General features: G+C 72.3%; 379 protein-coding genes, 2 rRNA genes, 3 pseudogenes and 1 riboswitch. Of the genes and pseudogenes, 219 read left to right on the top strand and 165 right to left on the bottom strand.

Annotation, left to right across the window (positions count from 1 at the left end):
- From DP939_RS18055 to DP939_RS18045, 3 genes are all read left to right on the top strand, one after another.
- A 23S ribosomal RNA gene (locus tag DP939_RS18055) occupies positions 1–241 on the top strand; the annotation flags it as partial.
- Between the two features lie 135 nt (positions 242–376).
- Positions 377–493 (top strand): 5S ribosomal RNA (gene rrf, locus DP939_RS18050).
- A 107-nt stretch (positions 494–600) separates the two neighbouring features.
- Positions 601–1,062: a PH domain-containing protein gene (locus tag DP939_RS18045; RefSeq protein WP_158578603.1), complete on the top strand. Its 462-nt coding sequence runs from the start codon at positions 601–603 to the stop codon at positions 1,060–1,062.
- A 383-nt stretch (positions 1,063–1,445) separates the two neighbouring features.
- Here DP939_RS18045 and DP939_RS47005 read toward each other — a convergent pair whose 3' ends face one another.
- Positions 1,446–2,672: a hypothetical protein gene (locus tag DP939_RS47005; protein ID WP_199565228.1), complete on the bottom strand. Its 1,227-nt coding sequence runs from the start codon at positions 2,670–2,672 to the stop codon at positions 1,446–1,448.
- Here DP939_RS47005 and DP939_RS18040 point away from each other — a divergent pair.
- Positions 2,577–3,701, top strand: a complete 1,125-nt coding sequence (locus DP939_RS18040) for a hypothetical protein (RefSeq protein ID WP_199565227.1) — start codon at positions 2,577–2,579, stop codon at positions 3,699–3,701. The two genes, DP939_RS47005 and DP939_RS18040, sit on opposite strands and share 96 nt — an antisense overlap.
- Positions 3,702–3,767: 66 nt before the next feature.
- Here DP939_RS18040 and DP939_RS18035 read toward each other — a convergent pair whose 3' ends face one another.
- Positions 3,768–4,694 (bottom strand): MBL fold metallo-hydrolase, encoded by a 927-nt coding sequence (locus tag DP939_RS18035; RefSeq protein ID WP_225878320.1) that lies wholly within the window; start codon positions 4,692–4,694, stop codon positions 3,768–3,770.
- 113 nt (positions 4,695–4,807) lie between these two features.
- Here DP939_RS18035 and DP939_RS18030 point away from each other — a divergent pair, with 113 nt between their 5' ends.
- Positions 4,808–5,362, top strand: coding sequence for a single-stranded DNA-binding protein (locus tag DP939_RS18030; protein WP_113981846.1), 555 nt, complete (start codon positions 4,808–4,810; stop codon positions 5,360–5,362).
- A gap of 251 nt (positions 5,363–5,613) precedes the next feature.
- On the opposite strand, the gene DP939_RS18025 is transcribed toward DP939_RS18030, so the two are convergent.
- The 4 genes from DP939_RS18025 to DP939_RS18010 form a co-directional block, all read right to left on the bottom strand.
- Positions 5,614–7,071, bottom strand: a complete 1,458-nt coding sequence (locus tag DP939_RS18025; RefSeq protein WP_318656290.1) for a UDP-N-acetylmuramoyl-tripeptide--D-alanyl-D-alanine ligase — start codon at positions 7,069–7,071, stop codon at positions 5,614–5,616.
- Between the two features lie 481 nt (positions 7,072–7,552).
- On the bottom strand, positions 7,553–8,398 hold the full coding sequence (locus tag DP939_RS18020; RefSeq protein ID WP_113981844.1) for an alpha/beta fold hydrolase: 846 nt from the start codon (positions 8,396–8,398) through the stop codon (positions 7,553–7,555).
- Positions 8,395–9,330, bottom strand: coding sequence for a VOC family protein (locus tag DP939_RS18015; protein WP_113981843.1), 936 nt, complete (start codon positions 9,328–9,330; stop codon positions 8,395–8,397). The genes DP939_RS18020 and DP939_RS18015 overlap by 4 nt, the downstream gene beginning before the upstream one ends.
- Positions 9,331–9,389: 59 nt before the next feature.
- Positions 9,390–10,934 (bottom strand): bifunctional 3-(3-hydroxy-phenyl)propionate/3-hydroxycinnamic acid hydroxylase, encoded by a 1,545-nt coding sequence (locus DP939_RS18010; protein WP_113981842.1) that lies wholly within the window; start codon positions 10,932–10,934, stop codon positions 9,390–9,392.
- A 164-nt stretch (positions 10,935–11,098) separates the two neighbouring features.
- On the opposite strand from DP939_RS18010, the gene DP939_RS18005 reads away from it, so the two are divergent.
- Positions 11,099–11,743 carry a TetR/AcrR family transcriptional regulator gene (locus DP939_RS18005; protein WP_113981841.1) on the top strand — a complete coding sequence of 215 codons (645 nt, stop codon included), beginning with the start codon at positions 11,099–11,101 and terminating at the stop codon, positions 11,741–11,743.
- Positions 11,744–11,772: 29 nt separating this feature from the next.
- On the opposite strand, the gene DP939_RS18000 is transcribed toward DP939_RS18005, so the two are convergent.
- Positions 11,773–12,552, bottom strand: coding sequence for an IclR family transcriptional regulator (locus DP939_RS18000; RefSeq protein WP_113981840.1), 780 nt, complete (start codon positions 12,550–12,552; stop codon positions 11,773–11,775).
- Between the two features lie 65 nt (positions 12,553–12,617).
- Between DP939_RS18000 and DP939_RS17995 the strand changes: the two genes are divergently transcribed.
- Genes DP939_RS17995 through DP939_RS17975 form a run of 5 tightly spaced genes read left to right on the top strand, consistent with a single transcriptional unit; the run spans position 12,618 to position 16,768 of the window.
- A complete protein-coding gene (locus tag DP939_RS17995; RefSeq protein WP_113981839.1) occupies positions 12,618–13,775 on the top strand; it encodes a cupin domain-containing protein in 1,158 nt (385 codons plus the stop codon).
- The gene (locus DP939_RS17990; RefSeq protein ID WP_113981838.1) at positions 13,772–14,614 is read left to right on the top strand and encodes a fumarylacetoacetate hydrolase family protein; all 843 of its coding nucleotides are present in this window, start codon (positions 13,772–13,774) and stop codon (positions 14,612–14,614) included. The genes DP939_RS17995 and DP939_RS17990 overlap by 4 nt, the downstream gene beginning before the upstream one ends.
- A complete protein-coding gene (locus DP939_RS17985; RefSeq protein WP_113981837.1) occupies positions 14,614–15,309 on the top strand; it encodes a maleylpyruvate isomerase family mycothiol-dependent enzyme in 696 nt (231 codons plus the stop codon). The genes DP939_RS17990 and DP939_RS17985 overlap by 1 nt, the downstream gene beginning before the upstream one ends.
- On the top strand, positions 15,300–16,565 hold the full coding sequence (locus DP939_RS17980; RefSeq protein WP_225878319.1) for an FAD-dependent oxidoreductase: 1,266 nt from the start codon (positions 15,300–15,302) through the stop codon (positions 16,563–16,565). The genes DP939_RS17985 and DP939_RS17980 overlap by 10 nt, the downstream gene beginning before the upstream one ends.
- Positions 16,562–16,768, top strand: a complete 207-nt coding sequence (locus DP939_RS17975) for a hypothetical protein (RefSeq protein ID WP_113981836.1) — start codon at positions 16,562–16,564, stop codon at positions 16,766–16,768. The genes DP939_RS17980 and DP939_RS17975 overlap by 4 nt, the downstream gene beginning before the upstream one ends.
- A 9-nt stretch (positions 16,769–16,777) precedes the next feature.
- Here DP939_RS17975 and DP939_RS17970 read toward each other — a convergent pair whose 3' ends face one another.
- Entirely contained in the window at positions 16,778–17,584 is an 807-nt protein-coding gene (locus tag DP939_RS17970) for an SDR family NAD(P)-dependent oxidoreductase (protein ID WP_113981835.1), read from the bottom strand.
- A gap of 158 nt (positions 17,585–17,742) precedes the next feature.
- Positions 17,743–19,050: a DUF1015 family protein gene (locus DP939_RS17965; protein WP_225878318.1), complete on the bottom strand. Its 1,308-nt coding sequence runs from the start codon at positions 19,048–19,050 to the stop codon at positions 17,743–17,745.
- A gap of 124 nt (positions 19,051–19,174) precedes the next feature.
- Here DP939_RS17965 and DP939_RS17960 point away from each other — a divergent pair, with 124 nt between their 5' ends.
- Both DP939_RS17960 and DP939_RS17955 read left to right on the top strand, forming a co-directional pair.
- A complete protein-coding gene (locus DP939_RS17960; RefSeq protein ID WP_113981833.1) occupies positions 19,175–19,609 on the top strand; it encodes a tetratricopeptide repeat protein in 435 nt (144 codons plus the stop codon).
- Between the two features lie 53 nt (positions 19,610–19,662).
- Entirely contained in the window at positions 19,663–20,667 is a 1,005-nt protein-coding gene (locus DP939_RS17955) for an HAD-IIA family hydrolase (RefSeq protein WP_199565226.1), read from the top strand.
- Between the two features lie 29 nt (positions 20,668–20,696).
- Here the strand turns inward: DP939_RS17955 and DP939_RS17950 are convergent, their stop codons facing one another.
- The gene (locus tag DP939_RS17950) at positions 20,697–21,053 is read right to left on the bottom strand and encodes an SCP2 sterol-binding domain-containing protein (protein ID WP_113981832.1); all 357 of its coding nucleotides are present in this window, start codon (positions 21,051–21,053) and stop codon (positions 20,697–20,699) included.
- A 199-nt stretch (positions 21,054–21,252) separates the two neighbouring features.
- On the opposite strand from DP939_RS17950, the gene DP939_RS17945 reads away from it, so the two are divergent.
- The 12 genes from DP939_RS17945 (at position 21,253) to pssA (ending at position 33,773) form a co-directional block, all read left to right on the top strand.
- Positions 21,253–21,447: a hypothetical protein gene (locus DP939_RS17945; RefSeq protein WP_113981831.1), complete on the top strand. Its 195-nt coding sequence runs from the start codon at positions 21,253–21,255 to the stop codon at positions 21,445–21,447.
- Positions 21,444–22,265, top strand: a complete 822-nt coding sequence (locus DP939_RS17940) for a TlyA family RNA methyltransferase (RefSeq protein ID WP_113981830.1) — start codon at positions 21,444–21,446, stop codon at positions 22,263–22,265. Before DP939_RS17945 ends, DP939_RS17940 begins: the two co-directional genes overlap by 4 nt.
- On the top strand, positions 22,265–23,173 hold the full coding sequence (locus tag DP939_RS17935) for an NAD kinase (protein WP_113981829.1): 909 nt from the start codon (positions 22,265–22,267) through the stop codon (positions 23,171–23,173). The genes DP939_RS17940 and DP939_RS17935 overlap by 1 nt, the downstream gene beginning before the upstream one ends.
- 129 nt (positions 23,174–23,302) lie before the next feature.
- A complete protein-coding gene (gene recN, locus DP939_RS17930) occupies positions 23,303–25,015 on the top strand; it encodes a DNA repair protein RecN (protein WP_113981828.1) in 1,713 nt (570 codons plus the stop codon).
- Between the two features lie 130 nt (positions 25,016–25,145).
- Positions 25,146–26,342 (top strand): putative cytokinetic ring protein SteA, encoded by a 1,197-nt coding sequence (gene steA, locus DP939_RS17925; protein ID WP_113981899.1) that lies wholly within the window; start codon positions 25,146–25,148, stop codon positions 26,340–26,342.
- Positions 26,339–27,310: a copper transporter gene (locus tag DP939_RS17920; protein ID WP_113981827.1), complete on the top strand. Its 972-nt coding sequence runs from the start codon at positions 26,339–26,341 to the stop codon at positions 27,308–27,310. Before steA ends, DP939_RS17920 begins: the two co-directional genes overlap by 4 nt.
- A gap of 2 nt (positions 27,311–27,312) precedes the next feature.
- Entirely contained in the window at positions 27,313–28,224 is a 912-nt protein-coding gene (locus DP939_RS17915; protein WP_113981826.1) for a hypothetical protein, read from the top strand.
- A 7-nt stretch (positions 28,225–28,231) separates the two neighbouring features.
- Complete coding sequence (murJ, locus tag DP939_RS17910) at positions 28,232–29,881, top strand: murein biosynthesis integral membrane protein MurJ (protein ID WP_113981825.1); 1,650 nt, start codon at positions 28,232–28,234, stop codon at positions 29,879–29,881.
- Positions 29,874–30,968, top strand: a complete 1,095-nt coding sequence (locus DP939_RS17905; RefSeq protein WP_113981824.1) for a glycosyltransferase family 4 protein — start codon at positions 29,874–29,876, stop codon at positions 30,966–30,968. Before murJ ends, DP939_RS17905 begins: the two co-directional genes overlap by 8 nt.
- Before the next feature lie 198 nt (positions 30,969–31,166).
- Positions 31,167–32,165, top strand: coding sequence for a TerC family protein (locus tag DP939_RS17900; RefSeq protein ID WP_113981823.1), 999 nt, complete (start codon positions 31,167–31,169; stop codon positions 32,163–32,165).
- A gap of 119 nt (positions 32,166–32,284) precedes the next feature.
- Positions 32,285–32,935 carry a phosphatidylserine decarboxylase gene (locus tag DP939_RS17895; protein WP_113981822.1) on the top strand — a complete coding sequence of 217 codons (651 nt, stop codon included), beginning with the start codon at positions 32,285–32,287 and terminating at the stop codon, positions 32,933–32,935.
- Positions 32,928–33,773, top strand: a complete 846-nt coding sequence (pssA, locus tag DP939_RS17890) for a CDP-diacylglycerol--serine O-phosphatidyltransferase (protein ID WP_113981821.1) — start codon at positions 32,928–32,930, stop codon at positions 33,771–33,773. The genes DP939_RS17895 and pssA overlap by 8 nt, the downstream gene beginning before the upstream one ends.
- Before the next feature lie 35 nt (positions 33,774–33,808).
- Here the strand turns inward: pssA and DP939_RS17885 are convergent, their stop codons facing one another.
- Positions 33,809–34,453, bottom strand: a complete 645-nt coding sequence (locus DP939_RS17885) for an MBL fold metallo-hydrolase (protein ID WP_113981820.1) — start codon at positions 34,451–34,453, stop codon at positions 33,809–33,811.
- A 246-nt stretch (positions 34,454–34,699) separates the two neighbouring features.
- Here DP939_RS17885 and uvrA point away from each other — a divergent pair, with 246 nt between their 5' ends.
- The gene (uvrA, locus tag DP939_RS17880; RefSeq protein ID WP_113981819.1) at positions 34,700–37,540 is read left to right on the top strand and encodes an excinuclease ABC subunit UvrA; all 2,841 of its coding nucleotides are present in this window, start codon (positions 34,700–34,702) and stop codon (positions 37,538–37,540) included.
- 59 nt (positions 37,541–37,599) lie between these two features.
- Here the strand turns inward: uvrA and DP939_RS17875 are convergent, their stop codons facing one another.
- Positions 37,600–38,073 (bottom strand): GNAT family N-acetyltransferase, encoded by a 474-nt coding sequence (locus DP939_RS17875; protein ID WP_113981818.1) that lies wholly within the window; start codon positions 38,071–38,073, stop codon positions 37,600–37,602.
- Between the two features lie 164 nt (positions 38,074–38,237).
- Between DP939_RS17875 and DP939_RS17870 the strand changes: the two genes are divergently transcribed.
- The 6 genes from DP939_RS17870 (at position 38,238) to whiA (ending at position 44,350) form a co-directional block, all read left to right on the top strand.
- A complete protein-coding gene (locus DP939_RS17870; protein ID WP_113981817.1) occupies positions 38,238–38,651 on the top strand; it encodes a Rieske (2Fe-2S) protein in 414 nt (137 codons plus the stop codon).
- Positions 38,652–38,824: 173 nt separating this feature from the next.
- Positions 38,825–39,343, top strand: coding sequence for a Rieske (2Fe-2S) protein (locus DP939_RS17865; protein WP_113981816.1), 519 nt, complete (start codon positions 38,825–38,827; stop codon positions 39,341–39,343).
- 174 nt (positions 39,344–39,517) lie between these two features.
- On the top strand, positions 39,518–41,416 hold the full coding sequence (gene uvrC, locus DP939_RS17860; protein ID WP_225878326.1) for an excinuclease ABC subunit UvrC: 1,899 nt from the start codon (positions 39,518–39,520) through the stop codon (positions 41,414–41,416).
- A 13-nt stretch (positions 41,417–41,429) separates the two neighbouring features.
- Positions 41,430–42,311: an RNase adapter RapZ gene (gene rapZ / locus DP939_RS17855; RefSeq protein ID WP_113981814.1), complete on the top strand. Its 882-nt coding sequence runs from the start codon at positions 41,430–41,432 to the stop codon at positions 42,309–42,311.
- 68 nt (positions 42,312–42,379) lie between these two features.
- Positions 42,380–43,297 (top strand): gluconeogenesis factor YvcK family protein, encoded by a 918-nt coding sequence (locus DP939_RS17850; protein WP_225878325.1) that lies wholly within the window; start codon positions 42,380–42,382, stop codon positions 43,295–43,297.
- A 72-nt stretch (positions 43,298–43,369) separates the two neighbouring features.
- A complete protein-coding gene (gene whiA / locus DP939_RS17845) occupies positions 43,370–44,350 on the top strand; it encodes a DNA-binding protein WhiA (protein ID WP_113981812.1) in 981 nt (326 codons plus the stop codon).
- Between the two features lie 73 nt (positions 44,351–44,423).
- Here the strand turns inward: whiA and DP939_RS17840 are convergent, their stop codons facing one another.
- Positions 44,424–44,996: a hypothetical protein gene (locus DP939_RS17840; RefSeq protein ID WP_113981811.1), complete on the bottom strand. Its 573-nt coding sequence runs from the start codon at positions 44,994–44,996 to the stop codon at positions 44,424–44,426.
- Positions 44,997–45,210: 214 nt separating this feature from the next.
- On the opposite strand from DP939_RS17840, the gene gap reads away from it, so the two are divergent.
- The 6 genes from gap (at position 45,211) to DP939_RS17810 (ending at position 50,467) form a co-directional block, all read left to right on the top strand.
- The gene (gene gap, locus DP939_RS17835; protein WP_113981898.1) at positions 45,211–46,215 is read left to right on the top strand and encodes a type I glyceraldehyde-3-phosphate dehydrogenase; all 1,005 of its coding nucleotides are present in this window, start codon (positions 45,211–45,213) and stop codon (positions 46,213–46,215) included.
- Positions 46,215–47,417, top strand: a complete 1,203-nt coding sequence (locus DP939_RS17830; protein ID WP_113981810.1) for a phosphoglycerate kinase — start codon at positions 46,215–46,217, stop codon at positions 47,415–47,417. The genes gap and DP939_RS17830 overlap by 1 nt, the downstream gene beginning before the upstream one ends.
- A gap of 5 nt (positions 47,418–47,422) precedes the next feature.
- A complete protein-coding gene (gene tpiA / locus DP939_RS17825) occupies positions 47,423–48,202 on the top strand; it encodes a triose-phosphate isomerase (protein ID WP_404828593.1) in 780 nt (259 codons plus the stop codon).
- 133 nt (positions 48,203–48,335) lie between these two features.
- Entirely contained in the window at positions 48,336–48,566 is a 231-nt protein-coding gene (secG, locus tag DP939_RS17820) for a preprotein translocase subunit SecG (protein WP_113981808.1), read from the top strand.
- Between the two features lie 139 nt (positions 48,567–48,705).
- The gene (locus DP939_RS17815) at positions 48,706–49,053 is read left to right on the top strand and encodes an RNA polymerase-binding protein RbpA (protein ID WP_111171012.1); all 348 of its coding nucleotides are present in this window, start codon (positions 48,706–48,708) and stop codon (positions 49,051–49,053) included.
- Positions 49,054–49,678: 625 nt separating this feature from the next.
- Entirely contained in the window at positions 49,679–50,467 is a 789-nt protein-coding gene (locus DP939_RS17810; protein WP_225878315.1) for a GNAT family N-acetyltransferase, read from the top strand.
- Positions 50,468–50,657: 190 nt separating this feature from the next.
- On the opposite strand, the pseudogene DP939_RS49300 reads toward DP939_RS17810, so the two are convergent.
- Positions 50,658–51,083, bottom strand: a pseudogene (locus tag DP939_RS49300) (Clp protease N-terminal domain-containing protein); the annotation flags it as partial.
- Between the two features lie 111 nt (positions 51,084–51,194).
- Between DP939_RS49300 and DP939_RS46210 the strand changes: the two are divergent.
- The 3 genes from DP939_RS46210 to DP939_RS17790 all read left to right on the top strand — a co-directional run bounded on the left by DP939_RS46210 (position 51,195) and on the right by DP939_RS17790 (position 53,311).
- Entirely contained in the window at positions 51,195–52,034 is an 840-nt protein-coding gene (locus tag DP939_RS46210; protein ID WP_158578602.1) for a hypothetical protein, read from the top strand.
- A 473-nt stretch (positions 52,035–52,507) separates the two neighbouring features.
- Positions 52,508–52,846 (top strand): hypothetical protein, encoded by a 339-nt coding sequence (locus DP939_RS47000; protein WP_199565225.1) that lies wholly within the window; start codon positions 52,508–52,510, stop codon positions 52,844–52,846.
- A 48-nt stretch (positions 52,847–52,894) separates the two neighbouring features.
- Positions 52,895–53,311 (top strand): hypothetical protein, encoded by a 417-nt coding sequence (locus DP939_RS17790; RefSeq protein ID WP_199565224.1) that lies wholly within the window; start codon positions 52,895–52,897, stop codon positions 53,309–53,311.
- 50 nt (positions 53,312–53,361) lie between these two features.
- On the opposite strand, the gene tnpA is transcribed toward DP939_RS17790, so the two are convergent.
- Positions 53,362–53,778, bottom strand: coding sequence for an IS200/IS605 family transposase (gene tnpA / locus DP939_RS17785; RefSeq protein WP_113981804.1), 417 nt, complete (start codon positions 53,776–53,778; stop codon positions 53,362–53,364).
- A gap of 22 nt (positions 53,779–53,800) precedes the next feature.
- On the opposite strand from tnpA, the gene DP939_RS17780 reads away from it, so the two are divergent.
- Genes DP939_RS17780 through DP939_RS46990 form a run of 3 tightly spaced genes read left to right on the top strand, consistent with a single transcriptional unit; the run spans position 53,801 to position 55,763 of the window.
- Complete coding sequence (locus DP939_RS17780; RefSeq protein ID WP_113981803.1) at positions 53,801–54,997, top strand: RNA-guided endonuclease InsQ/TnpB family protein; 1,197 nt, start codon at positions 53,801–53,803, stop codon at positions 54,995–54,997.
- A 53-nt stretch (positions 54,998–55,050) separates the two neighbouring features.
- Positions 55,051–55,353 (top strand): beta/alpha barrel domain-containing protein, encoded by a 303-nt coding sequence (locus DP939_RS46995; protein ID WP_199565223.1) that lies wholly within the window; start codon positions 55,051–55,053, stop codon positions 55,351–55,353.
- Between the two features lie 20 nt (positions 55,354–55,373).
- On the top strand, positions 55,374–55,763 hold the full coding sequence (locus tag DP939_RS46990; protein ID WP_199565222.1) for a hypothetical protein: 390 nt from the start codon (positions 55,374–55,376) through the stop codon (positions 55,761–55,763).
- Here DP939_RS46990 and DP939_RS17770 read toward each other — a convergent pair.
- A complete protein-coding gene (locus DP939_RS17770; protein WP_225878314.1) occupies positions 55,760–56,965 on the bottom strand; it encodes a response regulator in 1,206 nt (401 codons plus the stop codon). The genes DP939_RS46990 and DP939_RS17770 overlap by 4 nt on opposite strands.
- A gap of 82 nt (positions 56,966–57,047) precedes the next feature.
- On the opposite strand from DP939_RS17770, the gene DP939_RS17765 reads away from it, so the two are divergent.
- Positions 57,048–58,178: a DegT/DnrJ/EryC1/StrS family aminotransferase gene (locus tag DP939_RS17765; RefSeq protein WP_199565221.1), complete on the top strand. Its 1,131-nt coding sequence runs from the start codon at positions 57,048–57,050 to the stop codon at positions 58,176–58,178.
- Between the two features lie 76 nt (positions 58,179–58,254).
- Positions 58,255–58,821: pseudogene (locus DP939_RS47855) on the top strand (extracellular solute-binding protein); the annotation flags it as partial.
- Positions 58,822–58,973: 152 nt separating this feature from the next.
- Here DP939_RS47855 and DP939_RS17750 read toward each other — a convergent pair.
- Positions 58,974–59,594, bottom strand: a complete 621-nt coding sequence (locus tag DP939_RS17750) for a TetR/AcrR family transcriptional regulator (protein ID WP_199565220.1) — start codon at positions 59,592–59,594, stop codon at positions 58,974–58,976.
- A 105-nt stretch (positions 59,595–59,699) separates the two neighbouring features.
- Here DP939_RS17750 and DP939_RS47850 point away from each other — a divergent pair, with 105 nt between their 5' ends.
- Positions 59,700–59,894, top strand: a complete 195-nt coding sequence (locus DP939_RS47850; RefSeq protein WP_113981802.1) for a hypothetical protein — start codon at positions 59,700–59,702, stop codon at positions 59,892–59,894.
- Positions 59,891–61,468, top strand: a complete 1,578-nt coding sequence (locus tag DP939_RS17740; protein ID WP_225878313.1) for a carboxylesterase/lipase family protein — start codon at positions 59,891–59,893, stop codon at positions 61,466–61,468. Before DP939_RS47850 ends, DP939_RS17740 begins: the two co-directional genes overlap by 4 nt.
- A gap of 12 nt (positions 61,469–61,480) precedes the next feature.
- Here the strand turns inward: DP939_RS17740 and DP939_RS17735 are convergent, their stop codons facing one another.
- Positions 61,481–62,167: an NAD-dependent epimerase/dehydratase family protein gene (locus DP939_RS17735; protein WP_113981801.1), complete on the bottom strand. Its 687-nt coding sequence runs from the start codon at positions 62,165–62,167 to the stop codon at positions 61,481–61,483.
- Between DP939_RS17735 and DP939_RS17730 the strand changes: the two genes are divergently transcribed.
- Both DP939_RS17730 and add read left to right on the top strand, forming a co-directional pair.
- Positions 62,166–62,600 (top strand): hypothetical protein, encoded by a 435-nt coding sequence (locus tag DP939_RS17730; RefSeq protein ID WP_113981800.1) that lies wholly within the window; start codon positions 62,166–62,168, stop codon positions 62,598–62,600. The two genes, DP939_RS17735 and DP939_RS17730, sit on opposite strands and share 2 nt — an antisense overlap.
- A 67-nt stretch (positions 62,601–62,667) precedes the next feature.
- Positions 62,668–63,699, top strand: coding sequence for an adenosine deaminase (add, locus tag DP939_RS17725; protein WP_113981799.1), 1,032 nt, complete (start codon positions 62,668–62,670; stop codon positions 63,697–63,699).
- An 18-nt stretch (positions 63,700–63,717) separates the two neighbouring features.
- Here add and pgl read toward each other — a convergent pair whose 3' ends face one another.
- The 6 genes from pgl to tkt all read right to left on the bottom strand — a co-directional run bounded on the left by pgl (position 63,718) and on the right by tkt (position 71,927).
- Positions 63,718–64,491 (bottom strand): 6-phosphogluconolactonase, encoded by a 774-nt coding sequence (gene pgl / locus DP939_RS17720; RefSeq protein WP_113981894.1) that lies wholly within the window; start codon positions 64,489–64,491, stop codon positions 63,718–63,720.
- A gap of 34 nt (positions 64,492–64,525) precedes the next feature.
- Complete coding sequence (locus tag DP939_RS17715; protein ID WP_113981798.1) at positions 64,526–65,425, bottom strand: glucose-6-phosphate dehydrogenase assembly protein OpcA; 900 nt, start codon at positions 65,423–65,425, stop codon at positions 64,526–64,528.
- 1 nt (position 65,426) lies between these two features.
- Positions 65,427–66,950, bottom strand: a complete 1,524-nt coding sequence (gene zwf, locus DP939_RS17710; RefSeq protein WP_404828596.1) for a glucose-6-phosphate dehydrogenase — start codon at positions 66,948–66,950, stop codon at positions 65,427–65,429.
- Positions 66,951–67,167: 217 nt separating this feature from the next.
- Positions 67,168–68,781, bottom strand: coding sequence for a glucose-6-phosphate isomerase (locus DP939_RS17705; protein ID WP_113981796.1), 1,614 nt, complete (start codon positions 68,779–68,781; stop codon positions 67,168–67,170).
- Between the two features lie 6 nt (positions 68,782–68,787).
- Entirely contained in the window at positions 68,788–69,891 is a 1,104-nt protein-coding gene (gene tal, locus DP939_RS17700; protein ID WP_113981795.1) for a transaldolase, read from the bottom strand.
- 2 nt (positions 69,892–69,893) lie between these two features.
- Positions 69,894–71,927, bottom strand: coding sequence for a transketolase (tkt, locus tag DP939_RS17695; RefSeq protein WP_404828595.1), 2,034 nt, complete (start codon positions 71,925–71,927; stop codon positions 69,894–69,896).
- A gap of 390 nt (positions 71,928–72,317) precedes the next feature.
- Here tkt and DP939_RS17690 point away from each other — a divergent pair, with 390 nt between their 5' ends.
- Positions 72,318–73,280, top strand: coding sequence for a heme o synthase (locus tag DP939_RS17690; protein WP_113981793.1), 963 nt, complete (start codon positions 72,318–72,320; stop codon positions 73,278–73,280).
- A gap of 37 nt (positions 73,281–73,317) precedes the next feature.
- On the top strand, positions 73,318–74,457 hold the full coding sequence (locus DP939_RS17685; RefSeq protein ID WP_113981792.1) for a PrsW family intramembrane metalloprotease: 1,140 nt from the start codon (positions 73,318–73,320) through the stop codon (positions 74,455–74,457).
- Between the two features lies 1 nt (position 74,458).
- On the opposite strand, the gene DP939_RS17680 is transcribed toward DP939_RS17685, so the two are convergent.
- Together DP939_RS17680 and DP939_RS17675 are read right to left on the bottom strand one after the other, a co-directional pair.
- Complete coding sequence (locus DP939_RS17680) at positions 74,459–75,151, bottom strand: SanA/YdcF family protein (protein ID WP_113981791.1); 693 nt, start codon at positions 75,149–75,151, stop codon at positions 74,459–74,461.
- A gap of 12 nt (positions 75,152–75,163) precedes the next feature.
- Positions 75,164–76,156: a COX15/CtaA family protein gene (locus DP939_RS17675; RefSeq protein ID WP_113981790.1), complete on the bottom strand. Its 993-nt coding sequence runs from the start codon at positions 76,154–76,156 to the stop codon at positions 75,164–75,166.
- A gap of 140 nt (positions 76,157–76,296) precedes the next feature.
- On the opposite strand from DP939_RS17675, the gene DP939_RS17670 reads away from it, so the two are divergent.
- Together DP939_RS17670 and DP939_RS17665 are read left to right on the top strand one after the other, a co-directional pair.
- Positions 76,297–77,244 carry an ornithine cyclodeaminase family protein gene (locus tag DP939_RS17670; RefSeq protein WP_113981789.1) on the top strand — a complete coding sequence of 316 codons (948 nt, stop codon included), beginning with the start codon at positions 76,297–76,299 and terminating at the stop codon, positions 77,242–77,244.
- A 79-nt stretch (positions 77,245–77,323) separates the two neighbouring features.
- The gene (locus DP939_RS17665; RefSeq protein ID WP_113981788.1) at positions 77,324–78,007 is read left to right on the top strand and encodes a GntR family transcriptional regulator; all 684 of its coding nucleotides are present in this window, start codon (positions 77,324–77,326) and stop codon (positions 78,005–78,007) included.
- Positions 78,008–78,044: 37 nt separating this feature from the next.
- Here the strand turns inward: DP939_RS17665 and DP939_RS17660 are convergent, their stop codons facing one another.
- The 5 genes from DP939_RS17660 to DP939_RS17640 form a co-directional block, all read right to left on the bottom strand.
- On the bottom strand, positions 78,045–78,365 hold the full coding sequence (locus DP939_RS17660) for a hypothetical protein (RefSeq protein WP_113981787.1): 321 nt from the start codon (positions 78,363–78,365) through the stop codon (positions 78,045–78,047).
- A 4-nt stretch (positions 78,366–78,369) separates the two neighbouring features.
- Complete coding sequence (locus DP939_RS17655; protein ID WP_199565218.1) at positions 78,370–79,338, bottom strand: zinc metalloprotease; 969 nt, start codon at positions 79,336–79,338, stop codon at positions 78,370–78,372.
- A 130-nt stretch (positions 79,339–79,468) separates the two neighbouring features.
- The gene (locus DP939_RS17650) at positions 79,469–80,368 is read right to left on the bottom strand and encodes an EamA family transporter (protein ID WP_113981892.1); all 900 of its coding nucleotides are present in this window, start codon (positions 80,366–80,368) and stop codon (positions 79,469–79,471) included.
- 16 nt (positions 80,369–80,384) lie between these two features.
- Positions 80,385–81,101, bottom strand: a complete 717-nt coding sequence (locus DP939_RS17645; protein ID WP_113981891.1) for an ABC transporter permease — start codon at positions 81,099–81,101, stop codon at positions 80,385–80,387.
- Between the two features lie 59 nt (positions 81,102–81,160).
- Positions 81,161–82,069 (bottom strand): ABC transporter ATP-binding protein, encoded by a 909-nt coding sequence (locus DP939_RS17640; RefSeq protein WP_113981786.1) that lies wholly within the window; start codon positions 82,067–82,069, stop codon positions 81,161–81,163.
- Between the two features lie 210 nt (positions 82,070–82,279).
- Between DP939_RS17640 and DP939_RS17635 the strand changes: the two genes are divergently transcribed.
- The 12 genes from DP939_RS17635 (at position 82,280) to DP939_RS17580 (ending at position 92,652) form a co-directional block, all read left to right on the top strand.
- The gene (locus tag DP939_RS17635; RefSeq protein WP_225878311.1) at positions 82,280–82,996 is read left to right on the top strand and encodes a helix-turn-helix transcriptional regulator; all 717 of its coding nucleotides are present in this window, start codon (positions 82,280–82,282) and stop codon (positions 82,994–82,996) included.
- Entirely contained in the window at positions 82,921–84,405 is a 1,485-nt protein-coding gene (gene sufB, locus DP939_RS17630; RefSeq protein ID WP_450097540.1) for a Fe-S cluster assembly protein SufB, read from the top strand. Before DP939_RS17635 ends, sufB begins: the two co-directional genes overlap by 76 nt.
- A 2-nt stretch (positions 84,406–84,407) precedes the next feature.
- A complete protein-coding gene (gene sufD, locus DP939_RS17625; RefSeq protein ID WP_113981783.1) occupies positions 84,408–85,529 on the top strand; it encodes a Fe-S cluster assembly protein SufD in 1,122 nt (373 codons plus the stop codon).
- Positions 85,526–85,843 carry a non-heme iron oxygenase ferredoxin subunit gene (locus DP939_RS17620; protein ID WP_113981782.1) on the top strand — a complete coding sequence of 106 codons (318 nt, stop codon included), beginning with the start codon at positions 85,526–85,528 and terminating at the stop codon, positions 85,841–85,843. The genes sufD and DP939_RS17620 overlap by 4 nt, the downstream gene beginning before the upstream one ends.
- A 2-nt stretch (positions 85,844–85,845) precedes the next feature.
- Positions 85,846–86,592 (top strand): Fe-S cluster assembly ATPase SufC, encoded by a 747-nt coding sequence (gene sufC, locus DP939_RS17615; protein ID WP_113981781.1) that lies wholly within the window; start codon positions 85,846–85,848, stop codon positions 86,590–86,592.
- Positions 86,589–87,860, top strand: a complete 1,272-nt coding sequence (locus DP939_RS17610; RefSeq protein ID WP_199565217.1) for a cysteine desulfurase — start codon at positions 86,589–86,591, stop codon at positions 87,858–87,860. Before sufC ends, DP939_RS17610 begins: the two co-directional genes overlap by 4 nt.
- 42 nt (positions 87,861–87,902) lie before the next feature.
- The gene (sufU, locus tag DP939_RS17605; RefSeq protein ID WP_113981779.1) at positions 87,903–88,340 is read left to right on the top strand and encodes a Fe-S cluster assembly sulfur transfer protein SufU; all 438 of its coding nucleotides are present in this window, start codon (positions 87,903–87,905) and stop codon (positions 88,338–88,340) included.
- Positions 88,337–88,702: a metal-sulfur cluster assembly factor gene (locus tag DP939_RS17600; RefSeq protein ID WP_113981778.1), complete on the top strand. Its 366-nt coding sequence runs from the start codon at positions 88,337–88,339 to the stop codon at positions 88,700–88,702. The genes sufU and DP939_RS17600 overlap by 4 nt, the downstream gene beginning before the upstream one ends.
- Before the next feature lie 371 nt (positions 88,703–89,073).
- Positions 89,074–90,684, top strand: a complete 1,611-nt coding sequence (locus DP939_RS17595) for a DEAD/DEAH box helicase (RefSeq protein WP_113981890.1) — start codon at positions 89,074–89,076, stop codon at positions 90,682–90,684.
- A 124-nt stretch (positions 90,685–90,808) separates the two neighbouring features.
- Positions 90,809–91,072, top strand: a complete 264-nt coding sequence (locus DP939_RS17590; protein WP_111167392.1) for a phosphoribosyl-ATP diphosphatase — start codon at positions 90,809–90,811, stop codon at positions 91,070–91,072.
- Between the two features lie 60 nt (positions 91,073–91,132).
- Complete coding sequence (gene hisG / locus DP939_RS17585) at positions 91,133–91,993, top strand: ATP phosphoribosyltransferase (RefSeq protein ID WP_404828592.1); 861 nt, start codon at positions 91,133–91,135, stop codon at positions 91,991–91,993.
- A 95-nt stretch (positions 91,994–92,088) separates the two neighbouring features.
- Positions 92,089–92,652 carry a nuclear transport factor 2 family protein gene (locus tag DP939_RS17580; protein ID WP_113981776.1) on the top strand — a complete coding sequence of 188 codons (564 nt, stop codon included), beginning with the start codon at positions 92,089–92,091 and terminating at the stop codon, positions 92,650–92,652.
- Between the two features lie 22 nt (positions 92,653–92,674).
- Here DP939_RS17580 and DP939_RS17575 read toward each other — a convergent pair whose 3' ends face one another.
- Entirely contained in the window at positions 92,675–93,832 is a 1,158-nt protein-coding gene (locus tag DP939_RS17575; RefSeq protein ID WP_225878310.1) for an EAL domain-containing protein, read from the bottom strand.
- Positions 93,833–94,030: 198 nt separating this feature from the next.
- Between DP939_RS17575 and DP939_RS17570 the strand changes: the two genes are divergently transcribed.
- The 5 genes from DP939_RS17570 to DP939_RS17550 all read left to right on the top strand — a co-directional run bounded on the left by DP939_RS17570 (position 94,031) and on the right by DP939_RS17550 (position 99,645).
- The gene (locus tag DP939_RS17570; protein WP_225878309.1) at positions 94,031–94,789 is read left to right on the top strand and encodes an acVLRF1 family peptidyl-tRNA hydrolase; all 759 of its coding nucleotides are present in this window, start codon (positions 94,031–94,033) and stop codon (positions 94,787–94,789) included.
- 95 nt (positions 94,790–94,884) lie between these two features.
- A complete protein-coding gene (locus DP939_RS17565; protein WP_113981775.1) occupies positions 94,885–96,483 on the top strand; it encodes an ABC-F family ATP-binding cassette domain-containing protein in 1,599 nt (532 codons plus the stop codon).
- 114 nt (positions 96,484–96,597) lie between these two features.
- Positions 96,598–96,813: a helix-turn-helix domain-containing protein gene (locus DP939_RS17560; RefSeq protein WP_093173121.1), complete on the top strand. Its 216-nt coding sequence runs from the start codon at positions 96,598–96,600 to the stop codon at positions 96,811–96,813.
- Positions 96,814–97,011: 198 nt separating this feature from the next.
- Positions 97,012–97,212 carry a hypothetical protein gene (locus DP939_RS17555; protein WP_113981774.1) on the top strand — a complete coding sequence of 67 codons (201 nt, stop codon included), beginning with the start codon at positions 97,012–97,014 and terminating at the stop codon, positions 97,210–97,212.
- 537 nt (positions 97,213–97,749) lie between these two features.
- A complete protein-coding gene (locus DP939_RS17550) occupies positions 97,750–99,645 on the top strand; it encodes an ABC transporter ATP-binding protein (protein WP_113981773.1) in 1,896 nt (631 codons plus the stop codon).
- On the opposite strand, the gene DP939_RS17545 is transcribed toward DP939_RS17550, so the two are convergent.
- A complete protein-coding gene (locus DP939_RS17545) occupies positions 99,642–100,526 on the bottom strand; it encodes a sulfotransferase family protein (protein ID WP_113981772.1) in 885 nt (294 codons plus the stop codon). The two genes, DP939_RS17550 and DP939_RS17545, sit on opposite strands and share 4 nt — an antisense overlap.
- A gap of 183 nt (positions 100,527–100,709) precedes the next feature.
- On the opposite strand from DP939_RS17545, the gene DP939_RS17540 reads away from it, so the two are divergent.
- Both DP939_RS17540 and DP939_RS17535 read left to right on the top strand, forming a co-directional pair.
- Positions 100,710–101,675, top strand: a complete 966-nt coding sequence (locus tag DP939_RS17540; protein WP_113981771.1) for a S66 peptidase family protein — start codon at positions 100,710–100,712, stop codon at positions 101,673–101,675.
- A gap of 34 nt (positions 101,676–101,709) precedes the next feature.
- On the top strand, positions 101,710–102,621 hold the full coding sequence (locus DP939_RS17535; protein WP_113981887.1) for a hypothetical protein: 912 nt from the start codon (positions 101,710–101,712) through the stop codon (positions 102,619–102,621).
- Here DP939_RS17535 and DP939_RS17530 read toward each other — a convergent pair.
- Together DP939_RS17530 and yczE are read right to left on the bottom strand one after the other, a co-directional pair.
- Complete coding sequence (locus tag DP939_RS17530) at positions 102,618–104,384, bottom strand: glycoside hydrolase family 15 protein (RefSeq protein WP_113981770.1); 1,767 nt, start codon at positions 104,382–104,384, stop codon at positions 102,618–102,620. The two genes, DP939_RS17535 and DP939_RS17530, sit on opposite strands and share 4 nt — an antisense overlap.
- A complete protein-coding gene (yczE, locus tag DP939_RS17525) occupies positions 104,360–105,040 on the bottom strand; it encodes a membrane protein YczE (protein WP_225878308.1) in 681 nt (226 codons plus the stop codon). The genes DP939_RS17530 and yczE overlap by 25 nt, the downstream gene beginning before the upstream one ends.
- A gap of 85 nt (positions 105,041–105,125) precedes the next feature.
- Between yczE and yczR the strand changes: the two genes are divergently transcribed.
- Complete coding sequence (gene yczR / locus DP939_RS17520) at positions 105,126–106,565, top strand: MocR-like transcription factor YczR (protein ID WP_113981769.1); 1,440 nt, start codon at positions 105,126–105,128, stop codon at positions 106,563–106,565.
- Here the strand turns inward: yczR and DP939_RS17515 are convergent.
- A complete protein-coding gene (locus tag DP939_RS17515; RefSeq protein WP_113981768.1) occupies positions 106,549–108,057 on the bottom strand; it encodes a peptide MFS transporter in 1,509 nt (502 codons plus the stop codon). The genes yczR and DP939_RS17515 overlap by 17 nt on opposite strands.
- Before the next feature lie 170 nt (positions 108,058–108,227).
- Here DP939_RS17515 and DP939_RS17510 point away from each other — a divergent pair, with 170 nt between their 5' ends.
- The 5 genes from DP939_RS17510 to DP939_RS17490 all read left to right on the top strand — a co-directional run bounded on the left by DP939_RS17510 (position 108,228) and on the right by DP939_RS17490 (position 117,037).
- Positions 108,228–110,072 (top strand): AMP-dependent synthetase/ligase, encoded by a 1,845-nt coding sequence (locus DP939_RS17510; protein WP_113981767.1) that lies wholly within the window; start codon positions 108,228–108,230, stop codon positions 110,070–110,072.
- A 112-nt stretch (positions 110,073–110,184) separates the two neighbouring features.
- Positions 110,185–112,074 carry a hypothetical protein gene (locus DP939_RS17505; RefSeq protein WP_147268032.1) on the top strand — a complete coding sequence of 630 codons (1,890 nt, stop codon included), beginning with the start codon at positions 110,185–110,187 and terminating at the stop codon, positions 112,072–112,074.
- Positions 112,075–112,203: 129 nt separating this feature from the next.
- A complete protein-coding gene (locus DP939_RS17500; protein WP_113981765.1) occupies positions 112,204–112,722 on the top strand; it encodes a hypothetical protein in 519 nt (172 codons plus the stop codon).
- Between the two features lie 123 nt (positions 112,723–112,845).
- Positions 112,846–113,244 carry a DUF3224 domain-containing protein gene (locus tag DP939_RS17495; protein ID WP_113981764.1) on the top strand — a complete coding sequence of 133 codons (399 nt, stop codon included), beginning with the start codon at positions 112,846–112,848 and terminating at the stop codon, positions 113,242–113,244.
- 412 nt (positions 113,245–113,656) lie between these two features.
- On the top strand, positions 113,657–117,037 hold the full coding sequence (locus DP939_RS17490) for a SpoIIE family protein phosphatase (protein WP_113981763.1): 3,381 nt from the start codon (positions 113,657–113,659) through the stop codon (positions 117,035–117,037).
- 142 nt (positions 117,038–117,179) lie between these two features.
- Here DP939_RS17490 and DP939_RS17485 read toward each other — a convergent pair whose 3' ends face one another.
- From DP939_RS17485 to DP939_RS17475, 3 genes are read right to left on the bottom strand one after another with little or no spacing between them, the layout of a single operon-like run.
- Positions 117,180–118,193, bottom strand: a complete 1,014-nt coding sequence (locus tag DP939_RS17485) for an NAD(P)/FAD-dependent oxidoreductase (protein WP_113981762.1) — start codon at positions 118,191–118,193, stop codon at positions 117,180–117,182.
- Complete coding sequence (locus tag DP939_RS17480) at positions 118,190–118,720, bottom strand: isoprenylcysteine carboxyl methyltransferase family protein (RefSeq protein WP_113981761.1); 531 nt, start codon at positions 118,718–118,720, stop codon at positions 118,190–118,192. Before DP939_RS17480 ends, DP939_RS17485 begins: the two co-directional genes overlap by 4 nt.
- Positions 118,721–118,741: 21 nt before the next feature.
- The gene (locus DP939_RS17475; protein WP_113981760.1) at positions 118,742–119,806 is read right to left on the bottom strand and encodes a type III polyketide synthase; all 1,065 of its coding nucleotides are present in this window, start codon (positions 119,804–119,806) and stop codon (positions 118,742–118,744) included.
- A gap of 141 nt (positions 119,807–119,947) precedes the next feature.
- Between DP939_RS17475 and DP939_RS17470 the strand changes: the two genes are divergently transcribed.
- A complete protein-coding gene (locus DP939_RS17470; RefSeq protein ID WP_113981759.1) occupies positions 119,948–120,787 on the top strand; it encodes a UbiA family prenyltransferase in 840 nt (279 codons plus the stop codon).
- Positions 120,788–120,868: 81 nt separating this feature from the next.
- Here DP939_RS17470 and DP939_RS17465 read toward each other — a convergent pair whose 3' ends face one another.
- The 5 genes from DP939_RS17465 to DP939_RS17445 are packed head-to-tail and all read right to left on the bottom strand — an operon-like array spanning position 120,869 to position 128,585.
- Positions 120,869–123,496 carry a glycoside hydrolase family 38 N-terminal domain-containing protein gene (locus tag DP939_RS17465; protein ID WP_158578601.1) on the bottom strand — a complete coding sequence of 876 codons (2,628 nt, stop codon included), beginning with the start codon at positions 123,494–123,496 and terminating at the stop codon, positions 120,869–120,871.
- Between the two features lie 17 nt (positions 123,497–123,513).
- Positions 123,514–124,872, bottom strand: a complete 1,359-nt coding sequence (locus tag DP939_RS17460; protein WP_113981757.1) for a sugar porter family MFS transporter — start codon at positions 124,870–124,872, stop codon at positions 123,514–123,516.
- A gap of 15 nt (positions 124,873–124,887) precedes the next feature.
- Positions 124,888–125,769 (bottom strand): ROK family protein, encoded by an 882-nt coding sequence (locus tag DP939_RS17455; RefSeq protein WP_199565216.1) that lies wholly within the window; start codon positions 125,767–125,769, stop codon positions 124,888–124,890.
- Positions 125,766–127,499 carry a class I mannose-6-phosphate isomerase gene (locus tag DP939_RS17450; RefSeq protein ID WP_113981756.1) on the bottom strand — a complete coding sequence of 578 codons (1,734 nt, stop codon included), beginning with the start codon at positions 127,497–127,499 and terminating at the stop codon, positions 125,766–125,768. Before DP939_RS17450 ends, DP939_RS17455 begins: the two co-directional genes overlap by 4 nt.
- A 45-nt stretch (positions 127,500–127,544) precedes the next feature.
- Positions 127,545–128,585 carry a LacI family DNA-binding transcriptional regulator gene (locus DP939_RS17445; protein ID WP_113981755.1) on the bottom strand — a complete coding sequence of 347 codons (1,041 nt, stop codon included), beginning with the start codon at positions 128,583–128,585 and terminating at the stop codon, positions 127,545–127,547.
- 138 nt (positions 128,586–128,723) lie between these two features.
- Between DP939_RS17445 and DP939_RS17440 the strand changes: the two genes are divergently transcribed.
- Positions 128,724–129,233: a GNAT family N-acetyltransferase gene (locus DP939_RS17440; RefSeq protein ID WP_225878307.1), complete on the top strand. Its 510-nt coding sequence runs from the start codon at positions 128,724–128,726 to the stop codon at positions 129,231–129,233.
- Here DP939_RS17440 and DP939_RS17435 read toward each other — a convergent pair.
- Positions 129,203–129,805 (bottom strand): TetR/AcrR family transcriptional regulator, encoded by a 603-nt coding sequence (locus DP939_RS17435; RefSeq protein WP_113981753.1) that lies wholly within the window; start codon positions 129,803–129,805, stop codon positions 129,203–129,205. The genes DP939_RS17440 and DP939_RS17435 overlap by 31 nt on opposite strands.
- 78 nt (positions 129,806–129,883) lie before the next feature.
- Between DP939_RS17435 and DP939_RS17430 the strand changes: the two genes are divergently transcribed.
- Positions 129,884–131,659, top strand: coding sequence for an ABC transporter ATP-binding protein (locus DP939_RS17430; protein ID WP_113981752.1), 1,776 nt, complete (start codon positions 129,884–129,886; stop codon positions 131,657–131,659).
- Here DP939_RS17430 and DP939_RS17425 read toward each other — a convergent pair.
- Entirely contained in the window at positions 131,647–132,801 is a 1,155-nt protein-coding gene (locus DP939_RS17425) for an RtcB family protein (RefSeq protein WP_113981751.1), read from the bottom strand. The genes DP939_RS17430 and DP939_RS17425 overlap by 13 nt on opposite strands.
- A 201-nt stretch (positions 132,802–133,002) precedes the next feature.
- Here DP939_RS17425 and moaA point away from each other — a divergent pair, with 201 nt between their 5' ends.
- Positions 133,003–133,992: a GTP 3',8-cyclase MoaA gene (moaA, locus tag DP939_RS17420; protein ID WP_113981885.1), complete on the top strand. Its 990-nt coding sequence runs from the start codon at positions 133,003–133,005 to the stop codon at positions 133,990–133,992.
- Positions 133,993–134,108: 116 nt separating this feature from the next.
- Complete coding sequence (locus DP939_RS49115) at positions 134,109–135,266, top strand: NTP transferase domain-containing protein (RefSeq protein ID WP_199565215.1); 1,158 nt, start codon at positions 134,109–134,111, stop codon at positions 135,264–135,266.
- 230 nt (positions 135,267–135,496) lie between these two features.
- Here the strand turns inward: DP939_RS49115 and DP939_RS17410 are convergent, their stop codons facing one another.
- Positions 135,497–135,808, bottom strand: coding sequence for a DUF3099 domain-containing protein (locus DP939_RS17410; protein WP_113981749.1), 312 nt, complete (start codon positions 135,806–135,808; stop codon positions 135,497–135,499).
- A gap of 54 nt (positions 135,809–135,862) precedes the next feature.
- On the opposite strand from DP939_RS17410, the gene DP939_RS17405 reads away from it, so the two are divergent.
- Positions 135,863–136,075: a dodecin gene (locus DP939_RS17405; RefSeq protein WP_111169827.1), complete on the top strand. Its 213-nt coding sequence runs from the start codon at positions 135,863–135,865 to the stop codon at positions 136,073–136,075.
- Between the two features lie 91 nt (positions 136,076–136,166).
- Here the strand turns inward: DP939_RS17405 and DP939_RS17400 are convergent, their stop codons facing one another.
- Complete coding sequence (locus DP939_RS17400; RefSeq protein WP_113981748.1) at positions 136,167–137,537, bottom strand: metallopeptidase TldD-related protein; 1,371 nt, start codon at positions 137,535–137,537, stop codon at positions 136,167–136,169.
- The gene (locus DP939_RS17395) at positions 137,537–139,030 is read right to left on the bottom strand and encodes a TldD/PmbA family protein (RefSeq protein WP_113981747.1); all 1,494 of its coding nucleotides are present in this window, start codon (positions 139,028–139,030) and stop codon (positions 137,537–137,539) included. The genes DP939_RS17400 and DP939_RS17395 overlap by 1 nt, the downstream gene beginning before the upstream one ends.
- Before the next feature lie 77 nt (positions 139,031–139,107).
- Here DP939_RS17395 and fabG point away from each other — a divergent pair, with 77 nt between their 5' ends.
- On the top strand, positions 139,108–139,812 hold the full coding sequence (fabG, locus tag DP939_RS17390) for a 3-oxoacyl-ACP reductase FabG (protein ID WP_113981746.1): 705 nt from the start codon (positions 139,108–139,110) through the stop codon (positions 139,810–139,812).
- A 1-nt stretch (position 139,813) separates the two neighbouring features.
- Positions 139,814–140,578, top strand: a complete 765-nt coding sequence (gene fabI / locus DP939_RS17385; RefSeq protein ID WP_113981745.1) for an enoyl-ACP reductase FabI — start codon at positions 139,814–139,816, stop codon at positions 140,576–140,578.
- 786 nt (positions 140,579–141,364) lie between these two features.
- On the opposite strand, the gene DP939_RS17380 is transcribed toward fabI, so the two are convergent.
- Together DP939_RS17380 and DP939_RS17375 are read right to left on the bottom strand one after the other, a co-directional pair.
- Entirely contained in the window at positions 141,365–142,285 is a 921-nt protein-coding gene (locus DP939_RS17380; protein ID WP_147268031.1) for a hypothetical protein, read from the bottom strand.
- Between the two features lie 276 nt (positions 142,286–142,561).
- Positions 142,562–143,506 (bottom strand): aldo/keto reductase, encoded by a 945-nt coding sequence (locus DP939_RS17375; RefSeq protein ID WP_113981743.1) that lies wholly within the window; start codon positions 143,504–143,506, stop codon positions 142,562–142,564.
- A 193-nt stretch (positions 143,507–143,699) separates the two neighbouring features.
- Between DP939_RS17375 and DP939_RS17370 the strand changes: the two genes are divergently transcribed.
- The 5 genes from DP939_RS17370 (at position 143,700) to mshC (ending at position 147,928) form a co-directional block, all read left to right on the top strand.
- Positions 143,700–144,401 (top strand): histidine phosphatase family protein, encoded by a 702-nt coding sequence (locus tag DP939_RS17370; protein ID WP_113981742.1) that lies wholly within the window; start codon positions 143,700–143,702, stop codon positions 144,399–144,401.
- A 9-nt stretch (positions 144,402–144,410) separates the two neighbouring features.
- Positions 144,411–144,962, top strand: a complete 552-nt coding sequence (locus tag DP939_RS17365) for a DUF3090 domain-containing protein (protein WP_113981741.1) — start codon at positions 144,411–144,413, stop codon at positions 144,960–144,962.
- 106 nt (positions 144,963–145,068) lie between these two features.
- Positions 145,069–145,824 (top strand): SCO1664 family protein, encoded by a 756-nt coding sequence (locus DP939_RS17360; protein WP_113981740.1) that lies wholly within the window; start codon positions 145,069–145,071, stop codon positions 145,822–145,824.
- A gap of 72 nt (positions 145,825–145,896) precedes the next feature.
- Positions 145,897–146,640, top strand: a complete 744-nt coding sequence (locus DP939_RS17355) for an NRDE family protein (protein WP_113981739.1) — start codon at positions 145,897–145,899, stop codon at positions 146,638–146,640.
- A gap of 64 nt (positions 146,641–146,704) precedes the next feature.
- The gene (gene mshC, locus DP939_RS17350; RefSeq protein WP_113981738.1) at positions 146,705–147,928 is read left to right on the top strand and encodes a cysteine--1-D-myo-inosityl 2-amino-2-deoxy-alpha-D-glucopyranoside ligase; all 1,224 of its coding nucleotides are present in this window, start codon (positions 146,705–146,707) and stop codon (positions 147,926–147,928) included.
- On the opposite strand, the gene def is transcribed toward mshC, so the two are convergent.
- Both def and DP939_RS17340 read right to left on the bottom strand, forming a co-directional pair.
- Positions 147,929–148,405, bottom strand: coding sequence for a peptide deformylase (def, locus tag DP939_RS17345; protein WP_113981737.1), 477 nt, complete (start codon positions 148,403–148,405; stop codon positions 147,929–147,931). It lies immediately after the preceding gene.
- 95 nt (positions 148,406–148,500) lie between these two features.
- Entirely contained in the window at positions 148,501–149,355 is an 855-nt protein-coding gene (locus DP939_RS17340; RefSeq protein WP_113981736.1) for a PAC2 family protein, read from the bottom strand.
- Positions 149,356–149,528: 173 nt separating this feature from the next.
- On the opposite strand from DP939_RS17340, the gene metH reads away from it, so the two are divergent.
- From metH to DP939_RS17300, 8 genes are all read left to right on the top strand, one after another.
- A complete protein-coding gene (gene metH, locus DP939_RS17335) occupies positions 149,529–152,993 on the top strand; it encodes a methionine synthase (protein WP_113981735.1) in 3,465 nt (1,154 codons plus the stop codon).
- A complete protein-coding gene (locus DP939_RS17330; protein ID WP_113981734.1) occupies positions 152,986–153,654 on the top strand; it encodes an HAD family hydrolase in 669 nt (222 codons plus the stop codon). The genes metH and DP939_RS17330 overlap by 8 nt, the downstream gene beginning before the upstream one ends.
- Before the next feature lie 111 nt (positions 153,655–153,765).
- On the top strand, positions 153,766–154,272 hold the full coding sequence (locus DP939_RS17325; protein WP_113981733.1) for a cellulose synthase: 507 nt from the start codon (positions 153,766–153,768) through the stop codon (positions 154,270–154,272).
- A 386-nt stretch (positions 154,273–154,658) separates the two neighbouring features.
- The gene (locus tag DP939_RS17320) at positions 154,659–155,648 is read left to right on the top strand and encodes an ABC transporter permease (RefSeq protein WP_113981732.1); all 990 of its coding nucleotides are present in this window, start codon (positions 154,659–154,661) and stop codon (positions 155,646–155,648) included.
- 56 nt (positions 155,649–155,704) lie between these two features.
- Positions 155,705–157,474 (top strand): ABC transporter substrate-binding protein, encoded by a 1,770-nt coding sequence (locus tag DP939_RS17315; RefSeq protein WP_113981731.1) that lies wholly within the window; start codon positions 155,705–155,707, stop codon positions 157,472–157,474.
- A gap of 93 nt (positions 157,475–157,567) precedes the next feature.
- Positions 157,568–158,581 carry an ABC transporter permease gene (locus tag DP939_RS17310; protein WP_113981730.1) on the top strand — a complete coding sequence of 338 codons (1,014 nt, stop codon included), beginning with the start codon at positions 157,568–157,570 and terminating at the stop codon, positions 158,579–158,581.
- Positions 158,578–159,624, top strand: coding sequence for an ABC transporter ATP-binding protein (locus DP939_RS17305; protein WP_404828591.1), 1,047 nt, complete (start codon positions 158,578–158,580; stop codon positions 159,622–159,624). Before DP939_RS17310 ends, DP939_RS17305 begins: the two co-directional genes overlap by 4 nt.
- On the top strand, positions 159,621–160,697 hold the full coding sequence (locus DP939_RS17300) for an ABC transporter ATP-binding protein (protein ID WP_225878306.1): 1,077 nt from the start codon (positions 159,621–159,623) through the stop codon (positions 160,695–160,697). Before DP939_RS17305 ends, DP939_RS17300 begins: the two co-directional genes overlap by 4 nt.
- Here the strand turns inward: DP939_RS17300 and DP939_RS17295 are convergent.
- From DP939_RS17295 to DP939_RS17285, 3 genes are all read right to left on the bottom strand, one after another.
- The gene (locus tag DP939_RS17295) at positions 160,694–161,377 is read right to left on the bottom strand and encodes a response regulator (protein ID WP_113981729.1); all 684 of its coding nucleotides are present in this window, start codon (positions 161,375–161,377) and stop codon (positions 160,694–160,696) included. The two genes, DP939_RS17300 and DP939_RS17295, sit on opposite strands and share 4 nt — an antisense overlap.
- On the bottom strand, positions 161,374–162,573 hold the full coding sequence (locus tag DP939_RS17290) for a sensor histidine kinase (RefSeq protein WP_113981882.1): 1,200 nt from the start codon (positions 162,571–162,573) through the stop codon (positions 161,374–161,376). The genes DP939_RS17295 and DP939_RS17290 overlap by 4 nt, the downstream gene beginning before the upstream one ends.
- A gap of 289 nt (positions 162,574–162,862) precedes the next feature.
- On the bottom strand, positions 162,863–163,720 hold the full coding sequence (locus DP939_RS17285) for a RecB family exonuclease (RefSeq protein ID WP_113981728.1): 858 nt from the start codon (positions 163,718–163,720) through the stop codon (positions 162,863–162,865).
- A gap of 306 nt (positions 163,721–164,026) precedes the next feature.
- Between DP939_RS17285 and DP939_RS17280 the strand changes: the two genes are divergently transcribed.
- The 3 genes from DP939_RS17280 to DP939_RS17270 all read left to right on the top strand — a co-directional run bounded on the left by DP939_RS17280 (position 164,027) and on the right by DP939_RS17270 (position 168,494).
- On the top strand, positions 164,027–165,121 hold the full coding sequence (locus DP939_RS17280; protein ID WP_113981727.1) for a site-2 protease family protein: 1,095 nt from the start codon (positions 164,027–164,029) through the stop codon (positions 165,119–165,121).
- Positions 165,122–165,407: 286 nt separating this feature from the next.
- Entirely contained in the window at positions 165,408–166,862 is a 1,455-nt protein-coding gene (locus DP939_RS48705; RefSeq protein WP_113981726.1) for an FHA domain-containing protein, read from the top strand.
- Between the two features lie 105 nt (positions 166,863–166,967).
- A complete protein-coding gene (locus DP939_RS17270) occupies positions 166,968–168,494 on the top strand; it encodes a hypothetical protein (RefSeq protein ID WP_113981725.1) in 1,527 nt (508 codons plus the stop codon).
- A 5-nt stretch (positions 168,495–168,499) separates the two neighbouring features.
- On the opposite strand, the gene DP939_RS17265 is transcribed toward DP939_RS17270, so the two are convergent.
- The 3 genes from DP939_RS17265 to DP939_RS17255 all read right to left on the bottom strand — a co-directional run bounded on the left by DP939_RS17265 (position 168,500) and on the right by DP939_RS17255 (position 171,314).
- Complete coding sequence (locus DP939_RS17265) at positions 168,500–169,834, bottom strand: S8/S53 family peptidase (protein WP_158578600.1); 1,335 nt, start codon at positions 169,832–169,834, stop codon at positions 168,500–168,502.
- A 90-nt stretch (positions 169,835–169,924) separates the two neighbouring features.
- On the bottom strand, positions 169,925–170,116 hold the full coding sequence (locus tag DP939_RS17260; RefSeq protein WP_147268030.1) for a hypothetical protein: 192 nt from the start codon (positions 170,114–170,116) through the stop codon (positions 169,925–169,927).
- A gap of 100 nt (positions 170,117–170,216) precedes the next feature.
- Positions 170,217–171,314, bottom strand: a complete 1,098-nt coding sequence (locus DP939_RS17255; RefSeq protein ID WP_113981722.1) for a GNAT family N-acetyltransferase — start codon at positions 171,312–171,314, stop codon at positions 170,217–170,219.
- Between the two features lie 72 nt (positions 171,315–171,386).
- Between DP939_RS17255 and DP939_RS17250 the strand changes: the two genes are divergently transcribed.
- The 5 genes from DP939_RS17250 to DP939_RS17230 all read left to right on the top strand — a co-directional run bounded on the left by DP939_RS17250 (position 171,387) and on the right by DP939_RS17230 (position 177,740).
- Positions 171,387–172,250 carry a tRNA (adenine-N1)-methyltransferase gene (locus DP939_RS17250; protein WP_113981721.1) on the top strand — a complete coding sequence of 288 codons (864 nt, stop codon included), beginning with the start codon at positions 171,387–171,389 and terminating at the stop codon, positions 172,248–172,250.
- A gap of 200 nt (positions 172,251–172,450) precedes the next feature.
- Positions 172,451–174,223: a proteasome ATPase gene (gene arc / locus DP939_RS17245; RefSeq protein ID WP_199565213.1), complete on the top strand. Its 1,773-nt coding sequence runs from the start codon at positions 172,451–172,453 to the stop codon at positions 174,221–174,223.
- Between the two features lie 166 nt (positions 174,224–174,389).
- Positions 174,390–175,577 carry an acyltransferase family protein gene (locus DP939_RS17240; protein ID WP_225878305.1) on the top strand — a complete coding sequence of 396 codons (1,188 nt, stop codon included), beginning with the start codon at positions 174,390–174,392 and terminating at the stop codon, positions 175,575–175,577.
- 123 nt (positions 175,578–175,700) lie between these two features.
- A complete protein-coding gene (dop, locus tag DP939_RS17235; RefSeq protein ID WP_113981879.1) occupies positions 175,701–177,218 on the top strand; it encodes a depupylase/deamidase Dop in 1,518 nt (505 codons plus the stop codon).
- Positions 177,219–177,530: 312 nt separating this feature from the next.
- Positions 177,531–177,740 (top strand): ubiquitin-like protein Pup, encoded by a 210-nt coding sequence (locus DP939_RS17230; protein WP_111165808.1) that lies wholly within the window; start codon positions 177,531–177,533, stop codon positions 177,738–177,740.
- Positions 177,741–177,867: 127 nt separating this feature from the next.
- Here the strand turns inward: DP939_RS17230 and DP939_RS17225 are convergent, their stop codons facing one another.
- From DP939_RS17225 to DP939_RS17205, 5 genes are read right to left on the bottom strand one after another with little or no spacing between them, the layout of a single operon-like run.
- On the bottom strand, positions 177,868–179,088 hold the full coding sequence (locus DP939_RS17225; RefSeq protein ID WP_113981878.1) for a CehA/McbA family metallohydrolase: 1,221 nt from the start codon (positions 179,086–179,088) through the stop codon (positions 177,868–177,870).
- 12 nt (positions 179,089–179,100) lie between these two features.
- On the bottom strand, positions 179,101–180,216 hold the full coding sequence (locus tag DP939_RS17220; RefSeq protein ID WP_113981720.1) for an ABC transporter ATP-binding protein: 1,116 nt from the start codon (positions 180,214–180,216) through the stop codon (positions 179,101–179,103).
- Positions 180,213–181,082, bottom strand: coding sequence for a carbohydrate ABC transporter permease (locus DP939_RS17215; protein WP_225878304.1), 870 nt, complete (start codon positions 181,080–181,082; stop codon positions 180,213–180,215). The genes DP939_RS17220 and DP939_RS17215 overlap by 4 nt, the downstream gene beginning before the upstream one ends.
- Entirely contained in the window at positions 181,079–181,975 is an 897-nt protein-coding gene (locus DP939_RS17210; RefSeq protein WP_113981719.1) for a carbohydrate ABC transporter permease, read from the bottom strand. Before DP939_RS17210 ends, DP939_RS17215 begins: the two co-directional genes overlap by 4 nt.
- Before the next feature lie 3 nt (positions 181,976–181,978).
- Positions 181,979–183,370, bottom strand: coding sequence for an extracellular solute-binding protein (locus tag DP939_RS17205; protein WP_199565212.1), 1,392 nt, complete (start codon positions 183,368–183,370; stop codon positions 181,979–181,981).
- A gap of 210 nt (positions 183,371–183,580) precedes the next feature.
- Here DP939_RS17205 and DP939_RS45455 point away from each other — a divergent pair, with 210 nt between their 5' ends.
- The 6 genes from DP939_RS45455 to DP939_RS17180 all read left to right on the top strand — a co-directional run bounded on the left by DP939_RS45455 (position 183,581) and on the right by DP939_RS17180 (position 188,427).
- Positions 183,581–183,781 (top strand): hypothetical protein, encoded by a 201-nt coding sequence (locus DP939_RS45455; RefSeq protein ID WP_147268029.1) that lies wholly within the window; start codon positions 183,581–183,583, stop codon positions 183,779–183,781.
- 70 nt (positions 183,782–183,851) lie between these two features.
- Positions 183,852–184,673: a proteasome subunit alpha gene (gene prcA, locus DP939_RS17200; RefSeq protein WP_199565235.1), complete on the top strand. Its 822-nt coding sequence runs from the start codon at positions 183,852–183,854 to the stop codon at positions 184,671–184,673.
- A 127-nt stretch (positions 184,674–184,800) separates the two neighbouring features.
- Entirely contained in the window at positions 184,801–186,159 is a 1,359-nt protein-coding gene (gene pafA / locus DP939_RS17195) for a Pup--protein ligase (protein WP_113981876.1), read from the top strand.
- Between the two features lie 98 nt (positions 186,160–186,257).
- Entirely contained in the window at positions 186,258–187,220 is a 963-nt protein-coding gene (locus DP939_RS17190; RefSeq protein WP_113981716.1) for an FKBP-type peptidyl-prolyl cis-trans isomerase, read from the top strand.
- A 56-nt stretch (positions 187,221–187,276) separates the two neighbouring features.
- The gene (locus tag DP939_RS17185) at positions 187,277–187,912 is read left to right on the top strand and encodes a helix-turn-helix transcriptional regulator (RefSeq protein ID WP_113981715.1); all 636 of its coding nucleotides are present in this window, start codon (positions 187,277–187,279) and stop codon (positions 187,910–187,912) included.
- 32 nt (positions 187,913–187,944) lie between these two features.
- Positions 187,945–188,427: a DUF3291 domain-containing protein gene (locus DP939_RS17180; protein WP_113981714.1), complete on the top strand. Its 483-nt coding sequence runs from the start codon at positions 187,945–187,947 to the stop codon at positions 188,425–188,427.
- On the opposite strand, the gene DP939_RS17175 is transcribed toward DP939_RS17180, so the two are convergent.
- Positions 188,361–189,449, bottom strand: a complete 1,089-nt coding sequence (locus DP939_RS17175; protein WP_113981713.1) for a DUF3866 family protein — start codon at positions 189,447–189,449, stop codon at positions 188,361–188,363. The two genes, DP939_RS17180 and DP939_RS17175, sit on opposite strands and share 67 nt — an antisense overlap.
- A gap of 91 nt (positions 189,450–189,540) precedes the next feature.
- On the opposite strand from DP939_RS17175, the gene DP939_RS46985 reads away from it, so the two are divergent.
- The 6 genes from DP939_RS46985 to DP939_RS17150 all read left to right on the top strand — a co-directional run bounded on the left by DP939_RS46985 (position 189,541) and on the right by DP939_RS17150 (position 195,829).
- Positions 189,541–190,491, top strand: a complete 951-nt coding sequence (locus DP939_RS46985) for a helix-turn-helix transcriptional regulator (RefSeq protein WP_199565211.1) — start codon at positions 189,541–189,543, stop codon at positions 190,489–190,491.
- Complete coding sequence (locus tag DP939_RS46980) at positions 190,488–191,468, top strand: helix-turn-helix transcriptional regulator (protein WP_225878303.1); 981 nt, start codon at positions 190,488–190,490, stop codon at positions 191,466–191,468. Before DP939_RS46985 ends, DP939_RS46980 begins: the two co-directional genes overlap by 4 nt.
- Positions 191,465–191,650, top strand: a complete 186-nt coding sequence (locus DP939_RS17165) for a hypothetical protein (protein WP_113981712.1) — start codon at positions 191,465–191,467, stop codon at positions 191,648–191,650. The genes DP939_RS46980 and DP939_RS17165 overlap by 4 nt, the downstream gene beginning before the upstream one ends.
- A gap of 70 nt (positions 191,651–191,720) precedes the next feature.
- Positions 191,721–192,029 (top strand): Sec-independent protein translocase subunit TatA, encoded by a 309-nt coding sequence (gene tatA / locus DP939_RS17160; protein WP_113981711.1) that lies wholly within the window; start codon positions 191,721–191,723, stop codon positions 192,027–192,029.
- 67 nt (positions 192,030–192,096) lie between these two features.
- A complete protein-coding gene (tatC, locus tag DP939_RS17155) occupies positions 192,097–192,963 on the top strand; it encodes a twin-arginine translocase subunit TatC (RefSeq protein WP_113981710.1) in 867 nt (288 codons plus the stop codon).
- Positions 192,964–193,078: 115 nt separating this feature from the next.
- Positions 193,079–195,829, top strand: a complete 2,751-nt coding sequence (locus DP939_RS17150; RefSeq protein ID WP_113981709.1) for a DEAD/DEAH box helicase — start codon at positions 193,079–193,081, stop codon at positions 195,827–195,829.
- Between the two features lie 148 nt (positions 195,830–195,977).
- Here DP939_RS17150 and DP939_RS17145 read toward each other — a convergent pair whose 3' ends face one another.
- On the bottom strand, positions 195,978–196,892 hold the full coding sequence (locus DP939_RS17145) for a 5'-3' exonuclease (protein WP_113981708.1): 915 nt from the start codon (positions 196,890–196,892) through the stop codon (positions 195,978–195,980).
- A gap of 33 nt (positions 196,893–196,925) precedes the next feature.
- On the opposite strand from DP939_RS17145, the gene DP939_RS17140 reads away from it, so the two are divergent.
- Entirely contained in the window at positions 196,926–198,035 is a 1,110-nt protein-coding gene (locus DP939_RS17140) for a M24 family metallopeptidase (RefSeq protein ID WP_113981707.1), read from the top strand.
- Between the two features lies 1 nt (position 198,036).
- A complete protein-coding gene (locus DP939_RS17135; protein ID WP_113981706.1) occupies positions 198,037–199,182 on the top strand; it encodes an acyl-CoA dehydrogenase family protein in 1,146 nt (381 codons plus the stop codon).
- A gap of 13 nt (positions 199,183–199,195) precedes the next feature.
- Here the strand turns inward: DP939_RS17135 and DP939_RS17130 are convergent, their stop codons facing one another.
- Positions 199,196–199,726 carry an NUDIX hydrolase gene (locus DP939_RS17130; RefSeq protein ID WP_113981705.1) on the bottom strand — a complete coding sequence of 177 codons (531 nt, stop codon included), beginning with the start codon at positions 199,724–199,726 and terminating at the stop codon, positions 199,196–199,198.
- Between the two features lie 37 nt (positions 199,727–199,763).
- On the bottom strand, positions 199,764–200,522 hold the full coding sequence (locus tag DP939_RS17125; RefSeq protein WP_113981704.1) for a tRNA(His) guanylyltransferase Thg1 family protein: 759 nt from the start codon (positions 200,520–200,522) through the stop codon (positions 199,764–199,766).
- A gap of 94 nt (positions 200,523–200,616) precedes the next feature.
- Here DP939_RS17125 and DP939_RS17120 point away from each other — a divergent pair, with 94 nt between their 5' ends.
- Positions 200,617–201,087, top strand: a complete 471-nt coding sequence (locus DP939_RS17120) for an Lrp/AsnC family transcriptional regulator (protein ID WP_199565210.1) — start codon at positions 200,617–200,619, stop codon at positions 201,085–201,087.
- Between the two features lie 31 nt (positions 201,088–201,118).
- On the opposite strand, the gene DP939_RS17115 is transcribed toward DP939_RS17120, so the two are convergent.
- The 7 genes from DP939_RS17115 to DP939_RS17085 all read right to left on the bottom strand — a co-directional run bounded on the left by DP939_RS17115 (position 201,119) and on the right by DP939_RS17085 (position 209,123).
- Positions 201,119–202,588 carry a PucR family transcriptional regulator gene (locus DP939_RS17115; protein ID WP_113981703.1) on the bottom strand — a complete coding sequence of 490 codons (1,470 nt, stop codon included), beginning with the start codon at positions 202,586–202,588 and terminating at the stop codon, positions 201,119–201,121.
- A 121-nt stretch (positions 202,589–202,709) separates the two neighbouring features.
- Positions 202,710–204,044 (bottom strand): M14 family zinc carboxypeptidase, encoded by a 1,335-nt coding sequence (locus DP939_RS17110; protein ID WP_113981702.1) that lies wholly within the window; start codon positions 204,042–204,044, stop codon positions 202,710–202,712.
- Between the two features lie 115 nt (positions 204,045–204,159).
- Complete coding sequence (locus DP939_RS17105) at positions 204,160–204,840, bottom strand: permease prefix domain 1-containing protein (RefSeq protein WP_113981701.1); 681 nt, start codon at positions 204,838–204,840, stop codon at positions 204,160–204,162.
- Positions 204,841–204,963: 123 nt separating this feature from the next.
- Positions 204,964–205,995, bottom strand: coding sequence for a carbohydrate ABC transporter permease (locus DP939_RS17100; RefSeq protein WP_113981700.1), 1,032 nt, complete (start codon positions 205,993–205,995; stop codon positions 204,964–204,966).
- Between the two features lie 6 nt (positions 205,996–206,001).
- Positions 206,002–206,922, bottom strand: coding sequence for a carbohydrate ABC transporter permease (locus tag DP939_RS17095; protein WP_147268028.1), 921 nt, complete (start codon positions 206,920–206,922; stop codon positions 206,002–206,004).
- A gap of 35 nt (positions 206,923–206,957) precedes the next feature.
- The gene (locus DP939_RS17090; RefSeq protein WP_113981698.1) at positions 206,958–208,325 is read right to left on the bottom strand and encodes an ABC transporter substrate-binding protein; all 1,368 of its coding nucleotides are present in this window, start codon (positions 208,323–208,325) and stop codon (positions 206,958–206,960) included.
- 9 nt (positions 208,326–208,334) lie between these two features.
- Positions 208,335–209,123 (bottom strand): GntR family transcriptional regulator, encoded by a 789-nt coding sequence (locus DP939_RS17085; RefSeq protein WP_113981697.1) that lies wholly within the window; start codon positions 209,121–209,123, stop codon positions 208,335–208,337.
- A 143-nt stretch (positions 209,124–209,266) separates the two neighbouring features.
- On the opposite strand from DP939_RS17085, the gene DP939_RS17080 reads away from it, so the two are divergent.
- From DP939_RS17080 to DP939_RS17055, 6 genes are all read left to right on the top strand, one after another.
- Positions 209,267–209,887 carry a polysaccharide deacetylase family protein gene (locus DP939_RS17080; protein ID WP_158578599.1) on the top strand — a complete coding sequence of 207 codons (621 nt, stop codon included), beginning with the start codon at positions 209,267–209,269 and terminating at the stop codon, positions 209,885–209,887.
- Entirely contained in the window at positions 209,884–210,882 is a 999-nt protein-coding gene (locus tag DP939_RS17075; RefSeq protein WP_113981695.1) for a Gfo/Idh/MocA family protein, read from the top strand. Before DP939_RS17080 ends, DP939_RS17075 begins: the two co-directional genes overlap by 4 nt.
- Complete coding sequence (locus DP939_RS17070; protein WP_113981694.1) at positions 210,879–211,895, top strand: zinc-dependent alcohol dehydrogenase; 1,017 nt, start codon at positions 210,879–210,881, stop codon at positions 211,893–211,895. The genes DP939_RS17075 and DP939_RS17070 overlap by 4 nt, the downstream gene beginning before the upstream one ends.
- 33 nt (positions 211,896–211,928) lie before the next feature.
- A complete protein-coding gene (locus tag DP939_RS17065; RefSeq protein WP_113981693.1) occupies positions 211,929–212,792 on the top strand; it encodes a hypothetical protein in 864 nt (287 codons plus the stop codon).
- A 59-nt stretch (positions 212,793–212,851) separates the two neighbouring features.
- The gene (locus DP939_RS17060; RefSeq protein WP_147268027.1) at positions 212,852–213,373 is read left to right on the top strand and encodes a hypothetical protein; all 522 of its coding nucleotides are present in this window, start codon (positions 212,852–212,854) and stop codon (positions 213,371–213,373) included.
- A 225-nt stretch (positions 213,374–213,598) separates the two neighbouring features.
- Positions 213,599–215,950 carry an ExeM/NucH family extracellular endonuclease gene (locus DP939_RS17055; protein WP_113981691.1) on the top strand — a complete coding sequence of 784 codons (2,352 nt, stop codon included), beginning with the start codon at positions 213,599–213,601 and terminating at the stop codon, positions 215,948–215,950.
- Here the strand turns inward: DP939_RS17055 and DP939_RS17050 are convergent.
- A complete protein-coding gene (locus tag DP939_RS17050; RefSeq protein ID WP_113981690.1) occupies positions 215,928–217,169 on the bottom strand; it encodes an MFS transporter in 1,242 nt (413 codons plus the stop codon). The two genes, DP939_RS17055 and DP939_RS17050, sit on opposite strands and share 23 nt — an antisense overlap.
- Positions 217,166–218,137 (bottom strand): NAD(P)/FAD-dependent oxidoreductase, encoded by a 972-nt coding sequence (locus DP939_RS17045; protein WP_113981689.1) that lies wholly within the window; start codon positions 218,135–218,137, stop codon positions 217,166–217,168. Before DP939_RS17045 ends, DP939_RS17050 begins: the two co-directional genes overlap by 4 nt.
- A 92-nt stretch (positions 218,138–218,229) precedes the next feature.
- On the opposite strand from DP939_RS17045, the gene DP939_RS17040 reads away from it, so the two are divergent.
- From DP939_RS17040 to DP939_RS17015, 5 genes are all read left to right on the top strand, one after another.
- Positions 218,230–218,826, top strand: coding sequence for a helix-turn-helix domain-containing protein (locus DP939_RS17040; RefSeq protein ID WP_113981688.1), 597 nt, complete (start codon positions 218,230–218,232; stop codon positions 218,824–218,826).
- A 66-nt stretch (positions 218,827–218,892) separates the two neighbouring features.
- On the top strand, positions 218,893–219,384 hold the full coding sequence (locus DP939_RS17035) for a methylated-DNA--[protein]-cysteine S-methyltransferase (RefSeq protein WP_113981687.1): 492 nt from the start codon (positions 218,893–218,895) through the stop codon (positions 219,382–219,384).
- 36 nt (positions 219,385–219,420) lie between these two features.
- Complete coding sequence (locus tag DP939_RS17030; RefSeq protein ID WP_113981686.1) at positions 219,421–220,143, top strand: 2OG-Fe(II) oxygenase; 723 nt, start codon at positions 219,421–219,423, stop codon at positions 220,141–220,143.
- Between the two features lie 456 nt (positions 220,144–220,599).
- Positions 220,600–221,109 (top strand): hypothetical protein, encoded by a 510-nt coding sequence (locus DP939_RS17020; protein ID WP_113981685.1) that lies wholly within the window; start codon positions 220,600–220,602, stop codon positions 221,107–221,109.
- Positions 221,109–221,798 carry an alpha-ketoglutarate-dependent dioxygenase AlkB family protein gene (locus DP939_RS17015; protein ID WP_113981684.1) on the top strand — a complete coding sequence of 230 codons (690 nt, stop codon included), beginning with the start codon at positions 221,109–221,111 and terminating at the stop codon, positions 221,796–221,798. The genes DP939_RS17020 and DP939_RS17015 overlap by 1 nt, the downstream gene beginning before the upstream one ends.
- On the opposite strand, the gene DP939_RS17010 is transcribed toward DP939_RS17015, so the two are convergent.
- The 4 genes from DP939_RS17010 to DP939_RS16995 form a co-directional block, all read right to left on the bottom strand.
- On the bottom strand, positions 221,745–224,750 hold the full coding sequence (locus DP939_RS17010; RefSeq protein WP_113981683.1) for a S8 family serine peptidase: 3,006 nt from the start codon (positions 224,748–224,750) through the stop codon (positions 221,745–221,747). The genes DP939_RS17015 and DP939_RS17010 overlap by 54 nt on opposite strands.
- A 28-nt stretch (positions 224,751–224,778) precedes the next feature.
- Positions 224,779–227,772, bottom strand: coding sequence for a S8 family serine peptidase (locus DP939_RS17005; RefSeq protein ID WP_225878302.1), 2,994 nt, complete (start codon positions 227,770–227,772; stop codon positions 224,779–224,781).
- A 183-nt stretch (positions 227,773–227,955) separates the two neighbouring features.
- Positions 227,956–230,463 (bottom strand): S8 family serine peptidase, encoded by a 2,508-nt coding sequence (locus tag DP939_RS17000; RefSeq protein ID WP_113981681.1) that lies wholly within the window; start codon positions 230,461–230,463, stop codon positions 227,956–227,958.
- Positions 230,464–230,600: 137 nt separating this feature from the next.
- Positions 230,601–231,266: a TenA family protein gene (locus DP939_RS16995; protein ID WP_113981680.1), complete on the bottom strand. Its 666-nt coding sequence runs from the start codon at positions 231,264–231,266 to the stop codon at positions 230,601–230,603.
- A 96-nt stretch (positions 231,267–231,362) separates the two neighbouring features.
- Between DP939_RS16995 and trxA the strand changes: the two genes are divergently transcribed.
- The gene (gene trxA / locus DP939_RS16990) at positions 231,363–231,743 is read left to right on the top strand and encodes a thioredoxin (RefSeq protein WP_113981874.1); all 381 of its coding nucleotides are present in this window, start codon (positions 231,363–231,365) and stop codon (positions 231,741–231,743) included.
- 73 nt (positions 231,744–231,816) lie between these two features.
- Here the strand turns inward: trxA and DP939_RS16985 are convergent, their stop codons facing one another.
- The 3 genes from DP939_RS16985 to DP939_RS16975 all read right to left on the bottom strand — a co-directional run bounded on the left by DP939_RS16985 (position 231,817) and on the right by DP939_RS16975 (position 234,521).
- On the bottom strand, positions 231,817–233,157 hold the full coding sequence (locus DP939_RS16985) for a class II 3-deoxy-7-phosphoheptulonate synthase (RefSeq protein ID WP_199565209.1): 1,341 nt from the start codon (positions 233,155–233,157) through the stop codon (positions 231,817–231,819).
- 113 nt (positions 233,158–233,270) lie between these two features.
- Positions 233,271–233,687 (bottom strand): SSI family serine proteinase inhibitor, encoded by a 417-nt coding sequence (locus DP939_RS16980; protein WP_147268026.1) that lies wholly within the window; start codon positions 233,685–233,687, stop codon positions 233,271–233,273.
- Positions 233,688–233,873: 186 nt separating this feature from the next.
- Complete coding sequence (locus DP939_RS16975) at positions 233,874–234,521, bottom strand: CHAP domain-containing protein (RefSeq protein WP_225878301.1); 648 nt, start codon at positions 234,519–234,521, stop codon at positions 233,874–233,876.
- 8 nt (positions 234,522–234,529) lie between these two features.
- Positions 234,530–234,683, bottom strand: a riboswitch (cyclic di-AMP (ydaO/yuaA leader).
- Between the two features lie 226 nt (positions 234,684–234,909).
- Here DP939_RS16975 and DP939_RS16970 point away from each other — a divergent pair.
- Both DP939_RS16970 and DP939_RS16965 read left to right on the top strand, forming a co-directional pair.
- On the top strand, positions 234,910–235,980 hold the full coding sequence (locus DP939_RS16970) for a hypothetical protein (protein ID WP_113981677.1): 1,071 nt from the start codon (positions 234,910–234,912) through the stop codon (positions 235,978–235,980).
- Positions 235,977–237,194, top strand: coding sequence for a DUF6716 putative glycosyltransferase (locus DP939_RS16965; protein WP_113981676.1), 1,218 nt, complete (start codon positions 235,977–235,979; stop codon positions 237,192–237,194). The genes DP939_RS16970 and DP939_RS16965 overlap by 4 nt, the downstream gene beginning before the upstream one ends.
- Positions 237,195–237,228: 34 nt before the next feature.
- Here DP939_RS16965 and DP939_RS16960 read toward each other — a convergent pair whose 3' ends face one another.
- From DP939_RS16960 to DP939_RS16935, 6 genes are all read right to left on the bottom strand, one after another.
- Complete coding sequence (locus DP939_RS16960; RefSeq protein WP_113981675.1) at positions 237,229–238,518, bottom strand: alpha-2,8-polysialyltransferase family protein; 1,290 nt, start codon at positions 238,516–238,518, stop codon at positions 237,229–237,231.
- Positions 238,515–239,501, bottom strand: coding sequence for a glycosyltransferase family 2 protein (locus DP939_RS16955; RefSeq protein WP_113981674.1), 987 nt, complete (start codon positions 239,499–239,501; stop codon positions 238,515–238,517). Before DP939_RS16955 ends, DP939_RS16960 begins: the two co-directional genes overlap by 4 nt.
- Positions 239,502–239,532: 31 nt before the next feature.
- A complete protein-coding gene (locus tag DP939_RS16950; protein WP_113981673.1) occupies positions 239,533–241,632 on the bottom strand; it encodes an N-acetylneuraminate synthase family protein in 2,100 nt (699 codons plus the stop codon).
- Positions 241,633–241,854: 222 nt separating this feature from the next.
- Positions 241,855–245,046, bottom strand: a complete 3,192-nt coding sequence (locus DP939_RS16945; RefSeq protein ID WP_225878300.1) for a M28 family peptidase — start codon at positions 245,044–245,046, stop codon at positions 241,855–241,857.
- A 194-nt stretch (positions 245,047–245,240) separates the two neighbouring features.
- Positions 245,241–246,215, bottom strand: coding sequence for a LysR family transcriptional regulator (locus DP939_RS16940; protein WP_113981671.1), 975 nt, complete (start codon positions 246,213–246,215; stop codon positions 245,241–245,243).
- An 83-nt stretch (positions 246,216–246,298) separates the two neighbouring features.
- On the bottom strand, positions 246,299–247,276 hold the full coding sequence (locus DP939_RS16935) for an alpha/beta hydrolase (RefSeq protein WP_113981670.1): 978 nt from the start codon (positions 247,274–247,276) through the stop codon (positions 246,299–246,301).
- 214 nt (positions 247,277–247,490) lie between these two features.
- Between DP939_RS16935 and DP939_RS16930 the strand changes: the two genes are divergently transcribed.
- Positions 247,491–248,171 carry an ACT domain-containing protein gene (locus DP939_RS16930; RefSeq protein ID WP_113981669.1) on the top strand — a complete coding sequence of 227 codons (681 nt, stop codon included), beginning with the start codon at positions 247,491–247,493 and terminating at the stop codon, positions 248,169–248,171.
- A gap of 19 nt (positions 248,172–248,190) precedes the next feature.
- Here DP939_RS16930 and DP939_RS16925 read toward each other — a convergent pair whose 3' ends face one another.
- On the bottom strand, positions 248,191–249,483 hold the full coding sequence (locus DP939_RS16925; protein ID WP_113981668.1) for an ABC transporter ATP-binding protein: 1,293 nt from the start codon (positions 249,481–249,483) through the stop codon (positions 248,191–248,193).
- 526 nt (positions 249,484–250,009) lie between these two features.
- On the opposite strand from DP939_RS16925, the gene DP939_RS16920 reads away from it, so the two are divergent.
- Entirely contained in the window at positions 250,010–251,032 is a 1,023-nt protein-coding gene (locus DP939_RS16920) for a LacI family DNA-binding transcriptional regulator (protein WP_225878299.1), read from the top strand.
- Here DP939_RS16920 and DP939_RS16915 read toward each other — a convergent pair.
- On the bottom strand, positions 251,022–252,092 hold the full coding sequence (locus DP939_RS16915) for a hypothetical protein (RefSeq protein WP_147268025.1): 1,071 nt from the start codon (positions 252,090–252,092) through the stop codon (positions 251,022–251,024). The two genes, DP939_RS16920 and DP939_RS16915, sit on opposite strands and share 11 nt — an antisense overlap.
- A 131-nt stretch (positions 252,093–252,223) precedes the next feature.
- On the opposite strand from DP939_RS16915, the gene DP939_RS16910 reads away from it, so the two are divergent.
- Positions 252,224–253,261, top strand: a complete 1,038-nt coding sequence (locus DP939_RS16910) for a sensor histidine kinase (protein WP_113981666.1) — start codon at positions 252,224–252,226, stop codon at positions 253,259–253,261.
- Positions 253,258–253,899, top strand: coding sequence for a response regulator (locus DP939_RS16905; protein WP_113981665.1), 642 nt, complete (start codon positions 253,258–253,260; stop codon positions 253,897–253,899). Before DP939_RS16910 ends, DP939_RS16905 begins: the two co-directional genes overlap by 4 nt.
- A gap of 129 nt (positions 253,900–254,028) precedes the next feature.
- Here DP939_RS16905 and eda read toward each other — a convergent pair whose 3' ends face one another.
- Genes eda through zwf (DP939_RS16885) form a run of 4 tightly spaced genes read right to left on the bottom strand, consistent with a single transcriptional unit; the run spans position 254,029 to position 258,906 of the window.
- A complete protein-coding gene (gene eda / locus DP939_RS16900; RefSeq protein WP_113981664.1) occupies positions 254,029–254,640 on the bottom strand; it encodes a bifunctional 4-hydroxy-2-oxoglutarate aldolase/2-dehydro-3-deoxy-phosphogluconate aldolase in 612 nt (203 codons plus the stop codon).
- 20 nt (positions 254,641–254,660) lie between these two features.
- A complete protein-coding gene (glk, locus tag DP939_RS16895) occupies positions 254,661–255,638 on the bottom strand; it encodes a glucokinase (RefSeq protein ID WP_113981663.1) in 978 nt (325 codons plus the stop codon).
- Complete coding sequence (gene edd / locus DP939_RS16890) at positions 255,635–257,497, bottom strand: phosphogluconate dehydratase (RefSeq protein WP_113981662.1); 1,863 nt, start codon at positions 257,495–257,497, stop codon at positions 255,635–255,637. Before edd ends, glk begins: the two co-directional genes overlap by 4 nt.
- Complete coding sequence (zwf, locus tag DP939_RS16885; protein ID WP_404828594.1) at positions 257,494–258,906, bottom strand: glucose-6-phosphate dehydrogenase; 1,413 nt, start codon at positions 258,904–258,906, stop codon at positions 257,494–257,496. The genes edd and zwf (DP939_RS16885) overlap by 4 nt, the downstream gene beginning before the upstream one ends.
- Before the next feature lie 229 nt (positions 258,907–259,135).
- Here zwf (DP939_RS16885) and DP939_RS16880 point away from each other — a divergent pair, with 229 nt between their 5' ends.
- The gene (locus DP939_RS16880; RefSeq protein WP_113981660.1) at positions 259,136–260,332 is read left to right on the top strand and encodes an ROK family transcriptional regulator; all 1,197 of its coding nucleotides are present in this window, start codon (positions 259,136–259,138) and stop codon (positions 260,330–260,332) included.
- Between the two features lie 12 nt (positions 260,333–260,344).
- On the opposite strand, the gene DP939_RS16875 is transcribed toward DP939_RS16880, so the two are convergent.
- On the bottom strand, positions 260,345–261,085 hold the full coding sequence (locus DP939_RS16875) for a DUF2470 domain-containing protein (protein WP_113981659.1): 741 nt from the start codon (positions 261,083–261,085) through the stop codon (positions 260,345–260,347).
- Positions 261,086–261,171: 86 nt separating this feature from the next.
- Between DP939_RS16875 and rpsD the strand changes: the two genes are divergently transcribed.
- Entirely contained in the window at positions 261,172–261,786 is a 615-nt protein-coding gene (gene rpsD, locus DP939_RS16870; protein WP_113981871.1) for a 30S ribosomal protein S4, read from the top strand.
- On the opposite strand, the gene DP939_RS16865 is transcribed toward rpsD, so the two are convergent.
- Positions 261,774–262,565: an ion transporter gene (locus DP939_RS16865; protein WP_113981658.1), complete on the bottom strand. Its 792-nt coding sequence runs from the start codon at positions 262,563–262,565 to the stop codon at positions 261,774–261,776. The two genes, rpsD and DP939_RS16865, sit on opposite strands and share 13 nt — an antisense overlap.
- Before the next feature lie 197 nt (positions 262,566–262,762).
- Between DP939_RS16865 and DP939_RS16860 the strand changes: the two genes are divergently transcribed.
- The 3 genes from DP939_RS16860 (at position 262,763) to DP939_RS16850 (ending at position 267,167) form a co-directional block, all read left to right on the top strand.
- Entirely contained in the window at positions 262,763–263,509 is a 747-nt protein-coding gene (locus DP939_RS16860) for a response regulator transcription factor (RefSeq protein WP_199565208.1), read from the top strand.
- A gap of 12 nt (positions 263,510–263,521) precedes the next feature.
- Positions 263,522–265,018 (top strand): sensor histidine kinase, encoded by a 1,497-nt coding sequence (locus DP939_RS16855; protein WP_113981656.1) that lies wholly within the window; start codon positions 263,522–263,524, stop codon positions 265,016–265,018.
- A gap of 190 nt (positions 265,019–265,208) precedes the next feature.
- The gene (locus tag DP939_RS16850; protein WP_225878298.1) at positions 265,209–267,167 is read left to right on the top strand and encodes a spermine/spermidine synthase domain-containing protein; all 1,959 of its coding nucleotides are present in this window, start codon (positions 265,209–265,211) and stop codon (positions 267,165–267,167) included.
- 69 nt (positions 267,168–267,236) lie between these two features.
- On the opposite strand, the gene DP939_RS16845 is transcribed toward DP939_RS16850, so the two are convergent.
- From DP939_RS16845 to DP939_RS16820, 6 genes are all read right to left on the bottom strand, one after another.
- Positions 267,237–268,139, bottom strand: coding sequence for a hypothetical protein (locus DP939_RS16845; protein ID WP_113981655.1), 903 nt, complete (start codon positions 268,137–268,139; stop codon positions 267,237–267,239).
- Positions 268,136–268,648, bottom strand: a complete 513-nt coding sequence (locus DP939_RS16840; protein WP_113981654.1) for an RNA polymerase sigma factor — start codon at positions 268,646–268,648, stop codon at positions 268,136–268,138. The genes DP939_RS16845 and DP939_RS16840 overlap by 4 nt, the downstream gene beginning before the upstream one ends.
- Before the next feature lie 95 nt (positions 268,649–268,743).
- Positions 268,744–269,910, bottom strand: coding sequence for a CU044_5270 family protein (locus DP939_RS16835; RefSeq protein ID WP_113981653.1), 1,167 nt, complete (start codon positions 269,908–269,910; stop codon positions 268,744–268,746).
- Positions 269,907–270,458 (bottom strand): RNA polymerase sigma factor, encoded by a 552-nt coding sequence (locus DP939_RS16830; RefSeq protein WP_113981652.1) that lies wholly within the window; start codon positions 270,456–270,458, stop codon positions 269,907–269,909. The genes DP939_RS16835 and DP939_RS16830 overlap by 4 nt, the downstream gene beginning before the upstream one ends.
- Positions 270,459–270,838: 380 nt before the next feature.
- A complete protein-coding gene (locus DP939_RS16825; RefSeq protein ID WP_113981651.1) occupies positions 270,839–272,290 on the bottom strand; it encodes an LCP family protein in 1,452 nt (483 codons plus the stop codon).
- Positions 272,287–272,664, bottom strand: coding sequence for a hypothetical protein (locus tag DP939_RS16820; protein WP_113981650.1), 378 nt, complete (start codon positions 272,662–272,664; stop codon positions 272,287–272,289). The genes DP939_RS16825 and DP939_RS16820 overlap by 4 nt, the downstream gene beginning before the upstream one ends.
- A 160-nt stretch (positions 272,665–272,824) precedes the next feature.
- Between DP939_RS16820 and DP939_RS46205 the strand changes: the two genes are divergently transcribed.
- Positions 272,825–272,998 carry a hypothetical protein gene (locus DP939_RS46205; RefSeq protein WP_158578598.1) on the top strand — a complete coding sequence of 58 codons (174 nt, stop codon included), beginning with the start codon at positions 272,825–272,827 and terminating at the stop codon, positions 272,996–272,998.
- 217 nt (positions 272,999–273,215) lie between these two features.
- Here DP939_RS46205 and DP939_RS16815 read toward each other — a convergent pair whose 3' ends face one another.
- Entirely contained in the window at positions 273,216–274,391 is a 1,176-nt protein-coding gene (locus DP939_RS16815) for a neutral zinc metallopeptidase (RefSeq protein ID WP_113981649.1), read from the bottom strand.
- 562 nt (positions 274,392–274,953) lie between these two features.
- On the opposite strand from DP939_RS16815, the gene DP939_RS16810 reads away from it, so the two are divergent.
- Positions 274,954–275,823, top strand: coding sequence for a LysR family transcriptional regulator (locus DP939_RS16810; protein ID WP_113981648.1), 870 nt, complete (start codon positions 274,954–274,956; stop codon positions 275,821–275,823).
- Between the two features lie 181 nt (positions 275,824–276,004).
- Here DP939_RS16810 and DP939_RS16805 read toward each other — a convergent pair whose 3' ends face one another.
- Together DP939_RS16805 and DP939_RS16800 are read right to left on the bottom strand one after the other, a co-directional pair.
- Positions 276,005–277,531 carry a sensor histidine kinase gene (locus DP939_RS16805; protein ID WP_113981647.1) on the bottom strand — a complete coding sequence of 509 codons (1,527 nt, stop codon included), beginning with the start codon at positions 277,529–277,531 and terminating at the stop codon, positions 276,005–276,007.
- Entirely contained in the window at positions 277,521–278,195 is a 675-nt protein-coding gene (locus DP939_RS16800) for a response regulator transcription factor (protein ID WP_113981646.1), read from the bottom strand. The genes DP939_RS16805 and DP939_RS16800 overlap by 11 nt, the downstream gene beginning before the upstream one ends.
- A gap of 268 nt (positions 278,196–278,463) precedes the next feature.
- Between DP939_RS16800 and DP939_RS16795 the strand changes: the two genes are divergently transcribed.
- The 3 genes from DP939_RS16795 to DP939_RS16785 are packed head-to-tail and all read left to right on the top strand — an operon-like array spanning position 278,464 to position 281,634.
- Positions 278,464–279,663, top strand: coding sequence for a LolA family protein (locus DP939_RS16795; protein ID WP_225878297.1), 1,200 nt, complete (start codon positions 278,464–278,466; stop codon positions 279,661–279,663).
- Between the two features lie 5 nt (positions 279,664–279,668).
- On the top strand, positions 279,669–280,739 hold the full coding sequence (locus DP939_RS16790; protein WP_113981869.1) for an ABC transporter ATP-binding protein: 1,071 nt from the start codon (positions 279,669–279,671) through the stop codon (positions 280,737–280,739).
- Positions 280,726–281,634, top strand: coding sequence for an ABC transporter permease (locus tag DP939_RS16785; protein WP_113981644.1), 909 nt, complete (start codon positions 280,726–280,728; stop codon positions 281,632–281,634). The genes DP939_RS16790 and DP939_RS16785 overlap by 14 nt, the downstream gene beginning before the upstream one ends.
- A gap of 57 nt (positions 281,635–281,691) precedes the next feature.
- Here the strand turns inward: DP939_RS16785 and DP939_RS16780 are convergent, their stop codons facing one another.
- Both DP939_RS16780 and DP939_RS45450 read right to left on the bottom strand, forming a co-directional pair.
- Positions 281,692–282,432 (bottom strand): YcnI family copper-binding membrane protein, encoded by a 741-nt coding sequence (locus tag DP939_RS16780; RefSeq protein ID WP_113981643.1) that lies wholly within the window; start codon positions 282,430–282,432, stop codon positions 281,692–281,694.
- An 81-nt stretch (positions 282,433–282,513) separates the two neighbouring features.
- Positions 282,514–283,137 (bottom strand): MFS transporter, encoded by a 624-nt coding sequence (locus DP939_RS45450; protein WP_147268024.1) that lies wholly within the window; start codon positions 283,135–283,137, stop codon positions 282,514–282,516.
- A gap of 212 nt (positions 283,138–283,349) precedes the next feature.
- Here DP939_RS45450 and DP939_RS16765 point away from each other — a divergent pair, with 212 nt between their 5' ends.
- Positions 283,350–283,832, top strand: a complete 483-nt coding sequence (locus DP939_RS16765; protein ID WP_113981640.1) for a hypothetical protein — start codon at positions 283,350–283,352, stop codon at positions 283,830–283,832.
- 35 nt (positions 283,833–283,867) lie between these two features.
- Here DP939_RS16765 and DP939_RS16760 read toward each other — a convergent pair whose 3' ends face one another.
- From DP939_RS16760 to DP939_RS16750, 3 genes are read right to left on the bottom strand one after another with little or no spacing between them, the layout of a single operon-like run.
- Positions 283,868–284,653, bottom strand: a complete 786-nt coding sequence (locus tag DP939_RS16760) for an ABC transporter ATP-binding protein (protein ID WP_113981868.1) — start codon at positions 284,651–284,653, stop codon at positions 283,868–283,870.
- A 40-nt stretch (positions 284,654–284,693) separates the two neighbouring features.
- Positions 284,694–285,482, bottom strand: coding sequence for an ABC transporter permease (locus DP939_RS16755; protein WP_113981639.1), 789 nt, complete (start codon positions 285,480–285,482; stop codon positions 284,694–284,696).
- Positions 285,475–286,413 (bottom strand): ABC transporter permease, encoded by a 939-nt coding sequence (locus tag DP939_RS16750; RefSeq protein ID WP_113981638.1) that lies wholly within the window; start codon positions 286,411–286,413, stop codon positions 285,475–285,477. The genes DP939_RS16755 and DP939_RS16750 overlap by 8 nt, the downstream gene beginning before the upstream one ends.
- Positions 286,414–286,512: 99 nt before the next feature.
- Between DP939_RS16750 and DP939_RS16745 the strand changes: the two genes are divergently transcribed.
- The 4 genes from DP939_RS16745 to DP939_RS16730 all read left to right on the top strand — a co-directional run bounded on the left by DP939_RS16745 (position 286,513) and on the right by DP939_RS16730 (position 290,295).
- The gene (locus DP939_RS16745) at positions 286,513–287,502 is read left to right on the top strand and encodes an alpha/beta hydrolase (RefSeq protein ID WP_113981637.1); all 990 of its coding nucleotides are present in this window, start codon (positions 286,513–286,515) and stop codon (positions 287,500–287,502) included.
- Between the two features lie 56 nt (positions 287,503–287,558).
- Complete coding sequence (locus DP939_RS16740; RefSeq protein WP_225878296.1) at positions 287,559–288,725, top strand: sensor histidine kinase; 1,167 nt, start codon at positions 287,559–287,561, stop codon at positions 288,723–288,725.
- Positions 288,722–289,387, top strand: coding sequence for a response regulator (locus DP939_RS16735; RefSeq protein WP_113981636.1), 666 nt, complete (start codon positions 288,722–288,724; stop codon positions 289,385–289,387). The genes DP939_RS16740 and DP939_RS16735 overlap by 4 nt, the downstream gene beginning before the upstream one ends.
- Positions 289,388–289,464: 77 nt before the next feature.
- On the top strand, positions 289,465–290,295 hold the full coding sequence (locus DP939_RS16730; RefSeq protein WP_113981635.1) for an ABC transporter ATP-binding protein: 831 nt from the start codon (positions 289,465–289,467) through the stop codon (positions 290,293–290,295).
- 189 nt (positions 290,296–290,484) lie between these two features.
- Here DP939_RS16730 and aceA read toward each other — a convergent pair whose 3' ends face one another.
- Positions 290,485–291,777: an isocitrate lyase gene (aceA, locus tag DP939_RS16725; protein ID WP_404828590.1), complete on the bottom strand. Its 1,293-nt coding sequence runs from the start codon at positions 291,775–291,777 to the stop codon at positions 290,485–290,487.
- A 237-nt stretch (positions 291,778–292,014) separates the two neighbouring features.
- On the opposite strand from aceA, the gene DP939_RS16720 reads away from it, so the two are divergent.
- The gene (locus DP939_RS16720) at positions 292,015–293,484 is read left to right on the top strand and encodes a helix-turn-helix transcriptional regulator (protein ID WP_225878295.1); all 1,470 of its coding nucleotides are present in this window, start codon (positions 292,015–292,017) and stop codon (positions 293,482–293,484) included.
- 24 nt (positions 293,485–293,508) lie between these two features.
- Here the strand turns inward: DP939_RS16720 and DP939_RS45445 are convergent, their stop codons facing one another.
- The gene (locus DP939_RS45445; RefSeq protein ID WP_147268023.1) at positions 293,509–294,474 is read right to left on the bottom strand and encodes a bacteriocin fulvocin C-related protein; all 966 of its coding nucleotides are present in this window, start codon (positions 294,472–294,474) and stop codon (positions 293,509–293,511) included.
- 455 nt (positions 294,475–294,929) lie between these two features.
- Here DP939_RS45445 and DP939_RS16710 point away from each other — a divergent pair, with 455 nt between their 5' ends.
- The 6 genes from DP939_RS16710 (at position 294,930) to DP939_RS16685 (ending at position 300,041) form a co-directional block, all read left to right on the top strand.
- The gene (locus tag DP939_RS16710; protein ID WP_225878294.1) at positions 294,930–295,574 is read left to right on the top strand and encodes an RNA polymerase sigma factor; all 645 of its coding nucleotides are present in this window, start codon (positions 294,930–294,932) and stop codon (positions 295,572–295,574) included.
- The gene (locus DP939_RS16705; protein ID WP_113981633.1) at positions 295,571–296,443 is read left to right on the top strand and encodes a hypothetical protein; all 873 of its coding nucleotides are present in this window, start codon (positions 295,571–295,573) and stop codon (positions 296,441–296,443) included. The genes DP939_RS16710 and DP939_RS16705 overlap by 4 nt, the downstream gene beginning before the upstream one ends.
- Positions 296,440–297,129: a hypothetical protein gene (locus tag DP939_RS16700; RefSeq protein ID WP_113981632.1), complete on the top strand. Its 690-nt coding sequence runs from the start codon at positions 296,440–296,442 to the stop codon at positions 297,127–297,129. The genes DP939_RS16705 and DP939_RS16700 overlap by 4 nt, the downstream gene beginning before the upstream one ends.
- Positions 297,126–297,902: a hypothetical protein gene (locus DP939_RS16695; protein WP_147268022.1), complete on the top strand. Its 777-nt coding sequence runs from the start codon at positions 297,126–297,128 to the stop codon at positions 297,900–297,902. The genes DP939_RS16700 and DP939_RS16695 overlap by 4 nt, the downstream gene beginning before the upstream one ends.
- A 1-nt stretch (position 297,903) precedes the next feature.
- On the top strand, positions 297,904–298,773 hold the full coding sequence (locus tag DP939_RS16690) for an ABC transporter ATP-binding protein (protein ID WP_113981630.1): 870 nt from the start codon (positions 297,904–297,906) through the stop codon (positions 298,771–298,773).
- An 83-nt stretch (positions 298,774–298,856) separates the two neighbouring features.
- Positions 298,857–300,041, top strand: coding sequence for a cytochrome P450 (locus tag DP939_RS16685; protein ID WP_113981629.1), 1,185 nt, complete (start codon positions 298,857–298,859; stop codon positions 300,039–300,041).
- 19 nt (positions 300,042–300,060) lie between these two features.
- Here the strand turns inward: DP939_RS16685 and DP939_RS16680 are convergent, their stop codons facing one another.
- The 10 genes from DP939_RS16680 to DP939_RS16635 form a co-directional block, all read right to left on the bottom strand.
- Complete coding sequence (locus DP939_RS16680; RefSeq protein ID WP_199565207.1) at positions 300,061–301,005, bottom strand: HPP family protein; 945 nt, start codon at positions 301,003–301,005, stop codon at positions 300,061–300,063.
- A 4-nt stretch (positions 301,006–301,009) separates the two neighbouring features.
- Complete coding sequence (gene narI / locus DP939_RS16675) at positions 301,010–301,723, bottom strand: respiratory nitrate reductase subunit gamma (RefSeq protein ID WP_113981628.1); 714 nt, start codon at positions 301,721–301,723, stop codon at positions 301,010–301,012.
- Positions 301,720–302,340 (bottom strand): nitrate reductase molybdenum cofactor assembly chaperone, encoded by a 621-nt coding sequence (narJ, locus tag DP939_RS16670; RefSeq protein WP_113981627.1) that lies wholly within the window; start codon positions 302,338–302,340, stop codon positions 301,720–301,722. Before narJ ends, narI begins: the two co-directional genes overlap by 4 nt.
- Positions 302,337–303,938: a nitrate reductase subunit beta gene (gene narH, locus DP939_RS16665; RefSeq protein WP_225878293.1), complete on the bottom strand. Its 1,602-nt coding sequence runs from the start codon at positions 303,936–303,938 to the stop codon at positions 302,337–302,339. Before narH ends, narJ begins: the two co-directional genes overlap by 4 nt.
- Positions 303,938–307,642, bottom strand: coding sequence for a nitrate reductase subunit alpha (locus tag DP939_RS16660; protein WP_113981626.1), 3,705 nt, complete (start codon positions 307,640–307,642; stop codon positions 303,938–303,940). The genes narH and DP939_RS16660 overlap by 1 nt, the downstream gene beginning before the upstream one ends.
- 369 nt (positions 307,643–308,011) lie before the next feature.
- Positions 308,012–308,515 (bottom strand): MarR family winged helix-turn-helix transcriptional regulator, encoded by a 504-nt coding sequence (locus DP939_RS16655; protein ID WP_147268021.1) that lies wholly within the window; start codon positions 308,513–308,515, stop codon positions 308,012–308,014.
- 714 nt (positions 308,516–309,229) lie between these two features.
- Complete coding sequence (locus tag DP939_RS16650) at positions 309,230–309,604, bottom strand: YciI family protein (RefSeq protein WP_113981624.1); 375 nt, start codon at positions 309,602–309,604, stop codon at positions 309,230–309,232.
- Between the two features lie 42 nt (positions 309,605–309,646).
- Positions 309,647–310,606, bottom strand: coding sequence for an N-acetylglucosamine kinase (locus DP939_RS16645; protein WP_113981623.1), 960 nt, complete (start codon positions 310,604–310,606; stop codon positions 309,647–309,649).
- Positions 310,603–311,913 carry a 6-phospho-beta-glucosidase gene (locus DP939_RS16640; protein ID WP_113981622.1) on the bottom strand — a complete coding sequence of 437 codons (1,311 nt, stop codon included), beginning with the start codon at positions 311,911–311,913 and terminating at the stop codon, positions 310,603–310,605. The genes DP939_RS16645 and DP939_RS16640 overlap by 4 nt, the downstream gene beginning before the upstream one ends.
- A gap of 158 nt (positions 311,914–312,071) precedes the next feature.
- Positions 312,072–313,271 carry an ROK family transcriptional regulator gene (locus DP939_RS16635; RefSeq protein WP_113981621.1) on the bottom strand — a complete coding sequence of 400 codons (1,200 nt, stop codon included), beginning with the start codon at positions 313,269–313,271 and terminating at the stop codon, positions 312,072–312,074.
- 58 nt (positions 313,272–313,329) lie between these two features.
- Between DP939_RS16635 and DP939_RS16630 the strand changes: the two genes are divergently transcribed.
- The 9 genes from DP939_RS16630 to DP939_RS16590 all read left to right on the top strand — a co-directional run bounded on the left by DP939_RS16630 (position 313,330) and on the right by DP939_RS16590 (position 323,974).
- Positions 313,330–315,696 carry a HelD family protein gene (locus DP939_RS16630; RefSeq protein ID WP_113981620.1) on the top strand — a complete coding sequence of 789 codons (2,367 nt, stop codon included), beginning with the start codon at positions 313,330–313,332 and terminating at the stop codon, positions 315,694–315,696.
- A 557-nt stretch (positions 315,697–316,253) separates the two neighbouring features.
- Positions 316,254–318,104, top strand: a complete 1,851-nt coding sequence (lnt, locus tag DP939_RS16625) for an apolipoprotein N-acyltransferase (protein WP_225878292.1) — start codon at positions 316,254–316,256, stop codon at positions 318,102–318,104.
- Positions 318,104–318,847, top strand: a complete 744-nt coding sequence (locus tag DP939_RS16620; RefSeq protein ID WP_113981619.1) for a polyprenol monophosphomannose synthase — start codon at positions 318,104–318,106, stop codon at positions 318,845–318,847. Before lnt ends, DP939_RS16620 begins: the two co-directional genes overlap by 1 nt.
- Positions 318,848–318,915: 68 nt before the next feature.
- The gene (locus DP939_RS16615; protein ID WP_113981618.1) at positions 318,916–319,581 is read left to right on the top strand and encodes a HEAT repeat domain-containing protein; all 666 of its coding nucleotides are present in this window, start codon (positions 318,916–318,918) and stop codon (positions 319,579–319,581) included.
- Positions 319,582–319,587: 6 nt separating this feature from the next.
- Positions 319,588–320,619 (top strand): MerR family transcriptional regulator, encoded by a 1,032-nt coding sequence (locus tag DP939_RS16610; protein ID WP_113981617.1) that lies wholly within the window; start codon positions 319,588–319,590, stop codon positions 320,617–320,619.
- A gap of 219 nt (positions 320,620–320,838) precedes the next feature.
- Entirely contained in the window at positions 320,839–321,423 is a 585-nt protein-coding gene (locus DP939_RS16605) for an FxsA family protein (protein WP_113981616.1), read from the top strand.
- A gap of 97 nt (positions 321,424–321,520) precedes the next feature.
- Complete coding sequence (locus DP939_RS16600; RefSeq protein ID WP_113981861.1) at positions 321,521–321,967, top strand: nitroreductase family deazaflavin-dependent oxidoreductase; 447 nt, start codon at positions 321,521–321,523, stop codon at positions 321,965–321,967.
- Positions 321,968–322,408: 441 nt separating this feature from the next.
- Positions 322,409–323,110 carry a TetR/AcrR family transcriptional regulator gene (locus DP939_RS16595; RefSeq protein WP_113981615.1) on the top strand — a complete coding sequence of 234 codons (702 nt, stop codon included), beginning with the start codon at positions 322,409–322,411 and terminating at the stop codon, positions 323,108–323,110.
- A 36-nt stretch (positions 323,111–323,146) separates the two neighbouring features.
- Positions 323,147–323,974: a MerR family transcriptional regulator gene (locus tag DP939_RS16590; protein ID WP_113981614.1), complete on the top strand. Its 828-nt coding sequence runs from the start codon at positions 323,147–323,149 to the stop codon at positions 323,972–323,974.
- Positions 323,975–324,077: 103 nt separating this feature from the next.
- Here DP939_RS16590 and DP939_RS16585 read toward each other — a convergent pair whose 3' ends face one another.
- From DP939_RS16585 to DP939_RS16550, 8 genes are all read right to left on the bottom strand, one after another.
- On the bottom strand, positions 324,078–324,422 hold the full coding sequence (locus tag DP939_RS16585; RefSeq protein ID WP_113981613.1) for an RNA polymerase-binding protein RbpA: 345 nt from the start codon (positions 324,420–324,422) through the stop codon (positions 324,078–324,080).
- Between the two features lie 163 nt (positions 324,423–324,585).
- Complete coding sequence (locus DP939_RS16580; protein ID WP_113981612.1) at positions 324,586–325,941, bottom strand: MFS transporter; 1,356 nt, start codon at positions 325,939–325,941, stop codon at positions 324,586–324,588.
- A gap of 66 nt (positions 325,942–326,007) precedes the next feature.
- On the bottom strand, positions 326,008–326,808 hold the full coding sequence (locus tag DP939_RS16575) for a glycerophosphodiester phosphodiesterase (RefSeq protein WP_113981611.1): 801 nt from the start codon (positions 326,806–326,808) through the stop codon (positions 326,008–326,010).
- A gap of 109 nt (positions 326,809–326,917) precedes the next feature.
- Positions 326,918–327,490: a TrmH family RNA methyltransferase gene (locus DP939_RS16570; protein ID WP_225878291.1), complete on the bottom strand. Its 573-nt coding sequence runs from the start codon at positions 327,488–327,490 to the stop codon at positions 326,918–326,920.
- Positions 327,487–328,101: a class I SAM-dependent methyltransferase gene (locus DP939_RS16565; RefSeq protein WP_113981609.1), complete on the bottom strand. Its 615-nt coding sequence runs from the start codon at positions 328,099–328,101 to the stop codon at positions 327,487–327,489. The genes DP939_RS16570 and DP939_RS16565 overlap by 4 nt, the downstream gene beginning before the upstream one ends.
- 46 nt (positions 328,102–328,147) lie before the next feature.
- Positions 328,148–329,095: a VWA domain-containing protein gene (locus DP939_RS16560; RefSeq protein ID WP_113981608.1), complete on the bottom strand. Its 948-nt coding sequence runs from the start codon at positions 329,093–329,095 to the stop codon at positions 328,148–328,150.
- A complete protein-coding gene (locus tag DP939_RS16555; protein WP_113981607.1) occupies positions 329,092–330,063 on the bottom strand; it encodes a DUF58 domain-containing protein in 972 nt (323 codons plus the stop codon). Before DP939_RS16555 ends, DP939_RS16560 begins: the two co-directional genes overlap by 4 nt.
- The gene (locus DP939_RS16550) at positions 330,060–331,064 is read right to left on the bottom strand and encodes an AAA family ATPase (RefSeq protein ID WP_113981606.1); all 1,005 of its coding nucleotides are present in this window, start codon (positions 331,062–331,064) and stop codon (positions 330,060–330,062) included. Before DP939_RS16550 ends, DP939_RS16555 begins: the two co-directional genes overlap by 4 nt.
- 140 nt (positions 331,065–331,204) lie before the next feature.
- Between DP939_RS16550 and DP939_RS16545 the strand changes: the two genes are divergently transcribed.
- Entirely contained in the window at positions 331,205–331,969 is a 765-nt protein-coding gene (locus DP939_RS16545; protein WP_113981605.1) for a hypothetical protein, read from the top strand.
- 18 nt (positions 331,970–331,987) lie between these two features.
- Here the strand turns inward: DP939_RS16545 and DP939_RS16540 are convergent, their stop codons facing one another.
- Positions 331,988–332,728 carry a DeoR/GlpR family DNA-binding transcription regulator gene (locus DP939_RS16540; RefSeq protein WP_318656289.1) on the bottom strand — a complete coding sequence of 247 codons (741 nt, stop codon included), beginning with the start codon at positions 332,726–332,728 and terminating at the stop codon, positions 331,988–331,990.
- A gap of 104 nt (positions 332,729–332,832) precedes the next feature.
- Here DP939_RS16540 and DP939_RS16535 point away from each other — a divergent pair, with 104 nt between their 5' ends.
- Both DP939_RS16535 and DP939_RS16530 read left to right on the top strand, forming a co-directional pair.
- Entirely contained in the window at positions 332,833–333,813 is a 981-nt protein-coding gene (locus tag DP939_RS16535; RefSeq protein WP_113981603.1) for a helix-turn-helix transcriptional regulator, read from the top strand.
- A gap of 237 nt (positions 333,814–334,050) precedes the next feature.
- Positions 334,051–334,818 (top strand): alpha/beta fold hydrolase, encoded by a 768-nt coding sequence (locus DP939_RS16530; protein ID WP_113981602.1) that lies wholly within the window; start codon positions 334,051–334,053, stop codon positions 334,816–334,818.
- A gap of 78 nt (positions 334,819–334,896) precedes the next feature.
- Here the strand turns inward: DP939_RS16530 and DP939_RS16525 are convergent, their stop codons facing one another.
- Positions 334,897–335,253, bottom strand: a complete 357-nt coding sequence (locus tag DP939_RS16525; RefSeq protein WP_113981860.1) for a MarR family transcriptional regulator — start codon at positions 335,251–335,253, stop codon at positions 334,897–334,899.
- A gap of 267 nt (positions 335,254–335,520) precedes the next feature.
- Between DP939_RS16525 and DP939_RS16520 the strand changes: the two genes are divergently transcribed.
- From DP939_RS16520 to DP939_RS16510, 3 genes are all read left to right on the top strand, one after another.
- Entirely contained in the window at positions 335,521–338,790 is a 3,270-nt protein-coding gene (locus tag DP939_RS16520) for an efflux RND transporter permease subunit (protein WP_263972327.1), read from the top strand.
- A gap of 78 nt (positions 338,791–338,868) precedes the next feature.
- A complete protein-coding gene (gene purB, locus DP939_RS16515) occupies positions 338,869–340,299 on the top strand; it encodes an adenylosuccinate lyase (protein WP_113981600.1) in 1,431 nt (476 codons plus the stop codon).
- Positions 340,300–340,307: 8 nt separating this feature from the next.
- Positions 340,308–341,072, top strand: coding sequence for a GNAT family N-acetyltransferase (locus DP939_RS16510; protein WP_199565206.1), 765 nt, complete (start codon positions 340,308–340,310; stop codon positions 341,070–341,072).
- On the opposite strand, the gene DP939_RS16505 is transcribed toward DP939_RS16510, so the two are convergent.
- Together DP939_RS16505 and DP939_RS16500 are read right to left on the bottom strand one after the other, a co-directional pair.
- A complete protein-coding gene (locus tag DP939_RS16505) occupies positions 341,069–341,830 on the bottom strand; it encodes a MerR family transcriptional regulator (protein ID WP_113981599.1) in 762 nt (253 codons plus the stop codon). The two genes, DP939_RS16510 and DP939_RS16505, sit on opposite strands and share 4 nt — an antisense overlap.
- A gap of 120 nt (positions 341,831–341,950) precedes the next feature.
- On the bottom strand, positions 341,951–343,336 hold the full coding sequence (locus tag DP939_RS16500) for an MFS transporter (RefSeq protein WP_113981858.1): 1,386 nt from the start codon (positions 343,334–343,336) through the stop codon (positions 341,951–341,953).
- Positions 343,337–343,439: 103 nt separating this feature from the next.
- Here DP939_RS16500 and DP939_RS16495 point away from each other — a divergent pair, with 103 nt between their 5' ends.
- The gene (locus tag DP939_RS16495) at positions 343,440–344,387 is read left to right on the top strand and encodes a helix-turn-helix transcriptional regulator (protein WP_225878290.1); all 948 of its coding nucleotides are present in this window, start codon (positions 343,440–343,442) and stop codon (positions 344,385–344,387) included.
- A 3-nt stretch (positions 344,388–344,390) separates the two neighbouring features.
- Positions 344,391–344,966: a hypothetical protein gene (locus tag DP939_RS16490; RefSeq protein ID WP_147268020.1), complete on the top strand. Its 576-nt coding sequence runs from the start codon at positions 344,391–344,393 to the stop codon at positions 344,964–344,966.
- Between the two features lie 247 nt (positions 344,967–345,213).
- Here DP939_RS16490 and DP939_RS16485 read toward each other — a convergent pair whose 3' ends face one another.
- The gene (locus DP939_RS16485) at positions 345,214–347,928 is read right to left on the bottom strand and encodes an AAA family ATPase (RefSeq protein ID WP_113981596.1); all 2,715 of its coding nucleotides are present in this window, start codon (positions 347,926–347,928) and stop codon (positions 345,214–345,216) included.
- A 290-nt stretch (positions 347,929–348,218) separates the two neighbouring features.
- On the opposite strand from DP939_RS16485, the gene DP939_RS16480 reads away from it, so the two are divergent.
- The 7 genes from DP939_RS16480 to DP939_RS16455 all read left to right on the top strand — a co-directional run bounded on the left by DP939_RS16480 (position 348,219) and on the right by DP939_RS16455 (position 354,025).
- Entirely contained in the window at positions 348,219–348,539 is a 321-nt protein-coding gene (locus DP939_RS16480; RefSeq protein WP_113981595.1) for a hypothetical protein, read from the top strand.
- A gap of 141 nt (positions 348,540–348,680) precedes the next feature.
- Positions 348,681–349,106 (top strand): hypothetical protein, encoded by a 426-nt coding sequence (locus tag DP939_RS16475; RefSeq protein WP_147268019.1) that lies wholly within the window; start codon positions 348,681–348,683, stop codon positions 349,104–349,106.
- Between the two features lie 104 nt (positions 349,107–349,210).
- Positions 349,211–349,435: an FUSC family protein gene (locus tag DP939_RS16470; RefSeq protein ID WP_147268018.1), complete on the top strand. Its 225-nt coding sequence runs from the start codon at positions 349,211–349,213 to the stop codon at positions 349,433–349,435.
- 319 nt (positions 349,436–349,754) lie between these two features.
- Entirely contained in the window at positions 349,755–350,135 is a 381-nt protein-coding gene (locus DP939_RS45440) for a hypothetical protein (RefSeq protein WP_147268017.1), read from the top strand.
- A 10-nt stretch (positions 350,136–350,145) separates the two neighbouring features.
- The gene (locus tag DP939_RS16465) at positions 350,146–351,087 is read left to right on the top strand and encodes an MBL fold metallo-hydrolase (RefSeq protein WP_404828589.1); all 942 of its coding nucleotides are present in this window, start codon (positions 350,146–350,148) and stop codon (positions 351,085–351,087) included.
- Positions 351,088–351,114: 27 nt separating this feature from the next.
- Positions 351,115–352,605: a carboxylesterase/lipase family protein gene (locus tag DP939_RS16460; protein WP_113981592.1), complete on the top strand. Its 1,491-nt coding sequence runs from the start codon at positions 351,115–351,117 to the stop codon at positions 352,603–352,605.
- A gap of 304 nt (positions 352,606–352,909) precedes the next feature.
- On the top strand, positions 352,910–354,025 hold the full coding sequence (locus tag DP939_RS16455) for a tyrosine-type recombinase/integrase (protein ID WP_225878289.1): 1,116 nt from the start codon (positions 352,910–352,912) through the stop codon (positions 354,023–354,025).
- Between the two features lie 22 nt (positions 354,026–354,047).
- Here the strand turns inward: DP939_RS16455 and DP939_RS16450 are convergent, their stop codons facing one another.
- A complete protein-coding gene (locus tag DP939_RS16450; RefSeq protein WP_113981591.1) occupies positions 354,048–354,398 on the bottom strand; it encodes an ArsR/SmtB family transcription factor in 351 nt (116 codons plus the stop codon).
- Positions 354,399–354,441: 43 nt separating this feature from the next.
- Positions 354,442–355,491 (bottom strand): aminotransferase class V-fold PLP-dependent enzyme, encoded by a 1,050-nt coding sequence (locus DP939_RS16445; protein ID WP_225878288.1) that lies wholly within the window; start codon positions 355,489–355,491, stop codon positions 354,442–354,444.
- 166 nt (positions 355,492–355,657) lie between these two features.
- On the opposite strand from DP939_RS16445, the gene DP939_RS16440 reads away from it, so the two are divergent.
- Together DP939_RS16440 and DP939_RS16435 are read left to right on the top strand one after the other, a co-directional pair.
- Positions 355,658–356,650, top strand: coding sequence for a radical SAM protein (locus DP939_RS16440; RefSeq protein ID WP_113981590.1), 993 nt, complete (start codon positions 355,658–355,660; stop codon positions 356,648–356,650).
- A 49-nt stretch (positions 356,651–356,699) separates the two neighbouring features.
- Positions 356,700–357,209 (top strand): GNAT family N-acetyltransferase, encoded by a 510-nt coding sequence (locus tag DP939_RS16435; protein WP_113981589.1) that lies wholly within the window; start codon positions 356,700–356,702, stop codon positions 357,207–357,209.
- Between the two features lie 21 nt (positions 357,210–357,230).
- Here DP939_RS16435 and DP939_RS16430 read toward each other — a convergent pair whose 3' ends face one another.
- From DP939_RS16430 to DP939_RS16420, 3 genes are all read right to left on the bottom strand, one after another.
- Positions 357,231–358,436: a L,D-transpeptidase gene (locus DP939_RS16430; RefSeq protein ID WP_113981588.1), complete on the bottom strand. Its 1,206-nt coding sequence runs from the start codon at positions 358,434–358,436 to the stop codon at positions 357,231–357,233.
- Positions 358,437–358,778: 342 nt separating this feature from the next.
- On the bottom strand, positions 358,779–360,995 hold the full coding sequence (gene recD2, locus DP939_RS16425) for an SF1B family DNA helicase RecD2 (RefSeq protein ID WP_113981587.1): 2,217 nt from the start codon (positions 360,993–360,995) through the stop codon (positions 358,779–358,781).
- A 56-nt stretch (positions 360,996–361,051) separates the two neighbouring features.
- Positions 361,052–362,242, bottom strand: coding sequence for an aminotransferase class V-fold PLP-dependent enzyme (locus DP939_RS16420; protein WP_113981586.1), 1,191 nt, complete (start codon positions 362,240–362,242; stop codon positions 361,052–361,054).
- A gap of 91 nt (positions 362,243–362,333) precedes the next feature.
- Between DP939_RS16420 and DP939_RS16415 the strand changes: the two genes are divergently transcribed.
- Genes DP939_RS16415 through DP939_RS16405 form a run of 3 tightly spaced genes read left to right on the top strand, consistent with a single transcriptional unit; the run spans position 362,334 to position 364,384 of the window.
- Complete coding sequence (locus DP939_RS16415; protein ID WP_113981585.1) at positions 362,334–362,717, top strand: ArsR/SmtB family transcription factor; 384 nt, start codon at positions 362,334–362,336, stop codon at positions 362,715–362,717.
- A complete protein-coding gene (locus tag DP939_RS16410) occupies positions 362,714–363,607 on the top strand; it encodes an SRPBCC family protein (protein ID WP_199565205.1) in 894 nt (297 codons plus the stop codon). Before DP939_RS16415 ends, DP939_RS16410 begins: the two co-directional genes overlap by 4 nt.
- Before the next feature lie 36 nt (positions 363,608–363,643).
- The gene (locus DP939_RS16405; protein ID WP_113981584.1) at positions 363,644–364,384 is read left to right on the top strand and encodes a PIG-L deacetylase family protein; all 741 of its coding nucleotides are present in this window, start codon (positions 363,644–363,646) and stop codon (positions 364,382–364,384) included.
- A gap of 22 nt (positions 364,385–364,406) precedes the next feature.
- Here the strand turns inward: DP939_RS16405 and DP939_RS16400 are convergent, their stop codons facing one another.
- The 3 genes from DP939_RS16400 to DP939_RS16390 form a co-directional block, all read right to left on the bottom strand.
- The gene (locus tag DP939_RS16400) at positions 364,407–364,772 is read right to left on the bottom strand and encodes a winged helix-turn-helix transcriptional regulator (RefSeq protein WP_113981583.1); all 366 of its coding nucleotides are present in this window, start codon (positions 364,770–364,772) and stop codon (positions 364,407–364,409) included.
- Positions 364,773–364,932: 160 nt separating this feature from the next.
- The gene (locus tag DP939_RS16395; protein WP_113981582.1) at positions 364,933–366,138 is read right to left on the bottom strand and encodes a cytochrome P450 family protein; all 1,206 of its coding nucleotides are present in this window, start codon (positions 366,136–366,138) and stop codon (positions 364,933–364,935) included.
- 96 nt (positions 366,139–366,234) lie between these two features.
- The gene (locus DP939_RS16390) at positions 366,235–366,816 is read right to left on the bottom strand and encodes a TetR/AcrR family transcriptional regulator (protein ID WP_113981581.1); all 582 of its coding nucleotides are present in this window, start codon (positions 366,814–366,816) and stop codon (positions 366,235–366,237) included.
- Between the two features lie 172 nt (positions 366,817–366,988).
- Between DP939_RS16390 and DP939_RS16385 the strand changes: the two genes are divergently transcribed.
- The 3 genes from DP939_RS16385 to DP939_RS16375 all read left to right on the top strand — a co-directional run bounded on the left by DP939_RS16385 (position 366,989) and on the right by DP939_RS16375 (position 369,814).
- Positions 366,989–367,600, top strand: a complete 612-nt coding sequence (locus DP939_RS16385; RefSeq protein ID WP_113981580.1) for a flavodoxin family protein — start codon at positions 366,989–366,991, stop codon at positions 367,598–367,600.
- Between the two features lie 71 nt (positions 367,601–367,671).
- Positions 367,672–369,198, top strand: a complete 1,527-nt coding sequence (locus DP939_RS16380; RefSeq protein ID WP_113981579.1) for an MFS transporter — start codon at positions 367,672–367,674, stop codon at positions 369,196–369,198.
- Between the two features lie 28 nt (positions 369,199–369,226).
- Positions 369,227–369,814, top strand: coding sequence for a TetR/AcrR family transcriptional regulator (locus tag DP939_RS16375; protein WP_113981578.1), 588 nt, complete (start codon positions 369,227–369,229; stop codon positions 369,812–369,814).
- Positions 369,815–369,823: 9 nt separating this feature from the next.
- On the opposite strand, the gene DP939_RS16370 is transcribed toward DP939_RS16375, so the two are convergent.
- Together DP939_RS16370 and DP939_RS16365 are read right to left on the bottom strand one after the other, a co-directional pair.
- Complete coding sequence (locus tag DP939_RS16370; protein ID WP_113981853.1) at positions 369,824–370,288, bottom strand: tetratricopeptide repeat protein; 465 nt, start codon at positions 370,286–370,288, stop codon at positions 369,824–369,826.
- A gap of 177 nt (positions 370,289–370,465) precedes the next feature.
- On the bottom strand, positions 370,466–370,804 hold the full coding sequence (locus DP939_RS16365; protein ID WP_113981577.1) for a VOC family protein: 339 nt from the start codon (positions 370,802–370,804) through the stop codon (positions 370,466–370,468).
- A 59-nt stretch (positions 370,805–370,863) separates the two neighbouring features.
- Here DP939_RS16365 and DP939_RS16360 point away from each other — a divergent pair, with 59 nt between their 5' ends.
- Entirely contained in the window at positions 370,864–371,436 is a 573-nt protein-coding gene (locus DP939_RS16360; RefSeq protein WP_113981576.1) for a TetR/AcrR family transcriptional regulator, read from the top strand.
- Here the strand turns inward: DP939_RS16360 and DP939_RS16355 are convergent.
- The 6 genes and pseudogenes from DP939_RS16355 to DP939_RS16330 form a co-directional block, all read right to left on the bottom strand.
- Positions 371,417–372,152 (bottom strand): annotated as a pseudogene (locus DP939_RS16355) (NAD(P)-dependent oxidoreductase). The gene DP939_RS16360 and the pseudogene DP939_RS16355 sit on opposite strands and share 20 nt — an antisense overlap.
- Positions 372,153–372,328: 176 nt before the next feature.
- Complete coding sequence (locus tag DP939_RS16350) at positions 372,329–372,742, bottom strand: VOC family protein (RefSeq protein ID WP_113981575.1); 414 nt, start codon at positions 372,740–372,742, stop codon at positions 372,329–372,331.
- Between the two features lie 99 nt (positions 372,743–372,841).
- Positions 372,842–374,017: an ABC transporter permease gene (locus tag DP939_RS16345; protein WP_113981852.1), complete on the bottom strand. Its 1,176-nt coding sequence runs from the start codon at positions 374,015–374,017 to the stop codon at positions 372,842–372,844.
- 26 nt (positions 374,018–374,043) lie between these two features.
- Complete coding sequence (locus DP939_RS16340) at positions 374,044–374,760, bottom strand: ABC transporter ATP-binding protein (RefSeq protein ID WP_113981574.1); 717 nt, start codon at positions 374,758–374,760, stop codon at positions 374,044–374,046.
- Entirely contained in the window at positions 374,757–375,893 is a 1,137-nt protein-coding gene (locus DP939_RS16335; protein ID WP_113981573.1) for an efflux RND transporter periplasmic adaptor subunit, read from the bottom strand. The genes DP939_RS16340 and DP939_RS16335 overlap by 4 nt, the downstream gene beginning before the upstream one ends.
- The gene (locus DP939_RS16330) at positions 375,893–376,435 is read right to left on the bottom strand and encodes a hypothetical protein (protein WP_113981572.1); all 543 of its coding nucleotides are present in this window, start codon (positions 376,433–376,435) and stop codon (positions 375,893–375,895) included. The genes DP939_RS16335 and DP939_RS16330 overlap by 1 nt, the downstream gene beginning before the upstream one ends.
- Positions 376,436–376,619: 184 nt before the next feature.
- Here DP939_RS16330 and DP939_RS16325 point away from each other — a divergent pair, with 184 nt between their 5' ends.
- Both DP939_RS16325 and DP939_RS16320 read left to right on the top strand, forming a co-directional pair.
- Positions 376,620–377,276 carry a response regulator transcription factor gene (locus tag DP939_RS16325; RefSeq protein ID WP_113981851.1) on the top strand — a complete coding sequence of 219 codons (657 nt, stop codon included), beginning with the start codon at positions 376,620–376,622 and terminating at the stop codon, positions 377,274–377,276.
- Positions 377,277–377,302: 26 nt separating this feature from the next.
- Positions 377,303–378,583, top strand: a complete 1,281-nt coding sequence (locus tag DP939_RS16320) for a sensor histidine kinase (protein ID WP_225878286.1) — start codon at positions 377,303–377,305, stop codon at positions 378,581–378,583.
- Between the two features lie 6 nt (positions 378,584–378,589).
- On the opposite strand, the gene DP939_RS16315 is transcribed toward DP939_RS16320, so the two are convergent.
- Positions 378,590–379,084 carry a DinB family protein gene (locus DP939_RS16315; protein WP_113981570.1) on the bottom strand — a complete coding sequence of 165 codons (495 nt, stop codon included), beginning with the start codon at positions 379,082–379,084 and terminating at the stop codon, positions 378,590–378,592.
- Positions 379,085–379,185: 101 nt separating this feature from the next.
- Between DP939_RS16315 and DP939_RS16310 the strand changes: the two genes are divergently transcribed.
- Positions 379,186–379,992 (top strand): SAM-dependent methyltransferase, encoded by an 807-nt coding sequence (locus DP939_RS16310; RefSeq protein ID WP_113981569.1) that lies wholly within the window; start codon positions 379,186–379,188, stop codon positions 379,990–379,992.
- 18 nt (positions 379,993–380,010) lie between these two features.
- On the opposite strand, the gene DP939_RS16305 is transcribed toward DP939_RS16310, so the two are convergent.
- Positions 380,011–380,571, bottom strand: coding sequence for a LuxR family transcriptional regulator (locus DP939_RS16305; RefSeq protein WP_147268016.1), 561 nt, complete (start codon positions 380,569–380,571; stop codon positions 380,011–380,013).
- A gap of 334 nt (positions 380,572–380,905) precedes the next feature.
- On the opposite strand from DP939_RS16305, the gene DP939_RS16300 reads away from it, so the two are divergent.
- The 3 genes from DP939_RS16300 to DP939_RS16290 all read left to right on the top strand — a co-directional run bounded on the left by DP939_RS16300 (position 380,906) and on the right by DP939_RS16290 (position 385,428).
- The gene (locus tag DP939_RS16300; protein WP_113981567.1) at positions 380,906–381,847 is read left to right on the top strand and encodes a Ppx/GppA phosphatase family protein; all 942 of its coding nucleotides are present in this window, start codon (positions 380,906–380,908) and stop codon (positions 381,845–381,847) included.
- Between the two features lie 334 nt (positions 381,848–382,181).
- Positions 382,182–383,579 (top strand): hypothetical protein, encoded by a 1,398-nt coding sequence (locus DP939_RS16295; protein ID WP_113981566.1) that lies wholly within the window; start codon positions 382,182–382,184, stop codon positions 383,577–383,579.
- Positions 383,580–383,628: 49 nt separating this feature from the next.
- The gene (locus DP939_RS16290) at positions 383,629–385,428 is read left to right on the top strand and encodes an ATP-binding cassette domain-containing protein (protein WP_113981565.1); all 1,800 of its coding nucleotides are present in this window, start codon (positions 383,629–383,631) and stop codon (positions 385,426–385,428) included.
- Here the strand turns inward: DP939_RS16290 and DP939_RS16285 are convergent.
- Positions 385,425–385,781 (bottom strand): response regulator transcription factor, encoded by a 357-nt coding sequence (locus DP939_RS16285; RefSeq protein ID WP_318656288.1) that lies wholly within the window; start codon positions 385,779–385,781, stop codon positions 385,425–385,427. The two genes, DP939_RS16290 and DP939_RS16285, sit on opposite strands and share 4 nt — an antisense overlap.
- 158 nt (positions 385,782–385,939) lie before the next feature.
- Between DP939_RS16285 and DP939_RS16280 the strand changes: the two genes are divergently transcribed.
- Both DP939_RS16280 and DP939_RS16275 read left to right on the top strand, forming a co-directional pair.
- Entirely contained in the window at positions 385,940–387,511 is a 1,572-nt protein-coding gene (locus DP939_RS16280; protein ID WP_113981564.1) for an ABC transporter permease, read from the top strand.
- Positions 387,484–387,864 carry an ABC transporter permease gene (locus DP939_RS16275; protein ID WP_199565204.1) on the top strand — a complete coding sequence of 127 codons (381 nt, stop codon included), beginning with the start codon at positions 387,484–387,486 and terminating at the stop codon, positions 387,862–387,864. Before DP939_RS16280 ends, DP939_RS16275 begins: the two co-directional genes overlap by 28 nt.
- Positions 387,865–387,916: 52 nt before the next feature.
- Here DP939_RS16275 and DP939_RS16270 read toward each other — a convergent pair whose 3' ends face one another.
- Entirely contained in the window at positions 387,917–389,290 is a 1,374-nt protein-coding gene (locus tag DP939_RS16270; RefSeq protein WP_225878285.1) for a carotenoid oxygenase family protein, read from the bottom strand.
- 234 nt (positions 389,291–389,524) lie between these two features.
- On the opposite strand from DP939_RS16270, the gene DP939_RS16265 reads away from it, so the two are divergent.
- The 3 genes from DP939_RS16265 to DP939_RS16255 all read left to right on the top strand — a co-directional run bounded on the left by DP939_RS16265 (position 389,525) and on the right by DP939_RS16255 (position 392,466).
- Entirely contained in the window at positions 389,525–390,475 is a 951-nt protein-coding gene (locus tag DP939_RS16265) for a TetR/AcrR family transcriptional regulator C-terminal domain-containing protein (protein WP_113981563.1), read from the top strand.
- Positions 390,476–390,578: 103 nt separating this feature from the next.
- Entirely contained in the window at positions 390,579–391,769 is a 1,191-nt protein-coding gene (locus DP939_RS16260; RefSeq protein WP_113981562.1) for a 4-hydroxybenzoate 3-monooxygenase, read from the top strand.
- A gap of 133 nt (positions 391,770–391,902) precedes the next feature.
- Positions 391,903–392,466, top strand: coding sequence for a dihydrofolate reductase family protein (locus tag DP939_RS16255; protein ID WP_113981561.1), 564 nt, complete (start codon positions 391,903–391,905; stop codon positions 392,464–392,466).
- 16 nt (positions 392,467–392,482) lie between these two features.
- Here the strand turns inward: DP939_RS16255 and DP939_RS16250 are convergent, their stop codons facing one another.
- Positions 392,483–392,920: a hypothetical protein gene (locus tag DP939_RS16250; protein ID WP_113981560.1), complete on the bottom strand. Its 438-nt coding sequence runs from the start codon at positions 392,918–392,920 to the stop codon at positions 392,483–392,485.
- A 256-nt stretch (positions 392,921–393,176) separates the two neighbouring features.
- Here DP939_RS16250 and DP939_RS16245 point away from each other — a divergent pair, with 256 nt between their 5' ends.
- Positions 393,177–394,724, top strand: a complete 1,548-nt coding sequence (locus DP939_RS16245; protein ID WP_113981559.1) for a ricin-type beta-trefoil lectin domain protein — start codon at positions 393,177–393,179, stop codon at positions 394,722–394,724.
- A 110-nt stretch (positions 394,725–394,834) separates the two neighbouring features.
- Here the strand turns inward: DP939_RS16245 and DP939_RS16240 are convergent, their stop codons facing one another.
- Positions 394,835–395,434 (bottom strand): TetR/AcrR family transcriptional regulator, encoded by a 600-nt coding sequence (locus DP939_RS16240; protein ID WP_113981558.1) that lies wholly within the window; start codon positions 395,432–395,434, stop codon positions 394,835–394,837.
- A gap of 134 nt (positions 395,435–395,568) precedes the next feature.
- On the opposite strand from DP939_RS16240, the gene DP939_RS16235 reads away from it, so the two are divergent.
- Positions 395,569–396,345 (top strand): class I SAM-dependent methyltransferase, encoded by a 777-nt coding sequence (locus DP939_RS16235; RefSeq protein WP_199565203.1) that lies wholly within the window; start codon positions 395,569–395,571, stop codon positions 396,343–396,345.
- 10 nt (positions 396,346–396,355) lie between these two features.
- On the opposite strand, the gene DP939_RS16230 is transcribed toward DP939_RS16235, so the two are convergent.
- Positions 396,356–396,793, bottom strand: coding sequence for a nuclear transport factor 2 family protein (locus DP939_RS16230; protein WP_113981556.1), 438 nt, complete (start codon positions 396,791–396,793; stop codon positions 396,356–396,358).
- A 262-nt stretch (positions 396,794–397,055) separates the two neighbouring features.
- Here DP939_RS16230 and DP939_RS16225 point away from each other — a divergent pair, with 262 nt between their 5' ends.
- A complete protein-coding gene (locus DP939_RS16225) occupies positions 397,056–397,787 on the top strand; it encodes a DUF2306 domain-containing protein (RefSeq protein WP_113981555.1) in 732 nt (243 codons plus the stop codon).
- A gap of 60 nt (positions 397,788–397,847) precedes the next feature.
- Here the strand turns inward: DP939_RS16225 and DP939_RS16220 are convergent, their stop codons facing one another.
- The gene (locus DP939_RS16220) at positions 397,848–398,771 is read right to left on the bottom strand and encodes an RNA polymerase sigma-70 factor (RefSeq protein ID WP_113981554.1); all 924 of its coding nucleotides are present in this window, start codon (positions 398,769–398,771) and stop codon (positions 397,848–397,850) included.
- A 195-nt stretch (positions 398,772–398,966) separates the two neighbouring features.
- Between DP939_RS16220 and DP939_RS16215 the strand changes: the two genes are divergently transcribed.
- The 4 genes from DP939_RS16215 (at position 398,967) to DP939_RS16200 (ending at position 402,008) form a co-directional block, all read left to right on the top strand.
- Positions 398,967–399,719, top strand: coding sequence for an SDR family oxidoreductase (locus tag DP939_RS16215; RefSeq protein ID WP_113981553.1), 753 nt, complete (start codon positions 398,967–398,969; stop codon positions 399,717–399,719).
- Positions 399,720–399,754: 35 nt separating this feature from the next.
- Positions 399,755–400,948: a cytochrome P450 gene (locus DP939_RS16210; RefSeq protein WP_113981552.1), complete on the top strand. Its 1,194-nt coding sequence runs from the start codon at positions 399,755–399,757 to the stop codon at positions 400,946–400,948.
- Positions 400,945–401,340, top strand: a complete 396-nt coding sequence (locus tag DP939_RS16205) for a hypothetical protein (protein ID WP_113981551.1) — start codon at positions 400,945–400,947, stop codon at positions 401,338–401,340. The genes DP939_RS16210 and DP939_RS16205 overlap by 4 nt, the downstream gene beginning before the upstream one ends.
- 167 nt (positions 401,341–401,507) lie before the next feature.
- Positions 401,508–402,008: a universal stress protein gene (locus DP939_RS16200; RefSeq protein ID WP_158578597.1), complete on the top strand. Its 501-nt coding sequence runs from the start codon at positions 401,508–401,510 to the stop codon at positions 402,006–402,008.
- Here the strand turns inward: DP939_RS16200 and DP939_RS16195 are convergent.
- Entirely contained in the window at positions 401,981–403,819 is a 1,839-nt protein-coding gene (locus DP939_RS16195) for a S1 family peptidase (RefSeq protein ID WP_199565202.1), read from the bottom strand. The two genes, DP939_RS16200 and DP939_RS16195, sit on opposite strands and share 28 nt — an antisense overlap.
- Positions 403,820–404,093: 274 nt before the next feature.
- Entirely contained in the window at positions 404,094–404,669 is a 576-nt protein-coding gene (locus DP939_RS16190; RefSeq protein WP_113981549.1) for a TetR/AcrR family transcriptional regulator, read from the bottom strand.
- A 70-nt stretch (positions 404,670–404,739) separates the two neighbouring features.
- Here DP939_RS16190 and DP939_RS16185 point away from each other — a divergent pair, with 70 nt between their 5' ends.
- The 5 genes from DP939_RS16185 (at position 404,740) to DP939_RS16165 (ending at position 408,330) form a co-directional block, all read left to right on the top strand.
- A complete protein-coding gene (locus DP939_RS16185) occupies positions 404,740–405,240 on the top strand; it encodes an FBP domain-containing protein (RefSeq protein ID WP_113981548.1) in 501 nt (166 codons plus the stop codon).
- 105 nt (positions 405,241–405,345) lie between these two features.
- Entirely contained in the window at positions 405,346–406,524 is a 1,179-nt protein-coding gene (locus tag DP939_RS16180) for a S1 family peptidase (protein WP_113981547.1), read from the top strand.
- 72 nt (positions 406,525–406,596) lie between these two features.
- The gene (locus DP939_RS16175) at positions 406,597–406,857 is read left to right on the top strand and encodes an AbrB/MazE/SpoVT family DNA-binding domain-containing protein (RefSeq protein WP_225878284.1); all 261 of its coding nucleotides are present in this window, start codon (positions 406,597–406,599) and stop codon (positions 406,855–406,857) included.
- Positions 406,854–407,897 carry an alpha/beta fold hydrolase gene (locus DP939_RS16170; protein ID WP_113981546.1) on the top strand — a complete coding sequence of 348 codons (1,044 nt, stop codon included), beginning with the start codon at positions 406,854–406,856 and terminating at the stop codon, positions 407,895–407,897. The genes DP939_RS16175 and DP939_RS16170 overlap by 4 nt, the downstream gene beginning before the upstream one ends.
- A gap of 130 nt (positions 407,898–408,027) precedes the next feature.
- Complete coding sequence (locus DP939_RS16165) at positions 408,028–408,330, top strand: hypothetical protein (protein WP_113981545.1); 303 nt, start codon at positions 408,028–408,030, stop codon at positions 408,328–408,330.
- Positions 408,331–408,355: 25 nt separating this feature from the next.
- Here the strand turns inward: DP939_RS16165 and DP939_RS16160 are convergent, their stop codons facing one another.
- Positions 408,356–408,766, bottom strand: a complete 411-nt coding sequence (locus DP939_RS16160) for a hypothetical protein (RefSeq protein ID WP_199565201.1) — start codon at positions 408,764–408,766, stop codon at positions 408,356–408,358.
- Positions 408,763–409,143, bottom strand: a complete 381-nt coding sequence (locus DP939_RS16155) for an SgcJ/EcaC family oxidoreductase (RefSeq protein WP_113981544.1) — start codon at positions 409,141–409,143, stop codon at positions 408,763–408,765. Before DP939_RS16155 ends, DP939_RS16160 begins: the two co-directional genes overlap by 4 nt.
- Positions 409,144–410,148 lie beyond the last annotated feature (1,005 nt).

The raw sequence follows: 410,148 nt of genomic DNA, 5'->3' as shown, positions 1-410,148 counted from the left end.
GAGGACCGGGACGGACGAACCTCTGGTGTGCCAGTTGTATCGCCAGGTGCATGGCTGGTTGGCTACGTTCGGGAAGGATAACCGCTGAAGGCATCTAAGCGGGAAGCTTGCCTTGAGATGAGGTCTCCCTCCCATTTTGGTGGGGTAAGGCTCCCGGTGGATGACCGGGTTGATAGGCTGGTGGTGGAAGCGTTGTGAGGCGTGGAGCTGACTGGTACTAATAGGCCGAGGACTTGACCACAACAAACACGTTTGTGTGTTTAATGCTGTTGCGTGTGTGGTGCTCGCGTTCACTGTGTGATTCTGAGACTGCAACCAGGCTGCGGTCTGCCTCTTTTGGGGGGTGGGTCTGCGCCGGTTGGTGGTTTCATGGTGTTGCGGTGGTTATGGCGGTGGGGAGACACCCGGTTACATTCCGAACCCGGAAGTTAAGCCTGCCTGCGCTGATGGTACTGCACTGGGGACGGTGTGGGAGAGTAGGTCGCTGCCGCACAAATATTGAATATGAGGGCCTTGCTGTAGGGGTACGGGTTTTTATCACCCGTTCTTCTACAGCAAGGCCCTCTTCGTTTTGCCCTGCGGCGAGGTAACGTACGAGACGTGAGCGAACCCCTGGGAACATCGCTGGAGTGGCGGGTCAGGCGAGATTTCGTCGTGCTCAAGGCGTTGGGACTCTTGCCGGCCATCGCTCTCATCGTGCTGAATCTCGACGACCGGCGAGCCATTATCCTCTGCGGTATCACCGCACTCGTGCTCGCCGTGCTCGTCGCACGCGACCTCCTCGTCCCCGTACGGCTTTCGGCCGATCCCGAGGGGGTCGTGGTGGCGCGCTGGTTCGCCGGTCGGCAGCGGGTGCCGTGGGAAGCCGTGGAGCGGATCGCCGTGGACGTTCGGCACAGGTACGGCAGGCGCTGGGAGCACTTGGAGATCGACACCGGAGAGACCCTTTTCGTTCTCACCTCCGCCCAGCTCGGTGTCTCCTGCACCACTGTCGCCGCAGACCTTCGTTCACTGAAATCCGCCGCCCGGGACAGTGCTCAGCCAGACCGTGCCGAGAGCTGAAAGCTCGCGGAGGTATGTGAGGTTGTCGAGGATGGCCGGGAGGGTTCCCCGGCTTGCTAGGCTGGAAGTGCCGGGCCACCCCACCGCGGGTGGCCCTTGTCGCGTCGGACCATTAGGCGGGCGACCAATTGCGGAAGAGCGGTACGCGCCCGCGGCCGGCTCGCTGATCGAGCCAATGAAATGGACATACAGAAGTGAACAGAGACCAAGGACGTGATGACGCGGGCCGGCGCGGAGAAGGCGGGCAGCGCGGTCCGGATGCCGGCGACGAGAGGCCGGTGCGCGGTGGTGGTTACCGCGGAGACCGAGGCATGCCGGGGGACGGGCCCCGATACGGCGAACGCCGCGAAAGGCATGACCGGCGCGAAGGCGGCGAAGGACGCTCATATGCGCCGCGTGACCGGGACCGTGACCGAGGTTGGGGCCGGGAAGGCGACCGGGACCGTGGCCGCGGCGGTGACCGATCGCAGGATCGCGACTCGCGCCCTGGTGAGCGGCGCGGAGGATACGGCGGGGGGCGCTTCGAGAGGCGTCCCGATGACCGCGGCGGGCGTCCGTTCGAGCGCGGCCGTGGCGAAGGGGGTTATGGCGAGCGCCGTGGCCCCGGCGGACGAGGCGACCGGGACGACCGCAGGGGCGGTGGAGGCTTCCGCGACGGCGGCGACCGCCCCTACCGTCGCGATGACCGTGGTGAGCGCCGCGGCGGGGATCGCCCGTTCCAGCGCGACGATCGTGGTGGGCGGACTGGTGGCCGCGACCGGCCCTTCCGGCGTGACGACCGTGGTGAAGGGCGTGGCGGGGATCGCCCGTTCCGCCGCGATGACCGTGGTGAGCGGCGTGGCGGGGATCGCCCGTTCCAGCGGGATGATCGTGGCGGGCGGAGTGGTGGCGACCGTCCGTTCCGTCGCGATGACCGGGCTCCGGGCCGCGAGGGCCGGCCGTACCGGGATGACCGCGGCGACCGTGGCAGCCGCGAAGGGCGTCCGTACCGGGCGGGCGAGCGCGACGGCCGGAGCTGGAACCGTGACGATCGGGGCGATCGGCCCTATCGTGACCGTCCCGAGCGGAGCGGAGGCTCCTCCTACGGCGACCGTGAGCGCAGGCCGTACGAACGTCGTGACGACCGCACGCCCCGCCCCTACGGTGGCGGTGGCAGGGACGACGACCGCCGCGACCGGTACCGCGACCGGGACGAGGCCCGGCGCGGGTTCGGTGGACGCCGCGATGACCGTGGCGGCGACCGTGGTGACCGCGCCCCCCGGCGCGACTGGAACGACCGGGGCTCCGACCGCCCGCCGTTCCGCCGGGAGGGCCGTCCGGGAGGCGGTGGCTACGGCGATCGGGAACGCCGCCCCTACCAGCGCGATGACCGCCCTTCCTACCAGCGCGACGACCGTCGCCCGTACGAGCGTGATGACCGCGGGCCGGGCCAGGACGCATCCGACCGGCCGACCCGCGCCAGGTACGGCGGGCGCGAGGACGACGCCCCTCGCGAGCGCGAGGAACTGCCCGAGGTGGCGCCCGACATCACGGCCGACGAGCTCGACAGCGAGCTCCGTGAGGAACTCGGCTCGCTGCCCGGTGACCTCGCCGACCTGATCGCTCGCCACCTGGTCGCCGCCGAGCGTGCGCTGGGTGACGACGATCCGGAGCGGGCGTACGAGCACGCCAAGGTCGCGCGGCGGTTCGCGGCCAGGATCGGCGTGGTACGCGAGGCGGCGGGAGTGACGGCGTACCGTGCCGGGCAGTTCTCGGAGGCGCTGGGCGATCTGCGTGCGGCGCGCAGGATGACCGGATCGGATGAGTATCTTCCGATCATGGCTGACTGCGAGCGCGGCCTCGGCCGTCCGGAACGCGCGCTGGACCTGGTGCGTTCACGTGAGGCCGAACGTCTGGACCGGGCCGGGCGCATCGAGCTGACCATCGTGGAGTCGGGCGCGCGCCGCGATCTCGGCCAGCACGACGCCGCCCTGGTGACCCTCCAGCGCCTGCCCGAGCTTCGCGACCCCCGGCCGCACCCGTGGTCGGCCCGGCTGGCCTTCGCGTACGCGGACGCCCTGGCCGAGGCCGGGCACGAGGCCGCGGCGGCCGACTGGTTCGGGCGCGCGATGGGCTTCGACGACGCCGGGGAGACCGACGCGGCGGCCCGCTACTCCGAACTCACCGGCGAGAGCATCGCGGACATCGAGGACATCGAAGAGGGCGTCGATGCGGACGCGCTGGAGGCCGAGTCCGCCGAAGGCGTCGAGCAGGCCGAGGACGAAGAGATCGACGACCTGGCGACCCTCGACCGGCAGATCGAGGACGAAGACGATCTGGACGAGCTCGACTTCGAGGAGCAGGCGCCACCGGCCGAGTCGGCCCCCTTCCCGGCCGAGCCCCCGGGCGGCTTCGAGGACGTGCCCGGGCACGCGACGGACACGGAGAAGAGCGACGTCGCGGCCGAGCGGAAGGTCGAGGTGGAGGCTCCGGCGGTGCCCGCCTTCATCGCGCCGGACTTCGGCGACCTGGCCGATGAAGACGCCGATGACGACGCTGATGATGACGAGTCCGACGTCGACGAGTCGGATGAGGAAGCGCGTGGCGAGGGCGGGCCTGACCGCGGCCCCGGCGACGAGCAGGGCAAGCGGGACGCCTGACGCTCTACCTGGCTGTTCGCGCGCGCCGCGTACCACCCCTGCCGATGGTGGTACGCGGCGGTGCGCTCAGAGGTTCTCCTTGCCCAGCCAGTGCAGGATTCCGGCGACGTTCGAGGGAGCGCCACTGAGCAGTTCGAACTGCTCGGCGATCTCGGGATCGGCGCGCAGCGCGGCATAGCGCTCGCGCGTCCGGTCCCTGACCATGGCGACCGCGTGGTCCAGGTCCATTCCGGCGGTGTGCGCCTGCTTGGTCAGATCAACCCATACCCGTAGTTCTTCGGCCGATCGTTCCAGCGTCGTGGCGACATCGTCCACGGGGCCGTAGTGGCTGAACAGCAGCCGCTGCGGCTGGAGATCGCTGAAGAGCGCGATGGAGTCGAGCGCCGTGCGCAGGTCGAAGTCGGGTGGCGGCGTGGCGGGCCGCAGGTCGCCGGTCTCGGGCAGATAGACCCCGGCGGCATCGCCGACGTACAGGTCACCGGTCGCCGAGTCGATCAGGCCCACGTGGTGCTTGGCGTGGCCGGGGGAGTAGTGGCTGCTCAAGGTACGCCCGGCGCCGAGGTCGATGGCGCCGGTGTCGCCAAGGGCCCTGATCCTCGACGCCTCGGTCGGCGCGAGCTCGCCGAACAGCGTGTCGAGCCGGTCGCCCCACACCATCTTGGCGCTGGCCATCAGCCGGGTGGGGTCGGCCAGGTGCCGCGCGCCCTTCTCATGGACGACGACTTCGGCGGAGGGGAAGAACCGGGCGATATCGCCGACCCCGCCCGCGTGGTCGAGGTGGATGTGCGTGACGACCACGGTGGCCAGGTCGTCGGGGCCGACGCCGAGCGCGGCCAGCGCGTCGCGCACGATGGGCGCGGAGGTCGATGTCCCGGTCTCCACGAGACAGGGTTTGTCTCCGAGGATGAGGTAGCCGGCGGTGATTCCCGAGTAGCCGGCCATCCGTGTGTCGATCTCGTACACGTCTCCGCCGAGCGCGGTGATGTTGTCCACAGGCCCCCCTCGTCGCAGGAGCGGCGTTATCCCCAGAACGGCGTTCGGGCGAATGCGTCGCACCTCACATCGTAGAGAGTGGTCTCGGCTCACAAACTGCGAGGAGGCCCATCATGGAAGACACCACGGACCGCGACCACGGCAACGACCGCAAGATCGATCGCAACGAGGTCGTCCTGTCCGGCCGACTTTCCGGAGTGCCGGGCGTGAAACCGCTGCCCAGCGGCGACACGCTCACCACCTGGAAGCTGACCGTGCGGCGGCCGGGCCGTACACGCGAGTTCGTCACCGAGACCTTCGAGTGCATGACCTTCGACGGCCCGCTCGGCAGGTCGGTGGCCGACCTCCGGCCACGAGACGTCATCGAGGTCCGAGGCACCTTGCGTCGTCGTTTCTTCACGACGGCGTACGGCAGGGCGAGCGTCCACTCGATCCTCGCCGAGTCCGTCCGCGTCCTCGAACGCACGGTCACCGTCACCTTCGAGGGCTCACCCCCCACAGCCACGCCCACCGACCCCCAACCAGCCCCACGACCAAGCTCGGCCCGCCCCACCATCCCCAAACCACGACCGCCCAGCGCTCCACAAGGCGGGCCTACCCGCCGAAGCGGGACCAAAGGGGCGCGAGAAAAGGAGGCGGATCGCCGTGAGCGACCATCGTTATCCTGACCACCCTCTTATGAAGACGGGGTGCGGGCGGAGTGCCAAGTCCCCGCCCTCAAGAGGCACTGATGGGCTCTAGCGGTGTGTCCGCCTGGACGACGCCTGATCCGCCCTTTATGGGAGCGATCTGGGTAGATCGCCTTGGTCACAATGGATTCGGGCGCAGGCGCTTGGCCTTCCCCGGCGCCTGCGGCGATGGTGGCGGTGCGATCATCGGCAACCTCCGGGAGCTGTGGTCGGTCGTGGTCGCGTGATGATTACTGATTGACCGCTCCGTCCGTGGGCGGTATCGCTGTCAGGTCCCGGGCGAGGGCGTCCAGCGCGGCTCCGTGAGAGGCTTTCACCAGCACCACGTCGCCCTCTTGTACGAACTGGGACAACAGCCCGAGTGCGGCCCGTTGTCCATCGACCAGGTGGGCCGTCGTGCCTGCGTCGGCGGCACCGGCGACGATCGCGGCGGCCTCCCAGGCTCCGACGCCCACCACGATGTCCACCCCAAGCCGGGCGGCCAGTTCGCCCATGGCTCGGTGCTGTCCGGCCGACTCGGCACCGAGTTCCCGCATGTCGCCGAGCACCGCGACGGTACGGCGGCCTGCGGCCATGGACACAAGAGCCTGGAGCGCCGCGGCCATGGAGTCGGGGTTGGCGTTGTAGGCGTCATCGACGATGGTCACCCCATCGGGGCGTTCATGCACCTGCATCCGGCTTCCGCTGGTGGCTACCGCGGTGCTCAACGCTTCGGCGATCTGCCGGGTGGGCATGCCCAGCCGGAATGCGGCCGCGGCGGCGGCCAGCGCATTGGAGACGTGATGCTCGCCCACCAGCGGAAGTTCCACCGTCGCTCTGCCTTCAGGGGTGTGCAGCTCGAACCGCGGCCGACCACCCATCAGGCGGACATCGGTCGCGCGGACCTGCGCGGACGAGCCGCGGCCGTACCACACCACTGGAGCGGCGCTCCGCGATTCCATCGCCGCGACCAGCGGATCATCAGCATTGAGTACGGCTGCGCCGTCAGCGTGCAGGGCCTCGACGAGTTCGCCTTTGGCCTGGGCGGTGGCCTGCCGGCTGCCGAACTCCCCGGCGTGTGCGGTGCCGACGTTCAATACGACGGCGACGTCCAAGGGCACCATCCGGGTCAGGTGCGTCAGATGTCCGATGCCGCGGGCGCCCATCTCCAGCACCAGGTAGCGGGTGGCCGGTGTCGCGCTCAACACCGTCAGCGGTACGCCGATCTCGTTGTTCTGCGAGCCCTGCGTGGCCACGGTGGGTCCCAGGCGGTCCAGGATCTGCCCGAGAAGGTCCTTGGTGGAGGTCTTGCCGCAGGAGCCGGTGATCCCGATCCGGGTGACCCCCGGTATGGCACGCGCCGTCCAGCAGGTCAGCGCGTCCAAAGCCGCCTGCACGTCGTCGACGACGATCGCGGGAGCAGGCACGGGCCGAGAGACGAGTACCGCCGCCGCACCCGATTCCACGGCCGCCACGGCATAGTCGTGGCCATCGGCACGCTCTCCACGGAAGGCGGCGAACAAGCTGCCGGGAACCGCACAACGGGAATCCACGATCATGGGCCCGGCCACCATCACGGCAGGGTCAGGGATCTCATGGAGCTTCCCCGCGACGATCTCCGCGACCCTGGCCAGACTCATCGGCAGCATGACCCTGTCCCCCCTCAGTGGTCCATGGCCGAATCTAGCCCGCAGGATCGGTTCGTTCACGGTTTTCGCTGTTCAGAGCCCTGTGGGCGCGTCGCGCCCAGACGCCGTTGGCAGGCGGACCAACGGAGCCGGTGGGCTGCATCGTGAGCACGCGGGGCGAGATGGCGGGCGTGTCCATCGGCGCGGGCACGGCGACGAAGGCGCGCGCGAGCATGGCCGGCGGGGCCATCAGGTGAGGCGGCGGACCTGGTGCTCGTCCAGTCCGGCCAGGCCCTTCCAGGCTGGGAAGGTCTCCTTCACCAGCCTGGATCAGCGCCTGTGGCCGCCTTACGGCGTCCAGCAGTACAGGCGACGGTCCCGCTCGCGATTGGGCCGCAGCCGGCCGGCTTTGACAGGCCGGGACCGGCGGGCAGCGGCAAGTGCGTCCTTGAGGGCTTTGGAGGCGACGAGGAATCGGCGGCGATGAGCCCGTCAGAGTTCCGGCCCGTGAAGATGCTCTCTCACTCACTCCAAAGCCCCGTCGGGGCCGCAGCCGCATGGGTCAGTTGTTCGCGACGAAGTCGGTGACCAGGCGGTTGAACTCGTCGGCATGTTCGATCATCGCCCAGTGGCCGCAGCGGTTGAGCAGGACCAGGCGGCTGTCCGGGATGTTCGCCAGCAGGTACAGCGAGGTCTCGTACGAGACGACGCGGTCGTCACGGCCGTGGATGAGGAGGGTCGGCACCTGGATGGACGGCAGCAGGTCTGTTCTGACCCACTTCGGGAGCGGTGCGCCCTTGGGCAGTCCCTCCACGTAGTTGCGCAGATGCTCAGGACGGGCCAGGGCCGCGTCGGAGCGGGCCTGGCACAGCTCCGGGGTGGCGAAGCGGGCCTTGTCGTAGACCATGATCTCGACGAGCCTGCGCATGTTCGCGGGGCTCGGGTCGCGGTACGCCTGCACGAGCACCTTCAGGCCCTCCGACGGGCCGTCGCCTGGGCCGAAGAGCGTCGGCGTCCGGCCGACCGGCGGGCCCATGGTGACCAGGTGCGAGATGCGGCCGGGGTGCTCGGTGGCCAGCCGCAGGGAGGTCTGGCCGCCCATCGAGTTGCCGACGAACGCGGCCCGCTCGATGCCGACGGCGTCCAGGAACTCGATCGCCGCCGCCACGTGGTCGAGGCGATCGACGGTCGCGGGGTCCGAGTCGCCCCACCCGGGCATGTCCACGGCGTACACGTGGAAGCGCGCGGCCAGCGCCTCGATGTTGCCGGCGAAGTTGCTCCACCCGGTGGCGCCCGGCCCGCTGCCGTGCAGCAGGACGAGCGGATGGCCGGCGCCCGCCTCGTAGTAGCGCAGTTTCCAGTTCGCGGTCTGTACGGTGCGCGCGATGTCGGTGGCGTCGAAGGTCATCGGGCGGCCTCCTCGTGGGGCGTGAGCGCGGCGGCGTACAGTCCGGCGACGACCTCCGGGGGGCGGTGGCCCCAGCTGTTCAGCTTGTCCAGCGTCTTCACCTCCCATGTCTCATCGTCGATGATCAGCCCGCCCCAGCCGTACTCGACGCTGAAGCCGGAGGGCGTGCGGACGTAGAAGCTGAACATGTGGTCGTTCGGGTGCATGCCGAGCGTCATCTCGAACGGCTGCTTGGCGTCCAGGCACCGGTCGTAGGCCATGCCGACGTCGCGGATGTCGGTGACCTCCACCATGAAGTGGTGGGAGCTCTTCGGCGAGGGCAGGTCGCCGAAGGCCACGGTGTGATGGCGGCCGTTGCAGTGCAGGAAGATCAGGTCGGCGACCACGCCCGGGGACAGCTCCTCGATGATGATGTCGCTGACCTTGAAGCCGAGCAGGTCGATGTAGAAGCCCAGGTAGGTCTCCCGGGAGACGCCGTGCGCCAGGAGGACCTGGTGGCCCGCGCCGCCCGCGCCGGTCACGAACCCGCCGAGCAGCTTCGCCGACCGGAACGGCGTGGCGGCGTCGGCCAGGCCGGTGACCAGTTCGACCCGGTTGCCCATCGGGTCCGCGGTGGTGAATATCCGCTCCACCTTGCGGGCGGCGGCGAGGGCGTCGCCGCCCTCGGTGACCTCGATCCCGGCATCCCGCAGCCTGCCGACCAGTTCGTCGAGCGCGGCGTCGTCCGCCACCTCGTAACCGGTGGCCACGAGGTCGTCGGCGGGGCCCCCGGTGATGATCCAGCGGTGCGCCTTCTCGTCGGTGCGCAGGGTGAACCCGTCGCCGGTCCGCTCGCCGATCTGCATGCCCAGCAGCTCGACGCCGAAGTGCTCCCAGTCGGGCAGGTCGCCGACCTCGTAGACGACGTAACCCAGTTCCTTGACTTTCGACATGCTTTCCCTCCTTGCTTTCAGGCGCGTGCGTGGCTTTCCGGCGCGTGCGGCCGGGGCTTTCAGGCGGGTACGGCCAGGCCGCCGACATCGGACGCGGCCACGAACTTGTCGGGACGGAGCGCCACGGCACGCACCCCGTACCTGGCCAGCCACGGCAGGATCACGTCATCGAGATCGACGAGGTCGTCCGGCCCCTGCGTGTACGCGGTCTTCGGCCGCACCGCGACGTACCGGGCGCCGAGCGCGTCCCAGGCCCGCTTCTCGCCCGCGGTCAGCAGCGTCGCCGGATCGACATCCGCGCCGAGCAGCACGAAGCCGTTGCCGAGCAGGTCGTCCAGGCGTGCCATCCGGCCGACGGTGTCGCCCGCGATCGGCTGCGGGATCATGCGGCCGACTATGCTGGCGTCGCCCAGCGGGCCTCTGATCCATCCGCCTTCGAGCACCGGCGGGGCGATGAGCGGCGGCTCGAACGGGGTGACCGTGCCCTGCGGCACCGCGTTCATCGCGGCCCGCTCCTCCTCGGACAGCTCCTGCTGGATGACCCGGCCGAGCTGTACCGCGAGGTTCGTGTAGAAGGCGGCGCTGGGCCGACGCTCGGCCTCGTAGGTGTCCAGCCAGCTTTCCGGGAGTTCGCCGGTGATCACGCGGGCGAGCTTCCAGCCCAGGTTGTGGGCGTCGCGCATGCCGGTCTGCATCCCGGCCCCCGCCCACGGCGGCATCAGGTGGGCCGCGTCGCCGGCCAGGAACACCCGTCCCCTGCGCCAGGTGTCGGCCATCCGGGTGTGGTGCCGGTAGAAGGCGTACTGGTGGATCTCGACGTCCCGCTCGGTGACGCCGAGCGCCCTGAGCAGCGGCCACACCTCGGCGCTCGTCGGGTAGTCGGCGGGGGACTCGTCCGGCTTGAGCGGGATCTCCCACCTGTGGTTGCCCGCGGACAGCGCGATGTCCACGACCGGGCGCTGCTTGTCCGACCAGAAGGTGAGGAGATCGCGGTCGGGCCACCAGCGCTTGACCTTGCAGTCGATGACCACCCAGGTCACGTCGTTGGTGTCGCCCAGCAGGCGGCAGCCCACCACGGGCCGGGTGGTGCTGCTGCCCCCGTCCGCGCCGATCGCGTAGCGGGCGCGGACGGTGCGGGTCTCGCCGGTCGGGGTGTGCGTCGCGGTGACGGTGACGCCGTCGGCGTCCTGCTCGATCCCGGTGACCTCGACGCCGTAGCGGACGGTGACGCGGTCGCCGTACTCCCGCGCGGCCTCGCGCAGTTCGGCCTCCATCGTCGGCTGGTAGATGTTGTAGAAGCGCGGCCTGCGGCCCAGCGTCGAGGGGGGATGCTCGACCCGCATGATCTCCGTGCCGTCGTAGGTCACCCAGCGCAGGGCCCGCTGGGGGTCGATCTTCCTCTCGATCCGCTCGTCGATGCCGAGGTCCTGGAAGATCCGCATCGTCCAGTCGTTGACGGTCACGGCCCGCGCCCGGGGATGGATGTCCTGCTCGCGTTCGAGAGCGACGGCGGACACGCCGTACCTCGCGAGGGTGAGTGCGGCGATCACGCCGGTCGGTCCGTATCCGACGATCGCGACGTCCGCGTCGTGGCTCTCGGTCATGCGCTGGCTCCGTTGTCTGGTCGCGCATTTTCGGCGCGACGCTTTTGGACCGAACGGTCGGTTCAATCGTGAGAGGGTAACAAGGGGCCGCCGCGCCGTGTCAAGGGCCGGCCGATGACGACCTCGCAGCCTGCCGGTACCGGCGGCTCTCTAGACTGCGGCAGGTGGAAAAGTCGCAAGGGAGCCAGGGGAACCGGCGTGGCCGCCGGTCACGGCAGGAGATCCTCGACTCGGCCGCCCGGGTGATGGCCGTACGCGGCTACGCGGGCACGTCGATGTCGACGCTGGTCAAGGAGACCGGCCTGCCGAAGAGCTCCTTCTACCACCACTTCGAGTCCAAGGCGGGCCTGCTGTCGGCCGTGATGGCCCAGGGCGCGCAGAACTTCTTCGAGGCCATGCGCGAGGCGCACCGCGACCCGCCCGAGCACGGCGGCCCCCGTGAGCGCCTGGGGTGGTACCTGCAGAAGACCGGCGAGATCTTCGTGCACCGGGAGGAGTTCCTGCGCCTGCTGCTGGTGCTGGTGATGAGCCACGAGGCCGCCGAGGCCCCGGAGGCGCTGCGCACCGTGATCGCGGTCCGCGACGAGGGGCGCGACTACATGCGGCACATGATCCGCTCGTCGTTCCTGAGCGCGGGCGAGGAGGCCGCCGACCGGGTCGCCGGCGCGCTCGCGCACTTCGGCATGGCCGGGTTCGACGGCGCGTTCGTCGCACTCCAGTCCAAGGACGGCAAGCCGATGGCGGAGCTGATGGCGGAGCTGACCGACGCCATCGCGACGCTGGGCGAGGCGCTGATCGCCGGACGCTGAGCCCGCCGCGCGGACGCGAAGGTCCGGTCTCAGTGGGAGTCCGGGGCGAGATCGGCCGCGATGGCGAGCGCGGCCCGGGACAGGGCGTCCGCCAGCGAGTACAACCGGTGCGGGTCGTAGCGTCCGCTCGGCATCGACACCGACAGCCCGGCGAGGGCCTCCCCGCCGGGCGCGCGGAGCGGCACGCCGAGCGCCGTCACACCGCGCTCCGAGCGGTCCTGGTTCAGCACGAAACCGTTGCGGCGCACCAGGGCCAGCTCGGACCGCAGCCGCGCGAGATCGGGCCGGTCGGCGGGGCGGTCGGCGTACCGTTCGGCCGGATAGACCGCCGCGAGCTCCTCGTCGGTCAGCTCGGCCAGCAGCAGCAGTCCGGCCGTGGTGCGGTGGGCCGGGAACACCATGCCCTCACGGGAGGTCACCCGGAGGCTCTGCGCGCACTCCGCGCCGGCGATGAACCGGACGGTGTCCGCCGTGCGGACCGCCAGGTGGATGGACTCGTCCAGCACGCCGGCCAGCCGGCGCATGTACGGCAGGGCCGTCGTCCGCAGCCGGGACGCGGCCGAGGGCGAGTGCGCGGCGAGCTCCAGGACCGGACCCGCCCGGTAGCGGCGCCGATCGTCCTGGACCGCGAAGTCCCGGTACACCAGCATCGTGAGCAGCCGATGCGCGGTCGAACGGGCCACGCCCAGCCGCCCGGCGACCTCGGAGACGGTCAGCTCGCCCTCCATCTGGAGCATCGTGGCGATCCGCAACGCGTGGTCGACACTGTTGATCATGTAGGTCGGCGGGTTCTTCAGCGGCTTGTCCATGACCCTTCGATTCCGCACAGCAGAATTAGCTGTTCCGCAGAGCGTGACAGTGCGACATTACCCCCATGACCACCCATGTGACCAGGCCGGATTCCCCGGTACGGCTCCGGGCGACCGACGCGCCGGGCCAGCCGGACGTCACCCCCGCGCTGGAAGAGCTCTACCGCGGCTTCGAGCGGGAGCTGCTGGTGCCGCTGTGGACGGAGATCGGCGACCTGATGCCGGTCCATCCGCGTTCGCGCGCCGTACCGCACCTGTGGCGCTGGGAGAGCCTGCGCGGGCTCGCCGAGCGGGCCGGAGACATCGTCCCGGTCGGCCGTGGCGGGGAACGGCGGGCGATCGCCCTGGCCAATCCGGGTTTGGGGGGCCGTCCGTTCGCGACGCCCACGCTGTGGGCCGCGATCCAGTACCTGATGCCCGGCGAGGACGCCCCCGAGCACCGGCACACCCAGCACGCCTTCCGCTTCGTCGTCGAGGGCGAGGGCGTGTGGACGGTCGTGAACGGCGACGCCGTGCCGATGCGCCGCGGCGACTTCCTGCCGCAGGCCGGCTGGAACTGGCACGCCCACCACAACGCGACCGACCGGCCGATGGCCTGGATCGACGGCCTCGACATCCCGTTCCAGTACACCTCGGAGGCGCAGTTCTTCGAGCCGGGCCGCGACGAGATCGGCGACGCTGAGCGGATCACGCCCGAGCGCTCCCGCTCCGAGCGGCTGTGGGCCCACCCCGGGCTGCGTCCACTGTCGGCCGGCGAACTCGCCCCTGGCACCCCGCTGCTGTCCTACAAGTGGGAGTTCACCGACCGCGCCCTGGCCGACCAGCTCGCCCTTGAATCGGAGGGCTTCGGCGGCACCGTCGAGCCCGGCCACGCCGCCGTCCGCTACACCGACCCGGCCACCGGCGGCGATGTTCTGCCCACGATCCGGGTCGAGTCGCACCGCGTCGCCCGCGGCGCGGAGACCGCCCCGATCCGTACGACGGGATCGTCGGTCTACCAGGTCTTCGACGGCTCCGGAACGATCACCGTCGGCGAGCGGACCTGGTCGGTCACCCGCGGCGACCTGTTCGTCGTGCCCTCCTGGGAATCCTTCTCCGCCCGGTCCGAGGCCGGTTCCACCGACTCCGACGCAGGCGCGCTGGACCTGTTCCGGTTCAGCGACTCCCCGATCTTCGAGGCCCTGCGGCTCGACCGCACCCGTACCGAAGGGACCACCGGATGAAGCTCGCCACCCTCCGCGTCGGCGGCTCGACCCGTGCGGTGCGGCTCGACGGCGACCGGCTGATCGACCTCGGCGCGGCCGACCTGGGCGAATTCCTGGCCGGGGGCGACTGGGCCGCGCGGGCCGCGGCCGCGGACACGACCAGGGCCTATCCCGCCGAGGGCGCGGACTTCGCGCCGGTCGTCCCGCGCCCTTCGAAGATCGTCTGCGTGGGACTCAACTACAAGAACCACATCCAGGAGATGGGCCGCGATCTTCCGCGGCACCCCACCTTGTTCGCGAAGTTCGCCGACAGCCTCATCGGCGCGGCCGACGAGATCGCCCGCCCCGCCGAGACCGAGGAGTTCGACTGGGAGGTGGAGCTGGCCGCGGTGATCGGCGCGCCGGTCCGCCGGGCCAGGGGCCGCGCGGCGGAGGCCGCGATCGCCGGGTTCACCGTGCTCAACGACATCACCTGCCGGGACTGGCAGTTCCGCACCCGCGAATGGCTCCAGGGCAAGATGTGGGACTCCTCCACACCGGTCGGGCCGTACGTCGTCACGCCGGACGAACTGCCCGGCGGCGTGCGCCCGCGGCTTGAGGTCGCGCTCAGCGTGGACGGCGAGGTCATGCAGCGCGACAACACCGGCGATCTGCTCTTCGACCCGGTCGCGCTGGTGGAGTACGTCTCGACCGTGGTGCGGCTCAACCCCGGCGACATCATCGCCACCGGCACCCCCGGCGGCGTCGGCCACGCGCGCGACCCCAGGCGCTACCTGACCGGCGGCGAGCGCGTCGTCGCCGAGATCCAGGGCGTGGGGCGGCTGGAGAACACCGTGGCCGGGGAGCGTGCCTCCTGATGCGCCGCACGTTCGAGGACGCGCTCGTCTGGAGCGCGGCGGGCACCCGGCTGTTCTCCGGGGCCGTCGCCGGATGGGGCGAGGAACAGTACCGCGCCCCGTCCTCGCTCCCCGGCTGGACCCGCAAGCACCTGGTGGCGCACGTGGCGGCGAACGCCGACGCGCTGGGCAACCTGGTCCGCTGGGCCGCGACCGGCGAGGAGACCCCGATGTACTCCTCGGCCGGGCAGCGCGCCGCCGACATCGTGGCCGGTGCCGGGAAGCCCGCCGCCGAACTGGCCGCCTGGCTGTGCGAGTCCGCGGACCGGCTCGCGGCCGGGACCGCGGGCCTCGGCCCCGCGCAGTGGAACGCCATGGTGGTCACCGCCCAGGGCCGTACGGTCCCGGCGACCGAGATCGTGTGGCTGCGTTCGCGCGAGGTCTGCGTGCACGCCGTGGACCTCGCCGCCGATGTCACCTTCGCCGACCTGCCCATCGGCTTCCTGGTGGCCCTCGCCGACGACATCGTGGTCAGGCGCGGCGACGCTTCGGGGCCCGCGGTCGTGCTCGCCGCCGCCGACACCGGCGACCGCTGGGAACTGCCCGGCCACGGCGTCGCCACCCGGGTCACCGGCCCGCTCGCGGAGGTCGCGGCGTACCTCGCCGGCCGCCCGCACGCCCTGACCACGGCCCCGGAACTGCCGGCATGGCTGTGAACGCGTACGACATGGGGAAGAGCGACATGGACGTGCTGGTCGTCGGCGGCGGCATCGGCGGCCTGAGCGCCGCCTTCGCGCTGGCCCGCGAGGGCGTACGGGTGCGCGTGCTGGAGCAGGCCCGCGAGTTCGGCGAGGTCGGCGCGGGCCTTCAGATCGCCCCCAACTGCACCCGGATCCTGCGCGAGTACGGCCTGCTCGACGAGGCCGGGAGCCTCGGCGTGCTGCCGAAGAGCATGGTGATGCGCGACGCCGTGGACGGCGCGGAGCTGACCCGCCTGGATCTGACCGACCTGGAACGCAGATACGGCTTTCCCTACATGGTCATCCACCGCAGCGACCTGCACGCCATCTTCCTGCGCGCCTGCCGCCGCGCGGGCGTCGATCTGGTCACCGACGCGAGGGTCGTCGGATATGAGAACCTCGCGCCCGGTGCGCGGGTACGGCTGGCGGACGGCCGCACCGACCAGGCCCGGATCGTCATCGCCGCCGACGGCCTGCGCTCCGTCGCCCGCGGGCTCCTGTCCGGCGACGAGCCGGTCAGCTCCTCTTACGTCGCCTACCGCGCCGCCGTACCGATCGAACAGGCCGGCCGGGACGTGGATCTCAGCGAGGTCTCGGTCCACGTGGGCCCGGGCTGCCACTTCGTCCGGTACGGGCTGCGCGGCGGCGAGATGCTCAACCAGGTCGCGGTCTTCCGGTCACCCAGGGCCCTCGCCGGCGAGGAGGACTGGGGCACACCCGACGAACTCGACGACGCCTTCGCCGGGACCTGCCGGGAGGTCCGGACCGGCATCCCGCTGATGTGGCGCGACCGGTCGTGGCGGATGTTCGACCGCGACCCCATCATGACGTGGGTCGACGGCGACATCGCGCTGCTCGGCGACGCCGCCCACCCGCCGCTCCAGTACATGGCGCAGGGCGCGATCATGGCCATCGAGGACGGCTGGGTGCTCGCCAGGCAGGCCGCCGCGCACCGGGCCGCGGACGGCACGATCGACTGGCGGGGCGCCCTCGCCGCCTACGAGGCCGTCCGCCCCGAACACTGCCGCCGCGTCGTGACCACGGCCCGCGCCTGGGGCGAACTGTGGCACCTGGACGGCATCGCCCGCCACCGGCGCAACACGCTCCTGCGCGCCCGCGACACCTATGACTACTCGTTCATCGACTGGATCTACGGGCCCACGGCGCTGACCCCGCAGGAGGAGCCGCCGATGTTCTCACCGATCCCGCTGGACTCCGCGGATCGCCCGTGAGCGACTTCCTCCGGGAGATCCGGTACGCCGACATCAACGGTGACAAGCGCGCCGACCGGGCCCTGATCACGGCCAAGGACGCCCAGTTCGCCGGCATGGACGGCGACGGCAAGGCCGACGTCGTGCGCATCGGCTGGACCGGCGTCACCCACGCCTGGCTGAACGAACTACCCGCGAACCGTTTCGACACCTTCCACCCCTGACGGAGGGGGTCACACGGCCTTGACGAAACCCGAGTCCACGGTGAACTCCGCGCCGGTGGTGCTCGCCGAGCGCGGGGAGGCCAGCAGCACCACCACGTCGGCGATCTCCTCGGGCCCGGCCAGGCGACCCGTGGTCAGGCCCATGGACTCGGGGACGATCTTGTCCAGGACGGCGGCACGGTCGGCCCCCGTCAGTCCGGCGATCCGGTCGGCGGCGCCGCCCGGCTCGGTCCACCAGGGGGTCAGCACCGGGCCGGGGGAGACGGTGTTGACCCGGATGCCCTGCGGCCCGAACTCCTCCGACAGCGCCTTGGTGAGGTTGCTCATCGCGGCCTTCGCCGCCCCGTAGTCCACGTTCATCTGGGAGGGCTGCCGCGCGTTGGCCGAAGAGACGTTGACGATCGAGCCGCCGCCCCGGCTCAGCATGTGCGGGATGGCCGCCCGTGCCGCCCGCACCGCCGAGAAGAGGTTGAACTCGAACATCGCCCGCCACTCGTCATCGCTCGCGTCGAAGAACGAGCCACGCGGCAGGTCCACTCCGGGCGGCCGCCCGCCCGCGTTGTTCACCAGGATGTCCAGGCCGCCGAACTCCTGCACGGCGCGCGCCACGGTCCGGGCGGGAGCCTCGGGGTCCATCAGATCGACGCCCTCGTGCACCAGGTCCGGCCGGGCCAGGGCGGACAGCTCCGGCCCGGCCGTACGGGAGGCGGCGACCACCTTCGCGCCCTCCGCGAGCAGCGCGTGGGTCACGGCCAGCCCGATCCCCTTCGACGCGCCGGTGACCACGGCGACGCGGCCCTTGAGTCGCATGTCCATGACGGTTTCCCTTCGTTGCCACAAGGATTGCCACAAGGACGCGGCCCGGCCCCGTGACGGGCCGTCCGCGTCACCCGAAGGTATTCCGGCCGCCGGATCGGCCACCGGTGCTCACGAGACCGGCAATTCCAGCGGTTTTCCGTCCTGGCTTGCGAAGGTCAGCCGCCGTCGAAGGTGCGCATCACCAGGCCCGTCCGCGGCTTGGGCCCGAACGAGGTGGACTTGCGCGGCACCCGTTCGCCCCCCGCCGCGACCGCGAGCACCTGGTCCAGCGACAGGGGATTGAGGATCACCGCGGTGCCGCCGGTGTCGCGGGCCTGGCGTACCGCGGCCTGCGCGTCGTGGTGCACGATGCGCACGGCCTGCTCGTCGTCGCTCAGCCCCCACACCTTCGGCAGCAGGAACTCCGCCAGGATCGAGGTGTTCAGCCCCGCCCACCGGGCCGACCGCGTGGCGGGCATGGCGTGCCTGAGCTGCAACGGGTCGGGCCCGGTGAGCAGGTGGCAGGCCGTGCCCTCGCCCGCGAGCAGGTACGCGGGCTCATCGGCCGCCGCCAGCGCGGCCAGCCCGGCCGCGAGGTCGGCGTACTCGTGCACCTGGCACGCGCCCTTGGCCCGGCTGACCGCCTGCGCCAGCGGCAGGCCGGGGATGACCCGGTGGATAGGGTTGAGGTCGGGCGGGTAGACGCTGGCGTCCACGATGAGGGCGAGCCCGTGGTCCCACGGACCGGCCGCCTCCTCGGGCGTGGCGGCCTGCGCCCGGCGTTCGGCCTGCAGCGCCCGGTAGGTGGCGTAGCGGTGGTGCCCGTCGGCGATCAGGGCCTGGCGGGGGCGCAGATCCTTGGCGATCACGGCCAGTTCGGCCGGGTCGGTCACCGCCCACAGCCGGTGCCGCAGCCCGTCGGCGGTGTCCGCCTGCACCAGCGGGGCGCGCGTGGTGGCGATGTCGTCCACCAGGTGCGTGGCGGGCCCGCCGCCGTCGTAGACCAGGAAGATGGGCTCCAGGTTGGCCTCGGTGACGCGCATCAGCGCCAGCCGGTCGGCCACCGGGCCGGGCATTACGTGCTCGTGTGGCAGGATGATCCGCTGCTCCGGGTCGGCCAGGGCGACCGCGCCGATCAGCCCGCGCTGCAGGACGTGCCCGCCCGCCGCCTGCTCGTGGACGTACACCGCGGGCTCGCCGTCCAGCGCGAGCACACCGGCGTCGAGCCAGTCGCGCAGCGTGTCACGCGCCCGCGCGTAGTCGTGGCGGTCCGCGCCGGGAAGGATCAGCCGCACCACGTTGTTGGGATGTACGGCAAGCAACTCGCGGACATCGTCGTCGGAGATCAGATCGTATGGCGGAGAGGTGACCTTGGCCGTCTCCCCGACGCCCTTCGCGCCGCCGGGGGGCCCGGCGGAAAAGCGCACACCTCGGAACGGGCGCAGGACCAGCCCTTCAGGCACCGGCAGTTCAGGATTCGCCATATCGGGCATGCTCCCACAGAGTTCTGAATCGTCCAGAGCCCGGATGCGGCTCTTCCCGCCCCGGCACCTGCCCGCGAACACGCTGCCAGTGGTCTTGTCCGTGCCCATGGGGAAGGGATGACGAATGGTGGAAGGCAGGAACACTCCGGATGAGGCCCGCGAGCCGACCCAGGGTGCCCCCGGCGGAGGCGTCTACGAGTGGTTCCAGCGCGGGATGAAGCTGCTCCGCGAGGGCAGCCCGGCCGCCGCGGCGGCGCTGCTCGAAAGGGCGGCCGAGGCCGAGCCCGGCTCCCGCAGCGTCCGCGAGGGGCTGGCCCGCGCCCAGTTCAACTCCCGGCAGTACGAGAAGGCCGCGGACAGCTTCCGCTCCATCGTCGACGCCAACCCCACCGAGGACTACGCCTACTTCGGCCTGGGCCTCGCCCTGTGGCGGACCGGCGACATGGAGGCGGCCCATGAGCCCCTGGCCATCGCCGTGGCGATGCGCCCCGACCACAAGGACTACGTGACGGCGCTGAAGAACGTCCGCGCGACCCTGCGCGCCCGTGAGGCCATGTGAACGACGCCAGGGCCACCGCGAGACCCGTCCAGCGGCGCGTAGGATCTGCGACCGTGCTGACATCCGCTCTGGTCGAGGGCTACGACACGCTGCTGCTGGATCTTGACGGTGTGGTCTACCTGGGGCCCAGGCCCGTGCCGAAGGCCGCGGAGGCGCTGGCGGCGGCGAAGGCGGCGGGCGTACGGCTGGCGTACGCCACCAACAACGCCTCACGCACCCCCGGCGCCATCGCCGAACACCTCACCGCGCTGGGCATCCCCGCCGAGGCCGCGGACCTGGTCACCTCCGCCCAGGCCGCCGCCCGGCTCATCGCCGAGCGGGTGGAGCCGGGGGCGGCGGTGCTCGTGGTGGGCGGCATGGGGCTGCGCCAGGCGGTACGCGACCGCGGCCTGCGCCCGGTGAGCACGGCCGCGGACGACCCCGTCGCGGTCGTGCAGGGCTATTCGCCCGGCATGTCCTACGGCCTGCTCGCCGAGGGGGCGCTCGCCGTACGGCGGGGCGCGCTGTTCGTCGCCTCCAACTCCGACGCCACGATGCCGTCGGGCCGCGGCGAGATGCCGGGCAACGGCGCGATGTCCCGGGTGATCGCCACCGCCACCGGCGTCGAGCCCATCGTCGCGGGCAAGCCGCTGCCCCCGATGCACCGCGAGTCCATGATCCGTTCCGGGGCCCGCCGCCCGCTGGTCGTGGGCGACCGCCTGGACACCGACATCGAGGGCGCCGCCAACGCGGGCGTGGACAGCCTGCTGGTGCTGACGGGGGTCGCCACCCCGCTCGACGTGCTCACCGCCGTACCCGCGCACCGCCCCACCTACATCGCCGCCGACCTGTCGGCGCTGCACCTGCCCTACCCGCAGGTGCGGCGGGCGGACGGCGGGCGCGGCTGGTCCTGCGCGGGCTGGCACGCCCACTGGGAATCGGACCGGCTGCACCTGTCGGGCTCCGGCGACGCCGTGGACGGGCTCCGCGCGGCCGCCGAGGCCGCCTGGCAGGCCGCGGGCGACGGCGGCCTGAGCGCGGACTCGGTGAAACCGGCCCTCGCCGCCCTGGGCCACTGAGTCCATGAAAAGCGGTGTGCGGCGGGTGCTCAGAGGAGGCGGCGCAGGCGGAACAGGTCGCCGATGCTCGCCTCCACCTTGACCCTGCCGCCGAGCAGGGCACGGGCCATGTCCAGCTCTCCGTCCACCAGCGAGACCAGGTCGTCGCTGCGGATCGTGAGGCGGATGTCGGCCTGGCGGGCCGGCTCGCCGCCCGCGCCGCCCTGGTCGTCGAGGGACTCCAGCCCGCCGTGATGGATGCGGCCGTAGAAGGTCGTGCCGAGGTCGGGCACGTGACAGCTCACCGACCGCTCGACCACGTGCTTGGCCTTGGTCTCCTCATCGACTTCGTCGAACTGCTCGGCGAGCTTGCGCAGCGCCGCCCGGCACTCCTCGACGGTCGCCATAGATCGCGTTCCCTTCTCGCAAGGACCGTCCGAAACCGTCCTTACCTAGGGACGGTAGCGTTCCAATCAACTACTACGGCAAATCCGCCGCTCGTGGGCGCGGCAACGCCAGGTTGGCGCGCCAGGTGGCGGTGGCCGTCGGATACGGTCGGGGCAGCGGCGCACACGCGCGATCGTACGACCTTCCCGGAGGGGGCGAATGACGGATCTGCCGCAGCGGACCGGCGGCGCGGCCGAAGAGGCGCTGGCCGGGCTGGACCGGCTCGCCGCACTGCCCGTCGGCGAGCATGTCGCGGTGTTCGAGGAGATCCACGCCGGCCTCGAACGCGCGCTGGCCTCCGCCGACGGGGCGGAGTCCGCGCCGGAGCACGCGCACGAGCGGGGTCGCGGGTGAGCAGACGGGTCCGGCTCGACAGCGAGCTGGTGCGCCGGGGGCTGGCGCGCTCGCGTGAGCACGCGGGCAGGCTCATCGCCGACCGGCGGGTCAGCGTCGGCGGTCAGCTGGCCGCCAAGGCCGCCAGCCAGGTCGACACCGCCGCCCCGATCGTCGTCGCCGAGCAGGCCGAGGGCGGCCCCGACTACGTCTCGCGCGGCGCGCACAAACTGCTCGGCGCGCTCGCCGCGTTCGGCCCGCTCGGGCTGTCCGTACGGGGCCGCCGCTGCCTGGACGCGGGCGCCTCGACCGGCGGCTTCACCGACGTCCTGCTGCGCGAGGGCGCCGCGCACGTCGTCGCGGTGGACGTCGGGTACGGCCAGCTCGCCTGGTCCCTGCGCACCGACGACCGGGTGACGGTCATGGAGCGCGTCAACGTCAGGGACCTGGCCCCCGGCGACGTGGGCGAGCCGCCGACGCTGGTGGTGGGCGATCTGTCGTTCATCTCACTGCGCCTGGTGCTGCCCGCGCTGCACGCCTGCGCCGCCCCGGCCACCGACTTCGTCATGCTGGTCAAGCCGCAGTTCGAGGTGGGCAAGGACCGGGTGGGCGCGGGAGGCGTGGTACGCGATCCCGCGCTGCGCGTGCAGGCCGTACAGGACGCGGCGGACGCCGCGCGCGCCCTGGGCCTGGTGGTGCGCGGGGTGACGGCGAGCCCGCTGCCGGGCCCGTCGGGCAACGTCGAATATCTGCTGTGGCTGGGCAAGGGAGAGGGGGCGCCGCCCGTCCCCGACCTCGCGGCGGAGATCGAGCGGGCGGTGGCGGAAGGGCCACGGTAGTGACGACCAAGCGAACCATCCTGATCACGACCCACACCGGGCGCGAGGCCGCGATCGACGCGGCCCGGCTCGTGATCGACAGGCTGGTCACGGCGGGGATGCACGTACGCGTCCTGGACTCTGAGGCGGAGAGCGTGGCCTGCCCGGGCGTGGAGGTCGTCCCGGCCACCGGGGCCGCCGCCGACGACGCCGAGATGATCATCGTGCTGGGCGGCGACGGCACGATCCTGCGCGCCGCCGAGATGGCCAGGCCCAGCGGCGCCCCGCTGCTCGGGGTCAACCTCGGCCATGTCGGATTCCTGGCCGAGACCGAGGCCGACGACCTGGCCGACGCCGTGGACAGCGTCGTGCGCGGCCGGTACGACGTGGAGGAACGGCTCACCCTTGAGGTGGTCGCCCGGCTCAACGGCGAGGTCATCGCCGAGACCTGGGCGCTCAACGAGGCCACCGTGGAAAAGCGGGACCGCATGCTGGAGGTCGTCACCGAGATCGACGGCAGGCCGCTGTCCCGCTACGGCTGCGACGGCGTCATCTGCGCGACCCCCACCGGCTCCACCGCCTACGCCTTCTCCGCCGGAGGTCCCGTGGTCTGGCCGGAGGTGGAGGCCCTGCTGCTGGTGCCGATCAGCGCGCACGCCCTGTTCGCCCGGCCCCTGGTGGTCTCGCCGCGCGCCTCGCTGGCCGTGGAGATCCTCCCCAACACGCCGGGCGGCGTGCTGTGGTGCGACGGACGCCGCCGCTTCGACCTGCCCTCCGGCGCGCGTGTCGAGGTACGGCGTGCCGACGTACCGGTGCGCCTCGCCCGCCTGCACGGGATCAACGACACCGGAGCCCCCTTCACCGACCGTCTGGTGGCCAAGTTCGACCTGCCCGTTCAGGGCTGGCGTGGCCGTACACGGGGGTTTTGACCACCCGGAACACCGAGGGTGCGCGTGCTGTGACGCCCGCGTTCAGGTTCCGCGGGGCCGGAAGCGCGTAGGATCGTCTGGCACGCGCCGCACACGCGTTCGGTGGCTGGTATGTGACGGGAGGGACCAGTGCGACCAAGGGTCGAGGAGGTCCGTATCGGCGGTCTCGGCGTGATCGACGAGGCCGTCCTGGAGCTTTCGCCGGGCTTCACCGTCGTGACGGGCGAGACCGGCGCGGGCAAGACCATGGTGGTGACCGGGCTCGGCCTGCTGTTCGGCGGGCGCGCCGACCCCTCGCGGGTGCGGCCGGGCGCCGATCGCGCCAGGGTCGAGGGCACCCTGCTGGTCGAGCCGCGCGGCCGGGTCGCCCAGCAGGTGGAGGACGCCGGGGGCGAGGTCGACGACGGGCAGCTCATCATCGCCCGCACGGTCTCGGCCGAGGGCCGCAGCCGCGCCTGGCTGGGCGGGCGCACGGTGCCCGTCGGCACGCTCACCTACCTCGCCGACGACCTCGTGGCCGTACACGGCCAGATGGACCAGCAGCGGCTGCTCCAGCCCGCCAGGCAGCGCGCCGCCCTCGACCGCTACGCGGGCGAGGAGCTGGTGAAGCCGCTGCGCGCTTATGAGCAGACCTATGACCGCCACCGGAAGGTCGCCGGTCGGCTCGCCGAGCTGACCACCAAGGCGCGCGAGCGCGCCCAGGAGGCCGACGTGCTCAGGTTCGGCCTGGAGGAGATCGAGAAGGTCGATCCCAAGGCCGGCGAGGACACCGAGCTGCGCGAGGAAGAGGAGCGGCTGTCCCACTCCGACGCGCTGCGCACCGCCGCCACCACGGCGCACGGCGCGCTGCTCGGCGACCCGATGAGCGCCGCGGAGTCCGCCCAGGACGCCATCTCGCTGCTCGGCGCGGCCCGCGCCGCGGTCGAGGCGGTACGCGACTTCGACCCCGCCCTCGGCGGGCTGGGCGACCGGCTCGCGGAGGCCGGATACCTGGTCTCCGACGTGGCGACCGAGCTGGCCGCCTACGCCGAGTCGGTCGACGCCGACCCACTGCGGCTGGCCGCCGTGCAGGAGCGCAGAGCCCAGCTCGCGGGGCTGACCCGCAAGTACGGCGAGGACGCCGCGGCCGTGCTCGAATGGGCCGCCCGCGCCGCGGCGAGGGTGGCCGAGCTGGACGGCGACGACGACCGCATCGAGGAGCTGACCCGCGAGTACGACGAGCTGACCGACCGGCTCACCGCCCAGGCGGACGATCTGACGCGGGTGCGCACCGTCGCCGCGCAGCGCTTCGGCGAGGCGGTGACCAAAGAGCTGGCCGCCCTCGCGATGCCGCACGCCCGGGTCGTCGTACAGCTCTCCCAGGCCGCCGACTTCGCCCCGCACGGGCGCGACGAGGTGGAGCTGCGGCTGTCGGCGCACCCCGCCGCGCCGCCGCTGCCGCTCGGCAAGGGCGCCTCGGGCGGCGAGCTGAGCCGGGTGATGCTGGCCATCGAGGTGGTCTTCGCGGGCGCCGACCCGGTGCCCACGTTCGTCTTCGACGAGGTCGACGCGGGGGTGGGCGGCAAGGCGGCGGTCGAGATCGGCCGCAGGCTGGCCACCCTGGCCCGTACCGCGCAGGTCATCGTGGTGACCCACCTGCCGCAGGTGGCCGCGTTCGCCGACCAGCACCTGGTGGTGGAGAAGGCGAGCGACGGCAGCGTGGTCCGCAGCGGCGTGGTCACCCTCGATCACGAGGGCCGGGTCAAGGAGCTGTCCCGGATGCTCGCCGGGCTGGAGGACTCCGAGCTGGGCCGGGCGCACGCCGAAGAGCTCCTCGCGATCGCCGCCGCCGATCGCGCATGACGCGGGCGTTCCCGGGCATTGTCCGCTTCTGTGCGCCGAGGCGATTTGATTCCATCACTCCATGTGACATATCCGACACGCCACGCCGTGCGGCGCCGGTGAAGTCCTTCACTCTGGCAGGATGGTCGTGATGAAGGTGCCGACCATGAGGGTTCCGGGCCTCCGCCGCTGGAAGGCAGACGACCTTCCCGGGGTGACGGCAGTGGCGAGGATCGATCGGCGGACCAAGAGGCTGACCAAGCGCCTCAAGTCCGGTGAGATCGCGATCATCGATCACGTCGACGTCGACCGGGTCAGCGCGGAGGCGCTGGTGGCGTGCGGGGCGGCGGCCGTCGTCAACGTCGCGGCCGGCATCAGCGGGCGTTACCCCAACCTCGGGCCGCAGATCGTCATCGAGTCGGGCGTGCCGTTCGTGGACAACGCGAGCCCCGAGCTGTTCGAGCGGATCAGGGACGGCGACGTGGTCCGGGTCCACGACGGCGTGATCTACCGCGATGACGAGGTCGTGGGCAAGGGCGACGTCCAGACCGCCGAGACGGTCGACGCGGCCATGGCCGAGGCCAGGGCCGGTCTGTCGGTGCAGATCGAGGCGTTCGCCGCCAACACCATGGAATACGTCAGGCGCGAGCGCGACCTGCTCATCGACGGCGTGGGCGTGCCGAAGATCCGCACGTCGCTGGAGGGCAGGCACGTCCTGATCGTGGTGCGGGGCTACCACTACAAGGAAGACCTCGCCACGCTGCGCCCCTACATCAGGGAGTACCGGCCCGTCCTGATGGGCGTGGACGGCGGCGCCGACGCGCTGCTGGAGGCCGGCTACCTCCCCGACGTCATCGTCGGCGACTTCGACTCCGTCTCCACCAAGGCCCTCACCTGCGGGGCCGAGCTGGTGGTGCACGCCTACCGGGACGGCCGCGCCCCCGGCCTGGAGCGCGTGCGCCGGCTGGGCCGTGACGCGGTGGTCTTCCCCGCGCTCGGCACCAGCGAGGACATCGCGATGCTGCTCGCCGACGACAAGGGCGCCGACCTGATCGTGGCCGTGGGCACGCACAACACGCTCGTGGAGTTCCTGGACAAGGGCCGCTCGGGCATGGCGAGCACCTTCCTGACCCGGCTCCGGGTGGGCGGCAAGCTCATCGAGGCCAAGGGCGTCAGCAGGCTCTACCGGAGCCGGATCTCCAACTCCTCCCTCCTGCTGCTGGTCATCACCACCCTGGTCACCTTCGGGGTGGCGCTGCGGATCTCACCCGTCGGCCAGATCTGGCTGGAGGGCCTGCGCGACATCTGGAACGCCTTCATCTTCTGGCTGGTCGGACTCTTCTCGTGATCGATTTCCGTTATCACCTCGTCTCCATCGTCGCGGTCTTTCTCGCGCTCTCCGTGGGGATCGTGCTCGGTTCGACGTTCCTCCAGGACCCGGCGATCTACGTGGCCAACACCGCTGTCGAGCAGGTGCGCCAGCGCAACGCCGGGCTGCAGGAGCAGATCACCGATCTGCAGCTCCGCGAGCGCGGCAACGACGCGCTGATCTCCGGGCAGACCCGCAGGCTCGTCTCCAAAGAGCTGGACGGCGAGCGCGTCCTGATCGTGGAGCTGCCCGGCGTCACCACCAGCGACCGCGAGGCGGTGCAGGAGGTGCTGGAAGACGCGGACGCGGCGGTCAGCGGGCAGGTCGCGCTGACGGAGAAGTACCTCGACCAGCGGCAGAGCGGGGTGATCGACCAGCTCGCGGTGACCGCCAAGCCCGCCGAGATGACGTTCCCCGTGGACGCCACGCCGTACGAGAAGGCGGCGGCGGTGCTCGCGGCGGCGGTGGTCACCTCCGACAGCGCCCAGGTGGGCAGGGAGAACCCGGCGGCGGCCGGGGTGCTCGGCGCCTTCCAGGAGGGTTCGCTGATCACGATGCGCGGCGATCCCGCGCTGCGGGCCTCGCTGGCCGTGGTCCTCGCGCCCGGCGAGCCGTACGAGGGCGAGCACGCCGAGGCCCAGAACGCCGCGGTCGTGGCGCTGGCCCGGGGGCTGGACGCGGCCGACCGGGGCACGGTGCTCACCGGGCCGGCGGCCTCGGCCTCGCCCGGCGGGATCGTGGCCGCGCTGCGCGACTCCGGCGAGGCGGCGGCCGCGGTCTCCAGCGTCGACAACGGCGAACAGCCCACGGGACGCGTCACACTGGTCTACGCTCTGCGCGAGCAGCTCTCCGGCGGCGCGGGGCAGTACGGCATCGGCACCGGCGCCTCTGCCGTCGGGCCGTCTCCCGCACCCACGTCCACCCCCAGCAGCTCCTCCGGAGGCTGATGATGGCCGCCCGTCCCCGACTGTCCACCGCCGCCCGCGCCGTGCTCGGCACCGTGCTGGGCGCGGTCGCCGCCCGCACCGCCTACGCCGCCCTGCGCAGGCGTCCGCCCCGCGGCGAGGCGACCTGGACCAGGACCAACCACCGCGGCGAACCGCTCACGCTGCTCGAAGGCCCCGCGTTCGCGGCGGGCGCGGGCGCGGCGGCGGCCGTCGTTCCCGGCCTGCCCGTCAAGGTCCGCGCCGCCGCGCTGCTGGCGGGCCTGGGCAGCGGCGCCCTCGGCGCCTACGACGACCTGTACGGCGCGGCGTCCTCCAAGGGCTTCAAGGGCCACCTCGGCGCGCTGGCCAGGGGCGAGGTGACCAGCGGCGCCGTGAAGATCCTCGGCATCGGCGGGACGGGCCTGGCCGCCGCCGCGCTGGTCTCGCGCGGGCCGCTGGACACGGTCGTCAACGGCGCGGCCATCGCGGGCTGCGCCAACCTGGCCAACCTGTTCGACCTGCGCCCCGGCCGGGCGATCAAGGTCGGCCTGCTGACCGGCGGGCCGCTGCTGGCCGCCTCGGTGCTGCGCGGATCCCCGGCCGCCGCGGTCGCGGTCGCCGTCCCGCTGGGCGCCGCCGCCGCGCTGCTGCCCGAAGACCTCGGCGAGCGGGCCATGCTCGGCGACGCGGGCGCCAACGCGCTGGGCGCGCTGCTCGGCCTGGCCGCGGTGACCACGCTCGGCCGGCCGGGCAGGCTGGCGGTGCTCGGCACCGTCGCGGCGCTGACCGCGGCCTCGGAGAAGGTCAGCTTCACCAAGGTCATCGCCGCCAACCCGACCCTCAACCGGCTCGACATGCTCGGCCGCCGTCCGGTGGAGCCCAAGAAGGCCGACCAGGTGGAGCCGATCGAGCCGGTCGGTTCCGTGGAGGTCTGAACAGACCGTGTTGCGGCGGCTCGGGCAGGGAGTGGCCGGGGCGGCGGTGCTCATCGGCGTCATCACGGTCGCGGCCCGGCTGACCGGATTCGGCAAGCAGCTCGCCCTGGCCCGCACCGTGGGCACCAACTGCCTGTCCACCGCCTACTTCACCGCCAACCACATCCCGAACATGGTCTTCGAGGTGGTGGTCGGCGGCGCGCTGACCGGGATGGTGGTGCCGGTGCTGGCCGCCGCCGCGGCCCGCTCCTCGGCGGCCGACCGCGCCACCGTGGGGCGCATCACCTCGGCGCTGCTGACCTGGGTGGTGGCCGTGCTGGTGCCACTCGCGGTGGTCGCCGCGCTGACGGCCGAGCCGCTGATCCGGCTGTTCACCGGTCAGCCCGACAACTGCGACGCGGCGGCGGTGGTGGACGTGGCCACGCGGATGCTGGTCGTCTTCGCCCCGCAGATCCCGCTGTACGGGGTGGCCGTCGTGCTGTACGGCGTGCTCCAGGCCCACCGGCGGTTCGCCGGTGCCGCCGTGGCGCCCCTGGTGTCGAGCATCGTGATGATCGTCGCCTACCTGCTGTTCGTTCCGCTCCGGGGTGAGGTGACCGATCCGCTCGCGGTGCCGCGTCCCGCCGAGCTGGTGCTCTCGGTGGGCACGACACTGGGTGTACTGGCCCTCGTGCTCACCGTGATCGGCCCGGCCGCCCGGCTCGGGCTGCGGCTGCGGCCGACGTTCCGGTTCCCCGAGGGGGTCGGGCCGGTGGTCAGGCGGCTGGCGGTGGCCGGGCTGGCCGCGCTGCTCGCCCAGCAGGCCGCGATGGCGCTGACCGTCGTGCTGGCCAACCGGGGGATCGGCGAGGGGGCGATCGTCGTCTACAACTTCGCGTGGGCGATCTATCACGTACCGTACGCGGTGCTCGCCCTGCCGATCGCGACCACCGCGTTCCCGATGCTGTCCACCCGCGCGCAGGACGGTGACACCGCGGGGTTCGCGGCGGCGTCGGCGGCCACCAGCCGGGCGGTGCTGCTGGTCTCCGGGCTGGCGGCGGGGCTGCTGGCGGCGGTGGCCACGCCGGTGGCGCGGATCTTCCTGGACGGCGCGGTCAGCACGGTCGATCCGGACGAACTGACCCGCGCGATCACGCTGTTCGCGCCCGGCCTGGCCGGGTACGCGCTGATGGCGCACCTGGGCAAGGTCCTGTACGCGGCGGGGCACGGCCGTGCCGCCGCCACCGGCACGGTCGCCGGATGGCTGGTGATGATGGCCGCCCAGACGGTGTGCGCGCTGAGCATGCCGCCCGGCTGGGGGACCGCCGGGCTGGCGCTGGGCGCCGCCGTCGGCATGTCGGCCGGAGGGCTGGTGCTCGCCGTCGCGGTGCTGCGGCTGCGCGGGCGCGCCGCGCTGCGCGGGATCGGCAGGGCGGGGGCCGCCGCGCTGCTCGGCGGGCTGGCCGCGTACGCGGCGGGCGCGGGCGTGGTGGCGCTGTCCGGTGCGCCCGAGGGGGTGTGGGCCAACGTGCCGCCCGCCCTGCTCGCGGGCCTGGCGGCGGCGGTGCTCGGCGGCGCGGTGGCGGTGCTGGTGGACCGGCGCGACGCGCTGGCGGCCCTGGCGAAGGTACGGCCCGGCGGGCGGCGTGAGGCGATCGAGGAGCGAGTGGATGGATGACGCGCGGATCCTGCTCGTGCTGGGCACCAGCGCGGGCGGCGTGGGACGGCATGTGCGGACCCTGGCCTCCGGCCTGGTGCGCCGGGGGCACCGGGTGGCGGTGGCCGGGCCGCGCGAGACCCAGGAGCGGTTCGGCTTCACCGAGACGGGCGCGGCCTTCCTGGCGGTGCCGATCGCGGACCGGCCGCGCCCGGGGGGCGACCTGCGGGCCATGGCGGCGCTGCGCGGCGCTGGGGCGGACGTGGTGCACGCGCACGGCCTGCGCGCCGGGGCGCTGGCCGCGCTGGCCCTCACCGGGCGGCGGACGCCCCTCGCGGTGACGCTGCACAACGCGCTGACCGCCGGGGGCGCGGTGGGGGCGGTGTACGGAGTGCTGGAGCGGATCGTGGCCAGGAGGGCCGGGGTGGTCCTGCCGGTCTCCCCGGACCTGGGGGCGCGGATGACGGACCTGGGGGCGCGGCGGGTGGTGCCCGCCGTCGTCCCGGCGCCGCCGCTTCCGGCCGCGGGGCGTACGCCGGGGGAGACCCGGGCCGCGCTGGACGTGCCCGCGGGCCGCCCGCTGCTGCTGACCGTGGCCAGGCTGGCTCAGCAGAAGGGGCTGGAGACACTGCTCGACGCCGCCGCGGCGGTGCCGGACGCGCTGTTCGCGGTGGCGGGGGAGGGGCCGCTGCGCGGGCCGCTGGCGGCCAGGATCGCCGCCGAGGGGCTGCCGGTGCGGCTGCTCGGCGACCGCGCCGACATGCCCGACCTGTTCGCGGCGGCCGACGCCGTGGTCGTGCCGAGCCGCTGGGAGGGCCAGCCGCTGAGCCTGCAGGAGGCGTTGCGTGCCGGTCGCCCGGTCATCGCGAGCGCGGTGGGCGGGATTCCGGGCATGCTCGGGGAGGCTGGGCTGCTGGTGCCGTACGGCGATGTGGCGGCGCTGGCCGGGGCGGTACGGCGGGTCCTCGGCGAACCCGGCCTCGCCGCCCGGCTGGGGAAGGCGGCGGCGCGGCGCGGCGCGGAGCTTCCCGGCGAGGACGACGCGGTGGTTGCCGCGCTGGCCGTCTACCGGTCTATCCTGGGGGCGGCCGCGGGCCCGGGAGATTAGGTACCGGCGAGATTAGGTACCGACCTGCCCTTCACCTATACTGCGTGGGTTAGGGGGGGAGTATCCCTTTCGCGTCAGTCTCGTCATCACGGTGCCGCCTCGCCCCACGAGGCCCCCGGGGCTGACGGTCCGCCGTGTCTTCTCGCGGGCGGGAGAGACCTCCGGCAGTCTGTCACGCACGCCGGAGGTTAATCGAACGTGGACGTATCCGTGTGGGCATGGGCCGCCGTCATCGGCGGCCTTCTCGTGGTGCTTGCAGTAGACCTCTGGATCGTGGACCGGGGAGAACCCCGTGAGTTCTCCATGCGCCAGGCGGGGTTCTGGGTCGGGTTCTATGTGGCCCTCGCCGCCCTCTTCGGGATCGGCATGTGGCTGGTGGCGGGGGGCGCGAAGGCGGGCGAGTTCTTCGCCGGGTATCTGACCGAGTACAGCCTGAGCGTCGACAACCTCTTCGTCTTCTTCATCATCATGAGCCGGTTCGCCGTCCCCAAGGCGTACCAGCACAAGGTGCTGCTGATCGGCATCCTGATCGCCCTGGTCATGCGCGGCATCTTCATCGCGCTCGGCGCGGCCGCGCTGGCCAACTTCAGCTGGCTGTTCTACGTGTTCGGGGTCTTCCTCCTCTACACCGCCTACGGCATCATCCGCCAGCACGGCAAGGAGGAGGAGGTCAACGAGAACATCGTGCTGAGGTGGGCGCGGCGGGCGCTGCCGACCACCGACGACTACGTGGGCTCCAAGGTCACCGTCAAGGTGGACGGCCGGCGCATGGTGACCCCGATGCTGATCGTCATGATCGCGATCGGCACCACCGACCTGATGTTCGCGATCGACTCGATCCCGGCGATCTTCGGCCTCACCCAGGACGCGTTCATCGTCTTCACCGCCAACGCGTTCGCGCTGATGGGCCTGCGCCAGCTCTACTTCCTGCTGGGCGGCCTTCTGCAGCGGTTGGTGTACATCAGCTATGGTCTGGCGTTCATCCTGGCCTTCATCGGGGTTAAGCTGCTTCTGGAGGCACTGCACTCCAACCACGTCTCCTGGGCCCCCCAGGTGCCGATCTGGCTGTCCCTGACGGTCATCGGGGTCACCATGGTCGTCACCACGGTGGCCAGCCTGCTCAAGGCGCGCAGCGACGCGCGCAAGGGCGGCGATGTGGACGCCCCCACCAGTCCGCAGACCACTCAGCAGGGGTAGCCGAACCATGGTGGCGGGCGCTTTGCTTGTCTCATTGCGCCGACTATGGGGTGTGGGATCGGTAACATCCTTCTGAAGGCGGCGACCAAATAGCCGGAAATCCTCACATAAGGTTCCCCGTGTCCCACGATTCAGCTCGAACCACTCTCTCCCGCCGCGTGCGGCTGGCCCGTGGTGTCTCACCGTGGCTGGCCCCCACCGTGGCGGCAGCAGCGGTGACGTCACTTCTGACCCGCCGGGATCGCCGCTGGGCGTTCGCGGCGGTCCCGCTGGCCGCGGTCACCGGTGGCATGCTCTGGTTCTTCCGCGACCCGGAGCGTGCCCCCGGGACCGCTCGCGTGCTGGCGCCCGCCGACGGCGTCGTACAGAGCGTCGACCCGCAGCCGGACGGCCGCACCCGGGTGGCGATCTTCATGAGCCCGCTCGCCGTACACGTGAACCGTGCGCCTCTTGCTGGAACCGTCACGTCGGTAGAGCATGTCTCGGGTGGGTTCCTCCCTGCCTTCAACAAGGACAGCGAAGCGAACGAGCGCGTCGTGTGGCACTTCGACACCGCACTCGGGGACATCGAACTGGTGCAGATCGCCGGGGCGATGGCCCGCAGGGTCGTGCCCTACTTGACGCCCGGCGCCAAGGTGGCGCGCGGCCAGCGGATCGGGCTCATCCGCCTGGGCTCACGGGTGGACACCTACCTGCCGGAGGGGATCACCCCGGCGGTGACCGTAGGTGACAGGACCAAAGCGGGGGTGACCGGACTTGACCATGGCTGACGCGGGGTGGCCGGTGGACGATGTCCACCGGGTGGACACCGCCGGTGAGGTCGACGACGAGCCGAAGGGGCCGGTGGGCAAGGCGTTCCGCCTCTCGGCCGCCGACTCGCTGTCGCTGGGCAACGCGCTGTGCGGGTTCCTGGCGGTATGCGTGCTCGCCTGGTCGGCGATCAGCCAGCTCCAGGAGACCCGGACCTTCGCCCCCGACTCCCGTTACTTCGCCACCGCGGTGGTGCTGCTGTTGATCGGCGCCACCTGCGACCTGTTCGACGGCCTGGTGGCCCGGCGGTTCCGCGCCTCGGCGATGGGCGCCGAGCTGGACAACCTGGCCGATGTGATCAGCTTCGGGCTGGCCCCGGCGTTCATGGTGGTGATGTGGGCGGGGTTCTCCTCCGCGCTGCCGCTGTGGCTGGTGCTCGCCGCGGCCGGGTCGGTGCTGATCGGCGGCGTCGTACGGCTGGCCAGATTCGCCTGCGTCAAGACCAAGAGCGGCGACTTCATGGGCCTGCCCATCCCGATGGGCGCGATGACGGTGGTGTCGGTGGTGCTGTTGTTCCCGCCGACCTACTTCGCGCTGCTGGCCATCTTCGCGGTGGCCTGGCTGATGGTCAGCCGGATCGAGTACCCCAAGCCCAAGGGACAGCTCGCCGCCGTGGTGCTCGCCTGGATAATGATCAACGTGGCCTGCCTCACCGTCTGGGCCGCCTGGCCGGAGGGCGGCGACACGCTGATCAAGGTGGGGGCCAGCATGCAGATCGCGCTGGTGACCGCCATCCCGCTGCGGGTGCTGATGTTCAAGCGCGAGCAGCGCCGCGAGCAGCGGGCCCGGCTGGGCTGAGCGCCCAGACGGGCCTGCGGGCACCGCGGCCGGGGCTACCAGCCGCGGGCCTCCCACTCGGGCAGCGACGCGCGCTCGGCGCCCAGCGTGGTGTCCTTGCCGTGCCCGGGGTAGACCCACGCCGAGTCGGGCAGCCGGTCGAAGATCCGCTCCTTGACGTCGCCGAAGAGCTGCGCGAACCGCGCCGGGTCGCGTTCGGTGTTGCCCACCCCGCCGGGGAACAGCGAGTCGCCGGTGAACAGGTGGCCGTCCTGGTAGAGCAACGCGATCGAGCCCGGCGTGTGCCCGCGCAGGTGGATCACCTCCAGCGTGAGCACCCCCAGCGTGACGCGGTCGCCGTGCTCGACCTCCAGCCCGGCGGGCGTCGGCAGGTGCGGCGCGTCCAGCGGGTGGGCGACCACGGTCGCGCCGGTCGCCCGGTGCACGTCCGCCAGCGCCAGCCAGTGGTCCCGGTGCCGGTGCGTGGTCACGATCTTGCTGATCGGCGCGTCGCCGATCCACTCCAGCAGCCGGTCCGGCTCGGCCGCGGCGTCGATCAGCAGGCCGTCGCCGGTCTCCTTGCAGCGCAGCAGGTAGGCGTTGTTGCCGAAGCCGCCCACCTCCAGCTTGCCGATCGTGATGTCGTTCAGCTCACGGACGTCGGCGGGGCCGCCCTGGCTCACATCGCCGGTGTAGGTCACGGAGATCCTCCTCGCTGCCGTCGGGGCGTGCGCCCACTCGGTCCGCCCCATCCTCCCCCACCCGGATCATGCTCACCGGGCATAACCCGGTCCTTCCCCGCGTTGAAGCCAATGACCTGCGGTGGGACGTTGTGCGCCCGAAGTGTCGACGGCGCCGGCGGCCGTCGGCGAGATTTTGTCGGAGCCTCCCGCTAACCTGCCCGTGCAGCAGGATCGACCCTTCCAACCTCCTACATCGGGATCACCGTGGCTGATCGCCTGATCGTGCGTGGCGCACGCGAACACAACCTCAAAGACGTCTCGCTGGATCTGCCACGAGACTCGCTCATCGTCTTCACCGGCCTGTCCGGTTCCGGCAAGTCCAGCCTGGCCTTCGACACGATCTTCGCCGAGGGCCAGCGGCGCTATGTCGAGTCACTGTCGGCCTACGCCAGGCAGTTCCTCGGCCAGATGGACAAACCCGACGTCGACTTCATCGAAGGGCTCTCGCCCGCGGTCTCCATCGACCAGAAGTCCACCAGCCGCAACCCGCGCTCCACCGTCGGCACCATCACCGAGGTCTACGACTATCTGCGCCTGCTGTGGGCGCGCATCGGCAAGCCGCACTGCCCGGCCTGTGCCAGGCCGATCGCCCGGCAGAGCCCGCAGCAGATCGTGGACCGGGTGCTGGAGCTTGCGGAGGGCACCCGCTTCCAGGTGCTCGCGCCGGTCGTGCGCGGGCGCAAGGGCGAGTACGGGGAGCTGTTCTCCCAGCTTCAGGCCAAGGGCTTCGCCCGGGCCCGGGTCGACGGCACGGTGGTGCGGCTCGAAGAGCCGCCCACCCTGAAAAAGTACGAAAAGCACGACATCGAGGTGATCGTCGACCGGCTGGCGGTCAAGGAGTCGGCGCGCCGCAGGCTCACCGACTCGGTGGAGACCGCGCTCCAGCTCTCCGGCGGCACGATCACCCTCGACTTCGTCGACCTGGCCGAAGACGACCCCGGCCGGGAGCGGTTCTATTCCGAGCACCTCTACTGCCCTTACGACGACATGTCGTTCGAGGAGCTGGAGCCGCGCTCGTTCTCCTTCAACTCCCCGTTCGGGGCCTGCCCCGAGTGCACCGGCCTCGGCACCCGCATGGAGGTCGACCCCGACCTGGTGGTGCCCGACCCGGACAAGAGCCTGGGCGAGGGCGCGATCTCGCCCTGGTCCAACGGGCACACCAGCGACTACTTCAACCGGCTGGTCGAGGCGCTGGGCAACGCGATGGGGTTCACCCTGGCCACCCAGTGGGGCCGGCTGCCCAAGAAGGCGCAGAAGGCGCTGCTGCACGGGCACGACGAGCAGGTCCACGTCCGCTACAGCAACCGCTACGGCAGGCAGCGCTCCTACTACACCACCTTCGAGGGGATCATCCCCTGGGTGCAGCGCAGGCACGCCGAGGCCGAGAGCGACACGAGCCGGGAGCGGTTTGAGGGCTACATGCGGGAGATCCCGTGCCCGGCCTGCAAGGGCGCCCGGCTCAAGCCGGTCACGCTCGCGGTCACCGTGGGCGAGCGGTCCATCGCCGACGTCGCGGCGATGTCCATCGGCGAGTGCGCCAAGTTCCTGGCCGACCTCACACTGTCCGAGCGCGACTCGCAGATCGCCGCCCGGGTGGTCAAGGAGATCAACGCCCGGATGGGGTTCCTGCTCGACGTCGGGCTCGACTACCTGACGATGGATCGGGCGGCGGCCACCCTGGCAGGCGGTGAGGCCCAGCGCATCCGGCTGGCCACACAGATCGGGTCGGGCCTGGTCGGCGTCCTGTACGTCCTCGACGAGCCGTCCATCGGCCTGCACCAGCGCGACAACCAGCGGCTGCTGGAGACGCTGATCCGGCTGCGCGACATGGGCAACACCCTCATCGTGGTCGAGCACGACGAGGACACCATCGCCGCCGCCGACTGGGTCGTCGACATCGGCCCGGGAGCCGGTGAGCACGGCGGGCAGGTCGTGGTCTCCGGCACCGTCAGCGACCTGCTGTCCAGCGAGGGGTCGCTGACCGGCGCCTACCTCAGCGGGCGGCGGTCCATCGCGGTGCCCGCCGAGCGCCGCAAGCGCGACAAGAAGCGGCAGATCGTGGTCAAGGGCGCACGCGAGCACAATCTCAAGGGCGTGGACGTCGAGTTCCCGCTCGGCGTGTTCACCGCGATCACCGGCGTGTCAGGGTCGGGCAAGTCCACCCTGGTCAACGACATCCTCTACACCTCGCTGGCCAAGGAGCTGCACGGGGCGCGCACGGTGCCCGGCCGGCACTCCCGGATCAACGGGATGGACCAGGTGGACAAGGTCGTCCACGTCGACCAGTCGCCCATCGGCCGCACCCCGCGCTCCAACCCGGCCACCTACACCGGCGTCTTCGACCACGTCAGGAAGCTCTTCGCGGCCACCAGCGAGGCGAAGGTGCGCGGCTACCAGCCGGGAAGGTTCAGCTTCAACGTCAAGGGCGGGCGCTGCGAGTCGTGCGCGGGCGACGGCACCATCAAGATCGAGATGAACTTCCTGCCCGACGTCTACGTGCCGTGCGAGGTCTGCCACGGCGCCCGGTACAACCGGGAGACGCTGGAGGTCCACTACAAGGGCAAGACCATCGCCGAGGTGCTCGACATGCCGATCGAGGAGGGCCTGTCGTTCTTCGACGCGATCCCCGCGATCAAGCGGCACCTCAAGACCCTCAACGACGTCGGGCTCGGCTACGTCCGCCTGGGCCAGCCCGCCACCACCCTGTCGGGCGGTGAGGCGCAGCGCGTCAAGCTCGCCTCCGAGCTGCAGCGCCGCTCCACCGGCCGCACGGTCTACGTGCTCGACGAGCCGACCACCGGCCTGCACTTCGAGGACATCCGCCGGCTGCTCGGCGTCCTCGGCCGCCTGGTGGACGGCGGCAACACGGTGATCGTCATCGAGCACAACCTCGATGTGATCAAGACCGCCGACTGGCTCATCGACATGGGCCCGGAGGGCGGCTCCCGGGGCGGCACCGTCGTCGCCACCGGCACCCCCGAAGACCTGGCCCAGGTCGACGCCAGCCACACCGGCCGCTTCCTGCGCAAGATCCTCCCCGGCTGACCGGCCCGCGCCACCCCGCCGCCCTCCCCGAGGGCGGCGGGGCCGCTTCTGCGGCCCGGTCATGGCGTGTCGTGGAGGGCGAGGAGGGTGTGCTCGGCGTCGCCGTGGCGCACGGTGCCCTGCCGCCGGAAGCCGAGTCTTTCCAGCAGGCGCACGGAGGCGGTGTTGCCGGTGAGCGGGTCGGCGTACAGCGGGCGGACCGGCTCCTCCTTGAGGAACAGCGTCAGCGCCAAGGTGCCCACGCCCCGGCCCCAGTGGGACCGGCCGAGCCAGTAGCCGACGAAGCGCCGGTCGTCGTCCCACCATGAGACGATGTGCCCGGCGGGCTCGCCGTCCACCGTGACGGTGCGCACCAGGACGGCCGGGTCGGCCAGGATGCGCTCGGTCCAGTGGGTCATGAAGGCGGCCTCCGGGCGCGGCGCGAACCCCGATCGCCGCACCGCCTCGGCATCGTGCTCCTGGGCCAGGAACACCTCCAGGTCGCCCTCCTGGACCGCTCGCAGCCGCACACCGCCGCTCTCCGTCTCGCCCATGGGGACAAGTGTGGCCCCCGGCACCGACAGTTTCGCCGCGGCGGCGGGAGAGGGCTGGATCGCGGGGCGAGGAGGGCGGTCAATACGCTGGTGCGAGCCCGGTTGATCGGGGGAGTTGCGAGGAGGGCCGCAACATCATGTCGGATTCAAGGCGTGGTCTCGTCATGCCCGGACGTGACCTGACGCGCCGTGGCGCGCTCGGCGCCGTGGGCGTGACCTGCGGGGCCGCCGTACTGGGGGCCTGCGGCTCGAACGCGCCCGCCACCCCGGCCGTGCCGCCGGGGATCAAGGGGAAGGTCATCGCCAAGACCGCGGACATCCCGGTCGGCGGAGGCAAGGTGTTCGACGACTGGAAGCTCGTGGTCACCCAGCCGAGCGCCGGGGTGTTCAAGGCGTACACGGCGACCTGCCCGCACGCGGGCTGCGCCGTCGGGCGGGTCAGGGACGGCGTGATCGAGTGCCCCTGCCACGGCAGCCAGTTCGCCATCGACTCGGGCAAGTGCGTGGCCGGTCCCGCGGAGGCTCCGCTGGTGGCCTTCCCGCTCAAGGTGCAGAACGACGGCATCGTCGTCGGCTGACATCACACCTTTTTGGTAAATGTGCATGGAACCGGGGATCCGGGCCGAGCAAGCTGAAACCTTCGGACGGTCTTATCCGTACGTCAATGTAAGGAAACACCACTGGAGGGGCTTGTGAGGAACAGGTGGCGACACGCACCGAATGTCGGGTCCGGACCTCGGGGAGGCGCGCGATGAGCGACCTCTCAGCCGGGCCGAACGCCGCGCAGCCGCAGACGGCGGCCTCGGACCCCACGCGCCGCGTGCTGGTCGTGGGCGCGGGAGGCGCGGGCCTGGTGGCCGTGCTGGCCGCGTGCTCGTCGTACGGCGATCCCGGCGGCACTGGCGGCACCGACTCGGCCACCGCGTCCACGTCGTCCGCGCCGTCCGCCCCCTCGGCCTCGGCGACGGGCGAGAGCGGCGGCGCGGGCGGATTCGCGCGGACGTCCGACATCCCCGAGGGCGGTGGCGCGATCTTCAAGGAGCAGCAGATCGTCGTCACGCAGCCCACGGCGGGGGAGTACAAGGCGTTCAGTGTGGCCTGCACCCACAAGGGGTGCGCGGTCGAAGACGTCAGCGGCGGGACGATCAACTGCCCCTGCCACGGGAGCAAGTTCAAGATCGCCGACGGTTCGGTGGCGGCCGGGCCCGCGACCGAGCCGCTCCCGGCGAAGCAGATCAAGGTCGAGGGCGACGCGATCTCCCTGGCCTGAGCCGTGCGCGCATGCCCTGTCCGGGAGGGCACACCGCCCTTCCCGGGCAGGGCATGCGGCATGGGCCCGGCGGGCCGCGCGCGCGAGGGCAGGCGGGGCAGGGCATTCGGGCGCGCCGCTCTGTCGGTGAGGGCCGATAGGCTTTCAATCGTGGCGAGAACCGCGAGCAGCCCCTTGAGCTTCCGCCCGGCAGCCGGATCGATACCGGAGTCGCCGGGGGTCTACCGCTTCACCGACCCCGGCGGCCGGGTCATCTACGTGGGCAAGGCCAAGAGCCTGCGCCAGCGGCTCAACTCCTACTTCGCCGACTTCGCCGGCCTGCACCCGCGCACGCAGACCATGCTCACCACCGCCGCGGCCGTCGACTGGACGGTGGTCAACACCGAGGTCGAGGCGCTCCAGCTCGAATACTCCTGGATCAAGGAGTTCGACCCCCGCTTCAACGTCAAGTACCGCGACGACAAGTCCTACCCCTACCTCGCGGTCACCATGGACGAGACCTTCCCCAGGGTCCAGGTGATGCGCGGCGCCAAGCGCAGGGGCACCCGCTACTTCGGCCCCTACTCGCACGCGTGGGCCATCCGCGAGACCGTCGACCTGCTGCTGCGGGTGTTCCCCGTGCGCACCTGCTCGGCGGGCGTCTTCAAGCGGGCGGGCCAGATCGGCCGCCCCTGCCTGCTCGGATACATCGACAAGTGCTCCGCGCCCTGCGTGGCCCGGGTGACCGAGCAGGAACACCGGGCGCTCGCCGACGACTTCTGCGACTTCATGGCGGGCAACACCGGCCGCTTCATCAAGCGCCTGGAGCGCGAGATGCGCGAGGCCGCCGCGGCGGAGGAATTCGAGCGCGCGGCCCGGCTGCGCGACGACGTCCAGGCCCTGCAGCGGGCGCTGGAAAAGCAGTCGGTGGTCCTCGGTGAGGGCACCGACGCCGACGTCATCGCGCTGGCCGACGACCAGCTCGAAGCCGCCGTCCAGGTCTTCTACGTGCGCGGCGGGCGCATCCGCGGGCAGCGCGGGTGGGTGGTGGACAAGGTCGAGGAGACCTCCCCCGGCGAGCTGGTCGAGCACTTCCTGCTGCAGATGTACGGCGACGCCGCGCCGGAGGCGCTGCCCCGCGAGGTGCTGGTGCCCGCGCTGCCGCCCGACGCCGACGCGGTGGCCGAGCTGCTCGGCGAGCAGCGCAAGGCCAGGGTCGAGGTCAGGGTGCCGCAGCGCGGCGACAAGAAGACCCTGATGGAGACGGTCGAGCGCAACGCCAAGGAGGCGCTGGCCCAGCACAAGCTGCGCCGGGCCAGCGATCTGACCACTCGCAGCAAGGCGCTCCAGGAGATCGCCGACGGGCTCGCCCTGGACCAGGCGCCGCTGCGCATCGAGTGCTACGACGTGTCCCACACCATGGGCGACGACGTGGTGGCCTCCATGGTCGTCTTCGAAGACGGCCTGGCCCGCAAGAGCGAATACCGCCGCTTCTCGATCCGCGGCCTGTCCGGGCAGGGCGATGTCGCCTCGATCCACGAGGTGATCTCGCGGCGCTTCAAGCGCTACCTGGAGGAGCGCAGCGCCACCGGCGAGCTGGGCCCCGAGCCCGGCGGCGAGCCGATCGACCCCGAGACCGGCCGCCCGCGCAAGTTCGCCTACCCGCCCAACCTCGTGGTCGTGGACGGCGGCCCGGCCCAGGCCGCCGCCGCCCAGCGGGCGCTCGACGAGCTGGGCGTCGACGACGTTGCGGTGTGCGGCCTGGCCAAGCGGCTGGAGGAGGTCTGGCCCGCGGGCGATGACCAGCCGGTGATCCTGCCCCGCACGAGCGAGGGCCTTTACCTGCTCCAGCGGGTCCGTGACGAGGCGCACCGCTTCGCCATCACCTACCATCGGTCCAAGCGCGCCAAGGGCGTCAAGGAGAGCGAGCTGGACGGTGTGCCGGGGCTGGGGCCCGCCCGCAGGCAGGCGCTGCTGCGGCACTTCGGTTCGGTCAAACGGCTGCGTGACGCCACGGTGGAGGATATCTGCGAGGTGCCCGGCATCGGGCCCGCGCTGGCCGAGGTGATCATGTCCTCACTGAGGTCCTCATGAGGGGGGAAGAGCCATGAACGCCACCGCCAAAGGGGGCGAACCGGCGTTCGTCATCGTCACCGGCATGTCCGGCGCGGGGCGAAGCACCGCCGCCAAGGCCCTTGAGGACCTTGGCTGGTTCGTCATCGACAACCTGCCGCCCGGGATGCTGTTCTCCCTGGCCGAAGAGGTCGGCCGGGCCAAACTCGCGGCCGACAAGGTCGCCGCCGTGGTCGACGTGCGCAGCCTCGCCTTCACCAGCGACCTCAACGTGGCGATCGAGGAGCTGGAGGGGCGCGGCGTGGGGGTGCGCGTCGTCTTCCTGGAGGCGGGCGACGAGGAGCTGGTGCGACGGTTCGAAAACGTCCGCAGGCCGCACCCGCTGCAGGGGGAGGGGCGACTGGTCGACGGCATCGCCCGCGAGCGCGGCATCCTGCGCGACGTCCGGGCCAACGCCGACCTGGTGATCGACACCTCCTCGCTCAACGTGCACGAGCTGCGCCACAAGATCGTGGCGTTCTTCGGCGGCGAGGACCGGCCGGGGCTGCGGATCAACGTGGTCTCCTTCGGCTACAAGTACGGCATGCCGGTCGATGCCGACCTGGTGATCGACTGCCGGTTCCTGCCCAACCCGCACTGGGTGCCCGAGCTCCGGCCGATGAACGGGCTGGACGCCCCGGTGCGCGACTACGTGCTCAACCAGCCGGGCGCCAAGCAGTTCCTGGACGCGTACGAGGAGGTCCTCGGCATCGTCGCGGCGGGCTACTCGCGCGAGGGCAAGGGCTATGCCACGCTTGCGGTGGGATGTACCGGCGGAAAGCACCGGAGCGTCGCCATGGCCGAGCAGATCGCCGGGCGATTGCGCGACCGGCAGATGGAGGTCCAGGTGAGTCACCGGGATGTGGGCCGGGAGTGAGCCGCCCGAACGACGATCCCCCCGCGCCGCCCGCACCGTCCAGACCTGGCGTCTCCGCGGGGCCGCGGGTGGTGGCGCTCGGCGGCGGGCACGGACTGTACGCCTCGCTGTCGGCGTTACGCCGGGTGACCTCGGAGCTGTCCGCCGTGGTGACGGTGGCCGACGACGGCGGGTCCAGCGGCCGGCTGCGCCGTGAGCTGGGCGTGCTGCCACCGGGCGACCTGCGGATGGCGCTGGCCGCGCTGTGCGGCGACGACGACTGGGGCCGCACCTGGAGCGAGGTGGTGCAACACCGCTTCCGCAGCGAGGGCGACCTGCACGGGCACGCGGTGGGCAACCTGCTCATCGTGGCCCTGTGGGAGCTGCTCGACGACCCCGTGGCCGGGCTGGACTGGGTGGGGCGGCTCCTCGGGGCGCACGGCCGGGTGCTGCCGATGGCCTCGGTGCCGCTCGACATCGTGGCCGAGGTGGAGCTTGAGGGCCGGGTCTCGACCGTACGCGGGCAGGTGGCCTGCGCCTCCACCCCCGGCCGGGTGCGGGCGATCTCGCTGGTCCCGCCCGACCCCCCGGCCTCGCCGCAGGCCATCCAGGCGGTGCGCGAGGCCGACTGGGTGATCTTCGGCCCGGGTTCGTGGTTCACCAGCGTGCTGCCGCACCTGATGGTCCCCAAGCTGGCCCAGGCCCTGCACGAGACGCGGGCCAGGCGGCTGGTCGCGCTCAACCTCGCGCCCCAGCAGGGCGAGACCGACGGCTTCTCCCCACAGCAGCACCTTGAGGTGCTGCGGCAGCACGCCCCCGCGCTGCACCTGGACATCGTGCTCGCCGACACCGGGGTGGTCGACGACCACGAGGAGCTGGAGAAGGCCGCGGTCGCCATGGGCGCCCGGCTGATCACGGCCGAGGTCGCCAGGTCCGACGGCTCGCCCAGGCACGATGCACGACGTCTTGCATCGGTCCTTGACGAGATTTTCCATGAGAAGCGTTGATCCTGGTCAGCGCGCGCGGCGAGTGCGAGAGACTGCTGTGAGCCGGGTCTGTATGGGGGAGGACTAACGCACATGGCCATGACAGGTGTGGTGAAAGACGAGCTGAGCCGCCTATCGGTGCTCAAGCCCTGTTGCCGCAAGGCGGAGGTCTCGACGCTGCTCCGCTTCGCCAGCGGCCTGCACCTGGTGGGCGGCCGCATCGTGATCGAGGCCGAGCTCGACACCAACGCCACGGCCCGCCGGCTGATCCGGGACATCGGGGAGGTCTTCGGGCACAAGGCCGAGGTCCTGGTCCTCGCGCCCGCGGGGTTGCGCAAGGGGTCCCGGTACGTCGTGCGCGTCTACCGCGACGGCGAGGCGCTGGCCCGGCAGACCGGCTTGATCGACAACCACGGGCGTCCGGTGCGCGGCCTGCCCCGGCAGGTCGTCGCGGGGGCGACGTGCGATGCCGAGGCCGCGTGGCGGGGCGCGTTCCTGGCGCACGGGTCGCTCACCGAGCCCGGCAGGTCGATGTCGCTGGAGGTGACCTGCCCCGGCCCGGAGGCGGCGCTCGCGCTGGTGGGCGCGGCGCGGCGGCTGAAGATCCACGCCAAGGCGCGCGAGGTGCGCGGCGTGGACCGCGTGGTCGTCCGCGACGGCGACGCCATCAGCGCGCTGCTGACCCGGCTCGGCGCCCACGACAGCGTGCTGGCCTGGGAGGAGCGGCGGATGCGCCGCGAGGTGCGCGCCACCGCCAACCGGCTGGCCAACTTCGACGACGCCAACCTCCGCAGGTCGGCCCGCGCGGCGGTGGCCGCGGGGGCGAGGGTGCAGCGGGCGCTGGAGATCCTCGGCGACGACGCTCCCGAGCATCTGGTGATCGCCGGGCGGCTGCGGGTCGAGCACAAGCAGGCGTCGCTGGAAGAACTGGGACAGATCGCCGACCCGCCGCTCACCAAGGACGCGATCGCCGGGCGGATCCGGCGGCTGCTGGCCATGGCCGACAAGCGCGCGGTGGAGATGGGCGTGCCCAACACCGAGGCCAATCTGACGGTCGAGATGCTCTCCACGTGACGGCGTAGCGGCGGATGTGCCCGGGCGGGCGGGGTCCGGGGCGCCCGGGGTCGCGCTGTGCGATGTGCGATGGTCAGGCGCCGGGGTGCTTCGCGCCGTCGTCCTGCGGCGGCGTGCCCACCGGGGCCTGACCTGGGGTCCCGAAGGAGCTCGGCATCGGTCCGCCGGGCTCCTTGTCGCCCGCCTGAGGCTCCAGGTCGGCGGCACGGGCGGCCTTGACCTTGTTGTTGACGAAGCTGAACCCGGCCGCCGCGCTGATCACCCAGAACAGCAGCATGATCGGCTCTTCGGCGATGAAGCCGCTGAAGCCGCCGACGACGTTCGTCAGGGCCTCGGTATGGCCCATCGTGATGTTCTGCTTGGCCAGTTCGTTGATGAGGAGCTGGGTCACGGCGCCGATCTGGCCAAGGACGCAGCCGATGAGGGCGAACAGCGCCGCCAGCACGGGAAGGACCGGGCTGGTGGGCCGCACGGCCATCATGGCCACGCCGATGATGACGCCGATGCCGATCGCGGCGATGCCGAGTTCGCGACCGGTGATGACAACTATCGCGCCGTAGGCGCCCGCCCCGACCACGGTCGCGATGAGGCCGACCGCGATTCCGGCGACGAGGCCGGATCGGGGTGTGGTGTCGCTGTGTGCCATGGGGGGTTCCTCGGACAGTTGTGGTGAACATGGACAGGGCGGGCACTCTACTTCACGGCTGCCCCACGCGTCCGGGAATCGCGATCTCAATCAGGGGACCCAGAAGTGGTCTACACCAATTTAAGTTCGATAGGGTGCGTGGTTGAGATTCATAACCTGTGGACAGCGCCGGTCCCCGGTCCGGCGCACCCCGATGTACGAGGAGATCGGTGCCGTGAGCATCCGCGTAGGCGTCAACGGCTTCGGCCGGATCGGTCGCAACTTCTGGCGTGCAGTTGCGGCGAGCGGCAAGGACATCGAGATCGTTGCGGTCAACGACCTGACCGACAACGCGACCCTCGCCCACCTGCTCAAGTACGACAGCATCCTCGGTCGTCTGCCGTACGACGTGAAGTCCTCGGCCGACGAGATCAACGTGGACGGCAAGACCATCAAGGCGTTCGCCGAGCGCGACCCCGCCAAGCTGCCGTGGGGCGACCTCGGCGTCGATGTCGTCGTGGAGTCGACCGGCCTGTTCACCGACGCGACCAAGGCCAAGGTGCACGCCGACAACGGCGCGAAGAAGGTCATCATCTCCGCCCCCGCCAAGAACGAGGACGTCACGATCGTGATGGGGGTCAACCACGAGCTGTACGACCCCGCCGCGCACACGATCATCTCCAACGCCTCCTGCACGACCAACTGCCTGGCCCCGATGGCCAAGGTCATCAACGACACCTTCGGTATCGAGAAGGGTCTGATGACCACCATCCACGCCTACACCCAGGACCAGAACCTCCAGGACGGCCCGCACAAGGACCTGCGCAGGGCCCGGGCCGCCGCGCTGAACATCGTGCCGACCTCCACCGGCGCCGCCAAGGCCATCGGCCTGGTGCTGCCCGAGCTGAAGGGCAGGCTGGACGGCTTCGCGCTGCGCGTGCCGATCCCGACCGGCTCGGCCACCGACCTGACCGTCGACGTCTCGCGCGAGGTGAGCGTGGACGAGGTCAACGGCGCCATCAAGGCCGCCGCCGAGGGCCCGCTGCGCGGCTACCTCACCTACACCGAGGACGAGATCGTCTCCGCCGACATCGTCACCGACCCGGCCTCGTGCATCTTCGACGCCGGCCTGACCCGCGTGATCGGCAACCAGGTCAAGGTCGTCGGCTGGTACGACAACGAGTGGGGTTACTCCAACCGCCTGGCCGACCTGGTCACGCTGGTGGGCACGAACCTCTGATGCGCGCGGCCAGCCAACTCGACGTGAAGGGGCGGCGCGTCCTGGTACGCGCCGACCTCAACGTGCCGCTCGACGGGGAGACCATCACCGACGACGGCCGGATCCGGGCCTCGGTGCCGACGATCAAGGACCTCGCCGCCCGCGGCGCGCGGGTCATCGTCTGCGCCCACCTGGGCAGGCCCAAGGGATCGCCCAACGCCAAGTACTCCCTGCGGCCGGTCGCCGCGCGCCTCGGTGAGCTGCTGGCCGCCGAGGGCGTCGCGGGGGAGGTCGCCTTCGCCGCCGACGTGGTCGGCGAGTCCGCGCGGAGCACGGTTGCGGGCCTGGCCGACGGCCGGGTCGCGCTGCTGGAGAACCTCCGCTTCGAGCCGGGCGAGGAGTCCAAGGACGACGCCGAGCGCGGCGCGTTCGCCGAGAGGCTGGCCGCCCTGGCCGAGCTGTACGTCGGCGACGGCTTCGGCGCGGTCCACCGCAAGCACGCCAGCGTCTACGACGTGCCGAAGATCCTGCCGCACGCGGCGGGCGGCCTGGTGCTGGCCGAGGTCGAGGTGCTGCGCCGGCTCACCGTCGAGCCGGCCCGGCCGTACGTGGTCGTGCTGGGCGGGGCGAAGGTCTCCGACAAGCTCGGCGTGATCGCCAACCTGCTCACCAAGGTCGACCGGCTGCTGGTCGGCGGCGGCATGGCCTACACCTTCCTCGCGGCCCAGGGCCACGAGGTGGGCGGCTCGATCCTGCAGAAGGACCAGCTCGACCAGGTGCGCGGCTTCATCGACGAGGCCGCCAAGCGCGGCGTGGAGCTGGTGCTGCCGGTGGACGTGCTGGCCGCGACGGAGTTCGCCGCCGACGCGCCGCACGAGGCGGTGGCCGCCACGGCCATCCCGGCCGACCGCGAGGGCCTGGACATCGGCCCGCGCACCCGTGAGCTGTTCGCCGCCAAGCTGGCCGGGGCGGGCACGGTGTTCTGGAACGGCCCGATGGGCGTCTTCGAGTTCGAGGCGTTCGCCGGGGGCACCCGCGCGGTGGCCGAGGCGCTGGTCGCCTCCGACGCCTTCACCGTGGTCGGCGGCGGTGACGTGGTCGCCGCCGTCCGCACGCTGGGCTTCCCCGAAGACGGCTTCTCGCACATCTCCACGGGCGGCGGGGCCAGCCTGGAATACCTTGAGGGCAAGACGCTGCCCGGTCTCGCGGCGCTGGAGGACTGACGATCATGGCGCGCACACCCTTGTTCGCCGGCAACTGGAAGATGAACCTCAACCACCTTGAGGCCATCAACCATGTGCAGAAGCTGGCTTTTTCGCTCACCGGCAAGGATTTCGACGCGGTCGAGGTGGCCGTGCTGCCGCCGTTCACGGACCTGCGCAGCGTGCAGACCCTCGTGGACGGCGACAAACTGCGCATCGTGTACGGCGCGCAGGACGTCTCCCCGCACGACTCCGGCGCCTATACCGGCGAGATCTCCGCGGCCATGCTCGCCAAGCTGGGCTGCACCTACGCGGTGATCGGCCACTCCGAGCGCCGCCAGTACCACGCCGAGGGCGACGAGCTGGTCAACGCCAAGGTCCTGGCGGCCTACCGGCACTCGCTCACGCCCATCCTGTGCGTCGGCGAGGGACTGCCGGTCCGTCAGGCGGGCGGCCAGGTCGCGCACAGCGTCGCGCAGCTCGACGGCGCGCTGGCGAAGGTCACCGCCGAGCAGGCGGCCTCGCTGGTCGTGGCCTATGAGCCGGTCTGGGCGATCGGCACCGGTGAGGTCGCCACGCCCGATGACGCCCAGGAGGTCTGCGGGGCCCTGCGCGTGCGACTCGCCGAGCTGTACGACGGCGATGTCGCCGCCGCGATCCGTATTCTTTACGGTGGCTCGGTGAAGTCTGACAACGTCGCCGGGATCATGGCGATGCCCGATGTGGACGGCGCTCTTGTCGGCGGTGCCAGTCTTGATCCCGCAGAGTTTGTGAAAATTTGCCGTTTCGGCGAATTGTCAGGTTAACTAAGCCGTTCGGAGGGTGCGGCGCGTGTTCGCGTCGTACCCTCGTAGAGCAGGTTTGAATCGTCACGCCGGCGACGTCGTGTTAGGGATCGCGCCCCGGACGCGGGGACGCGCACAAGGGAACAGGTCTACGGTGACAATCGGAATCTCCATCGCGCTGATCCTGTCGAGCATGATCATGGTGCTGCTCGTCCTGCTGCACAAGGGCAAGGGCGGTGGCCTCTCTGACATGTTCGGCGGCGGGTTCTCCTCGTCGTTCGGCGGGTCTTCTGTGGTCGAGCGCAACCTCGACCGGCTCACCATCATCACGGGCGCGGTGTGGTTCATCTGCATCGTCGCGCTGGGCCTGATACTTCGCCCCTGAGACCGGAGTCCGAGTCCCGCCCGCGACGGCTGGTCGCGGGCCGGTGACGGCCGGATTCGGCCGCCCTGGCGCTAAGGGCGGCCTGTGACAGAGATTCTCCCCCGCGCTTTCGCGGGGCGATCGAGCGAGGAGTTCATCCGTGGGTAGTGGCAACGCGATCCGTGGCAGCCGAGTCGGCGCCGGCCCGATGGGGGAGGCCGAGCGCGGCGAGGCAGCTCCACGTGTCCGGGTCCCGTTCTGGTGCGCCAACATGCACGAGACGCGCCCCAGCTTCGCCAGTGACGCGGCGGTCCCCGAGTTCTGGGACTGCCCGCGCTGCGGCCTGCCCGCCGGGCAGGACCAGAACAACCCGCCCGCGCCGCCGAGGAACGAGCCCTACAAGACGCACCTGGCCTACGTGAAGGAGCGCCGCAGCGACAAGGACGGCGCGGCGATCCTGGCCGAGGCGCTTGAGCGCCTGCGCACCTCCCCCCGCACCATTTACTGACCCGCCGCGCCCCGGTCCTCGGGCGGTGATGACCGCACGGGGGCCTTTCGCGGTCGCCCGCCGGATCCTTCCACAAGTGTCCGGCGTGCCGAAACGGCGGGCTCATCGTCATGTAGCAGGGGCGTAACAGCCATGCGGCACCCTTGACATGACGGAGGGAGAAGACCGCATGGCATTCTGGCGAACCCGCCCACCCACACCCGAACCCCCCAGTCCGCCCACCCCGGCCGCCGATACAGCACGCGAGCTGTTCACGGAGTCCCTTGCTCTGCCGCGGATACCGGGTGGTGAGGGGGCGGGCCTTGCTGGTGCGGGCGCCGGCTCGGATTCTGACGGTATGGCGGGTGGGTCTTTCCTCGCCTTGCAACGGGGTACCGCACGCGAGCTGTTCACGGAGTCCCCTGCCCTGCCACCCGGCACGACACGCGGGCCGTTGGCAGAGCCTCCTGCCCTGCCGGGGACGCGGGGTGGTGAGGGGGACGGCATTGCGGGCGTAGGTGCCGGCTCGGGTTCTGACGGTATGGCGGGTGGGTCTTCGGCCGCCCTGCGACCTGGCATGACGTACGGGCCGTTCGCCGAGCCTTCCGTCCTGTCGGGGATGCCGGGCGGCCGGCAGGTGGCGCAGGTGGATGAGCCGACGCGGGTGTTGCTGCTTTCGGCGCGGCTGCGTGCGGTGCCCTGGCGGCTGCCGGAACTGCTGGCCGAGTTGCTGCGTGCCGACAGCGCCCGGTGGGTGTACGGCGGCGCGGCCGGACGACCCGGGGAGCCGCGCCCGTTCGATGCGACGCAGCTCACGGTGCCGGTCGGCCCGCGCCAGGCGGTACGGCTGCATCGTGTGGCCCGGCCGTTCACGTCCGTGGAGGCCGCCCGCGCCGCCGCCTTCGTACGGCTGGCCCGGCCGCCCGCCACCGACGGTCGCCCGGTACGCCTGGCCGACGGCACAGAGGTGACCGTGGCACCGCTCGCCCCCTCCGACCAGCAGGCCGTACGCGACCTGCACGAGCGGTGCTCCCCGGAGAGCCGCAGGTTCCGCTACTTCAGCACGGGGCCCGCTCTGCCGCCGCGCCTTCGCTGCCACGCCCCGGCCCACTCGCTGGTCGCCTGCCATGAGGACCGCATGGTCGGCCTGGCCTCGCTCCTGACCACGGCCGCCCCCGGCGTCGCCGAGCTGGCCTTTCTCATCGAGGACCGGTGGCAGGGCATGGGCCTCGGTACGGCGATGGCCCGCATGCTGCTGCGCGAGGCGCGCGACCGCGGCCTCGCCGAAGTACGCGCCACCCTGCTCTCCGACAACACCCGCATGCGGCGGCTCCTGATCGCGCTCGGCGCCGCGCTCGCCTACACCGGCGATCCGGGAGTGCTCACCGGCAGCCTTCCGCTCACCGCCGCGCGGACACTGGTCACCGCCTCCTGAACGGTGCTCAGTCGCTTTCCTCCCGGGGAGGCGACGGGTCGGCCGGTGCGCCCATCGCGTCCAAGCGGCGCTCGATCCTGTCGAGGCCGCGCTGCAGGCGTTCGAGGCGCTGGATCAGGCCGGGACCGGCGAAGGGCGGCGCCTGGGGATGCGGCGCGGACGGCTCTCCGGCCTCGGCCGGGGTGGTCCGCAGTACGTCGATCATCCGCTCCCGGAACAGCGGCAGGCCGAGGCCGCTCTCGGCGAGCACCTCCACCGCCACCCCCTCACCGTCGCGGATCAGGCCGAGCAGGATGTGGCCGGTGCCGATGTAGTTGTGGCCGAGCACCAGGGCCTCGCGCAGGGCGAGTTCGAGCACCTTCTTCGCCCGCGGGGTGAACGGGATGTGCTCCGCGGCCGGGCCGTCGCCACGCCCGACGATCCGCAGTACCTCGCTCCGCGCGCCGTCGAGGTCGATCCCCGCCTCGCGGATGACGACCGAGGCCCGGCCCTCCTCCTCGCCGATCAGTCCGAGCAGGATGTGCTCGGTGCCGATGTAGCCGTGGTCCAGCTCTTTGGCCTCCTCCTGGGCGAGGACCACCACGCGGCGTGCACGGTCGGAGAATCGCTCGAACACGGGGAGCCTCCAGCGGGCCTGTGCCAACTCTGTGCTTCCACTATGCGCCACGGACGTGGGCCCGGGGGGTATGGACGCGGGCGGCGGGCAAATTGTGGGTAGCTTTCAGGCGTGGATCTGGAAGAGGCGGCGGACCGGCTGTACGCCCTCGCCCCCGACGACTTCACCGCGGAGCGCGAGTCGCTGGCCAAGGCGGCCAAGCAGGCCGGGGACGCCTCGCTGGCCAAGGAGATCGGCAGGTTGCGCAAGCCCACCGTGGCGGCGTGGGCGGTGAACCACGCGGCTCGTGCCGCGCCCGGCGCGTTCACCGAGCTGGCCGACCTCGGCGCCCGGCTGCGGGCCGCCTGGGCCGACCAGGACCCCGCCGCCCTCGCCGAGCTGACCCGGGCCCGCGGGCCGCTCACCGCCCGGCTGGCGCGGCTGGTACGCGAGCACGCCGAGCGGGCCGGACGCCCGCTGACCGGCAGCGCCGCCACGGAGATGGAGCAGACCCTCGACGCGGCCACGGTGGACGAGGGGGCCGCGCAGGAGGTACGCCGAGGCCGCCTGACCCGGCCGCTCAGCTACACCGGTTTCACCCCGGCCCCCGCCGCCGCCCCGAAGGCCAAGACCGCCACCAAGCGTCCCGCGGAGAAGCGCTCCGGAGGTGAGCGGGAAGACCGCCGTCGCAAGGAGCTCGAACAGGCCCTGGCCGAGGCCGAACGGGCGGCCGAGGAGGCCGAGCGCGGCCACGCGGAATGGGCGGGCGAACTCGCCGAGGCCACGGCCGAGCACGACCGGGCGGCGGCCAGGGTGGAGTCACTGACCCGCCAGCTCGCCGAGGCCCGCCAGAACCTCACCGCCGCCGAACACCGCCGCGACGTCGCCGCCCGCGATGAGGAACGCGCCCGCCACGCCGCCACCACTGCCCGCCACAAGGCCGCCCAGGCAGCCCACGCCTTGCAGGACTGACACGGAACCCGAGCGGAAAGAGAACGCGTCCGCCAGGCCGCTGCCGGAAACCTCGCCTGGGTGGCTGCTTACGCCTGTGACCGGTGGCCTGGATCCCGTGGGCTGACAGGGGCGTGTTCGCCCGGCCGTCGTGGATGCTCGGGCGTTGCTCGGTCCGCTGCGGGAGGCCGTACGGTGTCGGCTCGGGGGGGCGGCGATGTCCGTGATCACGTGTTGTGGGTCCCGTGGGGACGACGCCTACCCGCTGGTCCCGGTCGGCGGCGGAGGCAGCACCGAGGCCTCGCCCACCGGGCCGGTGGGGGAGTACGCGATGAGCTGCCTGGGCCGGGAGCGGGTGCTTACCCACTTCGCCGAGACCAACGGCACGCCGCTGGCGCTGATCCGGCTCGACTACGCCGTCGAGATGCGCTACGGAGTGCTGGTGGGCCTGGCCCATCGTCGCCGGGCAGCCGATCGACCTGTCCACCGGCCAGGTGAACGTGGTCTGGCAGGACTACGCCAACGAGGTCACGCTGCGCTCGCTGCGGCTGGCCGGCGTACCGCCGTACGTGCTGAACGTGACCGGACCCGAGCTGATCTCCGTACGCCAGGCGGCCGAAGCCCTCGGCGCGGCCCTGGGCCGCGAGCCGGAGTTCACCGGCGAGGAGTCCCCGACGGCGCTCCTGTCCAACGCCGCGCGCTGCCACCGCCGCTTCGGCTACCCGGAACCGACCCCCGCCGAGCTGATCGAGCACACCGCGCGGTGGGTCGCCGACAGCGGCCCGCTGCTGGGCGAGCCGACCAAGTTCGAGCGCCGCGACGGCCGCTTCTAGCCCGCGGCGCGGCCACCACTCATGCACCTCAACAAAGGGGGACACGACGTGCTGCGCACGGCACCCGAGGCGATGACCCCGGTCCGCGACATGTTCCGCCGCGGGCTGGTGGTCCCGGCGCATCCGCTGGCGCTCACCGCCGGCCGGAAGCTGGACGAGCGCCGCCAGCGGGCGCTGACCCGCTACTACATCGACGCGGGCGCGGGCGGGCCGGCGGTGGGCGTGCACACCACGCAGTTCGCGATCCACGGCACCGGACTGCTCGCTCCGGTGCTGGAACTGGCCGCCGAGACCGCCCGCGACCAGGCCCGCTGGCAGAACCGCGACGTGGTGCTGATCGCGGGCGCGACCGGTGACACCGCCCAGGCGGTGGCCGAGGCCGAGCTGGCCGCCTCACTCGGCTACCAGGTTCGTCCGCAGTGCTCCGGCCTTCAGGCCGGGGGTGAAGCGGACTCTCCCGCGTAGCGGGGCAAGAACAGCCGATCCACCGCCAGGCGGACCGGCGTCTTGACAGCTCAGACGGGGCGGTTTTGCTGCTCGATGTACTGGCGCAGGACGCTGATCGGTGCGCCGCCCACGCTCCCGGCGAAGTAGGAGCCCGACCATAGCTTGTTCGCCCGGTAATAGTGGCGGGCCAACTCGGGGAACTCTTGCCGCATCCTGCGGGAGGAGACGCCCTTGAGGCTGTTGACGAGCCGGGACAGGGCGACCTTGGGCGGGAAGTTCACCAGCAGGTGTACATGGTCGGCCTCGCCGTTGAACTCCGCCAGTTCGCACTCGAAGTCGGTGCAGACGTCCCGCATGATCTGCTCCATGCGCTCCAGGTATGCGCCGGTGAATACCCGATGCCGGAACTTGGTCACGAAAACCAAGTGAGCGTGCAGGACGAAAACGCAATGCCTGCCGGTTCTGATGCCTCCATGTTCGGCCATAGACCAATGGCAGGATCATGGTGTGCAGCTCAGGTACAACTTCCGTCTCTACCCGACGCCCGATCAGCGCGAGTCGCCGGCTCGGGCGTTCGGGTGCGCGCGGGTGGTGTTCAACGACGGGCTGCGCGCACGGCAGGACGCCCGGGAACGCGGCTTGCCGTACATCTCGGACGGAGACTTGTCCAAGCGAGTCATCACGCAGGCGAAGAAGACCTCGGAACGCTCTTGGCTTTCCGAGGTGTCCGCCGTGGTCCTGCAACAGGCACTCGCCGATCTGAACACCGCCTGCCGCAACTTCTTCGCCTCCTTGACAGGGAAGCGGAAGGGTCTGAAGGTCGCCCCGCCCCGGTTTCGGTCCCGCAAGGACAACCGGCAGGCGATCCGCTTCACGCGCAACGCCCGGTTCTCCATCACGGCGGGTGGGAAGCTGCGCCTGCCGAAGATCGGAGACATTCCGGTCCGCTGGTCCCGCGAACTGCCCGCCGGACCGTCCTCGGTGACGGTGGTCAAGGACGCCACCGGGCGGTGCTTCGCATCCTTTGTGGTCGAGACGGCAGCCGAGCCGCTTCCCGAGGTGATGCCGGAGATCGGGATCGACCTCGGGCTCACGCACTTCGCGGTGACCTCGGACGGCCGGAAGGTGGACAATCCACGTTTCCTCCGCCGGGCCGAGCGACGTCTGCGCAAGGCGCAGCGGGATCTCAGCCGGAAGGCCAGGGGATCGAACAACCGCAAGAAAGCCGTCGTGAAGGTCGCCAAGGCACATGCCAGGGTCGCAGACGCGCGCCGCGATCGGGCACACAAGCTCTCCACCATGTTGATCCGCGATAACCAAGCGGTGTACGTGGAGAACCTTGCTGTGTCAGGCCTCGGTCGTACCCGCCTCGCCAGGTCCGTTCACGACGCGGGATGGTCATCCTTCGTCGGGATGCTGGAGTACAAGGCCGCCCGTTACGGGCGGGCCTTCCACCGGATCGACCGATGGTTCCCCTCCTCCAAGCTCTGCTTTGACTGCGGGACCGTCGCCGAGTCGATGCCGCTTGCCGTCCGGTCGTGGGAGTGCTCGTGCGGCGCGGTCCATGACCGGGATGTGAACGCGGCCAAGAACATCCTGGCCGCCGGACGGGCGGACAGGTTAAACGCCTGTGGAGTGCAGGTAAGACCGGGGCCTGCCCCGGCACAGCGCGAGGAAGCAGGAAGCCTCAGAGGCGCCGCGTGAACGCGCGGCACAGGCTGAATCCTCGGCCTTCAAGCCGGGGAGCGCGTCAACACATGGTGCTGCTCAGCCCGCATCGCGAGCTGACCGAGGACGCGCTGATCGAGCGGGCGCGGGCGGTCGGCGACGTGCTGCCGGTGATCGGCTTCTACCTGCAACCGGCGGTCGGCGGGCGCGTCCTCTCCCGGGACTTCTGGACCAGGCTGGCCGCGATCGAGTCGGTGGCCGGGATCAAGGTCGCCCCGTTCGACCGGTACCGCACGCTGGACGTCCTGCACGGCGTCTGCCGCGCCGGACGCGAGGCCGACCTCGCCTCGCCCTGTACACCGGCAACGACGACCACATCCTGGCCGATCTGATCACCCCGCACCGGGTGGTCGTGGACGGCCGTGAGGTCGAGGTGGAGTTCGTCGGCGGCCTGCTCGGCCAGTGGGCGGTGTGGGTGCGGCGCGCGGTGGAACTGCTGGACGAGGCGGGCAGGGCCCGCGCGGGCGACGACGGCGCGGTACGGCGGCTGCTCACCCTGGACGGGCACCTCACCGACGCCAACGCCGCCATCTTCGACGTGGTGCACGGCTTCCACGGATGCATCCCCGGCATCCACGAAGTGCTGCGGCGGCAGGGGCTGCTGGCCGGGCGCTGGTGCCTTGACCCGGCCGAGGAGCTGCCCCCGGGGCAGCTCGCCGAGATCGACCGGATCTGGGCGGCCTACCCGTGGCTGCGCGACGACGAGTTCGTCGCTGAAGGCCTTTCCCGGTGGCTGTCCTAGAGCGTCAGCCGGTAGAGGGTGAGCGGGCGGCCGCTCGTCCCGCTGGTCAGGTTGCCCGTGCGTTCGGCGAGCCCGGCGAGTTCCAGGCGGTGCAGCATCCGGCGGGCGGTCCGCTGCTGCACCGCGAGCCGGTCGGCGATCTCCCGGGTGGTCAGCGGCTTGCCGCCGGCGGCCGTCCGGGCGTCGATGAGCTTTTCGAGGGTCGGCACCGAAAGGCCGACCCGGCGCGCGATCACCGCCAGGTTCTGCTGGGTGGGCGCGGCCGCGCCCACCGACTCCAGCACGATGTCGGTGTCGGCGCGCAGCGACAGTACGGCGGCCACCTCGCCGATGCGCCGCGCCCGGGCCAGCGCCCTGCGGGCCAGGCTCTCCGCCTCCGCGGCGCTGCGCCCCAGGCCGAAGCCCACCCGGACGACCGCGTTGTGGACGGCCAGCCGGGACAGCATCGGCAGGCCGGAAAAGCCCCTCGTGGCGTCGTGCAGCGGCCCGCGGGTGGTGACCAGCAGGTGGGTGCCGCCGCGGAAGGCGGCCACCGTGCCGCCGAGCGCCGCCGCCTCGCGCAGCAGCCCCTCGTCGCTCTCCACCTCGATCAGCCCGAGCGCGATCTGCGCGTCCTCCTGGGCCTGCCCCTCGGCGGTGAGCAGCAACTGGCGCAGCGCGACCCGCACCGAGTGCGGGGAGGGGGCCAGGCGCAGTACGTGCATCTCCCCGCGCAGCGCCTCGTGCACCGAGCTGAGGCAGGTGATCGCGGCGTGCTCGGGGCCGCGCCGGTGGAAGGCGACGGCCTTGGCCGAGGTCATTCCGGAGCGGTAGGGGAGGGTGCGAAGGCCGTCGATGGGCAGCCCGGCTTCGGTGAAGGTGGCCGCCACGTCGGCGGGGGAGAGGGTGTCGATCGACAGCGTGGTCACGTCCTGGCTCTCGCGCTGGAGCCGGACCAGGGCGCTGAGCAGCGTCGAGCCGGTGTAGTCGACGAACGCCGCCGGCCGGGTGAGCGCGTCGGCGTCACGGGTGAGCATGTACGGCACGATCCCGGTGAACAGCCAGCCCTCCACCGCGCCGGAGTGCGCCTCCACGATCGAGGTGGCCTGCGACTCGTGGTCGTAGTCCAGCCGCAGCGCGGACGTGCCGGGCTGCTCCTCGCAGGTGGCGGCGACGTCATCGACCAGATCGTGCGGTCCGACGACACCGATGACGATTCCCACCCGCGCCTCCCAGGGCTCATTATTACGGTCAAGACCGCAATTCTATCTTGTGAGGTACCCGTTGGCCCTGAAGTTCCCGACCATGACCGAACCCGACAGGCGGAGCCTCGGTGACGAGGAGGTGGCCGCGGCCGAGCGGGTGATCCGTTCCGGCATGCTGAACTCGGTCTGGGGCACCGGGGCGCGGGAGATCGAACGCGAAATGCGGGAGATGTACGGCTCCCGCCACGCGATCGCCTGCAGCTCCGGCACCGCCGCGCTCCACCTGTCGGTGGTGGCCGCCGCACCGGACCCCGGAGACGAGATCATCACGACACCGATCACGGACTTCGGGACCGTGGCCCCCATCTTGGCGCAGAACGCGGTTCCTGTCTTCGCCGACGTCGATCCCGCCGACGGCAATCTCGATCCCGCCGCCGTCGCCGCCCTGATCGGCCCCCGTGCCCGGGCCGTCATGGCGGTCCACCTGTTCGGCGCCCCGGCCCGGATGGGGGAGCTGCGAGCGCTGGCCGACGAGCACGGGCTGACCCTGATCGAGGACTGCGCCCAGGCGTGGCCGGCCGAATCGCCGGACGGAGCCCTGGTGGGCAGGACCGGCCAGGTGGGCTGCTTCAGCCTGCAGCAGTGGAAGCACATCACCTGCGGGGACGGCGGGCTGGTGATCACCGACGACGACGGGCTCGCCCGGCGGATGCGGCTGTTCTCCGACAAGGGCTGGGACCGCGCGGCGGGCCGCCCGCACGCGAACTTCGGGCTCAACTACCGGATGACCGAGCTTTCGGCCGCGGTCGCCCGCGCGCAACTGGCCAAGCTGCCCGGAGTGGTCGCGGCCCGCCACCGTACCGCGGAACTGCCGGCCGCTGGCGCTGCGCGGGCCGTCCGAGGCAGGGCTGCTGCGCCTGCCGCGGACCGAGGGCCACGCATGGTGGCTGTTCCCGATCGTCCTGCCCGGCGGAGGGGCGGGCGAGGTCGCCGCACGGCTGCGCGCGGCCGGAATCCCGGCCCGGGCCGGATATCTGGACGAGCCGCTGCACCGCGCGCCGGTGTGGCGCGGCCCGGTGTACGGGACGTCGTGTTTCCCCCTCCCGGCGACCGTCACAGAGCCCGCCAGGTGTCCTGTGGCCGAGACCTTGCTGGTCGTGGACTGGAACGAGAACTACACGGACGAGCACGCCGCCGCCATCGCGGAGGCGCTATGCGAGGCTTTGCGTGATTTGTCCGGGCCGATCCCCGGGCCGATAACGTGACCGATATCGGATCCCGCTCCCGGGTGACGCGGAGTCACGGTCATGTCTCGGGCATTGACCTGTCATCTCCCCCCACACTGGGTTTCGGTCAGGACCGGTATTAACCGTAGAAAGGAAGGCTCCGATGAGGAGGCTGGTTGCGGCCGGCCTCGCGGCCGCCTCGGAGTCGCGCCGGCCGGGTGCGGATCCGGTTCGGGCAAGTCCACCGTGACGCTGTGGATGTACCCCGTCATCGAAGATCAGGCGAAGAGCAAGACCTTCTGGGACAAGGTGGAAAAGGACTTCGAGGCGGCCGACCCGGCCATCGACGTCAAGATCGACCTGCAGCCCTGGGAGGGCCGCCAGGAGAAGGCGACCACGGCGCTCGCCTCCAAGAAGGGCTTCGATCTGGTGCTCCTCGGCCCCGACCAGATCCCGCAGTACGCCCAGCAGGGCACGATCGAGCCTGGTCTCCGACTTCGGCGGAGTGGACACCTACTGGGGATGATCGTCCCCACGCCGGCCAACTCGCAGGCGGTGTTCCTGATGCGGCAGTTCATCAGGGACCTGCCCGACGAGCTGTTCGACGCGGCGAAGGTGGACGGGACCTCCGAGTGGCGGATGTACGTGCGGATCGTGCTGCCGCCGGCCAAGCCGATCCTGGCCACCCTCGGTGTGTTCGTCTTCCTGTGGCGTCGAAAGCCGCCATCCCGTCCCTTCCCGCCGCCTAATATCGGTCCCGACCCTAATGAGTATCGGCCGCTCCGGCAAGCCGGTGGAGCTCATCGGGCGGTGGCGGCGAGCCGGTCGAGGTGCTCGTCCAGGATGGCCAGCGCCCCCTGCGGGTCGCGGTGCCCGATGAGCACATGCGTGCCCAGGCCCTCGGCCAGCGCGAACAGCGTCGCCGCCGTCCGTTCGGGGTCCAGGGCCGCGGGCATCTCGCCGGCGTCCTGGGCGTGCCGGATGAGCAGGGCCAGCACGTCGTGCAGGGCGGCGTAGCCCGTGCGCAGGTGGTCGGCCAGGTTCGGGCTCACCAGCGAGCGGGCGGTGAACGCGGTCGCGATGCGCAGTTCGGCGCGCCGCTGGTCGTCGGCGGGCACCAGTTCGGCCAGGATGTCGCGCACTATGGCGCGCGGCGGGCGCTCGCCCTGGCCGAGGTTGCGCTGGATCCGCTCGGTCCCGCGCTCGCTGATGTAGTCGAGGGCGAACAGCAGCATCTCGTCCTTGCTGCGGAAATAGTGCTGGACGGCGCCCAGCGAGACCTCCGCCTCGGCCGCCACGTCACGCAGGCTCACCGCGTCGAGCCCGTGCCGGTCGATGATCGCCAGCAGCGCCTCCGCGATCTGCCGCCGCCGCTCCTCGTGCCGGGCGCCCAGCCCTCGCGTACGACTGCCCTTGCCCACGACGAACTCCAATATATCGGTACAACTGACTTGCTCTACTGTGCTTAGATGCGATATTACCGTACGAGTGTATTGATTTTCTGGGTGACCGGAGGATGCGACGTCATGATGATCGTAGGTGTGCTGCTGATGATCCAGGGCTTCGGCAACGCCCTGACCAGATGGCTCTGGGGGACCGACTGGGGGCTGCTGGCGGTGGCCGGCCGCGCCGCCGACCTGCCGCCGTGGGCGGGCGTGGCCGTGGGGCTGCTGGGGCTCGTCGTGGCCGTGGCGGCTCGGCTGCAGGGTCACCGGGCGTGAGGGGGCGATATTGGGCGGCGCTGGCCGTCTGCGTCGCGCAGCTGTTCCCGGCCGCGCCCGCCGTGGCGGCCGTCCACCAGGACGCGCTGGTCCGCACGGATCTGGGCTGGGTGAAAGGCGTCGAGGCGGGCGGCCACCGCGTGTTCCACGGCATCCCCTACGCCGCCGCCCCCGTCGGTGACCGGCGCTGGCGTTCGCCCGCGCCCGCCCGGCCGTGGGCCGGTGTCCGCGACGCCGCCGAGCCCGGCCCGCGCTGCGCCCAGCCCGCGCCCCCGGGGCGGCCGGGCGGCGCGTCGGAGGACTGCCTCTACCTCGATGTCACCGTCCCCGGCGGCTCCCGCGGGCGCAGGCCGGTGATGGTGTGGCTGCACGGCGGAGGGTTCGTCGAGGGCGCCGGCAGCGACTTCGCCGCCCGCCGCCTGGCCACGACCGGGGACGTCATCGTCGTCACCGTCAACTACCGGCTGGGCGTCTTCGGGCTGTTCGCCCACCCGGGCCTGGCCGGTTCCGGAGGGTTCGCCCTGGAGGACCAGCAGGCGGCCCTGCGCTGGGTACGCCGCAACGCCGCCGCGTTCGGCGGCGATCCCGGCAACGTCACCTTGTTCGGGGAGTCCGCCGGGGGCAAGAGCGTCTGCGCCCACCTTGCGTCACCGGGGGCGGCCGGGCTCTTCCAGCGCGCGATCATGCAGAGCGCCCCCTGTACCGGCACGGTACCGGCCGGTGCCATGTTCCCCGGCGTGACCGCCTTCCGCCAGTGGCCGTCCGTCGCCGACCGGCAGGCCGACGGGGCCCGCCTCGCCGCCGGGCTCGGCTGCGCCGACCCGGCGACCGCCCTGGCCTGCCTGCGCCGGGTGCCCGCCGAGCGCCTGCTGCCGCTGCACGACCGGTTCATCACCCCGGCGTTCGGCAGCTCGGTGCTTCCGCGAGACCCCGAACGCGCCCTGGCCAGCGGGGCGTTCCACCGCGTCCCGGTCATCTCCGGCGCCACCCGCGACGAGATGCGGTACATGGTCGCCCTCTTCTACGAACTGCCCGGCACGCCGATCACCGCCCGGACCTACGCGGAGCTGCTGCGACGCGCGTTCGGCGAGCGGGCGGGCCGCGTCGCCCGCCGTTACCCCGCCGGCCGGTACGCCTCCCCGGGGCTGGCCTGGGCGGCGGTGACCACCGACGTCGTGTTCGCCTGCCCGGCGTACGAGCGGAACCGGAGCATGGCCCGGCGGGTGCGCACGTACGCGTTCGAGTTCGCCGGTGAGGACGTGCTGACCGAGATCCCGAACTCGGACTTCCCGCTCGGAGCCGCCCACGGCGCGGAACTGGCCTACCTCTTCCCCGCCCCCGGCCTCGGCGCCCGCGCGCGGCGGCTGTCCACCACCATGATCGAATACTGGACGACGTTCGCCCGCACCGGCGATCCCAACGCGCCCGGCCTGCCCCACTGGCCGGCCTTCCATCCGGCCCGCCCCAGCACACAATCCCTGGCGGCCCCACCCGCGCCAACGGGACCGGCCGACGTTGCCGCCGCCCACCAATGCGCCTTCTGGGCCAGGGAACCGGCGATCCGCGGCGAATGATCAGGCGCTGACCTACGCGGTGCCGGCGCCCTGACGGGTCGTTCCGGACGGGCGCCAGCCGAGGGTGGCAGGGGTGTCGTCGGCGGTCACCGTGGCCGGGGCGGCGGTGATGGCGAAGGCGCGCCAGGGGCCCTCGTAGTGCAGGGCCGCCTCCAGGGCCGCCGCCGTGTCGGCGGCGGACAGGGCGGCGATGGGGGAGCCGTCGGCCAGGGTGAGGCGCTGGGGCGGCCGGCCGGCCGGGGGGCGCCACAGGGGCCAGTCGGCGTCCGGCGTGGGGTAGGCCAGCCGCAGGGACAGCGCGGTGATGCCGCCGCCTGCCGCGAGGGTGCGGCAGACCTCCTCGGCCAGCCGCTTGGACAGGCCGTACGGCTCGTGCGCGTCCGGTGGGCGGGTCACGTCCACCGGACGTACGCCGTAGCCGGAGTACACCGCCATCGTGCTGACGTGCACGAACCGCGGCACCCATGGCGGCGTGCCGCCGCCAGGGCGGCGTGGACGGAGCCGACGTTCACCGCGAACGCCGCGGACACCCGGGGCCGCGTCGTCCCGCGGGACGACCGCCGCCAGGTGGACCACGGCGTCCATCCCGGCGACGGCGTCCAGCGCGCCGGGCGCGGTCACGTCCGCGCGCACATGGGTCACCCCCGCCAGGCCCGCTGGTTCGGCGGGGTCGAGCACGGTCAGCTCGTGCCGGGCCATGAGGTGCGGGATCGAGCCCACCGCCACCGAGGCCCGGCTGTTCGTGTTCGACACCAAGACCAGGCGGGTCGTGCGGTCCGTGGTCCCGGTGCCCGGCGCGGACTCGGTGAACGCGCTGACCGTGGACGCCCGCGGCCGGGTCTGGGGCCTGGCCGACGGCACGCTGTTCGCCTACGACGCACGCCCGGGCAAGGTCGTGAAGTCCAGGCGGATCTTCCCGGTGCAGTCCTCGATGTACGGCCAGGAGCGCGGGCTGGTGCTGCGCGACGACCGGCTTGCGTACGCCTCGATGGCGGGCTCGCTGTGGCGGCTGAACCTGCGCTCGCTGAAGGGCGAGCGGCTGACCGGCGGCGGCGTGTCCCACCTCATCGAGGGCGCGGACGGCGACCTCTACTACACCAGGGGCACCAAGCTGTACCGCTGGAAATTCTGACAGTTTGATGTTAGATACCGGCTCTATGTCTCGCTTTGTAGGGATAAGGCTGCATAGGGTCGGGCAAATGGACGTACGAACCACCGCAGAATTCATCGACGCACTGCCGAAGGTCGAGCTCCACGTACACCTCGTGGGCTCGGCCTCGGTGCCCACCGTGCTCGAACTCTCCCGCCGCCACCCGGGCGGCGGCGTCCCCACCAACGAGGAAGAACTCCGCGCGTTCTACACCTTCCGCGACTTCCCGCACTTCGCCGAGATCTACATGGCCGTCAACGCGCTGGTCCGGGAGCCCGAAGACGTCGCCACCCTGGTGACCGGCCTGGCCAGGGACCTCGCCGCGCAGCGCGGCCGGCACGTGGAGTTGCAGGTCACGCCGTACGCGCACCACATCCTGGGCATGCCCGCCGCCGCGGTGACCGAGGCGCTGGACATCGCCGCCCGCACCGCCGCCGACGAGCACGGCGTGAGCGTGGCCTACATCTTCGACATCCCCGGCGAGTACGCCGAGGAGGCCGTCAAGATCACCCTCGACCACGCGCTGGACCACCCGCCCGCCGCCCTCATCGGGCTCGGCCTGGCCGGGATCGAGCAGAGCCGCCCACCGCACCGGGACGCCTTCCGCGACGCCTTCCGCGCGGCCCGCGCCGCCGGACTGCACAGCCTGCCGCACGGCGGCGAGATGAGCGGCCCGGAGACCATCTGGGAGATCATCGAAGGGCTGGCCGCCGAGCGCGTCGGCCACGGGATCAATTGCCTGGCCGATCCCAGGCTGGTGGCGCACCTGCGCGAGACGCAGCTCCCGCTGGAGGTCTGCCCGACCTCCAACGTCTGCACCGGCCAGGTCGCCGACATCGCCGCCCACCCGCTGCCCACGCTGCTCGGCGAGGGCCTGTACGTCACGCTGAACAGCGACGACCCGCCGATGTTCGGCACCACGCTGAGCCGGGAGTATCACGTGGCCGCGGAGGTCTTCGGCCTCGGTGAGGCCGAGCTGGCCGCCCTCGCCCGCAACGCGGTGAACGCGTCGTTCCTGGACGAGGCGGGCAAGCGGGCGATCCACGCCGAGATCGACGCCCTGGCCGCGACCCCGGCCTGACGCCCGCCACGGCGGGCCTCAGGCGACGACGGCGAACCGGCCCAGGTCCGGCGGGATCTTGGCGGCGGCGGCGCGGTCCAGCAGGAACAGCGTGCGCCCGCCGCGCGCCCCCGCGGCCGGGACCTGCATGGGCCCGGCCCCGGACAGCGCCAGGCGGGCTGCCTTCGCCTTCGACTCGCCCGCCGCGATCACCCAGACCTCCCTGGCCGCCTTGATCGCCGAAAGGGTCAGGGAGATCCGCGTCGGGGGCGGCTTGGGCGAGCCGTGCACGGCGACCACCGGACGCTCGTCGTACAGCGCGGGCAGCTCGGGGAACAGCGAGGCCACGTGCCCGTCCGGGCCCATGCCGAGCAGCAGCACGTCGAAAGACGGCACCGGCCCGTGGTCTTCGGGACGGGCCGCCCGGCGCAGCTCCGCGGCGTACGCGTCGGCCGACTCCTCGGCGGAAAGGCCCGAGTCGGGCCCTCGCATCACGTGCACCCGCTCCGGATCGAGATCGACGTGGTCGAGCAGGGCCGCGCGGGCGCCGGTCTCGTTGCGGTCGGCGTGCCCGGCGGGGACATAACGCTCATCGCCCCACCAGACGTCCAGCCTGCGCCAGTCCACCGCGTCCCGCGCCGGGGTGGCGGCCACCTCGGCGAGCGTCGCGAGCCCCACCCCGCCGCCGGTGAGCACCACCGAGGCGGTCCCGGCGGCGGACTGGCGGTCCACCAGTCGGGTGATCAGGCGGGCGGCGACGGCCTTGGCGAGCACGTCGGCGTCCCGGTGGACGACAACGCCGGGCAGGTTCACGGTGGTGCCTTTCACGGGTGGTTCGGCGGGCGGTTCAGTTGGCCAGGCGGCGGATCGCCGAGCCGTACAGCTCGTCGGGGTCGAGCCTGCGCAGCTCCTCGGCCAGCAGCTCCGAGGTCGGCCGCCTGGCGAGCGCCACCCTGCGGTCGGGCTGGCCCGGCCGGACCAGCGTGGCCAGGCGGGAGTCGGTCCTGGTCACCGACACGTCGCCCGCGGAGGTCGCCAGCCGTACGCTGGTCAGGCCCGGCCCCTCGGACTCGCCGACCTCGATCGGCGCGTCCAGCCGCTCCGACAGCCACGCCGCGAGCAGCGGCGCGCTGGCGTGCCCGGGGGAGCTCTCCACCACGCCCGACTCGACCGTGCCCACCGGCTGGTCGAACGCGGTGGCCAGCAGGCTGCGCCAGGGCGTGAGCCGGGTCCAGGCCAGATCGGTGTCCCCGGGGATGTAGCCCTGGGACCTGCTCATGATCGCCTTGACCGAGTCGGCGGACGCCCTGGCGTCGGTGATCCGGCGCTGGGCCAGCAGCCCGACCGGGTGCTTGGCGGGCACCTGCGGGCACTCGCCCGGCCACCAGGCCACCACCGGGGTGTCCGGCAGCAGCAGCGGGCTCACCACGGACTCGGCGTGCCTGGTCAGGTCGCCGTACAGGCGCAGCAGGATGGTCTCGCCCGGCGTGGACTCGCCGATGCGCAGCTCGGCGTCGAGCCGGATCGGCTCCTCCCGCGAACGGGCGATCACCACGACGATCCGCGAGGGGTGCTCGCGGGCCGCGTCGGTGGCCGCCCGCACCGCGTCGTACTGGTTGCTCTCATCGCAGATCGTCACCAGGGTCAGCACCATGCCCACGGCGGGCGCGCCCATCTGGTGGCGGAGCATGGTGAGCTGCGAGGAGATCTTCGAGGCGTTCGTGCCGCTCAGCATGAAGCTCGTCATGTCAGAGCCTCCTCCAGACCCGCCCGTCGCGGGCCATCATCTTGTCGGCCGACGCCGGGCCCCAGGTGCCCGCCGCGTAGCCCTCCGGCTGGCCCTGGGAGGCCCAGAACCGCTCGATCGGATCGAGGATCCGCCACGACAGCTCCACCTCCCGCTGGTGCGGGAACAGCGGCGGATCGCCGATCAGCACGTCGAGCAGCAGCCGCTCGTACGCCTCGGGGGAGCTTTCCAGGAAGGACTCGCCGTAGGCGAAGTCCATGCTGACGTCGCGCACCTCCATGGCCGTGCCCGGCACCTTGGAGCCGAACCTGACCGTGATCCCCTCGTCCGGCTGCACCCGGATCACCAGCGCGTTCTGGCCCAGGATCTCGGTGTCGTCCTTGCTGAACGGCAGGTGCGGCGCCCGCTGGAAGACCACCGCGACCTCGGTCACCCGCCGCCCCAGCCGCTTGCCGGTGCGCAGGTAGAACGGCACGCCGGCCCACCGCCGGTTGGCGATCTCCAGCTTGACCGCGGCGTAGGTCTCGGTGATCGAGTCGGCGGGGATGCCGTCCTCCTCCAGGTAGCCCACCACCGGCTCGCCGCCCTGCCAGCCCGCGGTGTAGGAGCCCCTGGCGGTGCCCAGCGCGAGGTCCTGCGGCAGGCGTACCGCCTTGAGGACCTTCTCCTTCTCCCGGCGCAGCGCGTTGGCGTCGAAGGACGTCGGGTCCTCCATGGCGACCAGCGCGAGGAGCTGGAGCAGGTGGTTCTGGATGACGTCGCGGGCCGCGCCGATGCCGTCGTAGTAGCCCGCCCGGCCGCCGATGCCGATGTCCTCGGCCATCGTGATCTGCACGTGGTCGACGTAGCCGCGGTTCCAGATGGGCTCGAACAGGTTGTTGGCGAACCGCAGCGCCAGGATGTTCTGGACGGTCTCCTTGCCCAGGTAGTGGTCGATCCGGAAGACCGAGCTCTCGGGGAAGACCGCGCTGGTGATCGCGTTGAGGTCCTGGGCGCTCTTCAGGTCGTGCCCGAACGGCTTCTCGATCACCACCCGCCGCCAGGACCCCTCCGGCGCGTCGGCCAGCCCGGTACGGCGGAGCTGCTCGACCACCTTGGGGAAGAACTTCGGCGGCACCGAGAGGTAGAAGGCGTAGTTGCCGCCCGTCCCCCTGGTCTCGTCGATCTCCTTCAGCGCCATGGCCAGCGCGTCGAACGCGCCGTCGTCGGCGAACTCGCCGGGCACGAAGTGGATGCCCTCGCGAAGCTGCTTCCAGACCTCCTCGCGGAACGGCGTGCGCGCGTGCTCCTTGATCGCGTCATGGGTGAGCTGCGCGAAGTCCTGGTGCTGCCAGTCCCGCCGGGCGAAGCCGACCAGGGAGAATCCCGGGGGCAGCAGCCCCCGGTTGCCCAGGTCGTAGATCGCCGGCAGCAACTTGCGCTTGGCCAGGTCGCCCGTGACGCCGAACAACACCAGCACACAGGGCCCGGCCACCCGCGGCAGCCGCTTGTCGCGCGGGTCGCGCAGCGGATTGGCCCTGGCCACGGCCTCGGTGGTGGCCTGCACCGCCGCCGCTGCCGCCACCGTCCGCGCCTCATCGGCCGGAGCCACCGGCTCAGTATCCATGGGCTGCACCCCCGCTCATTGCGACGCTGCGCGTCGCGGCTCGGGCGCTGTTAACCGGTGCGCTTCCCTCGTCGCTCATCCGCTCGTCCCTCGCTCCTTCACTCCTCAGTCCAGGGCACCGGCGCGCCCTCGCGGGTCATTCGATACGGGCGGCGGCGAGCAGGTGGGCGACGCCCGCCACGCGGTCGGTGAGGTGCAGGCGGACCACCGGACGGCCGCGGCCGGCCAGGGCCCCGAGGTCGCCGAGGGCCTGGGCGAGCTGCAGGCGGCCCAGGGTGTACGGCTTGCCGGGGACCTCGACGTCGTCGGTGACCGCGCCGGTGATCTGCAGGAACACGCCGTTCTGCGGCCCGCCCTTGTGGTACTGGCCGGTGGAGTGCAGGAACCGCGGCCCCCACCCGAAGGTCACCGGCCGGTCGGTGCGCGTCGACAGCAGCGCCCGCAGGGTCGCCGGGTCGCGCGCCGTCCAGGCCTCGGTGAGCTGGTCGAGCGAGGCGTCCTCCGGCTGGGCCACGTCGAACGCCGCCCAGCGGTCCAGGTAGGCCAGCACCGCCAGGTAGCCGTGGTCGGGCACGGCCGACAGCAGGCCGGTGAGCACGTCCGACAGGTCGCCGGGCTCGCCGGGCACGGCGCCGTACACCTCCACCGGGCCGTCCACCAGGACCGGCTTCTCCTCGCCGAACCCCGCTTCGAGGATCGCCGCGGTGTTCTGCTTGGACTCGGCCACGTTGGGCTGGTTGAACGGGTCGATGCCGAGCAGCCGCCCGGCCACCGCCGTGGCGTACTCCCAGATCAGGAACTGCGCCCCGAGCGGGCCGTCGACCCGCACCCCGCCGTCGCCGCCGATGCCGGCCACGAACTCGTCGGGCGCGCCGTTCGGGTCGCCGCCCACCACCGGCAAGATGCCCTTGCCGTCCTTGCCGGTGGACTCGGCGATGAGCTGCTCGATCCAGTCGGGCAGCCCGTTGATCTCCGAAAGGCGGTCGTCCAGCAGCAGCTTGTCCCGGCCGGCCAGCGCGGCCTGGCCGAGCGCAGCGCCCAGCTCCAGGCCCGGGTTGCCCTCGCTCGCGGCCAGCGAGTCGTGCACCGCCTGGGCGTCGTCGAGCAGCCGGGCGACGTCGGCGCCCGCGAGCGCGCTCGGCACCAGGCCGAACGCGCTCAGCGCGCTGTAACGCCCGCCCACGTTGGGGTCGGCCAGGATGACCTGGTACCCGGCCTCGATCGCGGACTGCTCCAACGGCGAACCCGGGTCGGTGACGACCACGATCCGGTCGGCCGGGTCGATCCCGGCGTCGCGGAACGCCTTCTCGTAGATCCGGCGGTGGCTGTCGGTCTCGATCGTGCCGCCGCTCTTGCTGGCGACCACGACGATCGTGCGGTCCAGCCGGTCGGTCAGCGCCCTGCGGACCTGGCCGGGGTCGGTGGTGTCCAGCACGGTCAGCGGGACGTCGGCCGTGGAGCAGATCACCTCCGGCGCCAGCGAGGAGCCGCCCATGCCGGCCAGCACCACGTGGTCCAGGCCCTCCGCGCGGGCCTTCTCCACCAGATTGGCGATCTCCGGCAGCAGCTCCCTGCTGGTCAGCGGGAGGTTGAGCCAGCCGAGCCGGATCGCCGCCTCGGCCCGCGCGGCCTCGCCCCACAGCGTGGGGTCACCGGCCGCGAGGGCCTGCGGCACGCCTTCGGCCGCGAGCGCGCGTACGGCGTCGTCCGCGCGCCCGGCCTCGGCGTCGTCACCGAATGTCACCGTCATTGGGCTTCACGCCTTCTTCAGCTCGGCCGTCACCGTGTCGATCAGCTCGTTCCAGGACGCCTCGAACTTCTGCACGCCCTCGTCTTCGAGCACCCGCACGACGTCGTCGTAGTCGATGCCCGCCTCCTTCAGGGCCGCCATGGTGTCCCATGCCTGCTCGTAGTAGGGGCGGACGGTGTCACCATCGATCTTGGCATGGTCGCCCGCCGCGTCGAGGGTCTTTTCCGGCATGGTGTTGACCACACCGGAGGTGACCAGTTCGTCGACGTAGAGGGTGTCGGGATAGTCGGGGTTCTTCGTGCCGGTGGAGGCCCACAGCGGGCGCTGCGGCTTGGCCCCGGCGGCGGCCAGCGCCTGCCACCGCTCGGAGGCGATGACCTCCTCGAAGGCGGCGTACGCGAGGCGCGCGTTGGCCACGGCGGCCCGGCCGCGCAGGGTCCGCGCGGCGTCGGTGCCGGCCGCCTCCAGGCGCTTGTCCACCTCGGTGTCCACCCGGCTGACGAAGAACGAGCCGACCGAGGCGATCCGGGAGAGGTCCAGGCCCTTGGCCTTGGCCGCCTCCAGCCCGGCCAGCCAGGCGTCCAGCACGGCGCGGTAGCGCTCCAGCGAGAAGATCAGCGTCACGTTGACACTGATGCCCTCCGCCAGCGCCGCGGTGATGGCGGGCAGGCCCTCCACCGTCGCGGGGATCTTGATGAACAGGTTGGGCCGGTCCACCAGCCACCACAGGGCGCGGGCCTCGGCCACGGTCCGCTCGGTGTCGCGCGCGAGGCGCGGATCGACCTCGATGGAGACCCGCCCGTCCAGGCCCGCCGTGGCGTCGTAGACCGGGCGCAGCACGTCGCACGCCCAGCGGATGTCGTAGGTGGTGACGGCGCGCACGGCCTCGCCCACGTCGACGCCGCGGACCCGCAGGTCGTGCAGCTGCCCGTCGTAGGCGTCGCCCTTGCTCAGCGCCGAGGCGAAGATCGTGGGGTTGGACGTGACCCCCACCACGTTCTTGTCGCGTACCAGGTCGGCCAGGTTGCCACTGCGCAGCCGCTCGCGGCTGATGTCATCGAGCCAGATGGCAACGCCGTGGCCGGCCAGCCTCTGCAGAATCTCGCTCATCATCAGTTTCCCGTCGTCTCGCCCTTGTCGGCACCGGTCCGCGCGAGGCTCGCGTTCGCCGCGGCCACCACCCGGTCGGCGGTCAGGCCGAACTGCTCGAACAAGGTCCGGTACGGTGCCGAGGCACCGAAGTGCTCCAGACTCAGCACTTCCCCTTCTTCACCCACGAACTCCCGCCAGCCCATGGCGATTCCCGCTTCGACCGCCACGCGCGCGCGAATGTCGTGCGGCAGCACCTCCTCGCGGTAGGCGCGGTCCTGGGCGCGGAACCACTCCACGCACGGCATGGAGACCACCCGGGTGGGGACGCCCTTGGCCTCAAGGACGTCGCGGGCCTCCACGGCGAGATGGACCTCGCTGCCGGTGGCGATGAGGATCACCCGCGGCCGGCCCTCCGACGCGTCGCGCAGGACGTAGCCGCCCTTGGCGACCTTCGCCGCGTCGGCGGTCTCGGCGTACACCGGGACGTTCTGGCGGGTCAGCGCGAGCGCGGCCGGGCGGTCGGTGTGCTCGAGCACGGCCTTCCAGGCGGCGGCGGTCTCGTTGGCGTCGGCGGGGCGCACGACGTCCAGGCCGGGGATCGCGCGCAGCGCCCACAGGTGCTCGACCGGCTGGTGGGTCGGGCCGTCCTCACCCAGGCCGATGGAGTCGTGCGTCCAGACGTAGGTGACCGGCAGCTTCATCAGCGCCGCCAGGCGCACGGCGGGGCGCATGTAGTCGGAGAACACCAGGAAGGTGCCGCCGTAGGGCCGGGTGCCGCCGTGCAGCGCGATGCCGTTGAGGATCGCGCCCATGCCGTGCTCACGGATGCCGAAGTGCAGCGTGCGGCCGTAGGGGTGGCCGGGGAACGCCTTGGTCTGGAACTCCTCGGGCACGAAGGACGGCTCGCCCTTCATCGTGGTGTTGTTGGACCCGGCCAGGTCGGCCGAGCCGCCCCACAGCTCGGGCAGCACGGGGGCGAGGGCGCTGAGCACCTCGCCGGACGCCTTGCGGGTGGCCACCGAGCCGCCCGTCTCGAAGGACGGCAGCGCCTCGTCCCAGCCCTGGGGGAGCAGCCGGGCGGAGATCCGGTCGTACTCGGCCGCCCGCTGCGGGTTGCCGGTACGCCAGGACTGGTAGGACTTCTCCCACTCGTGGCGGGCCTCGCGCCCGCGGCGGGTCACCTCGCGGGCGTGCGTCAGCACGTCGTCCGGCACCTCGAAGGACACCTCGGGGTCCAGGCCGAGGAGGCGCTTGGTGGCGGCCACCTCCTCCGCGCCGAGCGCCGCGCCGTGGATGCCGCCGGTGTTGCGCTTGTTGGGCGCGGGCCAGCCGATGATCGTGCGCAGCTTGATGAGGCTGGGCCTGCCGGTCTCGGCGCGGGCCTCTTCGAGGGCCGCGTGCAGGCGCGCGACGTCCTCCTTGTAGTCGCCGCCCTCGGTCCAGTCGACGGTGACGACGTGCCAGCCGTACGCCTCGTACCGCTTGCCCACGTCTTCCGACAGCGCGATCCGCGTGTCGTCCTCGATGGAGATGTCGTTGCTGTCGTAGATGACCACCAGGTTGCCCAGCCGCTGGTGACCGGCCAGCGCGCTCACCTCGTGGCTGACGCCCTCCTGGACGTCGCCGTCGGAGGCCAGGCACCAGATCATGTGGTCGAACGGGCTCTGGCCCGGCTCGGCGCCCGGGTCGAACAGGCCCCGCTCGCGGCGGGCGGCCATGGCCATGCCGACCGCGTTGCCGATGCCCTGCCCCAGCGGGCCCGTGGTGGTCTCCACGCCCGCGGTGTGCCCGTACTCCGGGTGGCCGGGGGTGAGGCTGTCCCACTGGCGCAGCATCTTGAGGTCGTCGATGGTCAGCCCGTAACCGGACAGGAAGAGCTGAATATAGAGGGTGAGGCTGGAGTGGCCGCACGACAGGACGAACCGGTCACGCCCCGCCCACGCGGGGTCGATGGGGTCGTGCCGCATCGTGCGCTGGAACAACAGGTACGCGGCCGGGGCGAGGCTCATGGCGGTGCCCGGATGCCCCGATCCGGCCTTCTCCACCGCGTCCATCGCCAGGGCACGGACGACGTCGACCGCGCGCCGATCGAGGTCGCTCCATTCAAGGGCCGGCAAGAGTTCGCTGCTCAACTGCTTGATCTCCGGATCTAGTCGTATGGTGGCGCCGGTTGGCGTTTCCCGCCCACACCGGACCCTAACGGGTCGAGCCTCGCTGCGCGGAACGGCCCGCCGCAGGCGTGACCGGCCCGGATGAAATCCCTCTACAAAGTCGGTGAAACCCCCTGTTTCAGGACGTCCGTCCGCGCGGCGCCCGCCCCCCCGTACGGGGACCGGCCCTCCCGGGCACTACAGTGAGTCTCCGAGCTGGCTGGTGCCCGCATTTTCCACGGATTCGCTCCAAATCAGAGGTTACGCGTTGACCCCGCACGTGCTGGAAGCACCTTGACGGTGCTGACGAACAAGCCCTCGGCGACCTCCCTTGAGGCCGCCGCCGCGGAGCGTGCCCGATCGGCACCCCGCACGGTGGGTGAGCTGATCAAGGCTTACGTCGCGCTGACCAAGCCCCGGATCATCGAGCTGCTCCTCATCACCACGCTGCCCGTGATGTTCCTGGCCGCGCGCGGCCTGCCGCCGCTGTGGCCGGCCATCGCCACACTGGTGTTCGGCACGTTGTCGGCGGGCAGCGCCAACGCGCTCAACTGCTACATCGACCGGGACATCGACGCGGCCATGCGGCGCACCCGCCGCCGGCCCCTGGCCCGCCACCAGGTCTCGCCCACCGGAGCGCTGATCTTCGGCATCGTGCTCGGCATCGCCTCCACCGTGGGCCTCGGCCTGTCGGTGAACTGGCTGGCCGGGCTGCTGTCGCTGTCGGCCATCCTGTTCTACGTCCTGGTGTACTCGCTGGTGCTCAAGCGGCGTACCGCCCAGAACGTGGTGTGGGGCGGCATCGCCGGGTGCATGCCGTGCCTGATCGGCTGGGCCGGGATCACCGGGCGGGTGGACTGGGCGCCGCTGGTCTTGTTCGGCGTGGTGTTCTTCTGGACCCCGCCGCACACCTGGGCGCTGGCCATGCGCTACCGGGAGGACTACGCCGCCGCCGAGGTGCCGATGCTGCCCGTGGTGGCGACCGAGCGCCGGGTGGCCGTGGAGAGCATCCTCTACACCTGGGCCACCGTGATCTGCTCGCTGCTTCTGTGGCCGGTCGCGGGCACGACGCTGCTGTACCCCATCGTGGCGGTGGTGCTCGGCGTCGTGTGCCTGTGGGAGGCGCACCGGCTGCTGGCCCGTGTCAACGCCGGCATGACCGGTGTGGCGCTGCGCCCCATGCGCTTCTTCCACTGGTCCAACGTCTACCTGGCGCTGCTGTTCCTGGCCGTGGCCATCGACGCCCTCCTGATCTGAGGCGGACAGGTCGTGTCCGATCGGTTACCCTCGCCCCATGGTGAGCCGTGATCCCCGCTGGGTTCTGAAGGACCGCCCGTCTTTCGGCCTCATCATCGGTCTGGTGGTCGCCGGGCTCTGCGCCCTCGCGTCGTTCTCCTTCGACGTGCTCGACGGCGATCCGGTGCGGTTCTTCATCGCGCTCATCCTGGCCATCGCCCCCGTGCCGCTGCTGCTCGCCGCCGTCCTCGGGCTGGACCGCATGGAGCCCGAGCCGCGCAGCAACCTGGTCTTCGCCTTCGCCTGGGGCGCGGGCGTGGCCGTCCTGGTCGCGGGCGTGATCAACTCCCTCGGGCTGCTCTACATCCGCGATGCCGCGGGGCTCGACCCCGCCGACGCCCGGGGCATCGCCGCCACCTTCGGCGCCCCCGTCGTCGAGGAGACCATGAAGGGCCTGGTGCTGCTGGGCCTGCTCAGGTTCCGCAGGCAGGAGCTGGACGGCCCCACCGACGGCATCATCTACGCCAGCATGGTCGGCCTCGGCTTCGCCATGTCGGAGAACGTCAGCTACTACGTGGCCGCCCAGGACGGCGAACTGGGCGCGCAGGGCCTGGCCGTCACGCTGGTGCTGCGCGGCATCCTGTCGCCGTTCGCGCACCCGCTGTTCACCTCGATGATCGGGATCGCGGTCGCGGTGGCCGCCGGGCTGCGCGGGCCGGGCAGGGTGCTGGTCGTGGTGGCGGGCTGGATCGGGGCGATGCTGCTGCACGGCCTCTGGAACGGCTTCGCCACCTACGGCGGCTTCCCCGGGCTCGTCGTCGCCTACCTCGTCCTGATGGCCGTGCTGTTCGTGCTGATCGGCATCGTCATACGCGACCGGCGGCGGATCGTCGCGCTCATCCAGCGCTACCTGCCCGCCTATCACCCCACCGGGCTGATCGGCCCCGCCGACGTGGCCATGCTCGCCTCGCTGCCCGCGCGCCGCCAGGCCAGGCAGCGGGCCAAGGCGCGGGGCGGCCGCGACGGCCTGCGGGCGATGAGCGACTACCAGCTCGCCGCCACCGAGCTGGGCCTGCTGCACGAGCGCGCCGCGCGCGGCGCCATCGCCGAGCGGACGTTCTACGACGAGCAGTACGCCCTGCTGGAGTGCCTGCGGATGGCCAGGGACCGCATGCCCGTGCCCGGCGGCGCCCAGTAGGTCACGGCCGGGACAGCGCCTCGCGCAGCGAGGTCTGCGGCGGCCCGGCGAGCCGGGGCCGGGAGCGCAGCACCACCGCGTCGAAGAACGCCTTCACCGAGGCGGGGAACTCCCGCAGCGCGTAGCCGTAGGTGGCGGCCGGCCAGGTGACCGAGGAGTCGTCGCCCACGCCGAACGGCTCAAGTCCGGCCATCCGGCACAGGGTCACCGCCCGGGGCAGGTGGAAGACCTGGGAGACCACGATGACCCGGTCCGCGCCGAACACCTTCCTGGCCCTCACGCAGGAGTCCCAGGTGTCGTATCCGGCCGGGTCGGAGACGATGGCCTCGCCGGGCACGCCCCGGGCCAGCAGGTAGGCGCGCATCACGGCGGGCTCGTCGTTGCCGGGGCCGTACGCGGCGCCCGACAGCAGCAGCACCTTGACCTTGCCCGCCCGGTGGAGCGCGGCGGCGATGTCCAGCCTGCGGGCGAGCATCGGCGTGGGCTGCCCGTACCGTACGGCCGCGCCCAGGACCAGCGCGACCGGGGCGGCGGGCACGTCACGCTCCCAGCCGGGCCCGGGGCCCGCCACCGCGCGGTGACCCGAGCTGGTCAGCCAGGCCCAGGTGAACGGGGCCACGCCCAGGACGCTCAGCAGCACGGTGGCCTGGAAGGCGCGGCGCAGCGCCGGTCGCGAAAGGCGGCGGGGCGGCATGGCGGCCCGGCGCTAGGCCGGGACGGCGTCGAGCGCGGGCTCGGCCCTGGCCGGCAGCGGGCCGCGCGTGCTGGTCGCGTGCAGCGCCGCCAGCGTGGCGATCCACACCAGGGTCGCGCCGAGTACGTGCATGGCCACCAGGGCGGCGGGCACCGCCGTGAAGTACTGGACGTAGCCGATGACGCCCTGGGCGAGTTCGACGCCGAGCAGGATCAGCGCCGCGCGCCTGGCCCGTGCCGGGGCCTCGCTCACCCGCAGCGCGATCAGCAGCGCGAACGTCAGCCCGAGGACGATCCACACCACGTCGGCGTGCAGCCGCGCGACCATCTCGATGTCGAGGTCGAACCTGCTGGCGGCCTTGTCGCCGGAGTGCGGCCCGGTGCCGGTGACCACGACTCCGGCGATCAGCAGCACGACCACCGCCGCGGTCAGCCCGTACGCCAGCCTGCGGATGTCGCGGTGCACGATCCGGACGGGCGGCCCGTCGGCCTCGCCCGCCCGCACGTAGAGCGCGAAGCAGGCCGCGATCAGCCCGATCGAGATCAGGAAGTGCATGCTGACCGTGATCGGGTTGAGCGCGCTGCGCACCACCACCCCGCCCCACAGGCCCTGCAGGGCCACGCCCGCCAGCTGCAGCCACCCCAGCCGAACCAGCGCCGTGCGCCGCGGCCTGAGGCGCCACGCGGTGATCAGGCAGGCCAGCGCGGCGGCCAGCACCACGAAGCTCAGCATCCGGTTGCCGAACTCGATCGCGGTGTTCAGCGGGGAGATCTCGGGGTGCGCGGCGGGCACGAAGCTGTCCGGAGTGCAGCGCGGCCAGGTAGGACAGCCGAGCCCGGACTTGGAGACCCGGACGATCGCGCCCGTCACCGTGATCACAATGTTGGCCACGATGGCGGCCACGGCCCAGCGCCGCATGGTGGCGGTCGTGGGCTCCCAGATGGAACGCACGAGGATCAGCGGATATGTCCGAGGACGGTCGGTAAGGCGGGTCACGGCATTCATCGTAGGAGCCCCACCCACCGGTCCCGCCCGCGCCCCTGGAGGCCGGCACGGCGCTCGATGACACCTGGGCCGGAGTGAAATATGTGCCATATTACTGCCCTTCCTCGGCGGAGGGGCGTGATGATGTGGTGGGAGGCGGGATGAGCGCGCTGCCGTACCTGGACGAGGGGGCCCTCGCGGCGGCCCTGCCCATGGAGGCCGCCGTCGACGTCCTCGCCGAGGCCCTGCTCGCCGGGCTGGACCCGGAGGCCACGCCGCTGCGCCCGGCGGTGGATCTCCCGGCGGGGCAGCTTCTGCTGATGCCCGCCGCCTGGGGCGGCTACGCGGGGGTGAAGGTCGCCACCGTCGCGCCGGGCAACCCCGAGCGCGGCCTGCCCCGTATCCAGGGCGTCTACCTGCTGCTGGACGGCCACACCCTGGCCCCGCTGGCGGCCCTGCCCGGCATCGCGCTGACCTCGCTGCGCACCCCGGCGGTCTCCGCGCTGGCCGTGCGCCACCTCGCGCCACAGGACGCGGCGTCCCTGCTGGTGTTCGGCACCGGGCCGCAGGCGTGGGGCCACGTGACCGCCCTGCGCGCGGTACGGCCGCTCCGGCGGGTCACCGTGGCCGGGCGGGACCAGGGCCGGGCCGCCGCCTTCGCCGCGCGCTGCCGGGCGCTCGGCCTTGCGGCAGAGGTGGCCACCGGGCCGGACGGGATACTCCGGGCCGTCGCGGAGGCCGGCCTGATCGCCTGCTGCACCAGCGCCAGGACCCCGCTGTTCCCCGGCGGGCTGGTCAGGGACGACGCGGTCGTCGTCGCGGTCGGCTCGCACGAGCCGTCGGCCCGCGAGATCGACGGCGAGCTCATCGCCCGCGCGACCGTGGTGGTGGAGGCGCGCGGGGCGGCGCTCGCCGAGGCCGGAGATCTCATCACCCCACTGAGTGCGGGTATGATCACAGACGGCCACATTGCCGGAAATTTGGCGGACTTGGTCGGTGGCGGTGTTATACCGGGAGCTGGACCGGGCGTTTTCAAGAGTGTCGGTATGGCCTGGGAAGATCTCGTGGTGGCCGCCGCCGCGTACCGGAAGTGGACGGCCTCGCGGTAGCTCGTACGTCATTTCGACATTCCGACCATTGCGACATTTACACGATTTCGACCATTCCGACGCGAAGAGAAGGGCACCGATGATGCCTTCGGCGGAAGGCCGGCTCGACCTGCCGGTGGTGGGCGAGCGGCAGAGCCTGCGCGAGCAGGTGGGGCACGCCCTGCGCGTCGCCCTGATCACGGGTGAGATGCGCCCCGGGGTGGTCTACTCCGCGCCGGTGCTCGCGGCGCACTTCGGAGTCTCGGCCACCCCCGTCCGCGAGGCCATGCTCGACCTCGCCAAGGAGGGCCTGGTCGAGGCCGTCCGCAACAAGGGCTTCCGCGTCACCGAGCTGTCCGACCGCGATCTCGACGAGCTGGCCCACATCCGCGAGCTCATCGAGGTGCCCACTGTCGCGGGGCTGGCCGACCCGGCGCGGGCGGCGGAGTTCGAGCGGCTGCGCCCGCTGGCCGGGGAGATCGTCGCCGCCGCCGAGCGCGGCGACCTTCTCGGCTACGTGGCCGCCGACCTGCGCTTCCACGAAGACCTGCTGACACTGGCGGGCAACGCGCACCTGGTCACCGTGGTCCGCGACCTGCGCAACCGCGCCCGGCTCTACGGCCTTGACCCCTTATCGCGCCAGGGCGCCTTAGCCGAGTCCGCCCAGGAGCACGTGTGGATCCTCGACGCGTTGAGCAGGGGCGACTCGGCCGCGGCGGAGACCCTGATGAGACGGCACATCCGGCATGTGCGCGGCATCTGGGCCGACCGCCCGGGAGACTGACCCGCCGCGAGCCGCACCGCCCGTGGCCGGGCGGTGCTCAGGACGGGTCCTTGAGCACCAGCCGGCCGGGTTCGGCGGCGACGACCTCCAGCACGCGGGCCGGCTCATCCGGATCGTCGGGGCGCAGCCTGATCCGCGGGCCCGGCTCGACCGTCCAGCGGCCATGGGCCCGGGGCGAGCGATCATCGGCGCCGAGCCGGTGATCGACATAGCCGCCGTCGGGCCGTAGTTCGAGCCGGTGCCGCCAGCGCGAAGGCGGCAGTGGGTGGCCCCACGGCCGGTAGACCTTCGCGCCGCCGGTGTCCTCCTCGCGGGCGTGCACCCAGTCGCCCGATAAGCCGGCCGCCGTCGCGTTCATGACCTCACGTTCTCATGACCGACTCGGTGACACCCGCCCACATGCCGTCCAGCACCTTCTTGGTGACGAAGGAGTCGCGTGCCTGCGACAGCGCCGCGTCCATCCGCTCGGACTGGCCGTTGGTGAACATGAACATGCCCCGGTCGTCGGTGTAGTCCATGTAGTTCATGAACATGTCGCCGTTGGGGCCGTTGCCGCAGGTGATCGAGGGGAAGGTGGGCACCCCGAAGTTGGGGCCCGCCGCGTTGGGGGTGTCGGCCACGAAGTCGTCGCCGGAGCAGGCGTCGCCGTCGTCGCCCCAGATGTGCCGCAGGTTGAGCCAGTGGCCGATCTCGTGGGTCGCGGTGCGGCCCAGGTTGAAGGGCGCGGTCGCGGTGCCGGTGTTGCCGAACGCGTGGTAGGCCACCACCACGCCGTCGGTTTCGGCGGGCCCGCCGGGGAACTGCGCGTAGCCCAGCCACGGCACCAGGTTGCAGACCCAGAGGTTGAGGTAGCGGTCGGCGGGCCAGGCGTCGGACCCGCCCCGGGAGGAGAACTTGACGGCGTCGTCGTCGCCGAACTGCGCCTGGGCGGTGCGGCGGCGCACGATGCCGGAGGTCGGCTGCCCCGCCGGGTCGGTGGTGGCCGGCGCGAACTCGATCAGCGTGTCGGCGACGGCGCTCTGGAAGGGCGCGGGGACCTGGGAGACGTCGGGGTTGGCCGCTCTGAAGTCCTGGTTCAGGACGGTGATCTGACTGGCGATCTGGCCGTCGGAGACGTTGTGCGCCTCTTGCTGGTAGACCACGTGGACGACCACCGGAATGGTCACGACCTCACGCCGCCGGGGGGCGCGCGCGTTCTTGCGGGCGAACGTGGTGTTCTCGATCGCGGCTCTGGCGATCGCGTAGTCGGGGCGGGTGGCGATCATCTGGTGGTGCACCGGCATCGTGCCGCACCAGTGGTGCGCGGGCCGTCCGCCTTCGGGTGTGGACATCGCGTCTCCTTGGATCACTCGCTGTCCCGGCAATCGTCACCCTCCGCGCTCGGGCGCGCATGAGTAGCCGCATACTCAGGCGGTGAGGATCATAGATGTAACCTCACGGAGAGTGTCCAAAAGCCGCAGGTCAGGAGGAACGGGTGGCCCCGACGCTGGCCACCACGACGCACAGGATCGCCGCCCACTCCCGCATCCGCAGGATCTCGCCGAGGACGACGAGCCCGACCAAGGCCGCGGCGGCCGGTTCAAGGCTCATCAGGATCCCGAACACCCGCTTGGGCATCCGGCGCAGCGCCTCCAGCTCGATCGAGTACGGGATCACCGACGACAGCAGCCCCACGCCCAGCCCCGCCAGCAGGAACTCCGGCCGGAGCAGGTCGGTGCCGCCCGAGGCAACCCCGAGCGGGGTAATGAAGATCAGCGAGACGAGCATGGCGAAGGTCAGGCCGCTCATCCCGGGAAAGCGCCGCCCGGTCGCCGCCGACAGCAGGATGTAGCCCGCCCAGCAGACGGCGGCCAGCAGCCCGAAGCCGAGGCCCGTGAGGCTCAGCCCGCCGGCCTGGTCCCACGGCGCCAGCAGGGCGATCCCGGCCGCCGCCAGCGCCACCCACAGGATGTCCAGGCGGCGCCGGGAGGCGGCCACGGCCACCCCCAGCGGGCCGAGGAACTCCACAGCCACCGCGATCCCCATCGGCAGCCGGGCCAGCGCCTCGTAGATGGAGAGGTTCATCAGCCCCAGGGTCAGGCCGAAGGCCACGCCCACGCCGAGGTCGCCGCGGCTCAGGCCGCGCAGCCGGGGCCGGGCCAGCAGGCCGAGCACGAGCGCGCCGGTGGCGACGCGCAGGAACACCACGCCCGCCGGTGACAGCACCGCGAACAGGTCTTTGGCGAACCCCGCGCCGACCTGGACGGAGAGGATCGCCAGCAGCACCAGCCCGGAGGGCGGCACGGCGTCGGCGGCGGCGCGCAGCAGTCCGCCGCCGCGGCCGAGGAGACCGGGGCGGTAGGGTTCGGCCGGCCCGGTCATCGGGTGCGCGGTCACGTCACTCCCAGCGGAAGGTGCGGGCCGCGAGGCCCAGGGAAAGGACCGCCCACGCGGCGAGTACGGCGAGCGCGGCGACGGGCAGCGCCGCGCCCGAGCCGAGCACCGCGCGCAGCCCGCCGGTCAGCGCGGAGATCGGCAGCAGCTCCAGCACGCCCCTGGCCCCCGCGGGGAAGGCCGTCAGCGGGAACACCACTCCGCCGCAGCCGAGCAGCACCAGGTAGACCAGGTTGGCCCCGGCGAGCGTGGCCTCCGCGCGCAGCGTGCCCGCCATCAGCAGGCCGAGCCCGCTGAAGGCCGCGGTGCCGAGCAGCAGGAGCAGCGCGGCGGCGAACGGCGAGCCCTGAGGACGCCAGCCCAGCCCCAGCGCGACCCCGGCGATCACCACCACCTGGATCGCCTCCACCGCGATCACGGCGGACGTCTTGGCCAGCATCAGCCCGCCCCGCGACAGCGGGGTCGCGCCCAGCCGCTTCAGCACGCCGTACCTGCGCTCGAAGCCGGTGGCGATGGCCTGCCCGGTGAACGCGGTGGACATCACGGCGAGCGCCAGCACGCCCGGGGCCAGGAAGTCGACCCTGCGGGAGGTGGGCAGGTCGAGCACCGGCGCGAGCGAGAAGCCCACCAGCAGCAGCACCGGGATGATCAGGGTGAGCAGCAGTTGCTCGCCGTTGCGCAGCATGCCGCGCACCTCCGCGGCGGCCTGCGCGGCGACCATCCGGGACAGTGGCGCGGCGCCGGGCGCGGGGGTGAAGTCGAGCCCCGACCTCGTAGTGGTCACCGCAGCTCCCTGCCGGTCAGTTCGAGGAAGACGTCTTCCAGGGTGCGCCGCTCGATGCTGAGGTCGTCGGCGGTGACGCCCTCGGCGGCGCACCAGGCCGTGACGGTGGCCAGCAGCTCGGGGCCGACCTGGCCCTCGATGATGTAGTGCCCGGCCGGCGACTCCTTGGCGGCGCTGCCCGCGGGCAGCGCCGCCAGCAGCTCGTCCAGGTCCAGGCCGGGGCGGGCGCGGAACCTGAGCTGGCGCTCGGCGCCGGTCAGCGACGCGGGGCTGCCGTCCGCCACCGCGCGGCCGTGGTCGATGATCACGACCTGGTCGGCCAGGCGTTCGGCCTCGTCCATGTAGTGGGTGGTGAGCACGACCGACACCCCGGCCGTCCGCAGCTCGCGCACGAGGTCCCAGCAGGCGTGGCGGGCCTGTGGGTCCAGGCCCGCGGTCGGCTCGTCGAGGAAGACCAGCTCGGGCCGCCCGACGACGGCCGCGGCCAGCGACAGCCGCTGCTGCTGGCCGCCCGACAGCCTCCGGTACGGCGTGCGGCCGTGCTCGGCGAGCCCCAGCAGGCCCAGCAGCGCCTCAGGGTCGAGCGGCCGGGCGGAGAACCGGCTCACCAGGCGCAGCCACTCGCGGGCGGGCATCGCCGGGGGGACGCCGCCGGACTGGAGCATCACGCCGACCCGGGCCCGCAGCTCGCGACTCGCCGGGTCCAGGCCGAGCACCCGCACGGTGCCGCCGTCGGCCCGGCGAAAACCCTCGCAGATCTCGATCGTGCTGGTCTTGCCCGCGCCGTTGGGGCCGAGGATCGCGGTGACCGCCCCCCGCCGCGCGGTCAGCGTCAGGCCGTCGACGGCGGTCGCGCGGCCGTACCGCTTGACCAGCCCGGCGATTTCGACGGCAGGGGATTCCATGCGCACGAGTGTAGGGAACCGCCGCGACGGGTCGCGCCCCGGCACACACGCCCCTGGCCTGGGAGGGCCGCTCGTCATGTATCCGTGCAGGTTAGGTAAGGCTTGCCTGCGTGAGCAATTGCATTGCAGCGGATCCGGTCATCCGTTTGTACGGCGGGAAGGAAATACGTCACACTGATGTTGTGAAATAACGAGCAGACGGTGAGCGGCATGAGGCAGGCGAGGATGAAGCAGGTGGAGTCGGGCGCGGAGCAGAGCACGCGCGCCCGCGTCGCCCGGCTCATCTTGGAGCACGGGCCGATCGCGGCGGCGGCGCTGGGCGAGCGCCTGGGGCTGACGCCCGCGGCGGTCCGGCGTCACCTGGACGCGCTGCTCACCGACGGCATGATAGAGCCTCGCACGGCCCGCACCCGCGTCCAGCGTGGGCGCGGGCGGCCGGCCAGGATGTTCGCGATAACCGACGCCGGGCGCAGTGCCTTCGAGCACGCTTACGACGACCTGGCAGGCAACGCGCTGCGGTTCCTGGCGGAGCGGCTGGGCGAGGACGCGGTGGGAGACTTCGCCAGGTCGCAGATGGCGGCCCTGGTGGAGCGGCTGGCGCCCGCGATGCGCGAGGTGCCCGCCGACCAGCGGGTCCGCGTGCTGGCCGAGGCGCTGTCCGCGGAGGGCTACGCCGCGTCGGCCAGCAAGCCGCGGGTCGCCGGCGGCGAGCAGCTCTGCCAGCACCACTGCCCGGTGTCGCACGTCGCCGCCGCGTTCCCTCAGCTCTGTGAGGCGGAGACGGAGGCGTTCGCGGAACTGCTCGGCACCCCGGTGCAGCGGCTGGCCACGATCGCCCACGGCGACGGCGTGTGCACCACGCACGTCAGCCCGCCGCAACTGAGCGAAGCCATGAACAGGAACAAGAGCAAGGAGTCCGGAAGGTGACTGTCACCGACCGCCCGGAGCTGGAAGGCCTCGGGAATTACAAGTTCGGCTGGGCCGACCCCGACACCGCGGGAGCCGCGGCGCGCCGCGGCCTGTCCGAGGAGGTCGTCCGCGACATCTCCGCGCTCAAGAACGAGCCGGAATGGATGCTCGACCTTCGGCTGAAGTCGCTCCGGCTGTTCGGCAGGAAGCCGATGCCGACCTGGGGTTCCGACCTGTCGGGCATCGACTTCGACAACATCAAGTACTTCGTGCGTTCCACGGAGAAGCAGGCCACCACCTGGGACGAGCTGCCCGCCGACATCAAGTCGACCTACGACAAGCTGGGCATCCCCGAGGCGGAGAAGCAGCGCCTCATCGCGGGCGTCGCCGCCCAGTACGAGTCGGAGGTCGTCTACCACAAGATCCGTGAGGACCTTGAGGAGAAGGGCGTCATCTTCCTCGACACCGACACCGGTCTGCGCGAGCACCCCGAGCTGTTCAAGGAGTACTTCGGCTCGGTGATCCCGGTCGGCGACAACAAGTTCGCCTCGCTCAACTCCGCGGTGTGGTCCGGCGGCTCCTTCATCTACGTGCCGCCGAACGTCGAGGTCGAGATCCCGCTGCAGGCCTACTTCCGGATCAACACCGAGAACATGGGCCAGTTCGAGCGGACCCTGATCATCGTGGACGAGAACAGCTACGTCCACTACGTCGAGGGCTGTACCGCGCCGATCTACTCCAGCGACTCGCTGCACTCGGCGGTCGTGGAGATCATCGTCAAGAAGAACGCCCGCTGCCGCTACACGACCATCCAGAACTGGTCGAACAACGTCTACAACCTGGTCACCAAGCGCGCCGTCGCCTACGAGGGCGCCACCATGGAGTGGATCGACGGCAACATCGGCTCCAAGGTCACGATGAAGTACCCCGCGGTCTACCTCATGGGCGAGCACGCCAAGGGCGAGACCCTGTCGGTCGCCTTCGCCGGTGAGGGCCAGCACCAGGACGCCGGGGCCAAGATGGTCCACCTCGCCCCCAAGACCTCCTCGACCATCGTGTCGAAGTCGGTCGCGCGCGGCGGCGGGCGCACCTCCTACCGCGGCCTGGTCCAGGTCGAGGAGGGCGCGGCGGGCAGCGCCTCCACCGTCAAGTGCGACGCGCTGCTGGTCGACCAGATCAGCCGCTCCGACACCTACCCCTACGTCGACGTCCGCGAGGACGACGTGGCCATGGGGCACGAGGCCACGGTCTCCAAGGTGTCGGAGGACCAGCTCTTCTACCTGATGAGCCGGGGTCTCGACGAGGACGAGGCGATGGCGATGATCGTGCGCGGGTTCGTCGAGCCGATCGCGCGCGAGCTGCCGATGGAGTACGCCCTGGAGCTCAACCGGCTGATCGAGCTGCAGATGGAAGGAGCGGTGGGCTGACCATGGGCCTGAGCACCAAGCCGCTTTCGACGCTGAACGAGAAGGCGTCGTTCGACCTCGCCGACTTCGAGGTGCCGTCCGGCCGCGAGGAGGAGTGGCGGTTCACACCACTGTCGCGGCTGTCCGGCCTGCACGACGGCACGGCGAAGGCCACCGGCCACGTCGTGGTCGAGGTGGAGGCCGCGCCCGAGGTGACCGTGGAGACGGTGGGCCGTGACGACGCCAGGCTCGGGAAGGTCTACGTGCCGCGCGACCGGGTGAGCGCCCAGGCGTACGCGTCGTTCGAGAAGGCCACGGTCGTCACGGTCCCCCGCGGGGCCGTGGCCTCCGCGCCCACCGTGCTGACCCTGCGCGGCCAGGGCGGCGGCGCGGCCTTCGGCCACGTCCTGGTCAGGGTCGAGCCGCTGGGCGAGGCCGTGGTCGTGCTCGACCACAGGGGCAGCGCGACCTACGCCGACAACGTGGAGTTCGCGGTCGGCGACGGCGCCACCCTCAAGGTCGTCAGCCTCCAGGACTGGGACGACGACGCCGTGCACGTCTCCCACCACCACGCCGAGCTGGGCCGCGACGCCACGTTCCGCGGCTTCGTGGTGACCCTCGGAGGCGACCTGGTGCGCCTGTCGCCCAGCATCTCCTACACCGCGCCCGGCGGCGACGCCGACCTGGTCGGCCTGTACTTCGCCGACGAGGGCCAGCACCTGGAACACCGCCTGCTGGTCGACCACAGCGTGCCCAACTGCCGCAGCAACGTGCTCTACAAGGGCGCGCTGCAGGGCGACTCCGCGCACGCGGTGTGGATCGGCGACGTGATCATCAGGGTCGAGGCCGAGGGCACCGACACCTACGAGTACAACCGCAACCTGATCCTCACCGACGGCGCCCGCGCCGACTCGGTGCCCAACCTGGAGATCCTCACCGGCGAGGTCGCCGGCGCGGGCCACGCGTCCGCCTCCGGCCGCCTCGACGACGAGCACATCTTCTACCTGCAGGCCAGGGGCATCCCCTTCGAGGAGGCCCGCCGCCTGGTCATCAGGGGCTTCTTCGGCCAGCTCATCGAGCGCATCGAGGTCGAGGCGATCAGGGACCGGGTGGCCCGGGCGGTGGAAGCGGAGCTGGAGAAGTGAGCTTCGAGAAGGTCTGCCGGTTGACCGACATCCCCGAGGGCGGAGTCCTCGGGGTCGAGGTCGGCGGCACCCCCGTGGCGCTGGTGCGCTCCGGCGGGGAGGTCTTCGCCCTGCACGACGTCTGCTCCCACGCCGAGGTGAAGCTCAGCGAGGGCGACGTGTACGACGACACCCTTGAGTGCTGGCTGCACGGCTCGTGCTTCGACATCCGCTCCGGCAAGCCCACCGGCCCGCCCGCCACCAAGCCCGTTCCCGTCTATCGAGTTCAGCTCGACGGCGACGACGTCCTCGTCTCGCTCTCGAAGGAGTCATAACCGTGTCCACCCTGCAGATCCGAGACCTCCGCGTCGCCGTCGAAGACAAGGAGATCCTGAAGGGCGTCAACCTCACCGTGTCGGCGGGGCAGACCCACGCCATCATGGGCCCCAACGGCTCGGGCAAGTCCACGCTGGCCTACGCGGTCGCGGGCCACCCCAAGTACACGATCACCGGCGGCGAGGTGCTGCTCGACGGCGAGGACGTGCTGGCCATGTCCGTCGACGAGCGGGCCAGGTCCGGCCTGTTCCTGGCCATGCAGTACCCGGTCGAGGTCCCCGGCGTGTCGGTCTCCAACTTCCTGCGCAGCGCCGTGACCGCGGTGCGCGGCGAGGCCCCCAAGCTCCGCGACTTCACCAAGGAGCTGAAGACCGGGATGGACAACCTGGCCATCGACCCCGCGTTCGCCCAGCGCAACCTGAACGAGGGGTTCTCCGGCGGCGAGAAGAAGCGCCACGAGATCCTCCAGCTCGAACTCATCAAGCCCAAGATCGCCGTCCTCGACGAGACCGACTCCGGCCTCGACGTCGACGCGCTGCGCGTGGTGTCGGAGGGCGTCAACCGCTTCCGCGAGCGCGGTACGACCGGCGTGCTGCTGATCACGCACTACACCCGGATCCTGCGCTACGTGAAGCCCGACTTCGTGCACGTCTTCGCGGGCGGCAAGATCGTCGAGGAGGGCGGCCCCGAGCTGGCCGACCGGCTTGAGGCCGAAGGGTACGAGCGCTACGCGAAGGCATCGGCGTGACCACTGTGACAAGTGCGGGCCTCGATGTGGAGAGGATCAGGAAGGACTTCCCGATCCTCTCCCGCGAGCTGCCCGGCGACCGCCCGTTGATCTACCTGGACTCCGGCAACTCCGCCCAGAAGCCGCTCCAGGTGATCGAGACCATGCGCGAGCACATGAGCGCGCACTACGGCAACGTGGGCCGGGCCATGCACGTGCTCGGCGCGGAGTCCACCGAGGCGTACGAGGCGGCCCGGGACAAGATCGCGGCGTTCGTGGGGGCGCCGTCGCGCGATGAGATCGTCTTCACCAAGAACGCCTCCGAGGCGCTCAACCTGGTCGCCTACGCGTTCGGCAACCCGGCGGGCGATGACCCGAGGTTCCGGATGGGCCCCGGCGACGAGATCGTGATCTCGGAGATGGAGCACCACTCCAACATCGTGCCCTGGCAGTTGCTGGCCCGGCGCACCGGCGCCACGCTGCGCTGGTTCCCGGTCACCGACGAGGGCCGCCTGGACCTCTCCGGCATCGACGACCTGATCAACGAGCGCACGAAGATCGTCTCGATCGCCCACCAGTCCAACGTGCTGGGCACGGTCAACCCGGTGGACACGGTGCTGGCCCGGGTGCGAGAGGCGGGCGCGCTGCTGCTGCTCGACGCCTCCCAGTCCGTCCCGCACCGCCCGGCCGACTTCGCCGCCCTGGGCGCCGACTTCGTGGCCTTCACCGGCCATAAGATGGTCGGCCCCTCCGGCATCGGCGTGCTGTGGGGGCGCGGCGAGCTGCTGGCCGCGATGCCGCCGTTCCTGGGCGGCGGGGAGATGATCGAGGCGGTCTGGATGGACCACTCGACCTACGCCCCCGCGCCGCACAAGTTCGAGGCGGGCACGCCGCCGATCGTCGAGGCCATCGGGCTCGGCGCGGCGGCCGACTACCTCACCTCGGTCGGCATGGAGGCCGTCGCCGCCCACGAGCGCGAGCTGACCGCCTACGCGCTGGAGGCGCTGGGCGAGATCCCCTCGCTGCGCGTCATCGGCCCGACCGACCTCGAAGCGCGGGGCGGCACGGTGTCCTTCACCCTCGCCGGGATCCACCCCCATGACGTGGGCCAGATCCTCGACGACGCCTTCGGCGTGGCCGTGCGGGTGGGTCACCACTGCGCCCGGCCGCTGCACCTGCGGTTCGGAATACCGGCGACCACCCGGGCGTCGTTCTACCTGTACAACACCACGAGTGAGATCGACGCCCTGGTGCGCGGCCTCCACCATGTCCAGAAGGTGTTCGCCTGACATGCCGGAGCGACCGGCGCGGGCGGACGAGAAGGTGACCAGATGATCGCCGAGTCGATGTACCAGGAGCTGATCCTGGAGCACTACAAGCACCCGCAGGGGCGCGGGCTTCGCGAGCCCTACGACGCCGAGGTCCACCACGTCAACCCGACCTGCGGCGACGAGATCACCATGCGGGTGCGGGTCGGCGACGGAGGCAAGATCGAGGACGTCTCCTACGACGGCCAGGGCTGTTCCATCAGCCAGGCCGCGGCCTCGGTGCTGTACGAGCTGGCGAGCGGGTCCACCGCCGGTGAGACCCTCACGGTGGTGGACGAGTTCACCCGCCTGATGCAGGGCAGGGGCAAGGTCGAGCCGGACGAGGACGTGCTGGGCGACGCCGTGGCCTTCGCCGGCGTGGCCAAGTTCCCCGCGCGGGTGAAGTGCGCGCTGCTGGCCTGGATGGCCTACAAGGACGCATTGGTGAGGAGCACGACATGAGCAAGCCGGTCGAGACCCCGACGAGCGCCCCCGAGAGCGAGGCGAACGCCGACGAGGTCATGGAGGCCCTGAAGGACGTGGTCGACCCCGAGCTGGGCATCAACGTGGTCGACCTCGGCCTGGTCTACGGCCTCGACCTCAGCCCGGCCGACGGCGGCGGCGCGCCCGTGGCCACCATCGACATGACGCTGACCAGCGCCGCCTGCCCGCTCACCGACGTGATCGAGGACCAGGCGCACTCCGCTCTGGAGGGCATGGTCTCCGACGTCAAGATCAACTGGGTGTGGCTGCCGCCGTGGGGCCCCGACAAGATCACCGACGAGGGGCGCGAGCAGCTGCGCATGCTCGGCTTCAACGTCTGAGCGGCGTCCCCGGCCCCTCCGGGGGACGTCCGTGTGACACCCGGGAAAATCGAGGCGGGTTCCGGGAAGAAAGGCCGACCCCGCGGTGTTGATCCGTTGTGCCGCCCCGAGGCGGCACCAGGAATCACGCGCGAGGCCGGCACTGCGAACGCCGGGCATGTGTGATCGCGAGTTGTCCGAGGGCGGTTAGAATGGTGCCAACCGCCCTTGTGCGGAGCAGCATCGCCACCCCCGGCGAGCACCGCACGGCGCCCGTGTCAATCCAACGGGCGCCCGAGTGGGCGCGGCCCTTGTGCCGCGCGTCCAGGCCCGTCCTTTCGCAGAAGTGACGTGCCGCGTCCTTCTACCGAAAGGCACGAACCTTCGTGACCATGCTCGATTCCGTCCTGCCCGAGACCACCGACGCGACCGCGGAGGAGGCCACCGGAGCGGACGGCCGGCCCACCGCGGGCCCGTCCGAGTTCGGCCTGCTCGGCCTGCCCAGGCCGCTGGTCTCGGCGCTCGCCCGGCAGGGCATCACGGCTCCCTTCCCCATCCAGCGGGCCACCATCCCCGACATCCTCTCCGGCAGCGACGTGCTCGGCCGCGGCCAGACCGGTTCGGGCAAGACGCTCGCCTTCGGCCTGCCCACGCTGGCGCGGGTCGCCGGGGAGCGGGCCAGGCCCGGCCGCCCGCGCGCGGTCATCCTGGTGCCCACCCGTGAGCTGGCGCTCCAGGTTCACGACGCCCTCGAACCGCTCGGCAGGGGGCTGTCGCTGCGGATGCGCACGGTGGTCGGCGGCATGTCCATGGGCCGGCAGATCGACGCGCTGCGCCGCGGCGTCGAGATCGTGGTGGCCACCCCCGGGCGGCTCACCGACCTGATCGAGCAGGGCGAGTGCGCGCTCGACGACGTACGCGTGACCGTGCTCGACGAGGCCGACCACATGTGCGACCTCGGCTTCTTCCCGGTCGTCACCGCGCTGCTGGAGCAGACGCCCGCCGACGGGCAGCGGCTGCTGTTCTCCGCCACCCTCGACCGCGACGTGGACAAGCTGGTCCGGCGCTTCCTGACCGACCCGGTGACCCACGCCATCGCCCCGGAGACCTCCCCGGTGGACACCATGGAGCACCACGTGCTCCAGGTCACCAGGGACGACAAGTTCCCGATCACCGCCGAGATCGCCAACCGGGACGGCAAGACCATCATGTTCGTCCGCACCCAGCACGGGGTGGACCGGCTGGTCAAGCAGCTCGCCCGGGTCGGCGTGCGGGCCGGCGGCCTGCACGGCGGCAAGCGCCAGAACCAGCGCACCCGCATCCTGTCGGAGTTCCGCGAGGGCGCGGTCAACGTGCTGGTCTGCACCGACGTGGCGGCCCGCGGCATCCACGTCGACGACGTGAGCCTGGTGCTGCACGTCGACCCGCCGCAGGACCCCAAGAGCTACCTGCACCGCGGCGGCCGTACCGCCCGCGCCGGTGAGCGCGGCACGGTGATGACCCTGGTGCTGCCCAACGAGCGGCGCTCGACCGAGTCGATGACCCGCCAGGCGGGCATCCGCCCGTTCCGCCTCAAGGCCACCCCCGGACACCCCCGGGTGGCCGAGGTCGCCGGGGCGCAGCCGCCCAGCGGCGAGGAGGTCCCGGTGTGGGAGCCCGCGCCGCTGAACTCCGTGCGCAGGCGCCGCGACGGCGATGACCGCTCCGCCGGTCGCCGCCCCCGCCGCTTCCGCGGCCGCGGCCGTCACGAGGGCGGCGAGCACCCGCGCTCCGGCGGCGAGCGGTCCTACGGCGACCGGCAGGACCGCCCGGGACGCCGCGACGGCGTGCCGGCGTTCGGCGAGTCCCGCGACGGGGCGCGCGGCGGCGGCCGGCCGTACCGCGAGGGCGGGCGCGACAACCGCGGCGGCCACGCCGAGCCGCGCGAGGCCGGTCACCGCAACGACCGCCGCGGCCGCCGCCCGTTCCAGAACGGCGGCGCGGCCAACCGCCACGGCCACTGATCCGCGCTCCCCAGGCCGCTAGCCCGGCCTGGGGGCCGCGGCACGCCGAGATGTGGGGCCGGACCGCTCGCCCGGCGGTCACCGTTAGGCTGGACCCACACGTCACCGAACGCCGAGAGAGACCATGAAGACCTTCGATGAGCTGTTCGCCGAGCTGTCCGAGAAGGCGCGCACCCGCCCGGCGGGGTCGGGTACCGTGGCCGCGCTCGACGCCGGCGTCCATGCGATCGGCAAGAAGGTCGTGGAGGAGGCCGCCGAGAGCTGGATGGCGGCCGAGCACGAGTCCGACGAGCGCGCCGCCGAGGAGATCTCCCAGCTCCTGTACCACGTGCAGGTCCTCATGCTGGCCCGGGGCATCGGGCTGGAGCAGGTCTACAAGCATCTGTAGGGCGGCCCGGCCCGTGCCCGGCGGCCCGTTCCCGACCCGCTCCCGCCTCCGCTCCGACCCATGAGGACTTCCGTCATGCTCCGTCTCGCCGTACCGAACAAGGGCGCGCTCGCCGAGTCCGCCCAGACCCTGCTCAAAGAGGCCGGCTACCGCATCCGCAAGGACACCAAGGAGCTCGTGGTCGTCGACCCCGACAACTCCTGTGAGCTGTTCTTCCTGCGCCCGCGCGACATCGCCGTCTACGTCGGCGAGGGCACCCTCGACGGCGGCATCACCGGCCGCGACATGCTCTTCGACTCCGGCGCCCCCGCCGAGGAGGTGCTGCCGCTCGGGTTCGGCGGCTCGACCTTCCGGTTCGCCGCCAAGCAGGGCGAGTTCACCGCCGTGCACGATCTCAGCGGGCGGCGGATCGCCACCTCCTACACCGGGCTGCTGGAGAAGCACCTGGCCGACGTGGGTGTCGAGGCCCGGGTGATCAAGCTGGACGGCGCGGTGGAGACCGCGATCCGGCTGGGGGTGGCCGACGCCATCGCCGACGTCGTGGAGACCGGCACCACCCTGCGCAACGTGGGGCTCGACGTGTTCGGCGAGCCCATCATGCGGTCCGAGGCCGTACTGATCAAGCAGTCCGGCACGCCCCGCTCGGCCGGCCTGGACCAGCTTGTCCGCCGCCTGGAGGGCGTGCTGGTCGCCCGCGACTTCGTGATGATCGACTACGACATCCGCGCCGAGCAGATCGACAAGGCCATCTCCATCACGCCGGGCATCGAGGGCCCGACCGTCTCGCCGCTGCACCGCGAGGGCTGGGTGGCCGTGCGCGCGATGGTCCGCCGCAAGGGCCACCAGCAGGTCATGGACCGCCTGTGGGAGATCGGCGCCCGCGCCATCTTCATCACCGACATCTACGCGTGCCGTTTGTGACGCCGTCTTGGCGAAAGCCAGGACATCGCCCGGGATAACCCGTTGAGCCGCCTGGGGAGGAAGGGGAAGGCGAGAGAGGGGAGCAAGGGCGGCTCATGAAGACACACAGGATCATCAGGGTTGTCGGAGGCGCGTTCGGCGCGATGGCGGTGACCGCGGCGCTGGCCCTGCCCGCGCAGGCGGGCGCGGTGACCACCGGGGCGGGGGCGCGCCCCGCGCAGGAACGCGGCGGCGGATGCTCGGAGGCGCACCGCAGGATCATCCGCTCGGGCTTCGAGGCCTGGAGCGACGGCACGGGTTCCATCACCGACGTGTTCCATCCGGCGATCGTGTGGCGCATCGAGGGCCGGACCGTGGTGTCCAAGACCTACCACGGCAAGAAGTCGCTGCTGGACGAGGTCATGCTGCCGTTCGGCGCGCGGTTCAACCTGTCGCGCGAGCCGTTCCGGCCGACCAACGTCGAGGCGATCTACTGCGAGGGCGACACCACGGCCGTCCACTGGCACGGGACCGGCGTCGCCAACAACGGCATGCGCTACACCAACAGCTACGTCTGGATCATGACCCTGCGCCGGGGCAAGGTGGTGTCCGGGATCGCCTTCCTGGACAGCATCTCCTTCAACGAGCTGTGGCGGAACGTGCCGCCGAGCACCGCCTGAGCGGGAAGGACGCCGGGCCGGGCTAGCGGGGCTGGTTCATGAACGCGGTCTCCCTGATGAGGTCGCCGACGCGCAGGATGCCCATGCACCGGCCCACCTCGTCGATGACCACCAGGTCGTCGTAGACCCGTTCGCCGCCGCGCCCGGCCACCTGCATGGCCGCGATCGCCGGTGTGGTCTTCGGGACGGTCCGTGGCGGGTCGGCCAGGCGCAGCGCGGGCTTGCCGCCGTGCAGCGCGTAGCCGTACCGGCCGGCGATGGCCAGCATGAAGCGGCTGCGGTCCAGGCTGCCGCGCGGGCGCTGGTACTCGTCCACCAGGATCACACTGGAGATCGACGGCTCGGAGCGGAACGCCTCGGCGGCCTCCTCGGCACCGGCCTCGGCGGACAGCGTGACGGCGGGCATCAGCAGCTCCTGCACGCGCGGCCCGAGCTGGGCGGCGGCGGGCTGGTCCGCGACGACGGGCAGCGGCACGTGCACCCGCCCGCCGGGGCCGGGGGTGAGCAGCGGGCCCTGCGCCAGCCGTACGCCCCAGCCGCGCACCCGCGCGAGCTGCGTCTCCGTGGTGACGCCGGGGGCCAGCACGTGCGCGCCCAGCCCGCGCGCGAGCGCGGCCACGGCCTCGCCCACCGCGGCCCTGCCGGGGTCGTCGGCGGCCTGCGCGACCAGCTCGGGGGAGAGCACCAGCAGGTACGGGCGCGCGTCGGCGGCCAGGTCCAGCGGCAGCCACTCGGTGCCCACGCCCCCCAGCGCGACCAGGTGGCCGATCGTGCGCAGGCCGTCCAGGCCGACCAGCAGGGCCTTGCGGTCGCCTGGAGCGACCTCGCCCTCCACTGTTATGATCACTTCGCGCGGGCGTCTCCCGGACACGCGCATCGCCTCGTGCAGCGGCGCCAGGCCGCCGGATCCGGCGATGACCATGTGCGCGGGCAGCCCGAGCACCAGCGGCAGCCTGGTCTGGTCCCGTGCCGCGTCGAGGGCGGCGCGCAGCGCCGCGGAGACGGTCTCGGCCGCCCCGTACGGCCTGCCGTCCCCGATGGGACGTCCGCCCATGGACCGTTCGTCGATGATCGCCTGTAGTGCGATCACACCCCCCGTGTCGAGATCGACGACCGGGGAAACGATCGCGCGCGCCGCCACCGCGCCGGCGGTGGGCAAAAGTGGTGTTCTACTCGACACGTTCAGATGATGCGGCCCGGTGACCAGCGCATAGAAGCGGGTGAGACGAAGTTCACCGATATTTCGCTGAGTGTTGTAGGATCTGGCGTCATTCTGACCTATACCCTCAACGATCGGCAAGAACACCTGGTTCGGATGCCGTGGCTCTGCGTGAGGCCCCCGGGGCGCCCGCCGGGCGCTTGACGATAGCCTCGCCGCGTGGGCGGACGCGGGCGGGAACACAACGCGAGAGACGCGGGGGGCGGCGCGGCCGGGGCGGGGCGCAGACCGGCGAGCGGCGGCGGCCACTGGGTGTCGGTCGCCCCCGAGCGGATCGAGACGTGGGTGGCCGGGTTCGCGGACAGGCACGGCGGTCACCTGGTGTCGGTGACCGGCGACGAGCGGGGGGTCGTGCTGCGCGGCGCGGACGGCGGGCGGGCCGAGTTCCTGGTCCCCTTCCCGCCGATGCCGCCGGCCGCGCCGGACGGGCTCATCGCCGCGCTCGCCGTCCACGCGCGGGCCGAGCGTTGTGTCGGTGTGGTCCTGGTACGGCGGGGCGGCTATGCCACCGGGGTGTTCCACGGCACCGACCTCCTCGCCTCCAAGGTCGGCTCCCGCCTGGTACAGGGCCGCAGCGCGGCCGGAGGCTGGTCCCAGCAGCGGTTCGCCCGCCGCAGGGAGCAGCAGGCGGGGCAGGCCAGGGAGGCGGCGGCCGAGGTCGCCGCGCGGGTCCTCGCCCCCTACCTGGACCGCCTTGAGGCCGTCGTCTTCGGCGGCGACCGGCGCGCGGTGGACGCGCTGCGCGCGGACCGCAGGCTCGCGCCCGCCTTCGCGATCGAGACCGGGCCGTTCCTCGCGGTGCCCGACCCGCGCCTGGCGGTGCTGCGCGACACCCCGCGCAGCTTCCGCGCCGTGCGCGTGCGGGTCGTCGAGGCGGGGGAGGCGGCGGGCGACGCGGACGCCGCGCACCAGGTCTGACCACCCGTACACTGATCGTATGCGCACTCCCGACTGACGGCGGCGGCAGCCCGCGGTCCACCCATCCATCCCCGGCCTGGGAGTGTTCCCCTATCATGATCATTTCTTCTGACATCGAACTGCGCGCGGGCGCCCGCCTGTTGCTGGAGGGCGCGAGCTTCCGGGTCAACCCCGGAGACAAGATCGGGCTCGTCGGCCGCAACGGCGCCGGCAAGACCACCCTCACCAAGGTCCTCGCGGGCGAGGGGCTGCCCGCCGCCGGCAGCGTCTCGGCCACCGGCAGCGTGGGCTACCTTCCCCAGGACCCGCGTACCGGCGACCTGGAGATGCTCGCCCGCGACCGTGTGCTGTCCGCCCGCGGGCTCGACGAGGTGCTGCGCGACCTGCGCGCGGCCGAGCTGGGGATGGCCGACGACGACCAGCGGATCCGCGACCGGGCGGTGCGCGCCTACGGGCGGCTGGAAGACCGGCTGCACGTGCTCGGCGGCTACGCGGCCGAGGCCGAGGCGGCGTCCATCGCCTCCAGCCTGGGCCTGCCCGACCGGGTGCTCGGGCAGCCGCTCGGGACGCTGTCCGGCGGGCAGCGCAGGCGGGTCGAACTGGCGCGGATCCTGTTCAGCGGGGCGGAGACTCTCCTTCTCGACGAGCCGACAAACCACCTCGACGCCGACTCGATCGGCTGGCTTCGTGATTTTTTGCGCTCGCATCAAGGTGGTTTGATCATTATCAGCCACGATGTCGGCCTGCTTGAAGCGACGGTAAACCGGGTGCTGCACCTGGACGCCAATCGTTGTGTGATCGATATCTACAACGTCGGCTGGAAGGCGTATCTGGCCCAGCGGGAGACCGACGAGCGGCGCAGGAAGCGGGAGCGCGCCAACGCCGAGAAGCAGGCGTCGGCGCTGCTGTCCCAGGCCGACCGGATGCGCGCCAAGGCCACCAAGGCCAAGGCCGCCCAGGACATGGAGCGCCGGGCCAGGCGGCTACTGGCCGGGGTCGCCGAGGAGCGCCAGGCCGACAAGGTCGCCAAGCTGCGCTTTCCCACCCCGCTGCCCTGCGGGCGCACGCCGCTCAGCGCCACCGGCCTGTCCAAGTCCTACGGCTCGCTGGAGGTCTTCACCGACGTCGACGCGGCGGTGGACCGGGGCACCCGGGTGGTCGTGCTCGGCCTCAACGGCGCGGGCAAGACGACGTTGCTCCGCATGCTCGGCGGCCTGGAAAAGCCCGACACCGGCGAGGTCCGGCCGGGGCACGGGCTGAAGCTCGGCTACTACGCCCAGGAGCACGAGACGCTCGACGCGGGGCGTTCGGTCCTGGAGAACATGCGCTCGGCCGGGCCCGACGTGCCCGACGTCGAGCTGCGCAAGACCCTCGGCTCCTTCCTCTTCTCCGGCGACGACGTGGACAAGCCCGCGGGGGTGCTGTCCGGCGGCGAGAAGACCCGGCTGGCCCTGGCCACGCTGGTGCTGTCGGGCGCCAACGTGCTGCTGCTCGACGAGCCCACGAACAACCTCGATCCGAACAGCAGGGATCAGGTGCTTTCGGCGCTTAGGTCCTATTCTGGGGCAATCGTGCTGGTTACGCATGATGAAGGCGCTGTTGAGGCGCTACAACCGGATAGGGTGATCTTGTTGCCGGACGGAGTGGAAGACGCTTGGAGTGATGAATTTTCCGATCTTGTGGCACTTGCCTGATCTTAATTTGAGCGGGTACGGATCTTTTCCCGTGGAGTAGGTAGCCGATCGGGCAGAAATGACTGATCATGGCGTGAGTAACGCTGCGGAAGTCTGGCACTACAGGAGGTACTCGTGGCCGAGACTCTGAAGAAAGGCACCCGGGTAACCGGGGCCGACCGCGAAAAACTGGCCGCCGATCTCAAGAAGCGCTACGCCGCGGGTGAGAGCATCCGCGCGCTGGCCGCTTCCACCGGGCGGTCCTACGGCTTCATCCACCGCATCCTCAGCGAGTCCGGTGTGACTCTCCGGGGGCGTGGAGGAGCCACCCGGGGCAAGTCGAAGCGCTAGCGGCCGCCTCGGAGACCGCGACCGCAGCCGCTCGTGAAACGCCGGCCGGAGCCGTCGCGTCCCGGGCCCGGTAAGGGGCTTGGACGAATGGATTCTACAGAATCTCGTTCTGGACGCGGGGATAGGCTCGGGCGTGACGGGTCAACCGACAGGTGGAGCGAGCCGAAGGCGGACGCGGAAGTTGGGGGGAGCGCGGTGATGGTCGAGGCGGGTCCGCCCGCTGCGGCCGAGCTGCGTTTCGAGGTGGACGGCAAGATCGCGAAGTACAACCCTGGACCGGCCCGCAAGGCACCGGCCAGGACCGGCGCCGACCTGCCCGAGCAGGTCCGCGTCGTCGTGATCCGTGGTGAGGGGCCGTCCTTCTCGGCGGGCATCGGCCCTCGGATGTCCCGGCTCTGAGGGGGTGCCCGGAAGCAAGCGAGCGATCAGCGGAGGCGAGGCTCGGCGAGGGGGGTCCGAGCCGCGGAACGCAGGGGTTCCGGTGACCGCGCGAGGTCACGCATCGGCGCGGACTCACGGCCCGCCCCCGTCTGCGACCTGCGAACCATGACAGATGACGCAAGGCTCTTCGGAACCGAACCGGCACTCGGGCTGGTGCCCGGCCTGACGGGCACCAGACCCACGGACGGATTCCACAGCGCCGCCCAGGGCCCCTGAGAGGGCCCGCGACCCACGACCGGGCTCACTCCCGCTCCCCGAACCGGCATCGGACCCCATCCGAATCGGCGACCGGCGAGGGGCCCGGTCGTACGGCCCGCCGGGTTCCGATCGGGGCGAGCCGCGGGGAGGGGCTTGTTCGCCCGGAGCTGATCAGGGGGCCGGCTCGTCGCCGGCGGGAATCACCGCGCGGTTTCGCGCGCTCTGCCCAGAGGACGGCCGCGCGGTGGGATTGGAATGTCCCCTCCCGCCCGTGGGCGCCGGGAAGGGGCGGGACGTATGACGATGATGGGTTCCGGAATGGGGCCGTCGATGATGCGCTCGCTGCGCCGCGACGAGTCCGTCATCAAGGAGCGGCTCAGCCCCGGCACGGTCAAGCGCATCTTCCGCTACGCCCGGCCGTACGCCGCGCAGATCGTCGCCTTCCTCGTCCTGGTGGTCGTCGCCGCGGTCGTCGTGGTCGCCAACCCCCTGCTGATGAAGGCCGTCTTCGATGACGGCATCCGGCCCGGCCGGGTCGACGTCGTGGTCTGGCTGGCCGTCGGCATCGCCGGACTGGCGCTGGTGGACGCCCTGCTCGGGCTGGCCCAGCGGTGGTTCTCCGCCAGGATCGGCGAGAGCCTGATCTACGACCTGCGCACCGAGGTGTTCGACCACGTGCAGCGGATGCCGGTCGCGTTCTTCATGCGCGCCCAGACCGGCGCGCTGGTCTCCCGCCTCAACACCGACGTCATCGGCGCCCAGCGGGCGTTGACGACGACGCTGTCCTCGGTCGTCTCCAACATCATCAGCCTGGTGCTGGTGCTCGGCACGATGCTCGTGCTGTCCTGGCAGATCACCCTGGTGGCGCTGGTCCTGCTGCCGATGTTCATCCTGCCCGCCAAGTGGGTGGGGCGGCGGATGTCCCGGCTCACCCGCGAGCAGATGGAGCTGGACGCCCAGATGAGCTCGGTCATGACCGAGCGGTTCAACGTCGCGGGCGCGATGGTCGCCAAGCTGTACGGCAGGCCGGACGACGAGGCCCGCACCTTCGCCGAGCGCGCCGAGCGGGTCCGTGACGTGGGCGTCACCGTCGCGATGTACGGCACGGTGTTCCGCGTCGGCCTCGGCCTGGTCGCCGCGCTCGCCACCGCGCTGGTCTACGGCGCGGGCGGCGCGCTGGTCATCGGCGGCGCCTTCGAGCTGGGCACGCTGATCGCGCTCTCGGCCCTGCTGATGCGCCTGTACGGCCCGCTGACCAGCCTGTCCAACGTGCACGTGGACGTGATGACCGCCCTGGTCAGCTTCGACCGCGTCTTCGAGGTGCTGGACCTGCGGCCGATGGTCGCCGAGCGGCCCGACGCCAAGCCGGTTCCCGAGGGGCCGGTGAACGTGGAGTTCGAGGACGTCCGCTTCCGCTACCCCGCCGCCTCGGAGGTCTCCCTGGCCTCTCTTGAGTCGGTGGCGCGGCCCGACAACGGCCCCTCCCAGGAGGTCCTGGACGGCGTCTCCTTCACCGCCGCCCCCGGCGAGCTGATCGCGCTGGTCGGCCACTCGGGCGCGGGCAAGACCACGATCACCTCGCTGGTGTCGCGCCTGTACGACGTGACCGGCGGGGCCGTGCTGATCAACGGGCTCGACGTGCGCGCCGCCACCCTCGCCTCGCTGCGCGACACCATCGGCGTGGTCACCCAGGACGCCCACCTCTTCCACGACACGATCGCGGCCAACCTGCGCTACGCCCGGCCCGGCGCGACCGACGAGGAGATCTGGGCGGCGCTGCGCGCGGCCCAGATCGGCGACCTGGTCCAGTCGCTGCCCGAGGGCCTGGAGACGGTCGTGGGCGACCGCGGCTACCGCCTGTCCGGCGGGGAGAAGCAGCGCCTGGCCATCGCCCGGCTGCTGCTCAAGGCGCCGCGCGTGGTCGTGCTCGATGAGGCCACGGCCCACCTGGACTCGGAGTCGGAGGCGGCCGTGCAGCGGGCGCTGAAGACGGCGCTGGCCGGCCGTACATCGCTGGTCATCGCCCACCGGCTGTCCACGATCCGGGAGGCCGACCAGATCCTCGTGGTCCAGGACGGGCGGATCGCCGAGCGCGGCCGGCACGAGGAGCTGCTGGCCCGCGGCCGGATCTACGCCGAGCTGTACCGCACGCAGTTCCAGGAGAGCTCCGAGGCCGTCGCGCCGCCCGACTAGAGGTAGCCCAGGCGGCCCAGTTCGTCGCGGGCCACCTTCTCCACCCACCCGGCGTCGGTGGCCGACAGGCGGGCGCGCCAGATCCCGGTGCGGGCGGCGGGGCCGTACAGCGGCACCGCCGAGACCCGCGCCTGCAGGAAGTCCGAGACCGAGGACATCGCGGCGACCGGGGAGGCCGCCAGATCCTCATAGCGCAGGGTGAGCAGCTGCTCGGGCGGCAGCAGGCGGCGCAGCTCCGCGCTGAGCCGCACCGCGCTGCGCCAGCGCAGCGCGCACTTGCCAGCGGCCGGCATGTCCTTCCAGCGGTCGCGGTGCTCCTCCTTGTTGACGCCGAGGAACGGGTTGGGGAACTCGGTCTCCTCGCTCAGCATCCCCGGCCGGAACCACGCCAGGCACGCCGGGTCGGCCATCATGTCCGCGGCGGTGTCCCGGCCGTCCCTGATGAGCTGCACGAACCGGGCGTCGGGGAAGGCCCGCAGCAGCGCCGGGGCGCTGTAGAGCAGGTCGGGGCTGGCGTCGCCGAACCTGGCCGGCGGCCCGGCGGGCAGGCACGGCCCCGAACCGGTGATGCCGCCCGCCTCGCGGCAGGCCGCCGCGCACTCCCCGCAGGTCTCGGGCCCGAGCTGCCAGGACTGCGCCAGCGCGTCGCGCAGCACGCGCGAGGCCCCGTCGCCACCGTTGCGCACGATGATGGACGGCTTGCGGGCGAAGGCGTACACGACGTGCGCCACCGCGCTCTTGCCCATCGTGACGTGGAAGCCGGGGGAGCGTTTGAGGGCGCGGGCGAGGAGGTCGGTCCCGGAGTGCGGCGCGCCGAGCACGAACACCGGCCGGTGGACCTTGATGCCGTTGACCACGAGGATATGGAGCGGAGGTCGCATAGGTGTGGACAGTTTGACACCGTTCGGAGTGTGCCAGGGCCATGCGGCTCAGATGCCGTCCCGCCCGCGCGCGTTCCGGCCGGTGGATCGTCCGGGGACGCCCCGGGTTGGCGGCGGGCCACCCCGTTGTGAGAGGTTCTCTGGGTATCACCCACCATATCCGGCCCGGCGGAAAGGACGACGATGGCGGACCGCGCCCGCGGCGACCGTGACCGCGCGCTCGCCCCGCCGCCGCTGCGGCCCGGTGACACCGTCGCCGTCGTGGCCCCCTCGGGTCCGCCCGACCGCGCGGAGGTCGAGCGCGGCGCCGACGTCCTGCGCAAGCTGGGGCTCACCGTCGTGTTCGGCGAGCACGTGTTCGGCGGTGGCGCGACCGGCGCTCCGCGAGAGCACCAGCGGTACCTGGCCGCCTCCGACGCCGCCCGGGCCGCCGACCTGCAGTCCGCCTGGTGCGACCCGTCGATCGCGGGCGTGGTCTGCGCGCGCGGCGGGTACGGCGCGACCCGGCTGCTCGGCCTGCTGGACTGGGAGGCGATGGCCGCGGCGGGGCCCAAGACGCTGCACGGGTCCAGCGACATCACCGCGCTGCACCAGGCGCTGGCCGTACGCCTCGGGGTGGCCGGATGCTTCGGCCCGATGCTCATGCCGCGCACGTTCGGCGGCGCGGAGGGGCCCGAGCCGACCTCCCTCGATCACCTCGCCACCGCGCTGTTCGGCACGCCCGCGCCCATCCAGGGCACGCACGCGCTGGTGCCCGGCCGGGCCGTGGCGCCGCTGGCCGGGGGCAACCTGTGCCTGCTGGCCGCGCTGTGCGGCACCGCCGACGCCCCCCGCTTCGCCGGGCGCATCGTGCTGCTGGAGGACGTCAACGAGGCCCCCTACAAGATCGACCGGATGCTCACCCAGCTCATCGCCGCCGGGGCCTTCGACGGCGTCGCCGGCTTCGCGCTCGGTACGTGGGTGGGCTGCGGCGACGCGCTGCCGGTCCTCGCCGAACGGCTGACGCCCTTCGGCGTCCCCGTGCTGGCCGGGCTTCAGGTCGGGCACGGCAGCCCACAGCACTGTGTGTGGCTTGGGGGACTTGGTGTTATTGATACCCAATCGTGCTCGCTGACCAGTCTGTTCCGCTGCTCGGACCAGGCAATGTAGGTCGAGGCCGGTCGCGAGCAGAAGGGACATGGGTGTGAGGTTCTTCCGGCGACGCCGGGATCGGGAGGCGCAGGCGAGACCGGTCGAGGAGGTGGATCTGGACTCCCTGCTCGCGCTCGTGGCCGACTCCCTCGGGTTCCGGTGCGAGTTCTCCGCCGACGGCGCGGTGATGACGCTGAGCGGGCCCAAGGACCTGGTGGTCAGGCTGACCGGGCTGCGTCGCGAGGCCGCCCGCCGTACCAGGGAGGACTGGCCGATGCTGGTCTCCGAACACCTCGCCCACACGGTCGCCGTCGCCGGTGAGCCACTGGACGCCTGCGACCTCGACCAGGTCAGGCCCCTGCTGCGGACGCGCGTGAGCCTCGCCGACGACCTGGAGGGCGAACGGGTGGTCGCCCGGCACCTCAGCCCCGACCTGATCGAGGTGCTGACCCTCGGATACGCGGGAGCGGTGCGCCCGGTGCGCCCCGAGGAGGCCGGGTGCTGGCCGATACCCGCAGGGCAGGCCCTGGACCTGGCGCTGCGCAACGCCAGGGACGACGAGCGCCTGTCGGTGGCCCGCGCCGACCTCGACGGCGTCGCCGTGTGGCGGCTCACCGGCCCCACCGCGAGCGCCGCGGCCCACCTGCGCCACCTGGACGACTACCTGCCGGTCCCCGAGGACGGCGTCCTGGTGGCGCTGCCCAGGGCGGGCACGCTGCTGATCCACCCGGTGGAGGGCATCGGCGTGGTACGCGCGATCGAACGGCTGCGGCTGCACGCCCAGCGGGAGGCCGACCGGCACACCGACGGCCTCAGCCCGCAGGTCTACTGGTGGCGCGCCGGTCGCCTCACGCTGATCAGGGCCGACGTGGTGGCCCACGACGGCCAGACCCGCCTGGTGGTCGCGCCGCCGCCGGAGTTCGCCAGACTGCTGGCCGCGATCGCGGCCCGCCCGCCCCGTTAGCGGGCGTCGCCGTTCAGCGCCCGGGCGGTGTGGATCAGCGGCACGTGGCTGAACGCCTGCGGGAAGTTGCCCACCATGCGCCCCAGCCTCGGATCGAACTCCTCGGCGAGCAGCCCCACGTCGTTGCGCAGCGCGAGCAGCCGCTCGAACAGCCGCTCGGCGTCCTTGCGCCTGCCGGTCATGGCCATCGCCTCGGCCAGCCAGAAGCTGCACGCCAGGAACGCGCCCTCGTCGCCGGGCAGCCCGTCCACCGCGTTGTCCTCGGCGGTCGGGTAGCGCAGCACGAAGCCGTCGGCGCTCAGCTCCCGCTCGATGGCGGCGATCGTGCCGTGCACCCGCGGATCGTCCGGCGGCAGGAACCCGACCATCGGGATCATCAGCAGCGCGGCGTCCAGCTCCCTGGACCCGTAGGACTGGGTGAAGGTGCCGCGCTCGGGGTCGAAGCCCTTGTCGCAGACCTCGGCGTGGATGCGGTCGCGCAGCGCCCTCCAGCGCTCCACCGGGCCGCTGCGGCCGAACCGCTCCACGTGCGAGATCGCCCGGTCGAAGGCGACCCAGCACATCACCTTGGAGTGCACGAAGTGCCGGCGCGGGCCGCGGACCTCCCAAAGGCCCTCGTCCGGCGCGTCCCAGTGGGTCTCCAGGTAGTCCAGCAGCTCGCGCTGGATGGCCCAGGCCCGGTCGTCGGGGGCCAGCCCGGAGGTCCGGGACATGTGCAGGGCGTTGAGCACCTCGCCGTAGACGTCGAGCTGGAGTTGCTCCACCGCGGCGTTGCCGATCCTGACCGGCCGGGACTCCTCATACCCCGGCAGCCAGCCGACCTCCATCTCGGGCAGCCGCCGCTCGCCCGCCACGCCGTACATGATCTGCAGGTCCTGGGCGCGGCCGGCGATCGCCCGCAGCAGCCAGGCCCGCCAGTCGCGGGCCTCGTTGAGGTAGCCCGCGCCGATCAGGGCCTCCAGGGTCATCGTGGCGTCGCGCAGCCAGCAGAAGCGGTAGTCCCAGTTGCGGATCCCGCCGATGTTCTCCGGCAGCGAGGTGGTGGGGGCGGCCACGATGCCGCCGGTGGGGGAGTACGTCAGGGCCTTGAGCGTGATCAGCGACCGGACCACCGCCTCGCGCCACGGCCCTTGGTAGGTGCAGCGCGAGACCCATTCCGACCACATCTGCTCGGTCTCGGCGAGTTGTACCTCCGCGTCCAGTTCGACCGGCATCGGCTCGTGCGAGGGGTGCCAGGTGAAGACGAACGCCACCCGCTGCCCGGCCGTGACGTCGAACGTGGCCTTGTGGGCGTAGTCGCCCCCGGTGAGCGGCACGGGGGAGTGCAGCCACACCGAGTCGGGGCCGCCGACGGCCTGCAGGTGCCCTTCGGTCCTGCGCACCCACGGCACGATGCGGCCGTAGTCGAACCTGATCCGCAGCTCGGTGGCCATCCGCACGGTGCCCGAGACGCCCTCCACGATGCGCACCACGTCGGGGTTGGCGTGCCGGGGCGGCATGAAGTCGATGACGCGCACCGTGCCGCCCTCGGTCTCCCACTCGCTCTCCAGCACCAGCGTCTCGCCGCGGTACCGGCGCCGGGTGGCCATCGGCCGGCCCTCGGGGCCGAGCCACCAGTGGCCGTTGCGCTCGCCGCCGAGCAGCGCCGCGAAGCAGGCGGGGGAGTCGAAGCGGGGCAGGCAGAGCCAGTCGATGGAACCGTCCCGACCGACGAGCGCGGCCGATTGCATGTCACCGATCAGGGCGTAGTCCTCGATGCGCATGGCTCGACGCTAGCGCGACCGGCCTCCTCCCGCGCCTGCGGCGCGGGTGCCGGAGCCAGGCGCCGGGCGAGGAACCGCATGAAGAACTGGGTGAGCGGGCCGATTGTGAGCGCGAAGACCACCGTGCCGATCCCCACGACGCCGCCGAGCAGCCAGCCCACCGCCAGGACCGTGATCTCGATCAGCGTGCGCGCCAGGCGGATGGACAGCCCCAGGCGGTGCAGGCCGGTCATCAGGCCGTCGCGCGGGCCGGGGCCGAGCCCGGCCCCGATGTAGAGCGCGGTGGCCGCGGCCACCGCGACGATCGCGGTCACCAGGAACGCCCAGCGCACCGCCAGGTGCCCGGGGGTCGGCAACAGCCACATCACCCCGTCGGCGAACAGGCCGACGAGCACCACGTTGCTGATCGTGCCGACGCCGGGCCGCTGGCGCAGCGGGATCCAGAAGACCATGACGGCCGCGCCGACCAGGATGATCCAGGTGCCGAGCGACCAGCCGGTGCGTACGGCGAGGCCCTGGTGGAAGGCGTCCCAGGGGTCGTTGCCGAGCCCGGACTCGACCTGCAGGGCGATCCCCGTGCCGTACAGCAGGAGACCGGCGTAAAGCCGCAGCAGCCGGGACGGAAGGGAACCGGTGGTGGCGGGGATTTCGCTCATGGTAGGCCCATCCTGCGCGGTCACCCGAAACCAGATAAAGGGCCAATTACGGAAAGTGGCCTTATCCTGCCAAAGGGGGTGCACCATGGAACGACATCTGAGCGGCCGGACGCTGGCCAGGCTGATCGCCCTGGACCGTCCGGAAGGTCCCTACTACCGCGCGCTCGCCGGAGCGGTGCGCACCGCGATCCTGGACGGGCGGCTGGCCGTGCGCGTGCGGATGCCCGCGGAACGCGACCTGGCCACGGCGCTCGGCGTGAGCCGCACCACGATCACCGCCGCCTACGACAAGCTGCGCGAACTCGGCTACCTCGCCAGCAGGCAGGGCGCGGGGAGCTGGACCGCGCTGCCCGACCCCGCCACCCTCGGCCCCGACGACCCCTGGCTCGCCTCGGGCGATGACGGGCTGCTGGCCATGCACTGCGCCGCGCCGCCCGCGACCGGCCTGCTGTCGGAGGCCATGACACTGGCCGCGCAGGACCTGCCCTGCCACACCCTGGGCATCGGCTACGACCCGCTGGGCCTGGCGGCGCTGCGCGAGGCCGTCGCCGCCCGCTACACGCTGCGCGGCCTCGCCACCCGGCCGGACCAGATCCTGCTCACCGCGGGCGCGCAGAGCGGCATCCACCTGGCCATGAGCCTGCTCGTGCGGCCGGGCGACCCCGTGGTGGTGGAGTCGCCGACCTACCCGCACGCCCTCGACGCCGCCCGGTACCACGCCGCCCGGATCGTCCCGGTCGGCGTGGCCGAGGACGGCTGGCACCCCGACGCGCTGGCCGAGGCGATGCGGCAGTCCGGAGCGCGGGTGGCCTATCTGGTCCCCGACTACCACAACCCGACCGGCAGGCTGATGGACGACGCCACCCGCGCGGCCGTGACCGGGGCCGCCCGCCGGGCGGGCACCACGCTGCTGATCGACGAGTCCTGGGCCGAGCTCGGGCTCGACGACACCCCGCCCGCCGCGCCGATGGCGGCCTTCGACACCGACAACCGGGTGATCACCATCGGTTCGGCCTCCAAGCTGTGGTGGGGCGGCCTGCGCGTCGGGTGGGTGCGCACCACGGCCGAGCGGGTGCGCCGGATGGCCCGGCTGCGCGCCGCGATCGACATCGCCGGGGCGCCGTTCCAGCAGCTCGTCGTGGCACGGCTGTTCGAGCGCATCGAGGAGGCCCGCGCCGAGCGCAGGCGCGGGCTGCTGGCCTCCCGCGAGGCGCTGGTGGCCGCTCTGCGGGCCCGGATGCCCGGCTGGCACTTTCGGATACCGGAGGGCGGCGGAGTGCTCTGGGTGCGCCTTGAGGGCCCTGTGGCCACATCGCTGGCGGCCGCCGCCGCGTCTCATGGCGTACGGCTGGCGCCGGGGCCGTGGTTCGGCGTGGAGGGCACGCTGGAGTCCTACCTGCGCCTGCCGTACACCCAGCCGCCCCAGGTGGTCGGCGAGGCCGTGGCGCGCCTCGCGGCGGCCAGGGCGGGCGAACCGGGCCGGGCACGGGGCCGGGCCGCGGACTCGCTCACTCCCGCGCTGTGAGCGCGGCGCGGTCCCACATCAGCCCGCGCAGGCCGCGGGTGAACATGAACAGCGCCGCCCCCGCGCACAGCGCGACCGCCGCGAGGGTGAGGAAGTACGCCTGCTGCGACATGTGGGCCAGCAGCCGCCCGGTCTGCCCGCCGACCGCGTCCCCCACGGCCGTGGACAGGAACCACACGCCCAGCATCTGGCTCTGGAAGGCGCGCGGGGCCAGGTGGGAGGTCACCGACAGCCCCACCGGGCTCAGCGCCAGCTCCCCGAACACCTGCACCAGATAGACCGCCACCAGCCACCACACCGTCACCCTGGCCGTCTGCGCCAGGCCCGCGGCCACCGCCATCAGCGCGAAGCTCAGCCCGACCATCAGCAGCGCGAACCCGAACTTCTGCGAGGCGGTGACCCGGTCGCCCAGCCATACCCACGCCAGCGCGAACACCGGCGAGAAGATCAGAATGAACAGCGGGTTGAACGCCTGCGTCGTGGCCGCCTGGATGCCCACCCCGAAGATCGAGAGGGTGGTGTGGTGCTGGGCGAACAGGTTGAGCACGCTCGGCGACAGGTCGTAGATCATCCAGAAGATCGCGGCGGCGGCGAACAGCCAGACGTAGGCGCGCATCCGGGCCCGCTCCCCGGCGGTGAGGCCATGGTCGCCGAACAGGATGTACGCGAAGCAGGCCACCGGGACGGCGACGATCCCGGCGGTCAGCACCACCGTGAGCCGGTCCAGCGTGAACGTGCCCGAGACCGCCCACAGCACCGCCCCGCCCGCCGCCAGGGCCGCCGCGCCGCCCGCCAGCCGGGCGAACGCCGCCCGCTCGGCGCAGGTCAGCCGGTGTTCCGGCCGCACGCCCGCGTCGCCCAGGTGGCGCTGCCCGCGCACGTACCAGACCAGGCCCAGCGCCATGCCCACCGCCGCCGCGCCGAAGCCCAGGTGCCAGCGGTTCCCGTCGGCCAGCCAGTCGCCGACCACGAAGGGCGCGGCGAACGCGCCGACGTTGATGCCGAAGTAGAAGATCGAGAACCCGGCGTCCCTGCGGGCGTTCTCGTCGGGCGGGTAGAGCCTGCCCACCATGCAGGAGATGTTGGGCTTGAGCAGCCCGGTCCCGGTCACGATCAGCGCCAGCCCGGCCCACACCAGCGCCGGGCCCTCAAGCGGCACGGCCATGCCGATGTGCCCCGACATGATGATCAGGCCGCCGATCAGGACCGCGCGGCGGGCCCCGAGCACCCGGTCGGCGAGCCACCCTCCGGGCAGCGCGAGCAGGTAGACCAGCGCGCCGTAGATGCCGACCACCGCGATCGCGGTCGGCTCGGTCAGCCCCAGGCCCCGCGCGGTCACCGGGGCGACCAGGAACAGCGCCAGGATGCTGCGCAGGCCGTAGTAGCTGAACCGCTCCCACATCTCGGTGCCGAACAGCGTGGCCAGGCCGCGCGGATGCCCCAGGACCCGCTCGCCGCGCGGGCGTGCCTCCCCCAGAGCATCCGCTGTCATGCCCTGCCCCCTGATCGTGGCCGAGGCCGGCCGTCGTGGACGAGTGGTGGATGAATGCCCGTATCGCCGCTGGTCACGCCTTACTTCCCGGCCGGTGCGGAGACTTGTCCGCGGGCGGCGGGTGTGGTCCGATGCAGGCGACTGGCGGGCGAGCGCTGCGGAGGTGCGCCATGGCCGGTGCCCGGGTGCGCGAGGAGCGGGCCGAGATCGAGGCGGAGGTCGCCGGTCGTACGCTCTGCGAACGGCTCGCCTGGGTCGCCCGCGCCCACCCGGACGCCCCCGCCTACTCCGACCCGGTCGCGGACGGCTGGTCCACGATCACCTACGCCCAGGCCAGGGAGCGGGTCCTGGACATCGCCGCCGGGTTCGCGGCGATCGGGGTCGAGCCGGGCGACGCGGTGGCGTTGATGATGGCCAATCGCAGCGAGCACGTCCTGGCCGACCTCGGCGCGGTCCACGCGGGCGCCACCCCGTGCTCGGTGTACGCCACGTTCGCGCCCGAGCAGGTCGGCTACGTGGCCGCGCACGTCGGCGCGAAGGCGGCCGTCCTCGGCGGCCCGGCCGACCTCGCGCGCTGGGAGCCGGTGCTCGGCCGGCTGCCCGCGCTGCGCCGGATCGTGATGCTCGGCGGCACGCCCGCGTCCGGCCCGTTCCTCTCCTGGGAGGAACTGCTCAGGCGCGGCCGGGCGTTCCGCGCCGCCCGCCCCGCCGTCATGGAGTCCCGCCGGCGCGCGGTGACGCCGCAGAGCGTGGCGACCGTCCTGTACACCTCGGGCACCACGGGCGATCCCAAGGGCGTGCCGCTCACGCACGCCAACCTGGCCTACCAGGTCGCCGTCGTCGAGCGCATGACCGAACTACCGGACCTGGCGTCCCAGATCTCCTACCTCACCTACGCCCACGCCGCCGAACGCGTGCTGAGCCTGTACCTTCCGCTGTCGAAGGCCGCCCACGTCCACTTCTGCCCGGACCTGGCCGACCTGGGGGCGACCCTCGCGCGGGTCGAGCCGATGATGTTCCTGGGCGTGCCGAGGATCTGGGAGAAGCTGGCGGCGCGGCTGCGCGCGGTGTTCGCCGCCGAACCGTCCGCCCGGCGCGAACGCCTGCGCGCGGCGATGGCCGCGGGCCTGGCCCACGTCGAGGGCGCCCAGTACGGCCGGACCTCCTCCGCCGAGACCGAGGCGGCCTACCGGGAGGCGGACCGCGCGGTCCTCGCGGACGTACGCGCCATGCTCGGCCTCGGCCGCGTCCACTGGGCCGCCACCGCCGCCGCGCCGATGCCGCCGGACGTCCAGCGCTTCTTCGCCGGGCTCGGCCTCAACGTGCTCGGCCTGTACGGCATGACCGAGACCGCGGGCGCGATCACCGCCAACACCCCCTCCCGCCACCGGCTGGACACGGTCGGCAGGCCCGGGCCGGGCGTGGAGGTCCGCATCGCGGGCGACGGTGAGATCCTGACCCGCAGCCCGCTCAACACGTCCGGCTACCTCGGCGACCTCGCGGCCACGGCCGCGCTGCTGGACCCGGACGGCTGGCTGCGCACCGGCGACCTGGGGAGCATGGACGCCGACGGGTTCGTGCGGGTCGTCGACCGCAAGAAGGAACTGATCATCACCTCCGGCGGGGAGAACATCTCCCCGGCCACCATCGAGAGCCTGCTGAAGGAGCATCCGCTGATCGGCCAGGCCCTCGCCTGCGGCGACGGACGCCCGCACCCGGTCGCCGTGCTCACCCTGGACGCCGAGTCCGCCCCGGCGTGGGCCCGCGCGCGGGGCATCGCGGCGGACTCCTTGCCCGGGCTCGCCGCCCACCCGGAGGTCCTGGCGGAGGTGGCGGCGGCGGTCGGCGCCGCGAACGCCCGGCTGGCCCGGGTCCAGCGGGTCAAGCGCTGGCGGCTGATCCCGGCCGAGTGGACCGTGGAGACCGGGGAGTTGACGCCGAGCCTGAAGCTGAAACGGCGGGTGATCCACGCGAAGTACGCGGATGTCATCGACTCCATGTATCCGGGGCATTAGGGGAATTCGGCCTTGCCGTAGCGCGCCCGGTGCGGGGCCGATCGGGGGCTTTGCCGTGCCGGGTGTGTGTCGGGGGCTCTGGCATTACCTGGCGGTTCATACCGTCTTGATCATGACTCAGAGACTTCTTCTCACCTCATTCGCGGCGGGCGCGCTCGTCGCGCCCATGCTCGTGCAGGCGACACCCGCCGCGGCTGAGGAGCTGGAGATCGGCTCGATCACGGTACGGCCCGCGCATCCGGTCGTCGGGGCGAAAGGGTCCGTGCGCATGGTGATCGACGTGGTGGCGCGTGGCGCCGTCGGGCGCGACGGCGTCACCATCAAGGTCGAACCGGGACGCCCGGAGCCGCCGGCCCCGCCTCCCGATCGGCCCGGCTCCGGCTCCCCGGACCCTGACCTCACCGACCCCGGCTCAACGGCCCCGGACCCCGCCGACCCGGGCACGGCCCCTGACCCACGCCCCGATCCGCGCCCCGATCCGCGCCCCGACCCCAGATCCGAACCCCGGCCCGATCCGAGAAGCGAGCCCCGGCCCGACCCGCGTCCCGACCGTCCGCCCCCGCGGCCGATGGGGCCGCGTCCCCGCCCGCAGGACCCCGGCCAGGCAGGTCCCCGGCCGCCCGCCGTGCCTCCCGCGGCTCCGGACGACTCCGCGCCGCAGGACCCCGGGCCGGAGGACCCGGCGGGCACGTCAGGCGACTCCCAGCAGCCCGTGCACTCCGGGCACGAGCCCGTGATCCGGCCCGCGACTCCCGGGCAGTCCACCTCTCCCGAACGGGTCGAGTTCAGGCCCCCCATGCGCCCTGAGGAGTTCGGCAGGCCGGGCCTGATCGGCCGGTCCGTGGGATCGGCGCGCCTGGCCACCGGCATGGCGAACCCGACGCCGCCGCGGGACACCAGAGAACCCGGCAGGGCGGCCAAGAAACGCCAGAAGACGCAGTCCGGCAGGCCCGCCCACCGGGACCTCCCGGACTGGGCCGTCCGGCCCGGCCGCCACGACCGCCCGCACAGGGGCCCGGTGAGCATGCCCGGCCGCCCGGATCGTCCGGGCAGGGACGAGGCCGCTCCGCCCAGTCGTCCCGGCAGGGACCAGGTCGGAATGCCGGGCCGTCCGGACAGGGGTCCGGTGAGCATGCCGGGCCGTCCGGATCGCCCGCGCAGCGATGAGGCCGCTCCGCCGGGCCGTCCGGGCAGGGGGCCGGTGGGGATGCCGGGCCGCGTGGACAGGGCGGAACGGGAGCAGGCCGATGAGCAGTGGCGTGCGGATCGGTCCGGGAAGGAGCGGGAGCCCGCCGAGCGGGCGCTGAACCCCGCCGGGCCCGTACGCCCCGCGCTGCCCCAGGAAAGGCCGCTGCACCCGATCCATCCCGCGGTGCCGCCCACAGGTGACCGGTACCCCGTGGTGCCGCACCGGGGCCACACCCACCCCACCGTGCCGCAGCAGGACATCGGCCACGGAGGGACGCTGGCGCCCGCGATGCCCGGGGCGGCGATCCACCACGCCGCCTACGCCACCGCCCGGCTCGCCTCCGACTGGCGTACCTGGCGGTTCCTGCCCGCCAAGGCGCTGGACCGCAGGTACCCGGCGGGCCGCTGGACGGTCACCGCGACGGCGCACGGCGCGGGCGGTGAGGAGGTCACCGCGCGCACGTCGTTCTGGCTGCGCAGGGAGACCCGGCTGACCTCCGCCGAGGCGGTGCCCGCGGGCGGCGGCCGGGCGGGCAAGGTCCGGGTGCGCGGGGTGCTCACCCGGGTCGACCCCAAGGGTCTGCTCGACTACGCGCCCTTCCCGGAGCAGCAGGTGATGATCGAGTTCAGGCGTCCGGACGGCGTGCAGTGGACCCGCCTCGCCACCGTGACGACCGACCGCCGGGGCCGTTTCGCGCGTACCGTCGCCGCCCCCTCGTCCTCGACGGGGACCGGGCAGTGGCGGGTCAGGTACACCGGAAGCGGGCGTTACGCAGGGAAGATCGCTGATCTGAAGAACTCGCCGCAGAGATAGGCGAATGGATCGATTCGCCGTGATCGAATCGTGACCATGATCGGTACAACATCGTGGATGCTCTACCCGTCCTTGGTTACGGGTATGCACCTTGAGGCATGCCTTTTCCTATCGGGAGAGGAAGTCAGCATGTTGCGACGTACCGTAGCGGCGACCGTCGCGGCGGCGGCCCTGGGAGCCTTCGGGCTCGCCACGGCCGCCCCCGCCGCGGCCGACAGCCCGGTCGACGTCGGGCAGACGCAATTGTCGTTCGACGCCGGTCCCGAGCCCATCCACAAGGGACGCACCCTGTACCTCCGTGGCAAGCTCAAGGTCCAGTGCAGCGACGACTATGTCGACGGCCTCACGTACGTGATCCACTCCGACTCCTGCGACGACCAGGAGAGGTGGCACCGGCTGGGCTGGAAGGAGATCGACATCCTCTTCCAGCCGAAGGGCTCCTACAGGTGGCACCACGTGGAGTCGGTCAGGACGCGCGGCGACGGCTCGTTCTCGACCAGCGTCCGGGCCCGCTGGTCCGGCACGTGGCGCGCGGTCTTCGACGGGGCGCGGCACCTCGCGCCCTCCGAGGCCAGCGACTACGTCAAGGTCTACGGCGGTCACCGCTATGACGGCGACCCCATCCGGCCGGGCGGCTCCAGCCGCTGACAGGCGCGGTCGACCGTCATCGGCGGGACGCCCGGCTCCCCGGAGCCGGGCGTCCCGCTTTTTGACCCGCCCGAGGCCCCTACCTGACGGAATCTGACAGGTACGGCGGGCAGCATCCCTCCCATGGTGAACGCGAGCGGCGTATTCAACGTCGACACATGGGACGAGGACCCGTACGACCAGCGCGAGGGCGCCAAGCTCGCCCGCGTCCGCGTCGGCAAGACCTTCCAAGGGGGCCTGGAGGGCACCAGCACGACCGACATCATCACGGTGGTGTCCGCCGACGACGCCCCGCTGGCCTACTCCGGCATCGAGCGCTTCACGGGCACGGCGTCCGGCCGCCGGGGCTCGTTCGTCCTCCAGCACACCGCCACGGCGGGACCGGGCGGCGAGGGCGAACTGGCCTGGCGGATCGTGACCGGCACCGGCACCGGTGAACTGACCGGCATTCGCGGCGAAGGACGGATCGACATCGCCCCGGACGGCACACATTCCTATGCCCTCGAATACGAACTGGGCTGACCCACCCATAAAGAAGAGCTTGCCGGGGAATGTGTGAATTGACCGGATCGATGTCCGGGAGACATGCCCGTCATCGCCGGGACCGTCCCGAGCGAAACCTTCCATCCAACCATGTCCGGGCATCCAGGGGGTTACGCGCCGGGGGATCTTCCGACACCCGGCGCGGGCGTGAGAGCGGTGTACACGGGCGCGGGGGCCGCGCTCTCTAGAGAACTCCCTGGTGGACGGGGTTGTCGGTATTCGGGCGATAAATCCTGCAAAGAGGTCGATCGTGGATTATTGCGGAATAGTAGGCAGGGGGAAATCCACGGGATTAATTTTCTAACGCCCGGGCGTAGTCGGAGTGGCCGATGCTAATGTCTTCTCGTCGTAATTCGGCTTTTCGATCCCTACGCGAGACAAGGCTCGTGGGATGCCAGCAAGATCTGTCTTCGGCCGTGCCCCGGCGGAGAGCGTGCCCCACATCGCGCTGTTCGCCGGACACGGCGAGACCACCCGGGCGTTGCGCGCGATCGACTGGGCGGCGACGCCACTGGGCGGGCCCGGCGACTGGCCCGAGGGGCTGCGGACGGGGCTCTCCATCAGCCTGGGCGCGGCCGTGCCGATGGCGGTCCTGTGGGGCCGCGATCTCCGCCAGATCCACAACGACGCCTGCCTGCCGCTGCTCGGCGCGGCGCGGGCGGCCGGCGCGCTGCTGCGGCCCGCCGCCGAGTGCTGGTCGCCGGTGTGGGCGGCGCTGGGCCCGCTCGCCGAGCGGGTGATGCGCGACGGCGAGGCGGGCCGGATCGGCGGCCAGGTCCCCGGTGTGCCGTTCCCCGCCGATCGGGGGCTCGGCGGCGAGCGGGTCTACACGATCTGCTGCGCGCCGCTGCCCGGCCGCGACGGCGAGGTCGGCGGCGTGCTCTGCACCTTCCACGACACCACCGGCCACGACACCACCGGCGCCCCGGCGTACACCGCGGCGGGCGCGCTTGCGCCGCGCCCGCGGGCTGCCCCGGCCGACCCGCCGGCCGTGGTGCGCGACGAGCGGGTCCTGCTGGTCGTCGACGACCCCGAGATGCGCGACTACCTGGAGCGGGTCCTCGGCGAGCACTGGACGACCCGGGCGGTGACGTCCGGCGCGGAGGCGATCGACCTCATCAGGGCGGAGGCGTTCGGCATCGTGCTGGCCGACTCCGACGCGCCCCAGGCCGACGGCGTCGATCTGGTCGCCGAGATCCGCGCCGACCCCCTGACCGAGTCGCTGCCCGTGGTGCTGCTCTCGGCCCGCGCGGGCGAGGAGGTCTCCGGCGGCCTGCGCACCGGGGCCGACGATCACCTGATCAAACCGTTCTCCGGCAAGGAGCTGGTGGTCAGGGTCGGCGCGCACCTGATCATGGGGCGGCTCCGCCGCACCCGCGAGATCCGCCTGTCGCCGGGGGAGGAGGGGTTCCGGGCGCTCGCCGACGCCGCGCCCGCGCTCGTGTGGGCCGCCGACGCCGCCAGGCGCTGCGAGTTCGTCAACCGCGCGTGGTGCGAGTACACCGGGCGCACCGCCGAGCAGGAGGTCGGCCACGGCTGGATGGACGGCGTGCATCCCGGCGACCTGCCGCTGATCTCCGGCACGACCTACGACGAGTTCGCCCGGCGGGCGCCGTTCGACCTCGAATACCGGCTGCGCCGCGCCGACGGCTCCTACGGCTGGCTCGCGGTCCGGGGCGTGCCGCGGGTCGATCGCGACGGCGAGTTCGCCGGGTTCGTGGGGGCCTGCGTGGACATCACCCGCCGCAAGCGCCACCAGGAGCGGCTGGGCGTCCTCGCCGAGATCACCACGGCGCTCGACGCCACCGACGCGCTGAGCGAGCGGCTGACCAGGACGGGCACGACCCTGACCACCCGGTTCGCCGACCAGTGCAGCGTCGAGGTGAGCGGCCCCGACTCCCGCACCTGGCGGCTCATGCACGCCAGGGCGGGCACGGGCGAGCCGGAGGTACGGGTGCCCGCCGAGACGCTGGAGCGCTGGCTGGAGGCGGGCGCGCAGCCGTCCCCCGCGCCCGGGGCGCCCGGCGCCTGCCCGGACACCCCGAACACGATCGTCAGCCCGATCACCGTTCACGGCCGCGTCCTCGGCGCGCTCACCCTGGTCGGCGGCGACGGCCGCGCGCCCTACGACGGCGAGGACCGCGTGGTCGCCGCCGAGCTGGCCCGGCGGCTGGCGCTGCACCTCGACTACGCGCGGCTGCTCCACGTCGAGCGGCTGGCCCGCCGCACGGTCGAGTCCGCCGCGGCGCGCGGCGCCCGGCTGCAGGAGCTGACCGCGAGCCTGTCCCGGGCGCTCACCGTGGAGCAGGTCGCGGGTGTGGTCGCCGGGCACGCCAAGGCCGTGCTGGACGCCGACGCGGTGGTGGTCATGCCCACCGCGGGCCGTTCGCTGACCACGGTGGCCGTGGCGGCGGCCGGTGACGAGGCGTGGGCCGCCGAGCCCGCCCGCGACGCCGACCACCCGCTGGCCCGCGCGATGCGCGACCGCACGCCGCGCTGGACGGCGGACGGCGTGGCGGGGCTCGCCTCGCTGCCGCTCGCGGTGGGCACCCAGGTGGTCGGCGGCCTCGCCGTGCGCCTGGCCGAGCCGCGCGAGTTCACCGCCGAGGAGCAGGAGGAGCTGACCGCCATCGCCGGCCTCGGCGCGTACGCACTGCAGCGGGCCGGCCGCTTCGACACCGAGCACCGGATGGCCGCCACCCTCCAGCGCAGCCTGCTGCCCGACCGGCTGCCCAACGTCCCGGGGCTCACCACCTGGGCCAAGTACCTCACGGCCAGCGCCGAGGTGACCGTCGGCGGCGACTGGTACGACCTGGTCCCGCTGGAGGACGACCGGGTCGCGGTGGTGATCGGCGACGTGTCCGGCAACGGGGTGACCGCCGCCGCCATCATGGGGCAGATCCGCAGCACCCTGTCCGCCTACCTCCTGGAGGGCCACGATCCGGCCACGGCGCTGGCCAAGACCGCCCGGATGGCCGAACGCCTCGGCCCCGAGCTGATGACCACCGTCTGCTGCGGCGTCCTGCACCTGTCCAGCGGCCGGTTCGAGTACGCCAACGCGGGCCACCCGCCGCCGCTGGTGCGCTGCCCGGACGGGCGGATCCGGACCCTGCGCAGCGCCGTCGCCCCGCCGCTCGGCGTCGGCGGCCCTGACGACTACGGCTCCTTCACCGAGACGCTGCCGCCCGGCTCGGTCCTCGTCATGTACACCGACGGGCTGGTCGAGCGCCGTGGCGAGCCGATCGACCTCGGAATGCGCCGCCTGACCGCCAGGCTGGCCACCGCCCCCTCCTCGCTGGAGGGGCTGGGGGAGCGGCTGATCTCGCTGGTCGGGCCGCCGGGCAGCGACGACACGGCGGTGCTGCTGATCCGCACCAGCGGCAGGCCGCTGGACCTGGAGCTTTCGGTCCCCGCCGCCCGCGGCGACCTGGGCGACCTGCGTCACCGCCTGTCGCGCTGGCTGCGGGTGGCGCACCTGTCCCGGCTGGAGGAGTACGAGTTCCTGCTGGCGTGCAGCGAGGCGGTGGCCAACGCGGCCGAGCACGGCCACAGGTTCGGCGACGGGGCGATCTCGGTCAGCGGGCGGATCACCGCCGGCCTGGTGACGATCAAGGTGCGCGACGGCGGCGGGTGGCGCGACCCGCACCCGTCCGACCGGGGCAGGGGCATCGCGCTGATGCGCGCGGTGATGGACTCGGTGAGCATCGACCAGACCGGCGATGGCACCACGGTGCGGATGCGCCGCCGCTTACCGGGCAAGGAACCGGCCTGATCAGCATGGGAATCGCCCCCCGCGGCCGGTCGTCGCACGGCGGGCACGACCTGCCGGACCTCGCGCGCGGCCGACGCCAAGGCGCTGCTCCGCTGGTTCGTGGGCGAGGTCCCCGCGGCGGGACCAACACCCGCGACCCGCCTCAGGCGAGCAGGTTGACCGCGGTGCGGAAGACGGCGGGCAGCCGCTGGGCCGCCGGGACGATCGCCCTGGCGCCGCCGGGCACGCGGGTGGCCCACAGCAGGCCCTCGGTGAGCAGCCGGTGCCGCCGCGACAGCCGCCGCCACGCCGCCTCGTACGCCTGCGGCCGTCCGGCCAGCAGGCAGCCGACCATCGCCCGCGCCGACAGCACGGCGAGCGAGACGCCCTCGCCGGTGAGCGCGTCGGTGTACCCGGCGGCGTCTCCGACCAGCAGCACCCGCCCGGCCACCCGGGCGCGGGCCCGCCTGCGCAACGGACCGGCCCCGCGTACCTTGCCGTCCGGCGGTCCGGACAGGCGGGCGCGCAGCGCGGGGAAGCGGGCCAGGTGCGCGTCGAAGGAGAGGCGCTGCGAGCTGAGCACGGCCACGCCGACCAGGCCGTCACCGACCGGGGTCACGTACGCCTCGCCGCCCGGCGCCCAGTGCACCTCGACGAAGTCGGTCCACGGCGCGACGCGGTAGTGACGGCGCAGCCCGTACCTGCGGGGCCGGGTGTCGGGGACGTCCAGGCCGAGCGCGGCGCGCAGCGGCGAGCCCAGGCCGTCGGCGGCGACGAGCCACCGGCCGCGCATCCCGGCGGCCCGGACGCCCGCGTGGTCCTGGCTCACCCGGTCGATCCGGCCGCGGACGATCCGCACCCCGAGTTCTTCGGCCCGCCGGTGCAGCACGGCGTGCAGCGCGGTGCGCCGGACGCCCAGGCCGGGCCCCACGTCGAAGTCGGCCTGCGCCCGGTGGGCGGGCGAAAGGTAGCGGATGCCGCGCAGCGGCCTGCCCTGCGGGTGGACGCCCATCGCGCGCAGCGCGGCCAGGCCCGTCGGCATCAGCCCCTCGCCGCACGCCTTGTCCACCGGCGCGTCCCTCGGCTCGACGACCACGGCCTCCATCCCGGCCAGCGCCGCGTGCACGGCGGTCGCCAGGCCCGCCGGGCCGCCACCGGCCACCAGCAGGTCGATCACGGCGCGGCGGGCGCCGAGGCGGCGGTGGTGAGCGCGGCCTCCTCGCCGCGGATCCGCACGATCATCAGGACCGCGTTGAGCGCGGTGAAGGCCACCGCGGTGACCCACGCGCCGTGGACCAGCGGCAGGGCCGCCCCCTCCACGGCCACCGCGACGTAGTTGGGGTGGCGCAGGTACCGGTACGGCCCGCCGGTGACCAGCGGCAGCCCCGGGATCACCACCACCTGGGTGTTCCAGCGCCGCCCGAGCGTGGCCACGCACCACCAGCGCAGCCCCTGCGCGGCGATGACCAGGGCGAGCATCGGCCAGCCCAGCGCGGGCGCGAACGGCCGGCCGGCCAGCGCCACCTCCAGCGGACAGGCCACCAGCAGCCCGGTGTGCAGGGCCACCATCCACGGATAGTGGCCCCGCCCGCTGACCACGGCGCCGCGAGCCAGGCTCCAGCGCAGGTTACGGCGGGCGACCACCAGCTCGGCGAGGCGTTCGGCCCCGACGAGCAGGATCAGGACGAGGTACCCGATCGGCATGGCACGACCCTATGCCCTGGATCACCAGCGGAGCAGGACCAACTCGGCGCAGAATCCCGGGCCCATCGCGATGAGCAGCCCGGGGGTCCCGGGCGGGGGCGGCGGGCGCAGCCGCAGTGTGTCGTGCAGCACGTGCAGCACGGACGCCGAGGAGAGGTTGCCGATGGCGGCGAGCGAACGCCAGGTGACATCGAGCGCGCCTGGCGGCAGGCGCAGGGTCTCCGCGACGGCCTCCAGCACCTTGGGGCCGCCGGGATGGCACACCCACGCGGTGATGTCGGCGGTGGTCAGGCCGTGGTCGGCCAGGAAGCCGTGCACGTCCTCGGCGAGGTGGGCGCGCACGACGCCGGGGACGCTCGCGTCCAGCACCACCCGAAAGCCGGTGTCGCGCACGTCCCAGCCCATCACCCGCTCCGAATCGGGGTAGAGCCGGCCACGGGTGGCGACGATCTGCGGGCCCTCTTCGCGCCCGCCCGCCGCCCGGTCGCCGCTGACCACCACGGCGGCGGCCCCGTCGCCGAACAGCGCCCCGGCGACGAGGTTGGCCACCGAGGCGTCCTCGCGCTGCACGGTGAGCGAGCACAGCTCCACCGAGAGCAGCACGGCCACGTCGCCGGGGCGGCCGAGCAGGTAGTCGTGCAGCCGGGCCAGGCCCGCCGCGCCGGCCACGCAGCCCAGGCCGAACACCGGGATGCGCTTGAGGTCGGGGCGCATGCCGAGCCGGGCGGCCAGGCGGGCGTCCACGGAGGGGGCGGCGATGCCGGTCACCGAGGTGAACATGATCAGGTCCACGTCGCGCGGGGTGAGCCCGGCCGCGGCGAGCGCCGCGCCGACCGCTTCGGCCCCGAGGTCCACCGCGGTGTCGATGAAGACCGAGTTGGCCGCGCCGAAGCCGTCCAGCTTGGCGTAGTGCGCAAGCGGCAGGGCGAGGTTGCGGTGCTCCACCCTGGCGCTCGCGTGCAATCGGCGCAGCAGCCGACGGTCGCCGCCCTCCGGCAGGCACAGGTCGGCGAAGGCGTCGGTGATCTCGTCCTGCGGGTAGCGGTTGGGCGGGAGGGCTCCCCGAACGGCGGTGATTCGCGGCATCTGTGGTAATTCCCCCCGCTTCAAGGTCAACGATTTTCAGCGTACGTCGCCGTCCGGGCGGTCAGGGGGCTCCGCGCCCCGGCGCGCCCGGCGCTTCGCGTACCCGGCGGGGAAGCGCCCGCGCGCTCTACGATCGGCCAGATGACGACCATCGCGGTCCGGCGTGTCACGGGGCTCGCGGGAGCCTGCCATCCGGGGCCGACCGTCGTGGTGACCGGGCTGGTGACGGCGCTGGCCGCGATCGCCGGGCGCGATCCGGCGGGCTGCGCCCTGGCCGGCGCGGCGGTGCTGGCCGGGCAGCTCTCCATCGGCTGGGGCAACGACGCCGTGGACGCCGGGAGGGACGCGGCGGCGGGGCGTACGGACAAGCCCGCGGCCCGTGGGTCGGTCGATGACGGCGTCGTGCGGGCGGCCGCGGTGGCCGCGCTGCTCTGCTGCGTGCCGCTGTCGCTGGCCTCCGGAGCGGCGGCGGGCGTGGCGCACCTGCTCGGCGTCGGCGCGGGGTGGGCCTACAACCTCGGGCTCAAGGCGACCGCGCTGTCCTTCCTGCCGTACGCGGCCGGGTTCGCCGCGCTGCCCGCGTTCGTCGCGCTCGGCCTGCCCGGCGCGCCCTGGCCCGCCTGGTGGGCGGTGCTCGCCGCCGCGCTGCTCGGCGTGGGCGCGCACCTGGCCAACGTGCTGCCCGACATCGACGGCGACCTGGCCGCGGGCGTGCGCGGCGGGCCGCAGCGGCTCGGCCGCGCCCGGACCCGGGTGCTCCTTCCCATGCCGCTGCTGGCCGCCACCGCGCTGCTCGCCCTCGCCCCGCCCGGCGGCCCCGGCCCGGCCGGTTGGGCGGCCCTGCCCATCGCGGTGGCCGCCACCGCGGCCGGTCTCACCGCCGCCCGCCGCCGCCCTCGCGCCCCGTTCTGGGCGGCCGTCGCGGTGGCGGCGGTGGACGTCGCGCTGCTCCTGGCCACGGGCGGTGACATCACCCGCTGACGGCGACCCCTGCGCGCGGGCGTGGGCGGCCGTCGCGGCGGCGGCGGCATCACCCGCCGACGATGGCCCCCGTGCGCATCGTCAGGGGCGGATCCGCAGGGTGCGGGTCTGGTGGCGGCCCAAGTCCACTGTGACGGTGTCGCCGTCCAGCGGCAGCGCCGCGCCGTTCTCCTCAAGCGGCGAGACCTCCAGGACCGACCCGGCCGGTACGGCGAGCCGCAGCGGCACGGTGACCGGATCCGGCCCGGTGCCGCGCAGCCGCACGATCACGCCGTCGCCGTCGCCGGCGGGCTTGATCGAGGTCTCCACGCCCAGCCCCTCCGGAACCTCCGCGAAGCGGCCCGAGGCCGCGCCGAACCGCCGCTGGTCGCGCAGCACGATCGGCGGCGTCGACGCCTCGGCGGCGAACCGCCCGGCCGCCACCGGGTCGCCCGGCCCCGCGTGGGTGGTGAGCCGGAACCGCAGCGGTACCTCCCCCTCCTGCGCGGCCCGGAAGTTGACCATCCAGTGGTTGTTCAGCGCCCACGACATGATCGTCGGACTCTCCGGTTCGAGCCGTTCGGCGATCTTGCCGGTGGTGATCCCGCCGAGCTGGACCAGGGGCGCGTCCAGCGGCACCACGGTCACGCCGTGCCGGTCGTCGCTGACGTCGGCCCAGCGGCGGATCGGGTACCAGTCGAAGGACACGCCGGGCAACTGGTCGTCATTGGGCGCGCACGGCACGCCGTTGAGGTCGAGCAGGAACCCGAACCCGTCCGGGTCCAGGCCGATGGGGAAGGCGATGTAGACGGACTCGGGATCGGTGTGCGGCTCCTTGTCCAGCAGCCAGTCCACGTGCAGCGCCTTGACGCGCGACTCAAGGGCGAACACGCACCGGGCCGAACGCACGCCGGGCGCGGAGACGTCCACCTCCACGACGGCACGCCCGTGCTCGGCCTCGGCCGGATGGACGGTCACCTCCCGCGCCCCGGCCCGCCGCAGGGGCGGGTCCGCCTGCCAGTAGCCGAAGTCCCAGCTCGCGAAGTCCTGGAGGTACAGGGCGTCCCGGCCGCGCTCGTCCGCGACGGTCTCATGGACGTACTCGCCGATCCGCCTGCCCTCGTGCTCCCCGGCGAAATCGTGCCCGAGCGCCTTGTCCACCCAGGAGGCGACGGTCCCGGTGGCCGGGTCGATCTCCACCCGATAGTGGGCGTTCTCGATGACCGTGCCCTCGGCCCGCAGGTCGTCCTGGTCGATCCCGGCCTCCGGGTCCACGAACGCGTAGCCCAGGCCGGGGACGCGGGCGCGGACCCGCGCCAGGGCGCTCGGCGGCGGGCCGCCCCACGGCACGCCGCGCGGGAAGAAGCCCTCCAGCATGCCCGCGGGAGCGCCGCCGCCGCGGTGCTCGGGCACCTCGACGATCGCCTCGCGGTCGAACGGCAGCGTGTTCACGATCAGCAGTTCGCTTCCGGCGAGGCGCGGGTACGCCTCGGCGGGGTCGAGGTCGCCCAGGTTGAACATGCCCTCGGGGCCGGGTTCGGCGCGGGTGGCGGCGAAGTCGCGCGCCGTACGGGCCAGCAGGTCGTGGGTGAGCATCGCGCCCTCGTAGGCGAAACCCGCCTTGCGGTTCCACTGCGCCCTGGTGAACAGCGAGGACGGGGCGTCGATGCTGGAGAACGCGCCCCAGGTGTGCTCGTCGAACAGCGTCAGCGACTCGTAGATCCGTTCCAGCAGCGCCTCGTCCCACTCGCCGCGGCCTTCGGCGCGCAGCCACGCGCCCAGCGTCTCGGCCGCGCCGATCAGCTCCTGGCTGCCCCGGTTGACCCCGGTCTCGTACGCGCTGGAGGCGACCCCGTCGGCCCACCAGTCGGTCCAGTCGCCCCGCCAGGTCGGCAGGCCGTCCGCCCAGCGCTCCTTGAGCACCTCGCGGAACGCGCGCGGGGTGGTGAACTCGATGCGCGGCGTACGGCCCTCCTCGTTCCAGCGCCGCACGAAGTCGGCCATCCGCAGGTCGGGCGGGCCGTTGTCCACCCGCATCGGATGGGTGGACTGGGCGTACAGGAAGTCGAAGGGGTAGTCGTCGGCGGCTTCCAGCCGTTCCAGGTAGGCCGGCAGCGACCCGTCCACGAACCGCCGGTCGCCGAGCTTGGCCTGGCTGCGGCCGAACAGGTAGTGAAACCCGTTCCAGGTCAGGATCCGGCCGCCCGCGGGCCCCTGCCACCAGAACCCGCCGGGGAACGGCCGGGGCGCGCGCCCGCGCGACTGGTTGAGCGCCATGGTCAGGAAATCGACCCCGATCGCCGGCAGCAGGTCGGCGAACAGCCAGCTCACGCCGTTGACGTCGCACTGCATCGCGGTCTCGACGCTGATCCCGTACTCCTCGCGCAGCACCCGCACCGGGTACAGGCTGCGGTGCATCTGCTCCGGGCCGAGCAGCGGCGTCAGGTTGTAGTTCATCGCGCCCACGTCGATGGCCCCGAGGCGCTGCCAGTGGCGGAAGCGCTCGGCGTCGGCCCGGCCCGCGCCGCGCAGGTGGCGCAGCAGCGGCCCGGTCAGCTCGCAGGTCCACCGGTACCGCTCCGGCTCCGGCCGGTCGGCGGTGGCCTCGATCAGGTCGAGGGCGCGGGTGACGAACTCGCCGTGCTGCCGGAAGCACACCTCCTGGTGGTCGTTGAACCCGATGTCGTGGTGGGTGTGGTTGGCGACATAGATCGTGTCGATCTTCGGCATGGTCTCGGTTCCCCCCGTCATGCCCTCGTGGCGGTCTTCTGCCCGCGCAGTCCCAGCTCGATCTCCTCCAGGCTGCGGCCCTTGGTCTCCACCAGCAGGTACCGGACGAAGACGAACGCGACCGCGCAGATCGCCGCGAACCCCAGGAACAGCAGGCCGATGCCGAGCGCGTCGAGCAGGACCGGGAACAGCAGCGAGATGATGAAGTTGGCGGTCCACAGCGCGAACGTGGCCACGCCCATGGCCGCGCCGCGCACGTTGAGCGGGAAGATCTCGCTCATCACCACCCAGGCCACCGCGCCCCAGCTCACCGCGAACGACATGATGAACAGCGCCAGGCAGACCACGGTGACCACGCCGACCACCGCCGAGCCCTCGGCGGACAGCAGCGAGGTCAGGGCGAGGACGGCCAGGCTGGCGAGCATGCCGAGCGCGCCGTACTGCAGCAGCGGCTTGCGGCCCACCTTGTCGATGAGCCAGATCGCGACCACCGTCATCGCCACGTTGACGACGCCGATCCCGGCGTTGGCGATGATCGCCGCCGAGTCGCCGAACCCGACGGTGCTGAGCGTGGTGGGCGCGTAGTAGATGATCGTGTTGATGCCGACCAGCTGGCTGAGCGCGGCCAGCCCGGCGCCGATGAACAGCGTGCGGCGCAGCCAGGGCGCGAAGACGTCGCGCAGCCCGGCGCGTTCCCGCTCCATCCGCTCGACCTCGCTGATCTGCGCCAGCTCCTGCTCGACCTCCTCGGGCGCGCGGGTGCGGGCCAGCACCTCGCGGGCCTCGGCCGCGCGGCCCTTGCGGATCAGCCAGCGCGGTGTCTCGGGCATGGTGGTCAGCCCACCGAGCATCACCAGGGCGGGCAGTACGGCCAGGCCGAGCATCCAGCGCCACGCCTCGAACGGCGCGAGCGCGGAGTTCATGATGTAGGCGACCAGGATGCCGACCGTGATCATCAGGGCGTTGAGCGTCGAGACCGCGCCGCGGATCCGCGTGGGGGCGATCTCCGCCAGGTACAGCGGGATGGTCACCGACGCCGCGCCCACCGCCAGCCCCAGCACGATCCGCCAGAGGACCAGTACCGCGGGCCCCGGGGCCAGCGCCGCCCCGACCGCCCCGACGGCGAAGGTGACCGCGGTGATCTGCCCGAGCCTGCGCCGCCCGAGGGAGTCGGCCAGCCGGCCCGCGAAGGCCGCGCCCACCATGGCCCCGACCAGCAGGGAGCTGACCACGATCCCTTCGGCGAGCGGGGTCAGCGACAGCTCCTGGCGGATGAACAGCAGCGCCCCGGCGATCACACCGGTGTCGTAGCCGAACAGCAGGCCGCCCAGGGCGCCGAAGAAGTAGATCTGTTTGGTGGATGTGGAACGTGACATGAGGGGGTTCGCCTCCTAGGGGGCGGCCGGGGCCACGTGGGCCGCGCCGAGCAGCGCCGCGTCGTCGCCGAGCCGGGTGGGGGTGAGGAGCCGCAGGGAGCGGACATCGGCCAGGGCGGGGGTCAGCAGGGGCGCGAGCACTTCCCAGCCGCGGGCGATGGCCCCGCCGACCACCAGGGCGGTCGGCGCGAAGCGGGCCAGCCACGGCGCGACCGTCGCGCCGAGCGCACCGACGGCCTCGCCGAGCACGGCCAGCGCCCGCGGCTCGCCCGCGCGGGCCCGCTCGATGAGGTCTTTCACGTCGAAGCCGTCGCCCGCCCCGTAGGCGGCCAGCAGCGCGCGCCGGGAGAACGTCTCCTCGATCGGCCGGCCGCCGTACTCCAGCAGGTCGACCCGGCCCTCGGGCGGTACGCCGGGGCCGTCGTCAACGACGCGGCCCCCCGCCAGGAACGCCGATCCGACGCCGGTGCCCAGGGTGAGCCCGGCGCACCTGTCGTGGCCACGCGCCGCGCCCGCCGTCCACTCGCCGAGCAGGAACGCGTCGGCGTCGTTGAGGAAACGGAACCGGCCGGGGGCCAGGCCGGTGGCATCGGCCAGCGCGGCGCGCAGGTCCACGCCGTACAGGGACTCGAACTTGCCGACGCCCTCGAACAGCGCCACGCCGCGCGCGTAGTCGAAGGGGCCCGGCACGGCCAGGCCCCAGGCGCGGACGGCCGGGGTGTGCGCGGCGGCCACCGCGCCGGTGATGGCGGCGAGCAGTTCGTCGCGCCCGCCGTCGGCCCGCAGCGGGACTCCGTGCGTCCCGCCGGGGATCCGCCGGTGGGCGGCGGTGTCGATGCGGGCGGCGGTGACGTGCGTGCCGCCCAGGTCGACCGCTCCCACCATCGTGGCGGTCATGGCACCAGGGCCTTGAGGATCCGGCAGGCCGGGCCGCGGACCCTGCTGATCCGGTAGGGCCCGACGGAGGCAGGGATGACGATGGTCTCGGCGTAGGCGAGCGGATGCCGGTCGCCCGCGGCGGTCTCGATGACCGCCTCCTCGCCCTCCACCAGGTTGAGCACGTGGAAGCGGCCGCCCGTGTCGTCGCCGACGTGCTCGTCGAACTCCAGCCTGCGTACCTCGAAGAACATCTCCGGCAGCGCGCCGAGCAGCACCTCCCGGCCCTCGCCGGGAGCGCCGCGCAGCGGGCGGGGCGGCCCCGCCAGTTCCTCGCCGACCGCCGCGCCGCGCCGTTCCACGTCGAGGTTGGCGAACGCGTGCTCGACGTGGACCGGGCGCAGGGCCCCGGCGGCGTCGCGCCGCACCCAGTCGAAGAACCGCAGGCTGTACAGGTAGGGGGTGGCGCTGACCTCCAGCACCACGTTGCCCTCGCCGCTGGCGTGCGGCGTGCCCGCCGGGACCAGGAACAGCCGGTGCGGGTCGGCGGGGAAGGTCTGCACGTACCGCTCGACGTCGAAGAAGCGGCCCTCGTCCTCGGCCAGGTGCGACTCGCGGCGGAACTCCGCCATGTCGGCGTCCTCGCGCAGGCCCAGGTAGACCTTCGCGCCCGGCCGGGTGACCATCACGTAGTAGGTCTCGTGCTGGGTGTACTCCCAGCCGAAGACCTCCTTCATGTAGTCGGGCCGGGGATGGCAGTGCACCGACAGGTTGCCGCCCTCCACCGTGTCGAGGTAGTCGAACCGGATCGGGAAGGACGTGCCGAACCGCTCGGTCACCGGCTCGCCCATCACCTCCCGGGGCCGGGCGGCGACCAGCATGGCGAACGGCACCTCGACGGCGGCGTCCGGCGCGGGGCCGAGCAGCACGCCGCTCTCCGGGGCGATCAGCTCGTAGGACAGGGCCACGTTGGGCGCGTCGGGCTCGACGCCGACGGTCTTGCGCAGCCACTGGCCGCCCCAGGAACCGGACAGGTACGCCGGGCGGGTGCGGAACGGACGCCGGGCCAGCCCGTCCAGGGTGGCGCGCAGATCCTCGCCGCGGACCGAGCGGGGCGCGGCGAGGTCGGCGGCGTCCACGAACCGGGCGATCCGGTCGTAGATCCGCTCGCGGTGCCGGTCGAGCAGCGGCCAGTCCACGTACAGGTGGACCTTCTCCACGCCGGGCTCACCGGCCGGGTGGCCGACGTTCGGCGCCTGGCCGCCCTGTACCGCGGCCAGGGTGTGGCGCTTGGCCACCTCGACGTACCACAGCTCGTCATGACCCACCAGCGCGGCGCCCGGGCCGTACACGACCAGCGTGTCCGCGGGGGCGGGGTCGAGGGCGGCGGGCAGCCCGTCGAAGACGTCGGCGAGGTCGCCGCCGCTCAGCCGGACGAAGTTGGGGTCGCCGTCGAGCGCGGACCCCTGGGTGCGGCGGCGGACCTCCTCGGGCGGGGCGTGGTGGCGGCGCACGTCGTACGTCGCCACGGAAAGGCCGCCCTCGCCCGTAAGGGCCGCGCGCAGCCGTTCGGCGAAGCCGTTCCAGTCCAGGGCGGCGGGGCCGTCCAGGGCCAGCACGCGGGGGCGGCTCGCCGCCATGGCCCGCGCGAGCGCGGCGTGACCCTCATCGACCGATCCGGCCGCCAGGGGATAACAGGGAACCGGGTCGTACACGCGTCGTTGCTGGTCATCGCCACTGGTAACGTTCACATTCGCGATGTTAACGTTACCGCTCACCGCTCCGTCAATGAATGTTCAGCGAGTGGCCTGCCGCGCGGCGAGCGTGCCGCGCGGGGCCGGCCTGGTGCCGATCACCACGGCCCGCGGCGGCCCGGTCTCCCCGGCCAGCCGGTCGGCGAGCAGGTCGGTGACCGTACGGCCGAGCAGTTCGGCGTCGTAGGCCACCACCGAGAACGGCTGCTCCAGCATGTCGGCGAGGTCGAAGTCGTCGAACCCCACCAGCTCGGTGCCCGCCCCGCCCACCGCGCGCAGGGTGCGCATGGCCCGCAGCGCGCCCACGGTGAGCAGGTTGTTGGAGGTGAAAAGCGCGGTCGGGGCCGCCGGGCCGCCGAGCAGGTCGGCGGCGGCGCGCTCGGCCTCCTCCGCGCCGGTGATCCCCACCCTGACCAGTTCCTCGGCGGCGGGGAGCCCGGCGTCGGCCAGCGCGGCGAGGTAGCCGTTCAGCCGCTCACCGCCGGTGTGGATCCGCGCCAGGTGGCCGATGTACCCGATCCTGTGGTGTCCCTTGGCCGCCAGCCCGGCGACCGCGTCGCGCGCCCCGCCGAAGTCGTCGACCGTCACCACGTCCGCGTCGATGCCGCGCGGCGGGCGGCTGCAGAACACGACGGAGGTGCCCCGGGTGAGGTCGCCGGCCAGGTAACCGTGGTCCTCCCCGGCCGGGACGATGATCAGCCCGTCCACCCGGCGGGCCAGCAGGTCCTCCACCAGCTGCCGCTCGCGCGCGGCGTCCTCGTCGGTGTTGCCCACGATCAGCGCCAGGCCGAGCCGTCGCGCCGTCTCCTCCACCGCGACCGCGAGCCGGGAGTAGAACGGGTTGGCCAGATTGGTCACGACGAGCCCGATCAGCCCGGTGGAGCGGTTGTGCCGCAGGCCCCTGGCCAGGCTGTTGGGGCGGAAGCCGAGGCGCTCGATGGCGTCGAGCACCCGCTGTCTGGTCTGCGGGTTCACCGGGTCTCCGCCGTTGACCACGCGGGAGACGGTCATCACGCTGACCTGGGCCTCGCGCGCCACGTCCCGCATGGTCGGCCGGTGGCGTCCGCCCGTGGCCGGGCTCATGGGCACTCCTGGATCGCGTCCTTCGTGGATGGGCTCAGCATATTGCGCGCGTCCACGGCGCGGGACGGCCCGGCGCGGCCACCGGCATGAAGGGAGCCATCACTACCTCCGTCGCTCGCGCTTATGTAATGTGCTCTCGTGGAAGAGATCATTACATATGTTGAGATGACCGACGTGGCGGAGTTGCGGCCGGGTCGCCCGGCCGCCGAGGTGACGCTGGAGTGGGCGCCGCCCGGCTCGCCGCACATCGTGCCGACGCACGTACGGGTCGGCGAGCCGCACAAGTGGCGGAGCGTGCGGCGTTCACCGCAGGAGTGGGCGGAACTGCTCGCGGACCCGGAGCGGCGCTGCTGGCTGATCAAGCACGGCGACGACATCGCGGGGATCCTCCACCTGCGCGTCGGCCTGCGGGGCGATGTGGAGATCGACTCCTTCGGGCTGGTGCCGGAGTACGTCGGCAAGGGGATCGGCGGGCACGCCCTCACCCTGGCGATACGGCAGGCGTGGGCGGCCGTCGGCCCGCACGGCGAGCCCGCCCGCAGGGTCTGGCTGCACACCTCGACCCTCGACCACCCCCACGCGCTGACCAACTACAAGCGCCGCGGCTTTCGGCCCTTCTACACCCGCACCCGGGAACTGCCGGGCTGAGCGGGCGGCGCGATCGACTTGGCCAGGCTGCGCAGGCACAGCGCCAGCGCCGTGTGCCGGGGCGCGCCCGATGCGCGGGCATGCTCCCAGGCGATGTAGAGCAGGCCCCACAGGAGGTTCTGGACCCACTCGGGCGGCATCTCCGGATCGATCGAACCTTCGGCGTGCCCGCGCTCGACCAGCCGCAGCACCGTGCGGTCGGACTCGGTCTCGACCTCCCACTCCGGACCCTGCATGAGCGCGGGCTCGTTGAACAGCAGCGTGAGGATCTCGCCCAGCTCGAAGTACTCCTGGCACAGGCGGTCGAGCGCCTCGGTGGCGGTGCCCTCGTCGAGGCGGGCGCGCAGCGTCGCGGTGTCGATCTTGTCGAGTGAGTCGCGGGAGATCGCGGCGAGCAGGTCGGACCGCTCGGGGTAGTAGCGATGGATGGTGGTGCGGCCCACTCCGGCGGCCGCCGCCACGTCGCTCAGCGACGCGCCGGAGTTCTTCGACAGCACGGCGACGGCCGCGTCGAGGATCGCCCGCCTGGTGCGTGTGCGCGTACGGGTCTCGGCCTCCTGCTCACCTTCCATACCCCTGAAGTTAACCACAGGCGTTCCGTTATGAAAATCTTTTGACACTAGTGGAACACTCCTGTTCCACTAGTGTCCATGACTGTTCCGGAAGCTCGTCGCTTTTCGCGCCTCCGCATTCTGTGGTCCTTCGCCCGCCCCTACCGGCGGACGCTGGCCGGCGGGCTGGTGCTCGCCCTGGCCGGTTCGGCGGTGAGCCTGGCCACCCCGATGGTCACCAAGTGGGTGCTCGACTCCCTCGGCGCGTCGACGTCGCTCGGCGGGCCGGTGGCGGCCCTGTTCGGGCTGCTGGTGTTCGGCGCGCTGATCTGGACCTGGCAGTGGATCGTGCTCGGCACGATGGGGGAGCGGGTCGTGTTCGACGCCCGGGCCGCCATGGTGCACCGGTTCTTCCGCGCCACCGTCCCCGCGATCACCGCCCGCTCGCCCGGCGAACTGGTCACCAGGGTCACCTCCGACACCGTGCTGCTGCGCGAGGCGGCCTCCTCCAGCGTCATCGCGCTGATCAACGGCGCCGTCACGTTGATCGGCACGCTGGTCCTGATGGCCGTCCTGGACATGGCCCTGCTCGGCGCCACGGTGGCGGCGGTGGCCGTGGTCGCCGTCCTGTTCGGTGTGCTGATGCCCGGCATCGCCAAGGCGCAGGAGCACGCCCAGGAGCACGTCGGGCGGATGGGCGGAGCGCTTGAGGGCGCGCTGCGCGCGATCCGCACCGTCAAGGCCGGCCGCGCCGGCGAGCGCCAGGCCGGCCGGATCGTGGCCGACGCCGAGAAGTCCGCCGAATTCGGCATCCGGGCCCTGCGCAGGGAGGCCGTCGCCTGGACCGTCGCCTGGTCGGGCGTCCAGTTCGCGATCATCATGATCCTCGGCCTCGGGGCCTGGCGGGTCGGCGCGGGGCTGCTGGAGGTGTCCAGCCTGATCGCCTTCCTGCTGTACGCCTTCGGGCTGATGGAGCCCATCACGGAGCTGAGCCAGAACATCACGGCCCTGCAGTCGGGGATCGCCGCCGCCGGGCGCATCCGTGAGGTGGACGCGCTCGACGTGGAGCCCGCCGCGCCCGCCGTACGGCAGAGCCACCCTGATCCGCGACCCGCAGGGGACGGGCCCGTCATCGAACTGCGCGGCGTCACCGCCGCCTACGGCCCCGGCCTCGAACCGGCCCTGCGCGGCGTCGATCTCGCCATTCCCCGGCGCGGCCACATCGCGATCGTCGGCCCCTCCGGCGCGGGCAAGACGACCTTGTTCTCGCTCATCCTGCGCTTCCTGGAGCCGGGTGAGGGCGAGCTGCTGATGTACGGCCGGCCGTACCGCGAGCAGGCCCACGACGACCTGCGGGCCCGGCTGGCCTACGTCGAGCAGGACACCCCCGTCGTGCCCGGCACGATCCGCGACAACCTGCTCCACGCCCACCCCGGCGCCACGCCCGAGGAGGTGCGCAGGGTGCTCGCGGAGGTCCGCCTGGCCGACAAGATCGACTCCCTGGAGGAGGGGCTGGACACCCCGCTGTCCGGTTCGTCACTGTCCGGCGGTCAGCGCCAGCGGATCGCGCTGGCCCGCGCTCTGCTGCGGACCCCCGACGTACTGCTCCTGGACGAGGCCACCGCCCAGCTCGACGGCCTCACCGAGGCCGCCGTCCAGGACTGCATCCGCGACCGCGCCAGGTCCGGGACGGTCGTCACGATCGCCCACCGGCTCTCCACGGTGGTCGACGCCGACACCATCATCGTGATGGAGGACGGCCGGATCCGGGCCACCGGCGGCCACGAGGAACTGCTGGCCACCGACCCGCTCTACCGCGAGCTGGTCAAGGCCCTGCGCATCGCGGCCCCCGTGGCCGCCGATCAGCCCTTGTAGTTGAAGATCTGGCGCAGCGTGTGACGGACCTCGACCAGGTCGCGCTGGTCCTCCATCACCTGGTCGATGGGCTTGTACGCCTCCGGGTGCTCATCGACCAGCGCCGCCGCGCGGCTTTCGTTCCAGGTGCGGCCCGCCATCGCCAGCTTCAGCGACGACGCCGTCAGCTCCCGCTTGGCCTGCCCGCGCGACATCCGGCGGCCCGCGCCGTGCGCGCAGGAGTTGTAGGAGTCGGGGTTGCCCCGCCCGCGCACGATGTAGGAGCGCGTCCCCATCGAACCCGGGATCACGCCCTCGTCGCCGACATCGGCCTTGATCGCCCCCTTCCTGGTGATCCACAGCCGCTTGCCGTGGTGGGTCTCCGCCTGGGTGAAGTTGTGGTGGCAGTTGATCGTACGCAGCCGGGTGCCCTTGCCCACGACTCGGAACAGTGCGTTGACCAGCACCTTGTCCATCCGGGCGCGGGAGGCCATGGCGTAGCGCTGGGACCAGAGCATGTCCTTGATGTAGGCGTCGAACTCGGCGGTGCCCTGGGTGAAGTAGGCGAGGTCGGGGTCTTCCAGGCCGAGCGCCTGCTCGCGCATCAGCTTCTTGGCGCCCGTGATGTGCATGGTCGCGAGCTGGTTGCCGATGCCGCGCGAGCCGGAGTGCAGCACCGTCCAGACCTGGTCGCGCTCGTCCAGGCAGACCTCGACGAAGTGGTTGCCCGAACCGAGCGTCCCGAACTGGTCGGCCACCTTCGCGTGCTGCCGGGAGGTCAGGGTGGTCTGCGGCAGCCCCAGATCGTCGAGCGCGCGGTCCACGGACGGGTCGCCGTGGCCCTTGCCCACGCCCGCCGGGATGCGCTTCTCCACCAGCGGCATCAGCGCGTCGAGCGAGGCGGGCAGGTCGGCGGCGGTGAGCGAGGTCTCGGTGGCGACCATGCCGCAGCCGATGTCCACGCCGACCGCGGACGGGATGATCGCTCCCTCGGTGGGGATCACCGATCCGACGGTCGCGCCGATGCCGACGTGCGCGTCGGGCATGAGCGCGACATGGCCCGACACGATGGGCAGCCGGGCCGCGCGGGCGGCCTGCGCGATCGCGCCATCGTCGATCTCGCTGGCCCACGACAGCAGGTTGGGCGCGGGCTGGTTCGGCATCACGGTCTCCTCGGTAGGACTCCCGTCCAGTCTGCCCACGGGCGCGTCAAGATCCCACTCGTTTTCCGACCCCCCGCTTTACAGAGCGGAACTCTGGTGCTCAGGAACGTCCCGGGGACCGGGCGAGACAGGGAGAATCGCCGATGCGGGGAAGAAAACCGGCTTCCCGTAATCTTCCAGTTAAGGATGGAGGTGAGGCCCGTGCTGCTGGATTCGTTCGGCCGGGTGGCCACCGATCTGCGGGTGTCGCTCACGGATCGGTGCAATCTTCGGTGCACCTACTGCATGCCGCCCGAGGGGCTCGACTGGCTTCCCAAGCCAGAGCTGCTCACCGCGGAGGAGATCATGCGGCTGGTCGCGATCGGAGTCGAGCGGCTGGGCATCACGGAAGTCCGCTACACCGGCGGCGAGCCGTTGCTCAGGCGTGAGCTGACCGAGATCGTGGCCCGTACCACCGGCCTGCGGCCGCGCCCCCAGGTGTCGCTGACGACCAACGGCATCGGCCTGGCCCGGCTGGCGGGCCCGCTCGCCGAGGCGGGCCTCGATCGCGTCAACGTGTCCCTCGACACCCTGGACGGCGACGTCTTCGTCCGGCTGTCCCACCGCGACCGGCTGCGCGACGTGCTCGCCGGGCTCTCGGCCGCGGCGGACGCGGGGCTGCTGCCGGTCAAGGTCAACACGGTCCTGATGCGCGGGATCAACGACCACGAGGCGGTCCGGCTGCTGGAGTTCTGCCTGGAGCGGGGGTATGAGCTGCGGTTCATCGAGCAGATGCCGCTGGACGCCCAGCACGGCTGGACCCGCGAGGGCATGGTGACCGCCGATGAGATCCTGGCCGTCCTCTCCTCCCGCCACGAGCTGACCCCCGCCGATCCGGTCGAGCGCGGCAGCGCCCCCGCCGAACTGTTCCTCGTGGACGGCGGCCCCGCCCGGGTGGGCGTGATCGGCTCGGTCACCCGGCCGTTCTGCGGGGCCTGCGACCGGGTGCGGATCACCGCCGACGGTCAGGTCCGCAACTGCCTGTTCGCCACCGAGGAGTCCGACCTGCGGGGTGCCATGCGCGCCGGGGCCTCGGACGACGAACTCGCCGAACGCTGGAAGGCGGCGGTGCGAATCAAGCGCGCCGGCCACGGCATCGACGACCCCAGCTTCCTCCAGCCCGCCCGTCCGATGTCGGCCATCGGCGGCTGACCCACCCGACGGCCCGCCCGTGGCCGCGCACACCAGCGGCTGCAGGAGGCGCGCCGCCTGGCCCGGCGGCGAGCACATTGGCCGGTACTGGCGCGGCGGACATATCGCCAGGCCCGATGGGCAGGCCCGCGAGCGGGCACGCCGGACGGCCCAACGGCGGGCCCAGCGCCGGTCCCGTGGTCGCGCACGGCGCGGCTGTAGGGGGCGCGGTGCCCGGCTCAGTGGCGGGCGCCGGTGTGCCGGGTGGCCTGGTGGTGAGCGCATTGGCCGGTACTGGACACAGGGCGCGGCGGTGGGCACAGAAGGCGCGGCGGACGTATCGGCAGGCCCGCGAGCGGGCCTGGTGGGCGGCCCGGCGGCGGGCGCGTCGATCGGTACCTGGGCGGCGTGCGGCGGTGGGTACAGGAGGCGTGGTGGGTGGATCGGCGGGGCCGGTGGTGGGGACGGACGTGGGTGTGGGAGTGGCCTACGATGCGGTGATCTTGGCCGGCGGGGGTGCGCGGCGGCTTGGGGGGCGGGACAAGCCCGCGATGGTGGTGGCCGGCCGTACGTTGCTGGAGCGGGTGGCGGACGCCGTGCCCGGCGCATGCCGCCTCATCGTGGTCGGCCCGGCCCGGCCGCTGCCCGGGGCGGTGTTCACCCGGGAGGATCCGCCCGGGGGCGGGCCGGTGCCCGCGTTGCGGGCCGGGCTGGCCGAGGTCACCGCGCCGTGGCTGGCGCTGCTCGCGGCCGACCTGCCGTTCCTGACCGGCGCGCACGTCCACGGCCTGCTGACAGCGGCCCAGGGCCGCGCCGGGGCCGTCCTGCTCGACGCTGAGGGCCGCGAGCAGTGGCTGGCGGGCGTCTGGCGGACGGCGGTGCTGCGCGAGGCCCTGGCCGCGTACGGCGGGCGCTCGCTGCACGGCCTGCTGGCCCCCCTCGCCCCGGCCGGCCTGGCGCTCCCGGGTACGCCCTGGTTCGACTGCGACACAATGGACGACCTACGGCAGGCCAGACAAGGAGCAGAGATGAACGTGCTGGCGGAATGGACCGCCCTGGTGTGCGCCGAACTCGGCGTCGACCCCGAGCGCGTGGACCGGGACCTGGTGCTCGACCTGACCAAGGACGTGGCCCACGGCGTGGCCCGCCCCGCCGCGCCGCTCACCGCCTACCTGCTCGGCCTGGCCGAGGGGCAGGGCACCGCCGCCCCCGGCGCCGCCGCACGGCTCGCCGCGCTCGCCCGCGGGTTCGAGCGGCGGGAGGCCGAGGACACCGGGGAGGCCACGGCGGACTGAACGGGCGCCGGCCGGTCGGACCTTGATCGGAGAAACCAAGGAATTCACATAAAAGTGCAGAAAAACCTTGGAAAAGGGCGACGCCGGGTGGTTACGGGGGCAAACCACCCGGCGTCGCGTCATCGGCGTTCCGACGGGGGCCCGGAACGCCGGCACCAGCGCCCTGACGGGGGACCAGAGCGCTTGGCTAAAGCGTACACCTACTACCCATAGGATGCGTCAAGAGTTAGTCACGACCCGATCTCACGACGGTGCCTTGGTATCTCGTTTTGGTTAGGCCCGGCGTCGTCCGGCTCCGGAGTGTCGCCCTTACCCCGCTCGTTGGCCCCGATCACGGCAACGTACGGCAAAAAGATCGCGCCGGCGATGAAGAGCGCCCTGATCGGCCATGGAGTGTCCAGCACCACGGCCAGCACGAGGCAGATGGTCCTGATGGCCATCTGGATGAGGTAGCGCTTCTCCCGGCGGCCGATGTCCTGGGTGAGCGAGGGCCGGGCGTCGGTCACGGCGTGCACGATCGGCCTGCGGTGCCACAGCTTCACGTTATCCACGGTAGACCTCCGGTCCGGTGGGTGCGATCGCGGCATCATGGTGGGATGACGGATCGAACGTATCGGGTGACGGAGATAGTCGGCACTTCGGGGGAGAGCGTTGATCAGGCCATCCGAAATGGAATACTGCGCGCTTCCCAAACGCTGCGACATCTCGACTGGTTCGAGGTGACAGAGATCAGAGGCGACATAACGGACGGGCAGGTAGGCCGGTTCCAGGTGGGCCTGAAAGTCGGCTTCCGCCTGGAAGACGCCTGAAGATCTTTTCCAGACCCGCCGGCACCCGGGTGCCATGGCCGGTCCCGCGCCGCGCATGCGCGCGGCGCGGGACCGGCCGGACGATGCCGGGTCAGCTCGCCTGGCTGACCGTGGACATGTTGAAGTCCGGCACCCGGACCGGCGGCATGATCGTGCGCGTGAAGTAGTCGTTCCACTCACGCGGCACGGTCTGCTTGCTCGCGCCCACCTCGCTGAGCCGGCCGAGCAGGTCCACCGGGCTCTCGTTGAACCGGAAGTTGTTCACCTCGCCGACCACCTCGCCGTTCTCCACCAGGTAGACGCCGTCCCTGGTGAGCCCGGTGAGGAGGAGCGTCTGCGGATCGACCTCGCGGATGTACCACAGGCAGGTGAGCAGCAGGCCGCGCTCGGTGCTCGCGATCATCTCCTCCAGCGAGCGCCCGCCCTCCGGCCCGGTCATGATCAGGTTGTCGATCGGCGGCGTGGCGGACAGCCCGGTCAGCTCCGCCGAGTACCGCGTCTGGAGCAGGTTCGTGAGCCTGCCCTCGGAGATCCAGTCGGTCGGCTCCAGCGGCAGCCCGTTGTCGAAGACCGAACTCTCCCGGCTGGACGCGTGCGCCACCACGAACGGCGCGCACTGGACGCCCGCCGCCGCCGGATCGCTGTAGAGGCGTACCGGCACCTGCGACAGCGTCTCGCCGACCCGCGTGCCCCCGCCCGCCGCGGAGAACACCGTGCGGCCGTCGGCGGCGTCGCGGGCCCCCGCCGACCAGTAGAGGTAGACCATCAGGTCGGCCACCGCGGTCGGCGGGATGATCGTCTCGTACCGCCCGGCGGGCAGGTCGACGCGGACCTTGGCCCAGTCGAGCCGCTGCGCCAGCGAGGCGTCCAGCGCCGCCACGTCGATCCCCGCGAAGTCGGGCGTGGCCAGGCCGGTCCACGCCGAGCGCTTCATGTCGGGCGACTTGGCGTTGAGCTCAAGGCGGCCGGTGGGCTGGTCGTGGCGTACTCGAAGACCGCTGGAGGACCCCACGAACGTGCTGGTGAGGGTGTGCTCGGCGAAGCCGTACAGCCGCCTGCCGCCGGACTCCGCCGCGGCGAACGCCTCGCCCAGCGCGGGCGCGAGCTCGCTGTAGACGCCGATCGAGGTGACCGCGGCCGGTTCGGTCCAGTCGCCCGAGGAGCGGGCGTCCACCAGCGGGCGGGCGTCCTCGGCGGGCTGCGCGTCGCGCGCCGCCGCGTCGGCCGCCGCGACGACCTCGGCCAGCCGCTCCTCGGAGCGCACCCCGGCGCGCGAGACCACCCCGACGCCCTGCCCGGACACCGAGATCACCGTCAGCCGGGCGCTGCGCGCCACGCCGTTGGTGGTCAGCGTGTTGCCCGCGAAGCGCAGGTTGGCGGTGGAGCCCTCCTCCACGATCACGACACGGTCGTCTGCGCCGTCTCGCGCGAGCGCCCGCTCGACCATCTCCTGCGGGGTCATCACTTGCCACCCTCCTGCACGGTGTTGAGGATCCGCACGCCGCGGAAGAGCGCCGCCGGGCAACCGTGGCTGACCGGCGCGACCTGCCCCGGCTGGCCCTTGCCGCAGTTGAACGCCCCGCCGAGCACGTACGTCTGCGGCCCGCCGACGGCCTCCATCGACCGCCAGAAGTCGGTGGTGGTGGCCTGGTAGGCCACGTCGCGGAGCTGGCCGTCCAGCCTGCCGCCGGTGATGCGGTAGAAGCGCTGGCCGGTGAACTGGAAGTTGTAGCGCTGCATGTCGATGGACCAGCTCTTGTCGCCCTCGACGTAGATGCCCCGCTCGACCCCGGCGATCAGCTCCTCGGTGGAGGGGCCGCCCTCGGCCGGTTTGAGCGAGACGTTGGCCATCCGCTGGATCGGCATGTGCCCGGGGGAGTCGGCGAACGCGCAGCCGTTGGACCTGCCGAAGCCCTTCATCAGCGCCATCCGCCGGTCGAGCTGGTAGCCGCTCAGCACGCCGCCGGTGATGATGTCGAACTCCCGGGTGGCCACGCCCTCGTCGTCGTAACCGATGGTGGCCAGGCCGTGCTCGGCCGTACGGTCGCCCGTGACGTTCATCACCGGCGAGCCGTACACCAGCTCGCCGAGCTTGTCGAAGGTGGCGAAGCTGGTGCCCGCGTAGGCCGCCTCGTAGCCGAGCGCTCGGTCCAGCTCCGTCGCGTGACCGATCGACTCGTGGATCGTCAGCCACAGGTTGGACGGGGCGATCACCAGGTCGTACTCGCCCGCCTCCACCGACGGCGCGGCCAGCTTCTCGGCGAGGTGGCCGGGCAGCTCGGCCAGCTCGCTCGCGAAGTCCCAGCCGGTGCCGGTGAGGTACTCGTACCCCCGCCCGGCGGGCGGCGCGAGGGTCCGCATCTCCTCGAAGCGGCCCTCGGCGGCCTTCATCGCGGTCAGCGCCGGATGCAGCCGCACCCGCTGCTGGGTGGTGACCGTGCCCGCGCTGTCGGCGTAGAACTTCTGTTCCTTGACCTGCATCAGCGAGGCCTGCACGTGGTCGGCGTGCGCGAGCAGCCCGCCCGACCAGTCGGCCAGCAGCGCGACCTTCTCCGCGAGCGGGACCTCGAAGGGATCGACATCGTAGGCCGACACCCAGGTCACCTCGCCGTGGACCGGCTCGGGGGCCAGCTCGATCGGCTCCCGGTTGACGGCCGCGGCCACGGTGGCCACCTCGACCGCCTGCTCGGCGACCCGCGCGGCGGCCTCGGGGGTCAGGTCGATCCCGGCGGCGAAGCCCCACGTGCCGTTCTTGACGACACGTACGGCGTAGCCCAGATCGTCGGCGTCCATAGAGCCTTCCAACCGGGCGTCATAGAGGCGAAGGGTTTCGGCACGCACGCGTTCGAGCCGGAAGTCGGCGTGTTCGACGCCGAGGTCTCCGGCGCGCTGCAACGCCGCGTCCGCCAGCCGCCGCAGGGGCAGCGCGAGGAAATCTGCATCGATCTGGCGCATGTCAACGATCCTAACCGTGTGATCTTGTCCTTCCCGGACAACCCGGCTACCGGCGGGTAGGCGCTAACGTCGCATCCATGAGTCGTTCTGTTCTCGTCACCGGTGGCAATCGCGGCATCGGCCTCGCGATCGCCCGTGAACTGGCCGCCGGCGGTGACGCCGTGGCGGTCACCTACCGCTCGGGTGAGCCCCCCGAGGGACTGTTCGGCGTCAGGTGCGACGTGACGAGTGCGGCCGACGTCGATGCCGCGTTCGGCAAGGTGGAGGCCGAGCAGGGCCCGGTCGAGGTGATCGTGGCCAACGCGGGCATCACCAAGGACACCCTGCTGGCGATGATGAAGGAGGACACCTTCACCGACGTCATCGACACCAACCTGACCGGCGCCTACCGGGTCGCCAAGCGGGCCACCCGTGGCATGCTCAGGCTCAAGCGGGGCCGCATGATCCTGATCTCCTCCGTGGTCGCCCTGTCGGGCTCGGCCGGGCAGACCAACTACGCGGCATCCAAGGCGGGCCTCATCGGCTTCGGCCGCTCGCTCGCCCGCGAGCTGGGCTCGCGCGGGATCACGGTCAACGTGGTGACCCCCGGCTTCGTCGAGTCCGACATGACGGCCCAGCTGGACGAGGCCCGCCAGGAGCAGATCCGCAAGAGCATCCCGCTGGGACGCTACGCCAGCCCGGCCGAGGTCGCCCGGGTGGTCAAGTTCCTGGCAAGCGACGAAGCGGCCTACATCACCGGGGCGGTCATCCCGGTCGACGGCGGCCTGGGAATGGGGCACTGAAGTGGGAATCCTCGAAGGCAAGCGCATCTTGGTCACCGGCGTCCTGACCGACGCCTCCATCGGGTTCGCGGTGGCGAAGGTCGCCCAGGAGCAGGGCGCGAGCGTCGTCCTGACCGGGTTCGGCAGGCTCAGCCTGGTCGAGCGGATCGCCAAGCGGCTGCCCGAGACGCCGCCGGTGCTCGAACTCGACGTCCAGGACACCGGCCACCTCGACTCCCTGGCCGACCGCGTGGGCGAGCACCTGGACGGCCTGGACGGCATCGTCCACTCCATCGGCTTCGCCCCGCAGTCGGCGATGGGCGGCAACTTCCTCAACACCTCGTGGGAGGACGTGGCCACGGCGGTGCACGTCTCGACCTACTCCTTCAAGTCGCTCGCGGTGGCCTGCCTGCCGCTGATGAAGGAGGGCGGGTCGATCGTCGGCCTCGACTTCGACGCCAGCCGCGCCTGGCCGGTCTACGACTGGATGGGCGTGGCCAAGGCCGGCCTTGAGTCCTGCGCCCGGTACCTGGCCCGCGACCTCGGCCCGCAGGGCATCAGGGTCAACCTGGTGGCCGCGGGGCCGCTGCGCACGATGGCCGCCAAGAGCATCCCGGGCTTCGCCGAGTTCGAGGACTCCTGGCCCTCCCGCGCCCCCCTCGGCTGGGACCTCGCCGACACCACCCCCACCGCCCGCGCCTGCGTCGCCCTCCTGTCCGACTGGTTCCCCGCCACCACCGGCGAGATCGTCCACGTGGACGGCGGAGTCCACGCCGTCGGCACCTGACCCTCCCCCTGATCACCTTCCTCGGCACCCGCCGAAGACGCCCGACCCCACAAGGCCCCGCGAAGCCCCGCTCCGCGGGGCCTCCGCACGCTTTCGTGTCACCGCCGGTACGGCCGCTCGATGGTGTGCCGTTCCCTGGATTGATCGGGCGGTTCCGTGCGGATGGCGTCCCACCTAGTGGTGTAAAAGTCCAGTGATCACGGTCATACCTCGTGGACCGGCAAGAACGGCCGTGGTCCGCCGGATCATGACCGCCCCGGCCGCACCCCCACGGGCGCCGCAACGGCGAGACGCGCGACGGCGGTGCCCGGCGCCCGCCAACGGCGATCCGCCGGAACGCGGAGCCAGGCGGCTTTTCCACCACTCGTGGGGACGCCATCCCCGTGCGGCCCCGCTTCGCTGGTCTGTGGCGTGGCCTGGCTCCGGCGGGTGCGGCCGGCCAGTGACCCGCCGCCCACGGTGCTGGTGTGGTCGCTTTCCTGTATTCGTCGGGCGGCGGCGGAGGTATGTGCGGGGCGCGTTGGGTGTTTAGGCTGTGGCCATGTCGTGCCACCGCGGGTACGGCCGCTCGATGGTGTGCCGTTCCCTGGATTGATCGGCGGCGACGGGATCCGCCACTTGAAGCCAGGTGACCCGTCGCCCACGGTGGTGGCGTGCCGTTTCCCGGGGCGCTCATCGGGCGGCGGTGGGATGGCCGGCCGTTGAGGTCCCTCCGGTGCCGCTTCGCACGGCTGCACGATTTGGAGGCGGCGGGGCGGGGGCCGGGCCCGGCCGCGGGGGAGGGCGTCAGGCGAGTTTGTGGGTGCCGTTGCGGGCGCGCATGGGGTCGAAGGGCATTGAGTCGGGGTGCTCCTCGCGGGCGCGCCTGGTGTGGCTGATCCGGGCCGCCAGGATGGCCGACAGCAGCAGCGCCGCGGTGAGCGCCGTGCCGAGCACGTCCGAGCGCCGTGCCGGGCGCACGATGGGCCTGGCGTCCCGCATCTGCGGCAACCGCTCGGTGTACGGCCACAGCGGCTCGAACCTCGGCCGCTCAGGGTCCACCGTCTTGGCCTTGGCCCGGCGCCCGGTGTCGGTGAGCCGGGTACGCGGGCCGGGCGGCGCCGAGGGGCGTACCGGGACCAGGCCGACCTCCTCGCGCTCCCGCCCGTCGCGCTGCGACGGCACGGGCGTGGGGATCGGCGGCCCGGGCGTGGCCGTGGGCCAGGGGGAGGGGGTCTCGCGCTCCGCCGGGATGGTGGGCGCGGGCGTGATCGTGCAGCCGGGCCGTTCCATCAGGCACGGGCCCTGGCTCTCCTCCAGGGTCGGCTCCTCGCCGCGGGGCCCGAGCGACGGCTGCGTCGGGCGCGGGCTCTGCGGCCGGTCGGTGGGCGCGAAGCCGTCGTCCCTGTCGTGACCGTGACCGTTCCCGTTCCCGTTGTCGTGCCCGTTCCCATTGCCATTGCCGTTCTTGCCACCGTCGCCCCGCTCGCCGTCCTCCCGCCGCTTACCGCCGTGCAGCTTCTCTCCCGTCTCGTCGATCTTTTCCGTGAGCGGCTTCAGCTTGTCGCCGGTCACGTCGTCCACCACGTCGGTGACGCCGTCGACCAGCTCGCACACCCCTCCGGTCAGGTTGGAGACCAGCCCGCCGTTGCCTCCCGGATCGCAGTCGCCGCCGGGTAATCCCGCCGCCGGCGGTGCCCCGGCCGCGACGCCTCCCAGTGCGAGCACCAAGGCGCCCGCAGAGACGGCGGCCTTCCGCCTTCCCCTCCCCATGGAACTTCCCCTCCGCCTCACGCCATGCCGCGCGGCGCGCGCCCGCTGATGTCCAGGTCGTCGCTCCGCGCCCGCTATGGCAGCCATCCGTGGGTTACCCCTCAGTCACCCGGTTGACAGTTTTGTGAACTCGCCCGAATTTTCAGCAGAAAGTTGCGATTCGGTATCGACTAGTGATACGTGAGGTCCGCTCTCGTATCCCGCCGGGGCTCGGGCGTGAACATGCGCATCTCAGTCCGCGGAGACGTCGTCAAGGGCTTCCCTGATCTCCCTGGGCAAAACCAGTTCCTCCGCCTCCAGCACACCGGTGAGCTGCGCGTCGGTACGTGCGCCGACGATGGCCGAGGCGACTCCGGGCTGGTCGCGCACCCAGGAAAGCGCCACCGCCAAGGGCGAGACGCCGAGACCTTCCGCCGCGGTCGTGACAGACTCCACCACGCGGCGGGACCGCTCGTCCAGATAGGGACGGACGAACTCCGCGAAATGCGGGGTCGCCGCCCGCGAGTCGGCCGGGATGCCGGTGCGGTACTTGCCGGTCAGCACCCCGCGCCCGAGCGGAGACCAGGCCAGTACGCCCGCGCCGACGAACTCGGCCGCGGGCAGCAGTTCGCGCTCGGCGTCTCTGGCGAGCAGCGAGTATTCGGCCTGGACCGCCACGACCGGGGCGTGCCCCGGCGTGGCGCGCTGGGCGACGCCCGCCGCGGCGACCTGCCACCCCGCGTAGTTGCACACCCCCGCGTAGGCCGCCCGCCCGGAGGACACGATGGCGTCCACGGCGGCCAGCGTCTCGTCCAGCGGCACCTCGGGGTCGAACGCGTGCAACTGCCACAGCTCCACGTCATCGACGCCCAGCCGGGCCAGCGAGGAGTCCACCGCCGTCAGCAGGTGCCGCCGGGACGCGTCGCAGGGCCGCCCGCCGTCGGGCGTGAGCACCGCCTTGGTGGCGATGACCACCTCGGAGCGCGGGACGACGTCGCGCAGCAGCCTGCCGAGCAGTCGTTCGGAGTCGCCCCCGGAGTAGACGTCGGCGGTGTCGACGAGCGTGCCCCCGGCCTCGGCGAACGTGCGAAGCTGCGCCGCCGCCTCCTCCGGGCCGGTGTCGCGTCCCCACGTCATCGTGCCGAGGCCGAGACGCGAGACCGAAAGCCCGCTCCGCCCGACATAGCGCTGCTCCATGATCAGGCCAGATTACCGTCAGCGGCCCATCCGCGTGGTAGAGCCTCATGCCCTGGTATGGGCCTCGGCGAGGCCGATGTCGCGAAGGCCGATGCCCCTTTTCCGCGTCCCGGCCCCCATAGCACGCGACGGTCGAGGGCCGTTCTGGGGCGAGGGTGCCCGGATGGGGGTGACACGACCTAGGCTGGACGGCGTGACGACGCTGTTGCTGGCCCGGCACGGGCTGACCGAGCTCACCGGCCCGGTCCTCGCGGGCTGGACCCCGGGGGTCCATCTGAGCGAGGCGGGCGCGGCACAGGCCAAGGCGCTCGGCGAACGACTGGCCGGGCTCGACCTCGACGCGATCGTCAGCAGCCCGCTGGAGCGCTGCCAGGAGACCGCCCAGGCCGTGGCGGCGGGCCGTGCGGGGATCCGCGTGGAGACCGACGAGCGCTTCGGGGAGTGCCGTTATGGCGAGTGGACCGGCAGGCCGCTGAAGGAGCTGGCCGCGGACCCCCTCTGGCCGGTCGTGCAGTCCCACCCGAGCGCGGTGACGTTCCCCGGGGGAGAATCCCTCACCGCCGTGCAGCATCGCGCGATCACCGCGGTGCGCGAGTGGAATGCCCGGCTTGGTGCTGAAGGCGTATATCTGGTGTGCAGCCACGGCGACGTGATCAAAGCCATCGTCGCCGACGCCCTGGGGCTCCATCTCGACCAGTTCCAGCGGATCATCGCAGATCCGGCCTCGGTGACCGCGATCCGCTACACCCCGCTGCGGCCCTTCGTGCTCAGACTCAACGACATCGGGGGCGACGTGGCCGGCCTGCGCCCGCCGCCCGCCGCAGAGCACAAAGACGGGGGAGAAAACCCCACCGGGAGCGACGCCGCTGTCGGCGGCGGCGCCGGAAGCACGTAAGGTCGGGCTATGCCGGTCTTCGACTACGACTCGCCGGAGAGGTTCGTGGCCGGTGCCGTGGGGCAGCCGGGGGCACGCGCCTTCTACCTCCAGGCCCGCGAGGCCGGGCGGCTGACGACGGTCGCCCTGGAGAAGTTCCAGGTCGCCGCGCTCGCCGACCGCCTCGACGAGTTGCTCGACGAGGTGCTGCGGATGAGCGGCGGCGCCTCCCGGGTCCCCGCCATGGCACCGGCCGACCTGACCGACAACGCGCCTCTCGACCTGCCCATCAGCGAGGACTTCCGGGTGGGCACCATGGCCCTGGCCTGGGACGAGGACACGGGCCAGGTGGTGATCGAGGCGCAGGAGATCACCGACGAGGAGGATCTCGACCCCACGGAGCCGGCGGTGCTGCGCGTGCGCGTCAGCGCCGGCGTCGCGAGGGCCTTCACCAAGCGCGCGCTCGCGGTCGTCGCCGCGGGCCGGCCGCCGTGTCCGCTGTGCGGCCGCCCGCTCGACGCGGACGGTCACGTCTGTGTCCGTCTCAACGGTCATCGGGGCAGCCTTCAGGGGGGTGCGTGAGCGAGAGATCCATCGGTGCCCGCGTGCGCTATGGGCTCCGTGTGCCGGGAGGATCACGTGTTCGGGGGGATCGCCGCGCACGCGCGGCGCGGGCGGAGGAGAGGTCATGACGGCCGAGGGCGAGTCCGCCTTGAGAGCGCAGCCGGTGCTGGACGACGAGACGGCGCTGCGACTGCTCCGCGAGGGCCGGCTGGAGGTGGCGGGCCGGCTGGTCGAGGCCAGCAACATGACGCTCTACTGCACGGTGCGCCTGGGCGACCTCAGCGCCGCCTGCGTCTACAAGCCGGTACGCGGCGAGCGCCCGCTGTGGGACTTCCCGGACGGCACGCTCGCCGCCCGTGAGGTGGCCGCCTTCGAGGTCTCCAAGATCACCGGGTGGCGGATCGTGCCGCCCACCGTCTACCGCGACGGGCCGTTCGGCCCCGGCATGTGCCAGCTCTGGATCGACGCCGACGACCAGGTCGACCTCATCGCGCTGATCCGCAGCAGGCACCCCGGGCTGCGCCGGATGGCGGTGTTCGACGCCGTCGTCAACAACGCCGACCGCAAGGGCGGCCACCTGCTGCCGCTGGCCGACGGCCACGTCTACGGCGTCGATCACGGCGTCTGCTTCTCCCACGAGGACAAACTGCGCACGGTGCTGTGGCAGTGGCGCGGCAAGCAGCTTCCCCGCGAGGCGGTCAACGTGCTCGGCCGGCTGCACCGCGAGCTGGAGAACGGCAGGCTCGGCCGCCGGCTGCGCGAGCTGCTGACCCTGCCCGAGCTGGCCGCCACCCAGGCCAGGGTGACCCGCCTCATCGAGAGCGGCCTGCACCCCAACCCCTCCGAGGACTGGCCCGCCATCCCCTGGCCGCCGATCTGACCCCCGCCCGCGCCGCCCCCGATCCCGGCGGCGTAGCCTGCACAGGACGCGCGGGAGGGAAGGCGGACGCGGATGTGCACGGTGGTCGTCGGCTTCGCGCCGGAGGAGGAGGCGCCGGTGATCCTGGCCGGTGTCAGGGACGAGCTGAAGGGCCGCCCCTGGACACCACCGGGCGAGCACTGGCCCGATCACCCCGGCGTGCTCGGCGGGCGCGATCTGCGGGCGGGCGGCACCTGGCTGGCGGTCGATCCGGTGGGGGTCCGGGCGGCGGCGTTGCTGAACGGCCGCGGCGTCCTCGCGCGCGATGACATCCGGCGCTCCCGCGGCGACCTGCCGCTGCTCGCCCTGCGCCGCGGCGACCTGCCCGACGTCGATCTGTCCAGGTACGACCCGTTCCACCTGGTGCTCGCCGAGCGCTCTGAGGTCCGGATGTGGCACTGGGACGGCGGCCGGCTGACCGCCGACAAGCTCCCGCCCGGCACCCACATGATCGTGAACAGCGGCTGGGAACAGGGCACGGACAACCCGCGGGTGGCCCACTTCCGCCCCCGGTTCGCCGCCCTGCCGCGCCCCGGCCGCGCGGGCGCCGGCGCCCCGGACGCCTACTGGGGCCCCTGGCTGGACCTGGCCTCGGGCGACGGCCTGCCCACGGCCGACGAGCGCGCGCTGATCGTGTGCAGGAGGCTGCCCGGCGGGCAGGTCTGGGGCTCCTCGTCGGTCACGCTGCTCGCGCTGGCCCGCGACGGCGTGCGCTACGACTTCTCCGCCCGCCCCGCCGACCCCGCCGCCTTCCGCCGGGTCCTGCCCGCGCCCTGAACGCCGCCCCTCCATCCCAGGTGGCGGTGCCCATGCGCGGATTACGCACAAGTAGGCTCAGGGCATGCGATCGTGGTCTGCTCCCAAGGTCTCCCGGCTCCCCGGCCAAGGCGAGGTCCCGCGCCTGTACGACACCGCGGCGGGCGAGGTCCGCCCGACCCGGCCCGGCCCCACCGCCCGGATGTACGTCTGCGGCATCACCCCCTACGATGCCACCCACCTGGGCCACGCCAACACCTACCTGGCCTTCGACCTGCTGAACCGGGTATGGCGGGACGCCGGCCACGAGGTGAGCTTCACCGAGAACATCACCGACGTGGACGATCCGCTGCTGGAGCGGGCCGAGCGGGACGGCCAGGACTGGCAGGAGCTCGCGGCCAGGGAGATCGACCTGTTCCGCGCCGACATGGAGGCCCTGCGCATCCTGCCGCCCAGCCGCTACGTCGCGGTCACCGAGGTGATCGGCGAGGTCGCCGAGCTGATCGAGCGGCTGCGCGACAAGGGCGCGACGTACGAGCTCGACGGCGACGTCTACTTCAACGCGGGCGCCGCCCCCAAGTTCGGCGCGGTCTCCGGCTACTCCGAGGAGCGGATGCTCGCGCTGTTCGGCGAGCGCGGCGGCGACCCGGAGCGGCCGGGCAAGCACAACCCGCTGGACTGGGCGCTGTGGCGGGCCGAGCGGCCGGGAGAGCCCGGCTGGGACTCCCCGTTCGGCCGGGGCAGGCCGGGCTGGCACATCGAGTGCACCGCGATCGCCCTGGCCGATCTCGGCCCCGGCTTCGACGTGGCGGGCGGCGGGTCCGACCTGATCTTCCCGCACCACGAGATGGGCGCCTCCGAGGGGCACGTGGCGACCGGCGAGTGGCCGTTCGCCAAGGCGTACGTCCACGCGGGAATGGTCGCCCTGGACGGCGAGAAGATGTCCAAGTCCAAGGGCAACCTGGTGTTCGTCTCCGCGCTCCGGCGGGAGACCGACCCGATGGCGATCAGGCTGGCCCTGCTGGCCCGGCACTACCGCGCCGACTGGGAGTGGACCGGCGGGCAGCTCGCCGATGCGCAGGAGCGGCTGGAGCGCTGGCGCCGGGCCGTGGCGCTGCCCGCGGGCCCCGCCGCCGAGCCCGTGCTGGCCGAGGTCCGCGCCCGGCTGGCCGACGACCTGGACGCCCCCGGGGCGCTGGCCGCGATCGACTCCTGGGCGCGGGAGGCGCCGGCGGGCGGCGGTACGGACGGGCGGGCCCCGGGGCTGGTCCGCGAGATCGCCGACACCCTGCTCGGGGTCGCGCTCTGATCAGGAGCCGGCGGCCTCGAACCGCTCGCGCTCCTCGGCGGGCAGGTGGTCGATGAACAGCACGCCGTCGAGGTGGTCGGTCTCGTGCTGGAGCACTCTGGCGAGCACGCCGAGCGCCCGCACGGTGACCGGCTTGCCGTACATGTCGCGGCCCCTGGCGGTCACCGCGTAGGCGCGCTCCAGGGGCCACCACTGGCCGGGCGCGGACAGGCACGCCTCGTCGGCGACGACCCTGCGCGCGGACGGCTCCAGGCGCGGGTTGACGATGTGGCCGGACTTGCCGTCGTAGTCGTAGACGACCACCCGCGCGGAGATCCCGATCTGCGGCGCGGCCAGGCCCGCCCGCCCGGACCCCGCGCGCATGGTGGTGGTGAGCTGCTTGACGAGCGTGCGCAGTTCGCGGTCGAAGGCGGTGACCGGCTCGGCCGTACGCCGGAGCACGGGATCGCCGAACAGGCGGATCTGCTGGAGGGTCATTCGCGTCTCCCCGCGGCGATGACTGACGGGCGTCCGGTTGCCGTCATCGTTCGTCCCCACGCCCGGCGTGCCCCAACCGCGCCGCGGGGAGCCGGTCAGCCCTCGCCGCCGTGGTCGCGCCGCCGCAGATAGCGCTCGAACTCGGCGGCGATGGCGTCGCCGCTGGCCTCGGGCAGATCGGCGGCGTCCTTGCGCTCCTCGAGCTCCCTGACGTATTCGGCGACCTCGCTGTCCTGGGAGGCCAGCTCATCGACGCCGTGCTCCCAGGCCCGCGCCTCCTCCGGCAGGTCGCCGAGCGGCATGGGGATGTCGAGCAGGTCCTCGGCCCGGCGCAGCAGCGCCAGCGTGGCCTTGGGGTTGGGCGGCTGGGCGACGTAGTGGGGGACCGAGGCCCATAGCGAGACCGCGCGCAGGCCGGCCGTGCCGAGCGCCTGCTGCAGGACTCCGACGATGCCGGTGGGGCCCTCGTAGCGGGTCAGCTCCAGATGGATCTGCCGGGCCAGCCCGGGATCGGTCGCCGCGCCCACGATCGGCACCGGACGCGTGTGGGGGGAGTCGTTGAGCAGCGCGCCCAGGATCACCGCCAGCTCGACGCCCAGCTCCTGGCACAGCAGCACGATCTCCTCGCAGAAGGACCGCCACCGCATGTTCGGCTCGATGCCGCGCAGCAGCACGACGTCGCGCTCGACGCCGGGCGGCCTGGCCACCGAAAGGCGCGTGGTGGGCCAGGTGATGGAGCGGCTCTGGCCGTCGGTGAGCTCGACGATCGGCCGGGTGACCTGGAAGTCGTAGTAGTCCTCCGGGTCGAGCGCGACCAGTGGGGTGGCCTTCCACGCCCGCTCCAGATGGCCGAGCGCGCCGCTGGATGCCTCACCGGCGTCGTTCCACCCCTCGAACGCGGCGATCAGCACCGGATCGACGAGCTCGGGGAGCCCTTCGAGCTCGATCACGCGCCGCCTCCTCTCCGCTGTACTGGGCTAAGCCTATGCGTTGAGGGGCCCCTTGGTGCCATACGGCCGGGAGTACCGTGAGCGTTCGGCGAGCGCCGCCGGTACCGTGGGACCACCGTAGGAGTGCGCCTCCCACGACCGATCCTCCAGGGGATCGCATTAAGCTTGAGCCCATGACAAGCCGACCGTCCTTGCGTGCAGTCATGTCCGAGCGCGTCGTGGTGGCCGACGGGGCGATGGGCACGATGCTTCAGGCCCATGACGTGACACTGGACGACTTCGAAGGCCACGAGGGCTGCAACGAGGTCCTCAACGTCACCCGGCCGGACATCGTGCGGTCGGTGCACGACGCCTACTTCGAGGTGGGCGTGGACTGCGTGGAGACCAACACCTTCGGCACCAACCTCGCGGCGCTCGGCGAGTACGGCATCGCCGAGCGGGTCTTCGAGCTGGCCGAGGCCGGCGCGCGGCTGGCCCGCGAGCGGGCCGACGCCTGGAGCACCGACGAGCGGCCCAGGTTCGTGCTCGGCTCGATGGGCCCGGGCACCAAGCTGCCCACCCTCGGGCACGCGCCGTTCGCCTCGCTGCGCGACGCCTACCGCGACAACGCCGCAGGGCTGATCGCGGGCGGCGCGGACGCCTTGATCATCGAGACCTCCCAGGACCTCCTGCAGGTGAAGGCCGCCGTGATCGGCGCGCGGCGGGCCATCGCCGACGCCGGCCGCGACGTGCCGATCATCGCCCAGGTGACGATCGAGACCAACGGCGCGATGCTGCTCGGCTCCGAGATCGGCGCGGCGCTGACCGCGATCGAGCCGCTCGGCGTCGACGTGATCGGCCTCAACTGCGCGACCGGCCCCGCCGAGATGAGCGAGCACCTGCGCTACCTCTCCCGGCACAGCCGGCTGGCCCTGTCCTGCATGCCCAACGCGGGGCTGCCGCAGCTCACCTCCGACGGAGCGCGCTACCCGCTGTCCCCCTCCGAGCTCGCCGACGCGCACGGCGCCTTCACCCGCGACTACGGCCTGTCCCTGGTCGGCGGCTGCTGCGGCACCACTCCAGAGCACCTGCGCCAGGTGGTCGAGCGGGTGCGCGGCGCGGAGATCGCCGAGCGGCGGCCCCGCCCCGAGCCCGGCGCCGCCTCCCTCTACCAGCACGTCCCCTTCCGCCAGGACACCTCCTACCTGGCGATCGGCGAGCGCACCAACGCCAACGGCTCCAAGGCGTTCCGCGAGGCGATGCTCGCCGAGCGGTGGGACGACTGCGTGGAGATGGCCCGCGAGCAGGCCCGCGACGGGGCGCACATGCTCGACCTGTGCATCGACTACGTCGGCCGCGACGGCGTCGCCGACATGAAGGAACTGGCCTTCCGGTTCGCCACCGCCTCCACGCTGCCGATCGTGCTCGACTCCACCGAGCCCGCGGTCCTTGAGGCCGGGCTGGAGCTGATCGGCGGCCGCGCGACGATCAACTCGGTCAACTACGAGGACGGCGACGGCCCCGACTCCCGCTTCCAGCGGGTGATGCGCCTGGTGCGCGAGCACGGCACGGCCGTGGTGGCGCTGACCATCGACGAGGAGGGCCAGGCCCGCACCGCCGAGTGGAAGGTCCGGGTGGCGACCCGCCTGATCGAGTCGCTGACCCGCGAGTGGGGCATGCACGTCGAGGACATCATCGTCGACTGCCTGACGTTCCCGATCGCCACCGGCCAGGAGGAGACCCGCAGGGACGGCCTGGAGACCATCGAGGCCATCGCCGAGCTGAAGCGCCGCTACCCGGGCGTGCAGACCACGCTCGGCGTCTCCAACGTCTCCTTCGGCCTCAACCCGGCCGCCCGGATCGTCCTCAACAGCGTCTTCCTCAACGAGTGCGTCAACGCCGGGCTCGACTCGGCGATCGTGCACGCCTCCAAGATCCTTCCGATGGCCCGCATCCCCGACGACCAGCGGCAGGCCGCGCTGGACCTGGTCTACGACCGCAGGCGCGAGGGGTACGACCCGCTGGCGCACTTCATGGAGCTGTTCGAGGGCGTCGACGTGGCCGCGCTGCGGGCGGGCAAGGCGGCCGAGCTGGCCGGGCTGCCGCTGTGGGAGCGGCTCAAGCGCCGCGTCGTGGACGGCGAGCGCAAGGGCCTGGAGACCGACCTGGACGAGGCGCTGGCCCAGCGCCCGGCCCTGGAGATCATCAACGACGTGCTCCTCGACGGCATGAAGACCGTCGGCGAGCTGTTCGGTTCCGGTCAGATGCAGTTGCCGTTCGTGCTCCAGTCGGCCGAGGTGATGAAGACCGCCGTCGCCTACCTCGAACCGCACATGGAGAAGCTCGACGGCGGCGGCAAGGGCCGGATCGTGCTGGCCACCGTCAAGGGCGACGTCCATGACATCGGCAAGAACCTCGTCGACATCATCCTGTCCAACAACGGCTACGAGGTGGTCAACCTCGGCATCAAGCAGCCGGTGACCGCGATCCTGGAGGCGGCCGAGGACAAGAGCGCCGACGTGATCGGCATGTCCGGCCTGCTGGTCAAGTCCACCGTGGTGATGAAGGAGAACCTTGAGGAGATGAACTCCCGGGGCATCTCCACCCGGTTCCCGGTGCTGCTCGGCGGCGCCGCGCTCACCCGCGCCTACGTCGAACAGGACCTCGCCGACGTGTTCCAGGGTGAGGTCCGCTACGCCCGCGACGCGTTCGAGGGCCTGCGCCTGATGGACGCCTTCATGGCCATCAAGCGCGGCGAGGACGGCGCGCGCCTGCCCGAGCTGCGCGCCCGGCGGGTGAAGACCGGCGCGGCGCTGGACCGCACCCCCGAGGAGGAACTGCCCGCCCGCTCCGACGTGGCCGCCGACAACCCGGTGCCCACCCCGCCGTTCTCGGGCGACCGCGTGGTCAAGGGCATCTCGCTGGGCGAGTACGCCGCGTTCCTGGACGAGCGGGCGACGTTCATGGGCCAGTGGGGGCTCAAGCCCGCGCGGGGCGGCTCGGGTCCCTCCTACGAGGAGCTGGTGGAGACCGAGGGCAGGCCGCGGCTGCGGATGTGGCTGGACCGGCTGCAGACCGAGGGCCTACTGGAGGCCGCCGTGGCCTATGGCTACTTCCCGTGCGTCAGCGAGGGCGACAACCTGATCATCCTCGACGACGCCGGCAACGAGCGGACCAGGTTCACCTTCCCCCGCCAGCGCCGCGACCGGCACCTCTGCCTGTCCGACTTCTTCCGCTCCCGCGAGTCCGGCGAGACCGACGTGATCGCCTTCCAGGTGGTCACCATGGGCAACCGGATCTCCGAGGCCACCGCGGAGCTGTTCGCCAAGGACGCCTACCGCGACTACCTGGAGCTGCACGGCCTGTCGGTGCAGCTCACCGAGGCGCTGGCCGAATACTGGCACGCGCGGGTGCGCTCGGAGCTGGGCATCGGCGGCCAGGAGTCGCTGGACGACATGCTGAAGGTCAACATCCGCGGCTGCCGCTACTCCTTCGGCTATCCTGCCTGTCCCAACCTCGAAGACCAGGTGCAGGTGATGGAGTTGCTCGACCCCGCACGGATCGGGGTGAACCTCTCGGAGGAGTTCCAGCTCCACCCCGAGCAGGCCACCTCGGCCCTCGTCGTCCACCACCCCGAGGCCAAGTACTTCAATGTCTGATCTGCCCGGGGCCGTCTTCTTCGACATGGACGGCCTGCTCGTGGACACCGAGAAGGTCTGGTTCGAGGTCGAGGCCGAGGTGATGAAACGCCTCGGCGGGTCCTGGGGGCCCGACGACCAGGAACACCTCGTGGGGGGCTCACTGCCCTCCACGGTGGCCTACATGCTCAAGACCTCCGGCTCGGACACCGACCCGGCGGAGGTCGCCGAGTGGATGCTCGGCGGCATGACCGCCAGGCTCCGCGAGGGCGGCGTCGAGCTGATGCCCGGCGCGGGCGCCCTGCTGCGCGCGGTGCGCGCCACGGGCGTCCCCACGGCCCTGGTGACCTCCTCGGCCCGCGTGGTGGCCGAGCAGTGCCTTGCGGCCATCGGCCGCCACTTCTTCGACCACGTGGTCACCGGCGACGACGTCTCGCGTACCAAGCCCGATCCCGAGCCCTACCGGCTCGCCGTGGCGCTGGCCCGGGTCGAGGCGCGGCGCTGCGTGGTCCTTGAGGACTCGCCCAACGGCGTGACCTCGGCCACCGCCGCCGGGTGCCGGGTGGTCGCGGTGCCGAGCCTGCTGCCCATCCCACCGGCCCCCGGCCGGATGATCGCCGGTTCGCTGACCCAGGTGGACGTGGCGCTGCTCGCCAGGGTGGCCGCCCCCAGCGAGCCCTGATCGTCCCCCTAGGGGCCCGGTCGCCGATCAATCCCCCTCCGGTAGGAGAGGAGGGGGCGCTTTCGCATGCCAGGATGGTAGGGACGAAGCGACACGAGGGGGCGGCCCGAAATGGATCAGATCGCGTGGTTGCCGCTGTGCGCCGGTGTGACCGGTGTGGGGCTGGTGATCAGTTTCCTGCTGCTGCGGCGTAAGGGCGCCGCGGCCGGGCTGCGTGCGGCGGCCTGGTCGCTGCTGCCGATGGCCGCCTACCTCACGGGGGCCCTGCCCGTGCTGTGGAAGGTCGGCACCGCGCTCGTGGGCTTCGTGACCGGCCTGGTGTTCTCGCCGACCGTGTGGATCGGCGTGGCCCTGACCGGGCTCGCGGTGGTCCTCTTCCTCGTCTCGGGCTTCCTGCGCGGCCGGGGCCGGGCCAAGGCCGACCGGCGGACCGGCGCCCCTGCCGAGCCCGCGCAGCGGCAGGCCGCACCGGCGCAGCCGCGTCCGGGTGTCGCCGCTCCCGCTCCCGCTTCCGCGACGCAGCCACTGCCCACCCGGCGACCGGCGCCCGCGAAAAAGGCGGCAGATGATGATTTTTCCGACATTGAGGACATTCTTAAGCGGCGCGGAATCAGCTGACGGCGCTTAGGTTCTGACCGAAATTCGAGTCAGGGGCGATGTCAAGGCTCTTCTCCGCCCTCGGTCACCCTCCGTGATCTCCTCCGTAGTGGGGTGCGCGAGCACCCCATACCGGTCACGGGGGGTGATGGCCGTTATGATGCGAGTAAGGGCGCGTGTCACCGAATCGAGACGGAATCAGAACAAGTTCTAGATAATCGGCCAAGATCGATACGAATGCGTGTCGCGTGAATCACGGTTGCGCTACATCGCTGGCCAAAGGGCTAGTCAGCGCTGCTGGACGCATACATTCTGCCTTCCGGGGACCGCACTAAAGCGGCTTCCCCATTCAGGCGCACACCCGCGCCTGCCGGGACAACGTCGTCTGTGACCCAGGGGGCTGAAGTATGACCGCACCGCTCGACGTCTCCGGATCGGCCTCGGAGGCCCCACCGGAGTCGGTGCTGGAGGGCGGCGGGAAGATCGCCGGCCGGTCGCTCGGGCAGATCGCGTGGTCGCGGCTGAAACGCGACAAGGTCGCCATGGCCGGCGCGGGCATCGTGATCCTCCTCATCCTGATGGCGATCTTCGCCCCCGCCATCGTCGCGGTGCTCGGTCATCCGCCGCAGGAGTTCCATGAGGATCTGACCGACCCCAACACGGGGGTGCCGCTCGGCGCGTTCGGTGGGATGAGCTGGGAATACCTGTTCGGCCTGGAGCCGAGGAACGGGCGCGACCTGTTCAGCCGCGTCGTGTACGGCGCGCGGATCTCCCTGCTGATCGCCTTCCTGGCCACCCTGGTCTCGGTGCTGCTCGGCACCCTGGCCGGCGTCGTGGCCGGCTACTTCGGCGGCTGGGTGGACACCCTGATCGGCCGCACGATGGACGTCTTCCTGGCCTTCCCGCTGCTGGTCTTCGCCATCGCCCTGGTGGGCGCGATCCCGGACACCGCGTTCGGGCTCACCGGCGACTCGCTGCGGATCGCCCTGCTGGTGTTCATCATCGGCTTCTTCAACTGGCCCTACATCGGGCGGATCATCCGCGGCCAGACGTTGTCCCTACGCGAACGCGAGTTCGTCGACGCCGCGCGCAGCCTGGGTGCGCGCTGGCCGCACATCATCTTCCGCGAGCTGCTGCCGAACCTGATAGCGCCGATCCTGATCTACGCGACGCTGCTGATCCCGTCGAACATCCTGTTCGAGTCGGCGCTGTCGTTCCTCGGGGTCGGGGTCCGGCCGCCCACGCCCACCTGGGGCGGCATGCTGGCCGACGCGGTGCGCTTCTTCACGTTGCCGCACTTCGCGATCTTCCCGGGGATGGCCATCTTCATCACGGTGCTGTCCTTCAACCTGTTCGGCGACGGATTGCGGGACGCCTTCGACCCGCGCACCCGTTAGCCCGCCCACCTTCCACGATCCCCCGGCTCCATATCCCAACAAAGGGGTGCGAAGTAATGAGAACAAGATCCGGAGTGGCCATCGCGGCCATCGGAACCGCGCTGGCGCTCGGCCTATCGGCCTGCGCCGGCGGTGGCGGGAACACACCTCCCGGCCAGTCCGGTGGCGGCTCGGCCGGCGCGGTGAAGGAGGAGTTCAACGCCGCGCTCGGCAAGGTCTACAACCCGTCCAAGGCCAAGGGCGGAATCGTCAAGTTGGCCCACGAGGAGAACTGGGACAGCCTGGATCCGGGGAACACCTACTACGGTTACTCGTTCAACTTCGCCCGCCTGTACGGCCGCACCCTGGTGATGTTCAAGGCCGCTCCAGGGGCCGCGAGCAACACGCTCACCCCCGACCTCGCCGAGAGCCTGGGGGAGACCAGCGACGGTGGCAAGACCTGGACCTACAAGCTCCGCAAGGGCGTGAAGTTCGAGGACGGCACGGAGATCACCTCCAAGGACATCGCCTACGCGGTCGCCCGCTCCTTCGACAAGCAGGTGCTGCCCAAGGGCCCGAGCTACCTCAATGAGCTGCTCGACTGGCCGAAGGACTACAAGGGCGCCTTCAAGGACAAGGACGCCGACATCAGCTCGGCGATCGAGACGCCGGACGACCACACGATCGTCTTCAAGCTGAAGCAGCCCTTCGGCTCCTTCGACTACATCGTGCAGATGCCGATGACCATGCCGGTGCCGAAGGCCAAGGACACCGGAACGAAGTACCAGGAGCACGTGATCTCCTCCGGGCCGTACATGTTCGACAAGAACTCGATCGGCAAGTCCTTCTCGCTGAAGCGCAACCCGAACTGGGACCCGGCCACCGACCCGAACCGCTCCGCGCTGCCCGACGGCTTCGAGGTCCAGCTCAACGTCAACGCCGACGACATCGACAACCGGCTGATCTCCGGCGACGTGCATCTGGCCGTCACCGGCCTCGGCCTCCAGCAGGCCGCGCGTACCCGCGTGCTGAACGACCCCGCGCTGAAGGCCAGGACCGACAACGCCGCGCTCCAGCGGCTGTGGTACCTCTCGGTCATCCCCGACGTCGAGCCGTTCAACAACATCGAGTGCCGCAAGGCCGTGGAGTGGGCGGTGGACCGTACATCGGTCCAGCGCGCCTACGGCGGCCCCAACGGCGGTGACATCGCGACCGGCATGATCCCGCCGGCCCTGGGCGGCTACAAGGAGATCACCACCTACCAGACTCCGGGTAACAAGGGTGATGTCAACAAGGCCAAGGCGGCCCTCGCGGCCTGCGGCCAGCCGAACGGGTTCAGCGCCGACATCGCCTACCGCAGCAGTCGCCCGGGCGAGAAGGCGTTCGCCGAGGCGGTGCAGCAGTCGCTGGCCAAGGTCGGCATCAAGCTGACCCTCAAGCCCTTCCCCGACGGCGACTACTTCACCCTCTATGTCGGCAAGCCGGACTACGTCAAGCAGAACAAGCTCGGCCTGGCCGTCAACGGCTGGGGCTCGGACTACCCGGAGACCTTCGGCTTCCTGCAGGCAATCGCGGACAGCCGGACCATCCGCGAGTCCGGCAACTACAACCTGAGCGTCAAGATCCCCGAAGTCGACCAGAAGATCGACCAGACCAAGGGTGAGGCCGACGCCGCCGCCCGCGACGCCCTGTGGGCCGAGATCAACCAGCGCATCATGGACGAGGCGGTCACCGTGCCCGGCGTGTACGCCAAGTCGATCCTGATGCGCGGCAAGGGCCTGACCAACCTGTACGTGAGCGAGTCCCAGCAGATGTACGACTACGTGAGCGTCGGCGTTCAGCAGTAGGCGTCCCCTGGCGATCATCCAACGAGATAGGCAGGTGAAGGCCACGACGGCCGCCGTCAGCGATCCTGGCGGCGGCCGTCAGGGCCGGGCACTGTGATCACATACATCATCAGGCGCCTGATCGGCGCGGTGATCATGCTCGTCATCGTGAGCATCGTCACCTTCGCGATCTTCTTTCTGGTCCCGCGGCTGGTCGGCGCCACTCCGGAGGGCATGGCGAGCCGCTACGCCGGTCGCACGGCCACCGCGGAGACCCAGCAACTGATCGCCAAGCGGCTCGGCTTCCACGACCCGCTGCCGGTCCAGTACGGCAGGTTCGTCTCGGGCCTGGTCGTGGGCGCGGAGTACGACACGGGCACGAGCGTCGAGAAGTGCCCGGCGCCCTGCTTCGGCTACTCCTACCTCACCGAGCAGCCCGTGTGGCCCGACCTTGTGGACCGCTCGCGGGTGACGTTCTCGCTGGGGGTGGGGGCCGCGGTGATCTGGGTGGTCGCCGGGGTGGCCACCGGCGTGATCTCGGCGCTGCGCCGCCGCAGCTTCTTCGACCGGGCCGCGATGGGCATCGCGCTGGCCGGGGTGTCCATGCCGGTGTTCTTCACCGGCATGATCTCGCTGGTCTTCTTCAGCTACTCCCTCGGCTGGACCGTGCCCGGCGGGACGTACGTCGACTTCACCGTCGATCCGGTGCAGTGGGCCTACAGCCTGATCCTGCCCTGGGTCACACTGGCGTTCCTGTTCGCCGCGGGCTACGCCCGGCTCACCCGGGCGGGCATGCTGGAGACCATGAACGAGGACTACATCCGCACCGCGCGGGCCAAGGGCCTGCCCGAGCGGACGGTGGTGGTCAAGCACGGCCTGCGGGCCGCGCTCACGCCGATCGTGACCATCTTCGGCCTCGACTTCGGCCTGCTGCTCGGCGGCGCCGTGCTCACCGAGAGCACCTTCTCCCTCAACGGCCTCGGCAAGTACGCCATCGAGGCCATCGTCAGCAACGACCTTCCCAAGGTGATGGGCGTGACGCTGCTCACCGCGGTGTTCGTGGTGGTCGCCAACCTGATCGTGGACCTGCTGTACGCCGTCGTCGACCCAAGGGTGAGGCTCACGTGAGCGCCAACGACACCATTCCGCATCTGGCGGTCCGCGACCTCGGCATCCACTTCCCGACCGACGACGGCCTGGTCCGCGCGGTGGACGGGCTGACGTTCTCGCTGGAGCGCGGCAAGACGCTCGGCATCGTCGGGGAGTCCGGCTCGGGCAAGAGCGTGACCAGCCTCGGCATCCTCGGCCTGCACTCCGGCGGCAACGCCAGGCTCTCCGGCGAGATCTGGCTGGACGGCGAGGAGTTGATCTCCGCCCCGGCCGAGTCCGTGCGCAGGCTGCGCGGCAAGAAGATGGCGATGATCTTCCAGGACCCGCTGTCGGCGATGCACCCGTACTACACCGTCGGCCAGCAGATCATCGAGGCGTACCGGATCCACAACGACGTGAGCAAGTCGGCCGCCCGCAAGCACGCGATCGACATGCTGGGCAGGGTCGGCATCCCGCAGCCGGACCGGCGGGTGGACGACTACCCCCACCAGTTCTCCGGCGGGATGCGGCAGCGGGCCATGATCGCCATGGCGCTGTCCTGCGACCCCGAGCTGCTGATCGCCGACGAGCCCACCACCGCGCTGGACGTCACCGTGCAGGCCCAGATCCTGGACCTGATGCGCGACCTGCAGCGCGAGTTCAACTCCGCGCTGATCATCATCACCCACGACCTGGGCGTCGTGGCCGAGCTGGCCGATGACATCCTGGTGATGTACGGCGGCAAGTGCGTCGAGTACGGCGCGGCCGAGGACATCTTCCTCGCCCCCGAGCACCCCTACACCTGGGGCCTGCTCAGCTCGGTGCCGCGGCTGGACCGGGACCCGACCGACCGGCTGATACCGATCAAGGGCGCCCCGCCGTCCCTGATCAACGTCCCGTCCGGCTGCGCCTTCCACCCCCGCTGCCCCTACGCCGCCGAGTCCGGCCGGCGGGCGAAGGAAGAGGTGCCGCCGCTGGCGGAGACCGCGACCGGCGGGCACCTGGTGCGCTGCCACCTGTCCCGCGCGCGGCGGCGGGAGATCTGGGAGAACGACGTCAAACCGATCTTGGAGACCACGTGAGCACCCCGACGACCGACGCCGCGGATCTTCCGGACGCCGAGCCCCTGCTCGCCGTGTCGGACCTGCAAAAGCACTTCCCGGTCACCAAGGGGCTGCTCAAGCGGCAGGTGGGCGCCGTCCAGGCGGTGGACGGGATCTCCTTCACCGTCCGCAAGGGCGAGACCCTGGGCCTGGTGGGGGAGTCCGGCTGCGGGAAGACCACCACGGGCCGGCTGATCACCCGGCTGCTCGACCCCACCGGCGGCAAGATCGTCTTCGAGGGACGCGACATCACCCACATGTCGCAGTCCCGGCTGCGCCCGCTGCGCCGCGACATGCAGATGATCTTCCAGGACCCCTACTCGTCGCTGAACCCCCGGCACACGGTGGGGGCGATCGTCGGCGCGCCCTACCGCATCCAGGGCATCCAGACCGAGCAGGGCGTCAAGAAGGCCGTCCAGGAGATCCTGGAGACGGTCGGCCTGAACCCGGAGCACTACAACCGCTACCCGCACGAGTTCTCCGGCGGCCAGCGCCAGCGCATCGGGATCGCCAGGACCCTCGCCCTGAAGCCCAAGCTGATCATCGCCGACGAGCCGGTCTCCGCGCTCGACGTGTCGATCCAGGCGCAGGTGGTCAACCTGCTGGAGGACATCCAGAACGAGCTGGACCTGACCTACGTGGTGATCGCCCACGACCTGTCGGTGGTCCGGCACATCTCCGACCGGGTGGCGGTGATGTACCTCGGCAAGATCGTCGAGCTGGCCGACCGCAAGAGCCTGTACGGCTCGCCGATGCACCCGTACACCAACGCGCTGCTGTCCGCGGTGCCCGTACCCGACCCTCGGGGTCGCGGCGAGCGTGACCGCATCCGGCTCAAGGGCGACGTGCCCTCCCCGCTCAACCCGCCTCCGGCGTGCCGCTTCCACACCCGCTGCTGGAAGGCACAGGAGATCTGCAAGCAGCAGGAGCCCCCGCTGGTCGAGCGGGCCGGTGGCCACCAGGTCGCCTGCCACTTCCCGGAGAACGTCCCCGCGCAGGTCGCGGCGGACGCGGCTGCGGTGAAGGCGGTGGACCAGGGGGCGGCGGACTAGGGGATCGCGCCCGGGGTGATCAGCCCGGTCTCGTAGGCGAGCACCACCGCCTGCACCCGGTCGCGCAGCGACAGCTTGGTGAGCACGTTGCCGACGTGGGTCTTCACGGTGGTCTCGCTCACCACCAGCTCGGCGGCGATCTCGGCGTTCGACATGCCGCGGGCGATCAGCCGCAGCACCTCCAGCTCGCGTTCGGTGAGCCGGTCCAGGCGGGCGGGGGTGGACTGCGGGTGAGCGGGTGGCAGGCGGGTGGCGAAGCGGTCCAGCAGGCGCCGGGTGATGCTCGGCGCCACGATCGCGTCGCCCGCGGCGACCACGCGGATGGCGTTGACCAGCTCGTCCGGGGGCACGTCCTTCAGCAGGAAGCCGCTCGCCCCGGCGCGCAGCGCCTCCACGATGTACTCGTCGAGGTCGAAGGTGGTCAGCACGAGCACCTTCGGCACATGGGCCCCCGCGCCCGCCTCGCGCACGATCCTGCGGGTCGCGTCGATGCCGTCCACGCCGGGCATCCGCACGTCCATCAGCACGACGTCCGGCAGCAGGGCGCGGGCCTGTTCCTGAGCCGCCTTGCCGTCGCCCGCCTCGCCGACCACGGTGAGATCGGTCTCGGCCTCCAGGATCAACCGGAAACCGGTACGGAGCAGCGGCTGGTCGTCCACCAGCAGCACCCTGATCGTCATCGTCCGTCCTTGAGCGGGAACCGTGCGCGTACCTCGAAACCGCCTCCTGCGCGCGGGCCGATTCTCAGCATTCCACCATAAAGCGCAACGCGCTCGCGAATCCCGACCAGCCCGTGGCCCGGCCCCGGCCGTTCCCCGTCCGGCCGCGGGTCCGCCGGGCCGCGCCCGTCGTCCTCGATCCGCACGGAGAACTCGCCCGGTTCGTGGCGTACCGTCACCCACGCCCGCGCCCCCGGTCCCGCGTGCCGCAGCGTGTTCGTCAGCGCCTCCTGGACCAGCCGGTACGCGGCCAGGTCGATGCCCGGCGGCAGGTCCCCGCTCTCGCCCTCGGTCCACAACTGGATCGGCAGCCCCGCCTCGCGCATCTGCTCCACCAGCGCGGGCAGCTCCAGCGTGCCGGGCTGCGGGCCGCGCTCGGCGGGCCCCGCCCGGCCGTCGTCGGTCCTGAGCACCCCGACGATGTTGCGCATCTCCGCCATCGCGGTGCGCCCGACCTCCTCGATCGCCGACAGCGCCTCGCCCGCGCCCTGCGGGTTGGTGGTCAGGATCCGCCTGGCCGCGGCCGCCTGCACGGTCATCACGCTCACATGGTGGGCCACCACGTCGTGCAGCTCCCTGGCGATGCGCGAGCGCTCCTCGGCCCGCGCGGCGCGGGTGTCGGCGTCCCTGGCGCGCTCCAGGCGTTCGGCCCGGTCCTTCAGCTCCGCCAGGTACGCCCGGCGCATCCGCAGGCTGCGCCCGACCACCCAGGCCGTCACCACGACCGGGGCGCCCACCAGCAGCACCGTCCGGGTCTCGGCACCCACCCCGGAGGCCACGCCCACCAGCACGGCCAGCAGGTCCACGCCCAGCGCCGCCAGGCTGACCGCCAGCCCCCGGTGCGCGGCCACGCTGTAGACCGCGATCAGGATCGCCGTGTCGAGCATCGAGGTCTCATGGCCCGCCACGACCAGCGAGAGGTGCGTCGTCTCCAGCGCGCACAGCAGCGTGAAGGGCCACTTGCGGCGCACCGCCACGGCGGCGCAGCCGAGCAGCACCGCGACGGCCTCGGCCAGGCCGGGGGGACGCGCGCCGTACGGCAGAGGCGAGATCAGCCTCGCCAGGGCGGCGGCGACGAGCAGGGCGGCGAGCAGGGCGTCCGGGACCAGTGGACGGTCGCCGAGCCAGGCCCGCAGGCCGCCGAGGGTGGTGCGCACGCCTTCAATGTAGAACTTCCACACGCGCGCCCACCCTGCGGCAGGAGGATGCGCCCTCCTCCTCCCGGAGGAAACGACCCTCGTCGCCGACGGTCGCGGGAGAGACGAATGCCCGTCCAGCGGACCCGCCCGTCCGGCCCGCACGCCGCCCACGGCGCTCCTGGCACGGGCCGCCCATGGGCGTGTGCTCCGGCCGGGCGGAGCAGGGGGTCTCTGGGCCGTTCTCCCTGCGTGGGCGGGTTCGGCTCTCCTGGTTCGGAGCGTGCTCCGGGCGGACGGCGCGGGGCTGCTACAGCTCGTCGCTGGCGGCGCGGCGGCGACGGCCGCCGGCCAGGGTGTCTCCGGGACGCCGCTCGGGCAACGGCGGGGGAGTGCCGCCGAACTCCGGGCACAGCGCCCGGTGGTCGCACCAGTCGCACAGCCTGCTCGGCCGGGCCCGCCACTCGCCGGTGCTCATCGACCGCTCGATCGCCTGCCACAGCGCCGACACCTTGCGCTCGGTGGCCAGCAGGTCGGCCTCCTCGGGCGCGTACCGGATCACCTCGCCGTTGCCGAGGTAGACCAGTTGCAGCACGCGCGGCACCGTGCCGTGCAGCCGCCACAGCGCGAGCGCGTAGAACTTCATCTGGAACAGCGCCCTGGCCTCGAACTCGCGGCCGGGCGCGGTGCCCGTCTTGTAGTCGACCACCCGGATCTCGCCGGTCGGCGCGACGTCGAGCCGGTCGATGTAGCCGCGCAGCATCAGCCCGTTGCCGAGCACCGCCTCGACGTACAGCTCGCGCTCGGCGGGCTCCAGGCGGGTCGGGTCCTCAAGGGTGAAATAGCGCTCCAGCATCGTGCGCGCCTGGGCCAGCCAGGCCGCCTGCTCGGCCTCGTCGGCGAACATCTCCGCGGTCTCCGGCTCGCGCTCGCGCAGCCGCTCCCACTGTGGTTCGAGCAGGTCGAGCGCCGCGCGCACGGTGCGCCCCCCGGCCGGCAGGTCGTACAGCCGCTCCAGCACGGCGTGCACCACCGTGCCACGGACCGCCGCGGGAGAAGGGCGCTCGGGGATCTGGTCGATCACCCGGAAGCGGTAGAGCAGCGGGCAGGTCATGAAGTCGCCGGCCCGCGACGGCGACAGCGCGCCGATCACCGTCGGCGCGCTCATCGCCCGCCTGCCCGCACCGCGCCGAGCGGGTCACGACATCGGCGGGCCGGGGACGGCCGGGTACGATCCACCATGACCCGCACTTTAGGCCACCGCGCCGACATCTTCACGGTCCGGCGCCCCGCGAGGCGCCCGCCACGCCGGACCGCCCGGGCCATGTGACGCGTAGCATCAAGGTCTACGAGGCATCTAGGCTCTAAGGCGGAGATGCCTGCATGGCGAAACGCGCCTCCATCGGCAGACGCGGCAGAAGGCGGAGCGAGACGAGTGAGCAGCGAGAGCCCACAGCGATCACCGGGTCTGCGGATGGGCCGGCCCTTCGGCATCCCGGTGTACGTCTCGCCCACCTGGTTCATCGTGGCGGCGTTCATCACCCTCACCTACAAGGAGAGCGTGCAGCTCAGCGTGCCGGGGCTGAGTGAGGCGGCGGGTTACGCGGTGGCCTTCGCCTTCGCCGTGCTGCTCTACGTCTCGGTCCTGCTGCACGAGCTGGCGCACTGCGTCGTGGCCAAGCGGTACGGCCTGCCGGTGCGCCGGATCACCCTCTACCTCCTGGGCGGCGTCTCGGAGATCGAACGCGAACCCGACTCTCCCGGCAGGGAGTTCATGGTGGCCTTCGCCGGGCCGCTGCTCTCCCTCGGCCTCGCCCTGGCCGGGTTCCTGCTCGACGTCTTCGTCGTGCCCGAGGGCGGCATCATCGGCGTCCTCACCTGGCAGCTCTGGATGGCCAACCTGATCGTCGGGGTGTTCAACCTGCTGCCGGGCCTGCCGCTGGACGGCGGGCGGATGCTGCGCGCCGGGGTGTGGAAGGCGACGCGCGACTCCGGCTCGGGCACCGTCGCCGCCGCGTGGGTCGGCCGCGGGCTGGCCATCGTGCTGGCGGCCATTCCGCTGATCCTCACCCTGCTGAGCGGCGGCCAGGTGCTCAACCTGTTCGTGCTGTGGTCGTTCCTGCTGGCCGGGTTCATCTGGTTCGGGGCCGGCCAGTCGCTGCGCACCGCGCGGGTGCGGGCCCGCATCCCGCAGGTAAACGCGCGCAGCCTGGCCAGGCGTGCGATCCCGGTGACCTCCGAGGTGCCATTGGCCGAGGCGCTGCGCCGGGCCTCGGCCGCCCAGGCGGGTGCGATGGTCGTGGTCGACCACGACGGCAGGCCGATCGCCCTCGTCAACGAGGCCGCCGTGGAGGCCACCCCGGAGCAGCGCAGGCCGTGGGTGACCGCGGGCTCGCTGGCCCGCACCCTGGAGCCCTCACTGGTGCTGGCCGCCGACCTCAGCGGGGAGGAGCTGATCGACGCCATGCGCGAGACGCCCGCGGGCGAATACCTGCTGGTCGAGCGGAGCGGCGAGGTGTACGGAGTGCTCGCCACCGCCGACGTCAACCGGGTGTTCAGCGGAGTCTGAGCCACCGCCGCCGCGCGGCCCGCCCACGACCTTGAGCCGGCGGGGTCTTCCCGTCGGCCACCGTTCGCCCGATCGTTACCTTACTGATAGTTCCCCTGCTCCGTGCCCCGCGTGCTCGTCGCCGTGCCCGATGTGTGCTGGGAAGGCGCCCATCACCCCTCTTCGGACTGGTGACGCTCCTGCCAGAAGGTCTACTAGGGTTCTTTTTGCTACGGTCCGAGGTGCTGGGTGCCATCGATCCGGTCCAGGCCGCCGGAGCCGTGTGATGCCGGGGAAGGAGAGTTCTGTGACCGACCAGGGCTTCGGAGTGGTCCGCCCGCTTCCTGGCAACGGGCTGGTCGCCCATGTTGGCGGCCTGGTCCTGGTGTGCGACGCGGTGGACGCCGTGGCCTCCGAGCTGCTGGAGGCGGTCCGTGACACCGCCGCCAACGGCGGCGACGGCCGGGCGCTGGCCCGCCGTGCCGCCCAGGTGCTCGCCCGGTCGATGACCGCGGAGCCGATCGGGTGCGCGGTCGCCGGTCCGGCCGCGGGCGGCATCGCCGTACTGGTCAGCGGAGAGGCGTCGGCCACCGTCGAGTCCGAGTCGGGCGAGGTCGCCCTGGCCGGGCGCGACGCGCTCACCTGGACCGACCGGCTGGTGCCCGGCCCCGTGCGGCGCGTGCAGCTGCGCCTGCCCGGCGCGGGCGAGCCGCACCCGCGGACCAGGCTGGACGAGGGCGTGGTCGTCGGCGGCGGCATGACCGGCGAGTACACCGGGGCGGACGAGCCGGGCGACCGGCCCGCGCCCGCCGCCAGGCCCGCCGCGCGCGAATGGCGGGCCCCCGAGCCGGACCTCCCGCCCGCCCCCGCCGAGCCGGAGCCCGAGCGCGCCGTGGCGCCCGCCGCCCCGCCGCCCTCCTCCGTCGCCTCGCTGCCGCCGGCGCCGCCCGCACCGGCGGCCCCGCAGTCCGACCCGCGGGCGCCCTATCCGATGGGCGACCACTATCCCGCGCCGATGGCCCCGCCCGCCCCGATGCCGTCCGGCCCCGTCCCCGGTTACGGCCCGCCGCCCGGCCCGCCCTCCGAGCAGTTCCCGCTGCCGCCGCCCGGCCCGCAGGGCGAGCCGCCCGCCGACGACGCGGACCCCGGCCTCGGCAACGGCTCCGGAGGCTTCCCCGACCTGCGCGAGCAGCCCTTCGAGGCCGTTCTGCCCGCGCCTCCCGCGCCCGAGCAGGCCGAGCCCGCCGAGCCCGAGGTCCCCGCCGAGCAGTCCGACCCCGACTCCCGGGTGCTGGTCCTCGGCGTCGACTGCAAGAACGACCACTTCAACGACCCCCGCGTGCCGTACTGCGCGGTGTGCGGCATCGCGCTCGTGCAGCGCACCCTGGTGCCCTACCAGGGGCCGCGCCCGCCGCTCGGCGTCCTGCTCCTCGACGACGGCATGACGCTGCGCCTGGACACCGACCACCTGCTCGGCCGCGACCCCGAGCGGGCCGCGGAGGTCACCTCCGGACAGGCCAGGCCCGCCAAGGTGACCAGCCCCGACGGCTCGGTCTCCCGCCGCCACCTGCGCGTCGCCCTCGACGGCTGGGACGTCAACCTGGTCGACCTCGGGTCGGTCAACGGCACCCAGATCCAGCCGCCCGGCGACCCCAACTTCTACGACATCCCGCCCAACGAGCCGGTGTCCATCGCCCCGGGCACCACCGTGCGGATCGGCGTCTCACGGACCATGCGCTACGAGTCGCACCGCACCCGCTGAGCCGCCGCGTGAGGCCATGGTCACCGAAATGAGTAGTGGTCTACTCATCCGGGCCCATGGCCCCGAATGCCAGCATCGGGATCCTGCCGAGTCAAGGGGGATCCGATGCGCGGAGCGGGGGTCGCCGCGGTCGTGCTCGCCGTGCTGCCGTGTGCCGTGGCCTGCGGTGGCGAAACCGGCATCGAGCCGTACCGCTGCACGCTGCGCCAAGACGTCAGCACGGGCACGGTGGAGGTGGAGGCCGGTCTCGCCGCGGTGAGCGCGAGCGCGTCCTCGGGCTTCGCCGAGTTACGGCGTCCGGGGCGCAAGGGCCGGACCTTCGCCGCCTTCCTCGACTACAGGCTGGCGGCCGGCGCGCGGCTCGGCGCGGAGGTGCGGTACGCGGGCGCGGACCTGCGCGCGGGCGCCGGATCGCAGGTGGGGTTCTACTACGAGAGCCGCGACCGCGCGGTGATCGAGGAGGTCCTGCGCAGCGACGTGCCGCCGGGCGGCTGGGCCCAGATGAGCGTGGAACTCGACGGTTCGGTCGCCGGATCGGCCACCCTCGGCCTGCCCAAGCTGGTCGACGTGTCCGCCATCGCGGAGGCGCGGACCGCCGCCGAGCTGACCCTCCACGCCGACACCGGGTTCACGGTGACCCGTTCGTGGAGTGCCGGCGTCACGGCGAAGCCCACCGCCGCCGTCACGGGGCTGATCGGCCTGGAGCGGGCTTCGGGCCGGGTCACCGTCTCCTACGCCCTGCGCTTCGACGGCACCGGCACGCCGCGACGGCTGACCGTGCTCACCGAGGCCCCGGCCGGGCACGAGCGCGTCCGGCAGATCACCCGCATGCTCGACCTCGGCAAGGCCGCGGACCTCCGCGCCGTGCGCCGCGCGCTGCCCGAGATCATCGTCAACCCGATGGCGCTCGCGCCGCGCGGCGCGTCCTACTTCCTCACCCGGCAGGCGGGGACGCTGGTCAGGCGGATCGACAAGTACGGCACCACGGTCCGGTCGCTGTACGAGGTCTCGGAGAAGGAGATCGAACAGGGGGTGAGCCTGGTCCGGTTCGGCGGCTCGATCGGGCGCGGCACCACGCACCGGGTGCTGCGGGAGAGCGTGATCCGCACCCCGGACGGCGAACTGACCGCCGACTGCGTGGGCGTGCCGTCCGTGCCCGAGGTACGGCGGGGCGCGCCGCCCGCCCTGCCGCCCGTGTGCCTTCCCCCGGCCCCGCCCTCGCCGGAGGTGTCCACCCGGCCGCCCGACCCGCTGGTCGGCACCGAGGAGCCCACCACGGCGCCCGTGGGGGCGGCGGAGCCGCTCCGGGCGCCGCGCCCGGCCGCCATGGCCGTCCCCACGCTCATCGAGACGCCGCTGTCGCCGGTGACCCCCGGGGAGAGCGCGGAGACCGGGACGATCGACGACTGCGGGCCGCCCCCGGCGACCACCGATCCCACGGACGAGGCGTCCCCCACGGACACCCCCACCGACGTGCCGACCGATGTGCCGACCGAGGAGCCGACGGACACCGGTGATCCTTCGCCCACCGGCACCACCGCGCGGCTGCCGAGTCCCACGGAGATCGAGCAGACCGAGGTCGAACCGACCCAGGTCGAGCAGACCGAGGAGCCCACCTCGCTCGCGGAGTGAGGCGGTCACACGATCTCGTTGTCGGCGGTCAGGACGGCGGGCAGCGGCCCCGCGCCCGCCTGGGAGCGGGCGAAGGCCATGACGTCGGCCGCCGCCTCCCGCGCGGTCCGCCCGGTACGCGCCACCCGGCGCGCGATCAGGCCCGCGACCAGCGGCGTGGCCAGGGACGTGCCGCTCCACCGGGCGAGGCCCCCGGCGAAGCGGCGGGTCTCGCCCCTGCCGGGGGTCAGCGCGTCGGCGTCGCAGACCTCCGCGGGGCCGTGCCGGTAGCGGTAGCGGCCGTGCGGGAAGACGTTGACCAGCCTCTCGCCCGAGGCGTACACCTTCACCCACGGCCCGTGGTTGCTGAAGCACGCCCGCCGCGGCGGCTGTCCCTGGTCCAGCGCGCCGACCGACAGGACCGAGGGGGAGATCGCGGCGTAGCCCGCGGGCCACGGCGGCACGGCGGAGGCGTTGTCGCCCGCCGCCACGACCAGCACCGGCCTGCCGATCCGGCGCAGGCTCCGCTCGGCCCACCCGATGATCGCGTCCATGGCCAGCAGCGGGTGCCCGCCGCGGGTGGCGGCCCCGGACACCAGGCCGATCACGTCGGGCACCCGCCCGGAGCCGATCGCGCGCAGCAGCCCGCGGCACAGGTCGTACTCGGTGACCGCCCCGCCCCCCAGGCAGGCGGAGACGTGGACGGCGGCGGTCGGGGCCAGGCAGCCCACGATGCCGCCCGCGAACGTCCCGTGCCCCGCGTACGGCGGGATGTCGCCGGAGTCGAACGCCGGGCCCTGCTCCCCGCGCACCCCGGCCATCCAGGTCGCTCCGGCGGCCAGCGCGGTGTGGGCGGGCACCAGGCCGGTGTCGGCCAGGTGCACCGCCACGGGATGCGGCCCGCCCGGCTCCATGGGCGCGGGGTAGGGGAGGGCCTGGCGTACCGGGACCGGCTCGCTCTCCGGCAGCAGGCAGGTCCCCGCGATGGTGAGGACGTGGTTCGGGGTCACCACCGGGATCTCGCGGTTGCCCGGTATCCGGGCGTCCACCTCGGCCATGACCTCGGGCACGGAGATCCCCGACGACGACTCGACGCGGTAGCGGCCCACCGGCTCGCACGGGCCCCGCCCGGCGGGCACGAGCGCGTCCACGCCCGGGACCCGGGCCACGGCGGCCGTCAGCAGCGCCCGGCGCTCACCGTTGCGCCCGCCGATCAGCAGGTGCCCGGCCTCGTAGAGGTAGAAGGGCGCCCCGTGGTCGGGCGAGTCCAGCCCGATCGCCAGGTCCGATCCCGGCATCCGCTCCCTGACGTGCGGGAACCGTGTCAGGGACCGTGCGGGCCGGTACGCCGGCTCGGACATGGCACCGCCTTGGCGTGGACGTCGCTGCGGCATCAGCGTCGATCCGGCGAAGGTCGCCGCGCATGAGTACGGCTCTACTCATTTGCCCCGTCACCGGCCGAGCGCGGCGAGCACCTTCCCCAGCGCGCCGAGCACGTCGCCCTCGCCGCTCATGGTCAGCTCCGACACCTGCCCGCCGACGCGCATCATCGCCACGACCTCCGGGCCGCGGCAGCGCACCCAGAGCTCCCACGACGACGGCGGCCCCTGCGGCACGGCCGGTCCGGAAGACGCGGTCTCCATCGTCATCCGCCTCCCTTTCTCATGGCCCCCTTCGCACAGTTCTGAGCCGCCCGGACGGGTCCTGATACATGCCCGCCCCATATGGATCGAATCACGCCGCTCAGGGGCGCAGCCGGGCCCACTGGAGGTCGTCCATGCGGGTGCCGTCCGGTCCGGGCAGCAGCCCGCGGATCAGCGCCTCGGAGGTGAAGCCCGCCCGGCGCAGCACGGCCTGGGAGGCGTGGTTGCCCGGCGCGGTCCCGGCCACGAGCCGGCTCAGCGCGGTGTGCTCGAAGGCCCAGGAGACCAGCAGGTCCACCGCGCGGGTGGTGAAGCCCCTGCCCCGGTGGGCGGGCAGCAGCGCGTAGCCGATCATCGCCTGGCCGAGCAGCGGGGAGACGCTCATGAGCTGGATGTGCCCGGCGAACGCGCCGGTCGCCGCGTCGCGGATCGCGAGTTCGGCCCGCTCCCCGGCGAGCCACCAGGTGCCCGTCATCCGGCACCTGACGGTGATCTCCGCGAGCGACGGCGTCTCGTGCGTCACGTGGTACTTGAGCACCAGGGGATCGCACATCATCGCGTGGAAGTCCGGCGCGTCGTCCGCGGTGATCGGCACCAGCCGCACCACGCCGTCGGTCAGTTCCCCGCCGGGCGGGAACGGCAGGTACGGCCGGATCGGCTCGCCCGGGTCGGCGGCCAGCCGGGCGAAGGCCACCATGTCGTGGTACTCGCCGTCGCGGCGGCGCTCCAGCCCGCGCCTGATCCCCTCCCGCCGGAAGCCCGCCGCGCCCGCCACCCGCTGGCTGGCGATGTTCTCGACGTCGGCGAGCAGTTCGACCCGCTGGGCGCCGTTCCGGAAGGCGTACTCGGTGACCGCGCGGGCCGCCGCGGTGGCCAGGCCCCTGCCGCGCGCCCACGGGGCGAGCATGTAGCCGATCGCGTGACCTCCGTGCGCGTCGGGCGGCTTGAGGCCGACCGTGCCCTGCCACTCGCCGCTCGCCGGGTCGGCCACGGCGAACGTGGCCCCGCCCTGGCGCCACTGCTCGGCGGCGGACTTGATGAAGGCCGCCACGTCCTCGCGCGTGTAGGGGACCGGGACCGACGGGATGTATCGGGTGATGAGCGGGTCGGAGCAGGCCCGGACGATCGCGTCGGCGTCACCGTCGGCGAGGGGGCGCAGCAGGGCCGGACCGGCCGGAATCACTTCGGGGGTGAACACCCCCCTTTGCTACCAGGCCGGGCCGCGGCTCGGCGAATCATTTGCGCCGATCGCGGCGATAACCTTGCCCACATGGGTTTTCGCAGGCACGGGCCGTTCCGGCCCGGTGATCAGGTTCAGCTCACCGACCCGAAGAACAAGCGGCACACGGTGACGCTGCGCGAGGGCGGCGCTTTCCACACGCACAAGGGGTCGATTCCGCACGACGAGCTGATCGGGATGCCCGAGGGGTCGGTGGTGCGCTCGTCGGGCGGCACTCCGTACCTGGCCTTCCGTCACCTCCTGCAGGACTACGCCGTGTCGATGCCGCGCGGCGCGGCGGTGATCTACCCCAAGGACGCCGCGATGATCGTCGGGATGGCCGACATCTTCCCCGGGGCCCGGGTGGTCGAGGCCGGGGTGGGCTCGGGGGCGTTGAGCTGCTTCCTGCTGCGCGCGGTGGGGGAGGGCGGGAGCCTGACCTCCTACGAGCGGCGGGAGGACTTCGCCGAGGTGGCCCGCAAGAACGTCGAGAAGTTCCACGGCGGGCCGGTGGACCAGTGGCGGCTGGTGGTGGGCGACTTCGTGACCGCGCTCGACGAGAGCGACGTCGATCGCGTGGTGCTGGACATGCTGGCCCCCTGGGAGTGCGTGGACGCCGCGGCCAAGTCCCTCACCCCCGGCGGGGTGATCTGCTGTTACGTCGCCACGACCACTCAGCTCTCGCGTACTGTCGAGAGCATCAGGGACCACGGGAGTTTCACCGAGCCGCATTCGTGGGAGACCCTGATCCGCGACTGGCATGTCGAGGGGCTCGCGGTGCGGCCCGACCACAGGATGGTCGGGCACACGGGGTTCGTCGTCACCGCCCGCCGCATGGCGGAGGGGGTCACCGCCCCGCCCCGCCGCAGACGTCCGGCGAAGGGAGCGTATGGCGACGAGGCGACCGCCCGCTGATGGTGTCGATTCGGCCACAGCGGTGAAACGCCCACGACACGGGAACAGATCGCCGTGTTCGTATGCTGCCACTACTAAAGGCATCCATTGGGGATTAATCACCAAGCACCGGTTGTAACTAGACGAACACTGCCCGGCCAGGTTACGGAAAGCCGTTAGATAGGTAGGGTCTTTAGTAGTCGCCCTCGACTGGGAAGGAGGTGACGGGCGTGGCAGCTCGCGACGACGCCGAAGCTCGGGCCGCCCAGCGCGAACGGGAGGTCGCCGACCTCACAACACAGGTCTCCTTCCTCCAGGAAGAGATCACCGCGTTGCGGCGCAAGCTTGCGGAGTCTCCCCGTCAGACAAGGGTCTTGGAAGAGCGCCTGCACGAGGCACAGGCGAATCTGGCCGCGGTCACCGGCCAGAACGAACGCCTTGTGGCCACCCTCAAGGAGGCCAGAGACCAGATTGTCGCCCTGAAGGAGGAAGTCGACAGGCTGGCGCAGCCGCCCTCGGGATTCGGCGTCTTCCTCTCCGCGCGGGAGGACGGCACGCTGGAGGTGTTCACCGGTGGGCGCAAGCTGCGGGTCAACGCCAGCCCGGCCGTCGATGTGACCTCGCTGCGGCGTGGCCAGGAGGTCATGCTGAACGAGGCGCTCAACGTCGTCGAAGCCCTTGGCTACGAGACGGTGGGCGAGATCGTGATGCTGAAGGAGTTGCTCGACGACGGCGAGCGGGCGTTGGTGATCTCGCACGCCGACGAAGAACGCGTGGTCCGTCTTGCCGAGTCCCTCAAGGACCAGCCCGTCAGAGCGGGCGACTCGCTCCTGCTCGAACCTCGGTCCGGCTATGTGTACGAGCGGATCCCGAAGTCCGAGGTCGAGGAGCTTGTGCTGGAGGAGGTCCCGGACATCTCCTACGAGGAGATCGGCGGCCTGACCCGGCAGATCGAGCAGATCAGGGACGCCATCGAGCTGCCCTATCTGCACGCCGACCTGTTCCGCGAGCACGAGTTGCGCCCGCCCAAGGGCGTGCTCCTGTACGGCCCTCCGGGTTGCGGCAAGACGCTCATCGCCAAGGCGGTCGCCAACTCCCTGGCCAAGCAGGTGGCGGAGAAGACCGGCCAGTCGGGCAAGAGCTTCTTCCTCAACATCAAGGGCCCTGAGCTGCTCAACAAGTACGTCGGTGAGACCGAGCGGCACATCCGGCTGGTCTTCCAGCGGGCCAGGGAGAAGGCGTCGGAGGGCACTCCGGTCATCGTGTTCTTCGACGAGATGGACTCCATCTTCCGCACCCGCGGATCGGGCGTCTCCTCCGACGTCGAGAACACCATCGTCCCTCAGCTCCTGTCGGAGATCGACGGCGTCGAGGGCCTGGAGAACGTCATCGTGATCGGCGCCTCCAACCGCGAGGACATGATCGACCCGGCGATCCTGCGGCCCGGCCGGCTGGACGTCAAGATCAAGATCGAGCGGCCGGACGCCGAGGCGGCCAAGGACATCTTCTCCAAGTACATCACCACCACGCTCCCGCTGTCCGACGACGATCTGGTCGAGCACGACGCCTCCCGGGCGGCCACCGTGCAGGCGATGATCCAGCGGGTCGTGGAGCGGATGTACGCCGAGAGCGAGGAGAACCGCTTCCTGGAGGTCACCTACGCCAACGGTGACAAGGAGGTCCTCTACTTCAAGGACTTCAACTCCGGCGCGATGATCCAGAACATCGTCGACCGCGGCAAGAAGATGGCGATCAAGGAGTTCCTGGAGACCGGCCGCAAGGGCATGCGGGTCACGCACCTGCTCGCCGCCTGCGTGGACGAGTTCTCCGAGAACGAGGACCTGCCCAACACCACCAACCCCGACGACTGGGCCCGCATCTCCGGCAAGAAGGGCGAGCGGATCGTCTACATCCGCACGCTCGTCTCCGGCAAGCAGGGCACCGAGGCGGGGCGTTCCATCGACACGGTTCCCAACACCGGCCAGTACCTCTGACCTGACATGAGCCGGCGCGGGCCCACCGGGCCCGCGCCGGCTCATGTCGTGCGGCGGGGCCGATGTGACGGATGTGACCGCCGAAAGCCCTGTGAAATAAGGGGAACCGGCCGGCGATCTAGATCGTCCAAGGGGGCGTGCGTGCATATATCGGTGCGGACCCGCGGTGACCGGGCGGGTTCAGGGGTCCGGCACGGTGCGCGTGCCCGCCCAGCGGACGGGCGGCCGTAAGACCGCCTCACAGGGGCGGACGCCGGGCCGGGACCAGGTGACCGGCCGCATCGCCGAACTCGACCTGCTGCGGTTCCTGGCCGCGCTGGCCGTGGTCGCCTTCCACTACCTGGTCGCCTTCGCCTCGATCTGGGGGGAACGGCCGAGCGGGCTGTTCCCCGGCACCGCGTCCGTCGCCGGGCTCGGCATCCTGGGCGTGGAGCTGTTCTTCATCATCAGCGGCTTCGTGATCCTGATGACCGTGTGGGGCCGGGGGATCGGCGGCTTCGCCCGCTCCCGGCTGGTCCGGCTGTACCCGGCCTACTGGGTGAGCGTGCTGGCCGTCGCCGGCGTGTACGCCTTCACCAGGGCGACCGCGCTGGACCCGCGCCTGTCGCCGGGGGAGTACGCGGTCAACCTCACGATGCTGCAGCGCGCGTTCGGGGTCACCGACGCCAACGGGGTCTACTGGTCGCTGTGGGTGGAGCTGCGGTTCTACCTGCTCATCGGCATCCTGGTGCTGGCCGGGGTCACCCTGGGCCGCTGCCTGGCGTTCATGGGCGTGTGGCTGGCCGCGGCCGTCGCCGCCACCTTCGTCGAGCTAGGGCCGCTCACCGAGGCGGTGGACCTCGTCGTGATGCCGAAGTACGCGCCCTACTTCATCACCGGCATGGCCCTGTTCCTCATCCGCCGCTTCGGGTCCTCGATCCCGCTGTGGGGGTTCGTGGCCGCCGGGTTCGCCCTGGCGCTGCGCTCGGCGACGCAGCGGGTGGCCGGGCGCGTGGAGGCCGCCGGCTTTCCGGCGATGCCGGTGGAGGACTGGATGGTCATCGCCGCCATCGCGCTCATGTACGCCGTGATGGCCGCCGTCGCGCTCGGCGCCCTGTCCCGGCTCACCTGGGGCGGCCTGACCACGCTGGGCGGCCTGACGTACCCGCTGTACCTGTTCCACACCCCGGTGGCGGTGGTGCTCATCCCGCAGTTGCGCGACACGCTGCCCCCGTGGGTGGTGGCCTGCGCCGCGACGCTGGCCGCCATCGCGCTGTCCTACGCCGTCCACACCCTGGTCGAGCGGCCCGCGCAACGGCTGTTCCGGCCGAGGGCCCGGGGCAGGCGCGCCGGAGGGAGCCGCGCGACCGCGTAAAGTCGGCCTGCGGACCGGCAAAAGGCATCTGTGCCATAACCGTCTGCCCGCAGCCGATGGTGAAGGGTCTAGGCTCGGGGATATAAACGGCGGAACCACTGTCCCGACGAACAGAGGATGCGCATGACGGTACGGCGGGTGATGGGCATCGAGACCGAGTACGGGATTTCCGTGCCCGGCCAGCCGGGGGCCAACGCGATGGTGACCTCTTCGCAGGTCGTCAACGCCTACCTGGCGGCCTCGGCGGCCCGGGCACGCCGCGCACGATGGGACTTCGAGGAGGAGAACCCACTGCGCGACGCCCGGGGTTTCGACCTGGCCCGGGAGGTCGCCGACCCCAGCCAGCTCACGGACGAGGATCTGGGGCTGGCCAACGTGATCCTGACCAACGGCGCACGGCTCTACGTGGACCACGCCCATCCGGAATACTCCACGCCTGAGTGCACCAACCCCCGTGCGGCCGTCATCTGGGACAAGGCAGGCGAGCGGGTGATGCTGGACGCGGCACTCCGCGCGTCGGCCGTCCCCTCCAACGCCCCCATCCAGCTCTACAAGAACAACACCGACAACAAGGGCGCCTCCTACGGCTGCCACGAGAACTACCTGATGCGGCGGGCCACCCCGTTCGCCGACATCGTCAGGCACCTGACGCCGTTCTTCGTCTCCCGTCAGGTGGTCACCGGCGCGGGGCGGGTCGGTATCGGCCAGGACTCCCGCGGCGAGGGCTTCCAGATCAGCCAGCGCGCCGACTTCTTCGAGGTCGAGGTGGGGCTGGAGACGACGCTCAAGCGGCCCATCATCAACACCCGCGACGAGCCGCACGCCGACCCCGAGAAGTACCGGCGGCTGCACGTCATCATCGGTGACGCCAACATGTCGGAGATCTCGACCTACCTCAAGCTGGGGTCCACGGCGCTGGTGCTGGCCATGATCGAGGACGGGTTCCTCACCCGCGACTTCGCGGTGGAGAACCCGGTGGCCGCGCTGCGGGCGGTCTCCCACGACCCGACCTGCCGCTATGAGATACCGCTGCGCGACGGGCGCAGGCTGACCGCGATCCAGCTCCAGATGGAGTATCTGGAGCAGGCCAGGAAGTACGCCGAGGAGCGCAGCGGCAACGGCGTGGACGAGATCACCAAGGACGTCCTCGACCGCTGGGAGTCGGTGCTGACCCGGCTGGCCGAGGACCCCATGCAGCTCTCCAGGGAGCTGGACTGGGTGGCCAAGCTGGAGCTGCTCGAGGGCTACCGCAGCCGCGACGGGCTGCCCTGGAGCCATCCGCGGCTCCAGCTCGTCGATCTCCAGTACTCCGACATCCGCACCGAGCGCGGCCTGTACAACCGGCTGGTGGCGCGCGGGCGGATGCAGCGGCTGGTGACCGAGGCCGACGTGGAGCGGGCGGTGGAGCAGCCGCCCAACGACACCCGGGCCTACTTCCGCGGGCGCTGCCTGCGGCAGTACAGCGAGGCGGTGGCCGCCGCCTCCTGGGACTCGGTGATCTTCGACATCCCCGGCCGCGACTCCCTGCAGCGGGTGCCCACCCTGGAGCCGCTGCGCGGCACCAAGGCCCATGTGGGCGAGCTGTTCGACCGCTGCCGCACGGCGGCCGACCTGGTGGCCGCGCTCACCGGCGACCACTGACCGGCCAAGACGTGAGCCGTACGGCCCGGCGGCGGGCCGTACGGCGAGCCGGTCCGTCCTCCGCCTCGCTGATCTACTTTGTAAAGGCGCCCACTCCGAGGCCCACCGGTGGCTCCATCTGGGCGGATTATCCGGATCGCCGGGTATGTTGCCAGTGAGGTAAGCCGGTAGTGACATACCACCGAAGGCGACCGGTAATTGGATAGAGCAGCTATCTGATCAAGTGGTGAAGATCGCCCGCCCTCGGGCGCGCAAGATGGTCCACTTCGGGGAAGATATGAACTCAGGTGCGTCCCCTACACGGAGGTAGCGATGGCAACCAGGGACACCGGCGGTCAGAAGCAGACCGGCCGCCGCGAGAACGAGACCGAGGAGGTCGACGCACAGGCGGCCCCCGAAGTCCAGGAGCGCCAGGAGAAGCTCACCGACGACGTCGACGCGATCCTCGACGAGATCGACGAGGTTCTCGAAGAGAACGCCGAAGAATTCATCCGCAGCTACGTCCAAAAGGGTGGGCAGTAGGCAAGCCGGTAGTACATATACGGTAAAGAATCAGCAGCCCGGACCACGGTCTCCTGGTTCGGGCCGGACACGCTGAGGAGCCGCCGGGGATGGGCTTCCGCTGCGGGGCCATGGCGGGCGCCAGAGCCTACGTGCAAAGGGCCATGACCTCGTTGCGGGCCGTCTCCAGGCGGTGGGGACCGGGGTGGGCGGGGAGGGCGACCAGGTCGCCTGTCACGACCTGGCGGGTCTGCGGCCCCCACAGCACCAGGCCGTCGCCTCCGGCGACGAGGAAGTCCGCGCCGTGCCGCAGCAGCAGCGGGCCGCCGGGCGCGGCGCTCACCGCCGTACGCCGGGCGCGGATGCCCGCCACCACCGACGCCGGATCGCCGGGGTCCTCGGCGAGCACCCAGGTGGTGGGCGCGCCGAGCCGCTGACCGTCGCGCTCGCTGTGGAAGTCGCTGCCCCCGAGCAGCACCGGATCATCGCGCCAGGCGGCGGCCCAGGCCAGCGGCGCCCCCCAGGTCCGGTCCCACCAGCTCCAGTGCCAGATCTCCGCGGCGTGTGCGCCGATGTCCGGCGGATGCCGCCAGGCGCAGTCGGCGGCCACCGGGTGGTTGATCGACAGGATCCCGCCACCGCCGTCCGCGGCCTCCGCCCATGTGCCCGGGGGCCGTCTGAAGTCGATCCAGCCGACGTCGCCGAAGGCGTTGGCGTGGCCGAGGTCGGTGGTCACCTCCTGCCCGGGGACCAGGGTGACCCCGCTCGCGCGGGCCGCCGCGGGCAGTTCGCGATGGTGGCTGACGGTGTTGTGGTCGGTGACGGCGAGGAAGTCAAGGCCGGCGTCGCGGGCGTGCCCGGCCAGCGCGGGGACGGTCAGCCCGCCGTCGGAGTGCACGGTGTGCGCGTGCAGGTCGCCCGCCACCCAGGTCAGGCCGTCGAGCCGGGGCAGGCCCCGCCGCTCGGCCGCGGGCGGGGGGCGCTCGCCCGCCGGTACGGCGGGCCGTACCGGCTCCTGCGGCGGCGTGTCGTACGCCGTGACCGTGACCTCGTACGCCAGGCCCTCCGCCGGGACCCGGTACAGCCCGAGCAGCACCCGCCAGACCCCCGGCTCCGGCTCTCCCGGCAGGTAGCCGGGCGTGGCCCAGTCCGGCCCGATGGTGTACTCCTCGCGCGCCCCGCCCGACCACCCGCGAAACCCGCCCGGCCCGGCGCAGCCCAGGTCGATGGTCCCCGCGCCCTTGTCGTAGGCCAGGCGGACGGTCAGCGCACGCGTCCACGCCGGCGGCTCGAACGGCACCTCCCGGACCGGGCCGGTGACGCGGTCGTGCAGGGTGTGGCGGCCGTTCAGGCGGATCACGTGCTCCATGGTCATCCGAGGTTATGCCTCCGGCCCGGCGGGCGCGGGCGCGGGGCCGACCGGCGCGCCGAGCAGCCGCCCATCGCGGTAGACCAGCGCGCGGGAGGCGCGCGGCACCGCCCAGGCGGGCGTGCCGGGGGCCGGTTCGCCGTCCTCCTCGGGCACCACCACCTGCACCAGCGGCCCGTCCCCGCCGCCCGCGGGCTCCAGCGTGACCAGCAGCGCGGTGCCCATGTTCTCCACCACGCCCACCCTGCCGGGAAGGCCGTCCTCGCGCGGCTCGTACGACAGGTCGGCGTACTCCGGGCGCACGCCGTACGTCACCGGCGTCCCGTCGGGCAGGTCGCGCGCCGGGCCGGGCGGGGTGAGCCGCGCCCCGGCCACCAGCAGCGCGCCTCCCTCGGCGCGGCCCGGCAGCAGGTTCATCGGCGTGGCGCCGATGAAGGCGGCCACGAAGGTGGTGAGCGGCCGCTGGAAGACCTCGGCAGGGGTGCCGACCTGGGCCAGCCGCCCGCCGGACATGACGGCCACCCGGTCGGCGAGGGCCAGCGCCTCCCCCTGGTCGTGGGTGACGAAGACGGTGGTGACGCCCAGTTCGCGCTGCAGGCGCTTGAGGAACGTGCGGGCGGTGAGGCGCAGCCGGGCGTCCAGGTTGGACAGCGGCTCGTCGAACAGGAACGCGCGGGGACGGCAGGCGATGGCGCGGGCCAGCGCGACGCGCTGCTGCTGGCCGCCGGAAAGTTGCGCGGGCCGCCGGTCCAGCAGGCCGGAAAGGTCCAGCCGGTCGGCGGTGGCGGCGGCCCTGGCCCGCCGTTCGGCCCGGCCGACCCGTTTGACGCGCAGCGGGTAGGCGATGTTGGCGGCGACGTCCATGTGCGGGAAGAGGGCGTAGTCCTGGAAGACCATCGCCACGTCGCGGCGGCCGGGCGGCAGTGCCGTGACGTCCCGGCCGCCGATGCCCACCCGCCCGGCGGTGGGTGTCTCCAGCCCGGCGATGGTTCGCAGCAGCGTGGTCTTGCCGCAGCCGGAGGGGCCGAGCAGCGCCAGGAACTCCCCGTCGGCGATCTCCAGATCCAGGTCGTCGATGGCCCGCACCCCGCCGGGGAACTCCTTGACCAGGCCGCGCAGCGAGATCATCGCTTGATCCCTCCGTGGAAGCGGAAGCCGTACCTGCCGCTGACGAAGACGTACATGAGCACGACCGGCAGCGAGTAGACCAGCGAGAACGCCGACACCAGCGGCAGGTCCGGCTGCCCGCCCTCGGTGTAGAGCGTGTAGAGGATCACCGAGCCGGGGGCCAGCCCGGGGTCCCTGATCAGGATGAACTGCAGCAGGAACCCGCCCCAGACGTTGGCCACCGTCCAGACCGCGATGGTGGCGAGCCCCGGGCGGATCAGCGGCACCACGACGTGCCGCAGGATCTGCAGCGGGCTCGCCCCGAACACCCTGGCCGACTCCTCGTAGGAGGCGGGGGTGGCGTCGGTGAAGTCCTTCAAAATGAAGATCGCCGCGGGCAGCAGGCCGCCGGAGACCACCAGGATCACGCCGAGGTGGGTGTCGATCAGGTTGAGCCGGGTGGCCAGCTCGAAGATCGGCACCATCGCGGCGGTCCCGGTGACGATGGAGGACATCAGCAGCAGCAGGTACAGCAGCAGGTCGCGGCCGGGCACCTGGACCCGGGACAGGGCGTAGGCGGCGAGCGCGGCGAGCGTCACGACCAGCGCCGCCGCCCCGCCGGCCTGGACGGCGGAGTTGACCAGCGAGCCCACCGCGAACGGGTTGTCCAGCAGGGCGCGGAAGTTGGCCAGCGTGAACTCCGGCACCGACACCCGGATCGAGGCGCCCGCGTCGAAGGGGGCGGTGGCCAGCCACAGCATGGGCAGCGCGAAGAAACCGAGCAGGACGGCGACGAAGGCGGCCACGCCGAGCCTGCCGAGCACGTGCCCCACGACGTGGCGGGCCCTGTCGCGGGACTCGGCGACGTCGTGCCCGGCGGCGTTCACATCGCACTCCGGCCGGCGGGCGCGTTCCTGGCCCGCAGCAGGCGCAGGTAGATCAGCGCGAAGACCAGGTTGATCAGCAGGATCAGGAACGACACCGCCGCCCCCGCGCCGAGTCGCCCGCCGTTCAGGGCGATGGCGTAGACGTAGACGGGCAGGATCTCCGAGCGCCCCTCGGGCCCTCCCGCGGTGAGCAGGAACGGCGTGAAGTCGTTGAACGTCCACAGGCTGATCAGCAGCAGGTTGGTCAGCACGTGCCCCTTGACGCGCGGCAGCACCACGTCGGTGAACTGGCGGGCGGTGGAGGCGCCGGCCAGGCGCGCGGTCTCCAGGTGGGAGGGCGGCACGTTCTCCAGGGCGGCGGAGTAGAGCATCATCGAGAAGGCGGTGCCCCGCCAGACGTTGAACACGATGATCGAGAGCATCGGATGGTCCAGCAGCCAGGCCGTGCCCGGGGTGTTCAGCAGGGCGTTCAGGGTGCCGCCGTCGCGGTCCAGCAGGGCGATCCACAAGAACGCCACCACCGAGCCCGGCAGGATCCACGACAGCAGCACCAGGCCCTCCACGGCCCGCCGTACGGGGGTCCGCAGGCCGCGGGCCACCCAGGCCACCGCGAAGCCCAGCACGGCCTGCCCGGCGACCGCGGAGCCCAGCACGAACTGCACGGTCAGCCACAGCGAGGAGCCGAACCGGGCGTCGGTGAGCGCGCCGACGTAGTTGTCCAGGCCGACGAACCGGGGCTCGGCCGCGGCGAGCCCGGTGAGCCGGTAGTCGGTCAGCCCCAGGTAGACCGTCCACAGTGCCGGGAAGACCAGGAACACCCCGATCAAGACCAGTGCGGGCAGGACGAACGCGATGGCCCGGCCGCGGCCCAGCCCGGCGGCGTCGGTGCCCATCGGTCAGGCCGGGGTGATGGCGGAGGCGCCGACGAGTTCGGTGAGCCTGCGGTGGTAGGCGGCGGCGGCCTCCTCGGGGGAGCGCCCGGAGACGATCGCGGCGGTGGCCTCCTGCAGGGCGGCCGACACCTCGGGGTAGACCGCCAGCGGCGGCCGGTAGGCGGTCACCGGCAGCGCCTCGTCCGCGACGAAGGAGAGCATGGGGTCGCGGCCGAGCACCTTGTCGTTGACGTCCGTCCTGGCCGTGACCCGCGCCTCGCCGCCGAGTTCGGCGGTGACGGCCTCGGCGGAGTGCATGAACGACAGCAGCTCCCAGGCCAGCGCCGGATGCTTCGACCTGGGGTTGAGCACGCGGGCCGACCCGCCGGACATGCTAACGAAGTCCTGGCCGCGCAGCCCGGCGCCGGGCCGGGCGGCGGGGATGAGCGCGTACCCGACGACCCGGTCGCGGTCCTTCATCGGGTTGACCCCGACGGCGGGATCGACGACCGAGCGCCAGAGGTAGTCGCCCTCGGCCAGGATGCCGATCCGGCCCTCGGCGAACTCCAGGAACGACTTGTCGCGGCCCTGGGCCTCCTGCTGGATCCTGGGGTCGCCCAGGCCGCCGGAGTAGATCTCGCGGTAGAGGCCGAGGACGTCGCGCAGCGCCCTGCCGCCGCCGGTCCACTTGCCGCCCGAGTAGATCTCCGTGCCGGTGCCCGCGAGCAGCGGCAGGACGCCCTGCATGGTGGTGGCCTCGCCCATCGCGGTGCCCGCGTTGATCTGGATCGGCGTGACGCCGGGGAGCCGTTTCAGCGCCCGCGCCGCGTCGATGACCTCCCGCCAGCTCCGCGGCCGCCAGCGCGAGGTGAGACCGGCCCTGGCGAACAGCTCCTTGTTGTAGTAGAGCACCCGGCCGTCGGTGCCGACCGGCAGCGCGTACTTGCGGCCCTCGAAGATCCCGAGCCCCTGCACGGCGGGCGGGATCTGCTTCCAGCCCTCCCAGGAGTCCACCGCCGCCCCGGCCACCTCGCGCAGCGGCCTGAGGTATCCGGCCTGGGCGAACTCGCCGATCCAGATGCCGTCGACGTCGATCACGTCCGCGCCGCGGCCCGACTTCAGGTCAAGCGCGATCTTGGTCTTGTAGACCTCGTCCTCCACGCCGTTGGGCTGGAACCGGACGCGGACGTTCTGCCCCGCCGCCCGCCTGGCGGCCTCGAAGCGGGGGATCACCCAGTTCTCGATCCAGTCGGCGCCCTTGGCGTTCTTCCCGCCGGAGATGGCGTTCTGCGTGATGGTGAGGGTGATCGCGCCACCCCCTCCGCCGTCGCCGCCGCACCCGGCCGCGGTGAGCGCGAGCGCCAGGGCGGTGACCAGGGCGCCGAGTGTCGTCGCAGGCCGGCGGGGTAGTCTCACGGGAACCTCCTCGGGGAGGTACGGAGCCACGGCATATGGGACGTGCAACCACATCGACCATCGCATGCCCGTAGTCGGGCGTAAAGCTTCGTGCCGGTGAACGGGGGACGAAGCGACGCGGTTCGCGCTTAGCTGATCGTGGGAAGTGCAAGCAACGGACCAAGATGAGTAGGGTCGCCCTATCGGTTCGTACGTTTGGGAGGGAGTCGCGTGGCATCGCACAGGGACCTGCCCACGGGACTGACGGACAGCCTGTCAGTGGACCCCGGCGGCTCGCCGCTCGCGGAGTTCGCCGGGCCGCGCCAGCGGCGGCGGTTCCACTCCATCGGCTCCGGATCGATCTTCGCCAGGGGATCGCTGACGCTCTACCGCCTGGACACGCCACCCCGGACGGCCCCACCGCACCGCTGAGGCCCGCGGCAGAGTCATCGGCCCCCCTGATCAACGGCACTGAACGAGGAGAGGAAAGCCACCGGTGTCCATGCCCTTTGGATACGTCCCGGCAGAACAGCAGATGCGGGACAAGGCCGACTACGCGCGGAAGGGCATCGCGCGGGGCCGCAGCTCGGTCGTGCTCCAGTACGAGCACGGCATCCTGTTCGTCGCGCACAACGCCTCCCAGGCCCTGCACAAGATCAGTGAGATCTACGACCGCATCGGGTTCGCGGCCGTCGGGCGCTACAACGAGTTCGAGTCCCTGCGGCTCGGCGGCATCCGCTACGCCGACATCAACGGCTACACCTTCGACCGGGGCGACGTCACCGCCCGCGGCCTGGTCAACGTCTACGCCCAGAACCTCGGCATGATCTTCACCGACTCGATCAAGCCCTACGAGGTGGAGATCGTGGTGGCCGAGGTCGGGGCCTCGCCCGAGCAGGACCAGATCTACCGGCTGACCTTCGACGGGTCGGTGACGCACGAGCACGGCATGGTGGCGATGGGCGGGCAGGCCGACGCCGTGGCCACCCGGCTGCGCGAGCGCTACCGCGAGGGGCTCTCGCTGCCCGAGGCGCTGCGGGTCGGCGTCGCGGCGCTGACCGAGCCGGACGGCGACCCGCCGCCCACCTCGCAGATCGAGGTGGCGGTGCTGGACCGCAACCGGCCGCACCGCAAGTTCCTGCGGCTGGTCGGCCCGAGGCTCGCCGCGCTGCTGGCCGAGGGCGCCGCCCCCGCCGAGGGCGCGGAGGCCGGGGGCGAACCCTCCGCGGCCCCCGAAACGCCCGCCCCGGAGTCCAAGCCGGGCCCCTCGGGCCCGCCGACCGGGCCTGAGGACGGCGATATCGACACCGGATCGGGCGACTGACGGCCCCTCGCGGGGTACATGTACGGCCATGCCGCGTTTCCGCCGTGCGAGGTCCGCAGGGCCCGGTACGGCGGAAACCGGCGACCAAGATCTCGCGTGGTGCCGACGAGGGGACTAGTGTGTGGTGATGGATCGTCGCATCTTCGGTCTGGAGAACGAGTACGGCGTCACCTGCACGTTTCGGGGGCAGCGCCGGCTGTCGCCCGATGAGGTGGCCCGGTATCTCTTCCGGCGGGTCGTGTCCTGGGGCCGGTCCAGCAACGTGTTCCTGCGCAACGGCGCCCGCCTCTACCTCGACGTGGGCAGCCACCCCGAGTACGCCACCCCCGAGTGCGACAACGTCGTGGAACTGGTCACCCACGACAAGGCGGGGGAGCGCATCCTTGAGGGCCTGCTCGTCGACGCCGAGAAGCGGCTGCGCGAGGAGGGCATCGCCGGTGACATCTACCTGTTCAAGAACAACACCGACTCGGCGGGCAACTCCTACGGCTGCCACGAGAACTACCTGGTCGGGCGGCACGGTGAGTTCGGCAGGCTGGCCGACGTACTGATCCCGTTCCTGGTGACCCGGCAGATCATCTGCGGCGCCGGCAAGGTCCTGCAGACCCCGCGCGGCGCGGTCTACTGCGTCTCCCAGCGGGCCGAGCACATCTGGGAGGGCGTGTCCAGCGCCACCACCCGGAGCAGGCCGATCATCAACACCCGCGACGAGCCGCACGCCGACGCCGAGCGCTTCCGCCGGCTGCACGTCATCGTCGGCGACTCCAACATGAGCGAGACCACGATGCTGCTCAAGGTCGGCGCGACCGACCTGGTGCTGCGGATGATCGAGGCGGGCACCGTGATGCGGGACCTGTCGCTGGAGAACCCGATCCGGGCCATCCGCGAGGTCTCCCACGACATGACCGGGCGGCGGCGGGTGCGGCTGGCCAACGGGCGTGAGGCGTCGTCGCTGGAGATCCAGCAGGAATACCTCTCCAAGGCCAGGGACTTCGTGGATCGGCGGGGCGGCGACGAGATCGCCCACCGGGTGCTGGAACTGTGGGAGCGCACCCTGCGCGCGGTCGACACCGGCGATCTCGACCTGGTGTCGCGGGAGATCGACTGGGTCACGAAGTACCAGCTCATCGAGCGCTACCGCAACAAGTACGACCTGCCGCTGTCCTCGCCGCGGGTGGCCCAGCTCGACCTGGCCTACCACGACGTGCACCGCAGGCGCGGCCTGTTCTACCTGCTCCAGCGGCGCGGCTCGGTGGAGCGGGTGGCGTCCGACGTCAAGATCTTCGAGGCCAAGTCGGTGCCGCCGCAGACCACCCGGGCGCGGCTGCGCGGCGAGTTCATCCGCAGGGCGCAGGAGAAGCGGCGCGATTTCACGGTCGACTGGGTGCACCTGAAGCTGAACGACCAGGCGCAGCGCACGGTGCTGTGCAAGGACCCGTTCCGCAGCGTCGACGAGCGGGTGGACAAGCTGATCGCGGGCATGTAGGGAGCCCCGCCGCGGGCCGCCGTGTTGTTTACCCTTCCCGTACAGGCGAGCGGGTAGGGTGACGCGGACAGCCGCCTCCTAGAGGGATACCTATACCAATGCGACGCCGCCTGGCCGTACTCGCCGCAGTACCCCTGTTGTTCGCCGCCGCCTGCGGCTCGGAAGGGGGCAAGTCGGCCACGTCGGCGTCGGCCCCCGCGGGGGACATCACCGTGACGGGTGCCGCCAACGCCAAGCCGACCGTGAAGTTCCCCGCGGGCGCGCCGGCCAAGACCTCCACCTCCAAGGTGATCACCGAGGGCCAGGGCACGCCGGTCAAGATGGGCGACACGGTCGTCACCAACATGACCCTCTACACCTGGGACGGCAAGACCAACGCCCCGGGCGGGTCCACCTACGACGCCGGTTCCCCGGAGCTGGTGCCGCTGTCGGCGCAGCTGCCCAAGGTGATCCAGGACGCGTTCGTCGGGGCCAAGCCGGGCGGCCGCTTCTACGCGGTCGTGGCCCCCGACAGCTACTCCAAGAAGGACCTCGACCAGGCCAAGGCCCAGGGCGCCGACCTCAGCATGGCGCAGGTCTTCGTGGTCGACGTGATCGGCACGGCCAAGAGCATGGCCGCGCAGGGCGCGGCGGTGAAGCACAAGCTCAAGGGCGTCGATCTGGAGCACCCGGGCGGTGACAAGGCGCCCAAGCTCACCACCAAGACCAAGGAGAAGGCGCCGAAGGAACTGGTCGCCGAGACGGTGATCAAGGGCGACGGCCCCGCGGTGAAGTCCGGCGAGACCATCATGGTCCAGTACACCGGCAAGATCTGGGGCAGCGACACCGAGTTCGACAGCAGCTGGACCAGGGGCAAGCCGGTGTTCTTCCAGATCGGCACCGGCAAGGTCATCAAGGGCTGGGACCAGGGCCTGGTGGGCGTGCCGGTCGGCAGCCGCGTGCTGCTCAGCATCCCGCCGGACCTCGGCTACGGCAAGAGCGGCCAGGGCGACAAGATCAAGGGTGACTCGACCCTCGTCTTCGCCGTCGACGTCCTGGGCGCCTACAACCTGCCCGCCTGAGCGGGCTCTTACGCGGGGCGGGCCGGTCGGGCCGCCCCGCGTTCTAAACTCCCTGTGTGGAGGATCTTCAGGCCATCGCGCTGCTCCAGGACGAGGTGCGCCGGGCGCTCTACGACTTCGTGGCGGGCGCCGGGCGCGACGTCGGCCGGGAGGAGGCGGCCCGGGCGACCGGCGTGCAGCGCACCCTGGCCGCCTTCCACCTGGACAAGCTGGTCGAGGGCGGGCTGCTGGAGGTGGGTTTCGCCCGGCTGGGCGGGCGCGCGGCCGGGCCTGGCGGCGGGCGTCCCGCCAAGGTCTACCGGCGCGCCGCGGGGACGCGGGAGGTCAGCGTGCCGCCGCGCGACTACCGCACGCTCGCGGTGGTGCTCGCCGAGGTCGTGGACGAGCTGGGCGGGGAGCGGACGGCCGAGGCCGCCGCCCGCCGGGCCGGCGCACGTCTGGCCGGGCACGGCCCGCTGGAGGTGGCGCTGCGCGACCACGGCTACGCCCCCTACGACGACGGCGACCGGATCAGGCTGCGCAACTGCCCCTTCCACGTCCTTTCCGAGGAGCACCCACTGCTGGTGTGCTCGATGAACCTGGCGCTGTGCCAGGGCCTGCTGGACGGTCTGGGCGATCGGGAGACGGTGGCGCGGTCCGACCCCGCGCCGGGGCGGTGCTGCGTCTCGTTCTCTAAAACTAATGAGGATTGACATAGAGGGCCGGGCGATGATGTGCTGTTCGCATGCACCTCGCCGAGCTCAACATCGCGCACATGCGAGCCCCCAAGGAGTCGGCCGTGATGGCCGAGTTCGTCGCCGCACTCGCCCCGCTCAACGCCCTCGCCGATGAGGCGCCGGGCTTCGTGTGGCGGCTGAAGGGCGGTGAGGAGCCCGACGCCACGGTGATCCACGGCGACGACGTACTGATCAACTTCTCCGTCTGGGAGAGCCGTGACACGCTGTGGAACTACGTCTACCGCACCGCGCACCTGCCGGTGATGCAGCGGCGCAGGGAGTGGTTCCACCGCATGGCCACACCGTACGTGGTCATGTGGTGGATCGAGGAGGGCGTCATCCCGACGCTGGAGGAGGGCATGGCGAGGCTGGAACGCCTGCGTGCCGAGGGCCCGGGGCCGCAGGCGTTCACCTTCAAGAACTTCTACGAGCCCCCCGTCGCCGCGAGCGCCGCGGCCAGCCGCCCGGCGGCGGCCGAAGTCAGGAAGTAGGCCAGGTCCGCGTCCAGGCCGCGGCCCATCGTGGACAGCCTGACCGGCGATGCCGCAAGGGCCTCGCGCAGCCCGTCCACCGGCACGTTCACCAGCTCGTGCCGCTCGCCGAGCGGAGCGGCCTGCGCGCTCACCCGGGCGCCGAACTCCCCGGGCAGCTCGGGCACCGCCACCGCGGCGCGGGCCAGCGCCACCCGCCCGTAGGCGGTCAGTGAGTGGTGGGAGACCCCGACGTGGCGCTCCCTGGCATCGCCCTCGCTGACCCGCAGCGCCGCCACCGGCCGGCCGGACAGCACCGCCGCCGCGTTGACCGCCTCGCCCGCCGACACGCCCGAGAAACCCCAGCGGGTGCCCGTGCCGAGATTGCCGGGGCCCTGGGTCACGATCGCCACGTCCGCGCCGAGCACGTGCCGGGCGGCCAGCAGGCCGGTGTGGGTGGTCACCGTCTCGACATCGCCGCCGAACGCCTGCCCCACGGTGACCACGCCGGTCAGCCAGCCCGCCTCGCGCAGGCTCGCGCACGACATCGAGAACCAGGCGGGCAGCGCGCCGCCGTCGAGCATCACGTACGCGACCTTGAGCTCGGGCCGCCCGCCGTGGCGGTCGTACAGGCCGCACAGGATCGGCGCGAGCGCCGAGTGCAGGTCGGCCACGACCACCGGCATCCCGTCCACGGAGTCGGCGTCGCGCAGCGTCTCGTGGTGCGGGGAGTCCTGTTCGTCCGCGCCGAGCACGGTGGCCTGCATCGGGGTGTACCTGGCCTTGACCAGGTGACCGGGCCCCTCGGGATCGGGGGGCAGCCGGTCGGGCACGGCCACCACCATGGCGTAGCCGCCGGTGCCCAGGCCCATCGCCAGAGCCGTCGTGTTGAGCAGGACCGTATCGCCGGGTTGCGGACGCCCGACCAGCGCCGGATAAGCGAGCGCGCGCACCTGTTGTCCAGATAGGCTCACCTGGAGTTCGACGGCGCCGTCCCACTCCCGCCGGATTTCCACCACTTCGCCCTTACGCCATCTGATCACGCCGGAAGGGTAGTGGACGCTGGCGCCCGCTGACGCGCGCCGACGCCCCCTGGGACGCGGTAGCGTCTCCTTGGAGGAAGGAGGGGACCGGATGTCGCGGCGCAAGACCGAGCGCCTGCTCAATCTCGTGATCTGCCTGCTGGCGACCAGCCGTCCGCTGCCCGCGGATCAGATCCGCCAGGTCGTGCCCGGCTACGACCGCGACGGCGACGAGGCGTTCCAGCGGATGTTCGAGCGTGACAAGAACGAGCTGCGGGAGATCGGCATTCCCATCGAGGTCCACAAGGACCCCTGGGACGACGAGCCGGGCTACCGCATCGTGCGGCAGGCGTACGAGCTGCCGGAGATCACGCTCGCGCCCGACGAGGCCGCCGTGCTCGGCCTGGCCGCGCAGGTGTGGCGGCGGGCCAGCCTGGCCGAGGCCGCGGGCGGGGCGCTGCTGAAGCTCCGCGCCGCCGGGGTGGAGACCCAGGAGAGCGGGATGGACGCGCTGGAGCTGCGCGTGGACACCCGCGACCCGTCCTTCCCCGCGCTGTGGGAGGCCGTCCGCGACCGCCGCGCCGTCCGCTTCGACTACCGCACGGCCGGCAGCGGCCAGGCCCGCACCCGCACGGTCGAGCCGTGGGGCGTGGTCAGCCGCCGCGGGCGCTGGTACATCGTCGGCCACGACCGCGACCGCGACGACCACCGGGTCTTCCGGCTGAGCCGGATCACCGGCGCGGTCACCCCGGTCGGCCGCCCCGGCGCGGTCCGCGTGCCGCCGGGCGTCGATCTGCGCGAGATGGTCGGCTATCGCGATGACCAGGCGATGCCCGAGCGCACCGCGCTGCTGCGGCTGCGCACCGGCACCTGCCAGGGCGTGCGCCACCTGGCCAGGGAGGTGCGCCCGGCCGGCGACGGCTGGGACGAGGCCGAGGTGGTGTTCGCCGACCCCGAGCGGCTGGCCGGCTGGCTGGCGAGCCTCGGTTCCGACGTCGAGGTCGTGGACCCGCCCGACGCCCGCGACGCCGTCATCCGCCGTCTGAAAGGGGCCATGGCGTGAGCGCGTCGGCCGACCGTCTCCCGCGCCTGCTCGCGCTGGTGCCGTATCTGATGTCGCACCCCGGCGCGCAGGTCGCCGAGGTCGCCAAGATCTTCGCGGTGAGCGAGAAGCAGCTCATCGACGACCTGCAGCTCGTGTGGATGTGCGGGCTGCCCGGGCACACGCCGGGCGACCTCATCGACGTCTCCTGGGACGGCGGCGAGATCCTGATCGACAACGCCGAGACCATCGCCAGGCCGCTGCGGCTGGCCGTGGACGAGGCCAGCGCGCTGCTGGTGGCGCTGCGGATGCTGCTGGAGTTCCCCGAGTTCGCCGAGATGGGCGACCGTGAGGCGCTGGCCCGGGTGATCGCCAAGCTGGAGCGGGCGGCGGGCGAGGCCGCGGCGGCGGTCAGCAGCCAGGTCGCGGTGGAGGTCGACGTCGAGGCCGCGCCCGACGCGCTGGCCGCGGTGCAGGAGGGGCTGCGCGCCCGGCGGCGGCTGTCGCTGCGCTACTACGTGCCCGGCCGCGACGAGGTCACCTGGCGCGAGGTCGATCCGATGCGGCTGGTGTTCGCCGACGGGCGCCCCTACCTGGAGGGCTGGTGCTACCGGGCCGAGGCGGTCCGGCTGTTCCGGCTGGATCGCATGCAGGAGGTCCGGGTGCTCGATGTGGCGGCCGAGCCGCCCGCCGGGGCCGAGTCCCGCGATGTCGCCCAGGGCGTCTTCCTGCCCTCGCCGAGCGATGAGCTGGTGGAGCTGGAGGTCACGCCCGACGGCCGCTGGGTGGCCGAGTACTACCCGTGCGAAGAGGTCAGGGAGCTGGGGGAGGGCCGCCTGCGGGTGGCCCTGCGGGCCCGCGACCAGGGCTGGCTGGTACGCCTGGCGCTGCGGCTCGGCGACACCGGGCGGGTGGTCTCGCCGCCCGCGCTGGCCGCCGCGGTGCGCGAGCGGGCCGGGGCCGCGCTGGCCCTGTACGAACGCGAGCCGGCCCGATGACCTGGGTCTTCGCCGGGGTCGGGGTGGCCTTCGCGGGCGTCGTCGTCATCGCCGTGCTGGCGATTCGGGTGCTGGCCGCGGCGCGGAAACTGCACCGGGAGCTGGAACGGGCCAGGGCCCGGTTAACCCCCAAACAGGACATACTTCGACAAAAGATCGACGCTTTGCGGCACCCGGAATGATGTGGCCGCGCTCTCGGCAGCGTACGATCGGTGTCAGTGAAAGAACGCCGCTCGGTGTAAAGGATGTGTCATGCCCAACCTGGGACCTACTGAGCTGATCATCATCGCGGTCATCTTGGTGTTGCTGTTCGGTGCCAAGAAGCTTCCTGACGCCGCCCGTTCGATCGGCCGCTCCATGCGCATCTTCAAGTCGGAGACCGCGAAGCTGCGCGAGGACGACGAGACCACGGTGGACAAGGTCGACGCGCAGCAGCAGCAGCCCGCCCAGCCCCAGCCGCAGATCCACCAGGCCGTCGTGCTGACCCCTGAGGAGCAGGCCAGGATCCTCGCCGAGCGCGAGCGGGCCCAGGCCGGCGGCCTCAAGGACAAGCTGAGCTGACGGCCCCGGCCTCGGCCCCAGGGCCGGCCCGCTCACGCCTACTCCTCCCCGAGACCAGGACACCCGTATGGCTCTGCTGAAATGGCCCAAGCCCGGCGCCGACGGGCGGGACCCCGAGGGGCGCATGCCCCTGATGGAGCACCTGCGCGAGCTGCGCAACCGGCTCGTCATCGCGGTCCTCGCGGTCGTCGTGGGCACCGTGGTGGGGTTCCTCTTCTTCGACCCGGTGTGGGCCTTCCTGAAGGCGCCGTTCTGTGACACGGCGGCCGCGCAGCAGTTGCGGCCGGGGGACTGCAGCCTGGCGGTCGGCGGCATCTTCCAGTCCTTCTTCCTCACCCTGCACGTCTCGGCCATGGTCGGGCTCGTGCTGGCCTCTCCGGTGTGGCTCTACCAGATCTGGGCGTTCGTCACCCCGGGCCTGTACCGCAACGAGCGGCGCTACACGGTCGGCTTCCTGGGCCTGGCCATCCCGCTGTTCCTGGCGGGCGCGGCGCTGGCCTACATCGTCCAGGACACCGCGCTCGGGCTGCTCCTGGGCTTCGCCCCCGACGACACCGTGCCGCTGATCCAGATCGACGAGTACCTCAGCTACACCATGATCATGCTGTTGGTGTTCGGCATCTCCTTCGAGCTGCCGCTGCTGATGGTGTTCCTCAACATCATCGGCGTGCTCCCGCACCAGACGGTGAAGAAGCACCGGCGCATGGTCATCTTCCTGATGTTCGTGTTCGGGGCCGTGGCCACGCCCGGCGGCGAGCCGCTGACCATGATGGCGCTGGCGGCGCCCATGGTCATCCTGTTCATGCTGGCCGAGCTGTTCATGTTCCTGCGCGAGAAGCGGCGGCCCGCGGGCGAGGACTATTCGAGCCTCGACGACGACGAGGCATCGCCACTGGATCTCGGCGGCTCCGACGACCAGGAACCGGCACGCTAGCCCGACGCCCGGAACGGCCGGACTCCGGCCACTCTGAGATCTACTTTGTAAAGGAGCCGGCCGGTTTCACACCGGACGGACCGACCGGAATCCCGGTATCGGTAGGCTGAGCAGCATGACGACGCCAGCGGAGCGGTATGCGGCCTTCCGGGAGAGCATCGCCCACGAAGGCCCCGCGATGAGGTCGTTCCGCGAGTTGTACGACTTCGAGCTGGACGAGTTCCAGATCGACGCGTGCCACGCCCTGGAGGCCGGTGACGGAGTGCTGGTGGCCGCGCCCACCGGCTCGGGCAAGACGGTGGTCGGCGAGTTCGCCGTCCACCTGGCCCTTGAGCAGGGGCGCAAGTGCTTCTACACCACCCCGATCAAGGCGCTGTCCAACCAGAAGTACAACGACCTGGTGAAGCGCTACGGCACCAAGAAGGTCGGCCTGCTCACCGGCGACAACAGCGTCAACGGCGAGGCCCCGATCGTGGTGATGACCACCGAGGTGCTGCGCAACATGCTCTATGCCGGGTCGGCGACGCTGGCCGGGCTGGGCTTCGTGGTGATGGACGAGGTCCACTACCTGGCCGACCGGTTCCGCGGGGCGGTGTGGGAAGAGGTCATCATCCACCTGCCCGAGTCGGTGCGCGTGGTGGCGCTCTCGGCCACGGTCAGCAACGCCGAGGAGTTCGGCGAGTGGCTGGGCGAGGTCCGCGGCGACACCACGGTGATCGTCGATGAGCACCGCCCGGTGCCGCTGTGGCAGCACATGCTGGCCGGCAACCGGCTGTACGACCTGTTCGTCTCCGAGGAGGAGGGCGAGCGGCCGAGGGTCAACCCCGAGCTGCTGCGCATGTCCCGCGAGGAGGGGCGGCTCGGCGGCGGCCCGCCGCGGGGCAGGCGCGGGTACGGCAGGCCGCGCGGGTTTCGCGCGCCGAGCCGGGCCGACGTGGTGGAGCGCCTCGACGCCGAAGGGCTGCTGCCCGCGATCACCTTCATCTTCTCGCGGGCCGGTTGCGACGCCGCCGTCATGCAGTGCCTGTACTCCGGGCTGCGGCTGACCACCGAGCGGGAGCGGCACGAGATCCGCCAGATCGTGGACGAGCGCACCGCCCACCTGCCCGACGAAGACCTCGCGGTGCTCGGCTTCCTTGAGTGGCGCGAGTGCCTGGAGCGGGGCCTCGCCGCCCACCACGCGGGCATGCTGCCCACCTTCAAGGAGGTCGTGGAGGAGCTGTTCACCGAGGGCCTGGTCAAGGCGGTCTTCGCCACCGAGACGCTGGCCCTGGGCATCAACATGCCGGCCCGCTCGGTGGTCATCGAAAAGCTCGACAAGTGGAACGGCGAGACCCACGCCGACCTCACCCCCGGCGAGTACACCCAGTTGACCGGGCGGGCCGGGCGGCGGGGCATCGACGTGGAGGGCCACGCGGTGGTGATCTGGCAGCCGGGCGGCGACCCGGTGTCGGTCGCCGGGCTGGCCAGCACCCGTACCTACCCGCTGCGCTCCAGCTTCCGCCCGTCGTACAACATGGCGGTCAACCTGGTGGGCCAGGTTGGGCGGGCACGGGCGCGCACGCTGCTCGAAGCGTCGTTCGCCCAGTTCCAGGCCGACCGGGCGGTGGTCGGGCTGGCCAGGCAGCTCCGCCGCACCGACGAGGCCCTGGCCGGCTACCAGGACGCGATGACCTGCCACCTGGGCGACTTCAGCGAGTACGCGGCGCTGCGCAGGCGGCTGTCGGACCGCGAGTCCGACCTGTCCCGCCAGCGCACCGCGGCCCGCCGGGCGCAGGCGATCAGGTCGCTGGAGGCGCTGCGGCCGGGCGATGTGATCCGGGTGCCCGCCGGACGCCGGGCGGGCCTGGCGGTGGTGCTGGACCCGGGGCTCAACCCGCGTGGCCTGGCCGGGCGCGGCGAGGGGCCCTCGCCGCTGGTGCTGACCATCGCCAAGCAGGTCAAGCGGCTGTCGGCGGCCGACTTCCCGGTGCCGGTGGAGCCCGTCGAACGGCTGCGCATTCCAAAGAACTTCAACTCCCGCGCCCCGCGAGACCGCGCCGACCTGGTGGCCACCATGCACGCCAAGCTGGGCGACCGCGATCTCGGCAAGCCGCCCAGGGCCAGGGACCACGCGGTGGAGGACGAAGAGGTCACCGAGCTGCGGCGGCTGATCAGGCAGCACCCCTGCCACGCCTGCGAGGAGCGCGAGGACCACGCCCGCTGGGCCGAGCGCTACTACAAGCAGCTGCGCGAGAGCGAGGGGCTGCGGCGCCGGGTGGAGAGCAGGTCCCACGTCATCGCCCGTACCTTCGACCGGGTGTGCGGGGTGCTGGACCAGCTCGGCTACCTGGACGGGGAGACGGTGACCGTGCAGGGCAGGCGGCTGGCCGCACTCTACACCGAGCTGGACCTGCTCACCGCCGAGTGCCTGCGCTCGGGGCTGTGGGACGCGCTCGACCCGGCCGAGCTGGCGGCGTGCGTGTCGGCGCTGGTCTTCGAGTCCCGCCAGTCGGACGAGGCGCGCCGCCCCAAGATCCCGGCGGGGGAGGCCACCGAGACGCTGGCGGCCATGGTCCGGCTGTGGGGCGACCTTGAGGTCATCGAGGAGAGCCACGGGCTGTCGTTCACCCGCGAGCCCGACTTCGGGTTCGCCTGGGCGGCCTTCCGCTGGGCCCGCGGGCACAGCCTGGACGCCGTCCTGACCGACGGAGCGGGCGGCACGGAGCTGGCGGCGGGCGACTTCGTGCGCTGGATGAAGCAGCTCCTGGACCTGCTCGGGCAGATCGGCGACGCGGCGGCCCCGCAGAGCCCGGTCAAGAAGAACGCCTCCAAGGCCATGGACGCCATCCGCCGCGGCGTCGTCGCCTACACCTCCGTCACCTGACCCGCCCCGCCGGGGGTCCGCCGCCCTGTTTCCGGCGAGGGCCGGGGGTCGCCCGGTCACTCGGTTCCGGGGGCGCGGCGGGTCTCTCCGGCCTCGGCGGGCGTGACCGCCCGCCCCGGCCGCCGGGGATCATGGCGGGGCGGATGGGTCAGGCGGTGGTCTTGGCCAGGGCGTCGAGGAGGCGGTTGAGGGGGCCGTCGAGGCCATGGCGGTCGGCGAGGGCGACCAGGGCGCGCTTGTCGCGGGGCTCGGCGGGCAGGGTCAGGTCGATGTCGGGCAGCGGGGCGTCGTGCGCGACCTTGACGACGGCGGGGGCGACCCGCAGGTAGTCGCGGGCGGCGGACAGCTTGGTGCGGGCCCCGGCGGGGAAGCCCTCGGTCTGCCCGGCGTCGAGGGCCGCGAGCATCGCGGGCAGGTCGCCGAAGCGGTTGATCAGCGCGGCGGCGCTCTTGTCGCCCACGCCGGGCACGCCGGGCAGGCCGTCGCTCGGGTCGCCGCGCAGCGTGGCGAAGTCGGCGTAGGTCCGGCCGGGGATGCCGTACTTCGCGGTCACCGCGGCCTCGTCCACGACCTGGAGGTTGCGGATGCCGCGCGCGGTGTAGAGGACGCGGATCTGCCGGGCGTCGTCCACGAGCTGGAACAGGTCGCGGTCGCCGGTGACGATGTCGACGGGGCCCTTGGCGCGGGCCGTGCAGGTGCCGATGATGTCGTCGGCCTCGTAACCGGCCACGCCGATCCTGGCGATGCCGAGGGCGTCCAGGGTCTCCTCGATGATCGGGACCTGCGGCGCCAGCGCGTCCGGCACGTCCTCCTGGTCGCCCTCGGCGACCCGGTGGGCCTTGTACGACGGCACCGCCGCCACCCGGAACGCCGGCCGCCAGTCGGCGTCCATGCACGCCACCAGCTCGGTGGGGGAGCCGGAGCGGACCAGGGTGGCGATCATGTCGATCAGGCCGCGGACGGCGTTGACCGGCCGGCCGTCCGGAGAGGTGACCGACTCGGGCACGCCGTAGAACGCGCGGAAGTAGAGCGAGGCGGTGTCGAGCAGCATCAGTCCGGGCATGACCCTCATCCTCGCACGGCCTACATTGGACCCGTGACCTCTGATCTGTACCCCGTGGCCCGGCTCGCCGCCGCGCAGGAGGCGACCCGGCGGGCGGGCATCGACGCGCTGTTGCTGACCCCCGGACCCGACCTTCGCTACATCACCGGTTATGAGGCGTTGCCGCTGGAGCGGCTGACGTGCCTGGTGGTCCCGGCCGCCGGTGACGCCTTCTTGATGGTGCCCCGGCTGGAACTGCCCGCCGCCGAGCACTCTCCGGCGTCGCGGCTCGGTGTGGAGTTCGTGGCCTGGGAGGAGACCGACGACCCCTTCGCGCATGTGGCCAAGCGGCTGGGCGGCGGGGTGGCCAGGGTCGCCCTGGCCGATCGGATGTGGGCGATGACCTCGCTGCGGTTCCGTGACGCGCTGCCGGGGGCCGAGCAGGTGCTGGCCTCATCGGTGCTGCGCGAGATGCGGATGCGCAAGAGCCCGGCCGAGGTGGCGGCGTTGCGCGAGGCGGGGGCCGCGATCGACGCGGTGCACGCCCAGGTGCCCGGGTTCCTGCGCCCCGGCCGCACCGAGCGCGAGGTGGGGCGGGACATCGCGGACGCGATCATCGCCGCCGGGCACGCCACGGTCGACTTCGTCATCGTGGCCTCGGGGCCTAACGGCGCGAGCCCGCACCACGACCTGTCCGACCGGGTCATCCAGGCGGGCGAGCCGGTGGTGGTCGACATCGGCGGCCAGATGCCGAGCGGCTACTGCTCCGACTCCACCCGGGTCTACTGCGTGGGCGAGCCGCCCGCCGACTTCGCCGCCTACTACGAGGTGCTGCGCCAGGCCCAGGAGGCGGCCTGCGCGGCGGTACGGCCGGGCGTGACGTGCGAGTCGATCGACGCCGCGGCCCGCCGGGTGATCGAGGAGGCCGGGTACGGCGAGCTGTTCATCCACCGCACCGGCCACGGCATCGGCCTGGAGACCCACGAGGACCCCTACATCGTGGCGGGCAACGCCGAGCCGCTGGCTCCCGGGTTCGCGTTCTCCGTCGAGCCGGGGATCTACCGCTCCGGCGCGCACGGCGCGCGTATCGAGGACATCGTGGTGTGCGGCGAGGACGGCGGCGAGCGCGTCAACGTCCGTCCCCGCGAGCTGGTGGTGGTCTGAGATGCCGGTCGAGCGGGTGCTGCCCTCCCAGGAGGGGCACGACCTGATCGAGCTGACCAGGGAGATCGCCGCCAAGGAGGTCGCGCCGCGGGCCGCCGCCGAGGAGTCGGCGGGGCGTTTCCCGCGCGAGGTGTTCCGCACGCTCGGCGCCTCGGGGCTGCTCGGCCTGCCCTATCCCGAGGAGTACGGCGGCGCGGCCCAGCCGCAGGAGGTCTACCTGCAGGTGGTCGAGGAGCTGGCGGCGGCGTGGCTGGCGGTGGGCCTCGGGGTGTCGGTGCACACCCTGTCGTGCTTCCCGGTGGCCTCCTACGGCGACGCCGCGCAGCGCGAGCGGCTGCTGCCCGCGATGCTCGGCGGTGAGCTGCTGGGCGCGTACTGCCTGTCGGAGCCGCAGTCCGGCTCGGACGCGGCGGCGCTGACCACCCGCGCGGTACGCGATTCCGAGGGTTTCGTGGTCAACGGCGTCAAGGCGTGGACCACCCACGGCGGCGTGGCCGACTTCTACACCGTCATGGCCCGCACGTCCGACGACGGCGCGCGGGGCATCTCCTGCCTGCACGTTCCGGCCGGGACCGCCGGGCTGTCGTTCGGCGCGCCGGAGCGGAAGATGGGCATGCGGGCCTCGCCGACCGCGCAGGTCCGCCTCGATGACGTCCGGCTGCCCGCGGAGGCTCTGGTCGGAGCCGAGGGCGAGGGCTTCAAGATCGCCATGGCGGCGCTGGACGGCGGGCGGCTGGGCATCGCCGCGTGCGCGGTCGGCGTGGCCCAGGCGGCCTACGACGCGGCGGTGGCCTACGCCAGGGAGCGGCGGCAGTTCGGTTCGCGGATCGCCGACTTCCAGGGCGTCGGGTTCATGCTGGCCGACATGGCCACCACGATCTCCGCCGCGCGGGCGCTGTACCTGGACGCGGCCCGGCTGCGCGACGCGGGCCGCCCGTACGGCACGCGCGCGGCCATGGCCAAGCTGTTCGCCACCGACGCGTGCATGCGGGTCACCACCGACGCCGTGCAGATCTTCGGCGGCTACGGCTATGTCGAGGACTTCCCGGTCGAGCGGTACATGCGCGAGGCGAAGGTGTTGCAGATCGTGGAGGGCACCAACCAGATCCAGCGGCTGGTGATCTCCCGGGCGCTGGCCAGGGACTGATCCCGGGCGCGCGTCAGGTCCCGGGCGGCGGGGCCGCCGCTTCGGCGTCGCCCCGCCAGGGCAGCTCGACGGGCGCGGCGGGCAGGTCACCGGCGAGCAGCCCGGGCAGCAGGCCGGTGAGCCGCAGCGGCAGGATCAGCTCGTCGGTGGCCAGCAGCTCGGGCAGGCTCCACCAGCGGTGGGCGGAGATGAGCTCGCGTTCCAGGTCCTCCTGGGCGCTGGTGTCCAGGGTGTGCTCCTCGACCCGCAGGAAGAAGAACGAGTCGCTGGCCCGGACCGGCACGCCGTCGAACTCTGTCGGCCCCGCGGTGCGGGCGACCACCGGTCCGAGGCGCGCGGCCGGTACGCGCAGCCCCGTCTCCTCCCACAGCTCGCGGGCCGCGGCGTCGGACAGCGCCTCGCCGTCGTTGACACCGCCGCCGGGGGTGCCCCAGAAGTGCGGGCGCCCCCAGTGCGCGGAGGCGCGGAAACGGAACATCAGCAGCCGGTCGCGGGCGTCCACGAGCAGGACGCGGGCGGTGGTCCGGGCCAGGGGAGGGGTCATTCCCCGATGCTAGGGGAACCCGCGTGCCGGGAGCGGATCAGGGCCGGTCGCCGAGCACGAGGCGTTCGGCCAGGCGCCGGTACTCCTCCTTGGCCGGCAGGTCGCGCGAGACGTGGACGCGCCGCCGGGTGGTGGTGACGTCGGCGCCGCGGATCGGGTCGTGGCCGACGCGCTCATAGGTCTCCCACCACAGGCCGACGCCGTGGCGCTGCCAGGCGGGCAGCTCCTCGAAGTGGACGCCGTGCCGGGACAGCAGTTCGTTCTTCTCGGCCACGCCGGTGCGGTCGAGCCTGCGCGCGGCCTGGGCCTGGGTGTTGCCGGCCTTGCGCAGCGTCCAGTAGCACCAGCCGTTGAGCGCGCACCGCCCGGCGTCGGCCTGCCGCCACGACAGGTAGTCCACGACGTCTTCGACGCCGGCGCCGATCCACACGCGGCTGTCGAACCGCACGGGTTCGCCCGCCGCGTGGGTGAAGGCGGCGGTGGCCACGGCCGCCGAGATGGACACCAGCTTTTCCAGCTCGCGGCCGAACAGGTCGAACCCGGGCGGCAGCACCACGGAGATCTCGTCGCTCTCGGTGTAGGCGTAGCGCCCGGTGAACTCCTCCAGCAGGCTGCGCGCCGCGGTGGTCATCAGCTCGGAGAAGCGGGCGTCGAAGGGCTTGTCGAAGTTGCCCTCGGTGTAGCGGGAGAAGCCCCGGCCGTCCACCCTGATGATCGCCCAGGCCCCTGGGGGCACGGTCAGCGAGTGGAACCACTCCCGGGCCCGCATCCTGGCTTCCAGCTCGTTGCTGTTCACATGTCGCCTTCCCTCGGCCTTCTCCTGCCATCATGGCGGATCGGCGGGCGCGCGCTGTGGTACGCCGGGTGGCCGGGCCGCTACCTTGGTGCGGGTGGAGGAGATCGATCGCAGGATCGTCACGTTGCTGGCCGCGGACGGCCGCATGAGCTTCACCGATCTGGCCAAGGTGACCGGGCTTTCGGTCTCGGCCGTGCATCAGCGGGTGCGCCGCCTGGAAAAGCGGGGGGTGATCCGGGGGTACGCGGCACTGGTGGATCACGACGCGGTGGGGCTGACGCTGACCGCGTTCATCTCCATCAAGCCGATCGATCCGGCCGCGCCGGACGACGCGCCGGAGCGGCTGGCCCACCTGACCGCGATCGAGGCGTGTCACAGTGTGGCGGGCGAGGAGAGCTACATCCTGAAGGTGCGCGTGCGGGGCCCGCTGGAGCTGGAGGAGCTGTTGCAGCAGATCCGGGCGGCGGCCAACGTCTCCACCCGGACGACGGTGGTGCTGAGCACGCCGTACGAGCATCGCGCCCCGGCGCTGACGGCCGAGCACGAGCCCACCGGCGCCGACTGACCCGCCGGGCGGCCCCGGCGTTCACAGTGGCTCAGGCGAGGCCGCGTTCGCGCAGCCGCAGCCAGGTGGCGCTGGCCACGTCGGGGTCGTCGAGGTCCGCGCCGAGCACGCGGGCGGCGGTGGCGATGCGGTGGCGCAGCGTGTTGCGGTGCACCGCCAGTTCGCGGGCCGCGGCCTCCCACTGGCCGCGGTGGCGCAGGTAGGCGACCACCGCGCCGACGAGGTCGCTGCGGGTGTAGGCGAGCAGCGGTTCCAGCGCGGGCGCGGTGCCCGGGCCGTTCTCCCGGGCCAGGTCGCGTACGCTCCCCGCGCCGGTCCGGGCGAGCGCCGCGCGCAGTCCGGGCAGGTGCCCGGCCAGGTCGCGTACGGCCAGCTCCGGCGACACGACCGCGCGCCCACCGGCCCCCGCCCCGGCCACGAACTCCGTCACGCACGCCTGGACGGCGGGCACGTCGCCGGCCGGGACCAGCGTCCACACCTCGTCCGGCCCGACGGCGGCGAGGACGTGCCGCCGGTCGCGGGGCAGCGCCGTCTCCACGGCGTCCAGGAGTTCGGGGCCCGCCGTGCCCGCCCCGGCCACCGCGGCGACCCGCAGCCGGGTGGGCGGGCCCGGTAACCCCAGGTCGGCGGCCAGGTCGCGGGCCGCGGCCGGGTGGCCGAGCAGCAGCAGCCGGGCCACCGCGTCGCGGCCGGCTCTGGCCCCCGCCATGCCGCGTCGCCGGTGCTCGTCCTGCAGGGCCAGCAGTGAGCAGGCGGCCAGCACGAGCTGGCGGTCGCGGGCGCGCATCGGCGGCGGGCAGCCGATGGCCACGAACCCGGTGAGCCGTCCTTGCCTGCTGAGCGGCTGTACCACCACGTCGTCGCCGTCGATGGGCAGCGTCGCCGAGGCGTGCGGGCCGGCGGCGCGGAGCCGGCCGAGTTCGCCCGCGATGAGCCGGGCGGTGGGCCGCCGGTCGCGCGGCCAGACCTCCACGAGCCGCCCCTGGGGGGTGAGCTGCGCGGCCCAGCCCGCCACCGCGTGCGCCAGGGACCTGACCACCGCGGGGACCGGGCTGGGCCCGGCGGCGGCGCGGACCAGGTCGCGGTGCGCGCCGAGCGCGGCGTTCAGCTCCTCCTGGCCGGCCTCGGCGAGCAGCCCCCAGTAGGTGCGGGCGACCAGCAGGAACGGCGTGCGGTCGGGCACGACCAGCAGTGGCAGCCCGGTCCGCGCGCACGCGTCGGCGAGGGCGGGCGGCACCCGCCGGTGTACCGGGCCGAGCCCGAGGCCGACCGCGGCGACGCCCCTTTCGGTCAGCCTGGCGGCGTAGAGCCGGGCCTGGGCCGCGTCGCCGGTGAGCGCCGCCCCGGTGGTGAGCAGTAGCTCGCCGCCCTCCAGGTAGGGGGTGGGGTCGGTCAGCTCGCTGACGTGGACGCCGGTGAGCGGGCGGTCCGGCGGCTGGGCGTCGCCCTCCGGGCGCAGGGCGCGCCCGAGGGCGCGGCTGAGTTCGGTAAGGGTCGGCATCACGCCTCCAGCGCGCCGGATCTTGGATATATCCTCCAAAGTATCGCAAACCTTGTAAGGACTGTCCGAAATGCGGCTGTGCCGGTCACTCTAGCGTCCCCGCGCCGCGGACCCCGCCCGTTCAGGCGTGCGCGGCCCCCGCCAGGATCGCACCGTACTGGATGGCGACCAGATGCCGGATCGGGATGGTCCGGTCGGAGCCGACCGATTCGGCCTCCTCGCACCACTTGGCGTAGGCGGCGGCCAGTTCCCGGCTCCTGGCCCGGATCTCGGGGGTGCGGTTGCCCACGGCCAGTTCGCCCTCCAGCGCCCGCAGCAGCATCCCGCCGAAGCGCAGCCGCATGCTGTTGAGGTTGTCCCGGCAGGAGGCGACCTCGGCGACGGTCGCGGGCCTGCCGTTCTCCGGGGCGCCCGCGCGGTTCTCCTCGGTGACCGCCATCCGTTCGAGCATCGGGATGAACGACCGGCTGGCCCGCAGGAACGGTGAGGTGGTGACGAGATCGGCGGAGGCGGCCGACAGGGTCTCGTCCAGCAGCCGGTAGGCGTCGCGCATCAGCACCGCCTGGTCGGCGATCAGGTCGCGGTAGCGGGTGCCGGTGGGGGTGGTGTCATCGGCGGTGTCGTCGGTCCAGTAGGGAAGTTCGGCGGTGAGGCCGAGCGTGCCGTACTTGCGGATGTAGGAGTCGCTGGCGGCGCCGGCGATGTGCTCGGTCGGGTCCTGGCCGAGCGATTCGAAGTAGTCGTAGGCGTCGACCATGCTGGGGGACAGGAAGACGGCCTGCTCCAGGCGGCGTACCGAGGGGTGTTCCGGCTCGCCCGCGTGCAGCGGCACCCCGTACCTGGCGGGCAGCGCCTTCAGCACCGCGTGCAGTTCCGGCTCGGCCCGGTTGAGATAGTAGAAGACCCCGCCCGCCTCGCCGTTGTGCAGGGTGGTGAAGAAGTCCGGCCGGGTGTCGTCGATCAGCCGCATCAGGGCCAGCGTCTCGGGCAGCACCCGGTCGAAGTAGGCGCGCTTGTAGGCGAACGGGAAGGTCCACTCGACCTGCTCGTGGCCGGGCGGCCGGTAGAAGTGCCTGCCGTAGTGGGTCTTGGTGAACGGACCGGCGAACCACCCCTCGTTGAGCCTGGTGCCGTCCGGGTCCAGGCAGCCCACGATGTGCCAGGTGTACCCGGTGGAGCGGCGCAGCCCGGCGTCCGCGCACAGCCGGGTGGCCAGGTGCGTCACGGTCAGGCCGCCGATCGGCTCGTTGGGGTGCGGCCCCGCCGCGACGATGGCCTGGCGTGGCCCGTCGCCCACGGTCAGGCAGATCAGCGGGTCGCCCAGGCGGGAGGTGCCGATCCGGCGCAGCGAGGCCGTATCGGGATGGTGGCGGGCGAGCCCCGCCAGGCTTTGGTGCACCTCGTCGACGGTGGCGAAACGGTCATACTCGGGTACGGTGTCCAGTTCGTCTACCACACCTCATGATGCGCGCCCGCACCGGGGTAAATCATCGTCGGAGTTCCCAACGTGAGGAACGGGTCATTGTAGTAACCATCCAGACAAGGGGCGCTATTTACCGCATTGTGGAGGGTCAGGCGAGCTGCGCCCGGCGGCTGCTCTGCAGGCAGCGGCAGGCGCCGTAGAGCTGGAGCGCCATGAACAGCGCGCTCACCCAGGACAGCCCGACGCCGGGCGGGTAGTTCTCGAACCCCTGCGGGCCGTTCGCGCCGAACATCAGCGCGCTGCACAGCACCAGCATGACGGGCAGCAGCACCCAGACCATGACCCCGAGCGCCCTGGTGATCCGCTCCGGTCTGCGGATGCGGCGCAGCCCGCGGCCGAGCGCGATCACCGCCACGCCGCCCAGCAGGCCGGTCAGCAGCTGCAGGATGTCCACGGCCCGCGCAGTCGGCACGAACCACTCGGGCCGGTTGACCAGGTCCACCGCCCGTGCCGGGAAGATCTGCCAGATCACCGACCACATCAGCGCGCTCAGCGGCACCGTGAGGAACAGCACCAGGCCCAGCCTGCGGCCCGCGCCCGCGGCCAGCTCCCGCTGGTAGTCCGGGGCGATCTCAGCGACCGGCCCGAACTCCTCGACCGCGGCCCGCTCGGCCTCCACCCGCGTCAGCCCGTCCCGCTCCAGTGCGTCGGCCGCGTCGAACAGGCTGTCGCGGGCCTCGGTGACCAGGTCGCGCTTGCGCCGGTGCGGCCCGGTGAGCGCACGGCCGAGGGAGGTCACGTACTCCTCGATGACGGTCCCTCGTGCCATGCTCTCCTCGCTCGGTGCGCTCGCGTGTCTACGGCGGTGCCGCGACCAGACTATGTCCCTCTTTAGGAGGAGAAATCGGGGAAGCCCCTGATGTGTCCCCGACCCGGCGCGGGCGGCCCCCGGTCACTTGTCCACCCCGGTGCTCATGATCCCCCGCACGAACGCCCGCTGGAAGCAGGCGAACAGCAGCACCGGCACGGCGATGGTCATCATCGTACCGGCCTGGATGTAGGCGGGATTGTGCGTGTAGAGCCCGTTGAAGGCGGCCAGCCCCACCTGCAGCGGCTGCAGGTCGGGCCGCCCGGACAGATAGACCAGCGGGGTGAAGTAGTCGTTCCAGGTGTAGACGAAGTTGAACAACGTGACCGCGCTGATCGCGGGCCACGCCTGCGGCACGATCACCGAGAGCAGCGTGCGCAGCGGCCCCGCCCCGTCGATCGCGGCCGCCTCGTCCATCTCGCGCGGGATGGTCATGAAGTACTGCCGCAGCAGGAACACGCTGTAGGCGTTGGCGAAGAACGCCGGCACCAGCAGCGGCAGCCAGGTCCCCACCCAGCCGATCCGCGCGAAGACCGTGTAGGTCGGGATCAGCGTGACCGTGGCGGGCAGGAAGATCGTGGCGATCAGCAGGGTGAACAGCGGCCCGCGCCCGGGGAAGCGGAAGCGGGCGAAGCCGTAGCCGACCAGCGTGCAGGAAAGGACGGTGCCGAGCGTGCCGATCAGCGCGATGGCGGCGGTGTTGAACAGCAGCCGGGGGAAGTCGATCAGGTTCCACACGTCCGCGTAGTTCGACCACTGCGGCGCGAGGGTCCAGCTCGGCCGCAGCGCCCGCCAGGAGCCCTCCCAGGTGATCACGCCGTCCTGAGGGCGGTCCGGATCGACGAACCCGCTCTGCGTACGCCCCTTCTGGACCAGCGCCAGCTCGCGGACCTCGCCCCCGATGGGCACCTCGTACACGTCGTACCGCCGCCCCTGGTAGGTGAAGGCGCGCGGATCGGACGGCAGCACCGGCGCGTACGCCTGGCTGATCTGCCGCTCGCTCTTCAGCGAGGTCAGCGCCATCTGGACGAGCGGCGACAGGAACGCCGCCACGACGCCGAACATGATGATCGTCAAGATCGCGGCCCGGACGCGCCGCGCGGCGAGCGGTGGCATCGGGGATCACCTCTCGCTCGTGTAGTGGACCCACCGCCTGGACAGGCGGAACAGCAGCAGGGTCACGGCCAGGGTGATGACGAACAGCAGCCAGGCCAGAGTCGAACCGTAGGACATCTCCTGGAAGGTGAAGAACGTCTGGTACAGGTACAGGTTGAAGAAGCGCGTCGCGCCGCCGGGGTCGCCGCTGCCCTCGAACAGCACCAGCGGCACCAGGAAGTACTGCATCACCTCCACCACGGCCAGGATGATCGTGTAGAAGAGCACCGGCGACATCATCGGGATCGTGACGTGGCGCAGCCTGCGCCACCAGCCCGCCCCGTCCAGCAGGGCCGCGTCGTAGAGCTGGGTGGGGATGGCGCGCAGCCCGGCGAGGTTGACGATGATCCCCGAGCCCACCCCCCAGAGGCCGATCAGGACCAGGCCCGGGGTCACCCACGCCGGGTCGTGCAGCCAGCTCGGCGGGTGGGCGACGCCGAGCAGGCGCAGGGCGGAGTTGATCCAGCCGTCGGCGGCCAGCATGTTCTGCCAGATCAGCGCGCCGGCCACGAACGGCACGACGTACGGCATGAACAGCAGCACCCGAAACGCCCCGCTGCCGCGCAGGCTGCGGCTGTTGAGCGCCAGGGCCAGCAGGAACGGCAGCGCGACGACCACCGGCAGCCACATCAGCGCGAACCGGGCGGTCACGCCCAGCGCCGCCCACGCCTGCTCGTCGCCGAGCAGCCGCCGGTAGTTGGAAAGGCCGACGAAGCGCAGCGGCCCCGGCTCGGCCAGTGAGACGTTGAGGAAGGTGAATACGAACGTGGCCGCCATCGGCAGCGCGGTGAACGCGATGAACCCGATGATCCACGGGAGGATGAACAGATACCCGTGCCGGGCCTCCCGCGACATCGGGACCCGCCAGGGCATGCGAACGGCGGTCATCGGACGCCTTTCACGAGGGGGGGTGAGGGCGGCGGCTAGCGGTCCCAGATCTTCTGGATCTCCGCGCGCAGCCGGGACAGCTCGGCGTCCATGTCCAGTCCGCCCTTGGTCATCCAGCGGCTGCGGTAGGTGCCGAGGATGGCGAGCGTCTGGTTGTACTTCGGAGTGTGCGCCTCCGAATGCGGGGTGTCGGCGAACCGCACGCTGTCCTTGACGACCTGCCAGTCCACGGTGTTGGTGAACTGGGCGGCCAGCTTGGTGAAGAAGGCGTCCTGGTCGGCGGTGCGCGCGGGCATCGCCCCGTAGGCCGCCAGCAGCTTGTTCGAGGCCGGGCCCAGCAGGTGGCTCAGGAACTCGAACGCCTCGGCCGGATGCTTGCTCCCGGCCAGGATGCGGAAGGTGTCGGCGCTGGTGGGCGAGGTGGTCTTTCCGTTGTGGGAGGGCATCGCGGCGAGGTCCCAGTCGGGGCCCGCGCCCGCGACGCCGTAGGTGGACCACAGGAAGTTCACGCTCATCGCGACGTGCCCGGAGAAGAACGCGGCGCCGTCGCCGTTGAACCGGTCGGTCTCGAAGACCTGCCCGGTCATCACGAACCGGTCCTTCCACATGCCGTCGTAGAAGAAGCGCCAGGCGTCGGCCCACGGCTCGGGGATCTTCACGGTCTTGCCGTCACCGGAGTCCAGCGACGCGGCGCCGAAGGCCGAGCCCTGGTAGCGCAGGTCGTCGCGGGCGGGCTCGAACCCGTACTGCACGATGTTCCCGGCGTCGAACCCCTCCTGGGTGGCGTCCTTGCCGTTCTTGTCCACGGTGAGGCGCAGCGCCAGCTCCCGCAGCGTGTCGTAGTTCCACTCGGCCTCACGCCCATCAGGCCAGCGGTACTTCTCGCCGTACTTGTGCGGCGGCTCGGCCAGGCCCGCCTCCTCGAACAGGTCGGCCTTGTAGTAGAGGGTCGAGGGGTAGATCGCGAACGGCAGGCCCTCCTGCACCGAGCCGATCCGGTACAGGTCGGCCGCGCCCTCGGAGTAGGGGCGCAGGTCGAAGCCGCGGGCCTTGATGAACGGGCCGAGGTCCAGCCACTGGCCGTGGAAGGCCGCGGCCCCGCCGACGCCGACCGGGCCCACGATGTCGGGGCCGTTGCCGGAGGCGATCTGGGTGGCGAGGGTGTCCCTGGCGGAGTTGTAGGGGACGACCTCCAGCTTCACCTTGATGTCACGGTTGCGGGCGTTGAACTCGTCGACGACGGCCTGCTGCGCCTTGACCTGGTCGGCCTGTTCGCCGGTGCCCAGGCAGCAGTACCAGCGCAACTGCACCGGCGCGGCCTCGCCGCCCGTGCCCGTCGTGCACGCGGTGAGGAACACGAGTGCGGTCAGGGCGGCCAGTAAGCGGGGGAGGGTCCCGTTCATGCGTCTCCTTCAGGGGGTGCCGGCCGCCCCGGCGCCGGGCCGGGGCGGGCGAAGGATCCTTCCTTCGAAGGACAGGCGGGCCCGGTCGCCCCGCATGTAGCTGCGGGTGAACTCGATCGGCTCGACGTCCGGCTCTGGGCCGTACGCGATCCCCTCCACGAGCAGGGCCGGGCGGTCTGATGGCTGGTCGAGCAGGTACGCCTCGTGCGTCCGCAGCAGCACCGGTTCGATGGCCTCGCGGACGCGCGCGATGACCACCCCGTACCGCTCGATCAGCAGGTCGTACAGGGAGTTGCGTTCAAGGTCGTGGTCGAGCAGGCCCTCGAAGCGGGCGGCCCGCAGGTGCACCTGCTCCAAGATCAGCGGCTCGCCGTTGGCGATGCGCAGCCGTTCGAGATAGATGGCGGGCTCGCCCGGCGGCAGCGCGAGCGCGGCGGCCACCGCATCGTTGGACGGCTCGATCCGGGCGTCGACCACCCTGGTCTCGGGGTGCCTGCCGTGCATGCGCATGAGGTCGGCGAAGCTGCCGCCGTAGCCCATCTCGACCTCAAGCCGCGGGCGGGGTCGCAGGACGAACGTGCCGCGCCCCCGAACCCGCTCCAGGCGGCCCTCGCGGCTCAGCTCGTCCAGCGCCCGCCGTACCGGGATGAGGCTGCACCCGTAACGGCGGGCCAGTTCGCGCTCGGGGGGCAGCCGGTCGCCGAGCCGCCATTCCCCTTCGTCCAGCGCGGCGCTCAGCGAGAGATACACCTGATGGTGCAGGGGGGTCGGGCCAGACTCCAGCCGGTAGCGGGCCATCTGGTGTCCCGTCCTTCCTGCTCAGGACGATGATCACACCCAAGCAGTTGATTGATGATAATGTTGTCAGCAATAATCGCCATGGCCGATACCCATGTCAATACGGCAATCAGCGGCTCCCTCGATACAGAGGTAGGCAAGACGTGGCGAACTCCCCCCAATCCCAAGCTTCCTGGCGGGTCGCGCTGACCTTCGACGTCGAGCACCACGACCGCCCCGCACACCCCGACGGCACCCGGCTCGTGCTGCGCACCCTGGCCGAGCGCGACGTGGTGGCGACGCACTTCGTCCAGGGCCGCTGGGCCCAGGCGTACCCCGACCTGGCCAGGGACCTGGCCCGGCAGGGCCATCTGATCGGCAACCACTCCCATCACCACACGCCGATGACCTGGTTATCGGCCAAGGGGCTGGCCAAGGACGTACGGCAGGCCGAGCAGGCCGTCCGCCGCGCCACCGGGCACGACCCCCGCCCCTGGTTCCGCTGCCCCTACGGCGACGGCGCCGACGACCCCGAGGTGCTGGCCGCCCTGGACCGGCTCGGCTACCGCGAGGTGGGCTGGCAGGTCGATCCCTTCGACTGGCGGGCCAAGGCCACCGGGCCCCAGGTGGTCCGCACCGTCATCGAGCAGGCCACCGCGCACGGCGACGGCGCGGTGCTGCTGTTCCACCCCTGGACCCCGGCGACCGGCCGGGCCATGCCGCAGGTCATCGACGGCCTGCGCGCCGCCGGGGCCCGCTTCGTGCGGCTGGACGAGCTGGGATGAGCCGGCCGCGCCTGGCCATCGCCGGCACCGGCTACATCGCCGATCATCACGCGCGGGCCATCGCCGCCGCCGGTGGCGAACTGGTCGCCGCCGTCAACCACCGCGAGCCCTCCCTCGCCGCGCTGGCCGAGCGGTACGGCTTCACCCGCCGCTACCTCGCCCTGGACCGGCTGCTGGCCGACGGCGAGGTGGACGCGCTCGTCGTCGCCACGCCCAACGCGCTGCACGCCGGGCAGGCGATCGAGGCGCTGGCGGCGGGGCTGCCGGTGCTGCTGGAGAAGCCGATGGCCATGACCACCGCCGAGGCCCGGGCCATCGCCGCCGCCCAGCACGGGCCCGCCCGGGTGACGCTCGCGCACTGCCTGCGCTTCGACGAGCAGATCGGCTGGCTGCGCCGCCTGGTCCGCGACGGGGCGCTGGGCCGCCCGGTGCACACCACGGCGTACGCGGTCCACGCCGGTTTCGGCCCGGACGGCTGGTTCACCGATCCCGCGCTGGCCGGTGGCGGCGCGCTGATGGACCTCGGCGTCCACGCCATCGACGCCACCCGGTACGTGCTCGGCGACCCCGAGCCGGTCAGCGTCACCGCGCACTGCGGCGCCCACTACCGCGACCTGCCGGTCGAGGACACCGCGATCCTGACGATCGTCTGGGAGGGCGGGGTGACCTCCGGCGTCGAGGCGGGCTGGTGGCACCCGCACGCGCCCGGCCCCTCGGGGAGCGTGCGCGTGTCCGGCACCGGGGGCTACGCGCAGACCTTCCCCGGCACGCTCGTGCGGGCCGGGGCCGAGCCGGTCGTGTCGCTCGCGGCCGAGCTTTCCGAGGAGGCCGTGCAGCGCAGGTATGACGCGCAGATGCGCGCCTTCCTGGCGACCCTGGCCGGGGCGGAGCCCGCCCCCGGCGCCGCCGACGGCGTCACCTCGATGCGGATCATCGAGGCCGCCTACCAGAGCGCGTCCAGCGGGCGGACGGTCGTCCTCGGGAGGGACCGATGAAGTCGTGGTTCGTGGAGTTCACCGGTCCTGGCGCGGTACGCGTGGCCGAAGAGGACGTCGCCGCCCCCGGGCCGGGGGAGGTGCTGTGCCGTTCGACGCTCTCGCTGATCAGTCCGGGCACCGAGCTGGCCTGCCTGCGCGGGGAGTTCGATCCCGGGTCCAACTGGGAGGAGTGGGTGCGATACCCGTTCCGGCCCGGGTACAGCATGGCCGGGGTCGTGGCGGCGGTGGGCGAGGGGGTCACCGGCCTGCGGCCCGGTGACCGGGTGCAGTCCTACGCCCCCCATCAGGAGTTCGTGACGCTGAAGGAGGGCGAGGCGCGCCCGCTGCCCGCCGCGGTGCCGGACGAGGAGGCGGTGTGGGTGCCGCTGGTCGTCACCGCCGCGGCCGGTGCGGCCAGGGCCGCGATCGCCATGGGCGAGACCGTCGTGGTGCTGGGGCTCGGCCCGGTGGGGCAGCTCGTCGTCCAGTACGCCGTCGCGCACGGCGCCGCCCGGGTCGTGGCGATCGACCCCGACGCCCGGCGGCTGGACCTGGCGCTGGCGGGCGGCGCGACCGACGTACTGGCGATGCCCGCCTCCGAGGCCCGGCCCGCGCTGGCCGCACTGACCGGCGGGGCGATGGCCGACGTGGTGTTCGAGGTCACCGGCGGCACCGCGGTGCTCGCCCGGGCGGTACGGCTGGCCCGGCCCCTGGGCCGGGTCGTGCTGCTGGGCGACACGCCCACGCCGTCGCGGCAGATGCTGGGGCCCGGCGTGGTCAGCGACTCGCTGACGATCCTCGGGGCGCACGCGGGGATCGTCTCCGACGACCCGTCCGCCGGCCCGCTCAACCGCGACGCGGTGACCGAGCTGTACTTCCGCCGCCTGGCCTCGGGCGCGTTCCGCACCGCCGCGATGATCGCCGCCCGTGTCTCGCCTCTGGAGGCGGTTCGGACGTACGAAGGCCTGAGCGGGGGCGGGGCGCCTGCGGGCGCGATCTGCTTCGACTGGAGGGCACTGACGCACGACTAGCGCCGACCGGCACACGTACGGAAAGATCACGATATGCCGGTGTTGATCAGGGCGGCCGTGGTGGGCGCGACCCTCGGGGTGACGCTCGAACTCTTCCGCGCGTTCGGGGTGCCGGCCACCGAAGACGGGGATGACGGCCTCGCGTTCCTGGGGGTGATCCTCGGCATCTTCATCCTGGCCCAACTGCTCGGCTGGGCCGCCAAGGTGCCCTGGTGGCCGCTGGTGGGAGCCCTCGCGCCGTTCGCCATGTTCGCCCTGATGGCGCTGCCGATCGCCTTCGACGACTGGATTCCCGACAACGGCGTGACGGACGTGCTCACGCTCGGCCTTCCCGTGTTCACCGGCTACTTCCTGATCGCCTGGTTGTTCGCGCCCGGTGCCAATGCCGCACGGGCCATCGCCCTCTGCGCGATCATCATCGCCTGCTTCGCCGCCGAGCCGGTGGCCGGCGTGTTGCACGATCGCGAGCGCCTCGGCAAGCTGCGGGCCGTGGACTTCCCACTGGTCGCTCCCGAGATCCCGGGATTTCAGCTCGACGGCCTGGAGGAGGTGTACCTCCCCGACACTCTGAGCCTCGAATATCACCCGGACGACCCGGCGGACCAGCGGTGGATCGAGGTCCGGGTCGCTCCGGCGAAGTCGGGCACTCCCAAGGCGGTCTGCGCTCATCCCGAGCCGAACTGGGCGTGGAAGTCCGTCGAGCCGTGCCGCGAGGCGGCCCCGGGCGTCTGGACGACCCGCCTGGAGAACGGCTACACCGTCGTCTACGCGCTGCACGCGGGTGCGCTGGTGGAGGTCGGCGGCTTCCATGTCAAGGTGGAGGAGCTGGTCGCGGTACTCCCGGCGTTCCGCCCCATCGCCCCGGAGCGACTGGTCCCCTTGGGCCGGTCGCTCTAGTGACGTAAGTCACACCTCTTTCGGTGAACCTGGAAGCTTCCAGGTCACTCCAAAAGACCATGAAATCATTGATTCGGACGCTGGTGATCGCGGGCGCTGCCGCGGCGATCATCCTGCCCGGGGTGGCGGCCGAGGCCGCCGCGATCCCGCACTACAAGAAGCCCAAGGTCTTCGGCACGAAGTTCCAGGCCGACCCGCACCACGACTTCAGCAAGGGCCTGCACCCGCGGCGCAACGGCATCCTGCGCGGCTGGATCACCGAGGTGCGCGGCGGGATCGCGGAGTACGAGCCGATCCGCTGGAAGCTCACCAAGAAGACCGGCGCGCACTTCGTCGGCCCGCCGGAGTACGACGTGATGGCGTACGCCTCGCCGATCGCCAAGGACATGCGGTTCTACAGCGCCTACGGGTGCAAGATCTCGCCGAACGGCACGTCCTACGACGACAACGCCAGCCTGGGCGCCAAGCGGTGCTCCACCAAGGTCCTGCTGGAGCGCACGAAGAAGTTCGGGCCCGCTCCTGCCCTGATCACGGTGCACAAGGGCGCGATCGTCAAGGTCCAGGAGATCTTCACCACCTGAGCGTGACACGGGGTCGCGCGAAAACCGCGCGAGACGCGGCTGGGAGGGCCACAGGGGGCCGGTCCGTCCCGGCGCGAGCGGCGGGTGATGACGCATGAGAGCGACCCGGCCGCGGGCGCGTGGAGCGCCGCCCGGTGAGCCCGGCGAATGAACACCTGCAGACTTTTTCCATACAACAGCGCATAGATCAGCGATTAGCGGCAAATCCTGCCTACGCTCCGGTACATGCGTGCTTCAACCCGGGCGTTAGCCGCCCTTGTCGCCGTCGGCGTGGCCGCCGCCGGAGCGACGGCGCTCTCCGCGCCACCGGCCGCCGCCGCACCCGGCACCGTCGTCGTCAGCCAGGTCTACGGCGGCGGGGGGAACAGCGGGGCCACCCTCACCAACGACTTCGTGGAACTCTTCAACCGGGGGAGCGCCGCGGTGTCCCTGGACGGCTGGTCCGTCCAGTACGCCAGCGCCACCGGCACCGGCCACTTCGGCGCCAACCCCGTCGTGGCGCTGTCGGGCACCCTGGCCCCGGGCCAGTACCACCTCGTCCGGCTGGCCGGCGGCGCCACCGGATCGCCGCCGCCCGCCGCCGACACGACCGGCTCGATCAACATGAGCGGATCGGCGGGCAAGGTCGCCCTGGTCGGCTCGGCCACCGGCCTGGCCTGCAACGGCGGTTCGACCCCCTGCGCGCCCGAGCAGGCGGCGCTGATCCTCGACCTCGTCGGGTACGGCAACGCCGGTTACTTCGAGGGCCCGGCCGCGGCGCCCGCGCTGACCAACGCCACCGCCGCGCTGCGCGGCGGCGACGGCTGCGCCGACACCGACGACAACGCCGCCGACTTCACCGCGGCCGCGCCCGCGCCGCGCAACACCGCCACGCCCGCGGCCCCGTGCGGCGACGTGGAGCCGACGCCCAGCCCCACCCCGACCTCCACGCCCACCCCGACGCCGACGCCGACGGGTGAGCCGTGTGAGACGGCGGCCACCCACGAGATCGCCGAGGTGCAGGGCGGCGGTGAGTCGACCCCGCTCGCGGGACGTACCGTCCGGGTGGAGGGCGTCGTGACCGGCGACTTCCAGAAGTCCACCGAGCTGAGCGGGTTCTTCCTGCAGGACCCGACGCCCGACGCCGACCGCGCGACCTCCGAGGGCGTGTTCGCCTTCGCCCGTGACTCCTTCAAGGACGTCAAGGCCGGCGACCGGGTGCTGGTCACCGGCCGGGCCGTGGAGTACAACGGCTGGACCGAACTGTCCCCGGTCACCGCCGTGGACGTCTGCGGCACCGGCAAGATCAGGCCCGTGGTCCGCACCCTGCCGCGCGCGTCCGGCGAGACGTTCGAGCCGCTGGAGAACATGCTGGTCACCTTTGCCGGGCCGCTGTCGGTGACCGAGCACTACCAGCTCGGGCGGTTCGGCGAGGTCACCGTCTCCTCCGGGGGCCGGCTGTACCAGCCGACCGACCGGGGCGGGGTGGACGCCGGGCGCGACGAGCGCCGCCGCCTGCTGATCGACGACGGCTCCACCGTGCAGAACCCGCCGGACGTGCCCTATACCCGGCCGCGTGCCGTCCGGGTGGGGGACACCGCGCTGAGCGTCACCGGCGTGCTCGGGTACGGCTTCGGCAGCTACCGCCTGCAGCCGACCAAGCAGGTCCGCTTCCTGCCGCTGAACCCGCGCCCGCGGAAGCCGTTCCCGGTGTCCGGCAACGTGAAGGTCGCGAGCTTCAACACGCTCAACTGGTTCACCACGCTCGACTCGCGCGGCGCCGACACCGCCCAGGAGCAGCAGCGGCAGCTCGCCAAGCTGGTCGCCGCGCTCAAGGGCCTGGACGCCGACGCGGTCGGCCTGATGGAGGTCGAGAACAACGGCCAGACCGCCCTCGACGCCCTCGTCGGCGCGCTCAACGCCGAGGCCGGCAAGGACGCCTACGCCGCGCTGCGCCACCCGCACCCGGGCACGGACGCGATCCAGGTCGGCATCATCTACAAGCCCGCCAAGCTGACCCCGGTCGGCGCCGCCCGCTCCTCCGCCGACCCGGTCTTCCGCAGGCCCCCGCTCATCCAGACCTTCCGCAGGGCCAAGGGCGGCACGCCGTTCACCATGATCGTCAACCATTTCAAGAGCAAGGGCTGTGACGGGGCCACCGGCCCCGAGCAGGACCAGGGCGACGGCCAGAGCTGCTTCAACCCCGAGCGCGTACGCCAGTCCAAGGCGGTGCTCGGCCTGATCGACTCCCTCGGCCTGACCAACCCGCTCGTGCTCGGCGACCTCAACGCCTACGGCGAGGAGGACCCGATCCGCACCCTGGAGGCGGGCGGGCTGTCCAGCGTGACCAAGCGGTTCGTGCCGGCCCCGCTGCGCTACAGCTACGTCTTCGACGGCCTGTCCGGCGAACTCGACCACGCCCTGGTGGCCCGGAGCCTGCTCAGGAAGGTGACCGGCGCGACCATCTGGCACATCAACGCCGACGAACCGCTCATTCTCGACTACAACACCGAGTACAACCCGCCCGCCCTCTACCGGCCGGACGCCTTCCGCTCCTCCGACCACGACCCCGTGCTCATCGGCCTGAACCTGTTCTGACCGGCTGTCCGGCGCCGAGCCCGGCCGAGCCCGCGCGGGACATCGTCCGGTCCAGCAGGACGAACCCGGCCGTGAGCGCGGCCAGGCCGGCGCCGACCCAGGGGATGGCGCCGAGCCCGCCCCCGCCGTCGAGCGCGGTGGCGGCCAGTACCGGAACCAGGCTGATGCCGAGCTGGAAGGCCGACACGGTGGTGGCCCCGGCGAGGGTCGGCGCGCCGGCGGCGATGGCGAACACGCGTCCGTAGATCGCCGGGTTCAGCACGAACCCGGCGACGCCGAGCAGCAGCACCAGCGGGACGACGACCGGCGCGTGCCGGGCCGACACCGCGAGCAGTACCGAACAGGCCGCGATCCCGAGCGCCCCCGCCAGGAGGGCCTGGGTGGGCAGCCGGTCGGCGATCCTGCCGCCGATGGACAGCCCGGCGAACGCGCCGACGCCGAACAGGGTCAGGATCACGGGCACCCAGATCCCGGGGATACCGGTGATGTCGGTCAGGAACGCCGCCAGGTAGTTGTAGGAGATCATGTACGCGGCGGTGCTCAGCAGGGTGACGGCGTAGACCACCCACAGGCCGGGGCGGCCCATGACGCGAAGCTCGCCGCGCACGCTCGCCCTGCCGTGCCCGCCGGTGGCGGGCAGCGCGACGAGCGTCAGAACGGCCCCGGCGACGGTGAACGCGGCCACCGCCCAGAATCCGCCCCGCCAGCCGGTGAAGTACCCGAGCATCGCCCCGGCCGGGCCACCGGCGATCATCGCCAGGCTGAGCCCGCTGACGACGACCCCGGAGGCGCGGGCGGCCCGGTCGGCCGGGACCAGGCCGATCGCGGTGACCGCCGCGACCGCCCAGAACCCGGCGTAGGCGAGCCCGCACACGAAGCGGGTGACCAGCAGCACCGGGTAGGCGTCGGTGACCATGCCGATCGCGACGCAGGCGGCGAAGACCACCTGGGTCACCACCAGCGTCGTCCGCCGCGGCAGCCGCAGCGTCACGATGGCCAGCGGCGGCCCGCCCACGACGACCGCGACGGCGAACGCCGAGATCAGCGCCCCCGCGGAGGACAACGTGATCCGCAGATCCGCCGCGACCGCAGGCAGCACCCCGGCCAGCAGGAACTCCGCGCTGCCCATCGAGAACAGGCTGAAGGACAGCAGGTAGACCGCCGGCGGTAACCTCCCCCGGACGCTCGGCCCCTGCTCCTGCACGGCCTCGGCGCTCACCGGCCGGCCCCCGCCGTACGCGGCGAGGAGGTGCGGTGGCGCTCGACGGCGCGGCGGACGTCCTCGTCGACCAGGTCGGCGTTGAGGGCGAAGGCCGCGGCCGAACCCATTCCGGCGGCGGTGATGACCTGGGCGCGCGGGTCGATGACGTTCCCGGCCGCCCAGACCCCCGGCATGCCGGTACGGCCGGTGCGGTCGGCGATGACCCAGCCCTTGTCGTCCATGGCGCAGCCGAGGCCGGTCAGCAGCCCGTCGTGCGGCACCATGCGCGGGAAGAGGAAGACGGCGGCGCGGGGCAGCACCCGGCCACCGGCGAGTTCGACGCCGCGCAGCCGGTCCCCTTCGACCACGAGGCGCTCGATCTCGCCCTCGACGATGCGCAGGCCGAACGCCTCCAGCCGCTCCCGCTCCTCCGCCGCCAGGTCGAGCGTGTGCGGGAGGAAGACCACGTCCTCGCTCCACTGCCGCAGCAGCAGCGCCTGGTGGACCGCCCCCGGGTGCGTGCCGAGTACGGCCAGCGGCCGTCCGGCGACCTCGTGGCCGTGGCAGTAGGGGCAGTGCAGGACGTCCTTGCCCCAGCGTTCGCGCACCCCGGCGATGCCGGGCAGCTCGTCGCGCAGGCCGGTGGCGACCAGGATGCGCCGGGCGCCGAGCACCGGGCCGCCCTCCAGCCGTACGGAGAAGCCGGGCTCGATCTCCGCCACCCGGCCCCGGAGCAGCCGCACGCCGTACCGGGCGACCTCGGCCCGGCCCGCCTCCAGCAGGGCGGCCGGGGGCATCCCGTCGCGGGACAGGAAGCCGTGCATGTGCGCGGCGGGGGCGTTGCGCGGTTCCCCGGCGTCGATCACGGCCACGCTGCGTTGCGCCCGCCCCAAAAGCAGCGCGGCGCTCAGTCCGGCCGCTCCCGCGCCGACCACCACGACGTCGTACCGCGCACCGGTGTTCCGGCCGTTCATCGTCTCGATCATGACGTTCACCTCCGGCCCCGATGGTGCGGGTCGCCCCGGTCGAATGACAACTTTTGTTGCCGTTTCTGGGACGGCGGGGCTGAAATGGACCCATGGAGCAGCGATCCTCGATCGACACCACGCTGGCCCAGGTCGGCAACCGGCTCAGGCACATCCGCACCCGGCGCGGGGTGACCCTGTCCGCACTCGCCGATGCCACCGGCATCTCCAAGAGCACCCTTTCGCGGCTGGAGTCCGGGCAGCGCCGTCCCAGCCTGGAACTGCTGCTGCCGATCGCGCAGGCGCACCAGGTGCCGCTGGACGAACTGGTCGGCGCGCCGGAGGTCGGCGACCCGCGCATCCGCGCCAAGCCCGTCGTACGCAACGGGCGTACCGTGCTCCCGCTGACCACCCAGCCGGGCCCGCTACAGGCGTGGAAGTCGATCATCCCGGCCACGCAGAACGAGCCGCAGCCGGTCACGCACGAAGGGTACGAGTGGATGTACGTCCTGTCCGGACGCGTCCGGCTCATCGTGGCCGACCACGACCTGATCATGGGACCGGGCGAGGCCGCCGAGTTCGACACCCGCCTGCCGCACTGGTTCGGCCCGGCGGGCGACACCCCCGTGGAGGTCCTCAACCTGTTCGGCCGCCAGGGCGAACGCATGCACATGCGCGCCAGGCCCCGCACCGAGCGAGAGGTCCGATAACCGCCGAGGTTTTCCCCGCCCGATGGTGTTGAACAGGGAGAGACGCCAACGGAAGGAGGGGCGGACATGAGGATCCACACGACGATCGCCGGCCCGCTCGGCGAACTGCTGGTGGTGGCGGAGCGGCCCGCCGTCGCCCTGGTGAGCGTGGGGTTTTCCGATCAGGCGGGCGTACGGCCGCAGGGGCGGCGCGACGACGAGGCGTTCGCGGAGGTCCGGCGGCGGTTCGCGGAGTACTTCGCGGGTGAGCGCACCGGCTTCGACCTCGACCACGTGACGGTGGGCGGGACGGCGTTCCAGCAACGGGTGTGGGCCGCGCTCGAAGCCATCCCGTACGGCGAGACCATCACCTACGGCACGCTCACCGAGCGGGCCGGCGCGCCGCGCGACCGCGTCCGGGCGGTGGCCGCCGCCGTCGGCGCCAACCCGCTGCTGATCGTGCGCCCCTGCCACCGCGTGGTCGGCGCGGACGGCGCGCTGACCGGGTACGCGGGCGGCGTCGAGCGCAAGCGGTACCTGCTGGACCACGAGGCCGCGCAGCAGACGCTGCCCGTGTGACCGGCCCGCACCCGAGGAGAGAAAAGGACGATCACGATGACGTCGACACAGACCCGGCCGGATGAGCGCGTCGCGGCGATCGGCCAGGACGCGCTGGCCGGGGAGATGAACGCGCACGGCTGCGCGCTCACCGGCCCGCTGCTGACCGCGGCCGAGTGCCGCGACATAGCCGCGCTCTACGACGAGCCCGCGCTGTTCCGGTCCACGATCGACATGGAACGGCTGCGGTTCGGCCGCGGTCAGTACCGCTACTTCAACCGCCCGTTCCCGGCCCCGATCGAGGAACTGCGGCAGGCGCTCTACCCGCGGCTGCTGCCCATCGCCCGGGACTGGGCCGCGCGGCTCGGCAGGCCCGCGCCCTGGCCGGACACCCTGGACGAGTGGCTGGACATGTGCCACCGCGCCGGGCAGACCAAGTCCACCCAGATCCTGCTGCGCTACCGCGCGGGCGACTGGAACGCGCTGCACCGCGACCTGTACGGGGACCTGGTCTTCCCGATGCAGGTCGTGGTCGGCCTGGACGAGCCCGGCGGCGACTATACCGGCGGGGAGTTCCTGATGGTCGAGCAACGACCCCGGGCCCAGTCCCGCGGCACGGTGACCCTGCTACCCCGCGGCCACGGCCTGGTCTTCACCACCCGCGACCGCCCGGTGCCCTCGGCCCGCGGCTGGTCGGCCGCCCCGGTCCGGCACGGCGTCAGCACGGTACGCACCGGCCTGCGACGCACCCTCGGCCTGGTGTTCCATGACGCGTCCTGACACGCCCGCGGATCGGCATCGACGACCGCCTGGTTTCCTGGGACCGCGGGCGGTCCCCGACGGGAGCTCGGCCGGCCCGGCCCGGTATTCCACGACGCGGCCCGAGGGTCACGCTGATCGACGCGGACGGCCGCCCGGCCGCCCGGGGCGGCGGGCGGGTGTGCCGGGGCGCGGCGTGCGTTCGGGCCGGTGTTTCACGAGGCGAGACGATGTACACGTTGATCGGTGCGGACGGGCGGCCCTACCTGAGCCGGACTCCGGGGACGTTGGGCGGGTATCGGCGCGGGCGGTTGTACGGGAGGCTGGACTGCCCGTCGGCGTTGCGGGCCATCGCGCGGGGCGGGTACATCGGGCAGCGGGTCTTCTTCGCCGACGAGGCGACCGCGCTCTCGGCCGGGTACCGGCCGTGCGCGGTGTGCCTGCCCGCCCGCTACCGTGCCTTCATGGGGAGCCGGGATGAGACCGCGGTCGCCACTGATCCCCGTGGCCCGTGCGGTACGGCCGGCCCCGCACACCGCGGCCGAACTGGCCGCGCTCCTTGATCTGCTGCGCGTGCAGCGGCCCCGGATCGAGGCGGTCACGGTGGGGCACGGACGCGACCCCGCCTCGGTGGCCGCGGCCGGGGCGTTCGCCGACGCCTGGACCGGTATGGGCCTGCACGTGCTGGCGGTGGTGGACTGGCCGGAGGAGGCGGCCTCGTGGCTGCGTCAGGCCCGGCGCATGGTCGCGGGCGATCCCGACGCGTGGGTGGTGGCCGCGGGCGCGCCCGGCTGGGCGCAGATGAGCCGCCGCCTGCGGCACAGCACCGCCTGGCGGCCGGAACGGACCTTCGGGTTCGCCTCCGCCGCGCGCGGCGTGGCGGCGGCCGGACCCGGGACCCTGCTTGGCCTGCGCGGCGCGACCGCCGGCGGCGAGGTCTGGGAGGCCGGCCGTAACCTGGTCACCGTGCGGGAGAGGCGGTCGTGATGAGTTCGCCCAGGCAGATCGCGCCCGGCGCGGTCCACGTCCCCGGCTGGCTGTCCCTCGGCGAGCAGCGCGACCTCGTGACGGCGTGCCGGGCCTGGGCGACCGGACCGGTGCCGATGCGCCACACCGTGCTGCCCCGGGGCGGTGTCATGTCGGTGCAGACGGTGTGCGTCGGCTGGCACTGGCGGCCGTACCGGTACACCCGCACCGCGGGCGACGTGAACGGCGCCCGGGTGGCGGAGTTCCCCCGCTGGATGGTGGACCTCGGCCGCCGCGCGCTGGCCGCCGCCTACGGGGACCACGGCGGCTACACACCGGACACCGCCCTGATCAACTTCTACGACGCCGCCGCCAAGATGGGCATGCACCAGGACAAGGACGAGAAGTCCGGCGCCCCGGTGGTCTCGCTCAGCATCGGTGACACCTGCACCTTCCGCTTCGGCAACACCGAGAACAGGAGCAGGCCCTACAACGACCTCCTCCTGGCCTCGGGCGACCTGTTCGTGTTCGGCGGCCCGTCCAGGTACGCCTATCACGGCGTCCCCAAGGTCCACCCGGGCACCGCCGACCCGGCCACCGGGCTGGCCGGTGGCCGGTTGAACATCACGATGCGGGTGACCGGCCTGGCCGATCCGCTACGGGGTCACGGTGACGGGGATCTCGATGGTCGGTTGCCGTCCGCTGGCTGAGTGGACGAGGAGTTTTCCGGTGTGGGGTCCTGGGGATGCGGCGGTGACGGTGATGGTGGCCGATTGGTTTTGGAGGAGTCCGCCGGTGGCGGGGGAGACGCTGAGCCAGGCGTCCTCGGTGGTCACCTCATAGGGGGTGGGTGCGGTGCCGCTGTTGGTGAGCGTGATGGTGGCGCTGGTGGTGCCGTTCAGGGTCAGTGAAGTGGGTGCGGCGGTGACTTTCCCGGTGATGAGGGCGGCGTCGTTGGTGGTGACGTCGGTGGCGGGGACGGTGAGGTTCTGGGTGAGGGTGCCGTAGGTCTGCTTGGACACCTTCACTTGGTGGTTGCCCGCCCTGACCTGGCCGCCGTAGGTGCCGTCGGCGGCGGTGGTGAAGGTGGCCACGTGTGGGAATTCGACGGTCGCGCCCGCGAGGGGCTGGCCGTCGTTGGCGTCGGTGACCTTTCCGCGTACCACGCCGAAGTCCTTCGCGGTGAAGGTCAGGCTCTGCCCGTCGCGGATGGAGGGGGTGTCGAAGGAGTACTGGAGGGCGTCGGTGCCGTCGGCGTTCTCGATGCCGATGGTGGCGCTGCTGCCCTGTTCGACCGCCGGGCCGATGTCCTTGTAGCGATAGCTGATCGTGCCGTCCTCGCCGAGCAGCGCCGAGATGGAGCTGCGCAGCTCGTTCGCAGGCTGGGTGAAGGCGACGTTCCGCCATTCGATCACGAAGGATCGGTGGGGAGCGGTGCCCACTGTGCTGGTGTAGACACCGGATTGGTCGTCTATGAACAGCTCATCCCAGAAGGCGTAGACGGCCAAGTCGTTGTCTATATCCGGCAGGGGGCCGTTGTCCACGGAGTTGAAGGAGGGAACGAAGGAGACGAACCCATCTTCGGACACCCAGATGTCGGAGTAGGTCGTGCCGTAGAGCGGCACCGGGAACGGCAGCGCCAGCTTCGCTCCCTCCCCGATCGGGATGGTGATCTTCGTGGTACCCGCGACGTACGGCTCGGTGCCGACCGCGCAGGTGTGGCCGAAGTCGTCGGTACGCCTGGTCAGGTCGATGTTCTTGGTCATGTTCCCGGTCACGGTGATCTGCGTGGTGCCCGCGTTGACGCAGTTCGACGCACCGGCGATCTTCAGCGTGTGGGAGCCGTGCGGCACCTCGATCGAGTAGTGGCCGGTGGCGTCGGTGACGGTCTTGACCGGCGTCCCGGGCGATGTGATCGTCGCGTCCTTCTCCGGGGTGCCACCCGCGGTGACGGTCCCGGTGATCGTCGCGTGCGGCAGCCGGACCGGTGTCAGGTTCGCCGTCGTGGTCTGGCCGTCGGTGATGGTCACGGTCGATGTCGCGCTCTGGTAGCCGAACCTGGTCACGGCCACCTGGTAGTTGCCCGGAGGCAGGCGCGGCATGCTGTAGGCGCCGTCCGCGCCGCTGGCGGCCGTACGGCGGAGCGGCCCGGTGACCGTCACCTCCGCCCCGGACACGGGCGAGCCGTTCGAGGTCACGGTGCCGCTCAGCGTGCCGAGCGGGTCGTCCGGAGCCGCCTGGACCGCGGCGTAGGCGTCCAGGCGGCCCTCACCGTAGACGTTGTTGTCCGCGGCGGTCCCGCCGCAGCTCAGATCGGCCGTGTCGATCGCACCGCCGTCCAGCAGCGCCCGGGTGGCGGCGATGTCGCCGCGCAGCGAGGGCGCCGCCGACCAGAGCAGTGCCACCGTGCCCGCCACATGCGGGGATGCCTGCGAAGTGCCCTCCTCACTGCGGTACTCGCCGTTGGGCACCGATGACCGGACGTCGACCCCGGGGGCGGCGATGTTCGGCTTGATCTCACCGTTCTCGCCCGGGCCCCTACTGGAGAAGCCGGCGATCACGCCGTTCACGTCGAAGGCGCCGGCGCTGTAGGTGTCCACGTACCCCGGGGGAGTCGCCGTGTTGCCGCACACCGCGCCGTCGTTGCCGCTGCCGAACGTCGCGAAGATCCCAGCGGCGGCCCACGCGCTGGTGACGCCCTTGTACCAATCGTCGAACCTGTTCAGGCGCCAGGAGTTGTTGACGATGTCGGGGGCGAGGTCGGGCCGGGGGTTCTGGCCGTTCAGGTCGGTGGGCGCGACCAGCCACTGCCCCGCCCGGATGAGCTTGTCCGCCGGGCAGTTGGGATCACAGCCCTTGGCCGAGATCCACCTGACGCCGGGAGCGACGCCGATGCCGTTCGCACCGGCCATGATGCCGGTCACGTGGGTGCCGTGCGCGGTGGGGTCGCAGGGGGCGGGATCGAGGCAGCCCCGGTAGGTGTCGAACCAGTTGTAATTGTGATCCACGGAGCCGTCGGGGTGTCTGCCGCGATACTGGGCGGCGAGCGCGGGGTGCTCGAAGTCCACTCCGCTGTCGATGGTGGCGACGACGATGCCCTCGCCCCGGTCGCCCAGCTCGTCCCACACCTGCGGCGCCTTGATCCGGTCGATGTTCCACTCGACGGGATCGTCCGCGGTCGTGACCCTCGGCCGGGCCTTGCCCGTCCGGGGTTTCGGGACCTCGGCCCTGCCGATGGGCTCGATGGCGGCGACCTCGGGGAGTCCGGCGATCTCCCTGGCCAGGTCCGCGCCGGCGGTGACCTTGACGGTGTTGACGATCCAGAACGGCTCGTGTTCGGCTTTCCGTTCGGTCAGCAGTTTTCGCAGCCGGGCCTGGGATTTCGCGGCGTACGTGTTCTTGGCGTCGTAGACGGCTTTGCCCTTGGCCGCCTTGGTGGTGGCGGTGCGGGCGGCGGTGAGGTTCGCCTCGCCCTTGAGGCGGACGAAGAAGGCGGCCTTGCCGTCCTTCAGATCCGTGCGGACGGCGGCGGCGATCTTGCTGTTCTCGGGTTCGGCGTGTGCGGTGGCCTGGGGAACCATGAGGGTGACAACGGCGAGCAGTCCGGCCAGCGCCCCGGGGATCATCCGGGGACGGGTCCGATGCGGTGAGCGGTGGAACACGTGCTCTCCTTCGCGTGACACGGCTTCTCTATTCGGCGGCGGTGACGGTCACCGGAATCTCGATGGTCGGCTGTCGTCCGCTGGCTGAGTGGATGAGGAGTTTTCCGGTGTGGGGTCCTGGGGATGCGGCGGTGACGGTGATGGTGGCCGACTGGTTCTGCAGGAGTCCGCCGGTGGCGGGGGTGGCGGTGAGCCAGGCGTCCTCGGTGGTCACCTCGTACGGGGTGGGTGCGGTGCCGGTGTTGGTGAGGGTGATGGTGGCGCTGGTGGTGCCGTTCAGGGTGAGTGATGTGGGGGAGGCGGTGACCTTGCCGGTGATGAGGGCGGCGTCGTTGGTGGTGACGTCGGTCGCGGGGACGGTGACGCTCTGGGTGAGCGTGCCGTACTTGTCCTTGGAGACCTTCGCCTGGTGGGTTCCGGCGCGTACCTGGCCGCCGTAGGTGCCGTCGGCGGCGGTGGTGAAGGTGGCCACGTGTGGGAATTCGACGGTCGCGCCCGCGAGCGGTTGGCCGTCGTTGGCGTCGGTGACCTTTCCGCGTACCACGCCGTGGTCCTTGGCGGTGAAGGTCAGGCTCTGCCCGTCGCGGATGGAGGCGGTGTTGTAGGAGTACTGGAGGGCGTCGGTGCCGTCGGCGTTCTCGATGCCGATGGTGGCGCTGCTGCCCTGTTCGACCGCCGGGCCGATGTCCTTGTAGCGGTAGCTGATGGTGCCGTCCTCGCCGAGCAGCGCGGAGAACGACATGATCTCGAAGGTGTCCGCCGCCGGCCTGACGTCGCGCCATTCGATCACGAAGGATCGGTGCGGGGCCGTGCCCACGGTGGCGGTGTAGATCCCGGACTGCGTCTCCATCCTCAGGTCATCCCAGAAGGGATAGACGGCGAGGTCGGGTTCGAGCGGCCCGGGCAAGGGCTCGTTGTCGAACACCACGTCTCCGGCGAACGAGGCGAAGCCCAGGGTGGCCACCCAGATCCGGGACCTGGACTGTCCGTAGAACGGCACCGGGAACGGCAGCGCCACCTCCTGCCCTATCCCCGGGGTGACGGTGAGCGGCTCGGTGCCCGCCACGTAGGGCTCGGTGCCGCTGGTGCAGGTGTAGCCGAAGTCGTCCCGCTTCACCGGCAGGTCGAAGTTCTTCGTCAGGTTCCCGGCCACGGTGATGTCCGCGGTCGCGGTGCCGACGCACTGCGAGGCACCGGCGACGTCGAGCTGGTAGGAGCCGTGCGGGAGGGTCATCTGGTAGTGGCCCGAGGCGTCGGTGACGGCCTTGACCGGAGTGCCGGACGCGACGACCGTGGCGTCCTTCTCGGGGTCGCCGTCCGTGGTGATGGTGCCGCTGACCACCGCCACCGGCTTGAGGGTCAGCGTGACGTCGTGATCGGCGGTCTGGCCGTCGGCGATGGTGACGGTCGAGGTGGCGGGCACGTAGCCGAACTTGGACACGCTGACCTGGTACGTCCCGGCGGGCAGGCGGAGCAGTGCATAGCCGCCGCCGGCGCCCGTGCCGGCCGTACGGCCGACCGGCCCGGTGACCTTCACCTCCGCCCCGGACACGGGCGAGCCGTTCGCGGTCACGGTGCCGCCCAGGTCGCCGAGCGCGTCGTCGGGCACGGCCTGGACCGCGGCGTAGGCGTCCAGGCGGCCCTCGCCGTAGACGTTGTTGTTCCCGGCCGTTCCGCCGCAGGTCAGGTCCGCGGTGTCGATCGCGGTGCCGTCCAGCAGCGCCCGCGTGGCGGGCACGTCGCCACGCAGCGACGGCGCGGCCGACCACATCAGCGCGACCGTGGCGACCACGTGCGGGGTGGCCATCGAGGTGCCGCTCAGCATGCCGTACTCGCCCTCGGGCAACGACGAGCGGATGTTGACGCCGGGGGCGGCGATGTCGGGTTTCACCTCGCCGTTGTCACCGGGCCCCCGGGAGGAGTCGGTCCAGATGGCGTCGTTCACATCGACGGCTCCAACGGCGTAGCTGCTCGCGTACTTCGCGGTGCTGCTGGCGCTGTCGCACTCCGGACCGGTGTTGCCGTTGGCGAACACCGGGAAGATGCCCGCGTCGACCCACCTGTTGACCATGTCCTTGTAATAGGGGTCGGAGCCTTCCGAGCCCCAGGAGTTGTTGACGATGTCGGGGGCCAGTTCGGGGCGGGGGTTCTGGCCGTTCAGGTCGGTGGGGGCGAGCATCCACTCGCCCGCCAGGATCTTCCCGCTCGTCGAGTTGTTCGCGGCGGTGGCGATCCACTTGGCGCCGGGAGCGACCCCGATGCCGTTCTGGCCGGTGATGATGCCGGTCACGTGGGTGCCGTGCCCGGTGCGGTCGCACGGGGCGCTCTCGGGGCAGGTGCGGCCCGGGTCGAACCAGCTGTAGTCGTGGACCACCGAGCCGTCGGGCCGGTTGCCGCGGTACTGGCCCGCGAGGTCCGGGTGGTCGATGTCCACTCCGGTGTCGAGGACGCCGACGACGATGTCCTCGCCCCGGTCGTTCAGCTCGTCCCACACGCGCGGCGCGCCGATCCGGTCGATGTTCCACTCGACCGCGGCCGCCTTGGCCTGCGCCTTGGCCGGTTTCGGCCTGGGCTTTTGGGCCTCGTCCTTACGGACGGGATCGAGGGCGGCGACCTCGGGCAGCGCGGCGATCTCGTTCGCCAGCTTCGGATCGGCGGTCACCTCGATGGCGTTGACGATCCAGAACGGGGTGTGCTCGGCCTTGCGTTCGGTCAGCAGTTTTCGCAGCCCGGCCTGGGACCTGCCCGCGTGCGCGGTCAGGGCCCCGTGCACGGCCTTGGCCTTGGCGTCCTTGGTGGTGGCCCGGTGGGCGGCGCTGAGATCGGCCTTACCGCCGAGGCGGACGAGGAAGGTGGCCTTGCCGTCCTTCAAATCCGTGCGGACGGCGGCGGTGATCTTCTCGGCGCCCGGTTCGGCGTGCGCCGGAACCTGCGGCAGGAGGATGGGGAGAACGACCAGCAGCCCGACCAGCGCCCGGCTGAGGGTCCGGGGGCGGGGCCGACGTCGTAAGGGATCGGACACGTGCTTTCCCTTCGTACTGGGGAGGATCTTCATCCCGGCCGAAGGAAATGTATCCCAAAGCAATTGACTTTCCAGTTGTCCGCTCGTCTAAATAAGCGAAAAGCGACGGCGGCGATTCTGCTGAATTTGCTCACGACATGCGGCGGGCGCGGCCCGGAAGGACCGCGCCCGCCGGTGGAGTCCTTACGGTCGCGTCCGGCGCGGGACGGCCGGGGCGGTGAAGGTCAGGCTCCGGCCCTCGCTGATCACGCGGGCGTTGTAGGAGTATTCGAAGGCGTCGCTGCCGTCCTGGTTCTCCAGGCCGATCGTGGCGCTGAGACCCTGGTCGCGCCAGGCGTCGATGTCCTTGTAGCGGTAGCCGATCGTGCCGTCCTCACCGAGCAGTACCGAGAACGACAAACGCCGGTCATTGCCGTCGTTGAAGGTGACGTTCCGCCATTCGATGACGAACGAACGGTGCGGGGCCGTGCCCACCGTGGCGGTGTAGACGCCGGCCTGCGCGTCCACCCAGATGTTCTCCCAGAAGGGGTAGACGGCGAGGTTGGGCAGGCCCGGGTTGGGCAGCGGTTCGTTGTCGGGCACGTCGGGCTCGATGAACGAGGCGAATCCCCTGGCACTGACCCACAGATCCGAGCGGGCGGTGCCGTACAGCGGCACGGGGAACGGCAGGGTCAGCTCCTCCACCTGCTTGGTGTCGATCTGGGTGAGGCGCTGGGTGCCCGCGACGTACGGCTCGGTGCCGCTCGTGCAGGTGTACCCGAAGGTGTCGTGCCGCACCTGCAGGTCCACGTTCTTGGTCACGCTCCCGGCCACGGTGATCTGCTCGCTCGCGGTGCCCACGCAACGCGAGGAAGCGCTGACCTCCAGCCGGTAGGAGCCGTGCGGAAGGCCGAGCTGGTAGTGGCCCGCGGCGTCGGTGACCGCCTCGGCGGTCGTACCGGCCACCTTCACCGTGGCGCCCTTCTCGGGGACGCCCGCCACGCTGATCGTCCCGGAGACGGGGGCGTGCGGGCGCAGGGTCAGGGCGAGGTCGGCGGTGGTGGTCTGACCGGCGACGATGGTCACCGAGGTGGTCGTGGGGGAGTATCCGAACCGCGACGCGGTGACCTGGTAGGTGCCGGGAGGCAGGCGCCGGACGGAGTAGGCGCCCTGGCCGCCGGAGGCCGCCGTACGGCCGAGCGGGCCGGTGACCGTCACGTCGGCCTCGGTCACGGGCACGCCGATCGTCGACGTCACCGTCCCGGACAGCGTGCCGAGCGGGTCGTCGGGCGCGGCCTGGACGGCGGCGTACGCGTCCAGCCGGCCCTCCCCGTAGATGTTGTTGTCCTGGGAGGTCCCGCCGCACGTGGTGTCGTCGCCGTCGATGGCCGTGCTGTCGAGCAGCGCGCGGACGGCGGCGACGTCACCGCGCAGCGAGGGCGCGGCGGACAGCATCAGCACGACCGTCGCGGCCACGTGCGGAGACGCCATCGAGGTGCCGCTTATGGTCTTGTAGCCGCCTTCGGGGATCGAGGAGCGGATGCCGTCGCCCGGGGCGGAGATGTTGGGCTTGAGCTCGCCGTTCTCGCCTGCGCCGCGGCTGGAGAAGCTCGCCGCCGCGTTGTCCGCGCCGAACGCGCCGGAGGCGTAGCTCTCGGTGAACATCCCGGGGGAGTGGGCGGTGCCACAGGCCGGTCCGTCGTTGCCGATGGCGAACATCGGGAAGATCCCCGCGTCCACCCACGCGCTGACCATCGTCTCGTACGTGTCCTTGTACCCCTTGCCGCCCCAGGAGTTGTTGATGATGTCGGGGGCGAGGTCGGGCCGGGGGTTCTGGCCGTTCACGTCGGTCGGCGCGAGCATCCACTGACCGCCCGCGAGCAGCGCGCTCTCGTCGCAGCAGCCCCCGGCGGCGATCCATTTGGCGCCGGGCGCGACGCCGATGCCGCTCTTGCCGACGATGGTGCCGGTGACGTGCGTGCCGTGGTAGTGGGGGTCGCACGGGGCGGCGCTCGGGCACATCCCCTCGGGCGCCGTCCAGTTGTAGTCGTGGTCCATGTACCCGTCGGCCCTCGTGCCGCGGTACTGGCCCGCGAGGTCCGGGTGCTCGATGTCCACGCCGCTGTCCATGATGCCGACGACGACGCCCTCGCCCAGGTTCTTCAGGTCGGTCCACACCTGTGGCGCGCCGATGCGGTCGATGTTCCACTCGGCCGCGTCGATCTTCGCCCGGGCCTTGCCCGGCCGCGGCTTCGGCGGGTCGGCCTTCTCGATCGGCTCGATGGCGGTGACCTCGGGCAGCGCCGCGATCTCTGTCGCCAGTCCCGGATCGGCGGTCACCTTGACGATGTTGGCGATCCAGAACGGGGTGAACGCGGCCTTGCGTTCGGTCAGCAGTTTTCGCAGCCTGGCCTGGGACCTGTTCGCGTGCGCGGTCTTGGCCGCGTAAACCGCCCTGCCCTTGGCCTGCTTGGTGGCGGCCCTGCGGGCGGCCGAGACGTTCGCCTCACCGGCGAGGCGGACGAAGAAGGTCGCCTTGCCGTCCTTCAGATCGGTGGCGACCGCTTTGGCGATCTTGTCATCGCCTGGGGCGCGGTACGGCGCGGCGTGCGCCGCACCCTGGGGGAACAACAGGCCGGCCGCGGCCACCAGGCCGATGAGCAGCCGGACCGGGCTCCGGCGCGAGGCCGGGGACCGTAATTGACGGGACATCTGATCTCCTTCACGAGGTTATGATCTATATGTCCTCCGAAAACGTATTCTAGATTTCCTAGATCTTTTCATGCGTCATTTCAATATTCCTCTAACAGTGTGCAGCGGAATGTCAGAGGGTAACTGAAATGATTTGCTCAGATTCTGGCCGCCATGTCGAAGAACCGGCGTTCCAGCACGGTCGCGCGCCGGAAGGCGTCAAGGACGCGGGCCTGCTCGTCCGCCGGGAGCCCGGGGCCCAGCCGGTCCAGTTCGCCGCGCAGGAAGCCGACCCACGCCCGGAACTCGGGCCCTTCGTGCAACTGGATCCACTCCCGGTGCAAGAAGCCCTCCGGCAGCGGCTCCCGCGCCCGCGAGGCCCAGCCGAGGTAGCTCCACTCGGCCACGCACAGCACGGCCACGATCACCGGGTAGTCCTGACCGCTGCGCGCCTCGTCCATCAGCGCCCGGAACTCCGCGGTCACCGGCTCCGGCGCGGGCGCGGCGGCCGGGTCCTCGCCGAGGGCGGCGAGCGCCCGGTGGAAGTAGCCGCGCTCCTCGTCGGTGGCGATCTGGCCGAGGAACCGGCCGTAGGGCACCCGCGCCTCGAAGGAGCCGGCGGCGGCCACGGCCGCGCCGAGCAGCGCGGTGAAGGAGTCCACGAACTGGAAGTCCTGGACGAGGTAGCGCCGCATGTCGGCTTCGCCGCGGATGATGGCGGTGGCGAACGGATGCCCGACGACCGCGGACCAGTCGGGCTCACTGCTCGCGCGCAGCCATTCACTGAAGGTCGCGGTTTCCGGGCTTTCGCCATAGCGCGTCATGCGGGACTCCTGAATAGTGGACCATGGTAGGAATGCCCACGAAGGGTACATGGTTATGTGGGCTGTCAAGTGAACGCCGGAAGCGAGGAGCCACTGGTGGCGACTGTCGCGGTAACCGAGAAGAACTTCAACGAGATCGCCGATGAGGGCATCGTCCTGCTCGACTTCTGGGCCGATTGGTGCGGTCCGTGCCGCCAGTTCGGGCCGGTCTTCGAGAAGGCGTCGGAGAAGCACGGGGACATCACGTTCGGAAAGATCGACACCGACGCGGAGTCCGGCCTCGCCGAGGGCTTCGAGATCTCGTCGATCCCGACCATCATGGCGATCCGGGACGGGATCGTCGTCTACGCCCAGCCGGGCGCCCTGCCCGCCCCGGCCTTGGAAGACCTGATCGGCCAGGTCAAGGCGCTGGACATGGACGCCATCCGGGCGGAGCTCGCCGCCGAGCTGGACGGTGAGCAGAAGCAGCAGAGCTGACCGTAGCGCGAAGCGTGCGGAAGGGGAGCCGGTGGACGGCTCCCCTTCGCCGCGGTAGGGGCGGGTCGCCCGCTCAGGCCGAGCGGTACAGCTCGGCGACCCGGAAGGCCAGGTCCAGCGACTGCCCGCGGTTCAGCCGCGGGTCGCAGGCGGTCTCGTAGCGCAGCGCCAGGTCGTCCTCGACCACCTCGTGCCCGCCGCCGACGCACTCGGTCACGTCGTCGCCGGTGAACTCGATGTGGATGCCGCCGGGGTGGGTGCCCAGCGCCCTGTGCACCTCGAAGAACCCCGCGACCTCGTCGAGTACGTCGTCGAAGCGCCGGGTCTTGTGCCCGCTCGGGGCCTCGAAGGTGTTGCCGTGCATCGGGTCGCACACCCAGCCCACGACCGCGCCGCCCGCGGTGACCTTCTCCACCAGCGGGGGCAGCGTGTCCCTGATCTTCTTGGCGCCCATCCGCGTGATGAACGTCAGCCGGCCCGGCTCGTTGTCCGGGTTGAGGCGTTCGATCAGCGCGAGCGCGTCCTCGGCCGAGGTGGTCGGCCCGAGCTTGACGCCGATCGGGTTGCGGATGCGGCTGAAGAACTCCACGTGCGCACCGTCGAGGTGGCGGGTGCGCTCGCCGATCCAGACCATGTGCGCCGACACGTCGTACGGCAGGCCCGTGCGCGAGTCGATCCGGGTGAGCGCCCGATCGTAGTCGAGCAGCAGCGCCTCGTGCGAGGAGTAGAACTCGACCGTGTGGAACTCCTCCGGGTCGGCCCCGCAGGCGCGCATGAAGGCGAGCGCCTGGTCGATCTCCCTGGCCAGCCGCTCGTAGCGGCGACCGGCGGGGGAACCGGCCACGAAGTCCTGGTTCCAGGCGTGCACCTGGCGCAGGTCGGCGTACCCGCCCTTGGTGAAGGCGCGGCAGAGGTTGAGCGTCACCGCCGCCGAGTGGTAGGCCCGCAGCAGCCGCCACGGGTCGGGGGCGCGGGACTCGGGGGTGAAGTCGAAGCCGTTGACCATGTCGCCCCGGTAGGCGGGCAGCTCGACGCCCTCGCGCACCTCGGTGGGCTTGGAGCGGGGCTTGGCGAACTGCCCGGCCATCCGCCCGATCTTGACGATCGGGACCTTGCCCGCGTACGTGAGCACGATCGCCATCTGCAGCAGGGTCTTCAGCTTGTTGCGCACCGCGTCGGCGGTGGCGCCGGCGAAGGTCTCGGCGCAGTCACCGCCCTGCAGCACGAAGGCCTCGCCGCGGGCCACCGCGGCCAGCTCGGTCTTGAGCTGGTCGCACTCCCCCGCGAACACCAGGGGCGGAAGCCCGGCCAGCTCGGCCACGACCTTGTCGAGCTCGCCGCGGTCGGGCCAGTCGGGCTGCTGGGCCGCGGGCAGGTCTCGCCAGGAATCCAGATCGATCGATTCTGCGCTCACGGCATATCAGGCTATTGCACAGGACGGGGTCAACCAGCCAGATGTCCACACAATGAGAAAGCTCTTTGTACGCCGAAGCCCCGCTGTATACCCCACGGGACGAAACGGGTGGGTCAGCCGGGGACGAGAGTGGCGGAAGGGGCGGTGCCGTGGGGGCAGGCGGCGTTGGGGTAGTGGGCGTGGAAGCCGACGATGTGGCCGTGCCAGCTGCCGCGGATCTCGACGCGGACGGGGGTGTGGCCGCCCACGCAGTGGGCGGATCGGTAGCGGGCACGCAGGAGGGTCAGGTCGCCCTCGACGGCGCGCAGGTCGTCGCAGGCGCGGCGGGCCTCGGGGTGGGTGCCGCCGTCGGGGTCGCAGAATAGCGACCAGTGGCGGATGTCGCCGTCCGTGAGGTCGTGCCGGGTGACGCCCAGCATGGACTGGGGGACCTTGGCCTGTGCGGGGAAGGCGGCGGCGAGGGCGGCGGCGGCCACGGCCGCGGCCGAGAGGGTGACCACGCCGCGGACCGGCGGGCGAGCGGTTGACATGGGCCACCTCCTGGCGGTAATACTCACTGTCACTTTACCACTACGAGGAGTGTTCATGAAGCGTGTTCGCGGCTCGCCCCGGCAAGACCGAACGGCCCCGCGCCACGGGGTCACCGTGGCGCGGGGCCGTGGGGTTCCGGGGGTGGCCCGCCGCCGGGATCGGGGCGTGACCTGATGAGGCGAGGGTCAGGCGGCGTAGTCGGGGTAGCCGTAGCCGACCACCTGGCTGGTGGGCCGGGTCCGGACCTCGACCTTGCCGTTGCCGGTGTTGCCCTCGATGGTCTTGAGGGTTCCGTTGCCGTTGTCCTGGATGACGAAACCGACGTGGTCGATGTCGTCGAAGCGCTTGCCGCCGTTCCAGCCGAAGAACACGACCGCGCCCGGCTTGGGCGTGGTGCCCCAGCGCTGGTTGTCGTTGAACCACTTGGCGTGGGTCACGGTGTAGGCGTCCCATCCGACGGACGGACGGGCTCCGGCCTCCTCGCCGACCCAGGAGACGAACATCGCGCACCACGGCGCGTTGGCGTACGCGCTCACGCTGCCGCCGTCACGGGCGACCGTCTCCAGGGCGCGCGGCGACGCCATGTACCACTGATGGAACTTGGTGCCGCCACCGGCGGCGTTCTCGCTGATGCCGACCTGTGTGAGGGCCAGGTTGATGACGTCCTGCGCCTTCACGGCCTGCTGGGTCTGGGCGGTGGCCGCGGTGGTGTCGGTGGGGGTGTCGGCGTGCGCGGCCTGCACGCCGGTCAGGGCGCCGGCGAACACGGCGGTACCCAGCGCGGCGCCGAGCAGCCGGGTCTTTCCGGCATGGGCGATCCGATGAAGGAACAAAGGGGGACTCCTTGCTTCCATGCCGCCTACCGGGTTAGCTGACGGGTTCGGGCCTGGAAGTCGGCCCTACGGCTGGCCGCCCGTGGGCGGGCCTGCCGATTCACCCCATGGGAGAGGTTGGGTCCCCGGCTCCGCGTATCGCGGACTCGGCGGTTGCGCCCCGGCTGGAGGGGGTTCCTGCCGTGACTGGGCGCTATGCAGTTTGCAAAAGTCGCGGCAACGCTCTGACCTGCGACGCAGGGGGGCTCTGCCGCAAACTCCGTGAAAGGTAATACATGGTGACATACGAGGGCAAATCGGGCAAAGGTCCTACAGACGGAATCTTGTATTCCGGTGTTCACTGAGGCTTCCCGAGCCCGTAATCCCCCATGTCTAGGGTGATGACGTCGTGAACGGGTCATCACCCGGCGTGGAGGACGGTCGGCGGCGCCACGCGCGGGAGCAGGGGTCGGCCGTGGCCTGGGTGGAGTCACCGCTGCAGATGCTCTGCGCCGTGGAGGCCCACCATGCCGGCCTGCTCGGAAGCGGGACGCGCATCGTGCCGCGGGCCAAGCTGCCCGCTCTTGCCGCCACCCGACGTGAACTCAACCGCATGGGCCTACCTGCGCATTCCGTGATCGATTCAGCTCAGAGCGAAATGCCGCGGCCCTCGCGCGGTGGCACCTGGGTGGTGGGCGACGCCTTCTCCGGCAAGGTCCAGCTGCGCCTGGTCTCCGGTGCCGCGCGCCGCGTGGTGATCGTCGATGACGGCCTGGCCACCATCCGCCTGCTCGAACTCCTCAGCGGCCGCGCCCTGCCGCCCCTGCTGCGCGCCCGCCCGGTGCGCACCGGCCCGGTCCGCGGCCTGCTGCGCTCGGCCCTGGGCACGGCGGCGGGCCTGCGGCTGCGCCTGGCCGCCCGCCGGGGCAGGCTCTCGGTGTTCACCGCGCTGCCCGTGCCCGAGGAGCTGGCCGCCGCCGTACGCGCGACCGGCGCCGAACTGGTCACCCACGACTTCCCCTGGCTGCGCGCCCGGCCCGGCGAGGCCGCCCAGCCGGACGAGCGCACCATCGTGCTCGGCACCTCGCTGGTGCGCAACGGCCTGATCCACCGCGACCCCTACCTGTGCTGGCTGGCCGATCTGGCCGAACGCGCCCCCGTCGCCTACTTCCCGCACCGCCGCGAGGACCCCGCCGACCTCGACCTGGTCAGGGAGCAGCCGGGCGTCCACGTGTACGACGGCGGGGCCCCCGCCGAGATCACGCTGCGCGGGCTGTCGCGGGGACAGCGCGTGGTGAGCCTGCCGTCCACGGCCGTGACCTCGCTGCGGGTGCTGCTCTCCCCGCGCGGCGTGCCCGTGGAGACCGTTGATGTGCCCGACGAGTGGTGGACCGCCGACGCGGCGCCGTCCCTGCGCTCGCACCTGCAGATGTTCGCCCATCACGATCACGGCACTCACGACATTGGAGTCACATCTTGAAAGTCCTGGCGGTGGCCGACTCGGACTCGTATCTGAAGTGGGCCGCGTGCCTGCTCGACGGGCTCCCCCCAGGTGACGAGGCCCTGCTCACCCTGATCAGGACCCCGATCGCGCCCTCCTCCGGGCAGATCGCCGCGGCCGTCGCGGGGACCCGCGCCGCGGCCGGGGAGGCCCTGCCCGAGGTGCTCACCGCCCGGCGGCTGCGCCGGGCCGCCGAGCGGTTCGCCCCCGACGCGATACTGCTGGCCTGCACCGGCCCGGTGGTCGACGTGCTGGGCGCCGAGATCCTGGAGGGCCTGCGCCCCCGCCCGGTGTTCGTCTCCGGGCTGCCCGGCATCTCCGTGCCCGCCACCGAGAAGGCGTGGCGGTTCCGCAGCGGCTGCGACCTGTTCATCGTGCACAGCACCCGCGAGGTGCGCGAGTTCGCCGCGCTCGGCGCCGAACTCGGCGGCGGCGGCGCGGTCGGCCTGGCCAGGCTGCCCTTCCTCGGCCAGGGCACGGCCGGCCGGGCGTCCGGCCCCCGCGACCGCGTGGTGTTCGCGACCCAGGCCAAGGTGCCCAGGCGGCGCGAGGAGCGCGAGTCGATCCTGCTGGCCCTCGCCGAACTGGGGGAGCGGAGGCCCGACCTCGACGTGGTGGTCAAGCTCCGCGCCCGCGACACCGAACGCCAGACGCACAACGAGCGCTACCACTACGAGCGGCTGTGGATGGAACTGGCCGCCCAGGGCCGGGTACGCGGCGGGGCCGTGCGGTTCGCCGACGGGCCGATGCACGAGCACCTGTCCAGGGCGGCCGGGTTCGTCACGGTCAGCTCGACCGCGGCGCTGGAGGCCATCGCCGAGTCGGTGCCGCTGCTGGTCCTTTCGGACTTCGGGGTCAGCGCCGAGATGATCAACCTGGTGTTCGAGGACAGCGGGTGCCTGGGCGACCTCGACGAGCTGGCCAAGGGCGTCTTCCGCGAGCCGGACGCCCGGTGGTGCCAGGCCAACTACTTCCACGACCCGCGCGCCGCCGACTGGCATCCCCGGCTCTCCGCCCTGGCCGGCGACGCCCGCGCCGGGCGGCTCGTCCCGGCGCGGTCACTGCTGCAGGGCGCCGCCGACGTCGCCGCCCGCCGCCGGGCGCGGATGCGCGTGGAGGTGCCGCCCGGCATGCTGCGCGTGGGCTACCGCGCCAAGCGGCGGGTGCGCCGCTACCTCAAGTCCATCGGCTGACCAGCCGTGATCAGGGCAGTGTTCAAGGCAGTGTTCAAGGCAGGGCGCGGGCGAGCTTGCGGCGCAGCCGGGCGAGCGCGCCCGCGCCCTGCCGGGCCTCGGCCGGCGCCAGTTCCAGCGCCGAAAGGCGCTGCCGCTTGAAGTACGGCCCGGCGCCCGCCTCGGCCAGGTAGGCGGCGGCGGTGTCGCGCAGCCCCGGCAGGACCGTGCTCTGCATGCAGTAGCCGACGGAATGGATCAGCGGCGCGATCTGCGCTTCGGTGAACGCCGCGTCCAGCAGCGACCCGTCGGGCAGCAGCCGGGGCACCGTGGCGTCCACGATCGTGACCGGGACGCGGTTGCTGTTCTCGTACGGCGTCAGTCGTTCCAGCACCAGTTCGGTGCCCATGGTGGCGACCGGGGCACCGAAGTACCGCCTGGCGGTGAGCAGCGCCGTGGAGAAGCAGCCCACCACCAGCGACGGCTTCAGCGCCGCGACGCACACCTCCGCCGGGACCGACTCGCCCGCCACCGCCAGCCGTACGCCGAGGTCTTCCGCGACCTGCCGGAGCTGCTGGGCGTGCCTGCGCCCGGCCGCCGGGTGCGGCTTGAACACCACCTGCTCGTGCCCCCTGGCGGCCAGCGCGCGCAGCATCGACGCGTGCAGGTCCGCCTCCTCCTGGGCGGTCACGATGTCCAGGGCGGAGAGGTACTGGCCCAGGATGAGGGCGTCGCCCTCGACGTCGTCCGGGCAGTACTCGGCCACCTGGTCCACCACGGAGGTGAACGCCTCGCCGGGAAGGGCCTCGGCGGCCACGCCGTACTCGCTCAGCAGCAACGGCGAAAGCCCCGGCACCAGGTCGAGGTAGAGCAGCCGGGTCAGCCGGCCGGAGATCTCCAGCGGCAGCGGGTTGCGGGTCGGGCCGTAGCTCATCAGGCCGTCGGAGTAGACCGTGACCGGGCACTCGCGGATCAGGCCCGCGATGGTGCGGGCGGGCGGCACCGCCAGCGACTCCACCACCAGCTCGGCCGGGCCGTCGCCGAGCGACAGATGCGTGGCGATCAGCCGGCTGAGCATCGGGACCTCGATGACCCGCGCCTTCCAGTCCGACGGGTGCAGCGGGGAGACCAGCTCGTTCCACGACCACACCTCGTCGAAGCGGGCGTGCAGGGCGGCGAAGCCCGGCGTCTGGTCCAGCGGGGTCGAGATCTCCGGGATGGCCGCGTTGTTGGACACCAGCAGGATGCGCCGGTTGCCCTCGTGTTCGCCGAACCGCCCGGTGTCCATCGCGGCGGCCAGCGTCATCGCCCCGAACAGGGTCGAGGCGTAGAAGACCTGGATCATGCGTCCTCCGGTGCGGGCCGGTAACGGGACGGGGGAAGACGGGGCACCTCGGGGACCAGCGCGCGCAGCGCGTCCTCGCGTTCGCCCGTCAGATGGGACAGTGTCTGGGCGAGCAGGTCGGTGGGCAGCCGGCGCAGCGCGTCGGCCCCCCGCTCGACGAACCTGGCGCGCAGCTCGGGCGTGAAGCGGTCGAGCAGCTCCAGGTGGTGGGCGAGCAGCGCGCACATCATGCGCACTGCCTTGGGCAGGTACCGCGGCTCGTCGGCCAGATCCTTGAAGATCAGGTCGAAGGCGTCGAAGAAGTGCAACTGCCGCTCGTCGCCGACCTGGGTGAGCGACCCGGGCACCAGCCGCCGGTAGAACAGGCCGTGCAGCGACACCACCGAGAAGGACCGGGTGTGGCGGTGCAGCCGCCAGATCCACGGCCGGTCCTCGGCGGTGTGCAGGTGCCCGGGGAAGTGCAGCAGGTCGCCGAGCTCCCTGCGGTAGATCCCGGCCCACGCGTACGGGTAGTCCACCATGGTCTTGACGTCCGCCGGCATGATCCCGTCGCGGGGGTCGAGCACCACGCCCCGCCTGGCCTGCGGCGCCCGGTGGATCACCCGCTTGCGGCCCTCGGCCTGCACGTGGTCCACGCGCAGGAAGTCGCAGCCGAGGCCCTCGATGGCCGCCACCAGGTCGCTCAGGTAGCCGGGGGCGAGCCAGTCGTCCCCGTCCATGAACGAGACGTAGCGGCCGGAGGCCAGGGTCAACCCGAGGTTGCGCGCGTCGGCCAGGCCGACGGGGCTCGGGTTGCGCAGCACCGACATTCCGGGGAGCTCTCCCCGGAAGTCGTCGATGATGGCCCCCGTGCCGTCCACCGAGCCGTCATCGACCACGATGAACTCGAAATCCCGTCTGGCGTTCCTGGCCAGGGACGTGAGGGCATCGGCGATATACGCCTCCCCGTCGCGGATGGGCACGATGACAGAGAGGGTGATCAAGGCTGTCCTTCGTGGCGGTGGCCGGGGGGTTTCACACCGTGACGCGGCGCAGGCGGGCCTTGGGGGCCTCCTCACCGGGGAAGACGCGCTTGACGCCGTCTCCGAGCGCGGTCTCGATGATGCGGATGTCGCGGACCAGGTGCTCCAGGCCGACCGGCTCCAGCGAGGCGGCGTGGTCCGAGCCCCACATCGTGCGGTCCAGGGTGATGTGCCGCTCCACGGCCACCGCGCCCAGGGTCACCGCGGCCAGCGAGATCTGCAGCCCCCGCTCGTGGCCGGAGTAGCCGACCGGCACGCCGTACCGCTCGCGCAGGGTGACGATCGTGCGCAGGTTGGCCTCCTCCGGCGGGAGGGGGTAGGTGGAGGTGGAGTGCATCAGGATCAGCCGCGAGGTGCCGACCACCTCGACCGCCCGGTCGATCTCCGGCAGCGTGGACATCCCGGTGGACAGGATGATCGGCTTGCCGGTGGCGGCCAGCGCGCGCAGCAGCTCCAGGTCGGTCACGCAGGCCGAGGCCACCTTGTGGGTGACGACGTTCATGCTCTCCAGGAACTCCACCGAGGGCACATCCCACGGGGAGGCGAACCACTGCAGGCCGCGCTCCTCGCAGTACTTGGCGATCTGGGTGTACTCGTCGGCGCCGAACTCGGTCCTGAGCTTGTACTCCATGTACGTCATCTCGCCCCAGGGCGTCTGCCTGATCTGGTCGCGCTGCTCCAGCGGGACGCAGATCTCCGGGGTGCGCTTCTGGAACTTCACCGCCTGGCAGCCGGCATCGGCGGCCACGTCGATGAGCCTGCGGGCGATGTCGATGTCGCCGTTGTGGTTGATGCCGATCTCACCGATCATGTAGACCGGCCGGTCGGCGCCCACCGTGATGTCACCGATGAGCACCTCGGACGCCGAGCGGGCCCGCACGCTCGCGGCGGCCGGTACGGCGTCCAGGGTGGCGCCGGGCTGCGGACGCGCGGCCAGTACCCGGTCGCACAGCTCCCGTACGGCCCCCGCGCCCCCCGCGCGGGTGAGCACGATCCGGGCGGCGGCGCGGACCTGAGGGTGCGCGTCGGGCACCGCGACCGGCCAGCCCACCTCGCCCATCGCCCCCAGGTCGTTGACGTCGTTGCCGACGTAGGCCACGCGCGCCGGGTCCAGCCCCTCGATGGCCAGCCAGTCGCGCAGCACCGTCCGCTTGTCGGCCAGGCCCTGCAGGACCGGCAGGCCGAGCTTGCCGGCGCGGGCGGCGACCACCGGGTTGTGCTCGGTGGACATCACCAGGATCTTGACCCCGGCCCTGCGCAGCAGCGCGATGCCCATGCCGTCGGAACGGCTGACCGCGACCGTCTCACGGCCGTCCTGGTCGACGTAGGCGCGGTCGTCGGTGTGCACCCCGTCGAAGTCGGTGATCACCGCGTCCACGTCCAGCGGCTCGGGCACGTCCACGAACGGGGCCAGCGCGCGTACCAGCTCCAGGTCGGCCGGGCCGTCCACCTCGATGGCGTGACCGGGCTCGACCGGCTGCACGGCGACCGTGCCGAAGAAGCGGTGGCCGTGCTCGCGTAGCCCGGCCGTGCGCATCACGTAGAAGGCGCCGGTCTCGCGGTACTGCGCCTCGCGGTCCTGGCGGCGCGGACGCACGGCGGGGTCGTGGTTGATGCCCGCGCCGCCGGTGCTCCACAGGAACTCGTGGGTGGCGAGGCCGGAGAACACCGCGTCCGCCTCACCGGCGGCGACCTTGCCGATCGCGGCGTCGAGGTGGGCGGGGTCGATGAAGGCGCTGGTGCACTGGACCAGAACGACGATCTCCGGCTCCGGCTCCCCGGCGGCGGCGCGCTCGTCCAGCGCGTGCAGCACCGCCGACTCGCTGGAGGCGGTCGCGCCGGCCAGGTCGGCCGGCCGCTCGACGACCTGCGCCCCGGCCTCGCGCGCCACGTCTGCGATGCCCGCGTGGTCGGTGCTCACCACGACCTCGTCGATCAGCCCGGCCCGGACACAGGCGCGTACGGCGCGCGCGACCAGCGGCGTGCCGCCCACCTTCGCCAGGTTCTTGAGCGGTACGCCCGCAGAGCCGCCGCGGGCGGGGACAACGGCCAGTACTCGCAAAATGGACTCCTCGTGGAATGTGTTCGGCATGCCGGGAATGCTGCTGAGCCGGGGGTGCTCCGAAACTAGCCACGAGGGTGACCGGGCGGGGGTGTTGGAGCTGAACGCTCCGCATCGCCCTTGTTAACTTTCCGTGCCGGGCGTCCAGGGGGTTCGTGGTGCCGCGATCCGCCCCCGGACATGCTCACGCCCCGTCCACCCCCCGATGGGGCTGGTGCGGACGGGGCGTAAGCCGTACCGATCAGGTGGGAGCTACGAGGCTGCCCACAAGGCCGGCACGTTCGGCGGCTCCCATCCAGGCAGCGATGTGTGCGCCTGGAGGCACCGGTAGGAGACGCCCTGGTAGGTCACTACCTGGCCGGCGGTGTACGACTTCCACGCCTCCCATTCGGTCTCGGGGATGTCGCCACCCACGGTGAGGTTGAAGGAAGCGGAGTGGTCCGCGACCGTGCCGTCGGCGCTGAAGTTGATGAGGTGCGTACCCTGCGGGGTGCCGGACGTGGTCGTGATGTTCACGCTCGACGACCCGCCCGAGTTGATGGTGGCCGGGTTGAAGGTGACGGCCACGCCCGCCGGCAGGTTGCCGTGGGAGAGCGTGATCGACTGCGTGTTACCCGAGGTCACCGTGGTGCGCAGGCTGATGGTGACCGGGTCGCCGGCCTTCACGGTGGCCGAGGGCGGGTCCGCGGCGATCGAGTAGTCGTCCGGCAACTGGGGGCCGCTGCCGACCGCCAGGGCCCAGAGGGCGACCGCGATGCCGTCGGTGTTGCGGTCGAGGGCCGTGGTGTTGATGTTGCCGGGGTAGCTGTCGCAAGCGGAGTGGTAGCAGCGGTCGAACGCCTGGCCCGCGGTGCCGCCCCACTTCGTGGCCTGCGCCTGGGACTTCACGCTCGACGCGCCGGTGAACAGTCCGCCGACGGTCACGCCGGCGTTCTTGAACGGAGCATGGTCGCTGCGGCCGTCGCCTTCGGTCTCACGCTCGGTCTGGACGCCGAGGCTGGCGAAGTAGTCGTTGAACAGCTTCTGCAGCGCCGTGTCGTCGTCGTAGACGAAGTAGCCCGGGTTCGGAGAGGCGATCATGTCGAAGTTGAGGTAGGCCTCGACTCCGGATGCCCCACCGTTCTGCACGTAGTAGGTCGAACCGCGCATGCCCGCCTCTTCAGCGCCCCACCAGGCGAAGCGGGCGTGCTTCTTCATGGTCGGGTTCTTGCCGGCCAGCGCGAGCGCGACCTCCAGCAGGCCGGAGGAGCCGCTGCCGTTGTCGTTGATGCCCGGGCCCGCGCTGACGCTGTCCAGGTGCGCGCCCAGCATGATCGTCTGGTTGGTCGGTCCGCCCGGCCAGTCGGCGATCAGGTTCTGGTGCTGCCCGCCGCCGTAGGTGAAGTTCTGGATGCGGGTCTCGTACCCGGCCGCGTCCAGCTTGCCCTTGATGTAGTTCAGCGAGCCGGTGTAGCCGCCGCTGCCGGAGACCCGGTTGCCACCGTTCTGCTGGGCGATCGACTGGAGCTGGTTCAGGTGGGCCTGCACGTTGGCGACCGGGATGTCCGGGGGCACGTTGTCGTCGGGCTTCTTGCCCACGGTCAGCGCGTAGCCGGCGTTCTTGTCCACGTCGGCGCCGTCGGCGACGAACTGGAGGTTGAACGTGCCGGCAGGGGTGCTGCTCGTGGTGGTCAGTGTGAGCGTCGAGTTCTGGCCGGCGGTGATGGTCGCCGGGTTGAAGGTGGCGGTCGCGCCTGCGGGCAGGCCGGTCGGCTGGCGCAGGTTGATCGACTGCGCGCTGCCCCGGGTGACCGCGGTGGTCACCGTGGTGGTGACCTGCCCGCCGCCGGCCGGAATGGTGCCGGCCGCGGGATTCACGCTCACCGAGAAGTCGTTACCGCCGGTGTCGGTACAGGTCGGGTCGTTGGTCGCCGGGACGTCCACGGCCGTCCAGGCCGCCTGGGTCGCACGGAACTCGGCGCAACTGCCGTTGAACAGCGACTTGGCGGCGTTCAGCGTGGCGACGCGGGCCTTGGCGTGGGTCCAGGGCGCGGTCTTGGCGTTGAGGCCGCCCATGAAGATCTGGCCGGCCTTCTGGACGCCGATGCCGGTCAGGGTGGAGGGGCCGCTGCAGACGGTGCTGGCGGGCTTGCCGGGCGGGTTGGTGCCCTCGGCCAGCAGGTAGAACCAGTGGTTCTGCGGTCCGGCCGCCGCGTGCACCTCGGTCCTCGGGATCTGCGAGGAGTAGCAGTTCGGGTCGCCGAGGGCGTTCGGGTTGTACATGTTGCGGATCGGGCCGCGGCCGACCAGGTCGATCTCTTCGCCGACCAGGTAGTCGGGCTCGTCGTAGGTCGCCGGGTGGTTCACGTAGTGCTCGGTCAGGGCGCCGAAGATGTCACCGGTGGACTCGTTCAGGCCGCCGGTCTCGTTGCCCGAGCCGGAGCCGCCGCTGCCGGAGAACTGGAAGATGCCGTGACCGTACTCGTGGGCCACGACGTCCATCGCGGTGGCCTGCTTGGTGCTCGCCTGGTTACGGCCGAAGTTGGTGTAGCTGCCGTTCCAGAAGGCGTTGGCCTGGTTGAGGCCCACCCGCGCGGGGAAGCCGCCGCCGGAGCCGTTGAACCCGTTGCGGTTCAACCACTGGCGGAGCATGTCCCATTCCTTCTGGGCCGCGAACAGCGCGTCTACGCAGGCGGTCTCAAGGTCGGTGCCCCGGCCGTTGCCCCAGTTGTCGTCGTTGCCGGTGAACGCGCTGCCGTTCTGCCCGCCACAGCGCACGCCGGAGCGGGTGGTGTCGGTCATCGTGTACGAGCTGCCGGAGCCCGACGTCTGGATCTGCACCGGGTTGCCGTTGTAGAAGCTGTTGCCGGTGCCCGCGCGGACGTCGTCCCAGGAGTCGACGATCTTGCCGTTGACGGCGTCGACGTACACGTGCTTGACGCTCGGGCCGTCCTTGGTGGCGCCGGTGACGACGAGCTCCCACGCGAGCCGCGGCGTCTTGGTCGCCGCGTGCACCGCGAGGGTGGGGGTGCTCACCGTCTCGACCTTGGTCAGCAGCTTGCGCGCGGTGAGGGCCGCCTTGTCGGCGGTGACGCGCGGAGTGGTGGTCACCGACGCTTCGGTGCGCTGGCCGGTGGTCACGTCATGGACGGTCTGACCCGAGGCGTCGGTGGTGACGATCACTTCACCGCCGTACACCGGCAGGCCCTGGTGCAGCCGCTTGTAGGTCAGGTACTGCACGCCGTTGGTGCCGCTGATGGCCCGTTCCAGTTGCAGGTCATCACTCTTGGCGAGCTTCAGCTCGTCGGCATGCGTGATGAGCGCGCTCTGCGCGCTGGAAAGGGCCTTGACGCGCTGCTCCGGGTTCGGAGGCGCGACGTTGCCCGGTGCCCGCTGCGCTTCCTGAGCCGCGGTAAGGGCACGATCGCTCTGCGTGACGTCCGACGCCCATGTCGGCGCGGACACAGACGACAGGGTCAAGGCGGCTGCCGAGAGAACGGCGACACCGCCAAGCCTGAGCTTGGGTTTCACATGGCTCCTTGGGGGGTGAGAAGGAGCCCGGCCGGGTGCGAGTTAGGCTCGCACCCGGCGCAGGGAAGTAGTAACCCCACAGGTTTCCATAACGTGGCGCTATGTCACGTGATCGTTATAACGCAGGGTTATGGCACTGAAAGGGCGGCATTGTGGGCGGGCTGCGGCAGCGGCCCATGGCGCTTGAGCCAGGAGGCGTAGATGGGCGCGTTCAGGGCGTCCGCCCAGTACGCCTGGGTGACGCTGCGCACCAGGTCGGCCGCGAAACCCGCCATCGGGCCGTGCTCGGTCCAGCCGAGCACGTGCCGGTGGCGCAGCGGCGTGCCGGCCACCGGGCGGATGACGATGCCCGGCGACTCCCTGCTGGTGGCCTGGAACATGCCCACGCAGCGCCCGGCCCCGATCATCCCGAGGGCCACGCTGGTGTGCAGCGAGTACGAGACCACCGGGGAGAAGCCCTTGACCGCGCACGCGGCCAGGAAGTGCTCGCGGTGGCCGTTCTCCACCACCGCGGGCAGCGTCCACTCCTCGTCGGCCAGGTCGGCCAGTTCCACCTCCTCCCGCGCGGCGAGCGGGTGCGAGGCGGTCAGCCCGACGAACATGGGCTCCACCGCGATCACCGAGTAGGCCACGCCGGGCCGCGGCGCCAGTTCGTGCCCCGGATAGTCCGGCAGCACGGCCAGTTCCAGCCGCTCGGACTCCAGCAACTCCGGCAGGACGTCCACGGCCTCCTCGGTCCGCATCGCGACCCGCGTGCCCCCCGCCAGGCGGTGCAGGCACTCTGAGACGTGGATGGCCAGCCGGGTCGGCGCGCAGCCCACCCGGATCAGGGTCTGACCGGTGTATCGGCGGCCGTCCCGCTGGAGTTCGTCGAACGCGGGGAGTATCGAGCGCGAGCGGAGGAGCACCCAGGCGCCGAGCGGCGTCGGGCGGGCCCCCTCCCTTCCGCGCTCGAAGAGCGGGCCGCCGAACATCCGCTCGATCCTGCGTAACTGTGCCGCCAGGGCGGGCTGGGACGTGCGCAGATGGACCGCGGCCTTGGAGATGCTTCCGCAGTCGGCTATCGCACAGATCGCACGTAGGTGCCGTACTTCTAAGTCCACGTTGTCAGGTTAATAGTAAAGAACCTTTTCATTAAGGCCCAATTCGCGGGCGCGTGCGGGCCGTACATGATCGTTCGAACGCCTCACGCCCCGATGGCGGCGCGCAGCAGCGGCAGCGAGCGGCCCAGCGCCCGCTCCCAGTACGGCCAGGTGTGCGTGCCCGGGCCGTAGAAGTCGGTGGTCAGCCTGGCGCCGCCCGCGCGGGCGCGGCGGGCGAACGCCCTGGCCTGGGCCAGCATCGCGCCCTCGTAGTCGGCCGTGGCGCCCGGCGGGTCCAGCGGCCCCGGCTCGCCGTCGCCGCAGGACACGTACACCGTCACCCCGCGCAGCCGGACGGCCAGCTCGGCCGGGTTGTGCTCCTGCCAGACCCGGTGATGCGACGAAAGGCCGCCCCACAGGCCCGCCGGGTCCTCGCCGTTCCGGCCGACCAGCGCGCGCACCGAGGCGCGGTCGCCGGTGGTGTCCAGCACCCCCGAATAGGCCGCCACGGCCTGGAAGAGACCCGGGTGCCTGGCCGCGTAGCCGACCGCGCCCAGCCCGCCCATCGAGAACCCGGCCACCGCCCGCCGCGGCCCCGCCCCGAACTCCCGCTCGATCAGCGGGACCAGCTCCCGGACATGGAACGTCTCCCACGCCGGGCCCTCCAGCCAGTCGGAGTAGAACCCCACCCGGCCGCCCTCGGGCATGACCACGATCATCGGCGCGCCCGCGGTCAGGCGTTCCGCGCCGCCCTCCTCCGCCCAGCTCGCGTGGTCGCTGCGGCAGCAGCCGTGCAGCAGGTACAGCACCGGCCACGGGCCCGATCCCGGCCGCCAGCCCGCGGGCAGCAGTACCCGCACCGAGGCCGTGCGGCCGAGCGCCGGCGAGTGCACGGCGAGATCCAGCCCGCGCTCGCCGGCCTTCACCCGATCGATCACGGTGGGCGCCGCGGGGGCGGCCATGGCCTCGGAAATCTCGGCGGAGGGCTCGCCGGCGCCCAGCTCGTGACGCAGGACCGAGGCGGTCGCGGCGACGGCCAGCAGGGCGGTCACGATGATCAGGGCGATCCGCAGAAACCTCAACGCCGTCTCCTTCGGGCGCGCGGGCTCATGATCGTACCTGCCCGTACGCCGAATTCCACCCCCTGTGAGCGGATCGTCCCGCCATGGGGGCGCGTGCGGGGGCCCAAAAAGCGGCTCTGGCCCATTTATGGCGAATCACTGCCGACATTTACCCGGAACGGGGTTGAAACCTTCTTCCAAGAGTGTTTGGTGTCAAGGTGGGGGGTGATTGCCAATGCTGCTGCGGTTGCGGATTTCGCTGCCGGACCGCCCCGGCGCGCTCGGACAGGTGACCCGGGCGCTCGGGACCATCGGCGCGGACATCCATCAGGTGACGGTGCTCGGCAGGGAGGGCGGCAGGGCGGTGGACGACTTCACCGTCGCCTGGCCCGTCTCCGCCGACGGGCCGGAGGCGGAGCGGAACGAGCCGGTGTGCGCCCATGTGCGCGACCGGCTCAGCGGGCTTCCCGGCGTGTCGGTGGAGGGGGTGTGGATCACGCGGGCCGTGCCGGGGGCGGCTCCGGGATACGACCTGCTCAGGTACGTCGTGGCCGAGCCGGTACGCGCCTACGCCACGCTGGTGGACGCGCTGCCCGACCTGGTGGGGGCCGACTGGGCGGTGACCGTGGCCACCGGGCCGGGGGGCCGGCCCGCGCGATGGTCACGGCTGGTGCACCGCAGTGTGCGCGCGCCCGCCGAGTTCAGCCCGGCGGGGGAGGTGCCGCCCCGGGCCGTGGTGTCCAGTGACGGTGACGTCCGGTTGCTGTGCGTTCCCGTGCAGGACGCCGGGTTGTGCCTGGTCGTGGGCCGTCGCCAGGGCGCGGAGTTCCATCCGGCCGAATTGGACTGCGTGATGCGCCTGGTGGAGGTCGTCGCCATGCTCGCCCCGGCGGGGGAGGCAACCACCGTCGGGTGAGCGCCGGGGCGGGCCGGGCTCAGCGCCGGGGCGGATCGATCCTGCCGCCGTCGTTGGTGAACAGCATCAGGCGGTTGAGGTCGACGCCCACCCGCACGTGCTCCCCGGTCCGCCACACCGGCCGTGAGCCGAGCCGCACGATCAGGTCGGCGCGGCGGTGCGTGCCGCTGGAGGACGCGCCGTTCAGCATGTCCTCCGGCTCGTGCTCGGGCTCGCGTTCGGGGCCGGACAGCAGCCGGCGCATCATCGAGCGGGCCCTGCCCGGCGTGCCGCCGTTGGCCGCCTTGCCGTTCTGCCTGGGGTCGGGCGGCTCGGGCACCGCCACGGCGGGCAGCCCGGCCTCGACGTAGGCCAGCCACTCGTGGCCGTGGTACTCCAGCGTCCGCACCCGCCCCTGGAAGGAGGGGCCGTCGTAGGTCTCGGGGACCGGGGCGAGGGCGTCGGGGCGGATGCCGACGATGATGGTGCCGCCGGTGTGCTGGGACACGGCGTAGGCGCGCGGATCGGTCCACGGCATGGTGATCTGGTGCGGGCCGAAGTCCAGCAGGATGTACTGGTTCTGCGGGGTCCGCACCTGCGGGGCGAGCAGGTTGAGCTGCTGGGAGCTGAGGAAGGCGGCGACGAAGGCGGTGGCCGGGTCGTTGTAGATCTGCCCGGGGGTGCCGACGTCCTGGAGCACGCCGCGGTTCATGATGGCGATCCGGTCGGCCAGGGTCAGCGCCTCCACCTGGTCGTGCGTCACGTAGATGGTGGTGACGCCCAGCGCGCGGACCAGCGAGGAGATCTCCATCCGCAGCTCGGTGCGCATGCCCGCGTCCAGGTTGGACAGGGGCTCGTCCATCAGGAAGAGGGACGGCTGGCGGACGATGGCCCGCCCCATGGCCACCCGCTGCCGCTGCCCGCCGGAGAGCGTTCCAGGACGCCGGTCCAGCGTCTCGTCGATGTGCAGCGCCTTCGACAGTTCGATGACGCGGTCACGAACGAGGGAGGGGTCGGCCTTGGCGATCTCCAGGGGGAAGGAGAGGTTGCCGCGGACCGTGCGGTGCGGGTAGAGCGCGCCGTTCTGGAAGACCATGGCCACGTCGCGGTCGCGCGGCGGGAGGTGGTTGGCCATGCGCCCGTCGATCCACAGGTCGCCGCTGGTGATCTCCTCCAGGCCGGCGATCATCCGTAGCAGCGTCGACTTGCCGCACCCCGAGGGGCCGAGTAGGACCAATAGCTCGCCGTCTTCGGCGCGCAGGTTGAAACGATCGACCGCGAGGACCCCGCCCGGGTAAATCTTGCTCACGTTGTCGAGGACGACCGTACTCATTGGCCTGCTCCGCCCACATCCAAAGAGATCTCTTCAGCCTCCCCACAGTGGGGCCGCTGATCCCAGGGTCGAAAGTCGGGCGCGAGACGCCATCTGTGGCGGTGCTGATTGATGAGGTAGTACATCGCGGCCGAGCGGGCTCTGTCCATACATGGTGGATATTTTCTGCATCCGTGATGATTCCGGGATGGATTTGGGACCGACTAAAATTCTGGCACTGTCATGTCCACGGTACCGTGGGCCTTCTGTGACCATCTGGGCACATCCACTATACCTCCGCTTGACCCGACAAAACCCCTGATCAACGCCGTTGTGGCGGTGACGGTGTGTCGCCAGGGTCTGGAAACGGTTGCGGAAAGTTACCGCAAGACTCTTCAGAAATCTTCACACCGCCTTCACTTTCGTGGTCATGTCCTCCTGCGCGAAGTGTCCCTTACGCCCCTTGCGCGACTGTTGCGCGGGCCGTGCCGGGGGCGGCCCGCTCGGCCGCGCTGAGCAGGCGCTCCGCGCGCGTAAAGTACTCCCCATGAACGGCACCCGGCTCTCCGACATCGCAGCTCAGGCAGGGGTCAGCGAGGCGACGGTGAGCCGGGTCCTCAACGGCAGGCCGGGTGTTTCGGCCACCACCCGCCAGGCCGTGCTCAGCGCGCTCGACCTGATGGGGTACGAGCGCCCGCAGCGGCTGCGCCACCGCGGCAGCGGGCTGGTCGGGCTGGTCACCCCCGAGCTGGACAACCCCATCTTCCCGGCGTTCGCCCAGGCCGTGGAGAGGTCCCTCGTCCAGCACGGCCTCGCGCCCGTGCTCTGCACCCGCCTGCCCGGCGGCGCGCCCGAGGACGAGTTCGCCGACCTCCTGCTCGACCGCGGCGTGAGCGGCATCGTGTTCGTCTCGGGGCCGCACGCCGACACCACCGCGCGTATGGAGCGCTACATACGGCTCGTCGAGCGCGGCACGCCGATCGTCCTGGTGGACGGATACAGCGAAGAGGTCGAGGCCCCCTTCATCTCGCCGGACGACCGGCTGTCGGCGGCCCTCGCCGTGCAGCACCTGGTCGACCTCGGTCACGAGCGGGTCGGGCTGGCCGTGGGGCCACGCAGGTTCGTGCCGGTGATGCGCAAGATCGAGGGGTTCCGGCGGGCCATGTCCCGGCTGCTCGGCGCCATCGACGTCGAGGGCATGATCTCCCATTCGCTGTTCACCGCCGAGGGCGGGCAGGCCGCGGCGGGCGCCCTGCTGGAACGCGGTTGCACGGGCATCGTGTGCGCCAGCGACCTGATGGCGCTCGGCGCGGTACGCGCCTGCCGGGACCGCGGGCTGCGCGTCCCCGGCGACGTCTCGGTGGTCGGCTTCGACGACTCCCCGCTGATCGCCTTCACCGACCCGCCGCTGACCACGATCAGGAAGCCGATCGGCGCGATGGCGGCGGCGGCCGTGGAGACCCTGCTCGAAGGCATCAACGGGGCCCCGCCCAAGCACGCCGAACTCCTCTTCCAGCCCGAACTCGTGGTCCGCGGCTCCACCGGCTCCGGCCCTCTGGTCAACCGCTGAGCCCGCAGACCTCGCAGCCCCCGCGCCTGCGCAGCCGGTAGGCGAGGGTCGCCGCGCCGAGCGCGGCCCCCCACAGCGGCCAGTACGTCATCGGGCTGAGCAGCCAGGAGGCCGGATCGTTCCAGTCGGTCATCGCCACGACGCTGCCCAGCGAGGTCAGCAGCACCGCGCTCATCGCGCCGCCGAGCGTCACCGGCAGGGCGACCGGCACCCTCCGGCCGGCGAGGCCCGGCACCCAGCGCGGCCACACCTCACCCCACCGGTGGATCAGGCCCAAGGTCAGTACGCCGCCGCACGCGGCGACCGTGGCCAGGCCCGCGCCCGCCCACACCAGGCCGCTGCGGTGCAGTTCGGCGATCTCCGCCGCGGACATGCCGATCGGGATGTTCAGCGCCCACGCCCACCTGATCAGGCTGTAGCCGAACGGCACCACGAACCCCGTGTAGGCGGCCCACCTGCCCCACCGGGCGGCCGAGGCGGCCGAACTCCATCCCGTCCGCGCACCGGCGACGCGGCCGCACGCGGCGCACGCCCCCGCGGTGCGCCGCTGGAAGGCCAGCGCCGCGCCCGCCCACAGCAGCGCGCCGAACAGGCAGATGAGCTGGTTGCGCACCGGCCAGGGGAAGGCGGTGGCGAAGTAGTCCACCGGGGGCCAGCCGAACGGCAGGCCGAACAGGCACAGCGGCGCGTACCCAACCGCCATGATGATCCGTACGTCCGCGACCAGCGCGGTCAGCCCGAACGCGGGCACCCAGCACAGCGCGGCCAGCACCACCCTGCCCCACCCTTGTAGCCGTAGGTGGGCGCTCACCACCGCCACCACCGCCCCGGCCAGTCCCAACGCCGCGATCACCGGCCCCGCCGTCACCGCCGTGACTCCACCGAGCAACGACTCCGCCCGCGCGTCCGGCACATCCCCCTCCCCGAACGGGAACCCGCCCCCGCCGCCCGCCCAATAAAGCCCGAGCCCGCCGTACGCCAACGACCACACCGCCGCCGCGTACCCGGCCCACCTGTGCCACGCCAGGGATCGCCCTGCCCGAATATCGATGACCGTCATGGGTTCAACCCTCGCCGCCCCCCACCCCACCGGCCCATCGGCCGACCGGCGTATCCCACCCCCCATCCACCCGCCGTACTCCGCCACCTGGCAGAGGTGGCTTCGGGAGGGGGCGGCCTAAAGTCGTGCGCATGGAACTCATCGGGGTGCTCGCGGCGTGTGCGGCCGCCGCCGTGGCTCTGGCGCCGCGGGTACCCGCGCAGTGGGCGGCGGTGGGCGGGGGTGGGGTGTCTTTGGCGATCACCGTGGCTCATCCGCTCACCGGGCGGCATGACGCCAGCTATGGCCTGATCGCCGAGATGGCGCCATTGCTGCTGCTCACCCTGCTGGCCGTGCGGACCGCGCCGCCGCGTCAGGCGATGCTCGGGGCCGGGCTCACCGGGCTGGCCGCCACGCTGATCCTGGTGCGGGTGCTGTGGCCCGGTGATGACCTGCTGATGGCCGCGGGGGCATGTGCGATGTGGTCGTTCACCGCGGTCGCCGCCGGGGCGGCCGGGCTGTACCTGCGGTCGCTGGACGAGGGCAGGCGGCGTTCGGTCGCCGCGGCGCGGCGGGCCCAGCGGCTGGCGCTCGCCGCCGACCTGCACGACTTCGTGGCCCACGACGTGAGCGGCATGCTGGTGCAGGCGCAGGCCGCCCGCATGGCCCAGGCGACGCTGCCGCCTCCGGTCGCCGACGCGCTGCGGCGCATCGAGGACGGCGCGCAGCGCGCCCTCGCCTCCCTGGACAGGACCGTCCACATGCTGCACGAGGACGGCGAGGCCGCCGGGCGTGCCCTGCCCGGACTGGACGGCCTGGCCCGGCTCGCCGCGGACTACTCCCCGGCCGCCGAGGTCGGCCTGACCATCGAGCCCGGCCTGGCCGGGGAGGTGTCCCGTGAGGTGTCCGCCACGATCTACCGCCTGGTCACCGAGGCCCTGACCAACGCCCGTAGGCATGCCCCCGGCGCGGCCAAGGTGGAGGTCGAGGTGGTGCGGGCGGGCGGCTCGGCGGTGCGGGTCCGGGTCACCGACGACGGCGGCGGCCGTTCGGAGGAGTCCGGGCGCGGCGGCTTCGGCCTGGCCGGGCTGGCCGAACGCGTGTCGGTGCTCGGCGGCTCGTTGTCGGCGGGCCCCGCGCCGGGCGGGTGGCGCGTGGAGGCGGTACTGCCCGCGGGAGGAGGCGCATGACCATCAGGCTGCTGATCGCCGACGACCAGGAGGACGTGCGGATCGGGTTTCGGATGATCCTCGACGCGCAACCCGACATGACCGTGGTGGGGGAGGCCGCCGACGGCACGCGGGCCGTGGAGCTGGCCCGTCACCTGCGGCCCGACGTCGTGCTCGCCGACATCCGCATGCCCGGGCTGGACGGCCTGGAGGTGACCAGGCGGCTCGCCGGGGAGACCCGGGTCATCGTGGTGACGACCTTCGACCTGGACGAGTACGTCCGCACCGCGCTGCGCGACGGGGCCTGCGGCTTCCTGCTGAAACGGTCGGGGCCCGCGCTGCTGGCCGAGGCGATCAGGGCGGCGATGGCGGGCGACACCCTGATCAGCCCGCAGGTGACCGTACGCCTGCTGCGCGAGCTGCGCGACCTCCGGCCGCCCGCGCCGCCCGCCGAACCGCTCACCATCAGGGAGGCGGAGATCGCCCGGCTGGTCGCGCACGGCCGTACCAACCCCGAGATCGCCGCCGAGCTGTCCATCAGCCCCGGCACGGTCAAGACCCATGTGGCCAACGTGCAGCGCAAACTGGGGGCCGCCAACCGGGTGGGCATCGCGGCCTGGGCCTGGGGCTCCGGCCACGCCCATCGGCCGGGGGAATGAGTAGGCCCGTGGCGCCTGGTGAGGCGCCACGGGCCGTCGATCCCATGATCGCGGCACCGGGTCGCGGTGCCGTCATGGCCGCCGGCGGACCGAGGGAGGAAGGGGGCCGCCGACGTCGTCTCGGTGATCTCAGCGCAACGCGGCGGCCTCCACGGCCAGCTTCTCGATGCGCGCGTAGTCGCCGGAGGCCAGCGCGTCCGCGGGGGCCAGCCAGGTGCCGCCGACACAGGCCACGTTCGGCAGCGCCAGGTAGTCGGCGGCGTTGGCCGGGCGGATGCCGCCGGTCGGGCAGAACCGCACGTCCGGCAGCGGCCCGGCCAGGGCCGCGAGATACGGAACGCCGCCCGCCGCCTCGGCGGGGAAGAACTTCATCTCCTTGACCCCGCGCTCGGCCAGCGCGAGCACCTCGGTGGCCGTCGCGGCGCCCGGCAGGAAGGGGACGCCGCTGGCCGCCATCGCGTCGGCCAGCGCGGCCGGGGCGCCGGGGCTGACCAGGAACTTCGCCCCGGCCCGCACCGAGGCGTCAACGTCGGCGGAGGCGCGCACGGTCCCCGCGCCGACCACCGCGCCCGGCACCTCCGCCGCGATGCGGGCGATGGCCGGAAGGGCGGCGGCGGTGCGCAGGGTCACCTCGATGGCCGGCAGGCCCCCCGCGACCAGGGCGCGGGCCAGCGGCGCCGCGGTGTCCACGTCGTCGATCACCACGACGGGCACCACGGGGGCGAGGTCGAGCACGCTCATCCGTTTCTCCTCCAATATCACTAACGTACTATTCTTCCTGATCGCTGGACCAGCCACGCCGCCGCCCCGGTGAGGGCGGGCTGGGCGTCCACGATCAGGCTCGTGGGGATGTCGCGGAGATAGTCGCCGAGCGGCGGCGCGTCCTCGAACCTCGCCCGGAACTCGCTCGCGCGCACCCGTGCCACGATCCGCGGCAGCACCCCGCCGCCCAGGTACACCCCGCCCCGCGCGCCCAGCGTCAGCGCCACATTGCCCGCGAAGCTGCCCAGCAGGGCGCAGAACGTCTCCAGGGTCTCCCCGCACAGCCGGTCGTCGTCGGCCCGCGTGACGATCTCGGCGGCCGGCAGCCGTTCGGCGCGCACGCCGTCCACCAGCGCGAGCCCGTGGTGCAGCCGGGTCAGCCCGGGGCCGGACAGCAGTTCCTCCGCGTCCAGGTAGGTCGCCCCCTCGGCGCGCAGCGCCGCGACCACCGCCGTCTCCCGCTCGGTCACCACCGGCGGGGTCACGTGGCCGCCCTCGCACGCGACCGGCACCCAGCCCTCACCGGCGGGCACCAGCCCGGCCACCCCGAGCCCGGTGCCCGGCCCGAGCACCGCCTTGACCGCCCCCGGCCGCGGGCCGGGCGGCGGCGGGCCGCCCAGCGAGACCAGATCGGCCTCCCCGAGGTGCGGCAGCGAGAGGGCCAGCGCCTCGAAGTCGTTGAGCAGCGTGATGTCCGCAATGCCGACGTCGCGTACCGAACCCGCCCACCCGGCGTTCGTCAGATGGTAGAGGTCGCCGTCCACCGGACCGGCGATGGCGAAGCACGCCGCGCCGGGCGTGAGACCGCCCGCGTGGTGGGCCAGGTAGTCGGCCACCGCCGCGGGCATGCCGTCGTACTCCGCCACCGGCAGCACCGCCACGTGACAGGGATGCCCGCCGGGCTCGGTGACGAGCCCGAAGCGGGCGTTGGTGCCGCCGATGTCGGCCACCAGCCATGGATATGCGAATTCGGTCACAAGCCCTCGCTGTTCACACCGTAGACGCCGTTCATGGCGAAGATACCCGCGCCACGCTCGGCGGGCCCCGCCGTACGGCGGAAGGCGGTGAACAGCTCCCTTCCGGTGCCCGACCACTGCTCATCGGAGGGGGGCGCGCCCTGCGGCGTACGCCGGGCCAGCTCCTCCTGCGGCACCAGCAGTTCGAGCACGCCGCGCGCCGCGTCCAGCCGGATCATGTCGCCGTCGCGCACCAGCGCGATCGGCCCGCCCTTGGCCGCCTCCGGCGACAGGTGGATCGCCGAGGGCACCTTGCCCGAGGCCCCCGACATGCGGCCGTCGGTGACGATGGCCACCCGCCGGCCCCGGTCCAGCAGCACCGCCAGCGGCGGGGTCAGCTTGTGCAGCTCGGGCATGCCGTTGGCGGCCGGGCCCTGGTAGCGGATCACCGCGACGAAGTCCCGATCGTCCAGTTCGCCCGCCTCGAACGCGGCGAGCAGGTCGAGCTGGTCGTCGAAGACCAGCGCCGGGGCCTCCACCACCTGGTGTTCCGGCTTGACGGCCGAGACCTTGCTCACCGCCCGGCCCAGGTTGCCGGAGAGCATGTGGATGCCGCCGTCGGCGGAGAAGGGGTCGGCGACCGGGCGCAGCACGTCCAGATCCTCGCTGCCGCCGGTCTGCTCCTGCCAGAGCAGGGTCCCCTCCTTCAGCTCCGGCGCGCCGCGGTAGTGGCCGAGCCCGCTCCCGGCCACGGTGAGCACGTCCTCGTGCAGCAGCCCGGCGTCCAGCAGCTCGCCGATCAGCACCCGCATGCCGCCCGCGGCCTGGAAGTGGTTCACGTCGGCCTGGCCGTTGGGGTAGATCCGGGTGAGCAGCGGCACCGCCGCCGACAGGGCGGCGAAGTCGTCCCACCGCAGGTCGATCCCGGCCGCCGCGGCGATGGCCACCAGGTGCATCGTGTGGTTGGTGGACCCGCCGGTGGCCAGCAGCGCCACGACCCCGTTGACCACGGCCCGCTCGTCCACCACGTGCCCGACCGGGGTGTACTCCGGGCCGTGCGCGGTCAGCTCGACCGCCCGGCGCCCGGCCGCCTCGGTGAGCGCGTGGCGCAGCTCGGTGTGCGGGTTGACGAACGTCGCGCCCGGCAGGTGCAGGCCCATGACCTCCACGACCACCTGGTTGGAGTTGGCGGTGCCGTAGAAGGTGCAGGTGCCGGGGGAGTGGTAGGACTTCGCCTCGGCCTCCAGCATCTCGCCCCGGCCGATCCTGCCTTCCGCGAACAGCTGCCTGGCCCGGGCCTTGGCCTTGTTGGGCAGGCCGGAGGTCATCGGCCCGGCCGGGACGAACAGGGCGGGCAGGTGCCCGAAGTGCAGCGCGCCGATCAGCAGGCCGGGAACGATCTTGTCGCACACGCCCAGCAGCAGCGCCGCGTCGAACATGTCGTGCGACAGCGCGATCGCCGTGGCCATCGCGATGACCTCGCGGCTGTAAAGGGACAGCTCCATGCCCGCGCGGCCCTGGGTGATGCCGTCGCACATGGCCGGGACGCCGCCGGCGACCTGCGCCACGCCGCCCGCCGCCCGCACCGCGCTCTTCAGCTCGGCGGGGTAGGTCTCGTACGGCTGGTGCGCGGACAGCATGTCGTTGTAGCTGGTCACGATGGCCACGCCGGGCTTGACCGAGCCGCGCAGGGCGGGCTTGTCGGCGGCCGGGCTGGCCGCGAACCCGTGCGCCAGGTTGGCGCAGCCCAGCGCGGTGCGCGCCGGGCCCCGCTCCCTGGCCTCCCGCCCGGCGGCGTCCACCTGCCGCAGGTACGCCGCCCGGCTCGCCCGGCTGCGCTCCCGGATCCTCTCGGTCACCTCTTCGACGATCCGGTTCATGCCGGTTCCTCCTCGTGCCAGGCGCGGCCGCTGCGGCCGAGCAGTTCGTGCGCGGAGGGCGGGCCCGCGCTGCCCGCCGGGTACGGCTCGGGCGGTGTGCCCGCCGAGTCCCAGGTGGCCAGGATCGGGTCGATCCACCGCCAGGCGGCCTCCACCTCGTCCCTGCGCATGAACAGGGTGGGGTTGCCGCCCATCACGTCCATCAGCAGCCGCTCATAGGCGTCGGGCACGCGGGTGCCGAAGGTGCGCGCGAAGCTCAGCCCGAGCGGCACCGGCCGCAGCGTCACCTCGCCCGCGCCCGGCTCCTTGGCCATGATGTGCAGGTCGATGCCCTCGCTCGGCTGCAGCCGCAGCACCAGCCGGTTGGGTGAGCCGCCGGGGAAGATGGAGTGCGGCACGTCCTTGAACTGCACCACGATCTCCGAGCGGCGGCTCGGCAGCCGCTTGCCGGTGCGCAGGTAGAAGGGGACGCCCGCCCAGCGCCAGTTCTTCACCTCGGCCCGGATCGCGGTGAAGGTCTCCACCCGGTAGGAGGCGTCGGTGGGCGGGGAGCGGTCGGGCTCGTCGAGGTAGCCCGGCATGCCGGGGCCCTCGGCGTACTGGCCGCGCACGGTGAACCGGTCCGCCTCCGACCCGCTGATCGGCCGCAGCGACTGGAGGACCTTGAGCTTCTCGTCGCGGATGGACTCGCGGTCGTTGCGCGCCGGCGGCTCCATGGCCACCAGGCACAGCAGTTGCAGCAGGTGGTTCTGCACCATGTCGCGCAGCGCCCCGGCCTGGTCGTAGTAGCCGCGGCGGCCGGGCGTGCCGACCGTCTCGGTGACGCTGATCTGGACGTGGTCGATCCACAGCGAGTTCCAGATCGGCTCGAGGAAGGCGTTGGCGAAGCGCAGCACCAGCAGGTTCTGCACGGTCTCCTTGCCCAGGTAGTGATCGATCCGGTAGATCTGCGACTCGGCGAAGATGGCGCCCACCTCGTCGTTGATCTGCCGGGCGCTGGCCAGGTCGCGGCCGAGCGGCTTTTCCAGCACGACCCGGGAGCGGGGGGTGACCAGGCCCGCCTGCTGCGCCTGGCGGCAGAACGGCCCGAAGGTCATCGGCGGGCTGGCCAGGTAGAAGATCCGGTCGCGGTCCTCGTTCCCGCCGAGCAGGGCGGCCAGGTCCCGCCACCCTTCGTGCAGGTCCCCGTCGTCGCGCACGTCCACCGGTACATGCCGCAGCCGCGCCAGGAAGCGCCGCCACACCTCGGGGTCATCGCCCTCCGGTACGGCCGAGCGGACCTCGGCGTCCACCTTGCCGCGCAGGTCATCGTCGGTCAGGCCGCCGCGGGACAGGGCGATGATCCTGGTCTGCGGCGCCAGGCGGCCGTCGCGGTCGCAGTGATAGAGGGCGGGCAGCAGCTTGCGCATGGACAGGTCGCCGGTGCCGCCGAACACGACGAGGTCCGCGTCATGCGGGGTCGCGCGCTGGGCGGCAGGGGATGGCGAGGGGTTCACGACGGAGGCTCCGATGATCTACCTGGACGGGGACAGATCGGACACTAGCCACATCTTCCGCTCTATACAACCCGAGTTTTGTCATTCGAGATGAATAAGTGGTTACTTCTCATTCCATAAGAGGGTGTGATTCACTTGGTCGATGGCCCGACGATCCGCCGCTCCGCTCGCCTCCAGCGGCGAGGTGCTGCACCTCATCCGGGCCGGTGAGGCCGTCACCCGCGCCGACATCGGCAGGGTGACCGGGCTGTCCCGGCCCGCCGTGGCGCTGCGGGTCAGCGAGCTGCTGGACCGCGGCCTGGTGGTGGAGGACACCGAAGGTCCCTCGACGGGCGGACGCCCGCCCGCCCGGCTGTCGTTCAACGCCCGGGGCGGGGTGGTGCTGGTCGCCTCGCTGGGCGCGGGCCGCACCCAGATCGCCGTCTGCGACCTCGCCGGCACGGCGCTGTCCACGGCGGAGGTGACGATCGACGTGGAGCGGGGGCCGGATGTGGTGCTCCCGCTGCTGATGGACACCTGGGAGAGCCTGCTCGCCGACCTGCCCGCCGCCCAGGTGCGCGGCGTCGGCCTGGGGGTTCCGGCCACGGTGGAGTTCGCCGCGGGCCGTACCGAGAGCGTGCGGGTGATGGCGAGCTGGACCGGCCTGGTGATCCCACCGATCATCGCCGAGCGGTTCCCGGTCCCGGTGTTCGTGGACAACGACGTCAACGTGATCGCCATCGGCGAGCACCACGCGGCCTACCGCGGCGAGGTGGACGACCTGCTGTTCGTCAAGGTCTCCACCCGTATCGGCGCCGGGGTGATCTCCGGCGGCCAGATCATGCGCGGGGCGCTGGGCGCGGCGGGCGAGATCGGGCACATCCCGGTGCGCGACGGCGGGGGAGTGCTGTGCCGGTGCGGCAGCGTCGACTGCCTGGACTCGGTGGCCAGCGCCACCGCGATGCTCCGCGTGCTGCGCGAGCGCGGCCGGCAGGTCTCGGGGCTGGCCGACGTGGTGGCCCTGGTGCGCGCGGGCGACGCGGAGACCATGGCGGTCATCCGCGACGCGGCGCGCAAGCTCGGCGAGGTCGTGGCCAGCGCGGTCAACCTGCTCAACCCGGCCGTGGTGGTGCTCGGCGGCGACCTGGCCGAGACCTTCCAGCCGCTGGTGTCAGGAGTGCGCGAGGTCGTCTACCGCAGGTCCACCGCTCTGGCCACCCGCAACCTGAGGATCGAGCCGAGCAGGCTGGGCCCGGGCGCGGGCGTCACCGGGTGCGCGCTGATGGTGCTGGCCAACATCCTCGCGCCGGAGGCGGTGGACGCCTCGCTGTCGGCCGCGCCCCGGGCCACCGTCTTCTGAGGGCGGCCCGGCCTACGCCTCGGCGTGCTGGATCAGGCAGTGCAGCGCCCGTTCGAGCTCGCGGGCGCTCGCGGCGGGCCGTGACCACGGCAGGCGCAGCAGTTCGGGGTCGTCCAGCCCGGCCCGCACGGTGGCCCCGTACCGATCCAGCTCCCACAGCCACACGTCCGGCGCGGACAGCGCCCCGGCCAGGTGGCGTACGGCCAGCGTGAGCTGTTCGCGGTGGCAGGCGTTGACGTGCTTGATCATCCGCTCGGCGCTCTCGTGGCACGGGTCGGGCGCGGCCGACAGGTAGTCCTCGGCCTCCAGCACCCCCGACTCCGTCCCGGCCAGGTAGATGACCTGCCCGACATCGACCCGGAGCAGGCTCGCCGCCGCGCCCGGCTCCTCCACGGCCTGGAACAGCAGCTCGTCCGGGCAGTGTTCGGCGATGGCGACGGCGGACCGGCGGGCCTCGTGCACCGGGACCGGCTCCAGCCAGCCGCGGACCTTCAGCATGCCGCGCGTGCAGTGCCGGGCGCCCAGGTCGCGGCCGGCGATGAGGTCCACGGTGACCACGGTCTGGGCGGGCAGGGCGGCCAGTGGATGCCCGGGGGTGACCAGCAGAACCGGGCGGCCCTCGGGGTCCACCCCGCCCCTGGCCGGTACGGCCGGGCGCGGCGACGACACCACCGAGACATGGGTCGGCGCGGCCCCCGCGGCGAGCGTGCGGACGCGTTCGGGGATGGGCGGTGCTGCCACGGGTCGCTGCACGACCGTTCTCCTTCGCCTCGATGCTGACGACACTGCTAAGGTAAGGCTTACCTAATTAAGGTTTACCTAAGCACAGTGAGGTGATCGTGCGCTACACCGGACCCAAAGTGAGGTTGTCCCGCCGCGCGGGCGTACCGCTGACCAGGAAGGCGGTGCGCTACTTCGAGGACCGTCCCTACCCGCCGGGCGAGCACGGCCGCAAGACCAGCCGCCGCAACACCGGCGACTACGGACTGCGCCTGATGGAGAAGCAGAAACTCCGGTGGTACTACGACATCTCGGAGAAGCAGATGCGCAGATACTGGGAGGCCGCGCAGCGCAAGCCGGGCAGATCGGGCGCCGAGCTGGTGGCGTTGCTGGAGTCGCGGCTGGCGTCCCTGGTGCTGCGCGCCGGGTTCGCCCCGTCGATCTACGCCGCGCGGCAGTACATCACGCACGGCCATATCACGGTCGACGGCCGCAAGGTGGACATCCCCAGCTACCTCGTCAAGCCCGGCCAGGTCATCGGCGTCCGGCCGCGCTCGCGGGGCATGCAGCCGTTCGTGGCGGCGGCCGAGGGCGTGCACGCCGACGAGGTGAGCGCCCCCTACCTGGCCGTGGACCACGGTGAGCTGCGCTTCACGCTGCTCAGCAGGCCCGAGCGGGAGCAGGTGCGCATCCCGGTGGACGAGCGGCTGGTCGTGGAGCACTACTCCCGCTGAGCGCCCGCGCTCTCCCTGCCCGGTACGGCCTCGCGGAGCACCGCCAGCTCGGCGCGGACGGCGGCCAGCTCCGCGAGCACCGTCCGGCCGAGGCGGTCGTCGTCATCGTCGTCGTCGTCCATCGCCCGCACGACCACCGCGATGAACAGGTTGAGCACCACGAACGTGCAGGTCAGCATGAACACCACGAAGAAGATCCAGGCCGAGGGGTGCCGGGCCATGACCTCCCTGGTGATGTCGGACCAGGCGTCGCCGGTCATCATCTGGAACAGCGTGAACAGCGAGGTCGGCAGCGAGCCGAAGTACTCGGGGGCGGTCGCGCCGTACAGCTTGGTGCTCATCACCGCCGCCACGTAGAGCACCAGCGACAGCAGCGCCACGATCGAGGTCATCCCCGGCACCGCGGTCAGCAGCGCTGACACCACCCGGCACAGGCTCGGCACCGTCGAGATCAGCCGGAGCGCGCGCAGCACCCGGAGGGCGCGCAGCACCGAAAGACCGCCCGCCGTGGGCAGCAGCGAGACCCCCACGATCGCGGTGTCGAACAGGTTCCACGGATCGCGGAAGAAGGCCCGGCCCTGGGCGTACAGCTTGGCCAGCAGCTCGGCCACGAACAGGTAGAGGGCCACGTGGTCGACCAAGGCGAGCACCGGCCCGTACGCGTGGACCACGGACGGCGAGGTCTCCAGCCCCAGCGTCGCGGCGTTGACCACGATCACCGCCGTGATGAACCGCTGGAACCCGGTCGACTCGACGGTCGCGCGGACACGCTCCCGCATGTGCTGAAACTCCCCCTCATCGCGGCAGACACGGCATCAAGAGCTTAAAGGATCTTTCCCGCGTACCTGTCGAATCGGTTGGTTCCCCGCCCACCGGCCGCACAGAAAGCTCCCAGAATCGCTGCGGAATCGCTCAGCACCGTCGTGCAGCCTGGTCACCGGTGACCCAGAGCGGTCATAGTCTGACAAAACAGCGGATGGGCGGCAGGATGGCGGGTGACCAGGCGGTGACGGGACATATCACCGGGGCGGGCGAGCGGCTGCTCGTGGTGGACGACGAGCCGACCGTCCGCGAACTGCTCTCGGCGACCCTGCGGTTCGCCGGCTTCACGGTGTCCTCGGCCGCGACCGGAGAGCAGGCCGTCCACGCGGCCCGCGAAGATCCCCCCGACCTGGTGCTGCTCGACGTGATGCTGCCCGACATGGACGGCTTCGAGGTCGTCAGGCGGCTGCGCACGGTCGCCGGCCGCGGCGCGCGAGGCCAGGTCCCCGTACTGTTCCTGACCGCCCGCGACTCCCCGGCCGACAAGATCAACGGTCTGACGCTCGGCGGCGACGACTACGTCACCAAGCCCTTCGACCTGGAGGAGCTGATCGCCCGCATCCGCGCCGTGCTGCGGCGCACCGGCGGCGGGCGGCCGGACGGTGTCCTGGTGGTCGCCGACCTCGAAGTCGACGCCGAGGGCCACCAGGCGCTGCGGGCCGGCGAGCCGGTCCGGCTGTCCCCGACGGAGTTCCGGCTGCTGCACTACCTCGCGCTCAACGCGGGACGGGTGATGTCCAAGGCCCAGATCCTGGAGCACGTCTGGCACTACGACTTCAACGGCGACGCCAGCATCGTGGACACCTACATCAGCTACCTGCGCCGCAAGATCGACGGCGGGGAACCGAAGCTGATCCACACCGTGCACGGCGTCGGCTACGTGCTGCGCCGCCCCCGATAGGAGGGCCCGCCCATGAGGGCCAGGATCTCGCTGCGGGCGCGGCTGCTGGCGATCGCGATGGGCCTGCTGCTGGTAGGACTCGCGGTCAGTTCGGCCGTGGTGGTCAGCATCCTCAAGTCGCACCTGGTCGGCCGGGTGGACCAGCAGATGCGCCCGCTGGCGCAGTTGTTCGCCCGGCTCTCGCCCGGGCTGCTGCCATCGGCCGGGCCGGGTGAGGCGATGCGCGCGATGCGGACCCTGGCCGGTGAGTTGGACCTGCTGGACGGCGTTTACGCGGCCTACCTGAGCCCCGCAGGGACCGTGGAGCGGGCCGGTTGGCGGACCACCCCGCCCGCCGACGGCCTGCCCGCGCTGCCCAGGCTGGACGCGGCGGCCGTGACCGCGCTCGGCGGCGAGCCGTTCGCCGTGACGGGCGGCGACGGCGAGACCGTCTGGCGGGTGATCGCGCTGCCCCGGGTCGCCGGGCAACTCCCGGAAGGGGCCGCGCCCCCCGAACCGGGCACCGGCATCGTGCTGGCCGCGTCGCTCAGCGGGGTGGAGTCCACCGTGGCCCGGCTGACCGCCGTGTGCGCGCTGACCGGCCTCGCGCTGCTCGCCGTGCTCACCGCCGCGGGCTGGTACGCGATCCGGGCCGGACTCGCCCCGCTGCGCCGGATCGAGGAGACCGCCGCGGCCATCGCCGCCGGAGACCTCAGCCGGCGCGTGCCGGAGAGCGTGCCGCCGCGCACCGAGGTGGGGCGGCTGTCCACCGCCCTGAACGGCATGCTCGGCCAGATCGAGCGGGCGTTCGCGGCCAGGGAGGAGTCCCAGGCGCGGATGCGCCGGTTCGTCGCCGCCGTCAGCCACGAGCTGCGCACCCCGCTGTTCGGCATCAGGGGGTTCTCCGAGCTGTACCGGATGGGCGGCCTGACCGGCCCGCGGGACGTGGACACCGCCATGGCCCGCATCCACGGCGAGTCGGGCCGCCTGGCCGCCCTGGTCGAGGACCTGCTGCTGCTCGCCCGGCTGGACGAGGGCGACACCGCCCTCCCGATGGACCTGGCCCCGATGGACCTGCGCACCCTGGCCGCCGACGCCCGGCACGACCTGCGCGCGCTCGATCCCTCCCGCCCGGTCCGGCTGACCGGGGTGGACCCCCGCACCGCCCCGGCCAGCGCCCCCGTGCTCGGTGATGAGGCCAGGCTCCGCCAGGTGATGGCCAACCTGGTGGGCAACGCGGTGGCGCACACCCCCGCGGGCACCGCCGTGCGCATCGGGGTCGGGACGCGCGGCGGCGAGGCACTGCTGGTCATCGAGGACGAGGGCCCCGGACTGACCGCCGAGCAGGCCGCCCGCGTCTTCGACCGCTTCTACCGGGTGGACGGCTCCCGGGGCCGCGAGCGGGGCGGCGGGGCCGGGCTCGGCCTGGCCATCGCCCGCTCGATCGTGGCCGCCCACGGCGGCCGCATCACCCTGAGCACGGCCCCGGGCAAGGGCGCGGCCTTCACCGTCGCGCTGCCGCGCGACTGACCCCCGTGCGAGGAGGGACGCTCGGGCAAAAGATGATCAGATTCGGTGCGGCGGTCGCGCGAACCTCGCCGAGTTCACTAGCGTGGCCGCCATGACCGCACCGGCCAAGGCGCCATCCACGCCTTCATCTCCCGACCGGTCCGCGCATTGGCTGCCTGTGCGGCCGAGGCTCATCCTGGCGAGTGCCTTCATGCTCTTCCTGGAGCTGGCACTGATCAGGTGGACCGGCTCCAACATCGTCCATCTCAGCTACTTCACCAACTTCGTGCTGCTCGGCTCATTCCTCGGGATCGGGCTCGGGTTCCTCCGAGTGGGCAGGACCAAGCGCCTGCCGTACTACTCGCCGATCACGCTCGCCGCCCTGGTGCTGATCATCCTGCTGTTCCCGGTCACCGTGGACCGCAACACCGAGGGCGTCCTGTACTGGACCAGCCTCGGCACCACCGGCCCGCCGCCGTGGCTGATCCTGCCGGTGATCTTCTGCGCCGCCGCCGTCATCCTGATGGGGCCCGCCGAGCTCGTCGGGCGGTGCTTCCCCGAGCTGACCAGGCTGGAGGCCTACCGCTACGACCTGATCGGCAGCCTCACCGGCATCGCGCTGTTCACCGCGCTGTCCTTCCTCTCCGCGCCGCCCGTGGTGTGGGGCACGATCGCCGCCGTGGCCTACGCCGCGCTGCTGTGGCCGCCCGGCCTGCCCGGCAAGGTCCTGGTCGTGCTGCCGTCGCTGATCGTGGTGGGCGCGCTCGCCTCCGAGACCCTGACCGCGGGCGCGCTGTGGTCGCCGTACTACAAGGTGACCACCAAGCCCAGCGACTACGGCGGCACCCCCGTGACCGACATCCAGGTCAACGGCATCCCGCACCAGCAGGCCGTGCCCGCCGCGCGGCGGCTGGAGCTGGAGCGCCAGTACGCCCTGCCCTACGAACGCCAGGCCAAGCGGTCCCTGGACGACGTGCTGATCGTGGGCGCGGGCAGCGGCACCGACGTGGCCATCGCGCTGAGCAAGGGCGCCGAGCACGTCGACGCGGTGGAGATCGACCCGCAACTGCGCGGGCTCGGCGACCGCCACCCCGACCGGCCGTACGCCGACCCCCGGGTCACCACCCACGTCACTGACGGGCGGGCCTACCTGGAGCAGACCGGCAAGAAGTACGACCTGATCCTGTTCGCGCTGCCCGACTCGCTCACCCTCGTCTCCGGGGCCAGCTCGCTGCGGCTGGAGAGCTACCTGTTCACCCAGGAGGCCATGCGGGCCGCGCAGGCCCACCTCAAGCCGGGCGGCACGTTCTCCATGTACAACTACTACCGCGAACGCTGGCTGGTCGACCGGCTCGCGTCCACCATGCAGGCCGCCTTCGGCCACAAACCGTGCGTGGACGTGGTGACCGAGGCCGGGCAGCAGGCGGTGATCACCGCGGGGGTCACCCGCGAGGCGCAGCTCTGCGGGCCCGCCGAGTGGGCCGGAGCGGCCCCCGGCACGCCGGAGCCGAGCCCCGACGACCGGCCCTTCCTCTACCTGAAGGACCGCACGATCCCGCCGATCTACATCATCACGCTCTCGCTCATCCTCATCGTCAGCCTGCTGGCCGTGCGCGTGGTGGCCGGCCCCTACGAGCGGATGCGCCCCTACGGCGACCTGTTCCTGCTCGGCGTCGGCTTCCTGCTGCTTGAGACCAAGAGCGTGACCGGGTTCGCGCTGCTGTTCGGCACCACCTGGGTGGTCAACGCGATCGTCTTCGCCGGCGTGCTGGTGGCGGTCCTGGCCGCGGTGGAGGTGACGCGGCGCTTCCGCATGCCGCCGCTGCCCGTGATGTACGGCGTGCTCGCCGCCGGACTGCTGCTGGCCTGGCTCGTCCCCAACGCCTGGCTGCTCGGCCTGCCCGTCCCGGTGCGCGCGGTGGCCGCCGTCGCGGTCGCCTTCCTGCCGATCTTCGCGGCCAACGTGGTGTTCGCCAAGCGGTTCGCCGACAGCCCCGACAGCACGACGTCCTTCGGGGCCAACCTGCTGGGGGCGATGGTGGGCGGCTGCCTGGAGTACTTCGCGCTGCTGGTCGGCTACCGGGGGCTGCTGATCATCGCGGCGGTGGTGTACGTGGGGGCGTTCGTGCTGCTGCCCAGGGCGGGCAAGAGCGTGTCCGCCGCCTCCTGAGCCACTGCGACACGGTACGGCCCCGTGCGTCCCGCACGGGGCCGCCTGTTCGTCGACCGAGGCCGGGTCTCAGCCGGTGGGGTCGTCGTACCACTGAGGTGTGGCGGCCTTCAGCGGGTCGGGCGCCGGGCCGGCCTCGGGGCCGGGGATGACGTAGAGGTCGACCGTGTCGGAGCTGTGGGCGCGGGATCCGTCGACGACCCAGGCGTCCTTGACACGGGTGGCGGGAACCGGCTGGTCGAAGAAGCCGCCGGGTGGGAGGGACCACAGCAGGCGATAGCCGACCTTCAGTCCGCGCCGGTGCGCTTCGGCGCGTACCGCCTCGACCGTCTTGCCGTGCGACGTGTAGCCCTCCAGGGACTCCTCCCCCGAGGGATTGTAAAGACGGTCGTCCGCGTAGGGCTCGCCCGGCCTGGCGGGGCGACCGACCCCGAAGACGACCCGGCCGGGGAAGTCCGAGGGCATCCAGACCTTGCCGCAGAACGCCGAGGCGCAAGGTCTCACGGCCTGCACCCCGATGCTTCCGTGCCAGGTGAAGCCCCCCGGCACGATCGGGCCGATCAGCTTGCCGACCTCGTCCGGCGCCATCGGGACGACCTTCACCGTGACGTTCAGCCCGACCGCGCCGAACGCCTCCTCGAAGCGCCGGCGATCGGCGGTGGGGTCGGTGATGGTCACCGCGAAATGGTCGCCGGACCTGTTGATGGAGACCGCCGCGTTGGCGTACTGGGTCGCCGGGCCGCCGGAAGGCAGGCCGACGCCGATCGCGGCGGCCACGGCCGCAACGGTGACCGCCACGGCCAGAGCGGGCAGGCGGAGACGCCGCAGTCCGAGTGCTCCGCCTCCCGGCAGCCGGCGGCGCGAGACCGGCGTGGCCGTGATCGCGGCGCGTAGCTCGCGCGCGCCCGGCCCCTGCTCCGGCGCGTGCGGGGCGAGATCGAGGGCTCTCACCAGGTTGTCGATGTCGCTCATGCTTCCCCCATCGAGATCGTCGAGAACGCCGGTCGCCCCAGCCTCGCCGCCAGCCGCTTGCGCGCCCGATGGAGCCGGGTCCGGGCGGCGATCGCGGTACATCCAAGGACCTTGGCGATCTGCTCGCTGGTCAGCCTCTCCCAGCAGGCCAGTGCCAGTACCTCGCGGTCACGCTCGGGCAGCTCGTCGAAGGCGGCGCGAACGTGCTCCAGGTCGGCCGGTGTGACCGGGCGGCTGGCGGCGAGTTCATCACGCAGGCGGTCGGCGAGCACGGCTCTGCGTGAGGCGCCGCGTAGCTGGTTGGCCAGGACCCGGCGGGCCACACCGTACAACCACAGCAGCGCCCGCTCTCCGTCGGGCACATCGTCGATGCGCCGCCAGGCGGTGAGGAACGTCTCGGAGATGACGTCGGCGGTGTCATCGGCTGAACCGGCACGGCGGGCGGCGTACTGATGTACGGCCGGGTAGTACGCGTCGTAGATCGCCTCGAAGCGATCTTGGTGTGTCACAAAGTCTCCTTGCGAAGAGTGCCGGACACCTTGGTAAGTGTCCGGCACTCCAGCGGGCTGTTGCAGATGACGCTCAGAAGTTCGGGCTACTCGCGTCAGTCGCGTTGTGCGGGCAGTTCGGGGCGGTCGTCGGTCCAGCCGATCGCCTCGAACGAGGTGGAGAGGCGCAGTTCCGCCTGCCGCCCGTTCGCGAGCTCGGTGGTGTTCGTCCTGACCTCGGCGAGGAGCAGGCCGGTGCCGGGATCGACCACGAGTTGGACCCGGGTGAACAGGCCCGGCTCGATCTCCTCCTGATAGGTGAGCGTCTGCCCGCGCCGGCCCAGCGGATCGGCCGTCTCCCCCTCGGCCCGTATGGCGGGCAGAGACGCGAGGATCCGGTACGCGGCCGCCCGGACCTCGGGCGAGGCCGGCAGGTCGCTGATGACGCCCACACAGTCCCGCAGCAGGATGTTCGCCCTGGCCTCCTGCGCGTCCATCCCGGATCCGGTCAGGTCCAGCCGGGCGATGCGCTCTTCCAGGTAGCTCCGGAGCCCGCCGGGGTCGCTCGGGATCGCGCGTACCTTCTCCCAGGTCATGTCCTCTCCTGCCAGGTCACCGGCCGAGCCCTGCCATTTGCCGCTGAGTCGTTCGGCGGTTCGCTCACCCGGCGCCGCCTCCAGCAGCCCCCCGTACGGGACGGAGAACAGGTTCTCCGTCTTCATGTCCTCGGGGTATCGCCAACTGGTGGGCGCCCCGGCGGCCCGCCAGGCCGCCTCGTCCTGGGGGGTCGCGGGCTTGATGCCGAGATCCTGCCAGATGCGCCAGTACTTCAGATCCGGCCGCTTCGCCCGCCACAGCTCATGGGACCGGCCGCCTTCGAGCACATAGCTGCGCGTGGGGTCGGTCAGCATCCACCGGTGGACGGTCGCGGTACGCCAGTAGTCGCCGCTCGCGGGGGCCTTCTCCACGGCGACGGCGGCGGCGAGCAGGATCTGCCGGGCGGTCGGTCCGGCCGTCGCGGACGCCGACGTACCGGGCCGAGGTGAGATGGAGATCGTGCCGCCGGACAGCATCACCGGGGCGATGACCGCCACCGCGGCGGCGGCCGCGGCCAGGCCGAGCAGGGCGCGGCCACGGGGGGGCAGGAGCCGCCGCCGGGCCGGAGCCCGCTCCAGCGCGACGATCTCCGCCAGCAGCGCGTCCGCCCCCGCGGTGGACGCCCGGCCGGCCAGGTCCTCGTCCAGCACTCGCGCCCGGTCCTTGAAGATCTGGTCGTTGTTCACCCTGACTCCTTCTCGACGAGCGGCCGTGACGCGAAGCCGGCGGCTGATGGGCGGATCTTCTCCAGAGCCTTGGCGAAGCGCTTGCGGGCCCGGTGCAGGCGGATACGGGCGGCGTTGCGCGAACAGCCCAGCACCGTGGCGATCTCGCCGGGGTCGAGCCCCTCCCAGAGGGTCAGTGCCAGCAGTTCGCGATCGCTGTCGGCGAGCATGTCCATCGCCTCACCCACGACGTCCTGCTCACCGCGGTGGGCGGGGGCGGCATGGAGGTGTTGGATCTCGTCGGTGAGCTCGGCATGCCGGGTGAGCCTGCGCCGCTCGCCACGACGGTGGTTGGCAAGGACCCGACGGGCCACGCCGTACAGCCAGAGCCTGCCGGCCTCGCCGTCGGGAAGCTCGGTCATCCGCCGCCAGGCGATCACATAGGTCTCGGCCACGACGTCGGCGGCGTCCTCGGGAGAGGAACACCGCCGCACGGCGTATCCGAGGATCTGCTCATAGGTCCGCCGGTACACCGCCTCGAACCGGGACCGATCATCTTGTTCACTCACGCGTCATCCTCGTCAGGCCTTCCGAACGCTGCGGGCTTTCAATCCCTACGTGTCCGCGGCCGACGGCAGAATTTCAGGCCGGGCGTGAACGGCCGATGGAAGACCGCGCTCCGCGTGAGCGGGTGCTGTGGAGGCTGCTGTACGAGGGGCGGCGCCATCGAGTACGCGCAGCGGGCCGCACCATGGGACCGGTGTTCCCGGCCGACCGGGGGGCGCAGCCGGCGACGTCGGCCCGGCCACCGGGCGCGGGCGGCTGTCCGGCCCGCGCCGGATGCGTGTTCAGGACCGCCTCGGCCGCCGGCCGGGAGCCGTCTCCAGCACCTGACCGGCCTCGGCCCGCTACGCCGCCGAGGCCGGCCCCGTCCGGCGCCGGGACCGCGTCAGAGGCCGCAGACCTCGGCGAGGTCGGAGTTGCCGGTCTCCTTCTTCGACGAACCGGGCGTGGGGGACTGGTCCGGCGCGTTGGCCTTCGGCGCGGTGGTCGGCCGCCTGGTGCCGCCGGTGCCGGTCGCGCCGGGTGAGGCGGTCACGTCCGCCGCCAGGGCGCGGCGGTTGCCGCGTGTGGACTGGCGCAGCGCGTTCGTCACGGTACGGCGGACCTTCATCCAGTCCACGTTCCCCGGCCAGAACTGCGGCGGCACGAACTGCGTGCTGGTGATCTTGGCGCTCTTCACCCTGAGCGCCAGTTCCACCAGGTGTTCGAGCAGGGGGCGGGGGATGTCGGTGCTGGCCAGCCGCTTGGTCGCGGACGCGATCTTGTTGAAGTTGGCCAGTACGACGTCGGGGGTGGCCTGCTGGGCGAACGCCCCGATCACGCACCGCTGGCGGGCCATCCGGGAGAAGTCATCGCTGTTCACGCGCGAACGGCCGTACCACAGGACCTCCTCGCCGGACAGCTTGCGAAAGCCCGCCTTGATGGTCCCGGCGGTGCCGTACAGGCCGCCCCACTTGATGTCCTGCTGGACCCGGATCTCCAGGCCGCCGATGGCGTCCACGAGGTCGGCGAAGCCGTACATGTTGACCAGCGCGAAATAGTCGATCTTGAGGCCGAGCGTGTGCCCGATCGCCTCCTTCAGCGCCCTGGGCCCCTGATGCTTGGCCCCCATCACCTGCGGATTGTCCTCGGCGAACTGCCACACCTCGTTCAGCAGGCCGCCGTTGGGGAGTTCGGCGAAGAAGCCGTTCGGGAACCGTTTGCCGAGCGGGCTGTGCGGGGGGAAACGGACGTGCTGCATGTTGCGCGGCAGGCTGAACATGACCGTGTTGCCGGTCTTCACGTCCACGCTGGCCACCGTCATGCTGTCGGTCCGCACGCCGGTACGGTTGCCCGCCGCGTCCCCGCCCACCAGCAGGAAGTTGACCCGGTCCCGGCCGTTCCACGGGTCCTCGTGCTTGATCGGCGCGGTGGACTGGTGGGTGCCGGAGTCGAAGATGACGTTGACCGCGTTACGGGCGGCGATGGCGGCGTTGGCGGCCACCGCGAAGGGGGCGACCACCACGACGCAGAGCAGGCCGACGGCGACGCCGGAGAGCATCTGACCGGCTCTGTTCAGCCGGGCGGGCTTGAGGGTGACGTACGACGTCACGATCAGGGCGAACCACAGCAGCGCGCCGGCCACGGCCAGGATCGAGGCGGTCAGCATCGTGCTGTCGCGGAGGAGGAGGCCGACGTTGTTCAGCATGATGACCGCGATCACGGCGGCGCTGAGCAGCAGCAGGCCGAACGCGCCGAGCAGGATGTAGCCGATCCGCCGCCGCCCGGCCCGCAGGTGCGCGGCGCCGGGTACCAGGGCCGACAACGCGGTCCAGCCGACGATCGACGCGGCGCTCATCCGCTTGGCGAACTTCGGCCCGCCCCTGCTCTCGTCGGCACCGCCAGGGTCTCCGGAGCCACCGGGTCCGCCTGGGCCTCTTCCTCCGGCGCCACCAGGGCCGCCGCGGCCTCTCCCATCGGCCTGCCCCGCGCCTTTGCCGCCTGTTCCACCGGGGCCCGTTGCGCGCCCGGGGCCTCCCGGCCCAGGCGGTACCGCGTGGCCCGCACCGCCCGGCCCCGCTCGGCGTCCGCTCCCTCTGCCGCGCGGGCCATCCGCGTCCGCGCCTTCCGGGGGGCCGGGCGGCCCTGGCGGGGGGCCGGCGTCCGGGCCTTGAGTACGTGGGCGTCCTGCCGGGCCGCGCCCGCGGCGGCCGTCCTGCCCCCGGGAGTCATCTTCGGCGCGTGACGGGCGGCGGACCGCGACCGTGGGTTCACTCGGCCCGACGGGGCGGCCCTTCCCGGGCCCGGACGCGCCCTCTCCCTCACGCCCGACCGCCCACATGGTGCCCGTGTCGGGCGCGCCGGACGGGGGCGGGTCGCCAGGACCGGGGCGTTGGTCCTTGGCGTCGAGCGCCCCCGGCGGCATGGTGAACTGGCCGGTCTCCGGCGGTTCGTCCTGTCCGCCGGGCTGGACGCCGGGAGCGGGACGCTGCGCGCGCTGCCGTCCGCCGGTAGGTCGCCGCCGGGGGCGCCGTTTCCCGCCGTCGTCCGCGGGATCCCCCGATGACTGCCCATGGCGCATCGTCACACCGCTCCCTCGTCGTCATATGTTCCTGGCCGAGCCCGCCGGCCCGGCTGGGCGGCCGGGTCATGGTTCCGGTTGGATGCTTGACCAGGCCAGACCTGTCCTTGGTCCCCCGCTGTCCGGGAATTGTCCTGGATTCTACGCCCCATACCTGGACAACACCGACAGATGGCTAACCACTCATGAATAGCCCATTAATCTACGAGGTTGTGTTGGGCGGCGCCAGCCACGTGTTGCACTGGAACGTCCTGTTCTTCTCATAGCCCTGCCGGAACCACCTGCCGTTGTTCGGCGGCGATCCGTGATCGCGGGGCCTGCCCGGCCAGTCGCCCACCCGGGAATGGAAGAAGTACAGAACGCGGCGGCGCGCGGGCGGCACCGGGTATGTGGCGGAGGCGGCCCGCATGAACATCCCGGCGAAGCAGGTGGCCTGCAACTCGAAGCGGCGGCTCAGCGCCAGCTTGCCGCTGTCGCTGGTGGAGGCCAGGGTCTTGGTCCACCACGAGTCGCTCAGCCCGGACAGGTGCTGGACATGGTGGCCGTACTCGTGGGCCATCATGCTGATGATCCCGCCGTGCCAGGAGGTCGTCTGGCCGTACCCCTGGGCGTTGCCGGACCCGCGCGCCATCGCCGAGGTGGAGGCGTAGATCGTCGTGTTGCGCGGGCAGTAGTACGGCACGATGCTGCCGGGGGAGGGGTAGTCGCCGCAGGCGCCCCGGCCGCTCCTGGCCGCGATGGCGTAGCCGGGGCGGTGCCACTCGATGCCCTGCTTCGTGAGGACCTGCGACCACACCCGGTCCATGCACTGCGAGGTCTTCAGGATCAGCGCCTTGAGTTGGGCGTGGTTGTAGATGTTCGCGCCGCCACCGGGGCAGTTGGCCGCGGGCAGGCCGCCCGCCCGGTAGAGGGTGTTGTTCTGCAACGTCCGGTTCAGGGCGGGCCGGGAGCGCCGGGCCGAGCCCGTCGAGTCGGTCGAGTCCGTCTCCTGGGTCCGCCGGGTCTCAGTTTCGGTCCGCTCCTCGGTACGGCCGCGCTCGGTGGGCCGTTCGGTCTCCTCGAAGGTGGGCGGCGTGTAGGTGGGCAGGGCGATAGGGGAGGTCCGGTCCCGGTCGCCGAGGGAGCCCACCACGGCCGCGAGCACGACCAGCACCACGAACAGGCCCGCGATGCCGCCGATGACTCCGAGGACCACGGCCACGCCGCCCCCGCCCTTGCGCCGCGGGCCGTGGTGGTGGCGGGGCGGCGGGGGATGGGCGGGCCCTCCGTACGGGCGTCCGGGCGGCCCGGGGTGGCGCCCCTGCTGCCGTGGAGTGAACGGCGGCTGCGGGGGACGGCCCGCGTACGGCCCGCCGGGAGGCGGCGGCGGGTATCCCACGGGGGAGCCGGGTGGGAACGGCGGTCGCCCCGGATCGGCCCTCGGGACCGGATGCCCGGGAGCCGCCGGTGGGTACCCGGGCACGGGCGGCGCGACCGGATGGCCGGGGCCCGCCGGATAAGGGCCGCCCGCATGACCGCCGGCCCCATGGGGACCGGCCGCCGGGCCGCCGTGGGGGCCGGGGGGCGGAGGGTGGGGGAACGGGCCCTGGCCGCTTCGGTACAGGCCGGGAGGCGTGGCGTCGGGGCCGTCGGCGGGGCCGTAGAGGCGGGTATGCCGCTGCCGGCCGTCGTCGTCGCCCGAGGAGGGGAAGGGCTGTTGTGGCGGCGGGGACGAGGGTGGCGGCGGTGGATACTGTCCGTTGACTGCCAAGCTGTCTTCCCCTTACCCCGTTTGTCCTGACCGGGACAAACCAGCCGGACCTTTACCGTATTTGGGGCAGAAGCATACTGATTTATCACCCGTCACGAATGTCGGCCTGATCCGTTACTCAGTGAAATCGTGCAAGGTGATCTCCGCAATGTGGCGGACCGATCAAGGCACTGTGTCCTAGCTTCAAAGCATGAATCTGCAGCAGCTCCGCTACGTTGTGGCGACTGCGGAGCACCGCACCATGACAGACGCCGCCAGGTCTCTGTACATCGCGCAACCCGCGCTTTCCCGCGCGATCAGGGACCTGGAGCGTGAACTCGGAATGACGTTGTTCGCGCGTTCCGGTCGTGGCGTGGTCGTCACGGCCCAGGGACGCCGGGTCGTCAAACTCGCGAAGGAGGCATTAGACGCCGTTCATGAGATCGAGTCGCTGGCGGGGCACGGCCGTTCGGCCGACACCGACCTTCGGATCGCGCTGACGCCGAGCCTGGAGCCGGCGCTCGCCACGCGACTCCTGCCCGCGTACGCCGAGCGGAACCCCGCGGTACGCGTGCACATCGTGCGCTGTGACGGACGTGACGGTGTGGTGAGCGCCGTCAGGGACCAGCGGGCCGATCTCGGCCTGACCGACCTGCCGGTCCCGGCCGACCTGATCGGCCATCCGCTGGAACGCCAGGAGATCGTGCTCGTCTCCCCTCCTGGCCTCGACCTCCCCGACACGGTGCCGATGGCCCGGCTGACCGGCATGCGGCTGGTGCTCCCCAAGCGGGGCAGCGCCAGGCGCAGGGAGTTCGACGCGATGTTCGCCAAGTACGGCGTGCGGCCGGTGACCGCCGCCGAGACCGACGAGCGGGGCAGCTCGCTGGCCCACGTCCGCGCGGGGTTGGGTTCCCTGCTCGGATACCGCGGGCTGACCGAGCAGGCCCTGCGCGCCGGGCTGGTGATCCGTTCGTTGGACCCACCCGTCCGGCGGGTGATCGCCATCGTGCACGCCCGTCGCCGCCTCCCCCTGATCGTCCAGGACTTCCTGGCGCTCGCCGAGGGGGGCAGCGCGGCCTAGCGCCGCCGTCTCATCCAGTGGGAGCGTTCCAACGCTCAGCAGCAGTACAGCAAGCCGGTGCCGGGTGGGGCGGCACCGCCGGGCGCGGGCTCCGCGCCGGGATGACGTTCTCCCGGTCGGCGTCGAGCGGCGGACGGCACGAGCCGGACCGCGTCGCCCGTGATCGATCCCGCGGTTGTCGTCACTGATCCTGCGGGCCTTCCAGAACCGCCTCCCTGACCGCCCCGTTGACCGCCTTATCGACCGCACGCCCGGCAGGCCGGGACGCCGGTCCGGCGTAGAGCGCGGGGACGGTCGTCAGCGGCAGGCGTACCACCGCCCGCAACCCCTGCCCTGCTCCGCCGTCTTGAGAGCCACCCTCCTGAGAGCCGCCCGCGGACTCCAGATGGACGCTGCCGCCGTGGGCCCGCACGGTCTCGCGGACGATGGCCAGGCCCAGCCCCGCGCCGCCCTCGTCGCGGCTGCGCGCGGTGTCCAGCCGGGTGAAGCGGTCGAAGACGCGTTCCCGGTCGGTCTCGGGGATGCCGGGGCCGTCGTCGGTGACGGTGAGCAGCGCCGCCGTACCCTCGGCGCGCAACTCGACCGCCACCCCGGCCTGGGCGTGCCGCACCGCGTTGTCCACCAGGTTGGTCAGCACCCGGCCCAGGTCGAGCGCGTCGCCGGTGACCGACAGGCCGCCGTCCACGACGGCGCAGGAGACCGTGACCGGGCTGTCGGCGTAGCGTTCGACGCCCTGGCGTACCAGCCCTTCGAGGTCCACCGGCTCGCGGCGGGCCGGGATGCCGCCGCGCTCGTCCAGCCGGGCCAGCGCGAGCAGGTCCTCGGCCAGGCGGGACAGCCGCATCGCGTCCTCCAGGACGCCCTCGGCGGTCTCCCGCCAGTCCTGGCCCTCCGGATGCCCGAGCGCGACCTCCAGTTGCAGCCTGATGCTGGCCAGCGGGCTGCGCAGCTCGTGGGCGGCGTCGGAGACCAGCGCCCGCTGCCGGGTGTCGGCCTCCTCCAGCCGGGTGAGCATGTCGTTCAGTGTCCTGGCCAGGCTGTGCACCTCGTCGTGGGCCTCGGGCACGGGCAGCCGCCGGGAGCGGGCCGTGCCGGAGATCTCGGCCGCGCCCCTGCGCAGCGCGGAGATGGGCCGCAGCGTGCCGCCGACGACCATCCAGCTCACCACGGCCAGCAGGACCACCAGGAGCGGCGTGCCGAACAGCAGCACCTGCGTCGCGGCGGCCAGGCTCTTCTCCACCTCGGCGATCGAGCGCGCGGCGATCACCACCCGGCCGTGGTCGGCGGACACCGCGACAACGCGCAGCCGCCCGGGGATGCCGTAGGGGGCGCCGTCCAGGTCGCGGGCCCGGTCGGACCTGATCGCCTGGGCGCGGGCGGTGGCGCTGAGCAGCGGTACCAGCCGGTCGGTGCCGACCGTGGCGTGCATCACCCGCCCGCCCGGCTCGATGACCTGGATGAGCGTCCCGTCGGGGTTGCTCAGCTCGGGCGGCAGCCGCCCGGCGTCGGCGTCGGCGCGCACCCGGTTGGCGCGCTGCAGGGCCGAGTCGTCGACGGTGGCGGTCAGCGACCTGCCGAGCAGCCCGAGCAGCACCCAGGCGGAGATGGCGAGCGCCAGGGCGAGCACCGCCGCCGCCGCGGCCGTCACCCGGAAGCGCAGGCTCTTACGCCGCCACCAGCGCCCGGCCGAGCCCGGCTCAGCCGCCATCGCCGACCAGCCGGTAGCCCGCGCCGCGCACGGTCTGCAGGGCGCTCCTGCCGAACGGGACGTCGATCTTCCTGCGCAGGTAGCCCACGTACACCTCCACCACGTTGGGGTCGGTGTCGAAGGTGTCCCAGACGTGCTCAAGGATCTCCGACTTGGAGACCACCTCGTCGTGGCGGCGCAGCAGGAACTCCAGCAGCGCGAACTCCCGGGGCGTCAGCTCGATCTCGGTCCGCCCCCGGGCCACCCGCCGGCTGGCCGGGTCGAGCTCCAGGTCGCCGGATCGCAGCACGGCGGGGCGGCGGCCCGCGCCGCGCCGCAGCAGCGCCCGCAGCCGGGCCACCAGCACCACGTAGGAGAACGGCTTGGTGAGGTAGTCGTCCGCGCCGAGGTCCAGGCCGTCGGCCATGTCGTACTCGCCGTCCTTGGCGGACAGCATCAGGATCGGCACCCAGTTCTCCTCGGCGCGCAGCGTCTTGCAGACGTTGTAGCCGGAGATCCGCGGCAGCATGATGTCGAGCACGATCACGTCGTACTGGCCCTGCCTGGCCATGTGCAGGCCGTCCTCGCCGTCGTGCGCGAGGTCCACGGCGAACCCCTCCGCGGAGAGCCCCCGCTGGAGCGCGGCGGCCATCCGCCGCTCGTCCTCGACGACGAGAACCCGCATCCGATGACCTCCTGAAACCGCACGTGTCCCCCCATCCTGGTCAATCCGGCTGAGACCGGGCTGAGAACGCTGAGAGATCTCTCAGCCTGAGACACCTCTCAGTCTGTCTCAGCTTGGGCACAGCGACGACCGCGCAGGCTTCGTTGTGACCGGCCGCCCATCCGCGGCCGGCGACATACGGTTAAGGAGTGAGATGTCGTCCAACGTTCACGACACGGGACCGCTCAGGGAGTCTCGCAAGTCCAGGGGCCGTGCCGTGAGGTGGGGTGTGCCGATCGCCGCGGTCGCCGTGATCGCCGCGGCCGTGGGCACCGGGCCGGTCATCGCGGCCGTGCGGGGCACTCCGGCCCTGCCCGACCGCACCGCCGGGCAACTGCTCGCCGAGGCCGCGGGCGCCGCCCGGTCGGGGCAGTTCCCGCCGATGTCCGGCACCGTCCTGCAGACGTCCTCCCTCGGCCTGCCCTCCATGCCCGCGCAGTCCGCCGACCCCACCTCGCCGCTGTCGCTGCTGACCGGAGCGCACGAGTTCAAGGTCTGGTACGGCGGCGCCGGCCGCCAGCGGGTCGCCTTCCTCGGCCGGATGAGCGAGACCAACCTGATCAAGAACGGTGACCGGGTCTGGCTGTACGAGAGCGGGGGCAACAAGGCCACCAGGCTGAAGGTGGCCGACTCCCTGCTGGCGGGCGAAGAGCGCGGCCGCAAGCATCCGCTGGGCGGGCGGGCGGTGCCCACCGACCTGACGCCGCAGGCGCTGTCGGCGCAGTTGCTGGACGCGATCGACGAGCACACCGCGGTGGGGGTGAGCAACGACGTGAAGGTGGCCGACCGCGCCGCCTACCAGCTCACGTTCGCCCCCAAGTCGCCCGACTCGCTGGTCAAGGAGATCAGGGTCGCCTTCGACGGCGAGACCTACGTGCCGCTGCGCTTCCAGGTCTATGCCAAGGACTCGATCGAGCCGGCGTTCGAGACGGGCTTCACCTCGGTGACCTTCACCCCGCCCGCGCCGGAGAACTTCACGTTCACCCCGCCCGCGGGCGCGAAGGTGACGCAGGAGACCATCGGCGACAAGGACGTGGAGAAGGCCGAGGACCGCGCGCTGCGGCGGCTGGGCCACGGCGGCGAGGACAAGGCGGGCAAGGAGGGCAAGGAGTCCAAGGACGGCGGCAAGGCCGGTCCGTCCGCCCCGGACACGGGCGAGATCACCGTCCACGGCAGCGCCTGGACGAGCGTGATCGAGGCGCCGCTGCGGACCTCCGACCTCACCGAGAAGCCGCGCGACGGCGCCGGGAGCGAGGTGGCGGGCTTCGGCGAGGCCGTGCTGTCGGCGGCCAAGCCGGTCAGCGGCGCCTGGGGCAACGGCCGCCTGATCCAGACCAAGCTGATCACCGTCCTGCTGACCGACGACGGCCGGGTGCTGGCCGGCGCGGTCGGGCCGCAGGCGCTGTACGAGGCGGCCGGCCGGAAGTGAGCACCATGACGCCGGGAGAGACACCCCTCCTGGCGGGGGAGCGCGACATCGCGGGCCCGGCGAAGGCCGGGCCCGCGGGGCCGCGCGGCGAGTTCCGGGAGGCGCCCGAGGCGGCGTCCCCGTCCCCCGGCCAGGGCACCACCCGCGGGCACGTGATCGTCACCCGCGGTCTGACCAAGCGCTTTCGCAGCGGGCAGGTCGCGGTGGACACCCTCGACCTCGCCGTGCCGCGCGGCTCGGTCTTCGGGTTCCTCGGCCCCAACGGCTCGGGCAAGACCACCACGATCCGGATGCTGCTCGGGCTGGTCACCCCCTCCGGCGGCGACTGCGAGCTGCTGGGGGTGCCCATGCCGGGCGGGCTGGCCGAGGCGCTGCCCCGGGTGGGGGCGGTCGTGGAGGGGCCCGCATTCTACCCCTATCTGAGCGGCGCGGCCAACCTGCGCCGCCTGGACGCTGCGGACCCGTCGGCCGACCGGCGCACCGCCCGCGAGCGGATCGCCCTGGCCCTGGACCGGGTGGGACTGGCCGCCGCGGCGGGCAAACGCTACCGGGCCTACTCGCTGGGCATGCGCCAGCGGCTGGCCATCGCCGCCGCGCTGCTGGGCCCGCGCGAGCTGCTGATCCTCGACGAGCCGACCAACGGGCTCGACCCGGCGGGCACCCGCGAGGTGCGGGCGCTGATCCGGCAGGTGGCCGCCGCGGGCACCACCGTGTTCGTCTCCTCCCATCTGCTGTCCGAGGTCGAGCAGATGTGCACGCACGTGGGCGTGATGCGCACGGGCCGCCTGGTCGCGCACGGCCCCATCGAGGAACTTCGAGCAGGGCGCGAGCCGCGGATCAAGGTCGAGACGCCGGACGTGGGCCTGGCGGCGGGCGTCCTGGCCGGGCTGGGGCTGGCCGACCCGCGTTCCGGCGCGGGCGAGGTGAGCGTGGCGCTCGGCACGGCGGCCCCCGACCTGGTGTGCGCGGCCCTGGTCACGGCCGGGGTGGCGGTACACGGGCTGGCGGTCCTGCGGCCGAGCCTTGAGGAAGTGTTCGTGGGCCTGACCGGGGAGGGCTTCGATGTCGACGGTTGAGGTCCCGGCCGCCGGGACGGCGACGCCCACGGGAGTGGCGGCCGATCGGGAGCGGGCCGCCGCGCGGGCTCCCCGGGCGGCCGGAAGCGTGTGGCGGCTGCTGGGCTCGGAGCTGGGCCTGACCTTCCGCCGCCCGCGCAACCTGGCCATGCTCGGGGTGCTGGCCGCGGTGCCGGTGGTGATCGGCGTGGTGCTGCGCACGCTCGGCGGCGATGACGAGGTCGCGAGCGAGATGGTCCTCATGGTCGCGGGCAACGGGCTGGCCCTGGCGTTCGTCTCGCTGTACGTGCTGGTGCCGCTGCTGCTGCCGCTGATCGTGGGCGTGGTCGCCGGTGACGCCATCGCCGGGGAGGCGTCCATCGGGACGCTGCGCTACCTGCTGACCGCCCCGGCGGGGCGGACCAGGCTGCTGGCCGTGAAGTACGTCAACGCCGCGCTGTTCGGGCTGGCCGCCACGGCGGTGGTGGCGGTCTCCGCGCTGATCGTGGGCCTGGCGCTGTTCCCGGTGGGGCGGGTGACGCTGCTGTCGGGCAGCACCATCCCGCTGGCGGAGGGGCTGTTGCGCATCCTGGTCGCGGTCGGCTACGTCGCGGCGGGGATGGCGGCGCTGGCCGCGCTCGCGCTGGCCTTCTCCACGCTGACCGAGGCGCCGATCGGCGCCATCGCGGCCACCGCGGTGATCCTGATCATCTCTCAGGTGCTCTCGGCCATCCCGCAGCTCGCCCCGCTGGACCCGTACCTGCTGACGTCGTGGCTGAACGACTTCGACGGGGTGCTGCGCGATCCGGTGGCCACCGAGGCGATGACCCAGGGGCTGCTGGTCTTCCTGTGCTATGCCGTGGTGTTCGGCTCGATCGCCTGGGCGCGGTTCGGCGGCCGGGACATCACGGCCTGAGCGGCGCGGGACCCTTCGCTCCGGGAGGGTGGCGAAGGGCCCCGCGCTCGGCCGGCGTCAGGCGCGTGACCGCCGCAGGCCGAACAGCCCGATGACGGTGCCGATCACACCGGCGGCGATGCCGACCCCGGCGAGGATCCGCGCGGTGTTGTCGGAGCCGCCGGTCCCGGCGCCGCGCACCGCCACGGCGGCCATCGAGGGGGTGGCCGCCGCGGCCGGGCTCGCCGCGGGCGCGCCTTCGGCCGCCGCCGGGACCAGCTTGAGCACCGGCGCCGGGCGCTCCGGCTCCGAGCCGTCGGCCTTCGGCTCGTCGTCCCACTCGACGACCTCGCCGGAGGAGTAGGTCTGGGTCGCGGGGAAGATCAGCCGGTCGGTGTCCTTGGGCATGAACCCCATGGACACCTCGAACTCCTGGAACTGCCCCGCCTCGATCTTCCCGCCGGACCAGGTGATCTTCGTGACCGCCTCGGTGATCTCGCCGTGCTCGGTGGTGACCGGCTTGGCCAGTTTGCTCTCGTGCACGTCCACCTTCCAGCCGCCGACCGGACGTACCGAGACGAAGGGGAGCGGGTGGTTGATGGGCAGGTGGACCTCGACCTTGGTGGTGGCGGCGTCGTCCCGCTCGTTGGGGACCCGGAACGCGACCTTGGTGAACCCGCCCTGCTCGGCGCTGCCCGGGTTGACGGTCACGTGGGCGAGGGCGGGCACGGCCAGCCCGACGGTGAGGGCGGTCGTGGCGGCGGCGAGCGCGGCGGCGCGGCGCAGGACGGCGAGGCGCCGGTGCGGCTTCGGGGACATCGTGGTTCTCCACTTCGGGAACGTAGGGGGGCACGCCGCCGGCATCGGTGGCCGTCGGCGTGGCGAAAAGGGAAAGGCGCGTCAGAAGCGGGGGAGTGGAGGGCCCCTGCGGGCGACCGCGCCGTGCAGTGGGCCGCGACCGGGAACGGCCCGCGGCTCGCGGGCCGGGAGCGGCACGGCGAGCGGCCCCCGGCCAGTGTACGGCGGCGCGCCGAGCAGCCGGGCGAGCGCCGCCGCGCCCGCGCGGCGGGCGGCGGCGCCGAGGTGGCGCAGCACCGACCACAGCACGGCCTCGCCCCGGGCCAGCCAGAGCCCGGTGATCAGCGAGGCGGCCAGGTGGGCGACGAGCATGCCGAGGCCGGTGCCGCCGGGCCCCTCGTGCGGGTGCGGGTCGGCGGCCGAGGGCTGCGGGGGCAGGCCGATGTACTCGTGCGGGGTCAGCGAGGAGGCCGCGCCGGAGGCGAACGAGAACAGCTCGTGCAGGCCGAGCTGCAGGCCCATCAGCACGAGGCTGATGGTGCTGGTCGAGCGCTCCCGCCCGGCGAGGGCCAGCGCGGTGAGCAGCGCCCCGCCGCCGCCCGCGGCCATCGCCCACGGAACCGGCCCCGCTCCGCCCGCCAGCCGGTGCCCGAGGGCGGCGAGGATCACACAGACGGCGGAGAAGGCCGCCGCCCGCGTGCAGCGGAGGGGTAAGCGGGCGCCCATGTGAGGCACATGTTCTCACGCCGGTCGCCCGCCCGATACGACGCGCCCTATATCAGGGGATGCCCGGGTTTGCGGAAACTTGTACTGGTATGCAGAGATCGGCTGACCGCCCGAGGCATTGCGGTTTAGGGTTGCGGCGATCGTTCAATCCGATTCGCGATACCTGTTCGGCACGCGTCATGCTCGGCGTGACGGGACGCTAGGTGGTGACCATGCGGCATTTCCTGGGCCTGCTTCTCGGAATCGTGCTCACCGCGGGGATCTTGGGCGGGGCCGGCTGGGCCACGGCATGGGCGATGGGGGACGGGCACATCGCGCCGCTGGCCTCCGGCTCGGAATTGTGGACCGCGCTCGGCGTGATGGCGGGCGTCGGGCTCGTCCTGGGCCTGGTGGTCGCCGGGCGGGTCTCGCCGCTCGCCGCGTTCGTCCCCTCACTCGCGCTGCTGGCCTGGACGGTCGTGTACGCGCTGGACATGAACCGGGCCATCTCGCTGATCCCGGTCGGCCACTCGACGCACCCGGTGGTGGCCCAGATGGCGAACGGCTGCAAGTTCCTGCTCGCCTCGGGCGTCTTCACGCTGCTCGGCGTCCTGCTCTTCATCCCGGTGCTGCTGCCCTCCCGCTGGGCCGGCCGCCACGAGGAGGAGGAAGAAGAGGAGGACTACGAGGAGTCGCAGCAGGGCGCGTACTACTGACCTGCGCCCATTGACCTGCGCCTACCGATCTGTACCTATTGATCTGGGGCCTGCGCGCCCCTGGCGTACAGGCGGGCCACCACGTCCTCGATGGAGGACTCCTCCGGCGCGGTGGCGCGCAGGTCGTCGATGCCGCCCTCGAAGGCCAGCCGCCCGTGGTCGATCAGCATCACCCGGTGGCACAGCCGCTCGATGTCGCCCATGTCGTGGGTGGTCAGCAGCACGGTGGTGCCGCGCTCGGCGTTGAGCGAGCGCAGGAAGCCGCGCATCGCGGCCTTGCTCACCACGTCGAGCCCGATCGTCGGCTCGTCCAGGACCAGCACCCGCGGGTCGTGCAGCAGCGCGGCGGTGATGTCGCCGCGCATCCGCTGCCCCAGGCTGAGCTGGCGGACCGGGGTGCGCAGGAACTCGCCGAGGCCGAGCAGTTCGGTCAGCTCGTCCAGCCGCCGCTTGAAGGCCACGCGATCTACTTTGTAAAGGTGCCGGATCAGTTCAAAGCTGTCCCGCAGCGGCAGGTCCCACCACAGCGTCGTCCGCTGCCCGAAGACCACTCCGATCCGGCGGGCCAGCGCCGTCCGCCGCCGCGCCGGGTCCAGCCCGGCCACCTGGATGCGCCCTGAGCTGGGCGCGAGGATGCCGGTGAGCATCTTGATCGTGGTGGACTTGCCCGCGCCGTTGGGCCCCAGGTAGCCGACGAACTCCCCGGCGCGCACGGTGAAGCTCAGGTTCTGGACGGCGTGCACCACCCGCCGCTCGCGGCGCAGCAGCCCGGTGCGCCTGCTGATCGTGAAGGTGCGCCCGACCTCCTGGACCTCGATCATCGGGGCCTGCCCGGCCGGTGTCGTCGTGGTCATCGCCTGCTCAACTCCCTGTCGATCGGTAACGGCGGATTCCGGCGCGCCAGGCCAGCACCGCGACCAGGGCAAGGGCCAGGGCGGCGAGCGGGGAGGCGTAGCGCAGCCAGTGCGGCAGGCCGAGCGGGTCGCCCCGGCCGAGGACCAGCAGCGCGGGCTGCCAGTTGACGAACGCGAGCGGCACGATGAACGTCACCGCCCGTACCAGCTCCGAGCCGTAGACGCTGAGCGGGTACTGGGTCAGCGAGGACCCGCCGTAGGTGAAGGCGTTGGCCACCTCGGGCGCGTTGATCAGCAGGAACTGCACCGCGCCGGCGATCGCGAAGATCGACGTGAAGATCGCCACCCCGCAGACGATCATCACCGGGATCATCCAGGCCCGCGACCACGGCACGTCCAGCCCGCCCAGCGCCAGGCCCAGCACGACCGCCGCCTGGGTGATCCTGCCGAACCGCTGGACGTTGAAACGGTCCACCGCCATCTGCAGGAACGCGGCGGCGGGACGGATCAGCATGACGTCGAAGCTGCCCGCCTTGATGTGCGTGCTCAGCCGGTCGACGTTGCCGAACAGCATGTCGGCCACGGCGAAGGACACCCCCGCCGTGCCGTACAGGAACATCACCTCCGGCAGGGTGAACCCGCCGAGCGTGGTGGTGTGCGAGAAGATGACCCAGATGGCCAGGATGTCCAGGGCGTTGACGGTCAGCGAGCCCAGCGTGAGCAGCGCCAGCGACACCGGGTACTGCGCGGAGGCGCGCATCCAGGTCCAGGCCAGCAGCGCGTAGACCCTAACCACCCTGGATCACCACCTTGCGGCGGGCCGCGCGGGTGAGCAGCGCCCCGAGCGCGAGGATGACGGCCGCCCACCCGGACTGGAAGGCCAGCGCGCCGGCCACGTCGGTCTTGCCGAGGTAGACGTCGGCGGGCACCTGGACCATCGCGGCCCAGGGCAGCGCGTTGGTGACCGTGCCGAGCCAGCCGGGCATGATGTTCAGCGGCACCACCATGCCGCTGAAGAAGAGGCTGAGCACCAGGGAGACCTGGGCCGTGCCGCGGTCGTCGAGGATCCAGCAGGCCGACAGGTCCACCAGGTAGCGCAGGCCGAAGCTGACCACGATGCCGAGCAGCATGCTGAGGGCGAAGGCCGCCCAGGTCGCCGCCGAGGACGGGAAGACCAGGCCGAACAGCAGGGCGCCCACGATGGTGGGCGGGATGCTGCGCAGCAGGAACAGGTAGACGGCCCGGCCGAGGTCGTCGGCCAGCAGCCAGCCCTGCAGCGAGGCCGGGCGCAGCAGGTCGATCGCGGCGTCGCCGGACCGGATGCGCTCGGCCATGCCGAGGCCGCCGCCGAACAACTGCATCGGGCCGATGAAACCCTGGGTGAGGAAGCAGAAGGTGACGGCGTCGGTGACGTCGTACCCGGCCAGGCCGGGCCGCGCCTGCCACAGGGCGATCAGGACGTAGGCGCGCAGGATGCCGAAAACGGTGTTGGTGAAGGCGCCGGCGAGGGCGGCGGCGCGGTAGGCCGAGTGGCGGCGAAAGCCGTACCAGGCGATGCGGGCGTAGAGCTGGAAGACTGCCTCCCCGGGGGCACGCGCGGGCGCGGCGGCGCACGGCGGGTTGCGGACAAGCGTTCCATCGTGCCGTGACCTGGGTCGGCGGGCAACTCGGTTTCGGCCTCGCCCGCGTGATGCCGCGTTTGCGGGGTAGCGGACTGCAGCGGACATCCGGTCCGGACGAAGGCCCGTGACCGGGCGCGGGGAGAGGGGACCGACGCGACGGCGGAGCGGCCCGCTTCGCCGGAAGTGCCTTCATGGAGGTTCGGCATGCGGTCTGACATCGACGTGGACGTGTCCCCGGACTATCCCGTGAGCTGGCAGGCCGCCGCGATGAACGCGCTGATGCGGGGCACGATGAAGCCGATGTCCAGCCTGTTGCTGCGGCATCCGGCGGCGCTCACCGTGGCCTGCCGGGCGGTGGAGCTGGCCCAGCACCTGCCGGGGCGGCTGCCGGAGGACGTGACGGTGACCGAGGAGGGCATCGGCGCGTGCGGCGGTGAGTGGGTGCGCACGGCGGACGGCGCCCCCGATGGGGGGTCGGCGGGGAAGAGGGCGGTGCTGTACTTCCACGGCGGCGCGTACTTCATCTGCTCGCCCGCGACCCACCGGTCCATCACCTGGCGGCTGTCGGCGGCGGCGGCGCGTCCGGTGCTCGCGCTGGACTATCGGCAGGGGCCGGTGCACACGCTGGCGGAGTCCCTGGAGGACGCGCACGCGGCCTACCGCTGCCTGCTGGATCGCGGGTTCGCCGCGGGCGACATCGTGCTGGCCGGGGATTCGGCGGGCGGTCATCTGACGCTGGCCACCCTGCTGTCGCTGCGCGACCGCGGGATGCCGCTGCCCGCCGCGGGGATCTGCCTGTCGCCGTGGGCGGACCTGACCGACACCCCGCGCCGGTTCAACCGGTGGATGGATCCGGTGCTGCCCGTCGGGCGGGTGGAGTGGCTGGCCCGGCGCTGGACCGACGGCCTGGACCCGCACGATCCGCTGGTGTCACCGGCCTACGGCGACTACAGCGGCCTGCCGCCGTTGATGATCGTCACCGGCTCGACCGAGGTGCTGCGGGACGAGGCCCGCCGGGTCGCGCTGCGCGCCCGCCGCGCGGGGGTGCCGGTCACCTACGAGGAGTGGCGCAGGATGCCGCATGTCTTCGCGTTGCTGGCCGACGTCCTGCCAGAAGCGCGGCTGGTCTTCGGCCACATCGCCCGTTTCCTGGGCGCGGTACCGGTTGCGGCGGCGGCCGGACGGTCCGGCTGAACCGGACGTCTCGGCCGGATGCCGGGCCGGGATGATTTGCCCATAGGCTTCCGGACGTGGTGAGCGACTCATACCGGCGTTGGTGGCCTCCGCGCGGTGTGCGCGCGGATCTGCTGATCGCGGCCGGTATCGCGGTGGCGTCGGTGGTGGCCGGGGTCGCCGGCGCGCCGGGTCCGGCGTGGCCGTACGGCTTCGGGCTCGCGCTGGTGGCCGCGGCGGCGGTGCCCGCCCGCCGGCGGTGGCCGGTGGGGGCGTCGGTGGTCGTGCTGGCGGCGACGCTGGCCTATTTCGCGCTGGGCAACCCGATGAATCCGATGGTGCTGGCGTACATGGTGATGCTGTACACGCTGGCCGAGGTGCGGGGGATCGCGGTGTCCGCGGTGTTCGTCGTGGCGGTGGTCGCCGGGCTGGTCTGGTCCGAGTCGGCGGAGGACTCCCAGGGCGACATCTTCCGCGCGGTGGGCTGGCTGCTGACCGCGGCGGCGGCCGGCGCGGTGGCCCGGCAGCGCAACAGCACGATCGCGCAGGCCGAGCGGCGGGCCCGCGCCGAGGAACGGCTGCGCATCGCCCGTGACCTGCACGACGCGCTGGGGCACCGGTTGTCGCTGATCAACGTCCAGGCCGCGGCGGCGCTGCACCGGCTGGGGGAGCACCCCGAGCGGGCGGAGTCGGCGCTGGCCGCGATCAAGGAGGCCAGCCGGGAGGCGCTGGGCGACCTGCGCGCCACGCTGGGGATGTTGCGCCAGGCCGACGAGCGGGCCCCCACCGGGCCGCCGCCCGCCGTCGCCCCGGCCACGCTGGAGGCGGCCGAGGTGGGCGGCGCGGAGCGGCCGGGGATGGCGGCGCTGGACCGGCTGATCGCCGGGGCGCGGGAGACCGGCCTTGCGGTACGGCTGCGCGTGGAGTGCGGCCGGGCGGCGGTGCCGGCGCTCGCGCCCGAGGTGGACCAGGCCGTGTACCGCATCGTGCAGGAGGCGCTGACCAACGTGACCCGCCACTCGGGGGCCGGTTCGGCGGCGGTGGAGATCGAGTTCGACGACGGGAGCGGGCAGGTGACGGTTCGGGTGGACGATGACGGGTCGGCCGTTCCCGGGCCGCCCGGGCACGGGATCCGGGGAATGCGCGAACGCGCCGCGGCGCTGGGCGGCGAGCTGGCGACGGGGCCGCTGGCGGGCGGCGGGTTCGGGGTCAGCGCCCGGCTGCCGGTGCGGGGGGCGGGATGATCCGGGTGCTGCTGGCCGATGACCAGACGCTGGTCAGGGCCGGTTTCCGGTCGATCCTCACCGGCGAGGACGACATCGAGGTGGTCGGCGAGGCGGGCGACGGCGAGGAGGCCGTGCGGCTGGCCCGAGAGCTACGCCCTGACGTGGTGCTGATGGACATCAGGATGCCGCGCCTGGACGGGCTGGAGGCCACCCGCAAGATCGTCTCCGACGGGCGGCTGGAGTCGGTCCGCGTGGTGATCCTCACCACGTTCGAGCTGGACGACTACGTCTACGGGGCGCTGAAGGCGGGCGCGGGCGGGTTCCTGGTGAAGGACACCGAGCCGATGGAGCTGATCCACGCCGTGCGCGTGGTGGCCCGCGGCGACGCGCTGATCGCCCCGTCGGTCACCAGGCGGCTGATCGCGGAGTTCGCCGGGCGGGTGCGGCGGCCCGCGCCGGGGCCGGAGTTCGCGGCGCTGACCGAGCGGGAGCGCGAGGTGATGACGCTGATCGGCTCGGGCCTGAGCAACGACGAGATCGCCGCCCGGCTGGTGCTCAGTCCCGCCACGGTCAAGACCCACGTGAGCCGGATCATGACCAAGCTGCGGGCCAGGGACCGGGCGCAGGTGGTGGTGCTGGCGTACGAGGGGGGCCTGATCACGCCGGGCTGGCTGGGCTGAACCGACCGGCCGCGTCCGGGCGCCCGGCGGGCACCGCTTATCCTGCATCGGTACCGAACCCCGGATGAGGAGGGCCGATGGGGGAGGAGATCGTCCCGGACAGGGCCGGCGCGGCGCTGGAGCTGTCCGGCGTCGGAGTGCGGGTGAGCGGCCGGTGGCTGATCGGCGAGATCGACTGGCGGGCGGGGTACGGCGAGCACTGGGTGATCCTCGGCCCGAACGGCGCGGGCAAGACCACGATGCTGTCGGTGGCCGCCTCGGTGCGCCATCCCACCACCGGTACGGCCCATGTGCTCGGACATCGGCTGGGCCGGGTGGACCTGCGTGAGCTGCGCGGGCACATCGGCCTGGTCGCGGCCAGCCAGGGCCTGGTCGATGAGGCGCTGATGGAGGAGGAGCACGCCACCGCGCACACCGTGGTACTGACGGGGCACACCGGCACCGCCGCCCCGCTGTGGGACCGCTACGGCCCGGCCGAGCATGAGCGGGCGCACCGGCTGCTGGCCGAGCTGGGCTGCAAGGACCTCGCCGAACGGCCGTTCGGGGTGTGCTCGCAGGGCGAGCGGGCCAGGATCCGCGTGGCGCGGGCGCTGATGGCCGACCCGGCGATCGTGTTCCTGGACGAGCCGTCGGCCGGGCTGGACCTTCCGGCCCGCGAGGACCTGATCGTGGCGGTGGAGGATCTGGCGCGGGCCCGCCCGGAGCTGACGACGGTCACCGTGACCCATCACCTGGAGGAGGTCCCGGCCACCACCACGCACGCGCTGCTGATGCGCGAGGGGCGGGTGCTGACCGCCGGGGCGGTGGGCGAGGTGCTGACCGGGGCGTGGCTGTCGGAGTGCTTCGGCCGCCCGCTGGCCCTGGACCGGGTGGAGGGCCGCTGGTACGTGCGCGCGCTGCGCGTGTGAACGGCTCCGCCTGCGCGTGTGAACGGCTCCGCCGTGGCGGGGGCTGTGCCCTGCCTTCCGTCACGGCGGAGCCGCCCCTGGCCGGCGGGGTCCGGTCCCGGAAAGGGGAGCCGTTGAGCGGCCCGGGACCGGACCCCGTCACATCGTCGTCTCGGTGAGCCCCTTGCGTGAGCTTTCCGGCAGGGCCCTTCAGTGGGCCATGTCGAACTGCTCCTCCTCGGTGGAGCCGCGCAGCGCGGTGGTCGAGGAGTCGGGCGAGATCGCCGTGCTGACCAGGTCGAAGTACCCGGTGCCGACCTCGCGCTGGTGGCGCGTGGCGGTGTAGCCGCGCCGCTCGGCGGCGAACTCCGCCTCCTGCAGGCCCACGTACGCGGGCATGCCGTTCTCGGCGTAGCCGCTGGCCAGGTCGAACATCGAGTAGTTGAGCGAGTGGAAACCGGCCAGCGTGATGAACTGGAACTTGTAGCCCATGTGGCCGAGCTCGCGCTGGAACTTGGCGATGGTCGAGTCGTCCAGGTGGCGCTTCCAGTTGAAGGACGGCGAGCAGTTGTAGGCGAGCATCTGGTCGGGGTACTCGGCCTTGATCGCCTCGGCGAACGTGCGGGCCACGTCCAGGTCGGGGGTGGAGGTCTCCATCCACAGCAGGTCGGAGTGGGGCGCGTAGGCCAGGCCGCGGGCGATGCAGGCCGCGACGCCGTTGCGGACCCGGTAGAAGCCCTCCGCCGTCCGCTCGCCGGTGGTGAACTGCTGGTCGCGCGGGTCGACGTCGCTGGTCAGCAGGGTCGCCGCCTGGGCGTCGGTGCGGGCCACGATGATGGACGGGACGCCGCACACGTCGGCGGCCAGCCGGGCGGCGTTGAGCGTCTTGATGTGCTGCCCGGTCGGGATGAGAACCTTCCCGCCGAGGTGGCCGCACTTCTTCTCCGAGGCGAGCTGGTCCTCCCAGTGCACGCCGGCCGCTCCGGCGGCGATCATGCCCTTCATCAGCTCGAAGGCGTTGAGCACGCCGCCGAACCCGGCCTCGGCGTCGGCGACGATCGGGGCCAGCCAGTGCGGCGCGTCGGTGGCCTCCTCCGACCAGGTGATCTGGTCGGCGCGCAGCAGCGCGTTGTTGATCCGGCGCACCACGGCGGGCACCGAGTTGGCCGGGTAGAGGCTCTGGTCGGGGTAGGTCTGCGCGCCGAGGTTGGCGTCCGCGGCCACCTGCCAGCCGGACAGGTAGATCGCCTTGAGGCCGGCCTTGACCTGCTGGACGGCCTGGTTTCCGGTGAGTGCGCCGAGCGAGTGGACGTAGTCCTCGGTGTTGAGCAGGTTCCACAGGCGTTCGGCGCCGAGCCTGGCCAGTGTGTGCTCCTCCTGCACCGATCCACGCAGCCTGATGACGTCTTCGGCGGTGTAGGTGCGTTCCACTCCGGCCCAGCGTGGGTCGGTCTCCCACTCGTGCCGGAGCTCTTCGGCCGCTCCCTTGAGGCGATTCATCATGAGTCAGCTCCTTGTCGTCCCCTGGGTGCTTGCTATGAGTTTGGGCGGATTGCCGGACCTGTTAACAGACCTGCTGGGCGAAAGAACGTCAGATCTTCTCTTATCAGGAAGATTGGGCTGCCTTGGGCGGTGAAGAAATAGTAAGTTTCCGCTATGGACTAGACCAATCCGATGGCAGGCACGCAGGACGCCCGGCGGGAGTGGAAGATGCGCCGAAATTTCGCTTAGGATCGGTGCATGGCACCCTTGGTGAGCGAAGAACCGCTTTCTTTGACGCAGGAGCTTGATCTCATCGCGTTCGGGCAGCGGTTGCGCCACCTGCGTAAACAGCGCGGGCTCACCCTGTCCGACCTGGGCGGGCGGGTCAGCCGCGCACCCAGCCAGCTGTCCCTGCTGGAGAACGGCAAACGCGAGCCCAAGCTGTCGCTGCTGAAGTCCCTGGCCGCCGCGCTCAACGTCCCGGTGGAGGAACTACTGCGCCGCCAGGCCCCCAACCGCCGGGCCCAGCTGGAGATCGCGCTGGAGGAGGCCCAGCGCGACCCGATCTACACCCGGCTCGGCCTGCCCCGCCTCAAGGTCTCCGCGCGGGTGCCCAACGACGTCCTGGAGCACATCCTGGCCCTGTACGAGGAGCTGCGCTCCCGCGAGGCCAGGGGCACCGCCACGCCGGAGGAGGCCAGGGCCGCCAACGCCGAGCTGCGCCGCAAACAGCGCGAGCGGGACAACTACTTCCCCGAGATCGAGAAGGCCGCGGCCGAGGCGCTGTCGGCGGTCGGCTACCGCACCGGCGCGATGTCGCAGAGCACCGTACAGGCGCTGGTCACCCACTTCGGGTACACGGTGCACACCGCCCAGGACCTGCCGCGGACCGTGCGGTCCATCACCGACCAGCGCAACCGGCGGATCTACGTCAAGAACGAGCAGCTGGGCATGCACAGCCCGCGCACGATCCTGCTGCAGACCCTCGGTCATCTGGCGCTCGGCCACCACCGGCCGCGCGACTTCGCCGACTTCCTGCGCCAGCGCACCGAGGCCAACTACTTCGCCGCGGCCCTGCTGGTGCCCGAGGACGCGGCGGCGGCCTACCTGCGCGAGGCCAAGGAGGACCGCGCGCTGTCGGTGGAAGACCTGCGCGACGTCTTCGCCGTCTCCTACGAGATGGCCGCCCACCGGTTCACCAACCTGGCCACCCACCACCTGGACCTGGTGTGCCACTTCGTCCGCAACGACGCCGGCGGGATCATCTACAAGGCCTACGAGAACGACGGCATCGTCTTCCCCGCCGACGAGCAGGGGGCCATCGAGGGCCAGCGGATGTGCCTGCGCTGGTCGGGGCGGCAGGTCTTCCAGTCGCCGGACAAGTTCTCGGTCTTCTACCAGTACTCCGACTCCGCCACCGGCACCTACTTCTGCATGGCGCACGTGGACCCCTCGCGGGAACGGGACTTCGCGATCACGCTGGGCGTGCCGTACCGCGAGTCGCGGTGGTTCCGGGGCCGGGAGACGACCCGGCGCACCAAGTCGGCCTGCCCCAACGGCGAGTGCTGCCGCCGCCCGCCGCCGGAGCTGACCCAGCGCTGGGAGGGCTACGCCTGGCCCTCGGCCCGCGCCAACTCCCACGTCCTGGCCGCCCTGCCGCCCGGCTCCTTCCCGGGCGTCGATGAGGCCGACGTCTACTCCTTCCTGGAGCGCCACGCCGCGGGCTGACCGGCCCCGCCGCCCGCCGGCGGCTCAGCCGCAGTTGCCGTTGCAGCGGTAGCGCCACAGCGTGCCGCAGCCGCTGGCGGTGCAGGTGCAGGCGCAGTAGGAGCAGTTCGCGCAGCCACGGCAGGAGCTGCCGGTGGCGCACCAGTCGTCCTGGGTGGAACACCCGCAGGTGGCCGACCCTGGCGGGCTCACCGGGCCGGCCGGGCCGAGGGTGGCCAGCAGCGCCCGGGCCTCCTCCCGGCCGAACGCCTCGATGGCGGCCCGCCGCAGCCCCGCGAGCCGGGCGTCCAGCGCGGGGTCCGCCCCGGCGGCGAAGACCGGCTCCTGCGCGGCCACGTTGATCGCGTCCTCGAGCACGGTGTTTTTCGCGGCCGTCAACGCCGGGTGCGCGGCGCGGTATTCGCGTAGGTGCGACACCCAAAGGCGGCTGCGCTCGGCGGGCGTGAGTTCGCGGTAAACGGCCCGGCGGACGGCCAGGTCGTGGCCGATGAATTGGGAGTACTCCCGGGGGAGGCGGCCATTGTTCGCCCGTACCCATTCGGCCGCCCGGCCGGTTTCGGCATGGGCGGGGGAGACCTTTCCGAAGACGAACAGCGCCGCCGCGCCCAATCCGGCCAGGCGGAAGAACTGTCCCCTGCCCATAGCGGCGGACTCCGGCCCGCCCGCGGGCGGCGAAACGCCTTTGCGGAGGGCGCCCAGCGCTTTCAGGAAACGCAGGGTCGCGCGCGGCCCCAGCCGCAGGGCCAGCCGCAGCGCCATGGCGGGGCCCGTCCAGGCGTGCACGGCGTCCGGGCCCACCCTGATCAGCGTGGGCGCGTCGGGTGCGGCGCCGCCGCGGGCCCGGGCGCGCCATCCGGCCACGTCGGGATGGTCCAGCGGCAGCACGTGGACGCGGTGATCGCTGCTGTGCGCGATCTGGTCGGCCACGGTGCGGCACTGCCGGCAGGAGGCGTCGAACGCCATGACCCAGTGCGTGTCCGGAGAACGCAAGACAGTCCTTTCCGAACGTCGGTTGTCGGCGGGCGGGACGCCGTGCGGCCGTGGCGGCGTTCGCCGTGCGGGCACGCGGATTCGGGCACGATGACATGGGTTGTCATGACGTGCGTCCTGTGCCGTTCGGGGTCCCTTTTTGGTGGCTCTGTGATCGATTGATGATGCAACGGATGATCTGACGAGTCCAGTCCGTATTTATTGTGATCCACGTCACAGTACGGCTGCGTAAAAGGAAAGTGGCGCTCTGTGATCTCCTGACCCGCGCCGCCATTTCCGGGCAGGCAGGCCGGGGCGATTTCGCCGCTCCATTTTCCTATGGCATTTTGCCGGCGATATGCTCGCCCCCGAATGGAATCGGGCCGGTCGTTAACGCCCGGCGCTCTTCGATGACCCGCCGCGGCGAGATCCACGATCGGTGAACCTCCGTGCCGGTGACCCGCTACATACCTGCGATGGACGGAAGAGCCGAGAAGATGCCGGGGTGGGCCGGGCGGATCGACCACCGGCCGCGGGTGCGGACGGCGCTGGTCCACGCCTCCGACGGACAGCCCGCGCGGGCCGCGCGCGCCCGCCGCGACGACCGTGCCGCCGCGGGCGACGTCCGCGTCCTCGCCAGGATCGCCGACGGCGACGCCCGGGCACTGGCCGACCTATATGAGCGGTATTCCGGTCCGCTGTTCGCCTTTCTCTATCGGCTCTGCGGCGACCGCGGGACGGCAGAGGAGATCCTCCAGGACACCGTGATGGCCGTGTGGCTGTCGGCGGCGAGCTACCGGCAGCGCTCCAGCGTCAGCACCTGGCTGTTCGGGGTGGCGCGCAGGCAGGCGCACAACCGGCTGCGCGGCATGCCGCCGCCGATCGCGGCCGAGCCGCGCGAGGGACCCGACCCGCTGCCCGGCCCCGAGGAACTGGCCGTCGGCGGCGACCAGGTGCAGTCCGCGCTGGCCCGGCTGCCGCTGCCGCATCGCGAGGTCGTCGTGTTGCTGCTGGTCCATGACCTGACCCAGCGGGAGATCGCCGAAGTGCTGGGGATCCCGGTCGGCACCGTCAAAAGCCGCCTGCATCATGCCCGCGCGATCCTGAGGGGGCCCGCGTGAACGACTGGCCCGAACTCGCGGGCATCCGCGACGGCATCCCGCAGCCCCCGGCGGCCTCCGACATGGTCCGCGCCGTCCTGCTGGCCTCCGCGCTGGCCCGCGGGTACGACGGCGACCCCGGCGAGCGCTCCCCCGAATGCGGCGAGGCCCCGCCCTACACGGGTGAGCGGGCCGGGCCCAAACTCGGCGAACGGATCGGCGACGGCTCGCAGGACCGGCCGCGGCGCCAGGGTCCCGCGCTGCGGCGGGCCTGGCGGCTGCTGGTCATGGAGGCCCGGCTGCTGTCCACCGCCGTCCTGCTCTCCTCCTTCCTGGTGGTGGCCGGGTGCGTGGCGGTCGCGCTGGTCCGGTTCGAGCTGGCCGAGGTGCTGCTCGGGCTGGCCGTGCCGCTGGTCACCGGGTTCGGCGTCGCCGGGCTGCACAGCCCGGACCGCGACAAGGCGTTCGAGCTGGTCAGGGCCACCCCCACCTCGCCGCGGGTGATCCTGCTGGCCAGGGTGACCTGCCTGTTCGGCTTCGATCTCGTGGTGGCGCTGCTCGGTTCGGCGCTGCTGACCGTGCTGGGCGCGGCGCCGCAGGGACTGTGCGGCCTGGTCCTGGTCTGGCTCGGCCCGGCCGCGCTGCTGGCCGCGCTCAGCCTGCTGCTTTCGGTGTGGTGGCGCGCCGACGGCGCGATCGCGGTCGCCCTGGTGGTGTGGAGCCTGCCGATGCTCGCCCGCACCGGGCTTCCGGTACCGGCCGTCTTCGGGCAGGTGTGGGAGAACGTGCCGGTCACCTTGGGGCTGGCGGCGCTGCTCGCGGCGACCGCCGTGCTGCTCACCGGCAGGATCGAGCCGCTGCGCGTCCCCGGCGCCACCCGGTCGCCGTGAGGCCGTTCGCGCTGTGGGCGCACGAGGCCCGGCGGGCCGGACTTCCGGCGCTGCTCGGCCCGCTCGTCCTGGTCGCCGCGATGCTGCTGCTGGCCGCCTTCGGCACGCGGATCGGCTCGGCGCAGGAGAACACCCGCTGGTTCCTGATGGGCGCGGCCGAGATGGGCCTGCCGCTGCTGACCGGCGTCGCGGCGGCCACGCTGACCGGCCGCGACCGGGCCGCCGAACTCCGGCTGACCTGCCCCTCGGCCTACCGCGTCGCCGTGGCGCGGCGCGTCGCGGTGGTGGTGTGCTGGGCGGCGGTGTGCGCCGCCGGCTGTTCGCTGCTGCTGATGGCCACCGGCTGGTGGGACCCGGCGTTCACCGGCCCGTCCGGGCAACTGGTGTGGCTGTCCCCGGCGCTGTGGACCGCCGCCCTGGGGGCCTGCACCGCCGCGATGTTCCGCAGCGTCGCGGCGGCCACCACACTGATCGGCTTCCTGTGGACGTTCCAGCAGGTCTTCGCGGGGTTCCTGGTGGAGGACCGGGTGCTGCGGCATGTGTTCCTGTTCGCCACCACGCGCGGGCCCGTCCCGGACTGGCCGGCCAACCGGGTGGCGCTGCTGGCGAGCGCGGTGCCGATGGGCCTTGCGGCCTGGGTGCTGCTGGGCAGGCCCGAGCGTATCTTGCGGGGCGCCGCCGAATGACCGCCACGATGCGCTACGAGTACCTGATGCAGGTCCGCCGCCCCACCCTGTGGCTGGTCTACCTGCTGGTCTTCGCGGTGACCGCCGCCGTGCTGCCGTTCTGGTCGCTGGACCTGGGCGCACGCGACCCTGGCGACCCCAGGTCGGCGATGCTCACCGCCGCCGACATCCTCATCGCCGTGCTGCCCATGGTCTACGGCTGCATGATCGCCGACCGGCCGGGGCGGGACCGGGCGCTCGGCGTGGACGGCGTGCTGGACGCGATCCCGGCGGGCCGCACCGCACGGCTGCTCGGCAAGTACCTCGGGGTGTGCGCCGCGACGGCCACGCCGTTCCTGGTGATCTTCCTGGGCCGGGCCGCCGGGTACGCCGTCATCGAGGGCGAGGCCGCCGCGCTCGGCTGGTCGCTGGTGGTCTTCGCGGGCGTCATCACCCCGGGGCTGGCGTTCCTGGGGGCGCTCGCCTTCGCCGGGCCGCTGCTGGTGCCGCCGCTGCTGTTCCGGGTGCTGTTCGTGGCCTACTGGTTCTGGGGCAACCTGATCCCGGTCACGATGATGCCGACGCTGTCGCACACGGTGTTGTCGGCCACCGGCGAGTACGCCGTGCACGGCTGGTTCGAGGGCGGCTTCGGCCCCCGGCCGCGGGCGGCGCTCGACGTGCTGCGCCCCGAGGCCACCCCGCAGTCGGCCGCGTTGTGGGTGGGCGTGATGTTCGCCCTGGCCGCGGCCATGCTCGTCCTGGTCCGCCTGCACGCCATCCGGAGTGAGTCCTGACATGCGCATCCAGATCTCCAAGCTGACCAAGGTCTACCGGGGCAAGGTCCGCGCCATCGACGGGGTCGACCTGGACGTACCGCTCGGCATGTACGGCCTGCTCGGCTCCAACGGCGCGGGCAAGACCACGCTGATGCGCATCCTGGCCGGGCTGCTGCGGCCCACCTCGGGCCGGGTCGTGCTCGGCGGGCACGACATCACCACCCCCGCCGGGCGCGTCGCCGTGCAGCGCACCCTCGGCTATCTTCCGCAGGACCTCGGCGTCTACCCCGACCTGACCGCCCGCCGCTTCCTGGACTACATCGCCCTGCTCAAGGGCCTGGACGCGCGTTCGGCGCGGCGGCGCAGGATCGGCGAACTCCTGGAGGTCGTCGCGCTGGGCGAGCACGCCGACCGGAAGCTTCGCGGGTTCTCCGGCGGGATGCTGCGCCGGGTCGGCATCGCCCAGGCGCTGCTGGCCGACCCGCGGCTGCTGATCGTCGATGAGCCCACCACCGGCCTGGACCCCGAGGAGCGCATCCGGTTTCGCACCATGCTGTCCCAGCTCGCCGGTGACCGCACGGTCCTGCTCAGCACCCACATCGTGGAGGACGTCGCGCAGACCTGCCGCGACCTTGCGGTACTGGCCAAGGGGCGGCTGGTCTTCCAGGGCGCGACGGGCGAACTGGTGTCCCAGGCGGCCGGGCGGGTGTGGAACCTCACCACGTCCGGTCCCGCCCCCGCCGAGGGCCGGATCGTCGCCGCGGTGCCCGAGGGCGCCGGTACCCGCTACCGGCTGATCGCCGCCGCCGCGCCGCACCCGCACGCCGAGCCGGCCAGCCCCACCCTCGAAGACGGCTACCTCGCGCTGATGGAGGCCGCCCCGTGCTGAGGTCGCCGCCGCCGGGCGCGGCACGGCGACGTAGTGTTCGTTACGTGTGAGTACGCGACCGCCGTCCCCTCACGGAGGAAGCCATGCACGCTCCGCCCCGGATGCCCTTCGACCAGCCCGGCCCGCTGCTGCCGCCGCCGTTGCTGCGCGACATGCAGGCGAAGGCCCCGATCCACGCCATCACCACCGCGACCGGGGACCCGGCATGGCTGGTGACCGGCTATCCGCAGGTACGCGCCCTGCTGGACGACGACCGTCTCGGCCGCTCCCACCCCGACCCCGAACACGCCTCGCGCATCGGGCGGTCGGTGATGTTCGGCGGCCCGAGGGGCGGCGTAGAAAGCGAGCGGGCCGAGCACGACCGGATGCGTTCGCTGCTGCGTCCCCACTTCGCCCCCGGACGCCTGCGCGCCCTGCGCGGCCGGGTCGACGCCCTCACCGAGGGCCTGCTGGACGATCTGGCCGCCGCCGGTCCGCCCGCCGACCTGCACGCCGTGCTGGCGCTGCCGCTGCCCATCGCGGTCATCTGCGAACTGCTGGGCGTGCCCTACGCCGACCGCCCCGCCTTCCGCGCCTGGAGCCAGGCCGCCGCCGACACCCGCGACCAGGCCCGCTCCCGGCAGGGGTACGCCGACCTAGTCGCCTACGGCATGGAGCTGGTGGCGCGCAAACGCGCCGGGGGCGACCCCGACGCCGACGTGATCTCCCGGCTGGCCGCCACCGAGGGCGTCGATGACCAGGAGGCCGCCGAGCTGGCGATGAGCCTGCTGTTCGCCGGGCACGAGACGACCGTGGCCGCGATCGGCTTCGGCGTGCTGTGGCTGCTGGCCACCCCCGGGCAGTGGGAGCGGCTGGCGACCGACCCGGCGGCCATCGACGGGGCCGTGGAGGAGGTCCTGCGCGCGCCGAGGCTGGGCGGCAACGGCGGCATCCCCCGCTACGCGCGCACCGGCTTCGAGGTCGCCGGTGTGCGCATCGAGACCGGAGACCTGGTCGTGCTGGACACCGGCGCGGCCAACCACGACGGGGCGATCTTCGCCGACGCCGACCGGTTCGACGTGACCCGCGAGGGCCCGGCCCACCTCACCTTCGGCCAGGGCGCGCGCTACTGCATCGGCGCCCCGCTGGCCCGTATGGAACTCAAGGCGGCGCTCACCGGCCTTTCCGCCCGCTTCCCCGGCCTGCGCCTGGCCGTCGAACCGGCCGGCCTGCGGTTCGAGGAGCACCAGCTCACCCGGCCGCTGAGCGCGCTGCCGGTCACCTGGTGACCGTCCGGCCGCCCGCGGCTCACCGCCGCGGGCGGCCGTTGCGTGCCGCGGTGAAGGTCACCAGCAGGGAGGTCAGCGCGTCGGTGAACATCGACACGGTGATCGCCGTGACCTTCTCATCGCGAGCCAGGGCCCGGAATTCGGCGGTCCACTGGTCCACGATGGAGGATCTGCCGTTGGGGCCGGGGCCGATCACCGCGGAGCGGGCGGTGGCCAGCCGTACGGCGAGGCGGGCCTCCCGCTCGGGGTCGCCGCGCCCGAGCAGGTGAACGGCGCGGGTCGCGGCCAGCGGCCACATCGTCGTGGTCATGGCCGCCACCAGCGCCTGCGCCGCCTCCCGGCAGGCCACATCGGCCGCCGACCGGCGTACGGGAGGCACCGGTAGCGCCGGCGACGCCGCCGGTGCGGGCGGGGGCGCCTCGCCGCGGGCCCGGAAGCGGGCCCACAGCGGATAGGGACGCCCGGACAGCCGGTTGATCGTGATGAGCACGCCGGTCGTGGTGGCGACCGCCGCCATCAAGATCGCCAGCTGGGCGGGCGTGTGCAGGAAGCCCAGCGCGATGATCAGGGTCGTCGCGCCGCCGGGCGGGTGGGACACGTTGCCGAGCAGCATCCCCGCCGAGGTCAGCGCAAGCGCGATGACGACCGCGGCCACCCGGTGGGCGTCGATGTGCGACAGGTCAGGCCCGCTCTCGGTCAGGCCGGTCGCGGTCAGCGCGAGGTATCCGGCGCTCGCGCTGATCAGGTGCCCGGCCAGGGTGTTGCGCGGGCTGGCCGCGGGAGTGGAGAAGGCGGTCAGGGCCAGGTAGACGGTCGGGCCGAGGGAGGGGAACACGAACGGCTGTCCGCTGACCCACGCCACCACGGCCGGCACGGCGATGCAGACCCCGGCCTGCAGGCAGGTGAGGAGCGCGATCCGGCCGCGTGACCCGGCGGCGCGGATCGCCGGAACGAGGGTGTCCACGCCGTCACCGGACGGGGTGCCGTCCGGCGGCGGCGCGCTGCGCGCCGCCGCGGTGCCGGTAGACGACGTAGGGGCGGATCAGGTAGCCCAGCGGGGCGGCGAAGGCGTGCACCAGCCGGCTGAACGGCCACAGCGCGAGCAGGGCCATCGCCAGCAGGGCGTGCACCTGGAAGGTCAGCGGGGCGTGGGCCATGGCCGGCACGTCGGGCTCCAGCATGAACAGGCTCCGGAACCACACCGACACGCCGAGGCGGTAGTCGTAGGCCCCGCTGGACCCGGTCAGGGTCGTCCACAGCCCGGCCAGCAGGACGGCGGCCAGCACCGGGTAGACCACCCGGTCGCTGCGGCTGGTGGCCTGGCGGATCGCCCGGATGCGCAGCCGCCGCCACAGCAGCACGGCCAGCCCCGCCACCGCCGCCGCTCCCGCCAGACCGCCCACGACCAGGGCGTTGAGGCGGTAGAGGGACTCGCCGATGTGCATGCGCAGGGTCAGCGATTCGGGGACGAGCAGCCCGACGGCGTGCCCGGCGATCACGAACAGCAGCCCGTAGTGGAACAGCGGGCCGCCCACGCTCAGCAGGCGGCTCTCGTGGACCTGGCTGGAACGGGTGGTCAGGCCGAAACGGTCGTGGCGGAAGCGCCAGACGGTACCCGCCACGAACCAGGCGAGGACCACGTACGGCAGGACCCCCCACACCGCGATCTCCAGGTGTCTCATGTGCGGGCTCCTTGTGCGGCGGGGTCGTGGGCCATGGTGAAGGGGGCCGGCCCGACGCTCTCGGCGGGCGGCCCCTCCTCGGCGATGGCCTGGGCGAGGCGGCGCTGCTCGGCGGACGGTTCACCAAGGGTCTCGGTGACCGCGAGCACCACGTCGGCGTAGGCGCTGCCGTAGGAGGCGAGCGCTGCGCCCAGCAGGTCCAGGCCGGCGCGGTGCCGGTGCAGCAGGGCGGTGCCGGGGTCGGGACAGCGGGCGGCGAACTCCAGCATCAGCGGCAGGAAGTCGGGCAGCTCGGCCTCCTCCGGCCGCCAGCCGTGGGCCCGGTACAGGGCCTTGATGCGGGCCAGCGACATGCCGCGGCGGCGGGTGTCGCCGTCGATGTAGTAGGTCATGTGCAGGGTGCGGCGGCGGGTGCGGTCGAAGGTGGCCACGTAGCGGGTGCCCAGCTCCAGCGGCGAGGACCGCGCGGCGGCGGCGCAGAACCGGCGCAGCGCCGCCGCCGCCTCGCCGGGCAGCGGCGCGAGCGCCGCCGCGACCAGGTCGCGGGTGCGCTCCCAGCCCTCGCCCGGGTAGCACAACAGCAGGGACGCCGCCTGGTGCACGGCCGGGGCGGTCACGTCTGCTCCCCGGGGCGCGGCGGGAACAGGCCGCTGGGCGTGCCCTTGCCGTCCCAGTTGAGCAGGTTGACCCGGCCGCGCAGCCGCTCGTCGGACTCGCCGTGGAAGGAGGCCACCGAACCGGCCGGGGCGGCGTGTTCCAGCATGCCGGGCCCGCCGGGGACGTCCAGGCTGCATCCGCCGGGGTCCTTCGAGTGCCCGGCCGCGCCTCCGTAGGCGGTGGGGATGACGTAGCGCTCGTCGTACTTTGCCAGCGCCAGCAGCCGGTACATGTCCTCGATCTGGGCGCCGCTCATCCCGACGTCCTCGGCGGCGCGGGGGTCGGGCTCCTCGCCCAGGTTGATCGCGCGCATGTACGAGCGCATCGCGGCCAGCCGCAGCAGGGCCGCCTCCACCGGTACCGTGTCACCGGCGGTGAACAGCTCGGCCAGGTAGGACAGCGGGATGCGCAGCGAGCCGACCGCGCCGAACAGGTTGGCGGCGTCCTCGCCGTCGTGGCCGGTCGCGGTGAGGGCGTCCACCACCGGCGACAGCGGCGGCACGTACCAGACCATCGGCATGGTCCGAAACTCCGGATGCAGCGGCAGCGCCACCCGGTAGCGGGTGATCAGCGCGTACACCGGCGAGCGGCGGGCGGCCAGCACCCAGTCGTGCGGGATGCCGGACGCCTCGGCGGCGGCGGCCACCTCCGGGTCGCCGGGGTCCAGGAAGCAGCCGAGCTGGGCCGGGTACAGGTCGCGCTCGTCGGGCACGGCGGCGGCCCGCCCCACCCGGTCGGCGTCGTACAGCATCACCCCGAGGTAGCGCAGGCGCCCGACACAGGTCTCCGAGCACACGGTGGGCTCCCCGGCCTCGATCCGCGGGTAGCACATCGTGCACTTCTCGGCCTTGCCGGTCTGGTGGTTGAAGTACACCTTCTTGTAGGGGCAGCCGGTGACGCACATCCGCCAGCCGCGGCAGCGGTCCTGGTCCACCAGCACGATGCCGTCCTCGAACCGCTTGTACATCGCGCCGGACGGGCACGCCGCCACGCACGAGGGGTTGAGGCAGTGCTCGCAGATCCGCGGCAGGTAGAACATGAACGAGTTCTCGTAGTCGAGTTTGACGTCGTGGGAGACCTTGCGCAGCACCGGGTCGCCGGCCAGGTGCTCAGGGCCGCCGCCCAGGTCGTCGTCCCAGTTCGGGCCCCAGGTGATCGAGGTGGGGCGGCCGTCGATCAGCGAGCGCGGCGGCGCGGTCGGCACGTCGTCGCCGAGCGGGGCGTTGGTGAGGTTCTCGTAGTCGTAGGTCCACGGCTGGTAGTAGTCGTCGATCAGCGGCAGGTCGGGGTTGGCGAACAGGCGGGCCAGCCGCCGCGCCCGGCCGCCCGCGCGGGGCACCAGCCGCCCGTTGCGCAGCCGCCAGCCGCCCTTCCAGCGGTCCTGGTCCTCATAGCCGCGCGGGTAGCCCTGGCCGGGGCGGGTCTCGACGTTGTTGAACCACACGTACTCGGTGCCCGCCCGGTTGGTCCAGGTCTGCTTGCAGGTGACCGAGCAGGTGTGGCAGCCGATGCACTTGTCGAGGTTCATGACCATGGCGATCTGCGCCATCACGCGCATCAGTAGGTCACCTCCTGGGAACGGCGGCGGATCACGGTCACGGCGTCGCGCTGGTTGCCGGTCGGCCCGTAGTAGTTGGGCGCGAAGGAGAACTGGCCGTATCCGCCGATCAGGTGAGTGGGTTTGACCAGGAGCTTGGTGAGCGCGTTGTGCACTCCGCCGCGGCGGCCGGTGGCCTGGCTGCGGGGGACGTTCACCAGGCGCTCCTGCACGTGGTACATGAAGACCGTGCCCGGCGGCATCCGGTGGGAGACCACCGCGCGGGCCACCACGACGCCGTTGGCGTTGACCGCCTCGATCCAGTCGTTGTCGGCGACGCCGATGGCCTCGGCGTCGCCGACGCTCATCCAGATCACCGGGCCGCCCCTGGCCAGGGTCTGCATGAGCAGGTTCTCCTGGTACTCCGAGTGGATCGACCACTTGGAGTGCGGGGTGATGTACCGGACGGTCACCGCGCGGCCCTCGCCGTCCGGGCCGGGCAGCCCCTCGCCGAGGGCGGCCATGTCCAGCGGCGGCCGGTAGATCGGCAACTGCTCGCCGTACTCGGCCATCCAGTCGTGGTCGAGGTAGAAGTGCTGGCGGCCGGTGAGGGTGTGCCACGGTTTGGCGTGCTCGGTGTTGATCGTGAAGGGCGCGTAGCGGCGGCCCGGGGTCTCCTTGCCCGACCACTCGAAGCTGGCCCCGGCGGGCACCGGCCGGTCCTGGGTGTCGGAGAACACCACCCGGCGCTCGCTGACCGAGGCGCCGAGTTCGGTGAGCCCGGAGCCGGGGCCGCACCGTTCGGCGAGCGCGGCGAACCCGGCCGCGGCGACCCGCCCGTTGGTGGTGCCGGACAGGGCCAGGATCGCCTCGCACAGCTTGACGTCGGTGTCCAGCAGCGGGCGCCCGGCGACCGGGGGGTCCACGGCCCGCCCGCAGCGGCCGGCCAGCCAGGCGATCTCCGGCCCGGCCTTGACGTTGACGCCCTTGACCAGCATCCCGGCCTGCGCCGGCAGCGGCCCGAGCGTGCCCAGTCTGGCGGCGACCGCCGTGTAGTCGCGTTCCACGACGCGCACGGAGGGCAGGTTGCGCCCGGGCCTGGGTTCGTGCCCGTCGCGCCAGTCCGGGACGGTGCCGCCGGGCTGCGCCGTCTCCTCCGGCGTGTCGTGCTGCAGGGCGGTGGCCACCAGGTCCAAGGCGGTGTCCAGGCGGCCCGCGGCCAGTTCGGAGAACCGCCTGGCCAGCCCGTGGAAGATCTCGAAGTCGGTCCTGGCCTGCCAGGGCGGGCTGATCGCGGGGGAGAAGGCGTGCACGAACGGGTGCAGGTCGGTGCTGGACAGGTCGTGCTTCTCGTACCAGGTCGCGGCGGGCAGCACCAGGTCGGCGAACAGCGTGGTGGAGGTCATCCGGAAGTCCAGCGCCACCAGCAGGTCGAGCTTGCCCCGGGGGGCATCGGCGCGCCAGGTGACATCGCGCGGGCGGGCTTCGGGCGGGGCCTCCCCGGCGCTCGCGTTGTCCTGGGCGCCGAGCAGGTGCCGCAGGAAGTACTCGTTGCCCTTGGCCGATGAGCCGATCAGGTTGGCCCGCCAGACCGTCAGTACCCGCGGCCAGTTCTCCGGCGCGTCGGGGTCCTCGACGGCGAACCCGAGCCGCCCGGCGGCGACCTCCCCGGCCACCCAGTCAGCGGCGTCCAGGCCGCTCTCCCGCGCCCGGCGGCCCAGGTCGAGCGGGTTGGCGGCGAACGTCGGATAGGAGGGCATCCAGCCGAGCCGCGCCGACTGCGCCACCAGGTCGATGGTGTGCCGCCCGGCGAACAGGCCGCTGTCCGTCGCGCCGGACAGGGCCTCGGCACCGAAGGACTCATAGCGCCACTGGCCGGTGTGCAGGTACCAGTACGGGGTGCCGGCCATCTGCCGCGAGGGGCGCACCCAGTCGGCGGCCGTGGCGACCTGCTGCCACCCGCCCAGCGGGCGCACCTTCTCCTGGCCCACGTAGTGCGCCCAGCCGCCGCCGTTGACGCCCTGGCAGCCGGTCAGCAGCAGCAGCGACAGGAACGACCGGTAGATGGTGTCGGAGTGGAACCAGTGGTTGGTGCCCGCCCCCATCACGATCATCGACCGGCCGCCGGTCTTCTCCGCGGTGGTGGCGAACTCCCTGGCCAGGCGGGCCACCGTGGCGGCGGGCACGGAGGTGATCTGCTCCTGCCAGGCGGGGGTGCACGGCAGCGACGGATCGTCATACCCCTCGGGCCACTGGCCGGGCAGGCCGGGGCGGCCCACGCCGTACTGGGCGAGCAGCAGGTCGAACACCGTGGTCACCAGGCGTCCGGCGATCCGGCGCACCGGCACGCCGCGGCGTACCACGCCGCCGGTGTCGAAGCGCGGCATGACCACCTCGGCGTGCTCGCCGCCGTCGCGGTGCAGGGTGAGCAGCGGGTCGATGCCGTCCAGGGAGAGGTTCCAGCGCCCGGCGCCCTGCTCGCTCCAGCGGTCGCCGAGCGTGCCGTTGGGCACGGCGGGGGCGTCGGCGCCGGCGTCGATGAGCACCGGACGCCAGGCGGCGGCCTCGTCGGTGGTGCCGATGTCGAGGTCGGCGGCGGTGACGAACTTGCCCGCGGTGTGGGTGCCGTCTACGCGCGGGGACAGCTCCACCAGGAACGGCAGGTCGGTGAAGCGCTTGACGTAGCCGGTGAAGTGGGGCACCGAGCGGCGTACGAAGAACTCCGTCAAGATCACGTGCCCCATGGCCATGGCCACCGCGCCGTCGGTGCCCGGATGCGGGTGCAGCCACTCGTCGGCGAACTTGCCCGCGTCGGAGTAGTCGGGGGAGACGACGATCACCTTCTGGCCGCGGTAGCGGGCCTCGGCCATCCAGTGGGCGTCCGGGGTGCGGGTGACCGGGACGTTGGAGCCCCACAGCATCAGGTAGGCCGCGTCCCACCAGTCGGCCGACTCCGGCACGTCGGTCTGGTCGCCGAACACCTGCGGGGAGGCGATCGGCAGGTCGGCGTACCAGTCGTAGAACGACAGCATCGGCGCGCCGATCAGCGACATGAACCTGGCCCCCACCGCGTGCGAGGCCATGGACATGGCCGGGATGGGGGAGAACCCGGCGATCCGGTCGGGTCCGTAGGTCTTGATGGTGTGGACGTGCGCGGCGGCGGCGATCTCCAGGGCCTCCTCCCAGCCGATCCGCACCAGGCCGCCCTTGCCCCGCGCGCCCTGGTAGCGGGCCCGTTTGTCAGGGTCTGTGGTGATCTCGGCCCAGGCCGCCACGGGATCGCCCAGCCGGGCCCTGGCCTCGCGGTACAGCTCGACCAGCACGCCCCTGGCGTGCGGGTAGCGCACGCGGGTCGGCGAGTAGGTGTACCAGGAGAAGGCGGCGCCTCTGGGGCAGCCGCGCGGCTCGTACTCCGGCCGGTCCGGGCCGACGCTCGGGTAGTCGGTCTGCTGGGTCTCCCAGGTGATCAGGCCGTCCTTGACATAGACCTTCCAGGAGCAGGAGCCGGTGCAGTTCACTCCGTGCGTGGAGCGGACCACCTTGTCATGGGCCCAGCGTTCTCGGTAGGGCGTGTCATTGACGCTGTCGGTGTCGCCGTACAGGGCCCGAAGGTCGGGTGTCGTGTCGCTGCGCCGCAGCAGCTTGCCCGCCTCCAGCAGCCGCTGGGCGGCGGCGTCGGCCGCCCGCTCGGCCAGTGCCCGGCTCACATTCCCACGTCCGAACATGTCGATGACCTTCCTGTGGCCCCCGAGGCCACGTCTCACACGCGGCCACCGGGCCGGATCCGGCCGATGTCCGAAGTGAAGCTGAAGCTGATGTTGACATGTTGTGACGGCGCTCGTCGAAGAACGATTTCTACCATGCAACTGTTGACATGGGGAATCTATTCACTGGTCAGTGTATTCATCTCGGCCCGAAATCCGGCTCGCGGATCTGCCGAAAAGTGCGCAGGTGATGGCCGCGGCGGCCGATGGCGTCGCCGGCGGCACGGCGAAAGGCCGATTTCCGGGCCTGAAATCCGGATGGCCCACCATTTGCTGATAATGCGGGCCGTAATTAATGGTGATCCCGGCTTTCCGGGCGATTGGTGCGAATCAGGCGAACCGTTCGTCGTCCTGCCGGGACACGATCTCGGTGAACTCCTGCAGGACGTGGGTGAGCAGGCGGCGTCCCTCGGGCGTCAGGTGGCGCAGCGCCAGGCCGATGCGCCGCCGCCGCGCCGAGCGCAGCCGCTCCAGCACGCGCAGGCCCTCGGCGGTCACCTCGATCCGGATCTCACGCCTGCTGTGCGTGGCCGGGTAGCGGGTCAGCAGCCCCGAACCGGCCAGCCGGTCCACCATGCGCCCGGTCGCCGAGGGGGACATGCCGAGCTGGGCGGCCAGCCGGCTGAGGTTGAGCGGCCCATGCCGGTCGGCCGCCAGCAGCAGCCGGAGCGCGGTCAGCGACAGGTCGCCCATGTGCGCCACGGCGTCCAGCGTCACCTCGACCAGGACCAGGGACGCCTCTTCCACCATCCAGGCCGAGTCGTGTTCGGCGTCATGCCCGGCATCATGCGCGGCGTCGGGTCCGGCCTCGCCGCCGATCCTGCTGAACGGCACCGCGGTCACCCACCTTTCCGGTGGATAAGTCCGTTACGCGAAGAATGGGGGTGGATTTTTGTCCGTTCGATGAATGGTCTCATGACTTCCTCGTGAACCTTTCGAGGCGAGCGGCACCGGGAATTCGCGCCGGGGCACGCCAGAATACGGCCGCCAGGCCACCCGCCCCGGTTCGTCGGCGCCACCCTTGCCTTGTGTTGAAGTTCCGGCCCGCCCCTTTCCCGCGGTCACCCGGGTAAAGGGACGCTCATCGGGTGGCCCGCAGTGAACCTTTTTCGACCGGTCGCCTGGACCAGGTCAGGGGTGCCTCCGCCGAGCTCGGACCGGGCCCGGCGCCCTGGCAGGGCGCCTGGTCATACGGATACGGCATCTCGCCTACCGCCTCTGACCGGCGAACCTGAGGTTGAAAAAGGTTCAGTGTGAAGGGCACGGTGTCGCGGGCGGTGACGGTGGGCAGGGCGCGTGCCACGCGGCACGTGGGCCGAGATCCGGCCGATGAAGATGCCCGTAGCGAGCGTGCCCTCCGTGGCCTTCAGGCGGGTGTGGGGCCCGGCCTGCGCCACGGCGCACGGCGAATCGCGCCCCCAGCGGGGCGACCCGCATGGCCGTACAGGGAGGCCCGTGGGCGGGTCATGTCGCCTCCCGCCGCCGGTGCCCGTCGTGGCACTGATGGCCCTTCCCGGCCCGCGGGGTCGTACCTGGGCGGACGGTGCCTCAGCCGCGGGTGCCGAAGTCCTCGGGGCCGAAGATCCGCAGTACGTCGGCCCGCCCCTCCCAGCCCGGCCACAGGTCGCGGTGCAGCGCCAGGAAGCGCGACCCCCACTCGATCGCCTCGTCCTTGCCCGCGACCTGGTAGACGGCGTAGCCGGTCAGTTCGTCGACATCGGGGAACGGGCCGTCGGCGACGCTCATGCGGCCGCCGCTCAGCTCGATCCTGGCGCCCTGCGCGCTGGGGGCCAGCCCGCCGTTGTCCAGCAGCGCGCCGGCTTTGGCGGCCTCCTCGCCCAGGGTGGCGATGGCCCGCATCAGCTCGGCCGGGGGCGGGGCATCCGGCTGGGCGGTGACGCGAATGGTGATCATGTATCGCATAGCCCACTCTTTTACCGCATGTCCGGGTGCGCCGGGCCCGGCTCAGCTCCCCAGCTCGTACCGCACCCGGTCCTTGGCGGACTGGCCGGCGCCGATCCGGTCCAGGCCGAGCAGCGCGGCCCCGGCGATCGGCGGCACGTCCACCACCACGATCTTGGCGTGCGGGGCGCACCGCGCCAGGCCGTTCTCGATCAGGCCGGACAGCAGCGGGTCGCGGGCGGTCAGCACGCCGCCGCCGAGCACCACCTCGGTGGGCGTGCCCAGCAGGTCCAGCCGCCGCATGGCCACCTCGGCGAGCACGATGACCTCCTGCGCCTGCCGTTCCACCAGCGACATCGCGACCGCGTCACCGTCGCGGGCGGCCAGCAGCAGCGGGCGGGCCAGTTCGATCAGCCGGTCCGGCGACAGCTTTCCGAAGTGCAGCGCGAGCGCCACGTCATTGACGCTGGCCATGCCGAACCAGGTGCGGACCACCTCGGCCAGCGCGGTCGCCGGGCCTCTGCCGTCCTCGGCCCGTACGGCGTGCCACAGCGTCTCCTCGCCCAGCCCGATCCCGCCGCCCCAGTCCCCGGTGATCCGGCCGAGCGCGGGGAATCTGGCCACCTCGCCGGTGGGGGACACGCCCACGGCGTTGACGCCCGCCCCGCAGGCCACCGCGACGCCCCACGGGCCCGAGGCCCCGGCGCGCAGCAGCGCGAACGTGTCGTTGCCGACGACGACCTCCGGCGCCAGGCCGCGGGCCAGCATCTCCGTGCGCAGCGCCTCCTCCTCCACTGGCAGGTCGGCCCCGGCCAGGTAGGCGGCCACATGGTCGGCGTAGGGGGGCGGGCCGGGCAGGAGCGCCGCCAGCGTGCGCCGCACCTCCTCCACCGCGGCCGTCACCCCGGTGCTCTGCGGCTGGAAGCCGCCGCCCCGGCCCCTGGCCAGCACCGAGCCGTCCTCGCCGACCAGCGCCACATCGGTCTTGCTGTTGCCGCCGTCGATGGCCAGCACGGTCCTCACGGCAGGCTCCCCCCGTCGACGGTGCTGTCAACGGTGCTGTCAACGGTGCCGGCGGCGGCCCACGGCAGGTGGTCGCGCCCGGCCTCGATGAGGCGTGCGGCCAGGTCGGCGGCCAGCGACGCCTGCCCGATCAGCGGATGGGCCAGCAGCGCGTCGGTCACCCGGTCGGCGCCGCCGTGCAGCGCCGCCTCGCGCGCCAGGTCCTCATAGGCGGCGACGTGCGCGATCAGCCCGGACAGCAGCGGCGGGACGGGCCGTATCGGCAGCGGGACGGCGCCGTCCGGCCCGACCTGCGCCGGTACCTCGATGACCGTCTCATCGGGCAGGAACGGCAGCGTGCCGGCGTTGCGGAGGTTGACCACCAGCCGAGCGGGGGCCTGCCCGAGCAGCGCGGCGATGAGGTCCACGGCCGCCTCGGAGTAGTACGCGCCGCCGCGACCGGCCAGCAGGCCGGGCTTGGTGTCGGCGGCCGGGTCGGCGTAGATCTCCAGGAGGCGGGATTCGATCTCGGCCACCGCGGCGGCCCTGGGGGGCGCCTGGCGCTGTTCGGCCACCACCGCGTCGTGCTCGTAGAAGTAGCGCAGGTAGTAGGAGGGCACCAGGCCCAGGCGGCGCAGCAGCGCGGCGGGCAGCCCCACCGAGGCGGCGATCTCCTCGCCGTGCCCTTCCAGCAGGCCGGGCAGTACCTCGCGGCCGTCCAGCAGGACCGACCGTTCCCAGGTCAGGTGGTTGAGCCCGATGTGGTCCAGGGAGATGCGGCCGGGGTCGGCGCCGAGCAGCGCGGCGAAGCGGCGCTGAAAGCCGATCGCCACGTTGCACAGGCCGATGGCGCGGTGCCCGGCGTCCAGCAGCGCGCGGGTGACGATCCCGACGGGGTTGGTGAAGTCGATGATCCAGGCGTCCGGGGCGGCCTTGGCGACGCGTTCGGCGATGTCCAGGACCACCGGGACGGTCCGCAGCGCCTTGGCCAGCCCGCCCGCGCCGGTGGTCTCCTGCCCCACACAGCCGCAGTCCAGCGGCAGCGTCTCATCGACGTGCCTGGCGGCCTGCCCGCCGACGCGCAACTGCACCAGCACGGCCTGCGCGCCCGCCGCGCCGCGCCCCGGATCGCTGTCGGTGGTGATCCGCGCCGGGTGCCCCGCGCGGGCCAGCATCCGGGCGGACATGCCCGCCACCAGCGCGAGCCGGTGCGGATCGGGATCGATGAGGGCGATCTCGCCGATCGGCAGCGTGTCACGCAGCCGGGCGAACCCGTCGATCAGCTCCGGGGTGTACGTCGAGCCGCCCCCGATGACGGCCAGCTTCACCGGGTCGCTCCCGCCAGGGTCACGTCGCCTCCACACCCCATTCAGTTAAGAAACTTTCCTAATCCGAGGAAACTAGACAGCGAAAGGACCGCCGTCAAGTCGACGGCGGTCCTCGCAACCAACCTGTGACTACGCGCGGGCCCCGGCGGGAGGCCGCCTCACGACGGCGAACCGCCCGCGACCGCGCCGAAGACCTCCTCGCGGACCTTGTCCAGGCCCAGCTCCACGGCCCCGGCCAGCACCGGGTTGCCCTCCAGCGTGGACAGCCGCAGCGGCGGCCGGGGCAGGGTGAGGGCGTGCAGCTCGCGTTCGATGAGCGCGCGCAGCCGCTCGCCACCGGCCAGCAGCATGCCGCCGGTCAGCACCACGATCTCCGGGTCGACCACGGCCACCACCGAGGCCAGCCCCACCGCCAGCCGGGAGGCGACCTCGGCCAGGCCGCGCGCGGCCCGCTCGTCGCCCTCACCGGCCGCCCGCACCGCGCCGGCCACCGCCTGGGCCGGGGTCGCCCCGCGCACGCCGTGCGCGCGCAGCACCGCCCGCACCGCAGGGCCGCCGCTCAGCGCCTGGAAGCCGTGCGTGGCGTGCCGCCCGGACTCGCGCATGGTCGGCGCGCCGAGCGCCGGCATGTACCCGACCTCGCCCGCGCCTCCGGTGGCCCCCCGGTGCAGCCGCCCGCCGAGCACCAGCGCCGAACCGAGCCCCGAATCGCCCCACAAGAGCACGAAGTCGTGGTGGCCGCGCGCCACCCCGTGCCGCCGCTCGGCCAGCGCCACCAGATTGACGTCGTTCTCCACGTCCACCGGCAATCCCAGGCCCTCGCCGAGCGTGGCCAGCAGATCGGGGACGTGCCACCCGGGGATGTGCGCCGCGTATCCCAGCCGCCCGCTGCCCGGATCGAGCGCGCCCTGGATGCCGATCACCACCCGGCGCGGGGCGGGCGCGCCGGGCGCCGCCGCACGCGCGCCGCGCAGCGCCTCGCGGACCTTGGCCACCACGTCGCCGCGCTCGCGCGGGGTGCTCAGCCGGTGCTCGCCGACGACGGAGCCGGTGATGTCGGTGATCGCCGACTCTATCCGCGTGTGGGTGACGTCCAGCGCCGCCACGTAACCGGCGGCCGGGTTGAGGCGGTACAGCTCCGCCGTACGGCCCGGCATGCCCTCCCGCACCCCGTCCAGCACCACCAGCCCGGCCGCGCTCAGCCTGGCCAGCATCTGAGAGGCGGTCGGCTTGGACAGCCCGGTGATCGCGCCGATCTCCGGGCGGGTCAGCGGGCCGCGCTCCAGCAGCGCGTTCAGCGCCGCCCGGTCGTTGATCGCCCGCAGCAGGCTGGGCGTGCCGGGAGCGGGCGCGGTCACCCGGTCACCTGCCGTAGGCCGGACGCCGGCGCCTGCCCACCGTGAGAAAGTATTGGGGATGTCACAACCGACCCGCCATCTCGATGCGCGTGAACGCGAGCTTGCCAAGGAGCAAGCCTACGTCACCAGGCTGTACGACCGCCTCGACGCACTGCGGGAGCACACCCGGCGGCAACTCGACGGCGTGCTCGCGCAAGGCGGCGGCGGAACCATGCAGAACCGCTCCGAGCGCGACACCTTCGCCACGATGTACGCCGAGCGGCTGGCCCGCCTGTGGGCGGTGGAGCACGCGCTGTGCTTCGGCCGGATCGACCACGCCGAGGGCGAGAGCCCGGCGCTGGACGACGTGCCCGGCGAGGAGCAGGGCGAGGTCACGGGTTCGCTCTACATCGGCAGGATCGGCCTCGGCGATGGCCGGCGGCGGCTGCTGATCGACTGGCGCGCCCCCGTCGCCCAGCCGTTCTACCGCGCCACGCCCGCCGCGCCGATGGGCATCACCCGCCGCAGGCACCTGCAGACCCGCGGCCGCAAGGTCGTCGGCATCGACGACGACCTGCTCGACGTCGACAACCTCACCGACGACGACGTGGCCACCCTCAACGGCGAGGCGGCGCTGCTGGCCTCGATCACCGCCGCCCGCACCGGCAGGATGCGCGACATCGTCGCCACGATCCAGGCCGAACAGGACCGCGTGATCCGCTCGGCCCTGGACGGCGTGCTGGTCGTGCAGGGCGGCCCGGGCACCGGCAAGACCGTCGTCGCCCTGCACCGCGCCGCCTACCTGCTCTACACCCACAGGGAGCGCCTGGCCAGGCGCGGCGTGCTGATCCTCGGCCCCAACCCGACGTTCCTGCGCTACATCGAGCAGGTGCTGCCCTCACTGGGCGAGACCGACGTGCTGCTGTCCACCGTCGGCGAGCTGTACCCGGGCCTGCGCGCCACCGCCAAGGAACCCGACGCGGTCGCCGCCGTCAAAGGCGACGCCAGGCTGGCCAAGGTGATCGCCCGCGCGGTCGCCGACCGGCAGCGGGTGCCCCGCAAGGCCATCTCCATCGACCTCGGCGCACACACCCTCACCCTGGAGCCGCGCACCCTGGAGGCTGCGGCGAGCCGCGCGGCCCGCTCGCGCCGCCCGCACAACCAGGCCCGCGCGGTCTTCGTCCGCCACCTGCTCAACGCGCTGGCCCGGCAGTGGGCCAAACGGCTCGGCAAGGGCGTCATCGACGATGAGGAACTGGCCGACCTGCGCGAAGAACTGCGCACCGAGCCCGCCGTACGCTCCGCCCTGAACCGGCTGTGGCCCTACCTCACCCCCCAGCAGCTCCTGATCGGCCTCTACACCTCCGCCGAACGGCTGGACGCCGCGGCCGGCGGCCTGCTGTCCGCCGCCGAACGCGCCCTGCTGACCCGCGCCGCGCCCCGCGCCGGCGACGGCTGGCAATGGACCGAATCGGACGTCCCGCTGCTGGATGAGGCCGCCGAACTCCTCGGCGACATCGACGAGCACGTGCTGCGCGCCAGCGCCTGGATGGCCGAGGAGGAACGCGCCGCCGCGCAGGCCGCCCGCCGCGAGGAACAGGACCGCGAGCTCGCCTACGCCAAGGAGGTCCTGGAGCTGACCGGCATGGCCGACGTCCTGGACGCCGAACGCCTCGCCGCCCGCCACCGCGAGGAGACCGACGACCTGACCACCGCCGAGCGGGCCGCCGCCGACCGCACCTGGGCGTTCGGCTACGTGATCGTCGACGAGGCGCAGGAGCTGTCGCCGATGGCCTGGCGGGCGGTGATGCGCCGCTGCCCGGCCAAGGCGATGACCGTGGTCGGCGACATCGCCCAGACCGGCACCAGCGCCGGCCCCGCCTCCTGGGACGAGGTGCTGGCCCCCTACACCCAGGGGCGGCACCGGGTGGAGACGCTGAGCGTCAACTACCGCACCCCCGCCGAGCTGATGTCGGTCGCCGCGGGCGTCTTGACGCTCATCGGGCCGGGCCTGCACGCGCCGCGCTCGGTACGCGAGAGCGGCGCCCCGCCGTGGCGGCAGCGCCTCGCCGACCTGACCGAACTCGGCGCGCTCGCCGCACGCGAGGCCGCCGAATCCGGCGGGCGGCTGGCGGTGCTCGCCCCCGCCGCGCTGGCCGCCGAGGTCGGCGCGGCCGTCACCGCCGCGGTGGACGGCGCGGTCGCCGGTCCCGGCCCGGACGCCCTGGACGCGCCCGCCGCGGTGCTGACCGTGGCCGACGCCAAGGGCCTGGAGTTCGACGCCGTGATCGTCGCCGAGCCGGCGGCGATCCTGGCCGAGTCTCCGCGCGGCGCAAGCGACCTGTACGTCGCGCTGACGCGCGCCACCCGGCGGCTCGGCGTGGCCCACACCGGCGACCTTCCGGCGGTCCTGTCGGCCTTGCCGGACCGCCCCGCCTTTGGATGACATGGCCGCCGTTGCCCGGTGGGCTTGACATGTCCAGGCTGCTAAAACTTGGCTTTCCCGCTGATCGGGGCACGGTTGACATCTGAGCTGAGGTCGGTAGTTTGCTGCGCAGTCCAGCACGGGACTGGCCGGTTGGCCGTCTTCGACATCGCCGGATCCTGCGCCCGTGACGGAGGGTGACTTCGTCCGTACAGCCAGGCGCAGGGCCGGTGATCCGTCGGGTCGGGGCACCCCATCCGGGCGGGGGGTTGGACCCGGGACGGGCCCGGACGCCCAGTAGACAACGGAATTCCGCGCTCGCCGCCGACGGGACGGATCCGGTCCGAAGGGTTTCCGGGCCCTCTTCCCGTTCCGTGCCTGGTCACGTACGCGCCGGGTGATCCTTGCGGCACCCGCCTGCCGGCGGGGATCACCCTGTGTGCGTGCCTGCCCGTGCCCGGCTCGCCCAGGTCAAGGGCGCCTCCGATGAGCCCGTCCGGTGCCGCCGGTGCGGTAGCGTGCAGGGACAGGCATGCTCGGGTCTTCGCCTCGGGCCCTTCGCAGGGAGACCTTCCTCGGTGGTGCGAGACAACGACGGCGTCCCGGCCACCGCGCCGGACGCCAAGGGACCGGCCACACCGGCCACCCCGCGAGCCGGGACGACCGGCCCCGGCGATGCCCCCGTCGCCGCCCGCACCCCGTCGCCGCGGACCGCCACCGCCGACCTCGATCACCCAGCGGAGCCCGCAGAGCCGGCCACCCCACCGGCCGGGCCTGATCACGTCGCGGATCCGGCAAAGGCCGCCACCCCGCAGGCCGGGGCCGATGGCTCCGGTGGTGATCGTGCCGCCGGGGCAGGGCCGCGTGGCGAGGGGCCGGCGCCCGCTTCGCCGCGGGGGCTCGCCGCCCGGGTGGCCGCCGCGCTCGCCGGGGGCGTGCTGCTGTTCCTGGCCTTTCCCCCGATCGACGCGTGGTACCTCGCGCCGCTGGGCGTCGCCCTGCTGGCGCTGCCGGCGCGCGGCTGCCGCACCCGCCGCGCGCTGTGGCTGGGCTACCTGGGCGGGGCGGCGTTCCTGCTGCCGTCGATGGCCTGGGTCATCACCGTCGGAGTGGACGCCTGGCTCGGCCTGGTCGCCATCGAGAGCCTGTTCTACGCCGCGCTCGCCGCGGGCGTCGCCCTGGTGGGCAGGCTGGCATGGTGGCCGCTGTGGACGGCCGCCCTGTGGGTGGCGGTGGAGTGGGCGCGCGGGGTGTTCCCCTTCGGCGGGTTCCCCTGGTCGCGGCTGGCCTTCAGCCAGGGGGAGTCGGCCTTCACCCGGTACGCCTCCCTCGGCGGGGCGCCGCTGGTGACCTTCGTGGTGGCGCTGTGCGGCGGGCTGCTGGCCGTCGCCGCGCTGCGGGCCCGGCCGGCCCGCGCGGGGCTCGCCCGGGCCCTCGCGCCGCCCCTGGCGGGCGTACTGGCGTTGCCCGCCATGGGCGCGTTCGCGATCCCGCGTCCCGCCGATGAGGGCCGGGCGGTCACCATCGGCATCGTGCAGGGCAACGTGCCCGGGCGCGGGATGCACCCACTGGGCGATGTGCGCGCCGTGGTGCTGCGCAACCACAACGAGCAGATCCACAAGATGGCCCGCGCCGTGCGCGAGGGCCGCCTGCCCCGCCCCGACCTGGTCGTGCTGCCGGAGAACTCCACCGACATCGACCCCTACCGCGACGCCTCCGCCCGCGCCTCCATCGACGCCGCCGTCAAGGACATCGGCGTTCCCGTCCTGGTGGGCGCGGTGGTGGCGATCGGCGACCACGAGCGCGCCACCCGCAGCCTGGTGTGGGACCCGGTGACCGGCCCCGGCGCCTACTACGACAAGCAGCAGCTCGTCCCGTTCGGGGAGTTCACCCCGTTCAAGGAGATCGTGCTGGCGCTGTTCGAGCGGGCCAGGCTGGTGGGCCGCCAGTCGGTGGCCGGCACCCGCGACGGCGACCTGCGGATGGGGCCGGTGACGATCGGCGCGGTCAACTGCTACGAAATCGCCTTCGACCGGGTGGTGCGCGACACCGTCAGGGCGGGCGGCACCCCGCTGGCCGTACAGACCAACAACGCGACCTACGCGCAGAGCAACCTGCCGCCGCAGCAGCTCGCCATGTCCAAGCTGCGCGCCGTCGAGCACAACCGGGCCGTGGTCACCGCCGCCACGACCGGCATTTCGGCCTATGTCACCCCGGATGGGGTGGTGGCCTGGAAGACCGGCGAACTCGTCGCCGACATGACGGTGGTGACCGTCCCGATTCGATCGCAATCCACCCTCGCCACGACGGTGGGGCCGGGTCCGGAGCGGGCATTGATACTCCTGGGGGCCTGCGCCGTCGGCGTGGCCCTCCTGCGCGCCAGGCGCGCCCCGGTCAGCAGCGAGCCGATGGGAGACGAGGGCGGATGATGGAGCAGTCCCCTGGCAGGGTTCTCGTCGTCGTCCCCACCTACAACGAACGCGACAACCTGCCGATGATCACCGCGCGGCTGCGCGAGGCCGTGCCGGAGGCGCACCTGCTGGTCGCCGACGACGCCAGCCCCGACGGCACCGGGCAGGTCGCCGACGACCTCGCCGCGGCCGACCCCCACATCCACGTCCTGCACCGGCCCCGCAAGGAGGGCCTGGGCGCGGCCTACATCGCCGGGTTCCGCTGGGGCCTGGCCGAGGGCTTCGACGTGCTGGTGGAGATGGACGCCGACGGCTCCCACCGCCCCGAGGAGCTGCCCAAACTGCTGCACGTCCTGGCCGACGGCGCCGACCTGGTCATCGGCTCACGCTGGGTGCCCGGCGGCAAGGTCGTCAACTGGCCCTGGTCACGGGAGTTCCTGTCACGCGGGGCCAACCTCTACACCCGGATGAGCCTCGGCGTGCCGGTCCGCGACGCCACCGCCGGATTTCGCGCCTACCGGGCGGCCACCCTGCGCAAGATCGGCCTGGACGACGTGGAGTCGCAGGGCTACTGCTTCCAGGTCGACCTGACCCTGCGCACGCTGCGGCACGGGCTGCGGGTGAGCGAGGTGCCGATCACCTTCGTCGAGCGCACCGCCGGATCCAGCAAGATGAGCCGCACGGTCATCGCCGAGGCCCTGTGGCGGGTCACCGTCTGGGGCGTCACCGGCCTGCCCGGCCGCCTGCGCCGCCCCCGCTGACCTCGCCGCCATCGGCTTGACCTTGACACTGTGACAAGCCTTTCACTGTCGTCAAGGAGGTGGTCCCGATGGCCATGCCCGAACACGACAACGACCCCGTCCGAGCCTTCCAGGCCGCGCAGGACGGCGACCCGTCGACACGGCTGCGGGCCGCACTGGCGGCCGGCACGAACCCAGACCCGCGGCTCATCACCGAACTCGTCCGGCGCAGCGCGACCGAGCCCGAGTTCTACGTACGCGACATGCTCACCTGGGCGCTCACCCGCCACCCGGCGTCCATGACCGTGCCCGGGCTCATCGCCGAACTCCGCTCCGAGCGCGCCCAGGCCCGCAGTCAGGCGCTGCACACCCTGTCCAAGATCGGCGACCGGCGGGCGTGGCCGGCGATCACCCGGGCGCTGCTGACCGACGCCGACGAGGAGGTCGCACGCACCGCCTGGCGCACCGCGGCCGCCCTGGTGCCCGAGGGCGAGGAAGCCGAGCTCGCCGAGGTGCTGGCCACCCGGCTCGGCCGCGGCGAGCGTGAGACGCGGCTGAGCCTCAGCCGGGCGCTGGTCGCGCTCGGTACGGTGGTCATACCGCTGCTGCGCGCCGCGACGACCGATCCCGACCCTCGCGTACGCGGGCACGCGATCGCCACGCAGCGGCTGCTGGAGGACCCCGACGCCGGATTCGAGTTCGCGATCGAGGAGGCCAAACGCGTCGTCGCCCTGGGCGGCGGCAAGGAGGAGTGATGGGCAGTGCTGATCGGTGATGTGGCACGGCGGTCCGGGGTCAGCGCCCGCATGCTGCGGCACTACGACCGGCTCGGCCTGGTCCGGCCCACGGGGCGCACCGAGTCCGGCTACCGCGACTACTCCGGCGAGGACATCCAGCGGATCTTCCACATCGAGAGCCTGCGGTCGCTGGGGCTGTCGCTGCGGGAGGTCGGGCGCGCCCTGGACGATCCGGGCTTCGCGCCCGCACGCCTCGTCGATGACCTCATCCGCCAGGCCCAGGACCGCATCACGGCCGAGACCGAACTGCTCACCCGGCTGCGCCGGATCGGCGCGGCCGAACCCGCGGGCTGGCAGGAGGTGTTGTCGATCGTCGCGCTGCTGCAGGGCCTGGACGCCAAGAACGCGGGCAGGCGGCAGCGCGCGGCCCTGTCGGCCGCCGAGGCCGCGGTACCGGTGGACGCACTGGCCGAGGCGGCACTGAGCGAATCCGACCCGCACGTCGCCGGGGCCCTTCGCTGGGCCCTGGCGCACTCGGGCGAGGAGGGGGCGGCGCTGCTGGCCAAGGGCCTTCACGCCCCGGCGGCCGAGGTACGCAAGCGCGCCGTCCAGGCCATCGCCGAACTGCCCGGCGACACGGCGGCCGCACTGCTGCGCGACGCCCTCACCAGCCCCGACGTCGTGGTCCGCAGGCACGCGGCACTGGCCCTGGCCGCCCGCGGGGCGACCGGCGCGGGCTCGGCGCTCATCGGCACCCTCATCGACATGATCGTCGAGGGGGCGAACGACGTCGACGCCGCCGACGCCCTGGGCACGCTGGCCACCCACTCCGCCCCAGCGGACCGCATCGCCACCCTGCTCATCGACCGCCTCACCGGCGAATCCACCCGACCCCCCGCCCGCGCCCGCCTCACCCAGGCCCTCGCGGAAATCCCCGGCCCCACCGCCTCCCAGGCCCTGTCGAACCTGTCCCACGACGAGGACCGCACCGTCGCCCTCACCGCCACCTACATCCTGCGGCTACGAGGGACGGAGACCCCTCATACAGACCCATGAACCCGCTGGGATCGCGCGGTCCCGGGGGCAGGGCCATGAAGTCGGTGGGACGCCCGGGCGTCGGGTACGAGTACCGAGCGGTCACGCTCGCCTCTGCCGATATCCTGCGGGCCCGCGTGTGGGAGATCGTGAGGCCGGGTGGAACGCCGGGGCGTTCTGGGGCGTTGGACATGGTGTAGCCACCACGCCGTCCGGCCTGCCCGTGTGATTGAGGTTGAAATGCGCCTGTTGATGCTCCTGGCCTTCTTGGCCGTCCCGGTCCTGGAGGTCTTGGTGCTGATCCAGGCCGGGCAGGTCATCGGCGGCTGGGCCACGGCCGGTCTGCTGCTGGCCGGTGCCGCCGTGGGCACCTGGCTGGTGCGCAGGGAGGGCCGCCGGGTGTGGCGGGCCCTGCAGGAGTCGCTGAGCGGCGGGCAGATGCCCGAGCGGGAGCTGTCCGACGCGGCGATCGTGGTGGCGGGCGGCACACTGCTGCTGCTCCCGGGGTTCATCTCCGACGTGGTCGGCCTGGCCTGCGTCCTGCCGCCCACCCGGCCGCTGGTGCGCCGGGTCGCGGCGCGGCTGTTCGAGCGCAGGATGCGCAGGCTGGCGGAGTCCTCGCCGTTCGGCGGGCCGCTGCCCGGCGGGGCCTCGCCGTTCGGCGGCGGCCCCTTCGGCCCCCCGTTCGGGCCAGGCCCGCAGGCCGACGGGCCCGCCGGCGGCCCCGCGACCGGTACGGTCATCCGCGGCCAGGTCATCCACGACGAGCCCGCCGACGCCTCCAGCGACGCGCCCGTCCCACGCCGCCGCGACGCCGGTTTCTGACCTCCCCGAGGCGACCGGATCAGCGGTACCGAAGCCGCGTCCCATGAGAGGCTTGGACCGCGCAGCAGGGTCCGCAAGCGACGGCGGGGTGGCCGGCATGCCTCTTGAGGGCGACTATGGGCCGAGTCCGGCTCGGTGGATACGCGAACAGGTCGAGCTGTACGAGAGTTCGGGCGGCACGCGGGGGACGACGCTTTGGGACACGGGCCTGCCCGTTGTCATTCTCACGACGCGCGGTGCGCGGAGCGGCAGGCTTCGCAAGATCCCGCTGATGCGCGTGGAGCACGAGGGACGCTATGCGGCCGTGGCCTCCAAGGGCGGCTTCCCGCGCCATCCGGACTGGTACTACAACCTCAGGTCCGACCCGCACGTGGAACTCCGGGACGGCGCCGTCTGCCGGGACATGACGGCCCGTGAGGTCACCGGGGACGAGAGGGCCGAGTGGTGGGAGCGCGCGGTCGCCGCGTACCCGACATACGCGGAATACCAGGAGGAGACCGACCGCCTGATCCCCGTCTTCGTACTGGAACCGAGCCCGTCGTAGGACCGGACGGTCCCACGAGAGCCTGCCCCTGCAGGGACGGCCGGGCAGCGCCCGGCCCACGCGGAGGGAGGCCGGGAGAGGAATGGCCGGCCGAATCCATCCGCGGCACTCCACCGGCAGGCAGACCGACGCACACCCCGCCGCCGAAGCCGTCGGCGGCCTATAGGCGTACTGCCAGGGGATCGCCCCCAAGGCACTCGCCCGGCAGCACAGGGTCGCCTGAAAACGCCATCGGCCGCATCCTGTACGCGGCCGGTGCCCGCGAACCGCCTCAAGCAACTCGACCCGCCCCGGCAGAATCCGCGAACGCCGGCCCCGGCCACGACCCGGCGACGTACTCCACCGTCCCGGACTGCTCGCCGAGCCCCCATCGACAGGACCATGATCTCCGCTTGGGGCCGTGGCGCGGTCGTTGATGGCACCGCAACTAAGCTGGCGGGCATGGTCAAGCGTGAGGCGGGCGGGGTGTGGCTGCGGCCGGAGCGGCCGGTGCGTGAGGCGCCGATGACGCGGGAGCGGATCGTCGCCGAGGCGGTGGCGCTGCTGGACGCCGAAGGGGTCGCCGGGCTGACGATGCGCCGGCTGGCCGAGCGGCTGGGCACCGGCTCCACCACTCTGTACTGGCACGTCACCACCAAGGACGACGTGCTGGACCTCGCGCTGGACGCGGTGTTCGGCGAGGCGCGGCTGCCGGAGGGGGACGCCGGTGGATGGCGGGCGCGGACGCGGGCGCTGATGGGGGAGTGGCGGGCCGCGATGCTGCGCCACCCATGGACCTCGGCACTGCTGGGCCGCCCGCTGATGGGCCCCAACGTGCTGGAACGCACCGAATACCTGCACGCCACCCTGGCGCGCGCGGGCCTGGCCGGACAGTCCCTGACCGCCGCCGCCTACGGCCTGTCCCACTTCGTGATCGGCTCGGCCATGATGGAGGCGGCCTGGCAGAGCACCGGAGAGAGCACCGGCGAGGGCGCCGGGACCGCCGATACGGCCATCGCGGACCACCTGCGCGAACGCGCCGAGCGCTACCCGGTACTGGCCGGGCAGGGCCATCCGGCCGCCACCGACTGGGACGCCTCCTTCGAACGCGGCCTGGGCTACCTCCTCGACGGCATCGCCGCCGCCCTGCCCGGCGGGAGTTGACCCTCACACCGTGTGAGACGGGAGCGTGATCGCGTCATGTTCACCATCGGAGATTTCGCCACGATGGGCCGGGTGTCGATCCGGATGCTGCGGCACTACGACGCGATCGGGCTGCTGCGTCCGGCGCGCGTGGACCCCTCCAGCGGCTACCGGTACTACGAGGCCGGGCAGTTGAAGCGGCTCAACCGGCTGGTCGCGCTGAAGGATCTCGGTTTCACCCTCGCCGAGGTGGCCAAGATCGTCGACGCCGACGTCGGCACCGCCGAGCTGCGCGGCATGCTGCGGCTGCGGCAGGCGCAGGTGGCCCGGCAGATCGCGGCCGACACCGCGCGGCTGGCCCGCATCGAGGCGAGACTCCGGATGATCGAGAAGGAAGGTGCCATGAGCACGAAGAGCGTCACCGTCAAGACGGTCGCGCCGGTCCGGGTCGCGCTGGTCGCCGGGGTCGCCGAGAGCGGCGGCCACGAGGACGTCGCGCCGGTCATCGGGGGCCTGTTCGGCGAGCTGTTCGGGGCGCTGGAACAGGCCGGGATCGCCCCGGCCGGGCCGGCCATGGCCACGTACGCGCCCGCCGAGGGGGACCGGCTGACCGTCACCGCGGCCTGCCCCATCGCCCCTGACGCGGACCCTGAGGCCGCCGGCCCGCTGGAGATCAGGACCCTGGACGGGATCGGCGCCGCGGCCTGTTACGCGCATCACGGCCCGATGGCCGGCATCGGCGAGGGCTACCAGGCCCTGGCCACCTGGATCGAGGACAACGGCCACCGCACCGACGGCACGGCCCGCGAGGTGTACCTGGTGGCCCACCCGGAGCCTGAGGAGCGCTGGCGGACCGAACTCCAGATGCCGATCGACCAAGGCTGACCCCGCTCACGTACGGGAAAACGGCGACGCCCCCGGCGGGGCCGGGGGCGTCGCGCGCTCGTGCGGCGCTCGTGCAGCGCTTGTACAGGGGCCTTCGGGGACGTCAGGCGCTCTTGCGGCGCTGCGCGCGCAAGATGGCCAGCCGTTCGTTCAGGACCTCTTCGAGGTCTTCGATGGTGCGCCGCTCCAGCAGCATGTCCCAGTGGGTCCGCGGCGGCTTCATCTTCTTGGCCTGGGGCAGCTCGCCGTCAACGCGGACCGCGACCGCGCCGCAGCTTCGGCACTCCCACGTCGCGGGGATCTCGGCCTCCGCGGCGAGCGGTACGTCGAAGTGATGGCCCTTCGGGCAGGTGTAGGACACCTCCTGGCGCGGAGCCAGGTCGGTGTTGCGGTCGTTCTCGTAGCTCGTCGCGCCGAGTCGGGTACCGCGAAGCGCACGCTCGCCCATGTTTCAATGCCTCCTGAGGGCCCCATCTTGAGGGGTCTGTCTCCCACTGGCGTACAACGCTTGATACCGTGGATGGATTCCCACCCGCGGGGTGATCCAATCGCGCTTTTTGTCGCCGAAGCTCCCCGTCTTGGGCAACGCCCCTCCCCGCCGGGCCCTCGGGCTAGATCCGCCGGGGCACCTCGTTGCCCGCCGCGCGGATCGCCTTGGGCAGGTCGACCAGGGCCAGCAGCACGAATCCGAGCACGAAGAACACCATCAGGAACAAGATCCCCAGCCGGTAGCTGCCGGTGTACTGCAGGGCCAGGCCGAGCGTGAAGGACCCCAGGAACGTCGAGCCCTTGTCGCTGATCTCGTACAGGCTGTAGTACTCCGCCTCCTTGCCGGCCGGGATGACGTGGGAGTACAGCGACCGTGACAGGGCCTGCGTGCCGCCCATCACGATCGCGATGGCGAACCCGAGCCCGAAGAACGGCAGCGCCGAGCCCTGCGGCAGGAAGTAGGCCACGGCCACCACGGCGACCCAGCCGACCAGCGCCACCAGCACCACCTTCTTGGCCCCGTAGGTGCGGGCCAGCCGCCCCAGCAGCAGCGCCCCGCCGAACGCCACGAACTGCACCATCAAGATCGCGCCGATCCTGGCCTCCTGGGGCAGTTTCAGCTCCTGGTCGGCGTAGGTGGCCGAGAAGGAGATGACCGTCTGCACGCCGTCGTTGTAGATCAGGTACGCGACCAGGAACGCCAGCGTCAGCGGGTAGCGGCGCAGCTCGCGGACGGTGCGGCCGAGCTGGCGGAAGCTGCGCCCCACGGCCTGGGGCGCGGTCTCGGTGCCTTGTGCCAGCGCCCGGCGGTTGCGCAGCCGCAGCAGCGGGATGATCGTGAACCCGCCCCACCACACCCCGGCCGAGGCCAGCGCGATGCGGGCGGCGGTGCCGCCGGAAAGGCCGAGGGCATCGGCCTTGAGGAACAGCGCGAGGTGCACCGCGAGCAGCAGCCCGCCGCCCAGGTAGCCGAATCCCCAGCCCATCGCCGAGACCCGGTCGCGTTCGGCGGGCCCGGCGATGTCCGGCAGGAAGGAGTTGTAGATGACGAACGCGGCGGCGAATCCCACGTTGCCGAGCACGAACAGCACCCCGCCTAGCAGGTAGCCGCCGTCCGTGACGAACCAGAAGCAGCCGGTGGCGCCCGCGCCCAGGTAGGCGAACAGCGCCATCAGCTCCCGTTTGCGGCCGGTGTGGTCGGCCAGCGCCCCGGCGACGGGCATCACGATGATCTGGATGATGGCGGCGACGCCGACGACGAAGCTGTAGTAGGCGCTGGGGCGCACGTCGAAGCCGAGGACGTCGACATAGGTGCGCCCGGCGGCGGCGGTAGTGGCCAGCTCGGTCAGGTAGGGGCCGAGGAACACGGTCAGCACGGTGGTCGGGAACGCCGAGTTCGCCCAGTCGTACCAGTACCAGCCGCGTTGCTCGCGTCTGCGGGCCTCGGGGGTCTCCTGCTGGGCGGCGGGGGCCGTCATGGATGCTCCTGGACGTCGGGGAGGGGATGGGCCGGGGTCATCGGCTTCGGGCAAAAGAGGGGCGCTTCAGGAGGGGGCGGGGGTCAGCGGGTGCCACATGCCGCGCGCCCGCAGCACCTCCCGCAGGCCGCTGATGTTGTCGGACATGATGCCGTCCACGCCGAGGTCGAGCAGTTGTTCCATGCGCGCCGGGTCGTTGATCGTCCACACGTGGACCTGCATGCCCAGGGCGTGCGCGGTGCGCACCAGGGCCCGGGTGGTGACGCGCAGCCCGCGAAACCCGACCGGGACCTGCACGCACGGCACCTGGGCGCGGGCCAGGCGGGTCAGCAGCCTGCCGTACCCGGAGGTGGCGGCGGCGGCGCGCAGCGCGGCCACCCCGCGCGGGCCCAGCGCCGAGCACACCTCGCGGCCGACGGCGGCGCGGGCGCGGGTGAGCCGTTCGTCGGAGAAGGAGGTCAGGCACACCCGGTCGTGGGCGGCGGTTCGCTTGATCGCCTCGGCCAGCGGGCCGATCGCGCCGGCCTCCTTGACGTCGATGTTGAACCGGGCCCGCGGCCAGCTGCCGAGCAGGTCCTCCAGGAGGGGGATCTCATCGACGCCGCCGACGCGGGCCCGGCGCACCATCCGGTAGGGGAGTTCGGCGATCCGGCCGGTGCGGTCGGTGACCCGGTCCAGGGTGTGGTCGTGGAAGGCGAGCAGCACCCCGTCGGAGGTGGCGTGGGCGTCGGTCTCCAGGTAGGTGTAGCCGAGGTCCACCGCGCGGGTGAAGGCGGCGACGGTGTTCTCCCGGCCCTCATCGGCCCCGCCGCGGTGGGCGAAGGCCAGCGGGCCGGGATGGTCGAGGAAGGGGAAGCGTCGCTGCACGTGCAGGAGTATGCCCGGTGCGGGGGCCCGGCGTCAGTCCGGGGAGGTGAACGTTCGCCGTAAAGGCCCCGCTCTCAGGGGCCGGTCCCAGGGCCGTCTCAGCGCTGTCTCAGGGGCCGTCGCCGGCCGGTGGGGCGGCCCATTCGCGGCGGCGGGCCTCGGCCATGGCGATGGCGGCGGCGATGCCGACGTTGAAGGACCCGACCCGGCCTACCTGAGGGATGTAGCACGCCGCGTCGGCGGCCTCCAGCAGCGCGGGGGAGCAGCCGTGGTCCTCCCCGCCCAGGGCCAGGCACACCGGGCCGCCGAGCGGCGCCTCGTGCAGCGGTACGGCGTCGCCGCTCAGTTCCACGGCCACGACCGTGAAACCGTCCTGGCGGGCCGCCTGGACGGCCGTGACGGCCGCGACGGGCTCCTCCCAGGCCACCAGCCGGTCGGTGCCGAGGGCGGTCTTCTGCGCCTTCTGGGTGGTCGGCGGGGTGGCGTTGCCCGCCAGCCAGATCCGCTCGACGCCGAACGCGGCGGCGGTGCGGAAGATGGTGCCGATGTTGAACGGGCTGGTGACCGATTCCAGGATCAGCGCCAGCCGGCCCTCGGTGGAGCGCCGCCAGGCGCGGTTGAGCCGTTTGACGTCGGTCGGGCGCAACTGCCTGCGGGTGTTCGCCGCGACTCCGCCGTTCACCTGGACTCCACCTTGGCCTCCACTTTCAGTATCCGGTACGACGATCGGGACGCCACGCGCTCCGCCGGGTGGCCCTGGCCGGCCAGCCATCGCTGCAGGGAGTCCGAGCCGAGGTGTTTCTGCACCACCAGGTGCGCGGTGCCGCCGGGGGCGAGGCGGTCCAGCCAGCGGGTCAGCATCGCGTGCAGGGCGGGCTTGCCGATCCGGATGGCCGGATTTGACCAGATCGCGGCGAATCGCACATCGGGCGGCACCTCGTCGGCATGCACCGACCTTACTTTGTAAAGGCCGTGGGCCGTGGCATTCGCCGCACACAGCTCCAGCGCCGCCCGGTTCACATCCACCGCCCACACCGTCGCCTGCGGCGCACGCATGGCCATGGTCAGCGCGATCGGGCCGTACCCGCAGCCCAGGTCCAGCAGGTCGCCCGTGGCGGGCGGCGGCGGCACGGTCTCCAGCAGCACCCGCGTGCCGGGGTCGATCCTGCCGGGGGAGAACATCCCGCCGCCGGTCGCCAGCCGCAGATGCAGATCGGGCAGGACGAGCGTGACCGACCCGCTCGCCGTGCCCGCCCGGGCCCCTTCGGGCCGCTCGGAGAAGTAGTGCGCCACGGGCACCGACGTTACCAATCCCCGGGCACCACCCCCGCCCGCCGCCTCAGGGCAGGCGCGAGCCGAACAGCAGCGAGAACGCCGCCACCAGCGCCCCGGCCAGCAGCGCCGCCAGCACGAACCACTGCCCGATCTCCTGATGGACGATCTTGTAGCCGAGGGAGGTGCCGATCTGCTCGTACACCTCGCGCAGCTCGGTGCCGGACTCGGCGGCGTAGGCCCGCCCGCCGGTGCCGTCCGACAGGGTCTGCAGGGTGGCCTTGTTGACCGGTACGTTGACCGCCCGCCCGTCGATCACCACGGTGCCCTCCTGGGTGCCGTAGGCGATGGTCGAGACCGGTACCCGGGACTGCACGGCCGCCTCGATGGCCTCGCTGACCGCGCGGCCGGAGGTGTTGTCGCCGTCCGACAGCAGTACCAGCGCCGCCGGCGGCGGGTCGGTGGCGGCCCGCTGGTCGAAGGAGCGGATGGAGTCCAGGGAGTTGAACACGGCCTCGCCGATGGCGGTGCCGGCCCGGGTGGTCAGGTTGCCGATGGCGGTGATGACGCCCAGGTGGTCGGTGGTGGGGGAGACCACCACCGCCGCCGAGCGGGCGAAGGACACCAGGCCGACGTTGAACCGTTCGGGCAGATCGCGCACGAACCGCTGGGCGGCGTCCTTGGCGGCGCTGATCCGGTCAGGGGTGACGTCGTCGGCCTCCATGGACAGGGAGATGTCCATGGCGATGATGATGGTGGCCCGGTCGCGCGGCACGCGTACCGCGTCGGCGGGGCGGGCCACGGCCAGCACCAGCAGCGTCATCATCAGCAGGAACAGCGCGGGTGCCAGGTGGCGGCGCCGCCCGGGGGCGGCGGGGGAGACCAGCGACAGCAGCGGCAGGTTGGAAAACCGCACGGCGTGGCGGCGGCGGGCGAACTGCGCCGCCACGTACCCGGCCGCCAGCGGCACGAGCGCGGCCAGCAGCCACAGCCAGCCCGGTGACAGGAACGTCATGCGCCCCCCGCCTTCCCCGCGCCGCTCCGCCCGCCCGCGGCGGGGTGGCGGTGCGCCAGATGGGTCATCCGCCGCTGGCGCAGCACGAACTGCGCGATGTCGGCCACCCAGTCGCGGTCGGTGCGCAGCACCAGGTGCGCCACCCCGCAGCGGCGCAGCGCCGCCGCGGTCGCCGCCCGCTGCGCGGCGGCGGCCTGCGCGTAGGATTCGCGGACCTTGCGGGTCAGGTGCACCTCGGCGGTGCGGCCGGTCTCCGGGTCGGTGAGGGTGAGCACGCCGACCGGCGGGAGTTCCAGCTCGCGCGGGTCGATCACCTCCACGGCCAGCACCTGGTGGCGGGCGGCCAGCCGGCGGATCGGCCGCTCCCAGGGGCGTTCGGCGGCCGGGTCCAGTACGGGCCGCTGCTCCAGGAAGTCGGAGACGATCACCCGCATGCCGCGGCGGCGCCGCGCGGCCGACAGCACCTGCACGCCCTCGGCCAACGTGACCGGGTCGGGCACCGGCCGGGCGCGGGGGGCGTCCATCAGCGAATGCAGCAGCCCGTACAGGGCGGGCCGCCCGGCACGCGCCGGGATGCGGTGCACATGCCGCTCGTGCAGCACGTACGCGCCGAACCGGTCGCCGATCCGCCCGGCCAGGAACCCCACGGCGCCGATGGCCGCGATGACCAGGTCGCGTTTCTCCATGGCGGCGGTGCCGAAGTCCATGGAGGGCGAAAGGTCGGCCAGCGCCCAGGTCTCCAGCTCCCGGTCGGCGATCAGGTCGCGTACGTGCGGCACGGTGGTGCGGGCGGTGACGGCCCAGTCCATGCGCCGCACGTCGTCCTCGCCGGGGACGTAGACGCGGCTGTCGCCCATCTCGCTGCCGGGGCCGGGCAAGAGCCCCTGGTGGGAGCCGTGCAGCATGCCGTCCAGGCGCCGCACGATGGTCAGCTCCAGGCGGCGCAGCGCCTGTTCGGCGGCCCTCATCGCCGGCCCTGGTTCCACACCACCAGCGGCGGGGGCACGGCGGTGAGGATCTGGCGCACGACGTCATCGGGGGCCACGCCGTCGGCGAGGGCGTCGAAGGTGAGCATCAGCCGGTGGCCCATGACGTCCACCGCGACATCGCGGACGTCGTCGGGCAGCAGGTAGTCCCGCCCCCGCAGCAGCGCCAGGGCCCGCCCGGCGGCGACCAGCCCGAGGGTGGCGCGGGGGCTGACGCCGATCTCGATGGTGTCGGCCATCTCCGCGATGCCGTAGTCGCCCGGCACGCGGGTGGCCATCACCAGCCGCACCACGTAGTCGGCGACGAGCTGGTGGACCGACACCTGCTCGGCGAGGTCCTGCAGCGCGGCCAGCCGCGCCGGGTCCAGCACGGGCCGCGGGGCGGGCGGCTTGACGCTCATCCGGTGCAGGATCTCCAGCTCCTCACGGGCGTCGGGGTGCTCGACCCGCACCCGGAACAGGAACCGGTCGCGCTGCACCTCCGGCAGCGGGTACACCCCCTCGGACTCGATGGGGTTCTGGGTGGCCAGCACGATGAACGGGCGGGGCAGCGGGTGGGTGCGCCCGGCCAGGGTGACCTGCCGTTCGGCCATCACCTCCAGCAGCGCCGACTGGACCTTGGCCGGGGCGCGGTTGATCTCGTCGGCGAGCAGGAAGTTGACGAACACCGGGCCGAGTTCGACGTCGAAGCTCTCACTGGCCGGGTGGTAGACGCGGGTGCCGACGATGTCGCTGGGCACCAGGTCGGGCGTGAACTGGATCCGGGCGAAGCTGCCGCCCACCACGGTGGCCAGGGTGGAGGCGGCCAGCGTCTTGGCCACCCCCGGCACTCCCTCCAGCAGGCAGTGCCCGCGGGCGAGCAGCGCCACCAGCAGCCGCTCGACCATGTGCTCCTGGCCGACGATGACGCGCCTGACCTCGGCCAGGGCCTGGCGCAGCACCTCGGCGTCGGTACCGCTGGGTACTTCTTCGGCGACGGTCATCTGCGGTGCGGCGCACGGGCCGGGCCGGTGGCGGGCCGGGCGGGGTGCGCCTCTCCTTTCGCTCGCGGGCACAGAAGCTGCATGACGGTTGTTATTCCACCAAACGGCGTGTTGAACGTGCCGCGAGGCGGTGTGCTTTCATGACTGGTGTGGCCAGTCCGCTGCAGAACGGCGATCCGCCCAGCCTAGGGCCGTTCGTGATCCAGGCCCGCCTGCGGGCGGGCCCCGCCGGGCTGGTCTACCTCGCGCAGGCCCCGGACGGGCGGGCGGTGTCGGTGGCGCTGCTGACCCGCGGCGCCGCCTTCGACGCCGCCGCGCGGGATCGGTTCGTCACCGCCATCACCCAGGCCGCGCCCGAGCGCGGCGGGGTACGCGGCTGGGTGGCGCGGCGCTCGGGCCGCCGCACGGCGGTGCTGGACACCTTCCCGCCCGTGGTGGCGATGGACGTGGGCGAGGCGCCGTGGGTGGCCACGCCCTACCTGCCCGGGCGGCCCGGCGCCGAGCGGTTCCTGGAACCGGTGCTGGTCAGCGGCATGCTGATCGGCGAACGCCACGGCCCGGACTTCGTGCCGCACTGGATCTCCGACCGGGCCCCCGCGCTGCCCGCGCCGCCGCGCCCCGCGCCGCCGCCGACCGAGACTCGGCGGGCGGTGCTGGCCGCGGGCGCGGTGCTGGGGCTGATGCTGGCCCTGCTGTTCGTGGTGGGATGGCTGGTGTTCGGCCGCGCCGACGACCAGGCCCGGCCGATGCGGCCGCTGCCGCCGACGATGTTCGTGCCCACCCCGCCGCCGGTGCCGACGACGCCGATGCCCCGCGAACCGTCACCGACCCCCTCACCGAGCGAGTCGCGCCCCGGCTCGCCCGCGCCGGAGGGACGCCAGGACGGCGGCGGAGAGGCCATCTGAGCGGGCCTTCGAGCGGGGTCAGACGACGCGGACGGCGACCCCGGCGGCGGTCAGGGCGTCACGCTGGCTCCCCGGGATGCCGTCGTCGGTGACCAGTACGTCCAGCCGCTCGAGCGGGCACACCGTGCCGAACGCGGTACGCCCGAACTTCCCGGAGTCGGCGGCGGCGATCACCCGCCGGGCGGCGGCGATGGCGGCCTGCTTGACGGCGACGCCGGGCAGGTCATGGGCGGTCAGCCCGTGCTCGGTGGACAGGCCGCAGCAGCCGATGACGGCGGTGTCGAAGCGCAGCGCGGCGATGGACCGCTCGGTGAGCGGGCCGGTGAAGTCGAGCTCGCCGGGACGGACCTCGCCGCCGGGCACCACCAGCCGCACCCGCGGCGCGCCCGCCAGCTCCGTCAGTGGCTGCACGGCCAGCGGCAGCACCGTCAGGCGCCGCTCGCGCAGCGCCCTGGCCACCTCCAGGGCGGTGGTGCCGCCGTCGAGAAGGACCGCCTCGCCGTCGGCGATCAGCGCCGCGACCTCGGCGGCGATCCGCCGCTTGGCCTCCACCGCCTCCCGCTCACGGACCTGGAACGGCGGCTCCTCACCGCGCAGCAGCAGGCTGATCGCCCCGCCGCGGACCCGGCGGGCGACGCCCTGACGGGCCAGCTCGTCCAGGTCGCGGCGGATCGTCATCTCCGACACCCGGTGCCGCAGCGCCAGCTCCGCGACCGAGACGGTGTCGTTGACGCGCAGCGCGTTGACGATCTCACGCACCCGATCGGCACCTTCCATGTGTTCATATGAACACACTACGTGTTGGATCGGCAACTCGGGGCCCCTGGCGAGTGATCCCGCCCGCGGTGCAGCAGACTGCATTCATGCGCGCCGGCCGCCTGCTCTCACTGCTGATGCTCCTGCAGACCAGGGGCCGGGTCACCGCGCCGCAGATCGCCCGCGAGCTGGAGGTGTCGGTACGCACGGTGTACCGGGACGTGGAGGCCCTGTCGGCGGCGGGCGTGCCGGTGTACGCCGACCGCGGCCCCGCCGGCGGATACCGCCTCCTGGACGGCTACCGCACCCGCCTGAACGGCCTGAGCCCGCAGGAGGCCGCATCGCTGTTCCTCGCCGCACTGCCCGGCCCGGCCGCCGAGCTGGGCCTGGCCGAGGAGGCCTCGGCGGCCGGGCTGAAACTGCTCGCGGCGCTGCCGCCCGAGCCGCGCTCCCACGCCTTCCGGATGCGCGAACGATTCCACCTGGAGGTCCCCGGCTGGTACCGCGGCGCAGACGAGGTGCCGCACCTGGCCGTGGTGTCGGAGGCGGTGTGGGAGGAACGGCCGCTGCGGATCGGCTACCGCCGCTGGGGCCAGCGCGAGGTGGACCGCGTCGTGCACCCCTACGGCCTGGTCCTGAAGGGCGGCACCTGGTACCTGGTGGCGGCCGTCGCCGACACGGTCCGCACCTACCGGATCTCCCGCATCCTGTCCGCGCAGGTACTGCCCGGCACGTTCACCCGCCCCGCGGACTTCGACCTCGCGCGGTACTGGCAGCAGTGGGCCGCCGGCTTTCGCGAACGGATGTACACCGCCGAGGCGCGGCTGCGGGTCGCGCCCGACGCGTATGACATGCTGCGGCTCACCCTGACCGCCGAAGTGGTCGACACCGCGCTGGCCGGGGCGGACCCGCCGGACGCGGACGGCTGGGTGAGCATGGTGGTGCCGGTGGAGTCGATCCGCCACGCACGGTGGGTGCTGCTGCGGATGGGCGCGCAGGTGGAGGTATTGGACCCGCCGGAACTACGCGCGGCGATGGCCCGCGAGGCCGCCGCCATGGCCGCGATCTACGGCCCGCCCGCCGGGTAAAACCCGTTGCGCCGTGCCCGGGGCGTCGCGACGATTGCGCAATGCATTTCGCGGCCTTCGCAGGGGCCTGTCTTCTGATCCCGATGACGCCCGGGGTGAGCACGGCGGTCATCTTGCGCCAGACGCTGCGCGCCGGGCCAAGGCGGTGCTCGGCCGGCCGGCGGTGCGGCGGCGGCTGGAACAGGTCTCCGGCGTGGTACTGATCGGGCTGGGCGTACGGCTGGCGGCCGAGACCCGATGAGCGGGGGAGAGGGGAGCACGGTGGACGAGGTGTACTTCGAGGAGGCCGGGTCGGGGGAGCCGGTCACCGTGCTGCTGCACTCCTCGACGGCCGACGGCCGGATGTGGGACTCGCTGTGGCCCGCCCTTGCGGCCCGTTCGCGCGTGATCCGCCTGGACTTTCGCGGGTACGGCCGCACGCCGTACGCCTCGCCGGTGCCCTACAGCGACAGTGGTGATGTGGCCGCGCTGCTGGCCCGCCTGGGCCTTACGGGGGTGCTGCTGGTCGGGGCCTCCTACGGCGGGCAGGTGGCCCTGGAGGTGGCCACCGCGCACCCGGAGCGGGCCGCGGGGCTGGTGCTGCTGGACGCGGGGTGCGGCCTGCCCAGGACGCCCGATCTGCAGGCGTTCATCGCCGAGGAGGACCGGCTGCTGGAGGCGGGCGATGTCGAGGCCGCGGTACGGCTGAACGTGGACACCTGGCTCGGCCCCGACGCCGGGCCGCAGGTGCGCGAGCGGCTGGCCGGCATGCAGCGGCACGCCTTCGGGGTGCAGCTCGCCGCCGACCCGGAGCCCGAGCAGGTGCGGGGGCGCATCGACCTGGCGGGGATCGAGGTGCCGGCGCTGGTGGTGGCGGGCGCCCACGACCTGCCCTATTTCCGGGAGTGCGCCCGGCACATGGCCGAGACGATGCCGCGGGCGCGGCTGGTGGAGCTGGACTGGGCCGGTCACCTGCCGAGCATGGAACGGCCCGCCGAGATCACCGACCTGATATTTACTTTGTAAAGGCGATCGGTCGGCCAGGTTGACCGAAAAACTGAGAACGACCACTTTCACCTGGGTCGCCAGACCAGGCCGAGGTGGTCAGCGAAGCGGCGGATCGGCCTGCTCGCGTAGCCGGCGGCCGACCTCGTACATGCGGATGCCCACCAGGTCGAGCATGCGCAGAGTGTCCAGGTCCAGGTGGTCCAGGAGGCGGCGCAGGCCGGCGAGGCCGGCGTCCTGGAGTTCTTCGATGAGGGCCTTGCCCTTGGGGGTCAGTTCGACGCGGCGGACGCGGCGGTCGTCGGGGTCTTCGTGGCGGCAGGCCAGTCCGTGGCGCACCAGGCGGTCGACGATGCCGGTGACGGTGGCCAGGCTGACGCCGAGGTGGCGGGCGAGGTCTTGGCCGGAGGCCGAGCCGAGGGATGACAGCAAGACGGTGACTTGAAGCTGGCGCATTGTCAGATTTGAGGCCGGTCCGGGCAGGAATCGGCTTCGGGCAATGTATCGTGCCAGCTCATGCTGGATGCGGGCGATCCGGTCGATCAGCTCGTCGCGTTCGTCGATGTGTCTCACTCCTTGACTTCCTGAGAAGGCTATCAGGAACGAGGCGTGCGGCTAAACATTTGTGCCAGGCTAAGTGTTAGTGTGGAGCAAAACTTCGCATGTCGCTCATTTTGCCCACTGACCCTGAGGGAGTCCGTTCCCGTGACCTTCCTGGCAAGGTTGAGCCTAGCCAACCGCAGCCTCGTCATATTGATCGCGGTGGTGCTCAGCGCCTTCGGCGCCTTCGCGATCCCCGCGCTGAAGCAGCAGTTGCTGCCCTCGCTCGCCTTCCCCGGAGCGTTCGTCGTCGCCGCCTACCCCGGGGCGTCCCCGGAGATCGTCGAAGAACAGGTCGCCGAGCCCATCGAGAACTCCTTCGACGGGCTGGAAGGCGTCACCGAGATCACCTCCACTTCCCGCGAGGGTGTCGCCCAGATCCAGGTGGCCTTCGACTTCGGCGTCGATATCGACGCCGCCGTCGCCGACATGCAGCAGGCGGTCTCGCAGATCGGCCCCAGCCTGCCCGACGACGTCGACCCGCAGGTCATCGCCGGCAACACCGACGATCTGCCGGTCCTGGTGCTGGCCGTGGCCGAGGGCGGCGACCAGCGGGAGATGGCCGACAAACTCGAACGGCTCACCCTGCCGGAGATCCGCTCCGTGGAGGGGGTGCGGGAAGCCGAGGTGACCGGCGCCCGCGAGGAGAACGTCGTCATCACCCCCGACGAGAAGAAGCTGAAGAAGCACGGCCTGACAGCGGCCGCGATCGGCGAGGCGCTGCGCGCCAACGGCACCCCGGTACCCGCGGGCAACCTCACCAAGGACGACAAGACGCTGACCGTCCAGGTCGGCTCCCGCATCGAGACCATCGAGGACCTGAAGAACCTCTACCTGGCGCCCTCACCCGCCCAGCTGCAACAAGCCCAGCAGCAGGCACAACTTCAGGCCCAGCAGCAGGCCGCCCAGCAGGCGCAGCGCCAGGCCATGCCCGGCCAGGGCACGCCGCCGAAGGCCCCGCCCGCCGCCAAACCCGCCAAACCCGCCAAACCCGTCAAGCCGGTCAAGCCGGTCAAACTCGGCGAGGTCGCCGATGTGGAGCGGGAGATCGCCGAGGCCGCCACGCTGACCCGCACCGACGGTGAGCCCAGCCTTGGCGTGTCGATCACCATGACCCCCGACGGCAACGCGGTGGCGATCTCGCACGCCGTACGCGACAAGATCCCCGCCCTGACGGCCGCCCTCGGCAACGTGCCCGTCACCGTCGTGTTCGACCAGGCCCCCTACGTCGAGCGAGCGATCAAGGACCTCACCACCGAGGGGCTGCTCGGCCTCGCCTTCGCCGTCCTGGTCATCTTGGTCTTCCTGCTGTCGCTGCGCTCCACCCTCGTCACCGCCGTCTCCATCCCACTGTCGGTGATCATCGCGCTCATCGCCCTGTGGGTCGGCGACTACTCGCTGAACATGCTCACCCTCGGCGCGCTGACCATCGCCGTCGGCCGCGTCGTGGACGACTCCATCGTGGTCCTGGAGAACATCAAACGCCACCTGGCCTACGGCGAACCCAAACGCACCGCCGTGACCTCCGCCGTGCGGGAGGTCAGCGGCGCGGTCACCGCCTCCACCCTGACGACCGTCGCGGTGTTCCTGCCGATCGCCGTCGTCGGCGGAATGGTCGGCGAACTGTTCGCCCCCTTCGCCATCACCGTGACCGTGGCACTGCTGGCGTCCCTGGTGGTGTCCCTGACCGTCATCCCGGTACTGGCCTACTGGTTCCTCAAGGCCCCCTCCGCCACCCCCGCCGAGATGCAGGCCATCCGCGAACGCGCCGAAGCCAAGGAACTGCGCAGCCCGCTGCAACGCGCCTACCTGCCGGTACTGCGCTTCGCGACCCGGCGCCGGCTGATCACCCTGCTCGCCGGGATCGTCATCTTCGCCGGCACGGTGGGCCTGGCCGGGCGCCTGGAGACCAACTTCCTGTCCGCTGCGGGACAGAACACCCTGTCCATGACCCAGCGGATGCCGGCCGGCACCGATCTGGCCACCACCGACGCCGCCGCCAAGAAGGTCGAAGAGGTCCTGGCCGCAGTGCGGGGCGTACGGTCCTACCAGGTCAACGTCGGCTCGGGCGGCAGAGTCATGGGCATGCCCAGCGGCGGCGGCGCCGACCGGTCCTCCTTCTCCGTCACCCTGGACGAGGAGGCCGACAGCGCGGCCGTACAGGAGCAGATCCGCACCGCGGTGGCCGCGCTTTCGGGCGTGGGGGAGATCACCATCAGTGAGCAGGGCGGCGGCCCCGGCTTCTCCGCCAACGAGATGCAGGTCATCGTGCGCGCCCCGGACACCGACACGCTACGTCGCGCGGCCGAGACCGTCACCTCCACCATGGCGGGCGTGCCCGGCCTTTCCGAGGTGGCCTCCAACCTTGAGGCCAGCGCCCGGAGGGTCGAGGTACGCGTGGACCGCCGCGAGGCCGCCGAGCGGGGCCTGGGCGAGACGGCGATCGGCCAGGCCGTCGCCCAGGCGTTCCGCGGCGCCCCGCTGGGGCGCCTCACGCTGGACGGCCGCGCCGGCGACCTGGTCCTGCGCGGCGATGACGCCCCCGAATCGCTGTCGCAGATCCGTGAACTGGAGCTGCCCACCGCGACCGGCACCGTCGAACTCGACGATGTCGCGAACGTCTCGGAGGTCGACGGCCCGACGCAGGTCACCCGGATCGACGGCGAGCGCAGCGCCACCGTCACCGGCCGCGCCACCGCCAGCGACCTGGGCAGCGTCACCACCGCCCTGACCGCCCAGCTCAACGGCCTGGACCTGCCCGCGGGCGCCACCTGGAGCGTCGGCGGTGTAAGCGCCGACCAGGAAAAAGCGTTCGCCGACCTGGGGGTGGCGTTGATCGCCGCCATCGCCATCGTCTTCATGATCATGGTGGCGGCGTTCCGCAGCTTCGTCCAGCCGCTGATCCTGCTGGTGTCGGTGCCGTTCGCGGCGACCGGCGCGCTCGGGCTGCTGCTGGCCACCGGCACCCCGCTGGGCGTCCCGGCGCTGATCGGGATGCTGATGCTGATCGGCATCGTGGTCACCAACGCGATCGTGCTGATCGACCTGATCAACCAGTACCGGGCGCAGGGCATGGGCGTGGTGGAGGCCGTGATGGAAGGCGGCCGCCGCCGGCTGCGGCCGATCCTGATGACCGCCGTGGCGACCATCTGCGCGCTGATCCCGATGGCGCTGGGACTGACCGGCTCCGGCGGGTTCATCTCCCAGCCGCTGGCCATCGTGGTGATCGGCGGCCTGGTGTCCTCCACCCTGATCACTCTGATCATGGTGCCGACCTTGTACACGATGGTCGAACGCACCAAGGAACGCCTGCGCCGCAAGCCCGCGGGCGGCCAGCACGCCGCCGGGACGGAGAGCGGCGGCAGGCAGCTGCAGGCCACCGCACCCAAGTAAACCCGGCCCGGCCGGTGGGGACGCCTGCGCGCCCCCACCGGCCGCCACCCGCCCGACCGGCCGATAAACTGCGGCGATGTGACCGACAAGCCGCACATTCCCAACGTCCTGGCCGCCCGCTACGCCTCACCGGAGCTCACCCGCATCTGGTCCCCGCGGCACAAGGTGATCGCCGAGCGCCAGCTGTGGCTCGCGGTCCTCAAAGCCCAGGCCGACCTGGGAGTGACGGTCCCGCCCACGGCGATCAGCGACTACGAGAAGGTCATCGACGACGTCGACACCGACTCCATCGCCGCCCGCGAACGCCTGACCCGCCACGACGTCAAGGCCCGCATCGAGGAGTTCAACGCCCTGGCCGGGCACGAGCACATCCACAAGGGCATGACCTCGCGCGACCTCACCGAGAACGTCGAGCAACTCCAGATCCGCGACAGCCTGACGCACGTACGCGACCGGTGCGTGGCCCTACTGGCCCGCCTGGCGTCCCTGGCCGCCGAACACTCCGCGACCGTCATCACCGGCCGCTCCCACAACGTCCCCGCCCAGGCCACCACCCTCGGCAAACGCTTCGCCACCGCCGCCGAAGAACTCCTGGCCGCCTACACCCGCCTGGACGGCCTGCTGGACCGCTACCCGCTGCGCGGCGTCAAAGGCCCCGTCGGCACCGCCCAGGACATGCTCGACCTCCTCGGCGGCAGCCCCGACCGGCTCACCGAACTCGAAGACCGCGTCGCCGCCCACCTCGGCTTCACCCACCGCCTGGGCAGCGTCGGGCAGGTCTACCCGCGTTCCCTGGACTACGAGGTCCTCACCACCCTGGTGCAACTCGCCGCCGCCCCCGCCAGCCTCGCCCTTTCCGTACGGCTGATGGCCGGCCACGAACTGGTCACCGAAGGCTTCAAGGAAGGGCAGGTCGGCTCCTCGGCCATGCCGCACAAGATGAACACCCGCTCTTGCGAGCGAATCGGCGGCCTCGCGGTCGTGCTGCGCGGATACGCCGCGATGAGCGGCGAACTGGCCGGCGGCCAATGGAACGAAGGCGACGTCTCCTGCTCGGTCGTACGGCGCGTGGCGCTACCCGACGCGTTCTTCGCCTTCGACGGCCTGACCGAGACCACCTTGACGGTACTGGCCGAATTCGGCGCCTTCCCCGCCGTCATCGACGCCGAACTACGCCGCTACCTGCCGTTCCTGGCCACCACCAAGATGCTGATGGCCGCCGTGCGCGCCGGAGTGGGCCGCGAGACCGCACACGAACTGATCAAGGAACACGCGGTCGCCGCCGCACTGGACATGCGCTCCCACGGCGGCGGCAACACCCTTCCCGCCCGCCTGGGCGCCGACACCCGCTTCCCCCTGGACGAGACGGCCATCACCGGCCTGCTGGAGGACACCACGTCCTTCACCGGCGCCGCCCAGGCACAGGTCGCCGACGTCGTCACCCGCATCGGCCGGATCACCGCCCGCCACCCCGCCGCCGCCGCCTACACCCCGGCCGCCATCTTGTGATCACCGAGGTGACCCGCCTGACGGAGATCTCCGCCGTCGCCGGCGACGACTCGCTGGTCATGTGGGCCGCCCAGCGGCTCGACGGCGGAGTGCGCGCGTTCCGGCTGGGCGACGCCGTGGCGGTGGCCAGCCCCGACCTGTGCCGCCGCGACCGCCTGGCCGTTGCCGGGCCCGCCGCCGCCGCGGCACGCCTGGTGACGCACACGCTGGGGGAGTGCGGCGCCACCTACCGCCCGCTCGGCGGCGACGAACTCATCACCGAGATCACCCGCCGCGTCCGCGAACTGAAGGTGGCCGCCCGGTTCGCGTGGATGGACACCAGCACACCACCCCCGCCCGGCCCGCCCAGCCCGCCCAGCCCGCCCGGCCCGCCCGGCGGGCCGGGCGGGGGAGCGGTATGGCTACCGGCCACCGCGGCAGGGGAGGTCACCGCGCTGCTCGCCCAGGCCAGCCCCGACGCCTACGCCCTACCCGGCCTGCCCGGCGTCCGCGCCTGGGCCGGCATCCGCGACGGCCACACCCTCACCGCCGTCGCCGCCGACGCCTGGAGCGCCCCCACCGCGGGCCTGCTCGCCGGAGTCGCCACCGCGTTACCGGCCCGCCGCAGGGGACTGGGGGAGCGGGTGTGCCGGTTCGTCACCGACCACCTGATCGCCGCACACGGCCGCGCCTGCCTGATGGCCGACGGCTGGAACACCACCGCCATCGCCCTGTACCAGCGGCTCGGCTACCACCTGCACCAGGCCGCCGTCGCCGAGACCACCCCCGGCTAGGACCCGCCGCGAGCGGCGTTGGCGGCGATCGCGTCCCGCACATAGACGGCGAGCCCCGGCGCGACCCCCTCGAAGTTCACCGCGAACCGCTCATCGGCCACGTACATCTCACCCAGCCCCCGGTGAATGTCGTACCCGCAGTCATAGAACCAGCGGGTGATGTGCCCGCGATGCCGCTCGGCCAGATCCATCGCGGCCGCCCCGCCCGGCGGCTCACCCGCGGCGAACACCGCCGCCAGGCCCGCAACGATCTCCTCGCCCTCCTCGCGGAGCCGCAGCCAGTCCTGCTTGGTGTAGGCCGCGACCCTGCGCCGGCTCTCGGCGAACTCCCGCCCGCCGCCCCAGCGTTCCTCCGCCTCGGCCTCATGCTCCTCCGGCCGGAACTCCCCGAACACCTCAAGCCGCTCGGCCGGTGACAGATCGAATCCCATCGTGTGCGCCTCCATGGCGAGTTCGACGGCGGCGGCCATCTCCCGAAGCCGGGCGATACGCCGCATCAGCAACTCGTGCTGCCGCCGCAGATGTGTCATCCGGTCGGCGCCGGGCTCGGCCAAGATCGCCGCGATCTCCTCCAGGGCGAACCCCAGCTCGCGGTAGAACAACACCTGCTCCAGCCGCTCAAGGTCACCATCGGTGTAGTACCGGTAACCCGACGCGGCCCGCTCCCCGGGGGTGAGCAGCCCGATCTCGTCATAGTGGTGCAACGTCCGGACGGTGATACCCGCCAGCCGCGCCACCTGCCCCACCGGCAACCCCACGCGCCCACCGCCTCCCCTTCTTACGCCTCCCAGGCTGCCCCCTGACGTTAGGTGAGAGTCAAGCCCGGCAAGGGAAACCCCCGCCGGCCCGGCCGCGCCGCCGTACCGCGATGACGCTCATCACCGGCGCGGCAGGAAAGCGGCGAACACCGCGGACAACAGCACCAGCGCGGCGACACCCGTGTTCGTGACCGCCGCGGCGGCCGCGACGGAACCGAAAGGAAAACCCAGGAACACCGCACCCAGCCCCGCGACCCCGGCGACCTGACCGAGCTGAGTGACCGTCGACATGACCCCGCTCGCGTCCGCCGCGTCCACCGGCATGACCCGGCTCAACGCCGCACTGAGAACCGAGCTGAAAGCCAGCCCCATGCCGACGCCGGACACCACGCCGGCGACCTGATACAAAAAGCCGGGCGAACCCAGGCGCGCCGTGATGAAGGCCACCGCGAGATAGCCCGCAGCCGACAGCGCCGGCCCCGCCGGAACCACACGGCGGTGGAACCGGGCAGGGACCCGCCGCCAGCTCAAGCTCGCCGCACCGAAACCCACCGAGGACAACACGAAGGCCAGACTCGATCGCAGGGGAGACAGACCCAGGCCATCGTGCAGATACAGCGCCATGGTGAACAGAAACCCGGCATACCCGGCCATCATCGAGAAGATGGACGCCGCGGCGAGGACCAGACCGGGGGAGCGGAGCACGCAGCCGGGGATCAACGGGGCGGCCGCGCGGCGCTGCGTGGCCACGAACACGACGGCGAAAACGGCACCGGCGGGCACCATCGCCCAGCCCCAGACGGGCCGGCCGAGCTCACGGCCGAGCACCAGCGGCGTCACCAGCAGCAACACGGCGGGCGAGAACGTCACCAGGCCGGGCAGATCGAGCCCCGTGGTGGCGCCGGGACGGTCGGCGGGCAGCAGCCGCACCCCCGCCGCCAGCAGTACCACGCCGATGGGCACGTTCACCAGGAAGATCGGGCGCCATCCGGTGCCCGCGATGTCCGCGCCCGTCAAGACCCCGCCCAGGATCTGACCGGCGACCGCCGCGCCGGACAGCACACTGGAGTACACGCTGAAGGCCCTGGCGCGGGCGGCACCGTCGAGGGTGAGCTGAATCAGGCTGAGCACCTGCGGCACCAGTAGCGCCGCCCCCGCCCCCTGGAAGAGGCGGAACGCGATGAGCTGGGCGGTGGTGGCCGCCAGCCCGCAGGCGAGCGAGGCGGCGGTGAAGAGCACGAGCCCGGCCTGGAACAGACGCCGATGGCCGAACCTGCGGCCCAGACGTGCCCCGGTGATGAGCAGCATCGCGTACACGATCGTGTAACCGGCCACGACGAGCTGCAACGCGGCGCCCGAGCTTTCCAGGTCGGCGCGGATGGCCGGAGCCGCGACGGTCACGATGGTGGCGTCCAGGATCGCCATGAACTGGCCAAGGAGGATCACAGCGAGCAGCCCGCCGCTTCTGCCCGTCCTGATCGAAGACGAGGAGGTGGAGGTGGTCATGAACTCCAAGCGTGTGGTGACGCGGCGGACGGCGGCAGGGCGTCCTCATCCAGGTAGCGATACCACCTGGCACCAGGACCGGCGGATGGGCCAGGCTGGGGGAGTGTCCTCGAAGAACCTCCGGGTGCAGCGCCGTGGCGAGCTGGCGACGTTCCTGCGCAGCCGGCGTGAGCGCATCACCCCTGATGATGTGGGTCTTGCGCCGGGGATACGCAGGCGCACGCCCGGGCTGCGCCGCGAGGAGGTCGCCCTGCTGGCCGGAGTGGGGGTGACCTGGTACACGTGGCTGGAACAAGGCCGGCCGATCAACCCCAGCGTCGCCGTGCTCGACGCGATCGCCGGTACGCTCCGCCTCAGCCATGCCGAACGGGAGCACCTCTACCGGCTCGCCGGCGTGCCCGTGCTCCCGGCCGCCGAGGAACACGGGATGCTCGATCCTCAGGTTCAGCTCATCCTCGACACGCTCAATCCGCTGGCCGCGGCGGTCTACTCCAGCCGCTTCGACCTGCTCGCCTGGAACGGCACGTTCACGGGCCTGTTCCCCGCCTTCGTGGCCGCCGCGCCCGAGCGGCGCAACGCCATCTGGGAGCACTTCACCAGTCCGCCCTGCTGCAACCCGTTCGTTGACCCGCATGCCGAGGTCAGGCCCCTAGTGGCGATGCTGCGGGCCGCCTTCGGCCGTCATCTGGCCGAGCCCGCCTGGACGGGATTCGTCCGCCTGTTGTCGGCGGAAAGCTCCGCGTTCGCCCGCATGTGGAGTGCGCACGACGTCGCCGAGCCGGGGCCGCATGTCAAGGTCTTGCGCTATGAGGAGGTGGGCGAGATACGGCTGACCACCACCACGCTCACCGTGGTGGGCATGCCCGAGGCCCGGCTGGTCGTCTACACGCCGGCAGGAGAGGCGTCACGGCAGCGCCTGGCCCGGCTGGCCGCCCGTCCGTCCAGGCACTGCTCGCTGCCCGAGCATCGGCACACGCGTCTGGGCACCCGGACCGAAGCGGACGGCGGCCTTGGGGGCATCGGTTCAGCCCTTGGCACTGCCGGCGGGTGACATGTGAGGCGCGGGGAGGGGCCCGATCTCGCGTTACTTGACATAATGTTCATTATCGAGCATTCGCAGGAGGGGGTGGAATGCGGTGAAACGTCGTACGATCACACCGTGGCCGGACTTGGACCAGCAGAACTGTTCGTCATCAGCGGCATGCTCATCTTCGCCGTGCTCGTGGTGATCGGCATCGCCGCCGTGGCGCGTGCGGCCGCCCGCAACAGGCCTCCGCAGATCCCGCGGCCGCTGCCGGATGTGCCGCACGATCTTCGGTCCCGGGTACGCGCGCTCACCGACGACGGTCGCATGATCCACGCGATCAAGCTGATCAGGGAGGAGACCGCGATGGGCCTGAAGGACGCCAAGCTGACCGCCGAGGCGATCGCCGCCGGGCGGCCTGTGCCCGCCCCGGTCGCTCACGCGGTGTCACCGTTGGCCGGCACCTTGGCCGGGCGTGCCCGTGAGCTGAAGGCGTCCGGGCGGTTTGAGCAGGCGGTTCATCTGGTCCGGGGTGAGACCGGGATGGGTCAGAGCGAGGCGACGGCGTTCGTGAGCGCGCTTGAGCCGGAGGCCGATACCGCCTGACCTGCGAAAATATATGCGATACCGGACAGAAGGTGGATTCTGTCCGGTATCAGAATGTGTTGTTTTTTCATGTCTTTTCGGTGGTTTTCGCCCATGTAAAGGACGCTGGGGCCCGGTCTCGGCCGTCTGTTGCCCCGGCCGGTGCCCACGCCGTACATCATGGCCGGTACCCGCCCCCGCAGGGCTCTCCGAAAGACTCGCCGACTCCCCCAGCGCCCCCTGAAGCCCACCACTCCCCCGAGTTCTGTCAGATCGGAACGCGGTCGTGATGTTCGATCACGTCGCGGAGTTGTGATCGGGCGGTGACGCCCAGTTTCGGGAACACCCGGTACAGGTGGGAGCCGACCGTACGCGGCGAAAGATACAGCCTCTCCCCGATCTCCCGGTTGGTCAGGCCGAGCGCCGCGAGCCGGACGATCTGCTGCTGCTGGGGGCTCAGTTCGGTCAGGCCGCCGGGCGCCGCGCCGCCTGCGGCGTCGATGCCCGCGGCCCGCAGTTCCGCCTGGGCCCGCGTGGCCCATGGCCGGGCGCCGAGTCGTTGGAAGGTGTCCAGTGCCGAGGTCAGCAATGGGCGGGCTTCGGTGATGCGGCGTTGTCTTCTGAGCCATTCGCCGTAGTCCAGCCGGGTCTGTGCGCGCTCGAACGGCCGCTGCTCGCCCGTTTCGTCGGCCAGGGCCGCCTGGAAGTACGGTTCGGCGTGGCCGGGGGCGGCGAGCAGGGCGCGGCCTCGGTCGAGCAGGGCGGTGATCCGGGCCGATGCGCCCGTGCCGAGGTGTTGCGCCGATCGTTCCAGCAGGCCGGTGGCGGCCTTGTGGTGTCCTCGGCGGGCGGCCGAGGCGGCGAGTTCGGCCAGGACGGTGTAGGAGACGTGGTAGTGGACGGGGTCGCCGTCGCCGGTGAAGGCGGAGCGGAAGTGGGTGTAGGCGGTGTCGTGGTCGCCTTCGGCGGCTGCGGCCAGGCCGAGGGCGCGGTGGGCGGCGACCGTGATGGAGCGGCTTTGCAGCGGGTCGATGAGGGTCAGTGCGCGCTGGGCGCGGTGGCGTGCCTCGGTGGTGTCTCCGAGGAGGGCGTGCGTTGTCGCGTCGAGCGCTTGTGCGCAGGCTTCGGCGTGGTCCAGTCCGGTCGCTTGGGCCATTGCGGTGATCTCGGCGGCGACCGCGCGGGCTTCGGTCCAGCGGCCCTGTTCCAGGTAGGCCCAGCCGACGGCGCATCCAAGGCCGTCGGGGAGGGAGCCGCGGGTCTGCCATCGGTCGTGTGCCTGGTCGAAGGTGCTGGTGGCCAGGGCGGTGTGGTCCAGGATCCAGGCGATGGCGGCGAGTGCGGTCAGGCGGGCGGGGTCGTCTGCGGCTTCGGCGATGAGTGCGGGCAGTGCCGGGGTGATGGAGGCGCCGGTGCCGCTGGGGTCGCTGATGGCCCGTACCCAGGCGTGCAGGGTGCCTTCGGTGGTGGAGTCGGGTGCGGCGGGGAGCAGGTCGTGGATCTGGTGTAGCTGGGTTTGCTCGCCGGAGTAGTAGCGGACGATCGCGGCCGCGGCGAGCGCGTCCAGTACGCGGGGCGGGCAGGTGGCCGCCGCCTCGCGGGCGAGGCGGGTCAGCTGGGCGAAGGCGGCGGTGTGGTGGCGGCGCAGGGTCATGAGTTGTGCGGTGGCGAGGGAGGCCCTGTTGGTGAGTGCCGGATCGTCGCTGTGCCGGCGTACCTGGGCGGCCAGGTGTTCCACCCAGCCGAGTTGGCCGGTGTAGACGGCGGTGGCGGCGGCTTCGGTCAGCAGGCGTGCCTGGTGGGCGCGGTGCGGGTTCAGTTCCGCGGCGCGCTGGAGGGCGGCGGTGGCGGCGGCGTGGCCGCCGCGGCGTCGTGCCCGGTCGGCGGTCTGTCGCAGGGCGGCGGAGATCGTCTCGTCGGGGCGTGTGGTGGCGGCGGCGAGGTGCCAGGCGCGGCGGTCGGGTTCTTGGCTGTGGCGGGCGAGGGTGAGGTGGGCTTGTCTGCGTTCTTCGAGGGAGGCGGCGTGGTAGACGGCCGAGCGGATGAGTGGGTGGCGGAAGGTGATCCGGGGGCCGTCCTGGCGGAGCAGCCTGGCCTGTTCCGCGGGTGCCCATGCCGTGTCGTCGGCTTCGGGCAGGCCGTGGGCGGCGGCCGGTACGTCTGTCGTGTCGGCAGCGGCGAGGAGGAGCAGCGTGCGGCGGGTTGCCTCTGGCAGGGATCGCGCCTGTTCGGCGTAGATCTGCTCCAGCCGGTCGGTGATGGGCAGTGGGCCTTCGATGCCGCTGCCGGCGGGGGGCCGGGTGGCGGCGGCGCGGGTGAGTTCGATCAGGGCCAGCGGGTTGCCGGCGGCCTCTTGCAGGATCCGTGTGCGGGTTCGGCCGGTGGGTGGCGCCGGTTGCCGGTCGAGCAGGCGGTTGGCCGCTTCGCCGTTCAGGGGGCCGATCTGCAGGTGCCGGTGTCCTTCGTCGAGGCCGGGCAGGGCGGCGGCGGCGCGTACGCCGGCCAGGAGTGTGATGGGTTGGCCGTTCATGCGCCGGGCGGTGAAGGAGATGACGTCCAGTGATGCGCGGTCGATCCATTGGGCGTCGTCGATGATCAGGAGCAGTGGGGCGTGCCGTGCCAGGTTCGTGGCCAGGGTGATTAGAGCCGATCCGGTGAGCATGCCGTCGGGTGGCCGGGTGGGTTCGTCCAGGCGCAGGACGGTGCGCAGAGCGGCGCGCTGCCGTGGCGGGAGGTTGTCGAGTTCGCCGAGGACCGGGTGGAGCATCTGGTGAAGGGCGGCGAAGTCGAGGTGCGTTTCGGATGGAGTGCCGGCCGCGCGTAGTACCTGTCCGCCTTCGCGGCGTGTGTGGTCGGCCGCGAAGTCGAGGAGCGTGCTCTTGCCGGTGCCGGGGTCGCCGGTGAGGATGAGGACCTCGCTGTGGGAGCGGCCGGCGGTGAGGCGCCGCGTGATCTCGGCGGTTTCGGTTTCCCGGCCCGCCATCGGCGGCTGGAGGTCGTGTGTCGGGCTCTGGTTCCCTTCGGCCCTTCCACCGTTTCGCACGGCTGCGCAACGCGTGCGCCGCCTGGGATATTCCGGCCGCCTGTCCGGTACGGCGCGGCGAGCAGTCACTTGAGGCATACCGGGTGGATCGTCGGCCCGCGGAGACTGGTGATCGGCTCGTTGGCCGGTGGAAGGTCGTGCGGGGACGGTCATGGTGGCAGGGAAGGCGGCGTTGCCGTGGGGCCGTCCGGCCGCCCGTTCGGCCGCGGTGGACCCGGGGTGGGCCCGGGGTGGGCCCGGAGCTGATGCGTCTGGCCTCGGCGGTGCGCGCCGTTTTGGGCGGCGCGGCGTCCCTGGCGGTTTCGGCGGCGCTGGGGTGGCCGGGTACGGCGTTGCTCGCCGGTGGGTTCACCGCGATGGCGGCGTCGCCGGCGGTCAGGGATCTGCACCGGCGCGACCGGCTCATCACGCTGGGGCCGGGGGTTGTGGTGTTCTCGGCGGCTGTGGCCGCCGGGGCGGTCGCGGCGGGGGTCGTGTTCCTGGTGGTGATCTGTCTGGCGGGTTCGTGTGCGCAGGTACGGTGCCAAGGGGGCAGGGGGTGGGCGTCTTAGGCTTCATGGGCTTCTTTCTGGCGCAGTTCGTCGGCGCGGGGGCGGCCGTGCTCGTGGCGTTCGGTGTGGTGGCGGTCGTTTGGCGCTTGCCGGGGTTCTTGACGTCCTCTCGTGTTCTCGCCCGGCTGCGGCGTGCCTTCGATGTGCGGCGATGTGCGGCTGGGTGGGGTGCTGCGGGGCACGGACGCGCTGGTGATCGCCGGGCGGGACGCGGGCATGGTGAGGTCGTTGGAGCGGCGTTTGGGCGGGCTCCACGCGGTCGTGCTGCTGATCGGGGACTTTCTCGCCGAGCGCGCGGGCGATGAGGCGGGCGACGGCCGGGTTCTGAGGTACGTGTGGCGGGTGGAGGTGGCCGCCCGGCGGCTGGGTGTGCTCGCGGTCCGCGCGGCCTGTGCCCCGTCGGCCGGCGGAGGGGAACCGGTCGTGCGGCGGCGGCTTGCGGCGCGGGTCCCCATCTTGGGCGAGGGGCTCGCTTCCCGGCCGGTGGAGCGGGCAGGCGGGGACGGCCCGGCGATGGGGGCCGGGTGTGCCGGCCGTGTTGCGGGATTGCCTGGGCGGGATCGGTGAACTGGCCGCGGCCGTGCGTCTTCCCGCTGTGGGCGCCGCTCCCCCACCGCCCGCCTCGGCGCCTGCCCTGGCGGTATCGCGATCAGGTGAGCGCGGCGTGCGCGTTGTCCGTTGTGGGTGGCCATCTGGTCTCCCCCGGTCAGGTGGTGTTCATCGACACCGAGAGCGCCGGTGAGGTTGTGCTGCAGGGTGTGCGCCGGTTCGCGGGCACGGTCGCCGGCGCGGTGCTCGGTTATGGCCTTGCCGTGTCGGCCGGGTCGTTGCCGCTGGTGGTGGTGTTGCTGCTGGTGTGCATGTTCGGGATGTTCTACACCCCGCCCGGCGCGTAGCTGAGCATGCTGCCGTCGTTGTTGGAGGCGTGCTCGTCGTGCGCGTGCAGGAGACGGCGCTGGGGGTGGTGTGCGGCGTCGTGGCCGCGGTGGTCGTGTCGCCTGTTGACGGTACGCCGGGCGGGTGATGAGGGGCTGGTGCAGGTCGTGGCGGCCCTGGGGCGTCTCCTGCAGGCGACGGTGGGGGCCCGGGTAGCGAGGCGGTGCGGTCCGTGATCTCGATCAGGCGCTGGAGCCCTTCCGTGGGGCCTGTCTGCCGCTGATCCATCCGTTGAATCCGCGGCGGGGGCGTCGTGATCGCGTTCGCCATCTGCCGGAGGTGCTGGAGGCCGGTGCCCATCACGCGCGGAGCGCGGCGGTGGTGGCCGGGCGGCTGCCGCTGGGCGTCGAGGCCGGGTGTGCGGCCCGGGTGGCGGGCGGCGGCAGGGTGAGGTGCCTGATCGGTCTGGCGCATCGCCGGGCGGTCGCGGGGCCGGGTTCGGTGCGGCCGGAGGTGGGCGGTGCGTTGTTCCTGCTCGCCGGGGAGCGGCGGGCGGTCGCGGACGGTCGTCGTCGTCGCGGCGGCGTCTGCTGTTGCGCATCGGGCGTCTGGGTGCGGCGTTGGTGGCGCTGGGCCGGGCTTTGGGAGCAGTCAGGTGACTCATACCGCGCGGTGCCCGGGGCGGAGCACGATTGCCGGACGGGGTCGTCCGGGGAGTGAGGGCGGGTTCGTGGAACCGATCGAAGTGGAGGCGGCGGTGGACACCATCACGTTGGGCGATGTGACGCTGACCCGGGTCCGGGAGTATTTCGGTCCTGTTGACATGGCGCCGGAGGTGTTCTTCCCCGGTAGCCCGGCGGAGGCGTGGGAGGCGCATCGTTCCTGGCTGGTGCCGGATTTCCTGGACGGCCGGACGCGGATCGTCAATTCGGCGATCCAGACGTGGGTGCTGCGCAGTGAGGGAAGGGTCATTCTGGTCGACACGGGCGTCGGCAATCACAAGGACCGCCCGTACGCGCCCGTGTGGAACCGGTTGAACACCGACTTCCTGGGCGATCTTGCCCGTGCGGGGGTCCGTCCCGAGGACGTCGACATCGTGATCAACACGCATCTGCACATCGACCATGTCGGCTGGAATACCTACCTTGAGGGCCGGAGTTGGGTGCCGACGTTCCCCAACGCCACCTATCTGATGTCCAGGGCGGACTTCGACTTCTGGAATCCCGCCAACGAGCACAAGCCCCTGCTGGGCCGCGGCAACCAGAACGTCTTCGAAGACAGCGTCGCCCCGGTGCGCGAGGCCGGTCAGGTCCTGTTGTGGGAGGAGGGGCATCGCATCGACGGCAGTCTGCGGCTGGATCTGGCGCCGGGGCACACGCCGGGTTCGTCGGTGCTGAGGCTGGAGTCGGGGTCGGAGCGGGCCGTGTTCGTCGGGGACCTGCTGCACAGTCCGGTCCAGATCCACGAGCCCGATTCCAATAGTTGTTTTTGTGAGGACCCGGCCGGGGCCCGCGCCACCCGCCGCAGGTTGCTGGGCTGGGCGGCCGATAACAACGCGCTGGTCGTTCCGGCGCATCTGGGCGGCCATGGTGCCGCTGAGGTCGTCCGGGAGGGGGACAAGTTCGCCGTCAAGGGCTGGGCGCCGTTCGCCCCGTACACCGAGCAGGTCTGAGTCCTTGCGGAGCGGAAAGGCATCTTTGTGAACGATCATCCTGGTCTCGTCGTGGTCACCGCGCAGGGGGCGGTGCGCGGTGTGCGTGATGGCGCCGCGCTCAGGTTCTTGAACATTCCTTACGCCGCTCCGCCGCGTGGCGTGGGGCGTTTCATGCCGCCGCGGCCGCATGTGCCGTGGGGTGGTGTGCGGGATGCGACGGTGGCGGGTCCCACTGCGCCGCAGTCCGAGCGCACCCTCGGCGGTATCGACATGTCTCCCTATTTCGGTGCGGGTTGGAGCCGCGGGGAGGATTACCTGACGGTGAACGTGTTCGCGCCGGCGGCCGGGGGCGATGGGCTGCCGGTCATGGTGTTCGTTCATGGCGGCGGGTTCGTCGCCGGTTCGACGCGCTCGGGGTTGTACGACGGTTCGGCGTTCGCCCGCGACGGCGTCGTCCTGGTCACCTTGAACTACCGGCTCGGCATCGCCGGGTTCCTGGACGTCCCCGGGGCGCCCGCCAACCGCGGCCTGCTGGACGTGATCGCCGCGCTGGGCTGGGTGCGGGAGAACATTGCGGCCTTCGGCGGCGACCCGGGCAATGTCACGCTTTTCGGGCAGTCGGCGGGGGCGACGATCGTCGGCGGTGTCCTCGCCGACCCCCGGGCCGCGGGCCTGTTCCGGCGGGTGATCGTGCAGAGCGGCAGCGGCCTGGGGGCGTTCAGCGCCGAGCAGGCGGCCCGTGTCACCGCGGCGGCGGCCGGGGCCTTGGGCGTCGAGCCGGATGTGGGCGCGTTCGCCGGTGTCTGCGACGAGCGTCTGGTGCGGGCCGCGTCCCTGCTTTCGGGCATCGATCTTCGGACCGGGACGCGCGGCGACCCGCTGATCGGGCTCAGCCCTTTCAGCCTGGTCCTGGAGGTGCAGCCCGCCGAAGCGGTCGCCGCCGGCCTGGGCGCCGATGTCGGCCTGCTCGCCGGCACCAATGCCGAGGAGGGCAACCTTTACCTGGTGCCGGTCGGCGGGTACGCCGCCTCGACCGCCGCCGACGTCGATGAGGCGGCGGCGCGTTCGCATCCGGATCCGGCGCGGCTTCTCGCCGCCTACCGCGGGTCGCGTCCGGAGGCGTCGCCCGCGGAGCTGCGTTCGGCGATCATGGGTGATGCCCTGTTCGGGGCGGGCACTTGGGCCCTGGCCGGGGCGCATGCCGCTCATCGCGGGCCGGGTACCTATGTTTATGAGTTCGCCTGGCGTTCTGAGGCCCTGGGCGGGGAGCTGGGCGCGGCCCATGCGGTCGAGCTGCCGTTCGTCTTCGATGTGGCGGATCGGCCCGGGTTGCACGGTCCCGGCGCGCTGCTGGGCCCCGGCGTGGCCCCGGCGGGCCTGGCGGCCCGTGTCCATGAGACCTGGATCCGGTTCGCCAGGACGGGCGATCCCGGCTGGGACCGCTACGACGGCGGGCGCAGGGCGACCATGCGCATCGACGCGGAGTGGACGCTGGTCGATGACCCCCGGGCGCGGGAGCGCCGGGTCTGGGGTTGATGGCGTCCCCACGAGTGGTGGAAATGCCGCCTGGCACCGCGTTCCGGCGGACCGCCGTTGACGGGCGCCGGGCACCGCCGTCGTGCGTCTCGCCGTTGCGGCGCCCGTGGGGGTGCGGCCGGGCGGTCACGATCCGGCGGACCACGGCCGTTCCTGCCGGTCCACCAGGTATGACCGTGATCACTGGACTTTTACACCACTGGGTGGGACGCCATCCTGGGGTTGAGGCCGCGCGGACGGGTCGTCTTCGCCGCTCCCCCGGGTTCGCCGGGGGTTTCGGGAAATGTCGGCGGCGGCGGGTAGGTTGGCGATCACGTCGTTCTGCTGTCGCCGGTTGGAAGGGATCGCCGAGATCATGCGGCCCGCTGCGTTGAACCGTGTGTCGGTCGCCGAGGCGGCCGATCGTTATGTGGAGCTGGTCCGGGCGCGGACGTTGACGGGCGGGTTGTCGCCGGCGACGGCGGAGGTCTATGCGCGGGATGTGGCGACGTTCGTCGGGCTGGCCGGTGCCGAGCGGGTGCTGGATGATCTTGATGGGGGCGATGTGGACGCGGTGTTGCTGGCGTTCGCGTGTAAGCCGGACGGGCGGCGCCCGGCCGCGGCGGCGGCGCGGCCTTCGGGTGGGGCGGTGCAGAGCGCGGCCTCCCAGGCGCGGTTTCGGCGTTCGGTCTCGGCGTTGTTCAAGCATGCGGTGCTGTCGGGGTGGGTTCAGGTGGATCCGATGGCGGCGGTGACGGTGTCGGCGCGTCAGCGGGGCGGGTTGCGGGCCGAGCGGCGGGCGTTGACGCGGGAGCAGGCGACGGGGTTGATCGGGGCGGCGCGGTCCTTGGGGGCGGGTGAGAACGCGGGGCGGGCGCGGCGGCGTGATCAGCGCATGGAGGTGCGGGATGCGCTGGTGGTGTTGCTGCTGGTCGCGGTGGGTCCGCGGGTGTCGGAGCTGGTGCGGGCCAATGTGGAGGATTTCTTCGTCAACGACGGGGTGCGCTATTGGCGGATCTTCGGTAAGGGGGGCCGGACGCGGGATGTGCCGTTGCCGGCGGATGTGGCGGCGGTGCTGGACGGATATGTGGGGGGTGAGCGGCGGCGGTGTGCCGGGGGCGGGCCGGGTGGTGAGGGCCCGGGCGGGGCGTTGTTGTTGTCGTGGCGGGGCAGGCGGCTGGCGCGGGGTGATGTGCAGGCGGTGATCGATCGGGTGCAGCAGGGGGTGGCGGCGGCGCATCGGCGTACGGTGACCCCGCACGGGTTGCGGCACACGACGGCGACGCATCTGCTGGCCGACGCGGTGGACATGGACGCGGTGCGGCGGGTGCTGGGGCACAGTGATCTGTCGACGCTGGGGCGTTACCGCGATGAGCTGCCCGGGGAACTGGAGGTGGCGATGCGGGCGCATCCGCTGCTGCGTGATCCGGGTGAGCGGTGAAGGCCGGGCGGTGATGGCGGGGTTACCGCTCCCCTGTTTCGGCGGCGCGGCGGCGGTCGCGTTTGCCGCGGGCGATCTCGGTGCCGAGGGCGTCGAGGTGGGGGGTCCAGAAGCGGCGGAAGGCGGCGAGCCAGGTGTCGGCTTCGCGCAGGCCGGCGGGGTCGACGGTGTAGAGGCGGCGGGTGCCTTCGGGGCGGACGGTGGCGAAGCCGTTGTCGCGCAGGACGCGCAGGTGCTGGGAGACGCCGGGCTGGGAGATGCCGAATTCGTGTTGGATGGCGGTGGTGATCTCCCCTGCGGGGAGTTCGCCGTCGGTGAGGAGTTCGAGGATGCGGCGGCGGACGGGGTCTCCCAGGACGTCGAAGGCGTGCACGCGACCATCGTGTCAGGTACCGCTTATATAAGTCAACGCTGATTTAGCTGTGGCCGGTGAGGGCGGCGACGGCGCGGTCGACGTCGTCTTCGGTGGTGTAGAGGTGGAAGGAGACGCGGATCCGCCCGGCGCGTACGGCGGCGCGCACTCCGGCCTCGGCCAGGCGCCGCAGCGCGGCGGGGCCTGCGGTGGCGGTGGCGATGGCCCCGCCGGTGGGGGCGAGGCCCAGGCCGGCGTGGAAGCGGGCGGACAGCGCGGTGTCGTGCTCGTGTACGGCGGCCACGCCGATGCGGCCGAGCAGTTGCAGGGTGACGGCGGCGCCGACCTGGCTGAACCACGCCGGGGACAGGTCGAAGGCGCGGGCGTCGGGGGCCAGGCGCAGCGGCGGCCCGTAGTAGGAGCCGCCGGGGTCTGATCCGGCGTACCAGTTGGCGGCGATGGGCCGCATGTGGTCGCGGGCGCGGGGCGACAGGTAGGTGTAGGTGGCGCCCCGGGGGGCCATCAGCCATTTGTAGGCGGCGCAGGTCAGCACGTCGAAGCGGGTGGCCTGGACGGGCAGCCAGCCGCACGCCTGGCTGGCGTCGGTGACGGTGAGGGCGTCGTGGTCGCGGGCGGCGGTGAGGACGTCGGCGATGGGGGCCCGGCGGCCGTCGGCGGATTGGACGAGGCTGAAGGCGACGACGCGGGTGCGGGCGGTGACGGCGTCGGCGAGGCGGTCCAGCGGGACGGTGCGCAGGCGGGCGCCGACCGCCCAGGGGAACAGGTTGGAGGTGAACTCCTCTTCGGGGGCGAGGACTTCGGCGTCTGCGGGCAGGGCGGCGGCCAGCGCCGACAGGGCCTGGGAAACGGTGGCGCCGACGGCGATGTCGGCGGCGGGGGCGGCGACGAGGCGGGCGAAGGCGTCGCGGGCGCGGCCGGTGGCGGCGTCCCAGGCGGTCCAGTCGGTGTCGCCGCGCTGCCACTGGCCGATGACGCGGTGCAGTTCGGCCACGGCGGTGCGCGGCGGCAGGCCGTAGCTGGCGGTGTTGAGCCAGCCGGGCCGGGGGTCCCACAGGGCGCGGGCGGCGTGCAGGGGCAGCGCGGGGTCGGTCATCGGCGGGTGCTGGTGCTGGGGCAGGGCGGGCGCATCGGGACCTCCCCGGGGCGGTGATCGGTTCTTCCACGGTATCGGCCGCCGCTTCGGCGTCATCGGCGGGGAGGCGCGCGGGAGTCGGCGAATCGCTTGCAACCGTCCTCGAATACGTGTTCCACTTGACCTCATGGGTTGGGACGCGCTTTCGCTCATCGACCCCGGCGCCGCCCCGGCGGGTCCGCGGATGCCGCGCGGCGCGGTCGTGCGGCCCGGCCCGCAGGGCACGCGGCTTGCCGAGGTGCAGGCCCGCGCGGCGCTGGAGCGGCTGGGTGATGAGGCCGAGCCGGTGGAGCGGTGGGGGGTGAGCCCCTACCGGGGGTGTGCGGCGGCGTGCCGCTACTGCTCGGGGCGGGGCGCGCATCGCAGGCTGGGGCTGGACTCCGGGGAGGGGTTCGCCACGCAGATCGTGGTGCGGCCCAATGTGGTGGGCCGGCTGCGGGAGGAGCTGACCGCCCCCGGGTGGCGGGGCGAGCCGGTCGCGGTCGGGGTGGGCGGTGACTGCTACCAGCCGGCCGAGGAGCGGTACCGGCTGATGCCGGGGTTGCTGGCGGCCTTTCGCGATGCGGGCAACCCGTTCACGGTGTACACCAAGCGGGCCCTGGTGGCGCGGGACGCCGGCCTGCTGGCCGAGGCCGCCGCGGCGGCGGGCGGCCGGGTGGCGGTGTCGATCGCGTTCGTCGATGAGCAGGTACGGCGGGCGGTGGAGCCGGGCGCCCCCAGCGCGCAGCGGCGGCTGGAGCTGGTGTCGGACCTGGTCGCGCGGGGGGTGCCGTGCGCGGTGACGATGGCGCCGATCCTGCCGTGCCTGACCGACGGCGCCGACCAGTTGCAGGCGACGGTGCGGCGGATCGCGGCCAGCGGCGCCGGTGAGGTGCTGCCGCTGGTGTTGCGGCTGCCGCCGGGGGCGCGCGAGTGGTTCTTCGGGTGGCTGGGCGAGCGGCATCCGCGGCTGGTCGGGCGGTATGAGGAGCTGTACGGCGAGGGCGCCGACGCCGATCCGGCCTACCGGGGGCGCATCATCGGGCAGGTGGAGCGGCTGGCGGCGGCGTTCGGCCTGCGGACGGCGGGCCCGCTGGCGGGCTCGGCGGGGCCGCGGGCGCATCAGCTGGCGCTGGTGTAGGGCGCTCCCCCACTGGATCGGCGGGCGGGGCGGCGCGTAGGATCCGGCGATGGAGATTCGCCATGGCGGGCTGGGGGACGTGCCGGCGGTGCTGGCGATGTTCGACGGCGCGGTGGCCTGGCTCGCCGGGCAGGGCCGCACCGGGCAGTGGGGCACGGAGCCGTTCTCGCGGCAGGCGGCCCGGGTGGAGACGGTGAGCCGCTGGGCGTCGGGTGGCGGGATGCGCATTGCGGTGCTGGAGGGCCGCCCCGCCGGGTGCATGGCGCTGGGCGCCGCTCTGGGATACGTGCCGCCGGTGGCCGAGCCGGAGCTGTACGTGCAGGGGCTGGTGACCGGCCGCCGGTTCGCCGGGCGGGGGGTGGGCGCGGCGCTGCTGGAACACGCGGTGGCCGAGGCGGCGCGGGCCGGGATCGGGCTGGTGCGGGTCGACTGCTACGCCGGCGATGATGGGCGGCTGGTGCGCTACTACGAGGGGCGTGGGTTCACCCGCGCCGGGGCCTTCACCGTGGGGGCCTGGCCGGGGCAGGTGCTGCAGCGGCGGGTGGGGCCCCGCCCGTGAGCGGACCCCACCCGGGGCGGGTCACGACAGCGCGCTGCCCTTCTTCCACTGCTTGAACGGCATCTGCCAGTAGCCCCAGCCGTTGTTCCATTCCAGGTCGCGGTCGGTGCCCTTGACGATCACCACGTCGCCGCGCTGCATCGTGTCGTGGAACCATTTGGCCTGGTCGGGGCGGGCGTTGATGCAGCCGTGGCTGACGTTCTGGCGGCCCTGGGCCCAGACGTTGCCCTTGGCGTGGACGTACTCGCCGGAGTTGGAGATGCGCACCGCGTGGTTGATCAACTCGTCGTAGTATTCGGGGTCGCCCTTCTTGCGCCCCGGGGAGATCATCCGGACCGGGTTGGCCTTCTCCATGGTGAGGTGGACGCCGCTGGTGGTGGTGTACTCGCGCGTGTTGGCCCGGCCGGCGCTGATCAGCATCTTCTTGACGGTCTTGCCGTCGCGTTTGACGGTCATGGTCTTCTTGCGCGTGTCGACGGTGCTGATGACCTTGGCGCCGATCTTGATGGTCTTGGTCATGTCCTTGACGCCGTACATGTCGCGGGCGGCGCGGACGCCTTCCAGGTCGGCGGTGAAGGTGACCTTCTGGTGGGCGGGCCAGAGCTTGGCGGTGCGGTAGATGACCTGGGTGTCGGTGATCCACCGCCAGGCGCCCTCGACGGGCTTTTCGGCCTCGACCTGCAGGGCCTTCTCAACAGCCCGGCGGTCGCCGACGGGCTGGGTGAAGGTGACGATGATGGGCGCTCCGACGCCGACCTTCTCGCCTTGGAGGCTGGGGGTGACATCGGCGATGGCCAGTTCACGGGCGGGCTTGAGGGTGGTGAAGCTGCTGGTGTGCTCGGCGGGGCCGCCGGCGCCGGTGGCGGTGACGGTGACGGTGTAGGTGGTGGCGGGCTTGAGGGGGCCGCTGGAGACCCAGCGGCCCTTGGCCGCGTCGAATTCGCCTTGCACGGGCTCCTGGTCGCCCTTGGCGGTGACGGTGACCTGCTGCAGGGCGCCGTCGGCGGCGGCGATGACGACGCGCTTTTCCGGGCGGACCTTCTTGGCGGCGTCGGCGGGGGTCACCGTGATGGTGGGCGGCGAGGCGGCGGCGGCGGGTTTTTCGGCCGAGGCGGGGGCCGCGCCGGTGGTGGCGGTGCCACCGGAGCAGGAGGTGACCAAAAGGGCCGATGCCGCTACCGCCAGTCCTGTCAGCGGTCCCTTCCAGCGGCGGTCAAGGTTGTGCACTGCTATCTCCCCCAGTACGGCAAAGCTCGGTCAACCCTAGTTGAGGACGATCCAAGATCGGACATAGATACACTGATCACCACATACGTGGACACATCCCGTATCTATTCTCTCCCAAGTCGCGGTAAGTCCCGCATCAAGTGATCGATCCCCACGTAGTAGACGCATCAGGTGTCACGAATGTTGACTCGCATGCGGACGAATCTGGGCATACATGGGGCCCCGGGGCCGCTTCACAGAGCCGTCAAGGACGGGTCAAGAGGGCCGCGGCGGGCACGGCACGGCCGCCCCGATCAGCGGACCGGGATCAATACACCGGGACCGGGATCAGCAGGGCCGGGATCAGGGGGTCAGGCGGTGGGTCAGGCCGGTGTGGCGGCGCCCCGCGCCGCGGGTGCGGATCGCCTGCGCCAGCGCCCGGCGCGAGCCGACGATCACCACCAGGCGCTTGGCCCGGGTCACCGCCGTGTACAGCAGGTTGCGCTGCAGCATCATCCACGCCGAGGTCGACAGCGGCACCACCACGGCCGGGTACTCGCTGCCCTGGGAACGGTGGATGGACACCGCGTAGGCGTGGGCGAGCTCGTCGAGCTCGTCGAAGGCGTACTCGACCTGCTCGTCCTCATCGGTCAGCACGGTCAGGGACTGATCTTCCGGGCGGATGGCGCTGACCACGCCGACGGTGCCGTTGAACACCCCGGCCGCGCCCTTCTCGTAGTTGTTGCGCAGCTGGGTGACCTTGTCGCCGACGCGGAAGACGCGCCCGCCGTAGCGGCGTTCGGGCAGGCCCTCGCGCGCCGGGGTGATGGCCTCCTGCAGGGCGGCGTTCAGCGCCCCGGCGCCGGCCGCGCCGCGGTGCATGGGGGCCAGGACCTGCACGTCGCGCCGGGCGTCCAGGCCGAACTTGCGGGGGATGCGCCGGGCCACCACATCGACGGTCAGGGCGGCGATCTCCTCGGCGTCATCGCAGGGGAACAGGAAGAAGTCGGTCATCCCGGCCAGGGCGGGCGGCAGGCCGGAGTTGATGCGGTGGGCGTTGACGACCACGCCGGACTGCTGGGCCTGGCGGAAGATCTGGGTGAGGCGTACCCGGGGGATCTGCTCGGCGGCCAGCAGGTCGCGCAGGACCTCCCCGGCGCCGACGGAGGGCAGCTGGTCGACGTCCCCCACCAGCAGCAGGTGCGCGCCGGGCGGTACGGCTTTGAGGAGCTTGTTGGCCAGGAGCAGGTCCAGCATGGAGGCCTCATCGACCACGACCAGGTCGGCGTCCAGCGGGTTGTCGCGGTCGAAGGTGGCGTCCCCGCCGGGGCGCAGCTGCAGCAGGCGGTGCACGGTGGTGGCCTCGTGCCCGGTCAGCTCGGCCAGGCGCTTGGCGGCCCGCCCGGTCGGGGCGGCGAGGATGACCTTGGCCTTCTTGGCGCGGGCCAGGGTGACGATGGAACGCACCGTGAAGGACTTGCCGCAGCCGGGGCCGCCGGTCAGGACGGCGACCTTGGCGGTCAGCGCCAGCCGCACGGCCTGGGCCTGCTCTGTGGCCAGGTCGTGGCCGGTGCGTTCGCGCAGCCAGGCCAGCGCGCGGTCCCAGTCGACGTGGGCGAAGGCGGGCATCCGGTCGCCGCCGCCGCGCAGCAGGGCGCTGAGGGAGGAGGCCAGGGACACCTCGGCCCGGTGGAAGGGCACCAGGTACACCGCGGGGACCTCGCCCTGCTCGGTGGGGACGTCCTCGGCGATGACGCCCTCTTCGGCTGCCAGGTCGCCCAGGTGGGCGGCGACCTGGTCGGCGGGCACGCCGAGGATCTTGACGGCGTCGGAGACGAGGTTGGGGGCGGGCAGGTAGCAGTGGCCGTCGTCGGCGGCCTGGGACAGGGTGTGGCGAAGGCCGGCCTTGACGCGTTCGGGGCTGTCGTGCGGGATGCCGACGGCCTGGGCGATGGTGTCGGCGGTCTTGAAGCCGATCCCCCACACGTCGTCGGCCAGCCGGTAGGGCTCGGTGCGGACCACGTCGATGGAACGTTCGCCGTACTGCTTGAAGATGCGCACCGCGATGGAGGTGGACACCCCGACGCCCTGGAGGAACACCATCACCTCCTTGATGATCTTCTGTTCCTCCCAGGCGGCGGCGATCATCTTGGTGCGCTTGGGGCCCAGGCCGGGGACCTCGGCCAGGCGCGCGGGGTCTTTTTCGATGACGTCCAGGGTGTCGGTGCCGAAGTGGCCGACGATGCGTTCGGCCATCTTGGGGCCGATGCCCTTGATCAGGCCCGACCCGAGGTAGCGCTGGATGCCCTGGATGGTCGCCGGCAGCACCGTGTGGTAGGACCAGACCTCGAACTGCCTGCCGTAGCGGGGGTGGGAGGTCCAGCGGCCCCGCAGCCGCAGCGACTCCCCCACCTGGGCGCCGAGCAGCGGGCCGACGACGGTGAGCAGGTCATCGCCGCCGCGTTCGGTGGCCATGCGGGCGATGGTGTAGCCGGTCTCCTCGTTGGCGTAGGTGACGCGTTCCAGAACCCCGGTGATGGTGGTGCCGGGCGGGTCTCCGGCCGGGGCCTGGTGTGCCATGCCCGGTATTAAACCAGCCGCCGCCGACGGCGGCCGGGGCGCTTGAGGGGGGCGCTTCAGGGGCGGCGGGCGGCGATCCGGGCGATGAGGCCGGCCAGGTGGTCGATCTCGGTCTCGGTGTTGTAGTGGTGCGGTGAGGCGCGCAGGGCGGCGGGCACGGTGGGGGCGTCCAGGCGGTGGTGGGCGATGTCGGTGACGCTGAGGTTGACGGCGTGTTCGCGCAGCGCGCGTTTGACGTCGGCGGGGCGGTGGCCGCGCACGTCGAAGGTGACGATGCCGCAGCGGTGCTCGCCGCGGTCCAGGACGGTGACGTGGGGCAGGTCGGCCAGGCGGCGGCGAAGGCCGTCGGCCAGGCCGCGGATGTGGCGGCCGGTGGCGGCCAGGCCCACCGCGGTGGCGTAGCCGGCGGCGACGCCGAGGCCGATCTGCCCGGCGACGTTGCGTTCCCAGGTCTCGAAGCGGCGGGCATCGGGGCGGATGGTGTAGGCGCCGGGGGCGGTCCAGGTGGCCGAGTGCAGGTCCAGGAACGGCGGTTCCAGGCGGGCGGCCAGGTCGCGGCGCACGTACAGGAAGCCGGTGCCGCGCGGGCCGCGCAGGAACTTGCGGCCGGTGGCCGACAGCATGTCGCAGCCGATGTCGGCGACATCGACCGGGAACTGGCCGATCGACTGGCAGGCGTCCAGCAGGAAGGGGACGCCCGCCCGGCGGCACAGGGCGCCGATCCGCCGGGCGGGGTTGATGAGCCCGTTGTGGGTGGGGACGTGGTTGACGGCGACCAGAGCGACGCGGCCGCGGTCGAGTTCGGCGGCCAGGGCCTGCACCGACATCTGGCCGTGCTCGTCGTCGGGCACGGCCTGGACGTGGGCGCCGGTGCGGCGGGCGACCTGGGCGAAGGCGATGCCGTTGCTGGCGTATTCGCTGGTGGTGGTGAGGATGCGATCGCCGGCGGCGAAGGGGATGGAGTAGAAGGCCATGTCCCAGGCGCGGGTGGCGTTCTCGATGAAGGCGATCTCGTCGGGGGCGGCGCCGATGAGGGCGGCGATGGCCTCATAGGAGCCGGCGATGGCCTTTTCGGCGTGCTCGGCGGCCTCATAGCCGCCGATGCGGGCCTCCAGTCGCTGGTGGGCGATGACGGCGTCGGTGACCGGGCGCGGCGGCAGGGCGGCGCCGGCGTTGTTGAAGTGGGCGACGTGGGCGCAGCCGGGGGTGTCGGCGCGCAGGGCTTCGACGTCGATGCCTTCGCTCATGCCCTTCATGGTGCCCCAGCGGGGGCGGCGGGCGGCCCCGGACACTGTACATGCGGTTGCGGGCATATAACCGGGGCGGTATGTTTAGGGGGTGTCCGTACCTTTTGACGTACTCGCCGAACCGGCCCGGCGCCGCATCCTGGACCTGCTGCTGGAACGCCCGCGTTCGGTCGGGGAGCTGACCGAGCACCTGGCCCTCACCCAGCCCGGCACCTCCAAGCACCTGCGGGTGCTGCGCGAGGCGGGGCTGGTGACGGTCCGCCGCGAGGCGCAGCGGCGCTGGTATGAGCTGCGTCCCGAGCCGCTGGCCGCGCTCGACGCCTGGCTGGCCCCCTACCGCAGGCTGTGGGCCACGAGCCTGGACGCGCTGGAGGCCCACCTGGACTCCGGCCGCGATGAGATCGCCGATGAGATGACCGATGAGATGACCGATGAGATGACCGATGAGATGACCGGACAGGAGGATGTGACGTGAGCACGGAGCAGACCTTGCGCACCGAGGAGGGCCGCAGCGTCCTGCGCATGGAGCGCAGGCTCGCCCATCCGCCGCACACGGTGTGGCAGGCCCTGACCGACCCCGCCCGGCTCGCCCACTGGTTCCCGATGCAGGTGGAATGGGAGCTGCGGATCGGCGGCAAGGTGACCTTCACCGGCGCCGGCACCGGCGTGATCACCGAGCTGGACCCGCCGCGGGTGATCGCCTACACCTGGGAGGGGGAGAACCTGCGCTGGGAGGTGATCCCCGACGGCGGGCACAGCCTGCTGGTGCTCACCCACATCTTCGACGACCACTACGGCGCGGCCAGCTACGCCGCCGGGTGGCAGGCGTGCGTGAGCGGCATGGACGAACTGCTGCGCGGCGCGCCGATCACGCCGGCGGGACGGATGCTGGACGCCCACGAGACGCTGGTCGCGCGGCTGGGGCTGCAGGACGGGGTGGCCGCCGACTCCCCCGCCGGGTGGCGGGTGCGGTTCGAACGTCAGCTCACCCTGCCGGTCGGGCAGGTGTGGGCAATGCTGCTGGGAGGCGACGCGCCGCCCGTGCCCGGCGATGCGCCGCCGGCGGCGTTCATCACCGCCGCGGTGCCGGCCGCCGAGGTCACCAAGGTGTGGGACGACACCGACGGCACCGATGACAAGGGCGGCGCGGCGCCGCGCGCCGGGCTGGAGTACGCCTGGCGCTACGATGAGCGGCCCGCCGGGCGGGTCCGTTTCGAGCTGGCGCCCGGTACCGGCCACGGGGCGCGGCTGGTGCTGACCCAGGACGGCCCCGCCGATCTGCCCGACGCCCGGCAGGCGGCGCTGGCGGCCTGGCGCGACCACATCGCCGCGCTGGCCGCGCGGGTCCGCCGCGCGGCGGGCTGAACCCCCGGGGGGCGGGGGCGGTAGGTTGGGGCCGTTATGAGTGATCCGACCGCGCGGCCGACGCTGGAGCCGATGCCCGCCGACTGGCGCACGGCGCTGGCCATCGTCGCCCACCCCGATGACCTGGAGTACGGCACCGCCGCCGCCATCGCCTCCTGGACCGATGAGGGGCGCAGCGTGTCCTACCTGCTGGCCACCCGCGGCGAGGCGGGGATCGACACGATGGACCCGCGGCGGGCCGCGCCGGTGCGCGAGGGCGAGCAGCGGGCCGCCGCGGCCGTCGTCGGGGTGGAATCGGTGGAGTTCCTCGGGCTGGCCGATGGCACCATCGAGTACGGCCCGGCGCTGCGGCGAGAGCTGGCGCTGGCGATCCGCCGGCACCGCCCCGAGCTGGTGATCACCGTCAATCATCATGACACCTGGCCCGGCGGGCGGGTGTGGAACACCCCTGATCACCGGGCGGTGGGGCGGGCCGCGCTGGACGCCGCCGCCGACGCGGGCAACCGGTGGATCTTTCCCGAGCCGGGGCTCGCGCCGTGGGACGGTGTGCGGTGGGTGGCGGTGTCGGGCTCGCCGTATCCGACGCACGCGGTGGCGGCCGGGCCGGGGCTGGAACGGGCGATCGCCTCGCTGCTGGAGCACCGCTCCTACATCGCGGCGCTGACCGGCCGTGACCCGCGGGAGTACGCCCGGGAGCTGCTGGCCGGGGCCGCCGCGGCCGAGGGGGCGATGTTCGGCGGGGTGGCGGCGGTGGCGTTCGAGCTGTTCCCCCGCTGAGCCGCGCAGGGGCGGCGGGGGGTCAGCGGGCGGGTTGCCCGGCGGCCTCGGCGGCGGCGCGGGTGGCCTCGATGAACGACTTGTGCCGGGCCCCCCAGGCTCCCAGCGGGGCCAGTGCCTGGTTGAGGGAGCGGCCCAGCTCGGTGAGGGAGTATTCGACCTTGGGCGGGACCTGGTGGTAGACCTCGCGGTGGACGACCTCGTCGGCCTCCAGTTCGCGAAGCTGCTGGATCAGCATCTTCTCGCTGACGCCGGGGACCTGCCGTTTGAGTTCGCCGAAGCGGTGCGGGCCGCCGTCGGCGAGCGCCCACAGGATCAGTGCTTTCCATTTGCCGCCGACGACGTCGACGGCGGCGTCCAGCCCGCACAGGTACGGCTGTCTCGGCATGGCCCCATCCCCAAGGTAGTACCGGCTTTTCGGCGGGTACCCCGCGTGCGCGGGGTACTCCCCCAGCCTAGTGGGCGGGTGCCGCCGCCGGGCTCGGCCCGCTCGCCCCATGCGGTCTGGATGGGGCCGGCAGGCCCGGCCGATGCCCTGCGGTCGCCGGTCAGGGGCGGGTGCGTACCGGCAGGGCGGTCAGGCCGTGCATGAGCATGCCCGGCCGCCAGGTGAGCCGGTCGATGGGTACGGCCGGGCGCAGGCCGGGGAAGCGTTCCAGCAGGTGCCGGAAGGCGACCTCGCCTTCGACGCGGGCCAGCGGGGCGCCCAGGCAGTAGTGGACGCCGTGCCCGAAGGTCAGGTGCTGGGCGGGTTTCCTGGTGATGTCGAAGCGGCCGGCGTCCTCGTACCGTGCGGCGTCGCGGTTGGCCGACAGCAGGCAGACCACGATGAGCTGCCCCGCGGGGATGTCCACCCCGCCGATCGTCACCGGTTCGGTGGTGTAGCGGTAGGTGCCGGTGGCGACCGGGCCGTCGTAGCGGAGGAACTCCTCGATGGCGTCGGGCAGCAGCGCGGGGTCCGCGCGCAGGCGGGCCATCTGGGCGGGGTGGGCCAGCAGCGCGCGCATGCCGTTGCCGATCAGGTGGACGGTCGTCTCGTGCCCGGCGACCATGAGCACCCAGGAGGTGCTGATCAGCTCGACGTCGTCGATGCCGCCGTCCTCGTCGTGGACGGCGACCATGGCGCTGATCAGGTCATCGGCCGGGTCGGCCCGTTTGGCCGCGCACAGGTCGGTGAGGTAGGCCAGGGTTTCCTGGGCGGCCGCCACGACCTCGGCCGGGTCGTGGGCCGAGCCTTCGATGGCGGTGCCCGACAGGCGGATCAGCCGCGGCCAGTCGGCCTCGGGTACGCCGAGCAGTTCGCCGATCACCATCGCGGGCAGCGGGATCGCGTAATCCTCCAGCAGGTCGAACTCGGTTCCCAGCGGATCGAGGAGGCGCGCGCTGATCTGTTCGATGCGGGGGCGCAACGCGCGGATCCGGCCCGCGGTGAAGGCCTTGACGGCGATGCGGCGCAGCCGCGTGTGGTCGGGCGGGTCGGAGAAGAGCATGTTGTCCGGGACGACCGCCGCGGCGCCGCGGCTGTCGCCGCCTTCCAGCTCGTTGGCCTTGAACACCTCAAGGTTGCCCGCGAAGGCCTTGCTGATGCGGGGGTCGGTCATCGCGGCCTTGACGTCGTCGTAGCGGGTGACCAGCCAGATCTTGACGCCGTGGGCGGTGGCGGTCGGTGTGACCGGGCCCTGCTCTCTCAGCCGCGCGAAGACCTCGTGCGGGTCGCGCAGATAGTCCTGGTCGAAAACGGTGCTGTCGGTCATCGTTCTCCTCCGGGTCGGCGGCGGCCGTCACCTATCGAGATCGTGTTCGATCAAGACCTTGCTACGGCCGCGGCGGGCGGGAGGAGAGGTGCGGGGTCAGGGGCGCAGGGCGTCCAGGGCGATGTCCAGGGCCCGCATGGAGGCGGTGTGGTCGTCGGTGGCCTTACCGCGCAGGGCGCCCCCTTCGAAGGCGTCGATCAGGAAGGCGGCCAGGTCTGCGGCGCGGCGGGCGGAGGCGATCTGGCCGGCCTGCTGGGCCCCCTCGATCAGCGTGGCAAGCGCGCAGGTCCATCCGTCGAAGCCTTCCTGCACGGCCGAGCGCACCTCATCGCCGGAGGTCGGTGAGTCACTGGCCATGGTGACCAGCAGGCAGCCGTACCCGACGCCGGTGGCGCGGGTGCGCTCGGCCTGGATGGCGAAGTGGACGCGAATGCGTTCCAGCGCCGTGTGCTCGCGGGCGCCGGTGTCGCCGAGCATGCTGAAGTCGGTGGCGTCGCAGTAGCGGCGCACGATCTCGGCGGCGAGTTCCTGTTTGCTCTGGAAGTGGTTGTAGAAGGAGCCCTTGGGCACGCCCGCGGCGGTGGTGATGTCCTGCACGCTGGCGCCGTTGAAGCCCTTGCGGCGGAACACCGACTCGGCGTACTCGACCAGTTTTTCCTTCACACTCGGGCGCGGCATACCAGGCAATATGACCGGTCTCCTTAAAGATGTCAAACGGCCGCCGCGCTGGGGTCTGCGGGCGTCCGCGGCGGCTTGACTAATCCAAGACGACCGGTCATATTAGCCATCGGCGGGAGCCCTGGAGGCGCCGCCATCGCAGTACCCGGACCACCGAACCACTGGAGTTGACATGCCCGAATCCATCGCCCCGGCCCCCTCCGTCGCCGTCGCCTTCCACTCCGGCTACGGGCACACGGCGGTCCTCGCCGAGGCGGTCCGGCGCGGAGCGGCCGATGCCGGCGCGGACGTGCCCTTCGTCCCGGTGGACGCCATCACCGAGCGGCAGTGGCGGCAACTGGACGACGCCGACGCCATCATCTTCGGCTCCCCCACCTACATGGGCAGCGCGACCGCCGCCTTCCACGCCTTCGCCGAGGCCACCAGCCGCCGCTTCGCCGAAGGCCGCTGGGCCGACAAGCTGGCGGCCGGCTTCACCAACTCCGCGTCCAAGAACGGCGACAAGTTCAGCACCCTCGCCTTCCTCATCACCTTCGCCGCCCAGCACCGCATGCTGTGGGTCAGCCTCGGCCTCGCCCCCGGCTGGAACTCCACCACGAGCACCGAGAACGACCTCAACCGCCTCGGCTTCTGGACCGGCGCCGGGGCACAGACCCCGCTGGACGGCGGCGTCGACACCGTGCACGCCGCCGACATCGCCACCGCCGAACACCTCGGCGCCCGCGTCGCCCGCCAGGCCGCCGTCCTCGCGGCCGGCCGCCGCGCCGCCTACGTCACCACCTGAGAGGCGGCGAGGGGGCCGGGCCGGGACGTCAGGTATTTGAACGATCGTACTAGTTGTACTATGGTTCAAATATGCTTTCGCAAGGAGAAGACGTCACGACGCCGCAGCGGGCCGGGCTGCGGCAGTGGCTCGGCCTGGGACTGCTGGCGCTGCCCACCGCGCTGCTGGGGTTCGATGTCACGGTCTTGTACCTGGTCTCCCCCAGCATGGCCGCCGAGCTGAATCCCACGGCCACCGAAACCCTGTGGATCATGGACGCCTACGGCTTCTTCATCGCCGGGTTCCTCATCACCATGGGCACCCTGGGAGACCGGATCGGCAGGCGCCGCCTGCTGATGATCGGCGTCACCGCGTTCGCGGCCGTGTCCGTCCTGGCCGCGTTCGCGCCGAACTCCGCCACCCTGATCGCGGCCCGGGCGCTGCTCGGCGTCGCCGGCGCCACCCTCATGCCCTCGACCCTGTCCCTGATCGGCAACATGTTCACCGACGTACGGCAGCGGGCCGTGGCCATCGGCGTGTGGGCCACCATGTTCTCCCTGGGCATGGCCGCCGGACCCGTGGCCGGCGGCGCCCTGGTCGGCCGGTTCTGGTGGGGCGCGGCCTTCCTGATCGCGCTGCCGGTGGCCGCGCTCGTCCTGGCCTGTGCGCGGGCGCTGCTGCCCGAGTACGCCGCGCCCGGCCAGGGCCGCCTCGACCTCACCAGCGTCGCCCTGTCGCTGGCCGCCATCCTGCCGCTCGTCTACGCCGTCAAGCACCTGGCCGGCGGCGGCATCGACGCGCTGACGCCGCTGCTCGCACTGACCGCCGCCGCGGCGGGCACCGCCTTCGTGCGCAGGCAACTGCGGCTGGCCTCCCCGCTGCTGGACATGCGGCTGTTCACCGACCGCGGGTTCTCGGCCGCCCTGGCGGTCCTGCTGATCGGCCTCGTCGGCGTGGGCGGCACGATGTACCTGGTCACCCAGTTCCTGCAACTGGTCCAGGGGCTCTCACCGGCCCAGGCCGGGCTGTGGATGGGGCCGCCGGCGCTGGCGATGTTCGCCGCCGCCATCGGCGCGCCGATCGTGGCCAGGCACATCCGGCCGGGGACGGTCATGGCGGCGACGCTGGGCCTGTCCCTGATCGGTTACCTGCTGCTCGCCACGGCCGGCAGCGACGGCCGGGCGGGCGTCGTGGCCGGCTTCGCCTTCATCTACCTGGGGCTGGGGGCCATCGCGGCGCTGGGCACCGACATCGTCGTGGGGGCCGCGCCGGCGGAGAAGTCGGGGTCGGCGGCGGCGATGTCGGAGACCGTGCAGGAACTCGGCCTCGCCGCCGGGGTCGTCCTGCTGGGCAGCCTCACCACCGCCGTCTACCGGTCCCGGGCCCAGCCGCCGGAGCAGGCCGCCCCGGAGATCGCCCAGCGGGTCACCGGCAGCCTCGGCGAAGCCATGGCGCTGTCCGGGCGGATCCCCCCGGGCACCATCCGCGACGCGCAGGCGGCGTTCACCGCCGGCCTGAACGTCGCCGCCCTCGCCGCGGGGGCCGCGATTCTCGCCGTGAGCCTGTTGTGCCTGCTCACGCTCAGGCACATCCGGCCCATCGGGGAACCCCGGCCGTGATCGTCTAACCTGGTGGCAGGGAGGGAGCATGGGCGAGGAGCAGACCGCGGACGGGCGCAAGGCCAGGGGCCACAAGCGCCGCGCCGAGATCATCGAGGCCACCCTGGCGGTCCTGCGGCGCGACGGGACGGCCGGAGTGACCCACCGCACCGTCGCCAAGGAGGCCGGCATCACCGTCAGCCTGAGCACGTACTACTTCGCCACCCTCGATGACCTGCTCATCGGCGCCTTGACCAGCATCGCCGAGTCCTACACCGAGCGCATCCGGCACATCATCGAGGCGCGCGATGACAAACTGCGCGGCCTGGCCGAGCTGATCGCCGAATCCGCCGGCCCCGGACGCGACCGCGCCCTGGCCGAACGCGAACTTTCCACCCTGGCCGCCCGGCGGCCCGCGCTGCGCCCCGTCGCCCGGCGATGGCGTGACAACGTGGCCGAACTGGCCCGGCACTGCACCGACTCCCCCGAGGCCGTGACCGCGGTGGTGGCGACGTGCGACGGGCTGTGCGCGGCGATCCTGCTCGATGACGCACCGGCCGACCCCGATTACGTGCACGGCGTGCTGCTGCGGGCGGTGGGGGCCTCGCCGGTGACGCCCGCCGGAGGCGGCGGATAGGGGCCGCCGTCAGGCGGTCTCGCCCAGCTGTTCGGCCAGGCGCTCCAGCCCGCCCTTGATGAGCCGCCCGTAGCCGTCGTCGCCGAGGGCGCCGATCCCGTCCCGGGCCTGGCGGAGATGATCGCGGGCGCGGTCGAGATCGCCCAGTTTGCGGTAGCACTCGCCGAGGTTGAGGTGCAGCGACGGGTAGAGGCCGGCGGCGGAGAACGGCACCCCGGCCCGGGCCACGCGCTCATCGGTGATCAGGCCGGCGGCCTCCAGCGCCCGCAGGTCCCACACCAGCTCCTGATCCACCTCCTCCTGCACGTCGGCCATCGAGTGGGCCAGGACGCAGACGTGCAGCGGGTCGCCCTGCTCACCGCCGATGTCATCCCAGATCCGCGCGAACAGCTCGCGGGCCTCGGCGGGCCGGCCCTGCCCATGGTGCAGGTCCACCCCCTGGCCGATCCGGGCCATCGTCTCATCGGGGGTCATCGGCGGCTCCTTCGGCGTCACTGGCGATCATCACTGGCGATCATGGCCAGCCTAGCCGCCGGATCGGGCGTGCCGCTCCCGGCGGGGGGACCGGGCTTCCTGCTCGAACGCGGGTGAGCGTGAAGCCCGGGCACGCGGCGACGGCCGTGCCCCCCGGGGGGTGCCCTGCGGGGTCGCTCACTCGGTGGAACGGTCGATGACGTAGAGGGTCGCGCCGCCCGGCTCGGTGTAGGTGACCTGGAGGCCGCCGGGGATCTCCGTGGGCTCCTCGAGCACGGCGAGGGCCTCGGGGCGGGCGGCGTGGAAGGCCTTGACGTCATCGACGACGTACACCGGCCCGGCCGGGGCGGCGGGGTCGTGGGCGTCCAGCATGATCTGCACGTCGGAGCCCGGGACGGCCAGCCCGACGGTCATGTCGCCCTCGCGCCAGGTCTCGGTGAAGCCGAGGCCGTCGCGGTAGAGCGCGAGGGAGGCCCGCAGGTCAGAGGTGGGTACGAAGAGGAATTCGAGCTTCACGGGTGTCATCCTTCTGGTCGTAACTAGATTTACGGACAGCGTAACGGCATTATGTACTGGTGCGCGAATGGATCCCCGTTTCGACATCCCCCAAGGGCAGACTCGTCCTCGCCGCGGTCAGGGAGTTCGGGGCGCGCCCCTTCGAGGAGGTGACGGTCGCCGACCTCGCGGCGGCGGCCGAGGTCACCACGGGCGCGCTCTACCACCACTTCGGCAGCAAGCTCGGCCTGTACGCCTTCGTCCGCGACGACGTCGAACGGCGGCTGCTTGACCGGATGGAAGGCGCGATGGCGGCCACCGCCAGTTCGGCGACCGGCGCCGGCCGCTCGGCCGCGGTGACCTCGGCCATGCTCGTCGGACTGGACTTCGCCGTGCGCGAGGGCTTCCTGCGCATCCTGGGCGATGCCCCCCCGGGCGCCGGCCCCGACCGCCTGGCCGGCGTGCTCGCCCACGGCGCGGCCCCGCCCGCGCCGGTGCTCGGCACGGTGCTGGCGGCGGCCTGGCGCGCGGCGCTGACGGCGATCGCCGGCGGCGCGCCGCCCGAACAGGCCCGCGCCGCCATCGCGGCGCTCCGCCTGCAGGCGCCGGACGGTGACCAGCGGCGGCGCGGGCTCAGCGGGAGATCACTTTGAGCAGCGCGCGGCCGGTCAGGTACCGGCGGGCCTGCTCGGCCGGCAGCTCTTTGGCGGCCGGGACGAACGCCGCCGAGCCGCCCGCCACATGCGGGGTGATCAGCACGCCGGGGGCCGACCACAGCGGATGACCCGCCGGCAGCGGCTCCGGATCGGTGACGTCCAGCGCCGCGCGCAGCCGCCCCGTGCCCACCTCGCGCGTCAGGGCCTCGGTGTCCAGCGTGGCGCCGCGGCCGATGTTGACCACCAGGGCGTCATCGGGCAGCGCCGCCAGGTGCGCGGCGCCGATCAAATGCCGGGTTTCGGGGGTCTCGCAGCACGGCCACCAGGATGTCTGCGGCGGGCAGCAGCGTCGCCAGGTCGGCGGCGGCGTGCACCGCCTCGGCGGGACGAGCCCGGCGGGCCACCCGCACCGTCTCGGCCCGGCAGGCCCGCAGCCGTACCTCCAGCGCCGCGCCGATCGAGCCGTACCCGGCCGGCACCACCCGCGCCCCGGCCGGCGAACGGGTACGGCGCGGCGCCCAGCGCCGGTCGCGCTGGTCGGCGCTCCAGCGGGGGATGTCGCGCTGCGCGGCCAAGATGAGCGCCAGGGCGTGCTCGGCCGCGCTGTCGTCGTGCAGGCCGCGCCCCCCGCACAACACCACGCCGGGCGCCGGCAGCGGCAGCGGTTTCTCCACGCCCGCGCTGAGGGTCTGCACCACGCGCAGCGCGGGCATGGCCGCCATCGCCCGGCGCGGGGCCTCGCCCTTGCCGTAGGGCATGGCGTAGAAGGTGACGGCGGCCAGATCGGGCGGCGGCGGGCCCTCACCGTCCCAAAGGCCGATGCCGGCATCGGGGAATTCGGCGCGGATCCGCTCGGCCACGTCCGGGTAGGGCAGCAGCAGCACGGGCCTCAGCCCCGGGAGGTGATCTGCTGCACGGCCCACTGGTTGCCGTCAGGGTCGGCGAAGTAGACGAAACCGGCGTGGTCGAGATCATCGCCGGGCCGGGCCGGGCGAAAGCCGGTGGGGTCGGCGAACTGGACCTCGCCGACGTCCACGCCGCGCGCGGCCAGCTCCTCGCGGGCCGCGCGGACGTCGCCGACGACGAGCTGCAGGCCCTGCAGGGAGCCGGGTGTCATCGCCGTCATGCCGGTGCCGATCACGACGGAGCACGCCGAGCCGGGCGGGGTGAGCTGGACCACGCGAGTGCCGCCGGACCCGGCGACGTCGTGGTCGCAGGTGAAACCGGCCTGCCCGGTGTAGAAGGCCTTGGCGCGCTCCACGTCCGACACCGGGACGACGACGACTTCAAGGGTCCAGTTCACCGAATCCCACCCATTTCATAACCGAACGGATTAATAACTGTCCGGTTTTCTATCGAGGCGGGGCGGGCCGTGTCAAGTGCACGCGGGGCCGCTCCCGGGTCAGCGGGCGGCCAGGGCCTCGGTCGGCGACAGCCGCGAGGCGCGGATCGCCGGATACAGCCCCGCCAGGCTGCCGATCGCCAGCGTGGCCGCCAGCCCCCCGGCCACCGCCCAGCCCGGCACCACCACCGGCAGCCCCGCCGGCAGCGCGTAACCGGCGGTGACCACCGCGCCGAGCATCGCCCCGGCCGCCCCGCCCAGCGCCGAAAGCAGCAGCGACTCGGTCAGGAACTGCGTGCGGACCTGGCCGCGGGTGGCCCCCAGCGAGCGGCGCAGGCCGATCTCGCCGCGCCGCTCCAGCACCGAGATGACCATCGTGTTGGCCACGCCGACCCCGCCGACCAGCAGCGCCACCGCGCCCAGGCCGAGCAGCAGCCCGGTGAAGGCCTCATCGGCGGCCTGTTTGGCGGCGAGGGCGTCGGAGGGGCGGGAGACCTCGACCTCGTTGGGGTCCTGCGGGTTGGCCGTGGCGCCCAGCACCGCGCGGACCGCCTCGACCTGCGAGATGCGCGAGCGGGTGTAGACGGTCGTGGCATGCCCGTCGAAGCCGAGTTCGCGCTCGGCGGCCCGCCAGCCGACCAGGGCGGCGGTGTCGAGTTCGGGGGCCAGCGGCGCGGGCCGCAGTACGCCGATGACGGTGAACCACCGGCCGCCGATGAGGACCTGCACGTCCGGCCCGGCCCGGCCGATGCCCAGCCGTTCGGCGGCCAGCGCCCCCAGCACGGTGGCCGGGTAGGCGCCGGTGGCGTCGTTCAGCCAGGCGCCGCTGCCCAGCCGTGCCCCGACCGCGCCCAGCAGGTTGGTGCGCGCCGCGTAGGCGGCCAGCCCGTTGGTCTGCACCGGCGGGATCTTCCCCGTCCGGTACACCTTGGCCTGCTCGACCATGCCGACCGCCGAGACGGCCTGGACGGGGGCGATCCGCCCCACCATGGCCTCGGCCTGCAACGGCAGTTCGGCCTGCGCGCCGGTGAAGGTGGTGCCCGGGGCGACGGTCAGCAGATTGGTGCCCAGCGAGGCCAGCGTGCGGTCCAGTTCGGCGCGGGAGGAGGAGGTGATGCCGACGACCGCGACCATGGCGGCGATGCCGATGGCGATGCCCAGCGCCGACAGCAGCGCCCGCGTGGGGCGGGTGCGCAGCCCGGCCGCGCCGACCTTCAGCACGTCACCGGGCCACATCCGCGCCGGGCGCGGCGGCGCGGCGCTCACCGGCCCGCCTCCGCGGCCAGGCCCGCCGGACGCCCCGAAGCGTCCCCGGGGTGGGCGGAGTCGGAGATCACGCGGCCGTCGCGCATGGCGATCCGGCGGGGCAGCGCCGCGGCGATCTCCCGGTCGTGCGTGATGATCACCACGGTGGTGCCGGCGGCGTGCAGGCCGCGCAGCAGTTCCATCACCGCCGCCCCCGAGGCCGAGTCCAGGTTGCCGGTCGGCTCATCGGCCAGCAGCAGCGGCGGCTCCCCGGCGACCGCGCGGGCCACCGCGACCCGCTGGCGTTCCCCGCCCGACATCTGGTGCGGCTTGTGGTCCATCCGGTGGGCCAGCCCGACCCGGCGCAGCGCGGCCGCGGCGCGGCGGCGGCGTTCCGCCGCGCGCAGCCCGCAGTACAGCAGCCCGTCGGCGACGTTGTCCAGCGCCGCCGCGCCGGGCGCCAGATGGAACTGCTGGAAGACGAAGCCGATCCGTCCCGCCCGCAGCGCCGACAACCCGGCGTCCGACAGCTCGGCCACGTCGTGGCCGTCGATGCGGACCGTGCCGGAGGTGGGCCGGTCCAAGGTGCCCAGCACGTTGAGCATGGTGGACTTGCCCGACCCCGAAGGGCCCACGATGGCCACCAGTTCCCCGCGCCCGATGCGCAGGCTCACCCCCGCCAGAGCCGCCACCCCGCCCGGGTAGACCTTGGTGACGCCGGCCAGGGCGATCATTTGGGCATCCCCACGATCGTGCCCTCGGCGACGCCGGCACCGGAGACCTCCACCCGCCCGGCGGCGAACAGGCCGGTGCGCACCGGCACATGACGGGAGGTGCCGCCGGAGACGACCTCCAGCCCGAACCCGCCCTCGGCCAGCGCGACCAGCGCGGCCACCGGCACGGTCAGCACGTCCTTGCGCCGCCCGGCGGTGAACGCCACGTCCACCGCGGCCAGCGCGTAGTCCTCGGTGGCCCGCTGGGCCTTCTTGCCGGGCAGCGAGACGGTCACCTCCACGCTGGTGGCCGGTTCGGCGTCCTGGCCGGAGCCGGGGGTGATGACGGTTGCGACCTCGGTGATGCGGCCGGTGACGGTGTCCTCGTCGGGCAGGGTGATGGTGACCTTGCCGCCCTTCTTCGCCAGCCGCTGGTCGGCGGGGTCCAGGCGGACGGTGACGGCCCTTTCGGTGCCGGTGTAGGAAAGGACCTTGCCGCCGGGGCGGGCCGGTTCGCCCTCACCGGCCTGCACGGCGTCGATCCGTACCGCGCCGGGGGCGAAGACGACCTGGCCGAGTTCGACGACGCCGGTCTCGGGCAGGCCGAGATCCTCCTGCCAGTCCCGTACGGCCTCGGCGGTGTCGTAGGTGAACTCGTCGTCGACGGTGAACCCGTCATGGCCGAGGGCGTCCAGGTTCTTCTCCAGCTGGCGCACGTCCCGGCCCTCGATGCCCGGCTCCATGCGGCGGTAGGCGGGCAGCGCCCCGTACAGCAGCGTCACCGGCGCGTCGTCCACCTTGAACAGCGGCTTGCCGCGGCCGACGCGGTCGCCGGTGCCGGGCAGGCGGGTGATGGTGCCGCCGGTGCGGGCGCTCACCGACGTGGACGGGCCATAACCGAGTTCCCCGTCGGCGGTGGTGGTGTCGGTGAGGGTCTGCCGGGTGACCTCGGCGGTGGCCGGCGGCAACGGCGGCGGCGTGCCGTCCTTGCCGGGCGCGCCCGTGGCCTGCAGGGTGAGCGCCGCGGCGGTGGCCCCGCCGGCGGCGACGACCACGACCGCGGCGGCGATCACCACCCGCCGGGCCCGCCGCCCCCGCGGGCGCTCATCGCTTTCGGCGGGGGCCGGGTGGCGCGTGGCGGTGCCGTGGCCCATCAGCGTCCACCGGTCCCTGATCCGCCGCCGGGGCCCGGCATGATGTCCTGGCAGGCCTTCTGGGCGGCCTCCAGATCGGGGTCCTTGGCGACCTCCCCGGTGATCATGATGCCGCGCTGGCCCGGCTTGGGGTCGGGAAAGGCCTCCACCCCGTTCTCGCGCATGCACGCCGCGAACGCCCGGCCGCGTTTCTCGGCCTCCGGGTCGGGCGCGCCGGTGGCGTTGGCCTGCGGGTTGTACTGCCGGCAGGCCTCCATCGCCTTGTCGGTCTTGGCCTTGTCGCCTTGGGTGAACTTCAGCCGGATGCCCTGCCCGGGCTTGGGGTCCTCCATGTCCACGCCGTTCTCCCGCATGCACTGGGCGAACTTCACGCCCATCTCATCGGGGCTCAGGCTCGGGCGCGTGCTGGCCGCGCCGCCGGTGGCACCGGCCGCGCCGGCCACACCCGGCTCCTGCCCGCCGCCGCCGCACCCGCCGAGCAGCACGGCCATGGCCAGGGCGAACGGCGCCGCCACCAGCGTGCCGCGGATCGACCTGCGCATCTCCTCGCCTCCTCACTGATCAGGCCGGAGATTCCGGCCGGTCGGCAGCCGATGCAACAGCAGACGGCGTTTCCCCGGCGTTTCCTCCGGCGCCGGGCCGCCCGGGGGGGTTCGTTTAACGCAGACCACACGCGCGGTGGGCGAGCATGGTCGCCGGTGGATGCGGGCCGGCGAAGGGACGATCATGCGGGTGCTGGTGGTGGAGGACGAGCAGCGGCTCGCCCGGGCGATCGCCGAATGGCTGCGGCAGGAGACCCACGCGGTGGACATCGCCCACGACGGGGCCGCCGCCCAGGAGCGGCTCGCCGTCAACGACTACGACGTCGTGGTACTGGATCGCGACCTGCCCGCCGTGCACGGCGACCAGGTGTGCGCCGACCTGGTGGCCACCGGCGCCGGGACACGGGTGCTGATGCTCACCGCCGCCGCCGAGATCACCGACCGGGTCGCCGGGCTGTCGCTGGGCGCCGATGACTACCTGTCCAAGCCGTTCGCGTTCGCCGAACTGGCCGCGCGGGTCCAGGCCCTGGGACGCCGCTCCCGCCCGGCCGCGCCGCCGGTGCTGCGCCGCTCGGGCATCACGTTGGACCCCGCCAGGCGCGAGGTGTTCCGCGGCGAGCGGTACGTGCCGCTGTCGAACAAGGAGTTCGCGGTGCTGGCCGAACTGCTGCGCGCCCAGGGCGCCGCGATCTCCGCCGAACACCTGCTGGAAAAGGCGTGGGACGAGTACGCCGACCCGTTCACCGGCGCCGTCCGCCTGACGGTGTTCAAGTTACGCCGCAAACTCGGCGACCCGCCGGTCGTGCAGACCCTGCCCGGCGTCGGCTACCGCATCCCATGACCCCAGATCCCATGAGCCCAGATCCCGTGAGTGCCGCCCGCGGGCCGCGCCGCGTCACCTTGCAGGCCCGGCTGACGCTGATCTACGGCGGGCTGTTCCTCGTGGCCGGGCTGGTGCTGCTGGGCGCCACGTACGCGCTGTTCAGCCAGCAGATCACCCGCACCGGGGCCAAGGTGCTGGCCCGCACCGAGATCCCGCCCGGCACCGGCGGCACCGGCGGCACCGGCGGCAAGGACGCCGCCGCCGACCAGAGCTGGCGGCTGACGGTCAACGGCACGCCGATGGACCCCGGACTGGCCGAGAAGTGGATGAGGGACCAGCAGGCCACGCTGCACAAGGCGGCGACGACCTCGCTGCTGACCTTCGGCGCCTCGGCGCTGCTGGTGGTCGGCGGGGCCGCCGCCGGGTTCGGATGGCTGGTGGCCGGGCGGGTACTGGCCCCGCTGCACCGGGTGACCGACACCGCCCGCCGCATCGCGGCCGCCCCCGCCGCCGACCGCGGCCTGCACGAACGGATCGCGCTGCGCGGCCCCGACGACGAGGTCAAGGGCCTGGCCGACGCCTTCGACACGATGGTGGAACGGCTGGACCGCTCCTTCGACGGGCAGCGCCGGTTCGTCGCCAACGCCTCCCACGAACTGCGCACCCCCCTCACGCTGGGCCGGGCCCTGGTGGAGCTGGCCATGCACCGCCCGGCGGCGTGCGAGCACGTCACGACGCTCGGCGAGGACCTGCTGCAGATCAATTCGCGGCATGAGCGGCTGATCACCGGGCTGCTGGTGCTGGCCGGTTCCGAACGGGAGATCGTCGAGCGGCTTCCGGTGGACCTGGCCGACGTGGTCGGCCATGTGGCCGCGCAGATCGAGGTGGAGGCCAAGGAGGCCGGGGTCACCGTGCGGGAACGGGCGGGCGAGGCGCCCACCGCGGGCGACGCCCTGCTGCTGGAACGACTGGTGCACAACCTGGTGGAGAACGGCATCCGGCACAACCTGCCCGGCGGCGGATGGGTGCGGGTGGCCAGCCGCACCCGCGCCGACGGCCTGGTGGAGGTGGAGGTCGCCAACACCGGCCCGGTGGTGCCCGCCTATGAGGTGCCCTCGCTGTTCGAGCCGTTTCGCCGCCTGCCCGGCGACCGGGTGGTCACCGCCAAGGGCGCCGGGCTGGGCCTGTCGATCGTGCGGTCGGTGGCCCGCGCCCACGACGGCGACGCCGTGGTACGGCCCCGCCCCGGCGGCGGGCTGGTGGTCACGGTGACGTTGCCGCACTCACCGCACGGCCCGCCGCCCGCCGGACAGCCCGGCGAGTGAAGGGGGTCACTCGCCGGTGGCGCCGTCGATGCGTTCGCGCAGCAGGTCGGCGTGGCCGTTGTGCCGGGCGTACTCCTCGATCATGTGGACCAGCACCCACCGGTGGGACACCGGCTCCCCGTGCCGCATGACCTTGCCCAGCGCGTCCAGCGGCAGCGCCGCCGAGATGGCGCGGGCCTGCTCGATCTCGGCCTGCCAGATGGCGAACGCCTCCTCGGGGGAGGCGTCGGCGGCCTCGTCGAAGTCGTCGTCGCCGGGGTGCAGCCGCGGGACGTCCTGGCCGTCCAGGATGATGCGGAACCAGACCCGCTCCACGTGGGCCATGTGCCGGACCAGGCCGAGCAGCGACAGGGTGGAGGGCGGCGCGGACTGCTCGGCCAGGCGATGCGGCGGCAGGCCCGCGCACTTGACGGCCAGGGTCTGGCGGTGCCACTCCAGCCAGGAGCCGAGCATGGCGCGCTCATCGTTGACGAACGGCGGATCGATCCGAGGGTCGCTCATGAACCCAGCATGGTATAGGCGGCGGGCCTATAGTGGATCTTTTAAGCCGGTCGCCCGGGCCAGGCCCGGGGCGCCTCCATCGAAAGGCGGGACCCCTCGCGATGCCGGACGCCGCACAGCACGACCGGCCCGAACCGGACCTGCGGACCGACCGGCCGCACCCGGCGCGGGTCTATGACCACATCATCGGCGGCAGCACCAACTTCGCCGCCGACCGGCAGACCGCGGCGGCCGCGCTGGCGACCTGGCCGGGGCTGCGCACCTCGATGCTCGCCAACCGGGCCTGCATGCGGCGCATGGCCCGCCACCTGGCCGGGCTGGGGATGCGGCAGTTCCTCGACATCGGCGCGGGCATCCCCGCCTCCCCCAACCTGCACGAGGTGGTCCAGCAGGCCGCGCCCGAGGCGCGGGTCCTGTACGTCGACAACGACCCGATCGTGCTGGCCCATGCCCGCCCGCTGCTGTCCGGCGCCGCCGACGGCCGCACCGCCTACGTCCAGGCCGACATGCGCTCCCCCGCCGGGCTGTGGCAGGCCCCCGAGCTGCGCCGGACGCTGGACCTGGACCGGCCGGTGGCGCTCATGGTGATCGCGATGCTGCAGTTCGTGGACGACGCCCAGGGCCTGGTGGAGGCGCTGCTCGCGCCGCTGGCGCCCGGCAGCCACCTGGCCATCACCATCCCCACCGCCGACCTGGCGCCCGAGTCGCGGCACCTGGCGCAGGAGTACACCCGCGGCGGCATCCCCATGTACCTGCGCGGCCGCGCGGAGGTGGAGCGCCTGTTCACCGGCCTGGAGCTGCTGGAGCCCGGCGTGGTCCCGATGCCCCGCTGGCACCCCGCGCCCGGCGAGCCGCCGCTGCCCGACACCGCGACCAACATGTACGCCGCGGCCGCCCGCAAACCCTAGCGGCGGGTCAGGGGCCGGTCAGGGGCGGGGCCACATGGTGTGGAGCCGGTCGGCGGTGTGCCGGTAGGCCGCCTCCTGCGCCGGCGTCAGCGTCACATCGGCGCCGGGGCCCGCGGCGGCCAGGCGTTCACGCAGCACGATCGACTCGGCGGTGTCGGCAAGGTCCAGCAGCCCGCTGAAGCGGGCCGCGGCCGCCGCCAGGTCGCCCGCGGGCGGCCCGTCCGGCGGCAGCGCCGCGCCGACCGGGGCATGCCCCGCGCCCAGCACGGCGGCCGCCGCCGAGAGCGTCACCACGTCCACCGGGTCGATGTCGACCAGCCGCAGCGGGAGGTGCTCGACCCGCCCGCCCGCGCCGTACAACCGGCCCGCGGCAGACCCGCCCTGGGTGGGGGCCACCGCCCGCCACAGCCGCCGCAGCGCGCCGAGCGCCGCGCCGGCCGCCAGCGGCCCCGGCAGCTCCGTCCCCCGGCGTTCGGCCGCGCGCAGGGACAGCATGGCGCGCTCCAGCATGGCCGCCGCGCGGGCCAGGTCCTCGCCCAAGTCCGGGACCAGCACGACGCGAAAACCCGGGCCGTTCACCTCAGCGCCCCGTCCCGCCGCCGAAACCGGGGAAAAGGCCGGGAATGGGCCGGGGAAAGGGCCGCGCCACAAGCGGTCACGGGGGTGTGCGTCACGGGCATGACGATACGCCGGTGCGCCCCTAGCCGTCCCACCGCATAACGGAAGAAGCCCGGCGAACCATCACTATTTCCCGAGCGACGAAATATTCAACTATTTCGTAAAGGTCGGCCGATAATGTGCGCTCCATTCTCCGAAAGGCCATTACCGATGCGTGAACTCCAGGTGTCCACGGCGGTCAAGCTACCCCGAAACCGGGAAGTGTCACATGGGCCGAAGCGAAGGAGAAACGCCGATGCGGCGCACCGCAGTGCTCGACGTGGGCGCGCACAGCGCCGCGCTGACCGTGGTGCGCCGCCCCCCGCGCGGCGCCCGGCCGCCACGGACGCGCGATGCGGCCGACCCCGGCCTGTGGGAGATCGTGGCCACCCGCAAGGTACGGCTCAAGCTGAACCGCATGCTCACCGACGACGGCCGGCTCAGCGAGCGAGGCGTGGCCAGCGTCCAGCGGGCCGTGGCCCGCGCCCTCAAGGCGGCCCCCGCCCGCCGCCCCCCGCTCGCGTTCGCCACCTCGGTGATCCGGGACGCCCCCAACCGCGAGGAGATCATCGCCAGGGTCGCCGCCGCCACCGGCACCCGGCTGCAGGTCCTGCCCGCCTTGGAGGAGGCCAGGCTCGCCTACGTCGCCGCCCGCCGCTGGAGCGGCGCCACCGGCAGGCCGCTGCTGGTCCTGGACATCGGCGGCGGCACCGTCGAGATCGCCTACGGCACCGGCCACCAGCCGCTGCTGGCCATGTGCCTGCCACTGGGCGCCCGCCAGGTCACCCGCCGCTGGCTGCCCGAGGGCGCCGCGTCCGCCCGCCGCCTGCGCCAGGTGCGTGAGGAGCTGCGCCGCGCCCTGGCCGAGCCGCCCGGCCTGCCCGCCGTCGCCCCCGGCACCCGCGTACTGGCCTGCTCCAAGACCTTCGCCCAGCTCGCCCGCCTGGCCCGCACCGGCGGCGGCACCCGCCTGGACCTGCCCGGGCTGCGCGCCGCGGCCGGCCTGCTGGCCACGACCAAGGTCTCCCGCCGCGGCGAACTGCCCGGCATCAGCCGCCACCGCGCCGAGCAGTCACTGGCCGGCGCTCTGGTCGCCGAGGCCCTCATGAACGCCTGCCGGGCCCGCGAGGTCGAGATCTGCCCATGGTCGACCCGGGAAGGACTACTGCTGGAACACCTCGGCCTGCACCACCTGTAAATCCCGCCGTGACCGGCGGATAAGCGAGGCCGGCGCGGCTTGAGAAAGACGAAATTGTCAAGGCTGGTATTCCAGCGATTCAGATATCTGACTTTTTAGGTAGTTGCCCGAGGGCTGTTCGCCGTGAATGTGTGGAGATGTCACAGTCGTCATCCAGCGACGACTCAACGCCCGCGAAAGAGTGATTACATGTACACGTCCCAGCCCTTCACGCAGATCTACGCCGCACCATCGTCCTGCCGCCCGCCGAACACCCCCTGTGGGAGCGCGTGCTGCAGTCCCGCCCAGGCCTGCATCTCCATAGGCGGAATCGGCATCTGCGTGTGAGGCCGAAGTGATCCGATGGGGCCGGCGGGTCACGCTCGCCGGCCTTTCCGGTGGCGGGGCGGTACTGGCCCGCACCGATGTCGCTGTGGGGGCCTACCTGAACGCCGCCGCGCTGCGCTGGCTGAAGCAGATCATCGGCTCGCCATCGCCCCGCGGGGCGTTCTCACCGGCGCAGCGGTCGTGCCTGCGGGCATGGGCGTCGTTCGGGCTGGTCGAGGTGGACGGCGAACTGGCCAGGCAGTTGCTGACCCCCGGCCCGGAGGAGACGGAGGCGCGGCAGGCGGAGCCGGCCGCCGCCTCGCCCGGTGCCCTGATCGAAGCGGCGGCCGCCCTCCCGCCGACCGGCGCACCGGTGCTGGCGGTCGGAGTAGGCCCAGGGTGCATGTTCTGCGAGCAGTTGGCCGCCGATTTGACCGCCGCCGTCGCCGGCGGCCACCGCCCCGGCGTGGGCGTGGTGCTGTCCGGCGACGGCCACGACCGGGTGTTCGGGCCGGTGCCCGCGCACGCCGTCGCCGGCCTCGCCGCGCTGGCGCGGGCGTCGATACCGCGGGGCACACCCAGCGGCGTGCTGCTGCGGCCCGGCGCCGAACCGAGGCCGGTCATCGGCTATGACCAGGTGACGGCCGTCCTGACCCACCCGGAAGACCCCGACGATGACCAGGTCGTCGTACAGGGCCCCAGTTCCTGCTCGGTGAACGTCACCTCCGGCGCCGGCACCAGGGTGTGGCCGGTACGCGCCGGGCGGCGGATCGTCGGCGTCGGCGCGCGCGGCGCCGCGGCGGCGGAGCTGACCGGCTGGCTGGACGAGCGCGGCACCGGCGGATACGCGCCGATCACGCTCACGGTGGAGCGCCCCAAGAACCTGTACCTCGTCTACAACGGGGGAGGAATGATCGCCCGATTACGCTCGACCGCCGACACCGTGCGGTGCCTGGAAACCGTCCTGGACGCCTACGCGGCGCAGGGAGCCGGGCGCGACGACGAGGCCGACGTGTCCTGCGGGGCGCTGTGGAACCCCGACCACGGGGTCGTCCTGGTCCCCAACCCATGGACATCGGAACTGACCAAGAGATCAACACGGCTGGGACAGGCGGGATGGCGGCTGTGCCCCGCCCCTTACGTCCGGCTCAGCGCCCACCCCGACCGGGCATGGGCACACGTGCATCCCCTGCCCGACGGGCCGCGGACGGCTCCCGTGGCCTTCCGGGCCGAACCGCCACCGGAGGCCGCACCAGGAGAACCGATCCGCATCCCCGGCGGAGAGGAACGGGCCGCGCAACTGGTGTGCTGGGCGGCGCGGCCGATCACCGAGCCGCAACTGCACGCCCTGGCCGCCACCGCCGGCCGCATCCCGACCCGGACCCTCACCCTGGACGGGCTCATCACCGAACTGACCCGGCCATGATCCCCGCTGCGATCCCTGCCATGATCTCCAGGGTGATGGCAGGCGCCCGATGACCGTGAACGGCGCCACCGACGCGACCGGCGAGCAGGACCCTCCCGCGCACGGGCTACGGGACCTGCTGCGCGCGGTCGCGTTCGCCACGAGGCTGAACTGGCGATCGGGCCGGCTGCTGACGATCGTCACGGTGGGCGCCCAACTGCTCGCCGCGGTACTGCTGGCGGCCGGCGTACTGGCCGCCGCCCAGTGGTTCGAGATCCTGCTCGCCGCCCTGCAAGGCCGCGTCCCCGTCGGCGAGGCCGTACGCACCGGCCTGCCGTTCCTGACGATCCTGGCGGTACGTGCCATCGCCGCCCAGGGCGGGCAACTGGCCGCCGCCAGGCTCGGCGGCCGGGTCGGCGTCGCGGCCCAGGCCCAGGTACTGGCCGCCGCCGCCCGCACCCGGCTGATCGCCTTCCAGGACCCGCGGCTGTTCGACCGGCTGCACCGCGCCAACCTCGGCGCAGCCCAGGCCGACACCCTGGCCCAGCAGGCCGCCGGCATCATCAGCGCCGCCATGTCGATCGCCGCGGCCGCCGGCGCGGTCGTCACGCTGTCCCCGCTCATGGCCCTGCTGATCCCCGCCAGCCTCGCCCCGCAGATCATCACCGAGGTCATCAACATCCGCTACCGCTACCGCGCCACCGCCGCGCTGGTCCCCGATCAACGCCGCGCCGACTACCTGCACGGACTTCAGGTGATGCCGGCCAGCGCCAAGGAACTGCGCGCCTACCAGGCCACCGGATGGCTCGCCGACCGCTGGCGGCCCCTGGCCACCCACCTGGCCGACGCCCAATGGCGCATCGGGCTGCGCGTCCAGCTCCGCGACATGGCCGCCCGCGCGGTGTCCACCGTCCTGTTCTTCGCCGTCGTGGCGGCCGGCATCGCCTTCATGGGCCCGACCGCCGGCGCCGCCACCGCCGCCATCTACGCGTTGCTGCACCTGCGCGGCCAGACGGCGGCACTGATCACCATGTCCTCCACCCTGCAGGCGTCCGGAATGTTTTTGGCCGACCTGGCCGCCCTCGCCGCCGACCGCAGCACCGCCGAACCGCAGGGCGGCGCCGCCCCCGAGCCGCTGCGCACGCTGCGGCTGCGCGCGGCCGGATTCCGCTACCCGGGAGCCGGCGCCGACGCCCTCACCGGCATCGACCTGGACCTGCACGCCGGGCAGGTCGTCGCACTCGTCGGCGAGAACGGCTCGGGCAAGACCACCCTGGCGATGCTGGTGGCCGCCCTGTACCGGCCCACGTGCGGGACCATCACCTGGAACGACGCCGACACCGCCACCCTGGACCCCCACCAGGTCCGCGCCCGGATCGCCTGGGCCTTCCAGGACTTCACCCGCTACGCCTTCACCCTGAGCGACAACATCACCCTGGGCCCCGACGGCGACCCCGCAAGGCTTCGCCAGGCCACCGCGGCCGGGCGGCTCCAGACGATGCTCCAGACCCTTCCGCACGGCCTTGCCACCCTGCTGAACCGCCAGTACGGCGGGCAGGTGGACCTGTCGGGCGGGCAGTGGCAGCGCCTGGCCATCGCCCGCGCCTTCTACCGCCGCCCCGACCTGCTCATTCTCGACGAACCGACCGCCGCGCTCGACCCGGCCGCCGAACAGCACCTGTTCCGCACCCTGGCCCGCCACCATTCCGGCACCGTCCTGCTGATCACCCACCGCATCCACAGCGTCACCTTCGCCGACCACATCTACGTCCTGCACCAGGGCCGCATCGCCGAACACGGCACCCACGAGCAACTGATCGCCGCCAACGGCCACTACACGCGCATGTACGACACCGGGGCCGGTGACTAGGCGGAGCGGCCCGGGCGGACCAGGCCGGTCTCATAGGCCACCACCACGGCCTGGGCCCGGTCCCGCAGCCCCAGTTTGCCGAAGATCCGCTTGATGTGGGTCTTGACGGTGGCCTCGCTGAGCGTCAGCGTCGCGGCCAGTTCGGCGTTGGAAAGGCCCCGCCCCACCAGCGTCAACACCTCCACCTCGCGCGGGGTCAGGGCGGCCAGGTCGGGATGGGCGCCCGCGGCCGCGCCCGGCAGCCGGTCGCCGCGGGCGAACCGCTCCACCAGCCGCCGGGTGATCGAGGGCGCCAGCAGCGCGTCACCGGTGCCGACCAGCCGCACGGCGGCCGCCAGATGCTCGGCCGTCACGTCCTTGACCAGGAACCCGCTCGCGCCCAGCGACAGCGCCGCATACCGGGCCGTTCGGGCAGGTCGTCGCCGACTTCCCGCGCACCACCGACATCCCCGAGGCCGAAGGGCCGCTCACCATCGCCGGCCGCGCCGATCCCGGCGGCCCCGTCGACCGGGTGCCCGTCCTTTACGGGCGGTGGGCCGCCGCGCCCGGCGAGATCGTGCTGAACCTGCCCGCCGCCGAGGGCCCGCGCCGGCGCGAGGCGCTGGGCGCGCGGCTGACAGCCCCCGGCCTGCCGCCGCTGAGGGTGGTCGGGCTGGCCTCCAGCATGAGCCGCTCGGCCGACGCCTGGGTGACGCCCGCGCAGATGGCCGCGCTGCGCCCGCGCGCGATGCAGATGCTCTACCGGTTCGACCGGGCCCGGACCGGGCCCGAACTGCGCGCCGCGATGGCCGCCGTGAGCGCCGCCCTGCCCGCGGGGGCGCTCACCGCCGCCCAGACCCACCTGGCGCTGCGCCAGGCGTTCGCCGACATCGCCGACGCCTACCTGCCGCTGCTGACGGTGTTCGGCGTGCTGGCCCTGCTGGTCGCGGTGCTCATCGTGGCGGGCGTGGTCAGCGGGGCGGTGGTGTCCGGGCTGCGGCACATCGGCGTGCTCAAGGCCATCGGGTTCACCCCCCGGCAGGTGGTGGCGGTGTACCTGACGATGGTGTCGCTGCCGGCGGCCATCGGCGCCGCCCTGGGCGCCGCGGCCGGTGCCGCGCTGGCCGGGCCCGTGCTGCGGGCCGCCTTCCAGGGGGTGGACGCCGGGGTCGCCGAGATCGGGTTCGGCGGCTGGGTGCCGGGGGTGTGCCTTTCGGGGATGCCGCTGCTGGTCGCGGCGGCGGCGCTGGTACCGGCGCTGCGCGCGCGGCGGCTTTCGGCCGCGGCGGCGATCAGCGCGGGCAGCGCCCCCCGCCCCGGCCGCGGGCTGCGCGTCCAGCGGGCCCTCGGCGGGGCGCGGCTGCCGCGCGCGGTCAGCCTCGGGCTGGGCCTGCCGTTCGCCCGCCCCGGCCGTACCGCGATGACCATGGCGGCCATCGTCGTCGGCCTGACCAGCGTCACCCTCACCACCGGGCTGGCCGCCACCATGGCCGCGTTCGCCGCCGCCGACCGGGCCCCCGCCGGGCAGGTCGGCGTACGGGCCGGGGAGGCCGCCTTAAAGGAGAAGGCCCCCCGCCTGGACGACCGGCGCATCGAGGCGCTGCTGCGCTCCCTGCCGGGCGTGCGGCAGGTCACCGCCAAGGTGTTCCGGCAGGTGCGGATGGCCGGGCAGCCCCGGCGTGGCGACATCAACTTCCAGCGCGGCGACACCTCGCCGCTGGCCGCCCAGGTCGTGCACGGACGCTGGTTCGACGGCCCCGGCCAGATCGTCGCCGGACCGGCGTTCCTGAACCAGCGCGGGCTCGCCGTCGGCGACCGGGTCACCCTGTTGCTGAACGGCCGCAGCGCCCAGGCGATGATCGTCGGCCGGCTGATGAGCGGCGACGCCCGGTTCGCCTGGGCCTCCTGGGACACCCTGACCGCCCTGGACCCCGCCGCGCGCGCCGACACCTACGAGGTACGGCTGGCCCCCGGCACCGACCCCCGCCGCTACGCCGACGCCGTCAGGGCCGCCGACCCCGGCCTGTACCCCTCCTTCAGCCTGGAGGGGGCAACGGCGCGGCGACCGTCGTCGGCGTGGCGGGCGTGTTCACCGTGCTGCTGATCGGCGTGGCGGCGCTGGGGGTGTTCAACACCGTGCTGCTCACCACCCGCGAACGCCGCCGCGACCTGGGCGTGCTCAAGTCGATCGGGATGACCCCCCGCCAGGTCACGGTGATGACCGTGACGTCGGTCGCGGCCCAGGGCGCGGCCGGGGCGCTGATCGCGATCCCCGCCGGGATGCTCGCCCACCGGCTGGTCGTGGACAACGTGGGGATCGTGGAGTTCCCCGAGGCGATGAAGGACGTCTTCCAGCCCTCCCACCTGGCGGGCGTGGTGATCGCGGTACTGGGCGCGCTGGCCCCGGCCCGTTCGGCGGCCCGGCTCACCGTCGCGGCGGTACTGCACGGCGAATGAGCCCGGGGGCCCGGCGCGGCGCAGGGGCACGCGCCGGCGCCGCCGGGGCCCTTCAGGCGTCGGGGATCCAGTTGCCGTGATAGCCCAGCGGCACCCGCACCGGCAGGTGGACCCGCGCCAGCGGCGGCCCGGTGAAGTCCTGCGCCGACAGCACCACCAGGTCCGAGGCGCCGCGCTCGGGGGCGGCGACGTAGGCCATCAAAAAGCCCTCGTCCTCCCCGCCGCGGCCCTCCGGGTCGGGTGCGAACGCCGCCTCGCTGACGGCCTCCTCGCGGCTGAACCCGTGCACCTGCGCCGTGCCGGCCGCCAGGTCGTGCTTGATCAGGGCGTTGGTGAACGCCACGTCGGGGTGCGGCCCCCCGGCGGTGAACGGCATGCCGTACAGGGGGCTGATCGCCGAATAGCCGTAGCGGTGCGGCAGCGCGGCGAAGGCGTCGTTGATCCGGGGGAAGTCCTGGGCGCGGTCATCGATCCGCCGCCGCTCCACCCGGCCGCCCGCCAGATCGACGCTCCAGCGTTCCAGCACCGGGACGATCGCCCCCGGGTCGGTGACGTCCAGCGGCCCCTCCGCCACGATCAGGTCCATCGTGATCGTCTCGCCGTCGTCGTGGGCGTTGAGGGTGTGGCTGACGTACAGCGGATCGGCGGGCAGCCAGCGCACCGGCCCGCCGGAGCGGGGCAGCACGCCGATCCGGGCCTGTGCCTCCCGGTCCCAGGCGAACTGCCCGGCCGCGATGGAGAACCGCAGCGGGATGTCGAACAGCACGACGTGGTTCTGCGACAGCGCGAAGTCGTGCAGGAACGGCATCTCCCCCGGCATCGGCACATCGGTCACCTGGACCACCGTGCCGTCCGGGCCGGTGACGACGTGCTGCGCGAACGACCGCCCGATCACGTACGCCACGGAGTGCAGGTCCCCGGTGCGCGGGTCCACCTTGGAATGGGAGTTGACGCTTGAGCCCGCCGGTGTGCCGCCGAGCGCGCACGGGCCGATCGTGTCCAGCTCATAGCCCAGCTCGTGGGGCGGCAGGCCGCCTTCCACCAGGGCGAACGTACGGCCGGCGTGCCCGATCACCTGGACGTTGGGCGAGACCGGCATGCCGGGCGGCTGAGGTTCGCCGCGCCGCAGCCGTTCCAGGGCCGCGCCGACCTCCGCCGAGCGCACCCAGCGGTTGCGGTACCACTCGGCGCGGCCGTCGCGGATGCGCACGCCGTGGACCATGCCGGCGCCGAGGCCCCAAAAATGCACGGCGGGGTCCTCTACGCCGAGCGGGTTGGGGCCCATCCGCAGGTAGCGGCCGCGCAGGCCGCCCGGCAGGCGGCCGCTGACCGGCAGGTCGTAGGCGGTGACCTCCTCCCGCACCGGGGCGAACGGCCCTTGGAGATAGCGGCGGCGGTGCGCCGGCATCGCGTCGATGTCGATCATCGTGGGTACGCTCCTGTCCGTCCCTGCCGGGACTTCGGTACGGTGTACGAGCGTGACGGTACAGCGTACGAACAGGCGGGCCAGGGGCCGAGAGGCGATCAGGCCGCCGTGTACTAGCACAGATCAGGCGGGTGTGAGCAGGCCGATCCCCGCCGCGAGCAGCGGCACCGGCCCTGCCGGCCCGCTCGACGCCGGCCGCCCGGTGTACTAGGACAGAAAGAGGGAGGGCCGAGCATGCGGCGACCCGATGCCGACCCGCCGTACCTGCGGATCGTGGCCGAGATCAAACGGCAGGTCCAAGACGGTGAGCTGCGGGCGGGTGACCGCGTCCCCTCCACCCGGCAGGCCGCCGCGCGGTGGGGCGTGGCCGCCGCCACCGCCGCCAAGGCGCTGGAGAGCCTGCGCCGCGAAGGGGTGGTGGTGGCCATCCCCCGCGTCGGCACCGTCGTGGCCGACACCGCGCCCAGGGCGCCCCGCTCCGCGCCGCCCGCGCCCGCGACGGCCGGAGGGAAGGAGCGCGAGCGCGTCGTGCGCGCGGCCATCGCCATCGCCGACGCCGGCGGGATGGAGGCGGTGTCCATGCGCGGCGTCGCCACCGCGCTGGACATCCCCACGATGTCGCTGTACCGGCATGTGCGCGGCAAGGAGGAACTGGCCGTGCTGATGGCCGACACCGCGTTCGGCGAACTGCGCCTGCCCGCCGTCCTGCCGCCCGGCTGGCGCGCCCGGCTGGAACTGCTGGCGCGCCTGCAGTGGCGGATGTACGGCAGGCACCCCTGGCTGCCCCGCCTGGTCTCCCTCACCCACCCCCAGCCCCTGCCCAACCTGGTCGGCCTCGGCGAACGGGCCTTGGGCGTGCTGGCCGACCTCGGGCTGGAGCCCCGCCAGGCCATGCTGGTGTGGTGGACGGTGGCCAACTACGTGCGCGGCACGGCGTTCAACCTGGAACAGCAGGCCGAATCCGAGCAGCACACCGGGCTCTCCGCCGACGAGTGGCACCTCGCGCACCTGCCGGTGTTCCGCGCCGGGCTGCCCTCCGGCCGCCTGCCCGCACCACCGCCGCACGGCGGGCCGGGCCCCGGCGGGACGGCCTTCGACCTGACCGAGTTCTTCGAGTTCGGGCTGCGCCTGACCTTGGACGGCATCGCCGTGCTGGTCGGCCGATCCCGCAGAGACGATCACTGAGATCCGGCCGGCGGGCGGAGCGTCATAGGCTTGGGGCCGCGGCGGACCCGCCACCCCCGGCCGGGGCCGCCCGCCCCCCGTCACCCAGCCGAAGGGGCCGTTCATGCCGAACGACACCGCCGTCCGCGAAGCCACCACCGTCGTCGTCATCGGAGCCGGCCCGGCCGGCCTGACCCTGGCCAACCTGCTGCGGCTGGCCGGAGTCGGCTGCGTGGTGCTGGAACGGCACAGCAGAGCCTACGTGGAGGGCCGCCAGCGCGCCGGAGTCCTGGACTACCACGGCGCCCAGATCTTCGAGAAGTGGGGCCTGGCCGGGCAGATCCTGGCCGGGATGCCCGGCGACGGGTCGCTGGAGATCCGCGTGGACGGCCGGTCGCGGCTGCTGGACGTCGCCGCCCTGTCCGGCGGCCGGACCGGGGCCCTCATCCCGCAGCAGATCCTCATCGGCAGGCTCCTGGCCGCCCACCTGGAAGCGGGCGCCGACGTGCGGTTCGCGGCCGGCGACGTCGCCCTGCACGACATCGCCGGGCCCGAGCCGAAGGTCACCTACCGCGACCCCGACGGCGTCCTGCGCGAGATCGGCTGCGCGTACATCGCCGGATGCGACGGCCAGCACGGCGTCAGCCGGGCCGCCGTGCCCGCGGACGCCCTGACCACCTACACCTACGACCACGGCATCGGCTGGTTCACGATCCTGGCCGACGTCCCCCCGCCGCGCCACCCGCTGATGGCGATCAGCTCCCACGGCTTCGCCGCGCACTTCGCGCGCGGCCCCAAGGCCAGCCGTTTCTACCTGCAGTGCGACCCCGGCGCCGACCCGGCCCAGTGGAGCGAGGAGCGGGTGTGGACCCAGTTGCGCCTGCGGCTGGGCGATGAGGAGCTGCCCGCCGGCGCGATCACCGACAAGACCGTCGTGGACATGCGCAGCTTCGTCGCCGACCCGATGCGCCACGGCAGGCTGTTCCTGGCCGGGGACGCCGCGCACATCATCACCCCGATGGGCGGCAAGGGGATGAACCTCGCCATCGCCGACGCCGACGTCCTGGCCCACGCGCTGCGCGCCGCCGTCCACGACGGCGACGAGACCGGGCTCGCGGCCTACTCCACGACCTGCCTCGACCGGGTGTGGAACCACCAGGAGTACTCCCGCTGGCTGACCGAGATGACCCACGAGGCGGGCGATGAGTCGCTGGCCGGGCCGTTCCGCCACCGGCTGGCCCGGGCACGGCTGGAGCGGCTGTTCACCTCAGAGGCGGCCGCCCGCGCCCTGGTCGACCTCATGGCCGGCGGCTGACCCCAGGGCACCGCGGACAGGCCGGAAGGATGCCTTAAGCGAACCGTAAGGGCGGCCGGGCAGGCTGAGGAGCAACGAAGGGACGGGCCAGTCCGGCGCCGCGTCCCCGGCCACCGGAAAGGACGGCACGCCCGTGCGCACGCTCATACTTCAGGCCCAGGTCACCATCGACGGCCACATGGCCGGTCCCGAGGGCGAGATGGACTGGCTGACCACCTCATGGAGCACCGACGTCGGCGAGTACATCGAGGCGGCCACCAAGTCGGTCGACTGCATCGTGCTGGGCCGCACCCTGGCCGAGGGATTCATCCCGGCCTGGGCCGGACGTCCCGAGGGCGAGACCGACCAGACCATCGACTGGATGAACGACACGCCCAAGGTCGTGATCTCCAACACGCTGACCGAGTCGCCGTGGGACAACGCCGTCGTGGCCGGCGGCGACCTCGCCGAGACGATCGGACGGCTGAAGGCGCGACCGGGCGGCGACATCATCGTCTACGGCGGGGCCACCCTGGTGTCCGGCCTGATCGCCGCCGAGCTCATCGACGACCTGCGGCTGTTCGTCAACCCCACCGCGATCGGCGCCGGGCTGCCCGTGTTCGGCGCCGACGCCAGGCGGCTGCGCTTCGACCTGCGCGGCGCGCGGCCGTTCGAGTGCGGGATCACCGCGCTGCACTACACGCCGCGGCGCGCCTAGCCCGCCCGCGGCGCGTTCAGGTCGCCGGCAGCGCGGTGGCCAGCAGCACGACCCCGAGCGAGCCGATCAGCGAGGCCACCGCGAACGCCCGCGCCGTACGCGGACGGCCCGCGCCCGCCGCCCACCCGTGCAGCGCCGCCGCCGCCATCACCACGCAGAACAGCGCGAGCTTGACGGCCAGGATCCGGCCGTAGCCGGGCTCGGCCAGCGACGCCCAGGTCAGGCCCTTGTGCCAGGCGATGCCCAGGCCCGTAAGGACCTGCAGCGGCACCAGCACCACCCCGGTCACCAGCCCGAACCGGCGCCCCACCGCGTGCAGCATCCGGGCGCGCGCCTGGTCGTCCAGGAGCCTGCGGGCCTGCGGAAGCACCACCAGGGAGACCGTGAGCTGCCCGCCGACCCACAACGCCGCCGACAGCACGTGCAAGAACCGCACCACCGCCCACCAGGTCACCGCATCTCCCGCACCACGTCGTCCACCGCCGCATTTCGCCGGACCTGCCCGGAGTCTGCCACCCTCGCCCGCCGCCCGTACACGCGGGCCGCCCCCGCCCGCCGCCGAAACGGCCGTGTGGCCAGGAAATGGACATGGAACGGACTGCCGTATGGTCAGCGCGGTGCCGGAGGGTGTGCCTGACACATGATCTTTACCGGCGTGCAGCCGGTGAAGAAGGTGTTCTTTTCCGCAACCCTTACGGCAAAGGACCGACATGCGACTGGCCACGTTAGCCGGAGCGGTGGCACTGACCGCCGGCATCGCCTTCACATCGATTCCCGCGTACGCGTCCCCCACCCCCTCTCCTTCTCCTTCCGCCCCCTCCGCCCGCGCCCAGGGCGATGGCATGCTACAGGCGCTGCAGCGTGACCTGCGTCTCACCGCCGAGCAGGTCCGCGTCCGCCAGGCCCACGAGGCCACCGCGGCGACGCTGGAACGGCGGCTGCGCGACCGCCTGGGCGAGCGGATCGGCGGCGCCTGGTACGACGCGGGCAAGGAGCGGCTGAGCGTCGGCGTGCTGAACGACAAGGACGCCAAGGCGGTCCGCGACGCGGGCGCCACCCCCGTCCAGGTCCGGCGCAGCGAAAAGCGGCTCGCCGAGACCAAGGAGGTGCTGGACCGCGCCGCCAAGGCCGCCGACGACAAGATCTACGGCTGGCACGTGGACGTCGCCGCCAACGCCGTGCTGGTCTCGGCCGCCGACCAGGCCTCCGGTGAGCGGTTCGTCCGTGCCGCCGGACTGACGGCCGGCGAGGAGGTACGCATCACCCAGGGCCGGGCGTTCAAGCCGGTCGGCGACATCCGCGGCGGCGACGAGTTCTTCAGCCCCACCGACACCCCAGGCACCTACGTCGCCTGCTCGGTGGGCTTCTCGGTGGACAACGGCGGATTCATCACCGCCGGCCACTGCGGCAAGGCCGGCGCCATCACCAAGGGCCACGACTGGTCCGACCAGGGCGTCTTCGCCGGATCGACCTTCCCCGGCGGCGACTACGCCTGGGTGATGCTCTACCAGGGCGCCAAGTGGGCGACCCGCCCGTGGGTCAACGACTACAACGGCAACAACGTCAAGGTCGCCGGTTCACAGGAGGCCCCGATCGGGTCCTCGATCTGCCGCTCCGGGCGTACCACCCACTGGCGCTGCGGCGTCGTGCAGGGCAAGGACGTGACCGCCCACTACTCCGACACCGCGATCGTCGAAGGACTCACCAAGACCTCCGCCTGCGCCGAGCCCGGCGACTCCGGCGGCGCGTTCATCTCCGACGACGAGGCCCAGGGCGTGACCTCCGGCGGCGCGGGCGGCTGCGCCGATGGCGGCATCAGCCTGTTCCAGCCGATCAACCCGATCCTGCACACCTACGACCTGACGCTGACCACGACCAAGCGCTCGGGCTCGATCGTCGGCTGGCAGGACAAGTGCATCGACGTGCCGAACTCCGACGGCGTGGAGGGGCAGCGCCCCTGGCTGTGGGACTGCAACAACACCGGCGCCCAACTGTGGAACTTCCACCGGGACGGCACCATCCGCAACTTCGCCCTTTGCCTGGACACCGCCGGGGGCTCCACCGCCGCCGGCGCCGCCGTCCAGTTGTCGCGCTGCAGCGGCGCGGCCTCCCAGAAGTTCAGCCTCACCACGGCCGGCGCGCTGGTCAACACCAACTCCGGCAAGTGCGTGCAGGTCGTCGGCGCCGGCGGGGTGGGCAGCAGGTTCGAGCTGGGCGTCTGCAACGGCAGCGGCCACCAGAAGTGGCGCAAGGTCTGATGCGGCCACCGGTACGGCCCGCCGCCTGAGGCGATCGGGCCGTGCGCGCCGCCCGGGGCGGTCAAGAACCGCGCCGGGCGGCGCACGCCGTTGCGGAACGGGGCCGGCGCTCACAGCAGGCGGCGCTGCACCACGTCGGCGATGACCGTGGTCACGACCTTCTCCACGGCCGCCGGCCGCGGCCGCTCGCCCGTGCGGTCGGCGAACAGCAGGTGCCCGGCCCCGATCAGCGACAGTGCCAGGGAATCAACGTCGGCATCGGCCGCGATGCGGCCCATCGCGCGCTCTTCGGCCAGATATTCGGCGAGCATGGCGGTGGCCTCGGCCAGCAGCGGCACACCGTGGGGGCGGTCGCGGCGCAGCCGGGCGCGCAGCTCGTCCCGGGAGATGATCAGGCCGACGATCGCCACCGCCACCGAGCCGAACAGGTCGATCAGCACGTCGGTGAGATTGCCCGCCACCGTGCCGCGCCCCGCCGAGGAGCGCAGGCCGGGCGAGCGGGCCTCGATGCGGGCGACGCGGTCCAAGACGAGTTCGGCCAAGAAGGCGTCGAAGTCGGCGAAGTGCCGGTGCAGCACGCCCTTGGCGACGCCCGCCTCCGTGGTGACCGCCCGGCTGGTCAGCGCGTTCGGCCCATCGCGGAGCAGGACGCGCTCCGCGGCGTCGAACAACTGCGCGCGAACGTCACGTAGGGCCACCCCTGTCGGCACCGTACATCCCTCTTTCGGCGTGCGGAGCCCGCCCGATTGACGAGTGGGCATGTGCCCACTATGGTGGGCGCATGCCCACTATATCTTCCCCGGGTTCACCCTCCCCTGAGATCGAACCCCACAAGGAGCGCGCGATGGCCGAGTCGTTCGGCATCGACGCCGAACGCTACGACCGCACCCGCCTGCGCTACCCCGCCGCCCTGGTGGAGCGGATCGTCGCCGCCGCGCCCGGCCCCGACGTCCTGGACATCGGCAGCGGCACCGGAATCGCCGCCCGCCAGTTCACCGAGGCGGGCTGCCGGGTCCTCGGCGTCGAGCCCGACGCGCGGATGGCCGAATTCGCCCGCCGCGCCGGAATCCAGACCGAGGTGGCCACCTTCGAGGACTGGGACCCGGTCGGCCGCGACTTCGACGCGGCCATCGCCGCGACCGCCTGGCACTGGATCGACCCGATCGCCGCCGCGGCCAAGGCGGCGCGGGTCCTGCGGTCGGGCGGGCTGCTCACCGCCTTCTGGAACGTGTTCCAGATGCCCCCCGTCGTCCTGGACGCCTTCGCCGCCTCCTACCGGCAGGCCGTACCCGACTCCCCGATCGACCTGCGCGCCATGGCCGCCCCCGCCGCCGACACCTACGACACGATGATCGGCAAGGCCACCGGCGGCATCGGCCGCACCGGCGCGTTCGGCGAGGTGGAACACTGGCGCTTCGAATGGGAGTGGCACTACACCAAGGAGACCTGGCTGGACCAGATGCCCACCTCCGGGATCCTCACCCGGCTCCCCCCGGACCGGCTGACACCGATGCTGGACAGCGTCGGCGCCGCCATCGACCGGCTGGGCGGCGGCTTCACCATGCCGTACCTGACGATGGCCTTCGCCTGCCGGCGCAACGACGCCGCCCCCACCGGCTGAACCGGCCCCCTCACGCCCCGGCCGGGCCGGGCAACCGGACGGCCTCGCCGAAGATCGCCCGAAACCCGCGGGCGGTGTCGGCGTACTCGCGGACCCGGTGGATCAGCTCGCCCCGCAGTTCCAAGACGAAGCAGTGGTCATTGGCGTAGTGCCCGCCATCGGGCAGCGTCGCGGTCATGGTCGCCTCCACCACCACCCGTTCACCCGCGTCGTGAACGCCATGAAAGGCGACCGAGACATCACGCGCGTACAGCCGCGGGAAGTCCTCGGTGAAGAAACGCGCGATCGCCTCCCTGCCCACCATGTGATCGGTCGCCCTCAGTGCGACGGCGGTGGCATTGCCCGGGGGTGAAAGCCATTCGGCGTCCTCGGTGAACAGCGCGGATATCCGCTCGGGGTCATTACCGGCGAGCGCCGAAAAGGCGTCGTACACGATGCTGTGGCTCATGCCTCCACTGTCACCGCCGCACCGCACCCACGTCTTGGACGAATGTTCCGCGCGATCCCCTGCGCCGGAAGGGGGTCGCGCGGCCGGCTTGACCGGCTAGTGATAGTGAGTGTTTACTATCTTATGGAACGGCGGCGGCGCGCGGAGGTCATCGCGCCGCATGAACAAGGCGCACTCCATCACCGCCGCCGGTTCCCTGCGTGAGCCCGCTGATCTCTTTTTTCACTCAAGATAGTGACCACTCACTAGCATTAGGATCGAGATGACCACGACCCCCCTGTCCCGGACCGCCCGTCGCCGCTGGTGGTGGACCCTGTGGAGCCTGATGGCCGTGCTCGCGATCGGCATCGCCGCCTACGCGGTACCGCCGTACCTGACCGGCGACCCCGCCGACAGCGCCCTGCCGCTCCGCCCCGACGTGGCCCTGCACTACCTCTCCCTGGTGGTCCACGCGGTACCGGGCGGCCTGGTCCTGATCATCGGCCCGCTGCAGTTCATGACCCGCCTCCGCGTCAACAGGCCCAAGCTCCACCGGGTCCTCGGCCGCATCTACATGATCTCGATCGTGGCCGGCTCCATCGCGGCGATCGTGGCCGCCACCTACTCCCTGGACGGACTCCCCTCCCAGGTCGCGTTCTACCTGCTCACGGCCGCGTGGCTGTACACGGTGGGCAAGGCGTACCAGGCCATCCGCCGCGGCGACGTGCAACTGCACCGGATCTGGATGATCCGCAACTACGCCCTGACCTTCGCCGCGGTGACGCTGCGGATCTACCTGATGATCGGCATGGCGGTGCGCGCGGCGGTCCCCGACCTGGCCTTCGAGGACGTCTACACCACCAGCGTGTGGGCCTCCATCCTGATCAACGCGGTCGTGGCCGAGTACTTCATCATCCACCGCACCCTGATGCCGCTGGCCCGCCGCCGGCAGCGCCACGACGCCGCCGCGCAGAACGAGGGCGCAGCGCCGATCCCCACCGGAACGAACGGCTGACCCGGCGAACCGCCGGCTCAGGGATGAGCAGCGACGCCACCACAGGCCCTTCGGGCCCGATCAACGGGTCACGGTGGTCTCCCGCTGCACATGTGACAGCTTCTCGGGATTGCGCACGTGGTAGGCCCCGGTGACGTAGCCGTTCTCCAGGCGCACCGCCAGCACTCCGTCGATCTCCCCGTCGACGCGCACGAGCAGCCCGGGGCCGCCGTTGATCTGAACCAGCTCCACCGTCCGTTCCACGTCGTGTTTCCACCAGCCGACGGTCAGCAGGCGGGCCACCTTGTCGATCCCCACGACGGGCCGCGGCAGGGCGTGCCTGACTCCGCCGCCGTCGCTCAGCGCGACGACGTCCGGAGCCAGGATGTCCAGCAGGCTCTGCAGGTCGCCGGTCTCAAGGGCCCGCTGGAAGGCCAGCAGCGCGGCGCGCGTCTCGGCCGGGGAGGTGGTGCCGCGCGGCCGGCGGGCGGCGACGTGCGACCGCGCCCGGTAGGCGAGCTGGCGGACCGCGGACGGGCTCCTGCCGACCGCCTCGGCGATCTCGTCGTAGTCCAGATCGAACACCTCGCGCAGCACGAACACCGCCCGCTCGGTCGGCTGCAGCGTCTCCAGCACCAGCAGCATCGCCATCGACACGCTCTCGGCGAGCTCGACGTCCTCGGCCACATCGGGCGTGGTCAGCAGCGGTTCGGGCAGCCACGGCCCGACGTAGGACTCCCTGCGCCGCCCGAGCACCCGTAGCCGGTCCAGCGCCTGCCGGGTGACGATCCGCACCAGGTAGGCCCGCTTCTCCCGCACGGAGTCCTGATCGACGTCCACCCAGCGCAGCCAGGTCTCCTGCAGGACGTCTTCGGCGTCGGCCGCCGAGCCCAGCATCTCGTAGGCCACGGTGAACAGCAGGTTGCGGTGAGCGACGAACACCTCGGTGGCGGAGTCCGCGCGGCCGGTACGCGGGTCGGCGCCTCGCCTGCTGCGCTCGGTCATGCCCGGCTCCCCCGTGTTCGTTCCCAGCACTGCCACGCGCACAAGACGCCGGCCCCCACCACTTTGTAACACCCGCGGCAGGTGGCCTACGTCACACGGCCGCGCTGTTACGGGCATCGAGGCACCGGCGTCTTGTGGTCATCAAGCCGTCGCGCATGTCCACACGGCGGAAAGACGGCAGAAAGGCGGAACAACGTGAGCATCACCACGTTCGCGGTGGCGGGGGCGACCGGGCGGCTGGGCCGCCACGTCGTCGACGTCCTGACCGAACGCGGGCATCGGGTCGTGCCGATGTCCCGGGCCACCGGCGTGGACGTCATCACCGGCCAGGGCCTCGCCGAGGCGCTCGCCGGGGCCGAGGTCATCATCGACGTCGCCTCCTGGCACTCCTCCGAGGAGGAGGCGGCGACGGAGTTCTTCCGCACGTCGGCCCGCAACCTGCACGAATACGGCCGTAAGGCGGGGGTCGCCCAGATCGCCATGGCGTCCATCATCGGCGCCGACAAGGCCACCGCCGGTTTCCTCGCCGCCAAGAAGGCGCACGAGGAACTTCTCCTTTCCGGCCCGCTCCCCGTCCGCATCCTGCGGGCCGCGCAGTTCCACGAGTTCGTCGGCTCGCTCCTGGACTGGCGGCAGGGCGATGTCGCCTACCTTCCCGCCCTGCCCACCCAGCTCGTGGCCTGCCGCACGGTGGCCGAGGAACTGGCCGACCTGGCCACCGCCCCCGCCGCCCCGGGGCCGCCGATCCCCGAGATCGCCGGACCCCGCACGGAGATCATGGCCGAGGCGGCCCGGCTGCTCGGCGCCCGCCGGGGCGTCGAGGTCGTCGCCGTGGACGGCTCCGGCATGCCCGACGCCGGCATCGCCGCCAAGGGCGCCTTCCTGCCCGGCCCGCACGCGAAGCTCGCCGGACCCACCTTCCAGGAATGGCTGGACGCCCAGCTCTGACAATCCGCAAGCAAACCGGACGAAAGGACATATCGATGACGCAAGCCCCGGAACTGCCGCTGCACATGCAGAGGAACGGGCTCGACCCGGCCGAGGAACTGGCCCGGGTCCGCGACGAGGAGGGCGTGATCAAGGTACAGACGCCGTTCGGCGTGCCCGCGTACGTGATCTGCCGCCATGAGGACGTCCGCCAGGTGCTCGCGGACCCGGCCAGGTTCAGCAGCGCCTTGACGCCGATCCCGGGATCGGAGCGGATGAACGCCGAAGAGGCGGCCACGATGCGGGCCGGGCAGCTGATCGGTTTCGACCCCCCGGAGCACACGCGGCTGCGCCGGATGCTCACCCCGGAGTTCACCGTACGGCGGATGCGCACGCTGGAGCCGCGGATCACCGAGATCGTGCACGCGGCACTGGACGACCTGGAGCGGGCCGGCAAGCCGGCCGACCTGGTCGAGCACTTCGCGCTGCCGGTGCCCTCGCTGGTGATCTGTGAACTGCTGGGCGTCCCGCACGCCGACCGCGCCGAGTTCCAAGACCGCTCCGCGCGCCTGCTGGACACCTCCTTGCCGATCGACCAGCGCGTCGCCGCGCAGCGGGAGGACCGCGCCTACATGGCCGGACTGGTGGCCCGCGCCCAGGCCGACCCGGGTGAGGACATGCTGGGCATGCTGGTACGCGAGCACGGCCACGACCTCGGCACCGACGAACTGGTCGGCATCGCGGGACTGCTGCTGCTGGCCGGGCACGAGACCACCTCCAACATGCTCGGCCTGGGCACCCTGGCCCTGCTGCGGCACCCGGACCAGCTCGCGCTGATCCGCAAGGACCCGGCGCTGGCCGAGCCCGCCGTGGAGGAACTGCTGCGCTGGCTGTCCATCGTGCACGCGCTGCCGCCGCGCACCACCACGGCGGACGTGGAGGTCGCCGGGCATGTCATCCCCGCCGGATCGCTGGTGATCTGCTCGTTTCCCGCCGCCAACCGCGACCCGGCCTTCATCGACGATCCGGCGACCCTCGACATCACCCGGGGCGCTGCCGGGCACGTCGCCTTCGGCCACGGCGTGCACCACTGCCTGGGGGCGCCGCTCGCGCGGATGGAGATGCGCATCGCCTTCCCCGAACTGCTGCGGCGCTTCCCCGGCCTCGCCCTGGCCGACCCGCACGAGCAGGCCGAATTTCGGGCCTTCAGCATCGTGTACGGCCTGCGGGCGCTGCAGGTGACCTGGTGAGCGCGGAGCGGCCCGTACCTCCCCGGTTCTTCGGCCTGCTGAAGGCGAGCACGGTGCTGGTGGCCGTCACGCTGCTGGTGCAGGGCATCACCGCGGGACGGCTCCTGGCCGGAGAGGGCGGCCCCCAGTTGCACCATGCCACGGGCCGGGCCGTCACGGCCGCGGTGGTCCTGCAGATCATCGCGGCGCTGCTGGTGTGGCGGGCGGGCCGCGGACCGGCGCGGTACCTGGGCATCGGCGCGCTCCTGTTCGTGCTGATCGGCGTGCAGTTCGTGACCGGCGGGAGCGGGGACGCCGCCGTGCACGTCCCTCTCGGCGTGGCGCTGTTCGGCGCGAGCGCCGCCCTGGTGGCGCAGGTGTGGTCGCCCCGCGCCGCCCGGACCACCGGCTGAACCCGGCCGCGGCTACCCGTCGGGGGTGCAGAACTGGGCACCGACGCGGTGCCCACCTTCTGGTTCACCCTGCGCCGATCTCGGCGATGAAGGGCCCGATCGCCGCAGGCCGGGTAGGAGATGAACGGGCCGGCGTCCGCCGGCCCGGACGATCGGGAGCGTGCCGGATGACTCCTCGCGAGCAGTGGCTGGTGGTCGGGTACGACCGGCACCCGGCCGCCCGGACCGCCCTGGAGACGGCCGCGGACCTCGCCCTGCCGCTGTCCGCCCGCCTGCTGGTGGCGCACGTCCTGGACCTGGACGACTATCCGCTCGACCCGGACGCCGCCGACTGGGAGGAGGCGGCCGGGCAGGCCGTCGCCGCCGAACGCGCCCAGGCCGAAACCCAGCTGGCCGGTCACCCGCTGCCCTGGACGTTCCAGGTCGAACACGGCGAACCCGCCCCCAGGCTGCTGGACCTCGCGGCCCGCCACGACGCCCTGATGATCGTCATCGGGGCCGCCCGCCACGAACTGGGCGCACACCTGCTGACCGGCTCGGTCGCCAGGCACCTCGCCCAGCACGCCGACCGGCCCGTCCTGCTGGTCCCCGCGACCGGCCCGGGAACCCGCAGGTCCCCGGACCGGCCGCGCAACGGCGGTCAGGGCGCGTCGTACCCCAGCGAGTAGGCGCCGTCGCCGCTGGAGGAGTACAGCCGGTAGCGGTAGTACCCGGCCGCGCCGGTGTAGGCCAGGCTCTCATCGGCGCCCGGGGAGGTGGACTGGGCCACCGTGGTCCACCCCGAGCCGTTCCACCTCTCCAGGTACAGATCGAAGTTCGCCGAGTCGGGCCCGTCCAGGCAGGCGCGGTGCGCGCCGGAGACCGTCGTCTGGAAGAAGCGGCCGTCCGGCTGGTACTGCGTCTGCGAGGCCGTCAGCGACCCGGTCTTGGTGGTCTCGAAACCCTGGCAACCCGACGCCGCGGCCACGTGCAGGGTGTAAAGGGCTGTGTGGGTGACGGTGGACCCGGCCGCCTTGATCCTGATCGGATAGGTGCCCGCCGGCGTCTGGGCGTGGGCGTTGATCACCATGGTGGACTCCGCGCCGGACGGGATGGTGCTGGGATTGAAGGCCACCGTCGTCCCCGGAGGCAGCACCTCCGTGCTCAGTGTGAGGTTCTGCACCTGGCCGCCGACGGTCTGGGTGATGACCCGGGCGCTGACCACGCCATCGGGTGCCACGGTCCCCTCGTGCGGGACGACCGTGAGCGGGTACTCCTCGCCGCCGGTGGGCGGGGTGTTGTCGATCAGCCCCGCGATCTCGTTGTAGACCAGCGTGATCCGGGTGCCCCAGTTCGGGCAGCCGCCGAGGTGGTGCAGCGCGATCACCTTGTGGCTCGCGGCGGCCAGCACCGGCGAACCGGAGTTGCCGCCGGAGGTGTCGCACCGATAACCGGTGTTGACCCCCGCCGACACCACGTCGATCTTGCAGGTGGCCCCGCCCTGGGCGTCCTCGTACAGCGACAGCCGCTTGGGCTTGATGTCACCGTGGCCGGGAATGTAGATGCGCTCCCCGGCCACCGGCTCGCGCGGTTCGAGGTACAGCGTCCCGTACCGCTGGATGGCGGCCAGGTCGCTCACGCTGAACAGCGTGTAGTCCAGCGCGTTGAGCGCGCTGGTCTTGATGAACTGCCCCGGGCCCACCTTGGTGCCGGCCGGGGCGTCCGAACCGCCGCAGGTCGCGCACTGGCGGCCGAAGACGAACTCGCTGGCGCGCAGGTCCGCCTCGTTCTCCATGCAGTGGTGGTTGGTCAGCAGCCGGTTGGTGTCGCCCACCCGCCACACGGTGCAGGAGCCGAGCCCGTTGAGCAGCTGCTGGCCGACGGCCTGGCTGCGGGCGAACTCCGTCGGGTGACTGTCGCGGTAGCAGACCACGTCGCGGCGGGCGTCGGTACCGCACACCGACAGCGTGCGTGACCGCTCGGCCTGCTCGGCGGCGGTGAAGCCGCGCCAGTACCGGTCGATCCGCGCCCCGTACCCCAGCCGGGACAACCGGGCCGCGTCCGTCCGCGGCACGCGCGCGTGCAGGGTGACCACCGCGGTGTCACCGTCGATCGACAGCGCGGCGAACCCGGGCCGGCCGTGCTCGGTGTGGTCCGAGCCGCCGGCGTTGGCGCCGCGCGCCGGGTCGCCGAAGTAGGTGTGCACCTCGCGCCGCGCCGGGTCGCTCACCGTGACACGGTCGCCAGGCAGCAGCCGTAACGCCGCGAAGTGCACCTTCACATAGCTCGCGCCCCGCTCGTGGATCCGGGTGCTCCAGGTACGTCCGGTGGCGCCGTAGCGCAGGGCGATGTCGCCGTCGCGGACCTCGCCCACCGGATCGGCCGGATTCTCCTGCGGGGCCGGTCCGGTACGCGCGGACGCCTGCGGCATCAGGGGCGGCACGGCGGCCAGGAGCAGCGCCGCCAGCAGCGCCGTGAGGAATCGTCGTCGATGTCTCATTGTGGGGGGACCTCCACGGGGCGGGCCGCCGGTGCGCAGGTCGTGCGCGTGACGGCTGGGGGGTGGTGGGCGGAGGTGAGGCGGGCCGGGGACGGCTAGGGATCGGCCCTGGGGCAGCGCCCGGCCGCGCCGTCACCGAAGGCGTACGCCGAGCGGAGGGCATGGGTGGGCCCTCCGGCCGGCGTCGCCGAGCAGCGCATGCGCTCAAGGTAAACCCGGCGGACATCGGTAGCGATATCCGTAGGCTGTACCGATTTCGGGGTGGATCGCGGGGTCAGTCCGAAGGCCAGTTGGACAAGGTGGCGTCCAGGGCGTCAAGGATCTTCGACCATGAGGCGCCGGTGCCGCGAAGATGGGCCGAGTGCTGGAACGCCTGCGCCGTCTCCAGGCTCACGAACCCGTGAAAGACGCTGCCCAGCAGCCGGATCGCGTCGATGTGCCCGGACTCGGGGACGCGGTAACCGCGCAGGATCGCCCGGGTCATCTCCACATGCCGCCCCCCGGCGCTGGCCGCCGCGGTCTCCGGATCGAGGCTGAACCTGGTGGCGGCGTACCGCCCCGGGTGCGCGTGGGCGTAGTCGCGGTAGGCGTCGGCGAAGGCCACCAGGGCGTCCTTGCCCGAACGCCCGGCCAGCGCGGCTCCGGCCTGGTCGGCCAGCTCGGCCAGCGCGAACAGCGCGACCTTCACCCGCAGGTCCCGCATGCTGGTGATGTGGGAGTACAGGCTGCCCTCCTTGACGCCGAAGCTGCGCGCCAGCGCCGTGACCGTCACGTTCTCAAAGCCGATCTCGTCGGCCAGATCCGCCGCCACCTGCGTCAGGCGCTCGACGGTCACCCCCGCGCGGGCCATGGTCGTCCTCCAAAAGCTAAGCCGCTTATCAATTTGCATAATAGCCTTAGCTTTGATTAGCCTCTCACTCATGAGGGAGATCACAGAGAGTGACATCCGCCGGTCCTTCGTCAACTGCTCCAAGGGCGAGGCCGGGCGGCTCGGCCTGCCCGGCGACCTCGCCGGCCAGGCGTGGGCGGACCTCGACTTCCTCGGCTGGCGCGATCCGGGCGCGCCCGGCCGGGCCTACCTGGTCGCCGAACGCGGCGACCGCCTGGTCGGCGTGGCGCTGCGGGTGACCTCCGGCGGCGGGGGGCGCGGCTTCACCGCGCGCAGCATGTGCTCGCTGTGCCTGACCACGCACGCCGGCGGCGGCGTGGCGCTGATGGCCGCGGGCCGCGTACGCGGGTCCGGGTACCAGGGCGACACCGTCGGCCGGTACCTCTGCGGCGACCTCGGCTGCTCGCTGTACCTGAGGGGCAGGAAGGAGAGCGTGGGCAGCGGCGATCTGACGGAGACCCTGCCGGTGGAGCAGAAGATCGCCCGGCTGCGCGTCAACCTGGACGCCTTCCTGGACAAGATCACCATGTGACCAGGCGGCGGGCACCTCGCATATCGCGGCGGGATGACCGCATTGGTAGGTCCACACCGCCGCCGCCCGCCGTACCGTGGCGGCACCGCCATCTGAGGAGCCGCCATGCGCAGAATCCGTGCTGCCGCCGTGAGCCTGGTGCTCGCGACGAGCGCGCTCATACCGTCCGCCACTCCCGTCCAGGCACAGCCGGCCCCTCCCGCCCACCCGCCGGGGCTGATCGAGGCCATGCGGCGCGACCTGGGCCTCACCGCCGAGCAGGCCGTTCAGGTGCTGGCCGCCGAGCGCCGGGCGGCCGAACGGGAACCCGCGCTGCGCACCCGCCTGGCCGCCCGCTTCGGCGGCTCGTGGGTGGATGACACCGGGGCGCTGGTGGTGGCCACGACCGACGCCGCCGACGCGGCGGCCCTGGCCCGCGCGGGCGCGCGGCCGGTCGTGGTGAGCCGGTCCTTGGCCTCTCTGGAGGTGATCGCCGGCGTGCTGAACCGGACGCGGAACCCCGGCCGGGCGATCCGCGGCTGGCATGTGGACGTGCGGTCCAACAGCGTCGTGGTACTGGCCGCGGACGCGGCGGCCGGGGAGGCGTTCGTGCGCAGGGGCGGCGTGGACCGCGCCGCCGTACGGATCGAGGTCACCGCCGAGCGGCCCGTGCCCTACGCCGACGTCCGCGGCGCCGACGGCATCAAGATCGGCTCCAAGGTCTGCCTGGCCGGCTTCACGGTACGCCGCCAGAAGAAGGAAGGGTTCGTCACCGCCGGCCACTGCGGCAAGCCCGGCGACCCGGTCTACGGCCACCCCGCCCTGAACGGGGCGCGCGGCGCCGCGTCCTCCGACCCCATCGGCGTGGTGGAAGCCTCCTCCTACCCGGGCGACGACTACGGCTGGGTGTCCCTCGATCCCGCATGGAAGGCCGTCGGCCTGGTCGGCCGCGACCGGCCGACCGTCGTCACGGGTTCCACCGAGGCGCTGCCGGGCTCACGGGTCTGCATCATGGCCGGGCACGGGGCCTTCCACTGCGGCACCATCCAACAGCGCAACGTCAGCGTGACCTATCCCGACGGCACGGTCAGCGGCCTGACCCGCACCAACGTCTGCGCCGAACCGGGCAACTCCGGGGCACCGTTCCTCGTGGGCGGGCTGGCCCAGGGCTTCCTGTCGGGCGGCACCGGCAACTGCGGCACCGGCGGGATCACCTTCTTCCAGCCGGTCAACGAGGCGCTGGCCGCCTACGGGCTGACCCTGATCACCGCCATCTCCCCGCCCGGAGCCGCCTCCGGCCGATGACCGCGCCACCCCCGGGGGTGTGAAAAGTAGGAAAAGTAGGTATAGTGTCCCTAGTAGGCGAAGGAGGGGCACATGGCCGGGAAGATGATCGAGGGGCCGGACGGCCGCTACATCGTGGGGACGGTGAAGATCGGGGAAAAGGGACAGATCGTCATCCCCAAGGACGCGCGAGACCTGCTCGACCTGCAGGCGGGTGACACCCTGCTGGTGCTCGTGGACCGCAACCAGGGCATCGCGCTGGTGGACAACGAGCGATTCCGGCACTTCGCCAGCGGGGTGCTCGCCGCCGAGGAAGGGCCCGCCACCGGCGAAGGACGGGAGGCGGGCCGATGACCGCCTACCGCAACCCCTTCGAAGGACAGCGCGAACCGCTGGCCCCCGAGCTGGTCAAGGCCGGGTTCCGGCAGGAGAGCGCCGAGCTCGGCGGCGTGCTCATCAACTACGTCCGCGGCCCGGAGGCGGGCGTCCCGCTGCTGCTCGTCCCCGGCCAGATGAGCCTGTGGAGCAGCTATCGACGGGTGCTGCCCGACCTCGCGCGGCACTTCACCGTCTACGCCGTCGACGTGCGCGGGCACGGCAACTCCTCCTGGACCCCGGGCGACTACTCCTGGGACTCCGCGGGGACCGATCTCGCGCACTTCCTGCGCGAGGTCATCGGCCGGCCCGCGATCGTCAGCGGCAACTCCTCCGGCGGCGTCCTCGCGCTGTGGTGCGCCGCCAACGTCTCCGACCACGTCTCGGCGATCGTGCTGGAGGACCCGCCGATCTTCTCCACCGAGTGGCCCCGCTTCCGCGACCGGGACCGGTGGGTGTACGGCAGCCTCGAATACGCCGTGCGGGCGTTCGGCGACATCGAGAACCGGCGGCCGGCCGACATCTACCGCCAGGAGATCCCGATCGGCGAGGACAAGATCATCCGGATGCCGGATCGCTTCGTCGACCTCCTGGACCGGCTGGCCACCCGGTACCAGCGCCGCCACCCCGGCCGCCCGGCGAGCCTCGGGGTGCGCTGGCTGCCGCGGTTCCTGGACGAGATGATCCGCGCGGTGTCGATGTTCGACCCCGACTTCGCCAGGGCGTTCGTCGACGGCCGCTTCTACGGCGACTTCTCCCCCGAGGCCGCGCTGCGGCGGACGACCTGCCCGGTCCTGCTGCTGCACGCCAACTGGCAGCGGTTCGAAAAGCACGGGCTGGTCGGCGCGATGGACGACGACGACGCCCGCCGGGTGCGCGAACTGGCCCCGCAGACCGTCTACCAGCGGATCGACGCCAAGCACGTCGCCCACGACGACAAACCGGAGGTGTTCACCACCGCCGTGACCGAGTTCGCTGAAGAGCTCATCTCCTCCGGGGTCATCCACAGCCCCCGCTGACTCACGCGCACGCGCCGCCCGGTCGCGGTAGCGTGCGGATATCGCGTCCCCGCCCATCGGAGGTGATCACGGTGCATCCGGTCTTGTGACGGCCCCAACCCGGGGTGTCACGGAGCCGAAAGGTGACCGTATGAGCAAGACCGACAAGACGCGTCCGCTATGGGTGCGGATGGCCGACCGGCCGCCGGTGACCTGCGTGCCCGTACACGATCACCGGGACGGCGTCTGCACGCTGCCCGATGAGATCACGGCGTGGAGCACGTCCCTGAGCCACCGCCCGAGCGGCTGCTACTGGAGCGCCACCCCCTTCGCCTACATGCGGTTCGTTTACGGCACCGGAGGGCGGGAGTGGTACCGCCTGCGGCGCGAGGACCGCCGCCGCAGCCGTCACGAGGCCCGCCGCCGGCTGCGCGACCGGCGCGACGACGACTGAACCGCGCCCGTGGGTCCGGACGGCGTCAGCCGCCCGGACCCACGGGGTGCGTGGCGCGGCCCAGCCGCCGCCCCACCCGGGCGAGGCTTTCCAGCAGGCCCGCCCGCGTGCTCTCGGCGAACCCGATGAACAGCCGGTTGGCCAGTGGCACCGCCCAGCCTCCCCGCCGCGCCACGTTGAAGACGCGATGGACGAGCAGCGTGCCCCGCGGATGCGGCTCGACGCTCCACTCGCCCCGATACCACCAGCCGCCCTGGAACGCGATGGTGTGACCGCTCACCTCCACCGTCGAGGTGTGGCCGGGGGCGTCCTGGACGGAGAACCGGCCCTCGCGCCTGCCGCCGGGCAGCAACTCGTCGGCGAGGGCGTGCCATGCCTCGCCGGGCGCGGCCTCGATGATCCCGGCCGCCTCTGCGACCAGCTTCTTCTTCGTCATGACGCCACTCTGGTGTTCTGGAACGAGGCGAACCGCCACCCCTCGGGGGTGCGCACGGCGGTGAAGGAGACGATCGACGCGCGCAGCCGGTCCGCCAGCGTGGTACCGCCCCTGGAGATCACCAGCATCGCCCCGTCGGCCAGCGGCTTGAACGTCGCCTCGCCGCCGCCCACGGCCATGGTGGAGCCCTTGAGCGGCCCCTCGAACAGCCGGCGGTGAACAGACTCGATGATCTCTCTTCCCTTGGTGTGCGTGCCGTCGAAGGTGATGTAGTCGGCGTCCTCGGTGAACAGGGCGGCGTAGGTGGTGGCGTCACCGGCGTTCCACGCCTCGGCGAGGCGGGTGAGCATGCCGGTGATCTCTGCGTGGTCGGACATGGTGAAATCTCCTTTTCCGATTAACGCGCCTCACTATAGTGCAAGATGCAATATGGGAAAAGGTGCCACAAGGCAGACCTTGGTCATCGGCTCGAACAGGCAGCGGTCTAGGCCCGCTGCTCCCGAACCTGTCCCTAGCCGCCAGGTAGGTCTTCGACTGGTGCCGCTGGCTGGGTGGGTTTGAGCAGGACGCGAGCGTGGTGGGACGGCCCGGCGTGGTGCTGCTCTGCGGGCAGGCCGACCCGGTCTACGGCGCGGGGTCCGCCTGTCTGTGACGTGCCACGGTTAATGTCGCTGATTCTGCCGCGCTCTTGTCACGTCGGCTCGGCAGGCTGGTTGATGAACCGGTGGGCGTTATGGGGGTTGAGGAACCCGGGAACAACTGCTCTCCAGCATGGACGGCAAGACGATCAGCCAGTTCTGGGACGCGATCGAGTCGCGCTTGGATGACCGGGAACAACGGGGCAGCCGCACCCTGTACCGGATGAGTGCGGTCATCGAGGCGATGAACGAGATCTGCCGCGGCCCTGGGTTGCCGCCGATTCGGAGCAGGACCATCTCAGAAGATCACCAGCCGGTCCGGCCAGTGAACACTGAGAGAGCAGAGCCCAGTGGGCAATGTGATCTCATCCAACCGCCGCTCCACCACTTGCCCTGCCGGGTCAGGCAGCGTGAAGCGAACAAGCCGGGGCGGACTTGCGGCCGGGCTGTTTGCCTCTGGGCCAGGCCGATGAGGATGGCGGCGCGGATCCCGGCCGTGGGCTCACCCCGAGTTGCAGTTCATATTTCCATATGGCAATATGAACTCCGTTCCGGCCGAGGATCCTTGACGCCTCGAACGACACCCGAAGGAGAATCCATGACCGACGGAACTTTGGAAACGATCGACGGCCGCCCGGCGCTGCGCTTCGAACGCGTGCTCGCCTATCCGGTAGAGCGCGTGTGGCGGGCGGTCAGCGTACCGGCGGAGCTGGAGCGCTGGATGCCCGCGGCCGTCAACTGGAC

It is taken from the genome of Spongiactinospora rosea (genome assembly GCF_003315795.1).
Lineage (GTDB): Bacteria > Actinomycetota > Actinomycetes > Streptosporangiales > Streptosporangiaceae > Spongiactinospora > Spongiactinospora rosea.
The sequence above is the reverse complement of the archived record's forward strand: the minus strand, read 5'-3'. Positions and strand labels throughout refer to the sequence as shown.

Excerpts from the sequence above, each read along its gene's own strand:
- DP939_RS16960 (WP_113981675.1), bottom strand. The coding sequence starts at position 238,518 with ATGATCCAGGTCTTCTACGCCTCGACCCTGTTCGGGGCGATGACGCTG.
- DP939_RS17135 (WP_113981706.1), top strand. The coding sequence starts at position 198,037 with ATGCCGGTCGAGCGGGTGCTGCCCTCCCAGGAGGGGCACGACCTGATC.
- DP939_RS16760 (WP_113981868.1), bottom strand. The coding sequence starts at position 284,653 with ATGATCGAGGTCCAGGAGGTCGGGCGCACCTTCACGATCAGCAGGCGC.
- DP939_RS16860 (WP_199565208.1), top strand. The coding sequence starts at position 262,763 with ATGGGCGGCAGGATGGCGGGTGACCAGGCGGTGACGGGACATATCACC.
- DP939_RS17375 (WP_113981743.1), bottom strand. The coding sequence starts at position 143,506 with ATGGAGCAGCGCTATGTCGGGCGGAGCGGGCTTTCGGTCTCGCGTCTC.
- DP939_RS16325 (WP_113981851.1), top strand. The coding sequence starts at position 376,620 with ATGCGGGTGCTGGTGGTGGAGGACGAGCAGCGGCTCGCCCGGGCGATC.
- DP939_RS16745 (WP_113981637.1), top strand. The coding sequence starts at position 286,513 with ATGCGGTCTGACATCGACGTGGACGTGTCCCCGGACTATCCCGTGAGC.
- DP939_RS17500 (WP_113981765.1), top strand. The coding sequence starts at position 112,204 with ATGTTGCGACGTACCGTAGCGGCGACCGTCGCGGCGGCGGCCCTGGGA.
- DP939_RS16530 (WP_113981602.1), top strand. The coding sequence starts at position 334,051 with ATGAGCGGGGGAGAGGGGAGCACGGTGGACGAGGTGTACTTCGAGGAG.
- DP939_RS17460 (WP_113981757.1), bottom strand. The coding sequence starts at position 124,872 with ATGTCACGTTCCACATCCACCAAACAGATCTACTTCTTCGGCGCCCTG.
- DP939_RS17435 (WP_113981753.1), bottom strand. The coding sequence starts at position 129,805 with ATGGAAGGTGAGCAGGAGGCCGAGACCCGTACGCGCACACGCACCAGG.
- DP939_RS16765 (WP_113981640.1), top strand. The coding sequence starts at position 283,350 with ATGCGGCATTTCCTGGGCCTGCTTCTCGGAATCGTGCTCACCGCGGGG.
- sufU (WP_113981779.1), top strand. The coding sequence starts at position 87,903 with ATGATCGCCGAGTCGATGTACCAGGAGCTGATCCTGGAGCACTACAAG.
- DP939_RS16550 (WP_113981606.1), bottom strand. The coding sequence starts at position 331,064 with ATGACCGTCGCCGAAGAAGTACCCAGCGGTACCGACGCCGAGGTGCTG.
- DP939_RS17145 (WP_113981708.1), bottom strand. The coding sequence starts at position 196,892 with ATGCCCGGACTGATGCTGCTCGACACCGCCTCGCTCTACTTCCGCGCG.
- DP939_RS17000 (WP_113981681.1), bottom strand. The coding sequence starts at position 230,463 with ATGTCCCGTCAATTACGGTCCCCGGCCTCGCGCCGGAGCCCGGTCCGG.
- DP939_RS17590 (WP_111167392.1), top strand. The coding sequence starts at position 90,809 with ATGAAGACCTTCGATGAGCTGTTCGCCGAGCTGTCCGAGAAGGCGCGC.
- DP939_RS17020 (WP_113981685.1), top strand. The coding sequence starts at position 220,600 with ATGAGACCGCGGTCGCCACTGATCCCCGTGGCCCGTGCGGTACGGCCG.
- DP939_RS17285 (WP_113981728.1), bottom strand. The coding sequence starts at position 163,720 with ATGAGCGCGCCGACGGTGATCGGCGCGCTGTCGCCGTCGCGGGCCGGC.
- DP939_RS16555 (WP_113981607.1), bottom strand. The coding sequence starts at position 330,063 with ATGAGGGCCGCCGAACAGGCGCTGCGCCGCCTGGAGCTGACCATCGTG.
- DP939_RS17515 (WP_113981768.1), bottom strand. The coding sequence starts at position 108,057 with ATGACAGCGGATGCTCTGGGGGAGGCACGCCCGCGCGGCGAGCGGGTC.
- DP939_RS16925 (WP_113981668.1), bottom strand. The coding sequence starts at position 249,483 with ATGAGTACGGTCGTCCTCGACAACGTGAGCAAGATTTACCCGGGCGGG.
- DP939_RS16865 (WP_113981658.1), bottom strand. The coding sequence starts at position 262,565 with ATGCGGGAGCGTGTCCGCGCGACCGTCGAGTCGACCGGGTTCCAGCGG.
- DP939_RS17990 (WP_113981838.1), top strand. The coding sequence starts at position 13,772 with ATGAAGCTCGCCACCCTCCGCGTCGGCGGCTCGACCCGTGCGGTGCGG.
- DP939_RS17540 (WP_113981771.1), top strand. The coding sequence starts at position 100,710 with ATGGCGGACCGCGCCCGCGGCGACCGTGACCGCGCGCTCGCCCCGCCG.
- DP939_RS17130 (WP_113981705.1), bottom strand. The coding sequence starts at position 199,726 with ATGACCCCTCCCCTGGCCCGGACCACCGCCCGCGTCCTGCTCGTGGAC.
- DP939_RS17055 (WP_113981691.1), top strand. The coding sequence starts at position 213,599 with ATGCGTGCTTCAACCCGGGCGTTAGCCGCCCTTGTCGCCGTCGGCGTG.
- DP939_RS17095 (WP_147268028.1), bottom strand. The coding sequence starts at position 206,922 with ATGACCGCCGTTCGCATGCCCTGGCGGGTCCCGATGTCGCGGGAGGCC.
- DP939_RS17495 (WP_113981764.1), top strand. The coding sequence starts at position 112,846 with ATGGTGAACGCGAGCGGCGTATTCAACGTCGACACATGGGACGAGGAC.
- DP939_RS16405 (WP_113981584.1), top strand. The coding sequence starts at position 363,644 with ATGAGTGATCCGACCGCGCGGCCGACGCTGGAGCCGATGCCCGCCGAC.
- DP939_RS17550 (WP_113981773.1), top strand. The coding sequence starts at position 97,750 with ATGACGATGATGGGTTCCGGAATGGGGCCGTCGATGATGCGCTCGCTG.
- DP939_RS17085 (WP_113981697.1), bottom strand. The coding sequence starts at position 209,123 with ATGGCCCGCTACCGGCTGGAGTCTGGCCCGACCCCCCTGCACCATCAG.
- DP939_RS16485 (WP_113981596.1), bottom strand. The coding sequence starts at position 347,928 with ATGGCGGGCCGGGAAACCGAAACCGCCGAGATCACGCGGCGCCTCACC.
- DP939_RS16165 (WP_113981545.1), top strand. The coding sequence starts at position 408,028 with ATGAGCAAGACCGACAAGACGCGTCCGCTATGGGTGCGGATGGCCGAC.
- DP939_RS16260 (WP_113981562.1), top strand. The coding sequence starts at position 390,579 with ATGCCGAACGACACCGCCGTCCGCGAAGCCACCACCGTCGTCGTCATC.
- DP939_RS16845 (WP_113981655.1), bottom strand. The coding sequence starts at position 268,139 with ATGAGCGACATCGACAACCTGGTGAGAGCCCTCGATCTCGCCCCGCAC.
- DP939_RS17595 (WP_113981890.1), top strand. The coding sequence starts at position 89,074 with ATGCTCGATTCCGTCCTGCCCGAGACCACCGACGCGACCGCGGAGGAG.
- DP939_RS17115 (WP_113981703.1), bottom strand. The coding sequence starts at position 202,588 with ATGCCGACCCTTACCGAACTCAGCCGCGCCCTCGGGCGCGCCCTGCGC.
- DP939_RS17660 (WP_113981787.1), bottom strand. The coding sequence starts at position 78,365 with ATGAACGCGACGGCGGCCGGCTTATCGGGCGACTGGGTGCACGCCCGC.
- DP939_RS17325 (WP_113981733.1), top strand. The coding sequence starts at position 153,766 with ATGGATCAGATCGCGTGGTTGCCGCTGTGCGCCGGTGTGACCGGTGTG.
- DP939_RS16735 (WP_113981636.1), top strand. The coding sequence starts at position 288,722 with ATGATCCGGGTGCTGCTGGCCGATGACCAGACGCTGGTCAGGGCCGGT.
- DP939_RS17250 (WP_113981721.1), top strand. The coding sequence starts at position 171,387 with ATGGGTTTTCGCAGGCACGGGCCGTTCCGGCCCGGTGATCAGGTTCAG.
- tatA (WP_113981711.1), top strand. The coding sequence starts at position 191,721 with ATGCCCAACCTGGGACCTACTGAGCTGATCATCATCGCGGTCATCTTG.
- DP939_RS16560 (WP_113981608.1), bottom strand. The coding sequence starts at position 329,095 with ATGACGTTCCTGTCACCGGGCTGGCTGTGGCTGCTGGCCGCGCTCGTG.
- DP939_RS16810 (WP_113981648.1), top strand. The coding sequence starts at position 274,954 with ATGAATCTGCAGCAGCTCCGCTACGTTGTGGCGACTGCGGAGCACCGC.
- DP939_RS17430 (WP_113981752.1), top strand. The coding sequence starts at position 129,884 with ATGACTGTTCCGGAAGCTCGTCGCTTTTCGCGCCTCCGCATTCTGTGG.
- DP939_RS16180 (WP_113981547.1), top strand. The coding sequence starts at position 405,346 with ATGCGCAGAATCCGTGCTGCCGCCGTGAGCCTGGTGCTCGCGACGAGC.
- DP939_RS17100 (WP_113981700.1), bottom strand. The coding sequence starts at position 205,995 with ATGCCACCGCTCGCCGCGCGGCGCGTCCGGGCCGCGATCTTGACGATC.
- DP939_RS16730 (WP_113981635.1), top strand. The coding sequence starts at position 289,465 with ATGGGGGAGGAGATCGTCCCGGACAGGGCCGGCGCGGCGCTGGAGCTG.
- DP939_RS17315 (WP_113981731.1), top strand. The coding sequence starts at position 155,705 with ATGAGAACAAGATCCGGAGTGGCCATCGCGGCCATCGGAACCGCGCTG.
- DP939_RS17260 (WP_147268030.1), bottom strand. The coding sequence starts at position 170,116 with ATGGAGACCGCGTCTTCCGGACCGGCCGTGCCGCAGGGGCCGCCGTCG.
- narH (WP_225878293.1), bottom strand. The coding sequence starts at position 303,938 with ATGCGCGTGATGGCGCAGATCGCCATGGTCATGAACCTCGACAAGTGC.
- DP939_RS16345 (WP_113981852.1), bottom strand. The coding sequence starts at position 374,017 with ATGTGGCCCGGTGACGTGCTGAAGGTCGGCGCGGCCGGGCTGCGCACC.
- DP939_RS17365 (WP_113981741.1), top strand. The coding sequence starts at position 144,411 with ATGCCGGTCTTCGACTACGACTCGCCGGAGAGGTTCGTGGCCGGTGCC.
- DP939_RS17225 (WP_113981878.1), bottom strand. The coding sequence starts at position 179,088 with ATGGAGCACGTGATCCGCCTGAACGGCCGCCACACCCTGCACGACCGC.
- DP939_RS17965 (WP_225878318.1), bottom strand. The coding sequence starts at position 19,050 with ATGGCGAATCCTGAACTGCCGGTGCCTGAAGGGCTGGTCCTGCGCCCG.
- DP939_RS17360 (WP_113981740.1), top strand. The coding sequence starts at position 145,069 with ATGACGGCCGAGGGCGAGTCCGCCTTGAGAGCGCAGCCGGTGCTGGAC.
- DP939_RS16195 (WP_199565202.1), bottom strand. The coding sequence starts at position 403,819 with ATGAGACATCGACGACGATTCCTCACGGCGCTGCTGGCGGCGCTGCTC.
- DP939_RS17970 (WP_113981835.1), bottom strand. The coding sequence starts at position 17,584 with ATGGACATGCGACTCAAGGGCCGCGTCGCCGTGGTCACCGGCGCGTCG.
- DP939_RS17190 (WP_113981716.1), top strand. The coding sequence starts at position 186,258 with ATGCGACGCCGCCTGGCCGTACTCGCCGCAGTACCCCTGTTGTTCGCC.
- DP939_RS16910 (WP_113981666.1), top strand. The coding sequence starts at position 252,224 with ATGGAACTCATCGGGGTGCTCGCGGCGTGTGCGGCCGCCGCCGTGGCT.
- DP939_RS17980 (WP_225878319.1), top strand. The coding sequence starts at position 15,300 with ATGGCTGTGAACGCGTACGACATGGGGAAGAGCGACATGGACGTGCTG.
- DP939_RS16600 (WP_113981861.1), top strand. The coding sequence starts at position 321,521 with ATGCCTCTTGAGGGCGACTATGGGCCGAGTCCGGCTCGGTGGATACGC.
- DP939_RS16445 (WP_225878288.1), bottom strand. The coding sequence starts at position 355,491 with ATGACCGACCCCGCGCTGCCCCTGCACGCCGCCCGCGCCCTGTGGGAC.
- DP939_RS16915 (WP_147268025.1), bottom strand. The coding sequence starts at position 252,092 with ATGACGGTCATCGATATTCGGGCAGGGCGATCCCTGGCGTGGCACAGG.
- DP939_RS17040 (WP_113981688.1), top strand. The coding sequence starts at position 218,230 with ATGGAGCAGCGATCCTCGATCGACACCACGCTGGCCCAGGTCGGCAAC.
- DP939_RS16650 (WP_113981624.1), bottom strand. The coding sequence starts at position 309,604 with ATGCGATACATGATCACCATTCGCGTCACCGCCCAGCCGGATGCCCCG.
- fabG (WP_113981746.1), top strand. The coding sequence starts at position 139,108 with ATGAGTCGTTCTGTTCTCGTCACCGGTGGCAATCGCGGCATCGGCCTC.
- DP939_RS17280 (WP_113981727.1), top strand. The coding sequence starts at position 164,027 with ATGGGCCGGCCCTTCGGCATCCCGGTGTACGTCTCGCCCACCTGGTTC.
- DP939_RS16385 (WP_113981580.1), top strand. The coding sequence starts at position 366,989 with ATGCCCGAATCCATCGCCCCGGCCCCCTCCGTCGCCGTCGCCTTCCAC.
- DP939_RS16690 (WP_113981630.1), top strand. The coding sequence starts at position 297,904 with ATGCGCATCCAGATCTCCAAGCTGACCAAGGTCTACCGGGGCAAGGTC.
- DP939_RS17875 (WP_113981818.1), bottom strand. The coding sequence starts at position 38,073 with ATGGGCGAGACGGAGAGCGGCGGTGTGCGGCTGCGAGCGGTCCAGGAG.
- DP939_RS16825 (WP_113981651.1), bottom strand. The coding sequence starts at position 272,290 with ATGAGCGCCGCGTCGATCGTCGGCTGGACCGCGTTGTCGGCCCTGGTA.
- DP939_RS17950 (WP_113981832.1), bottom strand. The coding sequence starts at position 21,053 with ATGGCGACCGTCGAGGAGTGCCGGGCGGCGCTGCGCAAGCTCGCCGAG.
- DP939_RS17220 (WP_113981720.1), bottom strand. The coding sequence starts at position 180,216 with ATGATCTCGCTGCGCGGCCTGGTCAAGGAGTTCCCCGGCGGGGTGCGG.
- DP939_RS16855 (WP_113981656.1), top strand. The coding sequence starts at position 263,522 with ATGAGGGCCAGGATCTCGCTGCGGGCGCGGCTGCTGGCGATCGCGATG.
- sufD (WP_113981783.1), top strand. The coding sequence starts at position 84,408 with ATGGGCCTGAGCACCAAGCCGCTTTCGACGCTGAACGAGAAGGCGTCG.
- DP939_RS16315 (WP_113981570.1), bottom strand. The coding sequence starts at position 379,084 with ATGAGCGACCCTCGGATCGATCCGCCGTTCGTCAACGATGAGCGCGCC.
- DP939_RS17640 (WP_113981786.1), bottom strand. The coding sequence starts at position 82,069 with ATGGAATCCCCTGCCGTCGAAATCGCCGGGCTGGTCAAGCGGTACGGC.
- DP939_RS45450 (WP_147268024.1), bottom strand. The coding sequence starts at position 283,137 with ATGGGCGCCCGCTTACCCCTCCGCTGCACGCGGGCGGCGGCCTTCTCC.
- edd (WP_113981662.1), bottom strand. The coding sequence starts at position 257,497 with ATGAACCGGATCGTCGAAGAGGTGACCGAGAGGATCCGGGAGCGCAGC.
- DP939_RS17985 (WP_113981837.1), top strand. The coding sequence starts at position 14,614 with ATGCGCCGCACGTTCGAGGACGCGCTCGTCTGGAGCGCGGCGGGCACC.
- DP939_RS16225 (WP_113981555.1), top strand. The coding sequence starts at position 397,056 with ATGACCACGACCCCCCTGTCCCGGACCGCCCGTCGCCGCTGGTGGTGG.
- DP939_RS17545 (WP_113981772.1), bottom strand. The coding sequence starts at position 100,526 with ATGCGACCTCCGCTCCATATCCTCGTGGTCAACGGCATCAAGGTCCAC.
- DP939_RS17635 (WP_225878311.1), top strand. The coding sequence starts at position 82,280 with ATGAGGCAGGCGAGGATGAAGCAGGTGGAGTCGGGCGCGGAGCAGAGC.
- whiA (WP_113981812.1), top strand. The coding sequence starts at position 43,370 with ATGGCCATGACAGGTGTGGTGAAAGACGAGCTGAGCCGCCTATCGGTG.
- DP939_RS16525 (WP_113981860.1), bottom strand. The coding sequence starts at position 335,253 with ATGCGCCAGCTTCAAGTCACCGTCTTGCTGTCATCCCTCGGCTCGGCC.
- DP939_RS17655 (WP_199565218.1), bottom strand. The coding sequence starts at position 79,338 with ATGTCCACACCCGAAGGCGGACGGCCCGCGCACCACTGGTGCGGCACG.
- DP939_RS16245 (WP_113981559.1), top strand. The coding sequence starts at position 393,177 with ATGCGACTGGCCACGTTAGCCGGAGCGGTGGCACTGACCGCCGGCATC.
- DP939_RS16685 (WP_113981629.1), top strand. The coding sequence starts at position 298,857 with ATGCACGCTCCGCCCCGGATGCCCTTCGACCAGCCCGGCCCGCTGCTG.
- DP939_RS16400 (WP_113981583.1), bottom strand. The coding sequence starts at position 364,772 with ATGCCGAGACAGCCGTACCTGTGCGGGCTGGACGCCGCCGTCGACGTC.
- DP939_RS17645 (WP_113981891.1), bottom strand. The coding sequence starts at position 81,101 with ATGGTCGCCGCGCAGGCCGCCGCGGAGGTGCGCGGCATGCTGCGCAAC.
- DP939_RS17455 (WP_199565216.1), bottom strand. The coding sequence starts at position 125,769 with ATGACCGCCACGATGGTGGGAGCGGTCGACCTGGGCGGCACGCACGTC.
- DP939_RS16950 (WP_113981673.1), bottom strand. The coding sequence starts at position 241,632 with ATGCCGAACACATTCCACGAGGAGTCCATTTTGCGAGTACTGGCCGTT.
- DP939_RS16695 (WP_147268022.1), top strand. The coding sequence starts at position 297,126 with ATGACCGCCACGATGCGCTACGAGTACCTGATGCAGGTCCGCCGCCCC.
- DP939_RS16580 (WP_113981612.1), bottom strand. The coding sequence starts at position 325,941 with ATGACGGCCCCCGCCGCCCAGCAGGAGACCCCCGAGGCCCGCAGACGC.
- DP939_RS16170 (WP_113981546.1), top strand. The coding sequence starts at position 406,854 with ATGACCGCCTACCGCAACCCCTTCGAAGGACAGCGCGAACCGCTGGCC.
- DP939_RS17830 (WP_113981810.1), top strand. The coding sequence starts at position 46,215 with ATGCGCGCGGCCAGCCAACTCGACGTGAAGGGGCGGCGCGTCCTGGTA.
- DP939_RS17060 (WP_147268027.1), top strand. The coding sequence starts at position 212,852 with ATGAAATCATTGATTCGGACGCTGGTGATCGCGGGCGCTGCCGCGGCG.
- DP939_RS17355 (WP_113981739.1), top strand. The coding sequence starts at position 145,897 with ATGTGCACGGTGGTCGTCGGCTTCGCGCCGGAGGAGGAGGCGCCGGTG.
- DP939_RS16380 (WP_113981579.1), top strand. The coding sequence starts at position 367,672 with ATGCTTTCGCAAGGAGAAGACGTCACGACGCCGCAGCGGGCCGGGCTG.
- DP939_RS16850 (WP_225878298.1), top strand. The coding sequence starts at position 265,209 with ATGCTCTTCCTGGAGCTGGCACTGATCAGGTGGACCGGCTCCAACATC.
- DP939_RS16475 (WP_147268019.1), top strand. The coding sequence starts at position 348,681 with ATGTGCGGCGATGTGCGGCTGGGTGGGGTGCTGCGGGGCACGGACGCG.
- DP939_RS16235 (WP_199565203.1), top strand. The coding sequence starts at position 395,569 with ATGGCCGAGTCGTTCGGCATCGACGCCGAACGCTACGACCGCACCCGC.
- DP939_RS17505 (WP_147268032.1), top strand. The coding sequence starts at position 110,185 with ATGACTCAGAGACTTCTTCTCACCTCATTCGCGGCGGGCGCGCTCGTC.
- DP939_RS17960 (WP_113981833.1), top strand. The coding sequence starts at position 19,175 with ATGGTGGAAGGCAGGAACACTCCGGATGAGGCCCGCGAGCCGACCCAG.
- prcA (WP_199565235.1), top strand. The coding sequence starts at position 183,852 with ATGCCCTTTGGATACGTCCCGGCAGAACAGCAGATGCGGGACAAGGCC.
- DP939_RS47850 (WP_113981802.1), top strand. The coding sequence starts at position 59,700 with ATGATGATCGTAGGTGTGCTGCTGATGATCCAGGGCTTCGGCAACGCC.
- hisG (WP_404828592.1), top strand. The coding sequence starts at position 91,133 with ATGAGGACTTCCGTCATGCTCCGTCTCGCCGTACCGAACAAGGGCGCG.
- DP939_RS17015 (WP_113981684.1), top strand. The coding sequence starts at position 221,109 with ATGAGTTCGCCCAGGCAGATCGCGCCCGGCGCGGTCCACGTCCCCGGC.
- DP939_RS17580 (WP_113981776.1), top strand. The coding sequence starts at position 92,089 with ATGAAGACACACAGGATCATCAGGGTTGTCGGAGGCGCGTTCGGCGCG.
- def (WP_113981737.1), bottom strand. The coding sequence starts at position 148,405 with ATGACCCTCCAGCAGATCCGCCTGTTCGGCGATCCCGTGCTCCGGCGT.
- DP939_RS17480 (WP_113981761.1), bottom strand. The coding sequence starts at position 118,720 with ATGCCGATCGGGTACCTCGTCCTGATCCTGCTCGTCGGGGCCGAACGC.
- DP939_RS16995 (WP_113981680.1), bottom strand. The coding sequence starts at position 231,266 with ATGACGCGCTATGGCGAAAGCCCGGAAACCGCGACCTTCAGTGAATGG.
- DP939_RS17180 (WP_113981714.1), top strand. The coding sequence starts at position 187,945 with ATGCACCTCGCCGAGCTCAACATCGCGCACATGCGAGCCCCCAAGGAG.
- yczR (WP_113981769.1), top strand. The coding sequence starts at position 105,126 with ATGGAACGACATCTGAGCGGCCGGACGCTGGCCAGGCTGATCGCCCTG.
- DP939_RS16905 (WP_113981665.1), top strand. The coding sequence starts at position 253,258 with ATGACCATCAGGCTGCTGATCGCCGACGACCAGGAGGACGTGCGGATC.
- DP939_RS16630 (WP_113981620.1), top strand. The coding sequence starts at position 313,330 with ATGTCACAACCGACCCGCCATCTCGATGCGCGTGAACGCGAGCTTGCC.
- DP939_RS16370 (WP_113981853.1), bottom strand. The coding sequence starts at position 370,288 with ATGACCCCCGATGAGACGATGGCCCGGATCGGCCAGGGGGTGGACCTG.
- DP939_RS16375 (WP_113981578.1), top strand. The coding sequence starts at position 369,227 with ATGGGCGAGGAGCAGACCGCGGACGGGCGCAAGGCCAGGGGCCACAAG.
- DP939_RS17320 (WP_113981732.1), top strand. The coding sequence starts at position 154,659 with ATGACCGCACCGCTCGACGTCTCCGGATCGGCCTCGGAGGCCCCACCG.
- DP939_RS16435 (WP_113981589.1), top strand. The coding sequence starts at position 356,700 with ATGGAGATTCGCCATGGCGGGCTGGGGGACGTGCCGGCGGTGCTGGCG.
- DP939_RS17470 (WP_113981759.1), top strand. The coding sequence starts at position 119,948 with ATGACGACCATCGCGGTCCGGCGTGTCACGGGGCTCGCGGGAGCCTGC.
- DP939_RS17400 (WP_113981748.1), bottom strand. The coding sequence starts at position 137,537 with ATGACCCCGCAGGAGATGGTCGAGCGGGCGCTCGCGCGAGACGGCGCA.
- DP939_RS17705 (WP_113981796.1), bottom strand. The coding sequence starts at position 68,781 with ATGACGGTGACATTCGGTGACGACGCCGAGGCCGGGCGCGCGGACGAC.
- DP939_RS16190 (WP_113981549.1), bottom strand. The coding sequence starts at position 404,669 with ATGGCCCGCGCGGGGGTGACCGTCGAGCGCCTGACGCAGGTGGCGGCG.
- DP939_RS17680 (WP_113981791.1), bottom strand. The coding sequence starts at position 75,151 with ATGCCGCCCCGCCGCCTTTCGCGACCGGCGCTGCGCCGCGCCTTCCAG.
- DP939_RS17045 (WP_113981689.1), bottom strand. The coding sequence starts at position 218,137 with ATGATCGAGACGATGAACGGCCGGAACACCGGTGCGCGGTACGACGTC.
- DP939_RS16620 (WP_113981619.1), top strand. The coding sequence starts at position 318,104 with ATGGAGCAGTCCCCTGGCAGGGTTCTCGTCGTCGTCCCCACCTACAAC.
- DP939_RS17685 (WP_113981792.1), top strand. The coding sequence starts at position 73,318 with ATGGTGAGCCGTGATCCCCGCTGGGTTCTGAAGGACCGCCCGTCTTTC.
- steA (WP_113981899.1), top strand. The coding sequence starts at position 25,146 with ATGAAGGTGCCGACCATGAGGGTTCCGGGCCTCCGCCGCTGGAAGGCA.
- DP939_RS17405 (WP_111169827.1), top strand. The coding sequence starts at position 135,863 with ATGACGGATCGAACGTATCGGGTGACGGAGATAGTCGGCACTTCGGGG.
- DP939_RS17295 (WP_113981729.1), bottom strand. The coding sequence starts at position 161,377 with ATGACGATCAGGGTGCTGCTGGTGGACGACCAGCCGCTGCTCCGTACC.
- DP939_RS17840 (WP_113981811.1), bottom strand. The coding sequence starts at position 44,996 with ATGGCACACAGCGACACCACACCCCGATCCGGCCTCGTCGCCGGAATC.
- DP939_RS16750 (WP_113981638.1), bottom strand. The coding sequence starts at position 286,413 with ATGTCCGCTGCAGTCCGCTACCCCGCAAACGCGGCATCACGCGGGCGA.
- DP939_RS17665 (WP_113981788.1), top strand. The coding sequence starts at position 77,324 with ATGATGCCTTCGGCGGAAGGCCGGCTCGACCTGCCGGTGGTGGGCGAG.
- DP939_RS16710 (WP_225878294.1), top strand. The coding sequence starts at position 294,930 with ATGGACGGAAGAGCCGAGAAGATGCCGGGGTGGGCCGGGCGGATCGAC.
- DP939_RS17395 (WP_113981747.1), bottom strand. The coding sequence starts at position 139,030 with ATGCGCCAGATCGATGCAGATTTCCTCGCGCTGCCCCTGCGGCGGCTG.
- DP939_RS16160 (WP_199565201.1), bottom strand. The coding sequence starts at position 408,766 with ATGACGAAGAAGAAGCTGGTCGCAGAGGCGGCCGGGATCATCGAGGCC.
- DP939_RS46985 (WP_199565211.1), top strand. The coding sequence starts at position 189,541 with ATGTCGCGGCGCAAGACCGAGCGCCTGCTCAATCTCGTGATCTGCCTG.
- DP939_RS16980 (WP_147268026.1), bottom strand. The coding sequence starts at position 233,687 with ATGTCAACCGCTCGCCCGCCGGTCCGCGGCGTGGTCACCCTCTCGGCC.
- eda (WP_113981664.1), bottom strand. The coding sequence starts at position 254,640 with ATGAGCGTGCTCGACCTCGCCCCCGTGGTGCCCGTCGTGGTGATCGAC.
- aceA (WP_404828590.1), bottom strand. The coding sequence starts at position 291,777 with ATGATGAATCGCCTCAAGGGAGCGGCCGAAGAGCTCCGGCACGAGTGG.
- yczE (WP_225878308.1), bottom strand. The coding sequence starts at position 105,040 with ATGAGCGAAATCCCCGCCACCACCGGTTCCCTTCCGTCCCGGCTGCTG.
- DP939_RS16585 (WP_113981613.1), bottom strand. The coding sequence starts at position 324,422 with ATGGGCGAGCGTGCGCTTCGCGGTACCCGACTCGGCGCGACGAGCTAC.
- DP939_RS16220 (WP_113981554.1), bottom strand. The coding sequence starts at position 398,771 with ATGACCGAGCGCAGCAGGCGAGGCGCCGACCCGCGTACCGGCCGCGCG.
- DP939_RS16545 (WP_113981605.1), top strand. The coding sequence starts at position 331,205 with ATGACTGGTGTGGCCAGTCCGCTGCAGAACGGCGATCCGCCCAGCCTA.
- add (WP_113981799.1), top strand. The coding sequence starts at position 62,668 with ATGGACGTACGAACCACCGCAGAATTCATCGACGCACTGCCGAAGGTC.
- DP939_RS17735 (WP_113981801.1), bottom strand. The coding sequence starts at position 62,167 with ATGGCCCGGCACGAGCTGACCGTGCTCGACCCCGCCGAACCAGCGGGC.
- DP939_RS16390 (WP_113981581.1), bottom strand. The coding sequence starts at position 366,816 with ATGCCGCGCCCGAGTGTGAAGGAAAAACTGGTCGAGTACGCCGAGTCG.
- DP939_RS16265 (WP_113981563.1), top strand. The coding sequence starts at position 389,525 with ATGCGGCGACCCGATGCCGACCCGCCGTACCTGCGGATCGTGGCCGAG.
- DP939_RS17090 (WP_113981698.1), bottom strand. The coding sequence starts at position 208,325 with ATGAACGGGACCCTCCCCCGCTTACTGGCCGCCCTGACCGCACTCGTG.
- DP939_RS17105 (WP_113981701.1), bottom strand. The coding sequence starts at position 204,840 with ATGGCACGAGGGACCGTCATCGAGGAGTACGTGACCTCCCTCGGCCGT.
- tnpA (WP_113981804.1), bottom strand. The coding sequence starts at position 53,778 with ATGGCCGAACATGGAGGCATCAGAACCGGCAGGCATTGCGTTTTCGTC.
- DP939_RS16500 (WP_113981858.1), bottom strand. The coding sequence starts at position 343,336 with ATGACCACCTCCACCTCCTCGTCTTCGATCAGGACGGGCAGAAGCGGC.
- DP939_RS17915 (WP_113981826.1), top strand. The coding sequence starts at position 27,313 with ATGGCCGCCCGTCCCCGACTGTCCACCGCCGCCCGCGCCGTGCTCGGC.
- DP939_RS16800 (WP_113981646.1), bottom strand. The coding sequence starts at position 278,195 with ATGCGGGTTCTCGTCGTCGAGGACGAGCGGCGGATGGCCGCCGCGCTC.
- DP939_RS16785 (WP_113981644.1), top strand. The coding sequence starts at position 280,726 with ATGTCGACGGTTGAGGTCCCGGCCGCCGGGACGGCGACGCCCACGGGA.
- DP939_RS17765 (WP_199565221.1), top strand. The coding sequence starts at position 57,048 with ATGACCGAACCCGACAGGCGGAGCCTCGGTGACGAGGAGGTGGCCGCG.
- DP939_RS18010 (WP_113981842.1), bottom strand. The coding sequence starts at position 10,934 with ATGACCGAGAGCCACGACGCGGACGTCGCGATCGTCGGATACGGACCG.
- DP939_RS16590 (WP_113981614.1), top strand. The coding sequence starts at position 323,147 with ATGTTCACCATCGGAGATTTCGCCACGATGGGCCGGGTGTCGATCCGG.
- DP939_RS16820 (WP_113981650.1), bottom strand. The coding sequence starts at position 272,664 with ATGACTCCCGGGGGCAGGACGGCCGCCGCGGGCGCGGCCCGGCAGGAC.
- DP939_RS16615 (WP_113981618.1), top strand. The coding sequence starts at position 318,916 with ATGGCCATGCCCGAACACGACAACGACCCCGTCCGAGCCTTCCAGGCC.
- DP939_RS46995 (WP_199565223.1), top strand. The coding sequence starts at position 55,051 with ATGGTGCTGCTCAGCCCGCATCGCGAGCTGACCGAGGACGCGCTGATC.
- DP939_RS16805 (WP_113981647.1), bottom strand. The coding sequence starts at position 277,531 with ATGGCGGCTGAGCCGGGCTCGGCCGGGCGCTGGTGGCGGCGTAAGAGC.
- DP939_RS17445 (WP_113981755.1), bottom strand. The coding sequence starts at position 128,585 with ATGAGCCCGGCCACGGGCGGACGCCACCGGCCGACCATGCGGGACGTG.
- DP939_RS16420 (WP_113981586.1), bottom strand. The coding sequence starts at position 362,242 with ATGAGCGAAGGCATCGACGTCGAAGCCCTGCGCGCCGACACCCCCGGC.
- DP939_RS16605 (WP_113981616.1), top strand. The coding sequence starts at position 320,839 with ATGCGCCTGTTGATGCTCCTGGCCTTCTTGGCCGTCCCGGTCCTGGAG.
- DP939_RS16595 (WP_113981615.1), top strand. The coding sequence starts at position 322,409 with ATGGTCAAGCGTGAGGCGGGCGGGGTGTGGCTGCGGCCGGAGCGGCCG.
- narI (WP_113981628.1), bottom strand. The coding sequence starts at position 301,723 with ATGAGACACCTGGAGATCGCGGTGTGGGGGGTCCTGCCGTACGTGGTC.
- DP939_RS16335 (WP_113981573.1), bottom strand. The coding sequence starts at position 375,893 with ATGGGCCACGGCACCGCCACGCGCCACCCGGCCCCCGCCGAAAGCGAT.
- DP939_RS17530 (WP_113981770.1), bottom strand. The coding sequence starts at position 104,384 with ATGCGCATCGAGGACTACGCCCTGATCGGTGACATGCAATCGGCCGCG.
- DP939_RS16930 (WP_113981669.1), top strand. The coding sequence starts at position 247,491 with ATGCTGCTGCGGTTGCGGATTTCGCTGCCGGACCGCCCCGGCGCGCTC.
- DP939_RS17670 (WP_113981789.1), top strand. The coding sequence starts at position 76,297 with ATGAGCGCGCTGCCGTACCTGGACGAGGGGGCCCTCGCGGCGGCCCTG.
- DP939_RS18015 (WP_113981843.1), bottom strand. The coding sequence starts at position 9,330 with ATGTCGAAAGTCAAGGAACTGGGTTACGTCGTCTACGAGGTCGGCGAC.
- DP939_RS16720 (WP_225878295.1), top strand. The coding sequence starts at position 292,015 with ATGGCACCCTTGGTGAGCGAAGAACCGCTTTCTTTGACGCAGGAGCTT.
- DP939_RS17475 (WP_113981760.1), bottom strand. The coding sequence starts at position 119,806 with ATGCCGCGAATCACCGCCGTTCGGGGAGCCCTCCCGCCCAACCGCTAC.
- metH (WP_113981735.1), top strand. The coding sequence starts at position 149,529 with ATGACAAGCCGACCGTCCTTGCGTGCAGTCATGTCCGAGCGCGTCGTG.
- DP939_RS16175 (WP_225878284.1), top strand. The coding sequence starts at position 406,597 with ATGGCCGGGAAGATGATCGAGGGGCCGGACGGCCGCTACATCGTGGGG.
- DP939_RS17270 (WP_113981725.1), top strand. The coding sequence starts at position 166,968 with ATGCGCGGAGCGGGGGTCGCCGCGGTCGTGCTCGCCGTGCTGCCGTGT.
- tpiA (WP_404828593.1), top strand. The coding sequence starts at position 47,423 with ATGGCGCGCACACCCTTGTTCGCCGGCAACTGGAAGATGAACCTCAAC.
- DP939_RS16920 (WP_225878299.1), top strand. The coding sequence starts at position 250,010 with ATGAACGGCACCCGGCTCTCCGACATCGCAGCTCAGGCAGGGGTCAGC.
- DP939_RS16155 (WP_113981544.1), bottom strand. The coding sequence starts at position 409,143 with ATGTCCGACCACGCAGAGATCACCGGCATGCTCACCCGCCTCGCCGAG.
- DP939_RS16880 (WP_113981660.1), top strand. The coding sequence starts at position 259,136 with ATGGCCCGACGATCCGCCGCTCCGCTCGCCTCCAGCGGCGAGGTGCTG.
- DP939_RS17555 (WP_113981774.1), top strand. The coding sequence starts at position 97,012 with ATGGTCGAGGCGGGTCCGCCCGCTGCGGCCGAGCTGCGTTTCGAGGTG.
- DP939_RS17715 (WP_113981798.1), bottom strand. The coding sequence starts at position 65,425 with ATGACGAGCTTCATGCTGAGCGGCACGAACGCCTCGAAGATCTCCTCG.
- tkt (WP_404828595.1), bottom strand. The coding sequence starts at position 71,927 with ATGGACGCGGTGGAGAAGGCCGGATCGGGGCATCCGGGCACCGCCATG.
- DP939_RS17150 (WP_113981709.1), top strand. The coding sequence starts at position 193,079 with ATGACGACGCCAGCGGAGCGGTATGCGGCCTTCCGGGAGAGCATCGCC.
- DP939_RS18000 (WP_113981840.1), bottom strand. The coding sequence starts at position 12,552 with ATGGACAAGCCGCTGAAGAACCCGCCGACCTACATGATCAACAGTGTC.
- DP939_RS17870 (WP_113981817.1), top strand. The coding sequence starts at position 38,238 with ATGCCCGGACGTGACCTGACGCGCCGTGGCGCGCTCGGCGCCGTGGGC.
- DP939_RS17070 (WP_113981694.1), top strand. The coding sequence starts at position 210,879 with ATGAAGTCGTGGTTCGTGGAGTTCACCGGTCCTGGCGCGGTACGCGTG.
- DP939_RS16395 (WP_113981582.1), bottom strand. The coding sequence starts at position 366,138 with ATGACCGACAGCACCGTTTTCGACCAGGACTATCTGCGCGACCCGCAC.
- tal (WP_113981795.1), bottom strand. The coding sequence starts at position 69,891 with ATGAGCGAGATTCTGCAGAGGCTGGCCGGCCACGGCGTTGCCATCTGG.
- DP939_RS16230 (WP_113981556.1), bottom strand. The coding sequence starts at position 396,793 with ATGAGCCACAGCATCGTGTACGACGCCTTTTCGGCGCTCGCCGGTAAT.
- DP939_RS17600 (WP_113981778.1), top strand. The coding sequence starts at position 88,337 with ATGAGCAAGCCGGTCGAGACCCCGACGAGCGCCCCCGAGAGCGAGGCG.
- DP939_RS16310 (WP_113981569.1), top strand. The coding sequence starts at position 379,186 with ATGCCGGACGCCGCACAGCACGACCGGCCCGAACCGGACCTGCGGACC.
- DP939_RS17945 (WP_113981831.1), top strand. The coding sequence starts at position 21,253 with ATGACGGATCTGCCGCAGCGGACCGGCGGCGCGGCCGAAGAGGCGCTG.
- zwf (WP_404828594.1), bottom strand. The coding sequence starts at position 258,906 with ATGCGCAAGCTGCTGCCCGCCCTCTATCACTGCGACCGCGACGGCCGC.
- DP939_RS49115 (WP_199565215.1), top strand. The coding sequence starts at position 134,109 with ATGGGCAGGCCCGCGAGCGGGCACGCCGGACGGCCCAACGGCGGGCCC.
- DP939_RS16660 (WP_113981626.1), bottom strand. The coding sequence starts at position 307,642 with ATGTTCGGACGTGGGAATGTGAGCCGGGCACTGGCCGAGCGGGCGGCC.
- DP939_RS16290 (WP_113981565.1), top strand. The coding sequence starts at position 383,629 with ATGACCGTGAACGGCGCCACCGACGCGACCGGCGAGCAGGACCCTCCC.
- DP939_RS18030 (WP_113981846.1), top strand. The coding sequence starts at position 4,808 with ATGGAAGACACCACGGACCGCGACCACGGCAACGACCGCAAGATCGAT.
- DP939_RS16270 (WP_225878285.1), bottom strand. The coding sequence starts at position 389,290 with ATGATCGACATCGACGCGATGCCGGCGCACCGCCGCCGCTATCTCCAA.
- DP939_RS17030 (WP_113981686.1), top strand. The coding sequence starts at position 219,421 with ATGACGTCGACACAGACCCGGCCGGATGAGCGCGTCGCGGCGATCGGC.
- DP939_RS16330 (WP_113981572.1), bottom strand. The coding sequence starts at position 376,435 with ATGCGCAGGTCGATCCGCGGCACGCTGGTGGCGGCGCCGTTCGCCCTG.
- DP939_RS17210 (WP_113981719.1), bottom strand. The coding sequence starts at position 181,975 with ATGGGCACCGACGCCGCCGGGCTGGGCCGCGGCCGGGCCATCGCGTTC.
- DP939_RS16300 (WP_113981567.1), top strand. The coding sequence starts at position 380,906 with ATGCGGCGCACCGCAGTGCTCGACGTGGGCGCGCACAGCGCCGCGCTG.
- DP939_RS17330 (WP_113981734.1), top strand. The coding sequence starts at position 152,986 with ATGTCTGATCTGCCCGGGGCCGTCTTCTTCGACATGGACGGCCTGCTC.
- DP939_RS17265 (WP_158578600.1), bottom strand. The coding sequence starts at position 169,834 with ATGTCCGAGCCGGCGTACCGGCCCGCACGGTCCCTGACACGGTTCCCG.
- DP939_RS17565 (WP_113981775.1), top strand. The coding sequence starts at position 94,885 with ATGATCATTTCTTCTGACATCGAACTGCGCGCGGGCGCCCGCCTGTTG.
- DP939_RS17075 (WP_113981695.1), top strand. The coding sequence starts at position 209,884 with ATGAGCCGGCCGCGCCTGGCCATCGCCGGCACCGGCTACATCGCCGAT.
- DP939_RS17675 (WP_113981790.1), bottom strand. The coding sequence starts at position 76,156 with ATGAATGCCGTGACCCGCCTTACCGACCGTCCTCGGACATATCCGCTG.
- DP939_RS17905 (WP_113981824.1), top strand. The coding sequence starts at position 29,874 with ATGGATGACGCGCGGATCCTGCTCGTGCTGGGCACCAGCGCGGGCGGC.
- DP939_RS17065 (WP_113981693.1), top strand. The coding sequence starts at position 211,929 with ATGCCGGTGTTGATCAGGGCGGCCGTGGTGGGCGCGACCCTCGGGGTG.
- DP939_RS16790 (WP_113981869.1), top strand. The coding sequence starts at position 279,669 with ATGACGCCGGGAGAGACACCCCTCCTGGCGGGGGAGCGCGACATCGCG.
- DP939_RS16340 (WP_113981574.1), bottom strand. The coding sequence starts at position 374,760 with ATGATCGCCCTGGCCGGCGTCACCAAGGTCTACCCGGGCGGGGTGGCG.
- rapZ (WP_113981814.1), top strand. The coding sequence starts at position 41,430 with ATGAACGCCACCGCCAAAGGGGGCGAACCGGCGTTCGTCATCGTCACC.
- pssA (WP_113981821.1), top strand. The coding sequence starts at position 32,928 with ATGGCTGACGCGGGGTGGCCGGTGGACGATGTCCACCGGGTGGACACC.
- DP939_RS17865 (WP_113981816.1), top strand. The coding sequence starts at position 38,825 with ATGAGCGACCTCTCAGCCGGGCCGAACGCCGCGCAGCCGCAGACGGCG.
- DP939_RS17425 (WP_113981751.1), bottom strand. The coding sequence starts at position 132,801 with ATGCCGAACCAGCCCGCGCCCAACCTGCTGTCGTGGGCCAGCGAGATC.
- DP939_RS17035 (WP_113981687.1), top strand. The coding sequence starts at position 218,893 with ATGAGGATCCACACGACGATCGCCGGCCCGCTCGGCGAACTGCTGGTG.
- DP939_RS16210 (WP_113981552.1), top strand. The coding sequence starts at position 399,755 with ATGACGCAAGCCCCGGAACTGCCGCTGCACATGCAGAGGAACGGGCTC.
- recD2 (WP_113981587.1), bottom strand. The coding sequence starts at position 360,995 with ATGGCACACCAGGCCCCGGCCGGAGACCCGCCCGGCACCACCATCACC.
- DP939_RS16535 (WP_113981603.1), top strand. The coding sequence starts at position 332,833 with ATGCGCGCCGGCCGCCTGCTCTCACTGCTGATGCTCCTGCAGACCAGG.
- DP939_RS16440 (WP_113981590.1), top strand. The coding sequence starts at position 355,658 with ATGGGTTGGGACGCGCTTTCGCTCATCGACCCCGGCGCCGCCCCGGCG.
- DP939_RS17995 (WP_113981839.1), top strand. The coding sequence starts at position 12,618 with ATGACCACCCATGTGACCAGGCCGGATTCCCCGGTACGGCTCCGGGCG.
- DP939_RS17650 (WP_113981892.1), bottom strand. The coding sequence starts at position 80,368 with ATGACCGGGCCGGCCGAACCCTACCGCCCCGGTCTCCTCGGCCGCGGC.
- tatC (WP_113981710.1), top strand. The coding sequence starts at position 192,097 with ATGGCTCTGCTGAAATGGCCCAAGCCCGGCGCCGACGGGCGGGACCCC.
- dop (WP_113981879.1), top strand. The coding sequence starts at position 175,701 with ATGACGGTACGGCGGGTGATGGGCATCGAGACCGAGTACGGGATTTCC.
- DP939_RS16200 (WP_158578597.1), top strand. The coding sequence starts at position 401,508 with ATGACTCCTCGCGAGCAGTGGCTGGTGGTCGGGTACGACCGGCACCCG.
- DP939_RS17165 (WP_113981712.1), top strand. The coding sequence starts at position 191,465 with ATGACCTGGGTCTTCGCCGGGGTCGGGGTGGCCTTCGCGGGCGTCGTC.
- DP939_RS16780 (WP_113981643.1), bottom strand. The coding sequence starts at position 282,432 with ATGTCCCCGAAGCCGCACCGGCGCCTCGCCGTCCTGCGCCGCGCCGCC.
- DP939_RS17465 (WP_158578601.1), bottom strand. The coding sequence starts at position 123,496 with ATGCCGAAGATCGACACGATCTATGTCGCCAACCACACCCACCACGAC.
- DP939_RS16185 (WP_113981548.1), top strand. The coding sequence starts at position 404,740 with ATGAGGGAGATCACAGAGAGTGACATCCGCCGGTCCTTCGTCAACTGC.
- DP939_RS17510 (WP_113981767.1), top strand. The coding sequence starts at position 108,228 with ATGGCCGGTGCCCGGGTGCGCGAGGAGCGGGCCGAGATCGAGGCGGAG.
- pafA (WP_113981876.1), top strand. The coding sequence starts at position 184,801 with ATGGATCGTCGCATCTTCGGTCTGGAGAACGAGTACGGCGTCACCTGC.
- DP939_RS17230 (WP_111165808.1), top strand. The coding sequence starts at position 177,531 with ATGGCAACCAGGGACACCGGCGGTCAGAAGCAGACCGGCCGCCGCGAG.
- mshC (WP_113981738.1), top strand. The coding sequence starts at position 146,705 with ATGCGATCGTGGTCTGCTCCCAAGGTCTCCCGGCTCCCCGGCCAAGGC.
- DP939_RS17730 (WP_113981800.1), top strand. The coding sequence starts at position 62,166 with ATGAGGTGCGGGATCGAGCCCACCGCCACCGAGGCCCGGCTGTTCGTG.
- DP939_RS18020 (WP_113981844.1), bottom strand. The coding sequence starts at position 8,398 with ATGACCTTCGACGCCACCGACATCGCGCGCACCGTACAGACCGCGAAC.
- DP939_RS17490 (WP_113981763.1), top strand. The coding sequence starts at position 113,657 with ATGCCAGCAAGATCTGTCTTCGGCCGTGCCCCGGCGGAGAGCGTGCCC.